General features: G+C 61.1%; 433 protein-coding genes, 4 tRNA genes, 1 other RNA gene, 6 pseudogenes and 1 riboswitch (2 of these 445 cut by a window edge). Of the genes and pseudogenes, 206 read left to right on the top strand and 238 right to left on the bottom strand.

The window, feature by feature from the left end; translation table 11 throughout:
- Positions 1-40: the 3' end of a DUF982 domain-containing protein gene (locus tag IHQ71_RS04240; protein WP_258160717.1), read on the top strand. 260 nt of this gene lie to the left of the window's left edge; 40 of the gene's 300 nt are visible here — the last part of the coding sequence; its start codon lies beyond the left edge, outside the window; its stop codon occupies positions 38-40.
- Between the two features lie 691 nt (positions 41-731).
- Complete coding sequence (locus IHQ71_RS04235; protein ID WP_258160716.1) at positions 732-1,532, top strand: hypothetical protein; 801 nt, start codon at positions 732-734, stop codon at positions 1,530-1,532.
- Positions 1,533-1,802: 270 nt separating this feature from the next.
- Here the strand turns inward: IHQ71_RS04235 and IHQ71_RS04230 are convergent, their stop codons facing one another.
- Positions 1,803-2,090, bottom strand: a complete 288-nt coding sequence (locus IHQ71_RS04230) for a hypothetical protein (protein WP_258160715.1) — start codon at positions 2,088-2,090, stop codon at positions 1,803-1,805.
- Positions 2,091-2,223: 133 nt separating this feature from the next.
- Between IHQ71_RS04230 and IHQ71_RS04225 the strand changes: the two genes are divergently transcribed.
- Positions 2,224-3,249, top strand: coding sequence for a M10 family metallopeptidase C-terminal domain-containing protein (locus IHQ71_RS04225; protein ID WP_258160714.1), 1,026 nt, complete (start codon positions 2,224-2,226; stop codon positions 3,247-3,249).
- 183 nt (positions 3,250-3,432) lie between these two features.
- The gene (locus IHQ71_RS04220; protein ID WP_258160713.1) at positions 3,433-3,777 is read left to right on the top strand and encodes a hypothetical protein; all 345 of its coding nucleotides are present in this window, start codon (positions 3,433-3,435) and stop codon (positions 3,775-3,777) included.
- Between the two features lie 378 nt (positions 3,778-4,155).
- On the opposite strand, the gene IHQ71_RS04215 is transcribed toward IHQ71_RS04220, so the two are convergent.
- Complete coding sequence (locus IHQ71_RS04215; RefSeq protein WP_258160712.1) at positions 4,156-4,413, bottom strand: helix-turn-helix domain-containing protein; 258 nt, start codon at positions 4,411-4,413, stop codon at positions 4,156-4,158.
- Positions 4,414-4,534: 121 nt separating this feature from the next.
- Here IHQ71_RS04215 and IHQ71_RS04210 point away from each other — a divergent pair, with 121 nt between their 5' ends.
- From IHQ71_RS04210 to IHQ71_RS32005, 4 genes are all read left to right on the top strand, one after another.
- Positions 4,535-4,837, top strand: a complete 303-nt coding sequence (locus IHQ71_RS04210) for a hypothetical protein (protein ID WP_258160711.1) — start codon at positions 4,535-4,537, stop codon at positions 4,835-4,837.
- A gap of 272 nt (positions 4,838-5,109) precedes the next feature.
- On the top strand, positions 5,110-5,679 hold the full coding sequence (locus tag IHQ71_RS04205; protein ID WP_258160710.1) for a hypothetical protein: 570 nt from the start codon (positions 5,110-5,112) through the stop codon (positions 5,677-5,679).
- On the top strand, positions 5,676-6,134 hold the full coding sequence (locus tag IHQ71_RS04200) for a hypothetical protein (RefSeq protein WP_258160709.1): 459 nt from the start codon (positions 5,676-5,678) through the stop codon (positions 6,132-6,134). The genes IHQ71_RS04205 and IHQ71_RS04200 overlap by 4 nt, the downstream gene beginning before the upstream one ends.
- 120 nt (positions 6,135-6,254) lie before the next feature.
- Positions 6,255-6,593, top strand: a complete 339-nt coding sequence (locus tag IHQ71_RS32005) for a thermonuclease family protein (protein WP_374989952.1) — start codon at positions 6,255-6,257, stop codon at positions 6,591-6,593.
- A 371-nt stretch (positions 6,594-6,964) separates the two neighbouring features.
- Here IHQ71_RS32005 and IHQ71_RS04195 read toward each other — a convergent pair whose 3' ends face one another.
- The 12 genes from IHQ71_RS04195 to IHQ71_RS04140 form a co-directional block, all read right to left on the bottom strand.
- A complete protein-coding gene (locus IHQ71_RS04195; protein WP_258160708.1) occupies positions 6,965-7,387 on the bottom strand; it encodes a hypothetical protein in 423 nt (140 codons plus the stop codon).
- A gap of 196 nt (positions 7,388-7,583) precedes the next feature.
- The gene (locus tag IHQ71_RS04190) at positions 7,584-7,841 is read right to left on the bottom strand and encodes a septum formation initiator family protein (protein WP_258160707.1); all 258 of its coding nucleotides are present in this window, start codon (positions 7,839-7,841) and stop codon (positions 7,584-7,586) included.
- A 256-nt stretch (positions 7,842-8,097) separates the two neighbouring features.
- Positions 8,098-8,173, bottom strand: a tRNA-Phe gene (locus tag IHQ71_RS04185).
- Positions 8,174-8,316: 143 nt separating this feature from the next.
- The gene (gene yacG, locus IHQ71_RS04180) at positions 8,317-8,526 is read right to left on the bottom strand and encodes a DNA gyrase inhibitor YacG (protein WP_258160706.1); all 210 of its coding nucleotides are present in this window, start codon (positions 8,524-8,526) and stop codon (positions 8,317-8,319) included.
- Positions 8,527-8,529: 3 nt separating this feature from the next.
- Positions 8,530-9,147 (bottom strand): Maf-like protein, encoded by a 618-nt coding sequence (locus IHQ71_RS04175; RefSeq protein WP_258160705.1) that lies wholly within the window; start codon positions 9,145-9,147, stop codon positions 8,530-8,532.
- A 22-nt stretch (positions 9,148-9,169) separates the two neighbouring features.
- Positions 9,170-9,388 (bottom strand): translation initiation factor IF-1, encoded by a 219-nt coding sequence (gene infA, locus IHQ71_RS04170; RefSeq protein ID WP_003545338.1) that lies wholly within the window; start codon positions 9,386-9,388, stop codon positions 9,170-9,172.
- Positions 9,389-9,543: 155 nt separating this feature from the next.
- Positions 9,544-10,014, bottom strand: a complete 471-nt coding sequence (locus tag IHQ71_RS04165) for a low molecular weight phosphatase family protein (protein WP_258160704.1) — start codon at positions 10,012-10,014, stop codon at positions 9,544-9,546.
- A 5-nt stretch (positions 10,015-10,019) separates the two neighbouring features.
- Positions 10,020-10,493, bottom strand: coding sequence for a UPF0262 family protein (locus IHQ71_RS04160; RefSeq protein WP_258160703.1), 474 nt, complete (start codon positions 10,491-10,493; stop codon positions 10,020-10,022).
- A gap of 3 nt (positions 10,494-10,496) precedes the next feature.
- Positions 10,497-11,795 (bottom strand): histidinol dehydrogenase, encoded by a 1,299-nt coding sequence (gene hisD, locus IHQ71_RS04155; RefSeq protein ID WP_258160702.1) that lies wholly within the window; start codon positions 11,793-11,795, stop codon positions 10,497-10,499.
- A gap of 21 nt (positions 11,796-11,816) precedes the next feature.
- The gene (locus IHQ71_RS04150) at positions 11,817-12,254 is read right to left on the bottom strand and encodes a DUF2948 family protein (RefSeq protein WP_258160701.1); all 438 of its coding nucleotides are present in this window, start codon (positions 12,252-12,254) and stop codon (positions 11,817-11,819) included.
- Between the two features lie 88 nt (positions 12,255-12,342).
- Complete coding sequence (gene murA / locus IHQ71_RS04145) at positions 12,343-13,635, bottom strand: UDP-N-acetylglucosamine 1-carboxyvinyltransferase (protein WP_258160700.1); 1,293 nt, start codon at positions 13,633-13,635, stop codon at positions 12,343-12,345.
- Positions 13,636-13,776: 141 nt separating this feature from the next.
- Entirely contained in the window at positions 13,777-14,010 is a 234-nt protein-coding gene (locus IHQ71_RS04140) for a hypothetical protein (protein ID WP_308737910.1), read from the bottom strand.
- Between the two features lie 150 nt (positions 14,011-14,160).
- Between IHQ71_RS04140 and IHQ71_RS04135 the strand changes: the two genes are divergently transcribed.
- Both IHQ71_RS04135 and IHQ71_RS04130 read left to right on the top strand, forming a co-directional pair.
- Positions 14,161-14,235: transfer RNA gene (locus IHQ71_RS04135), tRNA-Thr, on the top strand.
- A gap of 242 nt (positions 14,236-14,477) precedes the next feature.
- Positions 14,478-14,804, top strand: coding sequence for a GYD domain-containing protein (locus IHQ71_RS04130; RefSeq protein ID WP_258160699.1), 327 nt, complete (start codon positions 14,478-14,480; stop codon positions 14,802-14,804).
- A gap of 546 nt (positions 14,805-15,350) precedes the next feature.
- On the opposite strand, the gene IHQ71_RS04125 is transcribed toward IHQ71_RS04130, so the two are convergent.
- On the bottom strand, positions 15,351-15,509 hold the full coding sequence (locus tag IHQ71_RS04125) for a hypothetical protein (RefSeq protein ID WP_258160698.1): 159 nt from the start codon (positions 15,507-15,509) through the stop codon (positions 15,351-15,353).
- A gap of 181 nt (positions 15,510-15,690) precedes the next feature.
- Positions 15,691-16,713, bottom strand: coding sequence for a ribosome small subunit-dependent GTPase A (gene rsgA / locus IHQ71_RS04120; protein WP_258160697.1), 1,023 nt, complete (start codon positions 16,711-16,713; stop codon positions 15,691-15,693).
- Between the two features lie 202 nt (positions 16,714-16,915).
- On the opposite strand from rsgA, the gene metH reads away from it, so the two are divergent.
- Positions 16,916-20,689 (top strand): methionine synthase, encoded by a 3,774-nt coding sequence (gene metH, locus IHQ71_RS04115; protein WP_258160696.1) that lies wholly within the window; start codon positions 16,916-16,918, stop codon positions 20,687-20,689.
- Here the strand turns inward: metH and IHQ71_RS04110 are convergent.
- Complete coding sequence (locus IHQ71_RS04110) at positions 20,653-21,888, bottom strand: diaminopropionate ammonia-lyase (RefSeq protein ID WP_258160695.1); 1,236 nt, start codon at positions 21,886-21,888, stop codon at positions 20,653-20,655. The two genes, metH and IHQ71_RS04110, sit on opposite strands and share 37 nt — an antisense overlap.
- Before the next feature lie 178 nt (positions 21,889-22,066).
- Here IHQ71_RS04110 and IHQ71_RS04105 point away from each other — a divergent pair, with 178 nt between their 5' ends.
- From IHQ71_RS04105 to IHQ71_RS04085, 5 genes are all read left to right on the top strand, one after another.
- A complete protein-coding gene (locus IHQ71_RS04105) occupies positions 22,067-22,477 on the top strand; it encodes an Lrp/AsnC family transcriptional regulator (RefSeq protein ID WP_374989999.1) in 411 nt (136 codons plus the stop codon).
- An 82-nt stretch (positions 22,478-22,559) separates the two neighbouring features.
- Positions 22,560-22,763, top strand: a riboswitch (cobalamin riboswitch).
- 118 nt (positions 22,764-22,881) lie between these two features.
- Complete coding sequence (locus IHQ71_RS04100; RefSeq protein WP_258160693.1) at positions 22,882-24,129, top strand: aromatic ring-hydroxylating dioxygenase subunit alpha; 1,248 nt, start codon at positions 22,882-22,884, stop codon at positions 24,127-24,129.
- A gap of 17 nt (positions 24,130-24,146) precedes the next feature.
- A complete protein-coding gene (locus IHQ71_RS04095) occupies positions 24,147-25,253 on the top strand; it encodes a hybrid-cluster NAD(P)-dependent oxidoreductase (RefSeq protein WP_258160692.1) in 1,107 nt (368 codons plus the stop codon).
- Entirely contained in the window at positions 25,250-25,492 is a 243-nt protein-coding gene (locus IHQ71_RS04090; RefSeq protein WP_258160691.1) for a hypothetical protein, read from the top strand. The genes IHQ71_RS04095 and IHQ71_RS04090 overlap by 4 nt, the downstream gene beginning before the upstream one ends.
- A 91-nt stretch (positions 25,493-25,583) precedes the next feature.
- Positions 25,584-26,000: a DUF4864 domain-containing protein gene (locus tag IHQ71_RS04085; RefSeq protein ID WP_258160690.1), complete on the top strand. Its 417-nt coding sequence runs from the start codon at positions 25,584-25,586 to the stop codon at positions 25,998-26,000.
- A gap of 35 nt (positions 26,001-26,035) precedes the next feature.
- Here IHQ71_RS04085 and IHQ71_RS04080 read toward each other — a convergent pair whose 3' ends face one another.
- Together IHQ71_RS04080 and IHQ71_RS04075 are read right to left on the bottom strand one after the other, a co-directional pair.
- Complete coding sequence (locus tag IHQ71_RS04080) at positions 26,036-28,093, bottom strand: sulfotransferase (protein WP_258160689.1); 2,058 nt, start codon at positions 28,091-28,093, stop codon at positions 26,036-26,038.
- Between the two features lie 10 nt (positions 28,094-28,103).
- Entirely contained in the window at positions 28,104-28,871 is a 768-nt protein-coding gene (locus IHQ71_RS04075) for an FkbM family methyltransferase (protein WP_258160688.1), read from the bottom strand.
- Positions 28,872-29,031: 160 nt separating this feature from the next.
- Here IHQ71_RS04075 and IHQ71_RS04070 point away from each other — a divergent pair, with 160 nt between their 5' ends.
- Positions 29,032-29,961: a sulfotransferase domain-containing protein gene (locus tag IHQ71_RS04070; RefSeq protein WP_258160687.1), complete on the top strand. Its 930-nt coding sequence runs from the start codon at positions 29,032-29,034 to the stop codon at positions 29,959-29,961.
- A 23-nt stretch (positions 29,962-29,984) separates the two neighbouring features.
- A pseudogene (locus tag IHQ71_RS04065) lies at positions 29,985-30,119 on the top strand (LysR family transcriptional regulator); the annotation flags it as partial.
- A 9-nt stretch (positions 30,120-30,128) separates the two neighbouring features.
- Here the strand turns inward: IHQ71_RS04065 and IHQ71_RS04060 are convergent.
- The 3 genes from IHQ71_RS04060 to IHQ71_RS04050 form a co-directional block, all read right to left on the bottom strand.
- On the bottom strand, positions 30,129-30,362 hold the full coding sequence (locus IHQ71_RS04060; RefSeq protein WP_258160686.1) for a DUF6894 family protein: 234 nt from the start codon (positions 30,360-30,362) through the stop codon (positions 30,129-30,131).
- Positions 30,363-30,471: 109 nt separating this feature from the next.
- The gene (locus tag IHQ71_RS04055) at positions 30,472-30,723 is read right to left on the bottom strand and encodes a DUF982 domain-containing protein (RefSeq protein WP_258160685.1); all 252 of its coding nucleotides are present in this window, start codon (positions 30,721-30,723) and stop codon (positions 30,472-30,474) included.
- Between the two features lie 73 nt (positions 30,724-30,796).
- Complete coding sequence (locus IHQ71_RS04050; protein WP_258160684.1) at positions 30,797-32,863, bottom strand: DUF4189 domain-containing protein; 2,067 nt, start codon at positions 32,861-32,863, stop codon at positions 30,797-30,799.
- A 395-nt stretch (positions 32,864-33,258) separates the two neighbouring features.
- Here IHQ71_RS04050 and IHQ71_RS04045 point away from each other — a divergent pair, with 395 nt between their 5' ends.
- Both IHQ71_RS04045 and IHQ71_RS04040 read left to right on the top strand, forming a co-directional pair.
- Complete coding sequence (locus IHQ71_RS04045; protein WP_258160683.1) at positions 33,259-33,852, top strand: DNA-3-methyladenine glycosylase; 594 nt, start codon at positions 33,259-33,261, stop codon at positions 33,850-33,852.
- A 64-nt stretch (positions 33,853-33,916) separates the two neighbouring features.
- The gene (locus tag IHQ71_RS04040; RefSeq protein ID WP_258160682.1) at positions 33,917-34,516 is read left to right on the top strand and encodes a hypothetical protein; all 600 of its coding nucleotides are present in this window, start codon (positions 33,917-33,919) and stop codon (positions 34,514-34,516) included.
- Here the strand turns inward: IHQ71_RS04040 and IHQ71_RS04035 are convergent, their stop codons facing one another.
- Both IHQ71_RS04035 and IHQ71_RS04030 read right to left on the bottom strand, forming a co-directional pair.
- A complete protein-coding gene (locus IHQ71_RS04035; RefSeq protein ID WP_258160681.1) occupies positions 34,517-34,957 on the bottom strand; it encodes a DUF1810 domain-containing protein in 441 nt (146 codons plus the stop codon). It abuts the gene before it with no gap.
- Between the two features lie 7 nt (positions 34,958-34,964).
- Positions 34,965-35,465, bottom strand: coding sequence for a BON domain-containing protein (locus IHQ71_RS04030; protein ID WP_258160680.1), 501 nt, complete (start codon positions 35,463-35,465; stop codon positions 34,965-34,967).
- Positions 35,466-35,614: 149 nt separating this feature from the next.
- Here IHQ71_RS04030 and IHQ71_RS04025 point away from each other — a divergent pair, with 149 nt between their 5' ends.
- The 4 genes from IHQ71_RS04025 (at position 35,615) to IHQ71_RS04010 (ending at position 40,925) form a co-directional block, all read left to right on the top strand.
- Entirely contained in the window at positions 35,615-37,804 is a 2,190-nt protein-coding gene (locus tag IHQ71_RS04025) for an EAL domain-containing protein (RefSeq protein ID WP_258160679.1), read from the top strand.
- Positions 37,805-37,902: 98 nt separating this feature from the next.
- On the top strand, positions 37,903-38,652 hold the full coding sequence (locus IHQ71_RS04020) for a GDSL-type esterase/lipase family protein (protein ID WP_258160678.1): 750 nt from the start codon (positions 37,903-37,905) through the stop codon (positions 38,650-38,652).
- Positions 38,653-38,714: 62 nt separating this feature from the next.
- The gene (locus IHQ71_RS04015; RefSeq protein WP_258160677.1) at positions 38,715-39,806 is read left to right on the top strand and encodes an acyltransferase family protein; all 1,092 of its coding nucleotides are present in this window, start codon (positions 38,715-38,717) and stop codon (positions 39,804-39,806) included.
- Between the two features lie 105 nt (positions 39,807-39,911).
- Positions 39,912-40,925, top strand: coding sequence for an alpha/beta hydrolase (locus IHQ71_RS04010; RefSeq protein WP_258160676.1), 1,014 nt, complete (start codon positions 39,912-39,914; stop codon positions 40,923-40,925).
- Here IHQ71_RS04010 and IHQ71_RS04005 read toward each other — a convergent pair.
- The 8 genes from IHQ71_RS04005 to IHQ71_RS03970 form a co-directional block, all read right to left on the bottom strand.
- Positions 40,867-41,706: an alkaline phosphatase family protein gene (locus IHQ71_RS04005; RefSeq protein WP_258160675.1), complete on the bottom strand. Its 840-nt coding sequence runs from the start codon at positions 41,704-41,706 to the stop codon at positions 40,867-40,869. The two genes, IHQ71_RS04010 and IHQ71_RS04005, sit on opposite strands and share 59 nt — an antisense overlap.
- 205 nt (positions 41,707-41,911) lie before the next feature.
- Positions 41,912-43,549, bottom strand: a complete 1,638-nt coding sequence (locus IHQ71_RS04000) for an ABC transporter ATP-binding protein (protein WP_258160674.1) — start codon at positions 43,547-43,549, stop codon at positions 41,912-41,914.
- Positions 43,542-44,372 carry an ABC transporter permease gene (locus tag IHQ71_RS03995; protein WP_258160673.1) on the bottom strand — a complete coding sequence of 277 codons (831 nt, stop codon included), beginning with the start codon at positions 44,370-44,372 and terminating at the stop codon, positions 43,542-43,544. The genes IHQ71_RS04000 and IHQ71_RS03995 overlap by 8 nt, the downstream gene beginning before the upstream one ends.
- Before the next feature lie 9 nt (positions 44,373-44,381).
- Complete coding sequence (locus tag IHQ71_RS03990) at positions 44,382-45,341, bottom strand: ABC transporter permease (protein ID WP_258160672.1); 960 nt, start codon at positions 45,339-45,341, stop codon at positions 44,382-44,384.
- A gap of 16 nt (positions 45,342-45,357) precedes the next feature.
- Positions 45,358-46,944, bottom strand: a complete 1,587-nt coding sequence (locus tag IHQ71_RS03985; protein WP_258160671.1) for an ABC transporter substrate-binding protein — start codon at positions 46,942-46,944, stop codon at positions 45,358-45,360.
- 184 nt (positions 46,945-47,128) lie between these two features.
- Complete coding sequence (locus IHQ71_RS03980; protein WP_258160670.1) at positions 47,129-48,718, bottom strand: response regulator; 1,590 nt, start codon at positions 48,716-48,718, stop codon at positions 47,129-47,131.
- Positions 48,719-49,147: a response regulator gene (locus tag IHQ71_RS03975; protein ID WP_258162734.1), complete on the bottom strand. Its 429-nt coding sequence runs from the start codon at positions 49,145-49,147 to the stop codon at positions 48,719-48,721. It lies immediately after the preceding gene.
- The gene (locus tag IHQ71_RS03970; protein WP_258160669.1) at positions 49,147-51,258 is read right to left on the bottom strand and encodes a PAS domain S-box protein; all 2,112 of its coding nucleotides are present in this window, start codon (positions 51,256-51,258) and stop codon (positions 49,147-49,149) included. Before IHQ71_RS03970 ends, IHQ71_RS03975 begins: the two co-directional genes overlap by 1 nt.
- A gap of 254 nt (positions 51,259-51,512) precedes the next feature.
- On the opposite strand from IHQ71_RS03970, the gene IHQ71_RS03965 reads away from it, so the two are divergent.
- The 3 genes from IHQ71_RS03965 to IHQ71_RS03955 all read left to right on the top strand — a co-directional run bounded on the left by IHQ71_RS03965 (position 51,513) and on the right by IHQ71_RS03955 (position 53,954).
- Positions 51,513-51,914 carry a response regulator gene (locus tag IHQ71_RS03965; protein WP_258160668.1) on the top strand — a complete coding sequence of 134 codons (402 nt, stop codon included), beginning with the start codon at positions 51,513-51,515 and terminating at the stop codon, positions 51,912-51,914.
- A gap of 843 nt (positions 51,915-52,757) precedes the next feature.
- Positions 52,758-53,453, top strand: coding sequence for a helix-turn-helix transcriptional regulator (locus IHQ71_RS03960; protein ID WP_258160667.1), 696 nt, complete (start codon positions 52,758-52,760; stop codon positions 53,451-53,453).
- A 57-nt stretch (positions 53,454-53,510) separates the two neighbouring features.
- On the top strand, positions 53,511-53,954 hold the full coding sequence (locus tag IHQ71_RS03955) for a response regulator (protein WP_258160666.1): 444 nt from the start codon (positions 53,511-53,513) through the stop codon (positions 53,952-53,954).
- Here the strand turns inward: IHQ71_RS03955 and IHQ71_RS03950 are convergent, their stop codons facing one another.
- From IHQ71_RS03950 to IHQ71_RS03915, 8 genes are all read right to left on the bottom strand, one after another.
- Positions 53,955-54,971 (bottom strand): ATP-binding protein, encoded by a 1,017-nt coding sequence (locus tag IHQ71_RS03950; protein WP_258160665.1) that lies wholly within the window; start codon positions 54,969-54,971, stop codon positions 53,955-53,957.
- Between the two features lie 73 nt (positions 54,972-55,044).
- Positions 55,045-57,126, bottom strand: coding sequence for a penicillin-binding protein 1C (gene pbpC / locus IHQ71_RS03945; protein ID WP_258160664.1), 2,082 nt, complete (start codon positions 57,124-57,126; stop codon positions 55,045-55,047).
- Between the two features lie 23 nt (positions 57,127-57,149).
- Positions 57,150-62,591 (bottom strand): alpha-2-macroglobulin family protein, encoded by a 5,442-nt coding sequence (locus IHQ71_RS03940; protein WP_258160663.1) that lies wholly within the window; start codon positions 62,589-62,591, stop codon positions 57,150-57,152.
- A 223-nt stretch (positions 62,592-62,814) separates the two neighbouring features.
- A complete protein-coding gene (locus tag IHQ71_RS03935) occupies positions 62,815-63,720 on the bottom strand; it encodes a biopolymer transporter Tol (RefSeq protein ID WP_258160662.1) in 906 nt (301 codons plus the stop codon).
- Positions 63,721-63,762: 42 nt separating this feature from the next.
- The gene (gene nagA, locus IHQ71_RS03930) at positions 63,763-64,908 is read right to left on the bottom strand and encodes an N-acetylglucosamine-6-phosphate deacetylase (RefSeq protein ID WP_258160661.1); all 1,146 of its coding nucleotides are present in this window, start codon (positions 64,906-64,908) and stop codon (positions 63,763-63,765) included.
- Positions 64,905-65,933, bottom strand: a complete 1,029-nt coding sequence (locus IHQ71_RS03925) for an SIS domain-containing protein (RefSeq protein ID WP_374989951.1) — start codon at positions 65,931-65,933, stop codon at positions 64,905-64,907. The genes nagA (IHQ71_RS03930) and IHQ71_RS03925 overlap by 4 nt, the downstream gene beginning before the upstream one ends.
- Before the next feature lie 11 nt (positions 65,934-65,944).
- Positions 65,945-66,700 carry a GntR family transcriptional regulator gene (locus tag IHQ71_RS03920; RefSeq protein WP_258160660.1) on the bottom strand — a complete coding sequence of 252 codons (756 nt, stop codon included), beginning with the start codon at positions 66,698-66,700 and terminating at the stop codon, positions 65,945-65,947.
- Positions 66,697-67,575 (bottom strand): N-acetylglucosamine kinase, encoded by an 879-nt coding sequence (locus IHQ71_RS03915; RefSeq protein ID WP_258160659.1) that lies wholly within the window; start codon positions 67,573-67,575, stop codon positions 66,697-66,699. The genes IHQ71_RS03920 and IHQ71_RS03915 overlap by 4 nt, the downstream gene beginning before the upstream one ends.
- A 207-nt stretch (positions 67,576-67,782) precedes the next feature.
- Between IHQ71_RS03915 and IHQ71_RS03910 the strand changes: the two genes are divergently transcribed.
- The 8 genes from IHQ71_RS03910 to IHQ71_RS03875 all read left to right on the top strand — a co-directional run bounded on the left by IHQ71_RS03910 (position 67,783) and on the right by IHQ71_RS03875 (position 75,754).
- Positions 67,783-68,682, top strand: a complete 900-nt coding sequence (locus IHQ71_RS03910) for an N-acetylmuramic acid 6-phosphate etherase (RefSeq protein ID WP_258160658.1) — start codon at positions 67,783-67,785, stop codon at positions 68,680-68,682.
- 54 nt (positions 68,683-68,736) lie between these two features.
- Positions 68,737-69,996 carry an ABC transporter substrate-binding protein gene (locus IHQ71_RS03905; RefSeq protein ID WP_258160657.1) on the top strand — a complete coding sequence of 420 codons (1,260 nt, stop codon included), beginning with the start codon at positions 68,737-68,739 and terminating at the stop codon, positions 69,994-69,996.
- Between the two features lie 164 nt (positions 69,997-70,160).
- On the top strand, positions 70,161-71,111 hold the full coding sequence (locus IHQ71_RS03900; protein ID WP_258160656.1) for a carbohydrate ABC transporter permease: 951 nt from the start codon (positions 70,161-70,163) through the stop codon (positions 71,109-71,111).
- Positions 71,112-71,121: 10 nt separating this feature from the next.
- Complete coding sequence (locus IHQ71_RS03895) at positions 71,122-71,979, top strand: carbohydrate ABC transporter permease (RefSeq protein WP_258160655.1); 858 nt, start codon at positions 71,122-71,124, stop codon at positions 71,977-71,979.
- Entirely contained in the window at positions 71,976-72,452 is a 477-nt protein-coding gene (locus tag IHQ71_RS03890) for a DUF4304 domain-containing protein (protein WP_258160654.1), read from the top strand. Before IHQ71_RS03895 ends, IHQ71_RS03890 begins: the two co-directional genes overlap by 4 nt.
- Complete coding sequence (locus tag IHQ71_RS03885; RefSeq protein WP_258160653.1) at positions 72,436-73,494, top strand: Gfo/Idh/MocA family protein; 1,059 nt, start codon at positions 72,436-72,438, stop codon at positions 73,492-73,494. The genes IHQ71_RS03890 and IHQ71_RS03885 overlap by 17 nt, the downstream gene beginning before the upstream one ends.
- A gap of 22 nt (positions 73,495-73,516) precedes the next feature.
- Positions 73,517-74,518 (top strand): ABC transporter ATP-binding protein, encoded by a 1,002-nt coding sequence (locus IHQ71_RS03880; protein ID WP_258160652.1) that lies wholly within the window; start codon positions 73,517-73,519, stop codon positions 74,516-74,518.
- 168 nt (positions 74,519-74,686) lie between these two features.
- Positions 74,687-75,754: a putative zinc-binding metallopeptidase gene (locus tag IHQ71_RS03875; RefSeq protein ID WP_258160651.1), complete on the top strand. Its 1,068-nt coding sequence runs from the start codon at positions 74,687-74,689 to the stop codon at positions 75,752-75,754.
- Here the strand turns inward: IHQ71_RS03875 and IHQ71_RS03870 are convergent.
- From IHQ71_RS03870 to IHQ71_RS03850, 5 genes are all read right to left on the bottom strand, one after another.
- Positions 75,699-76,760, bottom strand: a complete 1,062-nt coding sequence (locus IHQ71_RS03870; RefSeq protein ID WP_258160650.1) for a sensor histidine kinase — start codon at positions 76,758-76,760, stop codon at positions 75,699-75,701. The genes IHQ71_RS03875 and IHQ71_RS03870 overlap by 56 nt on opposite strands.
- Before the next feature lie 118 nt (positions 76,761-76,878).
- Entirely contained in the window at positions 76,879-77,685 is an 807-nt protein-coding gene (locus IHQ71_RS03865; RefSeq protein ID WP_258160649.1) for a response regulator, read from the bottom strand.
- 164 nt (positions 77,686-77,849) lie between these two features.
- A complete protein-coding gene (locus IHQ71_RS03860) occupies positions 77,850-78,098 on the bottom strand; it encodes a hypothetical protein (RefSeq protein WP_258160648.1) in 249 nt (82 codons plus the stop codon).
- 75 nt (positions 78,099-78,173) lie between these two features.
- Entirely contained in the window at positions 78,174-78,590 is a 417-nt protein-coding gene (locus IHQ71_RS03855; protein ID WP_258160647.1) for a hypothetical protein, read from the bottom strand.
- 2 nt (positions 78,591-78,592) lie between these two features.
- Positions 78,593-78,934: a YqjD family protein gene (locus IHQ71_RS03850; RefSeq protein WP_258160646.1), complete on the bottom strand. Its 342-nt coding sequence runs from the start codon at positions 78,932-78,934 to the stop codon at positions 78,593-78,595.
- A gap of 518 nt (positions 78,935-79,452) precedes the next feature.
- Between IHQ71_RS03850 and IHQ71_RS03845 the strand changes: the two genes are divergently transcribed.
- Positions 79,453-79,650, top strand: coding sequence for a CsbD family protein (locus tag IHQ71_RS03845; protein ID WP_258160645.1), 198 nt, complete (start codon positions 79,453-79,455; stop codon positions 79,648-79,650).
- A 130-nt stretch (positions 79,651-79,780) separates the two neighbouring features.
- Here the strand turns inward: IHQ71_RS03845 and IHQ71_RS03840 are convergent, their stop codons facing one another.
- The gene (locus tag IHQ71_RS03840; protein ID WP_258160644.1) at positions 79,781-79,945 is read right to left on the bottom strand and encodes a DUF1328 domain-containing protein; all 165 of its coding nucleotides are present in this window, start codon (positions 79,943-79,945) and stop codon (positions 79,781-79,783) included.
- A 170-nt stretch (positions 79,946-80,115) separates the two neighbouring features.
- Here IHQ71_RS03840 and IHQ71_RS03835 point away from each other — a divergent pair, with 170 nt between their 5' ends.
- Positions 80,116-80,313, top strand: a complete 198-nt coding sequence (locus IHQ71_RS03835; RefSeq protein WP_258160643.1) for a NepR family anti-sigma factor — start codon at positions 80,116-80,118, stop codon at positions 80,311-80,313.
- Positions 80,310-80,885, top strand: a complete 576-nt coding sequence (locus IHQ71_RS03830) for an RNA polymerase sigma factor (RefSeq protein WP_258160642.1) — start codon at positions 80,310-80,312, stop codon at positions 80,883-80,885. Before IHQ71_RS03835 ends, IHQ71_RS03830 begins: the two co-directional genes overlap by 4 nt.
- A 69-nt stretch (positions 80,886-80,954) precedes the next feature.
- Here IHQ71_RS03830 and IHQ71_RS03825 read toward each other — a convergent pair whose 3' ends face one another.
- Genes IHQ71_RS03825 through IHQ71_RS03810 form a run of 4 tightly spaced genes read right to left on the bottom strand, consistent with a single transcriptional unit; the run spans position 80,955 to position 85,193 of the window.
- Positions 80,955-81,995, bottom strand: coding sequence for a sensor histidine kinase (locus IHQ71_RS03825; RefSeq protein WP_258160641.1), 1,041 nt, complete (start codon positions 81,993-81,995; stop codon positions 80,955-80,957).
- A complete protein-coding gene (locus IHQ71_RS03820) occupies positions 81,992-82,429 on the bottom strand; it encodes a response regulator (RefSeq protein WP_025556595.1) in 438 nt (145 codons plus the stop codon). Before IHQ71_RS03820 ends, IHQ71_RS03825 begins: the two co-directional genes overlap by 4 nt.
- The gene (locus IHQ71_RS03815; RefSeq protein WP_258160640.1) at positions 82,426-83,931 is read right to left on the bottom strand and encodes an ATP-binding protein; all 1,506 of its coding nucleotides are present in this window, start codon (positions 83,929-83,931) and stop codon (positions 82,426-82,428) included. Before IHQ71_RS03815 ends, IHQ71_RS03820 begins: the two co-directional genes overlap by 4 nt.
- Before the next feature lie 17 nt (positions 83,932-83,948).
- Positions 83,949-85,193, bottom strand: coding sequence for an FAD-binding oxidoreductase (locus tag IHQ71_RS03810; protein WP_258160639.1), 1,245 nt, complete (start codon positions 85,191-85,193; stop codon positions 83,949-83,951).
- A 305-nt stretch (positions 85,194-85,498) separates the two neighbouring features.
- On the opposite strand from IHQ71_RS03810, the gene IHQ71_RS03805 reads away from it, so the two are divergent.
- The 6 genes from IHQ71_RS03805 (at position 85,499) to IHQ71_RS03780 (ending at position 91,253) form a co-directional block, all read left to right on the top strand.
- Entirely contained in the window at positions 85,499-86,854 is a 1,356-nt protein-coding gene (locus tag IHQ71_RS03805; protein WP_258160638.1) for an FAD/NAD(P)-binding protein, read from the top strand.
- A 174-nt stretch (positions 86,855-87,028) separates the two neighbouring features.
- The gene (locus IHQ71_RS03800) at positions 87,029-87,217 is read left to right on the top strand and encodes a hypothetical protein (protein ID WP_258160637.1); all 189 of its coding nucleotides are present in this window, start codon (positions 87,029-87,031) and stop codon (positions 87,215-87,217) included.
- A gap of 119 nt (positions 87,218-87,336) precedes the next feature.
- Positions 87,337-87,798, top strand: coding sequence for an Rrf2 family transcriptional regulator (locus tag IHQ71_RS03795; protein ID WP_258160636.1), 462 nt, complete (start codon positions 87,337-87,339; stop codon positions 87,796-87,798).
- 153 nt (positions 87,799-87,951) lie between these two features.
- Positions 87,952-88,134 carry a hypothetical protein gene (locus IHQ71_RS03790; RefSeq protein ID WP_258160635.1) on the top strand — a complete coding sequence of 61 codons (183 nt, stop codon included), beginning with the start codon at positions 87,952-87,954 and terminating at the stop codon, positions 88,132-88,134.
- A gap of 294 nt (positions 88,135-88,428) precedes the next feature.
- Positions 88,429-88,575, top strand: coding sequence for a hypothetical protein (locus IHQ71_RS03785; protein WP_258160634.1), 147 nt, complete (start codon positions 88,429-88,431; stop codon positions 88,573-88,575).
- 140 nt (positions 88,576-88,715) lie between these two features.
- Positions 88,716-91,253 carry a bifunctional diguanylate cyclase/phosphodiesterase gene (locus IHQ71_RS03780; protein ID WP_258160633.1) on the top strand — a complete coding sequence of 846 codons (2,538 nt, stop codon included), beginning with the start codon at positions 88,716-88,718 and terminating at the stop codon, positions 91,251-91,253.
- 30 nt (positions 91,254-91,283) lie between these two features.
- Here IHQ71_RS03780 and IHQ71_RS03775 read toward each other — a convergent pair whose 3' ends face one another.
- The 13 genes from IHQ71_RS03775 to IHQ71_RS03715 all read right to left on the bottom strand — a co-directional run bounded on the left by IHQ71_RS03775 (position 91,284) and on the right by IHQ71_RS03715 (position 106,577).
- A complete protein-coding gene (locus IHQ71_RS03775) occupies positions 91,284-92,711 on the bottom strand; it encodes an aldehyde dehydrogenase family protein (RefSeq protein WP_258160632.1) in 1,428 nt (475 codons plus the stop codon).
- Positions 92,712-92,746: 35 nt separating this feature from the next.
- On the bottom strand, positions 92,747-93,832 hold the full coding sequence (locus IHQ71_RS03770; protein ID WP_258162732.1) for an ABC transporter ATP-binding protein: 1,086 nt from the start codon (positions 93,830-93,832) through the stop codon (positions 92,747-92,749).
- A complete protein-coding gene (locus IHQ71_RS03765) occupies positions 93,822-94,442 on the bottom strand; it encodes a cupin domain-containing protein (protein WP_258160631.1) in 621 nt (206 codons plus the stop codon). The genes IHQ71_RS03770 and IHQ71_RS03765 overlap by 11 nt, the downstream gene beginning before the upstream one ends.
- Before the next feature lie 66 nt (positions 94,443-94,508).
- Positions 94,509-95,576 (bottom strand): ABC transporter substrate-binding protein, encoded by a 1,068-nt coding sequence (locus IHQ71_RS03760; protein ID WP_258160630.1) that lies wholly within the window; start codon positions 95,574-95,576, stop codon positions 94,509-94,511.
- Positions 95,577-95,616: 40 nt separating this feature from the next.
- On the bottom strand, positions 95,617-96,441 hold the full coding sequence (locus IHQ71_RS03755; protein WP_258160629.1) for an ABC transporter permease: 825 nt from the start codon (positions 96,439-96,441) through the stop codon (positions 95,617-95,619).
- Entirely contained in the window at positions 96,438-97,325 is an 888-nt protein-coding gene (locus IHQ71_RS03750; RefSeq protein ID WP_258160628.1) for an ABC transporter permease, read from the bottom strand. Before IHQ71_RS03750 ends, IHQ71_RS03755 begins: the two co-directional genes overlap by 4 nt.
- Positions 97,326-97,391: 66 nt before the next feature.
- The gene (locus IHQ71_RS03745) at positions 97,392-98,672 is read right to left on the bottom strand and encodes an FAD-binding oxidoreductase (protein ID WP_258160627.1); all 1,281 of its coding nucleotides are present in this window, start codon (positions 98,670-98,672) and stop codon (positions 97,392-97,394) included.
- 69 nt (positions 98,673-98,741) lie between these two features.
- On the bottom strand, positions 98,742-100,763 hold the full coding sequence (locus IHQ71_RS03740) for an ABC transporter ATP-binding protein (RefSeq protein ID WP_258160626.1): 2,022 nt from the start codon (positions 100,761-100,763) through the stop codon (positions 98,742-98,744).
- Positions 100,756-101,553 (bottom strand): ABC transporter permease, encoded by a 798-nt coding sequence (locus IHQ71_RS03735; RefSeq protein WP_258162731.1) that lies wholly within the window; start codon positions 101,551-101,553, stop codon positions 100,756-100,758. Before IHQ71_RS03735 ends, IHQ71_RS03740 begins: the two co-directional genes overlap by 8 nt.
- Before the next feature lie 80 nt (positions 101,554-101,633).
- Positions 101,634-102,572, bottom strand: coding sequence for an ABC transporter permease (locus IHQ71_RS03730; protein ID WP_258162730.1), 939 nt, complete (start codon positions 102,570-102,572; stop codon positions 101,634-101,636).
- Positions 102,573-102,669: 97 nt separating this feature from the next.
- Positions 102,670-104,331: an ABC transporter substrate-binding protein gene (locus tag IHQ71_RS03725; RefSeq protein ID WP_258160625.1), complete on the bottom strand. Its 1,662-nt coding sequence runs from the start codon at positions 104,329-104,331 to the stop codon at positions 102,670-102,672.
- Between the two features lie 291 nt (positions 104,332-104,622).
- Positions 104,623-105,756: an aromatic ring-hydroxylating dioxygenase subunit alpha gene (locus IHQ71_RS03720; protein WP_258160624.1), complete on the bottom strand. Its 1,134-nt coding sequence runs from the start codon at positions 105,754-105,756 to the stop codon at positions 104,623-104,625.
- A 32-nt stretch (positions 105,757-105,788) separates the two neighbouring features.
- On the bottom strand, positions 105,789-106,577 hold the full coding sequence (locus tag IHQ71_RS03715) for a 2OG-Fe(II) oxygenase (protein ID WP_258160623.1): 789 nt from the start codon (positions 106,575-106,577) through the stop codon (positions 105,789-105,791).
- A 97-nt stretch (positions 106,578-106,674) separates the two neighbouring features.
- Between IHQ71_RS03715 and IHQ71_RS03710 the strand changes: the two genes are divergently transcribed.
- Positions 106,675-107,613, top strand: coding sequence for a LysR substrate-binding domain-containing protein (locus IHQ71_RS03710; protein WP_258160622.1), 939 nt, complete (start codon positions 106,675-106,677; stop codon positions 107,611-107,613).
- On the opposite strand, the gene IHQ71_RS03705 is transcribed toward IHQ71_RS03710, so the two are convergent.
- The 3 genes from IHQ71_RS03705 to IHQ71_RS03695 all read right to left on the bottom strand — a co-directional run bounded on the left by IHQ71_RS03705 (position 107,561) and on the right by IHQ71_RS03695 (position 111,247).
- Complete coding sequence (locus tag IHQ71_RS03705; RefSeq protein WP_258160621.1) at positions 107,561-108,820, bottom strand: Xaa-Pro peptidase family protein; 1,260 nt, start codon at positions 108,818-108,820, stop codon at positions 107,561-107,563. The genes IHQ71_RS03710 and IHQ71_RS03705 overlap by 53 nt on opposite strands.
- Positions 108,821-108,847: 27 nt before the next feature.
- Positions 108,848-109,867, bottom strand: a complete 1,020-nt coding sequence (locus IHQ71_RS03700; RefSeq protein WP_258160620.1) for an Ldh family oxidoreductase — start codon at positions 109,865-109,867, stop codon at positions 108,848-108,850.
- Between the two features lie 210 nt (positions 109,868-110,077).
- The gene (locus tag IHQ71_RS03695) at positions 110,078-111,247 is read right to left on the bottom strand and encodes a mandelate racemase/muconate lactonizing enzyme family protein (RefSeq protein ID WP_258160619.1); all 1,170 of its coding nucleotides are present in this window, start codon (positions 111,245-111,247) and stop codon (positions 110,078-110,080) included.
- A gap of 82 nt (positions 111,248-111,329) precedes the next feature.
- Between IHQ71_RS03695 and IHQ71_RS03690 the strand changes: the two genes are divergently transcribed.
- From IHQ71_RS03690 to IHQ71_RS03660, 7 genes are all read left to right on the top strand, one after another.
- The gene (locus tag IHQ71_RS03690; protein WP_374989950.1) at positions 111,330-112,916 is read left to right on the top strand and encodes a trimethylamine methyltransferase family protein; all 1,587 of its coding nucleotides are present in this window, start codon (positions 111,330-111,332) and stop codon (positions 112,914-112,916) included.
- Between the two features lie 106 nt (positions 112,917-113,022).
- Positions 113,023-115,437 carry an FAD-dependent oxidoreductase gene (locus IHQ71_RS03685; protein ID WP_258160617.1) on the top strand — a complete coding sequence of 805 codons (2,415 nt, stop codon included), beginning with the start codon at positions 113,023-113,025 and terminating at the stop codon, positions 115,435-115,437.
- 308 nt (positions 115,438-115,745) lie between these two features.
- A complete protein-coding gene (locus IHQ71_RS03680; protein ID WP_258160616.1) occupies positions 115,746-116,999 on the top strand; it encodes a sarcosine oxidase subunit beta family protein in 1,254 nt (417 codons plus the stop codon).
- A gap of 18 nt (positions 117,000-117,017) precedes the next feature.
- Positions 117,018-117,287 (top strand): sarcosine oxidase subunit delta, encoded by a 270-nt coding sequence (locus tag IHQ71_RS03675; protein ID WP_258160615.1) that lies wholly within the window; start codon positions 117,018-117,020, stop codon positions 117,285-117,287.
- Positions 117,287-120,247, top strand: a complete 2,961-nt coding sequence (locus tag IHQ71_RS03670; RefSeq protein WP_258160614.1) for a sarcosine oxidase subunit alpha family protein — start codon at positions 117,287-117,289, stop codon at positions 120,245-120,247. Before IHQ71_RS03675 ends, IHQ71_RS03670 begins: the two co-directional genes overlap by 1 nt.
- Positions 120,240-120,752 (top strand): hypothetical protein, encoded by a 513-nt coding sequence (locus IHQ71_RS03665; protein WP_258160613.1) that lies wholly within the window; start codon positions 120,240-120,242, stop codon positions 120,750-120,752. Before IHQ71_RS03670 ends, IHQ71_RS03665 begins: the two co-directional genes overlap by 8 nt.
- A complete protein-coding gene (locus tag IHQ71_RS03660; RefSeq protein WP_258160612.1) occupies positions 120,749-121,381 on the top strand; it encodes a TetR/AcrR family transcriptional regulator in 633 nt (210 codons plus the stop codon). The genes IHQ71_RS03665 and IHQ71_RS03660 overlap by 4 nt, the downstream gene beginning before the upstream one ends.
- Here IHQ71_RS03660 and IHQ71_RS03655 read toward each other — a convergent pair.
- Entirely contained in the window at positions 121,359-121,652 is a 294-nt protein-coding gene (locus IHQ71_RS03655) for a hypothetical protein (RefSeq protein ID WP_258160611.1), read from the bottom strand. The two genes, IHQ71_RS03660 and IHQ71_RS03655, sit on opposite strands and share 23 nt — an antisense overlap.
- Positions 121,653-121,733: 81 nt before the next feature.
- Positions 121,734-122,009 carry a hypothetical protein gene (locus tag IHQ71_RS03650; RefSeq protein ID WP_258160610.1) on the bottom strand — a complete coding sequence of 92 codons (276 nt, stop codon included), beginning with the start codon at positions 122,007-122,009 and terminating at the stop codon, positions 121,734-121,736.
- 104 nt (positions 122,010-122,113) lie between these two features.
- On the opposite strand from IHQ71_RS03650, the gene IHQ71_RS03645 reads away from it, so the two are divergent.
- Positions 122,114-123,127 (top strand): acyltransferase, encoded by a 1,014-nt coding sequence (locus tag IHQ71_RS03645; RefSeq protein WP_258160609.1) that lies wholly within the window; start codon positions 122,114-122,116, stop codon positions 123,125-123,127.
- Between the two features lie 9 nt (positions 123,128-123,136).
- Here IHQ71_RS03645 and IHQ71_RS03640 read toward each other — a convergent pair whose 3' ends face one another.
- Positions 123,137-123,769, bottom strand: a complete 633-nt coding sequence (locus tag IHQ71_RS03640; RefSeq protein ID WP_258162729.1) for a TetR/AcrR family transcriptional regulator — start codon at positions 123,767-123,769, stop codon at positions 123,137-123,139.
- 198 nt (positions 123,770-123,967) lie between these two features.
- Between IHQ71_RS03640 and IHQ71_RS03635 the strand changes: the two genes are divergently transcribed.
- The 3 genes from IHQ71_RS03635 to IHQ71_RS03625 are packed head-to-tail and all read left to right on the top strand — an operon-like array spanning position 123,968 to position 128,906.
- Positions 123,968-126,100: an FAD-dependent oxidoreductase gene (locus tag IHQ71_RS03635; protein WP_258160608.1), complete on the top strand. Its 2,133-nt coding sequence runs from the start codon at positions 123,968-123,970 to the stop codon at positions 126,098-126,100.
- Positions 126,097-127,374, top strand: a complete 1,278-nt coding sequence (locus tag IHQ71_RS03630; RefSeq protein ID WP_258160607.1) for an MFS transporter — start codon at positions 126,097-126,099, stop codon at positions 127,372-127,374. The genes IHQ71_RS03635 and IHQ71_RS03630 overlap by 4 nt, the downstream gene beginning before the upstream one ends.
- A complete protein-coding gene (locus IHQ71_RS03625) occupies positions 127,371-128,906 on the top strand; it encodes a trimethylamine methyltransferase family protein (protein WP_258160606.1) in 1,536 nt (511 codons plus the stop codon). The genes IHQ71_RS03630 and IHQ71_RS03625 overlap by 4 nt, the downstream gene beginning before the upstream one ends.
- Positions 128,907-128,987: 81 nt before the next feature.
- On the opposite strand, the gene IHQ71_RS03620 is transcribed toward IHQ71_RS03625, so the two are convergent.
- Positions 128,988-129,317: a hypothetical protein gene (locus IHQ71_RS03620; RefSeq protein WP_258160605.1), complete on the bottom strand. Its 330-nt coding sequence runs from the start codon at positions 129,315-129,317 to the stop codon at positions 128,988-128,990.
- A 141-nt stretch (positions 129,318-129,458) separates the two neighbouring features.
- Positions 129,459-132,362 (bottom strand): aminotransferase, encoded by a 2,904-nt coding sequence (locus IHQ71_RS03615; RefSeq protein WP_258160604.1) that lies wholly within the window; start codon positions 132,360-132,362, stop codon positions 129,459-129,461.
- A gap of 136 nt (positions 132,363-132,498) precedes the next feature.
- On the opposite strand from IHQ71_RS03615, the gene IHQ71_RS03610 reads away from it, so the two are divergent.
- The 3 genes from IHQ71_RS03610 to IHQ71_RS03600 are packed head-to-tail and all read left to right on the top strand — an operon-like array spanning position 132,499 to position 134,275.
- Positions 132,499-133,332: a DUF6030 family protein gene (locus IHQ71_RS03610; RefSeq protein ID WP_258160603.1), complete on the top strand. Its 834-nt coding sequence runs from the start codon at positions 132,499-132,501 to the stop codon at positions 133,330-133,332.
- 59 nt (positions 133,333-133,391) lie between these two features.
- The gene (locus tag IHQ71_RS03605) at positions 133,392-133,808 is read left to right on the top strand and encodes a YeeE/YedE family protein (RefSeq protein WP_258160602.1); all 417 of its coding nucleotides are present in this window, start codon (positions 133,392-133,394) and stop codon (positions 133,806-133,808) included.
- 11 nt (positions 133,809-133,819) lie between these two features.
- On the top strand, positions 133,820-134,275 hold the full coding sequence (locus tag IHQ71_RS03600; RefSeq protein WP_258160601.1) for a DUF6691 family protein: 456 nt from the start codon (positions 133,820-133,822) through the stop codon (positions 134,273-134,275).
- Here IHQ71_RS03600 and IHQ71_RS03595 read toward each other — a convergent pair.
- Positions 134,272-134,679 (bottom strand): DUF2000 family protein, encoded by a 408-nt coding sequence (locus IHQ71_RS03595; RefSeq protein ID WP_258160600.1) that lies wholly within the window; start codon positions 134,677-134,679, stop codon positions 134,272-134,274. The genes IHQ71_RS03600 and IHQ71_RS03595 overlap by 4 nt on opposite strands.
- 71 nt (positions 134,680-134,750) lie before the next feature.
- On the opposite strand from IHQ71_RS03595, the gene IHQ71_RS03590 reads away from it, so the two are divergent.
- From IHQ71_RS03590 to IHQ71_RS03570, 5 genes are all read left to right on the top strand, one after another.
- Positions 134,751-135,572 (top strand): AraC family transcriptional regulator, encoded by an 822-nt coding sequence (locus tag IHQ71_RS03590; protein ID WP_308737905.1) that lies wholly within the window; start codon positions 134,751-134,753, stop codon positions 135,570-135,572.
- Between the two features lie 223 nt (positions 135,573-135,795).
- Positions 135,796-138,873, top strand: a complete 3,078-nt coding sequence (gene ileS, locus IHQ71_RS03585) for an isoleucine--tRNA ligase (RefSeq protein ID WP_258160598.1) — start codon at positions 135,796-135,798, stop codon at positions 138,871-138,873.
- Between the two features lie 220 nt (positions 138,874-139,093).
- Positions 139,094-139,693 (top strand): hypothetical protein, encoded by a 600-nt coding sequence (locus IHQ71_RS03580; protein WP_258160597.1) that lies wholly within the window; start codon positions 139,094-139,096, stop codon positions 139,691-139,693.
- A 4-nt stretch (positions 139,694-139,697) separates the two neighbouring features.
- Positions 139,698-140,210 carry a hypothetical protein gene (locus tag IHQ71_RS03575; RefSeq protein WP_258160596.1) on the top strand — a complete coding sequence of 171 codons (513 nt, stop codon included), beginning with the start codon at positions 139,698-139,700 and terminating at the stop codon, positions 140,208-140,210.
- Between the two features lie 126 nt (positions 140,211-140,336).
- On the top strand, positions 140,337-141,092 hold the full coding sequence (locus IHQ71_RS03570) for a GGDEF domain-containing protein (protein ID WP_258160595.1): 756 nt from the start codon (positions 140,337-140,339) through the stop codon (positions 141,090-141,092).
- Here IHQ71_RS03570 and IHQ71_RS03565 read toward each other — a convergent pair whose 3' ends face one another.
- A complete protein-coding gene (locus tag IHQ71_RS03565) occupies positions 141,093-141,524 on the bottom strand; it encodes a nucleoside deaminase (RefSeq protein WP_258162728.1) in 432 nt (143 codons plus the stop codon).
- Positions 141,525-141,644: 120 nt separating this feature from the next.
- Between IHQ71_RS03565 and IHQ71_RS03560 the strand changes: the two genes are divergently transcribed.
- The 3 genes from IHQ71_RS03560 to IHQ71_RS03550 are packed head-to-tail and all read left to right on the top strand — an operon-like array spanning position 141,645 to position 144,936.
- Positions 141,645-143,522, top strand: coding sequence for a pseudouridine synthase (locus IHQ71_RS03560; protein WP_258160594.1), 1,878 nt, complete (start codon positions 141,645-141,647; stop codon positions 143,520-143,522).
- On the top strand, positions 143,503-144,060 hold the full coding sequence (rsmD, locus tag IHQ71_RS03555; RefSeq protein ID WP_258162727.1) for a 16S rRNA (guanine(966)-N(2))-methyltransferase RsmD: 558 nt from the start codon (positions 143,503-143,505) through the stop codon (positions 144,058-144,060). The genes IHQ71_RS03560 and rsmD overlap by 20 nt, the downstream gene beginning before the upstream one ends.
- Before the next feature lie 12 nt (positions 144,061-144,072).
- Positions 144,073-144,936, top strand: coding sequence for a patatin-like phospholipase family protein (locus IHQ71_RS03550; RefSeq protein ID WP_258160593.1), 864 nt, complete (start codon positions 144,073-144,075; stop codon positions 144,934-144,936).
- A 4-nt stretch (positions 144,937-144,940) separates the two neighbouring features.
- Here the strand turns inward: IHQ71_RS03550 and mscL are convergent, their stop codons facing one another.
- On the bottom strand, positions 144,941-145,354 hold the full coding sequence (mscL, locus tag IHQ71_RS03545) for a large conductance mechanosensitive channel protein MscL (RefSeq protein WP_258160592.1): 414 nt from the start codon (positions 145,352-145,354) through the stop codon (positions 144,941-144,943).
- 194 nt (positions 145,355-145,548) lie between these two features.
- On the opposite strand from mscL, the gene IHQ71_RS03540 reads away from it, so the two are divergent.
- On the top strand, positions 145,549-149,046 hold the full coding sequence (locus IHQ71_RS03540; protein WP_258160591.1) for a PAS domain-containing hybrid sensor histidine kinase/response regulator: 3,498 nt from the start codon (positions 145,549-145,551) through the stop codon (positions 149,044-149,046).
- A 211-nt stretch (positions 149,047-149,257) separates the two neighbouring features.
- Here the strand turns inward: IHQ71_RS03540 and IHQ71_RS03535 are convergent, their stop codons facing one another.
- Positions 149,258-150,709 (bottom strand): arylsulfatase, encoded by a 1,452-nt coding sequence (locus tag IHQ71_RS03535; RefSeq protein WP_258160590.1) that lies wholly within the window; start codon positions 150,707-150,709, stop codon positions 149,258-149,260.
- Between the two features lie 256 nt (positions 150,710-150,965).
- Here IHQ71_RS03535 and IHQ71_RS03530 point away from each other — a divergent pair, with 256 nt between their 5' ends.
- The 3 genes from IHQ71_RS03530 to IHQ71_RS03520 all read left to right on the top strand — a co-directional run bounded on the left by IHQ71_RS03530 (position 150,966) and on the right by IHQ71_RS03520 (position 154,326).
- Complete coding sequence (locus IHQ71_RS03530; RefSeq protein ID WP_258160589.1) at positions 150,966-152,123, top strand: hypothetical protein; 1,158 nt, start codon at positions 150,966-150,968, stop codon at positions 152,121-152,123.
- Between the two features lie 108 nt (positions 152,124-152,231).
- The gene (gene mutL / locus IHQ71_RS03525) at positions 152,232-154,040 is read left to right on the top strand and encodes a DNA mismatch repair endonuclease MutL (RefSeq protein WP_258160588.1); all 1,809 of its coding nucleotides are present in this window, start codon (positions 152,232-152,234) and stop codon (positions 154,038-154,040) included.
- Between the two features lie 58 nt (positions 154,041-154,098).
- A complete protein-coding gene (locus IHQ71_RS03520) occupies positions 154,099-154,326 on the top strand; it encodes a DUF2093 domain-containing protein (protein ID WP_258160587.1) in 228 nt (75 codons plus the stop codon).
- A gap of 13 nt (positions 154,327-154,339) precedes the next feature.
- On the opposite strand, the gene IHQ71_RS03515 is transcribed toward IHQ71_RS03520, so the two are convergent.
- Both IHQ71_RS03515 and IHQ71_RS03510 read right to left on the bottom strand, forming a co-directional pair.
- A complete protein-coding gene (locus IHQ71_RS03515; protein WP_258160586.1) occupies positions 154,340-154,717 on the bottom strand; it encodes a nuclear transport factor 2 family protein in 378 nt (125 codons plus the stop codon).
- Entirely contained in the window at positions 154,714-155,163 is a 450-nt protein-coding gene (locus tag IHQ71_RS03510; RefSeq protein ID WP_258160585.1) for a VOC family protein, read from the bottom strand. The genes IHQ71_RS03515 and IHQ71_RS03510 overlap by 4 nt, the downstream gene beginning before the upstream one ends.
- 75 nt (positions 155,164-155,238) lie before the next feature.
- Between IHQ71_RS03510 and IHQ71_RS03505 the strand changes: the two genes are divergently transcribed.
- Positions 155,239-155,838, top strand: a complete 600-nt coding sequence (locus IHQ71_RS03505) for a TetR/AcrR family transcriptional regulator (protein WP_258160584.1) — start codon at positions 155,239-155,241, stop codon at positions 155,836-155,838.
- Here IHQ71_RS03505 and lpxK read toward each other — a convergent pair.
- The 9 genes and pseudogenes from lpxK to IHQ71_RS03465 form a co-directional block, all read right to left on the bottom strand.
- Positions 155,835-156,869: a tetraacyldisaccharide 4'-kinase gene (gene lpxK / locus IHQ71_RS03500; RefSeq protein ID WP_258160583.1), complete on the bottom strand. Its 1,035-nt coding sequence runs from the start codon at positions 156,867-156,869 to the stop codon at positions 155,835-155,837. The two genes, IHQ71_RS03505 and lpxK, sit on opposite strands and share 4 nt — an antisense overlap.
- A gap of 87 nt (positions 156,870-156,956) precedes the next feature.
- The gene (locus tag IHQ71_RS03495; RefSeq protein WP_258160573.1) at positions 156,957-157,676 is read right to left on the bottom strand and encodes an HAD family hydrolase; all 720 of its coding nucleotides are present in this window, start codon (positions 157,674-157,676) and stop codon (positions 156,957-156,959) included.
- An 11-nt stretch (positions 157,677-157,687) separates the two neighbouring features.
- On the bottom strand, positions 157,688-159,013 hold the full coding sequence (waaA, locus tag IHQ71_RS03490) for a lipid IV(A) 3-deoxy-D-manno-octulosonic acid transferase (protein ID WP_258160569.1): 1,326 nt from the start codon (positions 159,011-159,013) through the stop codon (positions 157,688-157,690).
- A gap of 29 nt (positions 159,014-159,042) precedes the next feature.
- A complete protein-coding gene (locus tag IHQ71_RS03485; RefSeq protein WP_258160562.1) occupies positions 159,043-159,285 on the bottom strand; it encodes a DUF4170 domain-containing protein in 243 nt (80 codons plus the stop codon).
- Between the two features lie 182 nt (positions 159,286-159,467).
- The gene (locus IHQ71_RS03480; RefSeq protein WP_258160559.1) at positions 159,468-160,469 is read right to left on the bottom strand and encodes an NADP-dependent oxidoreductase; all 1,002 of its coding nucleotides are present in this window, start codon (positions 160,467-160,469) and stop codon (positions 159,468-159,470) included.
- An 87-nt stretch (positions 160,470-160,556) separates the two neighbouring features.
- Positions 160,557-160,724, bottom strand: a complete 168-nt coding sequence (locus tag IHQ71_RS31870) for a DUF2147 domain-containing protein (protein ID WP_308737956.1) — start codon at positions 160,722-160,724, stop codon at positions 160,557-160,559.
- A 12-nt stretch (positions 160,725-160,736) separates the two neighbouring features.
- A complete protein-coding gene (locus tag IHQ71_RS31865) occupies positions 160,737-161,012 on the bottom strand; it encodes a hypothetical protein (protein WP_308737904.1) in 276 nt (91 codons plus the stop codon).
- A gap of 63 nt (positions 161,013-161,075) precedes the next feature.
- On the bottom strand, positions 161,076-161,405 hold the full coding sequence (locus tag IHQ71_RS03470) for a hypothetical protein (protein WP_258160555.1): 330 nt from the start codon (positions 161,403-161,405) through the stop codon (positions 161,076-161,078).
- Positions 161,406-161,437: 32 nt separating this feature from the next.
- A pseudogene (locus IHQ71_RS03465) lies at positions 161,438-162,255 on the bottom strand (oxidoreductase).
- A 99-nt stretch (positions 162,256-162,354) separates the two neighbouring features.
- Here IHQ71_RS03465 and IHQ71_RS03460 point away from each other — a divergent pair.
- Positions 162,355-162,942, top strand: coding sequence for a TetR/AcrR family transcriptional regulator (locus IHQ71_RS03460; protein WP_258160551.1), 588 nt, complete (start codon positions 162,355-162,357; stop codon positions 162,940-162,942).
- A gap of 65 nt (positions 162,943-163,007) precedes the next feature.
- Here IHQ71_RS03460 and IHQ71_RS03455 read toward each other — a convergent pair whose 3' ends face one another.
- The gene (locus IHQ71_RS03455) at positions 163,008-163,817 is read right to left on the bottom strand and encodes a 3'(2'),5'-bisphosphate nucleotidase CysQ (RefSeq protein ID WP_258160548.1); all 810 of its coding nucleotides are present in this window, start codon (positions 163,815-163,817) and stop codon (positions 163,008-163,010) included.
- Positions 163,814-165,160: a TldD/PmbA family protein gene (locus IHQ71_RS03450; RefSeq protein WP_258160546.1), complete on the bottom strand. Its 1,347-nt coding sequence runs from the start codon at positions 165,158-165,160 to the stop codon at positions 163,814-163,816. The genes IHQ71_RS03455 and IHQ71_RS03450 overlap by 4 nt, the downstream gene beginning before the upstream one ends.
- A gap of 140 nt (positions 165,161-165,300) precedes the next feature.
- Between IHQ71_RS03450 and IHQ71_RS03445 the strand changes: the two genes are divergently transcribed.
- The 4 genes from IHQ71_RS03445 to IHQ71_RS03430 all read left to right on the top strand — a co-directional run bounded on the left by IHQ71_RS03445 (position 165,301) and on the right by IHQ71_RS03430 (position 170,969).
- Positions 165,301-167,073, top strand: a complete 1,773-nt coding sequence (locus IHQ71_RS03445; protein WP_258160541.1) for a monovalent cation:proton antiporter-2 (CPA2) family protein — start codon at positions 165,301-165,303, stop codon at positions 167,071-167,073.
- A gap of 273 nt (positions 167,074-167,346) precedes the next feature.
- Entirely contained in the window at positions 167,347-169,038 is a 1,692-nt protein-coding gene (locus IHQ71_RS03440; protein WP_258160540.1) for a response regulator, read from the top strand.
- Positions 169,039-169,162: 124 nt separating this feature from the next.
- Positions 169,163-170,533 carry a bifunctional diguanylate cyclase/phosphodiesterase gene (locus IHQ71_RS03435; RefSeq protein ID WP_258160534.1) on the top strand — a complete coding sequence of 457 codons (1,371 nt, stop codon included), beginning with the start codon at positions 169,163-169,165 and terminating at the stop codon, positions 170,531-170,533.
- Between the two features lie 70 nt (positions 170,534-170,603).
- Positions 170,604-170,969 (top strand): hypothetical protein, encoded by a 366-nt coding sequence (locus IHQ71_RS03430; protein ID WP_258160530.1) that lies wholly within the window; start codon positions 170,604-170,606, stop codon positions 170,967-170,969.
- A 39-nt stretch (positions 170,970-171,008) separates the two neighbouring features.
- Here the strand turns inward: IHQ71_RS03430 and IHQ71_RS03425 are convergent, their stop codons facing one another.
- The 3 genes from IHQ71_RS03425 to IHQ71_RS03415 form a co-directional block, all read right to left on the bottom strand.
- Entirely contained in the window at positions 171,009-171,335 is a 327-nt protein-coding gene (locus IHQ71_RS03425) for a hypothetical protein (protein WP_258160529.1), read from the bottom strand.
- Positions 171,336-171,558: 223 nt separating this feature from the next.
- Positions 171,559-171,825 carry a porin gene (locus IHQ71_RS03420; RefSeq protein WP_258160528.1) on the bottom strand — a complete coding sequence of 89 codons (267 nt, stop codon included), beginning with the start codon at positions 171,823-171,825 and terminating at the stop codon, positions 171,559-171,561.
- 95 nt (positions 171,826-171,920) lie between these two features.
- Positions 171,921-172,829, bottom strand: coding sequence for a LysR substrate-binding domain-containing protein (locus IHQ71_RS03415; protein ID WP_258160527.1), 909 nt, complete (start codon positions 172,827-172,829; stop codon positions 171,921-171,923).
- A gap of 93 nt (positions 172,830-172,922) precedes the next feature.
- Between IHQ71_RS03415 and IHQ71_RS03410 the strand changes: the two genes are divergently transcribed.
- The 6 genes from IHQ71_RS03410 (at position 172,923) to IHQ71_RS03385 (ending at position 183,075) form a co-directional block, all read left to right on the top strand.
- The gene (locus IHQ71_RS03410) at positions 172,923-174,476 is read left to right on the top strand and encodes a trimethylamine methyltransferase family protein (protein ID WP_258160524.1); all 1,554 of its coding nucleotides are present in this window, start codon (positions 172,923-172,925) and stop codon (positions 174,474-174,476) included.
- A gap of 253 nt (positions 174,477-174,729) precedes the next feature.
- A complete protein-coding gene (locus IHQ71_RS03405; protein WP_258160522.1) occupies positions 174,730-176,778 on the top strand; it encodes an NADH:flavin oxidoreductase in 2,049 nt (682 codons plus the stop codon).
- Positions 176,779-177,043: 265 nt separating this feature from the next.
- Positions 177,044-178,210, top strand: coding sequence for a pyridoxal phosphate-dependent aminotransferase (locus IHQ71_RS03400; RefSeq protein WP_258160520.1), 1,167 nt, complete (start codon positions 177,044-177,046; stop codon positions 178,208-178,210).
- 330 nt (positions 178,211-178,540) lie between these two features.
- The gene (locus IHQ71_RS03395) at positions 178,541-181,372 is read left to right on the top strand and encodes a DUF2339 domain-containing protein (protein WP_258160519.1); all 2,832 of its coding nucleotides are present in this window, start codon (positions 178,541-178,543) and stop codon (positions 181,370-181,372) included.
- Positions 181,373-181,579: 207 nt separating this feature from the next.
- Complete coding sequence (locus tag IHQ71_RS03390; protein WP_258160516.1) at positions 181,580-182,230, top strand: HD domain-containing protein; 651 nt, start codon at positions 181,580-181,582, stop codon at positions 182,228-182,230.
- Complete coding sequence (locus IHQ71_RS03385) at positions 182,227-183,075, top strand: MOSC domain-containing protein (RefSeq protein ID WP_258160514.1); 849 nt, start codon at positions 182,227-182,229, stop codon at positions 183,073-183,075. The genes IHQ71_RS03390 and IHQ71_RS03385 overlap by 4 nt, the downstream gene beginning before the upstream one ends.
- Here the strand turns inward: IHQ71_RS03385 and IHQ71_RS03380 are convergent.
- On the bottom strand, positions 183,062-184,060 hold the full coding sequence (locus tag IHQ71_RS03380) for an aldo/keto reductase (RefSeq protein ID WP_258160513.1): 999 nt from the start codon (positions 184,058-184,060) through the stop codon (positions 183,062-183,064). The genes IHQ71_RS03385 and IHQ71_RS03380 overlap by 14 nt on opposite strands.
- Before the next feature lie 200 nt (positions 184,061-184,260).
- Between IHQ71_RS03380 and IHQ71_RS03375 the strand changes: the two genes are divergently transcribed.
- Positions 184,261-185,523 carry an MFS transporter gene (locus IHQ71_RS03375; RefSeq protein ID WP_258160512.1) on the top strand — a complete coding sequence of 421 codons (1,263 nt, stop codon included), beginning with the start codon at positions 184,261-184,263 and terminating at the stop codon, positions 185,521-185,523.
- A 1-nt stretch (position 185,524) separates the two neighbouring features.
- On the opposite strand, the gene IHQ71_RS03370 is transcribed toward IHQ71_RS03375, so the two are convergent.
- Positions 185,525-185,971, bottom strand: a complete 447-nt coding sequence (locus IHQ71_RS03370) for a GyrI-like domain-containing protein (RefSeq protein WP_258160510.1) — start codon at positions 185,969-185,971, stop codon at positions 185,525-185,527.
- 212 nt (positions 185,972-186,183) lie between these two features.
- Here IHQ71_RS03370 and hisS point away from each other — a divergent pair, with 212 nt between their 5' ends.
- The 5 genes from hisS (at position 186,184) to IHQ71_RS03345 (ending at position 192,589) form a co-directional block, all read left to right on the top strand.
- A complete protein-coding gene (gene hisS, locus IHQ71_RS03365; protein ID WP_258160508.1) occupies positions 186,184-187,788 on the top strand; it encodes a histidine--tRNA ligase in 1,605 nt (534 codons plus the stop codon).
- 292 nt (positions 187,789-188,080) lie between these two features.
- Positions 188,081-189,202, top strand: coding sequence for an ATP phosphoribosyltransferase regulatory subunit (locus IHQ71_RS03360; RefSeq protein WP_258160505.1), 1,122 nt, complete (start codon positions 188,081-188,083; stop codon positions 189,200-189,202).
- Positions 189,199-189,891, top strand: a complete 693-nt coding sequence (hisG, locus tag IHQ71_RS03355; protein WP_258160503.1) for an ATP phosphoribosyltransferase — start codon at positions 189,199-189,201, stop codon at positions 189,889-189,891. The genes IHQ71_RS03360 and hisG overlap by 4 nt, the downstream gene beginning before the upstream one ends.
- A gap of 242 nt (positions 189,892-190,133) precedes the next feature.
- Complete coding sequence (locus IHQ71_RS03350) at positions 190,134-191,213, top strand: radical SAM protein (RefSeq protein WP_258160494.1); 1,080 nt, start codon at positions 190,134-190,136, stop codon at positions 191,211-191,213.
- Complete coding sequence (locus IHQ71_RS03345) at positions 191,213-192,589, top strand: glycosyltransferase (protein ID WP_258160490.1); 1,377 nt, start codon at positions 191,213-191,215, stop codon at positions 192,587-192,589. Before IHQ71_RS03350 ends, IHQ71_RS03345 begins: the two co-directional genes overlap by 1 nt.
- Here the strand turns inward: IHQ71_RS03345 and IHQ71_RS03340 are convergent.
- The 3 genes from IHQ71_RS03340 to IHQ71_RS03330 form a co-directional block, all read right to left on the bottom strand.
- Positions 192,586-193,701, bottom strand: coding sequence for a glycosyltransferase (locus tag IHQ71_RS03340; protein WP_258160487.1), 1,116 nt, complete (start codon positions 193,699-193,701; stop codon positions 192,586-192,588). The genes IHQ71_RS03345 and IHQ71_RS03340 overlap by 4 nt on opposite strands.
- 186 nt (positions 193,702-193,887) lie before the next feature.
- Positions 193,888-194,868: a bifunctional riboflavin kinase/FAD synthetase gene (locus IHQ71_RS03335; protein ID WP_258160484.1), complete on the bottom strand. Its 981-nt coding sequence runs from the start codon at positions 194,866-194,868 to the stop codon at positions 193,888-193,890.
- A gap of 12 nt (positions 194,869-194,880) precedes the next feature.
- Positions 194,881-195,729: a TIGR01459 family HAD-type hydrolase gene (locus IHQ71_RS03330; RefSeq protein WP_258160480.1), complete on the bottom strand. Its 849-nt coding sequence runs from the start codon at positions 195,727-195,729 to the stop codon at positions 194,881-194,883.
- Between the two features lie 835 nt (positions 195,730-196,564).
- Here IHQ71_RS03330 and IHQ71_RS03325 point away from each other — a divergent pair.
- Entirely contained in the window at positions 196,565-198,031 is a 1,467-nt protein-coding gene (locus tag IHQ71_RS03325; RefSeq protein WP_258160478.1) for an RNA-binding domain-containing protein, read from the top strand.
- A gap of 246 nt (positions 198,032-198,277) precedes the next feature.
- Here IHQ71_RS03325 and IHQ71_RS03320 read toward each other — a convergent pair whose 3' ends face one another.
- On the bottom strand, positions 198,278-199,240 hold the full coding sequence (locus IHQ71_RS03320; protein ID WP_258160475.1) for an IS1595 family transposase: 963 nt from the start codon (positions 199,238-199,240) through the stop codon (positions 198,278-198,280).
- A 383-nt stretch (positions 199,241-199,623) separates the two neighbouring features.
- Between IHQ71_RS03320 and IHQ71_RS03315 the strand changes: the two genes are divergently transcribed.
- On the top strand, positions 199,624-199,914 hold the full coding sequence (locus IHQ71_RS03315) for a Dabb family protein (protein WP_258160471.1): 291 nt from the start codon (positions 199,624-199,626) through the stop codon (positions 199,912-199,914).
- On the opposite strand, the gene recO is transcribed toward IHQ71_RS03315, so the two are convergent.
- Both recO and IHQ71_RS03305 read right to left on the bottom strand, forming a co-directional pair.
- Positions 199,899-200,672 carry a DNA repair protein RecO gene (gene recO / locus IHQ71_RS03310; protein ID WP_258160470.1) on the bottom strand — a complete coding sequence of 258 codons (774 nt, stop codon included), beginning with the start codon at positions 200,670-200,672 and terminating at the stop codon, positions 199,899-199,901. The genes IHQ71_RS03315 and recO overlap by 16 nt on opposite strands.
- Positions 200,673-200,681: 9 nt before the next feature.
- The gene (locus tag IHQ71_RS03305) at positions 200,682-201,290 is read right to left on the bottom strand and encodes a DNA-3-methyladenine glycosylase I (protein ID WP_258160468.1); all 609 of its coding nucleotides are present in this window, start codon (positions 201,288-201,290) and stop codon (positions 200,682-200,684) included.
- A gap of 194 nt (positions 201,291-201,484) precedes the next feature.
- Between IHQ71_RS03305 and IHQ71_RS03300 the strand changes: the two genes are divergently transcribed.
- The 3 genes from IHQ71_RS03300 to IHQ71_RS03290 all read left to right on the top strand — a co-directional run bounded on the left by IHQ71_RS03300 (position 201,485) and on the right by IHQ71_RS03290 (position 203,940).
- A complete protein-coding gene (locus IHQ71_RS03300; protein ID WP_258160465.1) occupies positions 201,485-202,219 on the top strand; it encodes a L,D-transpeptidase in 735 nt (244 codons plus the stop codon).
- Between the two features lie 147 nt (positions 202,220-202,366).
- A complete protein-coding gene (locus IHQ71_RS03295; protein WP_374989949.1) occupies positions 202,367-203,074 on the top strand; it encodes a L,D-transpeptidase in 708 nt (235 codons plus the stop codon).
- Positions 203,075-203,277: 203 nt separating this feature from the next.
- Positions 203,278-203,940, top strand: coding sequence for an outer membrane protein (locus IHQ71_RS03290; protein ID WP_258160463.1), 663 nt, complete (start codon positions 203,278-203,280; stop codon positions 203,938-203,940).
- 24 nt (positions 203,941-203,964) lie between these two features.
- On the opposite strand, the gene IHQ71_RS03285 is transcribed toward IHQ71_RS03290, so the two are convergent.
- The 8 genes from IHQ71_RS03285 to IHQ71_RS03250 form a co-directional block, all read right to left on the bottom strand.
- Positions 203,965-204,432 carry a hypothetical protein gene (locus IHQ71_RS03285; RefSeq protein ID WP_258160462.1) on the bottom strand — a complete coding sequence of 156 codons (468 nt, stop codon included), beginning with the start codon at positions 204,430-204,432 and terminating at the stop codon, positions 203,965-203,967.
- A 53-nt stretch (positions 204,433-204,485) separates the two neighbouring features.
- Positions 204,486-205,784: a glycolate oxidase subunit GlcF gene (gene glcF, locus IHQ71_RS03280; protein WP_258160460.1), complete on the bottom strand. Its 1,299-nt coding sequence runs from the start codon at positions 205,782-205,784 to the stop codon at positions 204,486-204,488.
- 6 nt (positions 205,785-205,790) lie between these two features.
- Positions 205,791-206,072 (bottom strand): type II toxin-antitoxin system YafQ family toxin, encoded by a 282-nt coding sequence (locus tag IHQ71_RS03275; RefSeq protein WP_258160459.1) that lies wholly within the window; start codon positions 206,070-206,072, stop codon positions 205,791-205,793.
- Positions 206,059-206,322: a type II toxin-antitoxin system RelB/DinJ family antitoxin gene (locus IHQ71_RS03270; protein ID WP_258160458.1), complete on the bottom strand. Its 264-nt coding sequence runs from the start codon at positions 206,320-206,322 to the stop codon at positions 206,059-206,061. The genes IHQ71_RS03275 and IHQ71_RS03270 overlap by 14 nt, the downstream gene beginning before the upstream one ends.
- 54 nt (positions 206,323-206,376) lie before the next feature.
- The gene (gene glcE, locus IHQ71_RS03265) at positions 206,377-207,579 is read right to left on the bottom strand and encodes a glycolate oxidase subunit GlcE (RefSeq protein WP_258160457.1); all 1,203 of its coding nucleotides are present in this window, start codon (positions 207,577-207,579) and stop codon (positions 206,377-206,379) included.
- Entirely contained in the window at positions 207,579-209,015 is a 1,437-nt protein-coding gene (locus tag IHQ71_RS03260; protein WP_258160456.1) for an FAD-binding oxidoreductase, read from the bottom strand. The genes glcE and IHQ71_RS03260 overlap by 1 nt, the downstream gene beginning before the upstream one ends.
- 83 nt (positions 209,016-209,098) lie before the next feature.
- On the bottom strand, positions 209,099-210,511 hold the full coding sequence (locus tag IHQ71_RS03255; protein WP_258160455.1) for a DUF6880 family protein: 1,413 nt from the start codon (positions 210,509-210,511) through the stop codon (positions 209,099-209,101).
- 16 nt (positions 210,512-210,527) lie between these two features.
- A complete protein-coding gene (locus tag IHQ71_RS03250) occupies positions 210,528-211,802 on the bottom strand; it encodes a DUF3422 family protein (protein ID WP_258160454.1) in 1,275 nt (424 codons plus the stop codon).
- Positions 211,803-211,979: 177 nt separating this feature from the next.
- Between IHQ71_RS03250 and IHQ71_RS03245 the strand changes: the two genes are divergently transcribed.
- From IHQ71_RS03245 to IHQ71_RS03190, 12 genes are all read left to right on the top strand, one after another.
- Positions 211,980-212,801 carry a FadR/GntR family transcriptional regulator gene (locus tag IHQ71_RS03245; RefSeq protein WP_258160453.1) on the top strand — a complete coding sequence of 274 codons (822 nt, stop codon included), beginning with the start codon at positions 211,980-211,982 and terminating at the stop codon, positions 212,799-212,801.
- 188 nt (positions 212,802-212,989) lie between these two features.
- Positions 212,990-214,129, top strand: coding sequence for an alpha-hydroxy acid oxidase (locus tag IHQ71_RS03240; RefSeq protein WP_258162725.1), 1,140 nt, complete (start codon positions 212,990-212,992; stop codon positions 214,127-214,129).
- A 59-nt stretch (positions 214,130-214,188) separates the two neighbouring features.
- The gene (locus IHQ71_RS03235; RefSeq protein ID WP_258160452.1) at positions 214,189-214,458 is read left to right on the top strand and encodes a ribbon-helix-helix domain-containing protein; all 270 of its coding nucleotides are present in this window, start codon (positions 214,189-214,191) and stop codon (positions 214,456-214,458) included.
- On the top strand, positions 214,424-214,888 hold the full coding sequence (locus tag IHQ71_RS03230) for a type II toxin-antitoxin system VapC family toxin (RefSeq protein ID WP_258160451.1): 465 nt from the start codon (positions 214,424-214,426) through the stop codon (positions 214,886-214,888). The genes IHQ71_RS03235 and IHQ71_RS03230 overlap by 35 nt, the downstream gene beginning before the upstream one ends.
- 388 nt (positions 214,889-215,276) lie before the next feature.
- Positions 215,277-215,747, top strand: a complete 471-nt coding sequence (locus tag IHQ71_RS03225) for an NUDIX hydrolase (RefSeq protein ID WP_258160450.1) — start codon at positions 215,277-215,279, stop codon at positions 215,745-215,747.
- A 65-nt stretch (positions 215,748-215,812) separates the two neighbouring features.
- Positions 215,813-217,360 (top strand): inorganic phosphate transporter, encoded by a 1,548-nt coding sequence (locus tag IHQ71_RS03220; protein ID WP_258160449.1) that lies wholly within the window; start codon positions 215,813-215,815, stop codon positions 217,358-217,360.
- Between the two features lie 7 nt (positions 217,361-217,367).
- On the top strand, positions 217,368-218,105 hold the full coding sequence (locus IHQ71_RS03215; RefSeq protein ID WP_258160448.1) for a 16S rRNA (uracil(1498)-N(3))-methyltransferase: 738 nt from the start codon (positions 217,368-217,370) through the stop codon (positions 218,103-218,105).
- 130 nt (positions 218,106-218,235) lie between these two features.
- A complete protein-coding gene (locus IHQ71_RS03210) occupies positions 218,236-219,609 on the top strand; it encodes a glutamate--cysteine ligase (protein WP_258160447.1) in 1,374 nt (457 codons plus the stop codon).
- Between the two features lie 106 nt (positions 219,610-219,715).
- Positions 219,716-220,582, top strand: coding sequence for a DUF937 domain-containing protein (locus IHQ71_RS03205; RefSeq protein ID WP_258160446.1), 867 nt, complete (start codon positions 219,716-219,718; stop codon positions 220,580-220,582).
- A gap of 550 nt (positions 220,583-221,132) precedes the next feature.
- Positions 221,133-221,684: a sugar transferase gene (locus IHQ71_RS03200; protein WP_374989998.1), complete on the top strand. Its 552-nt coding sequence runs from the start codon at positions 221,133-221,135 to the stop codon at positions 221,682-221,684.
- Positions 221,685-221,753: 69 nt separating this feature from the next.
- Positions 221,754-222,329, top strand: coding sequence for a thermonuclease family protein (locus IHQ71_RS03195; protein ID WP_258160445.1), 576 nt, complete (start codon positions 221,754-221,756; stop codon positions 222,327-222,329).
- A gap of 116 nt (positions 222,330-222,445) precedes the next feature.
- The gene (locus IHQ71_RS03190; protein ID WP_258160444.1) at positions 222,446-223,321 is read left to right on the top strand and encodes a calcium-binding protein; all 876 of its coding nucleotides are present in this window, start codon (positions 222,446-222,448) and stop codon (positions 223,319-223,321) included.
- A gap of 74 nt (positions 223,322-223,395) precedes the next feature.
- Here the strand turns inward: IHQ71_RS03190 and IHQ71_RS03185 are convergent, their stop codons facing one another.
- From IHQ71_RS03185 to hemP, 5 genes are read right to left on the bottom strand one after another with little or no spacing between them, the layout of a single operon-like run.
- Positions 223,396-224,184 carry a heme ABC transporter ATP-binding protein gene (locus IHQ71_RS03185; protein WP_258160443.1) on the bottom strand — a complete coding sequence of 263 codons (789 nt, stop codon included), beginning with the start codon at positions 224,182-224,184 and terminating at the stop codon, positions 223,396-223,398.
- On the bottom strand, positions 224,184-225,293 hold the full coding sequence (locus tag IHQ71_RS03180; protein ID WP_258160442.1) for an iron ABC transporter permease: 1,110 nt from the start codon (positions 225,291-225,293) through the stop codon (positions 224,184-224,186). Before IHQ71_RS03180 ends, IHQ71_RS03185 begins: the two co-directional genes overlap by 1 nt.
- A gap of 3 nt (positions 225,294-225,296) precedes the next feature.
- Positions 225,297-226,169, bottom strand: a complete 873-nt coding sequence (locus tag IHQ71_RS03175; protein WP_258160441.1) for a hemin ABC transporter substrate-binding protein — start codon at positions 226,167-226,169, stop codon at positions 225,297-225,299.
- A gap of 13 nt (positions 226,170-226,182) precedes the next feature.
- Complete coding sequence (locus IHQ71_RS03170) at positions 226,183-227,238, bottom strand: hemin-degrading factor (protein ID WP_258160440.1); 1,056 nt, start codon at positions 227,236-227,238, stop codon at positions 226,183-226,185.
- 44 nt (positions 227,239-227,282) lie between these two features.
- Complete coding sequence (gene hemP / locus IHQ71_RS03165; protein WP_258160439.1) at positions 227,283-227,468, bottom strand: hemin uptake protein HemP; 186 nt, start codon at positions 227,466-227,468, stop codon at positions 227,283-227,285.
- A gap of 215 nt (positions 227,469-227,683) precedes the next feature.
- Between hemP and IHQ71_RS03160 the strand changes: the two genes are divergently transcribed.
- The 7 genes from IHQ71_RS03160 to IHQ71_RS03130 all read left to right on the top strand — a co-directional run bounded on the left by IHQ71_RS03160 (position 227,684) and on the right by IHQ71_RS03130 (position 236,074).
- The gene (locus IHQ71_RS03160; RefSeq protein ID WP_258160438.1) at positions 227,684-229,066 is read left to right on the top strand and encodes an energy transducer TonB; all 1,383 of its coding nucleotides are present in this window, start codon (positions 227,684-227,686) and stop codon (positions 229,064-229,066) included.
- 145 nt (positions 229,067-229,211) lie between these two features.
- Entirely contained in the window at positions 229,212-229,463 is a 252-nt protein-coding gene (locus tag IHQ71_RS03155; protein ID WP_258160437.1) for an acyl carrier protein, read from the top strand.
- Positions 229,463-230,644 carry an acyl-CoA dehydrogenase family protein gene (locus tag IHQ71_RS03150; RefSeq protein WP_258160436.1) on the top strand — a complete coding sequence of 394 codons (1,182 nt, stop codon included), beginning with the start codon at positions 229,463-229,465 and terminating at the stop codon, positions 230,642-230,644. Before IHQ71_RS03155 ends, IHQ71_RS03150 begins: the two co-directional genes overlap by 1 nt.
- A gap of 5 nt (positions 230,645-230,649) precedes the next feature.
- Positions 230,650-231,558: an amino acid--[acyl-carrier-protein] ligase gene (locus tag IHQ71_RS03145; protein ID WP_258160435.1), complete on the top strand. Its 909-nt coding sequence runs from the start codon at positions 230,650-230,652 to the stop codon at positions 231,556-231,558.
- A gap of 7 nt (positions 231,559-231,565) precedes the next feature.
- Positions 231,566-232,534 (top strand): DUF1839 family protein, encoded by a 969-nt coding sequence (locus IHQ71_RS03140; RefSeq protein WP_258160434.1) that lies wholly within the window; start codon positions 231,566-231,568, stop codon positions 232,532-232,534.
- Positions 232,535-232,554: 20 nt separating this feature from the next.
- On the top strand, positions 232,555-235,017 hold the full coding sequence (locus IHQ71_RS03135) for a glycoside hydrolase family 2 protein (RefSeq protein WP_258160433.1): 2,463 nt from the start codon (positions 232,555-232,557) through the stop codon (positions 235,015-235,017).
- A 10-nt stretch (positions 235,018-235,027) separates the two neighbouring features.
- Entirely contained in the window at positions 235,028-236,074 is a 1,047-nt protein-coding gene (locus IHQ71_RS03130; RefSeq protein ID WP_258160432.1) for a glycoside hydrolase family 5 protein, read from the top strand.
- On the opposite strand, the gene IHQ71_RS03125 is transcribed toward IHQ71_RS03130, so the two are convergent.
- Positions 236,008-237,324: a UDP-phosphate alpha N-acetylglucosaminyltransferase gene (locus tag IHQ71_RS03125; RefSeq protein ID WP_258160431.1), complete on the bottom strand. Its 1,317-nt coding sequence runs from the start codon at positions 237,322-237,324 to the stop codon at positions 236,008-236,010. The genes IHQ71_RS03130 and IHQ71_RS03125 overlap by 67 nt on opposite strands.
- 15 nt (positions 237,325-237,339) lie before the next feature.
- The gene (locus tag IHQ71_RS03120) at positions 237,340-239,343 is read right to left on the bottom strand and encodes a GumC family protein (protein WP_258160430.1); all 2,004 of its coding nucleotides are present in this window, start codon (positions 239,341-239,343) and stop codon (positions 237,340-237,342) included.
- Positions 239,344-239,607: 264 nt separating this feature from the next.
- Here IHQ71_RS03120 and IHQ71_RS03115 point away from each other — a divergent pair, with 264 nt between their 5' ends.
- The 3 genes from IHQ71_RS03115 to IHQ71_RS03105 are packed head-to-tail and all read left to right on the top strand — an operon-like array spanning position 239,608 to position 245,261.
- Positions 239,608-240,780 carry a glycosyltransferase family 4 protein gene (locus IHQ71_RS03115; RefSeq protein WP_258160429.1) on the top strand — a complete coding sequence of 391 codons (1,173 nt, stop codon included), beginning with the start codon at positions 239,608-239,610 and terminating at the stop codon, positions 240,778-240,780.
- Positions 240,777-241,922 carry a glycosyltransferase gene (locus tag IHQ71_RS03110; protein ID WP_258160428.1) on the top strand — a complete coding sequence of 382 codons (1,146 nt, stop codon included), beginning with the start codon at positions 240,777-240,779 and terminating at the stop codon, positions 241,920-241,922. Before IHQ71_RS03115 ends, IHQ71_RS03110 begins: the two co-directional genes overlap by 4 nt.
- Before the next feature lie 15 nt (positions 241,923-241,937).
- A complete protein-coding gene (locus IHQ71_RS03105; protein WP_258160427.1) occupies positions 241,938-245,261 on the top strand; it encodes an alpha/beta fold hydrolase in 3,324 nt (1,107 codons plus the stop codon).
- Between the two features lie 19 nt (positions 245,262-245,280).
- On the opposite strand, the gene dnaJ is transcribed toward IHQ71_RS03105, so the two are convergent.
- The 4 genes from dnaJ to IHQ71_RS03085 form a co-directional block, all read right to left on the bottom strand.
- Positions 245,281-246,423: a molecular chaperone DnaJ gene (gene dnaJ / locus IHQ71_RS03100; protein WP_258160426.1), complete on the bottom strand. Its 1,143-nt coding sequence runs from the start codon at positions 246,421-246,423 to the stop codon at positions 245,281-245,283.
- Between the two features lie 154 nt (positions 246,424-246,577).
- A complete protein-coding gene (gene dnaK, locus IHQ71_RS03095) occupies positions 246,578-248,491 on the bottom strand; it encodes a molecular chaperone DnaK (protein ID WP_258160425.1) in 1,914 nt (637 codons plus the stop codon).
- 256 nt (positions 248,492-248,747) lie between these two features.
- A complete protein-coding gene (locus IHQ71_RS03090) occupies positions 248,748-251,057 on the bottom strand; it encodes a transglycosylase domain-containing protein (protein WP_258160424.1) in 2,310 nt (769 codons plus the stop codon).
- Positions 251,058-251,342: 285 nt separating this feature from the next.
- The gene (locus IHQ71_RS03085; RefSeq protein ID WP_258160423.1) at positions 251,343-252,728 is read right to left on the bottom strand and encodes a dipeptidase; all 1,386 of its coding nucleotides are present in this window, start codon (positions 252,726-252,728) and stop codon (positions 251,343-251,345) included.
- A gap of 244 nt (positions 252,729-252,972) precedes the next feature.
- Between IHQ71_RS03085 and IHQ71_RS03080 the strand changes: the two genes are divergently transcribed.
- The 6 genes from IHQ71_RS03080 (at position 252,973) to IHQ71_RS03055 (ending at position 258,599) form a co-directional block, all read left to right on the top strand.
- Positions 252,973-253,299, top strand: a complete 327-nt coding sequence (locus IHQ71_RS03080) for a methylglyoxal synthase (protein WP_374989997.1) — start codon at positions 252,973-252,975, stop codon at positions 253,297-253,299.
- A 46-nt stretch (positions 253,300-253,345) separates the two neighbouring features.
- A complete protein-coding gene (locus IHQ71_RS03075; protein WP_258160421.1) occupies positions 253,346-254,365 on the top strand; it encodes a glucokinase in 1,020 nt (339 codons plus the stop codon).
- A gap of 102 nt (positions 254,366-254,467) precedes the next feature.
- Complete coding sequence (locus tag IHQ71_RS03070; RefSeq protein WP_258162723.1) at positions 254,468-256,198, top strand: ABC transporter ATP-binding protein; 1,731 nt, start codon at positions 254,468-254,470, stop codon at positions 256,196-256,198.
- Between the two features lie 16 nt (positions 256,199-256,214).
- Entirely contained in the window at positions 256,215-257,039 is an 825-nt protein-coding gene (dapB, locus tag IHQ71_RS03065; protein ID WP_258160420.1) for a 4-hydroxy-tetrahydrodipicolinate reductase, read from the top strand.
- Positions 257,040-257,065: 26 nt separating this feature from the next.
- Complete coding sequence (locus IHQ71_RS03060) at positions 257,066-257,701, top strand: 2,3-bisphosphoglycerate-dependent phosphoglycerate mutase (RefSeq protein ID WP_258160419.1); 636 nt, start codon at positions 257,066-257,068, stop codon at positions 257,699-257,701.
- Between the two features lie 28 nt (positions 257,702-257,729).
- Complete coding sequence (locus IHQ71_RS03055) at positions 257,730-258,599, top strand: aldose 1-epimerase family protein (RefSeq protein WP_258160418.1); 870 nt, start codon at positions 257,730-257,732, stop codon at positions 258,597-258,599.
- Between the two features lie 6 nt (positions 258,600-258,605).
- Here IHQ71_RS03055 and IHQ71_RS03050 read toward each other — a convergent pair whose 3' ends face one another.
- Positions 258,606-259,481 carry a bifunctional helix-turn-helix domain-containing protein/methylated-DNA--[protein]-cysteine S-methyltransferase gene (locus tag IHQ71_RS03050; protein WP_258160417.1) on the bottom strand — a complete coding sequence of 292 codons (876 nt, stop codon included), beginning with the start codon at positions 259,479-259,481 and terminating at the stop codon, positions 258,606-258,608.
- Between the two features lie 84 nt (positions 259,482-259,565).
- A complete protein-coding gene (locus tag IHQ71_RS03045; protein ID WP_258160416.1) occupies positions 259,566-260,084 on the bottom strand; it encodes a DUF2244 domain-containing protein in 519 nt (172 codons plus the stop codon).
- A gap of 42 nt (positions 260,085-260,126) precedes the next feature.
- Here IHQ71_RS03045 and nth point away from each other — a divergent pair, with 42 nt between their 5' ends.
- Positions 260,127-260,879, top strand: a complete 753-nt coding sequence (gene nth / locus IHQ71_RS03040) for an endonuclease III (RefSeq protein ID WP_258160415.1) — start codon at positions 260,127-260,129, stop codon at positions 260,877-260,879.
- On the opposite strand, the gene IHQ71_RS03035 is transcribed toward nth, so the two are convergent.
- Complete coding sequence (locus IHQ71_RS03035; RefSeq protein WP_258160414.1) at positions 260,867-261,592, bottom strand: sulfate transporter family protein; 726 nt, start codon at positions 261,590-261,592, stop codon at positions 260,867-260,869. The genes nth and IHQ71_RS03035 overlap by 13 nt on opposite strands.
- A gap of 83 nt (positions 261,593-261,675) precedes the next feature.
- On the opposite strand from IHQ71_RS03035, the gene IHQ71_RS03030 reads away from it, so the two are divergent.
- Complete coding sequence (locus tag IHQ71_RS03030; RefSeq protein WP_258160413.1) at positions 261,676-261,981, top strand: SelT/SelW/SelH family protein; 306 nt, start codon at positions 261,676-261,678, stop codon at positions 261,979-261,981.
- A 59-nt stretch (positions 261,982-262,040) separates the two neighbouring features.
- Here IHQ71_RS03030 and IHQ71_RS03025 read toward each other — a convergent pair whose 3' ends face one another.
- A complete protein-coding gene (locus IHQ71_RS03025; RefSeq protein WP_258160412.1) occupies positions 262,041-262,436 on the bottom strand; it encodes a BA14K family protein in 396 nt (131 codons plus the stop codon).
- Between the two features lie 430 nt (positions 262,437-262,866).
- On the opposite strand from IHQ71_RS03025, the gene IHQ71_RS03020 reads away from it, so the two are divergent.
- Together IHQ71_RS03020 and IHQ71_RS03015 are read left to right on the top strand one after the other, a co-directional pair.
- Positions 262,867-262,951: transfer RNA gene (locus IHQ71_RS03020), tRNA-Leu, on the top strand.
- A gap of 173 nt (positions 262,952-263,124) precedes the next feature.
- On the top strand, positions 263,125-264,318 hold the full coding sequence (locus IHQ71_RS03015; RefSeq protein WP_258160411.1) for an integrase arm-type DNA-binding domain-containing protein: 1,194 nt from the start codon (positions 263,125-263,127) through the stop codon (positions 264,316-264,318).
- A 198-nt stretch (positions 264,319-264,516) separates the two neighbouring features.
- Here the strand turns inward: IHQ71_RS03015 and IHQ71_RS03010 are convergent, their stop codons facing one another.
- The 7 genes from IHQ71_RS03010 to IHQ71_RS02980 form a co-directional block, all read right to left on the bottom strand.
- A complete protein-coding gene (locus IHQ71_RS03010; RefSeq protein ID WP_258160410.1) occupies positions 264,517-265,461 on the bottom strand; it encodes a lipase family protein in 945 nt (314 codons plus the stop codon).
- A 109-nt stretch (positions 265,462-265,570) separates the two neighbouring features.
- A complete protein-coding gene (locus IHQ71_RS03005; RefSeq protein WP_258162721.1) occupies positions 265,571-266,692 on the bottom strand; it encodes a calcium:proton antiporter in 1,122 nt (373 codons plus the stop codon).
- A gap of 123 nt (positions 266,693-266,815) precedes the next feature.
- A complete protein-coding gene (locus IHQ71_RS03000) occupies positions 266,816-267,550 on the bottom strand; it encodes an LssY C-terminal domain-containing protein (protein WP_258160409.1) in 735 nt (244 codons plus the stop codon).
- A 267-nt stretch (positions 267,551-267,817) separates the two neighbouring features.
- Entirely contained in the window at positions 267,818-269,884 is a 2,067-nt protein-coding gene (locus tag IHQ71_RS02995; RefSeq protein ID WP_258160408.1) for an alkyl/aryl-sulfatase, read from the bottom strand.
- A gap of 93 nt (positions 269,885-269,977) precedes the next feature.
- Positions 269,978-270,280 carry a hypothetical protein gene (locus tag IHQ71_RS02990; protein ID WP_258160407.1) on the bottom strand — a complete coding sequence of 101 codons (303 nt, stop codon included), beginning with the start codon at positions 270,278-270,280 and terminating at the stop codon, positions 269,978-269,980.
- Positions 270,281-270,328: 48 nt separating this feature from the next.
- Positions 270,329-270,808 carry a DUF992 domain-containing protein gene (locus IHQ71_RS02985; RefSeq protein WP_258160406.1) on the bottom strand — a complete coding sequence of 160 codons (480 nt, stop codon included), beginning with the start codon at positions 270,806-270,808 and terminating at the stop codon, positions 270,329-270,331.
- 127 nt (positions 270,809-270,935) lie between these two features.
- Positions 270,936-272,537 carry an arylsulfatase gene (locus IHQ71_RS02980; protein ID WP_258162719.1) on the bottom strand — a complete coding sequence of 534 codons (1,602 nt, stop codon included), beginning with the start codon at positions 272,535-272,537 and terminating at the stop codon, positions 270,936-270,938.
- A gap of 395 nt (positions 272,538-272,932) precedes the next feature.
- Here IHQ71_RS02980 and IHQ71_RS02975 point away from each other — a divergent pair, with 395 nt between their 5' ends.
- From IHQ71_RS02975 to IHQ71_RS02965, 3 genes are all read left to right on the top strand, one after another.
- Positions 272,933-273,358: a hypothetical protein gene (locus tag IHQ71_RS02975; RefSeq protein WP_374989948.1), complete on the top strand. Its 426-nt coding sequence runs from the start codon at positions 272,933-272,935 to the stop codon at positions 273,356-273,358.
- Between the two features lies 1 nt (position 273,359).
- Positions 273,360-273,953, top strand: coding sequence for an OmpA family protein (locus tag IHQ71_RS02970; RefSeq protein WP_258160405.1), 594 nt, complete (start codon positions 273,360-273,362; stop codon positions 273,951-273,953).
- Between the two features lie 186 nt (positions 273,954-274,139).
- Complete coding sequence (locus IHQ71_RS02965) at positions 274,140-274,937, top strand: hypothetical protein (RefSeq protein ID WP_258160404.1); 798 nt, start codon at positions 274,140-274,142, stop codon at positions 274,935-274,937.
- Between the two features lie 343 nt (positions 274,938-275,280).
- Here IHQ71_RS02965 and IHQ71_RS02960 read toward each other — a convergent pair whose 3' ends face one another.
- The 8 genes from IHQ71_RS02960 to IHQ71_RS02925 all read right to left on the bottom strand — a co-directional run bounded on the left by IHQ71_RS02960 (position 275,281) and on the right by IHQ71_RS02925 (position 282,322).
- The gene (locus tag IHQ71_RS02960; RefSeq protein WP_258160403.1) at positions 275,281-276,072 is read right to left on the bottom strand and encodes a hypothetical protein; all 792 of its coding nucleotides are present in this window, start codon (positions 276,070-276,072) and stop codon (positions 275,281-275,283) included.
- Positions 276,073-276,127: 55 nt separating this feature from the next.
- A complete protein-coding gene (locus IHQ71_RS02955) occupies positions 276,128-276,934 on the bottom strand; it encodes a transporter (RefSeq protein WP_258162715.1) in 807 nt (268 codons plus the stop codon).
- A 4-nt stretch (positions 276,935-276,938) separates the two neighbouring features.
- Complete coding sequence (locus IHQ71_RS02950; protein ID WP_258160402.1) at positions 276,939-277,919, bottom strand: formylglycine-generating enzyme family protein; 981 nt, start codon at positions 277,917-277,919, stop codon at positions 276,939-276,941.
- A 30-nt stretch (positions 277,920-277,949) separates the two neighbouring features.
- Positions 277,950-278,939, bottom strand: coding sequence for an HAD family phosphatase (locus IHQ71_RS02945; protein WP_258160401.1), 990 nt, complete (start codon positions 278,937-278,939; stop codon positions 277,950-277,952).
- 3 nt (positions 278,940-278,942) lie between these two features.
- Positions 278,943-279,188 (bottom strand): hypothetical protein, encoded by a 246-nt coding sequence (locus IHQ71_RS02940; RefSeq protein WP_258160400.1) that lies wholly within the window; start codon positions 279,186-279,188, stop codon positions 278,943-278,945.
- Positions 279,189-279,359: 171 nt separating this feature from the next.
- Positions 279,360-279,779 (bottom strand): response regulator transcription factor, encoded by a 420-nt coding sequence (locus tag IHQ71_RS02935; protein ID WP_258160399.1) that lies wholly within the window; start codon positions 279,777-279,779, stop codon positions 279,360-279,362.
- A 50-nt stretch (positions 279,780-279,829) separates the two neighbouring features.
- On the bottom strand, positions 279,830-280,447 hold the full coding sequence (locus tag IHQ71_RS02930) for a response regulator transcription factor (RefSeq protein WP_258160398.1): 618 nt from the start codon (positions 280,445-280,447) through the stop codon (positions 279,830-279,832).
- Between the two features lie 3 nt (positions 280,448-280,450).
- The gene (locus tag IHQ71_RS02925; RefSeq protein WP_258160397.1) at positions 280,451-282,322 is read right to left on the bottom strand and encodes a sensor histidine kinase; all 1,872 of its coding nucleotides are present in this window, start codon (positions 282,320-282,322) and stop codon (positions 280,451-280,453) included.
- Between the two features lie 478 nt (positions 282,323-282,800).
- Between IHQ71_RS02925 and IHQ71_RS02920 the strand changes: the two genes are divergently transcribed.
- The 5 genes from IHQ71_RS02920 (at position 282,801) to IHQ71_RS02900 (ending at position 286,052) form a co-directional block, all read left to right on the top strand.
- The gene (locus tag IHQ71_RS02920; protein WP_258160396.1) at positions 282,801-283,805 is read left to right on the top strand and encodes a hypothetical protein; all 1,005 of its coding nucleotides are present in this window, start codon (positions 282,801-282,803) and stop codon (positions 283,803-283,805) included.
- Positions 283,806-283,908: 103 nt separating this feature from the next.
- Positions 283,909-284,112: an AlpA family transcriptional regulator gene (locus IHQ71_RS02915; RefSeq protein ID WP_258160395.1), complete on the top strand. Its 204-nt coding sequence runs from the start codon at positions 283,909-283,911 to the stop codon at positions 284,110-284,112.
- Positions 284,113-284,115: 3 nt separating this feature from the next.
- Positions 284,116-284,565 (top strand): helix-turn-helix domain-containing protein, encoded by a 450-nt coding sequence (locus IHQ71_RS02910; protein WP_258160394.1) that lies wholly within the window; start codon positions 284,116-284,118, stop codon positions 284,563-284,565.
- A gap of 29 nt (positions 284,566-284,594) precedes the next feature.
- Positions 284,595-285,695, top strand: a complete 1,101-nt coding sequence (locus IHQ71_RS02905) for a tyrosine-type recombinase/integrase (RefSeq protein ID WP_258160393.1) — start codon at positions 284,595-284,597, stop codon at positions 285,693-285,695.
- A 57-nt stretch (positions 285,696-285,752) separates the two neighbouring features.
- Positions 285,753-286,052: a hypothetical protein gene (locus IHQ71_RS02900; protein WP_258160392.1), complete on the top strand. Its 300-nt coding sequence runs from the start codon at positions 285,753-285,755 to the stop codon at positions 286,050-286,052.
- A gap of 183 nt (positions 286,053-286,235) precedes the next feature.
- Here the strand turns inward: IHQ71_RS02900 and IHQ71_RS02895 are convergent, their stop codons facing one another.
- The gene (locus IHQ71_RS02895) at positions 286,236-286,379 is read right to left on the bottom strand and encodes a hypothetical protein (protein WP_258160391.1); all 144 of its coding nucleotides are present in this window, start codon (positions 286,377-286,379) and stop codon (positions 286,236-286,238) included.
- 287 nt (positions 286,380-286,666) lie between these two features.
- On the opposite strand from IHQ71_RS02895, the gene IHQ71_RS02890 reads away from it, so the two are divergent.
- On the top strand, positions 286,667-286,936 hold the full coding sequence (locus tag IHQ71_RS02890) for a hypothetical protein (protein WP_258160390.1): 270 nt from the start codon (positions 286,667-286,669) through the stop codon (positions 286,934-286,936).
- 274 nt (positions 286,937-287,210) lie between these two features.
- Complete coding sequence (locus IHQ71_RS02885; protein ID WP_258160389.1) at positions 287,211-287,447, top strand: DUF6894 family protein; 237 nt, start codon at positions 287,211-287,213, stop codon at positions 287,445-287,447.
- Here IHQ71_RS02885 and IHQ71_RS02880 read toward each other — a convergent pair.
- From IHQ71_RS02880 to IHQ71_RS02810, 15 genes are all read right to left on the bottom strand, one after another.
- Positions 287,433-287,639 carry a hypothetical protein gene (locus IHQ71_RS02880; protein WP_258160388.1) on the bottom strand — a complete coding sequence of 69 codons (207 nt, stop codon included), beginning with the start codon at positions 287,637-287,639 and terminating at the stop codon, positions 287,433-287,435. The genes IHQ71_RS02885 and IHQ71_RS02880 overlap by 15 nt on opposite strands.
- A 103-nt stretch (positions 287,640-287,742) precedes the next feature.
- Complete coding sequence (locus IHQ71_RS02875; protein WP_258160387.1) at positions 287,743-288,504, bottom strand: ABC transporter ATP-binding protein; 762 nt, start codon at positions 288,502-288,504, stop codon at positions 287,743-287,745.
- Complete coding sequence (locus IHQ71_RS02870) at positions 288,501-289,334, bottom strand: ABC transporter ATP-binding protein (RefSeq protein WP_258160386.1); 834 nt, start codon at positions 289,332-289,334, stop codon at positions 288,501-288,503. Before IHQ71_RS02870 ends, IHQ71_RS02875 begins: the two co-directional genes overlap by 4 nt.
- A complete protein-coding gene (locus IHQ71_RS02865) occupies positions 289,331-290,260 on the bottom strand; it encodes an ABC transporter permease (protein WP_258160385.1) in 930 nt (309 codons plus the stop codon). Before IHQ71_RS02865 ends, IHQ71_RS02870 begins: the two co-directional genes overlap by 4 nt.
- The gene (locus IHQ71_RS02860) at positions 290,257-291,315 is read right to left on the bottom strand and encodes an ABC transporter permease (protein WP_374989996.1); all 1,059 of its coding nucleotides are present in this window, start codon (positions 291,313-291,315) and stop codon (positions 290,257-290,259) included. The genes IHQ71_RS02865 and IHQ71_RS02860 overlap by 4 nt, the downstream gene beginning before the upstream one ends.
- Positions 291,316-291,339: 24 nt before the next feature.
- Positions 291,340-292,983, bottom strand: a complete 1,644-nt coding sequence (locus tag IHQ71_RS02855) for an ABC transporter substrate-binding protein (RefSeq protein WP_258160384.1) — start codon at positions 292,981-292,983, stop codon at positions 291,340-291,342.
- A gap of 228 nt (positions 292,984-293,211) precedes the next feature.
- On the bottom strand, positions 293,212-294,723 hold the full coding sequence (locus IHQ71_RS02850; protein WP_258160383.1) for an FGGY-family carbohydrate kinase: 1,512 nt from the start codon (positions 294,721-294,723) through the stop codon (positions 293,212-293,214).
- A gap of 30 nt (positions 294,724-294,753) precedes the next feature.
- Positions 294,754-295,572, bottom strand: a complete 819-nt coding sequence (locus tag IHQ71_RS02845; RefSeq protein ID WP_258162711.1) for a class I fructose-bisphosphate aldolase — start codon at positions 295,570-295,572, stop codon at positions 294,754-294,756.
- Positions 295,569-297,314 carry a glycerol-3-phosphate dehydrogenase/oxidase gene (locus IHQ71_RS02840; RefSeq protein ID WP_258160382.1) on the bottom strand — a complete coding sequence of 582 codons (1,746 nt, stop codon included), beginning with the start codon at positions 297,312-297,314 and terminating at the stop codon, positions 295,569-295,571. The genes IHQ71_RS02845 and IHQ71_RS02840 overlap by 4 nt, the downstream gene beginning before the upstream one ends.
- A gap of 16 nt (positions 297,315-297,330) precedes the next feature.
- Positions 297,331-298,320 carry an aldo/keto reductase gene (locus IHQ71_RS02835; protein WP_258160381.1) on the bottom strand — a complete coding sequence of 330 codons (990 nt, stop codon included), beginning with the start codon at positions 298,318-298,320 and terminating at the stop codon, positions 297,331-297,333.
- Entirely contained in the window at positions 298,320-299,321 is a 1,002-nt protein-coding gene (locus IHQ71_RS02830; RefSeq protein ID WP_258162709.1) for a sugar-binding transcriptional regulator, read from the bottom strand. The genes IHQ71_RS02835 and IHQ71_RS02830 overlap by 1 nt, the downstream gene beginning before the upstream one ends.
- Positions 299,322-299,323: 2 nt before the next feature.
- The gene (locus tag IHQ71_RS02825) at positions 299,324-300,313 is read right to left on the bottom strand and encodes an ABC transporter permease (protein WP_258160380.1); all 990 of its coding nucleotides are present in this window, start codon (positions 300,311-300,313) and stop codon (positions 299,324-299,326) included.
- A gap of 28 nt (positions 300,314-300,341) precedes the next feature.
- Positions 300,342-301,874, bottom strand: a complete 1,533-nt coding sequence (locus IHQ71_RS02820; protein WP_258160379.1) for a sugar ABC transporter ATP-binding protein — start codon at positions 301,872-301,874, stop codon at positions 300,342-300,344.
- A gap of 59 nt (positions 301,875-301,933) precedes the next feature.
- Entirely contained in the window at positions 301,934-302,962 is a 1,029-nt protein-coding gene (locus IHQ71_RS02815; RefSeq protein ID WP_258160378.1) for a substrate-binding domain-containing protein, read from the bottom strand.
- A 177-nt stretch (positions 302,963-303,139) separates the two neighbouring features.
- Positions 303,140-303,916, bottom strand: coding sequence for an SDR family NAD(P)-dependent oxidoreductase (locus tag IHQ71_RS02810; RefSeq protein ID WP_258160377.1), 777 nt, complete (start codon positions 303,914-303,916; stop codon positions 303,140-303,142).
- 125 nt (positions 303,917-304,041) lie between these two features.
- On the opposite strand from IHQ71_RS02810, the gene IHQ71_RS02805 reads away from it, so the two are divergent.
- Positions 304,042-304,668 carry an alpha/beta family hydrolase gene (locus IHQ71_RS02805; protein ID WP_258160376.1) on the top strand — a complete coding sequence of 209 codons (627 nt, stop codon included), beginning with the start codon at positions 304,042-304,044 and terminating at the stop codon, positions 304,666-304,668.
- Positions 304,669-304,686: 18 nt separating this feature from the next.
- Here IHQ71_RS02805 and IHQ71_RS02800 read toward each other — a convergent pair whose 3' ends face one another.
- The 4 genes from IHQ71_RS02800 to IHQ71_RS02785 form a co-directional block, all read right to left on the bottom strand.
- Positions 304,687-305,121, bottom strand: coding sequence for an OsmC family protein (locus IHQ71_RS02800; RefSeq protein WP_258160375.1), 435 nt, complete (start codon positions 305,119-305,121; stop codon positions 304,687-304,689).
- Between the two features lie 82 nt (positions 305,122-305,203).
- A complete protein-coding gene (locus tag IHQ71_RS02795; RefSeq protein WP_258160374.1) occupies positions 305,204-305,701 on the bottom strand; it encodes a heme-degrading domain-containing protein in 498 nt (165 codons plus the stop codon).
- Between the two features lie 4 nt (positions 305,702-305,705).
- On the bottom strand, positions 305,706-306,674 hold the full coding sequence (gene nudC / locus IHQ71_RS02790) for an NAD(+) diphosphatase (protein ID WP_258160373.1): 969 nt from the start codon (positions 306,672-306,674) through the stop codon (positions 305,706-305,708).
- Positions 306,674-307,078 carry an HIT domain-containing protein gene (locus IHQ71_RS02785; protein WP_258160372.1) on the bottom strand — a complete coding sequence of 135 codons (405 nt, stop codon included), beginning with the start codon at positions 307,076-307,078 and terminating at the stop codon, positions 306,674-306,676. Before IHQ71_RS02785 ends, nudC begins: the two co-directional genes overlap by 1 nt.
- A gap of 93 nt (positions 307,079-307,171) precedes the next feature.
- Here IHQ71_RS02785 and ffs point away from each other — a divergent pair.
- From ffs to IHQ71_RS02770, 3 genes are all read left to right on the top strand, one after another.
- An RNA gene (gene ffs / locus IHQ71_RS02780) (signal recognition particle sRNA small type) lies at positions 307,172-307,269 on the top strand.
- Positions 307,270-307,383: 114 nt separating this feature from the next.
- Positions 307,384-309,216 (top strand): DNA polymerase III subunit gamma/tau, encoded by a 1,833-nt coding sequence (locus tag IHQ71_RS02775; protein WP_258160371.1) that lies wholly within the window; start codon positions 307,384-307,386, stop codon positions 309,214-309,216.
- A 10-nt stretch (positions 309,217-309,226) separates the two neighbouring features.
- The gene (locus tag IHQ71_RS02770) at positions 309,227-309,550 is read left to right on the top strand and encodes a YbaB/EbfC family nucleoid-associated protein (protein ID WP_258160370.1); all 324 of its coding nucleotides are present in this window, start codon (positions 309,227-309,229) and stop codon (positions 309,548-309,550) included.
- Here the strand turns inward: IHQ71_RS02770 and IHQ71_RS02765 are convergent.
- Positions 309,547-310,446 carry an alpha/beta fold hydrolase gene (locus IHQ71_RS02765; RefSeq protein WP_258160369.1) on the bottom strand — a complete coding sequence of 300 codons (900 nt, stop codon included), beginning with the start codon at positions 310,444-310,446 and terminating at the stop codon, positions 309,547-309,549. The genes IHQ71_RS02770 and IHQ71_RS02765 overlap by 4 nt on opposite strands.
- An 84-nt stretch (positions 310,447-310,530) precedes the next feature.
- On the opposite strand from IHQ71_RS02765, the gene IHQ71_RS02760 reads away from it, so the two are divergent.
- The 4 genes from IHQ71_RS02760 (at position 310,531) to IHQ71_RS02745 (ending at position 313,842) form a co-directional block, all read left to right on the top strand.
- Positions 310,531-311,124, top strand: a complete 594-nt coding sequence (locus IHQ71_RS02760; RefSeq protein WP_258160368.1) for a TetR/AcrR family transcriptional regulator — start codon at positions 310,531-310,533, stop codon at positions 311,122-311,124.
- A 31-nt stretch (positions 311,125-311,155) separates the two neighbouring features.
- Positions 311,156-311,767: a LysE family translocator gene (locus IHQ71_RS02755; protein WP_258160367.1), complete on the top strand. Its 612-nt coding sequence runs from the start codon at positions 311,156-311,158 to the stop codon at positions 311,765-311,767.
- 36 nt (positions 311,768-311,803) lie between these two features.
- A complete protein-coding gene (gene recR, locus IHQ71_RS02750; RefSeq protein WP_258160366.1) occupies positions 311,804-312,409 on the top strand; it encodes a recombination mediator RecR in 606 nt (201 codons plus the stop codon).
- A 173-nt stretch (positions 312,410-312,582) separates the two neighbouring features.
- Positions 312,583-313,842, top strand: coding sequence for a lytic murein transglycosylase (locus IHQ71_RS02745; protein ID WP_258160365.1), 1,260 nt, complete (start codon positions 312,583-312,585; stop codon positions 313,840-313,842).
- A gap of 38 nt (positions 313,843-313,880) precedes the next feature.
- Here IHQ71_RS02745 and IHQ71_RS02740 read toward each other — a convergent pair whose 3' ends face one another.
- From IHQ71_RS02740 to IHQ71_RS02720, 5 genes are all read right to left on the bottom strand, one after another.
- Positions 313,881-314,309 (bottom strand): SRPBCC domain-containing protein, encoded by a 429-nt coding sequence (locus tag IHQ71_RS02740; RefSeq protein ID WP_258160364.1) that lies wholly within the window; start codon positions 314,307-314,309, stop codon positions 313,881-313,883.
- Complete coding sequence (locus tag IHQ71_RS02735; RefSeq protein WP_258160363.1) at positions 314,302-314,637, bottom strand: helix-turn-helix transcriptional regulator; 336 nt, start codon at positions 314,635-314,637, stop codon at positions 314,302-314,304. The genes IHQ71_RS02740 and IHQ71_RS02735 overlap by 8 nt, the downstream gene beginning before the upstream one ends.
- Positions 314,638-314,708: 71 nt before the next feature.
- Positions 314,709-315,071 (bottom strand): nuclear transport factor 2 family protein, encoded by a 363-nt coding sequence (locus IHQ71_RS02730; RefSeq protein ID WP_258160362.1) that lies wholly within the window; start codon positions 315,069-315,071, stop codon positions 314,709-314,711.
- 12 nt (positions 315,072-315,083) lie between these two features.
- The gene (locus IHQ71_RS02725; protein ID WP_258160361.1) at positions 315,084-315,365 is read right to left on the bottom strand and encodes a putative quinol monooxygenase; all 282 of its coding nucleotides are present in this window, start codon (positions 315,363-315,365) and stop codon (positions 315,084-315,086) included.
- A gap of 61 nt (positions 315,366-315,426) precedes the next feature.
- On the bottom strand, positions 315,427-315,804 hold the full coding sequence (locus IHQ71_RS02720) for a nuclear transport factor 2 family protein (protein WP_258160360.1): 378 nt from the start codon (positions 315,802-315,804) through the stop codon (positions 315,427-315,429).
- Positions 315,805-315,864: 60 nt separating this feature from the next.
- On the opposite strand from IHQ71_RS02720, the gene IHQ71_RS02715 reads away from it, so the two are divergent.
- From IHQ71_RS02715 to IHQ71_RS02680, 8 genes are all read left to right on the top strand, one after another.
- Positions 315,865-316,443 carry a TetR/AcrR family transcriptional regulator gene (locus IHQ71_RS02715; RefSeq protein ID WP_258160359.1) on the top strand — a complete coding sequence of 193 codons (579 nt, stop codon included), beginning with the start codon at positions 315,865-315,867 and terminating at the stop codon, positions 316,441-316,443.
- A 245-nt stretch (positions 316,444-316,688) separates the two neighbouring features.
- Complete coding sequence (gene rimP / locus IHQ71_RS02710; protein ID WP_258160358.1) at positions 316,689-317,279, top strand: ribosome maturation factor RimP; 591 nt, start codon at positions 316,689-316,691, stop codon at positions 317,277-317,279.
- Between the two features lie 61 nt (positions 317,280-317,340).
- The gene (gene nusA, locus IHQ71_RS02705) at positions 317,341-318,954 is read left to right on the top strand and encodes a transcription termination factor NusA (RefSeq protein ID WP_258160357.1); all 1,614 of its coding nucleotides are present in this window, start codon (positions 317,341-317,343) and stop codon (positions 318,952-318,954) included.
- A 39-nt stretch (positions 318,955-318,993) separates the two neighbouring features.
- Positions 318,994-319,617 (top strand): RNA-binding protein, encoded by a 624-nt coding sequence (locus IHQ71_RS02700; protein ID WP_258160356.1) that lies wholly within the window; start codon positions 318,994-318,996, stop codon positions 319,615-319,617.
- A gap of 99 nt (positions 319,618-319,716) precedes the next feature.
- Positions 319,717-322,395 (top strand): translation initiation factor IF-2, encoded by a 2,679-nt coding sequence (infB, locus tag IHQ71_RS02695; protein WP_258160355.1) that lies wholly within the window; start codon positions 319,717-319,719, stop codon positions 322,393-322,395.
- Positions 322,396-322,427: 32 nt separating this feature from the next.
- Positions 322,428-322,856, top strand: a complete 429-nt coding sequence (locus tag IHQ71_RS02690) for a hypothetical protein (protein WP_258160354.1) — start codon at positions 322,428-322,430, stop codon at positions 322,854-322,856.
- A gap of 131 nt (positions 322,857-322,987) precedes the next feature.
- Positions 322,988-323,395, top strand: a complete 408-nt coding sequence (locus IHQ71_RS02685; protein WP_258160353.1) for a response regulator — start codon at positions 322,988-322,990, stop codon at positions 323,393-323,395.
- Positions 323,396-323,481: 86 nt separating this feature from the next.
- Complete coding sequence (locus IHQ71_RS02680; protein ID WP_258160352.1) at positions 323,482-323,868, top strand: hypothetical protein; 387 nt, start codon at positions 323,482-323,484, stop codon at positions 323,866-323,868.
- Positions 323,869-323,917: 49 nt separating this feature from the next.
- Here the strand turns inward: IHQ71_RS02680 and IHQ71_RS02675 are convergent, their stop codons facing one another.
- Positions 323,918-325,087: a calcium-binding protein gene (locus IHQ71_RS02675; RefSeq protein WP_258160351.1), complete on the bottom strand. Its 1,170-nt coding sequence runs from the start codon at positions 325,085-325,087 to the stop codon at positions 323,918-323,920.
- 218 nt (positions 325,088-325,305) lie between these two features.
- Here IHQ71_RS02675 and rbfA point away from each other — a divergent pair, with 218 nt between their 5' ends.
- Together rbfA and truB are read left to right on the top strand one after the other, a co-directional pair.
- On the top strand, positions 325,306-325,713 hold the full coding sequence (rbfA, locus tag IHQ71_RS02670; protein ID WP_258160350.1) for a 30S ribosome-binding factor RbfA: 408 nt from the start codon (positions 325,306-325,308) through the stop codon (positions 325,711-325,713).
- Complete coding sequence (gene truB / locus IHQ71_RS02665; protein ID WP_258160349.1) at positions 325,713-326,642, top strand: tRNA pseudouridine(55) synthase TruB; 930 nt, start codon at positions 325,713-325,715, stop codon at positions 326,640-326,642. Before rbfA ends, truB begins: the two co-directional genes overlap by 1 nt.
- Positions 326,643-326,647: 5 nt before the next feature.
- Here truB and IHQ71_RS02660 read toward each other — a convergent pair whose 3' ends face one another.
- Positions 326,648-326,857 carry a 4-oxalocrotonate tautomerase family protein gene (locus tag IHQ71_RS02660; protein ID WP_258160348.1) on the bottom strand — a complete coding sequence of 70 codons (210 nt, stop codon included), beginning with the start codon at positions 326,855-326,857 and terminating at the stop codon, positions 326,648-326,650.
- 213 nt (positions 326,858-327,070) lie between these two features.
- Here IHQ71_RS02660 and rpsO point away from each other — a divergent pair, with 213 nt between their 5' ends.
- From rpsO to IHQ71_RS02635, 5 genes are all read left to right on the top strand, one after another.
- On the top strand, positions 327,071-327,340 hold the full coding sequence (gene rpsO / locus IHQ71_RS02655) for a 30S ribosomal protein S15 (protein ID WP_258160347.1): 270 nt from the start codon (positions 327,071-327,073) through the stop codon (positions 327,338-327,340).
- Positions 327,341-327,601: 261 nt separating this feature from the next.
- The gene (gene pnp / locus IHQ71_RS02650) at positions 327,602-329,737 is read left to right on the top strand and encodes a polyribonucleotide nucleotidyltransferase (protein WP_258160346.1); all 2,136 of its coding nucleotides are present in this window, start codon (positions 327,602-327,604) and stop codon (positions 329,735-329,737) included.
- A 73-nt stretch (positions 329,738-329,810) separates the two neighbouring features.
- Positions 329,811-330,824: a class I SAM-dependent methyltransferase gene (locus tag IHQ71_RS02645; RefSeq protein WP_258160345.1), complete on the top strand. Its 1,014-nt coding sequence runs from the start codon at positions 329,811-329,813 to the stop codon at positions 330,822-330,824.
- Between the two features lie 133 nt (positions 330,825-330,957).
- Complete coding sequence (locus IHQ71_RS02640; protein ID WP_258160344.1) at positions 330,958-331,992, top strand: AraC family transcriptional regulator; 1,035 nt, start codon at positions 330,958-330,960, stop codon at positions 331,990-331,992.
- 240 nt (positions 331,993-332,232) lie between these two features.
- Positions 332,233-332,478 carry a LuxR C-terminal-related transcriptional regulator gene (locus IHQ71_RS02635; protein WP_258160343.1) on the top strand — a complete coding sequence of 82 codons (246 nt, stop codon included), beginning with the start codon at positions 332,233-332,235 and terminating at the stop codon, positions 332,476-332,478.
- A 191-nt stretch (positions 332,479-332,669) separates the two neighbouring features.
- On the opposite strand, the gene fabI is transcribed toward IHQ71_RS02635, so the two are convergent.
- The 3 genes from fabI to fabA are packed head-to-tail and all read right to left on the bottom strand — an operon-like array spanning position 332,670 to position 335,276.
- Entirely contained in the window at positions 332,670-333,476 is an 807-nt protein-coding gene (fabI, locus tag IHQ71_RS02630; protein WP_258160342.1) for an enoyl-ACP reductase FabI, read from the bottom strand.
- 12 nt (positions 333,477-333,488) lie between these two features.
- Positions 333,489-334,709, bottom strand: a complete 1,221-nt coding sequence (fabB, locus tag IHQ71_RS02625) for a beta-ketoacyl-ACP synthase I (protein ID WP_258160341.1) — start codon at positions 334,707-334,709, stop codon at positions 333,489-333,491.
- Between the two features lie 51 nt (positions 334,710-334,760).
- A complete protein-coding gene (fabA, locus tag IHQ71_RS02620; protein ID WP_258160340.1) occupies positions 334,761-335,276 on the bottom strand; it encodes a 3-hydroxyacyl-[acyl-carrier-protein] dehydratase FabA in 516 nt (171 codons plus the stop codon).
- Between the two features lie 227 nt (positions 335,277-335,503).
- On the opposite strand from fabA, the gene irrA reads away from it, so the two are divergent.
- Positions 335,504-335,923 (top strand): iron response transcriptional regulator IrrA, encoded by a 420-nt coding sequence (irrA, locus tag IHQ71_RS02615; RefSeq protein ID WP_258160339.1) that lies wholly within the window; start codon positions 335,504-335,506, stop codon positions 335,921-335,923.
- A 9-nt stretch (positions 335,924-335,932) separates the two neighbouring features.
- On the opposite strand, the gene IHQ71_RS02610 is transcribed toward irrA, so the two are convergent.
- Positions 335,933-336,568, bottom strand: a complete 636-nt coding sequence (locus IHQ71_RS02610; protein WP_258160338.1) for a trimeric intracellular cation channel family protein — start codon at positions 336,566-336,568, stop codon at positions 335,933-335,935.
- Between the two features lie 115 nt (positions 336,569-336,683).
- Between IHQ71_RS02610 and IHQ71_RS02605 the strand changes: the two genes are divergently transcribed.
- Positions 336,684-336,962 (top strand): type II toxin-antitoxin system ParD family antitoxin, encoded by a 279-nt coding sequence (locus IHQ71_RS02605; protein ID WP_258160337.1) that lies wholly within the window; start codon positions 336,684-336,686, stop codon positions 336,960-336,962.
- Positions 336,963-336,966: 4 nt separating this feature from the next.
- Entirely contained in the window at positions 336,967-337,254 is a 288-nt protein-coding gene (locus IHQ71_RS02600; RefSeq protein WP_258160336.1) for a type II toxin-antitoxin system RelE/ParE family toxin, read from the top strand.
- A 1-nt stretch (position 337,255) separates the two neighbouring features.
- Here the strand turns inward: IHQ71_RS02600 and IHQ71_RS02595 are convergent, their stop codons facing one another.
- Together IHQ71_RS02595 and IHQ71_RS02590 are read right to left on the bottom strand one after the other, a co-directional pair.
- A complete protein-coding gene (locus IHQ71_RS02595; protein ID WP_258160335.1) occupies positions 337,256-338,038 on the bottom strand; it encodes a YdcF family protein in 783 nt (260 codons plus the stop codon).
- A 29-nt stretch (positions 338,039-338,067) separates the two neighbouring features.
- Positions 338,068-339,270, bottom strand: coding sequence for a TMEM43 family protein (locus IHQ71_RS02590; protein WP_258160334.1), 1,203 nt, complete (start codon positions 339,268-339,270; stop codon positions 338,068-338,070).
- A gap of 194 nt (positions 339,271-339,464) precedes the next feature.
- Between IHQ71_RS02590 and IHQ71_RS02585 the strand changes: the two genes are divergently transcribed.
- A complete protein-coding gene (locus IHQ71_RS02585) occupies positions 339,465-341,486 on the top strand; it encodes a YccS/YhfK family membrane protein (RefSeq protein ID WP_258160333.1) in 2,022 nt (673 codons plus the stop codon).
- A gap of 6 nt (positions 341,487-341,492) precedes the next feature.
- Here the strand turns inward: IHQ71_RS02585 and IHQ71_RS02580 are convergent, their stop codons facing one another.
- A complete protein-coding gene (locus IHQ71_RS02580) occupies positions 341,493-341,717 on the bottom strand; it encodes a DUF433 domain-containing protein (RefSeq protein WP_258160332.1) in 225 nt (74 codons plus the stop codon).
- Positions 341,718-341,826: 109 nt separating this feature from the next.
- Positions 341,827-342,363, bottom strand: coding sequence for a c-type cytochrome (locus IHQ71_RS02575; protein ID WP_374989947.1), 537 nt, complete (start codon positions 342,361-342,363; stop codon positions 341,827-341,829).
- Positions 342,364-342,522: 159 nt separating this feature from the next.
- On the opposite strand from IHQ71_RS02575, the gene IHQ71_RS02570 reads away from it, so the two are divergent.
- Genes IHQ71_RS02570 through IHQ71_RS02560 form a run of 3 tightly spaced genes read left to right on the top strand, consistent with a single transcriptional unit; the run spans position 342,523 to position 344,399 of the window.
- Positions 342,523-343,272 (top strand): 3-deoxy-manno-octulosonate cytidylyltransferase, encoded by a 750-nt coding sequence (locus IHQ71_RS02570; RefSeq protein WP_258160330.1) that lies wholly within the window; start codon positions 342,523-342,525, stop codon positions 343,270-343,272.
- Positions 343,273-343,293: 21 nt separating this feature from the next.
- Positions 343,294-344,166, top strand: a complete 873-nt coding sequence (locus tag IHQ71_RS02565) for a prephenate dehydratase (protein WP_258160329.1) — start codon at positions 343,294-343,296, stop codon at positions 344,164-344,166.
- The gene (locus IHQ71_RS02560; protein ID WP_258160328.1) at positions 344,163-344,399 is read left to right on the top strand and encodes an Lrp/AsnC ligand binding domain-containing protein; all 237 of its coding nucleotides are present in this window, start codon (positions 344,163-344,165) and stop codon (positions 344,397-344,399) included. Before IHQ71_RS02565 ends, IHQ71_RS02560 begins: the two co-directional genes overlap by 4 nt.
- Positions 344,400-344,410: 11 nt before the next feature.
- Here the strand turns inward: IHQ71_RS02560 and IHQ71_RS02555 are convergent, their stop codons facing one another.
- The 3 genes from IHQ71_RS02555 to IHQ71_RS02545 form a co-directional block, all read right to left on the bottom strand.
- The gene (locus IHQ71_RS02555) at positions 344,411-344,716 is read right to left on the bottom strand and encodes an addiction module antidote protein (protein ID WP_258160327.1); all 306 of its coding nucleotides are present in this window, start codon (positions 344,714-344,716) and stop codon (positions 344,411-344,413) included.
- Complete coding sequence (locus IHQ71_RS02550) at positions 344,716-345,051, bottom strand: type II toxin-antitoxin system RelE/ParE family toxin (RefSeq protein ID WP_258160326.1); 336 nt, start codon at positions 345,049-345,051, stop codon at positions 344,716-344,718. The genes IHQ71_RS02555 and IHQ71_RS02550 overlap by 1 nt, the downstream gene beginning before the upstream one ends.
- A gap of 80 nt (positions 345,052-345,131) precedes the next feature.
- Positions 345,132-345,398, bottom strand: coding sequence for a hypothetical protein (locus IHQ71_RS02545; protein ID WP_258160325.1), 267 nt, complete (start codon positions 345,396-345,398; stop codon positions 345,132-345,134).
- Positions 345,399-345,572: 174 nt separating this feature from the next.
- On the opposite strand from IHQ71_RS02545, the gene IHQ71_RS02540 reads away from it, so the two are divergent.
- The 3 genes from IHQ71_RS02540 to IHQ71_RS02530 all read left to right on the top strand — a co-directional run bounded on the left by IHQ71_RS02540 (position 345,573) and on the right by IHQ71_RS02530 (position 347,884).
- Entirely contained in the window at positions 345,573-346,199 is a 627-nt protein-coding gene (locus IHQ71_RS02540) for a ribonuclease D (protein WP_258160324.1), read from the top strand.
- Positions 346,200-346,298: 99 nt separating this feature from the next.
- Positions 346,299-347,330: a hypothetical protein gene (locus IHQ71_RS02535; protein ID WP_258160323.1), complete on the top strand. Its 1,032-nt coding sequence runs from the start codon at positions 346,299-346,301 to the stop codon at positions 347,328-347,330.
- Between the two features lie 14 nt (positions 347,331-347,344).
- Complete coding sequence (locus tag IHQ71_RS02530) at positions 347,345-347,884, top strand: DUF1697 domain-containing protein (protein ID WP_258160322.1); 540 nt, start codon at positions 347,345-347,347, stop codon at positions 347,882-347,884.
- Here IHQ71_RS02530 and IHQ71_RS02525 read toward each other — a convergent pair.
- Positions 347,879-348,211 (bottom strand): DUF6665 family protein, encoded by a 333-nt coding sequence (locus IHQ71_RS02525; RefSeq protein WP_258160321.1) that lies wholly within the window; start codon positions 348,209-348,211, stop codon positions 347,879-347,881. The genes IHQ71_RS02530 and IHQ71_RS02525 overlap by 6 nt on opposite strands.
- Positions 348,212-348,406: 195 nt before the next feature.
- Between IHQ71_RS02525 and IHQ71_RS02520 the strand changes: the two genes are divergently transcribed.
- Positions 348,407-349,978 (top strand): hypothetical protein, encoded by a 1,572-nt coding sequence (locus IHQ71_RS02520; protein WP_258160320.1) that lies wholly within the window; start codon positions 348,407-348,409, stop codon positions 349,976-349,978.
- 114 nt (positions 349,979-350,092) lie between these two features.
- Here IHQ71_RS02520 and rpsA read toward each other — a convergent pair whose 3' ends face one another.
- The 5 genes from rpsA to IHQ71_RS02495 all read right to left on the bottom strand — a co-directional run bounded on the left by rpsA (position 350,093) and on the right by IHQ71_RS02495 (position 354,579).
- Positions 350,093-351,796, bottom strand: a complete 1,704-nt coding sequence (gene rpsA, locus IHQ71_RS02515) for a 30S ribosomal protein S1 (RefSeq protein WP_258160319.1) — start codon at positions 351,794-351,796, stop codon at positions 350,093-350,095.
- Positions 351,797-351,911: 115 nt separating this feature from the next.
- Complete coding sequence (gene cmk, locus IHQ71_RS02510) at positions 351,912-352,538, bottom strand: (d)CMP kinase (protein ID WP_258160318.1); 627 nt, start codon at positions 352,536-352,538, stop codon at positions 351,912-351,914.
- Positions 352,539-352,691: 153 nt separating this feature from the next.
- Positions 352,692-352,955 (bottom strand): hypothetical protein, encoded by a 264-nt coding sequence (locus tag IHQ71_RS02505; protein ID WP_258160317.1) that lies wholly within the window; start codon positions 352,953-352,955, stop codon positions 352,692-352,694.
- A 732-nt stretch (positions 352,956-353,687) separates the two neighbouring features.
- A complete protein-coding gene (locus IHQ71_RS02500; RefSeq protein WP_258160316.1) occupies positions 353,688-354,173 on the bottom strand; it encodes a hypothetical protein in 486 nt (161 codons plus the stop codon).
- Between the two features lie 148 nt (positions 354,174-354,321).
- Positions 354,322-354,579, bottom strand: coding sequence for a hypothetical protein (locus IHQ71_RS02495; protein ID WP_258160315.1), 258 nt, complete (start codon positions 354,577-354,579; stop codon positions 354,322-354,324).
- A 163-nt stretch (positions 354,580-354,742) separates the two neighbouring features.
- Here IHQ71_RS02495 and IHQ71_RS02490 point away from each other — a divergent pair, with 163 nt between their 5' ends.
- The gene (locus tag IHQ71_RS02490) at positions 354,743-356,839 is read left to right on the top strand and encodes a catalase (protein ID WP_258160314.1); all 2,097 of its coding nucleotides are present in this window, start codon (positions 354,743-354,745) and stop codon (positions 356,837-356,839) included.
- A 90-nt stretch (positions 356,840-356,929) separates the two neighbouring features.
- Here the strand turns inward: IHQ71_RS02490 and IHQ71_RS02485 are convergent, their stop codons facing one another.
- The gene (locus IHQ71_RS02485; RefSeq protein WP_258160313.1) at positions 356,930-358,417 is read right to left on the bottom strand and encodes a sensor histidine kinase; all 1,488 of its coding nucleotides are present in this window, start codon (positions 358,415-358,417) and stop codon (positions 356,930-356,932) included.
- A gap of 241 nt (positions 358,418-358,658) precedes the next feature.
- Between IHQ71_RS02485 and IHQ71_RS02480 the strand changes: the two genes are divergently transcribed.
- Both IHQ71_RS02480 and IHQ71_RS02475 read left to right on the top strand, forming a co-directional pair.
- Positions 358,659-359,153, top strand: a complete 495-nt coding sequence (locus IHQ71_RS02480) for a DUF3597 domain-containing protein (RefSeq protein WP_258160312.1) — start codon at positions 358,659-358,661, stop codon at positions 359,151-359,153.
- 68 nt (positions 359,154-359,221) lie between these two features.
- The gene (locus tag IHQ71_RS02475) at positions 359,222-359,566 is read left to right on the top strand and encodes a DUF4112 domain-containing protein (RefSeq protein WP_258163011.1); all 345 of its coding nucleotides are present in this window, start codon (positions 359,222-359,224) and stop codon (positions 359,564-359,566) included.
- Here the strand turns inward: IHQ71_RS02475 and IHQ71_RS02470 are convergent.
- The 3 genes from IHQ71_RS02470 to IHQ71_RS02460 all read right to left on the bottom strand — a co-directional run bounded on the left by IHQ71_RS02470 (position 359,563) and on the right by IHQ71_RS02460 (position 362,796).
- A complete protein-coding gene (locus IHQ71_RS02470; protein WP_258160311.1) occupies positions 359,563-359,793 on the bottom strand; it encodes a hypothetical protein in 231 nt (76 codons plus the stop codon). The two genes, IHQ71_RS02475 and IHQ71_RS02470, sit on opposite strands and share 4 nt — an antisense overlap.
- Positions 359,794-359,878: 85 nt before the next feature.
- Entirely contained in the window at positions 359,879-361,474 is a 1,596-nt protein-coding gene (locus IHQ71_RS02465; RefSeq protein ID WP_258160310.1) for a CRTAC1 family protein, read from the bottom strand.
- Between the two features lie 2 nt (positions 361,475-361,476).
- Positions 361,477-362,796, bottom strand: a complete 1,320-nt coding sequence (locus IHQ71_RS02460) for a vanadium-dependent haloperoxidase (protein ID WP_258160309.1) — start codon at positions 362,794-362,796, stop codon at positions 361,477-361,479.
- 263 nt (positions 362,797-363,059) lie between these two features.
- Between IHQ71_RS02460 and IHQ71_RS02455 the strand changes: the two genes are divergently transcribed.
- From IHQ71_RS02455 to IHQ71_RS02445, 3 genes are all read left to right on the top strand, one after another.
- A complete protein-coding gene (locus IHQ71_RS02455) occupies positions 363,060-364,499 on the top strand; it encodes a M10 family metallopeptidase (protein ID WP_258160308.1) in 1,440 nt (479 codons plus the stop codon).
- Positions 364,500-364,603: 104 nt separating this feature from the next.
- Positions 364,604-366,766: a response regulator gene (locus IHQ71_RS02450; RefSeq protein WP_258160307.1), complete on the top strand. Its 2,163-nt coding sequence runs from the start codon at positions 364,604-364,606 to the stop codon at positions 366,764-366,766.
- A 143-nt stretch (positions 366,767-366,909) separates the two neighbouring features.
- Entirely contained in the window at positions 366,910-368,385 is a 1,476-nt protein-coding gene (locus IHQ71_RS02445; RefSeq protein ID WP_258160306.1) for a M10 family metallopeptidase, read from the top strand.
- Between the two features lie 4 nt (positions 368,386-368,389).
- Here the strand turns inward: IHQ71_RS02445 and IHQ71_RS02440 are convergent, their stop codons facing one another.
- Positions 368,390-369,091, bottom strand: a complete 702-nt coding sequence (locus IHQ71_RS02440; RefSeq protein WP_258160305.1) for a DUF899 family protein — start codon at positions 369,089-369,091, stop codon at positions 368,390-368,392.
- A 122-nt stretch (positions 369,092-369,213) separates the two neighbouring features.
- Positions 369,214-369,768, bottom strand: coding sequence for a TetR/AcrR family transcriptional regulator (locus IHQ71_RS02435; protein ID WP_258160304.1), 555 nt, complete (start codon positions 369,766-369,768; stop codon positions 369,214-369,216).
- Positions 369,769-369,845: 77 nt separating this feature from the next.
- Between IHQ71_RS02435 and IHQ71_RS02430 the strand changes: the two genes are divergently transcribed.
- Positions 369,846-370,754 carry an SDR family oxidoreductase gene (locus tag IHQ71_RS02430; RefSeq protein ID WP_258160303.1) on the top strand — a complete coding sequence of 303 codons (909 nt, stop codon included), beginning with the start codon at positions 369,846-369,848 and terminating at the stop codon, positions 370,752-370,754.
- A gap of 201 nt (positions 370,755-370,955) precedes the next feature.
- Here IHQ71_RS02430 and IHQ71_RS02425 read toward each other — a convergent pair whose 3' ends face one another.
- Entirely contained in the window at positions 370,956-371,840 is an 885-nt protein-coding gene (locus IHQ71_RS02425; RefSeq protein WP_258160302.1) for an NAD(P)/FAD-dependent oxidoreductase, read from the bottom strand.
- A 1-nt stretch (position 371,841) separates the two neighbouring features.
- Entirely contained in the window at positions 371,842-372,297 is a 456-nt protein-coding gene (locus IHQ71_RS02420; RefSeq protein WP_258160301.1) for an Rrf2 family transcriptional regulator, read from the bottom strand.
- Between the two features lie 199 nt (positions 372,298-372,496).
- Between IHQ71_RS02420 and IHQ71_RS02415 the strand changes: the two genes are divergently transcribed.
- Positions 372,497-372,976: a VOC family protein gene (locus tag IHQ71_RS02415; protein WP_258160300.1), complete on the top strand. Its 480-nt coding sequence runs from the start codon at positions 372,497-372,499 to the stop codon at positions 372,974-372,976.
- A gap of 24 nt (positions 372,977-373,000) precedes the next feature.
- Here the strand turns inward: IHQ71_RS02415 and IHQ71_RS02410 are convergent, their stop codons facing one another.
- The 7 genes from IHQ71_RS02410 to aroA form a co-directional block, all read right to left on the bottom strand.
- Positions 373,001-373,615 carry a hypothetical protein gene (locus IHQ71_RS02410; RefSeq protein ID WP_258160299.1) on the bottom strand — a complete coding sequence of 205 codons (615 nt, stop codon included), beginning with the start codon at positions 373,613-373,615 and terminating at the stop codon, positions 373,001-373,003.
- Positions 373,616-373,810: 195 nt separating this feature from the next.
- A complete protein-coding gene (locus IHQ71_RS02405) occupies positions 373,811-374,416 on the bottom strand; it encodes a hypothetical protein (RefSeq protein WP_258160298.1) in 606 nt (201 codons plus the stop codon).
- Between the two features lie 100 nt (positions 374,417-374,516).
- Positions 374,517-374,972: a GFA family protein gene (locus IHQ71_RS02400; protein WP_258160297.1), complete on the bottom strand. Its 456-nt coding sequence runs from the start codon at positions 374,970-374,972 to the stop codon at positions 374,517-374,519.
- A 418-nt stretch (positions 374,973-375,390) separates the two neighbouring features.
- Positions 375,391-376,002, bottom strand: a complete 612-nt coding sequence (locus IHQ71_RS02395) for a class I SAM-dependent methyltransferase (protein WP_258160296.1) — start codon at positions 376,000-376,002, stop codon at positions 375,391-375,393.
- The gene (locus IHQ71_RS02390) at positions 375,992-376,609 is read right to left on the bottom strand and encodes a glutathione S-transferase family protein (protein ID WP_258160295.1); all 618 of its coding nucleotides are present in this window, start codon (positions 376,607-376,609) and stop codon (positions 375,992-375,994) included. The genes IHQ71_RS02395 and IHQ71_RS02390 overlap by 11 nt, the downstream gene beginning before the upstream one ends.
- Before the next feature lie 57 nt (positions 376,610-376,666).
- On the bottom strand, positions 376,667-377,470 hold the full coding sequence (locus IHQ71_RS02385; protein ID WP_258160294.1) for a hypothetical protein: 804 nt from the start codon (positions 377,468-377,470) through the stop codon (positions 376,667-376,669).
- 33 nt (positions 377,471-377,503) lie between these two features.
- Positions 377,504-378,853, bottom strand: a complete 1,350-nt coding sequence (gene aroA, locus IHQ71_RS02380) for a 3-phosphoshikimate 1-carboxyvinyltransferase (protein WP_258160293.1) — start codon at positions 378,851-378,853, stop codon at positions 377,504-377,506.
- A 233-nt stretch (positions 378,854-379,086) separates the two neighbouring features.
- Between aroA and IHQ71_RS02375 the strand changes: the two genes are divergently transcribed.
- From IHQ71_RS02375 to IHQ71_RS02365, 3 genes are all read left to right on the top strand, one after another.
- Positions 379,087-379,479, top strand: coding sequence for a TIGR02300 family protein (locus tag IHQ71_RS02375; protein ID WP_258160292.1), 393 nt, complete (start codon positions 379,087-379,089; stop codon positions 379,477-379,479).
- Positions 379,480-379,616: 137 nt separating this feature from the next.
- Positions 379,617-379,692 (top strand) — tRNA-Ala (locus tag IHQ71_RS02370).
- Positions 379,693-379,890: 198 nt separating this feature from the next.
- Positions 379,891-380,136 (top strand): hypothetical protein, encoded by a 246-nt coding sequence (locus IHQ71_RS02365; RefSeq protein WP_258160291.1) that lies wholly within the window; start codon positions 379,891-379,893, stop codon positions 380,134-380,136.
- On the opposite strand, the gene IHQ71_RS02360 is transcribed toward IHQ71_RS02365, so the two are convergent.
- A complete protein-coding gene (locus tag IHQ71_RS02360) occupies positions 380,133-380,861 on the bottom strand; it encodes a hypothetical protein (protein ID WP_258160290.1) in 729 nt (242 codons plus the stop codon). The genes IHQ71_RS02365 and IHQ71_RS02360 overlap by 4 nt on opposite strands.
- 21 nt (positions 380,862-380,882) lie before the next feature.
- Here IHQ71_RS02360 and IHQ71_RS02355 point away from each other — a divergent pair, with 21 nt between their 5' ends.
- Positions 380,883-381,098 carry a hypothetical protein gene (locus IHQ71_RS02355; protein WP_258160289.1) on the top strand — a complete coding sequence of 72 codons (216 nt, stop codon included), beginning with the start codon at positions 380,883-380,885 and terminating at the stop codon, positions 381,096-381,098.
- Positions 381,099-381,138: 40 nt separating this feature from the next.
- Here IHQ71_RS02355 and phnE (IHQ71_RS02350) read toward each other — a convergent pair whose 3' ends face one another.
- The 5 genes from phnE (IHQ71_RS02350) to psrA all read right to left on the bottom strand — a co-directional run bounded on the left by phnE (IHQ71_RS02350) (position 381,139) and on the right by psrA (position 385,739).
- Positions 381,139-381,978, bottom strand: a complete 840-nt coding sequence (gene phnE / locus IHQ71_RS02350; RefSeq protein WP_258160288.1) for a phosphonate ABC transporter, permease protein PhnE — start codon at positions 381,976-381,978, stop codon at positions 381,139-381,141.
- Positions 381,979-381,987: 9 nt separating this feature from the next.
- A complete protein-coding gene (gene phnE / locus IHQ71_RS02345; RefSeq protein WP_258160287.1) occupies positions 381,988-382,815 on the bottom strand; it encodes a phosphonate ABC transporter, permease protein PhnE in 828 nt (275 codons plus the stop codon).
- Positions 382,815-383,636, bottom strand: a complete 822-nt coding sequence (gene phnC / locus IHQ71_RS02340; protein ID WP_258160286.1) for a phosphonate ABC transporter ATP-binding protein — start codon at positions 383,634-383,636, stop codon at positions 382,815-382,817. Before phnC ends, phnE (IHQ71_RS02345) begins: the two co-directional genes overlap by 1 nt.
- Positions 383,633-384,547, bottom strand: a complete 915-nt coding sequence (locus tag IHQ71_RS02335; RefSeq protein ID WP_258160285.1) for a phosphate/phosphite/phosphonate ABC transporter substrate-binding protein — start codon at positions 384,545-384,547, stop codon at positions 383,633-383,635. Before IHQ71_RS02335 ends, phnC begins: the two co-directional genes overlap by 4 nt.
- Positions 384,548-384,611: 64 nt before the next feature.
- Entirely contained in the window at positions 384,612-385,739 is a 1,128-nt protein-coding gene (psrA, locus tag IHQ71_RS02330) for an iron-containing alcohol dehydrogenase PsrA (RefSeq protein WP_258160284.1), read from the bottom strand.
- Between the two features lie 94 nt (positions 385,740-385,833).
- Between psrA and IHQ71_RS02325 the strand changes: the two genes are divergently transcribed.
- From IHQ71_RS02325 to phnY (IHQ71_RS02310), 4 genes are all read left to right on the top strand, one after another.
- Positions 385,834-386,700 (top strand): LysR substrate-binding domain-containing protein, encoded by an 867-nt coding sequence (locus IHQ71_RS02325; RefSeq protein WP_258160283.1) that lies wholly within the window; start codon positions 385,834-385,836, stop codon positions 386,698-386,700.
- Between the two features lie 109 nt (positions 386,701-386,809).
- Entirely contained in the window at positions 386,810-388,486 is a 1,677-nt protein-coding gene (locus tag IHQ71_RS02320) for a Na/Pi cotransporter family protein (RefSeq protein ID WP_258160282.1), read from the top strand.
- A gap of 120 nt (positions 388,487-388,606) precedes the next feature.
- Positions 388,607-389,875: a phosphonoacetate hydrolase gene (gene phnA / locus IHQ71_RS02315; RefSeq protein WP_258160281.1), complete on the top strand. Its 1,269-nt coding sequence runs from the start codon at positions 388,607-388,609 to the stop codon at positions 389,873-389,875.
- A gap of 38 nt (positions 389,876-389,913) precedes the next feature.
- Positions 389,914-391,368, top strand: coding sequence for a phosphonoacetaldehyde dehydrogenase (gene phnY / locus IHQ71_RS02310; RefSeq protein ID WP_258160280.1), 1,455 nt, complete (start codon positions 389,914-389,916; stop codon positions 391,366-391,368).
- A gap of 111 nt (positions 391,369-391,479) precedes the next feature.
- Here phnY (IHQ71_RS02310) and IHQ71_RS02305 read toward each other — a convergent pair.
- From IHQ71_RS02305 to IHQ71_RS02280, 6 genes and pseudogenes are all read right to left on the bottom strand, one after another.
- A pseudogene (locus IHQ71_RS02305) lies at positions 391,480-393,929 on the bottom strand (FAD-dependent oxidoreductase).
- Positions 393,930-394,017: 88 nt separating this feature from the next.
- The gene (locus IHQ71_RS02300) at positions 394,018-394,797 is read right to left on the bottom strand and encodes a DeoR/GlpR family DNA-binding transcription regulator (RefSeq protein ID WP_258160279.1); all 780 of its coding nucleotides are present in this window, start codon (positions 394,795-394,797) and stop codon (positions 394,018-394,020) included.
- A 186-nt stretch (positions 394,798-394,983) separates the two neighbouring features.
- Positions 394,984-396,906, bottom strand: a complete 1,923-nt coding sequence (locus IHQ71_RS02295; RefSeq protein WP_374990073.1) for a putative 2-aminoethylphosphonate ABC transporter permease subunit — start codon at positions 396,904-396,906, stop codon at positions 394,984-394,986.
- 562 nt (positions 396,907-397,468) lie between these two features.
- A pseudogene (gene phnY / locus IHQ71_RS02290) lies at positions 397,469-398,746 on the bottom strand (phosphonoacetaldehyde dehydrogenase); the annotation flags it as partial.
- Entirely contained in the window at positions 398,746-400,014 is a 1,269-nt protein-coding gene (gene phnA / locus IHQ71_RS02285) for a phosphonoacetate hydrolase (RefSeq protein ID WP_258160277.1), read from the bottom strand. The pseudogene phnY (IHQ71_RS02290) and the gene phnA (IHQ71_RS02285), both read right to left, overlap by 1 nt.
- 19 nt (positions 400,015-400,033) lie before the next feature.
- On the bottom strand, positions 400,034-401,236 hold the full coding sequence (locus IHQ71_RS02280; protein WP_258160276.1) for a 2-aminoethylphosphonate--pyruvate transaminase: 1,203 nt from the start codon (positions 401,234-401,236) through the stop codon (positions 400,034-400,036).
- A gap of 239 nt (positions 401,237-401,475) precedes the next feature.
- Between IHQ71_RS02280 and IHQ71_RS02275 the strand changes: the two genes are divergently transcribed.
- The 4 genes from IHQ71_RS02275 to IHQ71_RS02260 all read left to right on the top strand — a co-directional run bounded on the left by IHQ71_RS02275 (position 401,476) and on the right by IHQ71_RS02260 (position 405,913).
- Positions 401,476-402,357 (top strand): LysR substrate-binding domain-containing protein, encoded by an 882-nt coding sequence (locus IHQ71_RS02275; protein ID WP_258160275.1) that lies wholly within the window; start codon positions 401,476-401,478, stop codon positions 402,355-402,357.
- 167 nt (positions 402,358-402,524) lie between these two features.
- Positions 402,525-404,240: an L-arabinonate dehydratase gene (araD, locus tag IHQ71_RS02270; RefSeq protein WP_374989946.1), complete on the top strand. Its 1,716-nt coding sequence runs from the start codon at positions 402,525-402,527 to the stop codon at positions 404,238-404,240.
- Entirely contained in the window at positions 404,215-405,156 is a 942-nt protein-coding gene (locus tag IHQ71_RS02265; protein ID WP_258160274.1) for a dihydrodipicolinate synthase family protein, read from the top strand. The genes araD and IHQ71_RS02265 overlap by 26 nt, the downstream gene beginning before the upstream one ends.
- A gap of 43 nt (positions 405,157-405,199) precedes the next feature.
- Entirely contained in the window at positions 405,200-405,913 is a 714-nt protein-coding gene (locus tag IHQ71_RS02260; protein WP_258160273.1) for a FadR/GntR family transcriptional regulator, read from the top strand.
- Positions 405,914-406,015: 102 nt separating this feature from the next.
- Here IHQ71_RS02260 and IHQ71_RS02255 read toward each other — a convergent pair whose 3' ends face one another.
- Genes IHQ71_RS02255 through IHQ71_RS02225 form a run of 8 tightly spaced genes read right to left on the bottom strand, consistent with a single transcriptional unit; the run spans position 406,016 to position 411,905 of the window.
- Positions 406,016-406,435 carry a hypothetical protein gene (locus IHQ71_RS02255; protein WP_374989945.1) on the bottom strand — a complete coding sequence of 140 codons (420 nt, stop codon included), beginning with the start codon at positions 406,433-406,435 and terminating at the stop codon, positions 406,016-406,018.
- Complete coding sequence (locus tag IHQ71_RS32000; RefSeq protein ID WP_374989944.1) at positions 406,323-406,646, bottom strand: hypothetical protein; 324 nt, start codon at positions 406,644-406,646, stop codon at positions 406,323-406,325. Before IHQ71_RS32000 ends, IHQ71_RS02255 begins: the two co-directional genes overlap by 113 nt.
- Before the next feature lie 58 nt (positions 406,647-406,704).
- Positions 406,705-407,337 carry a 2-dehydro-3-deoxy-6-phosphogalactonate aldolase gene (locus IHQ71_RS02250; RefSeq protein WP_258160271.1) on the bottom strand — a complete coding sequence of 211 codons (633 nt, stop codon included), beginning with the start codon at positions 407,335-407,337 and terminating at the stop codon, positions 406,705-406,707.
- Complete coding sequence (locus IHQ71_RS02245; protein WP_258163009.1) at positions 407,337-408,275, bottom strand: 2-dehydro-3-deoxygalactonokinase; 939 nt, start codon at positions 408,273-408,275, stop codon at positions 407,337-407,339. The genes IHQ71_RS02250 and IHQ71_RS02245 overlap by 1 nt, the downstream gene beginning before the upstream one ends.
- A gap of 11 nt (positions 408,276-408,286) precedes the next feature.
- A complete protein-coding gene (locus IHQ71_RS02240; RefSeq protein WP_258160270.1) occupies positions 408,287-409,162 on the bottom strand; it encodes an SMP-30/gluconolactonase/LRE family protein in 876 nt (291 codons plus the stop codon).
- A gap of 23 nt (positions 409,163-409,185) precedes the next feature.
- Positions 409,186-409,962, bottom strand: coding sequence for an SDR family oxidoreductase (locus IHQ71_RS02235; RefSeq protein ID WP_258160269.1), 777 nt, complete (start codon positions 409,960-409,962; stop codon positions 409,186-409,188).
- A 4-nt stretch (positions 409,963-409,966) separates the two neighbouring features.
- Positions 409,967-411,115 (bottom strand): galactonate dehydratase, encoded by a 1,149-nt coding sequence (gene dgoD / locus IHQ71_RS02230; protein WP_258160268.1) that lies wholly within the window; start codon positions 411,113-411,115, stop codon positions 409,967-409,969.
- A 37-nt stretch (positions 411,116-411,152) separates the two neighbouring features.
- Positions 411,153-411,905: a FadR/GntR family transcriptional regulator gene (locus tag IHQ71_RS02225; protein ID WP_258160267.1), complete on the bottom strand. Its 753-nt coding sequence runs from the start codon at positions 411,903-411,905 to the stop codon at positions 411,153-411,155.
- Positions 411,906-412,111: 206 nt separating this feature from the next.
- Between IHQ71_RS02225 and IHQ71_RS02220 the strand changes: the two genes are divergently transcribed.
- From IHQ71_RS02220 to araH, 3 genes are all read left to right on the top strand, one after another.
- A complete protein-coding gene (locus IHQ71_RS02220; protein ID WP_258160266.1) occupies positions 412,112-413,095 on the top strand; it encodes an arabinose ABC transporter substrate-binding protein in 984 nt (327 codons plus the stop codon).
- A 69-nt stretch (positions 413,096-413,164) separates the two neighbouring features.
- Positions 413,165-414,670, top strand: coding sequence for an L-arabinose ABC transporter ATP-binding protein AraG (gene araG / locus IHQ71_RS02215; RefSeq protein WP_258160265.1), 1,506 nt, complete (start codon positions 413,165-413,167; stop codon positions 414,668-414,670).
- A gap of 10 nt (positions 414,671-414,680) precedes the next feature.
- Complete coding sequence (gene araH, locus IHQ71_RS02210; RefSeq protein WP_258160264.1) at positions 414,681-415,631, top strand: L-arabinose ABC transporter permease AraH; 951 nt, start codon at positions 414,681-414,683, stop codon at positions 415,629-415,631.
- A gap of 7 nt (positions 415,632-415,638) precedes the next feature.
- Here araH and nagA (IHQ71_RS02205) read toward each other — a convergent pair whose 3' ends face one another.
- From nagA (IHQ71_RS02205) to IHQ71_RS02165, 9 genes are all read right to left on the bottom strand, one after another.
- On the bottom strand, positions 415,639-416,820 hold the full coding sequence (gene nagA, locus IHQ71_RS02205) for an N-acetylglucosamine-6-phosphate deacetylase (protein ID WP_258160263.1): 1,182 nt from the start codon (positions 416,818-416,820) through the stop codon (positions 415,639-415,641).
- Positions 416,817-418,109 (bottom strand): class II D-tagatose-bisphosphate aldolase, non-catalytic subunit, encoded by a 1,293-nt coding sequence (locus IHQ71_RS02200; RefSeq protein ID WP_258160262.1) that lies wholly within the window; start codon positions 418,107-418,109, stop codon positions 416,817-416,819. Before IHQ71_RS02200 ends, nagA (IHQ71_RS02205) begins: the two co-directional genes overlap by 4 nt.
- A 1-nt stretch (position 418,110) precedes the next feature.
- A complete protein-coding gene (locus tag IHQ71_RS02195) occupies positions 418,111-420,150 on the bottom strand; it encodes an ROK family protein (protein WP_258160261.1) in 2,040 nt (679 codons plus the stop codon).
- The gene (locus tag IHQ71_RS02190; protein ID WP_258160260.1) at positions 420,147-421,022 is read right to left on the bottom strand and encodes a DeoR/GlpR family DNA-binding transcription regulator; all 876 of its coding nucleotides are present in this window, start codon (positions 421,020-421,022) and stop codon (positions 420,147-420,149) included. Before IHQ71_RS02190 ends, IHQ71_RS02195 begins: the two co-directional genes overlap by 4 nt.
- Positions 421,023-421,053: 31 nt before the next feature.
- Positions 421,054-422,142 carry an ABC transporter ATP-binding protein gene (locus tag IHQ71_RS02185; RefSeq protein WP_258160259.1) on the bottom strand — a complete coding sequence of 363 codons (1,089 nt, stop codon included), beginning with the start codon at positions 422,140-422,142 and terminating at the stop codon, positions 421,054-421,056.
- A 2-nt stretch (positions 422,143-422,144) separates the two neighbouring features.
- Complete coding sequence (locus tag IHQ71_RS02180; RefSeq protein ID WP_258160258.1) at positions 422,145-424,172, bottom strand: DUF5107 domain-containing protein; 2,028 nt, start codon at positions 424,170-424,172, stop codon at positions 422,145-422,147.
- Positions 424,169-425,014, bottom strand: coding sequence for a carbohydrate ABC transporter permease (locus IHQ71_RS02175; RefSeq protein WP_258160257.1), 846 nt, complete (start codon positions 425,012-425,014; stop codon positions 424,169-424,171). The genes IHQ71_RS02180 and IHQ71_RS02175 overlap by 4 nt, the downstream gene beginning before the upstream one ends.
- A 2-nt stretch (positions 425,015-425,016) precedes the next feature.
- Positions 425,017-425,901, bottom strand: coding sequence for a carbohydrate ABC transporter permease (locus IHQ71_RS02170; protein ID WP_258160256.1), 885 nt, complete (start codon positions 425,899-425,901; stop codon positions 425,017-425,019).
- Between the two features lie 86 nt (positions 425,902-425,987).
- Positions 425,988-427,151 carry an ABC transporter substrate-binding protein gene (locus IHQ71_RS02165; RefSeq protein ID WP_258163008.1) on the bottom strand — a complete coding sequence of 388 codons (1,164 nt, stop codon included), beginning with the start codon at positions 427,149-427,151 and terminating at the stop codon, positions 425,988-425,990.
- A gap of 272 nt (positions 427,152-427,423) precedes the next feature.
- Here IHQ71_RS02165 and IHQ71_RS31995 point away from each other — a divergent pair.
- A pseudogene (locus IHQ71_RS31995) lies at positions 427,424-427,519 on the top strand (IS630 family transposase); the annotation flags it as partial.
- Between the two features lie 19 nt (positions 427,520-427,538).
- Here the strand turns inward: IHQ71_RS31995 and IHQ71_RS02160 are convergent.
- Positions 427,539-427,756, bottom strand: a pseudogene (locus tag IHQ71_RS02160) (hypothetical protein); the annotation flags it as partial.
- Positions 427,757-428,050: 294 nt separating this feature from the next.
- Between IHQ71_RS02160 and IHQ71_RS02155 the strand changes: the two are divergent.
- Complete coding sequence (locus tag IHQ71_RS02155; protein ID WP_258160255.1) at positions 428,051-428,272, top strand: hypothetical protein; 222 nt, start codon at positions 428,051-428,053, stop codon at positions 428,270-428,272.
- Positions 428,273-428,794: 522 nt separating this feature from the next.
- Here IHQ71_RS02155 and IHQ71_RS02150 read toward each other — a convergent pair.
- The 11 genes from IHQ71_RS02150 to IHQ71_RS02100 all read right to left on the bottom strand — a co-directional run bounded on the left by IHQ71_RS02150 (position 428,795) and on the right by IHQ71_RS02100 (position 440,561).
- On the bottom strand, positions 428,795-430,276 hold the full coding sequence (locus IHQ71_RS02150) for an amidohydrolase family protein (RefSeq protein WP_258160254.1): 1,482 nt from the start codon (positions 430,274-430,276) through the stop codon (positions 428,795-428,797).
- A gap of 48 nt (positions 430,277-430,324) precedes the next feature.
- Positions 430,325-431,059 (bottom strand): aspartate/glutamate racemase family protein, encoded by a 735-nt coding sequence (locus IHQ71_RS02145; protein ID WP_258163007.1) that lies wholly within the window; start codon positions 431,057-431,059, stop codon positions 430,325-430,327.
- Positions 431,059-431,715 (bottom strand): flavin reductase family protein, encoded by a 657-nt coding sequence (locus IHQ71_RS02140; protein ID WP_258160253.1) that lies wholly within the window; start codon positions 431,713-431,715, stop codon positions 431,059-431,061. Before IHQ71_RS02140 ends, IHQ71_RS02145 begins: the two co-directional genes overlap by 1 nt.
- A gap of 13 nt (positions 431,716-431,728) precedes the next feature.
- Positions 431,729-432,886, bottom strand: coding sequence for an amidohydrolase (locus IHQ71_RS02135; RefSeq protein WP_258160252.1), 1,158 nt, complete (start codon positions 432,884-432,886; stop codon positions 431,729-431,731).
- A 51-nt stretch (positions 432,887-432,937) separates the two neighbouring features.
- Positions 432,938-433,987 carry an extracellular solute-binding protein gene (locus IHQ71_RS02130; RefSeq protein ID WP_258160251.1) on the bottom strand — a complete coding sequence of 350 codons (1,050 nt, stop codon included), beginning with the start codon at positions 433,985-433,987 and terminating at the stop codon, positions 432,938-432,940.
- A gap of 16 nt (positions 433,988-434,003) precedes the next feature.
- A complete protein-coding gene (locus IHQ71_RS02125; protein ID WP_258160250.1) occupies positions 434,004-434,777 on the bottom strand; it encodes an ABC transporter permease in 774 nt (257 codons plus the stop codon).
- Entirely contained in the window at positions 434,774-435,655 is an 882-nt protein-coding gene (locus IHQ71_RS02120; protein WP_258160249.1) for an ABC transporter permease, read from the bottom strand. Before IHQ71_RS02120 ends, IHQ71_RS02125 begins: the two co-directional genes overlap by 4 nt.
- Positions 435,652-436,719: an ABC transporter ATP-binding protein gene (locus IHQ71_RS02115; protein ID WP_258160248.1), complete on the bottom strand. Its 1,068-nt coding sequence runs from the start codon at positions 436,717-436,719 to the stop codon at positions 435,652-435,654. Before IHQ71_RS02115 ends, IHQ71_RS02120 begins: the two co-directional genes overlap by 4 nt.
- Before the next feature lie 399 nt (positions 436,720-437,118).
- Positions 437,119-437,835, bottom strand: a complete 717-nt coding sequence (locus tag IHQ71_RS02110; protein WP_258160247.1) for a GntR family transcriptional regulator — start codon at positions 437,833-437,835, stop codon at positions 437,119-437,121.
- A 141-nt stretch (positions 437,836-437,976) separates the two neighbouring features.
- Entirely contained in the window at positions 437,977-439,173 is a 1,197-nt protein-coding gene (locus IHQ71_RS02105; protein ID WP_258160246.1) for an amidohydrolase, read from the bottom strand.
- A gap of 20 nt (positions 439,174-439,193) precedes the next feature.
- Positions 439,194-440,561 carry an amidohydrolase family protein gene (locus IHQ71_RS02100; RefSeq protein WP_258160245.1) on the bottom strand — a complete coding sequence of 456 codons (1,368 nt, stop codon included), beginning with the start codon at positions 440,559-440,561 and terminating at the stop codon, positions 439,194-439,196.
- A gap of 160 nt (positions 440,562-440,721) precedes the next feature.
- On the opposite strand from IHQ71_RS02100, the gene IHQ71_RS02095 reads away from it, so the two are divergent.
- The 11 genes from IHQ71_RS02095 to IHQ71_RS02045 all read left to right on the top strand — a co-directional run.
- Complete coding sequence (locus tag IHQ71_RS02095) at positions 440,722-442,293, top strand: ABC transporter substrate-binding protein (protein ID WP_258160244.1); 1,572 nt, start codon at positions 440,722-440,724, stop codon at positions 442,291-442,293.
- A 136-nt stretch (positions 442,294-442,429) separates the two neighbouring features.
- Positions 442,430-443,395: an ABC transporter permease gene (locus tag IHQ71_RS02090; RefSeq protein ID WP_258160243.1), complete on the top strand. Its 966-nt coding sequence runs from the start codon at positions 442,430-442,432 to the stop codon at positions 443,393-443,395.
- Positions 443,395-444,291 carry an ABC transporter permease gene (locus tag IHQ71_RS02085; RefSeq protein ID WP_258160242.1) on the top strand — a complete coding sequence of 299 codons (897 nt, stop codon included), beginning with the start codon at positions 443,395-443,397 and terminating at the stop codon, positions 444,289-444,291. The genes IHQ71_RS02090 and IHQ71_RS02085 overlap by 1 nt, the downstream gene beginning before the upstream one ends.
- Entirely contained in the window at positions 444,291-446,015 is a 1,725-nt protein-coding gene (locus IHQ71_RS02080) for an ABC transporter ATP-binding protein (protein WP_258160241.1), read from the top strand. Before IHQ71_RS02085 ends, IHQ71_RS02080 begins: the two co-directional genes overlap by 1 nt.
- Before the next feature lie 12 nt (positions 446,016-446,027).
- Complete coding sequence (locus tag IHQ71_RS02075; protein WP_258160240.1) at positions 446,028-447,470, top strand: amidohydrolase family protein; 1,443 nt, start codon at positions 446,028-446,030, stop codon at positions 447,468-447,470.
- 49 nt (positions 447,471-447,519) lie between these two features.
- Positions 447,520-448,737: a cyanate transporter gene (locus IHQ71_RS02070; protein WP_258160239.1), complete on the top strand. Its 1,218-nt coding sequence runs from the start codon at positions 447,520-447,522 to the stop codon at positions 448,735-448,737.
- A gap of 182 nt (positions 448,738-448,919) precedes the next feature.
- A complete protein-coding gene (locus IHQ71_RS02065; RefSeq protein ID WP_258160238.1) occupies positions 448,920-449,747 on the top strand; it encodes a phosphogluconate dehydrogenase C-terminal domain-containing protein in 828 nt (275 codons plus the stop codon).
- A gap of 121 nt (positions 449,748-449,868) precedes the next feature.
- Positions 449,869-450,810, top strand: a complete 942-nt coding sequence (locus tag IHQ71_RS02060; RefSeq protein WP_258160237.1) for a D-ribose ABC transporter substrate-binding protein — start codon at positions 449,869-449,871, stop codon at positions 450,808-450,810.
- 72 nt (positions 450,811-450,882) lie between these two features.
- Entirely contained in the window at positions 450,883-451,521 is a 639-nt protein-coding gene (locus tag IHQ71_RS02055) for a DUF2291 family protein (RefSeq protein ID WP_258160236.1), read from the top strand.
- A 2-nt stretch (positions 451,522-451,523) separates the two neighbouring features.
- A complete protein-coding gene (locus tag IHQ71_RS02050) occupies positions 451,524-453,068 on the top strand; it encodes a sugar ABC transporter ATP-binding protein (protein WP_258160235.1) in 1,545 nt (514 codons plus the stop codon).
- Positions 453,068-453,871, top strand: the 5' portion of a protein-coding gene (locus IHQ71_RS02045) for an ABC transporter permease (protein ID WP_258160234.1). The gene runs 261 nt beyond the window's last position; the window shows 804 of its 1,065 coding nt (coding positions 1-804); its start codon is at positions 453,068-453,070; its stop codon lies off the right edge, out of view. The genes IHQ71_RS02050 and IHQ71_RS02045 overlap by 1 nt, the downstream gene beginning before the upstream one ends.

The following is a 453,871-nucleotide window of genomic DNA, read 5'->3' as shown; positions in this document are numbered from 1 at the left end:
AGTATCAGCACGACGTAGAGGTGACCCGCATATTCATTGATGGCGCGACAAGGGCCTCCGCACACATCCCTCTGCGTCTCGACGTTCACAGAGAGCGTCTTGGCGCGCTGTTTTGCGGAGGTCCTCTAACGCAGGTTAATAGCCCGCAATCAACGGAAGTGCCTCGAATGCAGGCTTTGCAAAAATAACAACCTTGGATCAGTTTGACGCCCATTGCTTCCAACACTTCCGCGTCTTCTGTTTTGTTGGCTGAGTTGGTGAATGGCGGGCCTAACAGCCTCAGCGTAGGTGAGGTTGAATCATCTAGCGCGGTGCTTGATTACGCTCGCTTTCGCCGGGCCAGCGCCTGGGCTATCTGCCGATCGGTCTCAGCGTTCGCACGGTCTGCAAGCAGTAGGTTGTCAGCCAGGGCAATTGGCGCATTGGTCACGTCTGTAGTGGAGCCAACTGCGGCGCCCTGATCGATGAGTGAAATAACAGCCGCCTCCAGATCCATCTCACAGTCAAGATGACGATAAGGTTTCTGGCCAAAGCAGGATTACCAACGCCGACCTCAAGCAAAAATCGTTGCAATTGGCGTGGGCAATCCGCGCATCCTTAGATCAATCTTGGGGGATCAAGATATGGAATGCGAATCGATAAACGACTTTGTGCCCATCCAACAATGCAATCCTAGCTTTGAATATCAAAGCGTGTAAAATACACACAATTCGTTCCTTGCGGAGCCTCAAATGGCCCAAATTAGTCGGAGCAAAAAAGCCTCCCCGCAGGCGTTCAGGACGTATCTTTCAAAAAGGCAGCCATCTTCGGAAAAAAAGATTAACTGGGGGCAATGGATAGGATCGCCAACCGCTTGGCTGGCGCTATTTATTTCCGCAAGCACTGCGTTTTATTCCATGCTGTATGTTCGTGATGAGGCGAAAATTGTATTCGATAAGCATTACATTAAAGTTCATAACAAAGACTGGTTGGCAATTAATTCGCCGCGTACAATAACCTTCGTAAATTCCGGAAATAGACCTATTGCCATAACGGAAGTACTTATCGATGTAGTCCAACCCTTTGGGAATTACCCAGATCCGCAGCTTTGCAGTGAGTCCGGCGACCATTCAGTGTTCGATATGGACTTTGAGCAAACGGCGATAAAACCATTCGACATCGTGGTTAAGCCATTCAGGTTCCAAAAGACTAGCGTTCAGGAGATGAGAGCTATTCCAATGAGCGCCGTAAATAAAGGGCGGCGGAAACAAGTCGGACACCGCAAAGCCCTCGTATGTGCACATGTCACATTTGTTGTCTCTGATGCGGAGTATAGGCAGTCCGTATTACTGTTTTCTGGCTGGTTTGAAGGAGGCCAGCAAAACCGAAAGTTCCTGATAGAAGAGCCGGTGACGGTAATAAAGCGTAGCCTCTTTGGCGCAGGTTACACACGCAATCAAAGGCACTATTGGTGCACTGATGATGACGGATGCAAGCACAATATCCTTCGAAACAATACAATAATCCGAGATGGGACTGTAAAAACTTTGTGAGATTTTCTCTGCCATTCCTGCATATCTGGCCGGAGAGATGCGGTGATCGGCTGTCGGTCATGGCTGCTATTCTATCGCTACGGCGCGCCCATCTTCTGTCAGGACATAGCCGGATGTTCGACGGGGAACTTCTTCTGCCTTCGTATTGTGATTATGCCGCGTGCGTCCACACTAAGCGCGTTGCCAAGTCGATTTGAACGGTCGAGCCAGACGCCTTCGCCGCCTTGAATATCCGTTGCAGATCGGCTTGCCTTATAAAGCTGCTGGCCGTCACGTTATCGGCTTTTTCTTAGATAGCGCCTCGGCAATTTGGCGATCGGTCTCCGCATTGGCTCGATCTGCAAGCGAGAGGTTGTCGGCAAGTCCGAGAAGTGCGTTCGTCACGTCTGTAATGGACCATCCAGCAGCGGCGCCTTGATCAATGATTGAGATGACAGCGGCCTCCAGATCCATCTCGCAGTCGAGATGTCGGTCAGGATAGGAATCAGCGCTGAGTGGGCCGTGCATGGCCACAGACTGGCATTTAAGGACCCGGCGATCAATCATGCCCAGAGTCATGGACCAAGGCAACCGATCGAGATTTTCCTCGGCCCCTCAAGTTACCTGGGTGACAGGTTCGAACGGTCCAGGAATAATACCGTTCCCGGCGTCGTTACCTTATCAAGTCCAACAGCCTGATAAGGAGGCGACAATGGCCTTGCAGATGTACAATTCCACCATAATTACGGGCGGCACCGCCGCAGATCTCGGCACCACCGACGACCTTTATGTAGGCAAGAGCGGCTTTCTCGGAAGCACGGGCGGTTTTGCTGTCTACGGCTCGGGTAGCGACCACGAGATAACCGTGCAGGGCGAGTTGGCCGGCAGTGGCTATGCCATTTACATAGCCAATTATTCATCACCCATCGCCGGCGAGACCGTCACCGTCGGCACGACCGGCTCGCTCTCGGGGTCCTACGGCATTTATTTAAACGCTCACAGCAGCTCCATCGAGAACGACGGCGTAATCCGGGGAAGCACCTGGGGAATTTCCATGACTGGCAACGCACACAGCGGTCAATCTAGCCTGTCTAATTATGGATTGATCGTGGGTGGCATCTCTCGCGACGGCAGCGAGGATTTCGAACTGGTCAACGAAGGAACGATCAGGAAGGAGCAGGGCTATCCCCACGCCTATGTTTCTACAGGCACGGGCGACCAGACCATTGAAAATAGCGGCGTCATTAACGGCAATGTCGTGTTTGCCGACGGCAACGACGTTTACGACGGCAGGGAAGGCGTTCTCAAAAACGCCTATGTCAGTGGGGGCATGGGGGACGACACGCTCCTTGGCGGTATGAGAGACGAGGTTTTCATCGGTGGCGTTGGGGCCGACACGCTGAAGGGCGGCGGCGGCGCGGATCACTTCATCTTCGACGATGGGGAGAGCACCACCACCAAAGCCGGCCGCGATATTATCAAAGACTTCTCGCATGCACAGCAGGATATCCTCGATCTCGCCTGGGTCGACGCTATACCGTCGAACGGCATCGACAACGACGACGAGTTCAGCTTTATCGGCAAGCAGTCCTTCAGCGGCGAAGCTGGCGAGTTGCGCTTCTCCAAGTTCGGCGACAATACGCTGGTGAGTGCCGATTTCGACGGCGACAAGCTGGCCGATTTCGCCGTTGAGCTGCAGGGGCGTTTCGAATTGGTGAAGGGCGACTTCGTCCTCTGACCGGCGTGCGCCAAAAAAGCCGGCTTCGCACGGCGACTTCCGCCGATCCATAAGGTGCGCCGAGAAGTGCACCTTCGTTACCTCCAGTGGCCTATAGGCGTTGCCCTGTGTCCTAAAGCCATTTGAACGATCGGGAATTGGACGAGCATTGACGGACGCTAGGCCCTCGATAAAAATATTGGCATGAGGGACCTGCTCGGCTTTTTAACGCTCTTCCTGATGCTCTTCGTGCCCGCGAGCGTGATAGCAGTGGCCTTGGTTATTTACATTGAAGTCTACCAGGACATTCCGCACATGGCGGCTGCCCTGATAATCGCAGTGCCCGCCGCCTTCCTGAGCGGAGCAATACTATTCTACCTCTTGATGGAGGGGTGGGCCGTCATGATCAGATGGAGCGCAGAATTGTTTCAGGCGCTCAATGCGGCGGTGGTGAGAATATTCTTTCTTCTCTGCATAGCGTCATCAGTGGCGGTGTTGTCGTATTGGTGTCTCCTCAACTATCGTTTTATCCGATGGGCGCTGTTCTGAGCCCAAAAATTTGGAAATTAGGAAGGGTCACTTCCGCAGGTAGCTTTTCCCACCGTCATCTTCGATACAGTAATGACCCCCTCGCGGGCCGACGCAATACGAGCCCGACCGACAAGGACAGTCCTTGCCCCCCACCGCTTCCATTTCCTCTGATGGCATAAGGCTCATTGTCCCCATCGTGGCCGAGCAGTTTTTCTTGCTGGCGCTGACTGAGCCATCATTGCAGACGAATGTCTTTCCTTGGCAATGAGAGACGCCACCCTTCTTGCCGCTACAGGGAGTGTTGGCCCCCTCAGCCGAAGACGTGGCGAGGCAGAACAGAGCGACACCGGCTATCACAGTCCTCAGGCAAAGTGCTGTCGATCGGTCATTGACCATCTACGCGTTTGTCTGACCCTTGGGCTTGGCCAGCCGCACACCGGCACCACCGCCGTTCTCTGGAATGAAAACAACGCCGGCAGCCTCAAACGCATTTTTGATTGCCATCACTGTAGAAACTCGCACTGCGACAATGTCCCCCTCCATGGCCTCAAGTCTCTTGATAGACGGGAGGGAAACTCCCGACATCTCCGCCAAGTCCCGTTGCTCCAATCGCAGCAGCGCTCTTGCCGCTCTAATCTGCTCTGCGCTCAGCATTTATCCCTCAGGTTCAAAAAAATGCACCCAAGGTATTGACACCTTGCGGCTTCGCAATTATTCTCTAGGTATAAATTAAACGCCCTGAGGATGCAAGGCAATGTTCGACTGTCGAGAAATCATGAACACCGCTTGGGCCATCTTCCGCGACGCCCGCCCTCGTTGCGGTGCATGGCAGTTGGTCAATCGCGAGGATGGCACCTTTGCCGGCTGCCTTCGTCAAGCATGGCGCATCGTCAAGGCTGCAACTGCCCGCGTCGTGGCTCGCATGGAGGAAGAGGCCGCAATGAACGGCCCGAACGGTCCCGCAATCCGCGCCATCAAGCACGCTATCACGGAACTTCAGTTCAAGAGCTTCCGCCACAACATCGCAGCCGAGCGCAAGAGCCTTGAGGCCCACTTGGCATCCCTCATCACCGCCTGACAGCAACTCAATATAGGAGAGCCTCCCATGACGACTGTTTCCACCCGCCGTGCGTTTCTCAAAAGCGCACCTGCCGCGATAGTATCATCGGCCATTCTGCCGGCATCGGCCTATGCAGCAGCCGCTAGCGTCAATGTTGGGCCGATGACGGCCAACCCTGCACTCATCGAAGCACATAGCCGGCTGAAAGCGGCTATCGCAGAGCGGCAAGAAGCGGAGGACGCGCTGAATGGATTGCCGACGAATGGCGCCACCTTTGGCCGCTCGCCCCCGTGGAATTGTTGTGGGCCGCAAACGCCGACCGATACGGCCCGTGGCAAGATAAGGCCGAACGGGACATAATTGGCAACTTCATTTTCCGGGACACCAGCGTCCTCACCAAGTGCATGTCCGCAAAATTTCGCCGTGAGACGCCCCGGACCTGCTTTAGCGTCCAGACATCTGTAGCGCTCCAGAAAACAGTTGATGCCTGGCGGAAGTGCGAGCCGACAGGACGGACCGAGAAGGCACTGGCTCGAAATCGCTGCCAGCGGGCGAGTTGCATTCAGGAGTACAGCGCCAAGGTCGCTCTGGCTCGCGAGTACGAATCCGAGACGGAACGCCTGAGGAAAGCGGCCGGCGTCACCAAAGCGCAAGAACGTATTCAAGTTGCTGAGCGTCTGGTGTCGTCGGCCTGCCGTGATATTTCGGATATTCCGGCGATCAATCTCAAAGATATGGTGATCAAGGGTGAGGCGCTTATGCACGACGGGCTGGTAGAAGCCTGCAAGGCCCAAACCGGCATTTTGGGAGACATGGCACGCTTCATCAAAAACACAGTCGAGTTGGGAGGTGCCGCATGAACGCCCTTCTTTCACGCCGCACATTTCTCCAGCGCGCGCCGATCGCCGCCGCTGCTATCGCAACACCAGTCACAATAGCCGTTGCGGAAGCGCAGTCCGAGCCGATCGAAGATAGCGATATGAAGTGCATGCGGCTTGCCCGAGAACTCTTCAATGCGATGAAAGCTCACTATGGCGAAGGCTGCACGATGGTCCGCAATGAGGTTGACGGATCACTCTTGTTCGTGCCGCCACCGCCCCCTCCGCGCATGGTGGAGTTTTCTGGCGCTGGATGGTACGAAGTGGAGGATGGGACGCCCGACCGCGTCGAGGTGATGTGGATCGAGCCTACTGACCGGTCCGATGCCATGATGGGCCGATTGTTCAGGGCCTCTCCAAAGGACACCGACCTCCACACCCGATATTATTTCGAGGACTGGTTCCGGCAAATCGCAGTTCGCAAGATCGGCGGTTAGCACCAATCTTTAGCATTCCCCGCCCATTTGATAGGGTTCCAAGATGCCAACTCGACTGAAACTGATTTTATGGGCGGTGGTCGCTAGCGCGATTGCCGCACCTGCTTATGCGATGGACATTTGCAGAGGCGGAAATCGCGCCGCCCGCAAGGTCACTTGCGTCTACGACGGCGACACAGGCCGCAGCATGGCCTCAAGTGGCGGCTGCTCGATATTGATGCTCCCGAGATCCAAGACGCGGCTTGCCCACGCGAGCGGTCGCTAGCGCTTCGCTCCAGAGACAGGCTCGCCCAACTCATGGCGCCCGGCTACAGCATCCAATGGAATGGGCGCCGGGATAGGAACAAGCGGGCGCTATTATCCGTCACACTGCCCGATGGTCGCGATGCCGGCCGCGTCTTGATCGAGGAAGGGCTTGCGCAGCCGTGGCCGAACGTCGGGAACGTGTGGTGCGAGTAAGCCAGGACATGATGCAGGCCACGTCGTCTACTTACATCATGCTCAATCGTCGGCATTCCTACCGTCTCGGAGAGAACCTTTCGCGCTCGGCCTTGATCTTCGTGACCGACTTCTCGACACCGCGCATCGCATCGCGGTTGGCTTGCTGCCAAGCCTTAGATTTTGATGGGTACCCATAGCTATCTTGGGCGGGTTTTCAGTCGATCGATGTGGATATTTGCTTCATGGGCGGCCTTGACAAATCCCTGACGCGCACTCTTTGCCGTGGCAGCCGGTGGTGCCCACCAGTTGATAGATCGCCAACATGGCGGCAACGACGTCTCCGGCGGCTTCTAAGAGCCGCCGTTGCCTCACTTCCGCGCGTCGCCTCCTTACGAGGTCATCAAATCGATGACCCGCATGATGGCGACCGCACTGCTCATATTCTGGGTGCCTTCTGTCGTATCGGTTTTAGCGCACGTCCAAACATCACCCTTCTTGACCGTGAATTTTTTTTCGTTTTGAACCACCGAAAGTTCTCCCTCGGTCATGTGGCAGAGCATGTCGTTCATCATCACGTTGTCCGGCGTCTTCGCACCGGGTTGGATAACCACATCCCGCAGCTTCACCATTTTATAAGCGGGTATGACCGAAGCCCGCTCACCAAGTTCAACAACTCTGACACCGGGACCGATCTCCCTACCATCATCCGGGCCGTAAGACTGTGCGGCTGCTGGCGTCACCCAAGCGATCAGAGGTGTGGCCGCGATTGTAATGCCGAGTGCGAGGGTGGATCTTCGATTGACGGGTTCCATTGCTTCCTCCCTAACCAAGTTGCAACCGGTCAGTATTGAGCCGCTGCCACCAAGAGTCAACGGGCCTTCCGGTTTTGGCGGGAGGTGGCGGAGCACAAATTACCCGCTACGTCACCGGGGGAAACATTGATGGTAATGAACTGCAATGCTCTGCCTCAGCTCATACTTGCTTTTGAAAAGCGGCTCGCCAGAGCGTCTAGAAGTGCCAGCGTGAGCCGTTAGCAGATGCACTCGTGCCGATGACATAACCGAGTGCGAGCCCGACAACGCCGGCCGTGATGGCCACCGACGATACGGTCCCTGGATTGTCCCGAATTACGCCAATTGCCGGACGCGCAATCTTTTGAACTTCGTCTACCCCAGCGCTCACCCTACCGGAAAGCTCAACAAGTTCCGCTTTCAGGTCTGCGATTTGGTTCTGAAGTTGGGTAACTTCGAATTCGTTCTTGTTCATGTCGTCGCTCCCGCTTGATAGCCAAGCAGTAACGTCGTCGATGACGGTAGAGTTCCGACTCCATCCCCGCCGCGTCCAGGTCCTCGGCTACGACGTCGATGGCTTGGATGGAGATGGTGACGGAATCGTTTGTAAGTGGCACTCTCAAACTGCTGCCTTGAGGGTGAAACGCGTGATGATAGGTGGACTAAAAGGGGGATAAAATTTTTTGAAAAATCAAACTATGTCGCTAAATCAATTAGTTAGCTGGTATTGATGGTGCCCGGGACCGGAATCGAACCAGTGACACGCGGATTTTCAATCCGCTGCTCTACCAACTGAGCTACCCGGGCAAATGCTTGTCGCGGTCTCTTTCGAGACTGCCGGGGGTTGGTGCGCCCCGGAAGCGAGCGGGGTTATAGCATCTTGACCTTTCGGTGCAAGCCCCAATCCGACATTTTTTTGACAACGTCCAAGCCTTTGTAAAAGCTTGAAATTATTCGCCGTCGTGGCGCCTGGCTTCTTCCTCTTCATCCGCCTTCGACTCGTCGTCGGCGACCGGGATCGCATAGGCGCCGGTCAGCCAGCGCGAGAGGTCGAGATTGCGGCAGCGATCGGAGCAGAACGGATAGTTTTCGCGCGTCGAGGGCCGTTTACATTCCGGGCACGGCCGGGCCTTGCGCAGCGGTTCAACGTTGGAAGCCAATTCTCAGCCCTCTTGCCATTTGTCGTGGAACTCGTAGCCCTCGCCGTTGAGAAGTTGCACGGTCTCAGACAGTGGCAGTCCGACGACGGCTGTATAGGAGCCTGAAAGCTTTTGTATGAACGTGCCGGCAAAGCCCTGGATGCCATAGCCGCCGGCCTTGCCGCGCCAATCGCCGGAGGCGAGATAGCTCTTGAGTTCAATGCCGGACAGCCGCTTGAAACGCACCTTGGTCTCGACGACCTTCAGGCGCGTCGTGCTTTGCGGCGTGATGAGGCAGATGCCGGTATAGACCCAGTGGCTGCGGCCCGAGAGCAGATGCAGTGCCGAGGACGCCTCCTCGACATATTCCGGCTTGCCGAGAATACGCCGGCCGACCGCGACAACCGTGTCGGCCGCCAGAATGTAACTGCCGGCCCAGGCCGGGTCGCCGCGCACATGCTGGAACGCGGCTTCGGCCTTTTCATGCGCCAGGCGTCGGGCGAGCGAGCGCGGATGCTCGGCACGCTTCGGCGTCTCGTCGAGATCCATCGGCAGCAGCTTGTCGGGGGTAATGCCGGCCTGCGCAAGCAGGTCGAGACGGCGTGGCGAGCCCGATGCCAGTATCAGCCTTGATTTCAGCATCCGGCGCCTGCCCTATGAAATGTCACTTGAAACGATAGGTGATGCGGCCCTTGGTCAGGTCATAGGGCGTCATCTCGACCAGCACCTTGTCGCCTGCGAGAACGCGGATGCGGTTCTTGCGCATGCGGCCGGCCGTATGGGCGATGATCTCATGCTCGTTTTCGAGCTTCACGCGGAATGTGGCATTCGGCAGCAATTCAGTAACGATTCCCGGAAATTCCAGAACTTCTTCTTTCGGCATATTTGGGGTATCTTCCTAGAGGTTCACACGATGGGGTAGAATGCGCCCGGTCGCGAATTGGCGCGGAAACTACACAAAAGTCTGGGCATTCTCAACCGCTCTATCAGCGATTTTCTGCCTAATTTGCAGGCCTCGGCATCAAAATCACCAATTTTTCAGGCGCCCTGGCCGTTCTTGCGCACGAGCCGTGCCATGATGAGCCTTGAAATGTGGTCGCGCACGTCGCGATAGGCATCCAGTATCTGCTCGCGCGTGCCTGATGCCACGGTGGGATCGGGCGTCGGCCAATAGTCGACATCCACCGACCACGAGCGCGTGAGATCAAGGGCCTTGTGGTGGGCTTCCGGCGCCAGTGTGACGATCAGGTCAAAGTAATCATCCTCCAGATCATCAAGCAGATGCGGCTGGTGGCGGCCGAGCGTGAGCCCGATCTCATCGAGCACCGCATCGACGAAAGGGTCGCGCTCGCCGCGCCGCACGCCGGCGGAAGCGACATAGACACTCTGCGGCAGGTAGTGGCGCGCGATCGCCTCGGCCATCGGCGAGCGGATCGAGTTCATGCCGCACATGAAAAGCACCGCGCCCGGCCGCTTCCCTTCATTTGCCGGTTCGTTGGGGTTCGCCATCAGGCTCAGCCCCGCCAGTAGAGCACGCAGACCAGCGTGAAGAGGCGCCGCGCCGTGTCGAAATCGAGCGTGATCTTGCCGCTCAGGCGATCCTGCAGGGTCTGTGAGCCCTCGTTGTGGATGCCGCGCCGGCCCATGTCGATCGCCTCGATCTGGCTGGGCGTCGAGGAGCGGATCGCCTGGTAATAGCTCTCGCAGATCATAAAGTAATCCTTGATGATCCGGCGGAGGGGCGTCAGCGACAGGATGTGGGTGGTGACGGCAGCTCCCTCTTCGGTGCTGATCGACAGAACCAGCTTTTGCTCCATGAGCGAGAGCTTGAGGTGGTAGGGGCCGCCCGCATGGCCATTGGGTGTGAACGAATTCTCCTCAAGAAGATCGAAGATGGCGACGGCGCGCTCGTGCTCGACATCCGGCGTTGAGCGCCCGATGGATTCATCGAGCACAATGTCCGAAAGCCGGTAAGCGCCCTCACCCATCGCTTAGGCCTCCGGGTTCAATCGGATGGCGACGGAGCGGGCATGCGCATCAAGGCCCTCACATTCGGCGAGCGTGATCGCAGCGGGCGCAAGCGTCTTCAACTGGGCGGCGTCAAGCCGGAGGATGGAACTGCGCTTCATGTAATCGAGCACCGAGAGGCCTGAGGAGAAGCGGGCCGAGCGCGCCGTCGGCAGCACATGGTTCGAGCCACCGACATAGTCGCCGATCACTTCGGGCGTATGACGGCCGAGGAAGAAGGCTCCGGCATTGCGGATCTTCAGCATCAGCGCATCGGGATCAGAAGTGGCGATTTCGACATGCTCGGCGGCGATGCGATCGGCCAGCGGCACGGATTTTTCGAGATCGGGCACCAGGATGATCGCACCGAAATCGCGCCAGCTCGCGGCGGCGGTCTCGGCACGGGAGAGCCGCTTGAGCTGCCGTTCGACTGCGGTTTCGACGGATTTGGCGAAGGGCTCGTCATCAGTGATCAGGATCGACTGCGCGCCGGTATCGTGCTCGGCCTGTGCCAGCAGGTCGGCAGCCAGCCAATCCGGGTCATTATCCCTGTCGGCTATGATCAGAACCTCGGATGGGCCGGCGATCATATCTATGCCGACCGTGCCGAAAACCTGGCGCTTGGCGGCCGCCACATAGGCATTGCCGGGGCCGGTGATCTTGGCCACCGGACTGATCGTCTCGGTTCCGAAAGCCAAGGCTGCCACCGCCTGCGCGCCGCCGATGCGATAGATCTCGTTGATACCGGCGATTTTCGCGGCCGCCAGCACGGCCGGATTGATCGCGCCTTTGCGGGCCGGCACGACCATGACAATGCGCGGCACGCCCGCGACCCGCGCGGGAATCGCATTCATCAGAACCGAACTCGGATAGCTGGCCATGCCGCCCGGCACGTAGAGACCGACAGCCTCGATCGCGGTCCAGCGCGATCCGAGCGTCACGCCCAGCGCGTCCTGATAGATATCGTCCTTGGGAAGCTGGCGCCTATGGTGCCGCTCGATTCGCTCTGCCGCCAGATGCAGCGCGTCGCGAACGGCGGGCTCTATGGCGCGTTCGGCGACATCGAGGTCATCGACCGTGACACGCATCGGAACATGGTTGAAATCGAGCGCATCGAACCTGAGCGAATAATCCTTGAGCGCTGCGTCGCCCCTCGCCACGACATCGGAGATGATCGCCTTGACGGCAATATTGACGTCTTCCGACGCCTCGCGCTTGGTGGTGAGAAAGCCTGAGAAATCGCGCTCGAAGTCAGGCGCCTCGAAGTTGAGCCAGATTGCCAAGATGCCCCCGTGCCTTGGGTGTCAGGCCGCACCCGGATGGCGCGGCTTCAGCTTCGTTTCCCATGCTCCGCCGGTATCCGCAAGCTGAACTTCGATGCAGTCCACATCGAGCAGGATAGAACCACCGCCGGAAAGCACGAGTTCGACGGCGCCATCCGGCCCTTCGCCTTCCTTCTCGAAGGTCACGGCGAGCAGGGACAGGACATTCTCATCCGCCTTGCGGTCGAAACCGACCGAGCGCACCGACTTGACCTGCTTGAAAACCAGCGCGGCACGCCTGCGCTCGAGCGGCTGATCGCCCACCGCCGTGTTTTCCCAGACAAAGCGATTCGCCGCGACGGCGAACTGCTTGCGCGACGGCCAGTATTGCACGTCGCCGGTCTTGAAGACGGCGTCCTGCATATGGGCCGACACGACCTCCAGGTCCGCATCGTCAAGTGCCAGAAGTTTGAGCGTCATGGCCGTTAATCCGGGTTGTGCCGGCGCCCCCGTTGCAGGGCGCCTCGATCCGGTTGTCAGATAAGGTGCGTGAAGCCGTTTCGCAACGTCAATCGCTGATGCGCTCGACGATTGCGCCGCAACGGGTGAGCTTTTCCTCGAGCCGCTCGAAGCCGCGATCGAGGTGATAGACGCGCGACACCGTGGTTTCGCCCTCTGCCGCAAGGCCCGCGATGACCAGTGAGACCGAGGCACGAAGATCGGTCGCCATGACCTGGGCGCCCTTGAGGCGGTCGACGCCTTCGATGGTGGCGGTCTGGCCGTGCAGGGTGATCTTGGCGCCAAGACGCGCCAGTTCCTGCACATGCATGAAACGGTTTTCGAAAATCGTCTCGGTGATATGCGACACGCCGCTCGAACGCGTCATAAGGCCCATGAACTGTGCCTGCATGTCGGTGGGAAAACCCGGATAAGGATCGGTGACCACATCGACCGGATTGATGCCGCCGCCATTGCGGCGCACGCGAATGCCGCGCGCCGTGTTCGTAACCTCGGCGCCGGTGCGGCGGATCGCTTCCAGCGCCGTTTCGAGGAAGGACGGATCGGTTTCGGTGATCTCGACATCGCCGCCGGTCATGGCCACGGCCATGGCATAGGTGCCGGTCTCGATGCGGTCGGGCATGACGCGGTGGCGGGCACCGGCAAGCGAGGTGACGCCTTCGATGGTGATGGTCGGGGTGCCGGCGCCGGTAATCTTGGCGCCCATCGCGTTGAGGCACTTGGCGAGATCGACGATTTCAGGCTCCCGGGCCGCATTGCCGATAACGGTCGTGCCGTTGGCAAGGCTGGCGGCCATCAGCATCACATGCGTGGCGCCGACGGAAACCTTGGGGAAGGTGTATCTCGCGCCGATCAGGCCGCCCTTAGGGGCACGGGCGTTCACATAGCCGTTGTCGATATCCATCTCGGCGCCGAGCGCCTTCAGGCTTTCGAGGAAAAGATCGACCGGACGCGTGCCGATGGCGCAGCCACCCGGCAGCGAGACGCGGCAATGGCCTTCGCGGGCGAGAAGCGGCCCGATGACCCAGAAGCTCGCGCGCATCTTGGAAACCAGCTCATAGGGCGCGGTCACATCGGCGATCGTGCGGCAGGTGAAATGGATGGTGCGTGCGTAGGAGCCGTCCTGATTCTCGCGCCGGCCATTGACCGAGACATCGACGCCATGATTGCCGAGAATGCGGATCAATTGCTCGACATCGGCGAGATGCGGCACGTTTTCGAGGGTGAGCGTGTCCGAGGTCATCAGCGAGGCGATCATCAGCGGCAAAGCCGCATTCTTGGCGCCGGAAATGGGAATAATGCCTTCGAGCGGACGGCCGCCCACAATCTTGATGCGATCCATAAAAGTCTTTCCCCGTGGGCGCGGCGGGAGGTGCGGCGCCTCTCAAAAATCCCGGCTCATTTAAACGATTGAGTACGCACATTCAAGGAAGGCGGGCAAATGCGGTTAAGCCCGGAATTTGGGGGAAATTGGGGCGGCCGGTCAGCGCTCTTCGCGAAGCGTCGGGAGATCGCCGGGACGGCTGTCCTCCTCACCCTCGCGGCGGGCGCGCGTCTGGACCTTGCGGCGCTGCAGGTTCGCCCTGAGCTGCGCCTTCAGCCTGAGGTCGCGCTCGGCGGCCTTGCGGGCAAGCTGCTCCTGCCGCGCGCGCTTCGATGCCGGCATATCGGCCGATAGGGGAGTTTCCTCGCCGCCGTTTTCCTCGTCGATGCTCATCCCATGCTCATAAGACAAATCCGGACGGGCCGGAAGCTATCCGCCAAAAACTTTTGCGTTATCGGGAAATGCGCTTGCGCTGATGGAAAACCTATGGCAATAGCCAGCCCGCTTCACCGGCCGATAGCAACATGCGTCGCCGGGGCAAATGCTGCGGTAGCTCAGTGGTAGAGCACACCCTTGGTAAGGGTGAGGTCGAGAGTTCAATCCTCTCTCGCAGCACCAGTTTTTCCACTAATCTATTGTTATATAACGAATATTAGGCTTTTCCTCGCCGGGCTATCCACCTATTAACCCCCCTTTCGGCGGCCCGTTTGGTGCGAGGCGCGCCCGAGTCCAGAACTCCACTCTCAAGTCCAGATGAAGACGATGGCACCCGGTCGGGCCTCCGGAACCATATATTAGAAAACGCTGGTGCTCTTTTTGGTTTGAGCGTTTACTGCACTTTCCAGACCAAGGAGGCAGCTATGGCAATGTATCTTACTCGCTTCAGTTACACGCCTGAGACTTGGGCACGTATGATCGAAAAGCCCGAAGACCGACGAGACGCTGCACGCGCCTACATTGAATCAGTGGGCGGAAAGCTCCATGGGTTCTGGTACGCGTTTGGGGAGCGTGATGGTTGGAATTTGTGGGAGGCGCCTGACAATGTTTCAATGGCGGCCGTCGCGCTTGCGATCGGCGCGGGAGGAGCGCTCAGTTCCATTGAAACTGTAGTCCTTTTAACCGTAGAGGACACGATTGAGGCCTTGGGCAAAGCAAAGTCAATTCGGTATCGTCCTCCCGCAACATAGGTTCCGCCCGCCGCGCAAGGTCCGCGCAAGGCCCCGGTGGGAAATTAGTAGTGCGCTGCGCATGAATGCGCGGCCGGTGGGTGGCCCCTTAACCAACTTGCCGGCTGCGTTTGGCATCAGACTGACTGACTGCTTTGGCCGCGATTAATCTAACCCATGCTGCAAACGAAAAGTTTTCAGTTGCACGACCATGTCGCGCTTCCGCGCCCGCAATGCCTTGGGCGGCCTTCGGGTGGAGTTCGAGGTAAATCGCCTTGCGCCTTGCCGTCTGCGTGGCGCGCTCAGCTGGCGAAAGCTCGTTGCGGCAAAGGTCCTCGTCAATAGGACGCTTCGAATAGAGCGCAGCCTGGGTTGTGGACCTTGACCGGTTTCAACGCTGCTGACGACTTCGGATCGCGGAGACTTCAGCTCATTTTCGACACTGACTTCCAAATCAGTGTTGCTGACCACGAACACGACTGCCGCCAAAACACCGCGCCGATATTCCAAATTTTCGACGAGAGGTATCGCGCCACGTGGTCGATTGCCCGTGACGCGATTTCACCGTTAGACACTTACGCGCCGGCCTTCCTTGTCGGCGGACTTGCGGTCGGCGCCGTGCTTGGCGATGATCGCCTTGGCATCCTCGACGGAAATACGGTGCTTCTTGGCGAACTGGATCGGTTCATAAGGCTTTTCGGCGGCATTCGTTTTCTTGTCGGACATGGGAGACTCCTGAATTGATCGCTCCGGCGTCGTGCCAAAGCGCATTTATGATCGAGGTGTGAGGGAAATGGGCCGCGTATTTGGCGACATACCACAGGCGGCGGCATTCTCGTGCGTCAAATATGGGCTTGACGGATGCTTTTTTCAATGCAGACGAAAGGCCGGGGCAAAACCGGCAAAGTCAGCGTCTGTTCTTACGGATAACCTTGTTGCCTTTTGGTCCGGTCAGCACCGGCGTCTTGTCGCGATTTTCGTCGCGCAGGGTGCGCCAGCGTTGCAGGCGTTCGGCGGACAGGGTGCCAGCGGCCACGGCAGCCTGAACGGCGCAGCCCGGTTCATGTTCGTGGGTGCAATCGCGAAACCGGCAAAGCGGCGCGAGATCGGTGATTTCTGCATAGAGCGTGTCGATGCCGTCGGTCACGTCGCTCACATAGAGCGTCCGTATCCCCGGCGTGTCGATGATCCAGCCGCCGCCGGGAAGCGCATGCAGCGACCGCGCCGTGGTGGTGTGGCGGCCTTTTGCGTCATGCGCGCGGATATCCCCGGTTTTCTGGATGCCGTCGCGCCCGGTCCCGGCGAGCGTGTTCACCAGGGTCGACTTGCCGACACCGGATGAGCCGACCAGCGCCACGGTCTGCCCAGGGCCGCACCAGGGGGCAAGTATATCGACGGCATCGGGGGACTTTGCGTTCAGGACAACGACCGGCAGATTTCGCTGCAGGGACATCGCATCCTGCTCATAGCCACGGGCGTCGTCTGATGTGTCGGCTTTGGTCAGCACGATCACCGGCGTGGTGCCTGCCTCGTTCGCCATGATCAGGTAGCGTTCGAGCCGCCCTGGGTTGAAATCGGCATTGCACGAGGTGACGATGAACAGCGTATCGACATTGGCGGCCGCCAGTTGCTGGCCGTTCCGGCCTTCGGTGCGCCGTTGCAGCAAGGTCCGGCGCTCGAGACGACGGATGAACGCGCCGGACCACGGATCGGCGAGAACCCAGTCGCCGACAGCGAATTCCGCCGTATTGGCGTTGGGAGGAAGATCGAGGTGGACCGGCCCCGAGACATCGACCGCTTCAAGGCGGGCGCGATGGACCGATGAAATGCGGCGCGGTGCAAAATCCGCCTCGCCCTCCTCGATTTGGGCGGCGAAAAAATCGGACCAGCCGAGCGATGCCAGCGGTTCAGAGCCAATGATGTTGGTCACGGATTGATCCAGAAATTCATCGTAAGCGCCATGAACGACTTCCCTCTCGTTTTATGTTGATGCGCTTGTATCGCGTGAAAGGCACGTCGTCATCGGCTTTTTGCCTGCGCTGCCCAAGCGATTCAGATATTTTCATTGCGACGTCGCATTCAATGATATAATCACATAACAATGTCTTTATGCGAATGATCGGAGAACCGAGATGCTGGATTCGCTTTTCGACGATGGGGTCGTCAGAGAAACAGTTGACGTCCGCGAGGCGCTCACGGCTGCGGCACGTGAACGGATTCTCATACTCGATGGCGCGATGGGCACACAGATCCAGGGTCTGGGCTTCGGTGAGGATCACTTCCGGGGCAATCGCTTTGGCGGCTGCGCCTGCCACCAGCAGGGCAACAACGACCTGCTGATCCTGAGCCAGCCGGCGGCGATCGAGGAAATTCATTTCCAGTATGCGATCGCCGGCGCCGATATCGTCGAGACCAATACCTTCTCCTCGACCTCGATCGCCCAGGCCGACTATGCGATGGAGGACATGATCTATGAGCTGAACCGCGATGGTGCCAGACTCGTCAAACGTGCTGTCAGGCGTGCCGAGCAGATCGATGGCAAGCGCCGCTTCGTCGCGGGCGCGCTGGGGCCGACCAACCGTACGGCGTCGATGTCACCCGACGTCAACAATCCGGGCTATCGCGCGGTGACCTTCGATGACCTGCGCATCGCTTATGGTGAGCAATTGCGCGGGCTGATCGACGGCGGCGCGGATATCATCCTGATCGAGACGATCTTTGATACGCTGAATGCCAAGGCGGCGATCTTTGCGTGCAAGGAAATCTTCGGGGAAAAGGGTATCGACCTTCCGGTGATGATCTCGGGCACGATCACCGATCTCTCCGGCCGCACGCTGTCAGGGCAGACGCCGACGGCGTTCTGGCATTCGGTTCGTCACGCCAATCCGATGACCATCGGCTTGAACTGCGCGCTCGGCGCCAATGCCATGCGGGAGCATCTGGCGGAGCTGTCCGGTGTCGCCGATGCGCTCACCTGCGCCTATCCTAATGCCGGCCTGCCTAACGCTTTCGGCCAGTATGACGAGAGCCCGGAATTCATGGCCGCGCAGATGGAGGAATTCGCCCGCGACGGCTTGGTCAATATCGTCGGCGGCTGCTGCGGCTCGACGCCGGAGCATATTCGCGCCATCGCCGAGGCCGTCGCCAAATATCCACCACGCAAGATCCCCGAACATACATCGCTGATGAAGCTCTCGGGGCTCGAGCCTTTCACGCTGACCAAGGACATTCCCTTCGTCAATGTCGGCGAGCGTACCAATGTCACGGGTTCGGCCAAGTTTCGCAAGCTGATCACATCAGGCGATTTTGCCGCCGCACTCGATGTCGCCCGCGACCAGGTCGCCAACGGCGCCCAGATCATCGACATCAACATGGACGAGGGCCTGATCGATTCCAAGCAGGCGATGGTGGAATTCCTCAACCTGATCGCCGCCGAGCCGGATATCGCGGTCGTGCCGGTGATGATCGATTCCTCGAAATGGGAGATCATCGAAGCCGGCCTCAAATGCGTGCAGGGCAAGCCGCTGGTCAATTCGATCTCGATGAAGGAAGGCGAAGAGGCGTTCCTGCATCATGCCAAGCTGGTGCGCGCCTATGGTGCTGCCGTGGTCGTCATGGCCTTCGACGAGCAGGGCCAGGCCGACACCCATGCCCGCAAGGTCGAGATCTGCACCCGCGCCTACAAGCTGCTGACCGAACAGGCCGGCTTTCCGCCCGAAGACATCATCTTCGACCCGAATATCTTCGCGGTCGCGACGGGCATCGAGGAGCACAACAATTACGGCGTCGATTTCATCGAGGCGACGAGGGACATCATCAAGACGCTGCCGCATGTGCATATCTCGGGCGGCGTCTCCAACCTGTCCTTCTCCTTCCGCGGCAACGAGCCGGTGCGCGAGGCGATGCATGCGGTGTTCCTCTATCACTGCATCCAGGCCGGGATGGACATGGGCATCGTCAATGCCGGGCAGCTCGCCGTCTACGAATCCATCGATCCAGAGCTGCGCGAGGCCTGCGAGGACGTGGTGCTCAACCGCACGCCGGAGGCCACCGAGCGGATGCTGGAAATCGCTGAGCGCTACAAGGGCACAGCCGGCAAGGAGGCCAAGGAGCGCGACCTGAAATGGCGCGACTGGCCGGTCGAGAAGAGGCTGGAGCATGCGCTGGTCAACGGCATCACCGAATTCATCAATCTCGACACCGAGGAAGCACGGCAGAATGCCGAACGCCCGCTGCATGTCATCGAAGGCCCGCTGATGGCCGGCATGAACGTGGTTGGCGACCTGTTCGGCGCGGGCAAGATGTTCCTGCCGCAGGTTGTCAAATCCGCCCGCGTCATGAAGCAGGCGGTGGCTGTGCTGCTGCCCTACATGGAGGCGGAAAAGGCGGCGAACGCGCTGAAGGGCATCCATGGCGAGCGCGAAACATCAGGCAAGATCCTGATGGCGACCGTCAAGGGCGATGTGCATGATATCGGCAAGAACATCGTCGGCGTCGTGCTGGCCTGCAACAACTACGAGATCATCGACCTCGGCGTGATGGTGCCGGCGACGAAGATCCTGGAGACGGCGAAGGCAGAGAAAGTCGATATTATCGGGCTCTCGGGCCTCATCACGCCCTCGCTTGACGAGATGGCGCATGTCGCCTCCGAGATGGAGCGCCAGGGTTTCGACATTCCGCTGCTGATCGGCGGCGCCACGACCAGCCGCGTCCACACGGCAGTCAAGATCCATCCGCGCTACGAGGCCGGGCAGACGGTGTATGTCAACGATGCCTCGCGGGCGGTGGGCGTGGTGTCGAGCCTGTTGAGTGCCCAAGCGAAGCCCGGCTATGTCGAGACGATCCGCGCCGAATACCGCAAGGTGTCCGATGCCCATCACAGGGCTGAATCGAACAAGCAACGGGTGCCGCTCGCGGCCGCGCGTGCCAATGCGCACAGAATCGATTGGGCGCGTTACACGCCGACCAAGCCATCGTTCCTTGGCACCAAGGCGTTCGACAACTGGAATCTGGCGGAGCTTGCCCGATATATCGACTGGACCCCGTTCTTCCAGACCTGGGAACTCAAGGGCCGCTATCCCGCCATCCTCGAAGACGGAAAGCAGGGGGCGGCAGCCCGGCAACTGTTCGAGGATGCGCAAGCGATGCTGGAAAAGGTCATCGACGAGAAGTGGTTCGTCCCCAAGGCCGTGATCGGGTTCTGGTCGGCCAATGCCGCGGGTGACGACATCAGGCTGTTCACCGACGAAAGCCGCTCGGACGAACTCGCGACATTCTTCACGCTGCGCCAGCAACTAACCAAACGCGACGGCAAGGCCAACGTCGCGCTGGCGGATTTCGTGGCGCCGGCTTCATCCGGCAAGCCGGACTATATCGGCGGCTTCGTGGTGACGGCAGGCATTGAGGAAGTGGCGATTGCCGAACGCTTCGAGCGCGCCAACGACGATTATTCCTCGATCATGGTCAAGGCGCTGGCCGACCGTTTCGCGGAGGCATTCGCCGAGCGCATGCACGAAGTGGTACGCAGGGAATACTGGGGTTATGGCGCGGACGAGACGTTTGCCCCCGAGGATCTGATCGGCGAGCCCTATCAGGGCATCCGTCCCGCGCCGGGCTATCCCGCGCAGCCGGACCATACCGAAAAGGCCACGCTTTTCAGCCTGCTCGATGCCGAGAAGACCGCTGGAGTGACGCTGACCGAAAGCTATGCCATGTGGCCCGGCTCTTCTGTCTCAGGCATCTATCTCAGCCATCCCGAAAGCTATTATTTCGGCGTCGCCAAGGTCGAGCGCGACCAGGTCGAGGACTATGCCGCGCGCAAATCCATGGCGGTCAACGAGGTCGAGCGCTGGCTTGGACCGGTGCTGAACTACATTCCCGCGCCGGCAGCCGAAGCGGCGGAATGATCCACGCCTAGCCCTGCCGTAACCTCCGCCGGCGATCTGCCGACCAGCATGCGGTACTTCTCCGGATCTGTCGCGCCTTCGGTATTGATGACGAAAACGCGCGATTTCGCGTTCAGCCCGAGCTTCAGCTTTATGGCCAGATCGGCGGCGGCACGAAGCAGTCCCGCAAGGCCGACGCCGCCACTCTCGCCCGCAACGATCGCCGGGTCGTTGCCGAGCGGGTTGGCGAGCCGCCGCATGATAGCAATCGCATCTTCCTCGTCGATGGTCATGAAAGCGTCGCCGACGCGGGCGAGGATGCGCCATGCGACCAGCGACGGTTCGTAGCATTCGAGCATTGCCATCACGGTCGGCTCACCGTGTGGAATCTTGACAGGGTGTCCGGCGCGCGCCGTCTCGACGATGCAGGCTGAGCGCGCCGGATCGACGACGGTCAGAATCGGGCGCTTGTCGCCGAGTGCGATGGCGAGATGACCGGCCACGGCGGCGGCGATGCCACCGACGCCGGACTGGACGAAGACATGGGTCGGCGGTTCCGGCAGCGCGCGCAGCGCCTCGCGGACGATCGCCGTATAGCCTTGCATGACAAGGCCGGGAATGCGCTCATAGCCGGGCCAGGACGTGTCGGAGACGATGGTCCAACCCTTCTCCCCGGCGATGCGTGCCGCCTCGCGCACCGAATCGTCATAGGTCCCACTGACCCGGATCATCTCCGCGCCGAAGCGGGCGATCGCCGCGACGCGCTCGTCGCTCACCCCGCCATGCACGAAGATCGCGGCGCGGGCGCCGACCAGTTGCGCGCCCTGCGCCACCGAACGGCCGTGATTGCCGTCGGTCGCGCAGGCAAAGGTCATGGTGGCGGAGATGGCTTTGACTTCAGGTGTGGAGAGTTCGGAGACATCGACCGTCCGGCCAAGCCTCCGGCCCGCCTCTTCGAGCACCAGCCGGATCACCGCATAGGAACCGCCCAAGGCCTTGAAGCTGCCGAGCCCCAGCCGTTGGCCCTCATCCTTGATGTGGATCGAGGCGATGCCGATGCTTGCAGCCAGGGCCGGCAACGAGAGCAGCGGCGTCTCGGCGTGATTGTCGCGGAAGCCGAGATAGCGTTCCACCTCCCGAGCGGAAGCGAGGCCGAGGGTTTCGGCATCCTCCGCTGTTAGCGGTTGGCGGTATTCGGGATTGGTGTTGCGCAGGAACATGATGGCCCTCATCGGTTGCTGCATGAACATTATTGCAATCGTGGTGAGATTTGCGCTCTATATTGCTCTGAGCCTTGCAAGTTTGTTTCGTTGGAGCCCGGTTTTGCGCAAGTCCGATCAGCCTGTTGCCCTCGATGAATTCGACCGGAAGATCCTCGCGATTCTGCAGGCGGATAACATGACGCCGCAGCGGACGATCGGCGAGGCAGTCAATCTATCGGCGCCGGCCGTGCAGCGCCGCATCAAACGGTTGACCGAAGCGGGCGTGATCCAGGCCAACGTCGCCGTCCTTGATCCCGAGGCCGTCGGCCAGCCGATCACCATCTTCGTCGAGGTCGAAGTGTTCAGCGAAACGGCCGAGCAGATCGAGAGCGTCAAGTGGGAATTCGCCGGAACGCCCGAAATCCAGCAATGCTATTACGTGACCGGAGAAGCCGATTTCATCCTCGTCATCGTCGTCCCCACCATGGCCGATTACGAGGCGCTCACCCGCCGGCTGTTCTTCGGCAACAAAAATGTGAAGCGATTCCGGACCTTCGTGGCGATGGACCGGGTCAAAGTCGGCCTCGCCGTACCGCTCGATCGCTGAGCTTTTCCAGAGCAAAATGATTATGTTTTCACGACGCCATCGCGATGTCGCAAATGATGACGCCATGTCGCAACGACTATGGTCTTATCAGGACACTTGAGGTGCCGATCGGGTCAAACCGGTTGGAGAATTGGGAAGCCGGTTAAATTCCGGCGCTGCCCCCGCAACGGTATTGGAACGTAAATTGTGACGGGAGTCCACTGGGCCGAATGGCCTGGGAAGGAGTCACAAAGTCCGTGAGGACAGTTCCAGAGCCCGGAAACCAGCCTCGGGATTTTGAACTCGACTGATCGCGGTGGGCGGTCAAGAGGCGGATCGCCATGCTCGCCGGATTTCCGTGCGTGCAAGCGACCTTCCCTCCATGTCCACCATGCCCAGTCCTTGGAAACCGACGAGGACCGACCATGGATATCCGTTCCGACATGCTCACGCGGCTCAGGAATCGCAAACCCGGCTACAGCCTGGACCAGCCCTTCTATATCGACCCGGATTTCCACAAGGTCGACATGGAGACCATCTGGTATCGCGACTGGCTGTTCATCGGGCACGATTGCGAAATCCCCAATCCGGGCAACTATTTCACGGTGCAGGTCGGCGACTATCCCGTCGTCATCGTGCGTGGCACCGATGGCAGGATCAACGCCTTGCACAATTCCTGCCGTCATCGCGGCTCCAGGGTGTGCAATACCGAGCGCGGCAATGCGGTCAAGCTCGTCTGCCCCTATCACCAGTGGACCTATGATCTCGACGGCTCGCTGCTCTTCGCGCGCCAAATGGGCGACGATTTCAATCCCGCCGGCTTCAGCCTGAAGCCCGTCGCCTGCGAGAGCGCCGGCGGCTATATCTTCATCTGTCTCGCCGATGAGCCGATGGATTTCGCGCCATTCAAGAAAATGATGGAGCCCTATTTCCTGCCGCACCGGCTGCGCGACGCCAAGATCGCCTATGAGAGCACGATCATCGAAAAGGGCAACTGGAAGCTAGTCTGGGAAAACAATCGCGAATGCTACCATTGCGCCGGCAACCATCCCGAACTCTGCAAGACTTTCCCCGAAGCGCCCACGGTGACCGGCGTCAATGGCGCCAAGGACGATCCGGAGATCGTCGCGCATTGGGAAAAGTGCGAGGCGATCGGCCTGCCGAGCGAGTTCATTATCGATGAGGCTGGGCAGTTCCGCACCACCCGCGTGCCGCTGCTGCGCGAGGCGATCAGCTACACGCTCTCGGGCCGCAAAGCTGTGCAGATGCGGCTCTCCGACAACGTCAACATGGACCGTATCGGCTCGCTGCTGCTCTATCACTATCCCACGACCTGGAACCACATATTGAGCGACCACGCGATCACCTTCCGTGTGATCCCGCTCAGCGCCACCGAAACCGCCGTCACCACCAAATGGCTGGTCCACAAGGATGCCGTCGAGGGCATCGACTACCGGCTCGACGAACTAATCCACGTCTGGACCGAGACCAACGACCAGGACCGCCAGATCGTCGAGGAAAATGCCCGCGGCATCCACTCGCCGGCCTATCAGCCGGGCCCCTATTCCGAGATGCACGAGGGCGGCGTGATCCAGTTCGTCGATTGGTATTCCCGCTTCATCGAAGAGCGGCTTTCCGGCGTGCGCAGGCCTGCGCTGCGAAACGTCGCCTGATCGGGGGGCGCACGACGATGAACATTATGCTGACGGGCACGACGCCCTCTGCCCTGCCGCTGGACCAGATGATGCCGTGGAACTCGGCACGCCAGATGCTGGTCTGCACCAGCGTCACGGACGAAGCACTTGACGTAAAGACCTTCACCTTCGCGGTCGAGGGTGGCGGCTGGTTCCGCTACATGCCGGGGCAGTTCATCACCGTCGAGTTGCGCGCCAAGGGTGGTGATCTCCACCGCACCTACACGGTCTCGTCCTCGCCCTCGCGGCCCTATTCGATCGCGATCACCATCAAGGCCCAGCCGGCAAGCATCGGCACGCGCTGGATGTTCGAGAATGTAACGGCGGGCAGCCGGCTTCGTGCCTATGGACCGAGCGGTCACTTCACGCTGGCCCGCAACCCGGCACGGAAATACCTCTTCATCTCGGCCGGTTCCGGCATCACGCCCATGATGTCGATGCTGCGCTGGCTCGCCGATTGCGATCCGGGTGCCGATGTTGCCTTCCTCAACTCGGCGCGACGGCCGGAAGAGATCATCTTCCGTGACGAGCTCGAAATGCTCGCCCGGCGCATGCCGAACCTGTCGCTCGGCTTCCTGCCCGAAGGCCGCTCCGCAGCCGCCCCCTGGGGCGGTCTGATGGGTCGTATCGATCGCTACAAGTTCGCCCTGCTGGTCCCGGATTTCATGGACCGAGAGATCTTCTGCTGCGGCCCCGATCCTTTCATGAAGGCGGTGAGCACCATTGCCCGGGCCGAAGGCTTCGACATGGGCCACTATCATCAGGAAAGCTTTGGCGCGACATCGATCGCCGAGAGCGTGCACAAGCAGGCTAACGAGGTCGTGGCAACGGGCAAGGTGGCGGGCCTGACGGTCAGCTTTCTTGGATCGAACGAGCAAGCCGTGTGCGAGCCCGGTCAGACCATTCTCGAAACCGCGCGGACGGCAGGCGTCCGCATCCCGGCGGCCTGTGAATCCGGCATCTGCGGCACCTGCAAGGTTCTCAAACGCGCCGGAGACGTGGACATGCGCCACAATGGCGGCATCAGCGAGCAGGAAATCGCCGGCGGCTATGTGCTCGCCTGCTGCTCGCGGCCGCTGACGCCCGTCGAGGTCGAGGCATGAGCATGAGCGACATGAGCGAAAATGCTCGCGCCATTCCGCGATCCGAAGACATCTTCCTCGCGTGGTTCTTCAGTCTGCCGGAAAGCACAGACGTAGCAGCGGCAGCCCGTGTTGAAATCGCGAGGATCGATGAGGCACCTCTGCGCACCGAGCAGATGACCCGGCTTAGAACCATGCTCGTGCAGGCAAGCTATCCCCAGCCGCCGATGTCCCGCAGCCGAAGGCGGCAACGCCATTGATGTGAACCGGCGCCCTCCCCCTCACGTACAAATGCATGTGAACGACTGAAAAGCTGCATAGACTGCGTGTTTCACTAGAGGAGGCCTTCCGATGCGTGCATTGCTTGTTGCGCTCTTGCTTCTATTCGCTGCTCTGCCTGCCATGGCAGAGGACAATATCGAAACGACCAAGGGCATCATCGAGCGTCAGATCGACGCTTTCCTCAAAGACGATGCGGAGACCGCCTATTCCTTCGCCGCACCCGGCATCAAGGCGCGATATCCTGATAAGGATGCCTTCTTCGCGATGGTGAAGAAGAGCTACCAGCCGGTCTACCATCCCGGCAACTATGCCTTCGGCCGCAACAAGACGATCGACGACGGCGCTACGATCCTGCACGAAGTGATCATATCGGGCCAGGACGGCAAGGACTGGAGAGCCTTCTACAAGATGGTTCGCCAGCCCGACGGAACGTACCTGATAGGCGGCGTGGTCATGATGCCGGAGACGGAGAGCAAGGGCATCTGAGGGGCTGCGCGCGGGAACTCATGGCAGCAGACGGGTCACTTCGGCGCCTCGAAGGCGTCTTCCAGATCGTAGCCGAATATTTCCCAGGGGCGAAACACGAGCCGCTGCTTGAGCGCCGACGGCAGCCTTCCGAATGACTGGATGTAGCTGTCGTTGGTATTTCTCACATCCTCGAACCGGCGCTGCTGCATTCCGGGCAATGAGCGCTCGCCGAGCGACGTGAACGCACCGATCCGCTCCAATTCCCGCTCCGGATCGTTACACAGATCTTCGTAGCGCACGAACAGGCAATCATCGTCGAGGTCGTTCAAAGCGGCCGCGTAGGCTGAGCACCAGTTCATGAATAGAAGCTCATTGGGGCTCGGATTCCATTTCTTCACCGACAGCACCACTGCACGGGGATCACGCACCAGGACGATGAACTTCGCGCCCGGAAAGACACTCCTGAGATAGGGCATGCGCACGATGTTGGCTGGCGTCTTTTCCAGAAGCGTGGCCGAGTCGCCGAGCGTCCAGTGATCCCACTGCAGCAGCAGCTGAGCGCGGGCCTGGGCTGCCAACGCCGGATCGACGACCGGCGAGAGCCGGCTCTGATCGAAGAAGGCGAACATGCCGGGACCGCCATAGGCCACTTCGTCGCGCATAACGTCCTGCAGGAACTGGCCCTCGTTTTCCGGCACCGGCGCACGCAGCACTCGAACGTCGAACCGCGCCTGGATCAGCGACTCCAGCAGCGTCGTGCCGCTGCGATGCACGCCGGCGATGAAGATGACGTTGTCGATCGTCGTACTCTCGCTCGGCTCGACAAGCTTGCGGCGGTCCGTAAAGCGGTCGGTACCGATGCGCGCAAATGCCGTGCGATACTGGTCAAAATCCGATTTGGCGATGCCGTCGCGCATCGCCGCGATGACCTCGGGATCGGCATTTTCGACCGCCCGGTGATATTGCTTGTCCCAGGCACGGTTGGCGCTTCCCTTGGCAAATTCCTCAAGGCTTGGGCCAGTACCCCGCCCGGCAGGAACCTCGCCTGGAGTCAGAACTTCAAGCTTCGGGGTGCTGGAGCCAGCGCCTTTGATCGCATAGGCCAGTCCTTCGCCGGCCAGCAAATCGAGCTGCCGCCGGTCCAGCACATTGAGCGCCTCGAAGAGCTGTCGCTGTCTTTCGGCATTGCCGTCATACATGCGGAATTCGTCCAGCATCGCGACCCGGCGATCCGACATCATCACCATGTTGACCTGCTTTTCAGCCCGCCGCCGCCACTTCCTCAGCCAGTCGTCGTAGCTCATGGCATCGTAGTGGACGATGGCAAACCGCTCGCCTTCGAGATTGAGAATCTCGCCGTTCACCGGCGTCGCGCGATGAAGGGTGATGTCGGAGAAGCTCTCGCCCCGCCGGAGAAAGCTCTTGCCGGAAAAGTGCCCCGCGAGCCCCTGCTGGAGGAATTTCCGTGCAAGTGGGCCGTAGACGTCCCGGATCAGAACCTGCCGATCGGGGAAGGTCGGTGGGTTCTTTGGCTTGCTCTGTTCGACTTTACCAGGCCGGAGCCTGCGCACTAGGCGGCTGAACAGTCCGCGGTTCGGCATAGGGCGAACTTGCGCAGGCTTCTCCGCCTGCTTCTGCCGGATCGGAAGACGAGCATATGTCGCTCCCCACGCCTGGTCCATATTGTCGGATGGACCGAACACTGCCTCTGCCGGCGAAATCTTCACGGACTTGAACTTGCTGTCGACCGCAGCGAGGAATTGGGCAAATGACGCCTGTTCCCCGATCGGGAACAGAAGTTCGTCCGCATCGACATGGCCAACCCAGTTGGCCGAAGAGAGATGGGCCATGGCGTGGCGGAAATTGTTCTTCTGCCTGTCTTCATGCGGCGCGGGCTTGCCATCGATCGCAGGCAATTCAACAGAGGCCAGGCATTTCACGCCTTCATCCCGCGCGAGGGCCTGCATCAGCTCCTGGTCGGGCTGGTCGAAGAACAGGAAAATCTCCGCCGCGCCCATCGCCCGATAATGGGCGACGAATGCTTCGAGAACATCGGCACGTTCGTTGACCGTCGCACAAACGCTCCAGCTGTCTTCCCGCATGGATGCCATCCGTTGCCTCTTACGATTCCAGTACGCCGAGTTCGGAGGCGCGAGACTTAAGCTCACCGACAAGCCCGGCGTCCGCAGCGCTACTCCAGTAATTGAGCCCCCTGGTCGAAAACACGAATGAATACCCAAGGGACGTGAGGAAGTCCGCGCAGTTTTTCTTGTTGTCCTCGATCAGAACGACCGGCCGGTCACGCTCCATCGTTTGTCTGGCGCCTTTCAATGCCGGCAATTCGAAGCCTTCGACATCGAGTTCGATGAGCGCCACATCCGCAACAGGCAAATCATCGATGCGGAAAACAGGTGCCATTTCATAGCTGTGGTCTGCTAAACGCACGGTGCCGTCGAAGCTCGATCCGCCACCGATAAAGCGTCCCTGCTTGTCGGTCGTCCGGATCGGCAGCAGCGACGTTGCCTCGCCAAGCCCGGCGTTGAACAGGACGACATTGTTGAGGCCGAGCCGTTCCGCATTCTTCTTTGCGAAGACGAAGTTCTCAAGGACCGGCTCGAAGGCGTAGACCGTGCCGGCAGACTTGGACAAAGTGTGCAGCATGTCACCGAAGAAGGCGCCGGCGTGGACCGCGTTGCGCCGCCCCTTCGCCTCAAGGATGTGCCTAAACGCCAAGTGGGTAAACGGCTCGTAATACCGCCCTTCCGCAAACTCTCGCACCGCGATGCGGTGCGCCGCCCGCTCGGGAAGGTAGAAATCGACCCGATAGCCGAGCGCTTCGTGATGTGCGGTCACATCGGAGAAGTCGAACGAGAACGAGCCTTTTGCCATCTTCCATTCCTTTTGCCGCAAGCATGCTCGCCTGAGCGATCGGGCGAAATAGCGGATGCGGCAAGTCTTATAGATGTGCTCCGGCCGATGTCAAACTGCTTGCTTTTACGCACAATTTCCGGATAGACACCAGCTTTCCGGCAGCTTTCGAGAATTTTCCATGGCAGGCGAGGACAAGCGTTCGAAACGCGAATTGCGCAAGGCTTCGATGAGCGCCGCCGACGGGACCCCGCGCAAGAACGACCCTGACTTCGACTACTATGGACAGGCCACGAGCGAGTTCCTGGACGGGCTGTTCGGCCGGCATGCGGATCGTTTTGCCGGACGGGAAGATGCACTGCCCAACGTATTTCTCATCGGCGCCGCGAAATGCGGCACGACAACCCTGTTTCGCACGCTGCGCGAACATAACCAAATCCACGGCAGCCAGCCGAAGGAGCCGAAATTCTTTGGCTCGCAATATTACAAAGGCTGGGACTGGTATCTTTCTCTGTTCGAAGCGGGCAAGGATCGACCCGTGCGGATGGAAGCGAGCGTGCTCTATGCCAGCGGCGATGCGCTGTTTCACGGCTCCGCGCAGATGATCCACCATTACATTCCGAACCCGAAATTCCTGTTCGTGGCGCGCGATCCGATGGCGCGGATCGTATCGCACTGGCGTCATTACAAAGGCATCCGTCCCGAGCACACGGGCGCGTTCGACGACTTCTTCGACGATGAGGCCGAGCGCCGCCGGATCTTCGAATGCTCCCTCTATTGGGAGAAACTCGCGCCATACCGCCGACTGTTCGGAGACGGCAAGATACTTTGCCTGACCTTCGAGGACATGATCGCCAATCCGCCGTTCTTTCTGAAGACGATACTCGAATTCCTCGAACTGGATTCAGACCCTTCGACGGTGGAAAAGCTGCTCGACGGCGGCAAGTTCGCCCACGCCAACGCTGCCGGCTCGGGCAAGAAATCCGATGTGCCGGAACCCCAATGGGATCCGGCGCTTCGGGAGAAGCTCAAGGCCCTGATTGCGCCGGATGCGCAAAAATTTCTGGAACATATCGGCAAGCCCTCGGACTACTGGCGCGGCATCCTGTAGCGTGTTTGCAACTGGCGATCATCCGTGTTTTACCCGAACAGTTTGAGCTGCCGCTGCACACGTGGGTCGCGATGCACGAGGACCTGAAAAGCTCGCCGCGCTGCCGCGCCACATTCGATGCGCTGGTCGAGGGACTTCTTCGCTACATCAAGGGCTGACAACTCAAACTACTTCACGATCTCCTGCAAGGCCAGGCGAAGCTCGAACAAGGGTTTGCGATCGGCGTCGTAAATCTCGACGGACATCATGTCGAGCGGCTCGCGCGGCAGGCCATCGGATGCGAGATTGGCAAGGATGCGGCGGCCCTCGAGCTTTGCCAGTTCGGTATCATCGAATTCGGCGGGAATCTGTGACTGGATCGTGCCATCGCCGGCCACCGTCGTGAAATAGAAATGCGGCATCGGAAATCTCCCTAACCCTAATGATGGTTAACCCGCAGGGTCTCGTGATCGTTCCGGCCGCCGCGCAGCTTTCCGGGCGATTGAGCAAGTAGCTCCGGACGCTGGAGCCTTACTGAACGCGAACGTTGATATGCGCCTCCAGCGCGGCATCGATGAAGGCCTGGCGTGCCTCCTCGTCAGGCTTGCGGCCTTCCAGCGCATCGAGGCACATGCCCTTGGCGCGGTGATAGGCCTTGCTCGACTGATCCGGCCACTTATAGAGCAGGCAACGCGCCGCTTCGTCGGTGCTGGTCACAATGCGCAATCCGCCGGCGGCAGCGAGTTCGAGCTGGACGGATTTCTTCCAATATTGGCCTTGCATTTTTTCCTCCCAAACGCAGCGCTTTTGCGCAACGTACGGGAGGATGTTCTTGTTCCGCGACAAAAGAACAATTCTACTGGTTCACCGCCGGCTTCGAGAGCACATCGGGCGAGCACGCTGTGAAGCGGACCGTGCAATCCGCACCCAGTTCCTCGCACTGGCGAACCGCGGCAGCCTCGGCCGATTTCCAGTCCTTGTTCACCGAGAAGCCGAAATTGTCGTTGCGCGGTCCCTCGCCTTCAATGCGGGCGACGCTGAAGCAGCTGTTCGAATAGGTCTTGAGCGCTTCGCAACCGGCTTGCGACTTGCCACGGCAGAGCGCCAGGACATTTTCGGTCGCCGATTTCTCGGCGATCTGGTTCTGCAGCGAGTAGACCGCGCCGGACCGGTCGATCGCGGTCGCACCCCAGACGGCACGTGTGCCGCTGGATGACGTGCTCGTACCCACGCTTGCGACCTGCTCTTCCAGGGTCTTCACCGTCTCGGCCAGCTTGTCTTTTTCAGCCTTCAGTGCCGAGAAGCTCTCGGTCATGGTAGAAAGCTCCTTGGCGTAAAGATCACGCTCCTGCTGAAGCCCGGCCGGCTGTTCGCCTGGCTCGGGGTTCACCGCCGGACCTGTAGTCTTCGCAGCGGTAAGCCGCTTGATTTCCTCGGCATTGGAGGAAAGCAACGCGTTGGCCGCGTCGAGGCTGGTCTTGGCCTTGGCGAGTTCCTTTTCCTTCGCGGCAAAGTCCTGTTCCCTCGCGGCGAGATCCTTGTCGGCCTTGTCGAGCTTGGTCGTCAGGTCGGTGATCTGGTCGGCCAGCGTCGAGCGTTCGAGATCGGATTCCGTTGCCTTGCCGGCGACCTGCTTCAGCGCCTCTATCTGGACATTGGCGACGGAAAGCTTGGCTTGGACATCGCGCAGCGCCTTGTCGCGATCGGCGAGGTCCTGGCTTGCCTTGTCGAGTTCCGCCCCGAGCGACTTCATCTTGGTATCGAGCGCTTCGTTGCGGGTATCCTGCTCTTCGCCGGCTGCCGCCTTCAGAGCGGCGATTTCTGTGTTCGCGGCCTTGAGATCGGTCTCGGACTTTGCCAGCGACTCGTCTTTTTGCCGGAGGTCGCTTCCGGCCGTGGTCAGTTCTTTCCGGGCCTTGTCGAGTTCGGCCGTAAGCGTCGTGATGCGGTCATTGAACACCGCCGACTGCTCCGTCGCATCAGCCTCCTGGGCGGCCCTCAGCGTTTCGATTTCGCCATTGGCTGTCGCGAGACGCTGTTCGAGGTCCTTGACGGCATTCTGCTGGTCGGCAAGCGCATTGCGTGCGGTATCGCGATCCTTGGTCAGTTGCGCGGTCTGGTCCGTCAGGCTGGCGATCTGGGGGTTGGCGATCGTATCCGTAGAAGAGCTATCCGCGCTCGACGAGGCCTCGGCAAGGCGCTTTTCGAACGCGACCTTTTCCTGATCGCGCTGCGATTCCAGCGCCCGCATTGCGGTTCGGAGGTCGCTCTCATAGGTGGAGCTCTGCCAGAAATAGGTCAGGAGCGAGCCGAGCACGAGGAAGAGCACCGCTGCGGCCGCCACGAGCCCCCAGGAACGGCCGGGCTCACCATCCTCATCCTCATCGTCGGTGCTTTCCGGCTTACTGGCAACGACATCCGGCGCACGGAACGGCAGGATGGCCTCTTCCCGGATCGCCGGCTCGAGCGAGGTCGGCGCATCGTCGGAGGCTTCGAGATCGTCGTCGTTTTCCGGCACTGGATCGACCTGCGCATCGGCCGTTTCGCGGGTCGCTAGTTGGAGCGAGGTCGGCGCATCGTCTTCGGCTTCCAGCTCATCGGCGCTTTCCGGCGCCGGGTTGACACTCGTCGCGGGCCAGCTAACCGTGGCGAAGACATTGGAGGCGGGTTGCTCGAGCGAAAGATTCATGCCGGCGGTGACGCGGCGCGCGAGATCGGCGTCCAGCACCAATACCGTGAGGTCTCCCTCGGTCTCCGCTTCGCCGGGCAGGAAGGCCGGCGACTTGCTCCAGCCGCGCTTGGTCAGGAACTTCTCGGTCGCGGTATCGCGCAACCGGAAACGTGGCTCAACGACCACCGCACCGCGCAGTACGATCGTCGCGGCATCGGAACCGGGTTCGAATTTCACCGTAACATCGGTCAACTTGACTTAACTCCGTAATCAGGGACGTTTTTACCGTGATAATTCAGCAGGGCGGCGAGATTTCGACATACTTGCGGGCGGAATAAGGCAGGCAAGCCCAAAATCGGCACCGTCTTGCGGAACATCCCGGCAAGAATGGCGTTTCCTTGATGGGACCATCCGGTCCGCACATCTGGGTATCGCCATGCTGACAGGTATACTCATCGGAGCTGGAATCATGCTGACCTACCTGGCCATCGGTGCCTTGGCGGGCCGCCGCCTCAGAAATCTAGGCCGCGAACTGGCCAAGCAGGATCAGCAGAATACCAATCCTCCCGTCAATTGAATCTGCTTGTTGCACCTGAACTTAGACTCGCGCTCTACGTTCTCGTAGTGGATTACCGCGAGGAACAGGCATGAGCGATCAGAAGACGATCGAACCACCCAACGTCGAAAAACCGGAGCGCCTGACCCGCGATTTCTTCGAACGGCCGCCGGAAGCCGTTGCACGCGATCTCATTGGGGTGACGCTACTCTACGAGGGCGTGGGCGGTACGATCGTGGAAACCGAGGCCTATCATCCCGGCGATCAGGCTTCGCATAGTTTTCGGGGCCAGACGCTGCGCAATGCCGCGATGTTCGGCCCGGCGGGGTGCATCTATGTCTACCGCATCTATGGCATGCATTGGTGTCTCAATTTCGTGTGCTTGCCCGGTTCGGCCGTGCTGATCCGCGCGTTCCAGCCCGAATTCGGCCTGCATGAAATGAGCGAGCGCCGGGGCGACATGCCACCACGCTTGCTGGCATCGGGGCCCGGACGGCTTTGCGATGCGCTTGGCATATCAGGCGCTGATGATGGGAAATCGCTCTTCGAACCACCCTTCGAATTGCATGCGAACCTTGAGCCAAGGCCCGTGGTGGTAGGGCCGCGTATCGGCATCACCAAGGCAGTGGGTGAACCGCTGCGGTTCGGTCTCGAGGGATCGCCCTTCCTGAGCAAGAAGTTCTGATTGCGGAACTCGGCTGATCACCGGCGCATTTCATGGTAGATTGAACGCAATGGAGGACGAGCCAATGAAAACGATCGCCGGACTCTTCGATCATCGTGACGACGCCATGGCCGCCATCACCGACCTTCTCGACCGGGGCGTTCCCCGTACGGATATCAGCATCCTCGCCAACAATGCAGGCGACTGGTACGCCGACGGTTCCGAGAGCGAAGCCGGCGCCGAAACCGGCGCAGGCCTCGGCGCCATTGCCGGCGGCGCAAGCGGCCTCCTCGCAGGGCTTGGGCTCTTCACGCTCCCGGGTATCGGGCCGGTCGTGGGTGCGGGTTGGCTGATGACGACGGCAGCTGGTGCCGCGACCGGTGCCATATTGGGCGGCGCCGCGGGCGGCTTCGTGGCATGGATTGCCGGCCACGGGGTGAGCGAAAGCGATGCCCATGTCTTTGCCGAAGGCTTGCGTCGCGGCGGAACGTTGGTGACGGTTCAGGTGGCTGACGATCTGGTCATCGCGACCGAGGCGATATTCCTCAAGCACAGCGTCGATGTCGCGGCACGACGCGACGCGTTGGCTGAGGAAGGCTGGGCGCGCTTCGACGATCATGCTCCACCCTATCTCGATCTGGATCGAGGTGGACCGCAAACCGCGCGACCGATCAGCCGGCTCTGATCAGGCGCTGATGTTGAGAAGCGCCAGCGTCTGCTCGTCCTTTGCGCCGCCGCAAAATTTCGACAGCGCCATATCGAAGATCTCGCCATCCCCCTGGGCGGCAAGTGCGAAGAGCGTCATCGATGAACAGAACTTCACGTCGTCGGGCGAACCGAATATCTCGTGCAGTGATGTCTCACCGCAATCGAGCACGGCGTTGATACTTTCCCTGAGCCGCACGCCGAGAACCGGATGGGCGAGGTAGGCGTGCGCCTCGTCGAGCGTATCGATGCCGAATTGCTGCGCCGTCGATGAGCGACCGAGCCCACGCAATTGCGGGAACACGAACCACATCCAGTGCGAAAGCTTCTTGCCACCGATAAGTTCGGCGAGCGCCATGTCATAGACCGGCGCCTGTGCCATCACGAAGCGGTCGAGATCGAAAGGATCGGCGTGCGACATCTGTCGTCTATTCCGTTGCGTCATATGGAATGTGGCTATCGAGGCCGGTGAGTACAAGCTTGTTGCGCACGATGCGGATGCCGGAAACGCCTTCGACGATCTGCTCGGCAACGAATTGCTCCTCGCGCGTCTCGACACTGCCGTCAAGCTGGGCGATGCCGCCATGAACGGTGACGGTGATCTGGCTCTCGTCAATCCGATCGTCGAGGGAAAGCCTGTCGGATATCTCCTCTTCCAGGGCATCGTCATCGATCGCGCCATGGGCAATGGCCCTCGATAGAGCTGGACCGCCTTCGCTCACGATGGCCGTTTGTCCCGCGATCTCCACTCCCTGATTTTCCTCGGCATCGAAATTGGCCGCAGGTTGCCCATAGGCGACGTTGCGTTTGCGACCGCGGCTGCCGTCCGCATCCGCATAAGGCCACCCTTCATCGAGGTCACGCTCCTCGTAGTCGCGATAGTCTTCCTCGCGGGCGGTTTCGCTCGTGTCCCTAGGCTCTATGGGCATTGTCGCCTCCATTGTTTGATTGATTGCTTTCACAATCAACGGGAGAGGACTTTGGTTCCGGAGAAAGGACTGAAATACGAGCGTGTTAAGGCTTCCTCAATGGATTTCCAAGAGATTGTGGGCATTGAATATCTAGCAGGGAAATTCATTTGCGCGCGGGAGTGAACCGGTTTAGCCGCCGGACCGCCATACTATCCTTGTTGCTCTCGGTCGTGATCATCGTCATGGTTGCCGGAGGCACGGTGCTGTCAGCAATCGGACAGGTTTCCAACCACGCCAACCGGCTCGATGACGAACGCTCCCGCCAGACCACGGATGGCGCTCTCAAGACGTTCGTCGCGCAACTGGGCGCTAACCTAAATGATTATGCGGCCTGGGACGATGCGACAGCCAACGCCTATGATCCCAATGGCCTTGCTTGGATGATCAGCAATTTCGGCGACATGACCGTGAACAGCGCGCTGTTCGATGTGGCCGTCGTGATCGACGCCAAGCGCAATGTGTTGATGGCCTATCAGGACGGCAAGCCGCAAACCGTGCCGATGGACCAGTTTTTCGCCCCGTCGATCTGGATCCTTTTCGACAGCGCGCTATCGCCTATCGATCCAGCGGTTCCGGAGGCGAAGGCATTCATCCGGACGAAATCGGGGATCGCGGCTGTCGGCATTGCATTGATCCGGAACAAATCCGGCACGCTCGACCAGCCCTCGGACAAGCGGCTGTTTCTCATCTTCGCCCGCCACCTCGACAACAAGGTGCAGAACCTCGCCGACACCTATGTGATCGACGGCCTGCACCTCACGACGGCATCCAGCGAGGTCGACAATTTCGTGCCCGTCTGGGACCCCTCGGGCACCGTGCTGGCCAAGCTGACCTGGCCCTCGCGGGCACCGGGCGACATCTCCTACAGCCAGGTGAGCACCAAGCTGATCGCGGCGATGAGCCTGTTCGGCTTTCTCTTGGTGGCTGTCTTCACCATAGGACTTATCGAGGCCAAGAGGCTGCGGTCCGATGAGGAAGCGGCGCGGCAGCTCTCGGTTACAGACCGGCTTAGCGGCCTTCTCAATCGCGCCGGCCTGTTTCGCGCGCTGGACGACCTCATCGATGAGGCGAGACTTGCCAAGTCCGATGTCGCGCTGCTCTATCTCGACCTGGATGGATTCAAGGAAGTCAACGATGCCTATGGCCATGGCTGCGGCGATGACCTGATCCGCAGCGTATCGGCCGGGTTCCGCTGCCTCATTCCACCGGGCGCGACGCTTGCCCGCGTCGGCGGTGACGAATTCGCCATCGCCTTCGTCATGAAGAATTGCGATCCCGCTGCCTTGAAGCTCGCCGATGTCATCCTCGCCTTCTTCGACGAGCCATTCCAGATTGGCGAAAGGATCGTGACCGTCGGCACCTCGATCGGGGTCGCCTCTTCTCAGATCGGGACGATAAACAGCGAGGAACTCGTGCGCCGCGCCGACATCGCCATGTACAAGGCGAAGGAGATGGGACGCGGACGCGCCTTCCTCTATGACGGTTCGATGGACAGCGACCGCGAAATGATCCTCGCGCTGGAAGCCGAACTCAGGGTGGCGATCGACCGCCGCCAACTCACCGTCGTCTTCCAGCCTCTCGTCAGCGCCGCGACACTCCGGGTCACATCCGTCGAAACGCTGGTGCGGTGGAGCCGGCCCGCCCGCGGACCGGTATCGCCCGACGTCTTCATTCCCGTGGCGGAAAAGACCGGGCTGATCGAGCCACTCGGCATTTTCGTGCTGGAGCAGGCCTGCGAGAAGGCGAAGCACTGGGGGGACATCGTGATCGCCGTGAACATCTCGCCGGTCCAGCTCAGGAACCCGACATTCGCCACACAAGTGGCCCGGATTCTGGACGAAGCAGGGATCGAACCCTCCCGCCTGACGCTCGAGCTCACCGAGGGCTATCTTATCCAGAACCCGCAACGTGCGAGCCAGTCGATCGACCGGCTCAAGGCGCTGGGCGTCAAGATCGCGCTCGATGATTTCGGTTCCGGCTTCTCCAGCATCGGCTATCTCCGCCAGTTCGGATTCGACCGCCTCAAGATCGACCGATCCATGGTCGCCGAGATCGATACGAGCGACGAAGCCCGCAGCATACTGCAGGCGACGACGGCGCTTGCCCGGTCGCTCGGCCTGCCTGTCACCGCCGAGGGCGTGGAACGCGAGGAGCAGGCCATGATCCTCCGACTCTGCGGCTGCGACGAATTGCAGGGCTATCTCTACGGCAAGCCGGTGCCGGCCGAAGCGCTTGCCGACATACTCGTCAACGAGGCCCGTTTCGCCACGGGTATGATGCTCCGGCAGACCGCATAGCAATTTCTTGGGAGGAGACGACTCTTGCCCAAGCCGGCCGGCAATGGCAGATTGATTGCCGTGGGAGGCAGTGTGGTTACTCTGTTTCGGGGCGGGTGTTGAAGACTCTATTCGTTGCTGCATGTTTGGTCGTGCTTGGCGCTTTCAGCACCCATGCATCGGAATGCAATCGCTATGCGATCGAGATCACGACGTCGCCTGTGATCTATCAATGGACCAGCGCGCTCGAAAAGGCCTCTGGTCTGCTGGCGGCTCCGCCGAGCCAGGCGGACACCATCCTGCTCGGCGACTCGCTTCTTGCCTTCTGGCCGCGCGATCTCGCGGAGACCCAGTTCGGCAAGGGTAGCGTCTGGAACTTCGCCGTCGGCGGCAGCCGGACACAGCATATTCTCTGGCAACTGCAAAAGCTCGGCGCGACCAACCTGCATCCGCGCGAAGTCGTCGTGCTGATCGGCACCAACAATCTTACGGATGAGAAACTGCCGTCCTGCGCGATCGTCGCCGGCATCCAGGCGGTGGTGGGCAGGACGCATGAGACATGGCCGGGCGCGACCGTGCATGTCATGGGCATCCCGCCGCGTGGCTTCGATTTCCATTTCCGCGACGATGCGCGCAAGTCGATCAACCACGAGGTCCGCCGCTGGATCGCGACGGTCGAAAGAACCCGCTACTTCGAAGTCGATGCCATGCGGATGACCTGCGGCCGTTACGGCGAGGCGCAGAGCACGCTTAACCTCACGCCCGACGAGCCGAAAAACCGTTGTGAGAACTATGCCGACGATTTCGGCCATTTCAAGCGGCCGGGATATGAGGTGATTTACTCCGCACTGCGCGACGAGATCAATTAACGCATTGATTCCTGCCGCCCTTTCCGTAAATTGTGCGCCGAAGTTCGAGGGACGTTTTTCGCATGCGCGCATATTATCTGGACCGGATCAGGATCGTTCTGACGATCCTGGTGATCGCGCATCATAGCGCCATCACCTATGGCGCCAGCGGCGGATGGTTCCTGAGACTGGTGGATGACAAGAGCACGTCCAGTCTCGTCCTGACCCTGCTCGCAGCCGTCAACCAGGCCTTCTTCATGGGCTTCTTCTTCCTGATCTCGGGCTACCTGACGCCGAGCTCCCATGATCGCAAGGGCTGGCCCGATTTCACCCGCGACCGGCTGATAAGGCTCGGCCTGCCGACCCTGTTCTTCGGTTTCATCATCGGTCCGCTGACGGTGGCGATCGCCCGGACGCGGAGCTGGGATTTCGCGGGCGAATGGTTCGGCATCATTGCGCAAGGCCGTTTCGTGATCGGCCCGATGTGGTTTGCCTATGCGCTGTTGCTCTGCTCGCTCGCCTATGTCGCCTGGCGGAAGCTGGTGCCCGTGAAGCCCGCGCCGCGAAAGCCTATTCCCGGACATCGGACATGGATCCTCGCTGCCCTTGGTGTCGGCGCCGCAGCCCTGATCATCCGGCAATTCGTGCCGGTGGGGGAAGAGGTGCTCGAGCTTCAGCTCGGCTATTTCGCCTCCTATGTCTTCCTGTTTGCGCTCGGCTGCATTGCGGAACGCTACGGTTGGCTCGCCGATGTCAAACGCAAGCACGCCATGCCCTGGGTGATCGCAGCGGCGGTCGCCATTCCGCTGCTGCCAATTGCGCTGATCGTGGGCGAACAGATCGGCCAGACGAATTTCGCCACCGGCTTTTCATTCCCGGCGGTCTTCTATGCTTTCTGGGAGCCTGTCGTGGCCTGGGGCATCATCGCAGGCATGCTGTGGATCTTCCATCTCAGGTTCAACGAACCCGACAAGCGCTGGGGCGGGCTCGCGCGGCAGACATATGGCGCCTTCATCGTCCATCCGCCTGTCATCGTGACGATCGCGATCCTCCTGGAAAACCTCCCCGCACCGGCGCTGGTCAAGTTCCTGTTGCTTACAGCGCTCGGCACATCAGGGTCGTTCGCAGTCGCATGGGCGATCCGCAAGATTCCCTTCGTCAGGCTCGCCGTCTGATCAGCAATAAGCGGGACGTAAGCCCTTCAGAACGCGTCTCAATTGGAACATTGCTGGCACCTCAAACCTTGATATGCAATGATAGCCAACGAGGGGGAATTGCCGATGACCGACTACGAAAAACTGATCGACGCGGAAACCTGGGCGTTCATCGACCGGACGAACTCCTTCTATCCACCCGAGACGATCGACTACACGATCGACCAGCAGCGCGCGGTCTACGACCGCATGTGCCGGGAATTCTTCACCGGCTATCCCGAAGGCGTCTCGGCCGAGACCAAGGTGATCGCGCTCCGCGACCACAATATCCCTGTCCGGCGCTATCGCGCGATGAAATACGATGCCCACGCCGTCGTCATTTATTATCACGGTGGTGGTTTCGTCGTCGGCGGCCTGGAAAGCCACGACGATGTCTGCGCCGAGATCTGCTATCGCACCGGCTTCGAAGTGGTTTCCGTCGATTACCGGCTTTCGCCTGAGCACAAGCATCCTGCTGCCTTTGACGACGCACTGGCTGCTTTCGAATGGGTCGCGGACGGATACGATATTCCGATCGTGCTTGCAGGCGACAGCGCCGGCGGCAATCTCGCCGCGGCGGTCGCTCACGCCACCCGCAAGCATCCTGGAAAGCCTATCGGGCAGATGCTGATCTATCCAGGTCTCGGCGGCGACATGACGAAAGGCTCCTACGTCAAGCATCCGGATGCGCCGATGCTGACCATGCGCGATCTCACGTTCTACAAGGATATCCGTACCGGCGGAAAGGACGCAACCGGCGACGTGTCCTACATGCCCCTCGCGGACGGGGATTTCACCAACCTACCGCCGACCGTGATCATATCGGCCGAATGCGATCCGCTGTCATCCGACGGCGAGGCCTATCGCGACCGGATGCTGGCTGCCGGCGGCAAGGCATGGTGGCACGAGGAAGCGGGACTGGTGCACGGCTATCTCCGCGCCCGGCACACCGTCGCGCGGGCGCGCGAAAGTTTCAGCCGCATCGTCGATGCCATCAAGATGCTCGGCCGCAAGGAATGGACCCACCCCCTGCATCCGCCGGTCAAGTCAGAAATGGCTCGGCCTTCATCGTCGATGGCCGCGGTACACCCAATCGATTGAGGATGGTCGGCGCCAGGCTCAACTGGTCGAGCAGGGTGTCGTGCTCGGGGCCCCTACCCTCGCCGAAATAGTACATCGCGAAATCCTGTTGCTCATCCGCATGGCCGCCATGGTTGCCGCGCGGCGATTGGCCGTGATCGGCGCAGACCATGACCTCGTAGCCGGCCTCGCGCCAACGCGGCAGGAAGGCGGCGAGTTGGGCGTCCATGACGAACAGCGCATGGTCCATTTCACGCGTGTCATGGCCGAAGCGGTGGCCCATGGAATCGAGCGTACAGGTGTGCAGGATGCCGTAGTCAATGGCGTGGCGTTCGGTCAGCATGGTCAGCGTGGCGAACAGGTCGGTGTCGCTCGGCGTCATCTGGTTGATGAGATTGTAGCCGGTCATGGTGTGGAACCGGCCATGGGTGATCGGACCCTCCGGCTCGTCATATTCCATGTCGCGCACCAGATCGAACGGATAGCGGTTGAAGAATTCCGACCAGTAGGAATGGGTTACCGCACCGGTCCTGCCGCCGGCCTTGGTCACCTCCGAAAAGATGTCCGGCTGGCTGAGGCGGAAGCGAACTTCATTCGAGAGGATGCCGTGGACCTGCGGCGGCACGCCGGTGTGGATCGAGGCATAGCAGCAGGCCGATGTCGACGGCAGCACCGACCGCATCTTCCAGACCTGGGCATCGCCATGCTTCACCCAGCCCTCGAGATTGCCCATGAAGGTGCGGAAATTTCGATAGGGGACGCCATCGAGGATGATGAGCAGGAGTTTGGATTTTAGCGGCATGGTGGTTGTCCTCTGTCGTGTTTTTTAAGAAAGGAAGACCCCGCCCCAACCCCTCCCCACAGGGGGGAGGGACTTAACCTCTGGCTCGGCGCCGCCCCACAGAAACGTTGCCGCTCGTTGCAACGTTGACGGGGTTGAGGCGGTGCGGCTGGGTTAGCCCCTCCCCCTTGTGGGGAGGGGTTGGGGCGGGGTCTTTCTACTGTCGCTAATTCCCCGCGCTCGCCATCTTCCGGCCCGCGATGGCCGTCTCCAGCCAGCCGATCTCCATCTCTGGAACCGATGACAGCAGCAGGTCGGTATAGTCGTCGAACGGCGGCGTCAGTACATGGCTCTTCGCCCCATAGCGCACCACTTCGCCGCGATACATGACGGCGATGGAATCGGCGATCGACTTCACCGTGGCGAGATCGTGGGTGATGAAGAGATAGGCGACCTGCTCGATCTTCTGCAGGTTGAGCAGAAGCTTCAGGATGCCGTTGGCCACCAGCGGGTCGAGCGCCGATGTCACCTCGTCGCAGATGATCAGCTTGGGCTTGGCGGCCAGCGCGCGGGCGATGCAGACGCGCTGTTTTTGCCCACCTGAAAGCTCAGCCGGATAGCGATCGATGAAGCCCGTGCCCATCTCGATCTCTTCGAGAAGCTCCTTGACGCGCTTGTCGCGCTCGCCACCCCGGAGGCCGAAATAAAAGGTCAGGGGCCGCCCGATGATCGTGCCCACCGTATGGCGCGGGTTCATCGCCACATCGGCCATCTGGTAGATCATCTGGAGCTGGCGGAGATCGTCCTTGGTGCGGTCGGTCAGCCGGTTCGAAAGCTTGCGGCCATCGAAAATCACCTCGCCCTGTTCTGGCGGCAGGAGGCCGGTGATGGCGCGGGCGAGCGTCGATTTGCCGGAGCCGGATTCGCCGACCACGGCCAGCGTCTGGCCGGGATGGATATCGACGGAGACATGCTTGAGCACCTTGACGATGCCATTGCCATATGCGGCAGTGACGTTCTTCACCGACAGGATCGGCTTCGGTGTCGGCTGCTTCTCCTCGTGCTCGATATGGTGAACCGAGACCAGCGCCTGCGTATAGGGCTCTTTCGGCTGCTTGATGATCTCGTAGGTCGTGCCCTTCTCCACCATCTTGCCGTGACGCAGCACCATGATGTCGTCAGCAACCTGGGCGACCACGGCGAGATCGTGTGTGATGTAGAGTGCTGCGACGCCGGTGTCCCGGATCGCATCCTTGATCGCAGCCAGCACATCGATCTGGGTCGTCACGTCGAGCGCGGTCGTCGGCTCGTCGAAGACGATCAGGTCGGGTTCCGGGCAAAGCGCCATGGCCGTCATGACGCGCTGAAGCTGACCGCCGGAGACCTGGTGCGGATAGCGCCGGCCGATATTCTCGGGATCGGGCAGGCTCAATTTCTTGAACAGAGCTATCGCGCGTTTCTCGGCCTCGGCCCGGTTGGCGACGCCGTGCTTGAGCGAGGATTCCACCACCTGGTCCATCAGCCGCTGCGCCGGGTTGAAGGCGGCGGCCGCCGATTGCGCGACATAGCAGACTTCACGGCCGCGCAGCTTGCGGATGCCGTTCTTGCCCTGCTCGAGAATGTTCCGGCCGTTGAGGATGACCTCGCCGCCGGTAATGCGGACGCCGCCCCGGCCGTAGCCCATCGGCGACAGCCCGATGGTGGATTTGCCGGCGCCGGATTCGCCGATCAGGCCGAGCACCCTGCCCTTCTCCAAGGTCAGCGAGACGCCATCGACAATGGTCGCCGTGCGGGGTTGCTCGCCGGGCGGATAGACGGTCGCCTCGATGCGGAGGTTGCGGATATCGAGCAAGGTATCAGCCATTGCCGCGCCCTCCCTTGAGGTCGGTGGTCCGGTTCAGGATCCAGTCGGCGACCAGATTGACGGAGATGGCGAGCGCCGCAATCGCAGCGGCCGGGATCAGGGCCGCCGGAATACCGAAGACGATGCCGTCCTTGTTCTCCTTGACCATGCCGCCCCAGTCCGCCGCTGGCGGCTGGACGCCGAGCCCGAGGAAGGATAGCGCGGAGAGGAAGAGCACGGCATAGATGAAGCGCAGGCCGAATTCCGAAACCAGGGGCGAGAGCGCATTGGGCAGGATTTCAGCAAAGATCACCCACCACTTGCCCTCGCCGCGCAGCTTGGCCGCCTCGACGAAATCCATGACGTTGAGATCGACCGCCACCGCCCGCGAGAGACGATAGACACGCGTGGAATCCAGCACACCCATTACGAGGATCAGCGTCATCAGCGTCGATGGCAGGACCGAGAGCACGACCAGGCCGAAGATCAGCGTCGGGATCGCCATCAGGAGATCGACGAGCCGCGACATGGTCATGTCGAACCAGCCGCCCGCAACAGCGGCCGCGAAGCCCAGGATCGCGCCCATCGAGAACGAGATCAGCGTCGCGAGCACGGCGATGAAAATCGTGGTCTGGGCGCCATAGATCATGCGGGAGAGGAGATCACGTCCGAGATTGTCGGTGCCGAGCGGGAATTTTGCCGACATCGGCTCCCAGACGCCACCGGCGATCTCGCCCAGTCCATAGGGCGCGATCACCTGCGCGAAAATCGCCACCAGCAGAAACAACGCGGTGAGGATCAGGCCGATCAGGGCGCCGGGAGGAACACGTCTTATGTTAAGCATGGTGCGCCCTCACTTTGGATGCCGCAGGCGCGGATTGGCGAGGATCGACGCCACGTCTGCCACCACGTTGAGGAAGATATAGACAGCGGCGAAGATCAGACCGACGGCCTGCACCACGGGCACATCGCGCTTGGCGACATGGTCCACCAGATACTGCCCCATGCCGGGATAGACGAAGATCACCTCGACCACCACCACGCCGACGACGAGGAAGGCGAGATTGATCATCACCACATTGATGATCGGCGCGATGGCATTCGGGAAGGCATGTTTCCAGATGATTTCGAAGGCAGTCAGGCCCTTGAGTTCCGCGGTTTCGATATAGGCCGATTGCATGACATTGAGGATCGCGGCGCGTGTCATGCGCATCATATGCGCAAGCACGACCAGTGTCAGCGCGGTGGCCGGCAGCGCGATGGCCTTCATCTTCTCAAGGAAGGGCATACCGTCATAGACGGTTGAAATGCCGGGAAAGACCTGAAATTTCACGGCGAAGAAATAGACCAGCAGATAGCCGATGAAGAATTCCGGCACCGAGGTCGAAGCGAGCGCAAGGCCGGAAATCAGCTTGTCGACCGGTCCGTTGCGGTAGCGGACGGCGAGCAGCCCGAGAATGATCGCCAGCGGGATCGAGACAACAGCCGCCCAGAAGGCGAGGAACAGCGTGTTCCACAGCCGGCCCTTGATCGATGTCGCGATGTCGAGCTTGCTGGTCAGCGCAGTGCCGAGGTCACCCTGCAGAATACCGAACAGCCAGCGGAAATACCTGACATAGGCGGGATCGTTCAGGCCCATCTCCTCGCGCAGATTCGCCAGCGAGACGGGCGTCGCCGATTGGCCGAGAATGGATTGCGCGACGTCGCCGGGCAGGATCTGCGTTCCGGCGAAGATCAGCACCGATACGGCGAAAAGGAGGAGTATGCCCAGCGCGACGCGCTGGGCAATGAGTTTTACGATGGGCGATGACATATCCGGTCCGTCCGGATCACGCCGCGAGCCAGCAACGCTGAAGGGCGTAGCCGCCCGACAGTTCGTAGTTGGGATCCTCGACCCAGCCTTCGACGCCAGGGCCAGTCGCGTCGATGTAATCGTTGAACATCGGCGAGATCAGGCCGCCTTCGGCCTGCAGGATCGTCGCCATGTCGCGATAGATCCCCTTGCGCTTGGTGTTGTCGAGTTCCGCACGAGCGACAAGAAGCATCTGGTCGAACTTCTCGTTGAAGAAGCGCGTGTCGTTCCAGTCGGCCTTGGAATAATAGGCGGTGGAATACATCTGGTCCTGGGTCGGACGGCCGCCCCAATAGGATGTGGAGAAAGGCTGCTTGTTCCAGACTTCCGACCAGTAGCCGTCACCCGGTTCGCGCTTGACTTCCACCGTGATGCCGGCCTGGGCGCAGGACTGCTGGTAGAGCTGAGCCGCATCGACCGCGCCCGGGAAGGCGACATCGGATGTGCGCAGCAGGACCGAGCCGGAATGACCGGATTTCTTGTAATGCGCCGCCGCCTTTTCGGGATCGAAGGAACGCTGTTCGAGGTCATCGGCGAACAGCGGATAGGCCTTGTTGATCGGGATATCATTGCCGATGGAACCGTAGCCCATCAGGATGCGGTCGACCATTTCCTGGCGGTTCATCGCATATTTCAGTGCCAGACGCAGATCGAGGTTGTCGAAGGGTGCCGTGTTGCAATGGTTGATGAACACATAGTGGCCGCGGCCGGATGCGGTGCGGATCGTGACACCAGGGACGCGCTTGATGAGATCGACGATCTTCGGCTCGACGCGGTTGATCATGTTGACCTGGCCGCTCTGCAGAGCAGAGATGCGGGCGGTCGCATCGTTGATGACGATGATTTCGATCGTCGAGGCATGGCCAAGATCGGCATTGTAGTAGCCATCGTATTTCTCAAGCACATGGCGCACGCCGGGCTCGTTGGCGACGACCTTGTAGGGGCCGCAGCTGATGCCTTCGGTCGGATTGTCCTTGCCGCCATTCGGCTGGATCATCAGGTGATAGTCGCCCATCAGGTAGGGAAGGTCGGCATTGGCCTCCTTGAGGCCGATCACCACGGTGTCGCCATCGACTTTCATGCTGGCAATGCCGGTCATCAGGCCGAGCGCGCCGGATTTCGATTTTTCGTCCGAATGGCGCTCGAGCGTCGCAAGCACGTCCTGCGGCGTCACGTCCTTGCCGTTGTGGAAGGTGACGCCCTTGCGGATCTTGAAGGTCCAGGTCTTGGCGTCCGGCGACGAGCTGAATTCCGAGGCGACGCGCGGCACGATTTCACCGGTCGGCGAGAGCGTTACCAATCCGTCGCCGAACTGCCATCCCAGCATGGCCGGAACCTGGCTCTGCCATGTCGCTGGGTCGAGGCTGTCCGTGGACGTGCCGCCCTGCATGCCGGCCTTCAAAGTCCCGCCCTTGACCGGGCCAGCCGCTTGGACGGCGGTCGACAGCAGGCCATTGGCGAAAGTCGCGCTAACGCCGAGCGCCGCCGCTCGACCGAGAAACTCGCGGCGGCTCAGCCTGCCGGATGCAACGCGCATGCTGAGATAAGAAAGTTCGTCTGACATATGGTTCCCCTGTTTTTTACCTGCCGTCCGCTTGGAAGCCGATGCCGGATAATGAGCGGCGGCCCCATGGCCGGCGATACTATGCGCGCCATTTCGTATTGCAATAACGAAGGCGCTCCCGGCGGGCACAATGATGCCCACGTCGCGTCTTACCGGAGTTGTCTACAGGGTTTCGCGGAACCGTTCAGGCGACGAGCGTCGTCACGCCCTGATCTTCGACCAACCGGAGATTGCCGATCTTTTCCAGCGCCTCCGTGAGTTGCTGGCGGCTCGCGGGCTTGACCATGTAGCCTCGCGCGCCATGGTCATGCGCGCGCCGCAAATCGTTCTCGTCGCTGGAGGTCGAGAGCATGCAGACCGGTATGGCCCTGAACCGCGGATCGGCGCCGAGATTGTCGAGCACCTGGAAACCATCCATCAGCGGCATGTTGATGTCGAGCAGGACGAGATCGACCGGGAGGCCGCCCCTTTCCGCAAGACGGCTCTCCAGCCAGCTCAGCGCTTCCTTGCCGTTCGTCGAGACATGCAGATGGAAATGCACCTTTTCCATTTCCATCAGCTTAATCCGCGTCAGATGCACATCCGCCGGGCTATCCTCCACCAGCAGCACGTCAGCCATCCTGCCGCCAGCCCGCAACGCCGATGTTTCCTGTGCTCCGATGATAGTGCCGGCGCCGGTGGCATGGTCCACTCGCTCGGGTTCGGCCTGTGCGGGAAACGCCGTGACGAAAGCGGTTCCGCCGCCCGGCGCATCCTCGCAGTGGATCGTGGCACCGTGCAGTTCGGCGATGCGGCGGCAGATCGCCAGGCCCAGCCCCGAGCCCTCGACCTCCCGACCGACAAGACGCCTGAACGGCTTGAAGATCACCTCCCGATATTCGGGTGCGATACCGGGTCCGTTGTCGGCGACGGTCAGGCGAAGCGCGCCATCGACCCGTTCCATCGAAACCGTCACACGCGGGGGCACGTCCCTGCAATAATGAATGGCATTGGAGATCAGGTTCTGAAGCAATTGCGCGATCAACAAGGCATCACCCGCCATCGTGCCGAGGTCGTGTTCGATGACGATGGCATCGCGGCTTTCGATCTGCTGGCTGAGATTGGTCCTGACCTGCTTGAGGACGTCGATGAGCGAAACGTCCCTGGGCTGAATCCTGCCCTGTGATTCAAGCCGCGTATAGCGCGATATGGAGTTGATCAGGCTCTCCATGTTGTCCGCGGCCTTCAGCACATAGTCCATCAACTCGCCGTTCTCCGGCAACAGATCGGCCGAGCCCTGGATGATCTTGCCGAAGGACTTGATGGTCCTTAGCGGCTCCTTCAGATCATGCGCCATCGCACGTGTAAAAATCTCGAGCGACTGGCGCTGTTGTTCGAGCTTGCTTGCCAGGTCCTGCTGGGTAATGGCATGGGCGATCGCCCGCTCGAGCTCATGCTGGGAAATCGCGTCCTTGACGAAGTAATCCTGCGCGCCGGCCTTCATGACATCGACCGCGACCATCTCGTTACCCTGCCCCGTCAGCATGATGGCGGCAACGAAGGGGTTGAACTTGCGGATCTCCTCGAGCACCGCCACGCCGTTGCGTCCCGGCAGGGAGTAGTCCAGCAGGATGCAGTCCGGTAGTTGATCGCGGCACAGCACGATACCTTCCTCGCCGGTGGCCGCTTCCAGCACGCGATAGGGCACGGACGTGCCACGCGTGAGCATGCGCCGGAAGACCTCGCGGTCGTCTTCGCTGTCATCGATGATGAGGATTGTCGTCGGCCCCGCCATTCAATCCTCCCGAGGCAGGAGAGCAATCTCGAACCAGTATTCCTTCAGGCGCTGGACCGCCGCGAAAAGGCCGTCGAGATCAACCGGCTTCTGGATATAGGTGTTGGCGCCGAGGACGTAGCATTCCTCGATGTCGCGCTCGTCGCTCGATGTCGTCAGCACCACGACGGGTATTTTCCGCAACACGGGATCGGATTTGATGATGGCGAGGATGCGCCGCCCATCGAGGCCGGGCATGTTGAGATCGAGCAGGACGAGGCCGGGGCGGCCTTCGCCCTCCCGCAACATCGACAGTGCTTCCATGCCCGAGGCCGCCCGGCGGATCGGGTTCTTGAGGTTGGTCCGCTTGAAGGCGCGCATGGTCGCCTCGAAGTCGTCCTCACTGTCCTCGACGATCAGAATCGTCTGCGCTCCGTTCGCCAGGGCCATCATTCCTGCTCCATCGCCAATGTGAAGAAAAACGTCGTCCCGGTGCCGGGTTGCGACCTGGGCCAGATCTTGCCGCCATGGCGGGCGATGATCTTGCGGACGAAGGTCAGCCCGACGCCCGTCCCCTCACCTTCAGTCTCGGCTTTCTCCAGCCTTTTGAATATCCTGAAGATATCCTGATAGAATTCCGGCGCAATGCCTTTGCCGTTGTCGCGGACATAAAAAACATTGCGCACCGGCTTGCCGGCGTCATCGGTCTCGGCATCGAGGAAGCCGATCTCCACGATCTTTTCCGGCTTGTCATTGTATTTGACGCCATTGACGATGAGATTGCGGAACACTTCCGTGATCCGCACGGCATCGACGGTGATGACGGGCAGAGCCCCATTGACCACCACCTTTGCATGGTTTTCTTCCAGGAATTGCTCGCTGGTCGCCAGGATATCGCGGATCACCACATTGACATCGGTCTTCTGGACCGCCAGTTCCTGCCGCCCGATACGCGAGAAATAGAGCAGGTCGTTGACAAGCTTTTCCATCCGCTGGCTGAGATAGACCAGGCGGTTGAGCCGGCGCTTTCCATCGGCGTCGAGGATGGCGTCGTAATCCTCCAGCAGGAAGCGCGAATGGTTATGCAGGCCGCGCAACGGCTCTTTGAGGTCATGTGAGGCGATATAGGCGAACTCATCGAGCTCCTGATTGGACCGCTCGAGGTCGGCAGCGTAGGCGCCGAGCCGGTTGAGCGCCTGCCGGAGCGTCTCCTCCTGCTTCTTGCGGCTGCTCAGGTCGCGCAGGATGCCGACGAACTGTTTCTCGCTGCCCTCCGACAACACCGAGATCGAAATATCGAGCGGGAAGGTCGAGCCGTCATTGCGCCTGCCGCTCACTTCACGAATCGTGCCGATGATGCGTTTTTCGCCCGTCTCGGCATAGTGCTCGAGATAGTCGTCATGGGCGGAATGATAGGGTTCGGGCATCAGGACATTGACGTTCTGGCCGAGCAGGTCCTGCTCCTTGTAGCCGAACAGCGTCTCGGCGGACGGGTTGAAGCCGCTGATCTTGCCATGGTCATCGATCGTGATGACCGCGTCCGGCGAATTGTTCATGAGCGCGGCGAAGGCAGTCCTGCCGACCTCGCCCTGCTGGACGGCGATCTTGAAATAATAGATCAGCGCCGCGACGATGAAGAGCGTCGCAATACCGAACGATCGCCCGACAAAGCGCTGGAAGAAATCGTCGTGGTATTCGACCTTGGAGATATAGGCGAGAAACGAGAACACCGCGCAGATGAGCGCGAACGAGAACGCGATGCGGCGGTCCGCGAACCAGATCGCGCTGAGAACCACCGGGATATAGATGACGTTGGAGCCGATGAAGGGCGGCGTGCTGAGGTCGAACAGCAGACCGAAGAGGCAGAACGCCGAAGAGACGGCGAAATGCAGGCGCGAGGATTGTCTGAGCGCCGGGTGACGCGCCTGCAGCAGCAATACGACACCGAGCAGCCAGATGGCGACCGCCGTGAGCAGTGCCATGCCTGCGAAATCACGCCACTTATAGGTGAATTCCAAGCCGAACACGTAGCCGAAGACGGATGTAAATCCCAGCCCCGAGGCGATCAGGCCGCCGGTCGTGAGCGCAAGCGCATCGGGCGCCCGGGCGATGAAAGCGATATAGACCTGGGTCAAACAGAAGGCGAGAATGGCGACGGACGTGTTGGGCGACATGCCGCCCTTGAAGTCGGCGAGAAGTTCAGGCGACACTAGAAACCGGGAGAAAATGCGCCCCACGCCAACCGGATTGTTCGATACGAGTTCGAGTATCTGGGCACAGGTGAGAAAAAGCGGGACCAGAACGAGATAGCCGCTCAACCGCCGGAACTTCAGGTTTGCCGACAGAGAGGCAGCCGCGCTCAAGCCGCATAGAAACAGGCTGATCGCGGTATTGAAGGACATGCCCGGCACGTTGTCGGAAATCGGGATGAGGACACGAATGCCGAACAGCCAAGCGACCAGAACCAGCGCGCCGAGCGCCGTGGCGACGGCTGCGGCGGCTCGGGCCATGTTCAGCCGGGAATGCTCCGGCAGAATGTTTTGTCCGGCAGCCTTTTCCATCACGCTATTTCGCCCATCCTCGATGGATTTCCTGCCCGAGCCACCGGCCTATCCTCCGCCGTCGAGCTCTCTCTCGAAGCAATCTGCGGGCGACGGTATCAGAAGGCGGCGCTGCGCCGCAATCGCCTGTTGCAGCATAGTGTGCTATCGGTGACCGCCAGCGCCGCCGGCGTCAAATTCTCGATAAGAAAGAATACGGCGAACAGTTACAATTGGCGCTTGCAATAAACGCCCCCCGCGATCAGGTTCCCAGCATGACATCAGGCACTGCCGAGATATTTTACGTGGACGACAGTCCCGACGACCTGTTCCTCGCCAATTACCAGATGCGCGAGGGCGGATTTTCCTTTGCCTTGAAAACTTTCAGCACCGGGATTGCCGCGATCATGGACATGGAGCGCCGCGCCGCACGCGGCGAAGCTCTGCCGCTCATGCTGGTGGCCGATTACTACATGCCGATAACCGACGGACCCGAGCTTTTCCGGTTGATCCGGGCAAATCGCCAGCTCGCCAGCGTGCTGCTGGCAAGCTGCAGCGGTGGCGACGACCCTCATGACAGAAAGGCCGCGGAGGAAGCCGGCGCCGATTTCATTCTCGGCAAACCGTTAGATCTTGCGCTTTGTCAACAGTTGATCTCGCGCCGCGAGATTGCCTGAATACAGCCGCGGGCGTGTTTCATTTTGAATAAGAACTTGATTCCGGTAACGATTTTTAAATTAGCTAGAGCGAATTTTCGATTGACTTTGACAAAATGCAAACGAGAATTGCGCTTAGTGAATCGCGAACACGCCTTTTGGATGCAACTGGAGAATTCGCACCGGGTGGCCGTCGGAGATTTGAGGTAGATCTTGGGATGTGAGGTCCGGATATTGGCTTGGTGCCGCCCGTGCGTCGTGTGAGGAAAAAAGAGAGCCGGAACAGTTTGTCAACACCTGTGCCCAATGTGAAAAACTTGGGAACTCTGTTCCGGCCCTTTGTAACGTCCGGATCGGTTTGGAAATCCAGACCACCGGAAATGCCTGGGAGGAGATGGGCAATCCGGAATGCAATCGGTCAAGTCTCGGCATATCGGGAACTTGTTCTGAGAGAGCTGGCTCAATGGATCCGCCAATCCACTTCATGCCCGTATACCCCGGTGGGCACAGTGAGCCAACTCTCTCATTCAAGTCCTGCAGTATTGTCCAAGGTTTCAGGTGTCCCCCAAAAAACCCACAACTATACACAGAAACCAGTACGGAGACGCTGTAACAATTCCGAACTTTGGGAGGTTTGATGTCCGCCAGGTTGCTACAACTCGACCCCTAAATGTCGTCTGCACCAAATCAACTCTCTTGCAGTCTTTTAGCGATTCCTACTTCGCGTGAAAATCCCAAGATGTTGGGAGAAGGGCAAATTCTGCAACCCAAGGCGTCAAGGGCCTGACGAAAATCAATAAGATGCCGTTAACCATATTTTTTCCGATCTGCGTGATGATCTGAAACAGCAGGAAGAGACAGAGAATGAACCATATGATGGATATCCCGCTTCATGCAGGGCCGGAGATGGATCGCGCCATCAACCGGACGGACTTCTTCCGTCTATACAAATCCGTGTGCCGTGCCTCAGGCTTCGAGTATTTCGTCCTGGTTCAACATACGGACCGGGGCTCTCGATACGATCCGCTCTCCAGTTTCCTGCTGACCAACATTCCCGACCACGAACGACCGGCGCTAGCGCGCGCCCTTTCCGACGACAAGGGCGAGGTCCATAGCCGCATGCATTCGTCGGCCTCACCGTTCACCTCCGGCCTCTCGTTCGAAAGCCTCACCGGTGATTCGGAAGCGTCATCGGCTAATTGCGCGCTGGCATTGCCGCTGCACAGCCCCGAGGGAAAGCGCTACTGGCTGATGCTCGCCGGCAAAAGGCCACCACCGGGCAGGCGCGAACTCGCCGAACTGATGCTTGATTCGATGCGCATCTTCGCCAAGTTCCACGAAAAGATCCTGGTCGGAGAAGCCTCCTCGCAATTGACCGCGCGCGAGGTGGAAGTGGTGAAATGGACGAGCGAGGGCAAGACATCGGCCGAGATCGCCATCATCCTCGGCCTGTCCGAACACACCGTGATCTCGCACATCACATCGGCCGCGCGGAAACTGAAAGCCGTCAACCGCGTTCACATGATCGCCATCGCAGTACGCAAAGGCATCGTCCACTAAGAGACGAGAGCCTTACGGAAGCGTATGATGCAAATGAATTGAGGGATGAGAGCTCAAATGAATGCCACCGTCAAAACAGCGCCGGACAGCGAGCGCATCAAGATTCTCATGGTCGATGACGAGATTCTCGAGTTCAAGGTGCTGCAGCAAAAGATGAAGGCAGCGCCGGACTATGTGATCGATGCCGAGTTCGCCCAGTCCATCGAGGAAGCCGTCGAGCGCACCAAGCAGGTGCCTTTCGAACTGATTCTGGTCGATAACCGGCTGCTGCCCAACAACGACTTCCGCGAGACCGTGCCGCGCCTGCGCGAGATCGGCTATACCGGCCCGATCGGTGTCGTCTCTTCCGACATTTCGGATTCCTATTTCCAGGAGTTCGAGGACTTCGGCGTCGATTTCCGCATCGGCAAGGACGAGATCGACTATCACGCGCTACGCCACATCATCAGCGAATATGTGAGCTACAAGGTTCCCGAGGCCTGGCGCGAGGACATGAAATAGTCACCTGTTCAGGGGCAGCGTGATCTCGAAAACGCTGCCATCTTCACGGGAACTGCGCCGCAGCCTGATATCGCCTTCCAGCGCGTGCAGGATCGACTTGCACACCGATAGGCCGAGGCCGGCTCCCTTCTCTCCGTTCTGCTTGGGCACGCTCCAGAACGCGTCGAAAATCCGTGTGGCATAGCGCGGGTCGATGCCCGTGCCGTTGTCGGCGACCAGGATGATGGCATTGCTGCCTGAGGTCGAAGCGGAGATTTGGATTTCCGGCGAGTGTCCCCCTGCCCATTCCAGCGCGTTCGCGATGAGGTTGGCGAAGACCTTCTCGATGAGGACCGGATCACCCGTGACGGTGGGCAGGTCTCCCCACGACAGTTTTGCCTTCGATTGTTCCAGGGGGTCGGCGAGCATTTGCGAGACGTCGCGCAGGGTCTCATCGAGCGGCACCGCGCGAAATTCAGGCGCCGCCGTGCCGGTCGAAAAGGCGATGAGGCGTTTGGTCAGCACCTGCAGCTGACGCGCCTTCTCAGCCATGGTGACCAGCATCTGGCGCTTTTCCTGGGTGGTGCCGGTGCCGAAATCCTCCAAAAGGAGATCACCATACATGGCGATATGACGGAGCGGCCCGATCAGATCGTGCGACGCGGCGGCGGCAAATTGATGTACGCGCGAGACGGCTTCGTCCTTCCGCGCAAGAGAGGCCATGCGGACGGAAATATCTGCCCAGACGCCGGAGAGATTTTTGCCTTTCAGGCGGCCGCTCGCCTCGATCCAGATCCAATTCCCATCGGCATGCCGGACGCGAAACTCCACGATCATCGCTTTCGATCTTCCACCGAGGAGATCGAGGACGGCGCGGCGAAGACCGGCCAGGTCGTCGGGATGCACGAAGGTCGCGAGATCATCGAGTCCGGGCAGGCCTCGTGAGAAATCGACACCAAGCAACGGACCGGGAGCCGGCTCGATCACGATCGCGCCATCTCCGTCCGCAGCATCCCAGGTACCCAATACGCTTTCCATTGCATCCGCCGCAAATCAGTCAACGACAATGATACGCAGTCTATGGGCCGCCGCAACTCCTGCTTGACGAAAATCAATTCAAGAAAACGCGAACGCTTGCCGCGCGACCTGTCGCATCGATGACCGTGAGTGTCGAGAATCCGGATCCGTCCGGCCGCCAGTTGAAGACGCGCTTGCGCGTGACATCGGGCATGGCGACACCGTTCGCGAGCCAGCGGAAAGGTGGGCGTCCGCCCTGGAGCTTGATTGCGAGTGGTGTCGCATCGCCCATCGCGAAGCCGAGATCCACTTCGGCGCCTTCGGGCGGATAGACGATCTGCGGCGCCGGTTCCTTGGCGGAGAAGGAGATCAGGCCCGATCCCGTATGCGAGAAGCGCTTCAAGCTGGCGGGCAACTCCCGTTCGCTTAACCGCAGCGCTCCGGCAGGCGCCGTCGGCAGGGCGACGATCGCCACACCGGACCGCCTGAAGGCCTCGAACAGGATCGGCGCCGCCGACTTGTATCCAGCCAGGCCCGGGATAGCGCCATTGTCGGCGCGGCCGATCCAGACACCCACGACATGGCGGCCATCGAAGCCGACCGACCAGGCGTCGCGATAGCCGTAGCTAGTGCCGGTCTTGTAGGCGATGCCGCTATCGACCGATCCGACCGGCGGCTTCACCCCCGAAAGGATGTCGGCGATCTGCCAGGCGGCCACGGAATCGAGGATCGGCGCGCTTTCGATCTTGTCTGGGTCTTCATGCACGCCGTCACCGAGCTTGACCGGCCTGCCGCGATTGGCGAGGCCGGCATAAAGCTGCACCAGGTCCTTGAGCGTGATTCCCGCGCCACCGAGTGCAATGGCAAGGCCAGGCGCTTCGCCCACCGGCAGCACCAGCTTGACGCCGGCGCGACGGAAACGCACCTGCAGCCGCGACGGCCCGATCGCATCGAGGATACGCACGGCCGGCACGTTGAGACTCTTCTGCAGCGCTTCGCGGATCGTCACGTCGCCTTGGTAGGTCATGTCGAAATTCTTCGGCCGGTAGCCGAAGAAGTCGGCCGGACGATCTTCGATAATGGTCTGCTGGGCGATGATGCCCTCTTCGAAACCAAGACCGTAGACGAAGGGCTTGAGCGCCGAGCCGGGCGAACGGAGTTGGCGGGTCATGTCGATCCAGCCTGAGCGGGTCGCATCGAGATAGTCGGCCGAGCCGACCTCGCCGAGGATCTCGCCCGTTTTGACGTCGGCCATGACGATAGCGACGGAGAGCTTGGGGCCGAGCTTCTTGGAGGCCTCGCGTGCAACCTGCTCCAGCGCTTGTTGTACATCGCGGCGGAGCGTCGTCTTGTGGGCGGTACGTTCGGGCCACTTGCGCAGCGCCGCCTCGGAGAGATGCGCGGCCAGCGATGGCAGCGCCTTCCGCTTCTTCGGCACGGGGAAGATGATGGCGCGGTCCGCCTCGCCATCGCCGATCACACTGGCAACGGCCATGCGCCGCAGCACGCGCTCGCGCGCCGCTTCCGCGTTCTTATGGAAACGGTCGGGCCGGCGGCGTTCGGGCAGCTGCGGCAGCGCGACGAGGAGTGCAGCATCGGCCACCGAAAGCCGGCGCGGTTCCTTGCCGAAATAGGCAAGGCTTGCGGAACGGACGCCCTCGAGATTGCCGCCATAGGGCGCGAGGTTGAGATACAGGTCGAGGATCTCGGCCTTGGAAAGACGCCGCTCGATCTGCACGGCACGCGCCATTTGCAGAAACTTCGACGAGAAGGAGCGGCCTTCACGCGGCTCGCTCAGCCGCGCGACCTGCATCGACAATGTCGAGCCGCCGGACACGATCCGGCCATGGGTGGCGAGCTGCAAGCCAGCACGGCCGAGCGCCCAGAGGTCGATGCCGCGATGGTCGTAGAAACGCTGATCCTCATAGGCGATCAGCATGCGGATGAATTGCGGATCGACATCGGCAGCAGACACTTTCAGCCGCCAGCGGCTGTCCGGCGTCGTGAATGCACGGAGCAGGCGCCCGTCGGCATCCAGGACTTCACGGGAATTCACCAGCGCCTGCTCGAGCGGTGGCGGATAGGCCTGGTCGGCCCAGGCAATGGCCCAGGTGATCCCGGCGGCGAAAACCGCCTGGATCAGGGTCAGGATCGTGAGCGTCCGTTTGATAGTCATTGCTGTGGGACCCGTGGGGCGCCTTACGGCGCCACCACCTTCATCTTGCCGGCTGCGCTGCGGGCGTAGAGCTGAGGACGATACATGTCCTCGACGCTTGCGGCTGGATGGTCGTAGGTGCCGGGTGTGACCGCACGGACGACATAGGCCAGCGTCACATCGCTCCGGTCGCCGGGATAGCGGTCGATGGCCGCCAGGAACCGGTCATAACGGAACTCGAGGTGAGCGGCTTCCGTCTCGGGCAGCCAGTCGAACGTGCCGAGGCTGGCGCTGTTGACCAGGCCCGGATTGTCGATCTGGAAACCAGCCGGCAGAAGGTCGGTGACCATCATCCGGGTCTGGAGGTCGTTCTTCGGCTTGACCGTGAGAACCACGACATAGCGTTCGTTCTGCGTGGCTTCGCTGACATTGGCCTCTTCACCATCGAGCGTGTAATAGGCGCGCGAGATTTCGAAGCCGTCGCCACCAGCGGTCAGCGGAGTCTTGGGCGAAGCGACCGAGGTGATCACCGCGGTTACCGGTTCATTGGCCGTGTTGACCACTTCAAGCGGGTTTGCGAGCAGTTGCTCACCCGACATCCGGCTCTGGAAACCGCCCTGCTTGAGCGTTCCATTGACCGAGACTCGGATATCCTGGTCGCCATCCTTGATCGCGCGGGCGGCAAGCACCATCCAGGTCTGTTCCTGGGTGGAGAGCCACGTCGTGCGTTCCCAATCGCGGGCCACGAGCTTGGCGAGTTCCGGCACGACCGCGCTCTGCGGACGGCTTTCGGCCGCCAGCGCCAGGATCGCCGCATCGTCGCGCAGCGCGGAACCATAGTCGGAGCGTGCCAGGCTGACATTGACCAGCATGCTCGACATGTTGGCAACGCTTGCGAAGATCCGTTCAGAACGTTCACGGTCACCATAGAGCGCCAGGGACGCGGCGATATGGCCACGGGCGAGTTCGGTCGGGAAGTCCTTCAGCATCGTGTCGGCATAGTAGCGCAGGTCGCTGATCGCCGCGCGGCGATTGCGGGCCAGCACATAGAGCGCATAGGCCATCTCGTTGCCGCGCACGGAGACGTTATTGTCATAGCCGAGCTGGTTTTCGAGATTGTCGAGCGCCTGCACCAGAGCCTGTTCCGGAACCTCGAACTTCTGTTCGCGGGCACGGGTCAGGAAGTCGGTGACATAGGCATCGAGCCACATGTCGCCGGAGCCGGGCGACCACAGGCCGAAGCTACCCGAGGACGACTGGTAGGAAAGGACGCGGTAGATCGCCTCCTGCACCCGCTTCTTCGTCGCTGCATCCTCGGCAATGCCGGAGGACTTGGAGAGTTCAGAGAGATAGAGCAGCGGCATCGCGCGGCTCGTCGTCTGCTCGGCGCAGCCATAGGGGTAGCGGTCGAGCGTCATCAGTAGCGCCGGCACGTCGAAGGCGGGCGAGCGCGTCAGGTTCAGACTGACCGAGGCACCCTGCATGATGCTGTCGGCGAGCAACTGGCTGTCCAGCGACAGGCTGCGGCCCGGATCGATCCGCACCAGCCGGCGTTCGGTGAGCGGCAATGTCGAAGGACGAACATTGACGTTGAGCGCCTGCTCGATCGAGAACCCGTTCGGTCCTTCGACCTTGACCGTGATGACACCGTCACCCGCCAGGCCGCCCTTGATCGGGATGGTGAAGTCCGACTTGCCCTTGGCTTCGAGCTTGATCGTCTTGGCCGTCACATCGGGGATGATCGAGACCGAGGGGTTGGAGATCAGGCTGAGCTTGTAATCGCCCGATGGAAGATCAGTATTGGCAATATCGAGACGGAACTGTGCTTCGTCTCCCGGCGCCAGGAACCGTGGCAAGCTGGCAGTCACGACGATCGGATCGCGGATCACCACGTCCTTGACGGCGTGGCCGACGCCGGTCTTGGTCCAGGCAACCGCCATCAGACGGGCCGTGCCGTTGAACTGCGGGATGTCGAACTTGACGACCGCCTTGCCCTGCGCATCGAGCTTCACGGGGCCCGCGAAGAAGGCCACGAGCTTTTCGGTCGGCGGGCTGGCATCCAGCGCGCCGTTGCCATCACCACCGGTGCGAAGCCGGCCGGTAAGCCCAAGCGATCCATCGATCAGGCGGCCATAGAGGTCGCGGATTTCGAGACCCAGCATGCGCTGGCCGAAATACCAGCCGTCCGGATCCGGCGGCGCATAGCTCGTCAGGTTGAGAATGCCGACGTCGACCGCGGCAAGCGTGATGTAGGCTTCCTCATTGGCGCCGGCACCCTTGACGTCGACCGCGATTTCGAGCGGCTGGCGCGGCAGGGTCTGTTCCGGAGCATTGAGCGTGATCGCGAGCTTGTTTTCGCCCGGATCCACGTCCAGCCACTTGATGCCGATGGAACGCATCGGCATGCGGCTGTCCTGGGAATCGCCCGGACGGAAGAGCGTCGCGGTGATATAGGCACCGGAACCGAGATCGGCGGTGACCGGGATCTCGATCTCGCCGCCTTCCTTGGCGATGGTGGCGTTCTTGGAGATCAGCACGCTTTCAGTGCCGACATTGATCAGCGCCTCGCCGGCAAAGCGCGGCGAGATCTTGAGCTTGGCGATGTCGCCAACCTTGTAGTTTTCCTTGTCGAGCGCGATTTCAAGGCCATCCGGCGTTTCGGTCGAGGTTGCTTCGACATACCAGCCGGCATCGAATTCCAGGCTGGACGTCGGACCGTCAGTGGCTGCCGATTCGATTTCCAGGCGGTAGCGGCCCCAGGTTGCGGGCACCGAGATCTTGCCGCCGTCCGCCGTCAGGTCGAGCGTGCCGGTTTGCATCTGCTGGCTGGAGGAGATCGGCTCATAACGCCAGGTGCCACCATCGCGGTACCACTGATACTGGCGCTCGATGCGGAGGAGCTTCCACTTGAGACCGGTCATCGGCGTCTTCTTGCCAGTGGCATCAAGGCCGATGACATGGAAATTGCCGATCGAATTCTCGGCGAGGTCACCCTGGAATTCGGGCTTGATGCCGATCATCTCGTTGCCGGAATTGACCGGCAGCGTCATGTAACGCTCGACGGCCCGGCCGCCGGGCTCGCTCATGCGCACGGTGATATTGGCGTTGAGGAACTGCGTCGTCGATGGCAGGTCGGGCAGCATCACTTCGAAGCTCGTCCTGCCTTCGTCATCCAGGGCTTCGAGGTTCTCGAGCGCCACCGTCGTACCATCGGACGATTCCTCGTCGGCGAGACCGAACATGTAGCCCGGGAACTCGTTGCGGGTGCGGGTCGGCTTGATGGCCACATCGCCTTCGAGCTCAAGGCCGGCAGCCGGCGCCCCATAGAGATAGCGGCCATCGACGGAAATCGCCTCTGGCTGGCCGGCGGTGATCGCCTCGTCGGCAGCCGTCATGGTGAATTCCGTGCGATCGGGCACGAAATCATCGACCAGGAAGCTGACCGTGCTGATCGCCGGCTCCTTGGGATCGGTGAAGACCTGCATCACCCACGAGCCGCGCATGGAACTGTCCTGCAGCGCGAGATCGACGGAATAGCCACCGAGCTGCCCACCACTGGATACGATGCGGCGATCCTCGACGCCATCGGGACGCAGGAAGACGAAGGTGAGCGGCAGCTTTTCGATCGCCTGGCCCGAGATGTCACGCGCCAGGGCGGCGACATGCACGGTTTCGCCGACGCGGTAGATGCCGCGTTCGGTCCAGGACAGCACATCGATCGCGCCCGGAGCCGGACGGCCGGTGACGCCGCGATCGGAGAGATCGAAGCCCGCGCGCGTCAGGTCGAGGAACACATAGTCCTTGGCGCCATCGGTCGCGGTCAGGAATGCAGGCGTCATGGCGGCAGTGCCGCGTATCAGGCCCGCCGAAAGCATCACACGGCCGTCGGCATCGGTGTTCGCAGTGCCGAGGATTTCATTGTTCTTGGCGAGCAGCGTCAGCTTGATATTGGCGGCCGGCTTGGCGGTCGACAGCGAGCGGACGAAGACGTTGAGGCCATCGGTGCCGGCATATGTCGAGATGCCGAGATCGGAGACCACGAACCACTGGGTGGCTTTGGCTTCCCAATCGCTGGCATTGGACTGCTTGGAGATGGCGGTCAGCACATAGACGCCCGGCTTGCGCTCGGGCAGTGCTTCATCGACCGGGAAGCTGGTGATGATTTCCTTGTTCAGCTCGGGCTTGATGTCGATCGAGCCCTTCCAGACGAGTTCGCCCTGCTGTTCTTCGATGCGCGTAGCGTTGTAGCCGTCCATCTGGCTGAGGAACTGCGAATTCTGCAGCAGCGAGGTGATGTTGCGGTCGCCGATCCGGTAGAGTTTCAGGTCGGCGCTGTCGGAATTGATCGAGACGAGCGGAATGCCGTGACGGGCGGTGCTCGGCAGCACGAAGCTGTCGCCGGTGAAACGGACGCTCGGGCTGCGATCCTTGACGTATGCGTCGATATCGACCTGTGCCAGCAGCGATTCCTCGACCGACGAGGGAAGGCCCTCGCGGACGGCGATCTTGTAACGCTGACCATGCTGCAGGCCTTCGACGCAAATCTGCGATCCCTTGGCGTCGAGCGCCTTGGGTGCCACGCCATCGAGCGTCACGAAGGAGGAATAATCCACGCCCTCCTTGACCAGATCTTCCGAGAACTGGATGCAGGCGCGCGGATTGGCGCTGTCATTGTCGATCGTATTACCGGTGACGCGGAAGCCCTGGCGGAAGCGCAGGTCTTCATAGGCGACGCGGACCGTGCCGTCATCGACCAGCTTCAGGCTGGCCTTGTAGGCGTTGAGGCCGGCGCGATAGCTCGAATTGTTTTCGAGCGATTTCGCCAGGATCGCCAATGCCTTGGCGCGCGAGGTCTTGGTGTGCGTCAGGTTGTAGGCGTTGATGGAGGCGCTCAGGCCCTGGGAGTTGATCTCGTAATTGTTGTTGATGCGGGTCGAGACATTGGCCATTTCCGCCCAGAAGTCGGCATTTTCAGGGTCGAGCGTCAAGGCGGCCTTGAAGGCGATCATCGCTTGGTCGATCGCGCCTGAATTCACAGCCTGGCGCGCCATTGTGATTGCGCTTTCGAGCCCGACGCCCTGATAGCCGTCAGGGGTCACGAGCTTATCCTTGAAGCGCTCGGCTTCACCCAAAGTGTATTCGTTGATGAAATCGAGCGGCGGGGCGGCGCCGATATCGGGCTCGGCCACCTCGGTGACGATTTTGCCCGCGACGGCGCCCGGGAACGGGTTCATCTTGTTGAAATCGGATTTCAGGAAGCACCACTGCGCCTTCGTGTTGTAGGTGAAGGCTTTGCAGGCTTTGTCGCCGATGCAGATATTCTGGCACTGTTCGAGCGTCACTTCCTGCTCGGAACGGAGGTCGAAGCCGAAATAATCGGCATCCTTGACCGTCACGACCGTTCGCGCGCTTTCGGCGGCAAACGACGTAGATATCGAGAAGAGAAGTGCAGCGAGCAAGAGAGTGAAACGGATAAAGACGCGCATGGCGGTCAGCTCCCAATGACGGCGAAATCTTAAAAACAGTCTTTAGTCTTCAGTTGGACGAGTCAACCGCCTGCCCCAATGCAGACAGCCAAATCCATCCAGCACCCCATGATAAAGCGAGCCGGAGAGACGACGGCATTCTTCGGCCGTTCGCGGAAACTCCCCGTGAATAGTCTGACGTCGATTGCGGCTATTTTATTCGCGCTCGATGACAATTTTTGCGTCAGCTTCCAAAGGGATAGGCGACATAAGCGAACCGGCGGGAATCCGGCGCCCAGCTGTTGACGTTGATGGTCCCCTGGCCGCCGTTGAAAGCCGCGACATCGCGGATATTCAGGCCCTCCGGCGTCATCAATCGGAGGATAACGGCCTTGTCCGGCGGGTGGCCAAGCGTGCCGGGGGGATAGCTGAGATAGACGATCTGCCTGCCATCCGGCGAGGGATGCGGAAACCAGTTGACGCGATCGTCGAAGGTCAGTTGCTCGACGCCGGAGCCATCCGGCCGCATGCGGAATAGTTGCGAATGGCCAGGCAATTCGGAGGCGCGCTCGGAGCCGAAATAAATCCATTCTCCATCCGGCGAATATTCCGGCCCGTCATGCGGCTTTGCGAGATCGGTCAGGCGCGTGTCCGGTCCACCCTTGGACGGGATGGTGAAGATGTTGATGCGCCGGCCCTCGCCGGCGCCTTCCACCGCCACATAGGCGAGCGTCTCGCCATCCCGCGAAATGCCGTGGAGGTAATAGTGGAAGGGCGTGTCATGCTGATTGGAGACGCGTACCGGCTCGCCGCCCGTGACCGGGACAGAATAGAGATGGCCGTCGTTGGAGCTCAGATAGAGCGTCCGGCCATCGGGTGACAGGACGTGATCGTTGTTGAGGTCGTGCAGGCGTCCTGTGTCGATGCGTTGAGGCGCAGTCTTTCCCTCTGTATCGATCCGCCAGATCTCGCCACCGGTATTGAAGATCAGGGTTTGACCATCCGGCGTCCAGTTCGGCGCCTCGATGATCTCGTCGGCCGTAAAGACGATAGTCTGCCCGCCGCTCTCGATATCGATCACGACAAGCTGCGAGGTCTGGTTCGGTGCCAGTTCGCGGCCGTGGCGAGCAAAGTCCGGTTTTGGCGTCATGGTGTCCTCCTCGGGGAAGACCTGCTGTCCTCCCGCGAAAGACTACCCCAGTTCCTCGCCGTCGATAAAGACCGAACGGATCGAAAGCGACGGTTCGAGCAGAATAAAGTCGGCCACGCGGCCCGGTCGCAGACTGCCATGGGTATCGGCCAGGCCCATCGCCTCGGCGGGATAGAGCGAGGCCATGCGGATGGCTTCCTCCAGCGGATAGCCGAGCGCGCGATGGACGAAGAGCACCGAACTCAGCATGTCGATATCGGCGCCCGCCAGCGTGCCATCGGCCAGCGTCAGCCGACCGCCCTCGCGGAACACCTGGCGGCCGTTGAGCATCAGCCCCGTCTCGTCGGTGCCTATTGTCGACATGGCATCGGTGACGATGAAGATCTTGCCCGGCCCTGATTTGGCCCGTAGCGCCACGCCCATGGACACCGGATCGATATGGAAACCATCGGCGATCATGCCGGCGAAGGCCGACTGCGAATGCAGCGCCGCGCCAACCAGACCCGGTTCGCGGTGGGAGAGCGGGCTCATGGCGTTGAAGAGATGCGTCACCATCCGCGCGCCGGCGGCGAAATAATCGAGCGCGTTGGCGCAGGTCGTGTCGGTGTGGCCGAGGCTGACCGTCACGCCCGTGGCAGCGAGCGCGCGGACCTGATCGAGCGAGACGCTTTCGGGCGCAAGCGTCGTCAGCAGCAGTCCCGCTTCCTTGCGGTACGCCCGCAACGCATCGAGATCAGCGGTCTCCATCGGCCGGATGAGTTTCGGATCGTGGGCACCCTTGCGGGACACCGAGAGGTGCGGGCCTTCGAGATGTATGCCAAGGAAACCGGGCATATTGCGCGCCGCCGCTTCCCTGCCTGCTTTCCGTGCTTCCGCCGTGATCTCCCTGTTATCGGTGATCAGCGTCGGCAGAAGTTTCGTCGTGCCGAATTTCGCATGCGCGCGGATGATACGCTTAATGCCGTCAGGCGTCGGCTGGTCGTTGAACATCGCCCCGCCGCCGCCATTGACCTGCAGGTCGATGAAGCCGGGAATGATGAGCGCACCATCCGCATCTACGCGCTCGGCGCTGGCCGGAATCTCGCTGGTCACGGCCGCGATCTTGCCGCCATCGACAATCAGGCTCTTGCCGTCGTGCCAGACATCGCCGTCGAAAATGCGTCCGCCCGTGATCGCCTTGATGCTCATTGCGTCTTGGTCACCTTGTTGAGTGCCGCCGGCTTGTCGGGATCATAACCCCTGCGCCGCGACAGCGCCTCGACGAAACCGTAGAACGGCACGATCAGGCAAAGCGCATCGGTGATCGGATGGCCGGTGGCGACGAAGGGCAGACGTGTCGATTTGGCCGCGCGATCCGAGGTCAGGAAGGTGGGCGCGCCACGGCCGGCGAGATCCTCGGCGATGCCGGAGACGCTTGCTTCCGCCGCGTCACGGGCAGCGAATGCCAGGACCGGGAAGGTGCGATCGACCAATGCGACAGGTCCATGAAGGACTTCGGCCGAGGAATAGGCTTCCGCATGATAGTCGGCGGTTTCCTTGAATTTGAGGGCGGCTTCCGAGGCGATCGCCAGCGCCGGGCCACGGCCGAGCACATAGAGCGACTCGTTCTTTTCCAGCGCCGGAAACAGGGCCTGCCAGTCGAGTGCCAGCGCCTTGGCAAAATGCTCGGGCAGCGCGTTGACGGCCTGCTTCAAGTCCTGATTACCGGTCCATTCGGCGAGGATCGCGAGACCCGCGACCGCCGAATTGACATAGGACTTGGTCGCGGCGACCGCGAGTTCCGGACCGGCTGCGATATCGATCTTCACATCCGAATGGTCCCAGAGCGGCGAGCCCGGCGTGTTGGTCAGGGCGACCGTCAGGCCACCCGCGTCACCGGCGGATTTCACCAGCGAAATGATGTCCGGGCTCTGGCCCGACTGCGATACTGAAAACACCGCTGCCTGGCCGAGCGAGAGCTTCACATCATAGATCGAGGCCAGCGACGGCCCCAGCGAGGCGACGGCGCGACCGGTCGTCAGTTCGATCGCATATTTGATGAACAGCGACGCGTGGTCGGACGAACCACGGGCGATGGTGCAGAGGAAGGCCGGATCCTTGGCTGCCAGTGCGGCACCGGCGCCCTTCAGCGCGGCACCGGATTTATCGAGCAGGCGCGCGCAGGCCTCCGGAATCTCGTTGATCTCGCGCCGCATGTGGGTTTCGGTCATCATTTCACTCTCTGTCAGCCGATGGTGAGTTCGGCCACGAAATCATAGGCATCGCCGCGATAGAGCGAGCGGGTGAGTTCCACCACCTTGCCCGAAGGCAGGTAGGAAATACGCTGGATGGCGAGCCCGGCCGAGCCCGGCACCACGTCGAGCAGGGCGGCATCCTGCTCCTTGATATTGCAGGCGGAAAGGCGCTGGATGGCGCGCACCGGCCGCACGTCGCGCTTTTCAAGCGCCGCGTAGAGCGAGTCGCCGACGCTTTCCGGATCGGGCAGGAACTCGGCCGAGATGCTGGCGCGTTCGATGGCGAGCGGATTGTCGTCAGCGATGCGCAGGCGTCCCAGCCGAGCCACAAGTCCACCTGCCGGCAGGCCAAGCATCACCATCTCATCCGGTGACGGCGTGAACAGGCCGCGCTCCAGCCATTCCGCACGTGTCGATAGCCCGCGCCGCGACATGTCCTCGGTGAAGGATGTCAGGCGCGACAGCGGCTGCTCGACCTTGGCCATCGGCTTGGCGACGAAAGTGCCCGAGCCATGGCGCCTGACGAGAAAGCCCTCGCGCACCAGCTCGTCCACGGCCTTGCGGACAGTCACGCGGCTGATATTGGCATATTCGGCAAGATCGCGCTCCGGCGGCAGCGCCTCGCCGCTCTTCAGACGTCCGGATTTGATCGCGACTTCGAGCGCCTGCTGCAGCTTCATATAGAGCGGGCCGGTGCCGGCGAATTGCAGGTCGTCTGGTGAGAGAAACGCGGAGACGCTGGTCATGCGCCCACCTTTGCACTGAGGCGGGATACTGCGAGCGACACAGCACCGCTCAGAGCATCGGTTCGCGCCTCCACGAGCCGCGCCCGGTGCGCCTCCGCCAGCCATGGCGGATAGAAGGGAGACAGGCCGCCGAGCAGGCAGATCCTGTCGCCGCCTTCACGGACCACGACATCGAGGACCTCGTCGATCGCGGCGGCACCGGAGCGAAGCAGCTTGAGACCGACTGGATCATTGGAATTGGCGGCCTCGAATATCTTCGGCGAATAGCGGCCGAAATCCGATGGCGCCGCATAACGCGCGAAGGCCACGAGTTTCGAAGCGTCATTGCCGAATTCCGACAGCACATCGGATGTCAGCGCCGAACCCTGGCGGATGCCATCGCTGACCAGCAGGCATTCCTGCAACAGGGAATGGCCGAGCCGGGCGCCGCTGCCCTGGTCGGCAACGATGAAGCCCCAGCCGCCGAAATAGCGGACCCGACCTGCCTTGCGGCTAAGATAGATGGTGCCGGTGCCGATGATCGCGATGGCGCCATCCGCATCGCCGAACGCGCCCTGCAGTGCGATCAGACCATCGGAGACGATCTCCGAATGCTTGAAGGGAAGCTTCGCCATCAACCTGTCGGCGACGTCGCTGACATTCGAGCCCGCGAGGCCGAGCAGCGCGCGTGAACCATAAATACTTTCCGGATCGAGCCCGGCATTGGCAAAGGCCGATTTTGCTGCTTTGATGATGTTTTCGAGCGCACCATCGAGATCGGTGAGAATGTTGGCTGGACCACTCCTGGCGGAACCCATGACGATACCATCGGCTGTTGCCACAGCCGCCCGGCAGCTGGTGCCGCCTCCGTCGATTCCAATGAGATAATCAGGCATGATCTGCTCCTCGAAAACATAATACCAAAAAAATACCATTAACCAAGGGCGATTTTCGCCAAACGCTGGATATTTTTTATCATGATGAATTTGTTACATTTTTCTGATTTCTCTAATTTACCGCGAACACCTAAATGACATAATTGTAAATTTCTCTGGACAAGTGGTATTTTTTTGGCATTATCGCGTTAGGACAAGGGGAGAACAATGGCCGCCACCACGGAAGCACGCCACAGACAAGCAGAAGGACTGGACGGCCTGCCGCCGTCGGAAATCCTTTCCGTGCTCCTCGACGGCCAGCTTTCAGCCGTGGAAAGCGTCCGCAACGCCCTCCCCTCTATCGAGAATGCCGCCCGGCTGGCGGCGTCGAAAATCGCTTCCGGCGGACGCCTTATCTATGCGGGTGCCGGCAGCTCCGGCCTGATGGCGCTCTCCGATGGCCTCGAACTGCCGGGAACGTTCGGCATCGCGCCGGAACAGGCCCTTATTCTTCTCGCCGGTGGAGCCGATAGTCTCGAACTGCTCGCGGGCGGCTATGAGGACGACGAGGTTCTCGCCGAAGAAGATGTGACCAACGCGAATGTGTCGGCCAGGGATTGCCTGATCGGCGTTTCCGCCAGCGGCTCGACGCCCTACACGGTTCGTGCGGCCGCCGTCGCCAAGGCGCACGGTGCGTCGGTGATCGGCATCGCCAACAATGCGGATACGCCACTGCTCAACGGCGCGGATGTCGCCATCCTCCTTCAGACTCCTCCGGAAGCGGTGGCTGGTTCGACCCGCATGGGCGCTGGCACGGCCCAGAAGATCACGCTCAACATGATCTCGACGCTGACTGCCGTGCATCTCGGCCATGTGCATGACGGCTTCATGGTCAACCTGCGTGCCGACAACGACAAGCTCCGCGATCGCGCACGTCGCATCGTTTCGGTCATCGCGGGCACGGATATCGAAAAGGCCGGTCATCTGCTCGAGGAAGCGGATGGCTCGGTGAAGATTGCGGTCCTGCTGGCCGCGGGCGCGGATGGCGCCCAATCCGCCGGCAAGCTGCTCGAAAGCTGTAACCAGAATCTGCGCAGCGCCCTCAAGAAGGCAAAGGCAGGATCGTGACAGGAACCAGCATCGGCCACAGTGGGCGATTGCTAAAATTGGGAGAATGAAAAGATGACCCGTGCATTCAAACAGGCGCTTCTTGTAGCGACCGCTCTCGCTGGGCTCTCGGGCGTGGCGCATGCGGAAGACGTGACGCTGACCATCGAGAGCTGGCGTAACGACGACCTTTCGATCTGGAAGGACAAGCTGATCCCGGCCTTCGAAGCCAAGAACCCCGGCATCAAGGTTGTGTTCTCTCCGTCGGCTCCGACCGAATACAATGCGGCGCTCAACGCCAAGCTCGAAAGCGGCTCCGCCGGCGACCTGATCACCTGCCGCCCGTTCGACGCCTCGCTCGATCTCTACAAGAAGGGCTACCTCGCCGATATCTCGGCCAACCCCGGCATGGAGAATTTCGAGCCGGTTGCCAAGTCGGCCTGGTCGACGGACGACGGCGCGGCCACCTTCTGCGTGCCGATGGCCTCGGTGATCCACGGCTTCATATACAACAAGGATGCCTTCGCGGCGCTCGGCCTGGAGCCGCCGAAGACCGAAGAGGAATTCTTCAAGGTCCTCGACGCGATCAAGGCCGATGGCAATTACATCCCGATGGCGATGGGCACCAAGGATCTCTGGGAAGCCGCGACCATGGCCTACCAGAATATCGGTCCGAACTATTGGGGCGGAGAAGAAGGCCGTCTCGCGCTGATCAAGGGCGACCAGAAGCTGACCGATCCGGGCTGGGTCAAGCCCTATGAAGTGCTTGCCAAGTGGAAGCCCTATCTCGGCGACGGTTTCGAAGCCCAGACTTATCCCGACAGCCAGAACCTCTTCACGCTCGGCCGCGCGGCGATCTATCCCGCCGGCTCGTGGGAAATCGGTGGCTTCAACACCCAGGCGCAGTTCAAGATGGGCGCTTTCCTGCCGCCGGTGCCGAAGGATGGCGATCCTTGCTTCATCTCCGACCATACCGACATTGCCGTCGGCATGAACGCCAAGAGCGCGCATCCGGAAGAAGCCAAGAAGCTGCTCACATGGATCTCGTCGCCGGAATTCGCCGATCTGTATGCGAATTCGCTGCCGGGCTTCTTCAGCCTGAACAAGACCCCGGTGAAGATGCAGGATCCGCTGGCGCAGGAATTCGTGTCCTGGCGCGAAAAGTGCAAGTCGACGATCCGCTCGACCTACCAGATCCTGTCGCGCGGCACGCCGAACCTGGAAAACGAAACCTGGGTTGAATCGGCAAACGTGATCAACGGCACCGATACGCCGGCCGTTGCCGCCGAGAAGCTCCAGAAGGGCCTCGACAGCTGGTACAAGCCGGCGAAGTAATCTCGCTCACATGATGGTGGCGGCGCATCCCGCATGCGCCGCCACTTTTGCAAGTATGTAAGGCGCCGTCAGAAGACGGATCGCCATGACAAGCATGCGCGCTTGCGCCATAATCTCGCGCTTGAGCGGGCAATTTCAAAACACAAGATATGGAAGACCAGGCGATGGCCGAGATCCAGGACATGGAGAGCATGCAAAGACCTGCGCGGCGCCCGTTCCGCTGGCACATCATCGTCTTCATGCTCCCGGCATTCCTCATCTATTCGGCGGTGATGATCATCCCGCTGGCTGGCACGCTGTGGCTGTCGTTGTTCAACGTGGTCGACAGCCAGAGGGTCTTCGTCGGCCTCGGCAATTTCGTCACCCTGTTTGGTGATGAGAAGTGGTCGGTGGATTTCTGGAACGCGCTCCGGAACAACGTCATCTTCTTCATCATCCACATGGTGGTGCAGAACCCGATCGGCATCGCGCTGGCGGCTCTGCTCTCGGTGCCGAAGCTCAGGTTTGCCACCTTCTACCGCACGGCCATCTTCCTGCCGACACTGCTGTCCTTCGTCATTGTCGGCTTCATCTGGAAGCTGATCCTATCGCCGATCTGGGGCGTGACGCCCTATCTGCTCGACCTCGCACACCTGAAATTCATCTTCGGCCCGTGGCTCGGCAAGCCGAGTTCGGCGCTGATCACGGTATCGCTGATCTCGGTCTGGCAATATGTCGGCATCCCGATGATGCTGATCTATGCGGCGCTGCTCAATATTCCCGACGAGGTGCTGGAAGCGGCCGAGATGGACGGCATCACCGGCTGGAGCCAGTTCTGGAAGATCAAGCTGCCGCTGATCCTGCCCGCCATCGGCATTATCTCGATCCTCACCTTCGTTGGCAATTTCAACGCCTTCGACCTGATATATACCGTACAGGGGGCGCTGGCCGGGCCTGATGGATCGACGGATATCCTGGGCACGCTGCTCTACCGCACCTTCTTCGGTTTCCAGCTGCAGCTCGGCGACCGCTCGATGGGTGCGACGATCGCGGCGGTGATGTTCCTGATCATCCTCGCCGGCGTCAGCTTCTATCTCTTCACCATCCAGCGGCGCATGCGCCACTACCAGTTCTGAGGATCGCGATATGTCAAAGGCTCGTTCCTCCCTCGGCAGATCGGCAGCGGCACACGCGGTGCTGATCACTTACACCGCGATCGCGCTGTTTCCGGTGATCCTGACGATCATGAACTCCTTCAAATCGCGCAACGCGATCTTCCGCAATCCCATGCAGCCGCCGCTCCCTGGTATCGGCGACAAGCCCGCGACCTTCGACCTGATCGGTTATACGACCGTGCTCGGCCAGGGCGATTTCGTGCATTACATGCAGAATTCGCTTGTCGTCACCATCGTCTCGATCGCGCTGGTGCTGCTGTTCGGTGCGATGGCGGCATTCGCGCTCTCGGAATATCGCTTCAGGGGCAACACGCTGCTCGGCCTCTACATGGCCCTCGGCATCATGATCCCGATCCGGCTCGGCACGATCGGTATCCTGCAGGGCATGGTCGCCTCTGGCCTGGTCAATACGCTGACGGCGCTGATCCTGGTCTACACGGCGCAAGGACTGCCGCTCGCGATCTTCATTCTCTCGGAATTCATGAAGACGGTGTCCGACGACCTGAAGAACGCTGGGCGTATCGACGGGCTTTCGGAGTATAAGATCTTCATACGCCTGGTACTGCCGCTGATCCGTCCCGCCATGGCGACGGTCGCCGTCTTCTCGATGATCCCGATCTGGAACGATCTATGGTTCCCGCTGATCCTGGCGCCGTCCGAAGCGACCAAGACGATCACGCTCGGCTCGCAGATATTCATCGGCCAGTTCGTCACCAATTGGAACGCGGTGCTGTCGGCGCTCTCGCTCGCCATCGCGCCCGTCCTCGTCCTCTATCTCATTTTCTCGCGGCAGCTTATCCGCGGCATTACGGCAGGAGCAGTGAAATGACTGCCGACCGAGATATCGTGCTCGATGCCGTCACCGAAGAAGCACGCGCGAACGGCTACAAGCCAGTCGGTAAAGTCTACTTCTACAAGGAGCATCCCGAGGTCATTTGCGTGCTGAACCTTCAGAGGTCGGCATGGGGGCCGCAACACTACCTGAATGCTGGAGTTACGTTTACGCGGCTGGCAACATCGAAGCGGCCCAAGTTCTCCGGTCTTCATATCCTCTGGCGGGCGGATTCACTGGTGCTGGGAGAACGCAAATCTGCGCTTAGCAAAGCGCTGGATTTGGAGGTTGCGATGAACGATGCCGAGAGGCACCGGGCCATCAGGGAAGAAACCTTCCGACACGCCTTCGCCCATCTGGCGGAATGCGCCAACGAAGCCAAGTCGCTCGAACTCGCCGAGCGCATCGGAGCCGCCGTCAAGCAAGCTGTATTTGCTCATAAGGAAACTGAAAATGCCGACTCCCATTAGAGTCCTGGTCGCCGGCCTCGGCAATATGGGCATGAGCCATGCGCTCGCCTATCACAACAATCCGGGCTTCGAGATTGTCGGGCTCGTCAATCGCTCGAAGGTCGAGCTGCCCGATGGCATGGAGAAATATGCGATCCGGCCTTCGTTCGAAGATGCGTTGAAGGAATTGAAGCCCGAGCTCTGCTCGATCAACACCTATTCCGACAGCCATGCCGATTTTGCAGTCATGGCGATGGAAGCGGGCGCCGATGTCTTCGTCGAAAAGCCGCTGGCGACGACGGTGGCCGACGCCGAACGCGTCGTCGCATGCGCCAGGGCCAATGGCCGCAAGCTGGTGGTCGGCTACATCCTGCGCCACCATCCGTCCTGGGTGAAGCTCATCTCGCTTGCCCGCGAGCTCGGCGGGCCCTTCGTCTTCCGCATGAACCTCAACCAGCAATCCGTCGGCAAGACCTGGGGCACGCACAAGGCGCTGATGCAGACGACGCCGCCGATCGTCGATTGCGGCGTGCACTATGTCGATGTGATGTGCCAGATCACCGATGCCAAGCCTGTTTCGGTGCGGGGCATGGGCCTGCGCCTTTCCAACGAGATCGCGCCCGACATGTACAATTACGGCCATCTTCAGGTGATGTTCGACGACGGTTCGATCGGCTGGTACGAGGCCGGCTGGGGTCCGATGATCTCCGAGACCGCCTTCTTCGTGAAGGATGTGATGAGCCCGAACGGCTGCGTCTCGATCGTCATGGACCCGAATGCCAAGTCCGACGATATCGATACCCACACCAAGACCTCGACCATCCGGCTGCACCGCGCCAGGACCAATGCCGACGGCAGCGGCTTTGCCGAACCCGACCAGATGCTGCAGATGGCGGGCGAACCCGGCCATCATGAACTCTGCGATCTGGAACAGGCCTATGTGCTGAAGGCGATCCGCGAGGACATCGATCTCACCCGCCACATGAACGACGCGGTGCAATCGCTCCGCATCTGCCTGGCCGCCGACGAAAGCGTCCGCACCGGCCAGATGGTCAACCTCTAAACTGATAACCCGGAGAACCCTAGTGGGTAACCTTACACTCAAATCCGTCAGCAAGTCCTTTGGCCCGGTCGAAGTCCTCAAGGGCATCGATCTCGAGGTCAAGGACGGCGAGTTCGTGATTTTCGTCGGCCCATCGGGCTGCGGAAAATCCACGCTGCTGCGCGCGATCGCCGGCCTCGAGGACATCACGTCGGGTTCGATCATCATCGACGGCAAGGAAGTGTCGTCGGTGCCGCCCGCCAAGCGCGGCATTGCCATGGTGTTCCAGTCCTACGCGCTCTATCCACACCTGACCGTCAAGGACAATATGGCCCTCGGCCTCAAGCAGGCGGGTGAAGCAAAGGATGTGATCGAAGCACGCGTGGCGAACGCCTCGAACCTGCTGTCGCTCGGTCCCTATCTCGCACGCCGCCCGGCCGAACTCTCCGGCGGCCAGCGTCAGCGCGTCGCCATCGGCCGTGCCATCGTGCGCGAGCCAACCCTTTTCCTGTTCGACGAGCCGCTGTCCAATCTCGACGCGGCACTGCGCGTCCAGACCCGGCTGGAGATCGCCCGCCTGCATCGCCGCCTCAAGGCGACGATGATCTACGTCACCCACGACCAGGTCGAGGCGATGACGCTGGCCGACAAGATCGTGGTGCTGAGTGCCGGTCGGATCGAGCAGATCGGTTCGCCGATGGAACTCTACAACAGGCCCGCCAATCTCTTCGTCGCCGGCTTCATCGGCTCGCCGCAGATGAATTTCATCGAGGCCGGCCGCATAGACGAAACGGGCGCCGCCACGATCGGCGTCCGCCCGGAGCATATGACGCTGTCGCATGAGAGCGGCGACTGGCAGGGCAAGATCGTCCATGTCGAGCATCTCGGCGCCGACACGATCGTCTACATCGAGTCCGAGAAGGTCGGACTGATCACGGCACGGCTGTTCGGAGAGCATCCCTATGCCGCCGACGAAGTGGTCTACGCGACACCGGACCGCGCCAAGATGCATCGGTTCGACTCAGAGGGAAAGGTGATCGCCTGACTTCAAAGTCAGGCGATACCGCCAGTCGCCAAAGCCGTGAAATCCAGCGCATGGATGGAACTCGCGGCCAGCTCCGCGCGTTCGAAAGCGCGGACTTCTAGCCTTGAACATCTTCAAGCAAACGCGCAGTGTCCGTCCGACTTCTCCCGAGCGTCCGAACGGAAATCCATGAAACTTTTCAAATGCCAGAATTGCGGTAATACGATCCATTTCAACAACGATGTCTGCCTCGCCTGCAACAGCCGGATCGGCTATCTGCACCGGCTGTTCGACATGTCGGCGCTGGCATTGACCGACGACGGCGACTGGACGGCACTTGCCGACCCGAGCCGCCCTTACATTTTCTGCGAGAACGCGGCGGAGGGCGCCTGCAACTGGCTGGTGCCGGTAGAACGGGACGACGCCTTCTGCCTGGCCTGCCGGTTCAACCTGACCATTCCCGACCTCTCGATTGCGGAAAACCACGACAACTGGCGCAAGATCGAGCAGGCCAAGAAGCACCTGTTTTATTCGCTCACGCGCTGGCAACTTCCGATGCCGCGCCGTGCCGACGATCCCGAGCGTGGGCTCGCTTTCGAGTTTCTCGCCGATCAGGCCGACGGAAATGGCGTGATCGAGCCCATTCTCACCGGCCATAACGACGGCCTGATCGCAATCAACATCGCCGAAGCCGACGACGCCGAGCGCGAGCGCCGGCGGACGATGATGGGCGAGCCCTACCGTACGCTGATCGGCCATTTTCGTCACGAGGTCGGTCATTTCTACTGGGATCTGCTGGTCAAGGACCGGGGCGGCATCGGGGCTTTCAGCGAAGCGTTCGGCGATCCGGATATCGATTATCAGCTGGCGCTGCGGAACCACTATGCCAATGGCGCGCCCGTGGGCTGGCAGCAGACCTTCATCAGCGCCTATGCATCATCCCACCCGTGGGAGGATTTCGCTGAGACATGGGCGCATTGTTTTCACATGGTGGACGGTCTGGAGACGGCTCGCGTCTACGGCATCTATCCCGGCGAGACGCCGGCCGGTGGAATTCACCCCACCGATGTCGATCCTTATGAGGCAACTGGCATCGACCAGATTATTGCCGCCTGGATACCGCTCACGGTCGCCATCAACAGCATCAATCGCAGCCTGGGCCAGCCCGATCTCTATCCGTTCGTGCTGACCGATGCCATCGTCAGGAAGATCGATTTCGTTTTCCGGCTGATTGCGAACTCGCGGGAACGGCCCTGAGGCTCTCGTCGATATCGACGGGAAAATCGAGCGTGTACTTGATCCCCGTATCGGTGATCGAATATGCGGCTGTGCCGTTGACCGAGATCGGCACGACGCGCTCGAGAATGGCGCGGCCGAAGCGGGATTTCGGCGCGGTTAAACGATCCCCGAGGAAATAGCGATCCCGCGCGATCGGTTCATCCCAGACAACCTGCAGCCACTTCACGCCATCTTTCGTCCGCATTGAACATTGGACGTGGATCGTGTCGGCGGTTTTCAGGATGGTGCCGTGGGTGATGGTGTTAATCACCAACTCATGGAAGGCCAAGCCCAGATGCATCGCGGCATTGGGCGCCAGCAGGGCGTTGACCCCCTCGAAGCGCACAAGGTCGATCTTGCCATTGACGTATGATCCGACCTGCTGTTCGAGCAGTTCCCTTATATAGGCGCCGCGCCAGCCGGAATCCGTGATCAGGTCCTGCGAGCGGGAGAGCGAGAAGATGCGCCCCCGGAACTTCTGGACATAGGCCTCGATCGAATCGGCATGCTGCGATGTCTGGGTGGCGATGCTCTGGATGATCGCGAGCAGGTTCTTCGAGCGATGACTGACCTCGCGCAGAAGCTGCTGCAATACTTTTTCACGGCGACGATCCTCGGTGCGGTCGATGATCGTCGTGATCATCTGCCCATCGCCTATGCGCGGCAACACCGGCAAAACCCGGAACTCGAAGACACGGTCCTCTGCGAGATGGATTTCGATCTGGTCGGTATTGCCGGTGCGTTGCGCCCTTTGCCGGGATTCGGCAAGCTGGGACGCGATCTCGGGCCCAAAAATGCTGGTATCGGCGGGCGTGGAATTGCGATCGACGGTCCAGCAATCGGGTAGGCTGGTGACGCAAAGATAGCTCCCGCCGTCATCTTGCAGGATGAGGCTGGCCCGCATGTCCACGAGCGCGGAAATGAAGAACGAATTGAGCCTGTCTTCCTTCAGATCCTGGGCGTGCCACAGAAATCTTTGAACCACACATCACCTCGCAGCGCTGCGACCTATGCAATAGCCAGAGATGAAGAGGCGACCGACATGTCCGTCGGTCGCGCCGCCCGTTCAGTGGCTGATGGATCTCGTCAAAATGTCTACACTTCTATGCCGAGAGCGCTTCACCTGCCGTCGAGCTTTCATTGAAGAACAGGGCCTGGCTGATCAGAGCTTTCAGCATGTCCGGATTATAAGGTTTGGTCACGAGGAATGTCGGCTCCGCGCGTTCGCCTGTCAGCAACCGTTCGGGGAATGCCGTGATGAAGATGACGGGGATGCTGGCGATCTTGAGGATATCGTTGATCGCGTCGATGCCCGAACTGCCGTCGGCGAGCTGGATATCGGCGAGGATCATCCCCGGCGATGTCTTCTTGTAGAGTTCGACGGCCTCCTTGTGGGTGCGGGCGATCCCGGTGACGGTATGGCCGAGATCCTTGACGATCTGCTCGATATCGAGCGCGATCAGGGGCTCGTCCTCGATGATCAGGATATCGGTCGCGATCTGGCGCGAGATTTCCTTGGCGGCATCGTCGAGCAGATCGGCGGTTTCCTCTGGCGTGACCGAGAGAATCTCCGCCGTTTCGGCGAGCGTGAAGCCCTCCACCGAGACCAGCAGGAAGGCGTGGCGCGCCATCGTCGGCACAGCCGAAAGATTGGCCATGGCCTTCTTCTCCCAGGCATAGTGCGAGGAGACAGCGGGCACGTCCACCGTCGATGACTTGAGGATCGTCACCAGGAGCTTGTAAAGCGCTGCGCGATCCGACGAAGCTGCGGGAAAGATGGAAATATCGGCGATGAGCGCTTCCAGCGTCGCAACGACATAAGCGTCGCCCGATGTTTGCGATCCAGTCACGGCGCGTGAATAGCGCCGCAGGAACGGAAGATGGGCTGCGACCCGTGCGGTCAATGACATTGATGAATTCTCCCCTGCTTACACGTACAGTAAAAGTTAACCTGCTTACTAACGAGCGGACCCGATTAAGGTTCCAGCTTCGTCAAATTTTTCCGGCTTTTATTTGCTCCCTCGACAGGGAACATGAAAAGGCCCGCGGGTCAATTTCCCGCGGGCCAAATGGATCAAAGCGTGTTGGCGCCCTTGCCTTCCTCGACGGCCGGCGTCTCGCCGAGCTTGTCGAGCAGCATTTCGACATCGCGCAGCTTCGAATTCAGGCCGTCGTCATCGACGGTCGGGCCTTCCGACGCCATGCGCTGTTCTGCGCGCGCGTCATCGCGAATCTTCATCAGCTTCTTGATTCTGTCGTGATGGGTCAGATTCGGATCGTTCATGATTTCCCTGACTTCAGGGCTCTGGATCTTGTCGAGCATGTTGGCCTCCTTGAGCCTCTTGATGGTTTTACAAAAACTTCAGAGACTTCCGCCCGAGAGCGGAAGGGCCTTGCTTCAGCGCCGGTCACGCTGTCCGGCGCGGGATACGACATAAGCCAGCACGGCGACCGCGACGAGGGACCCAACCGGGCTTGCCCGGATCATCATGGGGACCATGGTCGCCATCGCGGCGGCCGAGCCGGCATTGACGGCGCTTCTCGCATAGATCGCCCGGCGCCGCTCAAGTCTGCGGCCGCGAACCTTCAGCCAGACCACGATGGCGAGCGCTATGACCAGCGTCGCAATCGCAATCGAGAGCGCGGCTATAACCGGGCTGAACTCCGCTGCAATTGCCAGCCCGAGCGCGTACATGAACGCCACATAGGCCGACAGAAGCAGGAGCGCCACGATCGCGTAGGCGATCAGCGTCAGGACCAGTTGCTGGCCTGAAGCCCGTATGCGTCCGGTAAGTGCGGCGACGAGTTCGGCCATGATCAGCGGCGGCTCATGAGCGCGAACAGGAAGCCGATGCCAGCCGCGATACCGACCGACCGGAGCGGATGGGCGCGCACATGCTCCTCGAAGGTTTCCTCGAGCGATACGGCCTCCGAACGGGCCGAGTCGAACGCCTTGAGCGACGCGGAAACCGCATCCGCTGCCAGCCGTTCCATGCCGGCGCGATAGTCCTCGACCTTCTGCCCGCCAAGCGCCGAGAGCGTCTTGGTGATCGATGCGATCTCGCTCTTCAGGTCGTCGAGACGCTGTTCCAGTTCGAGTTGCGACAAGGTTTCGTTGGCGCTGGCTTTTGCATCATTTGCGGCTTTCGAAAGTGCCATGATCGTTCTCCTGATTGGTTAGTGGGTCGCATGGGCGGCGATCAGAGCCAGCCCACGATGTAGAGGAAAAATATGATCGGCACGGGAATGCCTATCAGCCATAGTAGAATCGGCTTCATGCTTCATCGTCACTCCAGACTTCTCAATTCCATTGCGGCAGAGCCGCCGGCGGTGTCGCAGTAACGCGGTGCCGGACGCATTGTTCCGTCGAAGACAATCAGCCGGGGTTTGCTTGGAAGTAAGAAGGAGAGAAGCGTTTCGGGGGGACGGAATAACGCTTCTCTCCTTCTGGGGGCGCCACCTGCGGGCGGGGAGCGGTGACGCCGGAGGGGCGAACCTGTCAGGGGAAGCAGGTTCGCGATACAAAAACAGATTGCGCAGACAAAAGTTCCGGGGGTTCCAAAAGAAATTTGAGACTTCCTGGAGTCGCGATTTTGGGGAACTCTTTACGCGCGGCGCCGTTGTCAAACCGAGCGAAAATTCCGCTCTTTGTTTCAACCTCATGAAAGGAACACGAGATGAATTGGAACCAGGTAGAAGGCAATTGGGAGCAGTTCAAGGGTTCGGTCCAGAAGAACTGGGGCAAGCTCACCGGCGACGACATCGACGTCATCCAGGGCAATCGCAAGGAGCTCGCCGGCAAGCTCCAGGAGCGCTACGGCACCGCGCAGGAAGACGCCGAGCGCGACATCGATACCTGGCTGAGCCGCCACTGATCAATTTTCTCAAATACCGCGAGGCGGGGCCATTTGGCCCCGCTTTTATTTGTCCTTTTCGTAATAAAATCGCGCATGGAAAACCCGCCGGCATGCGGCGGGTTTGATCTCTGGAGTAACAGTCTTGATCTTAGGTGCGCCGGCCGGCCCGCATCAACAGCGAAACGACCATTAGGGCGAGGAAGACGAAGAACAGAATTTGTGCGATGCTCGCCGAGGCACCTGCAATTCCAGTGAAGCCCAGAACGCCTGCGATGATCGCAACAACAAGAAATAGAAGTGCATAGTAGAGCATCGGTCTTCTCCTGCGGTTGACTGTGCATATAATCGATTGATGCGGCATTTTGTTCCGGCGAAGGCTGAAAACGAAGCTGAAGAATTATTTTCAAGGCCATGGAACATATGCCACATTGGCACGTTTTTGGCGTCAGCGGTAAAAACGTTGCAACGTGAGTAGAAAAGTTGATGAAAGACAACCATATCAGGGGCAAACGCTCCGCGGATATATCCGGCGCCTATGCCGAAATCCCGAAGCGCTTGAGGGAATATTACGATTCGCTCCAGGAAGAGGCCATACCCGACCGCTTCCTTGATCTTCTCGAAAAGCTTGACCTGGCCGAGCGGGCGGCAAAAAGAAACGATGCGGTCGAGGAGTTCAAATGACGGATGTCTCGCCCGACGCAATCGAGCGCGATTTCAAGCGATCCATGCTCGCATGCCTGCCCAGCCTCCGCGCATTTGCGGTCTCGCTCTCCAAGCGCCACGACTATGCCGACGACCTCGTGCAGGACACGATCATGAAGGCCTGGGCCAAGAAGGAATCCTTCGAACACGGCACCAACATGAAGGCGTGGCTCTTCACGATCCTGCGCAATGAATTCTACAGCCAGGCCCGGAAAAGCGGTCGCGAGATCCAGGATTCGGACGGCTACTTCACCGAACAGCTATCCAACAATCCGAGCCAGCACGGCATCCTCGATCTGAACGACTTCAAGGCGGCGCTCGAAAAACTACCGGATGACCAGCGTGAAGCGATCATTCTGGTCGGCGCGTCAGGCTTTGCCTACGAGGAAGCTGCGGTCATCTGCGGCTGCGCGGTCGGCACGATCAAGAGCCGCGTCAACCGCGCGCGGACACGGCTCGCCGAAATGCTGAAGATTACCGGTGATGCCGACTTCGGCCCCGATTCGCATTCGCTCGCCGTGACCAGCAAGACCTTTGCCCGCAACAGCTGACGGCAGATGAAGCCGAGAATATGGGCGCCGCGCTTTAAGAGCGCGGCGTTTCGGTTTTGGTGCTCATGCTCAGTTGAGTGAAATCTGCACTTCGGCGCGGGTTCCGCGTTCGCGCTGGATATAGTTGATCCCGGTGCCGACTGTCTTGGCCATGGAGGCGACGATACGCGAACCGAGGCCGGTTCCAGATGACGTATCCGCCTCGGTAAAGCCGATCCCATCGTCCTCGACCGCGAGGGTCGCCGTGTCGTTGTCGTGCTTTTCCAGGGTAACCCGTATCTCGCCGTCGGTTTCCTGCGGATAGGCATATTTGATTGCGTTGGTCAGCAACTCGGTCACGATCATGCCGACCGAGACTGCGCGATCCGAAGACAGATCGACGCGGTCAAGGCGGCTGATGATGCGCGATTTGCGCCTGCCCTTTTCCAGCGAATCCGCCAGTTCCGAGACCAGCGTCGAGAGATAACGGTTCATCTCGACGATGCGAACATCATCGGAGGTATAGAGGCTGCGATGCATGCCGGCGATCGCCGATATCCGCGCCTGCGTTTCGGACAGGGCCGCTTTGACGGCGGCGTCCGGGCTGGACGAAGCCTGCATGCGGATCAGCGCCGCAACCAGCGCCAGACTGTTTGCCACGCGATGATTGACTTCGGTGAGGAGTATCTCGGCGCGTTCCTTGGCCTCGATGATTTCCTGTTCGGCCCGTCGCTTTGCGGCGCGCAGTTCGGCATTGTCGAGCGCCTGCTTGACCGCACTGATCAGAAGCGCCCAGAAATCCTCGCCGACGGTCTTGATCACGTAGTCTTCGGCACCAGCCTTCAGTGCCTCGATCGCCACCGTCGCCTCGCTAGAGCCGGTCACATAGACGACAGGCACTTCGATGGCGCGCTCGCGCATTGCCTGCAGGAAGGCGAGCCCGGTCGTGCCCTCAAGATAATGGTCGAGAATGATGACGGAGATGCCGCCTTCCCCAAGTTTCGCCAGGCCGGCGTCGTGGTCCGGCGCATGCACCACTTCGCAGCCCATGCGGGAAAAGGTCTTGTTCGCGAGGCGGACAAGACCGTCGTCATCGTCGATGTAAAGAATCTTTGTGATTGTGGCGTTCAAGGTATCTGCATCACCGAGAAGAAGAGGCCCAGTTGGCGGATTGCGTTGGCGAAGCCCTCATAATCGACAGGCTTGGTGATGTAGACATTGGCACCGAGATCATAACAGCGCTGGATCTCGCGCTCGTCATCGGTCGTCGTCAGGATAATGACCGGCAACCGCTTGGTATGGATATTGGATTTCACCTTTTCGAGAATATCGATTCCCGACATGTCGGGCAGGTTGAGATCAAGCAGGATGAGGAGATAGCGGTTCTTGCTTTCCTCGCCCGAAAGATCGGCGCCGAGAATATATTTCAGCGCACTTGTGCCGTCGGTGAATGGAATAATCTCATTGTGGACGCCGGCGCGACGGACGTTCTTCTCGATGAGGCGCGCATGGCCTTCATCGTCCTCGACCATCACGATCGTTACTTCGCGGCCTGCCGCTTTCATTGGCCCGTACTCCTGACAAACTGGCTCAAATCGTGGGGTAGGCGTATCATGAAGGTCGTGCCTTTTCCAAGCTCGGATTTGACCTTGATCTCGCCTCCCATGTTGCGGACCAGGGAGCGGACATGAGCCAGACCGATGCCCTCCCCTGACTTGTCCTGGGAGCCCGACCGGCGGAAAAGCTCGAAGACGCGCTCGTGGTCCTCGGGTGCGATTCCGCGCCCGTTATCGCTGATATCGATACCGATCTTGAAGCGATTGATCGCGAATGCCTTGACCGACAGTTCCAGCGGGCGGGACGGCTCGCGATACTTCACGGCGTTGTCGAACAGGTTGCCAATAACCTGCTCGATCGAGAACCTGTCAGAGATCAAATCCTTGACGTTGACCGAGATTTCGAGCGCACCATCCGCCTCGTCGATCTGGTGCTGGACGGCCTCGCCGCTGGTCCGCACCACAGCGCCAAGATCGACCGGCTCCGGCTGAAGCTGACGTCGGCCATCGCGCGAAATCTTGAGGATGGCGTTGATCAGACCATCCATCTTGCGCGTCGAGGAGCGGATGAAGCCTATCGCCTCCGGCAGGTCTTCCTCGACCGCCAGACGCGCCTGATTGCGGACATCGTCGCTGACATTGCCCTGGTCGCCATCTTCGGTCTTGAAATAGCTGCGGATGGCATTCAGTGCGCCGTCGAGCTCCGCCGTGAAGCCCATGATATTGACCAGCGGCGCCCTGAGATCGTGAGTGACGATATAGGCATAGCGCTGGATTTCCTGGTTGGCCTGCATCAGGTCCTCGGTTCGTTCATGGACGCGGCCTTCCAGGCTGGAGTTCATCTCGCCGAGTTCCGCCTGCGCATTCTGGATCTCCTTGACATAACGCGAGATAATCAGAACGACGCCGATGAGAAGCGATGCGATGGAGATCGCTCCGCAGATCGTCACCACGCGCAGGATGCCGGCCATTCGGACCTGGGCGGCGACCTGATCGGCTATACGTGCGTCACCAGCATCAATGACACCCTGCAACACCGATTCGATCTCCGACATCTGGGTCCGCCCGAGGCCGCTCCTGACGACATCCATCGCCTCGTCGCGACGGCCGCTCTCGGAAAGTTCGATGGTCTGCTGGAGTTCGGATACCTTGCTCGTCACCAGTTTCTGGAACTGTGGCAGATCGACCTTGATGAAGGGATTGCTGCTGATCGCTTCCTCGAAAATAAGTTCCTTGCTGATCATGTCGGCCGATGCCTGCCGGTAGGAATCGATGAACGTCATGTCCGAAGTGAGCAGGTAGCCGCGCTGGCTGGTTTCGGCTTTCTGGACGGTCAGGAGCAGATCGGCGGCAGTGCTTCGCACCCGGCGCGAGGTGATCGCGCCTTCGGCGTAACTCTGCGTCTGATAGACGAGATAGAGGGTAGAGCCGATGATCGCGATCAGCAGCAGCGCACCCGCTGCGAGCGCTATGACGGTCGACCTGATGAAGTTCGTCTTTGACGTGGTCATTTACAGCGTCTAGCCCCTCATGCCGCCTTGCGCGGCGCCGGTGCGGCGCCGAAGCGGAACAGATCAAAATCCTTGTCCCGATGCCCCGACAGTTTCGCTGATATGATTTCCGAAGCGATCTGGCTGAAGGTAATGCCGTTTCCGCCATAGCCCATCACGGTGAACACGTGTCTCATGCCAGGCACTTCGTCGATAATCGGCAGTCCAGTCGGGGTTACTCCAAAAGCACCGGCCCAGGCAAATTCAATCTCGCCGATTTGGCATCCCAGCAAGGTGCTGACCTTGCGCGCGATCGTCTTCTGCTTGGCCTTCAGCTTGCGTTGGTCCTCATGGGCTCTCGGATCATCCTCGTCCTCGCCACCCGCGACGATCCGCCCGTCCGATGTGGTGCGCATATAGAGATACGGATCGGCAGCCTCCCAGACCAGACAATCATCCAGCCATTCGGGCCGTGGCGCGTTCGCGCGCGTGGCGATCGCCCAGGTGGAGATGATCGAATGGTCGGCTCTCGCAACGCTGTCGAGGAATTCATAGCCGGTACAGAACACAGCATTGCCGCAGCGCAGTGTCTCACCCGAGGAGAGCACCAACTCGACTTCGCCGCTCTTGCTGGAAATGTCCATTACTTCAGGGCCGCATACCAGTTCCGCTCCGCCTCTCACCGCTTGACGTAAAAACTCGGCAGTCATCTGGGCCGGATTGGCGGAGGCGGAACAGTCGGTGAGGATGGCGCCTGTGCGGTCGATGCCGTAACCCGATCGAAGTGCTGCCGCATCGATGAATTGCGCATCGAAGCCAGCGCCGTTGCGCAGGCCAGCCTCATCCCGCAAAGCACGCCAGCCCATCTCGTCGCCCGAGAGAAACAGCGCGCGCTTTCGCGCGAAGCCGCAACCGATATTCAGATATTCAATCTTCGACGCCAGCTTTTCGACGGCATCCATGGAGCGAGCCCAGACCCGCTTCGCCTTCGCCTTGCCAATCCTTTGCTGAAGTTTGCCAAGCGGCACATCGATCTCGTGCTGGATCATCGCCGTGCTTGCAAGACTGGATCCGCCGACCGGCTTGCGCCTGTCGATGACGAGCAGCGACCGCGTACCGTCCGCCAGCGCATGCGCCATCAGCGCGCCGCTGATTCCGGTGCCCACTATGACGACATCGTAATATTGTTTCAGCGGGACGGCATGCGAACGCACCCCGATTCGAGGCGTCAGCGACCACAAGGGCGTGTCTGTGTGAAGATCGCGCTTCTTTGTGACTGACATCTACGGAAAGTGATCCCCTGACCGGATTGGCCCGATGGCCTCATGCGCTTCAAAACGCGTGACTGTTCAATCGGTTCCCGGAAAAACGCGCGGGGCTCCATAAAGTGCGCCCAATATTAGTATATAATTTTTATAGACAATAAGCCAATTTCGTGAGACTGCTAGGAACGCACGCGGCCTAGCCAATTCCCTTGAAGGGAAACGCATGGCGCAGTTTGGAAAATTATGTCTATACATAGAACAAGAATTGAAGCATGAATATGGGCCAGGATTTCCGCGCTGGACGCGGCTCTCGGAGGGACGCAATGAACTCGGACGTCGCGGTTTTGGGCGCAGGTTTCTCCGCCACGGCCATGGTCATCAACCTGCTCGAGAACCTGCCACCGGCCAAGACCATCTCGCTTGTCGGAAATCGGTCCAAATACGGTCTCGGCGTCGCCTATTCCACAAAGGAAGAGAACCACCGCCTCAACGTGCCCGCCGGCCGGATGAGCCTCTATGCCGACCGGCCCGACCATCTCGTCGAATGGCTGGCCGCGAGCGGCCATGGATTCGGCAAGGAAGATTTCGTGCCGCGCCAGCTTTTTGGCCGCTACGTCCAGCAAACACTCGCCACCAGCCTGCAACAGAAGGACAATTGGGCGCGCGTGACATTCGCCGATGCCGAGGCGATCAATTGCGAGCAGCTGGAGGCTGACTGTCAGGTGTTCAGCCTGTCGAACGGTGAGCAGGTACAGGCCGCGCATACAGTCTTCTGTCTTGGCGGCACGCCTTCGGGCCTGCCGATCGCCCAGAGTGCCATCGATCCGTTGGCCCGGTCGCATATCACCATCAATGCCTGGGCGGACGACTGGCTCGAGGAGATCGATCCCGATGCGACGATCTTTCTGCTTGGCTCGGGGCTCACCACCGTCGATCAGGTCGTCTCGCTCAAGAAGCAGGGCCACCGGGGCAAGATCCACATCCTCTCCCGTCATGGCCTGCTGCCACAGGTGCATGTCGTGCCGCGCAGCGATCCGGCCGAGCCCGCCTTCGAGCCCGGCAGCAGGACGCTGTCCGAAATGCTCCAGCTGCTTCGCCGCCAGGCACGCAACGTGCATGACTGGCGCATGGTCATCGATGCGCTCCGGCCGATGACGCAGTCGGTATGGCAGGAACTCGACGCCACGGAGCGCGCGCGCTTCTTCCGTCACGCCAATGCCTGGTGGAGCGTTCACCGCCATCGCATGGCGCCCGAGATCGCCGATGTCGTCCACACGATGCGGCACGAGGGCCAGGTATCGATCCATTCGGGCTGGCTGCAGGAAATCCATAAAAGCGACGACCATGTGGTCGCCACCTACCTGGACCGGCACTCCCACGAGATGCGGGACATTCATTTCGACCGCATCGTCAATTGTACCGGCATGGAGAAGTGTTCGATCTCCAAGGTGCCGCTGCTCAAGAAGATGGCGGCAAACGGGCTGATCGCCGCCGATGCGCAAGGCCTGGGACTTGCCGTGAGCGCCAAGTCCGAACTCCTTTCTCCGGAAGGCACGCCCCGCTCGAACGTCTATGCCATGGGTCCGATGACCGTCGGGCAGTTCTTCGAGATCTTCGCCGTGCCGGATATCCGTGTGCAGGCGAAGAAGATTGCCGGCAAGATCGCCCTGGCGGCGTGAAACGTCATTCTTTCCTGCCGCGAATGGCGAAAAATGGTTCCGATAGTCACAAAAAATTCTTCTAATGTTCGAAAAAATTTCCAATCTAAACAAATTTATAATTGACAATTTTTATAGACTATATCATCTTGTCCCCGTCAAGCATCGTGAACTCGATTCCAAGGCGGCTTAGTCATGCAGAAACAGGTTGTCGAATATGCCGGCGTTCCGGTCGGTATCCTTGTCCCCTTTGCCGATTCGCTCAAATTCATGGCGGTAAAATTCAGCGTCATGGGCCTCGACGGGCGCTCTTTCCGCTCGATGCATGACGCCCAGAGCGCAATCGGGGCCCATTTCCGCCGATCGCCTTCACTTTTTTCGTGAAAAGCGCTGAATTTCGTCACGTCTTTACCCATATTATCAATCAATTCGAGTGACTCTCTTCTTTAGCGGCCCGAACCGGAGTAAGAGAGTTGTGAAATCGGGCGGAATCTGGGTAAATTATGCTTACGAATAAAGGAAAGTACGGCCTCAAGGCGTTGATCGCCTTGGCCAGCCTCGCACCGGGCGAGACCGCATTCAGCAACGAAATCGCGACCGCCCACAATATCCCGAAGAAGTTCCTCGACACTATTCTGCTCGAACTGCGCAATGCGGGTATCGTGCGCTCGAAGAAGGGTCCGATGGGCGGCTATTCGTTGTCGCGTCCCGCCTCCGAGATCCGCATCGGCCATGCCATCCGAGTCATCGACGGTCCCCTGGCGCCCATTCGCTGCGCCAGCCGCACGGCGCTCGAGCTCTGTGACGACTGCCGCGATCCGAAGACCTGTCTTGTGCGCAAATCGATGACCGAGGTCCGCGACGCGGTCGCCGAAATCCTCGACAACATGACGCTGGAGCGCCTGGTTTCGGGCCAATATGCCGCCTCATCCGCCGGACTCATCCTTGAGGAAGCGGCTTCGTAGGGCCAATATCGCGTTATATTTCAACGTCTTGAATGCGCCGTCGAAACCTTGCCGGCGCATTTTTCATTTTTTCCGACATTCCATATTGATTTTATAGACTTTGGGTGCATTAATGGCGTTGTTAACGATTCCGGTTTCCTGGAGGGACTTCAGATGTTGATGATGAACGGATTCGCCATGGGCTTCTTCTTTCCCAAGCAGGCGCAGATGCCCCCCGTGCCGCTGACGGAAAAGCCTAGGAAGACCGAATACAAGATCACGGTCATGGAACCTGCCAAGGAGCGCGAGGCAGAGGAACCCGCGATTTTCGCGCTTCACGCCCACCGTTTCTTCTGACCCATTCAAATTCCAGTTTGCGACGGCGTCGCCGTCGCCCCTGGCCCACTCTGACTTCCGCCCCGTTGGCGCCCGGACCCCAGTGGTCCGGATTTTTTTGTCCACATGGACGATTTGGAACAGCTTTTCCGCATTCCATCGAAATTTGGAAATCCTAATCTCTACATACTTGATAGAGTAAGTAATATGCACTATCAAACGAGGCTGGACGGACGCCCCGTGGTCCGCGTCTGGAGCTCAGGCGCTTCGGCTAAGTTGGAACGAGCGCCGACCGCAGATAGTGAAGGAAGACAGATGAAGATTCATTCCGCGACATCCGCCGCCACCGGCAATCGCAATCAGGTTCTCTTCGCTCGGCCCCGCAAGGAAAATGTCCTGCTTGCCGCAGGCGTCGCGCTCGCGTTCATCTTCGTCACCGCCTGCATCTTCACGCTCGGCTGAGCACGGTATCGCCCATTTTCATATGAGCTTGACGATCGTCAACTCCCCCGAAATCCGTGAAATCTCGGGAAATTCTGTCGGGTTAAGAGCTATTTAAGCGATCTATATCACATTTGCGCAAACGTGTTGTGAGTGTGAGTTTGAAGCCGCATCAAGAGAAGATTTCGCCTGCCGGCATTTCGGGCGGGCGCGCGTTCCTGGCGGAGCTGATCGATAGCGCCCCGGGCGGCCTTGCATTGATCTCCGCTGACTGCGGCATCCTCTACTGCAACCAGGCCTGCGCTGCCTTTCTTCGCGATTCCCGCTCGCTTGCCGAACTGGTTCATCCGGACGACCGTCACACGCTCGAATTCAGTATCAACCGGCTCCGGCTTGCACCGCAAAATGCACAGGCGATCGAGATTCGCCTGTTGCGCGCCGATTGCAGCGATGTCTGGATGCTGGCGCAGATCTCGACCGCGAGTCTCACCGTCCACGGCGATGCCGCCGAGATCCTCGTCCAGCTCACCGATATCGACCGCCAGAAGCGGACCGAAGCCGAGATGCAAAGCTGGGCACAGCGCTGGAACCATGCGCTGGTCGGCTCCATCCTCGGCGTCTGGGACCACAATTTCGCGACAGGCCAGTTCTACTATTCCGAGACCTGGAAAACGATGCGCGGCTTCGCACCGGATGCCATCATCGCCGCCGACATGGAGACATGGATCGAGAGCGTCCATCCCGACGACCGTGAGATGGTTCTGGAGGAAATCCGCAAGCAGGGCGAAGGCGGCGATTTCAAGCAAATCTTCGAATATCGCGAACGGCATAGCGCTGGCCATTACATCTGGATCGAGTGCCGCGGCGCCTGCATCGACTGGTTCGAGGATGGCAGGCCCGCCCGCATCGTCGGCACCGACACCGATGTCAGCGCCCGCAAGGCGACCGAAGAGGCGCTGCTGCAGCTTTCCCGCAAGCTGGACCTCGCGCTCGAGGTCTCGCGGATCGGCGTCTTCGAGGTCGATGTCGAAAAGAGCACCAGCCTCTGGGACGAGCGCCTGCAGGAGATATATGGCATAAAGGGTCAGCCATTGCTGCAAAACGCCGACGACTGGCAGGAGATGATCCATCCCGATGACCGGGAGCGGGCCGTTGCCAAGGTCGAGGCGTATGCGGGCAAGGGCGGCACGGCCTTCGAGAATGCGTTCAGAATCATACGCGGCGACGGGAGCATCCGCCACATCCGGGCGCGTGTCGCGCCATTCAACCTCGACAGCGGCGATACGCGTATCATTGGCGCCAACTGGGATGCCACCCAGGACGTGACGATTCAGCAGGAACTCGCCGAAGCCAATCGCCTGGCCGAAGCGCGCAACCATGAGCTCGAAGTAACCAAGGCCGAGATCGAACATAACGCGCTGCACGATTTCCTGACCGCATTGCCGAACCGCCGCTATCTCGACGAGACGCTGAGCCAGCGCGCCGCCGACTGCCTCGCCAACGGTTCGGGCATGGCTGTGATCCATCTCGATCTCGATCGCTTCAAGCAGATCAACGATACGCTCGGCCATCTCGCCGGCGACCACATGCTGATCCACACGGCAAAAGTTCTCAATGAGAACATGGGACCGGGTGATTTCGTGGCGCGTATCGGCGGCGATGAATTCGTGATCCTGTCGCGCTATGACGGCTCCGAGGACAAGCTCGGCAAGCTCGCGAGCCGCATCATCAAGCGGCTCTGCGATCCAGTGAGTTTCGAGAACCACGTCTGCCGCATCGGCGCTTCGATCGGTATCGCTTATGCGGGCGGCGGCGCGATCGACGCCAAGCAACTGCTGCTGAACGCCGACATCGCCCTCTATCGCGCGAAGACCCAGGGCCGCAACCGCTTCGAATTCTTCTCGGTCGCCATCCAGAACGACGTGATCAATACCAAGCGCGTGTCTGACGACATCCTGTCCGGCCTCGAGCGCGGCGAGTTCGTGCCGTACTACCAGCTCCAGTTCCATGCGCAGAGCCTCGACATTTCAGGCGCCGAGACGCTGGCGCGCTGGAACCATCCGACCAACGGCCTGCTGGCGCCGGATAGGTTCCTCCAAGTGGCCGAGGACCTCGACGTGGTATCGGCCATCGATGGCATCATCCTCGAACGCGCGCTCAAGGATTACGCCGCCTGGCAGGCATCCGGCATTTCGATCCCGAAGATTTCGGTCAACGTTTCGTCCCGCCGCCTGAATGACCCGGCGCTCAGTCGCAAGCTCAAGAGCCTGAAGATCGTACCGGGCACCGTCTCGTTTGAGCTGCTGGAATCGATCTTCCTCGACGATTGCGACGAAGCGGTGAACGACAATCTTCGGGCCATCCGAAAGCTCGGGATCGGCATCGAGATCGATGACTTCGGCACCGGCCATGCCTCGATTGTCAGCCTTTTGAAGATCGGCCCCGGTACCCTGAAGATCGATCGCGCGTTGATCAAGCCAATCACGGAGACCACGGAACAGCGCAAGCTGGTCGGCTCGATCATCGAGATCGGCAAGTCGCTCGGCATCAGGGTCGTGGCGGAAGGCGTGGAGACGCGCGAACATATCCGCATCCTGCAGGATCTCGGCTGCGACCTGCTGCAGGGTTATGCCCTCGCCCGCCCGCTGGACTTCGAAGCCGTCACAAAATTGGCCCGCCAGCAGAGCTGGCGGACCTGATTTTTCACGTGGCCGTGGAACAACTGGCGATCAATCGCCGTAGCCGACGATGCTCTTGATTTCCAGGAAGTCGTGGATGCCAAAATCGGCATATTCGCGTCCATTGCCCGACTGCTTGTAGCCGCCGAAGGACGAGAACGTATCCCAATCAGGGTAGTTCAAGTTCACCGTGCCGGCGCGCATCTTCGCGGCGACCTTGCGTGCATGGTCCTTGTTTTCCGATTGGATGTAGGCGGCGAGGCCGTAGACCGAGTCGTTGGCGATCTCGACGGCATGATCCTCGTTGTCGTAGGAAATGACCGAGAGGACCGGTCCGAAGATTTCTTCGCGTGCCACGGTCATTTCAGGCGTCACGTGACCGAACACGGTCGGGCGGATGTAATAGCCGCGGTTCAGGCCGTCCGGACGGCCGACACCGCCGGCGACGACGGTCGCACCTTCATCAATGCCGGTCTGGATCAGACGCTGGATCTTGTCGAACTGAAGCTGGCTGATAACCGGACCGAGATCGGTGCCTTCGGCCTTCGGATCGCCGGTCTTGAAGCCTTCGGCGGCCTTTTTGGCAATGCCGAGCGCTTCATCGTGGCGGCCCTTCGGCACCAGCATGCGAGTCGGCGCGTCGCACGACTGGCCTGTGTTGCCGAAGCAGCCTTCGACGCCCTTGGCGACGGCGGTGGCGAAATCGGCATCTTCGAGAATGATGTTGGCCGACTTGCCGCCGAGTTCCTGCGCCACGCGCTTGACCGTATCGGCCGCCGTCTTGGCGACGATGATGCCGGCGCGGGTCGAGCCGGTGAAGGATACCATGTCGACATCGGGATGGCCGGCCATGACCTGGCCAACGTCCGGGCCGTTGCCATTGACCATGTTGTAGACGCCCTTCGGCACGCCGGCGGCATCCATGATCTCGGACCAGACCACGCCGGAGATCGGGGCGATTTCAGAGGGCTTCAGCACCACGGTGCAGCCTGCGGCGAGCGCGGGCGCTACTTTGCAGACGATCTGGTTGAGCGGCCAGTTCCACGGCGTGATCAGCGCGCAGACGCCGATCGGTTCCTTGACCACCATGGTTGCGCCGCGCTTCTCGCTGAATTCGTAGTTTTCGAGTGCAGCGATGGTCGATTCCATATGCGCGCGACCGGCCCAGGCCTGTGCGTCGCGGGCAAACCCGATCGGCGCGCCCATTTCATCGGACACGGCCTGCGCGATATCCTCGAAGCGTTCGTTATAGATTTCGAGGATGCGCTTGAGCAGCGCCACGCGATCGGCATGCGACACGAGCGAGAAAGTCTTGAAGGCGCGCTTGGCAGCCGCCACGGCCTTATCGACATCGGCCTTGGTGCCGACGGAAATCTGGGTATAGGCCTCTTCGGTCGCCGGATTGATCACGTCGAGCTTGGCCGGCACGACGGGATCGACCCATGCGCCATCGATGTAGAATTTCAGGTGGTTGCTCATTTCAGTCTCCCGTTCTTATGTTTGATGCTCTTCTATCAGGCCGGCAAAAGCGGGCAAGAGGCGCCGGAGCGCAAGCCGATATTTAAAATTATGCCCTGCCTGCATTCGCGACCCTCGCCTTGGCGCGGCAAATCCACGACAATTTTCGTCTCCGCGCCGGCGCGCGCATGCACGCGCAGCGCCTTGCCGTGGAATACGACGCTCGAAACCTCGGCCGCAAATGAATCCGGCGTGCCATCCGGGACAATGATGAAGTCCTCGGGCCGGATGCCGACGGTGGTCGCGGCGCCAGCCTCCATCGCAGGATGATCCTCCGCCGCGATGCCGAAGCGCAGGCCATCGCTTTCGAAGCGCAGGGCGTTCCATTCACGCCCGAGAAAGCGCGCCGGCAGAAGGTTCATCGTGCCGATGAAGCCGGCGACGAATTTGGTCGCCGGCCGGTCATAGAGCTCGGCCGGCGTTGCCGCCTGCTCGATCCGGCCCTTATGCATTACGACGATGCGATCGGAGATCGACAGCGCCTCGGTCTGATCGTGGGTGACCATGACGAAGGTCGTGCCGAGGCGGGCCTGCAGGCTTTTGAGTTCCATCTGCATCTGCTCGCGCAGATGCGCGTCAAGCGCCGAAAGCGGTTCGTCCAGCAGCAGCACGCGCGGCTCGCAGACGATGGCGCGGGCGAGCGCCACACGCTGCCGCTGGCCGCCCGAGAGTTCCAGCACTCGCGCACCGATCTTGTCGGCCAAGCCCACGAGGTCGAGCGCATCTGCAACCCGCTTCTTCCGTTCGCCGGCTGGCAGCTTGCGGAGCGACAGGCCGAAATCGACATTTTCGGCGACATTCATATGCGGAAACAGCGCGTAGTCCTGGAAGACGGTGTTGACCGGCCGGTCATAGGGTCGCAATCCGGTAATGTCCTGGCCATCGAGCCTGAGCGTGCCTGAAGTCGGCGCTTCAAAACCCGCAATCACCCTGAGCGTCGTGGTCTTGCCGCAGCCGGAAGGGCCGAGCAGACTGAGGAACTCGCCCTGCGCGATATCGAGATCGATGGAATCGAGCCCGATGACGCCGCCGGGAAAGGTCTTGCGGACCGCCGACAGCTCAAGCAATGCGTCAGGCATTATCACGCACCTCGGAGGGCTTGGTCGTGTTGATCCAGATGATCTCGCACGCCACGCTGCCATTGTTGCGAAATGCATGGAGCAGCGTGCTCTTGAAAGCGAAACTATCGCCCTGTTTCAGATTGTAGGTGGTGCCGTCGATCACCAGTTCGATCTCACCTGCCGTCACATAGCCGAATTCGTGACCGACATGGGCATAGGCCTCGGCCGTGCCGCCATTCGGCTCCACGGTGACGATCATGCCGGTGAGCGTGGCGCCCGGCGGCGACAGCAGCCACTTGGCAATGCCTTCGGAATGAACGGGCAACGTTCGCCGCATGCCCGATCGTACGCAATAGAGATCGTTGGACGGCTCACCGCCGTCGCCGATCAAGGCGCTCGGTTCGACGCCCAGCGCGGCAGCGAGCGGCCAGATGACACGCACGCGCAAGGACGATATCCCGCGTTCGATCTGGCTGAGCGCACCGATAGAGATGCCCGCCTTGCTACCGAGATCGGCAAGCGAGAGGTTGCGTTCCAGCCGGAGCGCCCTCACCCGCCGGCCGACCAGTATATCCGCGTCGTTCGCGTCGCGCACAGGCTTTTCGATCATCTCTTCCAATTCATCGCCCATGCCGTCCTGAATCCCACGTCAAGTATCGATTGCCGGGCGACGCGCGCCGCCCGGTTTGAAACGAGCTTAGCCGCCCGCCTTCACCTTTTCAAACATCTTGGCCATGTCGTCGTTCTGCTTCATCGGGCCGGTAAAGATCGTCGTCTTCAGCACGGCTTCCGGGTCGGCGGGAAGCTGGATGGCGTCGAGCGTTTCCTTCGGCACGGCTGCGAATGCTGTGCTGGTCGATGAGCCGTAGCCATAGGCCTCGATCAGGTACTTGCCGGAGTCGGTTTCAAGCCGCGAGTTGATGAAGTCATAGGCCGCATCGACATTGGTCGAATCCTTGAGAATGACGAAGCCGCAGGTCCAGGTCAGCATGCCTTCCTTCGGCTTCATGAACTCGACCTTGACGCCCTGCTTCTTCAGCGCATTGGCGGACGCATTCCAGGTCATGGCTGCGACCAGTTCGCCTGAGGACAGCGACTGTTCCACCGAGGTCATGTCCGTCGTATAGGCGGTCACGAGCGGGCGCTGTTCGCGCAGCTTCGCGGCGACCTTGTCGATATCGCCTTCCTTCATGTCGAAGGGGTTCACGCCAACCAACAGAGCTGCCACGATCGGCGTGTCGTGAACCGCATCGATGGTCGCCATGCGGCCGGCATATTTCTTGTCCCACAGCAGGTTCCAGCTCTGCTCGGGATTCTCCACCAGATCCGTACGGTAGAGGATCGAGGTATTGCCCCAGTCCCACGGCACGAACCACACCTTGCCATCTCCCGCCTGAATGTCAGGCAGATTGCGGAAGACGGGGAAGATGCTGTCCCAGTTCTTGATCCGCTTGGTGTCGATCGGCTGCAGCAGGCCTTCCTTGTTCCAGCGCGCCACCTTGTCGTAGCAGGGGTGGGCGATATCAGGGCGGAAGCCCGCCTTGACCTTGGTGAAGGCATCGTCGTCATCACCGAACATCGAGAATTCGATGCCGTCGGGATTTTTCGCAAGGAATGTCTTGTTGAATTCCGGCAGTTCATAGCCGGACCAAGTGAAATACTTAAGCTTGCCGTCGGCGAGTGCCGCACCGGCGGAAACCGCCAGCGCAAGCGCCGCGACCGTGGCCTTCTTGAGAAGGCTTGTCCTGTTGATGTGCTTTGTCATGTTCATTCTCCTCTCTGTCGGTTCTTGTTATGGATTTTAGTCATGCTGCGGCTGGCTTGATGCGGGCGCCAGCGAGCCCGCGGTTACGCAGGAGTTCGGCCGCCGTCGCGATGACGATCGACACGACGAGGATGACGGTACCGAGCGCCATCACCACCGGCAGCGACTTCGGAAAGCGAAGCTGCGTCCAGATATAGAGCGGCAGCGTCGGTTCGGTGCCGGCGAGGAAGAAGGCGATGATGAACTCGTCGAAGCTGATCAGGAAGGCCAGCATGAAGGCCGAGCCGATCGCCGGCAGGCTGAGCGGCAGCATGATGCGCCAGAACACCAGCCACTCCCTGGCACCAAGATCCTCCGCCGCTTCCGGAATGCTTTTCGGGATCGAGGCGAAACGGCCGCGCATGACTACGACAGTGGTCGGCAAGCCGGCAAGAACGTGTCCGGCGACAATTGCCGTACGCGATGGCCCAAGGCCGATCAGGTTGACGAAGATCAGCAGCGCAATGCCGACGATGACGCCAGGAATCAGGATCGGCAGCCGCGCGATGCCGGAAATGATGCCCGCCAGCCGCGAAGTGCAGTGGGTATCCATATAGGCGATGGTGGTGCCGCAGAGCGTGGCGATCGAGGCCGCGACGAGGCCAATCGTTAGGCTGGTCATGACCGCACCGGTCAAGGCGTCATTGCCGGCGAGCTGCTGATACCACGCGGTTGTGAAGCCTTTCAGCGGGAAGGCCGCCTGGATGGAATCGTTGAAGGAGAAGATCGGGATCAGCGCAACGGGCAGATAGAGAAAGACCAGATAGGCCAGCACATAGACGCCAAGCCAACCGCCGCCGCCGCCGTGATTTGCGCGCGCGCTCATGTGCGGCTCCCGAACTTGCGGTCGGCAAAGCGGACAATCAGCAGCATGGCGAGGATCAACAGCATGACCGAGACGGAAAGCGCCGCGCCGAAGGGCCAGTCATTGGCCTTGCCGAACTGGGCCTGGATCATCGAGCCGATCATGGTGCTGGCCGGTCCGCCGACCATGGCGGGCGTCACATAATCGCCGACAGTGGGCACGAAGACGACCAGCGCGCCGGCCAGTACGCCGGGCATCGACATTGGCAGGATCACCTTCCGGAAGGTGTACGCCGGGCGGGCGCCGAGGTCCGACGCGGCTTCGCGCAGCGATTTCGGGATCGTCTCCAGCGCCACATAGATCGGCAGGATGGCGAACGGCGCATAGGCGTGTGCCAGCGTGAGCACAACGGCGGCGGGCGTGTTGAGGAAAGCGAGCGACGGCTCCGAGAGAACGCCGGTGGCAAGCAGCGCGGAGTTCAGCACGCCATTATAGGCGAGCACGATCTTCCAGGCGAAGACCCTGAGCAGGTAGCTCGTCCAGAACGGCAACGTGACCAGGAAGAGCAGAAGCCCGCGATGGCGGCCGGCATGGAAGGCGAGATAATAGGCGACCGGATAGGCGGTGACGACGGTTGCCAGCGTCACCAATCCGGCGATGACGAGCGAGCGGATCGCGACGGTCACATAAAGCGGATCGGTCAGGACGATGACGAAATTGCCAAAGGTGAAACCCGCGCCAGTCAGCGAGCCGTCGTTGACGCGAAAGCCGAGGAACAGGACAAGCCCAAGCGCGAAGAGAATCAGCACGAAGGTCACCAGCGCGCCCGGTGCCAGCATCGCAACGCGGAAGTTGCGAGACGAACCCGATGTGAGTGGCGGCGCGGCAGGAACGATAGTGTTCATCGATCCGCTTTCTAGTTCGTGAAATTTCCTACATCATTTTCATTTTTGAGAAGCAGTCAAGCGAATTCAGCGCTCAACGGCATCCAGCATGCGATACCATGCGATGGTCGCGGCCACGCCGATCTGGCGGAAGGCGTGGAACGGGATCGGCCGGATCGGCGAGATTGGGAACGGCAGCTGCTTGCCGTCACCGGTCAGGATGTAATCGACGAAATTCCTGGCCATCGCGGTCATCATCGCCACGCCTCGGCCCTGGCAACCGACCAGTGTCAGCAAGCCCTTTTCCGGCTCGTGGATATGCGGCAGGCCATCCGCCGTCATCGCCACCCGGCCGAACCAGCGCTTTTCGATCGCGATATTTCCGAGTGCCGGAAAGATGCGCGTGAGCCCGTGTTCGAGATGCGCCCAATCCGCCTCGCTTTGGGGGAGCGACATGCGCCCTCGCCCGCCAAGCACCAGCCGTCCATCCGGGCTCTTGCGATAATAAATGACGATGCGACGCGAATCCGACACCGCCTGCTTGCCGGGCAGGATCGAACGCTGAAGCTCATCCGGCAACACCGATGTCGCCACCTGGAAGGAATGGAGCGGCACCAGAGTCTGCGCGAGTCCGGGGACCAGGCGATCGGTATAGGCATTGGTCGCAAGGATGACGTTTTGGGCGCGGATCTCGCCGCCGCCGCTGGTCGTCGCAACCCACTGACCGTCCTGCTTGCGAAGCGCGGTGCATGCCGTATTCTCAGTGATCAGCGCGCCAGCTTCCCTGGCGATCCGCGCCAATTCCATTGTGAAGGCGAGCGGCTGAACCACGCCGGCGCGTTTGTCATGGAAGCCGCCGAAATAGTTGCTGGTCCCGACAAGTCGGCTGATCGCGGTGGAATCGAGCATCTCGACATTGGCGCCCCGCACCGACCATTGCCGGTAGCGTTCCTCGGCATTCTCCATCGCCGTCTCGGTGTGGCAGGCCTGGATCCAGCCGCTGCGTTCGAACGGCACATCCAGCTTCTCTTGTTCGATCGCGTCGAACAGCACATCGGCCGTCGTCTCGGCAAAGGCATTGAGCCGCGCACCCTGCTCCTCGCCAAAATGCTCAAGAATCCAGTCGGGATTGAACTTGATGCCGGGGATGACCTGCCCGCCGTTGAGGCCGCTGGCGCCCTCGCCGATGCGCCTGCTATCGATGACACGCACGGAGAGACCGGCGCGCGCAGCATGACGGGCTGCGCTCAACCCCATGAAGCCGCCACCGATGATCAGCAGATCGCAGCTTTCCCGAGCGGCGATCGGCGCGTTATAGGCGGGGCGCGGCACGCCATCGGCCCAGAGCGGTTCAAAGAATCCCTGCATGTTTTCACCCGGCGGCAGTATTTGAAAATCCTACGCCGGTTTCACGGATATGAAAAGTCGAAATCGCCCTTAGTTGATGGCGACTTCCCTTTCAACCGGCGCGCGCGGCAGCTCGGCGGCCGGGATGTGACAGCGGATGAGATGGCCATCGCCGGTGTCATGCAGCGGTGGTTGTTGTTCCTCGCAGATCTTGCCGATCTTGCGGACACAGCGTGTATGGAACACGCAGCCGCTGGGCGGGTTCATGGCGCTCGGGATTTCGCCGTTGAGCTTCACCCGCTCCCGGTGCGTTCCATCGACCGACGGCACGGAGGACAGCAGCGCCTCGGTATAGGGATGGTGCGGGCCGGAGAACACCGCATCAGCCTTGCCGATCTCCATCAGCCGGCCGAGATAGAGCACCGCGATGCGATCGGAGAGATAGCGCACCACGCCGAGATCGTGCGAGATGAAGATATAGCTGACCTGTTTGTCCTTCTGCAGTTCGACCAGCAGGTTGAGGATCGCCGCCTGCACCGAAACATCAAGCGCCGAAGTCGGCTCGTCGAGAACCACGACGCGCGGGTCGCCGGAGAAGGATCGCGCGATTGCCACACGCTGCTTGAGGCCGCCGGAGAGCTGGCGCGGACGCATGTCGAGATAGCGGTCGGCGAGCCTGACCGCGCGGGTGAGTTCGAGGATGCGCGAGGCCTTGGCTGTACTTGCCAGGCCGGTCAGCAGGCTGATGGTGCGGCCGATCATGCGGCGCACAGTATGCGAGCGATTGAGCGCCGAATCCGGATTCTGGAACACGATCTGCAGCGACTTGACTTCGCTCTGGGCGCGGCTCTTCAGCAGCGGCGCCACGGGCTTGCCATCAAGCCGGATGGTGCTGCCCTCGTCGGCCGGCACGATGCCGAGTACGGAGCGGGCGAGCGTGGTCTTGCCGGAACCGGATTCGCCGACGATGCCGAGCGTCTCGCCCTCCATGACGTCGAACGATACATCGTTCAATGCCCGGAAAGTGGAACCGCCGCGACCAAAAGTCTTGGAGACGTCTACGAGCTCAAGGATCTTCTTCGTCGATTCCGACCCGCTGGTACTGACCGCCTCCGTGTCGAAGTTCAGGCTGGCGGCCCGCTCATGATAATGGCACTTGCTGAAATGCCCCTCGCCGACATGATATGGCGGCGGATCGACCTTGCGACAGTGCTCATCGGCCAGCGGACAGCGGTCGGCGAAAACACAGCCCTTGATGTCGGAACCCGCGGTCGGCAGGAAACCGGGAATGGTGGTAAGCGGCGCGACGTCTTTCGAGCGGCCGCGCTGCGGCAGACAGCGCAGCAGGCCCACCGTATAGGGATGACGCGGGTTGCGGAAAATCTCCGATGTCTTGCCCTGCTCGACCAGCCGGCCGGCATAGAGCACGCCGACGCGGTCGCACATCTTGGCGATGACGCCGAGATTGTGGCTGATGAACAGGATGGACGTATCGAACTCATGACGAAGCTGGACGATGAGGTCCAGCACGTCGGCTTCGACAGTGGCATCAAGGCCAGTGGTGGGCTCGTCGAGCACCAGAAGTGATGGCTCGCTCGCCAGCGCCATGGCGATTGCGACGCGCTGCTGCATGCCGCCCGACAGTTGGTGCGGGTAGCGTTCCATGACGCTTGCGGGATCTGATATGCGCACCTTCTTGAGGATATCGACGGTGCGCTTCCGCCATTCCGCCTTCGGCACGCCGAGAAGCTCGAACACCTCCGCGACCTGCTTGCCGATCTGGATCGACGGATTGAGCGCCTTGCCGGGATCCTGGTAGACCATGGCAACGGACTTGCGGCGCAGTTCGCGCAGCTTCTCGCCATCGAAGCCGAGCAGGTCCTCGCCGTTGATCAGCACCCGGCCGCGTGGCACGGAGCCGTTGCGCGGCAGGTAGCGCAGCACGGTATAGGCGGCGGTGGATTTGCCGCAGCCGGATTCGCCGACAAGGCCGTAGCACTCGCCGCGGCCGATCTCGAGATTGATATCGCTCAGCACCTTCCGCGAGCGGCCGCGCACGCGATATTCGACATCGAGATTTTCAAGTTTCAGCGTGGGGGTCGCATCAGTCATCGAGCGCACTCTGGATACCATCCGCCATCAGGTTGACGCCGATCACCAGCGAGGCGATCGCCAGGCTGTCGAACACCACCGTCCACCAGAAACCGCCATTCATCAGGCCGTAATTGGCCGAGATCGACAGGCCCCAATCCGGTGACGGCGGCTGGATGCCGAAGCCGATGAAGGAGAGCGTCGCCACCGCGAAGATCGAGTAGCCGAGGCGCACGGTGGATTCGACCAGGATCGGCGGGATCACATTGGGCAGGATTTCCACGAACATGATGTATAGCCGGCTTTCCCGGCGAAGTTCGGCGGCCGAGACATAATCTAGGTCGCGCTCAGCGAGTACGCTGGCCCGCACAGTGCGCGCGATGATCGGGGCAAAGCTGAAGCCGATGACGAAGAGCACTGTGGTTGTCGAGGTCCCCAGCGCCGTCAGCGCCAGCAGTGCGACGATGACGGTCGGCAGCGCCAGCACGGCATCGACGATGCGGCTCAGGACTTCATCGATCCAGCCGCCGAAATAGCCCATTGTCAGGCCGAGCGCGGTGCCGAGAAACGTGCTGAGCAGCGTGGCTAGGGGCGCGATCGTCAGGATGTCACGCGCGCCGGCGATGACGCGGGAGAACACGTCGCGGCCCAGTTGGTCCGTGCCGAACCAATGCTCGGCCGACGGCGGCAGCAGCGAGTTCAGCATGTCATCGGCGAAGGGGTCGTAGGGCACGAGCGCTCGCCCGAAGATCGCACAGAGCACCCAGAACAGCACGATGAACGCGCCGGTCAGGAACGTCGCCGAGCGCATGATCAGGCCGAAATTGTGCTTGAAATCGTTCCAGGCCGAATGCGGCTTTTCGATAACAGGCGCAGAGGTCGCATCGATGCTCATGCTTTGCCTCCGAACCTGATGCGCGGATTGAGCATCGCCTGCAGGAGGTCGGCGGCGAGCGTCGAGATCATGAACAGCGCGCCGACCATCATGACGCCCGCCTGCAGCATGGGGAAGTCCTTCTTGTTGGCGGCGGTATAGATCAGGCTGCCGATGCCCTGGTAGCGGAACAGTATCTCGATCACCACTAGGCCGCCGATCAGATAGACCGTCTGTGTGGCGATGACTGATATCGTCGGCAGCAGCGCATTGCGCAGCACGTGGCGCCAGATGACCTGCGGATAGGTCAGTCCCTTCAGGATTGCCGTGCGGGTATATTCGCTGTCGAGCGCCTCGATCGTGCCGGCGCGCGCCATGCGGGCGATATAGCCGAACAGCACGAGAACCAGCGGCATGGCGGGCAGGATCAGGTGATAGACCTGGGTGAAGAAACCGGCGTCCCTCGGCCAGGTCGCGGAGATTGGAAACCATCTCAGCCAGACGCCGAAGATCAGGATCAGCACGATGCCGGAGACGAATTCCGGCACCACCGTCGCCGACAGGCCGGAGACCGAGATGATGCGGTCCGCGGCGCGCCCCCTGTACAAGGCCGCGATGACGCCGCCGAAAATGCCGAGCGGCACGACGAGAAGGAAGACCACGCCTGCAAGCTTGGCCGAATTGAATACTGCCGTTCCCAGGAACTGCGACACCGGCGCGCGATAGGCATAGGACTTGCCGAGATCGCCCGTGGCGAGGTTGCCGATCCAGCTGCCATATTGCACCAGCAGCGGGCGATCGGTGCCCATTTCATGGTTGAGCAAATCAACGGCCCCCTGATCGGCAAACGGGCCGAGCATGGCCCGACCGACATTGCCCGGCAACATGCGTCCACCGGCGAAGACCAAAAGGCTCAAGAGCCATAGCGTCAGAAACGACAGAAGCAACCGCTTCAGAACATAATAGAATATCGCCCCGTCCCCCGGATTCCCGATTGGTTGATGTTACCCCGGCACAAGCCAGGGTAACACGGAATGCAGGAATGCCTGAGGACTAGCCCAGCTTGGCGTCCTTCAGCATCAGATGGCTCATCGCCGTCACCTCAATGCCCGTCGATCCCTTCTTCGCAGCCGACATGAAGTCGTAGAAGTAGGTGAAAAGCACGGGGCTTTCATCGAGCAGGAGCGTCTGGATCTTGCCGGCAACGGCCTGCTGCGCTTCAAGATCGAGGGCACCGATGTAGCTCGCCACCAATCCGTCATACTCCTTGTTCTTGAAGTGCGCGGAGTTCCAGGTGCCTTCGCTCTGCAGAGGCGCCGTGAGGTAGACGTTCGGCACGCCGCGATGGCCATAGTCCGTGATCCCCATGTCGGAATCGAGCCAGTTCGACTTGCCGTAGACCGCCTCGCCGTAGTAGGCGCCCTGGTCCATGATGTTGAGGTTGATCTTGCCGCCGATCTCCTTGACGGCATTCTGGATGATCACGGCGTAATCCGGGATTTCCAGATACTTCTCCGTGGTCAGCGTCACCTCGAAACCATCCGGCATGCCGGCGGCGGCCATCAGTTCCTTGGCCTTGGCGATGTCCTTCTGGCGCTGGGCGACGGTCTTGTCGCTCGACGGATAGGCAAGCGCGAACGGGCTGTCGTTGCCGATCTGCGCCTTTCCGCGCATCAGTCCCTGCACGATCGCCGGCCGGTCAAGGCAGAGCGCGATCGCCTGGCGCACGCGCTTGTCGGTGAACGGCGCCTTGTCCGTGCGCATATGGACCTGCGAATGCGCGATCGAGGGGATCGGCATCATATCGACCGAGGGATCATTGATGATGCCGGAGGCCTGAAGGATCGGCACCTGCTGGATGAAGTCGATCTGTCCGCCCTGCAGCGCCAGCAGTTGCGGCTGGTAGTCGTCGTAGAAGGAAATCTCGATGCGATCCGGCAGAACCTGACCACCCCAGTATGCGTCGTTGCGCACGAAATTGCCGCCGACCTTCGGCGTATAGCTTTCGAGCTTGAACGGGCCCGTGCCGATCATCTTGGCTTCGAAATTGCCGTCATAGTCGTGCGGCACGATCACGGCGTTGTAGTTGTCGGTCGACATCGAATAGGGGAAGCCGCCATTCGGCGCATCCAGCGTGAACTCGACGGTATAATCATCGATCTGCTTGGTGCCGCCCTTGGAGAGCACGCCCTTCAACGCGGAAAGCGCGTTCGAGCCGTTTGCCGGATCGGCAATGCGGTCGATACTGGCCACCACGTCCTTGGCGGTCATGTCGCGGCCGTCATGGAACTTCACGCCCTTGCGGATCTTGAAGGTCCAGACCGAGCCGTCCTTGTTCGGCGCCCAGCTCTCGGCGAGCAGCGGCCGGGCCACGAGATCCTTGCCGGAGAGGACGAGCGTCTCGGCAACCTGGCTGATGACGGTGATGCCGCCGCCGTCGGCGAGCTTCACCGGCTCGATTGCCGCTGCCGGAACGATCTGGCCGACGCGGATGGTGCCGCCCGGGGTTTGCGCGCGAGCGAAATTCGGCACGCCGGCGAGCCCGACTGCACCGGCGACGGAGCCTAGAAAGGGTGCGGAAAGGCCGAGCACCGAGCCGAAGCGCAGGAATTCGCGGCGGCTGACGCGGCCCGCAACGAGGCCGTCAATCAGATGGTTTTCGTGTTCGCTACGGCCTTTGCGCAGGAAGTCGAGAAGCTTGTAATTGATTGTCATGGTTCCCTCTTGGTTTTCTTTGTGGCAGGCCCGTCTTTTTATTATGTATAGATTTAATCCCGTCTCATATTGAGCCGCCATTCCGGGGGCCCTGTCAAGCGGAAATGCGCCACGGTATCGGGGCGCCGCGCCTTATTATGCGATCGTATAGCTACATACGCCAGCCGTCAAACCAAAGTTTCACCGGCCGTCTAAAGATTGAAGGGAGTGAAACATTTATGTACACCGATGTCTATAGATTATTGCGGAAATATTTGAGGCCTTCAAGCCAAGGATGCAGCGGCGACGTTTTCAGCCTTCCGTTTCGAGCACAGGCGACAATCGCCGGCTGACATAGCGGTAGAAATCGAGGACATTGCCTTCGAAATCGGCCGGCGCTAAGGGACCGGGAACATAGGACTTGGCGTTGATGCCCTTCATCAACGTGGCCAGCACCGTCTTGTCCTCGCTCATCGTGTCGTTGAACAGGGTGACGGCCTTGTCGACCGCCTCCTCGCTCCAGCCTTCGCCATAGAAGATGAGGCCGAGCTTGGCGCGGACGCGGTCAACAGTCTCCGGCTGGACGCAGATGAAGGACGAGTAATCGCCGCCGCAACCCGAGATCAACCCGGGCGGCACGGCGAACATCACGCAATTGTCCGCCTCGGCGTCGCTGAGGTCGGGATGGCCTTTCTGCGAACGCGGCAGGTCAGGCGAGTAGCCGGCATTATAGCCGAAATAGCTGTCACCCGCCGGAAAGTGCGAACAGAGCCGCGTCGGATTGACGGGGTGCAGCGTCGTCTTGTGCAGCGGCGAGAGGTGATAGCCTTCCATGAAATTCTCGATGAGGCTCTTCCAGTTGGTGTGCCAGATCTCGTCGGCGAGATAGCGGAGCTTCATCTCCTCCATGTGATAGTTGCCGATCAGCGCCTTCAACGGTTCGAGCTTGGGTCCGAGCGGCGGCGGATCGGCAGCGAGCGAGGTGAACAGGAAGCCGCACCATTCCTCGGTCCAATATTCCGGCAGTTTGCAATCGTCCTTCTGGAAGCCACCGTGCGCTTCCATGCGCGGCGCGCCGGCCAGCGTTCCGTCGAGATTGTAGGACCAGTGGTGGTAGGGACAGACGATGCGCTTGCCGCGGCTTTTACCCTCGACAAGGATTGCGCCGCGATGGCGGCAGACATTGGCGAATACCCTGATCTTCCGGTCGTCGCCGCGCACGGCCACGAGCGGCTCATCGCAGAGCGTGAATGCCATGCTGTCGCCGATTTCCGGCACCTCTTCGGCCCGGCCGATACAGATCCATTCGCTGCCGAAGAGATGCTTCTTTTCCAGCGCCAGCACATCTGGATCGGCATAGAACGCCCGGGGCATCGCCCAGGCGCTGTCATAGCCGAGATTCTCCGACGATTTGAGGGCCGCTCTTAGATCCGAAAATACGCTCATGGATTCACCCCCAAAATATCGATGTAAAATGATCAGGCCGCGCGGCCGTAGAAACCCATCTGCTCTTCCTTGGAAAACATCACGCCCGGCCGCTCGTAGTAAGAGAACACGGCGATCAACCGCTCGCGCTCGCCCTTGACCGGGGTCACGCGGTGCATGGTATTCTTGCCCATGAACACGTTGAGCGAACCGGGCACGAGGGTCAGCGACTTGACCTCGTTATCCTCGCCGAGCAGCACCCGCTCGACGCCCTCGTAGTTGGGATCGGTATCGGTGCGGAGGTTGGAGCGATACTGGAACTCGCCGCCCTTGATCGGCGCCTGGAACAGGATCGTGGTGGTGAATTGCGAGCGGTCGAAATGCCAGTTCAGCGCCTCGCCCTCGCGGTAGCCCATGACATTCACCCGGGCGAGCGGGTCGCGCATGGTGAACAGCGTCTCTTTTTCCATGCAGGCGGCGAGGAAGACGGCGAATTGCGGCCATTCGTAAATCCAAACCGGTACGCTGTCGGAAATCTGGTCGGCGCAGACCGTGTGGCTGATCGTCTCGACCTTGCGCAGCGCCGGATGGTCAGCTGGCAATTCCGGAATTTCCTTGCGGAAATAGACATTGTGAGCCCGCTTATGGACGAAGGAGAGCGTATCCATCACCGGCTTGACCTCATTGATGGCCTTCTCGACCGCCTCCGGCCGCACGAAGCCTTCAAGGTCGAACATGCCCTTCTCCGAGAGATCGATGCGGCATTGATCCACGAGATTGCGCCAGCCCGTGCTGCCGGGCTGGTCGAGGGGATAGCGGTCAAGGTCAAGGATATTTCGCATGTCATTGCTCCAATTGATTGAATGCATCTTGGCAAAGTTCTCTCTTTACTCAACGGCGAAAATTCTTATCCTGACCTAGAAAAACTGAGGCAGGCCTATGTCACTCTCACTCCCGCCACTCAATGCCCTGCGCGCCTTCGAGGCTGCCGCGCGGAGCGGAAGTTATGTCTCGGCGGCTGACGAACTCGGTGTTTCTGCCGCCGCCGTCAGCCAGCAGGTCAAGAACCTCGAGGAGTTTCTCGGCAAGCAATTGTTCCGGCGCTACAACAACCGCATCGTGCTGACCGACGCCGGACAGACGATTTTCTCCGGCGCATCGGACGCGCTGCAATCGATCTCGGCCTTCACCGAAAAGGTCGTCTCGGGCCGTGCCCGTTCGCGGCTGGTGATCAGCGCCCTGCCCTCGATCGCCGAGCGATGGATGGAGCCGAAGCTCAAGCTCTATTTCCAAGATCACCCGAACTTCCGTTTCGAACTCAGGTCCGAGGAGGATCTCGCCGACTTCGCCCGCTACGATATCGATCTCAGGCTGTCCTACGGTCTCAGCCTCTACCCCGACATGGTCACCATTCCGCTGGTTCAGGATGCGGTCGTGCCGATGTGCAGCCCGGATTATCTCGTGCGCAATCCGGCCGTCCGGAGTGAAGGCATGGCTGCGGTGCCGGACGACGATCTGATCCACACCAATTGGGGGCCGACCTTCGTCTCGCACCCGAGATGGCAGGCGTGGCTCGCCGAGATCGGTATCAAGCGCCCAGACGAGACGCTGGGCTATCGTGTCGGCAAATCCAGCCTGGCGCTCGACCTCGCCCGCGACGGTTTCGGCGTGGCACTCGGCCAGCGGGAGATGGGCGCCGACGATATGGAGGCGGGCCGGCTGGTGCTGGTGGATGAGCGGCCAATCCCGCTCGGCCATCCCTATTGCCTGGTCTATCCCCACGCCAAGGCGCGCAAGGCGGGCCTGGTAGACCTGATGAACTGGCTCAGAGCCGCTCCCAGGGGAATTGATCGAGCCGCTCCGGACCATTCGGCGTAATCAGCACCTGCGTTTCGAGCTTGATGCTTTCGCAACCCGGTTCCGAGATCAGACTTTCGACGCAAACCACCATGCCTGCCTCGAACCGGCCGCCCTGGTTCTGCTCGAAATCGGTATGACAGAGCACGATCGGCCATTCATCCGCCATGCCGACGCCGTGGACGGCGAGTGAATAGCGGTAAGGCTGGTAGCGCTCGGGAATGCGCCAGGACTTTTCGTTGAACTCGCGGAAATCCATCCCGTCGCGCAGGATCGAAATGTTGTGTTCGACCTGATCGACGGCGGCCGAGTAGTGTTCGGCCTGTTTTGGTGTCATCGCGGTATAGCCGCAGGTCCATGAGCGCGAGAGATCGGCGCAATAGCCGTAGGGACCGATCATATCGGTATCGAAGGCGATCATCTCGCCCTCGCGACAGACCCGGTCCGAACATTCGCCATACCAGGGATTGGTGTTCGGCCCGCAGGTGAGGATCTTGGTCTCCAGCCAGTCGCCGCCGGAGCGTGCATTCTCGAAATGCAGATGCGCCCAAAGTTCCTGCTCGGTGACGCCGGGCACCGAATGCTCGTAGATGCGCGCCATGCCGGCTTCGCAGACTCGGATCGTCCAGCGCATCAGCGCGATCTCGTCGGCCGATTTGATCGAGCGCGCCGTCTCGGTCATCGGCGTGCCATCGACGACCTCGATGCCGATCTTCTCCAGCGCCCGCACGCCCTCGACATCGAGCCGATCGACCGCAATGCGCTTGTTGCCGCCGCCGTGCTGGCGCACGAGATCGCCGATCTCAGCCGCCCATTTCACGGCCTGCTCGGCAGATTTGTCGCCGGCCATGACATAGATCCACGAGGTCGCGGGCTTGGCTTCGTCAATCGCCTTCAGGTGTTTCGAGTGATGCTCGGCGCCCTTGTAGTCGAACAGCAGAGCCGGACCCACGGCGAAGACCAGCGCATAGCGCACCGGATTGTGCAGCGACCAGACCTGCATGTTGGGGCTATCGAGCGCATAGCGGATATTGACCGGATCGTAGAGCAGTGCCGCCGCGCAATCGGTCTCGATCAGGCCCTTCCTGATCCGGCCGAGGCGATAGGCGCGGGCGCGCTCCACCACATCCCCAGGCAACGGGCTCTTCAATGGCTTTTCGGCGCCTTCGGCATTGAGGAAGGTGCGCTTGCGCTCGTCCTTGAAAACGGGAGGCAATAGCTGGTCCATGATGCGCTCCCCCTGCCTTCGTTCCGGTCAGACGTGGCGCTCGGTATAGGCCTTGATCTTGTCGTAGAGTGCCTTGTCGATCGTCAGCCCGCCCTTGAGGTTCTTCTTGATGTTCTCCTGCCGCCGTGAATTCGGCATTCTGGCGCCGGGCTGTGATGTGATCGAGGCGATCAGCCGCTCGATCTGCTTTTCGAACAGGCCGCCAGAAAACATCTTGGGCTCGAGCGCGATGAAGAACTGGCCATTGCCGACAGGCAGGCCGTCATTCGCCATCATCGAGCCCATTTCCTGACCGCGATTGGCGCCGGCGAGTGCCGCGCACATCGTCTCGACGATCAGGCCCTGGCCGAAACCCTTGTAGCCACCGGCGGGTGCCATCGAACCCTTCAAGCCTTCTTCCGGATCGGTGGTCGGCTGGCCGCTTCTGTCGATCGCCCAGCCGAGCGGGATGACCTGGTTCTCCTCGGCAGCCCGCTTGACCGCCGTCCATGCGACTTGCGACGAGGATTGATCAATCAGGAAGGCAATGCGCCCCTTCTTTCCGGGCACGGCGAAACTCATCGGGTTGGTGCCGATCACCGGCTTGGTACCACCCACTGGCGCAATCGCCGGCGACGAATTGGTGAAGCCGAAGGCGACTAGGCCCTGCTGCGCGAGATAACCGGTGTGATAGCCAAGCGTCGCGGCATTATAGGAATTGTGGACCGCCATCGCGGCGATGCCATTCTCCAGCGCCGCCGGAACCAGATGCGCAAAACCCTTCTCGATCGCCGGATGGGCAAAACCGTTCTTGGCGTCGACGCGGAAGGAGACGTTGGTCAGCCGCTTGACGACGGGCGTCGCCTTGCCATCGACCTTGCCCGATTGCACGTGCTCGCAATAATATTGCAGCCAGTAGAAGCCGTGACCTTCCAGCCCGGAAAGTTCGGTATCGAGAATCGCATCGGCGAAATAGCGCGCATTGCGCGCCACCGTGCCGGCACCGACAAGCGCGTCGAAGATCAGGTCGGATGCCTGGTCGGCGGTGAGTTTTTTCGTCGCGGTCATGGCGGGTCCTTTTATGTCTATACGTTGAGAGAGGATTACCCCGCCCCACTCCATCTCCGCAAGGGCACCACAGGTCTTTGCTTTGCCCCTCATCCGGCTGCCGCCACCTTCTCCCCGTAAGCAGGGGAGAAGGGATTTGTGGCACCGTGGGCGCCCTTGGCGTCCCCTCGCCCCGTTCTTACGGGGAGAGGGTTAGGGTGAGGGGCCAACTCACTTCTTCCGAAACCCATCCCCATAGGCCGTATTCTTTGCCCCGGGAAAAGCCCCCTCCGCCAGAAACCGCTCATGGCACCGCTTCAGCGCCACAGGATCGATCGTTACGCCAAGCCCCGGCCCATCCGGCACCTTAACCACACCATTCTTCATCACAAACGGCCCGCCTTCGATCACGTCATCCGCATACCAGCGGAACAGCGTCTGGCTCGCCTCGCGCACGTGCTCGATGGCCGCCGTCAGATGCAGATAGGCGGCGCTGGCGATGCCCGTTTCGCCGGAGTGGAAGCGGAAGCCGACGTCGAAGGTCTCGCAGGCGCGGATGAAATCGACGGTGCGGCGGATACCGCCATGTTCGTTGACATTGGTCACAAGCGTTTCCGGGCACCGCACCCGGACGGCTTTCGGCAGGTCGATCACATGAGCCGAGAAGGATACCGCGGAGTGCTTCCTCAGTTCCGCGAGTTCCTCATAGGTCTCCGCCGGGTCTTCGAACCATTGGATGTCGAAGGGTTCGAGCCGCTTCAACGCTTCGCGCGCCGTGGGCATCGTCCAGCCGTAATTGGCATCGAGCCGCAGTGCGCGGTCGCCGATGGCGGCGCGGACCTCGCGCACCATCTCGATCTCTTCCGCCAGGCCAACCGTGCTCATCTTGCCCTCGAAGATATCAGAGCCATGCTCCTCGATCATCCGGGCGCAGTAGCGCGCGACTTCGAGGGGCGAAGATTCGCCCGGGTCATGCGCGCCGGGATAGCGGTAGCTGAAATATTCGGTGTGCGGGATTTCGGTACGAACCGCGCCGCCAAGCAGAAGGTAGAGTGGTACGCCCTCGGTCTTGCCGCGCGCATCCCACATAGCCATCTCGATGCCGCCGAAGACGCGGCGGGCGGCCAGCACATTGCCCCAGGGCGTGTATCGCATGCCGGGGACGAGCAGGCGCTCGGCCCGGTTCAGTTGCCTGATGTCGAGGCCGATCAACCGCTGCCCAAGGGCCATCACGTCGGCCGCGCGGTCACCCTCGGCGCACTCGCCGAGGCCGATGACTCCGTCATCGGTTTCGACCTCGATCACCGTCTTGGTCAGCGACGCGATCGAGCCATAGGAGAAGCGGTAGGGAGCGGTGAAGGGAATGTTGACAGGCGTGGCGCGGATGGCTGCGATCTTCATGGCGTCTCCCCGAACTGGCTTTTCCGCACCTTAGGCCGCGCAAAAAATTTTCGCAATGATCTCTGGACATATGTGTACGTAAATGTTTCAATCCTGCCAACCAAGGGAGCCAGCCATGATCGACGAGATGTTGCATCAGACGCGCCGCGAGCGCCGCCACCGGCTGGGAGGCGAAGACCGCGCGCAGACCGTTCGCAGCCCGAACTACAGAAACCTCAAGAACAGCTTCGCGCCGCAGACGGTCTTTTCCACCGACGAGGTCGGGGCGGTTCACGAGACGGCATTGCGCGTGCTGGAGGAGCTTGGCATCAAGGTTCTGCTGCCGGAAGCACGCGCCATCTTCCAACGCGCCGGCGCCATCGTCGATGACGAAACCTTGATGGTCCGCATCGGCCGCGACATCGTCGAAGCGGGACTCGCCTCCGCGCCGCGCTCCATCCATGCCCGCACCGGTAACGCAAACCGCGACCAGACATTCGAACTCGGCAACATGGCATTCCTCGCCGGGTCGGGGGCGCCGAATGTCACCGATCTCGACCGTGGCCGCCGCGCCGGATCGCTCGCCGATTTCGATGCACTGACCAAGATCGTCCAGAGTTTCGACGTCCTGCATGTCCAGGGTCCCTATGTCGAGGCGCAGGACGTTGCGGTAAAATACCGGCACTATGCCGTGACCCGTACGCAGCTCACGCAATCAGACAAGTTTCCCTTCGTCTATGCGCGGGGCACGCCACAGGCGGATGATGCCTTCGAGATGATCCGGCTCGCGCGCGGCATTTCGCATGACGAATTCCTGTCGGATGCCTGGTGCTACACGATCATCAACACCAATTCGCCGCGCCAGCTCGACATTCCCATGGCGCAGGGGATCATCGACTTCGCAAAGGCCGGGCAGATCCTGGTCATCACGCCGTTCTGCCTCGCAGGTGCGATGGCGCCGATAACGGTTGCAGGCGCGCTGACATTGCAGCATGCGGAGGCTTTGGCCGGCATCGCACTCGCCCAGATCGTGCGACCCGGCACTCCGGTGATGTATGGAAGCTTCTCGTCGAATGTCGATATGAAGTCCGGTGCGCCTGCTTTCGGCACGCCGGAGCACGTCAAGGCGACGCTTGGCGCCGGCCAGCTCGCCCGCCTCACGGGACTGCCCTGGCGGTCAGGCGGCGGCTCTGCCTCGAACGTCTCCGATGCACAAGCCGCCCACGAAACCCAGTTCGCGCTCTGGGGCAGCGTGCTGGCGGGCGCCACGCTCTGCATCCATGCCGCCGGCTGGATGGAGGGCGGGCTTTCGGTTTCCTACGAAAAACTCATCACCGACATCGAGGCACTTCAAACGATGGCGGAACTCTTCGCGCCGACGCCGGGCGATGCCGAGGCGATCGGCTACTCGGCGATCGAGGAGGTGCAGCCGGGAGGCCATTTCTTCGCCGCCGCGCATACGATGGCGCGCTACCGCACCGCCTTCTACCAGCCGCTGGTCGCCGATCTCTCGAATTTCGGCAACTGGACGGAAAGCGGATCGAAGACCGCCACCGAACGCGCCAACGGAATCTGGAAACGCGTCATCGACCAGTACCAGCCGATCGCAGGCGCCGACGAGATCGGCGCACGGCTTGATGGCTTCATTTCAAAACGCATGTCCGAGGGCGGCGCGGAAGCCGTCTCCTAAGTCGGAAAAACGCATGCGGGCAAGCTGTGAACTGCGCTACACCCGCATGGACAGCAATGTACAGATAATCTAGGGTTCAGCCCTCACAAATCGGATGGAGCGGGTCGTGAAATCGCATTACAAGGTCGTGGTCATCGGTGGCGGCGTGGTGGGCACCGCCATTCTCTATCATCTCGCAAAATACGGCTGGTCCGACACGCTGCTCATCGAGCGCAACGTGCTGACTTCGGGCTCGTCCTGGCACGCCGCCGGCGGCTTCCACGCGCTCAACTCCAATCCCAATCTCGCGCAGTTGCACGCCTACACGATCGACCTTCTCAGCGAAGTCGAGAAGGAAAGCGGCGTCAATATCGGCATGCACACGACCGGCGGCATTTCCTATGCCTGCAACCCGGACCGCTGGGATGCGCTGAAGGCGGCGCACCGCGTGTTCCAGTCCACCGGCATCGATGATGTGCGCCTGATCGGCATAGACGAAATTCTTGACCGCTGCCCGATCGTCAAGCCCGACGGCATCATCGGCGGCCTCTATGCCGATCGTGAAGGCCATATCGATCCCTCGGCGGTCGTGCATTCCTATGCCAAGGCGGCCCGCATGCGCGGCGCGTCGATCGTCGAGAAAAATCGCGTGATGGAACTCACCCAGAAGCCCGATGGCTCCTGGGATGTGGTCACCGAGCAGGGCACGGTCAATGCCGAGCATGTCATCAATGCCGGCGGCCTGTGGGCCAAGCAGGTCGGCCGCATGGCGGGCCTCGAACTGCCGGTCTCGCCGCTCGAACATATGTATTTCGTCACCGAGGCGATCCCGGAACTCGACGGCCTCAAGGAAGAGCTGCCGACCATGGTCGACCTCGACGGCTTCTCCTATCTTCGCCAGGAGCAGAAGAGCATCCTGCTCGGCATCTACGAAATCGAGCACCGCCACTGGAACATGGATGGCGCGCCCTGGGATTACGGCTTCGACCTGATCCAGGAAGATGTCGATCGCATCGAGCATGAGCTGACGCTTTCCTACGAGCGCTATCCGGTTCTGGAAAAGACCGGCATCAAGCGCTGGGTCAACGGCGCCTTCACGTTTACGCCCGACGGCAATCCGCTGGTCGGCCCGGTGCGCGGCGTCAAGAACTACTGGGTCGCCTGCGGCGTCATGGCCGGCTTCATGCAGGGCGGCGGAGTCGGCAAGGCACTGGCCGAATGGATGATCTTCGGCGAGCCGAAGGACGACGTCTTCGGCATGGACATCGCCCGCTACGGCCAGCATGCCTCCAACCGCCAATATATCAAGGAAACAACCGGCCAGTTCTATTCCCGCCGTTTCGTCATGACCTATCCCAACCAGCAGCTGCCCGCCGGCCGCCCGCTCAAGGTCTCGCCCTCCTATGACGAGATGACCGAGGCCGGTGCCCGCTGGGGTGCTTCATGGGGTCTCGAAGTGCCGCTCTATTTCGCGCCCAAAGAGTACGAGGAAAACCACACGCTGCGCCGCTCGACCGCCTTCGACATCGTCGGCCGCGAAGTGCTGCACACCCGCGAAAAAGCCGGCCTGATCGATATCTCCGGCTATTCCCGTTACGAGGTGAAAGGTCCCAAGGCCCACGAATGGCTCGACAAGGTCTTCGCCTGCAAGCTGCCCAAGCCCGGCCGTTCGGTGCTGGCACCGATGCTTGGGCATGACGGCCGCCTCAAGGGCGACCTCACGATCTTCAACTGGGGCGATGGCACCTGGTGGATCATGGGTTCGTACTACCTGCGCGAATGGCATATGCGCTGGTACGAGCAGTTCAACATGGATGGCGTCTCGGTCCGCGACCTCTCGGACGATTGGGTCGGCTTCTCGCTTTGCGGGCCGCTGTCGCGTGAAGTCCTCCAGCGCGCGACCGAGGACGATGTCTCCAATGCGAGCCTGAAGTTCCTCGGCTGCAAGACGATCGATATCGGACTGGCCCGCGCCAAGGTCGGCCGCATGTCGGTGACCGGCGAGATGGGCTTCGAAATCAACATCCCCGCCGCCTATCACCGCACGGTCCGCGAGACACTGCTGAAGGCGGGCCGGGACATCGGCCTCAAGGAAGTCGGTTTCGGCGCCTCGCTCTCCATGCGGCTCGAAAAGAGCTATGGCATCTGGTCCAGGGAGTTCACCCAGGCCTATACGCCGCAGGAAACGCTGTTCGACCGCTTCATCGATTTCGACAAGGCCGATTTCGTCGGCAAGCAGTCGGCGGTGGCGGAAAAGGAAACCCAATCCGCCAAGAAGCTGCAGGTGACGATCGAAGTCGACGCCACCAATGCCGACGCATCGGGCTATGAGCCGATCTGGAAGGACGGCGAACTGGTGGGTTACGTCACATCGGGCGGCTACGGCTACACGATCGGCAAGTCGATTGCCATGGCATTGGTCGACCGCGAACTGGCGGTGCCGGGGATGGAACTGATGACGCATATCGTCGGTGATGAGCGCGCTTGCCGGATTATCGAGGCCTCGCCGTATGACCCGATGGGCAAGGTGATGAGGGGCTGATTTCCAATAGGCCCACGCTCCAATTTTGGAGCGCAGGCCACCCCTCACCAAGCGCGTCCATGCATTCGGCTTTGCCTCATGCGGACTTGCTATCCTCTCCCGCAGGGGGAGAGGTAAGAGGTGCCACAAGCGCCGCCTCTGCGTGAAGTGAGGCGGCGCCACAGGTTTACCTCTCCCCTTGCGGGAGAGGATACGAAGACCGCGAGAGGCGCAACCGATCGTTTGGTCGAAGTTGGTGAGGGGTGATGCTTCGCCATGAATGAATCAGAGAGGGGAAATTTCTTGAAGCACATGAGCGAAAGCCGCCAATGACCCGCCACTACTCCCTCCTCTCGCTCATCAAGGAAGGCTTCGCCAACCAGAAAGGCTGGAAGCCTGCCTGGCGATCGCCCGAGCCGAAATCGAAATACGATGCGATCATCATCGGCGGCGGCGGGCATGGGCTGGCGACGGCCTATTACCTTGCCAAGAACCACGGCATCACCAATGTCGCTGTTATCGAGAAGGGCTGGCTGGGCGGCGGCAATACGGGCCGCAATACGACCACCATCCGCTCCAACTATTTCTATCCGGAAAGTGCGGCTCTCTACGAGCGCTCGCTGCAGCTCTATGAGGGCCTGTCGAAGGACCTGAACTACAACGTCATGTTCTCGCAGCGCGGCGTGCTGACCATGGTCCACTCCAAGGGCGAGATGGAAATCGCCGCCCGCCTGGTCAATGCAATGCAGATCAATGGGATCGATTCCGAACTGCTCGATGTCGAGGCCTGCAAGAAGATCGTGCCGCTTTACGATTTCTCGGCGAACAGCCGCTTCCAGGTGCTCGGTGGCGTCTGGCAGGGCCGTGCCGGTGTCGCGCGTCACGATGCTGTTGCCTGGGGTTATGCCCGTGCCGCGGATCGTCTCGGCGTCGATATCATCCAGAATTGCGAGGTCACCGAGTTCCTCATCGAGGGCGGACGCTGCCGCGGCGTGATGACCTCGAAGGGCCCGATCCGTTCCGACAAGGTCAGTCTTTCAGTCGCCGGCAACTCGTCGCAGATGGCCGCCAAGGCCGGCTTCCGGCTGCCGGTCATCTCCTACACGTTGCAGGCCTGCGTCTCCGAGCCGGTCAAGCCGATCCTCGACACCGTCGTGCTGGCGCCGGCCACCGCGACCTATGTCAGCCAGTCCGACAAGGGCGAGCTTGTCATCGGCGGCGGCATCGACCGCGTGCCGTCCTACGCCCAGCGCGGCAACCTGCCGGCGCTTGAAGTGGTGCTGTCCGGCCTGATGGAAATGTTCCCCACCGTCGGCCAGCTCAAGCTGATGCGGCAATGGGGCGGCGTGGTCGACGTGACGCCCGACTCCTCGCCGATCATGGGCGAAAGCCCGCTGCCCGGCCTCTACCTGAATTGCGGCTGGGGCACCGGCGGCTTCAAGTCCATCCCGGTGGGCGGCGAAATGACGGCCTACATGATGGCCAATGGCAAGCACCACGACCTGACACGGCCCTTCGATCTCGACCGCTTCCAGACCGGGCGGCTGATCGACGAAGCGGCCGGCTCCGGCATCGCGCACTGACGGGAGAGGAACCAAGACATGCAAACCTTCCCCTGCCCCTTCTGCGGCCCGCGCCCGGAAACCGAATTCCACTTCGCCGGCGATCTCGGCAACCTTCGTCCAGAAGGCTTTCTCGAGGTGAGCCCCGAGACCTGGTCGTCCTACCTCTTCTCGCACAACAATCCGCGTGGCGAGTCGAAAGAAATCTGGAAGCACCTGACCTGCATGGAAGTCTTCACCATGAACCGCGACACGCTCTCGCACATCGTCAATTCCTCGACGGCCCTGCTGCCCGAGGGAGAAGCGTGATGGGTGCGTATAGACTTGACCAAGGCGGCGCTATCGACCGCGCCAAGCCGCTGAGCTTCACCTTCGACGGCCAGACCGTGCAGGGTTTTGCCGGCGACACCGTCGCATCCGCGCTACTCGCCGGCAATATCCGCATCGTCGCCCGCAGCTTCAAATATCACCGCCCGCGCGGCCTCTGGGGCCATGGCTCGGAAGAGCCGAACGCGCTGATCGATGTTTCGGGACCTGTTTCCAGTTCGCCGAACAACCGTGCCACGGTGGTCGATGCCGTCGATGGGCTGAAGGTCCGCAGCGTCAACAACGATCCGACCGCCAAAAACGACCGCTTCTCCTATCTCGACCGCTTCTCGCGCTTCATCCCGGCGGCCTTCTACTACAAGACCTTCATCTTCCCAGATTGGCACCTCTACGAACCCAACATCCGCGAGATGGCGGGCCTCGGCAAGATCGATCGCGACTGGGAGAAGACCGGGCTGGCGACCCAGCGGAATATGCATCCCGATGTCCTCGTGGTCGGCATGGGGCCGGCCGGGCTCATGGCCGCGCTTGAAGCAGCGGAAGCTGGAAAGCGCGTGATCGTCGCCGACGAGAAGTCAGAGGCCGGCGGCGCGCTCAGCCATCGCGACCATGGTGCCCAGATCGACGGAAAGCCAGCGCGCGAATGGGTCGCATCGGCTGTCGAGCGACTGAAGGAACTAGGCGCAACGTTGCTCACCGACACGACTGCCTTCGGCATCTACGACCACGGCGTGACTGGCCTCAACCAGCGCCACGGCGATGGCCGCCCGGATACGCTCTGGCGCGTCTACGCCAAGGAAATGGTGCTCGCGACCGGCGCCATCGAGCGTCCGCTCCCCTTCGCCAACAATGACCTGCCGGGCATCATGTCCGCCGATGCCGGTCTCGCCTATCTCCGCCGCCACGGCGTCGTGGTCGGCCGCGAGATCGTGATCGCCGCCAACAATTCCTCGGGGCTCGAAGTGGCCGAAGCCCTGGCCGCGACCGGCACCCGCGTGCTGCTGATCGACAGTCGCGCCGATGCTCCGGCACCCGCAACACCCGGCATTCGGATGCTCGCGGGACGCCGCATTGTCGAGGCACAGGGCAAGATGGAAGTCACCGGCGTCGTGCTGGATGACGGCAGCCACATCGCCTGCGATGCCGTGCTCGCCTCCGGCGGCTGGACGCCGACCATTCATCTCTATGGCCAATCGAGGGGCAAGCTCCGCTGGGACGAGCCCTTGCAGACTTTTGTGCCGGGCACGGAGATTGCCAATCTGAAGGTCGTCGGCGCGGCGAATGGGGTGTTTACGCTTTCGAAGATCACCGCCTTGGCTTCACCCCCCTCTGTCGCTTCGCGACATCTCCCCCTCAAGGGGGGAGATCGGGAAGTCGAGGCAGCGCCCCATCCAATCTCCCCCCTTGAGGGGGAGATGTCCGGCAGGACAGAGGGGGGTGAGCCCAGCACTCTAATGCCTGACTACTCCATCTCCCCCATCTGGCCCAAGCCCGGCCAGAAGGGCCGCGTCTGGATCGATTTCCAGAACGACGTGACCGCCAAGGATGTAGAACTCGCGGCGCGCGAAAACTTTACCTCGGTCGAGCATCTCAAGCGCTACACCACGCTCGGCATGGCGACCGACCAGGGCAAGACATCGAACCTCAACGGCCTCGCTCTGATGGCTGCCATCACCGGCCGCACGATCCCCGAAGTCGGCACGACGACTTACCGCCCGCCCTTCACGCCGGTGCCAATCGCGAGCTTCGCGGGCAAGCGCTCCGGCAATTTCTTCAATCCCGTCCGCCGCCTGCCGCTGGAGAACATCCACCGTGCCGATGGCGCCGTATTCTGGGATTATGGCGGCTGGTTGCGTCCCGCCTTTTTCGGCAAGGGCGATGCCGATACCGAGATCGCCCGCGAGGTGCGGCAAGCCCGCGAGAGTGTCGCGCTGTTTGACGGCTCGACGCTGGGCAAGATCGAGGTGATCGGACCGCAGGCCGCCGAATTCCTCGATTTCATGTTCTACAATACTGTCTCGACGCTGAAGCCGGGCAAATGCCGCTACTGCTTCATCCTCACCGAGACCGGCATCGTCTATGACGACGGCGTGCTGGTGCGGCTGGCCGACGATCATTTCGTCGTCTCCTGCTCGTCCTCGCATGTCGCCGGCGTCCATTCGATGCTGGAGGACTGGCGGCAGGATCGCTTCGACCGCAAGAAGGTCTATATCCACAACGCCACCGCCAACTATGCGACGCTGACGGTCACCGGCCCGCGCTCGCGCGACCTGCTTTCGACCATCGCCTTCGACGCGCCGCTCGACGACGCGACGCTGCCGCATATGTCGCTGGTCCATGGCAGCTATCGCGGCGATCCGGTGCGCATCACGCGCGTCAGCTTCACCGGCGACCGGTCCTACGAAATCACCATCCGCGCCGATCGCGCCGAAGTACTGTGGAACGAGCTGAAACAACGCGGCCGCGCCTTCGATGCCGTGCTGATGGGTTCCGAAGCGCTGCTCGTGATGCGGGCCGAGAAGGGCTACATCATCGTCGGCAAGGATACCGACGGCCTGACCCGCCCCGCCGATATGGGCCTGCACGGCCCGCTCAAGAACAAGAAGGTCGAATTCCTCGGCAGGCGTTCCCTCATGATGGACGACGCCCAGCGCAAGGACCGCAAGGAATATGTCGGCCTCGAAGTCGCCGATGGCGGCGGCATGCTGGCAGCCGGCGCCCACGGCGTGGAATGGATCGGCGGCAAGCACCGCTCGATCGGCTATGTCACCTCGAGCTACATGAGCCCGACACTCAACCGGCCCATCGCGCTCGGCCTGATCGAACGCGGCATCAGCCGGCAGGGCGAGATCATCGACGTGAGGCACATGGGCGAAGTGCGGAAGGCGCGCATTGTCGGCCCCAGTGCCTTTGATCCAGAAGGAGGGCGGCTCAATGCGTGATTTGACGTCAAGCTGGCCGAGCGTCCCGGATTGGCGCGGCGCGAATATAGATCACAACGGCCTTGCGGCGCGGACCATCGATGTTGGTCCGCAGCATCTGGTCAGCGGCAACCTGAGTGGATTTGCCACCGCAGCCGGTCTGCCCGACACGGGTGTGGGTGCCTTCGGCGACGTTTCCGGCGACCGCTATGCACTGCGCATCGCCCGCGACCGGCTTTTGGCGGTCAACGCACCGTCGTCCAGCACGCCGGCCGGTTGGCACGCGCACGGCTATGCCATCACCGATGTCAGCGCCATGTATCATGTCTTCGAGTTCGAAGGCCCGGGCCTCGCCGACCTCATCGCCGAAGCCATGTTCGTCGATCCACGCGCCAAGAGCCCGAGCGCGGCAACGGTCTTTGCGGCCCAGCAGGCGATCGTCTATCATCGTGACGGCAAACTCCGCATCCATGTCGAGCGCGGTTTTGCGCCCTATGTCTGGCAATGGCTGGAGGCACGCGATTGACGGCGATCGCCACGAGCGAGGAAGGCGGCCGGTCCACCAAGGAGGACTGGCTCAACCACGCGATCCGCGCGCTCGTCAATCACGGCATCGACGAGGTCAAGGTGCAGGTGATCGCGCGCGAGCTCAATGTCTCGCGGTCGAGCTTCTACTGGTTCTTCGAGAGCCTGAAGGACCTGCACAATCAGTTGCTCGACCACTGGCTGAAGATCAATACCGGGCCGATGATCGAGCGCGCCAACCGCCCGGCGCCGACCATCATCCGCGCCATCATCAACGTCTTCGAATGCTGGACCGACGAAAGCCTCTACGACCCCAAGCTCGACATGGCCGTCCGCCTCTGGGCCCGTCGCTCCGATGAGGTGAAAGCCGTCGTCCGCCTCGCCGACAGCCAGCGCCTGGAAGCCGTCGCCAGCATGTTCCGCCGCCATGGCTATGACGAGGAGGACGCCCTGATCCGCGCCCGTGTGCTCTATTTCACCCAGGTCGGGCATTATGTGCTTGAGGTCGACGAAGACCTCGAGACGAGGCATGGGCATGTGGCGGCCTACCTGAAGAGCTTCTCCGGGCAGGAGCCGACGGAAGAGGATATCGAGGTGTCACGCCGGTTTACGTTTCGGATGCAGGGGTAGGGCGAGTCACTGCTTCTCTCAACAGTTCGGTGGCAATGCCGACCGCATCTTTCTTGAGACCATCAAAACTCGGCCGGATGGGAAGATCGGCGATAGCGCTATCGACATAGCCGCGTTCGCCTGCCTCTATCTGCGCCAAAGCCCGGGCAACTTTGGACTTGTGGTTGGAAAGCTCGGCTACGAGCATCTGACGGTGATCCAGGCTTGCTGCGGCGATATCGAAGATGTCGCGCGGCAGGATATTGGCGCCGTGCCGCCGCCAAGTGTCCAAGAGTCGATAATCGGATATTCCGCGTTTACGGGTCGATCATGTCGCAGGCGATCGCAAGCAGTTGCTTCCAGCCGTTTGCCATCAAGTGCCCGACGCCACAATCCGCCGCGCGCCGGACCATTGATCGAATAACGTTAATGCGGCTTCGAGCGAAGATATTGGGACGTTGTGAAATTCGGCAAAGCATTTCTGCAAGTCACCATCCAATTCGTAGAAGAAAGTGGACATCGGGCCAATAGCAGTGCGCATTTCCATTGGGTTTGTCAGCAGGAATGCAATTTCGTTGGCGTCCAGCACCTTGCTGTGCGGGGCGTTTACTTTGACGAGCACAAGAGCGTCAACATCAGCCTTCTTCATCGGCTGATTATGTCATTTCCCAAGGGCCACCGCAATCATTGACCGATCCTTAACCGGCCTCGCCTAATGTCCTGTTTTGCCTGACATTGAAGGGCTCCGGGATCATGGCACAGGAATTTCGCATCGCGAGCCTGGATGGGTTGCGCGGCATTGCCGCGTCCGCCGTGGTTTTCTCTCACCTGCCATTCTTCTACCCCTCCATGTACGCTTGGATGAAAGTGGGCGTCGGTCACGAGGCGGTTGCGATCTTCTTCTCGCTCAGCGGCTTCCTGATGTCGCTGCTCTACAGCAACCGGCCCGTCGATGCGGGCAACTACCTGATTCACCGCTTCGCCCGCATCTACCCGGTCTATGCCGTCGCCGTGCTGTTTGTCGCGGTTCTGTCGCTTGCCTGCGCGGATTACATCCAGCCGCTCCACGGCGTCGGGCAGATCGTCCGGCATCTCGCCATGCTCGGCTCGACGGGCGTGTTCTGGTCCATTCCTCCGGAAATCCAGTTCTATCTGTTCTTCGTGCTGCTGTGGCTGTGGTTCCAGAACCCGATCCGCTATCAGTGGATCGGTGTCCTAACGGCGGTGCTCCTGGCGGTCGATGCCTATCTCGGCTTTCCCGGCCCCGGCATACTGCTCACGTCGAAGCTTCCCTATTTTCTATTCGGTGCGTTTGCCGGGCGTCTTTTCGCGATCCAGAAGACGCGGCCGGACGGTCCGGTCACAGGCGTCGCCGCGCTCGCCCTTCTCGTCTTCTTCTTCCTCTGCCGCAGCCTGATCCCGACCGAGACGACATTCTGGGGGCTGACCTCGGCATTGACCGGCACGGTCATTGTCTATCTGGCTGCGTGCAGCAACCGGATCTCGGAGGCCGTGCTGGCCAGCAGGCCGCTTGTGTTCATCGGCAAGATCAGTTTTTCGCTTTACCTGTTTCATGTGCCGGTGATCTTCATCGGCACGCGACTGCTGGGCGGGTTTATCTCCACCGAGCCGGCGCTCTTACTTTCGATCGCACTTGCCTATGTTTTTGCCTGGGCGAGCTATACGATTATCGAAGATCCCTCGCGTAGAATCCTGACCGGGCTGTGGAAAAATCGCCCACAGAGGCTGCCGGCACCTGCGGAATAGGCTGCGGGCTCACCCATACGCCCCGCGCCTCAGCCCCTCGATCCACCGGCGACACATGTCCACGCCATCTTCCGGCCGGAATGCATTCGGGTTGAGACACCAGGCCATCCACAGGCCGTCCATCAGGGCGCTGAAAGCCTTGGCGGTGAGATTGACGTCGGCGACGGTGAAATTCTCGGCGCGGGCGAGGCTCGAAATCAGTTCCTCGACCGCTGCCACGTAATCCGAATATTCCTGCTGCTGGGATGTGCTCATGCGCGGCGAATGCAGGATCAGGCCCCAAAACACGACCCAGACTCCAAGCACATCGCGGTCCATCATGATCGGCGAGAAGGACGCGGTGATGAAGGCATCGAGGCGCGCCTGCGGCGTCGGCTCCGCCGCATCGACCGCTTTCAGGATTTCCTTGAGAAGACCGTCCGACATGATGTCAAAGGCATAGGCCACGAGTTCGTTGATTTCGCCGAAATGATGGGTGATCAGGCCTTGTGTCACGCCCGCCTCGGCGGCGATCTGCCGCACGGAGACGCCGGCATTGCCGTTTTTGCGGATGCAGCGCAAAGCCGCCTCGCCGAGTTGCCGCCTGCGGTCCTCGGGTGCCTCGCGATGGAAGCGTGCGCGCGGTTTGGCCTTCTGCTTCATCGATGCCACGACCTATCATCCTGTTTCGAAATCGAAATCCGCCTCACGAATATCGCGTTAATCCATATCGTGCAACCCCGGTGATTTCAGTGACTTCGGCGCTTGCTATACGATCTTATAATTTCTCTTGCGGAAACGAGAATCGGTGTCTATCCTGAACACTCAACGACCGGTCCATGCGGTCGAGGGGATCACGACATGAATATGATGACGAAGCCGGGAAGCCGGCCGGAAAGCAGATATGATATCCTGTTTGAGCCGGTCAGGATCGGCCCGGTCACCGCGCCCAACCGTTTCTACCAGGTGCCGCACGCGTCGGGCATGACCAACGCGCTGCCGCGCGTCCGGGCCAAGTTCCGCGAGACCAAGGCCGAGGGCGGCTGGGGCGTGATCTGCACGGGGGCCTGTTCCATCGACCTGTCCTCGGACGATACGCCGCTGCCGATGGCAACGATGTGGGATGACAACGATATCAAGTCGCATGCGCTGATGACCGACGCCGTGCACAAGCATGGCGCGCTCGCCGGCGTCGAACTCTGGCATGGCGGCGCCTCGGTGATGAACCGCACCACAAGGGTGGCGCCACTCTCGCCATCCGGCATTCCGTGGATGGCGACGCATGTCGGCTTCATGGGCAATCTGCGCCCCAAGACCATGGACAAGCAGGACATCCGCGACGTACTGCGCTGGCAGGCCGAGGGCGCCCGCAAGGCGCGCAGCGCCGGATTCGACGTGGTCTATGTCTATGCCGGCATGGGCTATCTCGGCTACGAATTCCTGTTGCCGGAATACAATCACCGCATCGACGAATATGGCGGCTCGATCGCCAACCGCGTCCGCTTCGTGCGCGAGATGATCGAGGTGACCAAGGATGCCGTCGGCGAGCATTGCGGCGTGGCGCTGCGCATTTCGCTCGAGGAATTGCGCGCCAAGATCGGCATCAATCATCCCTCCGAGGCACATGAGGTCATCGAGCTTCTCGCCGATGTCCCCGATCTTTTCGATGTGAAGATGGATTCCTCTCCGACGGACTGTTCCGCCTCCCGCTTCACCGGCGAGGGCAGCCATGAGCCGGTGATCGACTTCGTCAAGAAGCTGACCGACAAGCCGGTCGTCGGCGTCGGCCGCTTCACCTCGCCGGATACGATGGTCAGCCAGATCAAGCGCGGCGTGCTGGATTTCATTGGCGGCGCCCGTCCCTCGATCGCCGATCCGTTCCTGCCGAACAAGATCCGCGAAGGGCGGATGGACGAGATCCGCGAATGCATCGGCTGCAATATCTGCATTTCGAGCTGGCATGATGGCGTGCCGGTGCGCTGCACACAGAACCCGACGGCGGGCGAGGAATGGCGGCGCGGCTGGCATCCGGAAAATCCCGGCAAGGCGGAGACGCCCGAACGAGTTCTCGTCATCGGCGGCGGTCCCTCGGGTCTTGAAGCAGCGCTGACGCTCGGCCGTCGCGGCCACGAGGTCACGCTTGCCGACAAGTCGAGCGCCTTCGGTGGGCGGCTGACATTCGAGAAGACGCTGCCCGGCCTTTCGGCCTGGAATCGTGTGGTGGATTACCGCCTCGGCCGGCTGCGCGAGATGACCAATGTCGAGATGTATCTCGAAAGCGATCTCGGCGTCGATGAGATCATCGATCTCGCGCCCGACCATGTGCTGGTCGCGACGGGCGCGCGCTGGACCAACTTCCTCTATTCCTCGATGGAAATCCCGGTCGGTCAGCTTGAGCAAGAACGGGTCTTCACCCCCGACGATATCGGTGCCGGACGCCTGCCCGAGGGGCCGACGCTGGTGTTCGATTTCGACAACTATTACATGGGCGGCGTCATCACCGAGCACTTGGCGGCGCAGGGCATTCCGGTGACCTACGCGACACCCGCCGGTCAGGCCTCGGCATGGACGATCATGACCAATGAACTGCCGCTGGTGGCCAGGGCGCTGACGAAACGCAAGGTGCCGGTCCGCACGCAGGAACTGGTGAGTGGCTTCGATGGAGAGATCGTCACGCTGTCGCAGATTTTCACCGGCGAGAAGACCACGCTTCCCTGTCGCAATGTGGTCATCACTGGCCTCCGCCTGCCTCGCGCCGAGCTTTTCGACGCGATGACCGTACGCGAGGCCGACCTCCGGGCTGCCGGCATCAAGAGCTTTTCGCTGGTCGGTGATGCGCTGGCGCCGGGCGCGCTTGCGCATGCGGTCCATTCGGGCCATCGTGCCGCCCAGGAGCTTGGCCTCGGCGCGCTGCCGTTCCGCCGCGACGCGCCGATCGTCGAATTCGAGCCCTCCTACACATCCACAGCAGGCCTTGTGAAAGCGCATCCATGACGACTGAAGCCCCGACGATTTCTCCGTGGTCGATCGCATCGCCGCTGGCCGGCGGGGCGATCCATGCCATGGGCTCGGGGCTGTTTCATACGCTGATCCCACTGCGCCTGATCGCCGATGGTTATGGCGCCAATGTCGTCGGCCTCGTCATCGGCGCGGAGGGTGCAGGCTTCCTGATCGGCTGCATCGGCTCGACCCGGCTGATCCGCTCGGTTGGCGAGGTGCGGGCCTATGCGGCGCTTTCCGCGATCTCCGCCGTGCTGATCATGGCCTGGGGGTTCAGCCCGCATCTGGGCCTGCTGATGCTGATCCAGGCGGCTATCGGCTTTGCCAATGCCGGACAGGCGGTGGTGATCGAGAGCTGGATGAATGCCATGGTCTCGAATGCCAATCGCGGTCGGGTACTGACGCTCTATGTCCTCGTCATCGGCCTGTTCTATGGCCTCGGCCAGTTGCTTGCCTCTGAAATCGCGCCCAGCGGATTCCCACTGCTGATGATCGCCGCATCGTTCTACACGATCGCGCTGGTGCCGGTGACCGCCGTCTGGGTCGGCGAGCCGCAATTGCATGTGCAGGTCGGCGTGCGGATATTCCGCGCCTTCCGCACCTCGCCGATCGGCGCGCTGGCCTGCCTGATGACCGGCCTGATCTCGGCGACCTTCGCCTCGATCGGCCCGCTCTATGGCCTCGATCTCGGCTTTCAGCAGGGCCAGATCGTGCTGATGATGGCGGCGACCCAGTTGGGCGCGCTGTTCCTGCAATTCCCGCTCGGCTATCTCTCCGACCGGCTCGACCGGCGCGCCATGATGTTCTGGCTGTCACTGGTGCTGGCGGCCCTATGCGGCGCCATGATCTTCCTCGACGCGGCCATGCCCTTCGGGATATTCATCGTCGCCTTCTCGCTCTTCGGCGGGCTCACCGAGATCTTCTATCCGCTCGGCGTGGCGCATGCCAATGACAAGGCCGACCCGGAGGAATTCGTGACGCTGTCGTCCAATCTCCTGCTGATCTGGGCGTTCGGCGGCACGATCGGCCCGGCGCTGATCTCGACGGGCGTCAAGCCATTCGGTGCGGAGATCTTCTTCTACTATTCGATTACGCTGGCGCTGCTGTTTGCCGCCTTCGCACTCTGGCGCCGATTCCGCCAGCCGCGCGCCAAGTCGCGCGAGGCCTTCGTCGCCTATCCGCAGACATCACCGCAGCTCTACGAATGGGCGCCGCACACGCCCGCCGGCGACGATCCAGACCCCAACCCCGAGGAGAGCAAGCCATGACGAGACAGGCAGGAGGACGCCGCGAACGGCGGACGACGGGTGGAGTACGGCAGGTCAGGTTCGGCGCGGCCGAGAACCGCTATCCGCCGATGAACATCCTGAGCCAGGACGAGATCGAGAGCATCCATGTCTCGTCGCTCCGGTTGCTTTCTGAGACCGGCATGGAGGTGATGCACGACGAGAGCCGCAAGCTTCTGAAGGAAGCAGGCGCGACCGTCGATGAAGCCAATCAGCGCGTCCGCTTCGATCCCGACATGATCGCGGAAAAAATCCGCACCGCGCCGTCGAGCTTCACGCTGCAGGCGCGCGATCCGGCGAAGAACCTCAAGGTCGGGGACGGCAGCCTGATCTTTGCCGCCACCGGCGGGCCGGCCTTCGTCTCCGATCTCGATCGCGGCCGCCGCGCCGGCAACTATGCCGACATGGTCGATTACATCAAGGTCGTCCAGAGCCTCAACGTCATCCACCAGGAAGGCGGCTGCCCTTGCGAGCCGACCGACCTGGCGCCGGATTCCCGCCACCTCGATTTCTACGATGCCGCGATCCGCTACACCGACAAGAACTGGCAGTGTTGGGCGCTCGGCGGCTACCGCGTCGAGGATGCTATCGAGATGCTGGCGATCGCACTCGGCCAGAGCCGCGATGAACTTCGGAAAAACCCTGCGACACTCACCGTGGTGAATTCCAACTCGCCGCTTCGGCTCGATATCCCGATGGGCGAAGGCCTGTGCGCCATGGCCCGCGCCGGCCAGCCGGTGGCGATGACGCCGTTCACGCTCTCCGGTGCGATGAGCCCGGTGACGATCGCCGGCGCCCTGACGCAACAGAATGCCGAGGCACTCGCACTGATCGCGCTCTCGCAGATCGTGGCGCCCGGCGCGCCCGTCCTTTATGGTGGCTTCACCTCGAATGTCGATATGCGCACCGGCGCACCTGCCTTCGGCACGCCGGAATATGCCAAGGCGCAGTTCGCCTCCGGCCAGCTCGCCCGGCGCTACAATGTGCCGTTTCGCTCCTCGAACGTCACGGCATCGAATGCCGTCGACGTGCAGGCGGCCTATGAGAGCGGCATGTCGCTGTGGAGCACGATTCTCGGCGGCGTCAACCTCATCGAACACGCGGCCGGTTGGCTGGAAGGCGGGCTGACAGCCTCCTTCGAAAAGCTGATCCTCGACGCCGAAATGCTGCAGATGATGCGCAGCTTCCTCGAACCGCTGGTAGTGGACGAAGCCAGCCGCGCCGTCGATGCGATCCAGGATGTTGGCCCCGGTGGGCACTTCTTCGGCACGCAGCACACGCTGCTCCGCTTCGAGCATGCCTTCTACGAGCCGATGTTGTCGGACTGGCGCAATTTCGAGAACTGGTCGGAAGGCGGCGCGAAGACCGGCACCGAGCGGGCGAACGCGATCTGGAAAGAGTTGCTCAGGACGTATGAAGCGCCGCCGCTCGGCGAAGCGATTTCCGAAGAACTCGACGCCTATGTGGCGCATCGCAAGGAGCAGATCGGCGCGGGGAAACTGAACGCGGCGTGAAGCCCTGAACCTCAGCCGCGCAGCCGGACGTCTCCCGGAGGCGCGCGCACCAACAACCATGACGACGCTACGTTCAACCCGTCAGCGGCACTTGCTGAGTTTGTAGTTGGTCGATTCCATCCCAATACCGCGGGTCGTATTTTCATAAGTGATGTCGCAGGTGAACCGGTGACCCGAGAAACGGGCGAGCTTGTTGTAACCCGCGCGATCGTTCTTCTCCCATACCTCTGATCGAATGATGAAATCACCGGGACGGCTGGCCCTGTCGCATTTCAGAACGGCGAACTTCTTGCCACCATGCACCGATGCCACGACCGTGCATCTTCCCCTCTGCGTGTCGGCCTGCGCGGCGCCATCGAGGGCGACAAGGCTGGCTATGATGGCGGCGGAAAACAGAAACGTCTTGAACATGGCAGCTCCGAAAATGGGTGACATCGGAGACATGCACTTGATGATAATAAGCTGTCAACCCTCGGTATAATATGCAGAATTGTTAAATTAAAACGCGATCATGCGAGTCAGAGTTCGAACCGACGGAGGCGTGACTGATTCCTACCACCCCTCCTCCAGCACCTTGGCTACCATATCGACGAAGAAGTCGGCGCTCTCCCTGGTGAGGCACATTGGCGGCTTGATCTTGAAGACGTTGAGATGGTCGCCGGTTGGCTGCATGATCACGCCGAGGTCGAGCAGCCGGTCGCAGATCGCCATCGTCTCCTTCGTGGCGGGTTCCAGCGTTTCGCGGTCGCGTACCAGTTCGAGGCCGAGATAGAGGCCCATTCCGTGGACGGCGCCGACAATGGGGAAGCGCTGGCCGAGCGCCTCCAGCCGCTCCTTGAGATAATCGCCGACCTCGCGGGCGTTTTCCTGCAGGCCTTCGTCCCGCATGATGTCGAGCAAGGTATTGCCGACCGCGCAGCTCACCGGGCTGCCGCCGGCGGAGGAGAAGAAATAGCCCTCGCGCTCGAATGAATCGGCGATCGCCCGCGTCGTGATCACCGCGCCGAGCGGCTGGCCGTTGCCCATGCCCTTGGCGATGGTGATGATATCAGGGATGACGCCCTGCTCCTCGAAGCCCCAGAAATAGTGGCCGAGCCGGCCATAGCCGACCTGCACCTCGTCGGCGATGCAGACGCCACCGCGCGCGCGGACGAGACGATAAACCTCTTGGAGATAGCCCGGCGGCAGCGGAATGCCGCCGGCATTGCCATAGACGCTTTCGGCGATGAACCCGGCAAGAGACTGGTCCGTCACCTCGAGCTTACTGAGTTCGTGCTCGACCTCAGCCACGTAGCGAGCAGCCGATTCCGGTCCACGGAACGGCCCGCGATAAGTATTCGGCGCTGTCACCGGATGCACCCAGTCGGGTCGTGTTTCCAGCGCCCGGGGATTGTCGGCGATCGATGTGGAGACCGCGTCCGAGGCGACCGTCCAGCCGTGATAGGCTTCGAGCAGGCTGACGATATTGCGCGCCCCGCTATGCGCCCAGGCCAGTCGGAGCGCCAGATCCACCGCCTCCGAACCGCTGTTGACGAGGAAGACCGTGTCCAATCCCTCCGGCGCCAGGCTTGCGAGTCGCGACGAGAATTCGGCCACGCCTTCATAGTGAAAGCGCGAATTGGTGTTGAGCCGCGCCCATTGCCGCCGCACGGCTTCGACCAGCCGGGGATGTCCGTGGCCGGCAATCGTCACATTGTTGACCATGTCGAGATAGGCGCGGCCGGTGACGTCGAACATATGCTCGCGGCTGCCACGCTCGATCTGCGGCGGCTGCTTGTAATAGTTCTTCTGCGGCCGGGCGAAATGGGCGTTGCGTCTGTCGAGAATGGCCTCGCTTCTTGGTTCATGCGCCGCGCAATCGAAGCCCAGCACACGGCTCGGATCGATCAAAACCCGCCGCCATGCGCTGGCATGGTGCGGCAGGCAGAATGGCTGCGGCTCGACATCCGGTTCATGCGCGAGCCAGACGCGCAGGATGCCACCGTCGCCGACGGTTCCCAACTCCTTGCCCACACCGACTTCGCCTGCGGCGCTCGCTTCCAGCCCTTCGAGCAAGAGCACAATCTCTGCGCCAACCAGCCGGTGCCGGCCGCCTGCGATCTCGGATAATTCACCCTCAAACGGTGCTGCGACTCGGGTGCCCGAGGGAATGCAGAGATCAGTGAAGAGTGCATGCGTGGCCGGGGCGGACGATGCACAGGTCTTCGTCTCCGACAGGCGGTACTCGCCGTAACGCGTAGCGGCATAACCGGTGTCGATCGCTGCCGATCGGAGAATCTTGCGATCGATGCCCGCCGTCAGCCAGTTGAACCTGTCCCAGTCATCGGATTGCGGATCGAGCGAGATGAGCCTGATATCGCCCTGCGGCACGGTTGGCAGCAACGGCGCAAACTCACCCTCGATCGCGGGTAGTTCGGCGCCCGTCGCGCTCGTGATCGCGACCCGCATCACGCCATAGGGTACCGATGTCGCCACACGAAAAATCTCGCGCTCGTTTTCCAGATTCCGCTGCACATATTCGTTGTCCGGATCGACCGCGAGCTGCTGCTCGCCGGCCGCCATCAGCAGGCAGGCGCGCTGCACGATCAGCGGCCAGAGCGCGCCCAGTTCCTGGTCCGTCAGTGGGTAGATGCGCTGAAATGCCCGGATTGCCGGTAGTATGTAGAACGGATCGCCATCGGCGTGATGCAGCAGTGACGCGCAGCAGACGGCGAGATCGGCCACCACCCAGCCATAGACGAGGTCGCCGAAATCGATCACCCCGTCCGGGATCAAGTGGCCGTCCGCATCCGGCCTGGCCACCACATTGTCGTCGGTGATATCGTGATGGATCGCCTGGATGCGGAGGTTCGGCGCTGCTTGGCGCACATGCTGATCGGCATCATGGAGCATTGTCCTGATACGGTCTCGTATCTCGGCGTCCGTCACCTGCGGCAGCATGTGTTCGGTCACCTGCACCACGCGCCGGAGATCCCACTGCACGGAACGGTCGAGCCCCGCATGTCGGAAGTCTTCAAGCCCGCGCACGACATTCGCCACCAGCGCGCCCAGCGCCTCGCGCGTCCGTTCGCTGAGATATTTCCGCCGGGTAAGCGGTTCGCCATCGAGAAACTCGAGAAGCCGTGCGAGATAGTGCTCGCCGCGGACGATCAGCGGCATGATCTCCTGACCGTCGACGGACTGGCCGACGGCGGGCACAAGCACGCCCCTGGCACGAAGGTGCTTCATCGCCTCATTCTGGGCATCGAGTTCGACCGTGCCATAGGCGGCGCGGTTGATCTTCAGCACGTAGCGGCCGTCGTCGCTATCGATCCGGTAGTTGCGGTCCTGCTGGCTTCCGAGTTCCGCGATCCGGCCATTCAGCCCGTAGCGCTCGGCCAGGATGGTCCCGGCATCGACCACCGAAACATCGGGCCGGGGCAGGTCTGCGCGATCTAAGGCGGCCGTGTCGATCATCACATAAACTCCCCGGGCATTTTCTTGTCGAATTTTCCGAGCTTAGTGCGAAGATCACGGCGAATTCAACCCGCCATACACTTATTGCAGTGTATCCCTAATCTCGAACCCCGAACCGGAGCCCGGCAGCGCGAATATGGAGCAACAGCCTCGAAAGAGACGCGGAGCGCTGATCTTCTCGCTGGTTTTCCTGGCCGTGGCGGGTGCAATCGCGGCGACCGTGCTGCTCGCCAACGACCGGCGCAACCTCAACGTTCTCCTCCGGGAACTGGGTGTCGAGACGCGCACCATGGTCATTCCCAAGCCGGGCACGATGGAAGCCTTCAAGGGCAAGCGGCTGCAGGGCGTGGCTGTCCTGCTGCCCGAAAACACGTTCGCGCCACCGGTCAAGACGCGTGAAAGCGCCTTCATGCGCAGCATGCAGAAGAGCGGCGAGGCGCTCTGCCAACTCTTCCGCAAGGAAGGTTTCGATATGACCCCATGGGCTGCCAGCAGCCTGTCGCAGCAGGTGTTCGAGTGCTCCAACGAAACCACGCTGCCGAATGCCGCCGATGCTCGCAATCCATCGACCTTCTTTCTCATCGTCAAGGGCACGGCCGACGGCCATTTGTTGTCCACCCGGGCGAAGCTCATCTTCAGCGAAGCTGACCAGCGCCCACCGCTCGCCGCCGGCGCCGCCAGGATGCTCGCCCTCTTCGGCACCTATGCCAACTGGCTCGACCTCGCCGAGGAAGCCCCCAAGGTGGCATCGCTCACGACCTTCTCGCTCAGCAATTTCGGCATCAGCGTCAAATTCTCCAGAGAATTCTCCGGCGAAGGGCGCTATAACCTCATCATCGCTCCGTCATCGCCGCTCCAGCCGGCGCAACAGCGTACACGGGATTTCTTCACCCGGAAGAATTACTGGCCGCTGCTCCCCGAACATGGCGGCCCGCCGATCAAGGCGGCGGAAGAGACGCCCGAGGGCTGAGTGCGGTTGCGTTATTCCATAATCTATATAATTTATCGATTTTTACCTGAGGATCACGCATGACGGACTTCACTCCATGGACGTCCATGGCTGGCGGCCTGCTGATCGGCCTGTCAGCCGTCTTGCTGATGGCGTTTCACGGCCGTATCGCCGGCCTGAGCGGCGTGCTCGGCGGGCTGCTGCCGCCCTTTTCGATCGACTGGCAATGGCGTGTGGCGTTCCTCACCGGCGCCGTCATTGGGCCGGCGATCTATATGGCATTGGCAGGACCGATCGATTTTTTCGTCCCGGCGGGACCGACGGCACTCGTCGTTGGTGGACTGATCGTCGGCATCGGCGTGACCTTCGGAAACGGCTGCCCATCCGGCCATGGCGTCTGCGGCATGGCCCGGCTGTCGCCGCGCTCTTTCGTGGCGACGCTGACCTTCATGGCGACCGCGCTGGTCACCGTCTTCCTGATCCGCCACGTATTCTGAGGAGAGCACCTATGAAATATCTCTCCGCCCTCCTCATCGGCGCCGTGTTCGGCATCGGTATCGCAATCTCGGGCATGGGCAATCCGGCCAAGGTGCAGAATTTCTTCGATCTCGCCGGCACCTGGGACCCCAGCCTCGCCTTCGTCATGGCCGGCGCACTCGCCGCGGCGCTGCCCGGCTATGCGCTGATTTTCCGCCGCCGCCAGAAGCCCGTGCTGGAACTGGCCTTCAGTCTTCCCACGCGCAGCACCATAGACGCACGGCTGGTCGGCGGCTCGGCCGTTTTCGGCATCGGCTGGGGCATTGTCGGCTTCTGCCCAGGCGGCGCCATTCCGGTGATCGGCCTCGTGGACAACAGCATTTTCATCTTTCTCGCCGCGATGATCACCGGAATGCTGCTCGCCCGCACGGCCAGCGGCATCCTGAACGACCGGGCGCGCGCGGCGGAGGTCACGGCCTCCGGCTAGGCATGCATCTTCGCCCCCTTGCTGATCTTGTCGGCGGTCTTCTTCGGCGCGCGGAAGGCCAGCCCGACCATCTTCGCATCATCCGGCGCATATTCCGCGAAGACAGCGCGATTGGCGGTGTCATGCCCGGTCGCGAACATCTCCTCGATATAGGCTGAGGCGATGATGTCGCGTTCGAGGCACTTGCGATGCGCGCTCGCCATCGTCTCGGCACTGGCCGACAACACGACGACGGGCCGGATGCTCATCGGATTGTAAACATGGCCGGCGCGGTCGCGATAGGGCTCACCGATGAGGGTGGGTGACTGCGCCGCGATGCCCGTCATCAGGAAGGCCGTGACATTCAGTTCCTGCCAGGGCTTGAGATCGTCGCGAAGCATGACCACTATCTTGGTGTCGAACAAGGATGCTTCCTCCGATGAAACCTGACGTGACGCGGGAATTAGGACAGGCAGGGCCAAGGGGTCTTGAACGTTTGTGCGAGGATGCAAGCGGCGACCACATCATCCACGATGCCGGGATATCGGGCCTTGAACGCATAGACGTCACGATCTCGCGCTACACCTACGAGCCGCACCGCCACGATACCTACGGCATCGGCGTAACGCTGGAAGGTGTCCAGACCTTCAACTATCGCGGCGCCAGGCGCATATCCACATCAGGCAAATGCATCATCCTGCATCCCGACGAAGTGCATGACGGCGCGGCCGGCGACGAGACAGGCTTGCATTACCGGATGTTCTATCTCGATCCGGCGCTTCTCGCCGAAGCACTCGCGCCGCTCGGCGAAACGTTGCCCTTCGTATCGACGCCGGTGGTCGAGGACCCCGAATTGCAGCGGCTTTCGCTTTCGATTCTCGACATGAATGACGCACAGTTCTCAAGCCTGCAGATCGACGGCTTCGTGGCCGACCTGGCGCCGATTCTCCTGAGGCTGGCACATGAGCGTGGCCCGAAAGCCGGCGCGGCGCCGGTCAAACATCTTCACGCCGTTCGCGATTATCTCGATGCCAACCGCTTCGACCAGGTGAGTTCCGGCGAATTGGAAGATGTCGCCGGCCTCGACCGTTTCACCATCGCCCGCCAGTTCCGCCGCCAATTCGGCACCAGCCCGCACCGCTACCTCCTGATGCGCCGGCTGGCGAGCGCTCGCGAACGCATCTCGCTCGGCCAGCCCCTCGCCGATATCGCGGCCGACACCGGTTTTGCCGACCAGGCGCATTTTTCCCGGCATTTCAAGAAGGCGTACGGGATGACGCCGGGGCGTTGGGCGGCGCTGGCATTGCGTGCCGGTTGACGCATGAAAAGCCTTTTCTTCCGCGCCAAAACCCTCTAAGTACCGCGCCGATATGCGCACGATACGGCTATTGTTCATTTCCCGAATTATAAGCCCGGCCTTCGCCGCCTGATTGGCGGGAGCGAAGGTCCGGGACTTGAGGCGTTTCGCCTATAAAGCCGATCACACACGATTTCCGAAATTTGCGCGCTAGCTGAGCCGCGCCTGCCGAAATGGTCCTCAAATGAACGAAGCCACCCAAAAGAACGATTATTCCGCAACGCTTTACCTGCCGCAGACGGATTTTCCGATGCGCGCCGGCCTGCCGCAGAAGGAGCCCGAACTCGTCGCCAAGTGGCAGAAGATGGAGCTTTACAAGAAGCTCCGCGCTTCCGCCGCCGGCCGCGAAAAGTTCGTCCTGCATGACGGCCCGCCCTATGCCAACGGCAACATCCATATCGGCCACGCGCTCAACAAGGTGCTGAAGGATGTCATCACCCGCTCGTTCCAGATGCGCGGCTATGACGCCAACTACGTGCCGGGCTGGGATTGCCACGGCCTGCCGATCGAGTGGAAGATCGAGGAAGCTTATCGCGCCAAGGGCAAGGACAAGAACGAGGTTCCGGTCAACGAATTCCGCAAGGAATGCCGCGATTTCGCGCAGAACTGGATCGATATCCAGTCGGCCGAATTCAAGCGCCTCGGCATCGAGGGCGATTTCGAGCGCCCCTATACGACGATGAATTTCCACGCGGAATCGCGCATCGCCGGCGAACTGATCAAGATCGCGATGAGCGGCCAGCTCTATCGCGGCTCGAAGCCGATCATGTGGAGCGTGGTCGAGCGCACGGCGCTGGCCGAGGCCGAGGTCGAGTATCAGGAATATGAGAGCGATACGATCTGGGTGAAGTTTCCGGTAGCGAATATCTCCGTTCCGGAGGGCTTTAACACGATAGGGAATCTATCCAGCGACGGGGATACGGTTAGTGGTGCTGTCGTCGCGGGTGATTTCGACTATCTGAAAGACAGCTCAGTGGTCATCTGGACCACGACCCCTTGGACAATTCCTGGCAATCGCGCCATCTCTTTCTCTAAGAGGGTCGAGTACGGATTGTACGAGGTCGCTGCAGCCGAGAACGACTTTGGTCCTCGACCGGGCGAGAGGTTGATCTTTGCTAAACGTTTGGCTGAGGAGTGCGCGGCCAAAGCAAAGGTCACCCTGAAATTCATCGATATTGTGCCTTGGGGTATCTTCGAAGGCATGATCTGCGCCCACCCCTTCAAGGGCCTCGGCGGCGGCTACGAATTCACCATTCCCCTCCTCGACGGCGACCACGTCACCGACGATGCCGGCACCGGCTTCGTGCACACCGCCCCGGGCCATGGCCGCGACGACTTCGAGATCTGGATGCATCACGCCCGCGAACTCGAAGCACGCGGCATCTCGTCCAAAATCCCCTTCACTGTCGATGATGGCGGCTTCCTCACCGAGGATGCGCCTGGATTCGGCCCGGATGCCGAGAGCGGTGCTGCTCGCGTCATCGACGACAACGGCAAGAAGGGCGATGCCAACAGCCGCGTCATCTCGCAGCTGATCGCCCATAATGCGCTCTTCGCGCGCGGCCGGCTGAAGCACGAATATCCGCATAGCTGGCGCTCCAAGAAGCCGGTCATCTTCCGCAATACGCCGCAATGGTTCGTCTATATGGATCGAGAATTTGAACTTGAGGAAGGTGGCGCCGCAAGATTTCTTCTTGAGAATGAAGGCTTTAAGGAACAAGCAGTCAACCTTGGTCTACTTGGCAAACCCGTAACTTTGCGGAATTTGGCCCTCAACGCGATTGATCGGACCCGCTTCGTTCCCGCCGCCGGCCAGAACCGGCTGCGTGCGATGATCGAGCAGCGCCCGGATTGGGTCCTGTCCCGCCAGCGCGCCTGGGGCGTGCCGATCTGCGTCTTCGCCGACGCCAAGGGCAACGTGCTGCAAGACGAGACCGTCAACAGACGTATCCTCGAAGCCTTCGAAGCGGAAGGCGCCGATGCCTGGTTCGCCGCCGGCGCCAAGGAGCGCTTCCTCGGCAACGCGCATGATGGCGAACAGTGGCAGATGGTCACCGATATCCTCGATGTCTGGTTCGACTCGGGCTCGACCCATACATTCACGCTCGAGGACCGTCCCGACCTCAAATGGCCGGCCGATGTCTATCTCGAAGGCTCCGACCAGCATCGCGGCTGGTTCCACTCCTCCCTGCTCGAAAGCTGCGCCACGCGAGGCCGCGCGCCCTATGATGCCGTGGTGACGCACGGCTTCATCATGGACGAGAAGGGCGAGAAAATGTCGAAGTCCAAGGGCAATGTCACCGCGCCCCAGGACGTGATGAAGGATGCCGGCGCCGATATCCTGCGGCTCTGGGTGATGACATCGGACTATGCCGAGGACCTCCGGGTCGGCAAGGCGATCATCCAGACCAATGTCGATGCCTATCGCAAGATCCGCAACACGGTGCGCTGGATGCTCGGCACGCTGGCGCACGATCATGGTGACGAGATAGCCTATGCCGATCTGCCCGAACTCGAAAAGCTCGTGCTGCACCGGCTGGCGGAACTCGATCAGCTGGTCCGCTCCGGCTATGACGAATTCGACTTCAAGAAGATCGCCCGCGCATTGACGGATTTCGCCAATGTCGAGCTCTCGGCCTTCTATTTCGACATCCGCAAGGATGCGCTCTATTGCGATGCGCCGTCGAGCGACAAGCGCCGTGCGGCGCTCTTCGTCATCCGCAAGCTGTTTGATTGCCTTGTGCTGTGGTTCGCGCCGATGATGCCGTTTACCACCGAAGAAGCCTGGCTGTCGCGGGACCCGTCGGCGGTGTCCGTGCATCTCGAACAGTTCCCGGTTATCCCGGCGAACTGGAGGAATGATGCGGTGGCGGAGAAGTGGAAGAAAATCCGCACCGTGCGCCGCGCGGTTACCGGTGCCTTGGAAATCGAGCGCAAGGACAAGCGCATCGGCTCATCGCTTGAGGCCGCCCCGGTCGTCCATATCTCGGACTCAGCGCTGCTGTCGGCGCTAGCCGGTCTCGATTTCGCCGAGATCTGCATCACGTCGGATATCACGATCATCGACGGCGCCGGTCCAGTTGGTGCCTTCCGTGCCGAGGATGTCGCAAATGTCGCTGTTGTCCCTGCTCTCGCCGAGGGCATCAAATGTGCCCGCTCCTGGCGCATCACCAGGGATGTCGGGTCGGACCGTGAATACCCGGATGTCTCGGCGCGCGACGCCCGCGCCTTGAGGGAACTTGCGGCACTCAAGGCCGCCTGATCCACAGGAATGCCGGCTTTCAGTGCCTGATATTCGAGCGTTTCTGCAACACGTTGCCCCGCATTGCCCGATGCGGGGCATGTCGCATTTTGGAATCGTTTGCACTTTTGCGGTATCTTCGGTAAAAGCGCCTGAAAATGGCCGGATTTCTGCGGCACCGCATGAATGGGTTGTTAACTTTTACTGACATCGCCGGAAGGGCTTGGACGGAATGACAGGAATGTATCGCGTGGGCACCTTGGTCGTGCTTTTGGGCGTAGCCTTCGGCGCGTCGAGCTGCATGGGTCCGACCTACGGCACCGACAAGTCCTCTGGTGAACAGCTGGTCGATGACCTCGGCGATGCCATGTCCATCACGCCGAAGAAGAAACCCGAGGCTCTCGCCTACCAGCCGCGCGGCACCCTGGTGAAGCCCGCTGATCCCACCAAGCTCGTCGAGCCGCAGAAGGATCTCGCTTCGACCGAAAACAACCCTGCCTGGCTCGAAAGCCCCGAGCAGACACGCCAGCGTCTCAAGATGGAGGCTGACGAGAATGCCGACAATGGCAGCTACCGTTCGCCGCTCGCGGTTTCGGTCACCGAAGGCAAGGTCAAGTCGCCCGAGCAGCAGCGCCTTGAATTCCGCGAGGCCCGCAAGATCCAGGATGGCCGCGAGAACAAGCGCCGCTTCATGAGCGATCCGCCGCTTGAATACCGCAAGGTCGATGATCCGGCGAAGCTCGCCGATCTCGGCGAATCCGAGGCGGCCAAGGAAAAGGCTCGCAAGAAGGAAGCCGCGATCGCCGGTAGCGGCACCCAGTGGTGGCAACTCTGGAATTGATGCGATGATGTCGAAGCGCGCCTTAGGTCTATCAGGCGCGCTTTTTGCCTTTATGGCGCTGACGAGCAATGCGCTCGCCGCCTCGCCCCTCAAGGGAAAATCCTACATGTTGGAGATGGCGAGCACGCAGAGCGGGCTGACGGAATTCTATGTTCCGCCGATGGGCGAGGCTCTCGATGCGGCCGGTTTGACACCGAAGTCGGGCCTCGGGCCTGGGGCGGATGTCATCGTCAATCTCGTTCACACCTATGACGTCGGCAAATGGGTCAAGACCGCCAGCGGCCGGGAATGGCTCTACACCATCCGCTTCACCGCCGGCATAAGCCCGGAAGCCTATTTCATCCCTCATGATGGCACGCCGCAGTTTGGCGTCGAGGCGGCATTGGTGACGCCCAATCCGGACCGGGAGGACGAATGGCGCTGTCTGATCAAACTCGCAGTATCGGAAGCTGCGGCGCGATATCAAGAGACCGGCCTGATCCGCATTTCCGGCCAGAAATGTCTGCGCGCGCCATAGAGCGCTTTCGCCGGACAAAATTTTCGGGTGCACTCGCGATGGTCACATGGCATTAACCAATGTGGCCCTACCTTACGCCGCATGTTCCTGATCAGTAGGCAGACACTCGGCAAGGCATTCATTGCCATGGCAGTCAGCACCGGCGTGTCCGTGCTGATCGCGGCGTCCATCGTGCCCATCCTCGGCGGCACCTATGACGGCATCGGCATGTGGATGAGCTTCGCCTGCCCAATGCTCATTTCTTTTCCCGCAAGCGCCTGGCAGTTTCACCAGAGCGAGAAACTTCGCAATTCGCGCGACGAACTGGCCGCGCTCCATCTTCACGCCGACCGGATGCACCGCGAATTGTTGCTGGCCCACACGGCGCTGACGGAAAAGGCTCGCATGGATGCCATGACCGGCGGTCTCAACCGCGAGGCGTTCTTCGCCGAATTCGACCGGGCGGCCGCCAACGGGCGCGCCGGGACGCTGCTTCTCGCCGATGCCGATCATTTCAAGCAGATCAACGATACGTTCGGACACCAGACGGGCGACGAGGCCCTGATGGCGATCGCGTCGGCCATCGGATCGACGACCGGAATCAGCGATTTCTGGGGCCGCATCGGCGGCGAGGAATTCGCGATATTTCTTGATGGAAGCGACGACGAAGAAGCCTCGGCCGTCGCCGAAGCCATCCGCCGCAACATCGAGGCAATCGAGATCAAGCGCGAACGGGGTCGCGTGCCGGTCAGCATCAGCATCGGCGGCGTCCATCTCTCGGGTCATTTCAGCGCCCGGCAGGCGATGAGCGACGCGGACCGCCAGCTCTATCGGGCCAAGCGCGGCGGGCGTAACCGCGTGGAACTCGGCGAATTCGCGGAAGACGACGTCTCGGCCGCCTGATCAGTCGCGCCTTTCCCTGAAGAATTCCCGCAGTATTTCGGCTGCCTCCGTTTCGGCGATCCCGGAATAGACTTCCGGCGCATGGTGGCAGGTCGCCGACGCGTAAAACCGCACGCCGCTTTCCACCGCCCCGCCCTTTGGATCCTGCGCGCCGTAGTAGAGTCTGCGGATGCGCGCGAAGGAAATGGCGCCGGCGCACATGGTGCAGGGCTCGAGTGTCACATAGAGATCGGCATCCACCAGCCGTTCGTCGCCAAGCGTCGCCGAGGCCTCTCTAATCGCAACGATTTCCGCATGCGCGGTGGCATCGTTGAACTCCCGGGTGCGGTTCCCGGCGCGTGCGATGACCTCGCCATTCCGGACGACGACCGCGCCGATTGGCACCTCGCCACGAGTTCCGGCCGCCCTCGCTTCGTCCAAAGCGGTCATCATGAAGCGATTTGGGCCTGTCACGCGGTATTTTCCTCTCAACCCGAACCAGTTGTCCTGGCAGAACTGCTTCCATTTAACAATGAAAGGCTCTAGGAGGACATCAAAGAAAAGGCAAATACAATGAGAGACACGAGGAAACCCGGCGGCGGGCCACGCAAACCCGGCCCCGGCCGCGACGGTGCAAAGCCCGCGCGCGGAGGTGACAGGCCGGCTCGCTCGGGCGACAAGCCGTTCCCTAGGGATGGCGAGAAGAAAAGCTTCGGCGGCGACAAGAAGCCCTTTGGTGAAAAGAAGGATTTTGGCGGCGCCAAGAAAAGCTTCGGCGCCAAGCCCAGGGCGCCTGCTGCCAAGAACCCGGATCATCTCGCCGTGGTGGGCGAAGGCGAGCGTATTTCCAAGATCATGGCCCGCGCCGGCGTGGCATCGCGCCGCGACTGCGAGCGGATGATCATGGAGGGCCGCGTCAAGCTCAACGGCAAGACGCTGGAAAGCCCGGCGGTCAACTGTACGCCGCAGGACCGGATAGAGGTCGACGGACAGGTCATCGGCGCGATCGAGCGCACGCGTCTCTGGATCTATTACAAGCCGATGGGCCTGGTGACGACGAACTTCGATCCCGAGGGTCGCCCCACGGTCTTCGACAACCTGCCCAAGGACCTGCCGCGAGTCATTTCGGTCGGCCGTCTCGACATCAATACCGAAGGCCTGCTGCTGCTCACCAATGATGGCGGGCTGGCGCGCATGCTGGAATTGCCCTCGACCGGCTGGCTGCGCCGCTACCGTGTACGCGCGTATGGCGAGATCACCCAGGAAAAGCTCGACAGCCTCAAAGATGGCATGGCCGTCGATGGCGTGCTCTATGGCGCGATCGAGGCGACGCTCGACCGCGAGCAGGGCCACAATGTGTGGATCACGATGGGTCTGCGCGAAGGCAAGAACCGCGAGATCAAGAACGTGCTCGGCGCGCTCGGCCTCGACGTCAACCGCCTGATCCGCATTTCCTATGGCCCGTTCCAGCTCGGCGAACTCAACGATGGCGAAGTCGTCGAGGTCAAGAGCCGGACGCTGCGCGAACAGCTCGGCCCCCGCCTGATCGAAGAGGCGAATGCCAATTTCGAAGCGCCGATCTTCAACGCGCCGCCCGAACCCAAGGAAGAGCCTGCCGCCCGCGAATGGAGTGCCGGCGAGCGCCCGCGCCGCGAAAGCCGCGATGACCGCCGCGAACGCGACCTCGCGCGCATCGACACAAAGAAGCCGGAAGGCAAGTTCTCCAAGGACCGAGATCGCGATCGTGGAGAGCGCGGTGATCGCGGTGATCGCCGGGGCGGCAAGCCCGAGGACAAGAAGCAGAAGCGCCTGCCGCTTGGCTCGAGCCGCACCGCCAATGTGTGGATGGCACCCGGCGCCCGGCCCGTCGCACCTAAGAAGACGAAGGCAGCAGCCGAGGAGACCGCGACAAATCCAAGGCGCCGCGTGCTGAAGCTCAAGACAGATGGCGCCGACACGGCCGAGGCCCCAGTGCGCAAGGCCCGCGCCGACAGGCCGGATCGTGCCGGCAGACCAGCCAAGCCCTTCGCCCGCACCTCGCGCGAGGATGGTGAGCGCGGCGAACGCAAGTTCGAGGGCCGCAAGCCGCGCGAAGAACGCGCAGATGGTGAACGCCCGGCGCGTCGTCCCGTACGTTCGTTCACCACTGACCGCGCATCGTCAGGTGACGATCGTCCGAAGCGCCCGTATTCCGGGCGCCCAGCGCGTGCTGGCGATGATGAGAAGCCGCGCTCGGAGCGCCCGCGTTCCAGCGCACCGCGTGCTGACAGTGCAGGCCGTGGCGACGAGCGCCCCAAGCGTCCATATTCGGGACGCCCGGCGCGTGCCGGTGACAGCGACAAGCCACGTTCGGACAAACCTCGTTCGGATAAGCCGCGCGGCGATGGACCGCGCAAGGGCCCGGGCGCTGGCAGCAAGGGACCAGGTCGCGGTGCGGATCGTCGGCGGTGAGTTCAAGGGCCGGCCCCTTGCCGCACCGAAGAGCCAGGACATCCGCCCGACCACGGACCGGACGCGCGAAAGCCTGTTCAACATCCTGAGCCACTCCTATCCGGAGGCGCTCGATGGCACGCGCGTGTTCGATTGCTTCGCCGGCACCGGCGCGGTCGGGCTGGAGGCGCTGTCGCGCGGCGCATCCCAGGCGCTGTTCGTGGAAACCTCGGTCGAGGGGCGTGGCCTGCTGCGCACCAATATCGAGGCGCTCGGCCTGCAGGGACGCGCACGCATCTTCCGCCGCGACGCCACCGATCTCGGCCAGCCGGGCACGATGCAGCCGTTCCATTTCCTGTTCGCCGATCCGCCTTACGAGAAAGGCCTTGGCGAAACCGCTTTCGGGCAGTGCCACAAGGGCGGCTGGCTGGTGCCGGGCGCGCTGGCCATCCTCGAAGAGCGTGCGAGTGTTGATCCTTCGCCGGGAGCGGAATATCGTCTCCTCGACAGCCGTTCCTTCGGCGACACGAGAATGCACTTCTATCGCTACCAACCGTAGTTCGAGTTTCCCATGACCGATCACGTTCCGAGTGCCAGTTCGCCCACCGTCGCGGTCGCATTCGGCGGTGGCGGGGCTCGCGGGCTCGCACATATCCACGTCATCGAAGCGCTCGACGAACTCGGAATCAAGCCGGTTGCGATCACCGGCTCGTCGATCGGTGCCATTATGGGCGCCGGCATGGCTGCGGGGATGAGCGGTGCCGAAATCCGCGAGTTTGCATTGTCCACCGTCGGCAAACCGCGCGAGGTGATGAACCGCATCTGGTCGCTTCGGCCGACGACGCTCTCCGACATGGTCGCCGGCGGCATCCGCATCGGCCAGTATAATCTGGAGCGTATCCTCAAGGCCTTCCTTCCGGAACTGCTGCCGGAGGATTTCAAGGACCTGAAAATCCCGCTGCACGTGACCGCCACCGATTACTACGGCAATTCGGAAATCCTGATCGGCGAAGGCGATCTCTTCCAGGCGCTCGCCGCCTCGGCGGCGATTCCCGCGGTCTTCATGCCGGTCCGCATCAACGACCGGATCATGATCGACGGCGGCATCTTCAATCCCGTGCCCTTCGAATACCTGCTCGGCAAGGCCGATATTGTCGTCGGCATCGATGTCGTCGGCTGGCCGGCGGGCGATCCGGCGCTCATCCCGAGCCGCATCGACAGCCTGTTCGGTGCAAGCCAGCTGATGATGCAATCGATCATCGCGATGAAGCTCAACGTCCACAAGCCGCACGTTTTCCTGGCGCCCGATGTCGGACGTTTCAAGGTGCTCGATTTCATGAAGGCGGCCGAGGTGCTGGAAATCTCCTCGTCCGTGAAGGACGACGTCAAGCGGGCGCTCGATGCGGAGATCAATCGCCGCATCGCCGCCGAATAGGCTCTCAGGGGTTCCGGTTCTTCAGTTCGTCGCGGATCTGCGTCAGCAGCAGGATTTCCTCGGACGGTCCCGTGGGTGCTTCCGGCGCCTTCTTCGGCATCATCCTGTTCACGGCCTTGACGATCAGGAAGATGATCCAGGCAATGATCAGGAAGTTGACGAGTGCCGTGATGAAGCTGCCGTAAGCGAAGACGGCGCCCTGTTCGCGGGCCGCGGCCAGCGAGACCGCGGTCACCTTGCTCGAAAGCGGTATGAAATAGTTGGAAAAATCGACGCTGCCGATGGCGCCGATAACAGGCATGATAAGATCGCTCACGACCGAATTGACGATGGCCGTAAACGCCGCGCCGATGACGACGGCGACCGCCAGATCCAGCACGTTGCCGCGCGCGATAAAAGCCTTGAACTCATTCAGCATGGCGCTTTCCTTCTCATATCCCAGTTCCCGGATGAGACTCCGGATAAGGCGGAGGTTAACAGAGCGGCCGCGAGAATCCAGCCGAAAAATCCCGCTCAAATTGCTGGAATTTCATGACGAAAGCCGCATTTGAAACTTCCGAGAGATGCTCTATCATCTTGTCGTGTCCCTGATTTCGGGGGTTGGGAGGCGCCATGCTGCCAGGCTGGGTGATATTCGGCTCGGCCATCGCCTATCTCGTCCTGCTCTTCGGGGTGGCGAGCTACGGCGACAGACGGACGAAGAACGGCGCGGTCGCGAGCGGCGGCCGGCCGCTGGTCTATGCGCTCAGCCTCGCCATCTACTGCACGTCCTGGACCTATTTCGGCGGCGTCGGGCTCGCCGCCTCGCGCGGCTTCGAATTTACCGCGATCTATATCGGGCCGATGCTGGTCTTCACCGTCGGCCTGCCACTGCTCAGGCGGATCACCGAGATCGCCAAGGCCGAGCGGCTGACCTCGATCGCCGACTTCATCGCCGCCCGCTATGGCAAGAATCCCGTCGTGGCGATGATCGTCGCCTTCATCGCGCTGGCGGGCGCCGTGCCTTACATCGCGCTGCAGCTCAAGGCGATTTCCAGTTCCGTCGGTTCGCTGGTCGATACGTCGCAATATGCGATCGGGCTCGACAGCCATCAATTGATCGACCTGCCGCTGCTGGTGTCGCTGTCGCTCGCCTTCTTCGCCGTCGTGTTCGGCACGCGCCATGCCGATGCGACCGAGCACCAGGACGGCCTGATCCTCGCCATCGCCACCGAGTCGCTGGTCAAGCTGATCGCGATCCTGACGGTGGGGCTGACCGTGCTCTACGGAATTTTCGATGGACCGGCGCATCTCTGGGAACTGGCAAAGCAGAACGCGCTCGCCCAGGCGACACTCAGCCATTCGACCCCGATCAGCCGCTGGATCGTCGTCATCCTTCTCTCGGCCTTCGCCATCATCATGCTGCCGCGTCAGTTCCACGTCATGGTCGTCGAGAACCGCACCTTCGGCGAACTCAAGCTCGCGGCCTTCTTCTTCCCGCTCTATCTCGTCCTGATCAACATCTTCGTGCTGCCGATCGCGATCGGCGGGCTGATCCACTTCAACGGCACGGGCAATGCCGATCTCTATGTGCTGGCGCTGCCTCTCAGTGCCGACATGCCCTGGGTGACGATGATCGCCTTCATCGGCGGCTTCTCGGCTGCCACGGCCATGGTCATCGTCGCCTCGGTGGCGCTGTCGATCATGATCTCCAACGATATCGTCATGCCGGTCCTGCTCCGTCGCAACCTGGTCGAGGCCAAGCCGGAATTCGAAGACATCAGCAAGCTGGTGCTCGGCATCCGTCGCGGCGCTATCTTCGCCGTGCTGCTGCTCGGCTATGCCTATTATCGCTCCGCCGGCACATCGGGCGGGCTCGCCTCGATCGGGCTGATCGCATTCGCGGCCATCGCCCAGATGGCGCCGGCGATGATCGGCGGGCTCTACTGGCGGCGGGCCAATGCGCGTGGCGCCATTGCCGGCCTCACCACCGGCTTTGCCGTCTGGGTCTGGATGCTGTTCGTGCCGAGCCTCGGCGGCACCGACACATCGGCGGATGCCGCCGCCATCCTCGATGCGTTCTTCCCGTTCGGCGGCATGTTCGGCCCCGGCAGCGATTCCTTCGTCAATGCCGTCATCCTCAGCCTGTTCGTCAACACCACGGCCTTCGTGCTCGGCTCGCTGTCGCGCAACGCCAAGGGGCTGGAACGCCAGCAGGCGGATGTCTTCATTCCGCATGCTAACATCCGCCCGCACCGGCGCACCTGGCGCACCAACCTAACGATCGGCGACCTCAAGCTGGCGATCGGCCGCTATCTCGGCGAGGAGCGCATGCTGCGTTCCTTTACATCCTACGAGGAGGAGCTCGGCCGCAAGCTCAAGGACAAGGATCTCGCCGACGCCGACCTGATGAATTTCGCCGAACAGCTGCTCGGCTCGGCGATCGGTTCGTCGTCGGCGCGTCTCGTGCTCTCGCTCTCGATGCGCCGTATGGACGACCAGACGACCGAGACCGCCATGCTGCTCGACCAGGCGAGCGAGGCGCTGCAATATAACCAGGGCATGCTGCAGACCGCGCTCTCGCAGATGGACCAGGGCATCGCCGTTTTCGACGCAGAAAAGCGGCTGACGATCTGGAACCGCCGCTTCCGCACCCTGCTCGACCTGCCCGAACAGGCCGGACAGGTGGGTTTCCAACTCGCCTCGATCATCGATATCCTCAAGGCCCGTGGTGATATCGGAATGGGCGAGGAAGAGGATGTGATCGAAAAGATCCTCACCCCCGACACGCCCTTCCTCATCGTGCTCGATGGCGGCGCCCGGATCGTCGAACTGCGCTCCAACCCGATGCCCGATCTCGGCATGGTCACCACCTGCACCGATATTACGGAGCGCGTGCAGGCCAACCGGGCGCTGGAAGAGGCCAACGAGACGCTGGAACAGCGCGTCGCCGAGCGCACGCAGGAACTGACCCGGGTCAACACGGAGCTTGCCGAGGCCCGCGCCTCGGCCGAAGAGGCCAATATCGGCAAGACGCGCTTCTTCGCCGCCGCCGGCCATGACATCCTCCAGCCGCTCAATGCCGCGCGGCTCTATTCCTCCTCGCTGGTCGAGCGCCTCGGCCGGTCGTCCAACAGCGATCTCGTGCAGAATATCGATTCGGCGCTGGAATCGGTCGAGACGATCCTCGGCGCCGTGCTCGACATTTCCCGCCTCGACACCGGCGCCATGAAACCCCGGCTTTCGACCGTGGCGCTCGACGATTTCCTGAAGCGCATCGACACCGATTACCAGCCGCTCGCTCGCGCCCAGGGGCTGACGCTGAAAGTGCTGCCAACATCGCTGAAGGTGAAGACCGACCCGACGCTGTTGCGCCGGCTGGTGCAGAACCTCGTCTCGAACGCCATCAAATACACGATCAAGGGCCGCGTTCTGGTCGGCGTCCGGCGGCGCGGCAACGAGGCATGGATCCAGGTCTACGACACCGGCATCGGCATACCGTCATCGAAGTTCAAGACCGTGTTCAAGGAATTCGCCCGGCTCGACGAAGGCGCCCGCACGGCATCGGGCCTCGGCCTCGGCCTCTCGATTGTCGACCGCATTTCGCGCGTTCTATCCCACCCCGTCGAACTGCAATCGACGCCGGGCAAGGGCACCGTGTTTCGCGTGCGCCTGCCGCTCGACCAGACCAGCGCGGTGCCGCTCTCCACCGAGCCGGCAAGCACAATGACTAGACCGGGCCAGAAACTCGACGGGCTGCGGGTGCTCTGCATCGACAACGAACCTGCCATCCTCGACGGCATGAAGATCCTGCTTTCGGGCTGGGGCTGTGTGATCGAAACAGCGGCAAGCCTCGCCGAATGCGAGGATATCATCGCCCGGCAATGGCGCCCGGACGCGGTGATCGCCGACTACCATCTCGGCGACGGCAACGGCATCACGGCCATCGCCCGCCTCCGCCTCGCCTTCGGCCCCCTCCCCGGCATCCTGATCACCGCCGACCGCACGCCTGAGGTCCGGGCGCTCGCGGATCGCGATGGGATTGCGCAGTTGAACAAGCCGGTGAAGCCGGCGGCACTCCGGGCGTCGCTCAGCCGGATCGCGGGGGTGGTGAGGCAAGCGGCGGAGTAGGCCCATGCTTGCGGTGGCCTTGAGTCGTTCCCGCCTATCTCTCAGGTGTGTGTTAGATCGAGCTCTTTGCGCCACAAGCAGACAATCCATCGCTGCCTGGAGTCGAAAGTATTTCATCGTCTGGTTCTTTCGGAACCGACACACGGGTGAGGCCGTCACACAAGCGAACGGCACTCCTTAGTCAAGCCGAGTCCGATCTCCTGCCTTGGCGTCAGTCCGACACCTCGAAATAGCCCTCGGGTGTCGATGGCGTTTCGGAAACCACGAGGCGAAATGCGTCTTTCAAGAACAGATTCGGTGCCGCTTCGGCCGCCAGTTCCGTGATCCGGCTCTGAAGTTTCTGCACTTCGACGGGATTTGCTTCCGTTAGGTTTGTGGCTTCCGCTGGGTCGTCCGCAATGTTGAACAGCTCCAACTTGCCCGGAATCATCGTCTGCCACACCAGCTTCCAGTCGCCTTGGCGTACAGCGGCTGCCCAGGGCTGCACGTTGTAAACGACTTCCGTGCGCGGCGAGACCTTCCCTTCGCTGATCGTCGCCCATACATCGAGGCCGTCCAGCGGCTTGGCCTTGTCGAGCGCCCCTCCTGCGAGGCTGACCAGCGTCGGATACATGTCAACCACGTGGATCATTCCATCGACTTTTCCCGGCTTGATCTTGCCGGGCCAATTGGCGAGCGCCACGACGCGTGTGCCGCCTTCGTACAATGTTCCCTTGCCGTCACGATATGGCCCGTTGTTGGGCGGAAGCTCACCGGTCACCTTCGATTCACCTGTGAATTTCGCCGAACGTGTTCCGCCGTTGTCGCTGTGAAAAACTATCAGTGTGTTCTCACGCATGCCTTTCTTGTCCAAGGCTTCGAGCACGCGTCCAATCTGATCGTCCATAGCAGTGATCATCGCGGCGTAAGTGCGCCGCGACGTATCGGCGATCTCCGGATACTTGGCGAGAGCCTCGTCAGGTGCCTGGTAAGGCGTATGAGGCGCTGTGAAGGCAAGATAGAGGTACAGTGGCTTGCTGGCATCGTGTCCTTCGATCCGCTTGACTGCTTCATTGCCGAAAAGCGTCGTGTCGTAGCCTTCCTCCTCAATGCGATCATTGTTGCGATACCAATCGCCTTCCCCATGAGCTTCATGCTTGAAATGGTCAATCTCGCCCACCATCGCGCCGTAGAAATAGTCAAATCCTCGCTGACGAGGCCAGAACTCGGTCTTGGCATGCCCAATGTGCCATTTTCCGACGAGTGCAGTCTCGTACCCTGCGTCCTTCATCGCCTGTGGCAATAGGTACTCATCCATCGGCACCCCATACAGGCCGCCCGACGGGATGACCGTCGTCTGAAAACCGGTCCGCAGCGGGTACCGGCCCGTCAGCATCGCCGCTCGCGTCTGAGAGCACATCGGCTGCGCGTAAAACTGCATCAGCTCCGCACCGGCTGCTGCGAGACCATCTATGTTCGGCGTTTTAATATCGGAGCCATGAAACCCGACATCCTTCCAGCCTTGATCGTCTGAAACGATGTAGACGATGTGCGGTGGCGTAGCAGCCTGCGCAGATGCCGGGCGGCTAAGCGATAAAGCAATCGTCGCCGCGAGAGTGGTGCTGCCAAGAAGAACTGCGCGCCGGCTGACACCGGCAGTCTGGATAGACGTATCGCTGGTCATTGGTTCCTCCCTTTTTATGGAGATTGGAACGGTAGACCTCAAAGCGAAAAGAGCAAGCACGTTACAGTAACATCGACCATTGCGGCAGCGGTCTCCGGAGTCCGCAATGGGCCAATGGCGGTCAAACGCTCGTCGTGAACTGCCGGAGCTCACATGGACAAATGCGCCATCCGTACAGCGATTGCGAGTGACTTATGGTAGCTCGTGTCATCTCGCACCCCTTCCCTCTTGCCGCCGAATCCGAAACAATAGGCGGATGCCCATCAAGCTCTTGCCCGAAACGCTCATCAACCAGATCGCCGCCGGCGAAGTCATCGAACGCAAGGAACATCAAATAGCAATGACTGAAGAGCAGCCCACGGCCAGTTCGGGCGACACCAAACGAATCTATGGCCAAAAAATGAAGAGTCTTGAGGCGCTCATACCGTTCTTTTATGACGACGATGTTGATTACGAGGCGCTGAAGGCAACGATCAAGGATCTGTACTCGGACAATACGGGTCTCAAAAAGATCGCGCTGCACGCAACCAACGCCATACGCAAGATCGAAGCTGGCAAGTCGTTCAAGCTCGACGTTCAGCTCATGATCGCCAAGCCAGCGCTGAATTTCATCATAAGCGTTGGGCGCATCAGCGTCGCAAGAACCTACATCGCCCTTTGCATGGAACGCTTCACCAGTCAAAGCGTAAACGAGACCAGTTCGATGCTGCAACTCGGGCCGCAGATCGATAGGACGGATCATTTGGACCGATACTGGCTCGACTATCAGGTCATCGACCGGAAAGCCAACACCACGGTCATCCTTTTTTGCGGTGCCGCGAACAGGTTCGGCGTCGAAATCAACGCGTTCATGCTGTGGCTCAGCGACCCATCGGTCAATGCGATTTACTTGCGCGACTCCCGCAAGTCGTTTTATCTCGGGGGATTGGCATCCATCGGTAACATGGCGCAGACCGTCGCCAAAATTCGAGACGACGTCGCAGCGCTCGGCAGCGAAAGATTGGTCTGCATCGGCAGTTCGGCAGGTGTCTACGCCGCCCTCAACTATGGCGCGATGCTCGATGCCGACGGCGTGCTGTGCTTTTCCGGGCCGACCTCACTGGAAGCCGGATCGCAGATGTTTGCTGACAAGCCGTCCTACCAGAACGTCGCAAAGCTGATGGAACAGGAAAACCTGCGCGAGCCGGATCTGCGTGCGATCTACAGTGCAAACGATGTTCTGGTGCATTTTCTGTATGGAGAGGGTTCGGTATTTGACGCAATGCAGACGAAGACCCTCGAGGGATTGCCGAATGTGACGATCGAGAAAATTCCCGATTGGGACCAGCATTTTATCATCGGCGAGCTGGCGCGGCGCGGTCGGCTGGCGGATGTGCTCGCGGAGTCGGTCTACGGCAAGGCTCGAACCGACTGAGGCGCAGGCCCGGCACTCTTGAGTGCTTCAGGGTGTCACCAACGATCCAAGCGGCGCTTCGATGCCCCGCCCCTTCCCTCTTGCCGCCGAATCCTAGACAATACCCCCATGGCCATCAAGCTCCTGCCCGAAACGCTCATCAACCAGATCGCCGCTGGCGAGGTCATCGAACGACCGGCCAGCGCGGTGAAGGAACTGGTCGAGAACGCGATCGACGCCGGCGCAACGCGCATCGAGATCGCCACGTCGGGTGGTGGCAAAAGCCTGATCCGAGTGATCGACAATGGTTCCGGCATGCGGCCGGAGGATCTCGAGCTCGCGGTGCGGCGGCATTGCACCTCGAAGCTCGAGAACGGGCTCGACGATATCCGCACGCTGGGCTTTCGGGGCGAGGCGCTGCCCTCGATCGGCTCGGTCGCCAAGCTCTCGATCGTCAGCCGCATACGCGACGCCGAGAACGGTTCGGAGATCGCGGTCACCGGCGGCCGCGCCACGCCGATCCGCCCGAGGGCCGCCAATACCGGCACCATCGTCGAGGTCCGCGACCTGTTCTTCGCCACGCCCGCGCGGCTCAAATTCCTCAAGACCGAGAAGGCCGAGGGCGGCGCGATCACCGAGATCATCCGGCGCATGGCGATCGCCTTCCCGCATGTCCGCTTCGTGATCTCGGGCACCGACCGCGCGACGCTGGAATTCGCCGCCACCGGCACCGATCGCCTCGCCCGCATCGCCCAGGTCATCGGCAAGGATTTCGAGGAGAACGCGATCGAGATCGATGCCGAGCGCGAGGGCGTGCGGCTCACGGGCTTTGCCGGGCTGCCGGTGTTCAATCGCGGCAATGCCGCCCACCAGTTTGCCTATGTCAACGGCAGGCCGGTCGCCGACAAGCTGATCAATTCCGCTTTGCGCGGTGCCTATGCCGAGACGGTGCCGAGTGGCCGCCACCCGGTCGCGGTGCTCGACCTGACGCTCGATCCGGCACTTGTCGATGCCAATGTCCACCCCGCCAAGTCCGATGTGCGATTCCGTGATCCCGGCCTCGTGCGCGGCCTGATCGTCGGCGCCATCCGCCAGGCGCTGGCGGTGGAAGGCGACCGGTCCTCGACTACGGCGGCGCGGTCGATGATGGCGGCTTTCACGCCGGGCTTCCGGCCCGAGCCGCGCCGGGACTGGACACCGTCGGCTTCGCCATCGCGCCCGTTCAGCTTCCAGCCGCGCCAGCCGGCCTTCGCCGAAGCGACGCAAGCGGCCTTCGGCGATGTGATGGCGCCCGCCGCCCGCTCTGCTGAATCGCAGCCCTCGATGCGAACGGAGCCGGTTGCGGAGGAAGGCTTCTCCTTCCCCCTCGGCGCCGCCCGGGCGCAGGTGCATGAGAATTACATCATCGCCCAGACCGAGGACGGCATGGTCATTGTCGACCAGCATGCCGCCCATGAGCGCCTCGTCTTCGAGGACATGCGCAAGGCGCTGGCATCCCGCTCGATCCCGTCGCAGGCGCTGCTGATCCCCGAGATTGCCGATCTGCCCGAAGAGGATTGCGACCGGCTGATGGCCCATGCCGAGGAGCTGAAAGTGCTCGGCCTGCACTACGAGCGCTTCGGCCCCCGCGCGATCATGATCCGCGAGACACCCTCGATGCTGGGCAAGGTCGACGCGCAGGGCCTGATCCGGGAACTCGCCGACGAGATCGCCGAATGGGATACGTCAGCAACGCTGCATTCGCGGCTCGAACATGTCGCCGCGACCATGGCCTGCCATGGTTCGGTGCGCTCCGGCCGCAGGCTGCGGGTCGAGGAAATGAACGCCCTGCTCCGCCAGATGGAAGCCACGCCGGGCTCCGGCCAGTGCAACCACGGCCGCCCGACCTATATCAAGCTTCAGCTCTCCGATATCGAAAGGCTGTTCGGACGCAGTTGAAAGCATTCTCCGGCCGCGATATATCCGGCTAACGATCACAGTCTGGAATCCAAGCATCATGATGAACCGGTTTGAAGGCAGCGGCAGCCGCGAAGCGAAGATCCGCTACCTCGACGGCGATTTCCAGATATTGCTGCCGGGCGGCTATGTGACCTGCGCGGTCACAGGAAAGCAGATCCCGATCGACGAGCTCAAATACTGGAGCGTCGACCGACAGGAAGCCTATGCCGATGCGGCTGCTTCGCTCGAAGGCGACAAGCGCGCTGGCGCGTGGCCGGTTCAATAGGCCTGAATTCCCTTCAATTCTGCGCCGGCGTCAGATGCGTCAGCACGCAGCGCCACTCGCCGTCCAGCTTGCGATAGACATCCGTGATCCATTCATCGGCCTTGATCGGCTCACCCTTGAACATTCCGGTATTCTGGCCGCGTCCAGTGACGACGGCCATGTCGCCATAGACCTTCACCCGTGCAAGTTGCTTGACCATCATGTCATGGCTGAGCGTGCCCGATGAGATCGCCGCCAGCATGCCCTCGCGGCTGACGGGTCCCACTTCAGGCGTCACCAGCACCCAGTCGTCGGAAATGCAATCGGCGATACGGGTGACATCGTTGGACACCATCGCGTCGTTGAAGGCATTTTCAATTGCGGTGAATTCGTCGAGATCGGCTTGTGTCATGCCGTTGCCTCCTGCCCGGCACCGCCCATCATCTCCGTCCAGCGCCGCTGCATATCGACCGCGCTCACCTCCTCGACCTTGCTGGCGATGAACCAGCCATAGCCGAATGGATCGGAAAGCAGGCAGGTGCGGTAGCCGTGGAACTCATCCTTCGGCGTCCTCAGCATCACCGCGCCGCAGGAAACGGCGTGTGCGGCAAACGCATCGACGTCATCGACATCGAGGTGAAATTTGACCGTCGTGCCGCCCAGCCTGTCCGGACCGATGGCGCCGAAATCGGGATATTCGTCGCTGACGAAGAACCGCTGCCCGCCGATCGACATTTCGGCATGGCCGATCCGGCCGTCGCCCGGATCGACAAGACGGAACAGCTCTTCCGCGCCAAAGGCCCGGCGATAGAAATCGATCGCCTCGGAGGCATTTCTGAGCGTGAGATAGGCACACATGGCGTGGACTTTTCCTGGACTGGACATAGGATCACCTTGACCGGTTATTTTATTTACGTTACGGTACGTTTCATAATGAGTCAAGAGCCCGATGAGAATACTGCCGCCAAGCGCGGACGCCCGCGCAGCCAGGCCGCCCGCGATGCGATATTGCGCGCCGCCCAGGACATGCTGGTTGCCGATGGCCTCGGTCGCCTGACGATCGAGGCGGTTGCCGAGCGCGCCCGCGTGGGAAAGCCGACGATCTACCGCTATTGGAAGAATGCCCAGGAACTCGCCATGGCAGCCCTGATGGTCGGGCAGCCTTCGGCGAAGCCCGCCGAGCCGAAGGGCGCGTCCCGGCAACGCCTCCAGCAGCAGATGGAAAACCTGCTCAATATCTTCGCGTCCACCCGCGGCCGGCAGATCGCGCTGACCATGGCGGCCGCCGATCCCGACAGCGAAATGGCCAAGGCCTTCCGCACCCGCGTCATGCTCGAGCAGCGCGAGGAAGGCCGCGCAATCTTGGCGGCGGCTGAAAAGAACGGGGAAATCACACTGGATACCGATATCGAGATCATCCTCGACATGCTCTATGCGCCGGTCTTCTACCGGCTGCTGGTCGGTCACCTGCCGCTGACACCCGACTTCGGGCGCGATGTGGTCGATAGTGTCTGGCGCAGGCTGGAAGCCTAAGGCCTCAACAGCCGTCGCTTCCTGAAGCTGGCAATCGCCTCGTTGATGATCAGCCGCGCCGTGTTCGGCGAGTCGAAGGCCATTTCCACGTCGATCACGGTGAGCTTGGCCGCCAGTTCCTCGGCCCGACCATGGTGGCCGCGCAGGCGCACGGCATCCTTGGCGGTGGTGACGATTACGAGTTCCTGCTTCTCCGCCGTTGTCAGCAGGTCGCCGATCTCGTCGTCGAGCAGGTGCTGGTGATCACCGAAGGGGCGGCGCACCACGATGTTGGCGCCGAGACCCTCGACTGTTGAAAAGAACTTGTTTGGATCGGCGATGCCGGCGAAGGCGAGCACGTTCTGCCCCGCGATGATATCCCGGTCGCCGACGGGATCGACCTTGCCCTCGAAAACCGGCTTGCCCGATCGGGCCGCGATGCGGATGAAGGGATCGGCGGCGTTGCCGCGGCCGAGCTTCAAAAGCGCCGTCGCATATTTCAGTTGCAGCGTGGTCGGCGCCCGCACCGGGCCGGCCGGCACGAGGAAGCCGTTGCCGATGCCCCGGATCGTATCGACCACCATCAGCGCATAGTCGAAATGCAGCACGGCGCTCTGGAAACCGTCATCCATGATGATGATATCGGCGCCTTCCTTGATCAGCGTGCGCGCGCCGTCTACCCGCTTGCGGGAAATCACGGTCAGCGCCTCGCGGGCGATCAGCAGCGGTTCGTCGCCGACATCGCGGGCACGGTGATGATCGGGATCGACAACGGTCGTGCGGTCCATGCTGCCGCCATAGCCGCGGCTCAGCACGCCCGGGTTCAAGCCCCGCGCCTTGGCGGCCTTGGCGAGCGTGATGACGGTGGGGGTCTTGCCGGCGCCGCCGACGGTGAAGTTGCCGACGCAGATGACGGGCACTTCGATTTCCAGCCGCTTGGCCTTCCTGAGGCGCCGGCTGGCGAAATAGCCATAGATCAACGAGGCCGGTGCAAGCAGCCAGGCCCTTGGATCGCCTTTTTTCCACCAGAAGGGTGGCGCTTCAGATACCATTTCATCGCCGGCGCATCGGTGGCCGGCCCCGTAAAACCAGAATTGCGGCGAAGAAACGCTAAAACCCCGGATAATGCAAGGGTTGAATCAGACGGGTTCGGGCGCGGAAATACTATCGAGCAGCGCGCCGAGTTCCTCTATACTGCCCAGGACATGATCGGCGAAGGGCGAAAGCGACGCGGGCGTGCCGGTACCGGTCAGCACGCCGATCGCGAGACCCGCCCGGGCATTCCGCGCCATATGCAAGTCATGGGTATTGTCGCCGACCATGGCGATCTCGCTGGCCTTTATGCCGCATTCGCGGGCAAAGCCCTCGATCATGCCGGGATTGGGCTTGACGCCATGGCCGCTGTCATAGCCGGCAATATAGTCGAGTAACGGCAGTATGTGCTGGTATTCCGCCATCGAACGGATCGAGGCCTCGTTGTCCGACGAGGCAATGCCGAGCTTCAACCCGCGCTCCTTCAGTTTGAGGAAAAGCGCTTGAAGGTTGGCGACCGGCACGGAGGTGGATGCACCTTCAAGGAAGAAGCGATCGAGATGCCGGGTCAGTTCGACTGCCTCGTGCTTCGAGCCGGCCGCGATCATGCCGGCGGCGATCTCGCTTGGGGCAGCGGCGGCAAACAGGCTATCGGCAACAGTCTCGCCGGTTTCCGGATCCATGCCGCAGGTGCGCAGCAGGTGATCGCCCAATTCCATGTCTCCATCGGCCGCGTAGAGCGCGCAGCGGCGGTTCACCGGCGCCCAGCTCTTGTCGTAGTCGAGCAGCGTGCCGTCCTTGTCGAAGAGAATGCCGGAGATCTTCACGGGATTGCTTTCTATTTGCCGGTCAGCGCGCCGTTGCGGGGCATCAGCCGGGCCTTCATGGTGAGCGGATTGACATAGGGTTCGAGCCCGCGCAGCGTCGCGGTCAGCGCCCCCCGCATCTGATGCACGGTCTGCAAACCTGCATCGATCATCGCGTGGCGGGCGGTTTCGTTGGTGATCAGATAGTAGACGCCCTTGGCGAGCATCTCGGTGTCGCGCACCATGCGGGCCGAACCGTTGCGCGCCAGCGTCTGGTAGCTTTCGCGGAAATTGCCCACCTGTCCGCCCGACAGCACCGCACAGCCCATCATGGCGGGCTCGAGCGGGTTCTGGCCGCCCGACGCGGTGAGCGACCGGCCGACAAAGGCGATCTCGGTGAGTTGCAGGTAGAGGCTCATCTCGCCGATCGTATCACCGAGATAGATATCAGTGTCCGCCATGACAGCGTCATTGCGGCTGCGGCGCGCGACAATCATGCCCTCGGCGGACAGCATTTCCTCGATTTCGTCGCAACGTTCGGGATGGCGCGGCACGATGATGGTGACGAGATCGAGCCGCGATTTGAGCGCCTTGTGCACCTGGGCGGCCGCCTTCTCCTCGCCGTCGAAGGTCGAGATCGCCGCCCATGTGCCGCGGTTGCCGATCTGCGATTTGGTTCGCGCCAAAGTCAGCGGGTCGGCGGCCGGCATGTCGCTGTCGGCTTTCATGTTGCCCGATATCAGCACCGGCAACGCGCCGAGTTCCTGGAAGCGGGCGGCGTCGAGTTCGGATTGCGCGATGACCAGCGACATGTTCTCGAACAGTGCCGACGCGATGCGGGGAAAGGACGACCAACGGCGGAAGGACCTGTCCGACAGCCTGGCATTGACCAGGATCTGCGGAATGTGCCGCTTGCCCAACTCCATGATCGTCGCCGGCCAGATTTCGGATTCGGCAAACAGCGCCAGGTCCGGCTGCCAGTATTCGAGGAACCGCCGCACGACGGGTTTGAGGTCGAGCGGCACATATTGGTGGATCACGTCGTTCTCAAGCCGCGATCGGGCGATTGTCGCCGATGTCACGGTGCCGGTGGTCAGGAGCACCGTGATGCCCCGGCGAGAGATTTCCTTGATCAGCGGCACCATGGCATTGGTCTCGCCGACGCTCGCCGCATGCACCCAGATCAGCGGGCCTTCGGGCCGGGCCGCGCTGGAATAGCCATAGCGCTCGGATTTCCGCGCTCGTTCCTCCTTGCCGCGCGCGCTGCGCAGCAGCACGAAGGCACTAATCGCGGGATAGGCGGCGACACCCAGCCCACGATAGGCCGCAAGCGCCGCACGGGCGCGCAGGCTCTTCATCGGGCGAGTGCCTCTGGCCGGACGAACATCTATTTCGCGCCCAAGGTCGGATCGAGCAGCTTGTGCATATGCACGATGAAATAGCGCATATGGGCGTTGTCGACGGTCTGCTGCGCCTTTGCCTTCCAGGCGACATGTGCCGAGGCGTAATCGGGGAAAATACCGACGATGTCGAGCTCGTCGAGATTCTTGAATTCGCTGCCGGTCAGCTTTTCCAGTTCACCGCCGAAAACGAGATGAAGGAGCTGCTTGGGCTTGTCTGATCCGCTCATGGGGGTCCGCCTTGGTGTTCTTCTTGCTTTTTCCATTTGGTCAAATCTGACCACTGGATTGCGGCAATATCCCGGAAACGTCAATGGCTCAAGGGTCGTGTGGTCGCGGCTCACGGCAATCGCCTGTGAGTAACGTCCGGGCGGGCTCCAGTTGCGGCGTCGAGAGTAAGATGCCAAGTCGGTCATCTCATCTTGACGACCACCTTGCCTTTTGCACGCCCTGCGTCGACATACGTCAGTGCTTCCCCGGTCGAAGCGAATGGAAAGATCCGATCCACGACCGGCCGTATGGCACCCGAATCGATCAACGCGGTGATCTCGTGCAATTGGTCGCCCTGCGCGCGCATGAACAGAAATGAATAGCTCACACCATGGCGTTTTGCCTTTTTTCTGATTCCGTGGCTCAGAAGGCGCATGACTGTTCGCAGGAACCAGCTCGCCCCCAACTCCTTCGCAAAATCAGGGTCGGGCCGGCCGGAGATCGAGATCATCTTGCCGCCGGGTTTCAGCACACGAAGGGATTTTTCGAGCGTAACCTTGCCGAGGCTGTTGAGGACAACGTCGTAGCCACTGAGGATTTTCTCGAAATCTTGTGTTTTGTAATCGATGACGACATCGGCGCCGAGACTTTTGACCAGATCGACATTGGAGGTACTCGTCGTCGTCGCGACGGTTGCGCCGATATGCTTCGCCAGTTGGATCGCAAACGTTCCGACGCCGCCGGAGCCCGCATGGATCAGGACTTTCTGTCCCTTCTTCAGGTCGGCTTTTTCGATCAGCGCCTGCCATGCCGTCAAGCCAACGAGCGGGATCGAAGCCGCTTCTTCCATGCTGAGGTCTTTCGGCTTGATCGCCACATCGGTCTCATTCATGGCGATCAGTTCCGCGAAAGTGCCGATACGATCCTTGTCCGGCCGCGCATAGACCTCGTCACCGGGCTTGAACCGCGTCACTTTGGGGCCGACCCGCAGGACAATGCCAGCCACGTCGTTGCCGAGAACGAGCGGCAGGCGATAAGGCAGGATGAGCTTGAACTCGCCATCCCTGATCTTGGAATCCAGCACGTTTACGCCGGCGGCGTGGACCTGGACCAGCACGTCATTGTCCCTGAGCGCCGGGTCGGGTCTCTCGCCGATCCGTGCGCCGCTCTTCTTGCCGTAGCGATCGATGAAGAAGGCTTTCATGTCAGATTCTCGTGCATGGTATTTTTCTTTCCGATCCTGTTGATTGCATGAAGCGCACCACCGCTTTTCCGTTGGTGCGGTATCCTGTTACTGACGTATCCAGGTCTGCGAACGGCCCAGCAGCGATACGCCGATATAGCCGCGCACGCTGAGTTTCCTGCCACCGTCGATCAGATGCAAATTGCTGCTGTAGACCTCGCCGTTTTCAGGGTCGAGAATTTCGCCGCCGGTATATTCGTCGCCATCCTTTTTCAGCCCGGACAGAATTTACAGGCCGACGATCGGCGCGTTCTTGCGCGCGCCCTCGCATTCACCACATTTCGGATTCTGGTCTTCGTCGGGGCCGGGAAATACCTTTACCACCGTACCCCGCAGGATTCCGTTCGACTCAGTGATGCGGATCAACGCTCGCGGCTTGCCACTGACATCGTCGATGTTCTTCCACACGCCGACCGGCGAAGCATTGTCCGCCCGCGCGGCGGAAGACATGAATGTAGCGGCCAGGGTGATCGCAAGCACGCCGGCATGTTTGAAAGTCAGCATTGTCTTATCTCCAGGAGTTTGATTGTTGCTTGTTTGGGTTTGATCCGGACGGCGGTGAATGTGTCACTCGCAGCCCTTGGACTTGATTGTCGCGTCGATCGCCACGAGTTCGCCCCTGCCGCGCGCAACCTCGTCTTCCCTGTCCTGGCCGGCCATCGAAGCAACGGGAACGTGGATGACGCTCATGGCGGCCTTGTCGTGCTCGGCTGCATTATGCTGGGCGTCCTCCAACCGCGCCTGCGTGATTTTCGTGCTGTCTCTTTTTGCGAGAAGTTCGGCGCAGGACATTTGCAGATAGCGATCCGTCGCGACCGGACTTGCCGCGATCTGGCCGGGCTGCCTGGCACAGCCGGCGGCAAGCAATGCCATCGCGCAGAGAGCTGTTGCTTTCATATGAATTTTCCCTATGGCCACGCGCATGTTCATCACACTCGATCGAGACCCAACTGCTTGCGCAGGCTCTTGTCGAAAGCAAAGGCCGGGACAAAGCGCCTCAACAGGCTCAGCTGAGAGGCCAGCTTGCCAACCGTGTAGCGCTTTTTTGCCACGGCTGCGGTGGCTGCCTTTACAATGATGTCCGCCACCGCCTGAGGATCGTCCGCTGTCCTCATCGCCTCCTGGATAACGGTGGCCGCATTCTGGCGTGCCGCTTCATAGGCGGGCATCGGTCGGTCCGGCGACACGGCATTCTGGTCGAAAGCCGTCCTGGTATAGGCTGGTTCGACGAGGATGGCACGGATGGCGTGCACGCGCAGTTCGTGGTCCAGGGATTCCGTGTAGCCCTCGAGCGCGTGCTTCGTGGATGCGTAGAGCGCCGAGAAGGGAGCGGGAATAAACCCCAGGACGGAACTGATGTTGATGATCCGGCCGCTTCGCTGCTTTCGCATGTGCGGAAGCACTGCGTCGCCATCCGGATAACGCCAAACACGTTGACGTCGAACATGACCTGCGCCTGCCTCGCCGAGGATTCTTCAGCCCCGCCAATGAGGCCGAGGCCGGCATTGTTGACGAGAATGTCGATCCGGCCGGTCTTCGACAGCACGGTTTCGACAAGGGAATTGACCGCGGCTTCATCGGTGACATCGCAGATCAGCATCGAAACGCCGTCCGGACCGCCACTGCTCGGCCGGCGGCTTGTCCCGAAGACTCTGAAACCCGCTTGCACCAGCGCCTCGGCGCTGGCGCGGCCGATGCCCGAAGAGGCGCCCGTCACAATAGCGGTCCGTAGCGAATTTCCACTCATTCAATTCTCCAATCGCGATCCGATGATTTCATTCTTTAAATTATGATCGTAATATTATATAACACTCGTAATCTAATCTGAAAAGCCCTAAAACGAATCATGCGCTACGAAAAAGGCCGGAAGGACGCATCGCGTCGCCAAATCATGAAGGTCGCAAGCGAACGTTTTCGCTGCGACGGTATCGCCGCGTCTGGTTTGGCCAGTGTCATGAGTGACGCGGGGCTGACGAATGGTGCCTTCTATGCCCACTTCGATTCCAAGGCGGAGCTGGTGCGGGAAACCGTTGCGGCGGCGCTTGAGGATCTATCGAAGCAGGTGGCAGAAGCCATTGCCGCTGGCGGGTTGGCGGCGGCGGTGGGAACCTACCTGTCGGCTGAGCATCGCGACGACCCGGCACATGGGTGCTCGTTCGCAGCGCTTCTACCGGAGCTCGCGCGTCAGCCAGCCGAGGCGCGTCAAGTCTATACCGAACGTTTCCTGACCCTCGTCCGCCAGCTGGCATCAGCCCTGCCGCCGCAAACCGGCAAACCCGAGGATACCGCGATGGCGATGTGTGCCACCCTCATCGGCACGCTTCAGCTTGCCCGCATTATGGAAGGGCGAGAACTATCGGCTCGCATGTTGACAGTAGGCGCGGATGCGGCGCTGCGGCTTGCGGAGCCGCGTCAGGATGATGCAGCCGCGTAGGTTCCGGCAGACTCACCGCACCCTGCCGCTCCGGCTCCGATCATGGCTGAATAACGGGCGCGAATTCAAGGAATCTCCGGAGGTGCCGGTTGGACCCTCGCCAGCATAGGCCCGAGCAAATCCCTGCGTGCTGCAAACAATATCCCATGCCGCGCCGTCGGGGAATTATAAACCAGCGGCTCGCCATGCATGTCGCACACGCCGCCGCCGGCATTGGTGAGGATCAGGTCTGCGGCCGCGAGGTCCCAGTCATGCGCGTTGGGCTTGACGATCGTTGCATCGAGCCTGCCATCGGCGACCATGGCCAATCGATAAGCCAGCGAAGGAATCTTCGAGATGCGTTCGATATTGCCGAAGGGCTGCGTGAAGCGCTTGATCATGTCGTCGGCGGCACTCACCCGCACCGGTCCTGACATCGGAGGGATGTTCAGCGCCACGCCGTTCTTCTCGACCCGGCCGTCCGCATCCGCAACATAGAGCTCATCGAGCGACGGCGCGTAGAGCACACCGGCGACCGGCTTGCCGTTCTCGGTCACCGCCGCGCTGACGCACCATGTGTCGAGCCCGTTCATGAAGGCGCGCGTGCCATCGATCGGATCGACAATGAAGACGCGCGCCTGCCCCAGCCGCACCGCGTCGTCATCGGTTTCCTCCGAGAGCCAGCCGTAACTAGGCCGCGCGCCGCGCAGCATGGCGTGCAGGATGTCGTTGGCCGCATGGTCGGCGGCGGTCACGGGCGATGAACCCTCGTTCTTCCACCAGATCTTCACATCATTGCGGAAGAACTTCAGCGCCTCGCGGCCAGCCGCGATCGAAGCCTCGACGAGGAGGTCGAGATCGGTTTGGCCAGTCGCGTTTGGCTGTGCGTCAATCATCGGCCGGCTAGCGTCATGTTCTCGATCATCACGGTCGGGGACGCGGTCGAATAGGTGCGGTCGATGTCGTTGGCCGGGGTCATCGACAGGAACATGTCCTTCATGTTGCCGGCGATCGTGACTTCGGAGACCGGATAGGTGAGTTCGCCGTTCTCGATCCAGAAGCCGGCCGCCCCGCGCGAATATTCGCCGGTGACGAGATTGGCGCCATGGCCGATCATCTCCATCACGTAGAAGCCGGATTTCACCGACTTGATCATGTCCTCAGGTGAGATGTCGCCCGGCTCCAGCGCCATGTTGCTGGAAGACGGTGACACGCTCGTGCCGCCGCGCACGCCACGGCCATTGGTCTTGAGGCCCAGTTCGCGGGCCTGCGAGGTCGCCAGGAACCAGGTCTGCAGCACGCCATCCTCGACCATCAGCAGCTTTTCGCCCGAGACACCCTCGCCATCGAAGGGCCGCGAGGCGCTGCCCCGGAATATTTTCGGGTCGTCGGTGACGGTCAGTCCCTTACGGAGGATCTGCTTGCCCATCATGTCCATCAGGAAAGATGTCTTGCGCACGATCGCGGCACCATTGATGGCCGACGCAATATGCGACACCAGCCCGCGCGCCACGCGCGGATCGTAGATTACGGTGAGGCCTGTGCCGGTATCGGCCTTACGCGGATTGAGCTTCTTGACCGCGCGCTCGGCGGCCTTGCGTCCGAGTTCGGCGGCAGCATCGAGATCGGCATAGCGCACGCGGGAGTCGCCCTCGTAATCGCGCTCCATGGTGGTGCCCTCGCCGGCGATCACCGAGACGCCACGACCGAAGCGCGTCGCCATGTAGGAACCAGAAAACCCGCGCGAGGTGACCAGCACAAGCCCGCCCATCGAGGTGGAGGCACCGGAGCCCGCGGAATTGGTGACGCCGGGCACGGCAAGCGCTGCCGCCTCGGCTTCCAGCGCCGCATCGGTAAGCTCGGCGGAACTCACTTCGGTCAGATCGAGCATGCCGAGATCGGGATGGTCCTTGGAGAGGTCCGCATCATCGGCGAGGCAGGCGAATGGATCCTCGGGCGAAGCCTTGGCCATCGCCACCGCGCGCTCGACCAGCGTCTGGGCATCAAAGCCCGGATTGGCCGACACGCTTGCCACGCGGCTGCCGATGAAGACCCTCAGCGAGAAATCGTCGCTTTCGGAGGCATCGACGCCCTCGACCTTGCCGAGCCGGACGGAAACCGATCGCGACCGGGATCGCACGATCACCGCATCGGCATCGGTGGCACCGGCCTTTTTTGCGAGATCGACGAGTTCTTCGGCGCGGGTGAGAAGATTTTGGGAATCAATGGGCTGTTGCATGACAGGCCTTTCTGTTGCCTCTCATTTATTGTGCGCTTGCAAAATCATCAAGGGTCGCACTCGTGCCTTTCATTGTTAATTGGAAGGCATTAGTTATTGATTTGACGCCCGATCCCCGAATTTAAGAGCCGGAACACTGCATGTCTTCAACCCACGCGCTTTTCAACGAAGCACTCCTGCTTTTGGGCGGCGCCGTCATAGCAGCCCCGCTGTTCAAGCGCCTCGGGCTCGGCACGGTTCTCGGCTATCTCGCGGCGGGCATCGTCATCGGTCCGATCGGCCGGCTGATCGCGGGTGGCGAGAAAATCCTGTCGGTCGCTGAACTCGGGGTGGTGTTCCTGCTGTTCATCATCGGCCTCGAACTCAAGCCATCGCGTCTCTGGCAGATGCGTCGGGATATTTTCGGCCTCGGCAGCGCGCAGGTCGTGCTAACCGGCGCCTTGCTCTCCGCGCTCGCCTATTATTCGGGTCTGCTCACCTGGCAGGGATCCATTGTCGCAGGCTTTGGACTCGCACTTTCCTCGACCGCATTCGCGATGCAGATCCTCGAAGATCGAGCCGACATGAACACGGCGTACGGCCAACGCGCCTTCTCGATCCTGCTGTTCCAGGATCTCGCCATCGTACCGCTTCTGGCGCTGACCGCCTTTCTCGCGCCCGGTGCCGAGCGGGCGACCAGCTTCAGCTGGCAGGGCGTCGGCATTTCGGTCGGCTCGGTTGTCGGCCTGCTGCTGGTCGGCCGCTATCTCCTGACGCCGCTGTTCCAGATCATCGGCCGCACCGGCGCACGCGAGGCAATGATCGCCGCCGCTCTCTTCGTCGTGCTGGGTGCTGCGGCCGTCATGGAGGTGGCCGGTTTCTCCATGGCGATGGGCGCCTTTCTTGCCGGCCTGATGCTGGCCGAATCCTCCTATCGCCACGAGCTCGAAGCCGATATAGAACCCTTCCGCGGCATCCTGCTCGGCCTGTTCTTCATGGCGGTCGGCCTGTCGCTTCAACTCGAAGTCGTGACCGGGAACTGGCTGACGATCCTCATCGCCGTGCCCATCATCATGGCGTTGAAGAGCGGCATCATCTATCTCCTTTGCCGTGTTGCAGGCTCGACCAAGAGCGATTCCCTCCAGCAGGCCTTTCTGCTTGGCCAGGGCGGCGAGTTCGGGTTCGTGCTGTTCACGACAGCCGCTGCCACCGGTGTCTTTTCCGCCTCCACGGCGTCGCTACTGGTGGCGATCGTAACCCTGACCATGGCGCTGACGCCGGTCGTCTCGATGTTGCCGAAGCTCCTGATCCGCGAAGAGGCGAAAGAGGAACTCGACGAGGATTTCGAGGGTGCCGAAGGCGCTGAGGTCTTCATGATCGGCTTTTCGCGCTTCGGGCAGGTCGCGGCGCAGATCCTGCTCGCGGGCGGCCGTTCGGTCACCGTCATCGATCATTCCGCCGACCGTATCCGCCAGGCCTCGCGCTTCGGTTTCCGCATCTATTTTGGCGATGGCACCCGCAAGGATGTGCTGGTCTCGGCCGGCATCGAGAAGGCCAAGATCATCGCCGTCTGCACCAACAAGCGCGAGATCACCGACCAGATTGTCGACCTGTTGCAGTCGTCTTATCCCGATGCCCGGATCTACGCGCGGTCCTACGACCGCGTCCACACCCTGGCGCTCCGGCAGAGGGGCGTGGAATTCGAGATCCGCGAAACCATCGAATCCGCGCTCTTGTTCGGCCGCAAGACGCTTGAAGGCCTGGGTATGGACGAGCAGGATTCGCTGGCGATCTCCGACGACATCCGCAAGCGCGACGAGACAAGGCTGCAACTCCAGGCCGTGGAGGGCATCGGTGCCGGCCGCGAACTGATTTACAGCCAGCCGATGCAGCCCGAGCCGTTGATCAAGCCGCGCAAGGAAGCGGCCGAATAGGCCGTCGCCCTTGACAAATGGCAGGTTCTAGCAGGCCGCATGTTTTTGCATTTCGATAAAAATAGTACTTATTTTTCCGAGAATTGCGCGAAATTTAAATCAGAATTAATCAGTCCCGTGGCAATCTGCGGTCCACTGAAATGACGGCGGGGAACGGGCTCGGGGCCCCCTCGCGGACCCGGGCAAAATGCTGGCCGTCCGGGCGCCGCCGCTCTCCCGCTTCAGTGTGCCGCCAGCATGACATTTCCCTGATACCGCTGGGCGGAGCCCGAGATGAACGATGCCGCGTCTTTCGACGCCATCATGCAGTGCAATCTGCTTGAAGTCTTTTGCGAGGCTTTGGGAGCGGCGATCTTTGTCACCGACAAGCTCGACCAGGTGACCTTCGCCAGCATCCGGCTGCTGCATTTCTATCCCATCCGGCAGACCGCGATCGAGCCCGGCAGCCGTGCGCGCGACCTCTACGGCTCGCTGTTCGATGCCGGCTGCCGTTTCGGCCAATCCGGCAAGCAGGGCGGCAGGACGCGCGACGAATGGATCGCCGAACGCACCGCCATCGCCTGGAAGGAACGCGTCGATACGATCGAGCAGGCCGGCCCGGATCGCTGGGTCCGTATCGTCAGCCGCCGTTTTTCCTCGGGCCTCGGCTTCGTCGTGATGCAGGATGTTTCGGAGCAGAAGAAGAAGGAAAACCTGCTGCGCGCGGAGCAGGAGCGCGTCAAGCTCACCGAGGAAATTCTCGATACTCTGCCCGTCCCCGTCGCGGTCAAGGACCGCAATCTCCATTTCGTCGCCGTCAACCAGAAATTCGCGGAGCTCGCCCAGCTTCCCGCCGATAGCATTCTGGGCCGCAATAGCTGGGATATCGTCGACGCGGAACTCGCAGGCCGGATGGAGCAGGCGGACTGGCAACTGCTTTCGAGCGGCCACGCCCAGACCGATCAGGTCACTGTCAAGCGCAGCGACGGCAGCGCCGTCACCATCGAACGGCATGCAAGGCGTGTCGGCCGCCCCGGCAATCACTTCATCTCGATGAGCCTCGCGCAGTCCGTCGGGCATAGCGCGGCTGAGAAGGCGCCAGAAGGCCGCCCGGTGCCCCGAGCCGTCCCTGCTGCCTCCGCCGCAACACCGGCCGCCCCACCCATCCTTGAAGAAACCAGACATCCGGCTGGCTCCCGCAAGGTTCTCTACCTCATCGGCACCCACTATACCGGCCACGGCCTGACACTGGGCCTGGCGGCCCACGACGTGGAACTCTGCCTGATCCGTGACGAGCAGGAATTCGCCTCCTTCGTCCCCGCCGCCAATGCGGCGGGCTTGGCGATCGACTTCGTGCTGATCGACGGCGACTTTTCGCCATCGGCCTTCAACATCGTCGCCAATGCCGGCTTCGATTTCAGGATGATCGCGCCGGGATCGGAAGACTCCACGGCATTGGCCGAAATCCTCCGCAGCCTCGAAGCACGCGAACAGAAAAATCCACGGCGCGCACCCACGGGCGCTGCCTCAACGGCAACCCACCCGCCGGTCGTTTCCGCCCCGCGCGGCAAGGTCGAACCGGACGACCGGCTGGATGTGCTCGCGGTGGAGGATAACCCGGTCAACCGCATGGCGCTGGAACAGATCCTCGAAAGCCTCGAGTTCCGCTTCACCACTGTCGCCTCGGGCCGCGAGGCCATCGCGGCAGCGGCAATCGCGCGGCCCCGTCTGGTGCTTGCCGATCTGACGCTCCCCGACATGGACATCGACGAACTGGCAGGCGCCCTGCGGCGGTCGAATGCCGGGTTGCCGGTTATCGGCCTGATGCCCGCCGACAACGAGGGGAACCGCGAAAAATGCGCGGCGGCCGGCCTGGTCGATTGCATCGCCAAGCCCCTCAGCCCGGATGCGCTGGATATCATCATCCGCGAGCATCGCATCCCCGATCCCGCGATCGCCGCCGCCCGCAGCAGGCCCGCGGCATGATGATCGGATCACTCGCATCGCATCCAAGGGCCCTGCGGAAATTCGCAGGTTTCGAAAGTCAATTCTTAACGGTTTCGCATCAGTGTCGAAATCGGGGATTTCAATGCAATCAGGACGATCGGACATGACCGGCTCAATTCCGGGGACGTTGCCGGCAAGCCAGAACGAGCTTCAGGCGATGGCCTATACCGATCCCTTGACCGGTCTCGGCAATCGTTATCGCCTCAAGGACAAGCTGCGCCAGTTGATCGCCGAACGCTCGGCCGATCCCGCGCCCTTCACCGTCGGCATCGCCAATCTCGATGGGTTCAAACCGATCAACGATCTCTTCGGCCCCTCTGCCGGCGACCAGATCCTCTGCCAGGTCGCGCACCGGCTGAAGGCCTGCATTCCGGATGGCGCGACCGTGATCCGCTACGAGGGCGACGAATTCGCCTTCCTGCTGCCGCTGATCTTCGAGCGCCGCAGCGCCGAGAAGATCGGCATGATGCTGAAGGAAGTGCTCTCGGCGCCCTATGATCTCGGCGACCGCAATGTGCGGCTTTCGGCCTCGTTCGGCTTTGCCATCCATCCCTTCGCCGGCGAGACCTATGAGGACCTGATCAAGAGCGCCGAGACCGCGCTCTACCGCTCCAAGCGCCGCGGACGCGGCCAGATCACCGTCTATTCGACCGAGATCGCCGAGCAGATGAAGCGCGCCACCCAGCTCGAACAGGCGTTGCGCAACGCCATCATCGCCAATGAGGTGGACGTCCATTTCCAGCCGATCGTCAATCTCGCGAATGACCAGGTGGTCGGTTTCGAGGCGCTGGCGCGGTGGATCGACAAGGATCTCGGCTTCGTCTCGCCCAGCACTTTCGTGCCGCTGGCTGAAGAGCGCGGCTTTATCGATGCGCTGTCGGAAACACTGCTGCGCAAGGCTGCCGAAGCAGCCCTGTCCTGGCCGAAGGAACTCTTCCTCTCCTTCAACCTGTCCTCCGCGCAGTTGATCGATCCCTCGACGACGCCGAATATCGTCTCGATCATCAACCGCACGGGATTGGATATTTCGCGGCTGGAACTCGAAATCACCGAAACCGCGATGATGACCGATCCGGATACCGCCCACAGGATCATCTCGGAACTCCGCGCCAGCGGCATCCGCATTTCGCTCGATGATTTCGGCACCGGCCAGTCGAGCCTGTCGCGGCTGCGCGACTTCACCTTCGACAAGGTCAAGATCGACCGCGCCTTCGTCTCGCGCATCACCACCGACAGCGCTTCCGAGCACATCGTCAAGGCGATCATCACCATGTGCGAGGGCCTCAACCTCGAAGTCGTCGCCGAAGGCATCGAGGATTTCGCCGAAGCGCTTAAGCTCAAGGCGTTGGGCTGCGGCATGGGCCAGGGCTATTTCTACGGCCGGCCGGTGGATACGGAAAAGACGCTCGCCTATCTCAGCGAGAAATATCTCGACTATGAAGCAGTCGAGGCGTCCCAGTCCGAAGACGCCTGATCCTCCTCATGACACTTGCAGGAAGTGATACGCGCACCCAAATAGTGGTGTAATCGGGGACATTACACCATTGCGCGCATTCATCGTGATCGGAGCAGTCGTCGCTATCTTCTGGGTAGTGACGTTTTACATACTCAGCAACCGCATGGCCCATACCGCCGAGGATGCCACCTGCCGCCGCGAGCAGATCTTGCTTGCGGTCAGCAAGAACCAGAACACGATCGGCGAAATCCGGCAGGACAGAAACGACCTCGTCGTCACCACCGAATGGCGCCAATGGATGCGCCTCAACCGCCAGCGACAGATCGATATCGGCATGGCCGCCTGGTGCGTTGTGGCGCATGAGGGTAAGGGTGGCAAGGTGCTGATCAAATCCGGCGACACCGAGGTTGGCCGCGTCGTCGCCGGCAAATGGAGCAGCAAGTTCGGCGAATGATCGCTCGACTCGCCGAAACTTCAACTCGGGTGTTTCCGCTCAGACGGCCGTTTCGACCGCCTCTTCCTGCTTCTTCGAAGCACGGCCCTTCTTGAGCTTGGGCATCTTTGTGGTCACCGGTTCCTCGACATCCTCGGCGGAGCCCGGGTCGAGCCTGTGCTTGATCGCGAGATCATAGATGACCTTGAGGATCTGCGCGTCCTTCAGTTCATCGTCGCTGAGCGCAAGCAGCGAGGCCTTGACGATCTTCTTGCTTGTCGCCTTCGGACATTCATCCACGACGTGCTTGTAGAGCGCCTTGTCGGTCAGGCCGCTTTCGGCGCCTTCCAGCAATGCTTCGTAGATTTTCTTGGTCTTGTCGCTCACAAGCGATCCTCCGTTTTTTAATAATTTCCGCAATGAATGTCATGTCACTGTCACAATCAAGCCCGTGGTGACTGTCATAATTGCAGGAATCGAAGGTATTTTCGGGCGTATTGGGGGCGAGATCAGCCAAGCCTCGGAAAATTGGGCGGGTCCGCCTCAGCCAGCATCGAGCCGGCCGAACGACATGAAGAATGCGCTGATTGGAGGTGTCGTTTCGCCGCGATCAGTCGCTGCGCGTCTCGAAATTCAGGGTCGTCCGGCCGCCGCTGCTATCCGAACCCGAAAAATGCTTCTCATACCTGACCTGTCCGCTGACCTTGACGCAGGTATTGGTCCCCGGCAGCTTGGCAAAACCCGTTCCGTAAGCGTCACAGACACCCATCGCCTGCTGCTGTTCAAACTCGTTGGGAACCACGGCATCCTCGGCATGAGCGGCAGATATCACCGCGAAAGCAGCTGCAGCGCCAAGAACGAATTTTCTGAAATACATGACTGTCTCCGGAACCGGACCTTGGAGGATAGGTCGGACTGAATGCGGGCAATATAATGACGATCGATGTGCAACGCGACCCCCAATCTTCGTGGTCATCGCCCGCCCTGCGCCAGCAGCCAGTCGCGCACCTTGCGCGCCGGCGTGCTCAGCTCCCGCGAGCGCGGCCAGACGACGTAGAAATCGCTGCCCGTTTCGAAGACATGATCGCTGACCGGCACCAGCGCGCCCGATGCGACCTGCCGCTCGATCAGATGCTGCCAGCCGAGCGCCACGCCCTCGCCGGCCAGCGCCGCCTGGATCACCAGAACATAGTCGTTGATCGTCAGCAGCCGCGATTGCGGCCGGTATTCATGCCCGGCGCTTTCGAACCACTCCTTCCAGTCGCAGGCGACGCGGGCCGGTTCCTCCAGATGTATAAGTCTCAATTGTGCAAGTGCGGCCATTGAATCCGGCATGCCGTGGCTCTCGATGAAGGCTGGGCTTGCCACCGCATTGACCACTTCGGGCGCCAGCAGCGCTGCGTGATAGTTGGGCCAGGCAGCCGGATCGCCGCCGCGAATGCCGAGCGGAATGCCCTCCTCATCGAGTTCGAGATCGCGTACCGAGGCATGGATTCTGAGATCGATGTCCGGAAGCTCTTCGCGAAATTTCGGTATGCGCGGCAGCACCCACATCGACCCGAAGGCGGAAGACGCCGAAAGCGTCACATTCGTTTCGCGGCCCTTGGCCCTGATCTGCTCGGCCGATTTCTGGATGCGGGCGAGCCCTGCCGAAACGTCGGCATGGAAACGCGCGCCGGTCTCGGTCAGCGACACGGCCCGATGACTTCGATGGAACAGCGGTACGCCAAGCTGGCTTTCGAGCGTGCGGACCGCATAGGAGACGGCCGCCTGCGTCATCGACAGTTCCTCTGCCGCTCGCGAAAAATTCTCGCGCCGCCCGGCGGCTTCAAAGACGACGAGGGCGGAGGCGGAGGGGAGCAGTCTCTTCAAGCTTTGCATAAGGAGAATTTATATCTTCCCTCGAAATTTTGGAAGGATACAATGGAGGAATTCGTCGCTACCCTGAAGTCAACATCAAGGGAGTTTATCGATATGGATGTCGCCGAAGCCGAAGTGCCCGCAACCAACGCCCCTCCCCGGCGCGAGCGCGGCAAGCGCCGCGACCCCTCGGCCAAGCCGACGGGCGTGCCCTACATCGTGCGCAACATCCCGCCCTATGACATTCTCGGCGAGGAAGGTCTCGTCCGCGTGGAGAAGACGGCCGAGCGCATCCTCGCCGAGATCGGCATCGAGTTTCGCGACGACCCCGAAGTGATCTCTCACTGGAAGCGCGCCGGCGCCAAGGTCGATGGATTGCTGGTCAAGTTCGAGCCCGGCATGCTGCAGGAAATCCTATCCTCCGCGCCCTCGACCTTCACCCAATATGCCCGCAACCCCGCCAACAATATCGAGATCGGCGGCAAGAACGTCGTCTTCGCCCCGGCTTACGGTTCGCCTTTCGTCAGCGACCTCGACAAGGGCCGGCGCTACGGCACGATCGAGGACTTCCAGAACCTGATCAAGCTGGCGCAATCGAGCCCCTGGCTACACCATTCCGGCGGCACGATCTGCGAGCCGGTGGACCTGCCGGTCAACAAGCGCCATCTCGACATGGTCTACAGCCACATCAAATATTCCGACCGCTGTTTCATGGGCTCGGTGACCGCCGAGAACCGCGCCGAGGAATCCATCGATCTCGCGCGCATCCTGTTCGGTCGCGATTTCGTCGACAAGAACTGCGTCATCCTCGGCAATGTCAATGTCAACTCGCCGCTCGTCTGGGACGGCACCATGACCAAGTCGCTGCGCGCCTATGCCCGCGCCAACCAGGCCGCCGTCATCGTTCCCTTCATCCTCGGCGGCGCCATGGGTCCGGTCACCAATGCCGGCGCCATCGCACAGAGCTATGCCGAGACGCTGGCCGGCTGCGCGCTGACCCAACTGGAACGCAAGGGCGCGCCGGTGATTTTTGGCAACTTCCTGTCCTCGATGTCGCTGCGCTCGGGCTCGCCGACCTTCGGCACCCCGGAGCCGGCGATCGGGTCGATGGTGATCGGCCAACTGGCGCGGCGCCTGAAGCTGCCGCTCCGCTGCGCCGGCAATTTCTCCAACTCCAAGCTTCCCGATGCGCAGGCGATGCAGGAAGGCGTGATGTCGATGCTGTCGGCCGTCCATTGCGGCGCCAACTTCATCCTCCATTCCGCCGGCTTCATCGATGGTCTGCTGACCATGAGCTACGAGAAGTTCGTCATGGACACCGACTTCTGCGGCGCCCTGCATTCCTATTTCAAGGGCGTGCCCTTCGACGACAACGCACTCGCCATGGACGCCTTCCAGGAAGTCGGCCCCGGCAGCCATTTTCTCGGCAGCCAACATACGCTGCGGAACTACCAGACCGCGTTTTGGGATAGCGAGTTGTCGGATAACGAACCCTTCGAGAAGTGGAGCGACGAGGGCGGCTCGACCGACATGGCGACACGGGCGAACAGGAAGTGGAAGAAGGTGCTGGGTGAATATGAAGCGCCGCCGCTGGATGTTGCGGTGGATGAGGAACTCAGGGATTATATCGACCGCAAGAAGACGGCAGCGGCGGATGCCTGGCATTGAGGTCGCAATCACCCCTCACCAAGCGCGCCCAAATGATCGGCTATCGCCTCTCATGGGCGCGCTATCCTCTCCCGCAAGGGGAGAGGTAAGACTCGTGGCACCGCCTCGCCTAGATTGAAGGTGGCGAGCGTGGCACCCTACCTCTCCCCCTGCGGGAGAGGATACGAAGGCCGGGTGAGCATGGCGAACCCTTGGCCGAAGTTGGTGAGGGGTGAAACCCTCACTCGTCAAATGAAAACTTGAGCCCGAATTGATGACCCAATCCAACGACCCTCTCCTCCAGCCCTACCGGCTCAAGCACCTCACCCTCAAGAACCGCATCATGTCGACCGCGCATGAGCCGAACTATTCCGAAGACGGCCTGCCCAAGGATCGTTACCGGCTCTACCATGTGGAGAAGGCCAAGGGCGGCATTGCGATGACGATGACCGCGGGTTCGGCGAGTGTCTCGTCGGACTCTCCGCCCGCCTTCGGCAATCTCTATGCCTACAAGGACGAGATCGTCCCTTGGCTGAAGAAGCTGACCGACGACTGTCACGAGCATGATTGCGCCGTGATGATCCAGCTCACCCATCTCGGCCGCCGCACCGGCTGGAACAAGGGCGACTGGCTGCCGGTGCTGGCCCCCTCGCCCGTCCGCGAAGCCGCCCACCGCGCCTTCCCCAAACAGATCGAGGACTGGGACATCGAGCGCATCGTTAAGGATTACGCCGATGCTGCCGCCCGCATGCAGGAAGCCGGGCTCGATGGCATCGAGTTCGAGGCCTATGGCCACCTGATGGACCAGTTCTGGTCGCCCGCCACCAACAAGCGCGACGACGAATACGGCGGCTCGCTCGACAATCGCCTGCGGTTTTCCAATCTGGTGATCGATGCCGTCCGCAAATCCGTCGGCCCGGATTTCATCGTCGGGCTCCGCATGGTCTGCGACGAGGATTGGGACATCGGCCTCTCCCGCGCCGAGGGCGTCGAGATTGCCAAACGTTTCGTCGCTTCAGGCAAGATCGATTTCCTCAACGTCATCAAGGGCCATATCGACCATGACGCCGACCTCACCGGCGTCATCCCGATCCAGGGCATGCGCGCCTCGCCGCATCTCGATTTCGCCGGCGAAGTGCGTGCCGAGACCAAATTCCCGGTCTTCCACGCCGCCCGGATCGCCGATGTCGCGACCGCCCGTCACGCCATCGCCGAGGGCAAGCTCGACATGGTCGGCATGACCCGCGCCCATATCGCCGACCCGCACATCGTCGCCAAGATCACCTCCGGCCGCGAGGCTCAAATCCGCCCCTGCGTTGGGGCCACTTACTGTCTCGACAGAATTTACGAAGGCGGCGAGGCGCTGTGCATCCACAATGCCGCTACCGGCCGCGAAGGCCTGGTGCCGCAGGTCATCCCGAAATCCGATGGCGCTAAACGCAAGGCCATCGTCGTCGGCGCCGGCCCGGCCGGGTTGGAAGCCGCCCGCGTGCTCGCCGAACGCGGCCATGCGGTCGAAGTGCTCGAGGCGATGGACGAGGCCGGCGGCCAGATCAATCTGCTCGCCCGCAATCCCCGCCGCAAGGAAATGATCGGCATCGTCGACTGGCGCGTGTCCGAGCTCGAACGCCTGGGCGTGCCGATCCATTTCAACACCTATGCCGAGGAAGACGACATCCTCTCTCGCGACGCCGATCTCGTCGTCATCGCCACCGGCGGCATGCCGCAGAATCCGGCGCTCACCGAGGGCGACAATCTCGTTACCTCAAGCTGGGATATCATCGCCGGCACGGTCAAGCCCGAAGGTCCGGTCCTGCTTTTCGACGACAACGGCGCCCATGCCGGCATGACCGCCGCCGAGCTGATCGCCAACCAGGGCGTCGAACTCGAGCTCGTCTCCCCCGAACGCTTCTTCGCGCCGGAGATCGGCGGCATGAACCACGTGCCCTATGCCAAGGCCTTCGCGAAACCCAATGTCCGGGTCACCATCAACACCCGCCTGCTTTCCGTCCGTCGCGACGGCAATGCGCTGGTCGCGGTGCTCGGCTCGGATTTCGACCGCACGATCCGGCAGGAGCGCCGCGTGGCGCAGATCGTAGTCGAACACGCGACCTCGGCCAATGACGAGCTCTACCACGCCCTGAAGCCGCATTCGAAAAACCTCGGCGCGGTGGATTACAAGGCCCTCATCAACCGCCGCTGTCCCATCCAGGCGAAGAATCCGGACGGGCGCTTCGACCTCGTCCGCATCGGCGACGCGGTTGCCAGCCGCAACATCCATGCGGGCATCTACGACGCGCTGAGGATTTTCTCGCTGGTTTGAGCTTCAACGTCGCTGAACCTCCCTTCAACAATTGTCATGCGATTTCCCGACCGAGGTGCGGTAGGAGTGGTCAACACCCCCCTCTGCCCTGCCGGGCATCTCCCCCTCAAGGGGGAGATCGGATGCGGTTCGACCTTCGCCACAAACAGAGGTCTCGTTTGTGGCAAGGCGGTATCGCGAGTCTTCAATCTCCCCCCTTGAGGGGGAGATGTCACGCAGTGACAGAGGGGGGCAGCGCCATTCACCGTACAGAAGCGGACCCGCCATGAACCTCATCGATAGCCTCAGCCCGCAAGCCCGCCTCGCACCGGAAAGCGGAATCGTCGAAATCTTCAATCATGCCCGGGGTCGCGAAGGCCTGATCCCGCTCTGGGCCGGTGAAGGCGATACGCCCACGCCGCAGTTCATCAGCGATGCGGCAGCCGCCTCGCTCGCCGCTGGCCACACCTTCTACACCTATAACAGAGGCATTCCGGATCTTCGCCGCGCGATCGCCGATTACTACGTCAGACATTTCAACAAGACGCTCTCGCCGGAGCACTTCTACGTCGTCGGCTCCGGCATGCAGGCGATCAAGCTGTCGATCGAGGCCGTCTGCGCGCCGGGCGACGAGGCGGTCTATCTCTCTCCCGCCTGGCCGAATTTCGCCGCCGCCGTGGGCTTGGCCGGCGCGACGCCAGTACCAGTCGAGCTCGAATTCGCCGAGGGCCGCTGGAGCCTCGATGCCGACCGCATGAAGGCTGCGATCACGCCGAAGACCTCGGCCATTTTCATCAACTCCCCTTCCAACCCGACCGGCTGGACGGCGACGCTGGACGACCTCAGGGCGATCCTCGACCTCGCCCGCGAACATGGCCTGTGGGTCATCGCCGATGAGATCTACGCGCTCTACTATTTCAACGGCGGCCGTGCGCCATCCTTCCTCGACGTGATGGACGAGACCGACCGGGTGCTGTTCGTCAATTCCTTCTCCAAGAACTGGTCGATGACCGGCTGGCGGGTCGGCTGGATCGTGGCCCCGCCGGCACTCGGCCAGGTGATCGAGAACCTGGTGCAGTATTCCACCTCAGGCGTCGCCGAATTCATGCAGCGCGGCGGCATCGCTGCGCTCGATCACGGCGATGCCCTGATCCGGGAGAATTACGAGAAGGCGCTGAAATCCCGCGATATCCTCTGCGACGCGCTGATCGCCACCAACCGCGTCGAGACGCTGAAGCCCGACGGCGCGCTCTACGCCTTCCTCAAGATCGACGGCATCAAGGACACCCGCGCGGCAGCCTTCGACATCGTCGACAAGACCGCCGTGGGCCTGGCACCGGGGACTGCGTTCGGTGCGGGTGGATCGCAATTCCTGCGGGCATGCTTCCTTCGCGATCCGGCAAAGGTGCAGATCGCGGCGGAGAGGCTGGCGGCGTATATCAGGGGGTTGTGAGTAGGTTTGGACCTCTTGTATCCATGGCCTGGGATTGTGCTGGCTGTCCAAAAGCAGGCCTGCATGCGACCAGCACAATGATACATATGGGTTTTGCAACGGTCCCGCAGGGGTGGAGATGTCCGGCAGGACAGAGGAGGTGAACCACACCAGCCGACCAAGCATCATTGTGGCCACCCCCGAACTGGTTCATGATCGTCCCTCAAAGGAAGGTTGTTCGCCGAACCAGGGCTTTATAACGCTGCCGCTAAATAAAAGCCGCCCGCGAAACGTCTTCCGCTGCAATATCGATTTGCGCCCCAGGGCGCGGGGACAAGGCATAGCGATTACATGTTCGAGCTACTTTCACTGATATCGATCGTTCTGGCGATCGTCGGTCTGTCGACGGCGCGTGGCGTGCGTGCCAGGCTCGAAACCGAGATCGCGGCGCTCAAGCTCGAACTCAAGCGTGTCGAAGGGATGCGGCCCGCCGCAGCGGATAGCAGCGCCGATGAAATGGCAGTGCCGGAAGCCGCGCCTGAAGCCAGTAGCGAGCCTGTCGATGTCGCCGCAATGAAGGTGGCCCCTGAGCAGGTCACGGAAGACGTGCCTGAACCCGCAGCGGCAATGGAAGCGGCCGACGAACCCGCACAGGCCGTCGCCAGCGAACCGGCAAAGCCTGCAGCCGCCAAGCCGAGCTGGGAATCGCGCATTGCCGCGCAATGGACCGTCTGGGTCGGTGGCGTTGCACTCGCCTTCGCCGGCATTTTCGCCATCAAATACTCGATCGACCAGGGCTTTTTCAGCCCGGAAGTGCGGCTTTCCGCTGCCGCTCTCTTCGGCCTGCTGCTGGTTGCCGGTGGCGAATTCCTGCGTCGCCAGACCAAGCCGCTTGTGGAGAATGCCTTCCAGAACGCGATGATCCCCGGCGTTCTCACCGCCGCCGGCACGCTCACGCTATTCGGTTCGGTCTATGTCGCACATGGTGTCTATGGTTTTATCGGGCCTGCGACGGCGTTCATCCTGCTTGCGCTGATCTCATTCATGACCATCGGCCTGTCCATGCTCTATGGCCAGGCGCTCGCCGGGCTGGGCCTGCTGGCTTCTTTCACCACGCCGCTGCTGGTGGCATCGAAGAGCCCGAGCCCATGGTCACTCTTCGGCTTCCTGACACTGGTCTGGATCGCCACGATCCTCGCCTCGAAAATCCAGTCCTGGCGCGTCGTGCCTGGTATCGCCAATGTCGGGCTTTCGGCCTGGGCGTTCCTCTACCTCGTCGCATCGCGGCCCGAAACGCCCTTCGACGTCATGCCGGTTGCCCTGCCGATGATCATCATGATTGCCGGCCTCGCCTTCATCTGGCCGGGCAATTGGGTGGCAGGGGAGGAGCCCGAGGTTCGGGAGGAAGAGCTTGAGATCCGCCTTGATTCGGCCGGCCGCCCGCTACCCGCAGCAGCGCCGCGCGTAAAATCGGCCTGGGGCCATGTCTTCCTGCCGCGCCACCTCGCCAGCACGCTGACCGCTGCCATCGGCGGCATGATCGTCGCCATGGTCTTCAACGCGCCAGACCTGCCGAGCACCGGCTACTACTTCCTAGGCTTCGCGGCCCTGATTGCCGGCCTGGCACTCTTCGGTGCCTTCCGCACCTATGCGATCTATCCCGCGATCTTCGCTGCGCTCGGCGCATTCGGCGGCATTCGCGTGCTCTCGATCGCGACGGCCTCGCCCGGTTTCCAACCGGCCGACAGTTTCACCTATACCGATCCGAATCTTGTGATCGGGCTCTCCCTCGGCATCGGCCTGCTGCTGGCGGTACTGGCGCTCGCCGTCGTCCATTTCAGGCGCATTTCGCATGCCGAATTCACCCGCGCCTGGATCATCATCGGCGGTGCCACGCCGCTCGTGCTTGCCACGCTCAGTTTCTTCTTCTTCGGCAATTACGCCTTCGACCTGAAGCACGGCCTCTATGCTATCCTGCTCGGCGCGTTCTATCTCGGCGGCGCCTGGCACTTCTACGGCGAGCGGGAGAACGACGGGCGCTTCGTCGCCAATCGCGATCTTCTCGTGGGCGCTTCATGGGCCGCCTTCGTCTTCGCCCTGCTCGTCATGACCAACGGCATCACCACCACGATCGGTGCGGCCATCCTCGGCTTTGCCTATCTCAATGCGCAACGTGCCAAGGATTGGCCTGTCCTGCCCTGGGCGATGGCCGCCTCGGCGATCTTCGTCGCCGGCCGCATCGCCTGGGAGCCGACGATCGTCGGTGCCGAGGCGCTCTCGAAGACGCCTGTGTTCAACCAGCTTCTCGCCGGCTATGGCATCCCGGCCGTACTGCTGATCGCATCGGCCTGGTTGATCCGCAACAAGGCCGACGACCGCATCCGGAATGTCATGGATGCGCTCGCCAGCCTGTTCACGCTGCTGACCATAGCCATCCTCGTCCGCCACGCCATGAATGGCGGCGTGCTGACCTCGGATACCCCGACCCTCGCCGAGCAGTCGATTTACACGCTGCTCGCGGTCGGTGCCTCCGTCACGCTGATGACGCTCGACCTCCGCCGGCCGAGCATCATCTTCCGCACCGGTTCCATGGCGCTCGGCTATATCTCGATGGCCTCGATCCTGCTCGCGCATTTCCTCGGCCTGAACCCCTATTTCACCGGGGAAACGACTGGCCAGATCCCGTTCTTCAACCTGCTCTTCCTCGCCTATCTCCTGCCCGGCGCGGCCTATGGGGGCGCTGCCCATGTGGCGCGCGGACGCCGGCCGCAGCATTATGTGATCGCGCTCGCACTTTCGGGCGCGGCACTGCTCTTCGCCTATGTCACGCTCTCGGTCCGCCGCTTCTATCATGGCGCCGATATTTCGGATTGGAAGGGCTTCCTGCAGTCCGAGCTCTACACCTATTCGGTGGTCTGGCTGCTGCTCGGCGTCGCTCTACTGGTCGCCGGCTATCGCTTCCGCTCCACGGCACTCCGCATTGCCTCGGGCGTGCTTGTGCTGATCGCGGTGCTCAAGGTCTTCCTGATCGACATGTCCAATCTCGAAGGCCTCTACCGCGCGCTCTCCTTCGCGGGCCTCGGCTTCGCATTGATCGGCATCGGCTGGTTCTACCAGCGGGCTTTGCTTGGCTTGGCGAAACGGGAAAAGTCGGCGGACACGGCGACCGAACCGCAGGTCTGAGCGCGCGCGGCTTGCTCTCACTTCTCCCCTTGGGGAGAAGATGCCCGAAGGGCAGATGAGGGGTTCTAAACTGGTTTCTCGGCGTTTGAGGGAACCCCTCATCCGGCGCTTCGCGCCACCTTCTCCCCAAGGGGAGAAGAGGATGTCTCGATTGTGCATCCGTATTTCACCCGATAGGTTCCGGCAAAACCGGAGCCCGAATCGATCATGCCAGTCGCCGCGCAAGCTTTCGCGCCTTTTGAAGCCTTGACAGTGCAACTGCTGCCCTATGCCGCCGACACCAATGACGGCTCGCACGACCTTGCCCATATCCTGCGCGTCTTCCGCAACGCCCTGCGTATCCGTGCAGGCGAGGGTGGCGACGGAAAGGTGTTGGCCGCGTCCGTTCTCCTGCACGATTGCGTGGCGGTCGAGAAGAATTCGCCTCTGAGAGCCCAGGCATCGAGGCTTGCCGCCGAAAGAGCATCGGTGGTCCTGGAAGGACTTGGCTGGCAGCCGGACCGCATCGCCGCCGTCGCACACGCCATTCTCACCCATTCCTTCTCCGCAAACATTCCGCCAGAAACCGTCGAAGCGAAAATCCTGCAGGATGCCGACCGGCTCGACGCCATCGGCATGGTCGGGGCGGCACGCTGCTTCTATGTCGCCGGCCGACTGAATTCCGGCCTTTATGACCCCGCCGATCCACGCGCCGAACATCGCCCGCTGGACGACAAGGCCTGGTCAATCGATCACTTCCCGGCGAAACTTTTCAAGCTCGCCGATGGTTTCCGGACCGAGACTGGTGCAAAGCTTGCCCGCGAACGCCACGACCGGCTTGTCCAATTCTACGACCTCTTCCTCGAGGAAATCGCATGAAAATCCATTCGCTGCATATCTATCCCGTGAAGAGCGCCCGCGTCATCGACCTCGATGCGGCCGAAGTGGGCGCATGGGGCCTCGCTGGCGACCGCCGCTACATGGTCACCGATCCCCAGGGCAAATTCATCACCCAGCGCGAATTGCAGGCGCTCGCCCAGATAACGGCAGTCGAGAGTTTCGGCGCGCTGCATCTCACCAAGGCGGGCAGCGACGAGCAACTCACTGCAACTTTCGATCCCGAGCGCCGTATCGATGCCGAGGTCTGGGGCAGCCATGTCACAGCTGCACTTGCCGAAGATGGCGTGAACAATAGGCTGAGCGACTGGCTCGGTCAGCCGGTACGGCTGGTCCATGCCGATGAGATCACCCGGCGCCAGTGCAGCCCGGATTGGGCGGGCGAAGGCGTCGAGACAGGTTTTGCCGATGGCTATCCGGTCCTGATCACCACGACGAGCTCGCTACGTCTGCTCAACGAAGCGACCGTGGAAGAGGGCGGCGAGACCTTCGGCATGAACCGCTTCCGCCCCAACATCGTCATCGATGACGAAACCCCATTCGCCGATGATTTCTGGGCCTCGCTCGACATCGCGGGCATCCGCTTCGATCTCGTCAAACCCTGCGCCCGCTGCATCATGACCACGCAGGACCAACTGACCGGCGAGCGCGGCGGCCCCGACCCGATGCCGGCCATGCGCAAGCTCCGCATGTCTCTGGACCGGCGCGTGCCGGGCGTTCTCTTCGGCTGGAACGCCGTGCCGCGCAGCACCGGATCGCTCAAGATCGGCGATCCGGTCTCGGTCATCGCGGAACGCCCCGACGGCTGGCCGGTCAGGCTGCGATAGCAACCGTGCGCAGCACCGCGTCGATCTCGTCCGCCACCGCCATCGGCAGCGGACCCTTGTCGAGCGCGCCGGCATTTTCCTCGACCTGCGCCACCGTGCGGAAGCCCGGGATCGGCAGCGTGCGATCCGATTTCGCCCATAGCCAGGCGAGCGCCCCTTGCGATAGCGTGCGGCCATCCGTGCGCAGCAGCTCCCGGACCGCATCGAGCATGCGGGCGAATTCCGGCGCCACGCGACCGTCCTTGAAATAGATCATCCAGTCGAGCGCCGCGCCGCGCACGTCCTTCTCGCCGATCGTCTTGTCCGCGCTGAACTTGCCGCTCAGCAGTCCCATCGCCAGCGGCCCGCGATCGATCGAGATCAGCCCATGCTTCTCGATCACGCCGAGCAGTTCCGCTGCCGGGGACAGCACGTTCATATTGTGCTGGATCGCCACGAAGCCCTCGCACCGCGCGTGCCGCTCCGCACGATCGGGATAATCCGTGCTCCAGCCGAAAGCGTCGATCTTGCCCTCGCCACGCAGCTTCTCCAGCACATCGAATACGGCATCGGATTGCTCCGGATCGAAATCGTTGAGATGGAATTGCAACAGATCAAGCCGTTCACGTTTCAGCCGCCTGAGAGACGTCTCCACGGAAGCCCGGATGAATGCTTCATCGGCGAATGCCCCGGTCGCCTGCTTCGTCGCGGGATCGGTCGCGAAGCCGAACTTGGTCGCGATCACCACATCGTCGCGGCCTTCGAGCGCCTTGCCCAGCACCTCTTCGGAATGGCCGGCGCCATAATTCGACGCCGTGTCGAAGAAACGGATGCCGAGATCGAGTGCCCGCTGCACCGCCGCGATCGACTCATTGTCATCCACCTCGCCCCAGCCGAGCGGCACATCGCCCGCGTAGAACGGCCCGCCAATCGCCCAGCAACCCATGCCGAGCCGCGGTATCGTCCTGCCGTTCCAGAGCGTGATCATGGTTTTGTCGCTGTTCATCGGATTGTTCTCCAGTTTTGCCGTATGGCAAACTATTCGGCAGGCATGGGCCGACATAGCACAAATTCCGCACCTCATTTTTCATGGATGAAAACCGCAAGCTCCCGATCCATCAATGAAACTGAATTCGGAGATCAGAAAAACTCGCTTTTCCAAATCGGTTTCCGGGCATATACCCGGATTACGCACTGGAGAATCTTATGAATACCGTGACCCGTTCCCAAGCCATGCCGTGGGTGCTCATCATCTGCGGCTCCCTGATCGCCATGATCACCTTCGGGCCGCGCTCGGCGATGGGCTTCTTCGCGCATCCGCTGCTGCAGGACCCCAATCTGGCGGCGACGCACTGGACACGCGAGACCTTCGGCCTGACGCTTGCAATCCAGAACCTGTTCTGGGGCCTCGGCCAGCCTTTCTTCGGCGCGATGGGCGACAAATACGGCACGGCCAAAGTGCTGATGGCATCGGCCGCGCTTTATGCCGCCGGCCTGCTTCTGATGGCCTACCCGCTGATCGCGTCGAACCCCGAGAACGCGTTGTTCCTGCATCTCGGCGGCGGCGTGCTCTGCGGCCTCGGCGTGGCGGCGGGTTCGTTCAGCGTCATCCTCTCGTCCTTCGCCCGCAATGTCACGCCCGCCCAGCGTTCGATGGCCTTCGGCATCGCCACGGCGGCGGGCTCGGCCGGCATGATGGTCTTCGCGCCGCTGACGGTGGGCCTGATCGCATCCGTCGGCTGGCAGGGCGCTCTGATCTTCATGGCGGGCCTGATGGCTCTGATCCCCTTCCTCGCCATTGCGCTGCGCGGCAATTCCTCGTCCGGCACGCAGAGCGCAGTTCAGTTCCAGCAGACGGCCGGTGAAGCGATGCGTGAGGCGTTTGCCCACAAATCCTATCTGCTGCTGACCTCGGGCTTCTTTGTCTGCGGCTTCCAGGTCGCCTTCATCACCGCGCATTTCCCGGCCTACCTGCTCGATATCGGCATCCCTGCCTGGGTCGGCGGCGTCGCCATGCTGCTGATCGGCGGCTTCAACATCATCGGTTCGCTTGCTGCCGGTTACATCGGCCAGCGCTATTCGAAACCCTGGTTCCTGGCGCTGATCTATATCGGCCGCTCGATCGCGGTCACGCTGTTCCTGCTGCTGCCGATCACGCCCGCCTCGGTCATCATCTTCGCCGCCGTCATGGGCCTGCTCTGGCTCTCGACAGTGCCACCCACGAATGGCCTCGTCGCCATCATGTTCGGCACCCGCCATCTCGGCCTGCTTGGCGGCATCGTATTCCTGTCGCACCAGATCGGCTCATTCCTCGGCGTCTGGCTGGGCGGTTATCTGTTCGTGCATTTCGGCACCTACGATCCGGTCTGGTGGATCGGCGTGGCACTCGGCATCTTCGCCGCGATCGTCCATATCCCGATCAAGGAAGCGATCGTGCCGGGACGGCCGGCGATGATGCCGGCGGAGTGACTTAGCCGGAAAGGCGCAACGGCTGGGCCGCAAGTCCGACGTGAAGCTCGTGCCTGCCGTCAGGCAGGCCGGGCAGGTAGCCGAAATCGAGCTTGAGGTCGGTGGCCTTGAGGCCGGCCATCCTTGCATGGCCGAGCAGTTCGCCGAATCCATCGGCAATGCCTGCGAGCGGGCCGTCATGGATCAGTCTCAGATACCGCCCGGCGGGCAGGGCGATCTTTATCATTCCTTCGGGCACGTCGGTCCTGCGGGCCGCGAGATAGCCGACCAGTTCGCGGTAGACGCCGTTTTCGACCGAGAGCGAAGCCTCGAGAAATGCCTGTGCGCCAGTTTCCGCCTCGAAGAGGCGGCGCCAGGCAGCCGGCACCTCTCGCGACAGTTCCTGCCATGGGCATTCGACAAGGATGCCGATCAGCACGAGTTCCGGCAGTTCAATCGTCTCGATCATATATCGGCCCCGACTTCTTGTGTGATGCTCAGCGGGCACATCTAAGCGAGGCGTTTTGTCATCGCAAGCCGCGAGCGAACCAAACCCTTCCCCTGTCACCTCCGGCACAGCCGAGCCTCGGGCCCCATGCCACGATCATTCCGCTTGCCGCTCCACATTCAATCCATTAGAGCAAACCCACGAATTTCCTGACACATTCCGGACTGATATCCATGAACGACAAGGCCAAGAAACCCCAAAAACTCAAGGCGCGCCTGCCGCGCGGATTTGTCGATCGCGAAGCTCATGATATCCGCGCCGTCAACGAGATGACCGCGAAGATCCGCGAAGTCTACGAGCGCTACGGTTTCGATCCGGTCGAGACGCCGCTTTTCGAATATACCGACGCGCTCGGCAAATTCCTGCCCGATGCCGACCGCCCCAACGAGGGCGTCTTCTCGCTGCAGGATGACGATGACCAGTGGATGAGCCTGCGCTACGACCTCACCGCGCCGCTCGCCCGCCATGTCGCGGAAAATTTCCAAGAGATTTCATTGCCCTACCGCACTTATCGCGCCGGCTATGTCTTCCGCAACGAAAAGCCCGGCCCCGGCCGCTTCCGCCAGTTCATGCAGTTCGACGCCGACACGGTGGGCGCCGCCGGCGTCCAGGCCGATGCCGAAATGTGCATGATGATGGCCGATACTATGGAGCAACTAGGCATCGAGCGCGGTGACTATGTGATCCGGGTGAATAACCGTAAGGTTCTCGACGGCGTGCTCGAAGCCGTTGGCCTTGGCGGTGACGAGAATGCCGGGCGTCGTCTCGGAGCGTTGCGTGCTATCGACAAACTCGACAAGTTTGGTGAAGAGGGCGTGCGCTTGCTGCTCGGGCCAGGCCGCAAGGACGAGTCCGGCGATTTCACTAAGGGTGCGGGTCTGAGCGACGAGCAAATCGATCTCGTAACCTCTGTAACGCGTGGTATTCTTCATGGCGAGCCGGTATCCCAGGCTGATGCGGGTCGTGACCTCTCCGACATGAAGCGGTGGACCTCAAACGGCGTTGAGAAATATCGTGACAATCGGCTGACAATTGAAGCCATGCTCGGAGCCGTGGGGCACAACGAGACAGCGCGGAAAGGTCTCGAAGAACTTTCTCAAATCAGCGAACTTTCCGAGGCTGGTGGGTATGGTTCTAAGCGGATACTCATCGACCCCTCCGTCGTTCGCGGCCTCGAATACTACACCGGCCCGGTCTACGAAGCCGAACTCACCTTCGACGTCACCAACGAAAAAGGCGAAAAGGTCGTCTTCGGTTCGGTCGGTGGCGGTGGGCGTTATGATGGCCTCGTCTCCCGCTTTATGGGCCAGCCGGTCCCGGCCACGGGCTTTTCCATCGGCGTCTCGCGCCTGATGACGGCGCTGAAGAACCTCGGCAAGCTCGGCGCCGATGACGTCATCGCCCCGGTCGTCGTCTGCGTCATGGACCGCGACACCGAAAGCCTCGGCCGCTACCAGAAATTCGTCCAGGACCTCCGCCACGCCGGCATCCGCGCCGAGATGTACCAGGGCAACAAGAAGAATTTTGGCGACCAGCTGAAATACGCCGACCGCCGCGGCTCGCCGCTGGCTATTATTCAGGGCGGCGATGAGCGCGCGCAAGGTGTCATCCAGATCAAGGACCTGATCGAGGGCAAGCGCCTGTCCGGCGAAATCACCGACAATGCCGAATGGCGCGAGGCGCGGGTGGCGCAGGTGTCGGTGCCGGAAGGCAATCTGGTCGACAAGGTCCGTGAGATGCTGGCCGCGCAGGCCGAGGACAGGAAGCGATCGGGCTGATGCTGGCGGTTGGTTTGCAAATTGGGGTTCACCCCTCACCAACTTCGGTCAAGGGCTCGCTGAGCTCGCCCGGCCTTCGTATCCTCTCCCACAAGGGGAGAGGTAAGAATGCCGCGCCGCCTTATCACGAACTCGACGTTACTGTTCTGAGAGACGATGCCGCGAGTCTACCTCTCCCCTTGTGGGAGAGGATACGCAGGCCGCGAGAGGCGAAGCCGATCGCATGGCCGAAGTTGGTGAGGGGTGAGTCCACGCTCGCAAAACTGATGACGCGTAAATCAGGGCTCACCCCATGCCCCTGATCAACCTCCCCATCTTCGCCCCTGACCTCCTCGCCCTCTTCGAAACCCTGAAGACCGAGCGCGTCGATACGCCCGTCATCCAGCCTGCCGCCCCCTTCCTCAACATGGCGGGCGAGGACCTGCGCCGCCGCATCTTCATGACCGAGAGCGAGACCGGCGAGAGCCTGTGCCTCCGTCCCGAATTCACCATCCCCGTCTGCCTGCGCCACATCGAGACCGCCACCGGCACGCCGAAGCGCTATGCCTATCTCGGCGAGGTCTTCCGCCAGCATCGCGAGGGCGCCAACGAATTCTATCAGGCCGGCATCGAGGACCTTGGTACCAGGGATGTCGCGAGCGCCGATGCGCGCGCCATTTCGGATGCGCTCGCGATCCTCAAATCCCTGCTGCCGGGCCGGGCGCTCACCGTCACTATCGGCGATCAGTCGGTGTTCGAGGCGGTGGTCGCGGCCCTCGGCCTTCCCCAAGGCTGGCAGCGCCGGCTGATCCATGCCTTCGGCGAGGCTTCCAAGCTCGATGCCTTGATGGAGCGGCTTGCCCGTTCCGAAAGCGTCACCGATCTCGGCGAGACGGTTGAGGACCTGCTCGCGTCAGGTGACGAAACCGCACTCGTCGCCCATATCGACGGCATCATGGAAGCCACCGGCTATTCCACCAATGCCAGCCGCTCGCCATCGGATATCGCCAGACGACTGAAAGAGAAGCGGGTGCTGGCCGGCACCTCGCTCGATGCCGCCAAGCTCGACGCGCTGCGCGAATTCCTGTCGCTGAGCGTCAGCCTCAAATACGCGCCCGGCGTGCTCGGCACCTTCGCGGATCGCGCCGGCCTGAAGCTCGACGATGCCGTGAGCCGCTTCGATGCCCGCGTTGCGGCGCTCGCCAACACAGGCGTCGATCTCTCCAGCATCACCTGGCGCGCCGCCTTCGGCCGGCCGCTGGATTATTACACCGGCCTCGTCTTCGAGGTCACCGTCCGCGAGGATCACCGCGTGCTCGCCGGCGGCGGCCGCTTCGATCGTATGCTGACGCTGCTCGGCGCCGAGGAGAATATCCCGGCGGTCGGCTTCTCGCTCTGGCTCGACCGCATCGAAACGATGAGGGCGCAGGCATGATTACGATCGCACTCCCCTCCAAGGGCCGCATGAAGGAAGACGCGTCCGCGATCTTCGAACGCGCCGGCATGAAGATCGTGGCCGTTGGCAACGACCGCTCCTATCGCGGCCGCGTCGAAGGCATGGATGATGTCGAGATCGCCTTCCTCTCGGCCTCCGAGATCGCCCGCGAAATCGGCCTCGGCTCGGTCGATTTCGGTGTCACCGGCGAAGACCTCGTCCGCGAGGACTTGGCCGAAGCCGATCGCAAGGCCGATTTCTGCGTCCGCCTCGGATTCGGCCATGCCGATGTCGTGGTCGCCGTGCCGGATATCTGGCTCGACGTCGATACCATGGCCGATCTCGGCGATGTCGCCGCCGATTTCCGCTCCCGCCACGGCCGCCGCCTCGCCATCGCCACCAAATACTGGCGCCTGACGCAACAGTTCTTCTCCTCCAAGCACGGCATCCAGCTCTACCGCATCGTCGAAAGCCTGGGCGCCACCGAAGGCGCCCCCGCCGCCGGCCAGGCGGACATTATCGTCGACATCACCTCGACCGGCTCGACGCTCAAGGCCAACCATCTCAAAATCCTGTCGGATGGCGTAATCCTGAAATCCGAAGCCTGCCTCGTCCGCGCCAGGAAGCCCGAGCATGATGGCAACACGCGGATCGCGGAGATTGTGGCGGCGGTGAAAGCGGCGGTTTAGGCCATTTCCTGCCGGCCGAAATTTACCGAAAAATAACCATATCGGCCGACACTGAGGTCAACGCGAATGACCGCGGATATCCTTTCCATACGGCGCATCAGGCGGCGGGAGGTTGGAGCGGAATGCCCGCCATCGGTCAGCTTCGCACCATTGTCTCCTGCCTAGATGTGCGTCGTATGAGAATATAGACGTATTGTACGATTCGGCCTTGAACCGGATCGGAGGCGGAGATTGACAGGCCCATGAAAGCGCAGCTGAAGCCGAGAATCAACATGGAAGGGCGCACCGCGCTCGAGACCGTGATCCCGATCGAGACCCCGTTTATCGTGTTCATCGATCCGGCCAGTTCCTGCAATTTCAAATGCACCTTCTGCCCCACCGGCCACCGCAGCCTGATCGCCGAGACCGGCCGTTACCAGGGCGCAATGAAATACGAGACCTTCACCAAGGCGATCGACGACCTCGCCGAATTCGGCAAGCCGATCAAGGTTCTGCGTCTGTACAAGGATGGCGAGCCCTTCCTCAACAAGCGCCTCGCCGACATGATCCGCTATGCCAAGCAGAGCGGCTATGTCGATTACATCGACACCACGACGAACGGCACCTTCCTGACGCCCGAGCGGCTGGCGCCGGTCATCGCGGCAGGGCTCGACAAGATCAATATCTCCGTCGACGGCATGTCGAAGGAGACGTATCAGGAATTCACCGGCTTCAATTTCGATTTCCCGAAATTCATCGAAGGCGTGAAGTGGCTCTACGCCAACAAGGGCGACATGGAAGTGTCGATCAAGGTCCCGGGCGAACTGATCACCGAAGCCCAGCGCCAGGAATTCTTCGACACGTTCGGCGATTACTGCGACCGCATCTTCATCGAGAATTTTGCCCCGTGCTGGCCGGAATTCAACGTCGAGGAACGCTCGGGCATCAAGATCGGCGAAAAGGGCATCTACCAGCAGGAGCTCAAGCCGACCGACACCTGCCCGTACATCTTCTACGCCATGAGCGTGAATGCCGACGGCCTCGTGTCGTCCTGCTTCCTCGACTGGGGCCGCAAGCTGATCATCGGCGATGTGCGCACGGAATCGCTCAAGCAGATCTGGAATTCCGACAAGATGAACGCGCTGCGCCTCCAGCATCTCGAAGGCCGCCGCTGCGAGAACAAGGTCTGCGGTTCCTGCGGCCAGCTCACCCACTGCCTGCCCGACAATATCGACGAGCACCGGCCGATGCTGCTGGAAAAATTCCGCTCGATGGTCAAGATCAACCCTGATGTCATGGCGCCCGGCGGCCTGAAGGAACGTCCGCTGATCGCCGCTGAATAATGCACATCCTGCATGTGACCGCCCATCTCGGCGGCGGGGTCGGCAAGGCCCACGCCTCGATGGCGGCGGCCATGCCTTTTCCGGCACGGCAGAGCTTTCTGTTGCTCGAAGAGCCGCGCGACCCGCGCTATGCCGATGAGATAGAGCGGCTTGGGCGGCGTGTGAATGTCGCGGCGAGCCTTGAGGATGTGGCACGTCATGCGGCGAAGGCCGACATCGTCCAGTTCGAATTCTGGAACCATCCGAAGCTTTTCGAGTGTCTGGCAAGGACCAATTTTCCCAAGATGCGGACCGTGATGTGGTCGCATATATCAGGGCTTTTCCGTCCGGTGATCCGGCCGGAATTCTTCACCGAGGCGGATCGCTTCGTTTTCACCAGCCCGGCCTCGCTGGAAATTCCTTATGTGCAGGCGATGCCGGGGGAAGGCCGACAGCAGCTGGCGGTGATTGGCAGTGCGTTTGGGTTTGAGAGCGGCGCATCCCCCTCTGCCCTGCCGGGCATCTCCCCCTCAAAGGGGGAGATTGGATGGAGCGCTGCCGGCATCCCCATCACTTCCGTCGAATTCCCAGCACGCGACGCTCTAGTGGGACGAGGGCCGAGCCACTTGCCAATCTCCCCCCTTGAGGGGGAGATGTCCGGCAGGACAGAGGGGGGTAACCCCGCGCACGATAGTCCCATCTGCTATCTCGGCACCGTCGATTTCATCAAGATGAATCCGGGATTCTTCGAGGCGATCGACAACCTTCGAACCGACGTCACCGTCGCCATCTGGGGCAGCGCCGAACCCTCTGGAGAAGTCTCCGCCAAGGCGGCCGCCATGCGTCATCCCGACCGCATACGCTTCATGGGCCAGACCTCCGATCCGCGAACCGCGCTCTCACAATCCAGCATCTTCTTCTATCCGCTGCAGCTAGATCATTACGGCACCGCGGAGAACGCGCTGATCGAGGCCATGTCGCTCGGGCTCGTGCCCGTCGTGCTTGCCAATCCGGCGGAATGCGCGATCGTCCGGCAGGGGCAGACCGGGTTCATCGCAAGCTCGATTGCGGAATGCACCGAGATCCTCGAAATGCTGCTGGCAAATCCCGATCGTGTCGCGGAAGCCGGGGCCAATGCGCGGGAGGTTGCCGCGAGCGCCTTCGTGCCGGAACGCTCGGCGCGGCAGTTCGTCGATCTCTGGTCGTCGCTGATGCGGCAGGAGAAGCGTCGGCACGATTTTGCCCGCATCACCGGTGCCACGCCGCGCGACTGGTTCGAGGCGACGCAGTTTCTGCCGGGTGAGGTGAGGAAGATCGTGGCCGGCTCGGACCAGCTGTCCAAGGGCACGCTCGCCCATTTCAAGTCGGCGTTCCCCGATGATCCCAGCTGGGATTAGACCGCCTGGCCGCCGCAGATCAGGCCGATCGGGACCAGGAAATTGCGGATGATGTTGTAGAATTCCTGGGCGTTGCGGGCGCCGGCAATGTGCCGGTCGATCATCAGCAGGTTGCCGTGCAGGCCGCGGCGCTTGTCGAGCGGACGCTCGCCGGCGAATTGCGGCTTGAAGAGCGAGGCATGCGCGCCGCCTTCCCACTTCTGGAGCGCCCGGTAGTACGCGTTACATTTGTCGTTGAAGGCCCGCGGATCGGTCTCGAACATGCAGTCGAAGATCGTCGCGCGGATGAAATTTTCCTGGCTACCCGTCCACAGCGCGCCCATTTCGGCGAAGACCGAAAACTGGATTTCGGCGATGCCGGCGGTCAGGCCGAGGCCGGCATGGAACGGGAAATCCGAGCGGATCAGCGGCTGGGCCGGCGTCTCGAACGGCTTGGTGTTGAGCACCGAAAGCGGCCGCGAGCAGAAGGCGAATTTCTCGCCCATCAGCACGGTGCGCGCCGCCCATTCCCATTGCGCCAGCCCATGCTCGCGGTCGGCGGCGCGAATCGAGCCGGCGATCGTTTCGGCCAGCTCCCGCGAGATGATGGCATGGAACAGGCCGAATGGCATTTTCGGCACATTGGTCGAACCTTCCCAGAGATAGAAGGCCTTGAGCATCTCGGTCTTGTTGAGTTCGGCGATGTCGTACTTGGTCGGGATCGCCACGGAAGACGCCTTGCCGGGCTCGGCGGTCGGGTTGATCTGCAGCGCGTTCCAGCCGATCGAATCGACAGAGCCGAGCTTGCCCTTGACGAATTCGGCGACAGTGAGCGCCTCCGGCTCGAAGATATCATCGGGACGAACGACCGACAGCCAATCGCTCTTCGCGGCATCGATGCCGTGGCTCCAGAGCGAGAGTGGCGACAGCGCCGCTGTTGGCGGAATGGCGATGCGGACACGTGGGTCGATGCTGGCGAGCGAGGCGAGATCTTCGCGAGTGGCGATCTCCACTGATGCCGGTACGACGATGATTTCAAGGTCGATGCCGGGCTTTGTGGCCAGCGCCTTGACGAGCGTCTCGGGCCGCTTCTCGTGGGCTTCGATCGGGACGATGAGGCTCAGGCCTGCCATGGGTCAGCACTCCGGAAAAATGGTTCGGGCAGGCATGCGCGGCACGTCGGGATCGGGATGGCGGCCCTTTCCGTGACGTGCCCGGGCGGGGAAAATGCCCGTCCGCATGCAACTGCCCATGTCCAAGTTCTAGGCGCTCTATCTTGAGCGAGGCTTTGCCGATCTACAGAAAGTTGATTGGGCCACTCAAAAGGCGATTTCGGCATCGAGCGGGCCAAATGGTTTGACACCGGATAACAGCGCGCGGGCTTCTTCCACGTCGTGGTTCATCTGCTCGACAAGCGGGCCGAGCCCGTCGAATTTCAACTCCGGCCGAAGGAAACCGAAGAAGCTGACCGAACAGGTCTGGCCGTAGAGATCGCCGGCGAAATCGAAGAGCATCGTCTCGAGCAGTGCAGCGCCATCCTCGGTTACGGTCGGGCGATGGCCGAAATTGGCGACACCGTCATGGATCGTGCCATCGGCGCGGCGGAAGCGTACGGCATAGATGCCAGGCTTGAGCCGCACTTCCGGTGGCAGCGCCATGTTGGCGGTGGGAAAGCCAAGCGTGCGACCGAGCTTCTTGCCGTGGATCACCTCGGCCTCGATCGTGTAGCGATAGCCGAGCAGGCCGGCGGCCTGGACGACGTCGCCGTCGGCGATCAGGTCGCGGATCAGGCTTGAGGAGATGACATGGGCGCCTTCGTCGCGAAAGGCGTCGATCAGCGTCACGCCGAAGCCGTGCTTGCCGCCCGAGGCGAGCAGGAAGGCAGGCCCACCTTCGCGGTTCTTGCCGAAATGGAAATCGAAACCGGTCACGATGTCGCTCGCGCCGATCCAGTCGATCAGGATCGACTGGATGAATTCCTCGGGCGAACGCGAGGAAAAGGAGCGGTCGAAGGGATATTCGAGCACGGCGTTGAACCCGAGCAATTCCAGGAGCTTCGCTTTGAGCGGCGCCGGCGTCAGGCGGAACACCGGCTCGTCGGGCCGGAAGACGGTGCGCGGATGCGGCTCGAAGGTGAGTACGAGGGAGGGGATGTTGCGGTCGGCGGCGATTTCCAGCGCCCTGCTCAGCACGCCCTGATGGCCGCGATGCACGCCGTCGAAATTGCCGATCGCGATCACGCCGCCCTTGAGGGAGGCCGGCAATTCACCCCGCTTTTCGTTCCGGTGGAAGACGGTCACGGCGCGCGTTCCTTACTTCAGCCGGGGCATCCACCAGCGCGGTTCCGCCTGGTGGCTGGCGAGAAAATCGACGAGTGCCGCCTCGTCCGTGGTCTCGCCGGTCATGTAGTCCCGGGCATGGATGCCGGCCGAGATGTAGAGCAGGTCGAGCCCCTGGGACAGGGCGCCGCGCACATCGGTCGGCATGCCATCGCCAACGGCGAGCACGCGGTCGATATCGACCATTTCGCGCAGTTCCATCGCGTCGCGCATGGCCGCTTCATAGATCGGCTGGTGCGGCTTGCCGGCAATGCGGGTCTCGCCGCCCAAGGTCTCATAGAAGGCGGCGATGGCGCCGGCGCAGGGGATCAGCCGCTCGCCGCGCTCGACGATGAGATCGGGATTGGCGCAGATCATCGGAAGGTTACGCTCGGCCAGGCGCATCAGCAGGTCGCGATAATCCTCGGGCGTCTCGTTCTCGTCGTCGTAGAAACCGGTGCAGACGACGATGTCGGCGTCCTTCTCCTTGGCCGGGAAAGCATCGGTACCATCGAGCAGATTGAGATCGCGGTCGGGGCCGAGGAAGAAGACGTTCGGCGGGCCCTGCTTGATCAGCAGGCGTGTGACATCGCCCGAGGTGACGATGCGATCATAGGCCTCGCGCGGCACGCCGATACCATCGAGCTGGATCGCGACGCTGTCATTGGGTCTGGGCGAATTGGTGATCAGCACGACACTTGCGCCCGCTTCGCGCGCCGAAGCAAGCGCCTGCGAGGCATCGGCGAAGGCATCGACGCCATTGTGCAGCACGCCCCACACGTCGCAGAGGATCACATCGTAGTGCGATGTGACGTCGTTCAGGGACTGGATGCGGTCTGCCATGAAATGCTCCGATGCGGTGGACGCGAAGTGCCAGTAGCGAATAGCCAATCGGGGATGGGCAAGGCAAGCGGGAAGTGAAAATAGGCGATACGAAAGCGGCCGTTAGCGCAGTTGACACCCCCTCTGCCCTGCCGGGCATCTCTCCCTCAGGTGGGGAGATTGGAAGGGGCACGCTCTCGGCTTCAATTGACCGTCCGTTGCTCAGCACTCGACCTTCGATATTTGCGAGGTTGGCGCCACCTGCCAATCTCCCCACAAGAGGGGGAGATGCCCGGCAGGGCAGAGGGGGGCGAACTTGCTCCGGCGTTTGCGATTTCATCTCCATCTTCCCTCAAAACACATCTCCGCATTCACGCCGGCGTTTCCGCCCCGTGGCTTGACCATGCACCTCCCCGATCCCTTTGCGTTTCGCATGAAGGATCGGCCGGGGCACGTCTCCGTGCCAGGGTAATAGGCCGCCTCGCGGCAGCCGGTTAAGACACGTTGCCGTGCCCCGTCAAACGGTGTCTCCATCCCCGAACTCGCCAGCACTGCCCCCGTTGTCCCGCAGCCTTTGAGGACCTTGGGAAACGATCATGTGTGCGCTACAGCGCACGTCCGGGGCGAAACTCAGTCTCTCGACTGCCGTCCCCAGAGGACTGGCCCTTCTCGCGGACGCCCCGCATGGAGACTTACGTCGCTTCTCCATGCCGGTCACCGGTCCCGCCTCGCCCTGACGCCTCAGGGTGTAGCCGATACGGAACGGCAGGGAGTATGGCATGGAGTTGGGGAATATGGAAGGATTATTTTCCTAATATTATACTTTGCGTACCCACTTGATAAGAATTGGGGCGTCATGTCATATTCAGGCATGGCCATAGCTGACCCCGTCAATTTAGTTATTACCCTCTGCTCCCACGAGACGGAAACCGAATGGTTCGAGTTCAAGCGAGGTAATTTTGATGCACAGGAATTTGGCGAGTATGTATCGGCTTTAGCTAACTCCGCCATGTTGCTGGGTAAGCGGCACGCATTCTTGGTCTACGGTGTAGACGACAGAACTCACGAAATAGTTGGCACCAGCGTTAGCCTGAAAGCAGAAAAGAAAAACGGCGAGGATTTTGCGATTTGGCTAAACCAACGGCTTAATCCGAAAATCAACGTTACGATTGAAACCACCTACATCGATGGCAAGCGAGTTGAAATCGCCAGCATTGAGCCGACCTACGACCGACCTGTGAAGTTTCTGAACGTCGCGTACATAAGGATTGGGCAAAACAAAACTAACCTTGATAACGCTCCTGCAAAAGAACGAACCCTTTGGGCGCTAACAAATCAGCATGCCTTTGAGAAGGCTCTAGCAGCGACGCACGTAGGAGAGGCGGACCTGACAGACAAATTTCACTGCAAGGAATTTGCCGATATTTTCTACCCAACCGTGATGTCACAAAAAAATTTGGTCGAGAATCTTCTAGGCGACGGTTTGATTATTGATGACTTGCAGGGTGGCTATGACGTTACCAATCTGTTCGCCCTGCTGGCAGCAAAAAATCTCGGGGATTTTGCGAGCGTCGCTAATAAATCACCGAGAGTTATTGTTTACAAAGGACGAGAGAAAACGACTGCGACCAGCGACACTACGGGGAAGACAGGTTACGCAATCACCTTCCCGAAGATCCTCAGCTTCGTAATGGGAAAAGTTCTGGGTAAGGAAATATTTGTTACTGGTGTAAGGAAGCGAGAAACGCTCTATCCGGAAATCGCGGTTCGCGAGTTTATTGCCAATGCGCTTATCCACCAAGATTTATTGGCGACCGGCTCGCGGCCAACGATTGAAATCTTTTCTGACAGAATGGTCATCCATAACCTGGGCAAGCCATTTGCAGACCCAGAACGGATAATAGACGCTCCTCCACGGTCTAGAAATGAGACGCTCGCAGCCTTTATGAGGCGCGCTGGACACGCGGAAGAACGCGGTAGCGGCTACACGCGCGCTCTAATGGCCATAGAGACGGCGAACCAAGCGCCGCCACTGTTTCAAATTATTGATGAGTCCTACGTCGTGACACTCTTCAGGACTACGGATTTCGCAGTGATGTCAAAGGATGACCGAATAAGAGCCTGTTACCAGCACGCCGTCCTCAAAAAATTGAGAAACGACCCGATGAATAACACCAGTCTCCGTAGAAGACTTGGCCTTAAGGACACGCAAGCGTCGCAAATATCGAACGTCATCCGAGATGCCCAAGACACTGGGTTGATAAAGCCTCTTGATAAGGATCAGGGATATCGCGTTGCTAGATATCTACCGTGGTGGGCGTAGTTTATTTGTTGAGTTCGCCTCGTTTTTGAGAAAGCTGTGCAGATTCAACGGGATATTATTTTTTTGGTTGACTCCTTGAAAGAATCGGCTTGACCGCTCTTTCGAAGGCCTGTCCGCTTTCATCTGCCTCAAGTTCCCGAGCGGCCTTTATAAACCGCTCGGATTGTTCCTTTTGGGTCAGTTTAGCCTTTGGGCTTTTTGGGCCTTGGCTTGTATCGGCTTGGTTTGACGATCCCATATGGTTTCTCACCTCGCACTAGTTGTTTCATAAGTCAGGCGCTTGCCAACCACGCCGTCAAGGATCATGCCGGCGCGGGCTTCATCATTTACGCCGCGACCGACGCGCTTGTTATAGCGGAAATCGAACTCGGCAAGATAGCGATGCAGGTGCTTTTCAGCGCAATGCTGATAGGTGCCACGCATACCGCGCTTGAACACGGAGAAGTAGTTTTCGACGGTGTTCGAATGGATGACCAGATCGCCTTCGTAGCGCACGTATTCCTTGGCCGAATGCTTGGTCGAATGATGTTCGGCAAAGGTCTTTCCCATTTCGTTGTAGAGGCGGCTTTCGTCGGTCATGAGGATGCTTTCGCGGGAAACGTTCTGGTTCACCAGTTCGGTCACGTTCTCTTTGTTGGCATGGGCAACATGGAAGGTGCGGACGTTGCCGCCGCGCTCGACAAGGCTAAGGATCGCCCGCTTGTGTGACGGACCGGTCTTGCCAGACTTGGTGAAGGGGCGACCGCTGGTGGTGACTTCCGGCGCGGGGCCGTCCTTCTTGCCGTAATAGGTTTCATCTGCCTCAACGATTTGACCCTCGCCACCGAGCGGACCAAGGCCACCTTCGCGCATGGCTTCCCGGATGCGGTGAGACATGAACCAAGCGGTCTTGAGAGTGACACCCAAGGTGCGGTGAAGCTGGTTGGAGCTGATGCCCTTTTTCGAAGAAGCGATAAGGAAGATAGCCTGAAGCCACAGGTGAAGCTTGACGTGGCTGCTTTCGAAGATGGTCCCGACCTTCACGGTGAAGGGCTTGCGGCACTGGTAGCACTTGTAGGTGCCGATACGGGTGCTGGTGCCCTTCATGGCGCTGATACGATCGAAGCCGCCGCAATGCGGGCAAACCGGGCCTTCCGGCCAAACGCGCTTCTCTACAAAGCGGTAGGCAGCGGCTTCATCGTGAAAGTGGCGGTCAGAAAGAATGGACATTGCGGTAACTCCTTGTGATAATTGTATATCACAGGAAAATGGGTACGGCAAGTATAATATTAGGATTATTTTCCTATTTCATCTCAAAGCTGTGTTTAGGAGCGAAGACCTCGCCCTGCGCCTCTCAGCAAACCACCCGCGACGTCCTCCTCGGGCTTGTCCCGAGGATCTGGTAAGGGTGGATAGAAGCGCGACGTAAATGTTTGTTTTAGCATGGTTAATCGGATAGCGCACCAGATCCTCGGGACAAGCCCGAGGAGGGCGTCGCGGTTGTGGCAAGCAGCCGAGCCCCAACCCAAAAGGTCTTGAGGCGGGGTCTTCCCGCACTTGATTTGTCGTGCTTTCCCGTATCTCTTCACCCAACCACAAGGGGAGGTATCCGCATGATCCGTCACACCGTCGCATTCAATCTCAAGCATGCCAAAGGCTCGGCCGAGGAGAAGAAATTCCTCGATGATGCGCTGGTGCTGACCGAAATTCCGGGCGTCCAGAAATTCGAGCGGCTGCGGCAGACGAGCCCGAAGAACAGTTTCAGCTTCGGCTTCTCGATGGAATTCGCCGACCAGGCAGCCTACGGCATCTATGACGGCCATCCGCTGCATGTCGCCTTCGTCCGCGACCGCTGGCTGGTCGAGGTGTCGGATTTCATGGAGACCGACTACGTCGCGATTTGAGGAGGCGGCTTTTCCGGCGCAAGATCTTCAAGCGCCAACTCATTCAGCACAGCCCGGATAAACCCGTCACGGGCGGTGCCGGGTTCGAGGCCGCGGGGTTCGTAGACGTGGCGGTTGAGGAAATATTGCGTCAGGCGGAAGGCCTCGCCGAGGCTTGCCCCGTCGGCGCTTTCGCGTGAGCCTTCCTTCAGGAATTCCGGCAGGCGGAAGAGTTTGTCCTGGTAGGGCAGGCCCGCATCGCGGCTGACCGCCCTGCCCGATTTCGGCGAGACGAATTCCAATTGCTCGCGGGTGCCGGTCGCGGCGCATTGGAGCAGATCGAGGCCGAAGCCGAGGTCGTTGAGGACGGCAAGTTCGAAGCGGATATAGAGTTCGCCCGCGCCGGATGCCTCGCCGAGATGGTCGAGCACGATGTTGAGCATATCGAACAGATGCGGATGCGGGTCGCGTTCGGGGAGCAGCCGAAGCAGGGCTGCCAGTGCCTGGACGCCATGCAGGCTTGCGGCATGTTCCATCAGCGTCGCGGCGCGAAAGTTCAGCGGCTCGGTGGAGAAGTTGCCGAGATGCTCATCGAGCCGCGCCCGCCAAGTGACCTCGACGAGATTTCCCGGCTGCAGCACGGGCTGCATGGTGCGCGAGCGGCCGTTGCGGACGAGGCCGAGATGGCGGCCGCGCTCGCGCGTCATCACCTCGGCGATGACGCTGGTTTCGCCATGCCGCCTGACTCCGAGTATGATCGCTTCATCTTGCCACTGCATTCCGCGACTTTACTTCATCGCCAGCGCCTTGGCACGGCAGAAACAACCTTCAAGGTGATCGTTCACCAGACCCATGGCCTGCATGAAGGCATAGACCGTGGTCGGGCCGACAAAAGTCCAGCCGCGCTTCTTCAAATCCTTGGACAGCCTGACCGAGGCGGGCGACGTCGGGTTGGCGCGCAACCAGGCGAGATCGATCCGGTCGGGCCGTTCGCCGGGCTGTGGCGCATGGCTCCAGAAATATTTGTCCAGCGTGCCGAATTCCTTTTTCAGGTCGATGGCGCGCTTTGCATTGTTGATGGTCGAGACGATCTTGCCGCGATGGCGGACGATGCCCTTGTCGCCCAATAGCCGCTCGATATCGCTCTCGCCGAACAATGCGACCTTGTTGAAATCGAAGCCGGCAAAGCCCGCGCGGAAGGCGTCGCGCTTGCGGAGAATCGTCAGCCACGACAGGCCGGACTGGAAACCTTCGAGGCAGATCTTCTCGAACAGGCGGATATCATCATGCACCGGATAACCCCATTCGGTATCATGGTAGCGCATGTAGTCCTCGAGCCCGCCATGCCAGTGGCAGCGCGTCAGCCCGTCGCTATCCGCCGTGATCAATCCTTCCATGAATTCCTCCGGAAATCGCTGCGTTTCAAAGGCTTTACCATTGCATAACCATCTTTCAAAACCCGGCAGTAACCCTGACAAAAGGTTCATTGCCGGAAAACAGTCTTAATGAACACCCGTTTACCATTCGCTTGGGGATATGGCGCATGGTCGGCCCATCAGGTTCATTTGGTTTCCAGTCACGAGTAGTCCCGATGATCAGAAAGACCCTTCTTCTCGCATCCGCATTCGCGCTTTTCGCCGTCTCCGTCCAGGCCGACGAGCGCTACAAGGTCATCCGCCCCGTCATTATCGAATCCGGCATTGCCGGCGAATGGATGACGCAGCTTTCCGGCCCCGTGCGTGCCCGCGTGCTGCGCAAGGTCGAGCGCCGCCAGGTACAGTATCGCACGGTGCGCCGTGCCGGCCTGTTCAGCCGGCCTGTCGTGCAGCAGGTGACCTATCGCGCCGAAAAGCCGCCGATCGAGCAGATGGAGCCGCAGTTCCTGCCGCAGGTGGTGGAGTACGAGACCAAGTACAGGCCGGGCACGATTGTCATCGACACCAACAACCGGTTCCTCTACCTCGTCCTGGCTGATGGCAAGGCCCGGCGCTATGGCGTCGGCGTCGGCAAGCCGGGCTTCGAATGGGCCGGCGAACACAGGATCACCCGCAAGGCGGAATGGCCGGAATGGAACCCGCCGCAGGAAATGATCACGCGCGAAGCGGCCAAGGGCCACATCCTGCCGGCGCATATGGAAGGCAGCGAGGCCAATCCGCTCGGCGCGCGGGCCATGTATCTCGGCTCGACGCTTTACCGCATCCACGGCACCAATGCGCCCTGGACGATCGGCTATGCGGTCTCCTCGGGTTGCATCCGCCTGCGCAACCAGGACGTCGTCGATCTTTACGAGCGGGTGAAGGTCGGCACACGGGTCATCGTCATCTGACAGACGCAATTGGGCAACACTTGCCGATTGTTGCGACAAACACATGAATGTGAACGCATGTTAGAGGCCGGACAAACGTCCGGCTTCTTGAATTTATCGGTGAGTGCGGTACGGTTCTGAACAAATATTCTACTGACGGGGAAGAAGATGTACGGCAAGTTACAGTCAATCCTGATGGCGGGCGTGATTGCCGCAACGGGCATGCTGGTCCAGGACGCCAATGCGTTCACGCGGCAGGCGGCCACGATCGACGGGGCGAACAGCGACATCGTCAAGGTGGCGATCGCCAGGAAGCCGGCGGCGAAATATCAGCGCAGGGTGGTCAAGCTCGACACCGACGAAGCGCCCGGCACGATCATCGTCGATACCAACAACAAGTTCCTCTATTATGTCGAAGGCAATAACAGGGCGACGCGCTACGGCATCGGCGTCGGCCGCGACGGCTTCGGCTGGTCGGGGGTGATGAAGGTGCAGCGCATGGCCGAATGGCCGACCTGGGTTCCGCCCAGGGAAATGGTCGCCCGCGAGCGCAAGAAGGGCCGTATCCTGCCCGACCGCGTCGAGGGCGTGAAGGGCAACCTGAACAACCCGCTCGGTGCGCGCGCGCTCTATCTCTACAAGGGCCGTAATGATTCGGGCTTCCGCATCCACGGCACCAACGAGCCGTGGTCGATCGGGCTCAATATGTCTTCGGGCTGCATCCGCATGATGAACAAGGATGTCGTGCATCTCTACGATCGCGCACAGATTGGCGCCAAGGTGATCGTCGTCGGTCCCGGCAATCGGCAGGGCAAGGTGCGGTTCAACGACCAGGGCGTCGACTATTTCCGCCAGCTCTTCGCTTCCTTCGAGTAACGTCGAGCAAAATGACCTGATCTTCGATCCCGGGGCGAGAGTTCCGGGATTTCTGTTTGCGGGTGATGTTGCAGAAATTACACACTTCCGCCTTATCGAATGGCTGGAGCTTTTGTGTCTTTTTCGGACTCGAAATTCGCTATAGCTTCGGCAGGTGATTTGACGATCGGCGCAGGGGCTCCACGCGCCTTGAGGGACATTCGATGAACAGCATAGTCGTTCGCATCGGGCTTGGCGCTGCCGCGCTTCTCGCATCCACAACCATGGCTTTCGCCGATCCGACAATCTCAGTCTACGGCGGCTGGCAGACGGCGCCGCACAGCACGGTCAATGTGACCGACGGCACCAAGTTCACGGCCGGTTGGGATGGCAAATCATTCGAGATGCCGCCCTATTGGGGCGTTCGCGGTACATACTGGCTCGACGACTGGGGTTATGACGAGATCGGGCTGGCGCTCGATTTCAACCATGCAAAGGTCTATGCGCGCGACAATACGCTCAATCACAAGACGCCGGGCTGGACGCATTTCGAATTCACCGACGGCCTGAACCTCGCCACCGCCAACGTGCTCTACCGCTTCAAGGGCGATCGCGACTGGACGCCCTATCTCGGCGCCGGCATCGGCGCGAACGTACCGCATGTGGAAGTGACCCGCCCATCGGGCACGACGTCGGAATATCAGCTTGGCGGCGTCACGGGGCAATTGATGCTCGGCGTGGACTACAAGTTCACCGACCACATCTCGGCTTTCACCGAATACAAATTCAACTACAGCCGGGTGAATGTGGATATCGACTCGGGCGACAAGCTCAAGACGAACATCCTGACCAATGCGATCAGTTTCGGCCTGTCGTATAATTTCTAACCAACTCCAGCCGTGCCCGGTGGTTCACCCCGCCGAGCAGGTGATCTTACCCTCGACGGTGAAGGCCTTGCTCTCGCTGCCTTCGGTGGCCGGCTCGATGGTGAGCGCGTATTTGCCGGAATACTCGAATTCCTCTTCCGGCGGCTTGTTTGCCTCGATGATCAGCTTGACCGAGGCGAACGGCACGCCGTCGCCTTCCGTCTCACGATAGATCATCAGCTTGAGATCGTTGCCGCGAAACCATTGCTGCTTGAGTTCGGAGCCATCGAGCGTGAATTTCCGGAGCGTCTTCTCGGTGCGCTTGTCCTTGGATTCGAGCTCGCCGCGGATCTGGAACAGGCCGCCGATATCCGAATAGCTGAAGATCGACTCGAAGGTGAGGTTCACATTCCCGTCGTCGATGCTGCAGCCGAGCCCTCCGGTGGCGAAGGCCGTGGCAGGCGTGCAGGCGATGATGGCGCCGAGCGCCCAATATTTCAGTCTCGATGTCATATCATTGCCCCGAAATCGTAAGGATTGCGGATAACACGGGCGGGATGGCGGTTTTATTTCAGCACATCAGGTTTTTTGCCACCATAGGCCCAGTTCATCAGTTCAACCGTGTGGAGAACCGGGATATCCGCCGCGCTGCCGATCTGGGTGATACAGCCGAGATTGCCAGCGGCGATGACATCGGGCTTCAGTGCCTTGAGGTTCTTCACCTTCCGCGCCTTGAGTTGGTCGGCGATATCGGATTGCAGCATGTTGTAAGTGCCGGCCGAGCCGCAACAGAGATGGCCCTCGGCCGGTTCCTTGACCGCAAAGCCCGCACGCCGCAGCAGCGCCTTCGGCTGAAGGGTGATGCGCTGGCCGTGCTGCAGGGAGCAGGACGAATGATAGGCGACGGTCATGCCGCGCGACGGCTGTTCCGGAAGCTCCAGGCTGTCGAGATATTCCATCACGTCGCGGGCAAGCGCCGAGACACGCCGGGCTTTCTCCGCATAGGCCGGGTCGGCCTTGAACATATGGCCATAGTCCTTGATCGTGCTACCGCAGCCGGACGCGGTGATGATGATTGCGTCGAGCCCCTCGCCGTCCATTTCCGATATCCAGGCGTCGATGGTCTTGCGGGCCGAGGCGTGTGCGGCGTTCTCATGGCCCATGTGATGGCGGAGCGAGCCGCAACAGCCCTCGTTGTCAGGCAGCACGACCTCGATGCCGAGATTGTTGAGAAGCTCGATCGCGGCCTGGTTGATGCCGGGGTCCATAACCGGCTGGACGCAGCCCGAGAGCATCGCCACGCGCTGGCGCCTGGGTTGCTTTGCGGGAAATGTGCCGGGTTCGGCAAAACGCGACTTCGCGGGCAGCGCACGCGGCGCGAGTTCGAGCATGGCGCCGAAGGCTTTTAGCGCAGGGATGCGCTTCATGATGCCGGCGAAGGGCCGGCCGAGTGCCGCGAGCGTCATGGCCAGCCGGAACCGCTTCGGCGACGTCATGAAATAGGCGAGTGCCGCACGCTGCAGACGGACTAGCGGCGGACGCTTGTAGGTGTTTTCGACATGGACCCGGGCCTGATCGATCAGGTGCATGTAATCGACACCGGAGGGACAGGTCGTGGTGCAGGCAAGACACGACAGGCAGCGATCGATATGCAGCGCCGTGCGGGCATCGGCGGCGCGATCGTTCTCCAGCATTTCCTTGATCAGGTAAATGCGGCCGCGCGGGCTGTCGAGTTCATTGCCGAGCGTGACATAGGTCGGACAGGTGGCGGTGCAGAAGCCGCAATGGACGCATTTGCGGATAATGCCTTCGGCTTCCGCGGTCTTGGGATCGGCGAGCTGAGCCGGGGTGAAATTGGTTTGCATTGTCGCTCAAAGCCCCAATTCGCTATGCGAACCAAGCCGCACTAATTCCAGCACATCATCGCCCAGTTTGCGATAAATAAGCACTAGGTCCGGCCTCACATGACAATCTCGACAGTCAATCCAATTACCAGTGAGCGGATGATCGAAATTCTTCCTCGGCAACTGCTCATCGGCGACAAGAATCTGCACAATCTCATTCAAAAGCGGATCGAGGTTCTTGGCTGATCGGCCACTTTTCTCTCGCTTGTAATCGCGCTTGAATTTATTGGAGAATTTAATCGTCCGCATTGAGGCTCGCAAAAAGCTCGTCAACCGAACCAACGGTCGTCAGTTCGCCGCGTCGCGCCGCCTTGATGGCTTCGATCGTCTCATCGTTCGGAATGAGTGGGTCAAAGGGGAGCGCCTTCTCGCGTGCGATCCGTACCATCATCATCCGGAATGCGTCGGAAACAGTAAGTCCCATCGCGTCCAGAACAGCTGACGCTTCGTTCTTCACGTCCTCGTTAATTCGGGCTCGAACAACAGCATTCTCGCTCATCATATTCTCCTGGGCTACGTTGTAGCCCATATGTATGTTTTGTCACTTCCTGCATCAAGTTAAAAGTGACATCCTCCCTGGATTGAATATCCCCGCCGGATCGAATTTTTCGCGGATACGGGCCGAAAGCGCAGCCACGGCTGGAGCTTCTGGCTGAAACGCGGGGATTGCGGAACGATCATCATCACTCGCTCGCACAAGCGTTGCATGTCCGCCCGCCTGTTTGACCAGATCGCGCACGAGCTCCGCTTCGGGCGCGGCTTCCATGCGCAGCCACAGCAACCCGCCCTGCCAGTCGAGATAGCCATCGACGCCGGTTTGCAGCCGGAGTGCCGAGAGGATCTGGTGGCCCATCGAGGGCGCGGTGGAAAATTTCCACAAGGGTCGTTCCCGACCATCCGCGTGAAACGGCTTGGCGTCGCGGATTTCCTGCCAGAGCGATGTTGTCTGTTCGTGATCCAGTTGAGAGACCAAGGCGACCTTGGCGAAGGCGGCGACGAGCTTGGCCGCGCGTTCCTTCACCGAGAAGCCGAGGCCTTCCAGCCTGAGCACGGTGGCGCCTGCAACGGGCAGTGTGCCACCGAGGAACCGGGCGCGGCAGCTCTCGGGCAGGTGCGCCGCGCCGGAGACTTCCACCGACATGGCGAGTGCCTCGGCCATGGCCTGCGTGGCCGTGGCTTCATCCAGCCCGGCGAGCACGATCGTGGCGGATGTCTCGGGCAGCGGCAGGACCTTGAAGGTCAGTTCCGTCATCAGGCCGAGCGTGCCGTGCGAACCTGCCATCAGTTTCGGCAGGTCGAGCCCGGTGACGTTCTTCATCACGCGGCCGCCGGCCTGGATCACTTCGCCCATGCCGTTGACGAAGCGGAGGCCAAGCAGGTGATCGCGGGCCGCACCTGCCTGGAAGCGGCGGGGGCCGGAGAGATTGCAGGCGAAGGTGCCGCCGATCGTCGGCTCGCCCTCGCTGCCATAGATGCCGCGATAATCGGCGGGCTCGAAAGCCAGGCCCTGCCGGTGTTCGGCGGCAGCTGCTACCAATTCGGAAAGTGGCGTGCCTGATTTGGCGGTCATCACCATTTCGGCCGGGTTATAGGCGGTGATGCCCTTGAGTTCGGAGGTGGAGAGGACCTCGGTCGTATGGACGGGGCGGCCTAGACCGGCCTTGGTGCCGCCGCCACGGATTTCGAGCGTGAGGTTGCTGCGGGCGGCGGTTTTCACGAGGGAGATGGCGTCGGATTCTGTATAAGGGGTCAGCATCAGACAGGCCGCCCTTCCAGCGGAAACACCTTCGACGGGTTCATGATCCACTTTGGATCGAAGGCCGCGCGCAGGCGCATTTGCTGTGCAAGATCCGCCTCCTTGTACTGATGCCGCATCAGGTCACGTTTTTCGATGCCGACGCCGTGTTCGCCGGTGAGGCAGCCGCCATGATCGACGCAGAGTTTGAGGATTTCGTTGCCGGCGGCTTCGGCGTGGGCGCTCTCGTCGGGGTCGTTGATATTGTAGAGGATCAGTGGGTGCATGTTGCCGTCTCCAGCATGGAAGACATTGGCGACGCGCAGGCCGTGGCTGGCGCAGATATCGTAGGTGCCCTGCAGCACCGCGACAAGTTCGGAGAGCGGCACCGTGCCATCCATGCAGATATAATCGGCGATGCGGCCCGTGGCGCCGAAGGCCGATTTGCGGCCCTTCCAGATCAGTGCCGCTTCCATGGCCGACTGGCTTTCCTTGACGGTCTTCACGCCGTGCCGGCGGGCGATCTCGATAATGCCTGCGAGCATCATGTCCATCTCGGTCTCGGAGCCTTCGACCTCGATGATCAGCAGCGCCTCGGCATCCATGGGATAGCCGGCATGGGCGAAGGCCTCGCAGATTTCGATCGCCGGCTTGTCCATGAATTCGATGGCCACCGGAATGACACCCGAGCCGATGACGTCGGAAACGCAGGCGGCGGCACTTTCGGCGGTCGGGAAACCGAATAGCACCGGTCGGACGCCTTCGGGCTTGGCGATCAGCCGCACGGTCGCTTCGGTGACGATGCCGAGCTGGCCTTCCGAACCGCAGACGACGCCGAGCAGATCGAGGCCGCCGGCATCGAGATGCTTGCCGCCGAGTTCGACCACGGTGCCATCGAAAAGCACGAGCTTGACGCCGAGCAGGTTGTTGGTCGTTACACCGTACTTGAGACAGTGGGCGCCGCCGGAATTCATGCCGATATTGCCGCCGATGGTGCAGGCGAGTTGCGAGCTGGGGTCCGGCGCATAGAAGAAGCCATCCGCCGACACGGCGTCGGAGATCGAGAGATTGGTGACACCTGCCTGTACCACCGCGGCGCGATTGGCGAAATCGACTTCGAGGATGCGGTTCATGCGGGTGAGTGCGATGACCACCGCGTCGTTCTGCGGGATGGCACCACCGGACAGCGATGTGCCGGCGCCGCGCGGCACGACGGGGATATCGTAGCGGGCACAGTATTTGAGCACGGCGGCGACCTCCGCCGTGGTGCGCGGCAGGGCGACTGCGAGCGGCAGATTGCGAACCGCGATGAAGCCGTCGGTCTCGAAAGGCACGAGTTCGGCGGTATCGCTGACCACGCCTTCGGCGCCGAGCAGATCACTGAGATCGCCGACGATGATCGCGCGTCTCGAGATGATCTTCTCGTTTGGCGGCAGGAATGCCAGGGTCTCGGTCATCGTCTCCTCCGTTGGCGCCGCGATGAAACAGCATACGCACTTTCGCGTTTTGCCGCGCTGCGTCAACCGCACTATGTCGGTGTTCACACCAGTTCGCGTGGAATGAGCTGCCAGAAGCCAGGTTTGCGGCCATATCTCTCCCTCAATCGCGCCATGTAGTCGCGATGGTTCTGATAGGTGAAGCCCGCACCCAGCCTCGGCTGGAGCTCATGAAGCACGACATAAAATGTTGCGCCATCGCCATAGGCATCGCTGATTCCGCGACGCAGGATGTCGTCGAGCAATATGCGATAGAGCATCGTCGCCGCGACGGGATAGTCGTCCAGGAAGGCATCGGCCGCCTCGACCAGGATCCCGGATTGCCGGCCATCCCATTTGCCGAGATGGCGCAGCACATGTTCGGACGCCAGATCGAGGCGCGGCCACTTGACGAGAAAATCCAGCGCTTCGTGGATGCGGGGGCTGGCGGCGACAATGGCGAAGGCCTTGTCGGTCTCCTCGAATTCGGCGAAATCGTCGAGCTTCGAGATATAGTTGCGGAGAATATCGGGCCGAAGCGTCCGCTCGAATTCCGTCCAGCGGATCGCCTGGGCGTCGCCTTTCTGCTTGAGCGCGTCGAGAATATCCGCTTCAAGCAGCCGTGGCGGCTGGGCGGGAGCCGTAGCTGCGTTGTCCGCGTGCGTGAGGCGCATCGTGGCGGCAGGCTTGCGCACCCATTCGAGCGCTTCGGGATATCGCTTTGCCTCGTGCAGCATCCGGGCGATCAGATGATTGTCGCGGCGCTCCTGCGGCTTCAGTTGTTCCAGTTCGATATAGGCGTCAATATCGGCGGTGTGCAATGCCAGGGTTTGGAGATATGCCACGGGCTCAGTGTTTCGCCAGTGGGCGGCCTTCTCCGTCGGGCCTTTGAGTTTTCCTGTTAGAATCGCCTTCCAGGCGTCGGCTGCCGACTTACCCAGCCCGCAGAGGATATCCAGCAGAGGCTCTCTGAGATTTCCATCATCGTCACCGACTCTCGCCTTCTCCAGCGATGTGACCGACCTGACCTGCTCGTCGACGTCGAGTTTCAACGCGGCTTCGACAAGACTGTCCCTGCCCTCGTCCATGAGCTTGGCGAGCCGCGCTCCGCCGTTGCGCGCACGCTCCTCGATCACGGCGCCGACATCAAGGAACCGGAGCACCCGTTCGAATGCCGCATAGCGGTCGAGGCTCGCGAGTTCCGACGTGATGTTCCTGAGCAGGCCGCGCAGCTCGACCGAAAGCGTGTTGGCCCTGGTCGGAGAGAGATAGGCCCGGCTTTTCTGGAGCGAATCAAGCTTCGAGTCGATGAGACGCGCCACCTCGCCGGCGCCGGCGCCTCCAGCAAGTGCGGCGAGCAAACGGCTCTTCAGCGCTTTGTTGAAGGCCACTTCGTCGAGAAGGATTTCCACGAGCTTCTCAAGCCCGAGGCCGGTGAGGCCCGCCTGGTCGAGTTTCGCTTTCGCCGATTTCGGCATTCAGAGCCCTTCAAACCTATTCCTGCGGCACATCATGCCCGCGCCTGATCCTCCGCACAACGTACCAGACCCCCAAAACCGCGACAGGTACGAATGCGCCGGTCAACAACGCGGGCTCGATCGTATCGCCTTCATGGAAGAAGGCCTTCACCAGATAGCCGAACAGGCCGACGACATAGTAGGAGATCGCGGCGACCGAGAGGCCTTCGACCGTCTGCTGCAGCCTGAGTTGCAGTTCGGCGCGGCGGTTCATGGCGGTCAGCAGTGCGCCGTTCTGGCGTTCGAGCTCGACGTCGATCCAACTGCGGACCAGCGCATTGGCGCGGGTGAGCTTGCGCGACAGGTTGGCCTGCCGCTCCTCGACCGACTGGCAGGTACGCATGGCGGGGGCCAGCCGGCGCTCGAGGAAGGAGCCGACGTGCTCGTAGCCGGACACCGGGGTTTCGGCGAGCGCTGCGATGCGCTCCTTGACGATGCCGTAATAGGCGCGCGAGGCGCCGAAGCGGTAGAGCGCGACTGCGGCATTGGCTTCCAGATCGGCGGCGAGACGGGTGATCTCCGAAAGCACGGCGTCGGCATCATCGCGCGGCTCGGTCTTCATGCGCTGGGTGATACCGGTCAGGCCGTCTTCGATGCGGCGGATTTCGGGCGACAGCGTTTGCGCCAAGGGCAGGCCGAGCATGGCGAGCGTGCGGTAGGTCTCGATCTCCAGCAGGCGCTGGATCAGCGCGCCGGTGCCGAGCGGCGTCAGCGACCGGTCGACGACCAGGATCTGGGTCAGGCCATCACCGTTTTGCCGGAAGTCGGTATAGACACGCGCCTGGCCGTCCTTGACCTCGCTGTAACAGAGGCTGGCCTGATCGAAGCAGGCGATCGCCTCTCCAATGCCCGGGCCCTCCGGCCTCAGTTCGAGCCGAATGCCGGAGATCAGCGAACCCGGCGGTTTGAAGCCATCGCCGAAAGGGTGCATGGTGACTTCGCCGCCGAACTTGTCCGGGATCGGCCCGTCCCAGAACCATGTCGAGAATTCCGTATGCTGCTCCCAGCGTAGCGTACCGGGTCCCCAGGCCATGGCGTGGTGGCGGGCATCGCGGCCGGGCGGGGTGACGCCGCGCTGGCGGGACATCTCGGCCATGACGGCGTGATCGACGCCGGCGCCGCCATCCATCATGAAGGCAAGCTGGAAGATCACCCGCGGCGCCTTCACCAGCACATAAGGGCGCGAATGAATCTCGCCCAATGCGCGTGCGCGATCCGGCGCCTGCGGAAATGAAAACATCCCGTTACCCATCGACAATGCCCCTGCCCCTATGTCCCGTGACACACTGTCGCGGAAACTGGGCGGAATTGAAACCGGACGCGTTGACGCAGCCGGCATTTCCTGAAGAAATCCGAAAAATCGACAAGTGGACAGAAAAATTGACCACTTGTGCTTTGTTTGCTATCCGATTGTCAGGAGGCCGCTCAAATGGACGGGCTGTTCACGAGAATCGACCACGGGACAACTGCCGACGAAGCCGTCCGGCAGATCGAATTCCTGTTGCTCGACGGCGTGCTGTCGAGCGGCGACCGATTGCCCGGTGAACGGGAGTTGGCTGAACGGCTGGATATTTCGCGCCCGGTGCTGCGCGACGCGCTCAAGGAACTCGAAAGTCGCGGCCTGATTGTGAGCCGGCATGGTGGGGGCACCTATGTCGCCGACCTGATCGGCCAGGTGTTTTCCAAACCGGTGGCCGAACTGGTCGCCCGGCACGAGCGGCCGACACGCGATTATCTCGAATACCGGCGTGAGCTCGAAGGTTATGCGGCGGCACTGGCCGCACGGCGGGCGACATCCGCCGACAGGACGCGAATCCAGGGCATTATCGGCCGGCTGCGGGACGCGCATGAGCGCCGCGATCTTCAGGAAGAGACCGATGGCGATATCGACCTCCACAATGCGGTGGGCGAGGCAGCGCATAACATCATCCTGATGCACACGCTGCGCGCCTGCTACAAGCTGCTCGCCGAGGGGATTTTCTTTCATCGGCGCCTGATCCTCGACCTGCCCGGCTCGCGCGAGAATATCCTTGCGCAGCATGTCGGGATCGCCGAAGCGGTCCTTTCCGGCGATCCGGATGCCGCGCGGCAGGCAGCCGAAATGCATATCGATTACGTTGCGGACGCGGTGGAAGAAGCCCGGCGTACGCTCGAACGGGAAACGGTCTCGAATCTCAGGAAGATGCAGTGGGAGACGGCGCGCGCCGGCTCGCCACAGACTGGCCGAAACGGAAAGGGGAACAGGACATGAGTTCGACGCTGGAAAGCGGAACCTCGATCACCAAACAGAGCGAAGGCGTGACTCCATCGGCCTCGACCAGTTCGGAGAGCCGCGCCGTCGTTCCGGTCACGGGCGGCCGCGATCTCGTACCCTACGACAAGACCAACAATCCGCCGGGGCTGATCGCCCGCTACGTGAATGCCATAAGGAAAGCAGAAATGAAGTCGGTCCTCACCATCGCCGAAATGAAGGAACTTGCGCGCCGCCGGGTGCCCAGGATGTTCTTCGACTATGCCGACAGCGGCGCCTGGACCGAAAGCACCTACCACGCCAACGAGGCGGACTTTTCCAAGATCAAGCTCCGCCAGCGGGTGCTTGTCGATATGACCGGCCGCTCGCTCGCGACCGAGATGGTCGGCGAGAAGGCATCAATGCCCGTGGCACTGGCACCCACCGGCCTGACCGGCATGCAGCATGCCGACGGCGAAATGCTGGCCGCACAGGCGGCCGAGGAATTCGGCGTGCCCTTCACGCTTTCCACCGTCAGCATCTGCTCGATCGAGGATGTGAAATCGGTGACCAGGAAGCCTTTCTGGTTCCAGCTCTATGTGATGAAGGACCGCGAATTCGTGGAGAACCTTATCGGGCGCGCCAAGGCCGCGGGTTGCTCGGCACTGGTGCTGACGCTCGACCTGCAGATCCTCGGCCAGCGCCACAAGGATATCCGCAACGGCCTTTCCGCGCCGCCGAAATGGACGCCGAACCATGTCTGGCAGATGGCGACGCGGCCGGGGTGGTGCATGGGCATGCTCGGCACCAAGCGCCACACCTTCCGCAACATCGTCGGCCACGCCAAGAACGTGTCCGACCTGTCATCGCTTTCGGCCTGGACCGCCGAGCAGTTCGATCCGCAGCTTTCCTGGAAGGATGTGGAATGGATCAAGGAACGCTGGGGCGGCAAGCTAATCCTCAAGGGCATCAACGATGTCGAGGACGCGCGTGCGGCGGCGGGCAGCGGCGCGGATGCGATCATCGTATCCAACCATGGTGGACGGCAACTCGACGGCGCAAGCTCTTCGATCGCGATGCTGCCACGCGTGGTGGATGCGGTCGGCGACCGGATCGAAGTGCATGTCGATGGCGGCATCCGGTCGGGCCAGGACGTGCTGAAGGCTGTCGCGCTCGGCGCCAAGGGCACCTATATCGGCCGGCCGTTCCTCTACGGGCTCGGCGCGGGCGGCAAGGCGGGCGTGACCCGGGTGCTGGAGATCATCCAGAAGGAACTCGACATCACCATGGCGCTCTGCGGCAAGCGGAACATCGCGGATGTGGACCGGAGCGTGCTGCTGGAGGGGTGAGCCGGACTTGAAGATCTCAGCAAGATGTATTACATTGTAATCATCTTTTGGAGATCGTCATGTCGTCATCAACAATGGTCACTGCCCGCATTCCCAAGGAGCTCGTCGAAAAGCTTGACGAGGCGGCGCGCAAGCTTGGCCGGTCGCGCTCGTGGATCGTCAAGGAAGCACTTGAACGCCATCTCGCACAGGAACCGAAGAGTGTAACGCCCCGCACGAACGAGCGCAGGGATATCATGTCCTTTGCAGGTGCCGGTATTAAGTTGTCCAATCGGCGAACCGACGAAGAAATCGATGCTGAAATTCGTTGGCTTCGTGGCAATGATTGATATCGAAGGCGTCGCCGTCGCCTATGTGGACACCAATATTTTCATATACTTCGTCGAGTCGAGCAGCACTCTTGGTGAGCGGGCACGAGCATGGATCGATGCGCTGAGACATGCGGACATCCCATTGGTAGTCAGCCGTCTAACCTTGCTTGAATGTCTATACGGCCCGGCAAAGCATGGAGACGAGGAACTGATCTCGGCTTATCGCAATCTGCTCGAAGATGCCTCCATAGTTGAGATGCAGGAACTCGAGCATCACATCCTCAAGGATGCGGCCATGAAAGGTGGAAAACTCGGCCTCAAACTACAAGATTCCATACATTATTTCACTGCTTTACATTGCCACTGCGACCTCCTTCTTACAAATGACGCACGTTTCAGATCGACGGGCTCCATGCGAGTAATGTCCATCAATCCATCGACATCGTGACCTTCCAGTAATTGCCCCCGAGACGGCAGGGATAGCCGACGCAGCGAGAGCCGGATTTGCGTTTGTGTTTCCGCACAGCGTCGTCCACCGACCTGTCCACGACCCCGAACCAAAACGGGCCGCTCCGCTGGAAAATTCGATACAGCGTCCTTAAATATGTCCAGAAGTAAAGCAACAACGGTTTCTCTGCCGCAGGTTGCCAAGAGATTGGTGGCGCAGAAAGCGAAAATATTCGCAATCAAGACATCGTTTATCCTTTTCGATAAGATTAAGTTGCGAATAAGCGTGTACGCTCCGACGTTTAACGTCAAAAGCTACGCGCAATTTGCTAATGTTATTGAATCGTCCTGCAACTGATTCGACAACGAATTCGAGGTGACTGACTGAAGTGAAGATCCTGTCCGAAATTTCCGATACGCTCTACCTGATGTTCCGCCGTCCCAAGCGGGCGCAATATGCGGCGCTGTGCTACAGGCTGCGCGAGAATGGTGGAAGTCCGGATATCCTTCTCCTGACCAGCCGCGATACCGGCCGTTGGGTGATCCCCAAGGGCTGGCCGATGGGCGCCCGCCCTGGATATGAGGTGGCGGCACAGGAAGCGCTTGAGGAAGCCGGCGTGATCGGCGAGGCGGAACGCCAGCCGGTGGGCTGCTTCGGCTATGACAAGGCGATGGCGGAAGGCGTGAAAATGCCTTGCGAGGTCCAGGTTCACGCGCTGAAAGTCACCGAGTATGCCGAGGAATTCAAGGAAAAGGGCAAGCGCCGCATCGAATGGGTGAGCGCCGGGGAAGCGGAAACGCGCGTCCAGGAACCTGGATTGAAAAAGCTCATCCACGACTTTGCACAGCGCCGTAGCTGAAACGATTTTTACAGTTGCGGAACCGCTCGCTGCGGCGTTACCTGAACGTCGCAACGGATAGTGCAATGGCCGATACACAGTCACCCTTCGAAAAGCCGACGCTCGACAAGGATCTCGAGAAGCTCTCCTTCATCGAGGCCTCGACGCAATTCGTCATGATGAAGGCCGCCGGTCCCGGACTCGGCGTGATCTTCCTGGCGCTGGCGGCTCTCTTCTCGGCACTTTTCGTTTCCTCAAGCCCCGCCGCACTCGCCATCATCGCGGGCGCGGCCATTGCCGCCTACATGGCGATGAATATCGGCGCCAACGACGTCACCAACAATGTCGGCGCCGCGGTCGGCGCCAAGGCCATTACGCTGGTCGGCGCGCTGTCGATCGCCTTCGTGTTCGAGATCGCCGGTGCATTCTTTGCCGGCGGCAATGTCGTGCAGACCATCAAGTCAGGCATCGTCAATCCCTATGCGATCGGCGATTCGAACCTCGTGATCGCGATCATGCTGAGCGCGCTGCTGTCGGCTGCGATCTGGATCAACATCGCGACATGGATCAATGCGCCTGTCTCGACGACGCATTCGATCGTCGGCGGCATCATGGGAGCCGGTGCCGCCAGCGCAGGCGTCGGCGCGGTCAACTGGAGTGTGATGGCGCAGATCGCGGTCAGCTGGGTGGTGTCACCGGCATTCGGCGCGGCAATTGCCATCGGCTTCCTCTGGTTCATCAAGGAAACCATCATCTATGCCGAGGACAAGGTGGCGGCGGCGTGCAAGTGGGTGCCGGTGCTTCTCTCCATCATGGCTGGGTCCTTCCTCACCTATCTGCTGATCGTCTTGCGCCAGGGGCGTTTGCCCGGGGTCACCAACTGGCATGCCATAGCCATTGGCGCGTTGTTCGCGATTGCCTCGTATTTCTGGCTGCGTATCGCCGTCAGGAAGCAGGCGGTCGGACTTGAGAATCGCAACCAGTCGCTCAAGGTCCTTTTCCGGATGCCGCTGATTTTCTCCGCCGCGCTGCTATCCTTTGCCCACGGCGCCAACGACGTCGCGAACGCCATCGGGCCGCTGGCAGCGATCGTCGAGGCGACCGGCATCCAGACCGTCGCCCGCAATCTCGACGCGCCCTATTGGGTGACGACGATCGGTGCGCTGGGTATTTCCGTCGGTCTCGCGCTGTTCGGGCCGAGGCTGATCCGCGTCGTGGGTACGCAGATTACCAAGCTCAATCCGGTGCGCGCCTTCTGCGTGGCGATGGCTGCCGCGATCACCGTCATCATCGCCTCGGCACTTGGTCTGCCGGTGAGCTCCACGCATATCGCCGTGGGCTCGGTCTTCGGCGTGGGGCTGTTCCGCGAATGGTACACCGCCAATTCGGCAAAGCGGCGCGACTATATCCTCGCGCGAGCGGAGCCGCACGACGTGCCGGAAATATTGAAAGCCGCCAAGCGGGCCGAGGAAGAAGAGACCGACGGCGGCGACAGTCATGATGGCGACCGCAGCTACCGCTATCTCGTCCGCCGCTCCTATCTGACCTCGATCCTCGCCGCATGGCTTGTCACGGTGCCGGCGTCCGGGTTACTGGCAGCCTTGCTCGTCATCATCCTGCGGCCCCTGATCTGAGTTTCCCATGCGCGCCAATTTTCGCCTCCAGCGGCTCTTCGTCGAAAGCGATATCGTCAGCGGCGGAGCGCTGCCGGTCAGCGACGGCCAGTTCAACTATCTCCACAATGTACTCCGGCTGGAGGATGGAGCCGAACTGCTGGCGTTCAACGGACGCGACGGCGAGTGGCTGGTGAGGCTGACCTATCCCTCGCGCAAGAAGATCCTGCTCGAGCCGGTCGAGCAGACCCGACCGCAGCCGGACCCTTGCGATCTGCATTATCTCTTCGCGCCGCTGAAGGTCGGGCGGCTCGATTATCTCGTGCAGAAGGCAGTCGAGATGGGCGCCGGCGTGCTGCAGCCGGTGATGACCCAGCATGTGCAGGGCAAGATCGGATCGATCGACCGGCTTCGCGCCAATGCCACAGAGGCAGCCGAGCAATGCGGCATTCTCGCCATCCCCGAAGTGCGCGAACCGGTGCGGCTGATCGACCTGCTGGAAGCCTGGGATCGAAATCGCCGGATCATCTATTGCGACGAGGGCGCCGAGACCAACAATCCGATGTCGGCACTCGACGGGATCAAAGAAAAGAACCTTGCGCTGCTGATCGGCCCAGAAGGCGGCTTTTCGGCGGAGGAGCAGACACGGCTGCGCGGCCTGCCCTTTGTCACCGCTATACCGCTCGGTCCTCGTATCCTGCGCGCTGATACCGCAGCCGTAGCCGCCATGGCAGTGATCCAAGCGACAATCGGCGATTGGGCGTGAACGGAATATCCTTCAGCGAAATTTGACGCTGCTTGAATCCTTTTCACTTGCATCACATCTAAAAGCCGTTCAACGATCCCCGCCGGTTCCTGGCCCCTTGAAGGCCTTTCCCTTTATCGAAGAAGTTCCTATGGCACGCGACACCACCGACAGCACGCTCGTCACCTCCAAGGATGAGCTGATCGCCTATCTCGACGCCGGCTCCAAGCCTGAAGAAAAATTCCGCATCGGCACCGAACACGAGAAATTCGTGTTCTTCTCGGCCGACGACACACCCGTTCCCTATTTCGGCGAGGCGGGGATCAAGACCATTCTCGACACGATGCAGGCGCGGACCGGCTGGGAGCCGATTATCGATGCCGGCAACATCATCGGCCTCGCGGGACCGGAGGGCATGGGTGCGATCTCGCTCGAACCGGGCGGCCAGTTCGAACTGTCGGGCGCTCCACTCGAAAACCTGCACGAGACATGCAAGGAGACCAACCAGCACCTGGCGCTGGTACGCGAGATCGGTGAGCCGCTCGGCATCTCCTTCCTCGGCATGGGCGGCAGCCCGAAATGGACATTCGCCGAAACGCCCCGCATGCCGAAGTCGCGCTACGCGATCATGAGCCGCTACATGCCGAAGGTCGGCGCCAAAGGGCTCGACATGATGTACCGGACGTGCACGATCCAGGTGAACCTGGACTTCTCCTCCGAGATCGACATGCGCCGCAAGATGCAGGTGTCGCTGAAGCTGCAGGCGCTGTCGACGGCGCTGTTCGCAAGCTCTCCCTTCACGGAGGCCAAGCCGAACGGCTTGAAGAGCTGGCGCGGCGACATCTGGCGCGACACCGACAACCAGCGCGCGGGCCTGCTGCCTTTCGCATTCGAGCCGGATTTCGGTTTCGAGCACTATGTCGAATGGGCGCTCGATGCGCCGATGTATTTCGTCGTCCGCGATGGCAAGTATCACGACTGTACGCACATCACCTTCCGCCAGGCGATGGCGGGCGCGCTAAAGGGCGAGCTTGCCGACTGGCAGATCAACTTGGGCGACTGGACCAACCACCTCTCGACACTGTTTCCGGATGTGCGCCTCAAGCGCTTCCTTGAAATGCGCGGCGCCGATGGCGGTCCATGGCGGCGCATCTGTGCCCTGCCCGCCTTCTGGGTGGGCCTGCTCTACGATTCCGTGGCACTCGATGCCGCCGAGGCGCTGACCCGCGACTGGACCTTCGATGAAGTGCAGGTGCTGCGCGACACGGTCCCCGTCCAGGCCATGGACGCCAGCTTCCGCGGTCGCAGCCTTTGGGATCTCGGCCGCGAAGTGGTCGATATTTCCCGCACTGGGCTGAAGTCGCGGGCACGCTTCAATTCCTCGGGACAGGACGAAACGGTGTTCCTCGCGCCGCTCGATGAGATGATCGCCAAGAAATCCACCCTCGCCGACGACATGCTGTCGCTGTGGAAGGGACGCTGGGCGGGCGATATCGACAACGTATTCGAAGATTATCAATATTGATCGGCCCAGGCGGCGAAAGCCGCCCTTTTATTGCGGGATAAATTCCTGTTTGATTCTCGCCTATTAGCGCTATAGTGCGGCATTCCGTCTCGTGGAAAGGATTGCCATGCTCCCGCTGTTCGAAATGATGATGAAGGCCCAGAACGGCGATGCCATGAATGCCATGGCCAAGCAGTTCGGGCTGGCTCAGGAACAGATGCAGCAGGCGATGGCGGCGCTGATGCCCGCCTTCTCCACCGGCCTCAAGCGGTCGGCCGCCAACCCTTACGATTTCTCTTCGCTGATGTCGGCTGCGGGCAGCGGCACTTACGCGAAATATTTCGAGGACATGACCAAGGCCTTTTCGCCGCAGGGCATCGCCGACGGCAACAATGCGCTCGGCATGATCTTCGGCTCCAAGGACGTTTCCCGCGCGGTGGCGGCGCAGGCCGAACAGATGTCCGGCATCGGCCAGGAGGTCTACAAGCAGATGCTGCCGGTGATCGCCAACACCATGATGGGCGGCTTCTTCAAGCAGATCGCCGGGCAGTTCCAGGCAGCCGGCGAAGCAATCTCCAAGGGCTCGCCGCCGGATTTCTTCGGCCAGTGGATGGAAGCGGCAGGGATGAAGGAAAAGCCGAAGGCCGAGAGCAATCCGTTTCTCGACAATCCCTTCACACAGGGCTTCCAGGCTTTCTTCCAGCAGGCCGGTGCCGCAAATGCGGGCCAGGGCGCAAATCCCTTCGCCAACCCTTTCCTCGACATGTTCGTCGGGTCGATGACGCGCGATGGAGCAACCCCGACCGACGATGCGCCGACAGCCAAACCGGCTGCCGCCAGCGCTACCGCCGCAGACACCAACCCCTTTGCCGGGCTGGTCAGCCAGATGTTCGACAGTGGTGTCGAGGTGCAGAAGACCTATCAGAAAAATGTGGAATCGATCTTCGACAGCTATCTGTCGAGCCTTCGAGACGGCGGCAAGACGGACCGCTGATCGCATTCGCCAGCATGAACGTGCCCTTCAGCAGCCATTCATCAAGGGTGGGATAATCCAGCATGACAACAAGTTGATGAGACAGGAGATATGCCGCGTTCGCAGGCCTGCTATGCCTCAGCCGCAAACCTCGGAAGCGTTCCGAGAAAATCTTGGCACAGAGCCGCAGTGATCTGGAACAGAATCCCGCCTTTTGGCGTTATGGGCCACAATTCCGTGCATTTCTTGCTATGAAAAGAATTTTGCTGCGGAGCGGCACTCAGGTGGGACGTGGTAAAGTTTCCGTAAAGCATGGTGACAGCGATACATGTTTGATCTAAGAAAAATCGGCTCCCTCAGGGAAATAATTAAAGTCGGGCAATCAGTTATGCATCCTGCCAATTTGCGTTCAGCGGTAGCGATCTCGGCCAATGGCCGTGAACAGGTCGTGTCGGTCGGCGGGCTCACTGTATCCGAAACCAAGGACCGCGACTGGAAGAATGTTGCACTGCGCAAGCCGTGGAACTTCGCGGCGAAGCGCGTGCTCGATATCGTCGTTTCCGCTTCCGCAATGATGATTCTGCTGCCCTTCTTCCTGGCGATCGCTTTCGCGATCAAGTGGGAGAGCGAAGGCCCGGTCTTCTTCATGCAGAACCGCTGGGGCCGCGGCGGCAGAATGATCCGCATCTTCAAGTTCCGCTCGATGCGCGACGATCTCGGCGACGTGACCGGCGTGGCACAGACGCGCAAGAATGATCCGCGCGTGACCCGCACCGGCGCCTTCCTGCGCAAGACCAATCTCGATGAACTGCCGCAGCTGATCAACATCCTGCTCGGCGACATGTCGCTTGTCGGCCCGCGCTGCCACGTGCCTGGAATGCAGGCCGGCGGCATGCTGTACGAAGATCTGGTCAAGGATTACCACCTGCGCCATCTCGTGCGTCCGGGCCTGACGGGCCTTGCCCAGGTCAACGGCTTCCGTGGCCCGACCGACAGCGAGGATCTGGCGCGCGGCCGTTTCAATCACGACATCGAATATATCCGCAGCTTCAACGTCTGGATGGATATCAAGATCCTGGCCGGCACGCTGGTCAAGGAAATCCGCGGCGGCACCGGCTTCTGATTTGGACATGCTACTGAACAATACGGCCGGCGCGGTGACATTCCGCTCCGGCCGTTTTGGTTTCCGGCCATGACTTTCTGGATCACGCGCATCGTAGTTGCGTTTCTTCTGGTCGCCGCGTCGATCACGACCGGGCATGGAGAGGACGCACCGCTGTGGACCGAGCAGCCGACACGGATCGATCGGTCGAAGCAGCACTTCGAGCGTCTGCCGGCGGTTAAAATTGCGCGGGACAGCCGCCTGTGGCTGGTGGTTCCTTCCCGGATCACGGTGGTGGACAGCGCAAGCTTCGTCATCGGCGAACAACAATATCAGATTGCCAACATTCGGCCGGTGAAGCCGCAACGACTCTGCCAGGCGATCGAAGGCGGCCGGTGGCCGTGCGGCCGCATGGCATCGATCTTTCTCGGCAACCTGGTGCGCAACAAGCGGCTCCTCTGCGATATCAACCAGGCCGGCAAGAAGCTGATGCTCAGCAATTGCGTGATCGGTGCGCGTGATGTTGCCGCAGCGATCATAGCCAACGGCTATGGAATGGCGGAGGCGGACAAGGTGCTGCTCGCGACGCAGGCCGATGCCCAGAAGGCCCAGAGCAAGGGCCTGTGGCGCAATCCTCTATGCACTACGGACTTTGATAACTGCTGACGCGCCAGTGCTCATCACAGGACGATTAGCATGCCGAAGACGTTCATTTTATCTTGACAGTTTTTGTCATCTTAAATAGTTGACTTCCATACTCATATTTATGGAAGGACACGCCGATGGCGATCACCATTACCCTCGATGACGCGAACAACGACGGCAAGGGCATCAACTTCAATGCCTATTTGAAGAGCTTCGACAAGCGGTTCGAGCCGAGCGGCCGGGGCGGATTCGTCAACGGATATGAGACTGTCACCCCTGAAACCGGCTTTTCCGCCGGCGGCGACGATTACGTGAGCTGGGACGGCAAGAGGAACGGCCAGAGCGTGATCTTCGAAGGCGGAGACGAGGGCTGGGCCTATACCTTCAATGGGCCTGACGAAGTTTACGGCACGAAGGACGACCACACCATGTCGGGGGATATCACGGCCATCACGCTTGGCACCGGCACCAAGGAGTCCAGCGACAACCCGGAATATACGAACAACGGCGAAATCAACATTGCCTTCGATGAGTTCAACGTCAACAGCTACAGCAAGCACTGGCTTAGCGATCTTGGCAATGGCGAGACAAAGGGCCTGCTGAATTTCCTCAACAGCGATGCCATTGAGTTCACGGGCTCTGCAGGCAGGGACACGTTCACCTCCTACAAGATGAGCGATACGCTTCACGGCGAAGGCGGCGGAGACATTCTCAACGGCGGCAAGGGCAGTGACACGATCCATGGCGACGAAGGCAATGACAAGCTGACAGGCAGCTTTGGCGTCGATACATTCGTGTTCGAGGCCGGCGACGGCAAGGACAGGATCACGGATTTCGGCAAGGGCGCCGACAAGATCGATTTCAGCGGCATGTTCGACAACTTCGATGCCGTCGTCGACGCGGCTACTTCGAGCAATGCGGGCGTGACGATCGCGTATGACGGCGGCAGCGTGCTGCTCATGGGCGTGAAGATCGGAGACCTACAGGAAGCCGACTTTGTGTTCCCGATCTGATTTTACGGATCAGAACTGAAAAAGCTCCGCCGGTGCGAACCGGCGGGGCTTTTTCGTGCATAGCGAGGCTGATGTCAGGCTGCGGCGAGCGGCGTCAGCACGCGGATCAGGTCGGTCTCGGGCTCTCGGGTGACCGACAAGCGGCAGCCATAGACGGTTTCCAGCGCCTCCTCGTTCAAGACTTCCGCCGGCGTACCCGCCATATGCAGGCGACCGTCCTTCAGCATGACGATATGGTCCGCGAACATCGCAGTGAGATTGAGATCGTGCATGACGGCGATCACACCGCCGCCGCGTGCGGCAAACGCCTTGGCAAGCTTCATGATGGCGATCTGATGCCGGATATCGAGGCTGGCAACGGGCTCATCCAGGAACAGCCAGTGGGGCTTGCCATCCCGTACAGCGTCGGGGATCTGGCAAAGGACCCGGGCCATATGCATGCGGGATTGCTCGCCGCCGGAAAGCGCGGTCGCGACGCGACGCTCGAAGCCCTTGAGATCGACGGCCTCCAGCGCACGGACCATCACTTTTTCCGCCTCCGCAGCATCGTGCGTGTCGCCGGCGACCACGCCCATTTCAAGCACTTCGCGCACGAGGAAGGGAAAGCCGAGGCTGATCGACTGGGCGAGCACGGCGCGTGAGAGCGCAAGCGCCTTCGGGCTCATGGACTTCAGGTCGCGGCCGTTGAAGTGGACCCTGCCATCGAATTTTCGTTCGCCGGAGATCGCCTTCATGGTCGTGGTCTTGCCGGAGCCGTTGGGACCGATGATCGCGGTGAGCTTGCCGGGCATGGCCCTGAAGCTCAAATCCTTGACGACCTGCCTGCCAGAGAGCGTGATGGATATGTTGTCGATCTCGATCATCACATCACCCGTCCGGAACGATCCTTGAGCAGGATCCAGAGGAAGAACGGCGCGCCGATGAGGGCGGTGAGAATGCCGATCGGCAGTTCGGCGGGCGCCACGATGACGCGGGTGATCATATCGGCAACCAGCAGCAGGCTTCCGCCCAGCAATGCCGACGCCGGCAGCAGGAACCGGTGATCCGGTCCGACCCAGATACGGATGAGATGCGGCACGATCATGCCGATGAAGACGATGCCGCCGGACAGCGCCACTGACACGCCAGTCGCCGCCGCGACCATGACGATCGCCACCCGCTTGAAGCGCTCTACCGGCACGCCCATGTGGAAGGCTGCCGCCTCGCCGAGCGTGAATGCGTTCAGTCCGCGGGCCAGGAATGGCAGCGTGAGCAGCGCCGGCAGGATGACGGCGGCCGCGATCGCCGCTTTCTGCCAGGTCGAGCCGGCAAGTGAACCGAGGCTCCAGAATGTAATATCGCGGATCTGGTTATCGTCGGCCACGTAGATCAACAGGCCCGTCAAGGCCATGCCGAGCGCTGAGATGGCGATGCCCGCGATCAGCATGGTGGCGATCTGTGTCTCGCCGTCACGGCGACCGAGGCGGTAGAGAATGAATGTGACGATCAGCGCGCCGATGAACGCCATGACCGGAAGCGTGAAGATGCCTAGGATCGCGGTGATCGGGGCAAGCACCGTTCCGCCAAGAACGATCGAGGACACCGCGCCCAGGCTGGCACCCGAGGTCACGCCGAGGACACCGGGATCGGCCAGGGGATTGCGGAACAGGCCCTGCATCGTCGCGCCCGACGCTGCCAGTGCCGCCCCCACAAGGAAGCCGACGGCCGCACGCGGCATGCGAACCTCTGTTATGACGATGCGGTCGCGCAGGACATCGAGAGCATTGTCGGATCCTCCCAGGAGAAGGTTCCTGATGAGCCCGGTCACCGAGGCGGTGCTGGCGCCGGTCATAACAGATATGAGCAACATGGCGACGGCGAGGATGCCCAGCGCCGGCAAGCCATAGGCGAGCGCCCGGGCGCCGCGATCGTGGCCGGCGCGCGGTCCACTCGACGCAATCTGGTCGCGGCCGGCTTCCATATCAAGTGCCATTTCTCAGCCGCCGTAGAGCGTCGCGTAAACCTTGCGGATTGCATCGCCGGTGCGCGGTCCGAAGAGTAGCGCGCTACCGCCCAGACGGATGACCCTCTTGGCCTGGCCGGCAGGCGTCAAGGCCACCGCGGGATTGGCAAGAATGTCCGCCTCGGACACGCTCTGGCCGCCGGTATCCATAAGCAGAATGACATCCGGCTTGGCATTGATCACGGCTTCGTCATTGAGCGGCTTGTAGCCGTGGAAATCCGACGTCGCATTGATGCCCCCGGCCAGCGCGATGATGCCGTGGGCTGCCGTGTGCTCGCCGGCAGCCATGATCTTGCCGTTCTGCACGGTCATCACGAACAGCACCCGCTTGCGCTTTGCCATGTCGATCTTGCCCGCATCGGTGACGGCGGAATCGACATCGGCTGCAACGTTGGCCGCCAGTTCATCGGCCTTGGCATCGGCGCCGAGCGCCTTGCCGACGGCCTTGATCTTGGCGACGAGCGCGTTGCGATCATAGCCTTCTGGTATGAAGGCCAGCGGCACGGATGCCTTGCTCAGGACGTCAATCGTCTCTTTGGGGCCACTACCCTGTATCAGAAGAATGGCCGAGGGATTGACCGAAAGCACCCCCTCCGGCGACAGCGCCCGCATATAGCCGACGCTTGGCAGTCTGTTGACCTCATCCGGATAGAAGCTGGTGATATCGCGTGCGATGACCTTATCGCCATAGCCGAGCGCGAAGACGATCTCGGTCACGGCGCCGCCGACAGTGACGAGGCGCGATGTGTCCACCGGCTTGATCTCCTGCGCGGCCAATGGGCCGGCGACGAGGGACAGAGCCGCGAAAGCAAGCAGGGCGCGGCGGCGCAGGGTCATTGCAAGCATGATCTTTCTTTCCTTATGCGGCCGCGGCGGCATCGGTGGTCGAGAGGCTCTCGACGAGCGCCCGCCATTCGGCCATCTCGACATTGCCTTCCTTGCGCTTGCCGAAGAACTGGATGATCATCTCACCATTCTTGTCATAGGCTTCGAGCGAGGTGACATGGCCGTCCTTGGTCGGCTTGCGCACAGCCCAGGCTTCAGTGATGTGGTCGGCCCGCAGGTGCAGGTGGAAGGTGGGGTCCATGACGTTGAGCCACGGCCCCATCGGCGCAACATTCGAGACCGGGCCGGTGTGGATCTGCACGATGCCGCGATTGGCGACGAAGCACATCAGGTTGACCTGGCTCTCGACGGCCCTGGCGAAGAACTCCGCGGCGACGCCGTCGGCAAGCTTCCAGGCGTAATCGGGGCCGACGCTCTGGACGGCGGCACGGCGATCGATGTCGAGCTTCTTCAGCATCATGAAGAATTCGTGCGTGTCGGTCATCTTCGACCAATGGTCGCGGAGTTCCGCGACATCGAAGCCCTCGGTGCGGCCGGCGGCCATCTTGGTGAAGGGCTGGGCGACGAAATCCTGGCTCTGGTCCTCGATGCGGAAATCGGCGACGATCTTCTCATAGGCTTCGAGATTGGATTCGGGGCGCAGATGCACTTTGTGGATGGCTTCGCCCGACTTGTCGAAATATTGCAGTGAGCGGCGGACGGCCTCACCATCGGTCTTGGTGACCGCGAAGGCGTGCGCCCAGACCCAGTTGAAGATGCGCAGGTCGATATTGGCGCCAAGCGTCAGCGAGGTCTTCTCGCCGATCTCGATATTCTCGTAGACGCCGATCTTCTCGTGCACGGCGCTTTCATTGCGGCTGAGCGCCATGACCACGCCCAGTTCCGGCGCGCGCTCCAGCAGCTTGTTGGGGCTGGCATCGATGCGGATGGCGGTCAGGCCGACTTCGGCTGCGACGAGGGCGGCTTCGGAAATGCCGAGATTGGCGGCGATGTCACGCTCGCGGAGTTTGGGATTCTCGGCGCGGTAGGCGCGAATTTCGGATGGCGTCGGAGCCTTTGTTTCGGTCATGTCTTTTTGTCCCTTCCCTGGGTATGTGCCTGGGTCTTCATACTTCATTTGTTGAGAATGAGCTTGCCTTGCCTGGTGATCTTCATCCGGTAATCGGCCCCGGCATGGCGGATCACGATCTCCCGGCGCCCGGCAAACAGCGTCTGGGTATCGTATTCGGGGAGCATGCCCTCGGCCGGAAGCGACGCCTGCCCCTTGCCGGCATCCTTCTTCTCGAGTTCCACCATCATCACGTCTCTCCGTGCCCCGCGTCCCCGGGACCAATCACGCTGGTCCCACGCGCTGCCAATCAAGGTCAATTCATTGTTGACTTCGATACTCATATTTCAATAATGACGCAATAGCTGACAATCGTTGTCAGGTTATTTTCTCCCGACCCCAAGGAGCCGCACATGATGAAGCCGACCATGCGGGCCGGTGCGCGGCCGGACGATACCGACTGAAAATGGCGATAACAGATCCGAAAGTGGTTGAGATCAGGGAGTTGCGGTTCAAGCCCGCCAATTCCAACGATCGCGCGCGCGCGGGTCTGGAACATGATTTCAAGGACGTGCCGCCCTGCGCCTTCGGCAGGGACGACGGCATCTCGCCCTATATGGGCTCCGACTCGGGGATATCAGGCTTTCCGGATGCGCCGGGAAAACAGGCCGCATTGCTCGATATGGATATCCCTCCCGTCAGGCAAGAGCCGACGGAAGCGGGCCACTCATTGGTATACAAGCTGCTTCGGGATGGCTTCGGGCTTTCCGTCTTTCTTCATGCGGTTGCGGCTCTGGCGGTCACATACCTGACCATCAGCCTGCCGGATGAGAGCGTGCTCAACGAGGGCGAGACCGTGCTCGCCGTGGAGATCTACAGCGAGACGAATTCGGAGGTCGCCGCGGTCAAGCAACAGACGGAGCGGGAGGGCGAGGAAACCGAGGAACCGGTTGTCGAGAAAGCAGAGGCCAAGCCGGAGCCCGTCAAGCAACCCGAGAAAGTCGAAAAGCCGGTTGTGGAAAAGCCGATCGAACAGGCCAGGCTGCCGGAACCGGTGAATGAGCCGGAGAAGGTCGAAGAGCCCATCATTACCACCGACCAACCTGAAGTGCTGGCAAGCGAGGAGCCGTCAACCTTTGCCGTGGAACAGGCGGCGAAACAGATTCTCGAGACATCCGAGATCAAGCCGCTGCAGGATGCCCTGCCGGATGTGCTGATTACCCCGGTGCCTGTCGAGGAGAAAAGGCCCGCGCCGAAGCTTGCCCAGCCGCTCGATCACCCGGTTTCCAAGCCGCTCGTTGTCCAGAAGGTGGCGGAGGTCAAACCGGTTGAGAAACCGGTCGAGAAGAAGCCCGAGCCAAAGAAGGAAGAGCTGAAGAAGCCTGAGCCGAAGCTCAAGAAGCCGGTCGTGGAAACGCCTGAAAAGAAGCCGGTCAAGAATAAGAAGATCGTGCAGCGGGACGGCAACGCCGACGACAACTCCACCAAAGGCCGCGACACCGCGAAGACCAAGGATGGCGCCAGCCAGGACGCATCGCAAGGCAATTCAAAGAAGAAGCTGAAAGGCAATGCGGCGCTCACCAACTACAAGGGCCTAGTTGAGGATAAGATCGACCGCGCCAAGCGACGCGTCAAGGTGGGCGCGAGGGGTCAGGCCGTCGTCACATTCACGATCAACGCCAATGGCAGCGTCAGCAATCTCCGGATCAAGAAAAGCTCGGGCAAACCGGCTATCGACAAAGGGGCCCTGGAGGTAATCCGGAAATCGGCGCCCTTCCCGGTCATTCCAGCGGATTTCGGTCGCAAGAGCTTTCCCGCTCAGAAGACTATCGCCTTCACCGGCAAGTAACACACTGTATTTACTTAAATTTGAGCAATCAAAAACATCCAATCTTAACCACCCCGTTTAGTTAATCCTTATGCAGTTGCGGTTATGTTTTGTGCCAATCCGGCATGAACGCCTGGAACTAAGCCTTAACGGAAGGGAAACGGGGATGAACAACACCATTCGTGAACTGCTCAAGAAGCATGCCGGTCTGCCGGTCGATGTCGCCGATCTCGCCGATGGCGCCGACCTTTATGCCGCTGGCCTCTCGTCCTTCGCTTCCGTACAGCTGATGCTGGCGCTCGAAGAGAATTTCGACATCGAATTTCCCGACAGCCTGTTGAACCGCAAGTCGTTCCAGAGCATCGAAGCCATCGTCCGCACCGTCGCTTCCATCGTGGACGACAGAAAGGTCGCGTGATGAACATCCCCGTCAATCTCGCCATTGGCAGCCTGACGGAACGGGCCGCCCGGGTGGCGGCCGTCGCCCGCGCCTATGCCGATCAGGTCGACCAGAAGAGCCGCTTCCCCGCTGAAGCGGTCGATGCGATGAAGGCCGAGCGCCTTCTCTCGATCCAGATCCCCGCCGAGCTCGGCGGCGAAGGTGCGCGCACCGGCGAGATCGCCGAACTCTGCTCGATCATCGCGCAGGCTTGCGCCTCGTCGGCCATGGTGTTCGCCATGCATCACATCAAGCTTTCGAGCCTGGTGGAGCACGGGATCCACACCGAATGGCATCGCGGCTTCATGCGACGCATCGTCTCCGAACAGCTGCTGATCGCGTCCGCGACCACCGAAGGCGGCATCGGCGGCAACCTGCGCAATTCGATCTGCGCCATCGAGGTCGAGGACGGCATTTGCCGCCTGACCAAGGATGCGACCGTCATCTCCTACGGCCAGTATGCCGATACGATCCTGATTACGTCCCGCGCCCACAAGGACGCCGTCTCCACCGACCAGGTGATGACCGTGTTCACCAGGGACCAGTACCGGCTCGTCAAGACGCAGGACTGGGATACGCTGGGCATGCGCGGCACCTGCTCCGAGGGCTTCATGTTCACCGGAGAAGCGCCGGCCGAACAGATCTTCTCCAAGCCCTTCGCCGAAATCGCGGCGCAATCGATGCTCGCCAACAGCCACATCCTGTGGAGCGGCGTCTGGTACGGCATCGCGGTTGACGCCGTCGGCCGTGCGCAGAGCTTCGTGCGCGGTGCGGCCAAGAAATCGCCTGGCGTCGTGCCTCCAGGCGCGCTTCGTCTCGCGGAGGTCTCCAACCTCTTGCAGATGATGAAGTCCAACGTCGTGGCTGCGATCAAGTCTTATGAGATCGCCAGGGAAGACGAGGAAAAACTGTCGTCCGTCGCCTTCGCGGTCGCCATGAACAATGTGAAGATCGCTTCCTCGGAGACGATCCTTATCATCATCAACCACGCCATGCTGATCTGCGGCATCATGGGCTACAAGAACGGCACGCCGTTCAGCCTGGGCCGGCACCTGCGTGACGCGCATTCCGCACAGCTGATGATTTCCAACGACCGAATTCTCGGCAACACGTCCACCATGCTCCTGATCCACAAACAGGACACCAGCCTTCTGGGGTAAAGATTATGGATATGCAGGTTTCTCTCCTCGACCGGCTTTTCGACTCCGGTCTTCTCATCGAAACGGGTGTCGATGGCCTCTATGGCCGCTCTGGCCAGTTCGAGGATGTCATCGCGGCTTTCGAGCGCATGATCGACAGGTTCGGCGGCGCCGATGGCGCGGAAGCCATCCGCTTTCCGCCCGGCATGGCGATGAGCTACTTCGAAAAGAGCGGCTACATGAAGAGCTTCCCGCAACTGGCGGGCACCGTGCATTCGTTCTGTGGCAACGACCACGACCATATGGGCCTGCTCTCCTGCATGGAAGAAGGCAAGGACTGGACCAAGGAGCAGAAAGCGACCAACATCGCGCTGACGCCCGCCGCCTGCTATCCACTCTATCCGACAGTCGCCAAGCGCGGCCCGATCGCGATGACCGGCGGTCTCTACGACCTGCAATCCTATTGCTTCCGCCACGAGCCGTCGCGCGAGCCGACCCGCCAGCAGATGTTCCGCATGCGCGAATATGTCTGCATGGGCACCGAGCACCATGTCACCGAGTTCCGCCAGAAGTGGATGGATCGCGGCGTGCAGATGATGGAAGAACTTGGCCTCAAGGTCGAGATCGATATCGCCAACGATCCGTTCTTCGGCCGCGCCGGCCGGCTGCTTGCCAACAACCAACGCGACCAGAACCTGAAGTTCGAACTGCTGATCCCGGTCAATTCCAATGCCAACCCGACCGCCTGCATGAGCTTCAACTACCACCAGGATGCCTTCGGTACAAAATGGGGCCTCAACCTCGAGGATGGCAGCGTCGCCCATACCGCCTGCGTCGGCTTCGGCCTGGAACGCATCGCGCTGGCGCTCTTTGCGCATCACGGGCTTGATGTTAAGGTGTGGCCAGACGCTGTCCGGACCGCTCTCTGGGGGTAAGCCTGTTATGACCGCCGTCTTTCCGTTCCTCGATCCCGGCCGCTACGAGCCGCACGAGTTGCACAGCCTTGACCGGATCTGGCCGGAGACCAATTGCTATGTCGATCTCTGGATCGAGATTCTCAACACGATCCGGCTGCCGCCCGAGGCGATGCTCGGCTTCACGCTGACGCAGGATTTCGAAGGCGACCAGTTCACCTTCTTCAAGGTGCCGCTCGAGGATCTCGAAACGCTCTACGGTATCCGCGTGACTGAGCTTGCGGTGTTCGACAAGGTCGAGGACCACGTCGCTCAGCAGATCGCGCGCGGCCGGTTGTGCCTGCTGGAGATGGATTCCTATTTCATGCCGGATACGCAAGGCGTGGCCTACCGCACCGAGCACGGCAAGACGACGGTGGCGATCAACCGCCTGTCGGAGAAGGACAAGGAAATCGACTATTTCCACAATGGCGGCTTCTGGCGGCTGTCCGGCGAGGATTACGACGGTCTGTTCGGCCGGCTCTATCCCGAGGGTTCGCAGCCCTTTCTGCCCTATACGGAGTTCGTCAAGTTTCCCGATCATCTGCCGAGCGACATGCTGATCCGGCAGCGGGCGCGTGAATTGCTGACGCGGCATATTCTGCGCATGCCGTCGCGAAACCCGATCGCGGAGTTTTCGCGTGTTCTGCCCGAACAGGTCAGCCTGATCGCCGACCGGCCCTTCGGCTTCTTTCATAAATATGCGTTCAACACGTTGCGGCAACTCGGCGCCAATTTCGAGCTTGCGGCGACGCATTTCAGATGGATGTCGGACTTCGGCGAATTCAGTGATGCGATCGAAGCGTCGCTGAAGATCGCCGAGGCGGCAAAGAGCGTGCAGTTCCAGCTTGCGCGCGCCGTGACCCGCAGAAAGTTCGATGCTCTCGTATCGGCCCTTGATCCCGCAATCGAAGCGTGGGACGAACTCTCCGAGGCCGTCAAGGTCAAGATCGACTGATTTGCCGGGAATGGGGTGCGATGACATCGTTGGCGGGGCCAAGGACGAAGACCAGGCGCAGGCTTGATGCGGGCTGGTCGCTTCTGGTCTCGGATGCCGGGCAATATGCTGCCCCGGCCGATATTCCCGCAACTGGCAGACGCCTCGCAGCGGCCGTGCCCGGAACCGTGGCCGAGGCGCTGGAGACAGCCGGACGGTTTGACCCGACACAGCCCCTGCCGCTCGCCGATCGCGACTTCTGGTATTTCCTCGACCTGACCGGCGAGACGCCCGGTCCGTACCGGCTGGTATTCGATGGCCTCGCCGTGATCGCCGAGGTCTTCCTCAATAGCGAGCGCATTCTCGAAAGCCGCAGCCAGTTCGTTTCGAACGACATTCCAGTGACGCTCCGGGGCGAAGACAATCTTGCCATCGCCTTCCGGGCGCTCAATCCGCATCTCAAGGCGTCGGGTCCGCGCGCCAAATGGCGGCCGCAGATGATCACGCCGCCCGGCATGCGAATGGTACGCGCCACGCTGCTCGGCCACATGCCGGGCTGGTGCCCCGAGATTGACGCCATCGGGCCTTGGCGGCCGATCCATCTCGTTCGCCAGGGAGGCATCGAGGTCGATGAGCTCAGGATGGGCGCATCGCTGAATGCCGAGGGTCACGGCGTGCTGGACCTGTCGTTCCGCTTTTCCGGGCGGGCGACGGATCTCAGGATCGCCTGCGGAACGCAACAAGCACCCGTGATGATCTCCGCCGAGGGCGGACTGCATGCCCATCTCACGCTGACCGACGTCCAACCTTGGTGGCCGCACACGCATGGCGAACCGCATCTCTATCCGGTCTCGCTGATCGCAGATGGCGCCGCCCATCCGCTGGGCAAGGTCGGGTTCCGCAATGTCTCGCTCGACCAGGGTGCGGACGGCAAGGGTTTTGGCATCGAGATCAATGCCATGCCGGTTTTCTCTAGGGGCGCCGTCTGGACCACTGCGGATATCGTCCGTCTGCCCGGCGGGCGCTCCGATTATGAGCCGTGGCTCAAGCTTGCCCGCGAGGCCGGCATGAACATGATCCGCATCGGCGGCACTATGGCCTACGAGAGCCGTGAGTTCTTTGAGGTCTGCGACGAACTCGGGATCATGGTGTGGCAGGACTTCATGTTCGCCAATTTCGACTATCCGGTCGCCGACCCGGAATTCGCCGACCTAGTGAAGCGCGAGGCGGAGGATCTGCTGAAATCGCTGCAAGGTTCGCCATCGCTGACCGTTCTCTGCGGCGGCTCGGAAATCTACCAGCAGGCTGCGATGATGGGCATGCCGCAGAAATCCTGGTCGGGGCCGTTGACCGAGGAACTGCTGCCAGCCGTGTACGAAGCCTACCGGCCCGATGTGATCTACGTGCCGAACTCGCCCTTCGGCGGCGCCATGCCGTTCTCGCCCAACGAGGGCATCACGCATTACTACGGCGTCGGCGCCTATTGCCGGTCGCTCGATGACGCACGCCGCGCCAATGTGCGTTTCGCCGCCGAGAGCCTCGCCTTCGCCCATGTGCCGGAACAGGCCACGCTCGACGCGCATCTGCCGGTGCCGGCGGTGCATGATCCGCGCTGGAAGGCCCGCGTGCCGCGCGACCGTGGCGCATCCTGGGATTTCGAGGACATCCGCGACCATTACCTGCAGGATCTCTACGGTCTCGATCCGGCCCGATTGCGCCGCGAGGACCCGGTACGTTATCTCGATTTCTCGCGCGCAGTGACCGCCGAAGTGGCGGAAGCGACCTATGCCGAATGGCGGCGGCCCGGCTCGTCCTGTGCCGGCGCGCTCGTCTGGACTTTGCAGGATCTGCTGCCCGGTGCGGGCTGGGGCGTGATCGACTCGACAGGACTGCCGAAGCCGGTGTGGCACGGCATGCGACGGGCATTCCGTCCGGTGCAGGTGGTGTTCTCCGATGAAGGCACCAACGGGCTTTATGTGCATGTGATCAATGAGACGGCCGGCGACTTGAGCTTGCGGCTGGAGGTCTCGGCCTTACGTGACGGGATACAGCCGGCCGTGTCCGGCACGCGGGACATCCTGGTTTCAGCGCGGGGCGGTCAAAGTATCGCCGCCACCGATCTGTTCGGCGCCTTCTTCGACACCGCCTATGCCTTCCGTTTCGGCCCGCCGTCGCATGATGTGACGGTCGCACGGCTGATGGATGGCGACGACGAGATCGCCAGCGCGTTTCATTTTCCGCGCGGCCGAATGGCGGCCATGCATGCGGCCAATCTCACGACCGAACTGGGGAGCGATGCGAGCGGTCCGTTCGTTGCGATCTCGACCGACCGGCTGGCGCAATCGGTCAATCTCGGTTTCGAGGGCTTCATTCCCGACGACAACTGGTTCCACCTGGCGCCGGGCAAGCCCAAGCTGGTGAGATTTGCGCGCCACGGCGAGGGTGACGAACGGCCGACCGGCGAGATCCGCCAGCTTGGTTCGAGCAATGTGATCCGGCTGTGAGGAGACTGCGTTGACCCATATCGCATTACGCGGCCTGCTCTCCCTCATGATAGGCCTTGCAGCAACAGCGGAAGCATCGGCTGCGACCTGTTTTCGCGGCATCAACATTTCGGGCGCCGAATTCGGCGTGCGCGGCGGCACGGTCAACAAAGACTATACCTGGCCATCGACCGACACGCTGTCCTATTTCGCCGACAAGGGTTTCAACACCATACGCCTGCCTTTCAAGTGGGAACGGCTGCAGCCCCAGTTGATGGGCGAACTCGACGAAGCCGAGTTGCAGCGCCTGATGGAATCGGTCGAGCTGATCCGTGCGCGCGGCATGAGGACGATCCTCGATCCACACAACTACGGGCGCTATGATGAAAAGATCATCGGATCGAAGGACGTTCCCATCGCCGCTTTCGCCGACTTCTGGGCAAAGCTCGCGCGTTACTATGCCAATGACGACCATGTCATATTCGGCCTGATGAACGAGCCCAACCGCCAGCCGATCGCCCAGTGGCTGGAAGCCGCGAACGCCGCCACGCATGCCATCCGCGAGGAGGCCAAGGCCAACAATCTCATCCTTGTCCCGGGCACGGCCTGGAGCGGCGCACATAGCTGGATGGCTCCGATCGATGGCGAGCCGAATGGCGTGGCGATGGCGAAGTTCTCGGATCCAGCCAACCACTTCATCTTCGAATTCCATCAGTATCTGGACGGTGATTTCTCGGGCACCAAGCCCAATTGCTCACGCGCTGGAGATGCCGAGCAGGCGCTCAGGAACGTGACGGCCTGGATGAAATCGAATGGCTTTCGCGGCATGCTCGGAGAGTTCGGCGCATCGACCGACAAGGCCTGCGTCGCCGGCCTGAAGGCCATGGTCGACGTCATGGAGGAAAACAGAGACGTCTGGGCTGGCTGGACCTATTGGGTTGCGGGCGACTGGTGGAGCGAAGAGGAACCGCTCAATATCCAGCCGACCACAAAGGGCGACCGGCCACAGCTTCAGGCCCTACTGCCCGCGTTACGCGATCTCTCGGCGGAGGGCACCGCCTGCCCTGCCCTCGATTGAGCCCGCTCCAATAGCTTCGACCAGATCGATTTGATCGCGGGGATGTCGACGGCTGACACGGTGCCGACCATGAACCACATCAACGCGCCCGTCTTGATCGAGAAGAACGAGTTCGAGATCACCATGATGAGCAGCAGATAGACGATCATCATGGAATGGAAGTCCCATGCCCGCGCATTACGGAAGGGCATGAAGACGAGTGCTGCCCAGAGCGCAATGAACCCGAACAGCCCGAATTTCGTCAGCGTGTAGGCGAGCCCGGAATCGGCCGTGAACTGTGCCGTTGCCTCGACACCCAGCACCACCGGAAGCGAAAGCTCTGTCAGGATATGGGCGGTGACGGCAATGCGGCCGGAGAGGTCATTGGGTCCACCACTGGTGCCCGAGGCAAAGCCATAGGCGGCGATCAGCGCCAGCAGCAGGAAGGGCGTGACCAGCCAGAATGTGCGGGGGATCACCCTGAAGAATGGCGCGAGCAGAACGATCAGGATGCAGGTGAACAGGCCGAAGCGGGCATCCGCCAGCACGACCATGGTCAACGCCGCGGCGAACAGGAACCATCGCCCACTCCAGCCGCGCCGGAACATCGCCCATGAGAAGATGATCACGCCGAAATTGCCCATCGACACCGGCTCGAGGAAGACCGACGACACGCGGTGCTGGCCCAGGAAGGACAGGATGGTGCGTGGTTCCGGCCGGCTGCCCGAGATGAACAGGCCCTTGGTCGCGCCGTAGCTCTCGGTCAGCGTCACCGTGCCCTTGGAGATGTAATAGCCGAGCACGTTGAACCATTCGAGGTAGAGGTCGAGCAGGAAATATTCGAAGAAGGCGAAGAACAACACCATGATCGCCGACCAGACCGCGAGGCTGTCCGCCAGCTTCAGGTCGCGCAGGCGCGAGCCCATGGCGTAGAAGATCACCGGAACGAGGATGTCGCGCACGGCCTTGAGGTCGCTGGCGCCGCGCAGCGTGAAAAGCATCAGCATGTAGCTGACGAAGATGCCGAGGAAGAGATAGAGCCCTGCCCTGCGATCCATCGCGACCAGTAGCGCCGTGCCGATGATCGCCATCTCCATCAGCATGACATGGCTGTCGCGCATCGGCATGATGCGGGTGTTGACGAAGCAGAGGAACAGATTGAAGGCCAGACCGCCCATGACGGAGGCGATGGCGCCGAACCGCAGCAAGCCCGCGAGCGGGCTTGCTTCGTCGAGCGGTGGCAGAATGTTTGCAGTTGCGGCGGCCGCCATCGGTGACCTCCAGCCTTACGCCACCCGGCCGAACATGACGGTTCCCAGCATGCGATCGCGCCAGGGCGCGAGCGAATTCACCAGTTCTTCCATGCGGCGGCCGTTGTCGTTCTCATCGCCGACGAGCAGGATGGCATTGGCCTTTTCGAGCAGTTCGGCCAGGTGATGGCGGGCTTCCTCGCCACTGGCGTCGATGATGACGAAATCGGCCTTGCGCTTGTGGCCAGCAAAATTGGAGAAGGTCGGCGTGGTCGCCTTCGGGCGCCGGGCACTTTCCAAGGCCAGCCGGGTGAACTTGAGCAGGTCCGCGAGCGGCGCCTCGCTGGCACTGACATGGGCGCTGCCATCGCGGCCGTCGCCATCGGAATAGAGCACTTCCTTGTCGAGACGATGGAGCGCACCGGCGACATCGGTCACGATGCGGCTGCCGGGATTGTCATTGTCCGGCGACAGGAAAAGCACGGTCGAGGGTTGCCCGGGGCGCGAAAGCTGAAGCAGGCTATCGACGGTGCGCGAGACGCCGATCTGGGCCTTGCGCTCCCATTCGCGCTCATCACTCTCGATGAACTTCCGTCCAGAGAGTTGAAAGGCGCGCGGTTTCTGTCGGATGGCCGGAATATAGGCGATGACGGGAAGCTTCGCGGGCGCCGCGCGCGTGGGCGCTGATGGCTCGGCGAATTCCTCTTCGTCCTCGTAGATATCCTCACGGCCGCCGAACATCCGTGACAGGATTTCCACGCCCACGGCAAGGCCGCTGCCGAGCGCTATGCCGAAGAGCCCGCCGGCAATCACGATGATGATCTTGGTCACCAGCGAGGAACCGCCTGACGCGACCGCCTTGGAGATGACGCGCGAATTGTTGATGTTGACCGTGTCACGCTGGCCGAGTTCGCTCGCCCGCGTGAGGAATGTCTTGTAGAGCGCCCGCAAAGCATCGACCTCGGACTGCAGTGCACGCGCCTTGATGCCGGCTTCGGATGTATCGAGGCTCGACGTGGTCAGTGTATCGAGACGGCGCTGGAGCGCCGCGGTATTGGCCTCGGCGCGTTCGAGCGCGCCCTTCATCGAGCCGCGGATGCGAGCAAGTTCCTGTTCCATCACATCGCGCATGCCCTCGACCTGCGACCGCACGGCCTTCATTTGCGGATGATTGGTGCCGAGCGTGGTCGAAAGCTGGTCGGCGCGGGCGGCAAGCTGGGCATACTGGCCGCGCATGCCGCTGAGCGAGGTCGAGGCCAGCGCTTCGGGAATGCCGCCGGACTCGATCGAGCCGATCGTCAGCGTCTTGACCTGATTGTAGTTGGCGCGCTTGAGTTCGAGATCGGCGCGCGCGGCGATAAGCTGCTTGTTGACGCCTTCGACCTGCTGGTCGATGACCAGGCCCTGCTGGCCGGTGGAGATCAGATTGTTCTTGCCCTTGAAGGTTTCGAGTTCTTCCTCAGCCTTGCGGAGCTTTTCGGCCAGGTCCTTTGCCTGAAGCTCGAAGGCGCCGCTGGCACGCGTGGAGGCATCCGAACGGGCTTCATGCAGCCGCTTGAGATAGATCGAGGCGATCGCGTTGGCGATCTCCGCCGCTTTGGCCATATCGCGGTGCTTCACCGTAAGCGTCATGACGAAGGACTGGCCTTCGCGCTCGACGGTCATGTTCTTCTGCAATGCGCCGACCGTGGCGTTCATTGCCACTTCCTTGTCGGCTATGCCGGCGGGATTGAGGAAGCGATCGTCGCGAAGCTTGAGCTTGTCGACGACCTGGTTCAGCACTTCATGCGATTGCACGACGAAGAGCTGGCTTTCGAGGATTCCCGTGTCCTGCGACGCGGCGACATTGTTCTGGTTGGGGTCAGCGGGGCTCGCCGCAAGGCCTTGCGGATCGATGAGGATATCGGTCGTTGCGAGATAGACCGGCTTGCGCACGGTGACATAGGCAGCGGCGAGTCCGGCACAGATAACGGCCGTCACCACGACATAGAGCCAGCGCCTCAAGAGAATGCCCGGCAATTGAAAAATGTCGATACCCATTGATGCCTTCGGGGCGCGCAAGCCGTGTCGTCGATCAGCAAAATTGCCACGCCTGTTGCGGCGCGAAGATGACGAGGTTCAATCTCGCAAAATATGGTTAACGGGGGGTAACCAGAATGGCGGGATTTCGAAGCATCGGGTTTCATCCGTGTTTACCATTGGCGGCAAAAAAGCCCCCGTTTCAGCCCTTTGTTAACCGTTGAAGCAGGGTTCAGGCACTAAATCAGGGGCCAACTGGTTCAAAACGCGACGGATGCCGTGGACATGAAGCCTATCGATCACGAGAGCCTCAAAACGGGGGCGGAAGCGGTTGCGCGACCGCTGATCGTGCATGTCGTGCGCCAATTCCTGCCCAATCGCGGCGGATTGGAAGATGTGGTCTTCAATCTTTGCATGCAATCGATCGGCCATGGCTTCCGTGTCCGGGTCGTCACGCTCAATTCGCTGTTCTCCGATCCGAGCCTGCCGCTCGCCGATCGCGAGATCATCGACGGCATCGAGGTGGTCCGCATTCCGTGGCGTGGTTCGAGCCGCTATCCGGTGGCACCATCGGTCCTGGCCCATATCGGCGATGCCGATATCGTGCATGTCCATGCGATCGATTTCTTCTACGACTTCCTGGCGCTCACCCGCCTGATCCACCGCAAGCCGATGATCATCACCACGCATGGCGGCTTCTTTCATACGAGGAAGTTCGCAGGCATCAAGAACGTCTGGTTCCAGACGCTCACGCGCTTTTCCGCCAGCCAGTATGTGGATGTCGTCGGCTGCAGCCGGTCGGACCAGGACACGTTCAAGAAGATTGCGCCTTCCCGGACGCAACTGATCGAGAACGGCACCGACACATCCAAATTCGCCAATGCGTCCTCGACATCGCCGCGCAAGCGGATAGTCACGCTCGGCCGTTTCTCGGTCAACAAGCGGCTGGAACGGCTGATTGCGACCATGGCCATGCTCTGCGCAGCCGATCCCAACTGGCATCTCGATATTCTCGGCGTGCCATCCGACCTCTCGGTATTTGATCTCGAAATGATCATTGCGGACCACGGCCTGTCCGGCAATGTGTTCGTGCGCGCCGGGTTGGACAATGCGGGCATCCGCTCCGCCATGTCGAAAAGCTCGTTCTTCGCCTCGGCATCCGAATATGAAGGCTTCGGCCTCGTGGCAATCGAGACGATGAGCGCCGGCCTTGTTCCGGTATTGGAAGCCAATACCGCCTATGCCACACTTGCCGCGCGCCATTCCGACATCCGTCTTTGCGGCTTCACCGATGCCAAGAGTGCCGCGGACACGATCAGGGAGGCCTATCAGTCGTTGTTGGACGATCCCACGCTGCGTGACCGATTGATGGCGGCAACCGATGCCTATTCTTGGTCCGGTGCTGCAGCTTCCTATTTCGCCCTCTACGACGCTATACTTCAGGGAGCGCGGCGATGACGCGCGTTCTTATCGTCACCGGCCAGCATTTCGCCACCCAGCCGCGCAAGGTCGATCTGCATTTCATGGCCGAGGCGCTGAATGCACGTGGCATCCGGGTCGATTTCCTCAGCATGCGGCTAAGCCTGGTCAGCCGGCTGATGTCGGACGAGCGTTGGGCTTTCGCCAAGACCCGCGCACTCAACCAATGGACCGAAATCACGCCGCTGTTCGGAGAGTTCATCTGGGTCAGTACGGTGCATCCGATCAGCCTTGGCAAGCCGTTGCTCGACATGGTCTCGACGCCGCTCGCCAAGGTCTATGGCCGCCACATTCCCCGCGCCGTGAAGGCGGAACTGTCGGAATACACGCATATCCTGGTGGAAAGCGGCATCTCTATCCTGACCATTCCCGAGATTCGCCGTCTCGCGCCGAAGGCAAGGATCATCTACCACGCCGCCGACCGGCTCTCGACGATCGGGGCGCATCCGGCCGCGCATGCGGTGTTGAGGGAGAGCATCGGCGCGGTGGATCTCGTGCATGTCATGGCCGATGCCATTCGTGGCGACATCCCAGAGGGCGCGCCGACGATCCATCTGCCGCATGGAATTTCACGCGCTATCTTCGACCAGATCACTGGAAGTCCCTACGTCCGTGGGAAGAATGCCGTCAGCGTCGGCGACATGCTGTTTGATGCCGATGTGATCCGCACGCTGGCTACAAGCTATCCCGATTGGACCTTCCATCTGTTCGGGCGACTGGCGCGACTCGAGGACACCCTGCCGAATGTCATCGCCCATGGCGAACGGCCATTCGATGAAGTGGCGGCCTATATCAAGTTCGCCGATATCGGCATCGCGCCCTATCGGCCGAAAGAGGATGCCGACTATCTTAGCCAGTCGAGTCTCAAGATGATCCAGTACAGCTATTGCCGCCTGCCGATTGTCGCACCGCGCTTCGCTGCCGCCGGCCGGGCGCATGTGCTGGCATACGAACCTGGCGATGCCAGCAGCATCCACGCCGCGTTCAAGGCCGCCGCTGAATTCGACCGCTCGGCGATCGATACGTCGAGTGTGTTGAGCTGGGAGGAGAAGACCGCCCGCCTGTTCGATCTCGACAGCGCAACGCCATCATCCCCGCATGCCACACGGCTGAGCGCATAGGAGCGACCGCCGGATATGGCCAAGGGAATCGTTGCAAATTCGGCTCTCAATGCTGCGGCGGGCATGCTGTTGCTGCTGACAGGCTTCGCCTGCTCGATCATCGCCGCGCGCCTGCTCGGACCCGAGGCGAACGGCATCATCGCTTTCTCGCTCTGGCTTGCCACGACTGGCGCGCTGGTCGCCGAACTCGGCACCGGCGTCATCCTGCTCCGGATGCTGCCGCAGCTGCGCGCGCAGGGTTATGATGCGGCCCGCAGGCGGGGCTTTGCGGCTTTCCTGGTTACGCCGACGCTGATTTCGACCGTCATCCTTGCCGTCCTCTACTGGCTGGTCTTCGTCGCATCGGAGGAACTGCACTGGGCGGAGACTGCGCCTTCCATCGCGCTGGTGACGGGAATTCTCTTCATCATCCAGTCGGTCGGCGCCTTCACCAAGAATTACCTGATCGGCGAACAGCGGCTCGACACGTTCCTGAAGCTCACCACCGTCGCATCCGTGCTGCAACTCGTCTCGGTGCTGGCCGGCGCGGTGATCTATGGCGTCGAGGGTGCGTTGGTCGGCTATGCCATCGGCCAGGTGGTGCTGTTTGCCTATACGCTGACGATCATCTTCCAGCGGCGCGACCGCTGCGACGTGCCGACCGCCTTCCTTGTGTCGTCTTCGACCGTGCTCTCGGCGCAGTATCTCGTGGATTCCATCCTCCTCAACCGCATCGAGATCCTCTTCCTGCAGCAGTTCTGGTCGGTGCAAGTGGTGGGCTTCTATGCCGTCAGCCTGTCTCTGGCCAACCTGGCACTGCAATTGCCCGTGCAACTGACGGGCAGCCTGCTGCCATACTATTCACAGCGTAGGCACAGCACCGACGATGCCACGGTGTCGCCGGAAGTGTTCGCCGGCGTCATCCGCGCGCTGTCCTACATCACGCTGCCGATGAGCTTCGGGCTTGCCGCGATTTCGACGGGCCTGGTCTCGGCCGTGTTCGGCGAAGCCTTCCGGCCGGCCGGCAATATCGTGGCATTGCTGGCGCTCTCCGCGCCCGCCTTCGTGCTGATGCAGATCCTGACGCAGTATCTGTTCTCGATGGACCGGACCAGAACGCGCCTCTACGCGGGCATCGCTGGAGGCGGCATCATCGTCATCGGCTGCCTGTTGGCTGTTCCCTGGTTCGGCGGCGAAGGTGCTGCGTTCGCGCGGCTCGCCGGCTTTACCGTCATGTGCCTGATCATGATCCGCGCCACCGGTTTCGGCCGCAGCCTGAGCGGGCTCTACGTTACGCTGGCAAAGGTGTCCGGTGCGTCGCTCATGGTGGCGGGCGCGGCGATGCTTGCCGAATATCTGATCCCCGGACCTGTCGGTATAATTTTCGCAATCGGCGCGGGATTCCTGGTCTATCCGTTGGCATTGCGGATACTCCGCGCAGTTCCGGTGGAAGACGGGCGTGTATTAATCAATATTTCCGGTTCTTTGCCGGGGCGCTTACAACCACTCTTCAAACGTTCTATTCTCTTCGTTACACCGGGGGCGGGAACAGACGTTGGAATGAGCGGCTTGGGGGCAGATCAATCCTTGCAGACGACAGGCGATCCGGCCGAGGGCGCGGGTCGCACCGCAGCCATGCCGGTCGCTTTCGACGGCACTATCGGCCTGTTCACGCCCGAGGACGACAATACCGAAGCGCGGCAAGCCGCCGTTCTTCTGCTGCCGCCCTGGGGCTTCGAGGAAATGTGCACGCGGAAATTCTTCCGCATCCTCTCCGAGCACTTAGCGGCAAACGGCATTCCGAGCCTGCGCTTCGACTATCCCGGCACCGGCGACGCGCCGGGCGGACCGGAAAGCGATCTCGATATCGGCGCCTGGGAAACCGCCGTGCTCGCAGCCGCCGAGCGGCTGAAGAGTCTCTCCGGCCGCGAGCGGGTTATCCTTGTCGGCCAGGGCATCGGCGGGATGCTCGCCCAGCGTCTCGGCGGAGAAATCTCCGGCGTCGATGCGATCGCCCTGCTGGCACCGGCTCTCAATGGCCGCGCCTATCTTCGCGAAGTATCGCTGTGGTCGAAAGTGGTCGATCAGGGACTGGGGCTGAGGGAAGACCAGCGCGACAATGATGGCGTTTCAATCGCCAGCCTCAAGCTGCCCGCCGGGATTGCCGATGCGATCCGCAAGACCAACCTCACGGCGCCACAAGCTACCGTGGCCGGCCAGGTTCTCGTTCTCGAGCGTCCGGTGCGGATGTCGGACACCGGCTTTGCCGATGGCTTGCGCGAACTTGGCGCCCATGTCGTCTTCGACGTGTTCGAGGGCTACGACGACCTCGTTGCCAATCCGACGATCCAGAAAATGCCGATGGAGACGATCGCCAAGCTGATCGGCTGGCTAGGACAAGTCAATCCTGTCGCTACCGGCATACGGACACCCAATGTCGCGTTGCTACCCGCGGAACTCGCCGGCGATGGTTATCGCGAGCGCTTCATGCGGTTCGGCGACAATGACCATCTCTATGGGGTGTTCTGCATGCCCGAGGTCCGGCAGGACGCGGCATCGGTATTGATCCTGACCACCGCCTATGACCGCAGCGCCGGCTGGGGCCGCTCGGGCGTCAACACCGCGCGTGAACTCGCCCGCCACGGCATCGCATCCTTCCGCTACGACACCGCCAATGTCGGCGACAGCGTGCCATTGCCCGAGGCACCACGGCAGATTCTCTATTCGACAACCCAGAACCGCGATGTCGATGCGGCACTCGACCTGATGGAGCAAGAGCTTGGCGGCAAGGTGCTGGTATCGGGCCGTTGCAGCGGCGGCTATCTGGCCCTGCGCAACGCCGTGCGCGACCAGCGCCTCACCGGCGTCGTCTCGGTCAATCCATTCGTGCTTTATTGGGATCCGGAGCGTCCGGTCGATGCCGGGCTGCAATTCGTGCCGCGCAGCCTGGACGACTACGGCCAGCGTTTTGCACGCGTCGAAACGCTGAAGCGCCTGTTCACGGGAGAGATCGATATACCGGCAGCGGGCCGGAACATCGCCATCGCCATCGCCAAGCGGTTGGCGCGGAAGGCGACGCCGCTGGTGCGCCAACTGCCGGGCAACCGCCATATCCACCGCGAGGTGAAAGACTGCTTCCGGACCTTCCAGGAGCGGCAGATCCCGGTCAGCCTGATCTATAGCGAAGGCGATGTGGGACTGGACGACCTGCACCTGCATTTCGGCGAGCAGGGTTCCGGCCTCAGCGGCTATGGCAATGTGAAGCTGACCATGCTGCCGGACACCGACCATAACCTGACGCCGGCGGTTTCCCGCCGGGTGGTGTTCGATGAGATACTGAGGTTGGCCAAGGCCGCTTGAGCAGCCTGAGCGGACACGCTCAATCGCTGAGCGTGTCGAAGAAATCCTTCATCTTGGCGAAGAAGCCGGTCGATTCGGGATTGTTTTCCTTGGACGACAGCGTCTGGAACTCTTCGAGCAGTTCACGCTGGCGCTTGGTGAGTTTCTGCGGCGTTTCCACCACGATCTGCACGTAGAGATCACCCTGCTGGTGCGATCGAAGCACCGGCATGCCCTTGCCCTTGAGGCGGAATTGCTTGGCGGTCGGCGTGCCTTCAGGCACGGTCACGCGCGACTTGGTGCCGTCGAGCGTCGAAATCTCGAACTTGCCGCCGAGGGCCGCCGTCACCATCGGGATGGTGACCATGCAATAGAGATCCGCGCCATCCCGCTTGTAGAAGGAATGCGGCTTGACCGACATGAAGATGTAAAGGTCGCCCGACGGACCACCGCGCAAGCCGGCTTCGCCCTCGCCCTGAAGGCGAATGCGGGTGCCGTCCTCGATGCCGGCGGGAATGTTGACCTGCAGCGAACGCTCTTCGGTGACGCGGCCCTGGCCGTGACATTTGGTGCAGGGATCGGAGATCGTCTGGCCACGACCCTGGCAGGTCGGGCAGGTACGTTCGATCGAAAAGAAGCCCTGCGTCGCACGCACGCGGCCCGAACCGTGGCAGGTCGCGCAAGTGGTGGGCTTGGTGCCCGGCTTGGCGCCATTGCCATGACAGACGTCGCAGGTGATCGAGGACGGCACGCGGATCTGCGCGACCTTGCCCGAATAGGCTTCCTCGAGCGAGATTTCCATATTGTAACGCAGGTCTTCGCCGCGCTCGCGGCCCTGCGACTGGCCACCACCGCCACGACGGCGGCCGCCCATCATCTCGCCGAAAATATCCTCGAAAATATCCGAGAAACCGCCGGCGCCCTGGAAGCCGCCCGCGCCGCCACCGGGACCGCCGCCTTCGAAGGCTGCATGGCCGAACCGGTCATAGGCCGCGCGCTTCTGCGGGTCCTTGAGAAATTCATAGGCCTCGTTGATTTCCTTGAACTTCTTCTCGGCAGCGGCATCGCCCGGATTCTTGTCCGGATGCCATTTCATGGCGAGCTTGCGGAAGGCGCTTTTCAGATCCTTTTCGTCCGCCGTCTTGCTCACACCGAGCGTTTCGTAAAAATCAGCTTTTGCCATTTTTCCTTTACCGGACGCGAGATACGCGTGGACCTTGAATTCTGCGCTCCATGCTCTTTCCCGTGGCAAGGCAGGCTACGCGGGAGACAACGCATGGATGGGAGGAATTGAGAAGGCCTGCAAGAGACTTGCAGGCCCATTTCGACTGCAGCGCTTAGGCCGACTTTTTCTTGTCGTCGCCGCTGACATCCTCGAAGTCGGCATCGACGACATTGTCGTCATCATCCGCACCCGCGCCCTCGGCACCGCCTTCGGCAGCTTGCGCCTCGTACATCGCCTGGCCGAGCTTCATGGATGCTTCCATGAGCGTCTGGGTCTTTGCCTTGACATCGTCCGCGTCGATCTCGGCGCCTTCGGTCGCGGCCTTGAGGGCTTCGATGGCGGCGGTGATCGCGTCGCGGTCGGCCTGGGTGACCTTGTCGCCGTAGTCCTTGAGGGACTTCTCGGTCGAGTGGACCAGGCTTTCGGCCTGGTTCTTGGCTTCGACGCCTTCACGGCGCTTCTTGTCGGATTCGGCATTGGCTTCGGCGTCCTTGACCATCTTTTCGATGTCGGCGTCGGAGAGACCGCCGGATGCCTGGATGCGGATCTGGTGCTCCTTGCCGGTGCCCTTGTCCTTGGCCGAGACGTTGACGATACCGTTGGCGTCGATGTCGAAGGTCACTTCGATCTGCGGCACGCCACGCGGTGCGGGCGGAATGCCGACGAGGTCGAACTGGCCGAGCAGCTTGTTGTCCGAGGCCATTTCGCGCTCGCCCTGGGCGACGCGGATGGTGACGGCCTGCTGGGCGTCTTCGGCGGTCGAGAAGACCTGGCTTTTCTTGGTCGGGATCGTCGTGTTGCGGTCGATCAGGCGGGTGAACACGCCACCCAGCGTTTCGATGCCGAGCGACAGCGGGGTCACGTCGAGGAGCAGAACGTCCTTGACATCGCCCTGCAGAACGCCGGCCTGGATCGCGGCGCCCATGGCGACGACTTCATCCGGGTTCACGCCCTTGTGCGGCTCCTTGCCGAACAGCTGCTTGACGACTTCCTGCACCTTCGGCATGCGGCTCATGCCGCCGACGAGCACGACTTCATCGATCTCGCCAGCCGAGATGCCGGCATCCTTGAGCGCTGCCTTGCAGGGTGCCACGGTGCGCTGCACGAGGTCATCGACCAGGCTTTCGAACTTGGCGCGGGTCAGCTTCATCGTCAGATGCTTCGGACCGGTCGCGTCCGCCGTGATGAACGGCAGGTTGATTTCGGTCTGCTGCGAGGACGAGAGCTCGATCTTGGCCTTTTCGGCGGCTTCCTTGAGGCGCTGCAGAGCGAGCTTGTCGTTCTTCAGTTCGATGCCCTGTTCCTTCTTGAACTCGGCTGCGAGGTACTCGACCAGGCGCATGTCGAAGTCTTCACCGCCGAGGAAGGTGTCGCCGTTGGTGGATTTCACTTCGAAGACGCCGTCGCCGATCTCGAGGACCGAGATATCGAAGGTGCCGCCGCCAAGGTCGTACACCGCGATCGTCTTGCCTTCGCGCTTGTCCATGCCATAGGCAAGGGCAGCAGCCGTCGGCTCGTTGATGATGCGCAGCACTTCAAGACCGGCGATCTTGCCGGCATCCTTGGTGGCCTGACGCTGGGCGTCGTTGAAATAGGCGGGAACCGTGATGACGGCCTTTTCGACCTTTTCGCCGAGATAGGCTTCGGCGGTTTCCTTCATCTTCTGAAGGATCATCGCGGAGATCTGCGAAGGCGAATACCCGGTGCCGCGGGATTCGACCCAGGCGTCACCATTGCCGGCCTTGATGATCTTGTAGGGGACGAGGCCCTTGTCCTTTTCCACGGTCGGATCTTCATAGCGGCGGCCGATAAGGCGCTTGACGGCGAAGACCGTATTTTCCGGGTTGGTGACCGCCTGGCGCTTGGCCGGCTGGCCGACGAGACGCTCGCCATCTTCGGTGAAGGCCACCATGGACGGGGTGGTGCGCGCGCCTTCGGAATTTTCTATAACCTTGGCGTCCTTGCCATCCATCACTGCAACGCAGGAGTTGGTGGTTCCGAGGTCGATACCAATTACTTTAGCCATTCTACTTCTCTCCTCTTAGCAGGCTGCAGGGACCCGGATTTTCGGCGTTCCCCAGCAACCCCCGTATGGATGGTTTCATTACAAATGCTTGAGCATCATGCTGCTCAAGCCGATGGGGGGTATATAAGGAGGCCTTTTTTTCTCTGCAAGGCAGAAGAGCAGGCTAGCCCCTGCAAAATTCACCGTTTCGTGAAGAAAAACGGGGCTATTTGCCAATTGTGCGGTAACGGACGGACAAGACCGCCCGATCGGCCACCTATTCGGCCATCAGGACATCGAGCAGGGTGGAATTCGCCTTCTTCCTGTTCTGGGTGGCGCCGGTGGTTTCGCCGACATCCATGGGCGGCGTAAGGCCGTCATTTGCCGTCTCGTCCTGCCTGCGAATGACATCGCCGACATCGCTCGGCGGCACCATCACCTGGTCGGCGGGCCGTTCATCGGGAACAACCCCGACAGGCTGCTTTTCCACCCTCTTGGCAGGCTTATCCTCACCGAGTGCGTGGCTGATCATCTCAAACAGCGTATCGTCGCTTGCATTGCTGTCAGGTTCGGATTTCACCTCGAGCTCGGGCTGCGGCGCGACATCGGTACCGAGGCCGAAGAGCGGCGCCGGCGAGACGCCATCATGCGCCGCGATCATGAACTGGCTCCAGGCCTTGGCCGGCAGGCCGCCGCCGGTGACCTTCTTCATCGACGTGCCGTCATCGTTGCCGAACCAGACGCCGGTCGTGAGATTGGCGGTGTAGCCAACGAAAAGCGCATCGCGGAAGGATTGCGTCGTGCCTGTCTTGCCGGCCGTCTGCCAGCCGGGCAGCTTGGCATTCTTGCCGGTGCCCCGGGTGATGACGCCGTTCATCATGTAGTTCATCTCGGCGGCGATCTTTTCCGACAGCACGCGCGGCGGCGCGTCATAAGTGTTTTCGTAGAGCACCTTGCCGGTGACGGTGGTGACACGCTTGATGACATGCGGCGTGGCCTTGAAGCCACCATTCATGAAGGGCGCATAGGCCGCGGTCAGTTCCACGAGCGACGTTTCGGATGTGCCGAGCGCGATCGAGGCGTTCTCCTGCATCACCGATTCGATGCCCATGCGATGGGCGACCTTGGCGACATTGTCGGGGCCGGCCTCCATGACAAGCTGGGCGGCGATCGTGTTCAGCGAATTGGCCAGCGCATTCGCCAGCGTCACACGGCCGCGATATTTGTTGTCGTAATTGTCGGGTGTCCACTTGCCGATGCGCACGGGCGCGTCGTTGCGCACGGAATTGGGCAGCAGGCCCTGTTCGAGTGCGGCGGCATAGACGAATGGCTTGAAGGCCGAGCCCGGCTGGCGCTTGGCCTTGAAGGCGCGGTTGAACTGGCTCGCGGCATAATCCCGCCCGCCTACGACCGCGCGGATCGCGCCCGTGCCATCGATGGAGACGAGGGCTGCCTGGCTGGCGTTGAGCTTCTTGCCTTCCTTGTCGAGGGTGACCTTGATCGCCTTTTCGGCCGCCTTTTCCAGCGCCCGGTCGATCGTCGTATCGACAATGATGTCTTCCTTCACGTCGCCGATCAGGCCGGGAAGCTCGTCCATCACCATGTCGGCGGCGTAATGTTCGGCGCCGGTCCAGTAGCTCTTGGCCTTCATCGGCTTGTTGTCGACGGCGGCAACCAGTTCCTCGCGGGAGATGAAGCCCTCTTCCTGCATCGCATTGAGGACGAGCTTGGCGCGTGCCATGGCGCCTTCGGGGTTCTTCGCCGGAGAGAGCGCCGAGGGCGCCTTGAGCAGGCCGGCGAGGATCGCCGCTTCGGTGAGGTTCACGTCGCGCGCGGACTTGTTGAAATAGCGGCGGGATGCGGCCTCGACGCCATAGGAGTTCGAGCCGAAGAAGACCCGGTTGAGATACATGGCAAGGATCTGGTCCTTGGAATATTTGCTCTCCAGCCAGACGGCGAGGAGTACTTCCTGGACTTTGCGCTCGAGCGTGCGCTCCGGCGTCAGGAACATGTTCTTGGCGAGCTGCTGGGTAACCGTCGAGCCCCCCTGCACCATGCGCCCGGCCATGACATTCGACACCATGGCGCGGGTGAAGCCGATCGGATCGAAACCGAAATGCGAATAGAAGCGCCGGTCCTCGATCGCCATAACCGCTTGCGGAATATAAGGCGACATCGCGTCGAGCGGCACAGCTTCGCCGCCGGTCGAGCCGCGATTGGCGAGCAGCACGCCATTCACATCGACGATCTTGATGTTCGGCGGCCGGTCCGGCATCGCCCAGCTGTCGGCGCTCGGCATGCGAGATCCGTAATAGACGACGAGGCCCGCGACGCCCAGTCCGCCCCAGAGGCAGAGGACCAGCGACCAATAGACGGCAGTGCGGATGAAGCCGAAGAAGCCGCCACCTGAACGGCGCGAACGCGTGCGGCTCGATGACGAGCGCGAAGATTTGGAGGATTTGGAAGACTTGGAGGATCGGCCGGAACGGTCACGCGGATCCGCACGCAGGTCGCTGTCGCGTGACCGCTTGCCACCCCCTTCGAACGAAGGCTCGATCCTGTTCCCCGATCGTGACTTACCCGCCATGCCCCTCAAATATCCATATGCCGCCGACGCAAAACGCGTCTGTCCGGGTGAACTTTAAATGTGGCCATTTAAAGGGTCGTTAACTCTGCCGCACCTTCCGCCGATTGCATCGGAATGGGCAAAGAAATCTTCGGGTGATGGCAACTGCGTCTACATCGATCCCGAGATGCAGTAATCCGTTCGCCACTGCCGGGCAAAGCGTCATGACGACGCTTCCGGTGGGCGCGGTGCAGACCAGCCCTCGCAGCATGACGCTCCGGGGGCTGATTATTTTCAGCCCCAAGGCTATTTCTTCAGTGCATCGATGATCCGGATCCATGACCTGATGCCCTTGTGGAACGAGTTGAGGTCGTATTTCTCGTTCGGCGAATGGATGCGGTCGTCCGAGAGCGCGAAACCCACGAGCAGTGTTTCCATGCCGAGCATTTTGTTGAAATCTCCGGCGATCGGGATCGAGCCACCCATGCCGATCATCACCGCAGGCTTCGGCCATTCGTCCGAAAGCGCGCTCTTCGCGCGATTGAGCAGCGGCGAATCATAGGGAAGCTGGATGGCCGGCGAACCACCATGCTTGTGGAACTCCACCTTGCAATCGGCCGGCAGCCGGGACTGCACGTAGGCGCGGAACGTGGCCCGAATCTTATCCGGGTCCTGCTTGCCGACCAGCCGGAACGAAACCTTGGCCGAGGCTTCCGCCGCGATCACGGTCTTGAACCCCTCGCCCGTATAGCCGCCCCAGATGCCGTTGACCTCGGCGGTCGGCCGGGCCCAGGTGAGTTCGAATACACTCCGGCCTTTTTCGCCTGATGGAACCGAAAGACCAATCTCGCCGAGGAATTTCTCCGTGGTCATGCCCAGCGTTTCCCAGGACGCCTTGATCTGGCTCGGCGTTTCCTCGACGCCTTCATAGAACCCTTCGAGCGTCACCCGGCCGGTTTCGTCGTGCAGGCCCGCAAGGATATCGCTGAGGATGTGGATCGGATTGGCGGCGACACCGCCGAAATAGCCCGAATGCAGGTCGCGATCGGCGGCGGTGATCTTGATCTCCTCGCCGACAAGTCCCCGCAAACCAGCGGAGATCGCCGGCGTTTCGCTGTCCCACATATTGGTGTCGCAGATCAGTGCGAAGTCGGCGGTGAGTTCCTTGGCGTTGGCTTCAAGAAATGGCTTCAGCGAAGGAGACCCCGATTCTTCCTCGCCCTCGAACAACAGAGTGACGCGCACCGGGAGTTCGCCATGGATTTCCTTATAGGCGCGGCAAGCCTCGACGAAGGTCAGAAGCTGGCCCTTGTCGTCCGACGTGCCGCGACCGGTGATGATCTTCTTGCCGCCGACATCGCGGATGGCAGGCTCGAAGGGATCGAAATCCCAGAGGTTGAGCGGATCGACGGGCTGGACATCGTAGTGGCCGTAGAAGAGCACATGCGGCGCATCGGCGCTGGCACCCTGGTGATGGCCGACGACCATGGGATGGCCTGCCGTGTCGCGCACCGAAGCCTCGAACCCGAGCTTCGTGAGATCATCGACCAGCCACTGCGCGGCCGCACGGCAATCGGCCTTGTAGGCTGGATCGGTCGAAATCGACTTGATGCGGCAAAGCTCGAACATTTTTTCGAGGCTCGAATCGAGGTTCTGGTCGGCGCGGGTGAGCACGGTGTCGAGAGCGGTCATCTGAAGCATCCTTGGGGATTTGGCGGCGTGATTTGCGGCGGACCTTAGCGGATTTGACCGCCAGCCGAAAGCACCAGCCAAACTGGTTCATATTATGATTGAACCGAAGACAAAATGCGTTATAGCGCGTTGTTGTCATATCATCTTTGCGGCAATCTCCGTCGCACCGGGTGGAGAAGAGGGGCAGGATTTGGCGGCTCGCGAGACCATCGCACTGATCGCGCACGATCAGAAGAAAGACGACATGGCCGAGTTCGCCCGCCAGCACCAGCAGGCGCTATCAGCCTATGATCTCGTGGCGACCGGAACGACGGGCGGCAGGATCATGGATGCGGTTCCCGGCTTGCCTGTCACCCGTTTGAAGAGCGGTCCGCTCGGCGGTGACCAGCAGATCGGCGCGATGATCGCCGAGGGCAAGGTTTCGATGCTGATCTTCTTCACCGACCCGCTGACCGCGATGCCGCACGATGTCGATGTGAAGGCGCTGACGCGGTTGGCCACGGTCTATGATATCCCGATGGCGCTCAACCGGGCGACGGCGGAAATGCTGATTGCGCCGGACGAGAACTAGGCTCGAAGGCGCAGTCAGGACAGAAATACGAGGCAGCAGGATACCGATGGCCAAGACGAGAGACGAACATTTTCCGTTCCCGATCCTGATCGGCGACATCGGCGGCACCAATGCCCGTTTCTCCCTGCTCTCCGACGCAGCGAGCGAAACCAAGGACGTGACTATCGTCCAGACGGCCAGCTATCCGACGATCGATGCGGCAATCGAAGACGCGGTGCTGTCCAAGGCGCCAGTCAAGCCGCGTTCGACCATCCTCGCCGTGGCCGGTCCGATCAATGGCGATGTTATTCCACTGACCAACTGCCCATGGGTGGTGCGCCCGAACGATCTCATCGCCAATCTCGGTTTCGAGGACGTCGTGGTCATCAACGATTTCGAGGCGCAAGCGCTGGCCGTCGCGACGCTCGATGGCGAAAACCAGGCGCAGGTGGGGCGCGGAGAAGCCAAGCCCGACCATTCCAAGGTCGTACTAGGCCCTGGTACAGGCCTCGGGGTCGCCGGCCTGGTCCACGCGCTCGACGCCTGGATACCGGTGCCGGGCGAAGGCGGACATGTCGATCTCGGTCCCCGCAGCGCGCGCGATTTTGAAATCTTTCCCCATATAGAGCGGATCGAGGGCCGGGTCTCGGCCGAGCAGATTCTCTGCGGCCGTGGTCTTCTCGGGCTCTACACCGCGATCTGTACCGCGGACGGCGTGGCGCCCTCGCTCGGCACTCCGGCCGACGTATCGAACAAAGGCCTCTCCGGAGAAGATCGTCAGGCGGCCGAGGCGATCTCGCTCTTCGCGGTCTATCTCGGCCGCGTGGCTGGGGACATGGCGGTGGTCTTCAATGCGAAGGGCGGCGTCTATCTCTCCGGCGGCATTCCACAGAAAATCCTGCCGGCGCTGCAAAAGCCGGGGTTCCGGGAAGCCTTCGAGGACAAGGCGCCGCACCGGGAGATGATGTCGCATATCCCGACCTTCATCGTCACCCATCCGCTTGCGGCGGTGGCAGGGCTTTCGGCCTATGCCCGCATGCCCGGAAGCTTCGGCGTTTCCACAGACGGCCGCCGCTGGCGGAAATGACTGTTCAAGCTGGCCGCCAATCGCTATGACGCACACCGTTGAACAGGACGTGTGCTCTTGAGCGCTGACAAAAACAAGAATTGGCAGGAAGACCGGGCGGCGATGTGGCCCGTGATCCGCAGGCTGTTCATGGAGAACGCCCGAGACCATGTGGGCACGTACGCCGTCGCCATAGCCTGCCTCGTTACCGTCGCGCTCTGCACCGCCTTCACCGCCTGGGTGATGGAATCGGTCGTCAATGAAGCGTTCAGCAACAAGCGTGTCGGCCTCGTTATCTGGATTTGCATGGCGATTTTCGTCACCTTCGCGATCAAGGGCTTTGCCACCTATGGCCAATCCGTGCTGCTCAACAAGATCGGCAACGCGATCGTCGCGAAATACCAGAAGCGGCTCTATTCGCACCTGATGGCGCTGAACCTCGGCTATTTCGCCGATGCGCGCTCGGCTCAGATCGCTGCCACCGCCACGCAAAACGTCAACGGTATCCGCGAAACGCTGAATCTTGCGGTCACCTCGGTCGCCCGCGATGCACTGACCTTCGTGGCGCTTGTCGGCGTGATGATCTCCAAGGACTGGGTGCTGACGCTGCTGGTCGCGATCACCGCGCCGCCGATGCTGCTCGCCGTCCGCTATCTGGCGCAGCGGGTGCGCAGTGCGACACGCGAATCCGTCGAATACAATTCCCATGTCAGTGGCGTGATGCAGGAGACGATCCAGGGCCTGACCATCGTCAAGGCCTTCACCATGGAAGACCAGTTGCGCGGCCGCATGGACGGTCTTGTCGACATTGCAGAAAAGCGCGCCAACAAGATCGTGCGGCTTTCCGAACGGACCTCGCCGATCACCGAGAGCTTTGCCGGTGCCGCGATCGCCGCTGTTATCGGCTATGCGGCCTATCAGTCCATCTATGCCGGCCAGTTGCCCGGCGCGTTCATCTCCTTCATCGCGGCGATGCTGCTGGCCTATGACCCCGCGCGCCGGCTCGCCAAGCTGCAGGTGCAACTCGAAAAGGCCTATGTGAATGCGAAGATGATCTTCGACATTCTCGACACGCCGATCCCGATGCGCGAGGCGCCTGATGCCAAGCCGCTCGAAGTCACAGAGGGCCGGATCGAGTTTCGCAATGTGCAATTCGGCTACCGGTCCGAGCCGATCGTCAAGGGCATCAGCTTCATCGCGGAGGGTGGCAAGTCCACCGCGATTGCAGGTCCGTCTGGAGCCGGCAAGTCGACGATCATCAGCCTCATTCCGCGTTTCTACGACCCAAGCGAGGGCCAAATCCTGATCGACGGGCAGGATATCAGCCAGGTTACCAAGCGGTCACTGCGGGAAAACCTCGCCTATGTATCGCAGGCGCCGCTGCTGTTCGAAGGCACGGTGCGCGACAATATCCGCTACGGACGGCCCGGCGCAACCGATGCCGAAATCGAGGAAGCGGCGCGGCAAGCATATGCTCACGATTTCATCCTGGCGCTGCCCCAGGGCTATGACACGCCGGTCGGCGAGAATGGCCTGAACCTCTCCGGCGGCCAGCGGCAGCGGCTGTCCATCGCCCGCGCACTGGTGCGCAACGCGCCGATCCTGCTGCTCGACGAGGCAACCTCGGCGCTCGATTCCGAGAGCGAATCCGCGGTGCAGAAGGCGATCGAGCATGCGATGCACGGCCGTACCGTGGTGGTGATCGCGCACCGGCTTTCGACCATTTCGGAAGCCGACAAGATCATCGTCATGGAGGACGGCCGGATCGTCGAGGAAGGCTCGCACGAAAGGCTTGCGCATGAGGAAGCGGGTCTTTACGCTCGCCTCAACAGGTTGCAAATACGGGAAAAATAGGCCCGAGGGTGGACGCATGAGTGAGACGAACATGAGGATGGTTGTTGTCGCGGGCGCCGCCGGACGCATGGGGCAAACCCTTCTGCGCTCGATCCACGCGAGCGACGGCATGAAGATCCACGCAGCCCTCGAACGACCCGATTCGCCAGCATTGGGCAAGGATGCCGGCGAGCTCTGCGGGATAGGTCCGATCGGCGTTCCCATCACCGCCGATCCGCTCCAGGCGCTTCTGAAGGCAGACGCGCTAATCGATTTCACATCACCCGCCTCGACCGTGGAATTCGCCGGTCTCGCGGCGCAGGCGCGCATCGTCCATGTGATCGGCACCACCGGCTGCTCGCCAGAGGACGACGAGAAGATCAAGGCCGCCGCGCGGCACGCCCGCATCGTCAAATCGGGCAATATGAGCCTCGGCGTCAATCTGCTGGGCGTGCTCGTGCGCCAGGCCGCGCAGGCGCTGTCGGCACAGGGCTGGGACATCGAGGTGCTCGAAATGCACCATAACAAGAAGGTCGATGCGCCCTCGGGCACCGCTTTGCTTCTTGGCATGGAAGCGGCGAAGGGCCGCGACATCAAGCTCGGCGAACATGCCGTCCGCACGCGTGACGGCCATACCGGCGCCCGCGAGCAAGGCACGATCGGCTTTGCCACCTTGCGCGGCGGCGGCGTCGTGGGCGACCATTCGGTGATTTTCGCCAGCGAAACCGAAATGGTGACGCTGTCGCACCGGGCCAACGACCGCGCGCTCTTCGCACAGGGCGCACTTGCCGCCGTGCGCTGGGCGATCGACAAGAAGCCGGGTTTCTACGACATGCTCGACGTGCTCGGGTTCGGCAAATAAACCTTCAAGACAATGGAGAAGACGCGATGAGCGGAACACTGGTGCTGGTTCGGCACGGACAGAGCGAATGGAACCTGAAGAACCTCTTCACCGGCTGGCGTGACCCGGACCTCACCGAACTCGGCATCCAGGAAGCCAATACCGGCGGCCAGGCGCTGAAGGATTACGGCATCAAGTACGATATCGCCTTCACCTCGGTGCTCAAGCGCGCGCAGGATACCTTGAAGATCGTGCTCGATTGCATCGGCCAGAGCGACCTCGAAACCATCGAAGATCAGGCGCTCAACGAACGCGACTATGGCGATCTCTCCGGCCTCAACAAGGATGACGCCCGTGCCAAATGGGGCGAGGAGCAGGTCCACATCTGGCGCCGTTCCTACGACATCCCACCGCCCGGCGGCGAAAGCCTGCGCGACACCGGCGCCCGCGTCTGGCCGTATTACATGATGGAAATCCTGCCGCGCGTGCTGGCCGGCCAAAATGTGCTGGTCGCAGCCCACGGTAATTCACTGCGCTCGCTGGTCATGGTGCTCGACCGCCTGAGCAAGGAACAGATCCTGGCGCTCAACCTCGCGACCGGCGTGCCGATGGTCTACAAGCTCAAGGCCGACTCCACCGTCGCTTCGAAGGAAGTGCTGGGAGACATGTCCGGCGCGCATTGATGCGCTCACCACAGGTTCGGGGGATAGCATGGCCGAGATCACGCGCATTGCCAACGACGCCCTCGCCGTCGAGGTTTCCTCGCTCGGAGCGGAGACACAGTCGCTCAAGAGTTCGGACGGCCGGTCGTGGCTCTGGCACGGTGATGCTGCCTTCTGGAACGGGCGCTCGCCGATCCTGTTTCCGATTGTCGGCAAGGCTGCGGACAATACGGCTCTAGTCGATGGCAAGCCGTTCGAGATGCAGCAGCATGGCTTTGCGCGGCGGCAGGAATGGGAGCTTGCCGAGACGGGCGAGACTTTCTGCCTGCATGAGCTTGTGTCCACGGAAGCCAGCAAGGCTGCCTATCCCTTCGATTTCCGGCTGACGCTTCGGCATGCGATCGAAGGCCGGAAATTGACGGTGACCGCAGAGGTCAGCAATACGGGGTCGTCTCCCCTGCCCTTCGGTCTGGGTTTCCATCCGGCGTTTGCTTGGCCGCTGCCGGGCGCCGAGGGTCGCGAACACACGGTCGTCCTGGACAATAAGGCCGAGCCGCCGCTGGTGCGGATCGACAACGGATTGAGAAAGCCCGGCAGTCTTGCCTCACCCTTCAAGGCAGGGCAACTCGTGCTGAACCACAGCTATTTCGAGGAAGATGCGATGATCTTCCCCGAGGGAGCCGGCGCCGGCCTGACCTATGCCGCGGATGGCGGTCCCAGCTTGCACTTCACCTTCGAGAACCTGCCGAACCTCGCGCTGTGGACCAAGCCTGGTGCGCCGTTCATCTGCGTCGAGCCATGGCATGGCACGGCGCCGGAGATCGGGGCTTCGGCGGAGATCGCCGACCGGCCCTACTCGCTGGAACTGGCGCCGGGCAAGTCGGTAAAATTCGCCTTCAGCGTTGAAGTCGTGGGCTGAGGGCGTTTACGCCCTCGCCGCTTCCCATCCGAGCATCGCCCGCTTGCGGGTCAGGCCCCAGTGATAGCCGGTGAGCGCGCCCGATTTGCCGATCGCGCGATGGCACGGCACCACGAAGGAGACGGGGTTGCGGCCCACTGCTGCACCGACGGCGCGTGATGCCTTGGGCGAACCGATCCGGTTGGCGAGATGCGAATAGGTGCAGAGCTTGCCGAGCGGCACTTCCAGCAACTGTTCCCACACCCGGATCTGAAAGTCCGTGCCGATCAGCACGACGCGGAGCGGCTGCTTCGGGTCCCATTTCTCGGGGTCGAAGATGCGTTCGGCATAGGGCCACACCGCTTCCCGGTCCTCGATGAAACTGGCTTCCGGCCAGCGATCGGCCATGTCGCGGAAAGCCTCCGCCTCGGAGCCGGCATGGTCGGCAAAGCCCAGGCCGCAGAGCCCGCGCTCGGTGATCATCAGCAGCGCCCGACCGAACGGCGAATCGTGGAAGCCGTAGCGGATTTCCAACCCCTTGCCGCGTTCCTTCCACTCGCCCGGCGACATGGCTTCGTGGGTGACGAAGAGATCATGCAGCCGGCCCGGGCTTGAGAGGCCGAGTTCGTATGTCGTTTCCAGCAACGGCAGGTTCTCGTCGCGCAGCAGGCGCTTGGCATGATCGATGGTGACCGCCTGCAGGAAAGCCTTTGGTGAGAGGCCTGCCCAGCGGGTGAAGGTCTTCTGCAGGTCGATCGGGTCATGGCCGATCCGCTTGGCGATCGCATCGAGCGACGGCTGGTCCTGGTAATCCTCGGTCAGCATGGCGATCACATCGGAAACGATGCGGTAGTCCGTACCAACAGGCGTGATGTCCTTGGTATGCTTGATTTCCATATTCATTGTCCGATTCCTTCCATTTGCAGGAAGAATCTCATGAGGAAGGGGCCGCCGCCACCCGAAACTTGGGTAAATCAACGGCCGAAGTCAAATCCGGCGTTTCACGCTGGCCAGTGCCGATGTGAACGCGCGGGCAAAGCTCTCCCGGTCATCGGGATTGAGAAAATTGCCGACCGGTGTCCGGCGCCCCTCGCCCGTTACCGCCATGCCTGTGATGCCGAATTCATGGTGACGATCGACCTGGAACTTCGCCCAGAACGGATTGTAGCGGCTCTCTCGGGCGCGCCCCGAGGGCGAGACCTTGCGGATGGATAGCTCCGTGCGCGATACCGACACTTCTTCCCGCGCGCGGGCCGCGCGGTAATTGAGGTAGAAAGCGCCGTAGAGTAGCGCGAAATCGAGGCCGAAGAACATCGCCACCGGCAGCGCGCCTGTTATGAAGAAGAACGCCATGTTGAACAGGCAGAAGGCGAGCGTCAGGCCGATCACGATCCTGAAGCCATTGCGGCCGAGCGAGCGATACGGCGTCAGCACGGCTTTGAACACAGGCTCGCTGTTGAACTTTGGCTCGCTGTTGAACGGGGTCTGGTCGTCCACTATCGTCATCCGACTCTTCCCAAAAACGACGCCCAAGATTACAGGACTTCTATGTTAAAGCGCAAGAATGAGTTGGCCCCGTCAGCCGCGGCGAAAAAGCCCGTGCGCAAGGCGAAATTCCGATGTCCCTATTCGCCTGCCGAGATCGACGAGATTTTCCGGCGCTTTTCCATTCAGCGCCCTGAGCCCAAGGGCGAGCTCCACCACACCAATCCCTTTACGCTGGTCGTTGCGGTGGCGCTCTCGGCGCAGGCAACGGATGTCGGGGTGAACAAGGCGACGCGGCCGCTCTTCGCCGTGGCCGATTCGCCGGAAAAGATGCTTGCTCTCGGCGAGGAGAAGGTTCGCGACTATATCAGGACGATCGGGCTCTATCGCAACAAGGCGAAGAACGTGATCCTGCTGTCGGAAAAGCTGATTCGCGATTTTGGCGGCGAGGTGCCGCACACGCGGGAGGAACTCGTGACGCTGCCCGGCGTCGGCCGCAAGACCGCCAATGTGGTGCTCTCCATGGCCTTCGGCATTCCGGCTCTGGCGGTCGATACGCATATTTTCCGCATCGGCAACCGGCTCGGCATCGCGCCGGGCAAGACGCCTGAAGAGGTCGAGGACAATTTCCTCAGCATCATTCCAGAAAAGTATCTCTACCACGCCCATCACTGGCTGATCTTGCATGGGCGCTATACGTGCAAGGCGCGGCGGCCGGAATGCGAGCATTGCGTGATCGCCGACGTCTGCAAATCGGCGGAGAAGACCAACGCGATCCCTGCTGAGCTGAAGGAATTGCCGGTTCAGGTCATCTGAGGAGACGCTACACCCGCTTCCCGTCTCATCAACGCCTTGACGTAGTGCACCATGAAGATGGCGGCAAACAGCGGCGTGAGGATGTTGAGGATCGGCACCAGCAGGAAAAGCCCGATCGCGAGGCCTGCCAGCCAAACCCGGCCCTGATTGCGGCTGCGCCAGGCGCGCGCCCGCTCCGTCCCGAGATAGCGGGCGGCGGCGAATTCGAAATATTCGCGCCCGAGAAGATAGCCGTTAACCACGAAGAAGATCACCAGATTGACGCCCGGAACGAGCAGAAAGATCAGCGCTACGAGATTGGCTGCGATCACGACGAGGAAGAACCGCAGGCTCGACAGAATCGATTGGGCGAGCGGCAAAGCCTGCCCCGGCGCATCCGACGCATAGTCCACCTTCTCGATCGTATCGGCGGCATCATCGAGAAATAGCCCGGCGATCACCGCGCTCACCGGCGCGATCAGGAAGGCCAGGCCCGCCGCCAGCCCGATCGCCGAGACGATCGCGGCGAACAGGCTGATCCAGCCCGTCCATTCCCCGAGACTGGGCAGCCAAGCCTCGATATAGGGCATGGCGAAGTCAAGGAACAGCAGCCGCAACAAAAACCAGAGCGCGACGAGAAAAAGCAGCGTAAGCCCGATCACTTTCCAGAACACGCCGCGTATGGGCGCCGAGAAAAGATCGCCAAAGGCGCGGATGGCGGTGGAATAGATCATATGCTCGTCCCTGTTGTGCAAGGACTATGTCGGTGAACCGTCGCCGCTTTGCAAGCCCTGCCCTGTGGTGCTAACAGCAAGGGATGACAGACAAACCGAAGATCTCGATCCTCTACTGCACCCAGTGCAACTGGCTGCTGCGCGCCGGCTGGATGGCGCAGGAACTGCTCTCGACCTTCGGCGATTCGCTCGGCGAGGTCGCGTTGATCCCCGGCTCAGGCGGCAATTTCGAGATCCGCTGTAATGGCGACCTGATCTGGGAGCGCAAGCGCGATGGCGGCTTTCCCGGCCCCAAGGAACTCAAGCAAAGGGTGCGCGACGTCATCGAACCGGATCGCGATCTGGGCCATATCGACAAGCATTCCGCCAAGGACAATTCCGAAAGCTAGGCAACAAAAAAGGCAGGGACGAACCCTGCCTTTTCCATCTCATTCCGTGGCTCAGCCGATCAACGGAACGGCGAGCGGCAACGACGAACGTCACCATCATAGGTAACGAACGTGTTGGAATCGACGTCGTAGGACTGATAGTTGTTCAAGCACCAACGAACGTGGCGGCTGTAGCCGGTGCGCACAACGACGCGCGGAGCCGGACGGATGACAACGCGTGGGCCCCAGTAGGGGCGATAGCCATAGCGAACACGCGGACCCCAGTAACGGCCACGGTTGTAGCCACGGCGATAGCCGCAACGCCAACGACCGCACCAGCGGGCCTGCTGCACACCGGTCGACTTTTCGGCATTGGCCGGAGCGTTGGTCACGGGCATTGCCTCCGCCGCGGCAAGCGGTATGATCGAGGCAACCGCCAGAGCGCCGGCAATGACGATCTTACGTATCTTGGACATTTCTGATCCTCTGCTGTTTCAAGAGCCTGCAAGCTCCCTTAGTGTCCCTTGCGCAAAACGGTTTGCCGTTCCTTATTATTCGTTTTTATAAGCACAGGTTCGAGCCGGTTTGCAACTCGAAAATCGGACGAGGAGAGTTGCAAACCCGGATGCCGATTAGCAATTGGGCGAGAAGACGGCGCAAAACAGGCTGAAATGCGAAACTGCACTTCACACAGTCTTTCCGGCAATCGCCAGCACTTTGCCTAAACTCCAGCGTTCGCAAATAGTTCCGGCCAGCGAGGCGATGTTCCCGCGTCGGCTTTGCCGCACGCGGCGCGAGCGCAAACCATTCAATCCACAAGGTTTTGAGGGCCCGTGACGACATTGACAGCTTTTTTCAAAAAGTCAGTTGACAGGTGGGAGCCTCCCCCTTACATGCACGGTCGCTGCCCAGATGGCGGAATTGGTAGACGCGCAGGTTTCAGGTACCTGTGCCGCGAGGCGTGGAGGTTCGAGTCCTCTTCTGGGCACCAAATTCCCTTTTTAGACCGTCCTACATGGTCCGAAAATACCCAAAGAAGCCCGGTTTTCCGGGCTTTTTTGCTTTTTGGCGTCCAGTGCCGTCCTGTTGCATCCGAGATTTTTGTTGGTAGCATCGTTGGTACATCAGCAAATAGCAACGTCGCGCGAAAACTGGATACCAACAATGGCACTCACAGATACCAGCATAAAGGGACTTAAGGCCGCATCGAAGCCCACCAAGCATAGTGACGCTGGAGGGCTGCATATTCTCGTTAATCCGACAGGCTCGAAACTTTGGCGGCTCGCATACCGTCATGACGGAAAGCAGAAGTTGCTGGCATTCGGTGCCTATCCAGCCGTTTCGTTGGCCGAAGCCCGGCGGAAGCGAGACGACGCTAAGGCGCTTCTAGCCAAGGGGACCGATCCCGCCCACAATCTCAAGATGGAGAAGATCGCCAGACAAGCAAGCAATGCGCTGACCTTCTCTCTGATCGCGGATGAGTTTCTTGCCAAGTGCCGCAAGGAAGGCAAAGCCGAACCAACTCTGGTTAAGAAGCGCTGGCTTCTTGATTTGGCGGCACCGGATATTGGCAACCGTCCGATAATGGACATCTCGGCAACCGAAATCCTTGTTCCGCTAAGACGGATTGAAGCCAAGGGCAATTATGAAACTGCTCGGCGCGTGCGATCCACGATCGGCCAAGTCTTCCGCTACGCTATCGCGACAGCTCGCACCGAATATGATCCCACCTTCGGATTGAAGGGCGCGCTCACGGCGCCAATAGTCACGCACCGCGCCGCGATCACGACGGCCAAAGCATTCGGCGGACTGCTGCGCTCTATATGGTACTACGAAGGCAATCCCGAAACGCGGATCGCGCTTCAGCTCATGGCTATACTGTATCCGCGACCCGGCGAGCTGCGGCAAGCCGAGTGGAGCGAATTCGACCTGGCGAAGCGTGTGTGGACAATCCCCGCAATCCGCATGAAGATGCGCCGTGAGCATAAAAAACCGCTTCCCCTGCCAGCCGTCGCGCTACTTCGTCAGCTACAGAAATTGACAGGCGATTGCCGCTTCGCCTTTCCGGCCATTCACACGCGCCTACGTACAATGAGCGAGAACACGATGAATAGCGCTCTTCGGCGAATGGGTTTCTCAAAAGCCGAAGCCACATCGCACGGCTTTCGGGCGAGCGCCTCTTCATTGTTGAACGAAAGCGGATTATGGGCGCCGGACGCGATCGAGGCTGAACTGGCGCATATGGGCGCCGACGAAGTGCGGAAAGCCTATCACCGGGCTCTCTATTGGGATGAACGGGTGAAAATGGCCGAATGGTGGGCGAACGAGTTGCAGGAGCTACAACGAACCTCGATATGATGGCTCTTTGCGCAATGAGCGGTCGTCGGCAAACGCACGATTTATGTCCTACTCGGGGCCGTCTGCGGTCTGACCGCTCTTGGTGCAAAATTGACGACTGCGGTCTGGCCGGTTCCGAGGCTGTTGCTGATTGTGAGCCGTCACCGACCAATCGCCTTACCGAGCAGCGGCGCATCCAGGTCCGCACTTAGCAGTCCCCTAACGAGAAATTTGCTCAAGATATTTTTCTCTGTTTACATAGGAGACTTGGGTCGCGCCGCTCGCCTTGGAAGCAACTCGTTTCAGGTAATTGTCCATGTGGTGGTCGTTCAGGCTTGCGATCGCCAGAGATTTCCAAAACTCATCTACCGAAATGCGCTTCGCGTCGTGGCTCGATAAATAAGCAAAGTCAGTTCCCTTGAGCAAAATAATTTCAGGACCAACATGGGCATACTTGTCCTTCTTAAAAAGAGAATCTGGTGGCAGCATGGGGATTAGATCATTCTCGTCCACTACACGCGTGAGCGGAACTGAGCCAATATGCTCTACACCAGCGGATGTCGTGAATTTTGGCTGCCCAAAGGTCACCACCCTTTCCACGTAATAACCATCCCTGATCAAGTAAACGGACAACAAGGCAGCAACAGCACCTCCCAAAGAGTGCCCTGTGATGAACGTTTTGTAGTTGCGCTTAAGGTAGGGTTTTGCATCGTACAGTATGGCTTTTGTGCTGAGGTCGAACCCTGAATCTACCGGAATATCAATCTCAAGATCGGACAAGATCTTAATATCAATGTCTTCAAGGAAGTTCACTCTATTTGCCGTTCCACGGATCGTTATGAACTGAGTTTTCAGCTTGTCGTCTTGCTCAACAAAATACTGAATGTCGAACTTACCTGGAGAGCGAACTCCCAGAGTCATTGGATATCTTGCGCGAATTGCAGGCTCGTCTGCGTATGCAAAGTTGGCTCGTTCGGCATAGTCATAGAGTTCAACGAAATCGACCTTCTTGGCCGGAACAGATGTAACCAAAGAACTTAATGCGCTAGGGGTAACGCCAACACAGGCGGTCAACAACGTCAGCAGCAGAGCCAGCGTTGTTAGAGTGTGAAGTCGAAGTTTCGTTGGGAGAATTCTTTGCGGATGGAATTGAATGCCGACCATGGTAACAGACCTGTTCGAGTTACTGGAGGCTAAGAAGACTTATGTAGGAGATCGCCGATTTTCGCGGCCAGCACCGACATCCGGCTTAGTCATTCATTCCATGCCGCGACTATGGGATCGCCGAGACAAGGAGAAAAACGGCGAAAATCACCAAGTGAACGGCACCTTGCAGAACTGTTGTGCGACCCGTGCCCAATGTCAGGGTACTTACGAACAACGTCAGCACCAGCAGTGTCATATTGGCAGCGGATATGCCGAGCGTTAGTTGCTGGTCGAGCACTAATGAAACAATGGCAACCGTCGGTATGGTCAGTCCAATACTGGCTATCGCTGAGCCGAGTGCGAGATTGATGCTGTCTTGAAGCTGGTTCCTGAGAGCGGACCTGACGGCCGCGATCCCTTCGGGAAGCAATACAACCGCGGCAATCACCACGCCAACAAAGGCGCTGGGAAGACCCAGTACTTCGATACCCTTATCTAAGGATGGGGAGAGCGTCTTGGCCAGCAAAACGACTGCTACAAGCGAAACGAGAAGGAGGCCGAGACATATACCGGCATCCCGGTCGGACGGCTTGGTGTCGCCGAACTGAGCATCGATGATTGTGTGAGCATTTTCATCCATTCTTGGCGCATCAAGAAAATAGGCGCGGTGCTTCATCGTTTGGACGAACACGAACACGCCCCAAAGGATCAGCGACATGATCCCAACGAATACAACCTGAACTGGAGAATATGACGGCCCGAGCGCTGAGAGCGTATAGTTTGGCAGGATTAGAGCCAGGGCGCCCAGCGTGCCGAGCACGGCCAAAGCCGACGAAGCGCCCTGCAACTGAAAGGTCTGCTCAAAATGCCGACGTCCACCCATCACGAGGCAGAAGCCAACGACGCCATTGAGCACGATCATGACGGCGGCAAAGACCGTGTCGCGCGCCACCTCGTCGCTGCCCGTTCCGCCTGAGACCATGAGCGAGACGATAAGCGCCACCTCGATAACAGTTACAGCCACAGCCAATAGAATTGACCCGAATGGCTCGCCGAGCTTCAGCGCCAAGACTTCGGCATGATGAACCGCACTGAACACGGCCGCGCCAAGGAGTACACCTGCCAGCAGAAGGACCGCAACCTCATCAGACGGCACAATGTGCGAGAACTTGAGTACCAAGAGAAGTGAAGCAAGGAGCGGGGCCACCCACGTCCACGTTGGAATGGCTGCATGATGGCTGTCATACATATCGCGGTCGTTGACTTGATTCATGTCGCTGTCGCTTTTCATTGTACTCTCGGTTCACTCAGGCGCCTCTTCGGCGATCGTTGCAGCCACTAACAGGTCCAGGCGCCCGGCCGGCGGGCAGCCCTACCGCACGGTATCTGGTCTCAAAACCCCAACACGTACCCTTCCGTCGGTAAAATAGGGATCACCGCCGCCGTTGCGCCCAGCTTGGGTCGCGCCAATACCTGGTTGCTCGTACGTGCGCGAAATTTGTCCAGCCTCTTGAAGATCGTCGATGACCAGTTGTCGTTCCGCGTCCAGGTCAGGGCCTATATGGTGCGTGATTTGCCCAGTGTCGTGGCTGAGGCCAACACCGCGATCAAAACTTGCCGAACCGAGCCAGAGAGGTCGACCGTCAGAGCCCGACGTCGTTGTCTTCCAAAAACGCACGTGATGCCGTTCATCGGCACTCTTCCCGACAGGTTTCTCAAAAGCCAGATCCTGTTTGCGCCCCTCAAACAGTAGTGCACTTACCGGGGCATCGAGGTCCGGACGATCGAGGACGACGCTCAATCCGATTTCGATGGAGGACCGCAGGGTGATCTTGTCTGCTGGATCCCAGCCCGCAGCTGCAAACGCGCGGATAACCTGCTCCCTTGTACCAATCAGGCCCACGTTGATAGGATCACCCGGAATATCCTGTTCGGTCGTCGTCACCATATTGCTCAAGTCCAGCACGTGAGTCCGGTCACGAAACAGCCAGAGCTCGGGCACGATGAAATAGCAGAGAAAGAGATAGACGGTCAGGAGTACAGCAATAACGGATGCGGCCACTCTAACGCCGCTGCGATTGCGTATGGAACGCCTTGAGCTGAACATATTACGTCCTGTGAGAGGTCGTGACGCGCCTGGCAAATCGCGTTCGAAGGCCCAATATCGTATGGCGCGCAGTCGGTTAGAGGTTCTCTGAATTGGATTTCGACCTGTACCGTTGCAATATGCCCGTACTTTTTTCAGGCCTTGTAAATACCAGAGAGATAGGTCACCCCGCTAGGGTTAAGCCCATCCAACCGTCGCAACTGCGACGGTTGGTCAGTTAGTGCTTCTAAAGCCCATGCCAAGGATATTGCCCCCAATCGAGACGCATTACGGTCCCTCGAAGTAGGTTGCGTCGTCCTTGAACACCTCATGCTTTGGCGATGCGTCGGGTAGTTTCTTCGTGCCCGGCAATACCTCGAACCAGTTGTCAAATGCTGTCATCGTCGAGCCAAGCTGTGCCAACACTTGCGGATTGCCATCCATTTTTGCCTTGCCCGATGATACCTTGTCGGAAAGTGTCGCCGTGCCAATCATCACGTCCTCCAATTCTCGGCGATCGATAATGATCGTTAGATCTGCGTCTGAGGCTTGATATCCGGCAATGGTTGTCAGCGTGGCGTTGCTCATCTCGACGACAAACTTTTCGCCATTGTCAGGTGTGGACAGGTTGATCTTGAATTTCATGCCCTCCGCTTTGCGGCTGTCCATCTGAATGCCGAGATAGTTAAGGAATAGCTGGGTGGTGGTGCCGCGCACAAAATCGGGACTGCCGGCCTTTGCAGCTTTCACAGCTATGACCCCGTCGCGCAACTCCTTGGCCCCGGCCAGGAAACTATTGCGAAGACTCGGACTTTCAAACTGATAGCCCATCTGCTCATATATGTCGGCAAGGAGATCTTTTGCATCCTGGTTTCGTGGTTCTGCGTAGACGAGCTTGTTGAGAATTTCGGATGCAAGACGATATTGGCCCTGAGCGTACAGTTCACGCCCTTTTGCTATTACCTTAGTGGCGCCTCCCATCATTTCGAGGTAAAGCGGCGCTGAATCTTCCGGCGACAAGGGCACCAAAGTTGCCGGGTTCAAATCCCAGAACCCGAGATATCGCTGGATGACCGCTCGGCTGTTGTGCAGGTAGGAGCCGTGATAGGCTCGTGTGTACCATTGGTCTTGCAGGCTTTTGGGCGGGTCGTAGACGTTATGGATCTGGTTGATCGTCACGCCCGTGTTTGCGAGATGCAGCACTTGATTGTTTAAGTTCGCATACATGTCACGTTGTCCGCGCATCACTTCGGCAATCCGCTCCTTTCCCCAACGCGGCCAGCTGTGGGAGGCAAACATTACATCCGCCTTGTCACCGAATTCGTACAGTGCAACATTGATATATTGCGACCATGCAAGTGCGTCCCGAACCGGAGCCCCTCGCAACGTGAGTATATTGTGCTGGCCGCCGACGATGTTCTCGGCCGCCCAAAATGCCTTCAAGTCTGGAAACCAGGTATTCATCTCTGCCGGCGCTTCGGTGCCCGGTGTGTTTTGAAAGACCATCCGCACACCATCGATGGTCAGTTCCTGAATCGGCTGATCGATGGTAATCGTCGGTGGTAGGATACCGACTTCACCGCTGGCAACTCCCTTGCCGATCGACGCATCGACCTGGCCGAACGGGTTAACGGGCATGAGGTCGCCGTAGGTATAGGTTTTGCGGCGTGTCATGGCATTGCCGGCATAGAGGTTTTCCGCGATCGCCTCGTTCATGAATCCTATAGGGGCAATAATCTGCACCTTGCCGGCTGCGAGCGCCGCGTCGTCAACGACGCCACGAATGCCGCCGAAGTGGTCGGCGTGGGAATGGGAAATGATCACCGCAACAACGGGGCGTTCCCCAAGTTTCTCATTGATGAATTTCAATGCAGCGCGAGCTGTCTCCTTCACCGTCAGGGGATCGATCACGATCCAGCCAGTATCACCTTTGATGAACGAGATGCTTGCGAGGTCGAAACCGCGCACCTGGTAGATTCCTGGGACAACCTCAAACAGGCCATATTCCATGTTGAGCAGGGCCTGTCGCTGTAGCGATGGATGGATGCTGTCGAAGTCCTTCCCCTGCAGGAGGAAGTCCCAGTTGTCCATATTCCAGGCCACATCGCCCTTGTCATTCATGATCTTGCGGTAGGGTGGCGCGGCGATGAAACCGCGCTTGGCTTCCTCAAAGTCTTGCTTGTCCGCAAATGGCAGAAGCGCTCGCTGTAATTTTTGAGCCTGGATTGTATATTCCGAGGGCATCTTTCCCTTCGGACTGTAATGTTTGATTTCTTGCGCGGAACCCGGGACTGCCAACCCCCCGGCAATCACGGCACCCAGCACCAATATTGAATTGCGTAACGAACGGCTCATTTTACCCCTCCTGTGGGTAGTAATGGTTGAATTGGTGGCCAGCACACGCGCATAAGGCCACTCGGATTGGCCAGGTTTTGATATCGAAGCACCTCATCGGACATAGTAGATCACACTGCCGTTCATGGCCCTGTCCGCACCAATGATGTTGCGGATCTGGACGTTCATGGCGCGCAGTTGGGATACGAGAGCCCGATCGCTATTGATTTCGGCCTGTATCGCCTCGACTCGAGACTTTGTCGCCCTCGTTCTTATCAAGGCCTTTTCGCCATCGTTGGAAAGAGCCGAGATATAGATCACTTTGAACGGCCTGGTACTTTCCGCCAGCGCAGCAGTGGATGAGCCGATTAGGGTTGCCAGTGCAAATGCAAGAATTGCGGTGCAAAGCCGGTTCATGGGTAGCCTCCAGTAAACGTCGCTGTCGATGGCCGGTGGCCAACATTATCAGTCGAGTTCGAACGCGAGACTTACAGTGCGCACTCCGGCCGCGACATTGATTCCGACCTGACCCTCGACCGATAGCGGCTGGAGAATGAAGCCTTTGCCAGTACCGCCGATAAGCGCGTTGGCGCCGACGCCGACGCCCAATGCCGCGCTCGCATCGACTCCCGCATAGTGACCGGCCAATGCGCCTGGCTGCATGTCGAGAAGAGCGGCCGCGAATACGCCCCAGACGAGGTGGCCCTGTTTGACCTCCCCCAGTTCAATTCCGATATCGGTGATCTTGCCGGTATACTTTTCCGTCGGTCCACTAACCGGACGGAACTCGCAGGTCATCTTCTGCTTCTCGATGATAATCAGCCCGATGCCCTTCGACATGTCACAGACGAGCATGCCGAGATTGACGGATTTTGCGGCGAGGGCGTCGGCGCTCGCGAAAAGAGAAGCTGCGAACAGCGTCACGGCATAGAAAAAATGTCTCATAGTGCAGCCTTCCTTTGAACAGACGAGAAGTGGCCCATGCGGGCGGTGCCCGCGTATTCGCGGGGCGCCCGCAGCGCCCATCTGTGTTCGAAGCGGCGACGATATCGTCACCCCCTCACATTCCTGGTCAGTTGCCAGTGGGCATCGGCATGTTGAAGCCATTCTTTTCAAGTTGCTCCCGCATCCACTGGAACTGCTGATACTTCGAAATCTCGATCGGACCGGTATAGCCCTCACTCTGCAGCTTACGAGGCGGATATTTGATATAGGTCATCATCAGTTCCTTGATGGCCGCACTGATCGTGACCATCGTCCAAGTACGCTCCGTAAAGTTGTTCATGAAGAGGTCATACCGCTCCTGGGGATCCTGCCAGAGATCGAAGACCTGCGGTATGGTGGCGACATAACTGGCGGGTCCCTTCCAACCGAGATTGGAATCGACAGCAAGCCCTCCGGTATTGGCACCATCGTCTCCACGCAGGTTGAACACGGCCTTGTAGTTGCCGACACGTGCGGCACCTGGCGAAAGTTCATTCTCCGTGAAATAGAACCACGACGTCCGCTCCGACTTGCCGGTACCGAGCAGGATCGGCGACATGTCGTAGCTGTCGAACATGGTCGGCTGGCCTTCAAGGTCTTCGGTCGGAAGCGGAACGCCCGCAACCGAGGCAAAGGTGGCCATCAGGTCGAGACCGCCGACGATATCATGGTTCTTCGTATCGGGCTTGATCTTGCCCGGCCAGATCGCGATTGCCGGCACACGGTTGCCGCCTTCGCGCACGGTGCCCTTGGTTCCCCGGAACGGCGTGTAGCCGGCATCCGGATAGACATCCTGCCAGGCGCCGTTGTCGGTCGTGTAGAAGATCAGCGTATTCTTATCGAGGCCGGTCTCGCGGAGTTTATCGAGGATGCGGCCGATGCGGGTATCGAGTTCAACGACGCTGTCGGCATATTTCGACTTCGACATCGACTTGTGCTCGAATTCAGGCGCCGGCATGTTGGGCTGATGGACCTTCATGAAGTTGACGTCGATAAAGAAGGGCTTGTCGGACTTCGACGCCTGCTCGAGGAAGTCGATGGCCGCCTTCTCTACGTAATTGTCGAAGAACGGAATACCGACCACACCCGGCTTTCCGTCGATGACCGGCGTATCCACATACTGGCCATTGATCTTGAATTCCTCGATGGCCTTTTCACCGGCCTTCCCCGACAGCGCACCCTTCGTCACCCGCTGGAACATCTCCCGCATTTTGGGGTCCATGTCCGGGAACCAGGTCGGGTCGGCATAGGTATAGGCGTTGAGGTGATAGAGCCCGACATACTTCATTTCATCGAAGCCATGCGCATTCGGCAGCGCATAGTCAGCCTCGCCGAGATGCCATTTTCCGGTGAAGTAGGTCTGGTATCCACCGCGCTTGAGAACGGACGCCAGCGTCCACTCGGCCGCCGGCAAGCCACCACCCTGGCCCTGCATCGCCACGGTGGTCATGCCGCTACGATTGGGAATTCGTCCAGTGATCATCGCCGCACGACCGGGGGTGCAGCTTGGCTGGGCATAAAAGGAATGGAAGGTCATGCCCTCATCGGCCATCTTGTCGATATTGGGCGTGGGCATTCCTCGCCCCACTCCGCCGCCGTAGGGTCCGAGATCGCCATAGCCCGTGTCATCCGAGACGATCAGGAGAATATTGGGCTTGGATGACGCCTGGGCTGCCGCTGACCCCGTCATCAGGGAGGCGGATGCCAACAATGCCGCGCTGGAGGCAAGCAGGCTTCGTCTGGTAATCCCCACTTTCGAGATTTTGCGTGGTGGATCTTGTCGATCGGTGTCCTTCAACATTTCAGTCCCTTCCCGTTTCTTGAATGGTCAATCTGAATGAACAAATGAAGTGCGATCGGCCGCAATCTGGCGGGTCGCAAGTTGAGCGCTTCAATCAAGAGTCTGCCGGACCAATATAGGCTCGTGTTATTGCGGCGCTATTGTACTTTAGGGAGTCTTGCGGAGCGGAGATCCTTGATAGCAAATCAACCGGAAGCGCCGTGTCATCGGAAAAAAATGCTTCAGACCGTCGTTGATAGGCAACTTGCCAAGTGGCTGGGCCGGACGTTCAGAAGGGATTCAGTATGCGCACCAGATCTAGCCTTTGCTTATTGATGACCTTCATCGGTTGTCTCTGTCTGGCCGGCTCAGCTCGAGCCGAAACGTTGAGTTACGCTGACGCGATTACTGTGCTCGCCAAGGAATGCGGGGCCGATATCAAGCGTCACTGCAAAGGGTTGAACCTCGGCAATGGGGCCATCCAAGGCTGTCTCGAAGCCAAGGCTTCGAAGGTATCGGCGACATGCACCGCCACCTTGGAAACGGTCATCGCTTCCATCGAGCAGCGGCAGGCGGCACAGCAAGGCTATTCGAAGGTATGCCGACACGCCATGGCACAACGCTGCAAGGGCATGCGCGGCGACGGCAACATTCTCAGGTGCCTGATCAAGAGCACCAAACATATCAGCGACGAATGCAATCAGGCGATCACAGATGCGGGATGGCGCTAAGATGGCTACCAGGTCGAGAACCAACAATCTCTTGCTTGCGCTAGCTTCGACGATCGGATTCGGCGTTCTTGCCAACGTAGGCGACGTCGGAGCTCAACAACTCACGCACAAGCAAATGATAACATCGCTTGGTAGACTGGATGCAGCCGCGCCCGAGGTTGATATTGCGTTGCTCATGGAGCAAGCAAACGCAAACGTCGGGAATGGCGTGACTCAGCTACCGGATTGGAGCAGGCTGGCGAAGCTCTCCCAATTGGTGGTGGAGATCAATTTCGAGAACAATTCGATCGCGATAGAGCCAGATTCGTACCGTGCGCTGGGGCTCATTGCGGATGCGCTGCATCACCCCGATCTGTTCCGATACAAATTCCTTGTGGTTGGCCATACAAGCTCTACCGGCAATCCCAAGCACAATCTCGAGCTCAGCCAACAGCGCGCTGACGCAATCCGGGAAGTTCTGGCGACCACATTTGCAGTCTCGCCGGATCGCCTCTATTCAATCGGTGTCGGGCAGGAATGGCCCATAGACTCCGCCAATCCCGCGAACGCCGTTAACAGACGCGTTCAACTGATAAATCTTGGCCTTGTGAAATAGGCTGTTTCCTAACCGGTGGAAGTTATGGCGTGATCAGCGCCGAGCGCGGATATGGCTTCTTATCTGTAAAGCATGAAAGTCTGGAGGCATGGGAAGGACGCGTTCAGGGGAACTTTCGGAGTGCGGCGGATGCAGTCGAAGTGTCAGCATGAGTGTGTCGTATGTCATTTCGAGGGACGGTGAAGAGTGGGCAAAGACATATCTGTGCTGATCTCGTTGGGCTTTTCGAACCAGACTCGACTGGTCATCGAACAGCTCGGCGCCAACTTGGCCGCCATGCCGTTCGACAAAGAGGTGATTACGCGAGCCGACCTTATCAATGCGCTTCAGAGCGATGGAAGTTCTCTCAGCCAGTCGCATCGACCTGGCAGATGCGACGACGGGACGGGCCATGCGGCCTGCTGGCGGAGGTTTGCCAAAGTCGTGCGGTCGAAGGTCCGGAAGACGTTTGTTCTTTCCAACGCCGACCATGGTCTGCGGGCTTTTGCAGTTGATGACGCCGATTTCGATCGGACCTTCGGGCTCGGCCGCAGCACATACGAGGAACTGACGGACGAGCTCGAAAAATTCGGCGCGCGAAACTACTCCATCACCTTCCTAAGTCGATCGCTCGATGAGATCGAGGAGACTGCCGCCCTGTGCGATCCAAAGCTCGATCACCGGTTCGTCGGCACGCTTTCGCTGTGGCCGGACGCCAAGGCCGCCGCCAGCCTCTTTTCCGCTTTCGACGAACCAAGCTTGGCGGGAGCCTGTGGCGCCTATGATCGCTCTGAAAAGATCATCCAGGCCGTTACGTCTGACGTCGCTATCATCTACAAAATGGCGGGCGGAAAGAGAAAGCCGCTCGGCTGCCTGACAAGATTGAACGGAGGATTTGCCGCGTTCTTCGAAGGACGAGACAAAGTCTACATGGCCGTCGGTGCAGAGCGTGGGCTCTATTTTTCCAACGGAGTACGCTGGATGAAAGATGCGCCCGCACCATGAAGAACGATGGTGCCAATCGGCCCAAAGGCATTCGCGTAGTACAATTACAGATCATCCCTGTCACGTTGCGCTATTCACCTTGGGCGAGGGCTCGCGACTGACCGACGGCAGGATCGGCTTGGGGGCCATATCACAGCGCATACTACGGGAGCGGTACCGCCGGAACAACCACAGGCCTGATCCCGTCTGCTCCAGTGGCCGTCAAGATCTGGCGGACAGCTATGCCCATCACGTGAGTTCACTGGCAGGCAAACAGCCTGTGAAAACTGATTGCAAGCCACAAGAAGTCAGCAAGACTGTTGGTCCTCAGTCCGTCATGAGGGCCGGTAGCGAAAACGACCGGTCAAAACTTCACGGTAACGCCCAGGATCGGCCCTTGCTGCACTGTGTCGAAGATGAAGCCATCGTGACGATAGTTGACGCCAAGCGCGCGATAACCCGCGATCGCCGAGAAGGTGTCGTTGAACTGGTAACCGATGTTGGCGGCTACATCCCAGTCGATCTTGGCGCCGCCGGTGCCGACGAAGCCCCAGCCAGATACGAACCACTCGGGCGTGATCATATATTTGCCGCGCAGACCGGCCATGCCGTCCACCCAAGTGGCGCCATCATCGACTTCGCGCCCATCGAGGAAGCCGCCATTGAAGGATATCGTCGTATCGACCGACCACACCCGGATACCGCCGACGACATCGAGATGTCCTTGCGGGCCGTCGATGACCGCGTAGCCCACGCCGAGCAATCCGGCGACGGATTCGAACTGGACGTCAACTTGCTTCGCCAGTACTCCGAAGGGCGTATCGGCATTGTCCGACACCTTGGTGTACATGAAATCGCCGATGACGCTGAAGCGCTCATAGCGGAACTCGGCCGCCGCCATGAAAGCGAAGTCGAGGTTTTCGAGAATGTCCCCGAAGCTCGAATCGATCTTGATCGTCTTCGGTACGCCGAACTGCGAGGTCTTGCCAGAGATGCTCGCGCCCCAGAAATACGGCGACGCTGCGAATGACCAGTCCGGGCTTTCCTCAGGCGCCGGTTGCGGCGTGACAAGCGGCGAGACATCGGCGGCAAGCGCTGACGAGCCGAGGAGGAGTGTAATCGCCACCGCCAGACCCAGTTTGTGATATTTAGTCATTGCGCAGTCCTTCTTGGTTTAGGCGCCTGCCGTCCCTGCCGGTGACGACCTTGGCTTATTTGGGAAACAGGAATGTGAGTCCGGCCCGTAAGCCGAAGCCCTCCGGTCCGCCTTCTGGCGTTTCCGCCCAGTAGCGAGCACCAGCGAACAGACTGACGGGTTGGTGGCCGAATTTGACCAGCTTTGAGACAACGAGATTAACCGGCACGGACCATTGATCGCTTTTCCAGTTGTAGGTGCTTTCGGTGTTGAGCGAGAACGTCCATGCCGTCGGGGTCGTGTAGGAAACGAAGGGTTGCAGGAAGGTCGAGCTGATGTCCGGCCGCGAGTCGTCGCCCGCCACCGACCAGATGTGGTTTCCGAGACCACCGACTGTCCAGCCGCCCATCTGCTTGAGCACAACGGCTGTCGGACCGATGCCTAACTTTTCCGAACCCAGCATGTCGTCGGTGGCAGTGGGCAGCAGGAAGACTGGGCCAACGCCCCAGATGATGCCGCTCGGGCCGGGATGGGCCGGCGAGAAGAAGAAGCTTTGGGTGATGTCGCCCATGCCGAACTGGGTGCCCGATGGGCCAACGATGTCGTTCTGTTGGATCACGGGAATAATGGTACGCGAAATGACATTCCACTCGTCATTGAGCGAGATCGGGATTACCGGCTGTATGTTGAGGTAAGCACGAAACCCATCATTCGGACCATAGCCCTGGTCGTAGTTGAACTGTAGCGGCACGCTGATCAGTGATGCGATCGGGTTGCTCAGCTTCTTGGCCAGTTCGTTGTCGCCCTCTTGCGCTATCGCCGCGCCTGTCATGACGCAGAGTGCCGCGATGAACGTGGCCGCCGATACGTTCTTGAGACGCATCATTTCAAATTTTCCGATTGGATACTGGTGGTCGCTGTTGCCCGCGAACGATGCAGCGAAATCCCAGATGGCAGGTCGCGGTATCGGCAGGATGTGCCATCCTGGCGGCGGGCCGGTAGCGGCGGCAATAGTTCGGCGCGCAAAGATGCGAACCGCCCTTCATCACCTTTCGCGGTATAGCAATTTCCGGCAGACTGGGGTCCAGGCTGTCTGCCTGGTTGGCGCCCCTCGGATTTGAAATCGTGCAGCAAGGACTTTCGATCTTGCCATGCTCCTGATACCAGTCGGTCGTCCATTCCCAGACATTGCCGGCCATATCAAACAGGCCATAGCCGTTGGCGGGAAATGACCCAACAGGAGCGGTGCCCTCGAAGCCATCGTCCCGGCTATTTTGTATGGGAAACTGCCCCTGCCACGTATTTGCCATGTGGTGCCCGCCGGGTGTCATCTCGTCGCCCCAGACATATTCCGAGGCCTCCAGCCCGCCCCGGGCGGCGAATTCCCACTCCGCTTCGGTCGGCAATTCCTTGTCGGCCCATGCGGCGTAAGCTTCGGCGTCGGCGAAAGCGACATGGACCACGGGATGGTCCATGAGGCCCTTGATCGAGCTTGCCGGCCCTCTGGGATGCCGCCAGTTTGCCCCGCTGACATATTTCCACCAGTTATAGCGATTGGAGAGGTCAACCGGCGGCTTCGGCTTGATGAACACAACCGATGAAGGACCGAGCATTCCGGGAATGGCGCCAGGATAGTCCGCGGGATTGACCGGACGCTCCGCTACCGTGACATAGCCCGTCGCATCGACAAAGGTGGCGAATTCCCGGTTCGTGACGGCGCACACATCGATCCAGAACCCATCGACACGCACCTTATGCGCAGGTGCTTCCTCGGGATAGTGGCTGTCCGATCCCATCAGAAAGGTCCCGCCTGGAATCCACGTCATTCGATTGCTGGCGAGTACGTGCGTGGCCTGTTTTTCCATCATGGATGATCCTACCTTCTACCTCCAGATGAATCACTCATATGCAAACACCTTACTCCAATCTTCTTTCATGTCGATAAGGGTCCAGCTTCTGGCCTTGGCTTCGTCCAGACCCTTTGCCAGCCGTCCGATGGAGGAGTTCCGATCATAAGCCCATTCGCGCTTCGCATCGGTATGGTGAACATAGGCACAAAAGCTGGGGCCCTGCCGCGTGCAGGTCCATTGCAGCATCTGCAGGTCGCCGTCCGAATTGCCGAACGCCATCACGGGCCGGCGGCCGATGTGCTGGTGGATGCCGACGGGCTTGCCCGCCTTGTCGTCGATGAAATTGATCTCGGGAATGCGCATGATCACACCCTTCCCGTCCAGCATTTCAAACGCGATCTTGCCGCTGCTGCCGACGACCTGTTCGGGTGGGACCCCATAAATTTCTTCTGTCCACGGCCGCATGAAATCGATGCCGCCACCGGAGACGATATAGGTCTTGAAGCCGTTGGCCCGGAGATATCCCAAGAGCTCCACCATCGGCTGATAGACCATCTCGGTATAGTGTTTGCCGGATTTCGGATGCTTGGCGGTCTTTACCCAATCGCGAACGATCGCATCGAATTCATCGCTCGACATGCCAGAGTGAGTGGCCATGACGATTTCCATGATCGCCTTCTCGCCGCCTGACAGCGCGCCTTTGACGTCGCCCTTCAGAAGCGAGGCGAAGGGCTCCTGCGTTTTCCATTCAGGATGATCGGGTGCCATCACCTTGACGCGATCGAGCGCGAAGAAAAGCTGAAAGTAAAGCGGCTGTTCCGCCCAGAGGGTGCCGTCATTGTCAAAGACGGCGACGCGTTCGGGGACAGGGATGAAATCCGCCGAGCCGTCTTTGGTGACGCGTTCAACAAAATCGGTAATGGACTTCTTGTTCGGCCCATCGTTCCATGACTTCAGATCATCGGCACTCCAGGCTTGCGACGAAACCGCCATTAACATGCAGAGCGGTAAAAGAAGGCGCTTGATCCAGGCGTGCATTTCTCACTCCTTCACGATTTGAGGCATTGGTGCGCCAGCCATGACGAGCGAACCAGATTGAATCGGCTTATGAAAGTTATTGCGCGCCACGTTGGATTTTCTCGATGAGGTGATCCAGCGAAAATCTACCGGGTGCCTGGCGCGGCGGATATTTGACATAGGTCGCAGGTGCCTGGCGACGAAACCGCCGGCCAACAAGACTTTGCGGCGGCTGATACCGTCACGTTCGGCGGTGTCTCTGCTACTCATCTTCGTGCTCCCTGACTGCCGTAAGGTTTTGGTGTCGCGCGGGTACGCCGACTTACCCGGCGATCGATACGGCTGCGCCCAACGTAGAGGGCAGTATGCAAAAGTTCTATTGTACTAAAGGGAGTCTTGCGCGCGCTCGCATGAACATCGGGGGCGTTGCAAACCAGACATTTATGATGCCACTACGCTGCGTATAGTTTTGATCAACAATGACCCGGAAAATGGTTTGTGCAGAAATGCATGATCGGCGGGCAATTCCGGAATCTGGTCAGCATCTTCCGCGCTGATGAATACGATCGGAATATTCGGTTTTGACTTGAGCAAGAATTTTCTAAGATCCAGCCCGGACATTCCGTCGAAATGAACATCAAGAACCAGGCATGCGTATACATCCGTATAATCCTGACAAAGAAAAAGCTCCGGCGATGCATATGCATCAACTTCAAAGCCATTTAACTTCAAGAGGCGCTCCACACTCGTGCGGATGCCGAGATCGTCATCTATAACAGCGATTTTCCCTTTAAGATTTTCCAGCGCTCGTCCCCCACGGCCGACACAATCAAATCCATCGACTTCACGTATTGTATCCATTTTTGGAGGTGGCGATATTGACCTTTAGTGCAGATTTCAGGGCTGTTCTGTCAATCGGGCGGGCCGAGTAGACCCAATTTGTCAGCGATAGAGATCGCTTCTGCCAAAGATCTGGCGTGCAACTTCTCCATAACCTTGTGTCGGTGGGCCTTGATGGTGCGTTCCGAGGTAGCGAGATCGAAGGCAATCTGTTTGTTCAATCGCCCGCGCACCATCTGCTTGAACACCTGCACTTCTCTGGGGGTCAGACTTTTGAATACTGCCTGCAGCAAATTCAGCTTATCCTGCTCAAGGCGCTGAGCTTCTCCTCGTGCCACGGCTCGGCGAACCGCAGCGAGCAAATCCGCGCTTGAGGCAGGTTTTTCCAAAAAGTCATCCGCGCCCGCTTTCATCGCTCGAACGCTCGTTGAGACACTTCCCGCGCCACTAAGGAAAATAATTGGCATGAGCGGAGCAAGCTGCAAAAGCCTGTCCTGCAGTTCCAGACCGGAAAGCCCCGGCATGTTCTGATCGAGCAGGATACAGCCTGGACCGTCGGGTACGCGATCCAATAGTTCTTGGCTGCCACTATAGCTCTCAACATCAAAACCTGATGCTTTTAGCAACCGCGCAACTGCGGTGCGGAACGACGTGTCATCGTCAACGATGTGAACAGTTGCTGTGACCATGTGCTAGCCGCCGCCGGCATGTGGGAGAGCAAACCGGAAAATGGCACCTCCTTGTGGATGGTTATCGGCCCAAATCCTTCCACCATAGATTTCTATGATAGCACGGGCAATCGAGAGGCCAAGCCCCGTTCCTTTCGCTTTGGTAGTGTAAAACGCGTCGAAAACAGAAGTCAGATTTTCTGTCGCTATGCCTCCACCCGTGTCCGAAATTGCAAATTCGACTTTTCCCGACACGGCATCCAGAGAGGTCTCAAACTTCAATCTTTTGTCCGCGACAGGAAACTCTTGCATTGCGTCGATGGCGTTGGTCGCCAGGTTCAAAACCACCTGCTGAATATGAACTTGATCCGCGCGTACGAGCAATGCCCTGTCGTGATGGGCGATTTCCAACCGGACCTTTTTTCGGGCAATGTCCGCCTGTAAGATTTGAGCTGCGCTCTTGACAACGTTGTTCAGGTCAAATTCCTGCCAGTCAATTTCGCTACGCTTCTTGAGAAGGCCTTTCATGCGCCCGATCATGTCGCCTGCTCGCCTGTCAGCATCCTGGATGTCGATAAGTATCTGGCGGATCAAGGACAAATCTGGCGTTTCGTTACGGAGCAGCTGTTCTGCAGTTTCAGCGTTGATCAATATTGCTCCAAGCGGCTGATTGAGTTCATGAGCAATTGATGCAGATAACGCCCCAGCAGTCGCAGACTGATTGAGGTGAATCAGTTCATGGAGTCGATTGCGAGCCTCTCTTTCAGCCCTTCCGCGCCGACGGCGTTCAAAGACAAGAGCAATGATGACAACGCTCTGGGCAAGGATGAACGCAAGTACTGTCATGACTTGGGGGAAGAACTCATCAAAGACTGACGGCTTTGAAAAGGATACGATTGTATTTGGTGGCAAATTGGACTCGGCAAAGCCCCACCGTTGCATCTGGCGGGCATCGACGAGATAACGTGGCTGAACGTCAATGTCCGCGACATCCCGCCCCGCTATGATCTCAAGCGACAACTTTGCGATAGCCTCTCCAACAGACTCGAATGTGACAGAGTTCGCCCCCACCGCACCAGAGCCGATATAGGTTGAATACGGTCCATAGACAGGAACGTTTGCGACGGCGGTAATTCGTTCCAACGCCGTCCGAGGTGCTAGATTACGACCATTGCGATCTCGCATGATTGTGAGGACGACCAGAACGGTGTCGTCGGGCAACTGGCTGGCTTGTTCGGCAAACTCGTCGATGGAAAAGCCTGTGACATAAGTTGTTTCGAGGGTTTTTTCGATATCGGCCAACCCCACTTTCGCGGTACGGAGCCAGCGCTGATCGAAGCTTGATGAGCCGACCATGACAACCAGCCTTTTTGCGTCTGGTTGAAGTCGCATCGCGAGTGCAACGGTCTTTTCAACATCAAATTCGGAGACCGCTCCGACAGCGCTCGTCGGCAGGTCAAGTTCGGCAGCCGTCTCTCTGTCGAAGCCGCCGTAGACGATGCGTGCGTCAGGAGCTATGCGGCGGCCATGCGTATTCATGAACCTGGTGGCTTCTTCCCCCAGGGTGATCACGACATCGGGACGATGATCGACGTATTTTTCACTCAGGTAGCGCGACATCCGATCGATGTGAGCACTTTGCGGAAATCGTGCGAGATCGAGAAATTCCGTAAAAAGATCGATCTTTCCGTCGGTGGCATCCATAAGATGAGTTCTGACAGACTGCCCTGCAATGCTCGTCGCAGGTATCCTTTCGTCATAGGGATAGAGGATCAACACGCGCGGAACACGGTTCTGCGACGCCGCTTCACTTCCGTCCATTAGAGCGAAACATGCAATCGCCATACAAGCAATCGCCGAAAGTCTTAGACGTATTTTGTAATAAATCTTACACATCGCGCCCCCAGCTCGATTTCTTTTACAGTTTCACAAGTATTTGACAATGATAAGTTGCAAATTGCTTGCTCGGGGCCGGCGATTCAAGGCCTTTCAGCATCGCTGAACTTCGAACTGGTCATCCGTTCGGTTACTAATCTCCCTGAAATTGTCCCGCGATTCGCGTCGAGGTGCCAACTCGGCTAGCTGCTCGAATGTCCGCTTCTGGTCAATTGCCAAAACGGATTCAATGTCTGATTTTGGGGCGCTAAGCGGACATAAACGGTGAGATCGTCAAACGGCAGCAAAGCGTCAGAAGCGACCGTCGCGTAATCATTGATGCCTTACTAGTGGGAAGAACCGGGCGAAAAGCCGATGGTGGTCCGCTGGAAATTCAATTGGTGCGGAATCTTAGGGGCAGGAAGCGGTAAAGAGATTTTCCCTTTCCGACTCTGCGTTGTGTCGCGGATAATGGCCGTGGTTGATTCGAGGCATTAAGATGTATCCCAATGTGCGACACTGGGAAGACGATCCAGTTGGCTTTGTCGTGGACCGCCTATTTCCCGATCTCCACGTATTCGCTCGTGAGGAATATTGGGAACAATATCCCGAGCACAAGAATCGATTTGAAAAAGCGAAGGCAGATGCCGATCGATTTATCGATAGTATAGCCGCAATGCCGCCCGGCCAATTTTTCCAAATCCTCGAATCCGAGAAGCAAAAATCTATGGACGAGCGCGTGCAGCTCGTCTTGAATCTCGACAAGGATCGTTTCTTCAATGACGTTCGCGCCAACACTGATTGGGATTATTGGTCAAAAATTTCTTATTGGACAGCGGAGGAAGCTGTCGCCATTTCATTTGGAAAAGATCCACGTGCTGTAACGCTTGAGAAGATCAGCCGCTATGAGGGAAACTCCATTTTCGTCGCGAGCTTCCACGCGCAGCTTGAATTGATCAAGCGTGCCGTCGAAGTCGGCCAGTTGAATGAGAAAAATACGCCTCCCTATTTGCTGGGATGGGCAGAACGGACTGGCTTCTTAATGCATCCAATGGCGTTTGATGCTGTGAAAGCTCGTGGCCTTCAAATTGCCGATTGGAAGACTGAATACGACAAGCTCAGTGCGTTTCTTGAACGTCTGCTAACCGAACGCGATCAAACATATGCCGAGATTACCCAATCGCGCGAAGAACTTGACAGTATCTTTGACACGGCAATAGAGCTGCACGAACAAAACCAGATGCTTGAAGCTCGCCTCGCGGAATTGGACAAACGACAGCGTGCCGGATTGAATGATGTCCAACCGCGAGAACGCAAGAGCATGCTCAAGATGATTCTCGCAATGGCTATGAAAAAGTATCAATTTGATCCGAGCAAAGCCAAGAATGGGGCTACCGCGAACATCGTTAGCGCTGTAATTCAAATCGGTTTGCGGTTGGACGAAGACACCGCTCGGAAATTTCTAAACGAAGCCAAAGTCTTACTGGAGGACCAAACCGAATAACGGGAGACAGAGTACTAAATCGGTTTGACGTAACCCGAATTCGGCCAACGCTCCTATCGGCCAATCTAAAACCACCTCGCATTCAACAGAACGAGGTGGCACCATGCCGAACTACACTGCTTTCCCCACAACCGGCTTCGTCCGGCTTTCCGCAATCATCGCGCCGCGTGGCCCCATCCCTGTTTCCAAGTCCACCTGGTGGGCCGGTATAAAGGATGGCCGCTTTCCCAAGCCGATGAAACTTGGCGCTCGCGTCACGGTATGGCGCGTGGAAGATGTCCGGGCGCTATTCGAAGGCGAGGGCTGATGAATGGCCCGCAACCGGCCGAACTGGCGCGCCATCAAGATTCATCGCAGCTACACGGTTGAGGAGGCAGCCATCGTATTGGGTGTAGCCAAGGGCACCGTGCGGCTTTGGCTGAAGGGCGGCTTGCCTGCGATCACGGACAAGAAGCCGCTGCTGATACTCGGTCCCGATCTCAAGGATTATCTCGAAACGCGCAGGAAGCCGAAGCAGCGCTGCCAGCTTCAGGAATTCTTCTGCTTCCGATGCAAGGTGCCGCGAGCCGCTGCCGGCCGCCTGATCGACTATGTGCCCAAGGCGGCCAAGAGCGGGCACATTTCAGCGATCTGCGAAGCTTGTGAGACAATCATGAACAAGAACGTCAGCGCGGCCGGACTGCCCCTGCTGATGCGGCTTGCGGAGGTGTCATTTCCACGGGGTCAGCCAAGCTTAACCGATATCACCAATCCCCGTTGAAATGATTACTTGAAACAGGAGCCAATGGCATGAAGAAGCACTGCCCGAAAAACGAGCGCATCAAGCGGGACTATTTCATCTATCTTAAGGAAGCGAAGCGGATGGATATAAGCACGATCGATGCGGTCGCGGCCGCCATCGCGGGCTTCGAACAGTGGACTCGATATCGCGACTTTCAACTCTTTCGCATAGCCCAGGCAACCGGCTTCAAGACGCATCTTGCCAATGAACGCAATAAGCAGACTGGCAAGCCGCTGGCTAAGTCCACCATCCATGCGCGGCTTATAGCGCTCAAGCACTTCTTCTCCTGGCTTGCCGGTCAACAGGGTTACAGGTCGCGAATTGCCTACAGCGACGCGGAATATTTCAATCCGAACGCCAATGACAGCCGGATCGCAACAGCGCACCGCGACAAACGGGTTCCGACAATCGATCAGACCAAGCTTGTGCTTTCTGAGATGCCTACCGGCAGCGATGTGGAAAAGCGCGACCGTGCCATCATCGCCTTCACGCTTCTGACCGGCGCGCGCGACGATGCGACCGCCTCCTTGAAGATGAGGCACCTCCGGCTTCCGGAGCGTCGCGTGTTTCAGGACGCACGCGACGTCCGGACCAAGAACCGCAAGAGTATCGACACAACATTTTTCCCCGTGGGCGATGATGTGGAGGCGATCGTTACCGCTTGGATCGACTACCTGACGGCCACGCTGTTGTTTGGGCCGGATGATCCGGTCTTTCCCAAAACCCGCATGGCTCGCGGCAATGAAGGATACTTTGGCGCCGCCGGTCTATGCCGTGACCATTGGTCGAACGCCGCTGCCATCCGGCGCATTTTCAAGACAGCATTCGAGGCTGCCGGATTGCCCTATGCCAATCCGCATAGCCTGCGAAGCACCCTTGCCGCGCTTGGTCAAAAGCTTTGCCGATCGCCGGAAGATTACAAAGCCTGGAGCCAGAACCTTGGGCATGAACAGGTGCTGACGACATTTGTTAGCTACGGCAACGTGGCGGCTGACCGGCAGGCGGAAATCATCAACGGCTTGAAGGAATTGCCATCAGACGGGATGTCCGACGGCAGCACGATCGAACAGATCGCCGCCCTTGTGGAAAGCCTGCGCATGAAGGCGTGACAGCGACGGTGACGGACATTACACGCGTACAAGGGCCGGACGGACTTCAAGAACCATTTGTTCCGTGTGATCGGCGATCTAGAACCTACCGGGGAAAAGCATGATTGTGCGGTCTATCTGCAGCGTATGGGCGATGTGAAGGCTTGGCTACGCAACACATCGCAACAACCGAACTCATTCTGGCTCCAGACTGCAACGGATAAGTTCCATCCCGACTTTGTCGCATTGCTGAAGGATGGCCGGATTTCGGTCGTGGAGTACAAGGGCGGGCACATCGCCACCGCTGATGATGCCAAGGAAAAAGGCTTGTCGGCGAGCTTTGGGCCGATCGTTCAAATGGTCATTGCATTTTCGTGATGATCGAAAAGACGGAATTCGGCCGCATTGATGCTTCGGTAAACGCGGGATTGTGATATTTCTGTTAATAACCGCATTGCTGATTTGGAGCACGTAGAAGCGTTTCAGCTAACCGCAGAATCCAAGACGAATTTGGAAATGTTGGTATTTTTGTTGGTATGCGACAAAATCACATCATAAATTTCACTTTATGAACAACGATTTAGCGTCTTTTCCATGGTCCTCTTCTGGCACCATTCCCTTTTTCAGACCGTCCGTGATGGTCCGAAAAAATACTCCCAAAAGCCCGGTTTTCCGGGCTTTTTGCTTTTTGCCGCTCTGCTGCATCGGGTGTTCTTGTTGGTAGCTTTATCGGAGCTTCGCCCGATACCAACAATGGCGGCTGGCTTCATATTCTGGCGACCAACCTATCTGCGAACCTGCTAATTTTGCGTATTGATCAGCCGATCAAATCAGCGCATATCTGAATTGACCGGACGGCATCGTACCCCTGTCATTCCCCAAAATGGCTTGCCGGCTCGGTCACTTACATCTTTCAATCATAATATATTGGAGTAGACCCCTTAAAATTAAGGGGTATTGTATCTGCACACCACACACTCAAGGGGTCTATCATGCTGGACACAATTGAGGTTCGAGGACCAACAACCGGCCCAAGCGACCGAAGGCGCTCGCTGGAGAGCCGCAGGGAAGCGGCGGCAGTTGCACGGCAGATCGTGCTCCAGATGATCCGCGCCGGCTGGCGTGAGACGGAGGCGGCACTTGCGCTCGCCGATGCGCTCGATGACTATTGCCTTTATCTTGCGGAGCATGTGTCTCATGATATTCATCCCGCCAATTCCAACGAGATCCGGGGCGTTCCCGCGCGGTCGATCGACAGCTAAAGCTGTCGCAGATGAAGTGTCTACGCCTTGCCGGGCCGCTATGTGCGTAGAGACCCGACGTCCCAACCGCTCGGAAAAATGATGGTCAAAGCCGCATTCGACGCGGACCAGGGAGGCAGTCTCGCGCCGGCACTCAACGCCCGAGAATACACCGATGCCCGTCGAGACATTGCCGCGGTGGCCCGGCGGCGAACACCCTTTGGAGCGAGGACAGGATCGCTGGGCGCAACAAAACACGCCCATCTGCATTGTCCCTTCGAAAGGGAGCACTGGGATGCCGCGGTTTTATTTTAATGTTCGCAACGGTGACACCTTGATCACCGATCAGGAAGGTGTCGAAATGCCTGGCAAGGCAGCTGCTGCCGAGGAAGCCAGGCAGGCGGCGCGCGACTTGCTGGCGGAACGGGTCAAGTATGGGGAACCTCTGGAAGCCAGGCAGTTCGAGGTCGTGAACGACAATGGCGAAAGCGTACTGACCCTGCCGTTCCGATCGGTGCTACGGCTGGATTGAGTGCTCGCTGCCATCCGGCTTGAGAACGATGATGCTGGTTACACCGCCATTCTGCGCAATCTCGCTACGGTAGCCTTCAGCGGCTTCGATCGCCAGTTCGCGGCTCGAAAACACGGCTACGAACTCGTTATCCCGGTTCATCTTCCATTGATTGTCATCCGGGAAAATCCGGAATTCTACGCGATCGACCATCGATGATTTTCCACTTGCACCCTCTTCGGCACATGTCAGGCATCGTACGATTTAGCGTCCGCCCCTTCAATCGAGCATCCGGCTGAATGGTATGGCATCCGCACTAAACGCCAGGTTGATCGCGCGTAAAACCTTTGCTCGCCAGCATCAGTTTGCTCGTATAGCTCTCGGAGATTCTGCCGGCCACGAGATCGGTGGTGGATAGCCGCTCGACGACCCGGCCGGTCTGCATGACCGCCAGGCGATCGCACATGTGGGTGACGACACCGAGATCGTGGCTGACCATGAGGAAGGTCAGCCCGCGGTCGTGGCGGATCTGTTCGAGCAGATTGAGCACTTCGGCCTGCACCGACGCATCCAGCGCCGATGTCGGTTCATCCAGCAGCAGGATCGACGGCTCGACGATCAGGGCGCGGGCGATCGCGACGCGCTGCCTCTGCCCGCCCGAAAGCTGATGCGGATAACGGAAGCGGAAACCCGAGCTAAGCCCGACCTCATCCAGCGCGGTCTGGATGCGCCGTTCCTCATCGCCGATGCCGTGGATGACGAGTGGCTCCAGCAGTTGGCGGTCGACCGTCTGGCGCGGATGAAGCGACCCGTAGGGATCCTGGAACACCATCTGTACGCGCCGGTAGAAGGCGCGGCTGCGGCGGTTGGCGGCGAGCGTCGCGCCCTCGACGGCGATTGCGCCCCCGCTCACGGGTGCCAAGCCCGCAATCGCGCGCAGCAGCGTCGATTTGCCGGAGCCGGATTCACCGACCAGTCCGAAGGACTCGCCCTCGCTCACCGAGAGGCCCACCCGGTCGAGCGCCAGGTAGCCATGATAATCGACCGACAGGCCGTCGATGGAGATGACCTCGGTCATAGTGCCCACTCGGCTTTTCGCTCCAGCACGGGCAGCGGGTGCCGGCTGGTACCGATCGATGGCATGCAATTGAGCAATCCTTTTGTATATGGATGCTTGGCGTTCGGCAGTTCCGATGCCTTCAATTCCTCGACGATTTTGCCGGCGTACATGACGATGACGCGATCGCAGAACGATGAGACCAGGCGCAGATCGTGCGAGATGAAGATCAGGCCCATGCCACGCTCGCTGACGAGCTTGTCGAGGATGCGCAGGATTTCGAGCTGCACCGTCACATCGAGCGCCGATGTAGGCTCGTCGGCAATCAGCAATTCCGGTTCGGATATCAGCATCATGGCGATCATCGCGCGCTGGCCCATGCCGCCCGAAACCTGATGCGCATAGAGATCGAAGACGCGGTTCGGATTGTCGATCTGCACGGCTTCGAGCATGGCGAGCGCTTTGTCGCGCGCCTCTGTTTTGCTCATGCTGCGGCGTGACCGGAGCGTCTCGACGATCTGGCTGCCGATGGTCATGACCGGATTGAGCGAATATTTCGGATCCTGCAGGATCATCGCAATACCTTCGCCACGCAGTTCGCGCAGCAGCTTCGGCGTCGCCGACAGGAAATCCATGCCATCGAAGGTCAGCTCCTTTGCCGAGACCTCCGCGTGCGGCGGGTTCAGGCCGATGATGGCACGGCCGGTCTGCGATTTGCCCGAGCCGCTTTCGCCGACGATACCGAGCCTCTCACGGCCGAGTTCGAAGGATATGCCGCGCACCGCCTCCACACGTCCGGTGCGGGTGGGAAAGCTGACCTGTAGGTCCTTGACGGTCAGCAGGCTGCTCATTGGCCGCTCTCCCGGGGGTCGAGCGCATCGCGCAGGCCATCGCCAAGAAAGTTGAAGCCGAGGCTGACAATCAGGATGGCGACGCCGGGCATGGTGGCGACCCACCATTGGTCGAGGATGAAGCGGCGGCCGGATGCGATCATCGCACCCCATTCAGGAAGCGGCGGCTGCGCGCCGAGGCCGAGAAAGCCGAGGCCGGCGGCGGTCAGGATAATGCCCGCCATGTCGAGCGTCACGCGGACGATGACGGAGGAGAGGCACATCGGCATGACATGCCTGAAAACGATGCGGAACGGCGAGGCGCCCATCAGCCTTACGGCATCGATGTATTCGGAGTTGCGCAAGGCCAGCGTCTCGGCGCGCGCGATACGGGCGTAGGGCGGCCAGGAGGTGAGCGCGATGGCAATGACGGCGTTCTGGATGCCCGGCCCGACGGCCGCAACGAAGGCTAGCGCCAGGACCAGCTTCGGGAACGACAGGAAGATGTCGGTGATCCGCATCAGCACGGCATCGATCCAGCCGCCGGCATAACCGGACACTGTACCGACGACCAGTCCGAGGGGGGCAGCAATGACAGCCACCAGCGCGACGACCAGCAGCGTCAGCCTGGTGCCGTAGAGAAGGCGCGACAGGATATCGCGGCCCTGATCGTCGGTGCCAAGCAGGAAGCCGTTGCTTCCCGGAGGAAGCAGGCGGGAGCCGGCAAGATCGCCGGCAAGCGGATTATGCGGCGCCAGCACGCTCGCGAAGACGGCGATCATGATCAGCGCTGCGATGATCGCCAGCCCCAGCACTGCCATCCGGTTGGCGCGGAAACGCGCCCAGGTCATATAGGCTCGGCCGAGACGGGCCTGCATGCGCGATTGTGGCCGCTCGGACATCAGCCATTCGCGGCGTGAAATGCGGCTCGAGGTCAGTTCTGTCATCTTGCGCGCGTCCGCGGATCGAGCGTGCGGTAAAGAAGGTCCGACGCGAGGTTGATGCCAATGAAGACCGAGCCGATGACGATCGTGCCTCCGAGCACGGCATTCATGTCGGCATTCTGCAGCGAATTGGTGATGTAGAGCCCGAGCCCCGGCCAGGCGAAGACTGTTTCCGTCAGCACCGAGCCTTCGAGCAGGCCGGCATAGGACAAGGCGATGACCGTGATCAGCGGCACGGCGGCATTTCTCAGCGCATGGCCCCAGATGATCCGGGTCTCGGAAAGCCCCCGAGCGCGGGCGGCGACGATATATTCCTGCCCGAGTTCGTTGAGCATGAAATTGCGGGTCATGCGGCTGATATAAGCGAGCGAGAAATATCCGAGCAGGCAGGCGGGCAGGACGATGTGGCGGGACACATCCCAGAACACATCCCACTGGCCCTGAATCATCGCGTCGAAAAGGAAGAAGCCGGTGATCGGGGTGAAGGTGTATTCGTAGACGATGTCGATGCGGCCGGGAAACGCCACCCATTTGAGCTTGGCATAGAACAGCACGAGGGACAGCAGTGCCAGCCAGAATATCGGCACGGAATAGCCGACAAGTCCTATGGCGCGCACGAGCTGGTCGATGAACGAGCCGCGCTTGACCGCTGCCAGCACGCCGAAGGGGACGCCGATCAAGGCGCCGATCAATGTTCCGAGGGTTGCGAGCTCTATCGTGGCGGGGAAGACGCGGCGGATATCGGTCATCACGGGATTGGTGGTCAGCACCGATACGCCGAAATCGCCGGTCACCGCCGCCTTCACATAGAGGAAGAACTGCTGATAGAGCGGCAGGTTGAGGCCCATCTGCTCACGCGTCCGTTCCACCACGCTTGCCGGCGCCCGGTCGCCGAGCACGGCCAGAACGGGATCGATGGGAATGACCCGCCCGATGAAGAAAGTCACCGCGAGCAGGCCGAGATAGGTGGTCAGAACAATGACCAGAAAGCGCAATATCGCCAGAAATATACCGCCGGTCCGGGGCTTTACGCGCCGGGCCGGTACTGATGCGTCGATGATGGTCAACCGGCCGCCTCCCGGTCAGTTCTTCGAAACGTTGTAGACGAAGTTGGTGTCGAAGCTCGGACCGAGCTTGAAGCCGGTCAGCTTGCGGCTGAGGCCCGCGACCTCGGTCTGCTGGAAAATGATGACGAAGGGGCTTGTCTCCAGAACGGCTTTTTGCAGTTCCTGGTAAGTTGCAGCGCGCTTGGCGGAATCCTTTTCGAGCAGTGCAGCGGCGGTCTTCTTGGTCAGATCCGGAACATCCCAGGCGTTGCGCCAGGCCAGCGTCTTGTTCTTGCCTTCATCGGAATTGTCGGGATTTGCGGTGAAGGTCTCGGCATTGGAATTCGGATCGAAATAATCCATGCCCCACTGACCAATATACATATCGTGATTGCGGGCGCGATACTTGGTGAGCGTCTGCTTGCCGTCGCCGGGGATGATTTCCATCTTGACGCCGGCCTGCGCGAGGCTCTGCTGGAAGGATTCGGCGATGCCCGTCACGGGCTGCGTGTTGCGCACATCCATTGTGACCGCGAAGCCATCGGCGAGGCCAGCCTTCGCGAGAAGTTCCTTGGCCTTGGCGACATCGAGTTTGTACGGGTTCTCATCAAGTTCGCCCAGCACGCCCTTGGGCAGGAAAGTCTGGTGGATCTCGCCGATACCCTTGATCAGCGTGGAACCGATCGCGTCGTAATCGACGAGGTATTTGAACGCTTCCCGCACCTCGGGCTTGGCAAGATTCGGGTTCTTCTGATTGAGGCTGATATAATAGACCGTGCCCTTCGGCGCGCTGGTGGTGGACAGTTCGGCGTTTTTCTTGATCGCGTCGAGATCGTTGGGCTCGAGATTGCGCGCGACGTCGATGTCACCAGCCTCGAGCGCCAGCCGCTGGCCGGAGCTTTCCTTCATGTGGCGATAGATGACGCGGGCCAGCTTGGCCTTTTCGCCGTAATAGTTGTCGTTGCGCTCAAGGACGACGGCTTCGTTGGCGCGCCATTCGCGCATCTTGAACGGGCCGGAACCGGCGTAACCGGTCTTCAGCCAGCCATTGCCGAAATCGTTGTCGTATTTGTATTCCTCGGAGGGGGTGACGGCGGCGACATGCTCCAGCACCAGCTTTTTGTCGACGATCGCGCCAACGGTGGCCGTCAGGCAGTTCAGCACGAAGCTCGGCGAATAGGCCTTGTCGACGGTAAATACGAATGTGGTCGCATCGACGGCCTTCGCCTTTTCGGTGACGTTGTCGCCGTTGAGACCGAACTGGCTGATGATGAAGGCCGGGCTCTTGTCGAGCTTGACTACCCGCTCGAACGACCATGCGACATCCTCGGCCGTGATCGGATTGCCGGAGGCGAATTTCAGGCCGGGCTTGAGCTTGAACGTATAGGTCAGGCCGTCATCGGACACCGTCCAGCTCTCGGCCAGATCACCCGTGACCTTGGACGTGTCGCTCATTTCGAGGCGGACCAGCATGCTGTAGGAATTGCCGGTCATCTCGGCGGTCGAAAATTCGAAGGCCTCGCCGGGATCCATGCTGATGATATCGTCGATCGCAAAGGCTTCGACCAGTGTATCAGCCGGGGTTTCGGCAAAAGCGGGCGCGCCGGCGCCAAGAAGAATGGCGACGGCAGCGGTGGCGGCGAGGGCTTTGAACTGCCGGTTCAAAATATGGATCGTCATCGATTTTTCCCCTATCGGCCGTTTGCGGCCTGTTCTTCGTGGCGGAACGACTGGGGTGCTATTTACAAGACGAACAGCGGTCCCGTCAAACGTGTCTCCTACCGGAAACCTTGACAGACTATCCACCGCGAGCCTTCGGGACAATCCTAATTCTTCAGCGGGAAAGATCACGCATTCACATCAACTTTACCGGTGCTCCATGCGACTGCAACGCGTTGGGGTCATCGCCTACGCCGCAGCGCCCAGCGAGGCCATGCGCTTCCAGATCGGCGTCATGGCCACCATGGTGTCGCAATAGATCTGGTAGCGCTGATCGCAGAGCAATGCGAGCGTCGGGTTTGGCGCATAATGCCGCTCGAGCTTGACCATCGATGCCGCCCCGGCGGTGAAATCCGAGAACAGCCCGACCCCGGTGCCGGCGGCGATTGCCGCGCCCAGCGCGCCCGTCTCATGCGAGCGGGCGATCGACACCGGCACGCCGAGGACGTCGGCGATAATCTGCGGCCAGACCTTGCTGCGCGAGCCGCCGCCGGAAAGCACCGCCTCGTCGAACGAGGCGCCGGCGCCTCTCAGCCGCTCGATGTGCCAGCGGTGGCCGAAGGCGACGCCTTCCAGCACCGCGCGCATGAGATGGGCCTTGGTGTGCCAGCCCGCCACGCCGTAAAAACCGGCCCGCGCATTGCCGTCGGTCTGCGCACCATAGAGGAACGGATGGTAGAAGGGTGCGGCGATCTCCGGCTCGACCGAGGCGGCGAGATTGCAGCAGAGGTCGAAGGGCGAGGTCCCTTCAGGGCAATCGGCGAAGAACTGGTTCACCATCCATTCGAGATTGGCGGCCGAGGTCGCGCTGTTTTCCATCGCCATGTAGCGGGTGCGGTCGAAGCTCGATGACATGAAGACCGGCCCATCGAGTTCCGGCCTGTCGACGATCACCTGGTTGATGCTCCACGTGCCGGCGATGATCGAGGCCGCGCCTGTTCGCGTCACGCCGGAGCCGATGGCCGAAGCGATGACATCGAACAACCCGCCCACCACGGGTGTACCCTCGGCGAGACCAGTCAATGCGGCGGCTTCTGCTGTTACCCGGCCGGCGATCTCGTCGCTCTCGACAAGCCGTGGCATGACAGGCATGCATTCGCCAAGATCATAGGCGTCGAGGATGCGAACGTCATAACGTCGTTGGGCAACATCGAGAAGTCCAGCGCCAATCATATCCGAGACATCGCTGACCCGTTCGCCGGTCAGCCGGTTGGTGATGAAGTCCTTGCAGAGCAGTACGGTGCCGATCCGCTGGAAAAGCGCGGGGTCGTGGCGCTTGAGCCAGGCGAACAGGGTCGGCGTTTGGGACGGCCATGGCCGCTGCCGCGCGATGGGGTAGACGATGTCGCCCGCGCCGGCCGCCGCCAGTTCGTCGGCGAGTTGCGAAGCCCGGGTATCGAGCGACTGTATGCCGAGCAGCGGGGCGCCGTCCGCATCGAGCGCATAGAGCCCGTTACCATGGCCGGCGCAGCCGATCGCCGCGATCCGGTCCGCCGCTATGCCGGATCTGTCGATGCAGGTGCGGATGACATGCTGCGCATTGGCCCAGAATTCGTTCAGGTCGCGCTCGACATGGCCGGCTTTTGGCATCCGGCTATGGCCCTCGCGGGCGGCATAGGCCAGTTCCCGACCGGTCAGGTCGAAGATGACGGCCTTGATGACGGTATTTCCGGCATCGAGGCCGAGCAGATATTCTCCCATGGCGAACCCCTCCCCAGGTCCAGATTTCCGTCAGCCCTGTTCGTAAAGCGCGTAGGCCTCGGCGCCGCCGGCATCGTCGTGGATGATCGCCATCAGGCCTTTCACCACGGCGCTCGGATTGGCATGCTGGTATATGTTGCGGCCGTAGACCATGCCCATGGCGCCCTGTTTCATCAGCGCCGCCGACTTTTCGAACACGATGCGTAGATCTTCCTTGCCGCCGCCGCGCACCAGAACCGGGCAGCGCGCTGCCTCGATCACCTTGTGGAAATCCTCCGCGTTGGTCGTCGGGTCGGCCTTGATGATATCCGCCCCCATCTCGCGCGCAAGCCGGGTCAGCGTGACGATCTTGTCACAATCGCCATCAACCATATAGCCGCCGGCCTCGGTGACCGGCTGCATGACCAGCGGCTCGATCATCAGCGGCATGCCGTATTTGTCACAATCGGCACGAACGCGGGCAATGTTCCGGATGCACTGCTTGAAGAGTTCGGGCTCGTCGGGCAGCATGAAGAGATTGACGACGACGCAAGCCGCATCCATCTGGAGCGCGCCGATCAGCGGCTCGGCCTCGTTCTGCAGCACCGCCCACATATGGCTGTGGCGGATGCGGTTATACGGATTGCCCATGTCGATGCGCATGACCAGCGCCGGCTTATCCTTGCCGGGCACATCCTGCAGCAGATCGGCCTGACCGAAGTTCATCTGGATTGCATCAGGCTTCGCGGCGACCAGTGCCTTGACCACGCCTTCGATATCCTCAAGCCCGTTGAGGAAGCTCGGCTCGTTGCAGACGCCGTGGTCGATCGCGACATCAAGGCATCGGCCGTTGCCGAAGAGCCGGTTCATACGGCGCTTGCTGTTGCTTCGCATAAGATACTCCTGTCTTTACTCCGTGAGAAAAGCATTTGCTCACTGATGCCATGGCGCTCGGCGAGCAGGGTGAGAAAGCGGCTGCGCTCGGCACCGCGGCGGGCTTCATCCCAGCCGCGTTCGGCGGCCAGCACGGCAAGTGCGGCATCGGCGGCGATGAGAGAAAGCTGTCCGGAGATCGCCAGCGTCGTGCGCCGGAGGAGGAGATCATCGAGATGTTCGACACCCTCGGCATGGATGAGGTGGATCATCTCGCGTCTGGAATAGTCGGTGTCCGGCAGGAAATGGTCTTCACCACGCAGCAGGAATTCGGCGACCTTCTCCGCCCCCGTGCCATATCTCCCGAAAAGCTGTTCGATACGCTCCAGCGGCAGGCCCGTGCGGCTCGCTAGATCAGCGACCCATGGGGCCGGATTGGCCGGATAATTCCGTCCGCCGCCGATCGGCCGTACGATTGTATCCGTGCGCCTTTGCTTACCGAGACGTTCCAGCGTCATATCCGCAGCCAGTTCGCCGAAGGAGCGGAAGGTGGTCCATTTCCCGCCGATCATGCAGAGCACTGGCGGCGTCCTCTCCGCTTCGATGAAGGTGCAAAAATGATCGCGCGGAATGCGCCCGGTGAAACTGTCCGCGCTCGCAGGCAGCGGCCGGACGCCCGAGAACTGGAAGACGATCTCCTCGGGTGCGATGCGGATATCGGGCAGCACGAAGGCGAGCGATTGCAGGATATAGTCGCGCTCATCGGCCTCGCAGCGCACCGTGCCGGGATCATCGACGCGGATATCCGTCGAGCCGACCAGCACCTTGCCGAGATAGGGAAACAGGATGCAGATGCGGCCATCCTCGTTTTCGTAATAGAGCATGTGACCGCCGAGTGCGGCCATCAGCTCGGCATTATCGATCATCAGGTGGGAACCCTTGGTGCCGCCCATCAGCGGTGGTTGGGGCTGCACATCCGGCAGGATCGTGCGGTTGGTCAGGTCGATCCAGCCGCCGGTGGCGTTGATGATAATGTCGGCATTGACTGGGATGGTTCTGCCGGTGATCTCGTCATGAAGCGCAAGCGCGCCATCCGCGCCACGCCTGACCTCGGCATAGTTCAGCGCCCGGGCATGCGGGCCTGCGGACAATCCATCCAGCAGAAGCTCGATGCCCAGCCGCTCGGGATGGCTGACCTGCGCATCATAGTACGTGGCGGAAGCGATCAGGTCGGGGTTGAGCCGGGGCCATTTTGCCAATGTCCTGCCTTTGCCGCGAAATGTGTGTCGTGGCATCATCGCTCTGGCGCGGGTGAAGAAATCGTAGATCGCCAGCCCGGTCTTGATCACCACCGCACCGCGGCGGCTCGGCCTGCGACCGAGGCCCAGAAAGCGCACCGCGCCATTGGCGAGGCCCGAGAAGATATCGAAGACCGGCACTGTCGTCGGCAGCGGCGAGACATAGTGGGGGGCATTGGCGAGCAGGCGGTCGCGTTCCTCGAGCGATTCGCGGACCAGCTTGAACTCGCCGTTCTCGAGATAGCGCAAGCCGCCATGGACCATGCGCGACAGCGCGGCGCTGGCACCGGAGCAATAATCGTTCTTTTCGACCAGCAGCACATCGACGCCCTGCAGCGCCAGTTCGCGGAACACGCTGATGCCGTTGATGCCGCCGCCGATGACCAATACTTCAGCGCTCGGGCGCCTTGCGAGCCCGTTGAAAGTCTCATTCCGGTTCATGGGTTGCTGCGGCCCCCTACCCGTCCATGACGGATAGCCAGAAGGCTATTGCCGTATCGATGGTGGAAGTCTCTTCGCGCGAGAGCCCGATCGTGCCCGCGCGCGCATTGTCCTTCGCCTGCGCCGGATTGCGCGCGCCGCAAAGCGCAAATGTCACGCCCGGCTGGGCGAGCGTCCAGGCGATGACGACCTGGGCGATCGTGGCGCCATGCGTCTCGGCCACCGGCCGGATGGCGTCCGCGAACCGGGCGACTTTCTGGCGATTGGCGACGGAGAAGCGCGGATTGTCCTTGCGCTGGTCGTCGCCCGAGAAGACCCGGTCGGGGCCGATGGTGCCTGAGAGCAGCCCGAGCGCCAGCGAGGAATAGCTCAGTGTCGAAATCCCGTTGGCGGTGGTCAGGGGCAAAAGCTCGGCCTCGATGCCGCGATCGATCATGCTGAACCGTTCCTGGATCGCATCGAGCCCACCTGCGGCGATATAGGCCTTCAGGTCATCGGCATCGAGATTGCTGGCGCCGATCGCGCGGATCTTGCCCGCCTTCTTGAGGTCCTTCAGCGCATCCATGGTTTCCTCGACCGGGGTGGTCGGGTCCTGCCAATGGGTGATGTAGAGGTCGATGTAATCGGTCCGAAGCCGCTTCAGGCTTTTGTCGATCTCATGAAAGATCGCGTCGCGGCCGAGATAGCGATGCACCGGCCTGCCGTCCTGGTCGAAGAAATGTTTTCCCTTTTCGGTGTGCCAGACCAATCCGCATTTCGTGGCGATGACCGCCTGCTCCCGTCGCCCCTCGAGCGCCTTGCCGACAATCTCCTCGGCGCGGCCCAGTCCATAGGCCGGTGCGGTATCGATCAGTGTCACGCCCGCGTCCAGCGAGGCATGGATGGCTGCGATGGATTCGGCCTCATCCGTGCCGCCCCACATCCAGCCGCCGATGGCCCAGGTTCCGAGCCCGACGGCGGAGGCGGAAACGCCCGAAGAACCGATCTCGCGCATGATCTGCTTCATCAGCGGGTTCCTCCTGCAAGTTCGATCACCCGCGCGCCCGTTGCCTCATCGGTGACCAGCGTATCGAGATGGCCGCCGCGCATGACGCTGAGGATCGGGCCTGCCTTGTTGGGGCCGCTCGCAACGCCGATTTTGGTCGGGATCGATGCGAATTCGGCGAGAGTCAGCGAAACCAGCGAGCGGTTGAGCGCGTAGTCGCAGACTTGGCCGTTGACATCGAGCAGATGCGCCAGCAGTTCGCAGGACGCGCCGGACCTTTCGATCGCCACGCGATCGGTGCTGGAGGATGGATGGAGATCGTAATAGCTCGAATCGTCGGAGAGGATCGAGCCGATGCCGACCACCGCGATCTTCGCCTCGCGCGCCTTGCGGAAGACGTCACCCACTGACCGCATGCCGATCAGCATCGCCCGCTGTTCCGCATCGTCGGCGAAGAGCGGTGCGTGGATCTGGTACGCAAGGCCGCCCAGCCGCTCCGCCATCAGAGCGCCGACATGGTTGACGTCTGTATAGTGCTTACCCTGCACGCAGCCGGTGGCCGGAATGACTTCGACATCGAAGCCGTGCGGTCCCTGCAAGCCCGCGACCACGGCGCTGACGCCCTTGCCGCCGGTGATGCAGATCGTATCGCCATCGGCGATGGATTCAAGCAGCATCCGCGCCGCCGCTTCACCCACTGCCTGCAGCGCCGTCTGCTGATTGTCCGAGACGGTCGGCACGACCACGGCACGGCTGATCCCACCGATGGCGACAAGTTGCTGTTCCAGTTCGACCAGCGGCTCCATTGGCGACTTGATCTTGATCTCGACCAGGCCGAGCTGGCGGCCGCGCTTGATCAGCCGGTTGACCGTGGCGTGCGACAGACCGAGCCGGTCGGCGATCTGCGCCTGGGTCAGGCCTTCGAGGAAATGCATGACCAAGGCCTGGTGCATGAGCCGGGCATTGACCGCATCCTCGCGAGGGATCGTGACGACTTTCGATGTGGGTTTGGCGATCGCCATGGTCATGCCTTGCGCTTGTGAAGGTAATGGTCGGCCGAGACCGCGGCGAGCAGAATGCAGCCTTTTATCATGTCCTGCCAGTAAACCGAGACGTTGAGAAGGATGAGCGACGAGGTGACCACCGATAGCAGCGCGATGCCGAGGATGGCGCCGAGAATGGTGCCCGAGCCGCCATTGAGCGAGGCACCGCCGATGACCGCCGCCGCGATGATGTTGAGCTCCATGCCGACGCCGAATGTGGGCGTCGCCGAGCCGAAGCGGGACATGTAGATGACGCCTGCGAAGCCGGCCAATGTCGAGCACATGACCGTGACCCAGAACTTCACCTGGTTGGTCTTGATGCCGGAATAAAGCGCCGCCTTCTCATTCGAGCCGGTGTAGAACACCTTGCGGAAGGCTGTCGCCCGGCGGAGCAGGAAATCAAAGATGATGATCACCGCGAGGAAGATAAGGATCACATAAGGCACGCCGTAGATCGAGCCCTGCCCGACCGCCTTGAATTCCGGCGGCAATGTGAAGAGCGAGATCGGCGTGCCCTTGGTCATGGCGAGGCAAAGGCCGCGCACGATGACCATGGCGGCCAGCGACGTGATGAAATGATTGAGCCCGACGACGGTGACGAAGAAGCCCATCACCGCGCCGATCAGCGCGCTCATGGCGATGCCGAGCAGCGATGCCGTCCATGGATCGACGCCCATCACGAACATCGTGCCGGCGAATACCATGGCGAAGCAGAGCACCGAACCGACCGCGAGATCGATGCCGCCGACGATCAGAAGTACCGTCATGCCGACGACCACGATGCCTTCGATCGAGAAGGACATCAGCATGGCGCGGAAGTTGCCGAGCGTGAGGAAGTACGGCGAGGCGAAGCTCATGATGATGCAGAGCGCCAGGATGATGGCGATCAGCCCGGCCTCCCGCATCGAGCCGAACCGCCGCCAGGCGGGCACGCGCGCGTCCGGTGCAGTTGTCAGCGTATCCACCGCCATTGTCTTTCCTCCCGTCTTGTCTTCATGCTCATGCGGCATCTTGCGCCGCCGCATGCTTGTTGTTTGTGCCGACGCCCGAGGCCAGCCGGATGACGGCCTCCTCCGACATTTCGTCGATGTCGAGTTCTCCCGCCAACCGGCCCTCGCGGATCACCAGCACCCGGTCGCAGAGACCGAGCAGTTCGGGCAGTTCCGACGAGATGACGATGATGCCGATGCCGGATCGCGCCAGATCGCGCAGCAGCTTGTGGATTTCCGACTTGGCGCCGACATCGATGCCGCGCGTCGGCTCGTCCATGATGATGACTTTCGGCTCGACCGCGAGCTGTTTTGCGATCGCCACCTTCTGCTGGTTGCCGCCGGAAAGCGACGACACCGGCTGATCGATGCCACCCATGCGCAGCCCGAGCCGGCGGGCGAAGCTTGTCGCCAGCTTCGCCTCGGCGCCACGATCGACCAGGCCGAGCTTGGTGACCCGGTTGAGATCGAGCACGGAAATATTGCTCGCGATCGACAGGTCGAGGAACAGGCCGGAACCCTTGCGATCCTCGGAGAGATAGACGATGCCAGCTTTGACCGCGTCGGCGTAGCGCGCGATCCGCTGGGGTTGGCCCGCCAGAACAACGTCACCGGATATCACCGGCCTCAGCCCGCAAATGCCCTCGGCGATCTCGGTGCGGCCGGAACCGATCAGGCCGCCGATACCGAGGATTTCACCCTTCTTGAGGTCGAAACCAATATTGTCGAAACGGCTGCCGTCGCCAAGTCCCCGGACTGATAGCACAGTGTCGCTGGAACGCTCGCCGTCGGTCAGCTTGGCCGGATAGAGCCGGTCGATCTCGCGGCCGACCATACGGCGTACGACCTCCTCCGGCGTGGTTTCCGCGATTGTCTCGGTGCAGACATAACGCCCGTCGCGAAATACCGTCACCCGGTCGCAGAGCGAGAATATCTCGGCCATGCGGTGGCTGATATAGATGATCGAAATGCCTGCCGCCTTGAGATCACGGATAATGCCGAACAGGATCTGCGCTTCGGTCTCGGTCAGCGCCGCCGTCGGCTCGTCGAAGATCAGCACGCGGCAATCGAGTGTCAGCGCCTTGGCGATCTCCACCAGTTGCTGGCTGGAAATCGGCAATTCGCTGACCTTGCGGCGAACATCGACCGATGCCAGCCGGTTCATCACCGCCTGCGCATCCCGCACCAGCGCGCCGTAATTCATCAGCAACGATCGGCTGCGGCCGGTGGCGGCCATGAACATGTTCTCGGCCACCGTCGCATCCGGGCAGAGCGCGATTTCCTGGTGCACCAACCCGATGCCGAGCCGTTGCGCCGCTGATGGCGAAGAAACCGTGACGACATTTCCGTCGAGGACGATCTCGCCCTCGTCCGGCTGAAGCACGCCCGCGATGATGTTCATCAACGTCGACTTGCCGGCGCCGTTCTCGCCGCAAAGCGCGTGGATTTCTCCCTTTTCGAGCGAGAAATCGACATCCGTCAGCGCCTTGATCGCGCCGAAACGCTTCGACACATGGTGGATTTCAAGAACGGGTTCAGTCACGCTATTTCCTCCGATGATGGCCGGGCGGCCATTGGCGACCGCCCAGACCTTCCTCGTCCTTATTCCTCGATACCCTTGGTGCCGCGACGCTTGAGATACTTGTCCCAGTAGAAGTCGTCGGCGTTGTCGGCGGTGACGATCGAGAGGCCGTTGTCGACCACCGGCACGCTCATCGCGTTGAAGCCGGAGCGCTTGGCGTCGTTCATCGGGTCGATGAGTTCCGGATGCTTGGCGAGCCACAGCAGCATGAAGCCCATATAGCCCTGCATGCCCTGGTTCGGGTTGATCGAGCCGAACACTTCGCCGGCCTTGATCATGTCGAGGATATTGGCGTTGACGTCGGCGCACATGACGAGAACCTTGCCGCCGCTTTCCTTGGACGCCTGCGCCGCGCCGATCGCCGAATTGGCCTCGGGCATGAAGACAGCGTTGAGGTTCGGGTTGGCCTGGATGATGCTCATCAGGCCCTGATAGGCCTTGGCCGGATCCTGGTTGGAGGCGGCGCGGCCGACCAGCTTCATGTTGGGATATTTTTCTTCCATCCGGGCGATGAAGGCCGAGATGCGCTTGTCGTGATTGTCCTGGCCCGGATTTTCGAGCACGGCATATTCACCTTTTTCGCCGAGCTTCTTGGCGATCGCATCGGCGGCATAGGTGCCTTCGCGGGTGTTGTCGGATGTGATGAACGAGATGCGCTTGGAAAGCGGCGAGTCGGCCGCGAAGGTGACGATCGCCGTGCCCTGGTCGATGGCCCGGTTGATCGGCTCGATGAACGGATCGGAGTTCATCGGGTGGACGAGGATGCCGGCCGGGTTCTGCGCCAGCGCCTGGTCGAAGGATGCGATCTGCTTGTTGACGTCATATTCCGGCGTGCCGGTATAGGCCGTCTCGCAGCCCATCTGCTGGCCGGCCTGCTTGAACATCTCATAGACAGGGAACCAGTATTCGACGCCCGAGACCATGACGTTCATGACGTATTTTTCGCCCGGCTTGCACTTGAACGGGGTCTCGTTCGCCGCTGCGGTGCCGGACATGAAAGTCGCAGCCGCCAAGGCCGCGAATGCGGTTGTCGTGAAAAATTTGCGCAAAGTTCCTCCTCGAGGCCGAAGCCCCTCAATTAGCTCGTGGCGCCCGAAAGGCGGCCTCTGATCCGTGGATCCGGCGCTCCTCCCGAGCCCCGGTGACAGGAGATAAACCACAGCGAAAAGGCGTCGTCAATAAAATTCACGACTTGAAATATATTTCATAGTTGTGGCGTCGAGGCGCTATGCAACCGACCAGCCACCATCCACCAGCAGGTTTGCGCCCGTGATCAGACTTGCCGCGGGCGATGCGAGAAACACGACCGCGCCGGTGACATCGCCGGTCTCACCGATGCGGCCGAGCGGGATGTGATCGACCGTTGCCTTGTAGTTTTCCGCTTCGGCGAGATAAGGCTGGGTGCCGTCGGTATGGATGAAGGTCGGGGAGACGGTGTTGACCGTTATGCCATGCTCGGCCCATTCCGCCGCGAGACAGCGGGTCAGGTGGTTGATCGCGGCCTTGCTCATGCAATAGATCGCCTCGCCGCGCAGCGCATTCGTACCGGCCTGCGAGCTGATCGAGATGATGCGGCCCTGCTTGCGAGCGATCATGTGGCGCGCCACCGCCTGCGTCATCAGGAACGTGCCCTTGATGTTGATGTTGAGGATCTCATCGACGGCGCTTTCCTCGACGCGCTCGGCGAGATCGCCGGGCGCGACGCCGACATTGTTGACCAGCACATCGATCCTGCCGAACGCCTCCACCGCCGCTTTTATCACGCCGGCAATGTGATCCTTGTTGGGTATGTCGAGTTCGACGGCAAGCGCCTTGCGGCCCATCGCCTCGATCTCAGCCACCAGATCGCCGGCCTTGGCAGGATTGCGGACGCCTAGAACGACGTGGGAGCCCGCCGCGGCGCAGGCCAGCGCGCAGGCGCGGCCGATGCCACGGCTGGCGCCGGTCACCACGGTGACTTTTCCCGCAAGGCTGAAATTGGGTGCGTGTTCCTGGTTGCTCATTCTATCCTCCCATAAAGCTCTTTTCGGAACGTTAGCACGAAGTGCTGTGCCGGAAAGACGCCACCCGTGACAGACGGCGGAAAAATCCGCTATGAGCAGATCGTGGATTGCATGGGGACCCGCAGATGTTCTTGTTCGAAGGCCCGGAAGACGCCGATATCACGGTCCTGCTTGCGCATGGGGCGGGCGCGCCGATGGACTCTGCAGCCATGACGGCAATGAGCGCCGCGCTATCCGGCACCGGGCTCCGCATCGCCCGATTCGAATTCGGCTACATGGCCGCGCGCAGGACATCCGAATCTCGCAAGCCGCCTCCAAAGGCGGAGCTGTTGATGGGCGAATATCGCGCTGCGGTCGAAAAGCTCGGCGCCGAGGGCAGGCTCGTCATCGGCGGCAAATCCATGGGCGGCCGCGTGGCAAGCATGATCGCCGATGAACTGCATGCGGCTAAGAAAGTCGCCGGCCTGCTCTGCCTCGGCTATCCCTTCCATCCGCCGGGCAAGCCCGAGAGCCTGCGCACGAAGCATCTCGAAGTGCTCGCCACGCCGGCGCTGATCTGCCAGGGCACACGGGATATCTTCGGCAGCCGGGAGGAAGTCTCCGGCTACACGCTGTCCAGGAAGATCGAGATTCTCTGGCTCGAAGACGGCGATCACGACCTCAAGCCGCGCAAGGCCATATCCGGATTTTCGGTGGCCGATCACATGAAATCGATGGCGAATGCCGCAAAGGATTGGGCCGGACGGCTCTGACTGTCCGGCCCATTTTGTTCAGGCGAGACGCGCGTTGAGCGATACCTCGATCGCGCCAAGCGCGCGCGACACCGGGCAACCTGCCTTCGCTTTGTCGGCCAGTTCCTTGAACTTGGCCTCGTCGATGCCGGGTACCGTGCCAATGAGTTCGATGGTGCTGCTCTTGATGGTAGCACCGCCCCCACTCATATCGAGATCGATCGTCGCCGTGCTATCGAGCCTGGTCGCAGGCGTGCCGTTCTCAGCGAGAAAGGCCGAGAGCTGCATGGCAAAGCAGCCGGCGTGTGCGGCCGCGATCAGCTCTTCGGGATTGGTGCCCGATTGACCGGACTCATCGACAAAGCGGCCCTTGAAAGAATACGGCAAGCTGGAAAGCGCGCCACTCTGCGAAGTAAGAGTACCGTTGCCCTCTTTAAGGGTGCCCTGCCAGATCGCGTTTGCGGTTCTTTTCATGGTCGTCCTCCATAAGCTTCGTGATTGATCGGTTACGTCGATTACTACCCGCCTCCAATAACACCGATATGGCGGCGGCGGTTCAGAATTTCGGCAATTCGAGCTTAAGAAACTGGTCGAGCGCCTCGATGATCATGCGGTGGTCGTCGAGTTGCGGCAGGCCGGATACGGTGATCGCGCCGATCACGCCCACTTTCTTGACGCGGATCGGAAAACTGCCGCCGTGGCCGGCATAGTCGAGCGGATCGAGGCCCCATTCCGGGCCGATCGTGCGCCCCTTCTCGGCCATCGACTGACCGTAGAGCAGCGACGATTGGTGGAAACGCAGGACCACATTGCTCTTGCGGCGCACCCACTGGTCGTTGTCGGGCGTAGCACCGGGCATGGCGGCGTGAAACAGCACCCGCTCGGATGTCCTGATATTGATTGCGACGGGCAAGCGCTTGCTCCGCGCGATCGTATAGATCGCCGAGCCGAGGTCGAAGGCCGTCTCCTCGTTGAAGGCGGTAAACTGCGCCAACGCTTCCTGTTTCCTGACGACCGCGATGATCTCCGCGCGGTCTTTCTCCAATTCCAGCATTCCCTTACTCCCCCGCCGGCCAGTCGATCCAATCCTGGATCAGACGGTAGGCCACCGCCCCGCCGACCGGTATGTTGATCTCTTCCTTGTGCGTGCCCTCGATCATTGCCTTCACCTCGTCGCGGGTGAACCAGCGGCAATCCTCGAGCTCCGCCTCGTCGCGCTTGATATCAAGGCTCTCCGCCTGCCCGTAGCAGCCGATCATCAGCGAATGTGGCATCGGCCAGGGTTGCGACGCGTGGTAGCGCACCGCGCCTACCTCGATGCCGGATTCCTCGAATGTCTCGCGTCGCACGGCCTGCTCGATCGTCTCGCCGGGCTCGAGGAAGCCCGCGAGGCACGAATACATGCCGGGATTGAAATGGTAGGAACGGCCGAGCAGCGCGCGGTCGCCGGTCTCGTCCACCGTCAGCATGATGACGACGGGGTCGGTGCGGGGGAAATATTGCGTATCGCAGGACGTGCATCTGCGCCGGTAGCCACCCGCCTCGCTCCGCGTCTCGGAGCCGCAGCGGCCGCAATAGCGGGTTGCACGGTTCCAGCTGAGCAGGCTTGATGCCTGGGCGAATTCGCCGAGCAGGGTTTCGCTGATCAGTTCCTCGCGCATCAGCGTGCGGCCGTCGGCGAATTTAAGGTGGTCCAGCGCCACATCGGGATCGATGCCCACAGGCACGGCCACGCGCGGCTCTCCGTTCTCTTCGAAACCGAGCAGGATGGCATTTTCCCAGTCCGGTTCGAGATCCATCAGTTCGTGAGGCGCAAACAGCGGGTCGAGAACCTGCTCCTCGTGCTTCAACGCCAACCGGCCGCGAGCAAAGGCAAACAGATGCACGCTGTGATGCTTCAGCGCCACCTCGACGCAATCATCCGGCCGGTGCTCTGATTGCCGGTCGATCCTGTTGCCAGCAAAGGCCACGAGGCTCGACGGTTCCGGATGGGGCGAGAGAACATCGAACATCGAGGATTTCGGCATCAAAGGCTTTCCAGTATCTTCTTCATCAGCACCTGCTTTTCAGCCGCGCCATAGGCTTCACGCGCACCATAGCCCCAGACGGGACCCGGCCAGTTCGGATCGTTTTCGTGGCGCGCGATGACATGCACATGCAATTGCCGCACGATATTGCCGAGCGCGCCGACATTGACTTTGGTGGCATTGGTGCATTTCTTCAAGGCCTGACCGACCAGATTGGTCTCGAAAGTCAGCATCGTCTGGTCGAGCGGGGTGAGATCGAAGACCTCCTCGATCCCGGGACGCTGCGGCACAAGCACCAGCCACGGCCAGCGCTTGTCATCCATCAAACGCAGCTGGCAGAGCCCGAGATTTTCGACCAATGTCGAATCCGCGCGCAGTTTCTCATTGAGCTCGAACGCCGCCAAGTCCTCGCCTCCCGTCTTATGTTTTGGCGAATGCTAGCAGATAATTCGAGGTTTGGCTTGCAATCGGAAAAGATATTGACGATATGAAGCGCGGGAGGCTGGTGGTGGACGCGCCACTCGCCAATCGGGTCAGGTCCGGAAGGAAGCAGCCACAACGAGCTTCGGTACGGGTCATCGTGCTGGCCTCCCACCCTCTCACATTGTGCCGGATATTTTTGACGACGGAATTTCCATTTCCGGCCAATATGGATAGGCTTGCCATTAATGATAAGCCTGTGAGGGCGGAATCGAGGAACGGCAGGACGATGGCAGACGGCGACAACATTTCCGGCGAGGCAGGCCAGAAGACCGGCTACCGGGTGCTTGCGCGCAAGTATCGCCCGAAGGACTTCTCCGACCTGATGGTTGGCCAGGAGCCGATGGTCAAGACGCTGACCAATGCCTTCGAGAGCGGCCGCATCGCCCAAGCCTATATGCTGACCGGCGTACGCGGCGTTGGCAAGACCACCACCGCCCGCATTCTCGCCCGCGCGCTCAATTACAAAACCGACACGATCGACAAGCCGACGATCGACCTGAAAGAGCCCGGCGTGCATTGCCAGGCGATCATGGAAGGCCGCCACGTCGATGTGATCGAGATGGACGCAGCCTCGCATACCGGCATCGACGACATCCGCGAGATCATCGAGCAGGTGCGTTACCGCCCGGCCTCGGCGCGCTACAAAGTCTATATCATCGACGAAGTGCACATGCTTTCCACTCAGGCCTTCAACGGTCTGCTGAAGACGCTGGAAGAGCCGCCGGAGCATGTGAAATTCATCTTCGCGACCACCGAGATCCGCAAGGTGCCGGTGACGGTGCTGTCGCGCTGTCAGCGCTTCGACCTGCGCCGCATTCCGGCGTCAGACCTCGCCGGCCTGTTCTCCACGATTGCGGGCAAGGAAGGTATCGAGGCCGAGACCGAGGCACTTGCGCTGATCGCCCGCGCCGCTGAAGGCTCGGCTCGCGACGGCCTGTCGCTGCTCGATCAGGCGATCGCCCATGGCTCAGGCCATGTGGAGACATCCGCCGTGCGCGCCATGCTCGGCCTTGCCGACCGCGCCCGCATCGTCGATCTCTTCCGCGAGATCGTGAAGGGCGATGTCGCGGCGGCGCTGAGGGAATTCTCATCGCAATACGAGGCCGGCGCCAACCCCGTCGTGGTGCTGACCGACCTTGCCGATTTTACCCATCTCGTGACGCGGCTGAAGTTCATTCCGGAATCGGCAACCGATGCCTCGCTCAGCGAGATCGAGCGCAAGGAAGGTGCGGAATTCGCCGGTTCGATCGCCGTCTCTACACTGTCCCGCATATGGCAGATGCTGCTCAAGGGCATTCCGGAAACCGAGAATTCCTCGCGACCACTGGGTGCCGCCGAAATGGTGATCATTCGCCTTGCCCATGCCGGCAACCTGCCAGCGCCGGAAGATGCGGCGCGGCGTATCGCCGGCCTCCTGTCCGGCGAGGCATCCACGCCGTCCCAGCCCACGCGCTCCAACGGTTCGAACGCGTCCGCTGATAGCCGCCCACTCACTGAAGCACGCGGCATTGAACAGCCGGCAAGCCGTCCATCCAGCGGACCGACTGCCATGCTCAGCACCGTGCCGAGCAGCCGCCCCGAAGCGCGCATGGAGATGCAGGCGGCGCCAAAGGCCGAGGAAAAGCCGGAGCCCAAGATTGTTCTCAAGACGCTTGCTGATATCGCCAACATAGCCGGCGAAAAGCGCGACATGGTCTTAAAGGCCCAGCTTCGCCAGTTCGTGCGGCCCGTCCGCATGGAGCCCGGCAAGCTTGAATTCGCACTCTCTCCCGACGCGCCGAAATCGATCGCCAATGATCTGTTCAGCCGGCTGAAGGAATGGACCGGCGTTACCTGGCAGGTCAGTGTCGTGAGCGGTCCCGGCGGGCTGACGCTCATCGAACAAGACGCCAAGCAGCGCGATGACCGGCTGACCGACGCCCGCGCCGATCCGGATGTCGCGGCCATTCTCGCCCGGTTCCCCGGCGCACGCATCACCGACGTTCGCGTAAACCAGGCAGATCTCGACGAGGAAGCGGATGTGGCCCCCGAGCCCGAGCTTCCGGAAGACAACGAATAGGAGAATTTCTATGAAAGACCTCATGGGCATGATGGGCAAGGTCAAGGAAATGCAGGCCAAGATGGAGAAGGTGCAGGCTGAGATCGCCAGCCTCTCGATCGAAGGCCGCTCCGGCGGCGGCATGGTCACCGTCACACTCGACGGCAAGGGCTACATGACCGGCCTCAAGATCGACCCGTCGCTGTTCAAGGAAGACGACGTCGAAATCCTCGAAGACCTGATCGTCGCCGCCCACAAGGACGCCAAGGACAAGGGTGAAGCCCAGGCTGCGGAAAAGATGGCCTCGATCACCGCCGGCCTGCCGCTGCCGCCGGGGATGAAGTTTCCGTTCTAATCAAAGCGCCGATTTGGCCAGGGATTGATCCCGTCACGCAGCCAGAGGAGCGTGTCGAGCCAGAAGCCTGTGGCATGGCGCGCATGAAACAGATCGAAATGGCCGACCATGTGCCGCCCGACATCGCCGGGCGACAACATGGCCTTGGTCACCTCGGCGCCTGAGAAATAGGCCACCGTGCGGCTGATCGCCGGCTTGGTGCCGAATTCGTCATCCGATACGCCGATCGCCAGTATCGGAGCCGTGACGGCGGCGAAACGCGAGAGGATTTGCTCCACCTCGCAGGGCTTCAAGCGGCTTTCCAGCCTTTCACGGCCGAGACCCCATTGGTAGGCGACGCCGGCCGGCAGGTCCTCGAGCCAGTTCAGCGCGCGGCCGGGAAAATAGCCGATGAGCGCCGTCAGGCCGGGCATGAGCAGGTGCCATTTCAGGAAGAGGGCCATCCTGTGGCTGGGAAGATAATCGCGCCAGTAGGCATATTGCGCGCCCACGGTCAGCATGCGGTGCAGGTGGCTGGCGTTCGGCGCATAGCCCGGAAGTACCCCGCCGATGCTGTGGCCGACGACTGAGACTGGAATGCCAGGGCGCCTCTGCATCGCGTGTCGCATCACGGCATCGAAATCCAGTTCACCCCATTGCCGCCAATTGTAGCCGCAGCCGGCCAGCCGCTCCGGTCTTGAAAGACCGATGCCGCGATAGTCATAGGTCAACACTTCAAAGCCGTGCAGCGACAGGAACCGCGCATAGTGGTGATAATAGCGCGCCAACACGCCGGTGGCCGGGTTCATAATTACGACACCAAGCATTTCCTTGCGTGCCGAACGCCACCAGTCGCCCTTGAGGATGACCCCGTCATCGCAGAGAATCTCAATAGCCGAGCCCAGCACGTCATCCATCTCCATATCTCCGCGATCTCGTGAGCAAGAGGATGATTGCTTTTCGGAATTGTGTATACTCACTGGTCGGTATACATAGATTAGATGGATAAGCTCTCGACCCGCGAACGCATCGTCTCCGCCGCCAGCCGGCTCTTCTACAATGAAGGGATCGGCAGGGTGAGCGTCGATGCCATCGCGGCGGAAGCGGGCCTCACGAAGCGATCGCTCTATTATCACTTCAAGAGCAAGGACGACCTCGTTACCGCCTATCTCGACTATCGCGACCTGCCCAACCTCCAGGCTTTCCAGCGCTGGTTCGAGGAAGCAGACGGCAGCGCCTCGGACAAGATCGCAGCCATCTTCAACCAGCTCGAGATCTCGGCGAAGCATCCGAAATGGAAAGGGTGCGGCTTTCTCCGGACATCGTCCGAACTCATCAACATGCCCGGCCACCCGGCACTGAAGCGCGGCATTGCCCACAAGCAGCGGATCGAGGCTTGGCTCGCCGGGTGCCTCGCGGCAGGGGGAATCGCAAATCCGGACGACTTGGCCCGGCAGATCAGGATTCTTCTCGATGGTGCTTTCGCGGTGGTCACATTGGACAGGGACCCAAGCTATATGACGCTTGCCGGGCAGGCCGCGCGCACCCTCGTCGAGGCGGCATCGCGACAACAAACGGGTTCACCTCCCGCCTGAAATTATTTATATGGGGCCCACGGAGGACATCATGACACTCGCATCCCTCGCTATTTTCGCAGGCGCGCTGCTGATCGCGGCGGGCTCTCCCGGACCGAGCATCGCAGCCCTGATCGCCCGCGTGTTGACGCGTGGCGCGCGCGATGTGTTTCCCTTCCTGGCAGCCATGTGGGTCGGCGAGGCGATCTGGTTGTCGCTCGCCGTGCTCGGTCTTGCAGCGATCGCCGAGACCTTCCACTATGTGTTCGTCGCGATCAAATGGATCGGCGTCGCCTATCTGCTTTATCTCGCATGGAAAATGTGGTTCGCGCCCACCGGTACATCCGGCGACACACTGCCCGAGGCAGGCTCCGCGCGAAAGCTGTTCTTCGCTGGCATGACCGTGACGCTCGGCAATCCCAAAATCATGATGTTCTATGTCGCGCTTCTGCCGACCATCATCGACCTCAACGCCGTCACCGTTGCCGGCTGGGGGGAACTTGTCGCGGTGATGTTCGCGGTGCTGGTTTTCGTCGATCTCGTCTGGGTACTGTTCGCCGCCAAGGCGCGGCTTCTGCTCAGGAGCAACCGCGCCGTGAAGATCGCCAACCGCACCAGTGCCGGCCTGATGGCGGGTGCAGCGGTGGCGATTGCGGCAAAATAATTCACAAGAGCCCCCCATATGGGCTAGAAGCAAGGCATGGCAAAGCGAGTCACCGGCCCCGAAATCGAAAAACTCATCCAGCTTCTGGCAAAGGTGCCTGGCCTGGGTCCAAGGTCCGCGAGGCGCGCGGCGCTGCATCTCGTCAAGAAGAAGGACCAGTTGCTCGGCCCGCTCGCGAGCGCGATGAGCGAGGCGCACCAGAAGGTCCGGATCTGCTCGAACTGCGGCAATGTCGATACGATGGACCCGTGCACCGTCTGTACCGACGACCGGCGCGACCGTTCGACGATCATCGTCTGCGAGGATGTCTCCGACCTCTGGGCGCTGGAACGCTCCGGCGCGATGAACACCGCCTATCACGTGCTCGGCGGCACGCTGTCGCCGCTCGATGGCATCGGCCCCGATGATCTCAACATCCGCGGCCTGATCGACCGGGTGATGCAGGGCGGCGTGCGCGAGATCATCATCGCCGTCAACGCCACCGTCGAGGGGCAAACCACCGCGCATTACATCACCAGCCAGTTGACCGGGCTCGACGTGAAGATCACCCGGCTGGCGCACGGCGTGCCGGTTGGCGGCGAACTCGATTATCTCGACGAAGGCACGCTGACGGCAGCACTGAGGTCGCGGACGGCGATATGATGGGAGTTGGCATGCGGAAGCGACCCCCCTCTGCCCTGCCGGGCATCTCCCCCTCAAGGGGGGAGATTGGCAAGTTGCTTGCACCCGACCCCAATCAAGCTATCCGTCCTGCTTGTTCGGCGAAAGAGAAGAGCGAAACGGCGCTACATCTGATCTCCCCCCTTGAGGGGGAGATGTCCGGCAGGACAGAGGGGGGTGTAAGGCGGGCGCTCACGGTCTTATTCCTTCTTCTCCTCGCATCCATCACCTCTCCCGCCTTCGCCGCTTCACAAGCAGCCGTCGAAAAGCAGTTCCACGCCTGGATCGAGAACGATATCTGGCCCGCAGCAAAGGCAAACAGCATTTCGCGCAAGAGCTTCGATCGCGCCTTTGCCGGCGTGCAGATTAATTGGAAGCTCCCCGATCTCACCCCGCCCGGCGAGAAGCCGAAGAAAAAGAAGAAGCAGAGCCAGGCCGAGTTTTCCTCGCCCGGGCCCTATTTCGATGAGAAGCGGCTCACGACACTCGCCAACAATGGCCGCTCCTATGCCTCCGCTCATGCGCGCCTGCTCAAGCAGATCGAGCGCAAATACGGTGTGCCGGGCGAGATCGTCGTCGCCATCTGGGGCCGCGAGACCGGCTATGGCCGCGCCAAGATCACATCGAGCGAAATCGACGTGCTCGCCACCATGGCCTTCATGGGCGACCGCAAGGAGCTCTTCCACAAGGAACTGATGGCGGCGCTTGCGATGATCGAACAGGGCATCGATCCCGCCAGGATGAAAGGCTCCTGGGCCGGCGCGATGGGCCAGCCGCAATTCATGCCGTCGAGCTATCTCAAATATGCCGTCGATTTCGATGGCGATGGCGACAAGGACATCTGGAACTCGGTGCCGGACGCGCTGGGTTCGATCGCCAACTATCTGGTGGCCAAGGGCTGGCAGGCCAATCGAAGCTGGGGCTACGAGGTGACGATCCCCCCCGGCGTCTCCTGTGCGCAGGAAGGTCCCGATCTCGCCCAGTCCATCCGCAACTGGTCGGGGCTCGGCATATCAAGGATTTCGGACAAGGATTTCCCCTCGGGCGAACTCAAGGCCAGCGGCATGATGCTGGTGCCGGCCGGCCGGCACGGTCCGGAATTCATCGTCACGCCGAATTTCTACGTGATCAAGGAATACAACAACTCCGACCTCTACGCGCTGTTCATCGGTAATCTCGCCGATCGCGTCGCGTCCAATTCCGGTGCGTTCAAGGGCAAGTGGGGCAAGGTCGGCCATATGCTGCGCTCCGATGTCGAGCATATGCAGAAGAAGCTCCAAAGGCTGGGCAACGATGTCGGCAAGGTCGATGGCCTGCCAGGCTACAAGACCCGCCGCTCGATCGGCCGCTGGCAGGAAGCCAACGGCATGAGCCCGACCTGCTATCCGGAAGAGGATATGCTGGGCAAGTTGTGACGGCCGGGCGAACCGCAGGGCCTGCCCGGAAACTGCTCTCAGCTCAGTATGTTGGCGAGATGGCCGACGATCGCCGTCCAACCTTCCCTGTGGCCGTCGCGTGACTGCTCGCTGCTGAATTTCACTTGCCTGAGCGTGATCTCCGTCATACCGGCGTCGACCTCAGCGAGGTCGATCGTCACCACGCTATCGTCGAGCGAATAAGGCGACTCCCAGGTGAAGGAGAGATGTGAATGCGGGTCGATCGCAAGATAGGTACCGGCGTGCGGTATCTCCTTGTCCTCGTTCATCATAACGATCGAGAAGCGGCCTCCCCTGACGGGATCGTTGCTCACCTTGGCAGGCGCGTTGCCGCCCATCGGCGTGTTCATGAATTGCGCCATGACCTTCGGCGAGAGCCAGGCGTTGAACACCTTTTCGCGCGAGGCGGGAATGGTGCGGCTGATGGTCAATTCGAGTTCACTCATCGTCTTGGTCCTTGGTTGCGAGTATGTTTTCGAGCGCCGCGAGGCGCAGTTCCCATATGGACTTCAGTTGCGCGAACCAGCCTTCGGTCACCCTCAGCGGATCGAGTTCCGCCGCGATGAAATGCTCGCGGCCCAAAGTCCGGCGGGTGACCACTCCCGCCTCCTCCAGCACCTTGATGTGCTTTGAAACGGAGTTGAGGGACATGTCGAAATGGGCGGCGAGCGCAGTCACTCTCAGCGGCCCCTCTTGCACGAGGAGCGTGAGTATGTGCCGTCTGGTCGTATCTCCTACGGCCTTCAGGATGCGTGACAGTTTTTCGTCTTCCATTTATTCACCCTAATGGTTGAATATTGTATTCCGAGTCGATAGTCAACCATATGGGTGAATAATTTTGAAGGCTATCCCTTCACATATCCCAGACCTTCGACAATCTTGCCGTCCCGAACACGCATGATGTTGACGCCTCGGACGCGATCCGCTTCATTTTCACCCCAGCGTAGTTCCCATCGGATGATGCCGCGATCGCCCAGCGCCGAAATCTCCTCATCCTTGAAGACGAGGTTGGCGGAAGATGCGATCCCCTTCCAGAAATCGAGACATGCCTGGCGCCCTTCGTAGCGCGCGCCGTCTGGCGCCGGTGCCGTGTTTTCAAGGACGCAGCCCTCGCCGATCAGGTCGTCGAGGTCTTCGGGGCGATGTTTCTGGAAGGCACCGTTAAAGCGTTCCAGGATTTCGCGTGTAGCTTTGCTGTCGGTCGTCATTTTCTCATCTCCTCAGAACGGCTTCTCAGCCTTGTCAGTGCGATAAAGTTGAACATGCGCCTCCCTGGGTTCGACGCGCGGCCCTCGGGCGATCTTGCGCCAGGCGTTGAGGGCCTGCTGGTCGCGCCAGCATTCGAAAATATTGGCCCTTTCGGGATCAACCGCGTCCGCGCTGATCGAGAAGTCGAGACAGCCATCCTGTTCCCTCGCCTTTTGGACCATGGCGGCGAACGCTGCCACGGCTGCGTCGCGCTTGTCAGATTCAGTACGTGTGTAGCCTGCGATGATGATCATGAGAGTTCCTCCTTGAAAGTTCGAACACTGCTGGCGCCGATGCCACGAGGCAAGGAAACCGTCACTCAGGCAGGGGTGCCGACTCGCCCGGCGATTTGGAATAGGCCAGGGCCTCGACGATCCGGCCGTCACGGACACGTATCAGGCTGACGCCGCGGACCGAGCCACCATCGCCGAAATGAAAGCGCCAACGGATATTCGCGCGGTCGCCCATCACGAAGGTGTCTTCCACCTCGAAATGGGCAACGCGGTCAGCCGCCAGGGCCTGCCAGAATGTCAGGTTGGCGTCGTAGCCTTCGTAGCGCGTGCCGTCCGGCGCCGGCTGGATCGACTCCATGACGCAATCCGGGGCGATCAGGTCTACGAATGCGGTGGGATCATGGTCTTGGAACGCTTGGTTGAACCGGTGGATGACTTCGGATGTTTCGCTCATTTGCATTCCTCCATACAGACAGGTCTGTATGTTGCAATATACAGACCTGTCTGTCAGAGTCAAGCAATGAAGGAAAAAGATTCTCCACGTCATCCTGAAGAAAGTCCGGCGCGCCGTCGTCTGCTCGACACGGCAACCAGGCTTTTCTACGAAACCGGCATCCATGCCGTCGGCATCGATCGCATCATCGCGGAAGCCGCCGTGGCCAAGGCGACCTTCTACAAGCACTTTCCGTCAAAGGATGAACTCGTCGTCGCCTATGTCGAAGAACAGGACCGGCTCGGTCGGGAGGCAGTCGCTGCCTTGCCAAACCGACCGCCACGCGAAATGATCGCTGCAATCATGGGCCGTATCGGCGATGCCGTGACCGCGGGCGGCTGGCGCGGCTGTCCGTTCCTCAACGCAGCGGCCGAGTATCCCGATCCGGCCAGCAAGGTGCGCCGGGCCATCGATGCGCGTCGCGCCTGGTATCACGACAGTCTCCGCAACCTTCTTGCGGAAGATGGGGATCCCATGCCTTCCGTCACTGCCTCGCTGCTCGTCGCGCTGTCGGATGGCCTGCTTGAAATCGCATACCTTGATGATCCAGCGACCGTTCCCGCCCTTGTCGATGAAGCACTGGAAAGGTTGCTCGTCCGGCGCTGAGTCGCTGTTGGCTGACGGGGGCGCACATCGGCAATCCCGCACGGGGCCGAACGTTCTCCGACCGCCGGATTCGCCGGCCGCGGCTGCGTCTGGGCGCTTGGCGAGACCCCTCCGCCTTTGGACTTGCAATCTTTCGTTAACAGGTCTATATCACCGCAAAATTCTTGATCATTTGATGAAGAGTGGGGCCGCGAGGACCCGCTCTTTTTTGTTACCTCCAGCCAGGCTGGACGAAACGAGAGACGATGAACGATACGGTCATTGAACCGAGACTGATTACCGAAACCGGGATCGACGCGCGCGTCGCAGCGATCATCGAGCCGACCATCGTCGAGATGGGCTACCAGCTCGTGCGGGTGAAGCTTTCCAGCCAGAACGGCATGACCCTGCAGATCATGGCCGAGCGGCCCGATGGCGTCATGACCGTCCAGGACTGCGAAAAGCTGTCCACGGCGATCTCGCCGGTGCTCGATGTTGATGACCCGATCGACAAGGCGTATCATCTTGAAGTGTCATCGCCCGGTATCGACCGGCCGATGGTTCGGAAGTCGGACTTTACCAAGTGGGTTGGCCATATCGTGAAGTTCGAGACCTCCGTCATGGTGGAAGGCCGCAAGCGGTTTCGCGGCACGATTTCGAGTGTTTCCGAAGATGCCTTCGTGCTGGAGCGCGAGACGCCGGCCAAGGATGAAGATCCGCTGGTCACCATTCCCTTCACGACGCTTGCGGAAGCACGTCTGATTCTGACCGACGACCTGATCCGCGATGCGTTGAAGGCCGACAAGGCGGCGCGCCAAGCCGCAAACGAGAATTTCGAGAGCGAGGACGACGCCTGAACGCTGTGAAGCGCGACTGGCCGGATTCGAAAAACCAGACCATCAGCATTGGAGACTTAAGATGGTAGTGAGTGCAAACAGGCTTGAACTCCTTCAGATCGCCGACGCGGTTGCCCGCGAAAAGTCGATCGACCGGGAAATCGTCCTTGCCGCCATGGCCGACGCCATCCAGAAGGCCGCGCGTTCGCGCTACGGCACCGAGTCCAACATCAAGGCCGACATCAACCCGAAGACCGGCGAGATGAAGCTGCAGCGCCTGCTTGAAGTGGTCGAACACGCGGAAGACTATTCCCGCGAGATCCCGCTTCTGCTCGCCCGCGACCGCAACCCCGATGCCCAGATCGGCGACTTCATCGCCGACCCGCTGCCGCCGATGGATTTCGGCCGCATCGCCGCGCAGTCGGCCAAGCAGGTCATCGTGCAGAAGGTGCGCGAAGCCGAGCGTGACCGCCAGTTCGACGAATACAAGGATCGTATCGGCGAGATCATCAACGGCACCGTCAAGCGCGTCGAATACGGCAATGTCATCGTCGATCTCGGCCGTGGCGAAGGCATCATCCGCCGCGACGAAATGATCCCGCGCGAAGCCATGCGTCCGGGCGACCGCGTCCGCGCCTTCGTCTATGACGTTCGCCGCGAACAGCGCGGTCCGCAGATCTTCCTGTCGCGTACGCATCCGCAGTTCATGGTCAAGCTCTTCACGATGGAAGTGCCGGAAATCTATGACGGCATCATCGAGATCCGCTCGGTCGCCCGCGATCCGGGTTCGCGCGCCAAGATCGCCGTCATCTCCAACGATTCGTCGATCGATCCGGTCGGCGCCTGCGTCGGTATGCGCGGCTCCCGCGTCCAGGCCGTCGTCGGCGAACTCCAGGGCGAGAAGATCGACATCATTCCCTGGTCCAGCGATCCGGCGAACTTCATCGTCAATGCGCTGCAGCCGGCCGAAGTCGCGAAGGTCGTTCTCGATGAGGACGCCGAGCGCATCGAAGTCGTGGTGCCGGATGAGCAGCTTTCGCTCGCCATCGGTCGCCGCGGCCAGAACGTCCGCCTCGCCTCGCAGCTGACCGGCTGGGATATCGACATCCTGACCGAAGCCGAAGAGTCCGAGCGCCGCCAGAAGGAATTCAACGAGCGCACCAAGCTGTTCATGGAAGCGCTTGATGTCGACGAGATGGTTGGCCAGGTGCTGGCTTCGGAAGGCTTCGCCCAGGTCGAGGAACTCGCTTATGTCGACGCGAGCGAAATCGCTTCGATCGACGGCTTCGACGAGGAAACCGCCGGGGAAATCCAGAACCGCGCCAAGGAATATCTCGACCGTATCCAGGCCGAGATGGATGCCAAGCGCAAGGAACTCGGCGTCGAGGACGAACTCTACCAGATCGAGGGCCTGACGGCCCAGATGCTGGTCGCGCTCGGTGAGGACGGCATCAAGACGATCGAGGACTTCGCCGGCTGCGCCGCCGACGACCTCGTCGGCTGGACCGAGAAGAAGAACGGCGAAACGAAGCGCTTCGAGGGCCTGTTCCAGAAATTCGACGTTTCGCGCACCGATGCCGAGGCGATGATCGTGCAGGCGCGTCTGTCCGCCGGCTGGATCACCGAGGAAGACCTCGCTCGTGAGGCCGAGGCGCTTGCCGCCGAAGGCAGCGAGAGCGACGAGGCCGTGGCCTGATCCGGTAACGGATCGGTCGAGGCTTAGGGCGGGACATTCATGAAGGTGAAAGAAGAAGACGAACCCATGAATGACCGCATGTGCATCGTGACACGCGAAAGCGGGCCAGCAGAAATGCTGATCCGCTTCGTGGCTGGGCCGGATGGCACTGTGGTTCCGGATTTGAAGCGCGCCCTGCCCGGCCGCGGCTGCTCGGTGACCGCAAGCCGCGCCATCGTCGACAAGGCCGTGCAGAAACAACTCTTCGCCCGCGCCTTGAAATCCGATGTCAAGGCACTACCTGAGCTAGGCGAGCAGGTGGACCGCCTGCTGGTTTCCCAGATGACCGGCATGATGAATATGGCACGCAAGGCGGGCCAGTTCGTCTCGGGCAATTCGAAGGTGGATGGTGCGGTGCGCTCCGGCGCAGCGCTCGCCGTCTTCCACGCGACAGACGCCGCTCCCGACGGCGTCCGCAAGATTTCCCAGGCGCGCAAGGCCTGGATGCTCACGATGGATGAGCTAGAAGAAATACCCGCGTTCCAGCTTCTGTCCTTCGACGAAATGCAGGAACTGATGGGCGATAATGCATTTATCCACGCCGTGGCGCTTGCAGGGCAGGCCGGTCAGGGTGTAGTGAAGCGCGCGAAACTGCTCGAAACCTATCGTGGCGGCAGCGCCTGATCTATGTGAAGGCAGCGACGCCCGCGAGAATTTTGAACGAATGGAGCTCCACCACCGGTCAACAAGGTGGTGCGGAAGCTTTGGAAAAACGGAAGCGGAATGACGGATAACAACGACGACAAGACTCTCCATGTAACAGGCAAGAAGACCCTGACGCTGAAGCCGTCGGGCCTGACACAGGGAACCGTGCGCCAGGATATGGGCCGGGGCCGGGCAAAGACTGTCGTCGTGGAGACCCGCAAGCGCCGCCCGGGCGGCCATGATGACAAGCCCCAGTTGGTGGTGCCGGTCCAGGCGCGTCCCGCGCCGACAGTCGCACAGCAGCCGCAGCGGACACATGTCGAGCAGCGCCGCCCCGAACCCCAGCGTCCGGGTGGCGGCGCCGTGCTGAACCAGCTTTCCGCCGGTGAGATCGATGCACGCCGCCGCGCGCTGGCCGAGGCCGCGATCCGCGATGCCGAAGATGCCAAGGTCCGCGCCGAGGAAAATGCACGCCGCGCCAAGGCGCAGGCCGAGGAAGCTGCACGCCAGGCTGAGGAAGCCGCGCGCCGCAAGGCCGAAGACGCCGAACGCGGTGTCGTGACGGAAGAGCCGGCTGTCGAAGCAAAGGCCGAGCCTGTAGCTGCCGTCGAACCCGAACGCCGCACTGAGCCAGTTGCGGAACTCGTCCGGCGCCCTGCCGATCAGGCTCCTGCCGCCCGCCGTCCCGATGCGCCGGGTGCAACTCCGGTGAACGCCCGTCCGGGCGCCGTGCCTTCGGGTCGTGGCCGCCGGGAGCAGGAGGAAGAAGAAGAACGCGCTCGCCGCGGTGGTGCGCCCGTGCGCGGCAAGGTCGGCGCCCGCGTCGAAGTCGCCAAGCCCGTCCGCAAGGTCGAGGACAACAGACGCGCGCCTGCCAAGGTTGTCGTGACGGATGGCGACGATGACGGCGTGCCGTCGCGCGGCCGTTCGCTGTCGGCCATGCGCCGCCGGCAGGAGAAATTCCGCCGCAGCCAGATGCAGGAGACCCGCGAAAAGGTTCTCCGCGAAGTCGTGCTGCCGGAAACCATCTCCATCCAAGAGCTTTCGCAGCGCATGTCCGAGCGTTCGGTCGATGTCATCAAGTTCCTGATGAAGGAAGGCCAGATGATGAAGGCGGGCGACATTATCGATGCCGATCTCGCCGAACTGATCGCCGTCGAATTCGGCCACACCGTCAAGCGCGTCTCCGAGTCCGACGTTGAAACCGGCATCTTTGGCCGCGAGGACGATGCCGCCGAGATGGTGTCGCGTCCGCCGGTCGTGACCATCATGGGCCATGTCGACCACGGCAAGACCTCGCTGCTCGACGCGATCCGCAACACCACTGTCGTGTCCGGTGAAGCCGGTGGCATCACCCAGCATATCGGCGCCTATCAGGTCGAGCAGGACGGTCGCAAGATCACCTTCATCGATACGCCAGGCCACGCGGCCTTCACCGCCATGCGTGCCCGCGGCGCGCAGGTCACCGACATTGCGATCCTCGTGGTCGCAGCCGATGACAGCGTGATGCCGCAGACGATCGAATCGATCAACCACGCCAAGGCGGCCGGTGTGCCGATCATCGTGGCGATCAACAAGGTCGACAAGCCGACGGCCAACGCGCAGAAGGTTCGCACCGAACTGCTCCAGCACGAAGTCTTCGTGGAAAGCATGGGCGGTGAAGTGCTCGACGTCGAAGTGTCGGCCAAAACAGGCGTCGGCCTCGACAAACTGCTCGAAGCGATCAATCTGCAGGCCGAAATCCTCGATCTCAAGGCCGATCCGACCCGGACGGCCGAAGGTTCGGTGGTTGAAGCCAAGCTCGATCGCGGCCGCGGCTCCGTCGCCACCGTTCTCGTCCAGAAGGGAACGCTTCGCCCGGGCCAGATCATCGTCGCCGGCGACCAGTGGGGCCGCGTGCGTGCGCTGGTCAACGACCGCGGCGACCATATCAAGGAAGCGGGTCCCGCCACGCCGGTGGAAATCCTCGGCCTCCAGGGTACGCCCCAGGCCGGCGACAAGTTCGCCGTGGCGGAAAACGAAAGCCGTGCCCGCGAAATCGCCGAGTACCGCCAGCGGCTCACTCGCGAAAAGGCTGTCGCTCGCCATGCCGGCCAGCGCGGTTCGCTCGAACAGATGATGACGCAGCTCACCGCTGCCGGCGTCAAGGAATTCCCGCTCGTGATCAAGGGCGACGTGCAGGGCTCGATCGAAGCCATATCAGGCGCACTCGACAAGATCTCGACCGACGAAGTCCGGGCCCGCATCGTCCATTCGGGCGCAGGCGCGATCACCGAGTCGGATGTCTCGCTTGCCGAGGCTTCTGGTGCCGCGATCATCGGCTTCAACGTCCGTGCCAATCCGCAGGCCCGCGATGCGGCCGAGCGTGCCGGCATCGAGATTCGCTACTACAACATCATCTACGACCTGACCGACGACGTGAAGGCGGCGATGTCCGGCCTGCTCTCGCCGGAACGCCGCGAAACCTTCCTCGGTTACGCCACGATCAAGGAAGTGTTCAACATCACCAAGGTCGGCAAGGTTGCCGGTTGCCAGGTCACCGAAGGCAAGGTCGAGCGCGGCATGGGCGTACGCCTGCTTCGCGAGAACGTTGTCATCCACGAAGGCAAGCTCAAGACCCTCAAGCGCTTCAAGGACGAAGTCTCCGAAGTGCAGGTCGGCCAGGAATGCGGCATGGCCTTCGAGAACTACGAAGACATCCGCGCCGGCGACGTCATCGAATGCTTCCGCGTCGAGCACATCACCCGGACGCTATGATGCGGGGTTCGTGCATCAAGACACTTCTCAGAATGGCGGCTCCGGCCGCCATTCTCATATTGTTGCCCGGCCTGGCTATGGCGGCCGTCTGCGATACCGGTTCTCTCAATCTCGCCAACCATCTGCCCGTGCTCGACAGCCTGCTCAAGGGCCAGCCGGATGGCGATCAGTTCCGCAAATTCTTTACGCTGGACAGCCTGATCACCGGCGCGATCCTGGTCTGGCTTATCGCCGGCAACAGCACGCGGTCGACGATGACTGCGATCGCCTGGTTCCTGTGTCTCGCGATATACCATGCCTTCGCTTACCTCTCGATCGACCTCGCCAACCCGTATTACCAAACTGCGATCAGCGAAGGCTGCGTCGAGAATTCCCCGCGCTACATCCTCAGCAATCTCGGCTTCGCCGCCGTTGCCGGACTGTTGACATGGCAGCGGATCAGGCGGCAGAAAATGGGCTAGCCCAACTGGAATCCGGGCCTGGAACACACCACATATATAGCTACCTTGACCATGCCGCGGACATCGGGTGACATCGGGGCGGAACGCGACTTTCCCTTAAGCCGCCCGTGTTGGAGTTATGGGGAACATCGATGGAAAGACTCGCGACGAAGACAGTCTTGATCCTGGAGGACGAGCCCCTTATCGCGCTCGATCTGGAGTTCATTGCGCACGAGGCGGGCTTCGGCCTGACCGTTGAATTCGCCACGCTTGCGGCGGCCGAAAGCTGGCTTGAGAATCATACGCCGGACCTTGGAATCCTGGACATCCAATTCAGCGACGGCGATGCATTGGGCATCGGGCGCGTGCTGAAGGGTCGCAAGATCCCGTTTCTCATCTATTCGGCGATCCCGAAATCGCTGGAGGAACCCGACGAACTGCTGGATAGCGGCAAGTGGCTTCCGAAACCCTGCCCGCCCGAATTGCTGATATCGGCCATCCACCAGACCATGCATGTCATACCCCGCACTGCGCCGTCACCATATACGCCGCATTTGTGACCGCTGATCATCCTGCGGTGGCAATGTGATTGACATTCCAGGCCATCGAGAGGCAGAAATCCTGCTGATCCTGTCGGAGGACGCCCATGTTCGCGCAATACCTCACCATCATCCTCGTCAATACCTATTCCTGGGTCGGTGGCCAGGGCTATTGCGCCTATGACTTCGCGATTCATGAGAGCGAGCACGAATACTCCAGTCTCGCCATCGTCATGCGGCCGCAGTTCGATCCGGCCAATACCGCGAGCGGCAATACCGAACTCGATGACCAGACGATCACGCTCGAAAGCCTGGGCGGTGCGCGTTTCAACTGGGCCAACACGGCAAAGATCGAAACCGATTGCAACATAACGGGCTTCACTATCGTCAAGGCGACGGCGATCGAGAACGACCAGCCGGTCGATCTGCTCTCGAATGGCAGCATCACGATCGAGACCTACAAGGCACTGCCGGTCACTGTCGGCGGACAATAAAGTCTCAGCCCCGACGGTGGCTTGCGGCTATCGGACTTCTTGCCTGCCGTCAGAACGCGAAGTCGGCGGCCGACAGGTCCGCCTTGTCAAAATTCCGAAGCGTGATCGTGTCGCCGCCCTGGAGTTCGACCACGAGGTCCTTCCCGTCCTGCTTGGCTTCGAGGTCGCCGAAGGCGACGATACCCTTGTAGTTCTGCAAATCGATCTTGTCCGCGCCATCCACGAAATCGGCAATGACATCCTTGCCGCAGCCCGCCTTGAACACGAACTGGTCGGCATTGCCATCACCGGTCAGGATGTCGTTGCCACGTCCGCCGTCCAACCGGTCGATGCCAAGCCCGCCGATGAGTTTGTTGTTGCCGGTGTTGCCGTAAAGGAACGTGCCATCATCGCTTGCGGTCAGGTTGATGTTCTTGCTGCCGGTGAGGCGGCCAATTTCGAAGTCCTGATCCAATACCCAGGAAACCGAAGACTTGACGGTGTCGTCGCCCCCGCCATTGCTTTCGCGCAGATCGAAATCACCCGACTTGATGACAAAGAGATCGTTGCCGGCACCACCCTCTACGGCACTGGTGACGCGGCCACCCTTGTCGATGAAACGATCGTCGCCATTGCCCATGCGCACGCCGACCCGGATGATCCCGCTGTTGATGACTGTGTCGTCGCCGTTGCCGGCCAATACCGCTATGCCGGCGCTGTTGATGAGGCCGGAATTGATAATGGTCGAAGTCGAGCCAGCAGCGCTCGATATGCTGACGCCGCCGCCGATAATGCCGGAATTCTCAAAGTGCAGATCGCTGCCCGACATCAGAACGGCGCTTGCATCAAAAGCCAGGAGCGTGCCTTCGTTCTCCATCCTGACGCCGACCCCTGACATGCCGACCGCTACGCTCGAGCTCGAAGCAATGGTTCCCTCGTTGTGGAGAACACTTCCGTCTCCGGCGATCAGGAACGCTCCGTTATCGCCCTCCATGTAGGCGGTGCTGCCGACATTGACCCGGATCGCCGGCGCGGGCTGCCCGGTCGTACCGTAGTCGAACAACACGCCCCCTGAATAAAGGCTGCCGTTGAGCACGAATTTCAACCCTTGCGTCGCTGCGAGGTCGAACATGAAGCCGCTACCAATCGACCTGTTTTCGTCGGCGTCCAGCACATAGGTCGTATTGGCCGTAGCAGACGTCATCGGAAGGGCCGAGTAGTCCAGCTTTACGATCGCCATCGTCTTTCTCCGTCATTGAAACTCTTTCGAAGGCGCTTTTGCCGCATGATTGTTTCGCGCAAACGCCATTCAGGCAAATGTTCTGTTACATTTGTTTCAGTACGCTGGATGCCGGCCGCACTCCGGATTGCCGCCGGTCTTGACCTTTTGCCGCAAAAGAGTCATTGACCCGCGCTTGAAGACGCGGGCGCGTTTGGCGCCCCACATTTTGGAACACAATGGCAAAACCAACTTCTTCCGCGCCCTCGCAGCGTATGCTGCGCGTGGGCGAACAGGTCCGTTCCGCGGTGACGCAGGTGCTGCAGCGGCGCGAGATCAGCGACCCGCTGATCGACAGCGCCGTGATCTCGATCTCCGAGGTCCGCATGTCGACCGACCTCAGGATCGCCACGGCGTTCGTGACCCCGCTCGGCGCCAAGGACCACGATCAGATCGTCGCGGCGCTTAATCGCAATGCGAAATTCATCCGTGGCAGGATCGGCCCATCGCTGCGGCAGATGAAATATATGCCGGAAATTCGGTTCAAGGACGACACGAGCTTCGAGAACTTCCGCAAGATCGACGAACTCCTGAAGTCGCCGGAAGTGCAACGCGATCTCGGCGGCAGCGGGGAAGACAGCGAATAATGTCCAAGCCCCGCAAGCCCAAGGGCAGGCCGATTTCCGGCTGGCTCATTCTCGACAAGCCGGTGGATTTCGGCTCGACCGAGGCAGTTTCCAAGATCAAGTGGCTGTTCAAGGCGCAGAAGGCGGGACATGCCGGCACGCTCGATCCGCTTGCCTCCGGCATGCTGCCGATCGCGCTCGGCGATGCGACCAAGACCGTTCCTTACGTGATGGACGGCCGCAAGATCTATGAATTCACCGTCAGTTGGGGCGAGGAACGCTCGACCGACGACCTCGAGGGCGAAGCCACCCAGACCTCGGACAAACGTCCGGACGAGCAGGCGATCCGCGATCTGTTGCCGCAATACACCGGCGTCATCGAGCAGATCCCGCCGCAGTTCTCGGCAATCAAGATATCGGGCGAGCGCGCTTACGATCTGGCTCGCGGCGGCGAGGCCGTCGAAATCCCGTCGCGCGAAGTGGAAATCCACCGTCTGACATTGCTCAAGGCGGAAGCGGATCAGGCGCATTTCGAAGTCGAATGCGGCAAGGGCACCTATGTGCGCTCGTTGGCGCGCGATTTCGGCCGCGACCTCGGCTGCTTTGGCCATGTCTCCGGCCTGCGCCGCTCTTATGTCGCGCCTTTTGCCGAAGAGACCATGGTGCCGCTCGCCGAGCTGGTGAAGCTCGAATCGATCGAAGACCATGACGAGCGGCTGGCGGCACTCGACGCCTATCTGATCGACACGTCCGAGGCACTCTCTTCGCTGCCGCATCTCGCGATCAGCGAGGACCAGGCACGCCGCATCCGCTCCGGCAACCCGATCATCCTGCGCGGGCGAGATGCACCGCTGCCGGCGCCGGAGGCCTATTGCACCATATCCGGCGACCTCGTCGCCATTGGCGCGATCGAAGAGGGCGAGTTCCGGCCGAAGCGGGTGTTTGGTTAGGCTGGTCAGCCGCCGGCATGCAGCTTGCGGAACTCCTCCACCGGCAAGCCGCCGACACCCCAGTCCTCAAGCGCGACTTCATCGATGACCACGAAGGTGCTGTTCGGATCCTTGTCCAGCACGCGCACCATGAGATCGGTCACGCCTTTGATGATCTCGGCCTTTTGCGCGCGCGTGGCGCCCTCGCGGGTAATCTTGATATTGATGTATGGCATCGCGTCCTCCCTTTCGCATGATAGCGCTACCATAACTGGACTGGCTTCGCACACCCCGTTCCGGACGAATTCCACCTCTCCTCTTCCCTTTCCCAATGATTTCGTTTATAGGCCGCGCCAGCACAGAGGTTTTCTTTGCTTTCACTGGCCAGAGCTGGACGACATCCCGGCTTTGGGCGTCTTTAAAATCCACATTTCGAAAGGATTGTCCCGATGTCGCTGACGACTGAGCGCAAGGCTGAACTCATCAAGGAATACGCAACCGTCCCGAACGACACCGGTTCTCCGGAAGTCCAGGTTGCCATCCTCACCGAGCGCATCAACACCCTGACCGATCACTTCAAGGCCCACAAGAAGGATAACCATTCCCGCCGTGGTCTCTTGAAGATGGTTTCGAGCCGCCGTTCGCTTCTTGATTATCTCAAGAAGAAGGACGAAGCCCGTTACACCAAGCTGATCGGCGCCCTCGGCATTCGCCGCTAAAAAACTCCGGCGGAAGGGTTCGCACCCTTCCGCCGATTTCTTATTCCCGCGCCGGATATTCCTGCGCCAACCCTGTTCCCGGATGGGCCGGAGGCAGGACGAACCGCCCATCATGGGGCAGGATTGCAGTTTGTTTCGCGCGGCCGATCCGGCCACGATCACACGGAAACATCCCGCTGTCTTGCCCGTGATGTGCATAACAACAAGGCGGCTTTCCCGGCGTCACAACCGGTCGAGCCCGCACACATCAAAGGACATAACATGTTTGAAACCCACAAGGTCGAAATCGAATGGGCAGGCCGCCCGCTTATTCTGGAAACGGGCAAGATCGCCCGCCAGGCTGATGGCGCCGTTCTCGCCACCTATGGCGAAACCGTCGTTCTCGCCACCGTCGTTTCCGCCAAGGCACCGAAGGCCGGCCAGGACTTCTTCCCGCTGACCGTCAACTACCAGGAAAAGACCTATGCCGCCGGCAAGATCCCGGGCGGCTACTTCAAGCGCGAAGGTCGTCCTTCAGAAAAGGAAACGCTGGTTTCCCGCCTGATCGATCGCCCGATCCGCCCGCTCTTCCCCGATGGCTACAAGAACGACACCCAGGTCGTCGTCACCGTTATGCAGCATGACCTCGAAAACGATCCTGACGTATTGTCCATGGTCGCTACGTCGGCAGCACTGACGCTCTCCGGCGTTCCCTTCATGGGCCCGGTCGGCGGCGCGCGCGTCGGCTACATCAACGGCGAATATGTGCTGAACCCGCATCTCGACGAGATGGACGAATCGACGCTCGACCTCGTCGTCGCCGGCACGACCGACGCCGTCCTGATGGTTGAATCCGAAGCCAAGGAACTCGACGAAGAAACCATGCTCGGCGCCGTCATGTTCGGCCATCGCGGCTTCCAGCCGGTGATCGATGCGATCATCCAGCTTGCCGAAGCTGCCGCCAAGGAACCGCGCGACTTCACCCCGCCGGATTACTCCGAGCTCGAAGCCGAAATGCTGAAGCTCACGGAAACCGAACTTCGCGCCGCCTACAAGAACACCGAGAAGGCTGTACGCTATGCCGCGGTAGATGCCGTCAAGGCAAAGGTGAAGGAACATTTCGTCGACGCCGAAGGCAATCCGTCCTTCCCGTCGGACGTCATCGGTTCGGTCTTCAAGGAACTGCAGGCGAAGATCGTTCGCTGGAATATCCTCGACACCAAGAGCCGTATCGACGGCCGCGATCTCGAAACCGTTCGTCCGATCGTGTCTGAAGTCGGCATCCTGCCGCGCACCCACGGCTCGGCCCTCTTCACTCGTGGCGAGACCCAGGCGATCGTTGTCGCCACCCTCGGCACCGGCGAAGACGAGCAGTATGTCGATAGCCTGACCGGCATGTACAAGGAACGCTTCCTTCTGCACTACAACTTCCCTCCCTACTCGGTTGGTGAAACCGGCCGCATGGGTTCGCCCGGTCGCCGCGAAATCGGACATGGCAAGCTTGCATGGCGCGCCATTCGCCCGATGCTGCCGACCGCCGAGCAGTTCCCCTACACGCTGCGCATCGTCTCCGAGATCACCGAGTCCAACGGCTCGTCCTCGATGGCAACCGTCTGCGGCACCTCGCTCGCTCTGATGGACGCCGGCGTGCCGCTGGCGAAGCCCGTTGCCGGTATCGCCATGGGCCTGATCCTCGAAGGCGAACGCTTTGCCGTTCTCTCCGACATCCTGGGCGACGAAGATCACCTCGGCGACATGGACTTTAAGGTCGCCGGCACCGCTGACGGCATCACCTCGCTGCAGATGGACATCAAGATCGCCGGTATCACCGAAGAGATCATGAAGGTCGCGCTCAGCCAGGCACAGGGTGGCCGCAAGCATATCCTGCACGAAATGGCCAATGCACTCTCCGAGAGCCGTGGCCAGCTCGGCGAATTCGCCCCGCGCATCGAAACCATGTCCATTCCGGTCGACAAGATCCGTGAAGTCATCGGTTCGGGCGGCAAGGTGATCCGCGAGATCGTCGAAAAGACCGGCGCCAAGATCAACATCGAAGACGACGGCACGATCAAGATCGCTTCGTCCTCCGGCAAGGAAATCGAAGCGGCCCGTAAGTGGATTCATTCGATCGTCGCCGAGCCGGAAATCGGTCAGGTCTATGAAGGCACGGTCGTCAAGATCGCCGATTTCGGCGCCTTCGTGAACTTCTTCGGCCCGCGCGATGGCCTCGTGCACATCTCGCAGCTCGCTTCCGAGCGCGTCGCCAAGACCGGCGATGTGGTCAAGGAAGGCCAGAAGGTCTGGGTCAAGCTCCTCGGCTTCGACGAGCGCGGCAAGGTCCGCCTGTCCATGAAGGTCGTCGATCAGGCGACCGGCAAGGAAGTCGCAGCCGAAAAGAAGACCGAAGACGCCGAATAAGCGTCTCCGACCTTCAAGAGAATACGAGGCGCGGGGAGCACCCCGCGCCTTTTCATATTAGGAAAGACCTGACATGCGCGACGCCGTAAAGACCCTCTTCCATCCGTTCGACACCCATGTGCTGACGCCGCCGGCCGAAGGCGAGCGCGTGCTCTTCCTCGGCGCCGAAGCCGGCTACACGCTGCCCGACGGCTTTGGCGCGGAGATGGAAGCCGTGCAGGCATTCCGCCCGCTCTATAACGGCCTGATGAAGCGCGGCGTCGATGCCCAGCCGGAAATCACCGGCACCGATTTCGACATGGCGCTGATCCTGATGACCCGCCATCGCGGCCAGAACGAGAATTTCGTCACTGAGGCGCTGTCGCGCCTCAAGCCCGGCGCCCGCCTTGTCATCGCTGGATCGAAGGAAGACGGCGTGCAGTCGCTGCGCAAGCGGCTCCAGTCGCTCGAGGTCGAGACCGAGCACCTGGCAAAGTATCACGCCCAGGCCTTCTGGTTCGCCCGTCCCGACAAGGCCGATGCGCTTATTGCGGCGCTTCGCGTCAAGCCGAGCTTCATCGCCGACAAGTTCGTAACCGCTCCTGGCATGTTCTCGCATGCGGAGGTGGATGCCGGCTCGCAATATCTCGCCCGCTATCTGCCGAAGGACTACAAGAAGCACGCTGCCGATTTCGGCGCCGGTTGGGGTTATCTCACCGTCGCACTCGCCGAACTCTCTCCCGGCATCGAGGGCATCGACCTCTACGAGGCCGATCACGCCGCGCTCAACGCCGCGCGCAAGAACGTCGATCACCTCTGCCCGAAGCTTGCAACTCGTTATCACTGGCTCGACCTCGCTCGCGAGGAGGTCAAGTCGCGCTACGACCTCGTCGTCATGAACCCGCCGTTTCACGAGGGTCACGCGGCCGAGCCCGGTCTTGGCCAGGCGATGATCAAGACGGCGTCGCAGGCGCTCAGGGCCGGCGGCGAACTGCTGATGGTCGCCAATCGCGGCCTGCCCTACGAGCCCGCGCTCAAGGAGCATTTCCGCACGAGCGGGGAGACCGCGCGCAACGCTCGCTACAAGGTTCTCTGGGGCAAGAAGTAAGCCTGCAACCAGGACCAGATATATCAAGCAATTGCTCGACGGATGAGCAATTGCAGGTTGTAGTTTTTTGTGGACTTTACCGCAAATCGGCCTATATTACCTTTTGGTGCCAATTTTTTAACATTTTACGCCAATGCCTCAGAAAGAAACCGCAAGCGATCGTTATACCGCAGCGTCGGGGCTCGCGTCGGCCGTCGGTGAGGCCGTGAAGGCGTATGGCATAGACGTCGAACCAATTTATGCCGCACTGGGCCTCGACCCGGCGGTCTTCCAGGACCTCACGGGCCGGGTCAGCCTGGACCGCCTTTGCCGCCTTCTCGAGACCTGCGCCCTCATCACCAAGGACGAGGCCTTCGCGCTCAAATCGATCGATGTCTTCCGCCCGGGTTCATCCGGACCCTATGGTTTCGGCCTGATGGCGGCACCCACGGCGCTCGATATGTTTCGCTTCATGGCCGCGCACCATTCCTATGTCTCCGAGAAGAGCTATTCGAAACTGACGGTCAACGAGCAGGGAGCGGAATTCGCCTGGACCTTTTCGCCGCTGATCGTCAAGCGCGACCAGTTCGTCGACATGAATATGGGGCTGATCACGATGCGCTTGCGTGATGTGCTGGGTGCCGCCGTGGACGCGATCGAAATCGGCATGGAGCGCCCAAAGCCTCGCAATATCACGCCTTTTCGTGAGCGCCTGCCGCGGCGTGTGAACTTCGAGCGACGGATCAATTCGATACGGCTGCCAGCCGAGTTGTTCAATGTCGAAAATCCAAAGGGCGATCCCCGCTTGTTCCAGCTCATGGACCTGCAATGCACCGCGCTCAGTCCGGCGCGTCCGGACACGCCCGATTTCGCCGACGAGCTCAAGGAGTTCATCCTCACGCGCATAGCGGAGAGCAGTATCAATCTTGCCGAAGCAGCGGACTATTTCCATGTCTCGGAGCGCACTCTGCAACGCCGCCTGTCGGAAGGCGGCACCAGCCTCGCCGACCTGCGCGACGAGGTCCGTCGCGACCTGGCTCAAAAGCTGCTCAGCGAGACGGATTTCAGCGCCGCCGAGATCGCACTGCGGCTCGGTTATTCGCAGGCCAGCGCGTTCACCCGCTCGACCATGCGCTGGTTCGGAATTACACCCCGCGAATATCGCAAGGCCAATGTTTCGGCCGCTTGAAGCTCATAGCCAATTTCACTCGGCCTAAAATTGTGGCAAGTGAACAAATTTTGGCGCGCCATGTGAATTACAACGTTACAGTAATGTAATATATCAGCATTCATCCGAACTGGACCATGGCTCTAAAAAGCCTCGTGGCGATGAGCTGCGGGAACAAGAACTTTTCCATGCAGGGCGACGGGCATACATTCAAGGAATGGCAGGGCTCGGGAGGCTCCCTACACGCAATATGGAAAAGTAATGAATCAGAACGCAATCAAGCAGACTGCCGATGCCGAGGACTTCTCCCTCACACGTATGGAACTGATAGGCCTGACACTGGCAGCCAATGGCTACCATGCCGGGGAAATCGCCACGCGCCTCGGCGCCAGCGAAAAAGAGACCGAAACATTGCTTTTCTGCGCCGAGCGCAAACTGGGGGCAAAAAACAGGCTGCATGCGATCGCCATCGCTGTCGGCCAGGGATTGATCGGAATCGAGGTGTAGGTTTACCCTCGCAGGGCCGATTCCGGTCCGGGTGCTGCAGGCGCCTTTTGGCGTTGACGTCGAGGTCCCTCCCGGCCATGACGTCGCGAATGTCCGATGGCGGCGGACTGTCTGCGGCACCCCCATAAGACAAAGGCCCTTCGGCGCATGGCGCTCGGAGGGCTTTTTTCTGTCATTTGAACTTCGGTGTCTTAATCCTGGTCGGCTTTGTTGAGCGTCTCCAGCACCGGCATCGAGGTGATGTTGTAGCCGGAGTCCACATAGTGGATTTCGCCCGTCACGCCGCGTGACATGCCGGAGAGCAGATAAAGCGCGGACTGGCCGACATCGTCGATGGTCACGGTGCGGCGCATCGGCGAGTTCTTCTGCTGCCAGTTCAGCATGGCGCGCGCATCGGAAATGCCGGCACCGGCCAGCGTCCGGATCGGCCCGGCCGAAATCGCGTTGACGCGGATGCCGCGCGGGCCGAAATCGCCGGCGAGGTAACGCACCGAGGCTTCCAGCGCGGCCTTGGCCACGCCCATGACGTTATAATTCGGCATCAGCCGCATCGAGCCGCCATAGGTCAGCGTCAGCATGGCGCCGCCTTCATTCATCAGGGCGGCGGCGCGCTTGGCAACTTCCGTGAAGGAGAAGCAGGAGATCACCATCGTCCGGCTGAAATTGTCGCGCGTCGTATCGGCGTAGAGCCCCTTGAGCTCGTTCTTGTCCGAGAAGCCGATGGCATGGACGACGAAATCGAGCCCGCCCCAACGCTCCCTGAGTTCCGCGAAGACATGATCGACGGACTCGATGTTCTCGACGTCACATTCGAGCAGGAAGTCCGAGTTCGCCTCGGCGGCGAGCGGTCGCACGCGCTTGCCCAGCGCATCGCCCTGATAGGTGAAAGCGAGCTCAGCGCCCTCACGCGCCAGCGCTTTCGCTATGCCCCATGCGATCGAATGGCCATTGGCCACGCCCATGATGAGGCCGCGTTTTCCCTGCATGATGCCCGTCATAAATGCCCCTGATCAGCCGTTGAATCGTTCGAAGACGAGCGTGGCGTTGGTGCCGCCGAAACCGAAGGAATTGGAGAGCGCCGTGTCGATCTTGGCATTGTCGATACGCTTGCGGACAATCGGCACGCCCTCGAATTCCGGGTCGAGATTGGTGATATGCGCGCTCTCGCCGATGAAGCGTTCCTGCATCATCAGGATCGAGTAGATCGCTTCCTGCACGCCTGCCGCACCGAGCGAATGCCCGGTCAGCGACTTGGTCGACTGGACATGCGGCATGTCATCGCCGAAGACGCTGCGGATCGCGCCGATCTCCTTCTGGTCGCCGACAGGCGTCGAGGTGCCGTGCGTATTGACGTAATCGACGCGGTTCTTGACCGTCGCGAGCGCCTGCTTCATGCAGCGCATCGCGCCCTCGCCCGATGGTGCGACCATGTCGTAGCCGTCGGATGTCGCGCCGTAGCCGGTCAGTTCGCAGTAGATCTTGGCGCCACGCGCCTTGGCGTGCTCGAGCTCTTCCAGGATCACCACGCCGGCACCGCCGGCGATGACGAAACCGTCGCGGTCGGCATCATAGGCGCGCGAAGCGGTGGCCGGCGTGTCGTTATATTTGGAGGACATCGCGCCCATCGCATCGAAGAGGTTCGACATGGTCCAGTCGAGGTCCTCGTGGCCGCCGGCGAACATCATGTCCTGCTTGCCCCACTGGATCATCTCGGCGGCGTTGCCGATGCAATGCGCCGAAGTCGAGCAGGCCGACGAGATCGAGTAGTTGACGCCATGGATCTTGAACCATGTGGCGAGCGTGGCCGATGCGGTCGATGACATCGCCTTCGGGACGGCGAACGGGCCGATGCGCTTGGGGCTGCCGTTCTGCATCGTGGTCTCGGCCGCCTCGACGATGACCTTGGTCGATGGTCCGCCGGAGCCCATGATGATGCCGGTGCGCTCGTTGGAGATGTCGCTCTCCTCGACGCCGGAATCCGCGATCGCCTGCAGCATGGCGACGTGGTTCCACTGACCGGCGGTGGAGAGGAACCGCGTCGCGCGGCGGTCGACCATCCCGGTCACGTCGAGCTTCGGCGCGCCCCAGACCTGGCACTTGAAGCCATGTTCGGCAAAGTCTTCGGATCTGGAAATGCCTGATTTGGCATGCCTCAGGGATTCGGTGACCTCGGCTGCATTATTGCCGATGGATGACACTACCCCCAGGCCGGTGACAACGACACGTCTCATGGTTTCAGACCTTTGAATGTTGAACTTCTGGCTTGAGCGGGGCGATGCCGCTCAGGCCGCCTTTTCCTTCGACAGCCCCACGCGGAGGTCGGTCGCCTGATAGATGGTTTCGCCGTCGGCCTTCAGCCAGCCGTCGGCGGTGCCGAGGACCAGCCGGCCACGCATGACGCGCTTGAAGTCGATGCCGTATTCGAGGAGCTTGGTCGCCGGGCGAACCATGCCCTTGAACTTCACTTCGCCGGTGGAGAGTGCCATGCCGCGGCCGGGCTCGCCGAGCCAGCCGAGATAGAAGCCGGTCAACTGCCACATGCCGTCGAGGCCAAGGCAACCGGGCATGATCGGGTTGCCTTCGAAGTGGCAGGGAAAATACCAGTCGTCCGGGCGGACATCATATTCGGCGCGGAGATAGCCCTTGCCGAACTCGCCCCCGGTTTCCGAGATGTCGGTGATGCGATGAACCATCAGCATCGGCGGCAGCGGCAATTGCGCATTGCCGGGGCCGAACAATTCGCCATGCGCACAGGTCAGAAGCTCCTCATAGGTGTAACTGGATTTCTGAACTGCCATGACTGTCTCTTCCCCGATTCTTTCTCTTGATTGTCTCGCCTGAGGTTCAAGGCAAGGATTGTCGTGCCGCCAATATAGGATTGATCTTCAAAAAGCCAACCCAAATAGCTTGTAACCTCGCTGCTGCGGCGCGCCGCCGCTGAAAAGCTGTTGAAAGCGTGACGCGCGCGGGTTATATCGTTGACCAAAATACTCCTATTTTAGCGACCGGAGCTTGGCACAAGAACATGGCCATCGATCATTCTGCAAAAACCGAGGCGAGATTGCGGCACGCGGGCCTACGCCCGACCCGCCAGCGCATGGCGCTCGCGTCCTTGCTTTATGCCAAGGGTGATCGCCACCTGACGGTGGAAGAACTGCACGAGGAAGCGACTTTCGCCGGCATCGATGTGTCGCTCGCCACCGTCTACAACACGCTGCACCAGTTCACCGAAGCCCGCATGATCCGTGTGCTGGCCGTCGAAGGCAACCGCACCTATTTCGACACCAACGTGTCCGATCACCATCACTTCTTCATCGAGGGCCGCAACGAGGTTCTCGACGTGCCGACGTCGAACATCACGATCAACAACCTGCCGGAACCGCCCGAAGGCATGGAGATCGCGCATGTGGATGTGGTGATCCGGTTGCGCGAGAAGGCCAAGTAAGGCCTTATCTCACATGACATCGTCGGGATGCCGGCCGGGCCGGGCCTTGTAGACCGGAAAGGTCCAGCCGAATTTCAACGCCCCGCCGCGGATGATGAAGGCGGTGATCATGGCGAGCAGAAAGCAGATATCCTGCGGCAATCCCACCCGATCAACACCCGTATAGACGCCCGCGCCGACAAGCGCCGCCGAGATGTAGATTTCCGGCCGGAGCAGCACGGACGGCTCCCCCGCCACGATATCACGCAGGATGCCGCCGAACGTAGCGGTCAGCATGCCCGTAACAATGGCGACGACGGGTGACCCGGTAACCGCGAGCCCTTTGGCGGCACCCAATGCGGAATAGGCCGACAAGCCCACCGCGTCGAACCAGAGCAGCAGGCGATAGCGCGATTCGAAGAGATGGGCCGTGAAATAGACCAGGATGCCCGTGCCGGCGCAGACTAGGATATAGGTGTCGTTCTTGACCCAGAATACCGGCAACTGCCCGAGAATGATATCCCGCAGCGTACCGCCGCCGATGCCTGCGATGGCCGCGAAGAAGATGAAGCCGATGAGGTCAAGCTGCTTGCGGCTGGCCGACAAAGCGCCGGTGGCGGCGAAGAGCGCGATCGCGGCGTAATCGAGAAATTCGAGCAGATTCATGGCGTCCCCCCAATTCGCCATAAGGGATGCCGCCGCACGGCGGAAGTCAACCCACGCGGCTCTGGAGTCGCCGCTGCTATCGTGGCATAAAGGGACATCGTGCAGGAGAAAGACGATGCAGCAGCATGTCAGACGCGACATCGATCTGTCGCCGGATATGGAAGAACGCGTAAACGAAGCCGTCTCCCAGGGGGAGTACCAGTCGGCCAGCGAGATCGTGGACGAGGCGCTGCGCATGTGGAGCGAGAAGCGCGAGAATTTCGGCTACACGCTCAACGAACTCCGAACTTTGGTGCATGCGGGTCTTGAGAGCGGGCCGGGGCGTTTCGGATCGATCGACGATATCAAGGCTGAAGCGCGGCGCCGGCTTGCGGCAACGCCAACGAATTCGTGACGCTTTGCGCATCGTCCGGTCGAGTGCCGCCGAAGAGGATCTTGTCAACATCTGGCTTCACGTGGGCGAGCACGATCCTCGTGCCGCCGACACACTTCTCGATGATCTCGATCGGCGGCCAGATATCCTGTCCGATTTTCCATATGCCGGCGTGGCGCGTGATGATATCGCGCCGGGCATAAGACAACTTGTCGAGGGCAACTACCTGATTTTCTATCGAGTCACTGAGGACCACGTCGAGATCGTTCGCGTTCTTCATGCCCGGCAGCGCATCACGCCGGACACGATCTGACCTACGGCACCAGCGTCTCCGACTTCCCCTGCAAGTAGGCATTCAGCAGCGCCGCCCATTCGCGCATGGCCGTCGAGGTCAGGGCCGCGTTCAGCGAGGGTTGCGTGAAGTCCAGGCCGAATTCCACCTTGCCGTTGGCGCGATAGTCGGTCGGCCAGGGGATGGTCATCACGCCTTCGGCGTCGAAGAGCGCCTTGGCGCGCGGCATGTGGTAGGCCGAGGTGATCAGCAGACAATCGGAGAGCTTGTTGGCGTCGAGCAGCGTCTTGGTTTCGGCGACATTCTCGATCGTGTTGCGCGAGGTCTTTTCCATGATGATGCGCGCAGGGTCCACGCCCATCGACTGGAAGAACTTGGCCGAGAGTTCGGCGTCACCCTTGTAGGTGCCGGAGAAGGAGCCATCGCCTCCGGATACCAGGATCTTCGCCACCGGATAAAGCCGCGCGAGCCTCGCTGCCTCGATATAGCGGTCGGCGGCCTGGTTCATTTCCATGCCGCCGCGGCCGGCCGTGACTTCGAGATCGAAGCCACCGCCGAGCACGATCATGCAGGCGACGTCAGTTGGCAGCGCCGGGCGCGCATAGCGCGCTTCGAGCGTCTGCAGACTCCAGGCGCCTGTCGTGGTGAAGAGTGTCACGAACAGGATCGTACCCGCCAGGAGCGACAGGAACCCGGCGAGCTTGCGCCGCCCAATGATGAGCATCAGGAAGGCGAGGACCTTGACGATCAGCGCCAGCGTTAGCGGCTGGACGACGATCCATAGCAGCTTGCCCGTCATGAACATGCGTCAGATCCCGCTGGCGAGGGCGAGGCTCAAGCGCCCGTACCCCGTCCCAGCACCACCGGCTCAGGCGGAGCCACTGTGGCCGCTCCGCCCTTTCGGCGCAGGAAGATCACGGCGGCCGCGATCAGCACACCGCCCGCGATGATGCCGATCGCCAGCAGCGGCCGGTAAGCGAACCAGCCGATCGCGATGGTGATCGGGCCGATGATCAGCGTCAGGACCAGCGCGATGATGGCGGTGCCGCCGCGCACGATCGAACCGATGAAAGGTATCAGATCGCCGATTACGCCGAACAGGCCGAAGAACAGCTGGAAGCCGATGAAGATGCCGACGAGACCAGCCACACGAATGATCCAGGTGATCATCGTGTTGTCGGCCTGCGCCTGCTCGAACATGGCGGGCGCATCCTTTTTGCCGGCCGCGCTGAGGAACACTTCACGGCCGTTGGAGGTCGTGTAACCGACAATCGAATCGCCCTGTTGCTTGCCGACGAAGCTTGCTTCCGCGAGATCGGTACGTTCGAACCGCACGCGCAGGTCGCCGACTTGCGGGGAAGTAGCGGAGTTGCCGATATAGACCTCGCCCTGATTGAGCTTCACCGGACGCGTCGTGGCGATGGAATTGGCCATGCGGTCGACGTCCGCCTGCGTCAGCGGAATGACCTTCTCGTCGCCCAGGCTGGCAACCCGGCTGCCATCGAGCCTGTAGGCGCCGACATGGGCGCTTTCCACGGTCCGGACGCTGGATGACACCGCGAAATCAGGGTTTTCGTGCCCGCCGGGAACCTTGAAGTTGGACGAATCATTGCGGCTCGTGCTCCATTCCTTCGAGTAGGAATAGGTCGTGGTCGTCTCTTCGCTGCCGCCGACGCTCTTCTCGGTCTTGCTCTCGCTCTTTTCCTCCCACTGATACATCTCGACCTCGCGGCTGATGGCGAGCGCGCCATCGGCATTGATTCCGAATTGCTGATCCGAGATCATGCTGTCGGCCTTCACCGGGCCGGTGATATGGACGAGCTTACCGTCATTGGCGGCGTTAACGATATCGCTATCGACCGAAACCACCAGGCCCGCGCCTTCGACGAGCGCGCGGTAGGTCTGGATTGCGCGGCCTTCGTTCCAGAACAGGAAATAGATCGCGACCAGGATCAGCACGATCCCGATCAGCGTGCCCACCAGGCCGTTCTTGAGCTTGGTGAACCACGATGTGTGGGTAGTTTCCGTATAGGTCATGATTGTCTCCCCTGTACCCCGTATTCCGCCGCGAGAAATAGCATATCCGCCGTGGGCGCAATATTGAAAACGAAATGTCCGGTGGGGTTATTCGGAGCAAAAACGAAAATCCTTGCAATGACTGCCAAGAGCGCGAATACAGTGAGAATCCGGCCGGACGTGGGGTAAGGCCGAGGGCTTGGGCAGGACCGGGAATGAAGACTGGGACGGAGAACTTTCTCGAAGCCGCCAATCGGGTGGTGCAGCGCTGGCACGGTATCGTCTATGCGATATCGGCATTCATATTGGGCATCGTCATCGCCTGGCATGTGCTCAATCTCGCGACGCCGCTCTCCACTCCTGAGATCCTTCTTCTGATCGTCTGCCTGGCGGGCCTCGCCGCAGGGCTGTGGGTTCGTGGCGGCGAGATGCGGCTGCAATCAGCGATCAGCACGCTCGCCATCTATGCCGGTGGCTTCGCGGCTTCGCTCGCCGTATACAACACGATTGCCGATCCCAACGCGCCGCTGCCGGAATGGCAACTCTGGCTGATGTTCACCGCCGTCTTCGTGCTGGTCTATCGCTGGTGCCTCTATTGGTTCAAGCCGTCGCGCCGGCTCGAAGCCATGACCGACGCGGAACGGGCGGAATATCTCGCGGTGAAGGCGGCAGGCGCGCGCCGCAAGGCCGAGCTCAGGAGCCTGCCTTCGAACAGTTGGTACGAGCTTGCGTCCTTTGTCACCGGTGCGGCGATGGTCGGCTCGTTCGCCACGACAGCGATCGGCTTCCATCACGAAATCGTCGATCCGCTCGATCCGCCTCTGGTGCAATATGGCGTCCCGATCGGCCTCTCGGCGCTGGCGGCGCTCATCATCTGGGCCGGCTGGAACTTCGTGTTCCTGAGAATCCGCATCGCGTCCAATACTGTGTCGCGCCTGTTCGGCTTCATCGTCGGCTTCATCGTGCTGGTCCCGCTGACACTCGCAATTCATACCGTGTTCGGTATTATCGGCGTCGGCGGCACGGAGGGCCTGCGCGCCCATAACCTCTGGTACACCGACGTGCTCGATGCTTACGAGCGTCGTGTTGATGGCATCCGCGCGATCGAAGCCAGCCGGCTGGATGGCGCGCTGTCCTACATGTCCAACCAACTTAAGGCCGCCGCAGCCAACGAGGAGACGACCGGCCAAGGCTGCGGCGCGGGCCGGGGCTCACTCTTCACCTTCTACACCGATAGTGCCGCCCGCACCGCGACGATCCTCAATGTCGTGACCAACCGCAAGAATGCCAACCAGGACATCAAGTCGGAGATCGAACAGCTCCGCGCCCGTATCCGCAAGCCTGAGGGCCAGCTCGAGGATATCCAGCCGGACCTCGCAGCCCAGGCGGACCGCATCCGCAAGAAGATCGTCGATACCGACAATTCCTCGACGCTGCCGAGCGTCAAGACCTTCGTCACCGAGACGCGTGCGACGGTTAATTCCGAGGCCTTCTTCTCGGGCTGGTCGGCCTGCACGCTGACCAAGAAGGATGTGATTCTAAGCCAGCTCAACACGCTGGTCGATTCGGTCGAGGAAGCGGCAAACAGCGCCACGCGCGATATCGACGCGCGCAAATCGAGCCCGGAATTCCGCATCCCGGTCGAAAACCGTATCGAGACCATCCCCTTCATCGACCGCTATTTCCATGGCGAGCGTCAGGCCGCCGATGCTGCCTTGCAGGAAGCGCAGGCGGACGCAAACAGCGTTCCGGTCTTCGTCCCCTTACGTCCCTTCTGGGCCGTGGTCTCCTATGCCGGCAGCCTGATGGGCTATATCGCCCTGCAGCTGGCGCTCGATTTCTCGCCGGCGGTGCTCGGCCTGCTCTTCGCGCTGCTCGCGCCCTTCCCCGACAGGCGGACGCGGCTCGGCAGAGTCTACGACAATTTCATGGACAAGCGTTTCCCGAGGAAGGCCGAGCCGGAGCGGCCTGATCCGTTCGTGGCGCCGGTTCGGCGGGACGCAGAGCCCGTCGTAGCCAAGGCGACACCTGTGATCGAGGAGAGCGATGTCGCAGTCGCCGAGCCGGTGCGTTCGGCGGATACTGATGACGATTCTCGTGTCGAACCGGACGAGCGTTCGGAACCGATGGTGGATACAACGTCTGCCGAGCGGATCGAGCCGAAGTTCGAGGATGAGAACGCGGAGGAGGACGACCACATCCGCGACGGCAAGCCGGGGGATGTCAGGCCGTATTGAGCAGCATCACACGACGGGCGAAATTGGATGGTCGATTTGCCCGGCAGCGTATTCAAGCGCGGCCGTAATGTCACCGTCCTCGAGCATGGGATAATCCTGGAGGATTTCCTCACGGGGCGCTCCGGATGCCAGAAGATCGAGGATATCCTTCACCCGTATCCTCAGGCCCCGGGTAATGGGCCGTCCGCCGCATTTTTCCGGGTCGATCGTGATCCTGTGAATTTCGCTCAATCGCCTGCTCCTCAGGAGCCCATCAATGTAACTGTTGTACCAGCAGTCTTCAAAAACAAAAAAGGCCCGGGTCACCCCGAGCCTCCAGCATCAATAACTCAAACACCACTCACTTCGCCGGCGGTGCCAACGGGGTGTCCGACTTGGAGTTCAGATACGCCATGATGTCGGCGCGTTCCTGGTCCTTCTTGTCGCCGGCAAAGCCCATGGCGGTGCCCTTGATGTATTTCTTCGGTGCAGTGAGGAACCCATTGAGATGTTCCCAGTCCCAGACCTGCTTGCCGCCTTCGGCGAAGTTCTTCATCGCGGTCGAATAGCCGAAATCAGCGACATGGGCGATCGGGCGGCCGACGACGCCGAAGAGGTTCGGGCCAACCTTGTTGCCCGCGCCCTTCTCGGTGCTATGACAGCTCGCGCATTTCTTGAACAGCTGCTCGCCCTTGGCGGGATCGGCCTTGGCCATCAGCTCTGCGACCGGAATGGCGGGAGCCTCCGCCTTGGTGCCCTCGGCGCTGGCTTCTTCGGTCGCTTCGATGATGAAGCCCGGCTTTTCGGGATTTTCCGAATGATACAGCCCCTCGGACGCAAGTGAGACCGAAAACAGCACGAACACTGTTCCGAGCAGCGCGCCCAATGCCATATTCATGTAACCACTCATCTTGCAAAGCTCCCCTTGCCGCCGTATCGACGGCGCATCTTGAAATCGCGCGGAACCTATGTCTTTTGGGCTGAAAGTGCAACCGTCAAACCGCGCCCCGTGGTGAGACTAATTGACACTTTTTCTGAAAGATTTGAAGGCCCATCGATGACGATTCCCACTTTCGACAACACCATTGTCCTGATCCCCGCGCGGATGGCCTCGACCCGGCTGCCGGGCAAGCCGCTCGCCGATATCGCCGGCCTTCCGATGATCGTCCAGGTCGCCAAACGCGCATTCGAAGCCGGAATCGGCCGGGTGACGGTCGCGGTCGATCACCAGGACATTCTCGATGCCGTCCGGGCACATGGTTTCGACGCCGTGATGACCAAGGTCACCCACCAGTCCGGATCGGACCGGATCTTCGAGGCGCTCGGGCATGCCGATCCGGAAAGGCGGGCGGAGTTCATCGTCAACGTGCAGGGCGACCTGCCGACGATCGAGCCAGAAACGATTCGCGCCAGCCTTAGGCCGCTCGGCGATGAAGCCACCGATATCGCCACGCTGACGGTCGAGATCACCCACGAGGACGAAAAGACCAATCCGAATGTGGTGAAGATCGTCGGCTCGGCGCTCTCGGCATCGCGTATGCGGGCGCTCTATTTCACCCGCGCCACGGCACCTTACGGCAATGGCCCGCTTTATCATCACATCGGGCTCTATGCCTATCGGCGCGCGGCACTCGAACGCTTCGTCACGCTCGCGCCATCGACGCTGGAAAAGCGGGAATCGCTGGAGCAGCTCCGGGCGCTCGAAGCGGGCATGCGTATCGATGCGGAAATCGTTGACTCGGTCCCGCTCGGTGTCGATACTCCCGCCGACCTCGAACGGGCCCGGGCGATCCTCGGCAATAAGTAAGAATCAGGGCAGAATCTCTTCATGATTACCAAGACCAACCGCATCGCTTTCCAGGGCGAATATGGCGCCAATTCCGATATGGCGTGCCGGGACGTGTTCCCCGACCTCTCGCCCCTGCCCTGCCCGACCTTCGAGGATGCCTTCGCCGCGCTTGAGAACGGCGACGCGGATCTCGCGATGATCCCGATCGAAAACACGCTGGCCGGCCGCGTCGCCGACATTCACCTGCTGCTGCCGGAATCGCGGCTGCACATCATCGGCGAATATTTCATGCCGATCCGCTTCCAGTTGATGGTGTTGCCCGGCGTCAAGCATGACGAAATCCTGACCGTGCACAGCCATATCCACGCGCTCGGCCAGTGCCGCAAGATCGTCCGTCGCAACGGCTGGAAGCCCATCGTCGCTGGGGACACGGCAGGTGCCGCCAAGCTCGTTGCCGAGACGAAAGATCGTACGATGGCAGCACTCGCGCCGCGCCTTGCGGCCGACCTTTACGGCCTCGAGATCATCGAGGAGAATGTCGAGGATGCGGAGAACAACGTGACCCGCTTCGTCGTGCTGTCGCGTGACGAGATCGTGCCGAAGCGGACATCGGAGGACGAGAAGATCGTTATGACCTTCTTCTTCAATGTCCGCAATATTCCAGCCGCGCTTTACAAGGCGATGGGCGGGTTCGCCACCAATGGCATCAACATGACCAAGCTCGAAAGCTACCAGATCGGCGGCAAGTTCGTTGCGACCCAGTTCTATGCCGATATCGAAGGACATCCTGATGATGAGAACGTCAAGCATGCGATGGACGAACTCCGGTTCTTTTCGACCCAGCTGCGCATTCTCGGCACCTACAGGGCCCACCCGATGCGCGGCAAGCTTCTGAAGGAGCAAGGACAATGATCTGTGTTTTCGTGCAGCTGCAGTGCCGGCCAGGCACTGCCTATGACGTCGCCGACAAGCTCTATGAGCGGGAGATCGTATCGGAACTCTATTCAACCAGCGGCGAATTCGACCTGCTCGGCAAGATCTACATGCCCGACGACACCGATGTCGGCCATTTCATCAACAACAAGGTGCTCAATATCGACGGTATCGTGCGATCGCTGACGACGATGACGTTCAAGGCGTTCTAGGCGTTCTAGGATTATTGATGTGCGGGCGTAACAGTCAACTTCAGACCCAGTGCGCCCAACATCTTGTTCACCGTTGCCATTTGCGGATTACCCTTCTTCGACAAGGCTTTATAAAGATTTGACCGCCCGACATCGGCTTGCGCCGCAACGGCCGCCACGCCGCCGGCCTGCGCCTTTGCGACATGACGAAGTCCCTCCTGAAAAAGCTCCATGTCACCGCTTTCGAGGAATTCGGCCAGATAAACCGCTGCATTCTCCGGGTCGCGCAGCAACTCGTCATATTTGTTAAAATCAAAAGGCCTGCTTGCGCCGGGCATTATCTAACCCTCCTATGGTAATCTTCGAGATACGCTTTGGCTTTCGCTATTGTCCTATCCTGCTCTTTCTTGGTCGATCCAGCCAACAATAGAATGATGGTTTGACCGACAACGGCATAGAAAATGCGAAAGCCTTGGCCGGAGTGAATCCGCATTTCATGAAGACCAGCGGCTCCAGCGAGGGACTTCCAATCGCCGAAATTTCCCAAGGCCGCCCTTCGAATACGTGCGACTATCTGTGTCTTGGCTTGGGCGTTCTTGATGCCGTCCAGCCAATCCTGAAATGGCGCATCGCCATTTTCGGTTTCATAGACTGCAACATCATACTGCCCCATGGCATACAGTGTCTCGCAGAAGAAACACAAATGCAAGCTTTCATGAACGATTTGGCTTTGGCGCTTGAGTGCGACCTCAATCAGTCTTGGTAGTGTTCCTTGAACTTCCGGTATTCGATCATATCGGGCTGGCGGCTGGAGCCGACAGTTGCCCTGCCGTAGTTGCAGGAATAGGTGCGATAGGCGAGACCGTTGCGCCTGAATGTGGGAGAACTGGGCTTCTGACGCGCGAGCTGCGTGGTGCAGTCGAGCTCGATATCCCTGTCCTTCTGGGTCGCGGGATCCTTGACACCGGGCAGGTCCTGGTAGGGATCGGCCAGCACCGATGATGCCGCCAGCAGCAACATGCCTACGCATATCAATCCTGGATAATGACGCATCATCGAAACACCTCGCAAACGATCAACATAGGAATGGACCGGGCGAAGGTAAAGACAACAGCGTGTTACAGCCGGCCGGTTGTTTTTATTTCACCCGATATCGATTATAGCGGCCCCAGACAAAAATCCGGGGACAGGGCGATGAGTGATTCGATCAGGCTGCACAAGGGCGATATTTCCGCGGAGGCCGCGGCGCGCTACACCGGCGCGATCGCCATCGACAGCGAGACGCTCGGCCTGATTCCACGCCGCGACCGGCTTTGCCTCGTGCAGCTTTCGCCCGGCGACGGCACCGCCGACGTGATCCAGATCGCCAAGGGCCAGACCGAGGCGCCCAACCTCGTCGCCATGATGGAAGATAATACGCGCCAGAAGATCTTCCATTTCGGCCGCTTCGATATCGCCGTGCTGTTCCACACATTCGGCGTCACCACGACACCGGTCTTCTGCACTAAAATTGCTTCGCGCCTGATCCGCACCTATACCGACCGGCACGGATTGAAGGACAATCTCAAGGAAATGTTGGACGTCGATATTTCGAAGGTCCAGCAATCCTCGGACTGGGCCGCCGAGACGCTGACGCCGGCGCAGCTCGAATATGCCGCCTCCGATGTGCTCTATCTCCACGCGCTGCGTGAAAAGCTCACCGAGCGCCTGATCCGCGACGGCCGCTGGGATTTGGCGACCGCCTGCTTCGAGTTCCTGCCCACCCGCGCCAAGCTAGACCTGCTTGGCTGGGAAGAGACGGACATCTTCGCGCATAGCTGAGGGCGGCCCTTCGATCGGGCCACGCCCCGGAGGTAACGTCCGGTTAACGACGTCGGGCTACCCTGTCACCTCACGAGACGTGCGATCGGGTATCCTGGCATGCTGCTACCGACACAACAGTCCGCGGGTTTGGCCGCAACCAACTTGATGCAATCGGCGATCGACAGCGCCGAGAAACGCCGCATCGAGGAAGAAGAAAAGATCAAGGGCAAGAAGGAAGATCCGGTGCTCAAGGCCCGGATGTCGATGGATACGGCGCAGGCGCGCGCCAAGGAAAAGATCGACAGCTATCTCTTCGATGCCGGTCACGTCAGCACCAATGAGCTCAAGATGCAGCTCATCGACAAGCTCGGCATGGCGCTGGGACTGAAGAAGGAGGACGAGGAATCCGGCTTCAGTTATGGCAAGAAGCTCGAATCCCTCCTCTCCACCATGGATTACGCGCAGAAGCGGGCGCTTGAGAAGGAAGTCGGGCTCGACGATCTCGATATCTCGATCGACGTGATGATCGGCGCCATCAAGAACCCTTACGCCGACGACAATGAGCGGCTGGAAGCCGCACTCGAAAAGCAGGCCGGCGGCGGCAAGGACTCGGCAGTTGCGCAATCCAAGGTGCTGCAACGGCTCGAAAGCATCGCCAATCCCAAATCCATCGAGGAGCTGAAACTCGAACCCAGTCTCAACGACCCGACCCGCGTCGAGGATGACGAAGTCCGGCAGGAGCGCGCCGAGGAGATCAGCGACAAGCAGGCGATGGAGAAGCTCGACGATGTCAAGGAACTCCAGAAGGCGGTCAAGGACAATCACGACGACGCCGTGAAAGCGGAGGCAAAGGGAGAGGCCGAGCCTGGCTCCGCCGTCAACGACAGCCTCGACCTGATCCAGGTCCTGGTTGGCGCCGCCGATGCCGGCAAGGCGGCGGACGCCCAGGGCGAGGCGGATGCCGAGGCAGTCGACAAGGAAACCAGCGACCCCGAAACCGATGCAAAATCGATCCAGATCGACGCCGGCCTCGAACCGACGACCGAGCCGGAAATCGAACCCGGTGACCAGCCGGACAAGCCGATCCTGACGCTTTATGTCGACGAGATCGGCATCTACGATCTGTTGAGGCAGAAGAAGGCCGCCTGACGGAGCGTACGGGAATGAACCAGACATATATCGCCCTGCTGCGCGGCATCAATGTCGGCGGCAAGGTGCTGAAGATGACCGATCTCAAAGAGGCCGTAGCAGGGCTCGGCTTCGAGGATGTGAAGACCTATCTGCAGAGTGGCAACATGGTCTTCAGGGCGGCGAAGGCCTCCAATGTGGAACTCGCCGAACGGATCGCTTCCGCCATCAAGGCGCATAAGGCAATGGACGTGAAGATCATGGTGCGCAGCGTTCGCGAATGGGATCGCGTCATTACCGACAATCCTTACCCGCAAGCCGAGGAGAAACCGAAGACCGTGCATGCCTTCATCCTCGACGACCAACCCGGCAAGGATCGCATTGCAATATTGCGGACAAAGGATGCCGGATCGGAAGAATGGACGATTGTCGGCGACGCGCTCTATCTCCACACGCCGGATGGCTTTGGCAAATCCGTGCTTGGCAATCTCATCGAGCGCACGCTGAAAGTGCCGATGACGGCCCGCAATTGGAATACCGTCAAGGCGCTTGGCGAACTCGCAGCAGGTCTATGATTCCGTTTCCGGCTTCTTTCTGGTGACGCCGAGCCGCACGATCACCGCGCCGGGAATCCCGTAGCGGGCAATCACCTCCCGGCTGTTCCTCAATCCGCAGATCTCGCGCTGGATGAAGAGTGCATAGACTTCCCGCGCCGCTTGATCGAGAAGATCCTCCCGATCCGCGTCGGAAGCCTCCTTGAGTTTCAGCAACGCTGCTTCGGCGCGTTGCCCGGCGCGGCCGAGACTGTCTGCGCGCTCGGCCATAAGCTCATATTCGAGCACGTTGATCGGGGATTTTCCGGTTGCGTTTTCAAGATAGGAAACCGGTGGGCGAAGAGACATCTGAACAGTTAGCCTTACATTAACCATTGTTCTCTAGGATCAATTGCAAATATAGGCTGTCCCCGGCGCAATGCAAATTCAAGCGTCGATCCGCAAACCTTCGCGGGCGGAAGCCAAGGGCCGCATGAGCGACCTTGTGTCCATACTTGCTCCCCGTTTTCGATCCCGATAGGTCTTCCCATGCTGACGTCGCCGATGAACGTCACCATCCCCACACCCAATGGCGCAAGCCTCAAGGCGCATGGCACAGGCGCCGATGCGAGCGCGGGCAAGAATTCCATTCTGCCTGCGGCGAACGTGCCGGCGCCAGAAGTCGCAACCATTGGCCCCGAACTGCCCTCCAATTCGGTTCTCACATCAGTCAACGCGATGGCCGCAACGGTCGCCAGCCGCACCGTGCTGCAGGATGTCACGCTCAATCTCGCCAACCTTCTGCAACTGACGCGCAACGATGACGAGAACCTGACCGCCCTCTTCATCCGCATCATCGCCGCCATCGAAGGCATGCCACAGTCCGAGCGGCTGCAGACGGAAATCCGTTCGGGCCTCAAGGGCATGAAGATCACGCTCTGGGAACTCGCCGCCGCGCTCCGCAATCCCGATGGCGCCGAAGCTGCACGGCTGACGGCCATGGTGGAGGCACCGCTCGCGACGCCCGGCAAGACGTCGGCCAATGCCGCGACCAGCACTTATCTCCAGCAGGGCACCGCAAACGGCCATACCGAGGAGACGCTTGCCATGCGGGCCGCCGCCCGCAGCAATGCCGCCGGTCTCGGCCTTTTCTCTCCTGAGAACAAGGCGCGCGCCTCGGACCACATTCCCGGCGACGCGAAGGGCCTGCAAACCCAGCTAAAGACGCTGTTTGAGCCCGGCGCCTCCGAACGAAAGGTCGCCGCAAATCCTGCCCCGGTCGCCGGTTCCGAGACCAGGCTGGCGACGACGGCTTCGACGATGGCGCGGGCCGACGGCACGATGATCCATGCCGCCAACCTGAAGATCGACACGCCGACGGCTGAGAAGCTTCACGACATCGCCAAGGCGATCGTCGAGGAGCGGCTCGATGCGAAGGAGATCAAGGCCGAAGCAAAGCTCGCGGAGAAGGCCGAGGCGGCCGATCATCGCGTGCAGACCCTGCTGACACTCAAGGGTTTTGCCGAGGTGATCACATCGCTGCCGGGCCGCGCCGCCGAACTGTTCACCGCCCTGCCCGATGCGGCGCATGCAGCCGAGCCCGGCACGATGCCCAATCCGGCCGACCTGAAGGCCGTCGTGGATGCGGACGGATCCACCGAATTCCCCGGTGAAATCCCGTTGTCCGACGCCGAGCATATCTCGGAGAGATCGGTCACGGCCAGCCACGGCAATCCGGTATCGGACACGGTGGACGATGATGCCGCTGAGGTCGAAGCCGCACATCGGAAGTCTGCCGCAGCCGCCCAGCAGAACGCGAGCACCCCGGCCGAAAGCAATCCTGCCACCGCCAGGCCCGCTGTCACGCATGAGGGCGTGCCGTTCGCCTATGCCGTGCTTCAACCGGCCAAGGATGCGTTCGCTCCGAAGGTCGAGGAGGAAGATACCCACGATCGCGACGAGCAGGACAGCATGTCGGACGAGGATCAGTCCGACGGCGAGAAGCGCCGTCCGCGCGACGAATATGATGCGATGAAGGATCCGCAGCCCGAGGAAGAGCCGGCGATCGTCATCACGCGGGATTCATCCGGGGCCGACCGGGCCTTCGCGCTCTACCAGCGCATGGGCGGGTTCTGAGCAATTGCGAGTAGTCGCCGGACAGCGCGTTGAATAGGGGCCGCGCAGTCCAGCAAAAAACCCGCCGGATCGCTCCGGCGGGTTTCGTTATTCCGGGCATTAAGCCCAAAAGGCTTATTCGCTGCCGCGGTTCTTGAGAGCCGCGCCGAGGATGTCGCCGAGCGAAGCGCCGGAGTCGGACGAACCGAACTGTGCGACGGCTTCCTTCTCTTCGGCGATTTCGAGCGCCTTGATCGACAGCTGTACCTTGCGGTCCTTCTTGGAGAAATTGGTGACGCGGGCGTCAACAATCTGGCCAACCTGGAAACGCTCCGGCTTCTGTTCGTCACGGTCGCGCGACAGGTCCGCACGACGGATGAAGGAGGTGAGGTCCTCGTGGTTGACGAGTTTCACTTCGATACCGCCATCGGTGATGCTGGTGACTTCGCACGAGACGACTGCGTTCTTGCGCAGGTCGCCCGAGGTCGCCGCATCGCCCACGGCATCCTTGCCGAGCTGCTTGATGCCGAGCGAGATGCGCTCCTTCTCGACGTCGACGTCGAGAACCTGGGCGCGCACGATATCGCCCTTGTTGAACTCCTCGATGACCTGTTCGCCCGGACGGTTCCAGTCGAGGTCGGAGAGGTGAACCATGCCGTCGACATCGCCGTCGAGGCCGATGAACAGGCCGAATTCGGTCTTGTTCTTGACTTCGCCTTCAACTACCGAGCCAGCCGGATGCGAGTTGGCGAAAGCTTCCCACGGATTTTCAAGCGTCTGCTTGAGGCCGAGGGAAATGCGGCGCTTGGACGGATCGACCTCGAGCACGACCACATCGACTTCCTGGGTCGTCGAGAGGATCTTGCCGGGATGGACGTTCTTCTTGGTCCAGGACATTTCCGAGATGTGGATCAGGCCTTCGATGCCCGGCTCCAGCTCGACGAATGCGCCGTAATCGGTGATGTTGGTAACCGTGCCGGTGATCTTCTTGCCGGTCGGGTACTTCGCGCCGATATCGCCCCAGGGATCGGACTCGAGCTGCTTCATGCCGAGCGAGATACGATGGGTTTCCTGGTTGATGCGGATGATCTGAACCTTGACCTGCTGGCCAATGGACAGGATTTCCGAGGGATGGTTGACGCGACGCCATGCCATGTCGGTGACATGGAGCAGGCCGTCGATGCCGCCGAGGTCGACGAACGCACCGTAATCGGTGATGTTCTTGACGACGCCTTCGACCACCTGGCCCTCTTCGAGGTTCTGGACGATCTCGGAGCGCTGTTCGGCGCGGGATTCTTCAAGCACGGTACGGCGCGAGACGACGATGTTGCCGCGGCGCTTGTCCATCTTGAGGATTTCGAACGGCTGCGGAACATGCATCAGCGGCGACACGTCGCGGATCGGACGGATGTCGACCTGCGAACGCGGCAGGAAGGCGATGGCGCCATCGAGATCGACGGTGAAACCACCCTTGACCTGGTTGAAGATGATGCCTTCGACGCGCTCGCCGGCGTTGAACTTGACTTCGAGCTTGATCCAGCTCTCTTCGCGGCGAGCCTTCTCGCGCGACAGAACGGCTTCGCCCATCGCATTTTCGATGCGCTCGACATAGACTTCGACTTCATCGCCGACATTCAGCGTGCCGTCCTTGGCGCGCGCACCGAATTCCTTCAGCGCGATGCGGCCCTCGACCTTGAGGCCGACGTCGACGATCGCCATGTCTTTTTCGATCGCCGTGATGATGCCCTTGGTGACATAGCCTTCGGCCAGATCAACCTTGGAAAAGGATTCTTCGAGGAGGGACGCGAAGTCCTCCTTCAGGGTGGTAGCTGCGGACATTGGGTCTCCAAATAGCGGGCGGCTGGCCCGCAAGCGCCGGGGGTTAGGGTTGATCACAGGCTCGAAGCAATCCGGCCCTGACAGGCCTTTTCCGGCGCGGGGACTGCTGAGATGCCTATTTCAGGGCGGCGTCGATGATGGCGCGCGCGGTCTGGAACGCGGCCTCTATACCCATTGTCGACGTATCAATCAAGTGCGCATCTTCCGCAGGCCTGAGAGGGCTGTCGGCGCGGCCCATGTCGCGGGCATCGCGGCGGGCGATATCGGCGAGCACGGTGGCCAAATCGGCCTTGCCGCCATTGGAGATGATTTCCTGGTGGCGGCGGCCGGCGCGGACTTCCGGGGACGCCGTGACATAGAGCTTCACCTCGGCATCCGGGCAAACGACGGTGCCGATATCGCGGCCGTCGAGCACCGTGCCGGGGGTCTTGCGCGAGAAGGCGCGCTGCGCCTCGACCAGCGCACGGCGGACATCCGGCATGACGGCGATCTTGGAAGCCGCTTCGCCGATGGCGTGGGCGGCGAGCACCGAACGATCGAGGCCGGAGAGATCGATCTCGCCCGCCACCTTTGCGGCAATCGCCTCGTTATCGAGCGGCATGCCGGCATCGAGCAGCGCCTTGGCGACGGCGCGATAGGTCAGGCCCGTGTCGAGATGATGGAAACCATAAGCGTCGGCGATCAGGCGGGAGAGCGTGCCCTTGCCCGCTGCGGCAGGCCCATCTATGGCAATCGTCGTCATCTCGGCCTTCGAAGCAGGATTCCGGGGAATCGGGGTCGGGTGGCGTTCACGAGAGTTTTCATAGGGAAGACTGGCGTGAATGAAAAGGGATTGTGACAGCCAGGCGACGGTTTTCCGCTCACAATCCCGTGGGTGTAACCCGTCCACCATGGTTCAGCACGAGCAGAGCTGCCCCTCGCCGCCGAAATTCTTGCGCGCGAAATCCGAGGCGCTGGACGAGCTGGTATAGCTCTGGAACTGGCAGACGTCGGAGCCACGCCGCACCTTCATCTGCGCGAGATCCCAGAAGGAAATCTCGATGCGATCATCGGCGCAGTAGACGGTGTAGTGCTCGACATCCTGGGCAAGCGCCTCGACTGGTGCGAGAAAGGTGGCGGATAGCGAAAACAGGATGGACAGGACGGCGGACAGGCGCATGGAGTTCTCCATTATGTGATGCAGATTGCTTGTCCCGATGGGAGCATAGCACGGCGATGTGGGCTGGCAATGACAGGACGTGATGCCGCATTCACGCGAGCCGTTCCGCTCCGTGGTTTGACCATGCACGTCTCCGATCCCCTTGCGTCTCGCATGAAGGATCGGCCGGGGCACGTCTCCGTGCCGAGTTATATGGCTGCCTTGCGGCAGCCGGTAAGACACGTCTCCGTGCCCCGTTCGGTGTATTTTCATCCGCGAACTCGGCCGTCTGCACCCATCCTGATCCCGGACCTGAAATTTCCGGAGGGACGGGCTTGTGTGCGGTACAACGCACGCCACGCGTACTTGGCCTTTGCAGGCGGTACCCGGGGGAGACCCCTTCTCGCGGACGCCTGATGCGGGACTTTACGTCGTCTTCCCGCAACAGGCACCGGTTCCGCCTCGCCCGCATCGCCATGCGGGGTAGCCGAGGGCAGAACGGGAGTGATTCTCTCACAGGTTTTGAGGGCGGGGATAAGGGGCGAGGAATTTTTTCTTATATTTTTGATAAGAGATTGATTTTATTGGGAAGAAAGTGCGTTTTCCGTTGAAAATACCCCTCACCAACTTCGGCCATGGGTTCACTGCGTTCACCCGGCCTGCGTATCCTCTCCCACAAGGGGAGAGGTAGAGGCGTGGCACTCTCACCTGTCTCATCGCACCGGATATTTGTCGCAAAGTGCCGCTGCGGGTTTACCTCTCCCCTTGTGGGAGAGGATACGCAGGCCGCGAGAGGCGGAGCCGATCGCTTGGCCGAAGTTGGTGAGGGGTGATCTTCATGGCAATCACCGATTCTTCTTCCGCCACCAAAATACCACCCACCAAACTCTCAAACCCATCCCCATCTCTTCGCGACTCCACCGGCGCGATAATGCATTTCAATTTCAGCGCATCGCCGCAGACATGCCAGTTGCCGTCGTCGGAGGGGCGTTTCACCAGCTTGGAGGGATCGAAGCGGTATTTGTTGTTGGCGAAATCTATAATCTTCTCGCCATCGGGCTCGGTGACGGGTGCGTGAGCCGGGCGGCAATCGTGCCAGTTGCAGCAAGAACCCAGACCGTCATTGCGTGTGAAATCGCGATAATCCTGCCCAGTCGTCTTATCCACATGGGCCTGGGCCATCGACGAAAGGGTCACCAGGATCAAAACCAAGGAGGAAGATTGGGCACCCGAGGGCATGGCGCACACCAGAATGGGGTCGGAAAACCGAAATCAAGCGTGCTCCTGAATCTTTGCGAGGGCAAGAGAATTGTCGAGAGAACAGGGTGATCGCATCGGCCAGCATCGTGGGTCTGGGCCAGAGTCAATCGCGTCGAGATGACGGGTGTCAGCCGAGGCGATCGGCGCCGGGTGCCATGCTGGCGTCGCCGCCTCGCAGCGCCTTGAGCCGCTTGAGATGGGTCATGGAAGGCGAGACGCGGGCGGCGGATAAGTCGCTGGTTTTCGACAAGTGGTCGAGCATCCACATCGCATCATCGACACTGATGAGGCCGAGTTCGGCCAGCCGATTGATCAGCTGATGCAGCGTATTTTCCACGGCCAAGGCCCGGCGGGCGGCTTCCGCTCCGGAATCTGGATCGTCCATGGCGGCCTCCATCATGCTGTCGTCATTCCGGATTGAACGGAGGGAGGACGACTTTGGTTCCCGCGCTGGATGCAGAAATTTGCCGGATGCCGCCCCCGGAACAATAGCCCGGCAACCCCGTTGCTGAGCGCATTCATTCTCATCACGGCAGGGAGCCTAGCTCATGGCACAAGACACGACGTTCGACACCACGCGGGGCAATGGCGGGGAGACGCATCAACAGATTCCTGAAAAAGGCCCGCATTCCGGCGAAGGCCACCTGACGACCAATCAGGGCATCCGGGTCTCCGACAACCAGAACAGCCTGCGATCGGGCGAGCGCGGGCCGACGCTGCTCGAGGATTTCGTGCTGCGTGAGAAGATCTTTCATTTCGACCACGAGCGCATTCCCGAACGCATCGTGCATGCGCGCGGTTCGGCGGCGCATGGCTATTTCGAAGTCTATGAATCACTCGCCGACCTGACCAAGGCGGACCTCTTCCAGCGGCCTGGCGAGAAGACGCCGGTGTTCGTGCGGTTTTCCACCGTCGCCGGCGGCGCGGGCTCGGTCGATACGCCGCGCGACGTGCGCGGTTTTGCCGTGAAGTTCTACACCCAGGAGGGCAACTGGGATCTTGTCGGCAACAACATTCCGGTCTTCTTCATCCAGGATGCGATGAAGTTTCCCGACCTCGTTCATGCCGTGAAGATGGAGGCCGATCGTGCCTTCCCGCAGGCCGGCAGCGCCCATGATACGTTCTGGGACTGGGCGTCGCTGATGCCCGAATCCACGCATATGCTGACATGGGCGATGTCGGACCGCACCATTCCGCGCTCGTTCCGGACCATCGAAGGCTTCGGCGTGCATACGTTCCGGCTGGTCAATGCCGAGGGCAAATCAACCTTCGTGAAATTCCACTGGAAGCCGAAGCTCGGGCTGCAATCCACCGTGTGGGACGAGGCGCTGAAGCTGCAGGCAGCCGACAACGATTTCCTCCGCCGCGACCTCTGGGAGTCGATCGAAAAGGGCGTATTCCCCGAATGGGAACTCGGCTTCCAGCTCTTCGACCAGGAATTCGCCGATGCACAGCCCTATGACGTGCTGGACCCGACCAAGCTCATTCCCGAGGAGGTCATTCCGGTGAAGCTCGTCGGGCGGATGGTGCTCGACCGCAATCCGGACAATTTCTTCGCCGAAACCGAACAGGTCGCCTACTGTCCCGCCAACATCGTGCCCGGCGTGGATTTCAGCAACGATCCGCTGCTGCAGGGCCGGCTGTTTTCCTATCTCGATACGCAGAAGAGCCGGCTCGGGACGGCGAACTTCCACCAGTTGCCGATCAACGCGCCAAAATGCCCGGTCATGAACTTCCAGCGCGACGGCCAGATGCAGATGGCGGTGCCGAAGGGCCGGGCGAACTATGAGCCCAACAGTCTCGCCGCGCATGGCGAAGAAGGCGGTCCTCGCGAATGTCCCGTCACCGGCTTCCATACATTCGAGAACCAGGCCGGCAACCAGGAGCAAGGCGACAAGCTGAGGGTTCGTGCCGAACTGTTCGCTGATCACTACAGCCAGGCGCGACTGTTCTGGAAATCGCAGACCGCGAACGAGCAGGCGCATATTGCCTCGAGCTTCACCTTCGAGCTCTCGAAAGTGAAGCTCGAACAGGTTCCGGCGCGGATGATCGGTAATCTCAGGAATGTCGATGAGGGCTTGGCGAAGCGGGTGGCCGATGGGCTTGGAATTCCGCTGCCCAAGAAGAACGCGGCGGCGCGCGAACCGATCGACATGGAACCATCACCGGCGCTCAGCATCCAGAAGAACCTGGAGCCCGCGCTCGAAGGCCGCAAGGTCGGCATCCTGATTGCCGATGGCAGCGACGCGGCCGCGCTCAAGACGTTGACCGGCGCGATCATCAAGGCGGGCGGCACGCCGTTTATCGTTGCGCCGAAGATCGGCGGTGCCAAGCTTTCCGACGGCACGATGCAGAAGGCCGATGGCCAGCTTGCCGGTTCGCCGTCGCAGCTCTTCGACGCCGTGGCTGTGCTGCTTTCCGCCGAGGCCGTGAAACTGCTGTTGAAGGAGGGCGCGGCGATCCAGTGGGTGATGGACGCGTTCGGCCATCTCAAGGCCATCGGCTTCAACCCCGACGCCAAGCCGCTGATCGATAAGGCGGGCGTGGAGCCGGATGCGGGCATCGTGGGTGTGGATGCGAAGTTCACCGACGCCGCCGCGAAACGCTACTTCGACCGCGAACCCAAAGTCCGCATGCTGGCGTAAGGAGCGAGATGACTCTCGGGCATTGGCTTTCCATGCCACGCTCAAGGGCGGCTCCTCCTGTGGGAGCCGTCACCGACCGACGGGGTGCAATCAGACCAGGCGCAGCTCGGCCTGGAATCTCGTGCCGTTGTCGATCTCGTAGCGGTACTGGCCGCTCAATTGCTGGACGCTGGCCGTGATCAGCCTGGTGCCCATGCCGGATGTGGCGGCATTGGGCGTAAATCCCGGGCCATTATCCTGGATTTCCAGCCTGGCGCGACCCGTGTCGAGCGTCTTCAGCCGCACCTCCAGCTTGCCGGCCACACCATCGGCGAACGCATATTTCAGTGCATTCGTCGTCACTTCCCCGACCAGCAGCGCAAGCGACGTGGCCTGGTCATTGCTGACAGGGCAGTTGTCGAGATCGTAGTCCACCTTCACATCCGGCCTGTAGGCGCGGACGAGCGGATCGATGACACCAGGAATGAGCGTGTCGGCGGATATTTCGGAGAAACGGTCGTAGCGATAGATATGCTCGTGAACCGAGGACATCGCCGAGAGCCGGTCGAACAAGCCGTTTTTCACCGCATCCGGCAGAGGCTGCAGCCGGATCAGCGACTGTATGATCTGGAGGTTGTTCTTCACCCTATGGTGGATTTCGCGCATCAGCATTTGGTTCTGTTGTGCCGCACGCTCGAGTTCGCGATTGCGCACCGCGTCGCGCTTGAGCAGCGAGGCGATCCACGCTGCACCGACGGCAAGGCCGATCGCGGTGGCGGCGGCAAACGAGACGGTGAAATAGAGATTGCGCCAGAATTCGCGCATGTTCTCCTCATAGCCGGCCGAAGCCTGGACGACGAGATTGGTGCCGGGAACGCGCCGGTAGCCGACGATCCGCCGCGTGCCATCGGCGGGACTGACGGCTTCGTAGACACCGTGGTCGTTCTTCTTCAGATAGTCTGTGAAGAGGATATAGTTGCCGAGATCGATCGGACCGGGCGGCTTGGGATAGCGCGCCACGAGCTTGCCATCGGCGCGGATGATGCCGACGGTCGAGCCGGGACCGAGATCGACCAGTTGCCAGATGGTACTGAGCATATCGGCGGAAAACGACACCATCACGGCACCGGCGAACTTATTGCCGCGTTGCAGCCGGCGGCTGAAGACGAAGATCTGTTCGCCGTTGAGGCGGCTCACCAGCATCGGCGAGATATATTCGGACGCACCCCTGGCGAGCGCCGAGAAATATTCCCGATCCCTGATGTCGATCTGCTTGAGTTGCGGATCGGTCGAGTAAAGCGTCAGGCCATCGGGATTGACGACATAGGCCTGGACCTGACCGGGCAGGCCATAAACGGCATCCTTGATATCCTCGACCCCGGTGGTGGTGCCGGTCCTGACCTCAGGGCCCAGGCGGTCGTCGATACGGCGCAGCGCCTGCCAGGCAAGAGCATCGATCCAGCCGGCATTGGTCGCCACGATCTGCGACGATGTCATCACGCGTTCATTGATGCGTAAAATGGCAGCCTGGTAGGACTGATAGAGCGACCAGGCGAGAATACTCGCCAGAATAGCGAATAGCGCAATGATGAAAATCACTGCGGCTCGCTCGGCAGAAAAGGACCGCTCCGGCATTTCCCACCCGTGCATGCCCGACCATCGGATAGTTTGTTTTACGCATATCAGCGATCAGGTAAAGCGCAATAGCGACGCGGCTGCTTTTGTCGGGAAAAGTAAGTGAAGGAAGGTGCTTAGCCGGCTTATTATTTTAGTGTTTGCTCATATGGAACGCAGCGCCCGCCAGCGCGTTCTCCCCTGACCATCAACAGGAGGGATTTCCATGGGTATTTTCGACAAGATCAAGAGCGCGATCTGGGGCGAGGAGGAAACGCCCGTTTCCACCGGTACACCCGAGGATTCCTATCTCGGGACAACGGCCTCCACGACGGGCATCGCACCCGACGTGGCGACGCAGGCCGACAACCCCGTGATGGCTGATGTCGCCGCCGCCGGCGTGCAGCCGGTCAGCAAGCCGGCGCCGATCGAGATGGCGCAGAACCCTGCGACGCGCCCGACCGAGGTGGACGTTGCCGAGCAACTCGACCGGGCCATGCGAGACCGCGGAGAAAAGCTCGACTGGCGGCATTCGATCGTCGATCTGATGAAGGCGTTGGGCATGGATGCGAGCCTGCAGGAGCGCAAGGAACTGGCCAAGGAGCTCAACTACGAGGGCGACATGGGCGATTCCGCGAAGATGAACATGTATCTTCACAAGACCCTGCTGCAGAGGCTGTCCGAGAATGGCGGCAAGGTGCCGGCGGATCTGCTCGATTGATGGCATATCCGTCAGACAAGGCCTATGGCGGCGATCTTGGCGGATCGCCGCTTTCCGATGCCGAGCGGATGCGGCGCCTGCGGCGCTTGCAGAACGTTGCCATGGTGCTGGATACGGCGATCGCGATACCGGGCACGAATATCCGCTTCGGTGCGGATTCGCTGTTGGGTCTTGTTCCGGGAGTGGGCGATTTCGCCGGCGCGCTGGTGGGGTTGGCTATCGTCAACGAAGCCCGCAGGCTCGGTGTGCCGGCGGACAAGATGGGCCGGATGATCGCCAATATCGGGCTCGACACGCTGGTCGGCTTCGTGCCGCTGCTGGGCGATGTGTTCGATATGTATTTCAAGTCGCACCGGCGGAATGTCCAGCTTATCCTCGATCATTTCGAGGCAGATCTGGCAGAGCGGCGTTAGAGGCCCGGCGGCACTGTCTCGACCCTGCTGGAAGCTAGCTTGTCGCGATAATGCCGGCGCATTTCCAGCGTGTCGCGCAGACGGGTGAGGAATTTCTCCGCCAGATGCGTCGGTTCGCCCAGGCGCCTGAGTTCGGCGACGATCTTCTCCTGGGTCGCGATGCCGCGCTCGCTGGTGGCGATGCCGCTGTTCACAGCCGTCATGTCCTGGTCGTCGAGAAACATCATGATTCCCCCTGGCGATCTACAACTGGGTTGTAATGCCGGAAGGCGAGGATGGTTCCGGTGGGCTGGGGAATTTTGCGTCAGGCGGCTACCTGGCCGCCCATTCGCTGACGCCCCTGGTCTTGTCGATGACATAGAACTTGCCTGCATCAACCGTCCGCCACTCGCCCGCCGTGCCATCCGGCCAGATCAGGCGCACTTCGGCCGTCTTTTCCGTGCCGATGCCGAAATGCTGCCAGGTGAGCGTGCCGGAGACGTGGCCGCCGCCGGAGGTGATCTCGCGGCGCATGATGTCGGCGCCGCATTTCACCTCGATCCAGGCGCCGATGGCGTCGCGGTTGGCGCCGTCGGAGATCGGCTTGAAGGCGACGAAGGTGCCGGCGTCGGCGGTGGTGTTGCGGTAGAGCTCGGCATTGACCCAGCGGTTGACCACGACGAGGTCAATCAGGCCATCCATGTTGAAATCGGCGAGTGCGGCGCCGCGGGAGACATTCATCGAAGCGATGCCCGCCTTGTCGCCCATTTCGACGAACTTGCCGCCGGGCTGCTGGACCAGCAGGTTGTTGGGGTCCTTGCGGGCAAAATCCTCCATTTCGGCGACATTGCCCTTGGCGATGAAGAGATCGACCAGGCCGTCATTGTTGACGTCCTGGAAATCGGTGTGCCAGGCGGTCGAGGGGTGCCAGTCGCCGCCGGTATAGGGGCGGTGCGCGGTGACGCCCTTCTTGAAGGCGACATCGGCATAGGAGGGCTTCGGCTTGCCGTCCTTCGGCACGTCGGCCAGCATCTGCAGCTTGTTGTCGGCCATCGAGGTCAGGAAATAATCCGGATAGGTGTCCGAGTTCAGGTCGTAGCTCGCGATGCCCATGCCCCAGATGCGGAGATAGCGCCAGCCTTCGGCCTGCGTGTAGAGGGCTGGATCCTTGCCCGGCTCGATCTTCCACATCTGCTCCTGGCCGCCCTTGTAATATTCGCGGTCGTTAGAGACGCGGAGCGACGGCGTGCCGGAGCGATTCCAGTCGGTGAACATCATCGACAGCGGGCAGAAGGAAGGTTTCAAAACCACAGGTTTGGCGAATTTCTTGTTGTCGGCCTCGGGACGCATCAGCCAGTTTTCGGTGCAGGTACCCCAGGGATACATTTCCTCGTGGCGGTTCACATAGGTGCCGATCGCGAGTGTCGGCCAGGTATTACCCCGCTCCCATGTCGCGGCGAAGGCCGTGTTCCAGAGATCGCCGCCGGTGAAGTTCCACGCCTCGTTGGCGCGCTCGAACTGACAGGCGCCCTTGCCGCGCATGATCACATTCTCGCCGACGCGAAGGACCACGAGGTCGGTCTTGCCGTCGGAATCGACATCGAGCGGATAGGCGCCGGTGACGGCATCGAATTCGAGGCCGGATTGCTGTTCGGCGAATTTCAGTGCGCCGCCCCTGGTCGATTGGTTGAGATAGAATTTCGCCTTCTTCTCGCCGCCGGCGAGGTAGAGATCGGCGAAGCCGTCGTCGTTGCAGTCGAAGCTCGCAGCCCCGCCGCCGACCATATATTGCCAGTCGCCGGCATAGACGGAATCGATGCCCGCCGACTTGGTCTCATCGGCGAATTTCGGTATCGGCACGGCGTTTTCGGCGGCGAGCGCAGCGCCTGAAAGGCTGATCAGCGCGAAAGTGAGGATGGCGTTACGCATGATCATTTCCTCGTCTTGAGCTTGACGGCATAGGCGCCGATGCAACGCCCCTGTTCGAGCCCGCGCTCTATGGCCGCGCGGAAGTGGATGCCGCCATAGAGGCGGGAAATGCCGGCCTCCTCGGCGGCGGCGCGGAAGCTCTTGAAGTTGCGCGGCTTCAGGCCATCGGCCTCGTGGGTAGCATCGGCGAACGCGTAGTTGTCGCCGAAGACATGGGTAAGAACCTCGGCTGCGGCCGCTGACTGGGTGGAATGGCCCGACGGATATTCCGGGAAGGGCGGCGTGATCAGAAGCGCCTGCCATTTCGGGTCGATCTGCTTCTGGATATAGCTGATCGGGCGGATGAGGTCGAACTCGAACTTGGCGTCCCAGCAGCCGATGAAGGCGTCGGCCACGGTAACGCCGAGGAGCGCCAAGGCCTCCGACGTGCGCGAGACATCAGCCTTCTCCTGCGCCGCGACCTGCCACACAATCGAGATCCAGTGGCCCGGCGGCGTCGGCGAGAGCATCGGGTCATCGGACCAGAAACGGGCGATGGCGCGCTGCTCCCCGTTGAGATTGGCCACCGTCTGGTAGACCTCGTCGGCCTGTTTGTAGAATTCGGAATTCTTGTCCTCCGAATAATCCGGCGGAGGCGGCAGGCCGCAGGTCGCGCCATCGGGCATGGCGAAGGTGCGGACCTTGCCCCATTGCGGCAGGAGCGGCACCTGCTGCTGCTGGATCGGGCTGGTGGGCACCCAGTGGCCAGGCTTGGCGATGAGCGCATATTCACGCGGAAAACCCATATTCTCGATCTCGGCGCCGCCATCGGTCGCCGACCATGCGAGAATGTGCTCGGCAACCTTGCGGCCGTAATCGGCCGAGCGGGTGGCGACGTCCTCGGGCACGTCACTGGCGACATCCGCGGCCATCTTCTTGGTCATGGCGGCAAGCGCGCGCTGGCCGGTGGGACCGGTATGGGAGAAAAAGCTCTTGGCGGCGACCGCGATGGCCGCATTCAGCACCACGCCTTCGTCATAGGTCTGTCCGGCTTCGCGGGCCGGTACAGCCGTCAGACCATTGAGCTGGCCGGCGAGCGTCTGGAGCGTGCTATCGGGGGAAGAGGCGGTGACCTCATAGCCGGTGACGCCGAAATAGGCGAAGGCGCGGCTGGCGACAGGCGGCGAGAAAGTCGGCGTATGGCGCACCAGTTCCAGCACCATGCGGTACCAGTTGCGCAGCACCTTCTCCGGTGGTTCCTTCGCCTGAACGGAAGCCAGGGTCCCAGCCCAAACGGCGACAGCCAGCGCCGCGACCGCGACGAATCTCAATATGCCCTTCATGTACTCCCCCAATATGCAGCACCCTTAAAAAACTTGAGTGGCGCGACGAAGATTAAGCACGGCTCACCCGTCAACCGCAAGAGGGGGTATTCCCGTCCGCTCCTTCAAAGGCGTTGCGGGAGCGCCACAGCAATCCACAACCTGTGACAGTACCCGTTTCCACGGCCGGACGAAGCATGTAGTGAGTTTGGCAAGAGGCGGCACGATGTGCGGACGCGGGCCGTGACCAAGCGGTTGCCACAAAGACGAGGAGCGAGGGAAGCATGGGCAAGCAGAGCAAATACGTTCTGGAACGCGAAGACGAGGATTTCTTCTCCAGCGATGCGGGCCACATGGTCGAACAAATCTCCATAGACCTTCCGGTCTCGGACAGGGTGGATTTCATCAGCCCAGCGCGCGGCGCCGACAGCAGTGACAGCGCCCGCGCGGCGCAGACGGTCAAGGTCGATCGCAGCGCCGATTTCCTGGCCGGTGCAACCGATGGCGTGAACGTGCCGTTCACCGATCCTGCGCTGACGACACTGGCCACCTTTCTGACCGATGGCTATTGGGCACATCGCGAGTTTGCTGTCGGCGACGGTGGTACGCTGAAGGTCGATATCGGAGACCTGACCGGAGCCGGAAAGCAGCTCGCGAAATGGGCACTCGACGCCTGGGAAGATGCCAGCGGCCTGAATTTCAAGTTCGTAAGCAAGAATGCCGACATCGACTTCGACGACAAGGGAAAATACGCCTATTCGACCTCGAAAGGCGTTGGCGATGGCACGATCGACTCATCCTTCGTCAATATCGCCACAAAGTGGATCGACGACTACGGCCATGGCAGGCACACCTATTCGATGCAGACCTATATCCACGAGATCGGCCACGCGCTCGGGCTCGGCCATGCCGGCAACTATAACGGTTCGGCGAAATACGGGGTGGACAACAATTTCACCAATGACTCCTGGCAGGCCAGCATCATGTCCTATTTCTCGCAGGCACAAAACACCGATGTCGACGCGCACTTCGCCCTTGTGATGACCCCCCAAGTGGCGGATATCATCGCGATCCGCGAGCTCTACGGCGACACTGCGATCAGGGCCGGAGACAGTGTCTACTCCTACCGCGGCGATTTCGAGAAATACTACTCGACCCGCACGATCGTCGATACCGGCGGCACCGACACGCTCGACTTCTCCTGGTCGGCCAGGAAGCAGACGATCAACATGAACGCTGAGACGTTCTCGACCATCGATGGCGTCAAGGGCAATCTCGGAATTTCGCGTGACACTGTGGTCGAGATCGCGATCGGCGGCCGGAGCACCGACAGGATCATCGGCAACGAGGCGGCCAATGCGCTGTTCGGCAATGGCGGCAAGGACAGGATGACGGGCGGCGGCGGCGAGGACTTCTTCGTGTTCGACACCAAGGCGAGCAGCAAGAATGTCGATACGATCGTGGATTTCGTCGTGGTTGACGATACGATTGCGTTCAACAACAAGGTGTTCACCAAGTTGGGCGTCGACGGGGCGCTGTCGTTCGATGCCTTTAGATCGAACCTGACCGGCAAAGCTGAAGATGCCAGTGACCGGCTGATCTATGAAACGGATACGGGCGAACTCTACTACGATTTTGATGGCGACAAACAGGGCGGTTCCGTGCTGGTCGCCAAGCTCAGCACCTTTCCCGGACTTGGTTTCGGAGATTTCCTCGTCATCTGAGGCGTCCGACGTGTGCCTGAAGCTCCTCCCCTTAAATTTGAGGGGCAGAGGCAACCAATTGCCTGTATCACGCGTTAGGGCCTGTTAAGCTGAAGGGGACCCGCGTGACGGCCGAGACGGACGAACAGTTCGATATCGCCAGGCGATTGCAGGCACAGGAAGCTGCGTTCCGCGAAAGCGAGGCGCGGTATCGCCGTGCCGAGGACCGCTACCGGTTTCTCGAGGCGCTCGCGCGGGAAACGGCTGCCAGCACCGATGCCGATGCGATTCTCGCAATCACGACGCGGATGGTCGGCGAGCATCTCAACCTTGCCATCTGCGCCTATGCCGACATGGACGCGGACCAGGACGGCTTCACCATACGCGGCGACTGGTCGGCGCCGGGCTCTCCCACCATCACCGGGCACTATATGCTGCATGACTTCGGCGTGCTGGCGATGACCAACCTGCATGCCGGCAAACCTTTGGTCATCCATGACAATCGCATGGAACTGGCGCCCGAGGAAGCCAAGACGTTTCAGGATATCGGGATCGCCGCCACGATCTGCCTGCCACTGGTCAAGGAGGGCCGGCTGACCGCACTGATGGCCATTCACGACAAGGTGCCCCATCACTGGTCGGATGAGGAACTCGTGCTGCTCACCGAGGTGACCGAGCGATCCTGGGCGCATATCGAACGGGTGCGGGCGGAGGCGAATGCGCGAGAGAGCGAGCGGCGTTTCCGGCTGGACCTGGAACGGATGGTGGCGGAGCGGACCGCTGAGCTGGTCCAGAGCCAGGAAAGCATCCGCGCGATCCTGGAAACCACCCATCTCTATCAGGGCCTGCTGGATATCGAGGGCCGGGTGCGCTTTGCCAACCTGACGGCGCTCGACGGGATCCAATCCACGCTGGCCGATGTCTTCGGCAAACCGTTCTGGGAGACGCCCTGGTTCACCGGAACGCCTGATATGCCGGAAGCGGTGAAGGCCGCAGTCGAAAGCGTTGCATCCGGAAAGATCGAAAACATTTCCATGACGCTGACCCTGCCGGTCGGCATTCGCAGCTTCGACTTTTCCATGCGCCCGGTGAAAAATCCCGCCGGCGAGGTCGTCGCACTTGTCCCGGAAGCGGTCGATATCACGGCGAGGGTCGAGGCCGAGCACGCGCTGCTCCAGTCCCAGAAGATGGAAGCCATCGGCAACCTGACGGGCGGCGTGGCGCATGACTTCAACAACCTGCTGATGGCGATATCCGGTAGCCTGGAACTGCTGCGAAAGCGCCTGCCGGACGATCCGGCGCTGCTGCATTTCATCGACAACGCGCTCGAAGGCGCCAAACGCGGAAGCTCGCTGGTGCAGCGCATGATGGCCTTTGCCCGGCGGCAGGAGCTCAAGAACGAACGCATCGACATCAGGCGACTGGTCGGCGGCATGGCGGAACTGCTTGCCCGTTCGCTGGGTCCGATGGTGACCATCGAGACGCGGTTCTCCGATCAGTTGCCCGAGGTCGAGACGGACGCCAACCAGCTTGAATCGGCGCTGCTCAACCTCGTAGTCAATGCGCGCGACGCCATGTCCGGCAAGGGCGAGATCATTGTTGAAGCCGAGGAGATGATCGTTGCCCTGCGCGACGGCTCACTCGAACCGGGCCATTATGTGCGCCTTGCCGTGACCGATACGGGCACCGGCATGGGCGAGGCGGTGCTGAAGCGCGCGATGGAGCCTTTCTTCACCACCAAGGGCGTCGGCAAGGGAACCGGGCTCGGGCTCTCCACGATCCATGGGCTGGCCAAACAATCCGGCGGCACGCTGCGGCTCAAGAGCAAACCGGGAGACGGAACGACCGCGGAGATATGGCTGCCGGCAAAACCGATACTGCCGGTCGAATCCGCACCCGTAGCCGAAACAATCGGAGAGCCTGTGAACGGCGTGCCGCACTCGCTTGCGATCCTCGCCGTGGACGACGACGCCCTCGTGCTGATGAATACGGTGGATATGCTGGAAGATCTGGGACACCGGGTCACGTCGGCATATTCGGGAAAGGCGGCGCTGGAACTCATGTCGAGCACCCGGTTCGATATCGTGATCACCGACCATGCCATGCCGCAGATGACCGGCGCACAGCTGATCGCCGAGATCCGCGCGCGCGACGCGAACCTTCCCGTCATTCTGGCGACCGGCTATGCGCAACTGCCGCCCGATGTGGAGGCGGGATTTCCCAAACTCTCGAAACCCTTTTCCCAGGCCGACCTCGAACGCGCGGTCGAAAGCGTGCGCGGCCGTTGAGCGGCCGCGCCATCTATCCGGCTAAATATGACAATGCGACTCCACTATTGACCTCGTGATCATTCCGGTTAAACAGGACCCCGAGCGGAACCCAGCGCATCGATGGCGCCCAGGCAGGCAACGACACCATCGGAATCTGGATCATGAGCATCTCCAAGGCCTTCGCAAGTCGCGAACGCGACGACTTTTCCTTCAGCATCAATTCCGACTTTGTGGTGCCATCCATGGCAGCGGCGCACGAGTTCATTTTCGCGCCTGACGCAAACGAAGCGATGGCGAGCGCGGCCGCCAAGGCCAAGCCGGTCAGGGTCGATCGCACCCCGGATTTTCTCGAAGGCGCTGCGGCCGGCGAGAACCCGGTTCCGGACTATGACGCCGATCTCGACACATTGGCTGCGTATCTCACTGATGGATACTGGGAAGACAATGAGGAAGCGCGGCGCAGTTTCGATATCGAGGCGGGCGGCACGATCACCGTCGATATCGCGACCTTGGACAAGGCCGCGCAAGTGCTCGCCCGCAAGGCGTTCCAGGCCTGGACCGATGCGACCGGCATCAGGTTCCAGGAGGTCAGGAACGGCGCCGACATCGACTTCACGGACAATTATTTCGACACCGCCGCCGCCTTCGCGGACTCCGAGGTCGATGGCTCGCAGATCGTCAGATCCGAAGTCACCGTATCCCAGAAATGGATCGAGAATCTCGGATCGGGCAAATACGACTATTCGATGCTGACCTATATCCACGAGATCGGCCATGCGATGGGCCTCGGCCATGCCGGCAATTATAACGGCTCCGCCACCTATGACCCGAACGTGCACGCCGACAATGACTCCTGGCAGGCGAGCGTGATGTCGTATTTCGACCAGAATGAGAACCTTGATGTCGACGCGGACAAGGCGCTGCCGCTCACGCTGATGATGTCCGATATCCTGGCGATCCGCGAACTTTATGGCATCGTCGATATCCGGCCGAGCGACAACGTCTATTCGTATGAAACGGACTTCAAGGCGGCGTCATCCCTGGACGGCCGGTACAGGGGGATCACGGCGCGGACGATCGTCGATACATCAGGCACCGATGTGCTGGATTTCAGCTGGTCGAAGAAGGCGCTGGTGATCGACCTGCACGAGGAGAGCTTTTCCAACATCAACGGCGTCAAGGGCAATCTGGCGATCGCGCGCGGCACGATCATCGAGGGGGCTGTCGGCGGCATCAAGGGCGATACGATCATCGGCAACGACTACGCCAATGCACTTTATGGCAATAGCGGCGCCGACACGCTAACCGGCAATGGCGGCGAGGATTTTTTCATCTTCGACACCAAGCCATCTACGGCCTATGCGGACGTGATCACGGATTTCGAGATCGGCGTGGACACGATCGGGTTCAACAACAAGATGTTCAAGGCCGTGGGCCGGGATGGCGTACTCGCCGACATCGCCTTCGTGGTCAACACGACTGGCGATGCCGAAGACCGCAGGGACCGGGTGATCTACGACAGCGCGTCAGGCGAACTCTTCTACGACGCCAACGGTTCGAGGAAGGGCGGCAGCGTGCTGGTTGCCACCCTCGAGGACACGTTGGCGCTCGACGCCTCGCATTTGCTAGTGATCTGAGACTCTAATAGTTCAGCTTTGGATACCAGGTGGGCGAGCGGCCCTCCGGCGTGCAGTCGATGATCGTCCAGAGCGGCATCAGATCCGGCGCGCCGCGCGGGTCTTGCCCGGGATCGGCGGTGACTCCGCCCATTTCGCCGCTCCAGAAATGCCGGATCGTGCCGTCGCGACGGGTGAAGACATGCAGGCCGGCGTCGTCGCCGCCATCCGGGGTGATGGCATGGTAATCATGGCTGAATTCGCCTGAGGTGTCGGAATAGAGCGGCAGGTAATGCCAGCCGCGTTCCTTCTTGAACCCCATGAGCTTCTCGATCGGCGAACGCGCGGTGACCGCAAATGCGACGCGCTGTGTGATGTCGGGTACCTCTCCATCCCAGGCCGAGAGCAGTGACGTGCACATCGGGCATGGCCGCTCACGCTGGGGACCGAACATGTAGGTGTAGACGACAAGCGTGTCCTTGTCGCCGAACAGGTCCTCGAAGCTGACGGGACCGTTCTCTCCGATGAACTGGTAGTGTTTCTTGACGCTGCCGCCGGGCGGTAGCGCACGGCGCATCTCGGCGACGCGCTCGATATGGCGGCGCAGTTCGATCTCTTCGGCCAGCAATGCGATGCGGGCGCTGCGGTATTCGTCGCTCTCGTGGGGGAAGGTGACGCCATTCCTGATGGCCAGGTCCATGGCGGGGGCAAGCGTGCGTGTGTCCATAGTCAGATCCTCCTGTGGCACTTCTGGTCGAACGCGCGGATATGATTTCAACAGGCAAACGAGGTCTTCATGTTACAGTCCGATCGCTTCGAGGCCCCGCCGTTCCCTCCTCCGGATGCGGCTCAGGCGCCCGTGACGAGGGCCAGGAAGGCGCGCAGCCTTCGCTCGACATAATGCTCCACTTTGTCCCTCGGGTCAAAGCTCCACCACAGGAGCGAGCCCTGCCACTGGTCGAGAATGAGGTTTGAGATCTCGCGGGGGTGGCCGGGCAAACGGGTGGCAATGGCCTCAGCGAGAACCGCCTGCCACGCCTTGCCGCGATCACGGAGTTCGGGGTCGCGGAGGTCTTCGCGCAGCATCAGCAGGCCATCGGCATAGGTCTCGATATCGCCGTAACCATGCGACAGCGCGAGGAGCATTTGGATAACGCCCTCGGCCGATTGCGGTGCGGTCGCGATGGCCTCTTGTGTACTGGCATCAAGCAGATCCCAGGCATGCCGCATCGCCGCCTTCAGCAAAGCGGGCTTGGAGCCGAAGCGCTGCACCAGCGTGGCGCCCGAGAGGCCGCAGGCGCTAGCAAGCGAGGCGAAGGTCAGGCCATCTGGACCGTGCTCGCGAATGACGCCGAGCGCGCTTGCCAGAACGTCCCTGTCGGCCAGAATTTTCCGCCGTGGCATTTTCCCTCTTCCAATATAAACGATTGTTCGGTTATATTTAGTTTAGCAGAGTCGAGAACCAGGACAAGGAGGAACACATGACGCTCCAAGGAAAAGTCGCGCTTGTCGCTGGCGCCACCCGTGGTGCCGGGCGAGGCATTGCCGTCGAACTGGGTGCCGAGGGCGCCACGGTCTATGTCACCGGCCGGACGACGCGGAGCCAGCAATCCGAATATGGTCGGCCTGAGACAATCGAGGAGACCGCCGAACTGGTAACGTCGGCCGGCGGCACCGGTATCGCGGTACAGGTCGATCATCTGGTTTCATCAGAGGTGGAGGCGCTGGTCGAACGGATCCGCACCGAACAGGGCCGGCTCGATATATTGATCAACGATATCTGGGGCGGCGAATTGCTGTTCGAATGGGACAAGCCGGTCTGGGATCACGACCTCGACAAGGGCTTGAGGATGCTCAGGCTGGCGATCGACACGCATCTGATCACCGCCCATCATGCCTTGCCCCTGATGATCGAAAAGCCGGGCGGGCTGCTGGTCGAGGTGACCGATGGCACGGCGGAATACAATGCCACGCATTACCGGCTGTCGCCGTTCTATGATCTTTGCAAGACATCGGTGACGCGGATGGCCTGGGCGCACGGCAAGGATCTGGAGAAGCATGGCGCGACAAGCATATCGATCACGCCGGGATGGCTGCGATCGGAGATGATGCTGGATGCGTTCCAGGTGACCGAGGCGAACTGGCGGGATGCGACGAAATTCCAGCCGCATTTCGTGATTTCCGAGAGCCCGCATTTTGTCGGACGGGCGGTGGCGGCGCTTGCCGTCGATCCCGATCGGGCGCGCTGGAACGGGCAGTCGGTTTCGAGCGGACAGTTGGCGAAGGTCTATGAATTCGACGACCTCGACGGGTCGCGGCCGGATTGCTGGCGGTATATGGTGGAGGTGCAGGAGGCGGGTAAGCCTGCGGATGAGACGGGGTATAGATGAGGTCCCGCTTTGAGGTTTGCCCCTCACCCTAGCCCTCTCCCCGTGAAGGACGGGGAGAGGGGACGCCAGAGGCGTGGACGGTGCCACCATTTCAACGTTGGCGGGAGCCAAAACCGAGCTGCGAGTCCCTTCTCCCCGCATGCGGGGAGAAGATGCCGGCAGGCAGATGGGGGGCATTCCAAACGCGGATACGCGGCAGCGCTACCCGAACATGAGCTTGCGGTGGGTCGCGGCACCGGCCATCGCGCCATCGCCCACGGCGAGCGCGACGTTGCCGGCGGCGCGTGCCGCGTCGCCGCAGGCGAAGACGCCGGGGACGGAGGTGGCCTGCATGCCATCGATGCGGATGTAGCGGCCGGTCGGGCCGTCGGCGAAATCGCAGCCGAGCTGGCTTGCGATCGGGCTCGACACTTCGGTGGCGGTGGCGGTGAAAAGACCATCGAGGGCGATGCGACGTCCGTCTTCGAGCACGACGTCGATCGGGTCGCCTTCAAGCGCGCGGATTTTCTCGCGCTCGACCGTGACACCGCGGGCGGATAGCTGCGCCAATTGGTCGTCTGACGGCTCGAACGCGCCATTGACGAAGAACGTAGTCGTGCCCCAGTCGGGCAGCATCAGGGCGTGATGCATTGAGATCTCGGACACGGCGAGCACGCCGATGCGGCCCTGGTTCAACTCGTAGCCGTGGCAATAGGGGCAGTGGAAGACCGCCCTGCCCCAGCGCTCGGCGAGACCCGGAATATCCGGCAGGCCATCCTTGATGCCCGTCGCGAGGACAACCGTGCGCGCCTGATGCCAGGCGCCGGATTTGTCCGCCACCGCGAAGCCATCATCCAACCGTTCGGCGCTTTCCGCGCGTTCGGCAAGCCATGTCACGTTCGGATAGGCGAGCAGCTGTTCGCGCGCGTCGGCGGCGATCGCGGCGGGGTCACGGCCGTCCTGGCCCAGAAAGCCATGCGAATGGGCGGCGAAGCGATTGCGGCGGACGCCCTCGTCCATGACGAGGATGTTGCGGCGGGCGCGGGCGAGCTGGAGGGCGGCGGACTGGCCGGCATAGCTGCCGCCGACGATGATGGCATCATACATATCAGGTATCCTTATGAGCGTGTGCGGCCCGGTGCTGCCGGGCATGAATACGGAAATCCTCCGCGAGTTCGGCGAGCGTGACATCGGCAAGCCGCGCGACGAGCAGTGCTTCCGCATCGCGGAAAGCAGAGGTCAGTGACCGGTTGACGGCCTGCTCGACAAGACAGGCGGGATGCTCGAGATTGATGCCGATGGCGAGAAGCGTGGGGGCGCCGAGCGCATCGTAGACGTCCTTCAGCGTGACCTGGGCGAGATCGCAGGCGATCTCCCAGCCGCCGCCATGGCCTTTTTCGGACCGGACGAAGCCCCGTTCCCTGAGGCCCGCCATGGTGCGGCGGACGACGACCGGGTTGGTGCCCATATGTGCCGCAAGCTCGGCCGAGGTCATCGGCTTGTCGCGCTCGGCCATGTGGAGAAGCACATGGAGGGTGACGGAAAGTCTACTGTCGGTTTTCATGTAACTTTATATGTTACGTGATGCGTGCCGTGTCAAGGCTTGAGCTGTTTTTCGGGCTTGCAGGGGAACGGAAGGGCAAGTTTTTACGTTCCAAAACAGGCGATTAATACCGGTGACAAATCTATTTCATCCTCGACAATTGACACCATACCTACCAGTCGGTATGGTAGTTGCATCATCAAGACCAATGGAGGAAACGATGGTTAGCAAGGTTTCGACGGTTCTGTGGTTCGACAAGGGCGGCGAGGAGGCCGCGAAGTTTTATGTCTCGCTCATTCCGAATTCACGGATCACCAACGCTGTCTCGCCACCGATGGGCGACCAGCAGCGGGACAGTGGTGACGCATTGGTGGTCGAGTTCGAACTCTTTGGCATGAACTACCAGATCCTCTCGGCCGGCCCGCATTTCAAGCAGTCGGAAGCCGTCTCGATCATGGTGCAGACCGATGACCAGGAGGAGACCGACCGCCTGTGGAACGCGCTGATTGCCGATGGCGGCGAGGAGAGCCAATGCGGCTGGCTGAAGGACAAGTGGGGCGTTTCCTGGCAGATCACGCCAAAGGCGCTGCTCCGGGCGACCAGCAGCGACGACCGGGCCGCCGCGGGCCGCGCCATGGCGGCGATGATGAAGATGCGGAAGATCGACATCGCGGCGATCGAGGCGGCCTTCAGGGGCTAAGCTTTCAGGCTGGGCGCGGGAAGTTTACGCGCCCGCCTTCTCCCGCTTGCGGCGGAACAGTTCATCGGTCAGCAGGTAGACGAGCAGCAGGATGAAGGCGAGATAGAACACGCCATCCAGCGGTCCGGGCTGATGGCTGCCCGCATATTCCACCACCGGCCGGCGCAGGAAGCGTATGGTGACGATGGCGATCTCGCAGCCCACGAGGACCAGGGCAGCATTGACCAGCCACAGCCACACCGATCCGACGGGACGCATGAGATAGCGCATCGCGAGCGCCAGCGATTCCGTCAGGGCATAGATCTCGATCTGGTGGGCGGCGGTCCGCGCCTTCGACAGGATACGGTGCCGGACAATGGCGTAATTTCCGATCAGGACGGCGGGGATCACCATGATGAAGGTGATCAGGGCTGCGAATTCCGGCGTGCGGAAGCCAGCGAGCCACCAATTGCCATTGCAGACGAAGGTGAATACGATGCTGGCGAACAGTGCCGCCGCAACATATTCCGCCGCATGGGTGATGCGCTGCAGTTCGTTGCGGGAAATGACGTAGGTCGGAGCATCTTCGTTGACGCGATAAAGAATTGTGCCGTCGGCGTCCGCACGCCAATGGAACCCTGCATCAGGTAGATTTTTCATTAAACCCCCGCATTCGCTTCTTCGCGCCCATATCCACCCCGAGCCCGACCGGCAGAAAGCCGCCGACAATGGCCTCGTCATGGATTAAACCCTAAGTGGCAGGGCTTAACCAATGTCAAAACGGGTAGCTCAAATTGTCGGTAATTATTCATTCGTGCAAAATAGCTGTGGGGAAGCGTTAAGAAAGCATTGCATTCACGGGTTGGGATTTTCCTGTGTAAGCGTTTTGCGTCGTGCCTGTTCGCGACGGAATGCCCTTAGCAAGACGAGCGACAGTGGCAGCATGATTGCCGAAGTGACGAGCATATCCTTCCTCACGGGATCGGGGCCGATGCCGAAAAGGCTTCCGACAAGATGGAAGGCAGCAAGGGCCGCGAATATGATCAGGCCGAATATAACCCGACCCAGCATGCGGTCGTCCAACATCGTCATGAAGAAGGCATAGCGCGCCGAAAAGTCGAATTCGGGTGTTTTCTCCTGAGAGAGCGGCGCGCGCATGAGCAACTCCCTGCCCCGTTTTGTGATTTTGTTCTCGAAGAGGTGGACGAAAATCACCGAGACAACCGTCCCTGCAATAGGCAATTCAAGGCCCATCCTACCCTTCGAATAAAGATACCAGAGGAAAAAGCATGCTGTGCTCAGTAAAAGCGTGACAAAGGCGACGAGAACGGCGGGCCTTCGCAACTTGTAGCTCTCGTCTTTGCTTATAATGACGAAGGCGCGGCGTTGCGCAGCGTAATGCGCCACGCGGCCGTCGGGCAGATCTTTTGGCGCAAAAGGCCATCGCGGTTTGTCGGTCATTCAAGGTTCCCCATGCTTCTTCACAGCATAGGGTTGCAGCACTTAAGAGATGATTTCCGGGCTTGGCACAAGTTTACCGAGGAAAGCCACTCGGCCACCGCTAGGCGATAGTCGCGGCGTAGCCCTTCATCAGCCGCTCATACACATCCATCTCCGGATAGGTCGGGTAGCTGTGCTCGGCCGGAGTCGTGGCCCAGGGGAGCTTTTCGCTGGTGAATGTCTCGACATAGGGCGCGAAAGCCTCGGGCGTTGCGAGCATGGTCGTGCGGACATTGACGAAGAAATCCACGCCTTCGGGCCGGGTGAACATCCACGTCATGCAATATTCGCAGAAATAGTGTTTTGAGGCGCCATGCAGCCCGCCGATCACTGGTTCGCCTTCGATGACCTCGAAGCCTTCGGTGGGTATGGCAGCCGAGAGCGAAAAGGCGCTTGCGCTCATCTTCTGGCAACCGGTGCAATGGCAGGCCATGGTCAGCATCGGCGCCTTGGAGATGCGCAGGCGCACGCGGCCGCAGCGGCAACTGCCTTCTTGAGGGAGATTGATCGTGGTCATGGTGTCCTCCTGCTTTTGCTTCGCTAGCCTAAGAACGGTGTCTTAGCCTGTCAAAGCCGGAATGCGCAAAAAGGGCAGGCTAGAGCCTCTTGCATTGAAATGGAATCGGTTCTGCCGGAGCAGGTTTTCGTCAGGACCAAGGCGATGATCGAGGTCGTACCCGTAGGTACGGCCGAGGTCATCGCCGCAGGGTCATGGCGGAAAGATGCCCGGCCCACCGGGCGCGCTTCGCGACGCCCGGCGATTCTAATGTCTTGCAGATTTGCTTCAGCAAATCTGCGGGAGGGTTGGCTGAAGCGGGCCGCCTCTTTGACCGGCCGGCTTGGCCGTATGCTTTGGCTACGACGCGTGGCCCACCGGTCAAACATGCGACTCCGCTTGAGCCAACAGAACCGGTTCCATTTCAATGCAAGAGGCTCTAGGCGCGATCCGCCCGCTGCGCGAGCCAGACCGTGTGGCCGCCGCAAGCCGGATCCTCGGGCTTGAAAGCCAGCACGTCGAAACCGTTCGCGGTCAGCAGCGACCGGTACTCTTCGGGATCGAGGCTGGCGTGATAGAGCGGCTCGCCTTCGAAGGTACCCATCGCCTCGCCATGTCCCGGACCGCTGGTGAAGAGCAGCGGCGCGCCAGGCACGGCATGGGCCCCGAAGACCGGGAACATCGCGCGCTGGTCGTCATAGACCAGGTGGAAGAAACTGTCCCAGGCGATCAGGCCGCCAAATGTCCGGCCCAGCGAGAGGCGGCGCATATCCGCGACATGCCAGTCGTGATCCGGCATGCGGGCGCGGCAGAGCGCGATCAGGTTTTCGGAACTGTCCACGCCCGTGACGCGGTATCCCCGCGCCGCGAAATGGCGGGCGATCGGCTCGCCCGAACCACAGCCGATATCGAGGATCGTGCCGCCTAAGGGGACAAGCGAGAGAAACCTGTCGAGCCACGGGGCTTCGAACAGGGATTTGCCGCGCGCAATATCCCAGGCATCGGCGTTGCGGTCGTAAAGACCGACGATGTTATTGGCGTCAGTGCTCATCCGCCGTGGCGCGCTTCACGCTATCGCGTTCGGACATGCGGCTGAAATGGGCCGAGATCTTGGGGTAATTGGCAATGTCGACGCCGTCGCCCTTCAACCAGCGCTCGATCGTGTGGAGGTAGGGATCGGCCACGGTATAGGCATTGCCCATCACCCAGGGGCCTTCGAGGAACTGGTCTTCGATCAATTGCATCGCGGCGGCCATCGTCGCGGGCACCTTCGCCTTCATGTCGTCGAAGGAGGATTGCTCGTTGGCCCAGCGCGCTCCGCGCCGGCCATGGGCGTGGTTCACATGCACGGAGGAGCAGATGTAGGAATTGAAGCCCTGCATTTTGGCGAGCGCGAAGGGGTCGTCGAGAGGCGCCAGCCGCGCATCCGGAAACATCTGGGCGATATAAAGGAGGATCGCCGGGGTTTCGGTGAGGACGCCCTGGTCGGTGACCAGTGCCGGCACGCGACCCTTCGGATTGACCTTCAGGTAATCGGGGCCGCGCTGCTCGTTTTTGGAGAAATCGACGCGGGCGACTTCATAATCGGCGCCGGCATCTTCGAGTGCGATTCGGGAGGCGAGCGCGCAGGTGCCCGGTGTGAAGAACAGTTTCAGCATGGGATATCCTCGATTTGACGAGGAGGTTTTAGCTTAGAGAGGGAGCCATGTCAGCCTTCAGCGGAGCTGAATGTGGATATGGTCGTCGTGGCGGGCGGCGCGGCAGCCCTGGAAGCGGATGGTGTCGTTGGAAATGCCGAGACGTGCGGGGATATGCGGTTCGAGGAAGACTTTCTCGATGCCGTGATTGCGGCCCTCGCTGGACAGCCAGTGCAGGGCCTCCTTCATGCGGGTGGGCTCGATATCCCAATCTGGAAACAGCGGCTGCAGCCAGGTTAGATCCCAGCGCAGCGATATGAAACGCTTGCGGTTGGCGCAGGGTTGAGGGGAATTGGCCAGCGGCTGTTGGAAGGCAAAGTAGCCGAGCGGCGAGCGCGTCTCGCCATTGCGGAAATTGCCGGCATCGTCGCGATAATAGAGCGCCAGATCGAGCTTCCGGCCATCGTTATGCGACAGATGCGGCATCAGCGGGAAGCCGGTGACGAAGGGAAAGTTGGCATCGAGCGCCAGTGTCGTCGTGCCGGGAAAAGACGATGCCATGTGGTCGGCATAGGCTTCCGCGGCAGCCTTCAGTTCCGGCGTCACGTAATTGCGGTTCAGAGCGCAATAGATCGGCGTGCGGACTGCCAGGTTTGCCGAGGTGAAGCACCGCAGCGGCACCCGGCCGAATAGCGGCGCGACCTGATGCGTGACGAGCGTCGCGGCTGCGTAGACGCAGACAAACAATGCCGGAAAGATCAGACGGCCCGGCCACGGCAGAAACCGGCGGAGCGCCAGCGCCAGCAGCCATGCCAGCCCGCCGATCTGGGTAAGCAACGTCAGAAGCACGACGGCGAAGCCATGCCGGAGGATGCGAAGCATGGTCAGCTCTCCCCTGCTCCGAGTTTTTCTGGCTCAGGCCTCGATCTTCGCGCCCAGGCCGGCCATCAGGTCCATGAATTCGGGGAAGCTGGTGACGATCATGCGGCTGTCATCGACTGTCACCGGATGTTCGGACGCCAGACCCATGACCAGGAAGCTCATCGCAATGCGGTGGTCGAGATGGGTTTTCACCGCCTCTCCCTTGGCGTTGCCCAGACCCTTGCCGCCGGGCACTCCACGCACGGTGAGCGAGGTCTCGCCCTCGGTGCAATCGACGCCGTTGAGTTCGAGCCCGCGCGCAACAGCTGCGAGACGGTCGGATTCCTTGACGCGGAGTTCCTCGAGGCCGGTCATAACAGTCGTGCCTTCGGCGAAGGAGGCGGCAACGGAGAGGACCGGATATTCGTCGATCATCGATGGCGCGCGTTCGGGCGGGACAGAGACACCCTTGAGCTCGGAATGGCGGACGCGAAGATCGGCGACATCCTCGCCGCCGGCATTGCGCGCGTTCATGACCTCGATATCGGCGCCCATTTCCTGCAGCGTCAGGATCAGGCCGGTGCGCGTCGGGTTCATCAGCACGTTCATGATCGTGACATCCGAACCCGGCACCAGCAGCGCCGCGACCAGCGGGAAGGCGGTGGAGGACGGATCGCCCGGCACATCGATGACCTGGCCGGTGAGCTTGCCACGGCCTTCAAGGCGGATGGTGCGGACGCCTTCGCTGTCGGTCTCGACCGAGAGGTTGGCGCCAAAACCCTGCAGCATCTTTTCGGTATGATCGCGCGTCATGACCGGCTCGATCACGGTGGTGATGCCCGGCGTGTTCAAACCCGCCAGCAGCACGGCCGACTTGACCTGGGCCGACGCCATCGGCACGCGGTAGGTGATCGGGTTCGGCGTCTTCGGCCCATGCAGCGTCGCGGGCAGCTTGTCGCCGGCCATGGCGGAAACCTGCACGCCCATTTCCCTGAGCGGGTTGAGCACGCGGCCCATCGGGCGCGAGGAGAGCGAGGCGTCGCCGATGAAGATGGAATCGAAATCATAGACGCCGACCAGGCCCATGGTCAGGCGGCAGCCGGTGCCGGCATTGCCGAAATCAAGCGGCGCTTCGGGCGCCAGCAGCGCGCCGTTGCCGGTGCCGTGGATGATCCAGGTATCGCCCTGCTTTTCGATCCTGGCGCCCATCGCCTTCATCGCCTTGCCGGTGTTGATCACATCCTCGCCTTCGAGCAGGCCGGTGATGCGGGTCTCGCCGGCGGCCAGGCCACCGAACATGAAGGAGCGATGCGAGATCGACTTGTCGCCCGGGATACGCACGGTCCCCCTGAGATTTTCGGATTTCCTTGCGGTTGCCGGTGCCGGCGTCCCTGAATGCGACATGGAATAGGCCCTTCGAATGCTTGATAACGTGCGGGGATCAGCCCTCCCCGCGCCTGCTGGGCGCTCGTTAACACAAAGCTTTTTGCCGGTCATCATGGATGTTGAATATTGTGGGCCACTTAGGCTTTGACACTGGCCCGCAACATCGCTAAGGGGCTCAACACTCATTTTTCAACTAAGGCCGGTATTCCGGCCCGCCGCCATTGCGGCACAGACGATCAAGAGGTCCTGACGTGTCTAAGGCAGAACTTGGTACCAAGCGTATCGACCCGGAAACGGGCAAGAAATTCTACGACCTGAACAAGGATCCGGTCGTTTCGCCCTATACGGGCAAGAGCTATCCGCTCACCTTCTTCGCGGAAACCTCGATCGCAGCCGTGCTTGAAAAGGCGGCCGAGGAAGAGGAAGTCGCCGAAGTCGACACCGAGACCACGGAAGTCGAAATCGTCTCGCTGGAGGATGCCGACGAAGAGGCAGCCGCCGGCGAAGATATTCCCGATCTCGGCGATGACGAAGTCGATATCGGCGACGATGACGACGACACATTCCTCGAGCAGGACGAAGACGAGGACGACGACGACATCGATGGCCTGATCGGCGTACCGGGCGACGACGAAGAAGTTTGATTCAGGCTGCGCGGCGGGAAATTTTTCTCCACCCCGCGCCACTTTCCTGCTTGCCATTCCCGGAAAGCAGAAGTATGAACCCGCCACCGAGGCCGAACCGGCCTTGGTGATACCACCCTCCCCCAACGGGGCCGGATGGGGCTATAGCTCAGCTGGGAGAGCGCTTGCATGGCATGCAAGAGGTCAGCGGTTCGATCCCGCTTAGCTCCACCAAATTTTCCAGCGACGAACCTCCTGAAATATTGCGCGCCAAAGAGACGCGACATTTCCGTCGGTTAGCGGGTATAGTCCGCATGTTAGTGGTCAACTCCGCGCGCTTGTCGCGGAATTTCTAGCGCTTCCGGCCGCGAGTCTCTGTCGCGCCATTTCCGTGTCCACTAACTTTTCCAGCCTCTGAAAGAGCGACCGGCGATGACGCCGGTGCTTAAGGATGATTTTGCTGGGTTGTCTTCGGGAAAACGCTGCGCTTTAGAGTCCAAGCGCCTCAGCCTGATCGGCCCAGGCGGGTGGGACGTCGATCAGACGCGAAAGGGTTCGTGCCGTGAGATCAGCCGGCTGGCGACCGGTCAGGATCGCTTCGGTGATGGCCGGCGACAGGAAAGCCAGCGGCAGGATGCGACTGATGTCAGCGCGATGAACACGCAGCTGGGTTGCTAGATCGGCGATCGATGACACTGAGCCATGGTCAACCGATTGAGATAAAGATGCGCTCGCGCGATCAGGTCGACCAGCGTGGCATCTGGTTTTCTTTGTAATGCTCCGGCAATGACGATGCGTGCTTCGACACCGCGGCGCTTGATCGTCATCGGGTGTTCGATGACGACAGCATCGTCTTCGGAATCGATGCTCTCTTCCCGTTCAGGGCCGGACGATGTCGCCCGCGAAGCGCGAAGCAGTCGCTGGGTCAAAGTATGCCGCCGAATCTCGAACCTGATCCCGGTGGCCGACAGTGTGATGCTCTTGAATATCGTGTTCAGGATCTGCTTTCGACCCGCAGCGTCCGCCGAGTCCTGTAGTGAGTGGGCCAATTCTGATGCCGCCGTGAGACCACGCTCGATCCCATCCGTTGGGGCGCACTGCTCCAACCATCCAGCGATCATTGTTCGGTTCTGCAGGATCTCTGTGGCTTGACGCAGCACGATGGCTTCAATCTCACCCGCAGGAACGCGCCATCCTTCATGCTCCGTCCCCTTCGCATGTCTGAGCCGTCCTGAGATGTAATAGCGATACCGCTTGCCGTGATTATAGGCATGATTGGGCGCAAGCCGGTCTCCAGTGTCGTCGAAGACCAATCCGATCAGCAGATGGATGTCGGGGTTGCTGTACCTGCTTCGCCCTTCTGGCACCTTTGCGGCGAGCAGTACCTGGACTTCCTCGAACACCGACGGCGTTATGATCGGTTCATGCTCACCGTCATGAAGCTGATCGCGATGACGCAGTTTACCTGCTCACTCAATGTTGATATCAGCGAGCTGGATTTCGACGATGAATATATAATGCATACGCTGTCGATCGTTGTGGTTGTCGGAATGCTCCGAAGAAGGTGTCGGGGGCCGCTACTCATAGGCCAGATTTTCAGCGGGGGACTTCAACAGAGCCCATTTCTCAACGACTACTGAGACTTCTAATTAACCGCATCGCGGCTCCTGTGAACTGCAATCAACGCATTTTGGAAATCCGTCGCCGCAGCCAGCCGGAACCGATTTCGGCAAGCAGGACAAGGCAGATGATGACCAGAAGAATGGCCGCGACACGGGTCGATTCGAGTTGCTGGGTCGTGCGCTTGAGATACCAGCCCATGCCGCCGCCGCCGAAAAAGCCGACAACGGTCGCTGCGCGGAAGGCCACGTCCCACGTATAGATCGCGATGCCGGTGAAGGCTACGCGCACCTGCGGCAGGACGGCATACTGGAAAACCTGTAGCGGACTGGCGCCGACCGACCGCATCGCCTCGACCGGCCCCATGTCGACCGCCTCCAGCTCGTCGGAGAAGAGCTTTCCGGCAAAGCCGATGCAGAACACGGTCAGCGCCAGGGTACCCGCCAGCATGCCGAAGCCGAGCACGGTGACGAAGAGGATGGTCCAGATCGTCTCGTGGATGGAACGGCTGCCCATGATGGCGAAGCGACCGAGCGGATAGGCGATGTGCCGGCTGATGGTGATGTTGCGGGCGGCGAGCCAGGCAAGCGGTATGGAGCAGACCACGCCGAAGAAGCCGCCGAGCATCGACATTTCAAGCGTACGGATGACCGACCGTATGAAATCGGCATCCGACACATAATCGATATCGGGCGGGAAATAGCGGGTGGCGAGAATTTCCGCCAGCCGTGGAAACGCACCCAGGATCCGTATCAGATCGATATTGAGGAAGGCGACCGACCAGGCCAGGAAGGTCAGCACCGCGAGCAGTACGGCAAAATGGATCGTCGATCGCGGATGACTGTAACGTGACCAGCGACGCGGCGTGGTGGGGATGGGTTGTACAGACGTGATAACCATTTCCGCCTCCTAGATGACAGCTTTGCGGGCAAAGTGGGAAACCACCTCGCCAAGCGCGATGAGTGCGAGGACCGCAAGGACCACGAGCGTCACGCCGCCATAGTTGAACATTGCCATCTGACGGAAGAAGACCAGGCCGAGGCCGCCCGCGCCGACGAGGCCCATGATGGCGGAACGGCGGATATTGATATCCCACTCGAAGACGATCGTGCCGATAATGACAGGGAGAATCTGCGGCACGATGCCGTAATACATGACCTGGAACTGGTTGCCTCCGACGGCCCGGATCGCCTCGACGGGCTTCGGGTCGATATTCTCGATGGCTTCCGCGGTGATCTTCGAGATGAAGCCGACGGAGCGCATTGCAACGGCGAGGATGCCGGGCAAGGCGCCGAGACCGACGGCACCCACGAACAGCAGTGCCCAGATGATTTCGTGGATCGAGCGGGACAGCACCATCAGGAAGCGCCCCAGCGGATAGAGGATGAACCTGCTCGGCGTGACGTTCGCCGCGCCGAACCAGGCGACGGGCAGGGACAGGACGCAGCCGAGGATCGTGCCGAGCGTCGCCATCATCAGGGTTTCGAGCGCCGGCACGACGAGCTTGGGCACAAGCGACCAATCAATCAGGACGAAACGTTCGAGCGTGCCGGCGATGCCGAGTGCACCGCCCATGCGCGCCCAGTCCGTGTCGAACATGATCGTATCCCAGAAGCACCAGGTCAGCATGGCGGCGCCTGCGGCCACGATCAGCCAGTTCTTGGTGCGACGGCTGCGCTTGTGACCAAGCCAGGCGTCGAAACCGTGCTCCGGGAGGGACGCTGCGGCCATGGTCATCACAGCACCTCCATCGCGTAGATTTCGTCGAGGTCCTGCTTGCGCATTCCTTGCGACGGCCCGTCGAACTTCTTGTAGCCGTCCTGCATGCCGATGATGCGGTTACAGCTTTCGAGCGCCAGCTGGACGTCGTGGATGTTGCAGAGAACCGGAACTCTGAACTCCGTTGCCAGTTCGCGGATCAACCGCATCACGTCGCGCGATATCTTCGGGTCGAGCGCCGAGGTCGGTTCGTCGAGCAGCAGGAGTTCGGGCTTCTGCATCAGCGCGCGGGCAATACCGACACGCTGCCGCTGACCGCCCGACAGCGCATCGGCACGCTTGTCGATATGATCCTGCAGTCCGACCCGCTCCAGCAGATGCAGCGCCCGATCGATATCCTTGCGCGGGAACGCCTTGAAGAAGCTGCGGAACGCACCGGTGTAGCCGAGCCGGCCGGAGAGGACATTGTCCATCACCGACATGCGGTTTACGAGATTGAACTCCTGGAAGATCATCCCGATACGGCGGCGCAGATGACGAAGCTGTCTGCCATGGAGGGACCGCACGGATTGACCGAAGAGAACGATATCACCTTCCGTCGGTTCGACGAGCCGATTGATACAGCGGATCAGCGTCGACTTGCGCGCACCGCTCGGCCCGATGACGGCGCAGAAATCATCGCCATCGACGGCAAAATCGATCCCCTTGAGGATCTGCGGGCCGTTCGCGGTGTAACTGACCTTGAGGTTGCGCACTTGCAGGATCGACATTGCCGCCGCCGGGTTGGTCGTGGAGCCGCGCCATACGCGGCTCTCGACGATGTTGGTTTCGTGTCTCACTGGTTCGCCGCCTTTTCAGCTTCGACCAGCTTGCGGATGATATCGTAATCGCTGTCCTTCATCGCGACGAACTTCGTCGATTTGATGCCGTCGAAGAACGGCTTTGAAGCCGTATCTTCATGCAGCGTAAGGAAAGCTTCGCGGATCGCGGCCTTCACGGGTTCACATAGGTCGCTCCGATAGACCATCGGGTCCTGCGGGATGAGTTCGGACTGCCAGAGCACCCGGAAGTCCTCCTTGGCGGCCAGGCCGCGGTCGATGACATTGTCGAGGCGGTGGGTGGCGACGAAAGCGTCGTCGACACGGCCTTCCTTGACCGCCAATGTCGACTGGTCGTGGCCGCCCGTATAGACGACCTTGGAGAAATACTTCTCCAGCGCCGGACCCGTGCCGATCTTGTCGCCGAAGACCATGCGCGGCAAGAGGTTGCCGGAGGTGCTTGCCGGATCGGCCAGGCCGAGCACCGTTCCCTTCAGGGATTCGATGCTGTCGAACTTCGAATCCGCTTTGACGATGAGCACGGCGCGATAGCCCGGCCCCTCTTCCTGAAAATGACCTTTGGTCTTGGTGTAGGTGGCAAAGACTTCGAGCGTCGGATCCTTCTCCTTGGCAAGGACATAGGAATTGGGGCCATGCACGCCGATCTGGACCCAGCCGTTAACCATGCCCTCGATGACCGAGGCATAGGAGGTCGGCATGAAGAACTCGACCGGCTTGCCGGTCTTTTCCTTCAGCTTGTCCAGGAGCGGCTTGTAGATGTCCAGCTCCTGCGTCGTCTCTTCCGTGGGGATTATGGAGAAGACCAGCGTTTCGGGATCCTTGCACTCTGCCGCGAAGGCGCCCGCATTTGCATATGTGATCACTGCGCCGAGCGTTGCCAGGCCAGCGATAGTCCGTTTCAAAGTAGTCATTCATTCCTCCCAGACAAATGAGATTGATACGCCGGAGCCTCTGCTCGCGGCGGTTAGAAATGCGTCATGCCATTGCCATCCGCTTCTTTCCTCCATCGCCGGCGACGGCCAGAAGCGCGTCCCGTTTGCCTATGAAGTTCTGCCCCCGCTCCCCATCGAAGGCGAGCGTGATCAACTCGCGCCATTCCGCATCGTCGATGCCGTAATGACGATAATCCGTCGCAACGCCGAGGCCGTTCAGGAAGGCTTCCAGCTGCTCGGCGGCTTTGCGCGCATCCGTGCCGAAGATCGCCTGCAGACCCTCGGCGCAGATACCGCCCTCGCCCTCGACGCTTCGAATGATCATCGGGAGCGAGAAGGAGCAGGCGATGCCATGCGGCACGCCGTGGCGAAGGGTGATCGGATAGGACAGCGAATGGGCAATCGCCGTCTTGGTATTGGAGAAGGCAAAACCGGCAAGCGTGGCGGCCCGCGCCATCCGTCCGCGCAGTTCGACATTGGCGAGGTCGCCGACGAGCAGCGGCAGGGTTGCAAGCACACCCTTGGCGGCGGTCACGGCATGGGCCATCGAGACGGGGTTGGCGCTGCGGTTCCACAGGCTTTCGAGCGAGTGCGACAGAGCGTCGAGACCGGTCTGGATCGTCAGATCCCGCGGTTTTCCGACCATGAGCTCGGGATCGACGATCGAATATTCGGGATAGAGGCCCGGATGAGCGAGCGAATATTTCACGCCGCCGGCATTGTCCCAGACCGTGCCCCAGCAGGTAACCTCGCTTCCAGTGCCTGCCGTCGTCGGCACGGCGATCAGCGCCCAGGGAGAAAGAGGTTCTGCGCCGGGACGCTTTTTCAGATAGGCGTCCATGGCCGTGAAATCGCCACGCGCTGCGGCGAAGACCTTCGCCGAGTCGATCACGGAGCCGCCGCCGAGCGCAACGATCACCTCCGGCTGGCGGGGCAAGGTCGCGAACCGGGCGGTCTGGACCTCGAGAAGGGCGATATCCGGGTTCGGCGCGATGTCGTCCACGACTAGCAGCGGCGCGCCAGCCTCCTGTTCGAGGCGTGCGGCGAGCCCGCGGAAGAAGGCATCGCCGTAGGTTACCAGGACATAGGGGCGCCCGGCGATGGCATCGGCCAGCCGCATGAAGCTGCCGGAGCCAAAACGGACATCAACGGGATTTCGATAGGACCACACGGCGACTTCCTGTTCTGCAAATTGATTGGCAGGTGCACTGTGGCAAAGTCGGCATCTATTGACTAATACAAATCTTTGCGGATTATCATAGATTATGGCTATAGTTTTCACACACCTCCGTTCCTTCCATGCCGTCGCTGAAAATCGCGGCTTCACGGCCGCCGCCAATGCGCTGCACATCAGCCAGCCGACCGTGACGACGCAGGTGAAGGAACTGGAGGACCGCTACGGCGTCGAGCTGCTCGTGCGCCGGGGACGCCGGGTCGAGCTCTCGGAAACGGGTGCCGCGCTCTTTGACGTCACCAAGCGCATCATCAGCCTGCATGAAGAAGCAGAGGAGCTGTTGCTCAGCAGCGGCAAGCTCGAAACCGGCCAGTTGCGCCTGGCAGCCGTGGGGCCATTTCACGCAACGGAGATGGTTGCGCGTTTCCTTGCCAAGCATCCTTCGATCAAGATCAGCATGCTTCTCGGCAATTCCGACCAGACCCTGCAACGGATTCTCGATCTGGAGTCCGACGTCGCCATCCTCGCCCATGCCGTTGACGATCCCCGAATCTCTTCCGTCCCGTTCAGTACGCACGACGTCGTCGTCTTCGTGAATGTCGATCATCCCTGGTACGGTCGCAAAGACGTTTCGATCAAGGAACTGGCTGACCAGCCGCTCATCCTGCGGGAAGTCGGGTCGACGACGCGGCGGGCGCTGGAGCAGGCCGCACGTGAAACGGACATACCGATCCAGCCCTTCCTTGAGATCGGCAGCCGAGAGGGCGTGTGGAAGGCCGTCGAGCGTGGACTTGGGGTTGGCGTCGTCGCCGATTTCGAGTTCGTCGCCCACCCCCGGCTGGGCACGATCCGCTTTTCGGATGCCACGGTTCAAACCGAATATCGACTCTGCTGTCTTATGGAACGACGGAGATCGCCCAAGATAGAGGCCTTCATGAAATCCGTCCTGGCCCCTTGAAGGGCGGTATCTTCTATAGCTCCAGTCTATAGATCCATCGAAATTTTAAAATTGACGCATGGGCTCCGGTGGCCGACTGTTTCGTGTTCAAAACACAGGGAACATGTCAATGCACCTCTCCGCCGTCCTTCTCCACCTCGCCGGTGCGACCATGCTGCTGCTTTTTGCCGTGCACATGGTGCGAAGCGGCATGGAGAACGCCTATAGCGGCAGCCTCGGCTCGATGCTCGGTGCCGCACGGCGAGGTCACGCCAGAGCCGCGGCCGGCGGAACCGTCATGGCCATCCTGCTGCAAAGTTCCACCGCCGTCGCCATGCTGGCCTGCGGCTTTGCCGCAAACGGCATTCTCGCCGTCCCGACGGGCCTTGCCCTTCTGCTCGGCGCGGATCTCGGGTCAGCACTTGTCGTGCGGGTTCTGTCCTTCGATCTCAGCTGGCTGGTGCCGGTCTGTCTCTTTACCGGTGGGGTTCTGCATCTCAAGTTTTCAGCCCGAAGGACGCGCGAAATCGGCCGCATGGTGCTCGGGGTCGGCTTCGTGCTTCTGTCGCTGCGGCTGATCGGTACGGCGACGGCGCCGCTGCGGGATGGCGCGATGCTGCCATCCCTGTCGGGCTTCCTCGCCGATGATTTCATGACAGCCTTCCTGATCGGCGCGCTGTTCACCTGGCTCATCCATTCGAGCGTCGCGGCGATCCTCATGGTGGCGACCTTCGCCGGCCAGGGGCTGGTGCCGCTGGAGGCCGCCGTGCCCCTGGTGCTCGGCGCCAATCTGGGCGGCGGCCTGATCGCCTTCTGGCTGTCCCGCGGCATGACGCCGTCAGCCCAGCGCATTCCCGTCGGCAACCTGATCTTCCGGGCGACCGCCTCGTTCGCCGCCCTCGCGATCGTGGAGACGATGGCGCCGCCGATTGCCCTGCTCGGCAGCGGGCCGGCCGACGCCCTGGTCAATTTCCACGTGCTTTTCAACGCCGCGCTTGTGCTGGCGGGCCTGCCCTTCATCGCCGCGATGACGCGGCTGACGAGCCGCTTCCTGCCCGATGTGGAGGCCAAGCCGACAAGCGACGACCCCTTGCAAAATCGCGTCACCGCGCTGGACCGCTCTGTCATTGCCACACCGCGGCTTGCGCTCGCCAGCGCGACCCGTGAGTTGTTGCGCATGGGCGAGCTTGTCGAGGTGATGGTCCGCCCCGTCATGGATCTGCTGCGGGCGGGAGAGCGGCCGGAGATCGGCCGAGTGCGGGACATCGACAATGCCGTCAACCAAGCTCATACCGACATCAAGCTCTATCTCGCCGAGGTGATGAACCGTGGCCCCATGACCGCGGAAGAGGCGTCACGCAGCATCGAACTGACCGACTTCGCCATCAACCTCGAACATGCCGGCGACATCATCGCCAAGAACCTGCTTGTCCTTGCAGAGGAGCGCATGGACAAGAACTGGCGCTTTTCCGACGAAGGTTGGTCAGAACTCCTCGGCCTTCACGCCCAGGTCATCGAAAACATGCACCTCTCCCTCAACGTCCTCGTTTCGCAGGACCCGCCGTCGGCGCGCCAGCTCGTGCTCGAGAAGGAGAAGATGCGGGATATGGCGCGCTACACGCACGACAGGCATCTCCGGCGCCTGCAATCCGGCACGCCTGAAAGCATCGAGACCAGCGGTATGCATATCGAGATCGCGCGCGGGCTGAAGGAGATCAATTCGCTGCTGGTTACCGTCGCCTATCCCATCCTGACCCGAAGCGGCGATCTGCTGGCCAGCCGGCTCAGCAACGTAAACCATAGCTAGGATCTATCGAATGAATTCAGAATTGCAATTTTTCAGATGGATGAGTTTGCGGCAGATAGAAGCGGAAACAAAATGTGGACCCGACACCCTGCCAGGCCGCTCTCAGGAAGGAAGCTTCTCATGAACCAGATGTCCCCTATCACCGTCACCGCAAACGGACGCCACTATCAATGGCCGAAGGTCCCGGCGATCGCGATCTGCCTTGACGGCTGCGAGCCGGCCTATCTCGATGCGGCAATCGATGCCGGCCTGATGCCTGCACTGGAACGCATGCGCAAGCAGGGCACCGTGCGCACCGCCCACAGCGTCATCCCCAGCTTCACCAATCCCAACAACCTTTCCATCGCCACCGGCCGGCCGCCGGCCGTGCACGGCATCTGCGGCAATTACCTCTACAACCCGGCGACGGGCGAAGAGGTGATGATGAACGACCCGAAGTTCCTGCGGGCGCCGACGGTGTTCCAGGCCTTCTACGATGCCGGTGCAAGGGTCGCTGTCGTAACCGCCAAGGACAAGCTGCGCGCCCTACTCGGCCACGGCCTGAAATATGACGAGGACCGGGCGATCTGCTTCTCGTCGGAAAAGGCCGATACCAGCACGAAGGCCGCCAACGGCATCGACAATGCGTCCGAATGGCTCGGCCGCCCGGTGCCGGAAGTCTACTCGGCGGAACTGTCGGAATTCGTCTTCGCGGCGGGCGTCAAGCTGCTGAGGGAATTCCGCCCCGATGTGATGTACCTGACCACGACCGACTATGTGCAGCACAAATATGCGCCCGGCGTGAAGCAGGCCAACGACTTCTACGAAATGTTCGACAAATACCTCACTGAGCTCGACGCGCTGGGCGCCGCGATCGTGGTCACCGCCGACCACGGCATGAAGCCGAAGCACAAGGCCGATGGCTCGCCCGATGTCGTCTATGCGCAGGATCTCTTCGACGAATGGCTCGGAAAGGACGTCGCGCGCGTCATCCTGCCGATCACCGACCCCTATGTCGTCCATCATGGCGCACTCGGCTCGTTCGCGACCGCTTATCTGCCCGAAGGTGCCGACCGCGCCGTCATCATGGACCGGCTCCGCAAGATCGAAGGCATAGACCTTGTGCTCGGCCGGGAAGCCGCCTGCAGCCGCTTCGAGCTGCCGGATGACCGTATCGGCGACATCGTCATGCTTTCCACCGAGAACAAGACGATCGGCACCAGCGAGCACCGCCACAACCTCGAGGCACTCAACGAGCCGCTGCGGTCGCATGGCGGCCTGACCGAGCAGGCAGTACCTTTCATCACCAACAGGGTCCTGCCCGACCAGCCGGATGCCCCGATGCTCAGGAACTTCGATGCCTTCTATTTTGCAATCATGGCGGCGGCACAGACCGATAAGAAGGCCTGAGACGGCAACGGCGACATTCGATCCAAAGGAAAACATCCATGAACCGCCCCGAGACTTCCATCAAAGTCCGCCATGAACCGATGCGCATTGCCGGCAAGAAGGTCGATGCCGAGGGGGTGGTCGAAGTCCGCTACCCCTATACCGACACGGTGGTCGGCACCGTGCCGGCCGGCACCGCCGAGCATGCGCGCCAGGCCTTCGATATCGCTGCAAACTTCAAATCGAAGCTGACCCGCTACGAGCGGCAAAGGATCCTGTTGCGCACGGCGGAACTGCTCGACGCCCGCAAGCAGGAGATTTCCGATCTCGTCACGTTCGAGCTCGGCATCTCCAAGCAGGATTCGCTCTATGAAGTCGGCCGTGCCTTCGATGTCTTCACGCTCTCCGGCCAGATGTGCATCCACGACGACGGCCAGATCTTTTCCTGCGACCTCACGCCCCACGGCAAACAGCGCAAGATCTTCACGACACGCAAGCCGCGGAAGGCGATCTCGGCGATCACGCCGTTCAACCATCCGCTCAACATGGTCTCGCACAAGATCGCGCCGGCGATCGCCACCAACAACTGCATCGTCGTCAAGCCGACGGAGCTCACCCCGATGACCGCGCTGGTGCTGGCCGACATCCTCTACGAGGCCGGCCTGCCGCCCGAGATGCTCTCCGTCGTTACCGGCTTGCCGCAGGCAATCGGCGACGAAATGATCACCAACCCCAATATCGACCTGATCACCTTTACCGGCGGCGTGCCGGTCGGAAAGCTGATCGCGGCGAAAGCCGGCTACAAGCGCCAGGTACTGGAGCTTGGCGGCAACGACCCGCTGATCATCCTGAACGACCTCTCGGACGACGACCTCGCAAGAGCCGCCGACCTTGCGGTGGCCGGTGCGACGAAGAATTCCGGCCAGCGCTGCACCGCCGTCAAGCGCATCCTGTGCCAGGAGCGCGTCGCCGACCGCTTCGTGCCGATGGTGCTCGAACGCGCCCGCGCCATCGCCTTCGGCGATCCGATGGATCCGGCCACGCAGCTCGGCACCGTGGTGCACGAGAAGGCCGCGGCGCTCTTCGAAAAGCGGGTCCACATGGCCGCCGAACAGGGCGCCGACGTGCTCTACGATCCCGGCCGCAAGGGCGCCCTGCTGCCGCCGATCGTCGTCGATCGCGTGCCGCACGGCTCCGAACTCGTGATGGAAGAGACTTTCGGTCCGATTATACCGATCATCCGCGCGCCCGATGACGACGACGCGCTGATCGCGCTCTCCAACTCCACGGTCTTCGGGCTTTCATCCGGCGTCTGCACCAACGATTTCCGCCGTATGCAGAAATACATAGCCGGCCTCGACGTCGGCACCGTCAACATCTGGGAAGTGCCAGGTTACCGTATCGAGATGAGCCCCTTCGGCGGCATCAAGGATTCCGGCAACGGCTACAAGGAAGGCGTCATCGAGGCGATGAAATCCTACACCAACGTCAAGACGTTCTCACTGCCGTGGTGAAGTCGGCCGTCAGGACGACACGCGAATAGAGCGTGATGTCCAATCGGTCTTGCCAATTGCAGCCCCGGGACGGCAGAAGCATCTGCCGTCCCGAACCATGGATCCGTACCGTTAGACTTTGACGCGGAGCGCTTTCGGATCATAGGCCGGGGAGAGATGGACCGTCGCCGCAAACCGTTCGCCGGCGAGATCGATCTCGAAGCGGCCGTTGAGCAGGAAGTCCTTGTCGATGGCCGAATGCTGTTCGATGAGGCCGAGCGCGACGGAGTGGCCGAGCGTGTGGCCGTAGGCCGCCGAGCGCACTTCTCCGACCGGCTGACCATCCCGAAGGATCAATTCACCGCCCCACAGCATCGGCAGGGCGTCATCCAATGTAAGCTGCACGATGCGCCGTGAAGGCACGCCTTTCGCCTTTGCCGCTACGAGGGCATCGCGGCCGATGAAACCACCCGGCTTGTCGAGTGAGACCGCGAAGGCAAGGCCCGCTTCGTAAGGGTTGATATCGGGCGTCAATTCGCGGCTCCAGGCGCGATAGCCCTTCTCCAGCCGCAAGGCATCCAAAGCATAGTAGCCGCAATCGGCGAGCCCTAGGTCGCAACCCGCCTCGTGCAGGGCCTCGTAGACGCCGACGGCAAACTCCGCCGGCACGATCAGCTCCCAACCCAGTTCGCCGACATAGGTCATGCGGTTCGCGTAAGTGGTGGCATAGCCCACGTCGATCTCGCGTATCGTCGCGAAGGGAAACCCGGTATTCGAGAGGTCCGCGGAGGTGAGCCGTTCGAGAATGTCCCGCGATCGCGGCCCCATGAGCGCCAGAACCGAATAGGCCGACGTGACGTCTGTGAGCGTTGCATTCGCGTCGTGAGGTATGTGCTTGCGGATCCAGGCGGCATCGTGGACTGCCTGCGCCGAACCGGTGACGAGAAGAAAGCGATCCGCGGCGAGCCGCATCACGGTCAGATCGCTTTCATAGCCGCCGCGCTCGTTCAAGAGGCCTGTATAGACCGACCGGCCGATCTCGACATCGATCTCCGCAGCACAGATGCGGTTCAATACCCCGGCGGCATCGCGCCCCTGAACCAGAAGCTTGGCAAAAGATGTCTGGTCGAAAAGGCCGGCCGCTTCGCGCACTGCCTTCATTTCGCGCTTGACCGCCTCGTGCCAGTTCTGACGGCCAAAGGCGTACTCCGTCACAGGTTTCTCTCCATCACGAGCAAACCAGTTGGCACGCTCCCATCCCATTTTCGAACCAAAGCAGGCGCCCTTGGCGGCGAGCCGATCATAGAGCGGCGAACGGCGGAACGGCCGCGCGGTATCCAGCTCCCGGTTCGGCCAGGGCATGGCATAGTGCAGCCCGAGCGTCTCCTTGATGCGATCGTGCAGCCAGCGCGGATTGTTGTTGAAGGGCGCGAAACGGCTGATATCCACCGGCCACAGGTCCATAGTGGGCGCGCCGTTGACGATCCATTCCGCCAGGGCTCTGCCTGCGCCGCCAGCACTCGCGATGCCCATCGAGTTGAAGCCCGCTCCGACGTAGAATTCTTCAGTTCCGGCGCCTCGCCGAGAAGGAAGTTGTTATCCGGCGTAAAGCTTTCCGGGCCATTGTAGAACTTCTTGACCTCGCTCGTCGCAAGCTGCGGCACGCGGTGCAGCGCGCTTTGCATCAGGATCTCGAACTGATCCCAGTCGTCCGGGAGAAGCGCGAATTCGAAATCATCAGGAATGCCCTGCATGCCCCACGGCTTCGCCTCCGGCTCGAAGCCACCCATGACGAGACCGCCGACCTCCTCCTTGAAATAAATATAACCGTCCGGATCGCGCATCACCGGAAGGTCGGGGTGCACACCCTCGATTTTGCCGGTGACGATATACATGTGCTCCGCCGAATGGAGCGGCACCGATACGCCGCACATCTGGCCGACCTTGCGCGCCCACTGGCCGGCGCAATTGACTACGATTTCGGCCGAAATGGCGCCTTGATCCGTTTCCACGCCGGTGACTGCACCGTTCGTCACAGCAATGCCGGTGACGCGTACCCGCTCGAGGATGCGAGCGCCGCGGCTGCGGGCACCCTTGGCGAGCGATTGCGTCAGATCGGTGGGGTTGGCCTTGCCGTCGCCCGGCAGCCAGACTGCGCCGACCAGATCGTCGATCGCCATGACCGGCCAGAGATCCTGCGCTTCCTTCGGCGAGATCACTTCGATCGCCACGCCCTGCGCCCGGGCCGACGCGGCCGTGCGTTTGAGCACCGTCATTCTGTCAGCGGTACGCGCCACGGAGACCGAACCGCAATTCTTCCAGCCGGTCGCAAGACCCGTCCCGGCTTCCAGCTCGGTATAAAGCTGTGTCGAGTATTTGATTAGGCTGGTCATGTTGGCATGGCTGCGCAACTGGCCGACAAGACCCGCGGCGTGCCAGGTCGTGCCGCCGCTCAGCTGGCCTTGCTCCAGCAGCACCACATCCTTCCAGCCGAGCTTGGTCAGATGATAGGCGACCGAGCAGCCGATGATGCCGCCCCCGATGATGACGACCTGCGCCTGCGTTGGAAAATTCTGCACCATGAAACGACCTCCCAAAAAGATTGAAGGCCGAACCATAACAAGGAGGGCGGAAATAACAAGACAAAATGTTACAAAATATTACATTTTGTCACGAAGTGATCAGAGCGGGGCCTTTTCGCTCAAGTGCCTCGCAGATCGCCTGCGGCGGCCTGGTATCGACGATCACGCCGGCCGCCAGTTCGAAGCGTGGGATGCGAAGGGGCGTCAGCCGGCCGAACTTGGAACTGTCGAGCACGAAATAGGCCCTGGCCGCCATCGCGATCATGCGGGAACGCTGCTCGGCGCCGTTGCGGGTAAAATCCGTCACCTCGCCGTCTGGCGACAGTCCGCCGCCCCCGAGAAACGCCACATCCACCCGGAAATGATTGATCGCCTCCAGCGCGTCTATGCCGACAGCTGCTTCCTCCGCCGGGTCGATCTCGCCGCCGAGCATGTGCACGCGCACGAGCGGCTGGCGGCACATCTGCAGGGCAATGGATAGCGAAGTTGTACAAATCGTCAGATTTTTCAATTGCGTCAGCGCATGGGCCACCGCGAGGGTCGTCGTCCCCGAGTCGAGAAAGACCACCATGCCGTCGCGCACTAGACCCGCAGCGGCGCGGCCGATCGCGGCTTTTGCCGCGGCGTTCTCCTCGCGACGCTCCGTGAAGGCCGCTTCCGTCGGCTCGAAGAGTGTGGCGCCTCCATGAACGAGATCAAGCTCGCCGCGATCCGCCAGATGCCTCAGGTCGCGGCGGATGGTCTGTCGGGACACGTCGAAGAAGTCGGCCAGCGCGGTGATGCTGACCGTACCATCCGCAGCCAATCGGCGAAGGATCTCGCCATGGCGGCGCGGGGCAAGGGCTCTGGTGTTAGAAGCGTCTGACATGGCATCATTTGTGATCATTTTCGTCTTTTTTACAAGACGGAGCGAAAAGCGCCTCACTCTATACAGCAAAACCCATGGATTTGCAGCGAATTGGCACCAACTGCACGCAGTTTTGTTATATAATGTAACTTTTTGATGCCACGCCCCACGAGGATTGCCGGCAACAACACCCGGCGCCGATACCGGCTAACGCCAGGCCTGCGTGCGCGCGAGAAGGCGGCGGGCGATCAGGGCATGGATGAGCTTGGCGGCGACATTCGTATAGAAGATCATCATGCCCATCGCGGCAGCCGGCGCGATGTCGCCTGCGTCGTCCATGTTCAGCACTGCGACCGAGGCCAGCTTGGTATCGGTGGAATACAGGAATACCACTGCGGAAACCGTCGTCATGGCATTGACGAACAGGTAACTGGCAATGTTGAGAATGGCCGGCAGGCAGACCGGCACGGTGACGCGAAAGAACAATCTGTGGAAGGGTTGCTTGAGCGAGGCCGCGACGGATTCGAATTCCGAGTCCATCTGTTTCAGCGCCGTCAGCGCGGTCAGGTGAGCGACGGTGTAGAAATGCGCCACGGTGCAGACGACGAGGATTGTCATCGTGCCGTAGATGGAGTTGAGCGGGTTCGCCGGATTGTTGAAGAAGAAGATATAGGCAAGGCCGAGAACCATTCCTGGCACCGCCATGGGCATCATTGCGAGGAAATGGAAGAGGTTGCGGGCAAAGCGGAAGCCATCGGCCTTCTCGACCATATAGGCGCCGGCGAACACTACGGTAGAGCCGAAGAGTGCCGTCAGCAGCGCCAGCTGGATGGAGTTTACATAGGCAGCCCAGCCTCCGCCGTCCATCAGGTCGAAGGCGAAGTTTTTCAGCGTCAGTGTCAGATCATAGGGCCAGAATTTGACGACCGCCGCTATCTGGCACATCGCAATCATGCCGAGAATGAACAGACTGACCAGGATACAGAAGGCCAGACTCAGATAATCGGCACGCGGATTGGGCTTCGGGACGTAGGGCACCGCACGCGCGGAGAGCAAAGCCACCTGACGTTTCTGCATCTTTCGATCGACGGCGAAGGCCAGGACTGCCGGCAGCAACAGGATCACGGAGACGACCGCGCCCATCTCGAAATTCTGCTGGCCGATGACCTGCTTGTAGATATCGACCGCAAGCATGCCGTATTGGCCGCCGATCACCTTGGGCAGGCCGAAATCCGTGATGACGAGCGTGAAGACGACGAAAGCCGCCGAGACGATGCCATAGCGTGCCCCGGGCACCGTCACCGTCGTGAATGTGCGCCACTTGCTGGCCTTGAGCGAGGCAGCGGCCTCGTAGTGCCGCGCATCGGCAACCGACAACGCCGTCAGGATGATCAGGAAAGCATGCGGCAGAGTGAAGAACACCGAACCGATGACGATGCCGATGGGACCATAGATGGAGTGCCCCATTAAAATGTCTTTGAAGACGCCCTGGTTGCCAAAAAGATAGACGAGCGCGATGCCGGGTAACAGCGAGGGAACGAGAATCGGCACCGTCAATATGCCCCGGAACAGGCCTTTGAAGGGCATGCAACTGCGGGTAAGCGCCAAGGCCAGCGCGAAGGCGATCGATATCGTTATGACGGTGCTGATCGACGCCATGAGGACCGAGTTATAGATCGACCGGGCAAGGGCTGGGGTCGAAAAATATGTGGCGAAATTCTCGAAGCCGAGGCTCCTCGATGGCCGCAGCATGACCCGTCGGAATGTGGCGGAGTCGTAGTCGCGCCACTCGGCTCCCTTCTCCAGCTTGGAGCCCACGAGAAAGGCCGTGTCGTCCGTCATACCCCGAATGCGGTAATGCACGGGGCTACGGAACTTGAAGTCCGGGAAGAACTTGGTCACAGCCAGTCGTCCGTCGGAATTGGTGGACAGTTCCTGACCGGAGACGGCTTCCGTCTGCTGATTGAGCGCTTCGGCGGTGACGACCGGCGACCAGTTGCCGCCGGTTTCGTCGCTGACCTGGAATTCATACGTGGCGAGATCGAACTTGTAGGTCGAGAGTGACTTGGACAGCATGAGGAGGAGCGGCGCCGCGAGCGCGATGACCAGATAAAGCCCGATGACCGCCATGAATCCGACTTTGATCCTGTCGTCCGGCGAGGTTTCCTGGCGCAGGCTCGTGTAAGGCGGCACATGGTCGATCGTGTAGGTCACTTCACGCGCTCCTGGGATAGAGAAGCAGGCGATCGCTCGGAATATCCACCTGAATCACGCCACCAGTCTCGATGCTCAAACGGCGAACGGCATTGATCGAGAAGTCGGCGACAAGTGTTCTGTCGCCCAGCCTGGGCGCCGCCAGCCGCGTGCGCCAGAACATGCCCATGAATTCCATCTCATGTATCTCGGCGTCGATCAGGTTCTGCCGATGGGAGGTTGCGATGGCACGCGCGTCGGCGCCATAGGGAATGATGTCTACCGGTCGCACCACGGCCGTTACCGTGTCACCGATCGCGAAGCCGGCGGTCGGCGAAGAGAAATCCGACTGGCCAACCCGCACCTGCCCATCCGTCACCACAGTTGCCGCGAACTGGTTGGTCTCGCCGATGAAATCGGCGACGAAAAGCGATTTCGGATTGCGGTAGATTTCGGTCGGCGACCCCACCTGTTCGATGACGCCATGGTTCATGACGACGATCCGCCGGAAATCATTGGTGCAGACGCCGGAGGACAGGCCAAAGGCGGTGGAGTTGGAGAGCGCGATCAGGGCCTCGTCGTCATCGGGAGCCCTGACGATCGGGATGATCGGCGCAAAGGTCTCCTCCATGACGAGTTCGCTTGAATGCGGCACCCGATCGACAACGATGGGCGGAAGCAGCGCACCCTGGCGGCCGGGGTCGTAAAGGATTTCGGCGCCGGCCTCGGCTGCCTTATGGACGCGGACCTCGAAAATTTCTGCCGCGCGGGCATGCACCACGGTCCCTAGATCGGTCGAGCGATCCATGGGATCGCCGAATTTCAACTTCTTCGCCCGCTCCAGCACCAGCGGCACGAAGCGGTCGGCGACGCGCTCCTGGCAGAGTATGCGCTTGACCGCCGTGCAGCGCTGGCCGGAATTCTTCGTCGCCCCCGCTACCGCGAGGTCGGCTGCCCTGGCGAGATCATCGTCCGAGAGGTCGTTGAGGATGATCAGCGGATCATTGCCGCCGAGTTCCAGCACTTGGCGCTTATAATGGGCGTGGGCCGCGATCAGCTTGCCGACGGGCACGCTGCCCGTGAAGGTGATGAGGTCGAAATTCGGATTTGTGATCATCTCCATGCCGATATCGCCCGGCCAGCCAGTGACAACCGATAGCATTTCCGGCGGCAGGCCGGCCTCGTAGAGAATGTCGGCGAAGACCAGCGCCGTCATCGGGGTCAGTTCCGTCGGCTTCAGCACTACGCAATTGTTCGTCGCGACCGCCGGCGCTATCTTGTGCGCGACCATGTTGAGCGGATGGTTGAAAGGCGTGATCGCCGAGATCGCGGTCAGCGGCTCGCGGGTGGTGAAGATCTTGCGAGCCTTGCCGTGCGGTGTGAGATCACAGGAAAAGATCTCGCCGTCGTCGTGAATGCACATCTGGCCTGAGAGCGTCAGCACGTCGAAGGCACGGCCCACCTCGTAGAGCGAGTCCTGCTTGGAAATACCGAGTTCCAGCGTGATGAGATCGGAAATCTCCTCCTTGCGGGCGACGAGAAGTTCGGCAGCCCTGAGCAGGATGCGCTGCCGCTCGTAGCGGGTCAGCTTCGGCTGATAGGCCGCGGCAATCTCGAAAGCCTTGCGCGCATGTTCAGCGTTGCCGGCGGGGACGGTGCCGATGACGGCATCATTCCAGGGGTAGCGCACCTCTATCACGGCATCGGCATTCACGGCCTGGCCGGCGATCCGCATAGGTTCATGGCGGACCGCGAACTTCGTCTCCATCCTGGTCATCATACGCTCCCGGCCTGTACCGGCTGTGCCGCCGCGACGAGCGCATAGTAGAAGGCATCGAAGTTCCGCAGCGTGCCCGCCGACAGAAGTTCGGGAAGCTTGCGGTTGGCGATGAACGGCACCTGCTGCTCCGTGAGGCCGCCATGCGAGCGAAGCGGCTCATTGAGCGCTGCCAGGTCATGGCGGTGTTCGCTGGTGCCCAGTGTCTTGTTCTCTGAGGAGATGAGGACGATATCACCGATGCGGTCGTCCGGAAGCTCGAAACGAACGCAGGCCTCGGGACGGGAGAGAACCACGTCGATGCCCTCGATGGCCTTGAGACGCTCCATGATCTCCTCCTTGTCCGTAGCCTCAGGCAGATAGGCCGTGGCAAAGGATCCGAGCGCGCCGTGATGGACGACGTAAGGATCCGTGATCGGGAGAATGACCCGGGCCGCATCCTTACCCAGCCATTCGTCAAGCAGATCCTGGACATAGATCACGTCGGGCGATCCATCAGCCTTGTGCTTGGGTTTCATCCCGTGATCCGCGGTGACCACGATCGCGGCGCCCAGCGCATCGAGTTGGGTCAGATACTTGTCGAACATTTCGTAGAAGGCGTTGGCCTGGGGAACCCCGGGTGCGTATTTGTGCTGCACATAGTCCGTCGTGGTCAAATACATGACGTCGGGGCGGAATTCCCTGAGCAGCTTCACGCCGGCGGCGAAGACGAATTCCGACAGTTCGGCGGAATAGACTTCCGGAACCGGTAGGCCAAGCCATACGGACGCATTCTCGATGCCGTTTTCAGCCTCTGTGGACGTGTCGGATTTTTCGGAGGAGAAACATACCGCCCTGCCTTCGTCGAACTTCAACCCGTGGCCGAGAAGCGCACGAAGCTTGTCCTTGGCCGTGACGATGGCGACCTTCGCGCCAGCATCGTAGAAAGCCTTGAATACGGTCGGCGCGCGCAGGAAGCGCGGGTCGTTCATCATCACTTCCTTGCCGGTCTGCGGTTCATAGAGATAGTTGCCGCAGATACCGTGAATCGCCGGCGGCCGGCCGGTCGCGATCGACAGATTGTTGGGATTGGTGAAGCTCGGAATGACGCTCAGCGCGGTGCGTTCGGTGCCCGTGGCCCGAATGCGGGCAAGCGTGGGCATCAGGCCGGCTTCGATCGCCGCGTCGAGATAGGCCGGTTCGCAGCCGTCGAGGCAGATGGCGATGGCGGGGACGTTCGGCCAGGGATAGGTGCGGCGATTGGCGGTGATCTTGGACATTTGGTTCATCGAAAGTTCCATTCTTCGTTCAGGCGGCCAGACGGCTGCGTTCTTCAAGGGCAATCGCCGGAGGGGCGGCATTGTCGACCCCCATTTCGCCCAACGAGCTGCGGGCGGCTTCGACCACGCGGCGCATGACATGCTCGTCCATGCGGCCGATGCAGCCGATGCGGAAGCTGTCCACCACCGTGAGCTTGCCGGGATAGATGATGAAGCCCTTCTGCTTCATCAGCGCGTAGAAGCGATCGAAGGCGAAGGCGGGGTGAGCGGGGCTGAAGAAGGTGACGATGATAGGTGAAAGCCATTGATCGGCGAGCAGGGTCTCGAAGCCCGCCTCCCGCATGCCGGCGACCATCACGTCCCTGTTGCGTGCATAGCGCGCGCCTCGGCCGGCAACACCGCCCGCCTCACGATGCAGGCGCAGCGCTTCCATGAAAGCGGCCACGACATGGGTCGGCGGGGTGAAGCGCCACTGGCCGGTCTTGTTCATGTAATCCCACTGCGCGTGCATATCCAGGCTCAGCGAGTGGCTGCGGCCCTTGGCGGCCTCGAGCTCGGTCTTGCGGGCAATGACGAAACCGAAGCCCGGCACACCCTCGATGCATTTGTTGGCTGAGGATACGATCGCCTCGTAGCGGAAGTCGGCGATCCCGGCTGGTACGGCACCGAACGCGCTCATCGAATCCACCAGCAGCTTCCGGCCACGCGCGTAGACGATGTCGGAAATCTCCTTCAGCGGGTTGAGGATGCCGGAGCTGGTCTCGCAGTGAACGATCACGACATGGGTGATCGCCGGATCGGCATCGAGCATAGCTGCAACTTCCGGGCCACGCGGCGGCATGTAGTCGCCCTTGTCGATCGTGACGTGGTCGCGGCCCAGATAGCCCAGCGTCTGGGCGATGCGTTTGCCATAGGCGCCGTTCATCAGCACGAGCACCTTGCCGTCACGCGGCACGAAGCTGCCCAGCATCGCCTCGACCGAGAAGGAGCCGCTGCCCTGCATGGGGACGCAATCGAATTCGCCATTCTCATCGCCCGCAATATCAAGAAGCTGGCGCCGCAGATCGGCCGTCATGGCGCGGAAATCGCCATCCCACGAACCCCAGTCCCGCAACATTGCCTCCTTGACTTCATAGGCTGTGGTGAGCGGGCCAGGCGTCAGGAGATAGGGCTCGCCGAGTCTTGGTGATTCCAGCGGCGCGATTGGTTTCTCGAAGGCTGTGCTTGGCATTGTCTGTCCTCGCGTTGGAGTGTCGGCGATGACAATGCGGCTTGGGCATATATATGTAAAATCGTTCTTTTGTATGAATGTATAGATCCTGCTTATTCAATGCGACTGATGCCCAGCGGCACAGTTGGGATTCGTGGCTCTCAAGCTGAGCGCATTCCAAATTTATGCTTTGCCTCTTTACATAAATCAAATCGTTCGTTTTGATGGTCTTATCATCTCGGCATTCGGAGGCGCCGCCAATGCGTTACGTCCAGCTTCGTGCCTTTCACAATGTAGCGATCCATGGCGGCTTCTCCCGTGCCGCGGAGGCCCTGTTCCTGACGCAGCCTGCCATCTCCGACCAGGTGCGCAAGCTCGAGGAGGAATATGACGTCCTGCTCTTCAACCGAAACAAGAAACAAGTCACGCTCACTCATTCGGGCCAGCAGTTGCTGGAGATCACGCGACGGATGTTCGATGTCGAGCAACAGGCACTCGATCTCCTGTCCGAATCGCGCGCGTTGCGAGCAGGAAAACTGAGGATCGTCGCAGATGCCGCCCATCACTTGCTGCATATTCTGGCGGCCTTCAGGCGAACCTATCCCACTGTTCAGATTTCCATTAACAGCGGAAATACCGAAACGGTGATCACCAGTCTGCATGCCTATGAGGCCGACATCGGTGTCCTCGGCGAAATCCCGCAGGCGGGCGATTTCGAGGTGCTCAAGCTCAACTCCACGCCCATCATCGCCTTTGCGAGCCGTGATTATCTTCAGGCCGACCACGCGATAATGACACTGGACGAGCTCTCCAAACACCCTCTGGTCATGCGCGAGCGCGGCTCCAAGACACGCCAGAAGCTCGAAAGCATGGCCGAACAGTGCGGCGTGAAGCTCACGCCTCTGATCGAAGCCGAGGGCCGAGAGGCCGTCCGCGAGATCGTGGCCGCCCGCGGCGGCGTCGGCTTCGTGTCGTCTGCCGAGTTCGGCCAGGACTCGCGCCTCGTCAGGATCGAGATCGACGGTCCCGAAATGCTCATGGACGAGGCCCTGATCTGCTTGCGCGACCGCAGCAACGGCAAGCTCGTCCGCGCCTTCTTCGACGTTGCCCGCAAGCTGACAGAGGCAGTTTCAGGCCTCTGAGGCCCCGTTCACGGCGAAGCGACCCGAGCCGTCAATCCACCTTTTGGCGCAGATTCCCTGGCGTGATCGGTCGCTGTCCCATGGTGTCCACACCCTTGACCGCGAATAACTCCGATTATATGAGAATAACTGTCGGAAGGGTCGACCGGAGCATCAGGGGGAAAAGCATGTCGCGGAAATTGCGTTCGCAGCATTGGTTCGGTGGAATGGACAAGGACGCGTTCATTCACCGGAGTTGGATGAAGAATAGCGGTCTGCCCGATGACGCTTTCGATGGCCGGCCGGTGATCGGTATCTGCAACACATTTTCGGAATTCACGCCCTGCAACGCCCATTTCCGGGGACTGGTGGAGCACATCAAGGCCGGTGTACTGGAAGCAGGCGGCCTGCCTCTCGAGTTTCCGGTGTTCTCGTGCGGCGAATCGAACCTGCGCCCCACGGCCATGCTCTTCCGCAACCTTGCTTCCATGGATGTCGAGGAAGCGATCCGCGGCAACCCCATGGACGGCGTCGTCCTGATGGCGGGCTGCGACAAGACCACGCCGTCGCTGGTGATGGGGGCCGCATCCTGCGACCTGCCCTCGATCGTGATTTCAGGCGGTCCCATGCTGAACGGCCGGCTGAAGGGTCGGACGATCGGCTCCGGAACCGATGTGTGGAAATTCTCCGAGGATGTCCGTGCCGGCGTCATGCCGCAGAAGGATTTCATGGCCGCCGAAAGCGCCATGTCGCGCTCGGCAGGCCATTGCATGACCATGGGTACGGCATCGACCATGGCTTCGATGGTCGAAGCGCTGGGGCTGGCCCTGCCGGGTAATGCCGCCTGTCCCGCAGTCGATGCCCAGCGTGCCCGGCTCGGCCGGCTGACCGGCCGGCGGATCGTCGAAATGGTCGCCGAGGACCTGCGCCTGTCGAAGATTCTGACGCGCGAGGCCTTTGCCAACGCGATCCGCGTCAATGGCGCGATCGGCGGTTCCACCAACGCCGTCGTTCATCTTCTGGCGATTGCCGGCCGCATCGGCGTGGACCTTTCGCTGGATGACTGGGACAGATTTGGCCGCGACGTGCCCACCATCCTAAACCTCATGCCGTCGGGCCAGTATTTGATGGAAGACTTCTACTACGCGGGGGGGCTCCCTGCCGTGATGAAGGAGGTGGCCGATCTCCTGCATCTCGATGCGCTAACGGTCACGGGACAGAGCATCGGCAAGAACATCGATGAAGCGGAAAATCATAATGACGACGTGATTTTGCCGCGTGCCAAGGCGTTGACGGAAAGCGGCGGGATAGCGGTGCTGCGTGGCAATCTCGCCCCGAGTGGCGCCATCATCAAGCCCTCCGCGGCAACGCCCGCGTTGATGCGGCATCGCGGCCGCGCCGTCGTGTTCGAAACCATCGATCACTACAAAGCGCGCATCGACGATCCGGACCTCGAGATCGACGAAAGCTCGATCATGGTCCTGAAGAACTGCGGCCCCAGAGGCTATCCCGGCATGGCCGAGGTCGGCAATATGGCACTGCCTCGGAAGCTTTTGCAGAAAGGGGTACGCGACATGGTGCGTATTTCTGATGCGCGCATGTCGGGCACCGCCTTCGGTACCGTCGTCCTGCAGGTCGCGCCGGAAGCCGCCGTCGGCGGCGTGCTGGCACTCGTGCAAGAGGGCGACTGGATCGAGCTGGATGTCCCCAATCGCAGGCTGCATCTCGAGGTCAGCGACGCCGAGATTGCCGTAAGACGGGCGGAATGGACCCCTCCGGCACCCGCCATGACGGGCGGCTATCAGAGCCTTTATGTCGAGCGGGTCATGCAGGCGGACACGGGCGCGGACCTCGATTTTCTCGTGGGCAACCGGGGCCATGCGGTCCCCCGTGAGAGCCATTGAGGAGGCGGCGATGCACGAATTTCGGATCGATGAACTCCACGGCATCCACGCCATCCTCTATGCGCTCTTCGACCGAGATGAAAGACTCGATCGGGAAGCGATGCGACGGCAAGTCGAAATTTGCCTGGCGAGCGGCGTGCACGGCATGGCCGCCCTCGGTCTTGCAACGGAAGCCTCGAAGCTGGACGAGTCGGAGCGCATGATGGTCATGGATTGGATCATCGAAGATGCCGGCGGCCGCGTACCTGTCGCAGTCACGATTTTTGGGTCGTCCGTCGAAGAGCAGATTCGGCAAGCGCGGCATGCGGCGACGGCGGGCGCCGACTGGCTGATCCTTCAGCCACCGATGGTTGGCCAGTTCTCCGCGGCCGAGTACATCGGTTTCTTCGGCCGTGTCGCAGACCGGACCGATCTGCCGGTTGCCATCCAGAACGCGCCAGCTCTGATGGGGCGCGGTCTGACTGCCGCCGATATCCGCGATCTCGTACGCCGGCATCCCAACATCCGCCTTGTCAAAGGCGAAGGACCGGTGGTTGATATCGCCAATCTGATCGAAGTGACGGAGGGACAGCTTCCTGTCTTTAATGGGCGCGCGGGAATGGAACTGCTCGACAATCTGCGGATCGGGTGCCGCGGCCTTATCCTTGCCCCGGACTCCATCGATTACGCTGTGCGCGCCTACGAGTTTTTCTCCGACGGCTGGGATGACCACGCCGAAGAAGCCTACCGGCAGATGCTGCCCGGCGTGGTGTTCACCATGCAGGGTATCGAGAATCTGCTGTGTTACGGCAAGCGCCTTTTCGGCGTCCGTGCAGGGATCGAAATCCATGACCGCGCGCCCGCCATGCGTCCAACGGCGACCGGCCTCGACATGACCAACCGCTATGCAGCCTGCCTGGGTGGCTTTCCCGAATAGATGCGACGGGTTAAGAACGTGCAAGTATGACGGAGGGGAATGCATGAAAGCGATAGCGCGCGAGGATCGCGGCCTGCCCGCTCGCATTGCGGGTGATGTGGGCCGTCGCATAACACTCGGCGAACTGAAAGTCGGCGAGACGCTGCCTAAGGAAGCCGACATGCTTGCGGCGCTCGGTGTCAGCCGGACCACGCTCAGAGAGGCGTTGAAAATCCTATCGACGAAGGGCTTCATCGAAGCCAAGCCCCGGCTCGGTACGCGTGTTCGCGCGGCCGAATTCTGGAATACGCTCGATCCGGTCGTATTGGTGTGGCAGGGCGATGCCAACGATCAGGATGCGTTGGCCGAAGAACTCTTCGAGATTCGCGTTTCGACCGAACCGCTCGCCGCCCGGCTTGCTGCAAGGCGCGGCTCGGCGGGCGAACACGAGCTGATCAGGGATGCCTTCATTCGCATGTCGCAGGAACAGGCGAGCGTTCAACAGGCAATCGAGGCCGATATCGAATTTCATCTGCAGATCTTTCAGGCCGCGCACAATCGCTTCTTGCTACCCATTGCTTCGGTTATCCGCGCGGCTCTTTCAATCAGCATCCCCAAGACGATGGCGGCATCGGGCGGCTTTGGCCAGTCACTGACGCAACACGAAGCAATTCTGCTGGCCATCGAGGCTCGAGACGAAGAGACCGCATCGTCTGCGGCCGCCGAGTTGATCCGATCGACCTATTTGCGAAACTTCGCCGGTGCGCCCGAGCGTTGATCGGGCGCCCAGACAATCTCGGTCATATCACAGGTTGCAATTGGCGGCCCATGGTGCCAGACATCGTCGCGCGTGGAGTAATAAGCAGCACAGCGCCCGAATTCAGCATCTACTCTGGGAAGCGACTATTTTCGCCGGTCTCATCGTCGAATTGCGTGGCCGCTGCTGGGTGAAATCAACATCCTCAGGTACGGAAATGGGCTCGCCGGGCAGCCAACCTTCTTGCTCGGTACGACCAGTCGTCGTTTGCAGTGTGGTCTTCGGGGTCATTGGGAAATAGGGGTGCCAGCCGATGCCGAAGGGCATGGTCGATTCGCCTGTATTGGTGACAGCCATATGTAAATCCATGCCGGATTCAGTCATCACGAAGACCTGTCGCGCGGAATACCGGTAGGGAATCCGGCTCCCATCATGCATGTGACGAATCGACAGGCGGTCTGCCTGCTGATCTTCCACGGTCCAATCCTCGAGCCAACCTTCGCCATGAAGGTAATGGCGATCCCATTCCGGGTTGCGAGGCAAGGTGAATGTCCTGCCCTTCAAACACAAAGGTATTGCCCCGCACGCGGTTGCCGAAGGGCACCATTGGAAAGCCGGCGCTATCGGTCACGGCGGCATCGTCAAACGCAGGGCGCAGAAGCGGGACCCTACCGACTTCCAGGCTGAGCACCGAGCCTCCATTCGTCGAAACTCGGGCCTGGGTGGCACCCTGCTGCAGAACGACAACACTCATCGCGGCCTCATCTGCTTGTGTGAAGATTGTTCGCCTGCCGGCCAGTTTCCCTTAGAGTTCAATCAAAGAAGCATCTTTCGTAAGCTTCGATGGCAATCCTCGCACGTTGAGCCACCTCGGCCGCGCTCATGCCGGGCTTGTAGATGCTCGACCCGAGGCCGAAAGCCTTGATGCCGCCTTTGGCATAGTCGGCAAAATTCTCGTCCGACACGCCGCCCACCGCCGCGATCATCAGGTCGGCCGGCAGCACGGCGCGGATGGCGTTGATGCCGGAGACGCCGAGTGCGCTTGCCGGGAAGAACTTGAGACCGGTGACGCCGGCGCGAGCGGCCGCGAGCGCTTCGGTCGGCGTGAACACGCCGGGCAGCGTCACCATGCCTTTGGAGACTGCATGCGACAGAACCGGAACATCGACATTCGGACTGACGAACAGTCGCCCGCCCGCCTGTTCCAGCCGGTCCACGTCCTCGATGGTGAGCACGGTACCGGCGCCGATCAACGCATCCGCCGGCGCCATTTTCGCGGCGATCTCGATCGACTTGAACGGCTCGGGAGAATTCAGCGGGATTTCGATCGCCCGCAGGCCAGCTTCGAGCAGCGCCTCGATGATCGCCGGTGTTTCCTCGGGCTTCAGCCCGCGCAGGATTGCGACAAGCGGGTATTTCATCGGTGGAAATGGTATGCGGGACATCAGTTGCCGGATCCTTCGTCGCTTGGCCAGATTTCGCGCGCGGCCTGGGAGAGGCCGCGGCGCACCGCCTCGTCTGCATCGATTGTCGTGGATTTCAGTCCGAGCCTGTGGAATGCCGCCTCGTAGAGGCCGCGCAGCTTGCCCGATGCGACCAGGATGACCGGCGTGTCCTTCGGCGCGGATTTCAGCGCGCCGGCAAGCTCCAGCCCGATCATCATGCCCGACAGCGTGGCTTCCGCATCTGTCGGCGACAGCGAGAACAATAGCCCGCGTGCGCGGATCGAGAACAGCCGGTTGGTCGCCAGTTCCGGCTCCTTATGGGCGATATGAAGCGCCGACAGGAACGCGGGATGGCCGCCATCAAAGCCTGCTGCATCTTTGACGGCATGCTGCAGGATGGATTGCTTCGTGATGACGTCGAACAGTTCGCCGGTCATGAAGGTCGAGAAGCCCAGCACTTCGTGGCGCACCACGCGCACCCATTTCGAGTGCGTGCCCGGCATGGCGATCAGGCAGTCGCTGTTCTTCATGCTCTCGGCACAGCCGAGCAATTGCGTTTCCTCGCCCCGCATCACGTCGGCGGCGTTGATATCGCGCTGGGCGAGGCCGGGCAGGATGCGGATGTCGCGGCTTATGCCGGGAACGCTCACTGCCTTGCTGGAAATGTCGGAAAGTCTGGCCGGCACGTCGATATAGCCCGCCTCGACCCAGCCCTGCTTGGCGCCCACCATGCCGCACATGATGACCGGCGCATCAACCGCCGCGCCGACCTCGGCCAGATGCTTGTCCAGCACGGCGGAGAACCCGGTCTCCCGCGCCGTCGTCATGCCCTCGCGCGACCGGCTTTCGCCAAGGATCGCGCCATCGTCACCGATCAGCCAGAGGCGGAAACTCGTCGTGCCCCAATCGACGGCGGCATAGCGGGGTCGGGACTTCATGCTCATCAACATCATCCTGCAAAGCGCGTTTCCGGCAGGCCACGAACCCCGGCATCGATCGCAAAGAGACCACCGGCCTGGGGTTGTCCCTTGAGATCGTCCGCCGTGGCGTCCCAGATCGCCGTCGTGACGTAGAGGGTTGACAGATCAGGCCCGCCGAACATGCAACTGCTGGGTCTGGCAACAGGCAGGTGAACCTCGCGGTCCAATTGGCCATCGGGCGTGAAGCGCGACACCTTCCAGCCGTCCCACATCGCGATCCAGATACAACCTTCCTCGTCGATCGTGCCGCCGTCCGGACCATATCCGAGCCCTGTCATGTCAACGAAGATCTGCCTGTTGGACAGGGCCCCGGCCGTTGAATCGTAGTCGAAGGTGAAGACCTGTTTGTCCAACGTGTCGGCAAACCAGAAATGGTCATCGGTCCGGGACCATACGAAGCAGTTGGAAATGCCTATGTCGCCGAGCACCTTGGTCAGCGTGAGATCGGGATCGAGCCGGTAGAGCGCAGCCGTATGACCGGCGAGGCTATCATCCATGGTACCGGCCCAGAAACGGCCGTTGCGATCGACCTTGCCCTCATTGAACCGGTTGCCCGGCAGGTGCGCTTCGGGCCGGGCAATCCAGTCGATCTTCATGGTGTCGAGGTCGAGAAAGGCGAGGCCGGACGCAAAAGCCACCACCAGCCCGCCCTTCTCGCGGAGAGCAAAGCTCGCGATGCGTTCCGGCATGTCCCAGATATCAACCATACCTGTGGTGGGCGTCAGCCGGTGCAGACGCTTGCCTTCGATATCCACCCAATAGAGAGCCTGCTCGGCCACGTCCCAGAGCGGCACTTCACCGAGCACGTTGGCGCAATCCACCACGCATCTTATGTCCGCCTGCATTCCGCTCTCCCTCGCCGGGCCCTTCAGGCCGGGTGCTGCTGAACACTTAGGCCACCATCAATGGTGAGGCAGGTGGCATTCATGAATGGGCATTCGTCCGAGATCATGAATACGGCGGCAAGAGCGATTTCCTCGGGGGTCGCGATCCGCCCGCCCGGATGGAGCTTCATCGTTTCAGTCTCGGCTGCCACGGGGTCGGGGAAGCTGTTCCAATAATCGATCGCCTTCTGGGTGGCGACATAGCCGGGTGCAATAGCATTCACGCGCACGCCCCTGGCCGCATATTCGAGACCCAGCGCCTTGGTCATTCCGAGAAGCGCGTGCTTTGCCAGGGGGTAGGGAAAGGTATGCGGAATGATCGTGAAGGCATGCGTCGATGCGATATTGAGGATCGCACCGTGGCCTTGCTCTGTCATGCCGGGCAGAACGGCCTTGCAGCAATTCCAGGCGCCCTTGAGGTTGATGTCGAAGCAGCGGTCCCAGTCTTCGTCGCTGGTCTGGAGCGGCTCGGAGAACACGTTGACGCCAGCGTTGTTGATCAGCGCGTTGATGGGACCAATCTTCGATGAAGCGTCTGCCACCGCCTGCTCGATCGCAGTGGCATCCGTGATGTCGGCCACCCGATACCCAAGATTTGCCCCCATTGACCTCAATTCATTCCCGACTGTGCTCAGCAGCGCCTCATCGCGGTCGATAAGATAGACGCTTGCATTCTCGGCGAGGCACCCCCGCGCGATGGCCAGACCAATGCCTTGCGCCGCACCGGTTATGAATATTCTCTTGCCCGTCAAGCGCCCCATGAGGTCACCACTCCGCGACCGAACCGTCGGCGTGCCGCCAGACCGGGTTGCGCCAGCGGTGTCCTTCCTTGGCCCGTTCGATGACATAGGCCTCGTCCACCTCGACGCCCAGCCCGGGCCCTTGCGGTATCGACACAAAGCCGTCCTCGTACTTGAACACCTCCTTGTTGGAGATGTAGTCGAGGATGTCGTTTGCTTCGTTGTAGTGGATCCCCAGGCTTTGTTCCTGGATAAAGGCATTGTGGCTGACGGCGTCGATCTGAAGGCAGGCGGCGAGCGCTATGGGCCCGAGTGGGCAATGCGGGGCCAGTGCCACATCGTACGCTTCCGCCATGGCCGCGATCTTGCGGCATTCGGTGATCCCGCCGGCATGGCTGAGATCGGGCTGGATGATGTCGACAAACCCGTCGGCCAGCACGCTCTTGAAATCCCAGCGCGAATAGAGCCGCTCGCCGAGTGCGATCGGCGTCGAACAATGGTTGGCGATTTCCCTGAGCGCTTCCCGGTTTTCCGACAGCACCGGCTCTTCGATAAACATCAGGTTATAGGGCTGCAGTTCCTTGGCGAGCACCTTGGCCATGGGGCGATGGACGCGGCCATGGAAGTCGACGCCGATGCCGATGTCGGAGCCAATCGCCTCGCGGATCGTCGCGATGGTCTCGACGGCCTTCTCCACCTTGCTCCAGCTGTCGACGATCTGCATCTCCTCGCAGCCATTGAGCTTGATCGCCTTGAAGCCGTGGGCGACGACATCGCGGGCATTGTTGGCGACATCGGATGGGCGGTCGCCGCCGATCCAGCTATAGACCTTGATCCGGTCGCGGCACTGGCCGCCGAGCAGAGCATGAACGGGCTGGCCATATGCCTTGCCCTTGATGTCCCAGAGCGCCTGGTCGATGCCTGCGATTGCCGACATGTGGATCGCGCCGCCGCGATAGAAACCACCGCGATACATAACCTGCCAATGGTCCTCGATCAGCAGCGGGTCCTTGCCGACCAGGTAATCGGCCAGTTCATGCACGGCCGCCTCGACGGTGAGCGCGCGGCCTTCGACGACCGGTTCGCCCCAGCCCACGATGCCCTCGTCCGTCTCGATCTTCAGGAACATCCACCGCGGCGGAACGATATAGGTGGTGAGCTTTGTGATTTTCATGCGAATGGGGTCTCAATCTTGGAAAATAATCTTGAAATCAAACGGATCGGCCAAGCGCTTTCTCAGCCGCCTCCAGATCGCGTGCGGCCAGGTCGAGCATGGCGTTGGAGCAATACCGGGCGCGCGCGCCATCGCGGAGCCTGAGTGCTTCCACGAGTTCGCCGTGGATGGCGACTGCATCGTCCCGATTTTCGACTGCCACGTTGGAAGCACGCAGCGTGTGATGGAGGGCGGCGTGAATGGCGCTCGAGAGCCGGCGAAAGACCTGATTGTGGCTGGCATTGAGCAGCACGGTATGAAATCGGACGTCAGCTTCGGTGAAGCGGTCGGGATCGTCGCTCGAATCCCGCATGTCGATCCATGCGCGTTCAAGATCGGCGATCTCCTGCGTACTGGCCCGCGCCGACGCCAGTTCGGCGGCGGCAGGTTCGATCGTCCGGCGCGCCTCGAGAATGCAGCCGAGCAGATCGAACTCGGTCAGATGCGGACCCATCCATTGCAGCACGTCGGCGTCGAGGATGTTCCACTCATCCCGGTCGCAGACGGTCGTGCCGATGCGCGGCTTGCCGCGCACGATGCCCTTCGATTCGAGTATTTTCAGGGATTCTCGGATCACGGTGCGGCTGACGCCATGCTCCTGGCAGAGATCGTGCTCGCGCGGCAGCGCGGATCCGACGGGATAACGATCGGAGAAAATATCCTGCGCGATGGCGACCGTCACATTGCGCCGAACGCGCGGACGCCGCTCCACCTTTCGCGACTCTTCCTGCAAACTCTCGCCAGCTTCCAACGCTTTCCTCCGCTATGCCCGCATGGTCCCGAGCACGTCATAGTGCAATTCGGCACCGGACGCGACGTACCTCTTCCATGTCTCGTCGCGTCCTTCCAGACCGTTCTAGTTCAATCATCATACAAAGGCAATTGACTGGTACGATGATTTATCTTAATTGATCATACGCTGCCTGGGAGGCAGCCGTCAAATCTAGGGAGAGAGACATGCGCTCGTTCAAAGCCGCCATCCTGGCAGGCACATTCGCCATCATGGCTGCCACCAACGTTTTCGCCGCAGACGTCAAGATCGGCTTCATCGTCAAGCAACCGGAAGAGCCTTGGTTCCAGGACGAATGGAAATTCGCCGAACAGGCCGGCAAGGAAAAGGGCTTCACGGTCGTCAAGATCGGCGCCGAAGACGGTGAGAAGGTACAGTCCGCCATCGACAACCTCGGGGCCCAGGGCGTGCAGGGCTTCATCATCTGCACCCCGGACGTCAAGCTGGGGCCCGGTATTGTCGCCAAGGCGGAAGCCAACGGGCTCAAGCTGATGACGGTTGACGATCGCCTCGTCGATGCCAGCGGCAATGCGCTCGAAGATGTCGCTCATATGGGCATTTCCGCCACCAAGATCGGCGAGACCGTTGGCCAGGCGATCGCCGAGGAAATCAAGAAGCGCGGCTGGGACATGAAGCAGGTCGGCGCGATCCGCGTCTCCTACGACTCACTGCCGACTGCCGTCGACCGCGTCGAAGGCGCCATCGCCGCGCTGAAGGCAGCCGGCTTCCCGGCCGAGAACATCTATGACGCGCCGCAGGCGAAAACCGATACCGAAGCAGCGCTGAACGCTTCCACCACCGTGCTCAACAAGCATGCCGATGTAAAATACTGGATCGCCTTCGGACTGAATGACGAAGCCGTTCTCGGCGCCGTGCGCGCCTCCGAGTCGGTCGGCATTCCTGCGTCGAACTTCATCGGCGTCGGCATCGGCGGTGCGGACTCGGCGATCAACGAGTTCAAGAAGGCCGATGCGACCGGCTTCTTCGGCACCGTCATCATCTCGCCGAAGCGCCATGGCTACGAGACCGCGCTCAACATGTATGAATGGGTCGCCAACAGCAAGGAGCCGGAAAAGCTGATCCTGACATCCGGCGCGCTTGCGCTCCGCGGCGACTATGAAAAGGTCCGCAAGGACCTCGGCATCGAGTAATCATCCTCCCGGACAACTTGCCCGGCGGCGCCTGTGCGCGCCGCCGGGCGGTCCATGATTGGAGCAACGATGGCGTTCCTCGAATTTTCCAATATCTCAAAGAGCTATCCCGGTGTGCAGGCGCTGAAGGACATATCCTTCGCGGTGGACAAAGGCGCCGTTCACGGGCTGATGGGCGAGAATGGTGCCGGCAAGTCGACGCTGATCCGCGTCCTCTCCGGAGACCAGTCGAGCGATACCGGCACGATCGTAATTGACGGCACTGAGCAGAAATACGGCTCGGTTCGCGATGCCTTCAATGCCGGCGTCATCGTCATCCATCAGGAACTGCAACTGGTTCCGGAGTTGACGGTCGCAGAAAACCTCTGGCTCGGACGTTTTCCCGCTAGAGCCGGCGTCATCGATGGCGGCACGCTGGTCGATACGGTCCGCGCGCGCTTCGCGGATATCGGCATCGACATCGACCCCACTGCAAAAGTTTCCTCGCTTTCGATCGGTGAGCGGCAGATGGTGGAAATCGCCAAGGCCGTCATGCTGGACGCCCGCGTCATCGCGCTCGACGAACCCACATCCTCCCTCTCGTCCCGCGAAAGCGAAATCCTCTTCGCGCTGATCGGCAGGCTCAAGGCACGCGGCACCGTCATCATCTACGTCTCGCATCGCCTCGACGAAGTGTTCGCCCTCTGCGACAGCCTGACGGTTCTGCGCGACGGCAAGCTTGCGGCCCATCACCCGGATGTCAAAAAGATCACGCGCGATCAGGTCATCGCCGAGATGGTCGGCCGCGAGATCGCCAATATCTGGGGCTGGAAACCACGGCCGCTCGGCGAGAAGCGCCTCGTGGTCGAAAACGTCTCGGGCACACGGCTCCGCAATCCCATCGGCTTTTCCGTCCGTCAGGGTGAAATCCTTGGATTTTTCGGCCTGATCGGCGCCGGCCGCAGCGAGATGGCGCGACTTCTATATGGAGCCGACAATCGCCATACCGGCAGCGTCACGATCGATGGCGTGGCCGTGAAACCCGGCGATCCCGCCGCCTCGATCCGGGCCGGCATGGTGCTCTGTCCCGAGGACCGCAAGTTCGACGGCGTCATCCAGGGGCGCTCGATCGAGGAAAACATCACCATCTCCTCGCGTCGCCACTTCTCGCCCTTCGGTCTGCTGAACAGCAAGCAGGAAGCTTCGGTCGCGGATCAGTTCATCGCCAAGCTTCGCGTGCGAACCCCTTCGCGCAAGCAGGATATCATCAACCTCTCCGGCGGCAACCAGCAGAAGGTCATCCTCGGCCGCTGGCTGTCCGAACAGGGAATCAAGGTGCTGGTGATCGACGAACCGACCCGCGGCATCGACGTCGGCGCGAAGTCCGAAATCTACGAGATTCTGTACGACCTGGCCGCAAGCGGCATGGCAATCGTCGTCATCTCGAGCGAGTTGCCTGAAGTGATGGGCATTTCCGATCGCATCATCGTGATGTGCTCCGGCCACGTCTCCGCCGAAATCGAGCGCCCCGCCTTCGACGAACACACAATCCTCACGGCCGCTCTGCCGGACGAGAACTCCACCGGTACAGCATAGGAACGAAGCAATGAATGCCTTGAAAAAAGTCTTCCTCGGCGAGCAGGGGCTGGTGGTGATCTTCGCAGCTGCCTTCGTGATCGTCGCGCTCACGGTGCCGAACTTCCTGACCGAGCGCAATATGCTTGGCCTGCTGCAATCGGTCGTGACCATCGGCATCGTTGCCTGCACGATGATGTTCTGCCTGGCGTCGCGCGATTTCGATCTCTCGGTCGGCTCCACGGTGGCCTTTTCGGGCATGATCGCTGTCATGGCATCCAATGCCACCGGCTCGATCCTGCTCGGCCTCGTTGCGGCGATCGCCTGCGGCGGGATCGTCGGCGTGCTTAACGGTGTCGTCATTGCCCGTTTCAGAATCAATGCTCTCATTACGACACTCGCGACGATGCAGATCGTACGTGGTCTGGCACTCATTGCATCGGACGGCCGCGCCGTCGGCATCAACGATCCGGCCTTCTACCAGCTCGCTTTGTCGAAGTTTCTCACCATCCCGACACCGATCTGGGTCATGGGCGTGATGTTCATCGTCTTCGGTTTCGTGCTCAACCGCACCGTCTTCGGCAAGAATACGCTCGCCATCGGCGGCAATCCGGAGGCCTCGCGCCTGGCCGGCGTCAACGTCGTCAACATGCGGATTTGGATCTTCGCGCTGCAAGGCCTGGTCTGCGGCGTGGCTGGTATCCTGCTCGCCTCGCGCATCACGTCCGGCCAGCCGAATGCCGCGACCGGGCTTGAACTCTCGGTCATCTCCGCCTGCGTACTCGGCGGCGTGTCACTGGCCGGCGGCCGCGCTGCGATGACCGGCGTCATCGTCGGGGTGATGATCATGGGTATTGCCGAGAATGTCATGAACCTGCTCAACATCCAGGCCTTCTACCAGTATGTCGTCCGCGGCCTGATCCTTCTCGTCGCCGTGCTTCTCGACAACCTCCGCTCCTCCGCTGCCGGGCGGAGAAGCTGACACCCCGTCAAGCCGCCGAAGAGGAAATGATGGCGCCGGGAACCAGCGCCTCATCGAGGAGCACAATGTCTGCCTTGGCGCCCGCCCTAATGTAGCCGATCTCCTGATCGAGCCCCATCAGGCGGGCGGGATTGGCGGTTGCCATTTTCAGGGAATCTTCCAGCCCAATGCCGACGGCCTGCACCAACCGGCGCAGCGAAGAAGCCATGTCGATATGGACGCCGGCGAGCGAACCGATCCGGTTGACCAGCTTGCCGTCCTGGAGACGAATGGTCTCGCCCAGTAATTCGTATACCGGCGGACCGTTCCAAGTGGGCATGGCATCGGACACCAGCACCATGCGGTCGGCGACCGGACGCGAGCGGATCGCGAGCCTGAGCGTGGTGTCATCGACATGGTGACCGTCGGCGATGAAGCCGCAATAAATATCGCTGTCCAGCACCGCGCCGACGACGCCGGGCGAGCGCGACGTAATGGGCGTCATCGCATTATAGAGATGCGTTGCCGAGCGCGCACCCTCGGCGATTGCCGCACGCGCCGCGTCGAAATCGGCATCGGTGTGGCCGAGCGAAACAACGGCGCCCATGCGGCAAAGCCGGGCGATGGTTCCCGGCGGCACGCATTCGGGCGCCAGCGTCAGGAGAACCGGGAGGCCGGCCTCCCGCAGGCGGGCAACAGTCGCCACGGTCCGCTCGTCGAATGGGCGGATCAGATCGGGCCTGTGCGCGCCTTTACGGGCGATACTGATGTGCGGGCCTTCCAGATGAATGCCGACGATGCCGAAGCGGCGGTGCGTGGCGATGGCGGCATCGGCGCCCTGGTCCATCCTGTCGGCAACATCGGTAATCAGGGTAGGCAGCCAGGAGGTGGTCCCGGTCGATCGATGCGCGGCGGCGATCGTCGCCAGTCCGTCCAATGACGGGTCGGCGTTGAACAGCACCCCGCCGCCGCCATTGATCTGGGTGTCGAAGAATCCGGGAACTGCGAGCCTGCTTGTTCGCCAGACCGGCGCGCCGTCCCGACCGGCCGCTTCCGCCGAGACCACCGAAACCACCCGTCTGTCCGTAATTCGGATCGCCCTGCTGTCCGTCAGGCCTTCTCCGTCAAACAGCCGGCGCGGAACGAGCCACCAGTCGCGTGTCGTTGCTAAGTCGAACGGCGCAGCCTCGATGTGACCGTCCGGTTTCATGCCGCCCTTCCGTAGCAGGCAAAATAGGGAACAAGTGCCTCTTGGATCTGAGCATAGATGAGCGCCCTCGCCTTGTCCGGTGTGCTTTGTCCGAGGGTCTCGGCCCGCGCGAGCACGGGTGCCGCGAAATATTGTTCCAGCAGCGGCCGGGGCATATCCCGAGACTTCAGGCTGCCTAACAAGGCGTCGACGGCGGCCTGTGCGCGCGTCTGCGTCCAGTAATAGCGTATCCGGTCGGCATAGCTAAAATGCCGCAGCAGCCGCAGCCGGTCCTCGTCGCCCTGGTAATGCTTCGTCCAGTTGCCGGGCGCTTCCAGCATAAGCGCCTCCATCACGTCCGAGACAGTGGTGCGGTCGGAGGCGGCCGCGGCCCAACCCGCTACGGCATCGAGCGCGTAAATGGCCTGCCGGTAGGCATAAGTCAGCGCCGGGCCGACCTTGAGCACGGCAAAGTGCCGTTCCGCGAGATCGGGATAGACCGCCGGAAGCTGGTAGTCGGTCGAGTGCGCCTCGAACGCGAGACCCTGATGGCCGGCGAGCACCGGCGAAAGTTGGTCCGATGTGGCAAGGTCGAAGCGATGCACATGGTCGGGCGCGAATTCAAGTCCGGGCTGGACGACCAGGCCGACCGCTCGCCTCCAGGCGCTGTCGCCAAGGCCAAGCCCTGCGAACGCTGCGCGATGGGCCTCGATGGTGGCGCGGGCGCTGGCCGGTGCCGTCGGCGTGATCGCGGCTTCCCCCTGTTCTACGCGGGCGCCTCCGGGCGGCGGAACCTCGGTGCCGAACATGTAGCTCAGCGCGTCTGGATTGCGCGCGGCGTCCTCGCAGACACGGGCGAGCTCGGCGGCACGGGCGGCGCTGACCATATCGCCCACTTGCGCGGGCTCTCCCAGGCAGCCTTCCGAGCAGTCGAGATGGATCTTAGTGAAACCAGCCGACACGTAGGCCGCGACAAGTGTCCGCGCCTTGGCCATGGCGCTTTCGGCCGGCTCGTTTCGCCACGCCTGTGGGCCCAGGTGGTCGCCGCCGAAACGCACGCGGGACGGATCGACGCCATGCGCCACGCAGACCCCGTTGACGAAGGCAATGAAGTCCGCCGGCCGCATGCCGGTATAGCCGCCGAACTGGTTGACCTGATTGCTCGTCGCCTCGATCAGCAGCGGCACGTCCCATTCCTCGGCCAGCAGCACCGATGCCGCGACGACATCGGGATGTGCGGAGCACACTGATGGCATGGCTTCGCCGGAGCCCGCAAGATTGCGGGCTATGAGGTCTCGCAATTCCTTCATCTCAACCGATCTCCATACCGCTTGCCAGCATGGCGGCACCGCGCACGCCGCTGGCGTCGCCAAACCTGGCCACTGTGAAGCGAGGACTGCGCACGACAGGCAGTCTCACTTCGGTGAATGCCTGCTCAAGCTGGCCAGCGATGCCGGCAATGCGCGAGAGACCTCCCCCGAGAACGACGCAATCGGCATCGATCGTCAGCTGGACCGTGTGGATGAGTTCGGCCAATAGCGAGAGCCAGACGTCGAAAACCCGCGCGAGCACGGGATCCTGTGCCAGAGCGCCCGCCGCGATCGCCTCGGGTTCGACCTTGCGCTCACCCACCGCTTCGGCGATGCGTGTCATGCCGGGACCAGACACCAGCGTTTCATAGCAGCCGGTGCGGCCACAGCCGCAGCGCAGCAGCGGCAGCGCTTGGCGCTCAAGAAGGGCCGCCGGAATGCCGATGTGCCCGACCTCTCCCGGCAGGCCGTTCAGCCCCGTCTGCAGGCGTCCATCGACACAGACACCGCCGCCAACCCCCGTTCCGAGGATCAAGCCGAAGACGGTGCGATATCCGGCGCCCGCGCCGCCGTTGGCCTCGGAGAGCGCGAAGCATTTGCAATCGTTCTCGACGGGCGTCGGGCGGCCAAGCCGCGCCGCGAGGTCTGCGCTGAGCGGGTGGCCGGTGGCCGCGAGGTTCGAGGTCAGCGACTTGCCGCTCCGTTTGTCGATCAGGCCCGGCAGGCCGATACCGAGCGAGAGCGGCCCGCCGGCACGCTGCGCAAGCCATTCGGCTTCCGCCGCCAGGCAATCCAGTAGCCCGTCATAGCTCCGGGCGGTTTCGATCCGCCGCTTCTCCAGCAGGTTCAGATCGGCATCGAACAGGCAACTTTCAATCTTTGAACCGCCAAGATCGATACCGCCATAGAGCTTTCGTTCAGTCTCCAGCGGATAGAGCTTCACGCCGGCGACCACGCGCGTCAGGTTGCCGGCCGAAAAGGGGTTGTCTACCTCGATGCCAAGGCCGTCCGACCATGCAACGGCGAGCATCTGGCCTGTGATGACGTAGAGCACCGCATCCCAGGCGTCACCGGCCACGGCGGGCACGGCGATGTCGGGACCGGTCGAGGCCTCGCCGATCCGGGTGAGCACGACAGCGCCGAACTGGGTCGCAATTTCAGCAGCGAGATCCTCGTCATAGCGGCGGGTGTGGGGATCGGACGAGAGAAAGACGAAGACCCGCGTGCTGTCGTCGACAATCGCCTTCGGACCATGGCGGAAGCCGAGCGAGGAATCCCACGAGGTCGGAACCTGGCCCGCAGCGAGTTCCAGGACCTTCAGCGCGCATTCCCGCGCCGCGCCGGTGAGCGGTCCCGAGCCGAGGAACACCGCGCGGCCGGGTGCGGACACGGTTTCCAAGCGCTCAAATTCGCGCGCGATGATCGTTTCGGCGGCGTCGGCGAGGCGCGCGAACAGCGCGCCGACGCCCTCGGCCGGCTGATCGAAGCAGGCGAGCGCACTCAGCAGCATCGTCGTGTAGCTCGACGTCATGGCAAAGCCGCGATCGTCGGTTTCGGGGGGCAGCACGATCGTGCGCAATTCGCCCTCGCCTTCCGGCTTTGCCCGCCCGAGAGCACTGTCGCCGTTGCAGGTGATATGGAGGCGGTCATATTGCGGTGCATGGGCGGCAAGCAGGTCGAGCACGCCGATCGTCTCGGAACTATTGCCGCTGCGGCCGAAGGATACGACCAGCGCCCGTACGCCCGGTCGAATATAGCTCTTCGGCGAGGCGACGAGATCGGTCGTCGGGATCGCCCTGAACCGCGCCGGCCCCGGACGTCGGTTGAGATGGCTTGCCAGCGTTTCACCGATGAAGGCGGAGGTTCCCGCACCGCAGAACCAGACCTCCTCATGCTGCCGCAGCGCGAGCCATGCGGCGATTTCGGCGGCGATCGGCTCGAGGCGCGGGCCGAAGCTGCGCCACACAGCGGGCTGCTGACGGATTTCCTGCGTCGTCGCCCAGCGATCGATGTTCAACTTCTTGGTAGTCTGGACCGTCATGGCTGGTCTCCGCCGTGGGGATCTATCCGGTGGACGGTCACGCCGCCCGCACTGAGCTGCTCGGCAATCTCGTCGGACAGGCCAGTGTCGGTGACAATCGTGTGGATGCGATCGATCTCGCAGAACCGGTGCAGAGCGGGCGTGCGGAATTTTGTCGAGTCGGCGAGCACGACGACGCGCTGGCTGACATTGATCATCGCCGTGTTCTGGTGTGCTTCGTCGATATTGTAAGTGCTGAGCCCCAAGAGCGGATCAATCGAATCGGCGCCGAGATAGAGCGTGTCGAAGCGCATGTTGGCAAGCGTACTCTCGACCAGTCGTCCCGAGACGGAGTTGGACTCGAAGCGGATAGCGCCAGCGGGCAACATGACAGTGTGCTGTGGGGCGCCGCGCAGGGTTTCGACCACATTGAGACCGGTCGTCATGATGACCATGGCCGGCGCCTCGCGCAGGCGAGAGGCAAACAGCTGTGTGGTGGAGCCGGAATCAACGATGATGGACCGATCGGTTCCGGCCAGCGCGGCCGCGAAGCGTGCGATCGCCTTCTTCTGGTCGAGGTTCATCACCGCCTTGTCCGATACGCCCGGCTCGATGAAGGAACTCCCCGCGACCGGGGATTGGCGCGCCAGCGACATGGCAAGCGCGATGCGGAAATCGGGAACCCCCTTGAAGCCGTAATGGCGGCAAAACCGCACCACCGTCGGCTCGCTGACATTGCTCTCGCGCGCGATCTCCTGCAACGGCTTATGCATGAAGCGGTCTGGTGAGGCGATGATATAGGCGCCGATTCGCCGGAATGCCTTGTTGAGGTCCGGCATGTCTCGAGCGATCACGCCGACTAGCGACTCGCCGGGTTGATACGAAGTGTCCATCAGTGCTTTTTCCCGGTTATGCATTGGTCGTTCACGGTCGGCCTCCATGGCGCAGATTGAGGCCATCCGCATCGAACAGATGTAGCCGTTCGTCCGACATGCCGAAGCGGAGCCGATCGCCGGACTTGTGGCTGGACTGGCCGGTCAGCTTTGCAACAAGCGCCTGCTCATCGGCAAGGCGGCAATAGAGAAGCGTCTCGCCTCCCAACTGCTCCACCACGTCGATGACAGCCTCGAGCGGGCCGTCGGGATCGATCGACATGTCCTCAGGCCGCACGCCCAGTTCGACGGCCGTCGCTCCCTTCGCCGATGCCGGCATGTCGAGCGCCAGGCGACCGCCACCCGGCAGGCCGGCCTCAATCTTGCCGCCCACCTCCCGGACTTCCTCCAGCCGGATGAAGTTCATCGGCGGCTGGCCGAGGAAGCCTGCGACGAACTTGTTTGCCGGCTGGTTGAACAGCTCAAGCGGGGAGCCGACCTGTTCGATGACCCCGGCGCGCATCACCACGATCCGGTCGGCGAGTGTCATGGCCTCGACCTGGTCGTGCGTGACATAGATCATGGTATTGCCGAGCGCCGCATGGAGCTTCGCAAGTTCGACGCGCATTTCGGCGCGCAGCGACGCATCGAGATTCGAAAGCGGTTCGTCGAACAGGAATATCCGCGGATTGCGCGCAAGTGCGCGGCCGATCGCAACACGCTGGCGCTGGCCGCCCGACAGTTCCTTCGGCTTGCGGGCGAGTAGTTGATCGAGCTTCAGAAGCCGGGCGACCTCCACCACACGTTTGTGTGCATCCGACTTCGGCGCGCCACCGATTTTCAGGCCAAAACCGATGTTCTCGGCAACCGTCATATGCGGATAGAGCGCGTAGGACTGGAACACCATCGAGATGCCCCGCTTGACGGGATCAGCCGCCGTCATATCGGCGCCATCGATCATCAGCTTGCCGCTGGTGATGGTTTCCAGTCCGGCGATGCAGCGCAACAGGGTGGATTTGCCGCAGCCGGAAGGCCCGACAAGGACGACGAACTCGCCGTCGCCGATCGAAAGCCGCGCGCCCTGGATGATCTCTATCGCGCCATAAGACTTGCGGATGTCTTGAAGTTCGACCTGCGCCATCGCTATGCGTCCTCGTTGTTGGCTTCGGCTTTCATGGCGAAATCCAGGTGTTTCGGGATCGGATTGGCCTTCAATGCCTCGGTCAACTCGGATTCTGTCGGGCCTCGGCCCAGCACGGCTGCGAGCCGGCCCGACTGCAATGCCGTCCAGAGTTCCGAGAGGAGCATTTCGCCTTCCCGTATCGTGGCGAACTCCGTCTGCAGTATCGTTGCAAGCGTCTCGGCGTCGCCGTTCCGAGCCGCGATCTTCGCCCGGACGAGCTTGATGCGCTCCAGGCCCGCGCAGTCCGCGCTCAAGCCCGCGAGAAACGCCGACAGCCGGTCAAATTCCTGGTTGCGCAACAGAAAATCTGCGATCTCTGAGGCCAGTTCGCGCGGCGCGCCACCGATTTCCCAGGCGGCGAGATAGTCCACGATCGCCGCTTCGGTTTCCGAGGCGACGATTGCTCGTTGCCGGTGGCCGAGCCAGGTCGGCCTGAGCGATACCGAGCGATCAAAAAGAGCGCGGGCATCCTCTGTCTTCTCCCGGTCGAGCGCGGCAATCCCGAGCAGAAGGCAATGCAGCCATGTCTCACCCTGCTGGCGCACGCTCTGTTCGATCTTCGCCACCCAGCGATCCGAGACGGCGAATTCGGCGGGAACGGAGGCGAGATTTTGCTCTGAGAATGCTCCGGCCGTGGCGAGCTCGTCCCAGCAATCGTTCTCGGTCACCACGCTGAAGTCCAGGCCATCAGCCAGCGGCCGGCCGCAGAGTTGCTCGTCGCGCCGCCCCCAGGCCGATCCGTGCGCCAATGCGCTTTGAATCGGATGTCTCGACACTTCGGTGAGGAAGACATCGATGTCAGTCAGTTCGGCTTTGTCAAAGCGCCGGGCAACGAGGTCGCCCGCGGCTCTCGTCGCCGCACCATACTCGTCATGCACCAGCGACGGATCGACACTGATCGCGCCATAGGCTTCGGTCCAATGGATTTCCGAGCGCGCCTCGAGCCGGAAGCGCTGGTTCTGGGTCGGCGTAATTCCGCTCTGGATCTCGATGTAGTCGCCGTCTCCCGGGCGTGATAGAAAATCCATCCACTGCCGGCCGCCGGCCCCTTCGCCGAAATAGAAGAGCTTGCGTCCGCGCATGGCAGGGGTCGCCGTTTGTCCCAAGCCCACGCCTGCGCGGTCGAGAGCGGCCATGAACAATCGGTCGCTGTCGGGCGCGCGGAAAAAGATGGATGTCGCGTCGCGCCAATTGCCCGGATAGGATCCGTCGAACCGGTCGGGATCGGGTAGCGGAAAGCGTTCGAGCTGATTTCCCGGCAACACATGCTCGATCACATAGTCGGCCGGACTGAGAACGCGCATGCCTTCGGCGGCAGGCGCCGCGACGGTCGTCCACCAATAGGCGTGCTTCACCTGATCGTCGGCATTGACGATGCGGCCATGGACAAACAGACGATCGCTGCCCTCGGGCAGGAAAAGATCGATCTGCCAGGTGGCCTCGATGACGCGGTCATACTCATAGACGCGCAGGACCGGTCCCCGTGCGGTTTCGATGACACCGCAAAACACCGGCAGGCAGGTGGACGGCGAGTGGCCGGGAACCAGCCCGTTCCACTCGATGCCACCGGAGAACCAGGCATTGGTCGAGCCAAGATTCGCCGGCTGGAAAACAGGGTTGCAAAACACAAGGTCCCGCCCCAGCCGCTCGTCGCGCATCGACATCAGCCGGCCACCCAATTGCGGTGCGACCGTCAGCGTCAGGCAGCCGTTCGACATTTCAATCAGCGGCATCTCGCCGGGCGCTTGTGACCGGTCGTAGTCCTCCACGACCTGGTATGGGAGGATGGAATCATGGCCCCACTGGAAGGCGTGCGCACTCTCCTCCACGGACAGTCCGCGATCGGGCGGCGTATCCTTTCGCAATATCGGCTGCTGGAAGGCGAACCGCGGCAGCTGGCTGGGTGAACCAAGCCGGGACATCGGCAGTGTGCGGGTAACACGCGCAATTCTGGTCATCGAGGCCTCGAGGGGCTTAAGGGTGGTCATTTGACGCCTCCCATCGTGATACCGCTGATCATCTTCTCCGACAGGATGACGAACAGGAGGATGGTGGGCAGCATGACGATGGTGACCCCGGCGAAAAGGCTTGCCCAATCGCCACCGGAATACTGCATCGAGGTGATCAGCGAATAGATGCCGAGGGAGAGCGTGCGGTTTTCCGGACTGTTGATGAGCACGAGCGACAGCTGATACTCGTTCCACAAACCAACGAAATTGAGGATCGCCACCGTCGCCACGCCTGGCGCCGCAAGCGGCAGCATCACATGCCGGAACACCTGAAAATCCGTACAGCCGTCGATGATGGCGGCCGATTCCAGCTCGGAGGGCAAGGAGGAAAAGAACCCTTCGAGCACGTAGATCGTGAACGGGATCGACAGCGCGACATAGACGATGGTCAATCCCGTCAACGTGTCGGCCAGTCGCATGGACGCCATGATGACAAAAAGCGGCACGAAGAGCAGCGGGATGGGCACGCCCATGCCGAATGCAAAGACGTTCGACAGGGTTTGCCGGCCTCTGAACCGCCCGCGGCTGAGCACATAGGCGGCGGGAACCGACACGACCAGCAACGCAAAGACCGAAACCGAAACGACCAGCAGGCTGTTCAGGAAGTAGTCGCCGAAGCGGCTCGAGACCCAAGTCTTGACGTAGTTGCCCCATTGCGGATCGAGGGGCAGGCTCCATGGCTTGCCAAACAATTCGCGGTTGCGCTTGAGGGACGCAATGATGATCCAGACAACGAAAAAGACCGAGAAGGCGGACCAGCCGCCAACGGCGATATAGGCAAACGCTCGTTTCAGCGGCCGGGGAAAGATTGCTTCCATCATGTTCAGAATTCCACTTTTTCGCGACGGAAGACGAGGCGCAGGAAAACCACGGTGACGATGGTCAAAACGAACAATATAACGCCGATCGCGGTGGCGTAGCCAAGTGCGTAGACCGGCTCGCGCTGTCCGAAGCCCATGATGTAGAGATAGATCGCAGGCGTATAGAGGCTCTGATTGATGTTGGGGCCGCCGAAGGCGTAGGGGAACTCGACGATCTTGATCGCCTGTATGGCCCACAGCACCAAGGTGATGAGCACGACGTCCCAGATCATCGGCAAGGTGACAAGCCGGAAAATCTGCCAGTTGCTCGCCCCTTCCAGGCGCGCCGCCTCATACATGTCGGCCGGAACCTTGTCGGCGCCGGCCAGGATCAGGATCGTGAAGAAGCCGGCGGAAATCCATACCAGGCCGACCATCATCGAATAAAAGATATTCTCGGGGGCAGTCCATGTCACGGATGCAAGCCGATCCAGACCGAGCGCCTTGAAGAAGTTGGACAGCAGGCCATATCGCGGCGTGAAGACGAACGACCAGAATGTGGTGATCGCGACCACGGCAATGATATTGGGCAGGAAAATCAGCGCCCGGAACAGCTTCTTGCCCCAAAGGCCGGAATTGAGCAGCATGGTGAAGAGGAATGCCAGGCCGAATGTCGCCACTCCACCGACGAAGAGGATGAGGGCCATATTGCCAAGTGACCGCCAGAAGATGGAATCGTGCCACAGCTTGGCATAGTTGCCGAAACCCACCCAGACCGGTTCGTTGCCGAAACCCGACGTCTGGTAAAAGCTGAGACAAAAGGCCTGGATCGCCGGAAGTACAAGGAAGCCCAGATAGAGCATCAGTGCAGGGGCGAGAAAGGCCACGACCATACGTCGCCGCATCATTGTGTTGTCCTCCCGTCGTTGCCGCGTTCCGGACGACCAGGCCGTCATGGATGGCGCCGGGCCACCCATGACGGCGATCGCTGGTGCTATTTGCCCGCCCAGTACGTCTTGGTCTGTGCGGCCATGGTCTCGACGAACTGCTCCGGCGTGATTTCACCAAGGAACATCTTGTTGAATTCCGGATTGAGAATCGTCGAGGCGAAGTCAGGATACGCGACGCTGAGCCCGCCTGCGAAGGGCGACAAGGCGGTCGCCTTGCTTGCCGATTCGTAAGCATCGCCGAGAACCGCAGGCCAGGCCACGCCCTTGCGCGTGACGCCAACGCCGCCGTCCGCAACGAGGATGTTCTGTGCTTCCTCACTCATGACGTATTTCAGGAAGTCCGCCGCCTCGGCAGCATTCGGCGCGTTCTTGAGGACCATGAACGAGAGGAGGCCGACCTCGATATCGGTCGCCTTGCCGACGCCACCTTCCACAGCGGGGAAATTGAAGGCACCCCACGGGAAGTCCTTGCCGGTGCTCTCCGCGAGTTCCGTCGGCAGCCAGGAACCGACCAGTTCGGCCAGCGTGTCGCCGAGCGCGATCGTCTGCTGGCCCGCCGGATACTGGAAGCCACGCGCATCTTCAGCAATGCAGCCGGCATCCCAAAGCCCGCGCGTTGCCTTTGCGGCGGCAAGCACGGCCGGATCCTTCCAGCCCTCGCCGGACTTGTCCTCAAAGATCTTCACCAGTTCGCCGCTACCCTTCGAACGCGAAAGATAGTGCGAGAAGTACAGGATATTGTAGAAGGCGACATTGCTTTCGATCACCAAGGCGTGCTTGCCGGCCTTTTTGGTCGCCTCGCACAGCTTGAGCAGGTCGCCGAACGTCTGCGGCACGGTGCCGCCGACTTCCTTGAGCATGTCCTTGCCGTACCAGAAATTCACCGTGTTGTAGACATAGGGCACCTGGTAGGTCTTGCCGCCCTCTGCAAACAGGTCGAGCACTCCGGGCAGGAAATCGCTTTTCACGTCGGCAAGCGATGCCGTCAGGTCGTAGCCGAGTCCTTCCTTCTGCAGGCCGCCGGCCAGTTGGTCGGCATCCTGGTCCATGAAGTCGATCGGAGTGCTGGCCTGCAACGCGGCGCGAAGCTTGGTCTGATTCTGCCTGCCGTTCCAGACGACCTTAAACGTCGTTTCCGGATGAGCCTTGGTATAGTTGTCCATGATTTTCCGCAGCGCGACCGCTTGCGGCTCAGGCTCGTTCCACATCGACCAAAACGTTAGTTCCGCCGCGGATGCCGGCCCGCCGATGAATGCAGCGCATGCGAGTAGCGACATACCCGCCCGCAAAGACAATGAACGCATATTTTTCCTCCCACTTTCAGCGCCGGCCCTCCCAACGCACGGCGTAGCTAATCGAGTTCAGGAAACTTTGCAACATATAATTTTTTGCTTTACTACTTTTATGTAGAAAAATTACGTAGAGCGCGCTCGTTTCAAGTGTTAGACCGGTTTGCAATTTATCCGGAACCGGCCATGAGGTTGCGGCGGCGCTGAAGGTTGCGCCGTCGAGCGCCATCAAATGGGCTAAAAGGCAACGCCGAACGGGCAGTGTTGCGCCGGATAAGATGGGCGGGTAACGTCATCTCTCTGATCCTAAGCCGCCGGTCTCACTGAGCGCGAAGTGCTAGGTATCGGCGTCATTGATTCAACATGTGCATCGATCCGCTGGAGAACGTTTTCTGCCAAAACTGCACGTTCTGGAGGACTCCACCAGGACGCGTAAACCCGCTAGACAATTTCGAAAACTGCCTTGAGAACTGCAGGCTCAGGGAGCCCTGCTCGTTGGCGAAGATCTTCCAGCGTTGAGCGGCTATGTCATGGTATGCGCCTTCGTATTTGCGTGAGGGTGTTAATTGCACTGAGAGCTGGCCGGGGATGAAGAAATACTATCATCGAGAAATCCTGGCGCAAATCCGGGGTGAACTCACAGCGGCGGCCATGGAAACTTGCTGCCGGATTTCGTTGCGACCTTCGCGGCTGCGGGCCCTATGCTGGTCGAACGGCGGAAACATCGCGAGCAAGAAGAACGCCTGCGGTAGATCGCCGAGCGGCGCGCTCCGAGGAGCCGCAACGGCGGAAAGAGGATAACACCCGCTGGCGCAACTTTGTCCAACTGGCGCAGCAGCGCCGTGACGGCGGATATCGCGCAAGCGTTCCTCAAGGCTATCCAGGCCGCTAAAATGCAGCCGGAGGCGGAGATCGACGGCAGGACCATTGCCGAGTGGATGGTATGGGCCGAACATCGACTCGAAGAGCTGGATCCGCTAAAACAGTGGAGTCGAGAGCATTTCACGACGCTTGCAGGCATAAACGGATGGTCTTCTTAGCGGACGCGTATAGCGGCGTTACGCGTGCATAAGAATGGCGAAAATGTGCACTCTGCAATCATTCGCAACCGGCCGAAGCACCTATACCCGGGGTGGCTCTCAGACGCTTGTGTGCCCCGCGCCTAATATGCACTGAATCTCCATCCTCTCAAGCCACCGATCGTGCTTACCGATACCTTTGCAGACAGCGCTGAGGACCGCCTGAGGCTGGCGCCGTTCCCAGTACCCGATCTGTAATTCCCTACAAGCGCGAAGAGAATTCCCTGTTTTGGAAATAGGGAATTCGTCAGGAATGCCTTGAAAGAGCTCACTAATTATCGTGGACGAAGCCGAGGCAGAGGCGACTTTCATTGAAATTTCCCTGTATTTTCCCCGAGAGCAGGGAATATGCCAGAAAGGAGACTTGTTCTCGCTGGACTGCCCCCACCACCAAATCTTCCCCAGACGAACCTCCTGAAATATTGCGCGCCAAAGAGACGCGACATTTCCGTCGGTTAGAGGACATGCGCTCGGCGCATGCCGTCACGCGATGTCAAGCAGGGGATATGTCGGCGGGAACATGTCTTCAAGCCTGGGATGCCCCCAGCTTCGCTCCGGATACTTTGCATACATCCGCTCGAACTGTGCCTGCGCTCGATGTCGGCCCGCCTCGACGTCAAATCCCGCGACTGCGCCGTCGCGCATCGAAAGCCGGCCATCGACGAAGACAGCACGCGTCACACGACCGGTCGCACCAAATATCAGTGACTGCACGGGATCAACGGTCGGCGCGAAGCGGGGGTCGCTAAGGTCGAAGATCGCGATATCCGCCTTCGAGCCGGGCTGCAGTCGACCGAGATCGGGGCGCCCCAATGCATCGGCGCCTGATATCGTGGCAGCGTCGAAGATTTCCGACGTGGCTATACCCTTGACCCCACCTTCCGCGATTCTCCCGGTCATCAGGCCGACCGCCATGTTGAGCACCATGTCGGGCGGAGCCGTATCCGTGCCCATGCCGATCCGGATGCCGAGATCGCGGCAACGGCGGAACGAACGCAGTATCCCGCCATCACGGGCGAAGACCAGCGGGCAGTGGGCAATCGTGACCCCATGCGCGGCATACAGTTCCAGATCTTCCGGCTCCGCCTCGACCGCGTGCGGTGCGATCAGCCGATCGTTGAGAAGGTCGTGCCGAGCAAGCCATTGCGGCGCGGTCATGCCGTGCAGCTTTGCCATGATCCGGCGCTCCATCTTGCCCTGCGCCATATGCAGCCGGACCGGCAGTCCCATCTCCGCCGACGCAGCCATGGTCCGTTTCAGCAGGGTAAGCGTACTGGTCTCAACGCGGTCCGGAGCCAGCATGGCCTGTACGAGACCCTGGTGCCGCCCGGCGATACGGCCGGCGAAGGCGAGAGCATCCTCCAATCCGCGCAGGCCACGCGCCTCATCGAAGATCGGCTCCAGCACATCGGGCGCTTCGCAAACAATGCCGCCGGAGCGATAGGCGGGACCGAGGTAGACGCGCAGGCCCAGCTCTCCGGCGGCTTCCGCAGCCGCTTCGAATTCGGCGACGGTTTCGCCCCATTCGCGATAGAAGAGCGAGGCAATGGGCAGCGCGGTGGTGATGCCGTTGAGCAGGAGCTGGCTGAAGGCAAAGCGCTTCTGGAAGGCCAGTTCCTCGGGCGAATACATTTCATAGGGCCCGCGCTCGACGTAAGCGCGGGGCCAGACGCGGCCGGTGGCCCAGCCGGGACCGTAATCGACCGTCAACAGCGTGGTGTCGAGGTCGGACAGGGCATCGAGATCAACGAAACCCGGCGAGACCAGCATGTCCCCCAGTTCGATGCGGCGTGCAACTTCACCCGGAAAGCGCTCACCGACATAGAGCACCTCGGAGCCTTCGATGACGATCTCGCCGTCGCGCAGGAGATGATGACGTCCATTGGCGTGAGCCACGATCCAGCGCGCCGATAGCGCTGTTCGTCCGGCCGGACGGGTGCCGAGGGTGAGATCGGTCAAGTTCACGAGCGTCTCCTCAATGAGGTTTTGTGATTTCACACATGAAGGAAGGTATTAATGCGCGAGCGCGGGGGCACCCGCCAGATCCGCCGACTTGTCACGCGGATAGGCGTAGGCGCCCGCCTTCGACGTGCGAAACCCGCCGCCCGCCATCGCCTCGGCGAGCTTCACCGCAGCCGTGACGCCGTCGATGACGGGCACGCCGATTTCCTGGGACAGCCATTCGCAGAGCTCCGCCATGCCGGCGCAACCCAGAACGATCGCATCGACACCATCGTCGCGTAGCGCTGCCCGAGCCTCCGCCAACAGTTTCATCCGCGCAGTCGCCGCGTCGGCCTCAAGCGAAAGCACCGGCAAGTCCACTGCCCTCACCCGCCGGCAACGGCCACTGGCGCCGTAATGCGCGACGAGATCCTCGATGACGGGGACTGACCGGGGCAAGGTGGTGATCACGGAGAAGCGAGCGGCAATGGTGACGGCAACCTGCACCGCCGCCTGGCATATGCCGATGACCGGACCGGCCGCCACTTCGCGGGCGGCGGCAAGGCCCGGATCGTCGAAACAGGCAATCACGTGGGCGGAAGCACCCCGCGCCTCGGCCTCGCGGATCGCCGACAGCATTGATGGGACCGACATCGCCTCGTCGGAATAGCCTTCGATCGAGGCGGGCGTTCCCTTTGCGGTCACCGCGTCGATCTCGGTACCGTCGGCCTTTGCGGCGCCTGCCGCGCGGGCGATCTGGTCGGTCATCGAGGTGGTGGAGTTGGGATTGATGACATGGATGCGGATCATCGGGCTATCCTTTCCGGCCTCGGCGTCACCTGCGACGCCTCATAGGGTAGCAGTGCATCGGACTTCTTGAGCTCGAACTGCCGGTCGGAGGCAATGTAATTGTCGGCATGCAGCCGTGCGATGGGCTGGTAGGTCTCCGGATTGACGTAGCGCCCCTGCACATCGAGGCACCGGTCGGGCACATGCATGTGTACGACCTCGCCGATAACAAGTGAACGGTTGGGATAATCGATGAAGCGCTCCAGCCGGCACTCGAAGCTGCAGGGGCTCTCCGCGATCCTGCTGACATCGATCTGGTTGCAGGCCACCGGCGTCAGACCGGCGAAGTCGAGCTCGTCGATATCGGAAGCGAAGTTGACGCTGCAGACGATCATCGCCTCGGCGATCGACATATCGACCATATTGACCACGAATTCGCCGGTGCGGCGGATATTGCCGACCGTATCCTTCTCGTCGCCGTTACCGCGGGCCTGAATGCCGAGCACCACCAGCGGCGGCTCATGCGAAAAGACGTTGAAGAAGCTCATCGGCGCGGCATTGTTGTGGCCTGCCGGCGAGCGCGTGCCGACGAGCGCAATCGGCCGCGGCCCGACGAAATTGGTGAGCAGCCGATACTTGTCCGGGCCGGAAATTGCAGTGAAGTCTATATCCATGATTTCGTTCCGATCAGCCCGCCACAATAGCGCCGCATCGCACGACGCGACGGCCGCCCGGCCGGCGGCAGAGGGCATCGCCGGCATTGATGGCCTCGATCATCACGAAGTCGGCACGGTTGCCGGGCTTCAAGCCGTAGTCCGCGAGGCCGATGGCGCGCGCCGCGGCGTCGGTCGCGCAGCCGATCGCGCGCCGGAAATCCTCGTCCGTGTTCCAGTCGAAGCGATAGGCGGTCAGGAAGGCGCGCTCGAGCATGTCGCCATTGCCCAGGGGTGACCAGGAATCGCGGATGCCGTCCGAACCGCAGCATACGGTCACGCCCATCTGGGTAAGCGCCTCCACCGGCGGCACGGCGACATCCGCCGGCGCCGAGGTCATCAGGGATATACCGAGATCAGCGAGCCTGCGGCCGATCTTCTCGAGACGGGCACCGGAAATCATGCCGAGGCAATAGGCGTGCGAAATCATCACCTTGCCCGCGAGACCCGATGCTTCCGTGTGGTCGGCGATCCGCTCGATCTGCCAGGCGCCGAGGTCGCCCTTGTCATGCAGGTGGATGTCGATGCCGGCGCCTTTCTCGACCGCGAGATCGAAGATGAAATTCAATTGTCCCTCGGGGTCGCCATCGATGCCTGCGGGATCGAGCCCGCCGACCGTCTCGACGCCCATGTCGATCGCCGCCCGGATCAGCTCCGCCGTGCCCGGACGGCAGAGCAGGCCTTGCTGCGGAAAGGCCACGAATTGCAGGTCCACCTTGTCGCGCCATTCGTCGCGCAGCCGCAGCATCGCCTCGACATGCGCGAGGCCCATATCGGGTGCCACATCGATATGCGACCGCACCGCCGTCGTGCCGTGGCGCAGCATCTCCGTGAGCAGGCGTGCGGCGCGCTCGTCCGGCGCCGTCTGGTTGGCGGACAGGACCTTGCGTTCGTTATCGATATAGTCGCGCAGCCTCGGTGACCGCTGGCCGGGCTGCCAGGCCTCGCCCCACAGCGTCTTGTCGAGATGCACGTGTGGTTCGACGAAAGCAGGCAGAACCAGCCGCCCACCGCAATCGATGGCGTCAGGACCGGTCACATCGGGGCCGATTTCCCGGATCTTGCCGTCGGCGCAGCTTATGCCGATGGTGTTTCCATCGATATCATACAGGTTCGAATAGGTCGTGATCATGCTTGCCTCTTGAGATAGGGGCGCGGCCCTTGCGGACCGCGCCGTTGGCCGTCAGCCCTTCAGGCGGGTCCAGATTCGGTCACGCAGTTCGCGCGCCTTTGGGCCGCAATCCTTTGTCGGCACCAGGCGGCTGGCATATTCGGCCGGCATGTTGATCGCGTCCATCTTGCGCCACTGGTCGTTGAGGAACTCGTCGGACTTGATGGCATTGGCATAGGCGATCGCGTTCGATACGGCGGCTGCATTTTCCGGCGCCATCATCCAGTTGATGAAGATCTTGGCGTTTTCCGGATGTGGCGCATTGGCCGGGACCGCGAAATTATCGCGGAACATCGGCGTGCCCTCTTTCGGGTAGAGGAAGCGGATCGAGCTGCGCTGCGCCGTGGCGCGTGCGGTGGCGCCGTTCCAGACGTGGTACATCGCGACCTCACCCGAGGCCAGCCGGTCGACGGTGCTGTCGGAACTGTAGAGCTTCAGCTTGTCCTTCTGATCCTGAAGCAGCTTCAGGATCTTCGCAGCGTCATCGTTGCTCTCAGTGCATTGCGGGATACCGAGATAGATCGAGGCGGCGAGAATCTCGTCGCTTGCCGTGTCGAGTGCCGCGATCTTGCCGACGAGATCGGTGCGAGGCTCGAAATATTCCTTCCAGCTCGCCTCCACCTTGCCGCCTTCGACCTGTGCGCTGTCATAGGCGAGGCCCGTCACGCCCCAGAGATAGGGTGCGGAATATTCGTGCTTCGGGTCGAAATCCGGGTTCTTGAAGGCGTCCTTCATGTGGACGTAGTTCGACATGCTGTGGGTGTCGATCTTCTTGAGCAGTCCATCCTTGATGAGGCCGGGGATGACATAGTCGCTCGGCACGATCACGTCGTAGGACGCGCCGCCGGATTGGAGTTTCGCCAGCAGCGTGTCGTTGCTGTCGAAGCCGTCGAGAATGACCTTGATTCCGGTCTCGCTTTCGAATTTCTTCAGCAGATCGACCGGATAATAGTCGGTCCAGTTGTAGAAATAGAGCGTCTTCTCGGCATCCTGCGCCGCTGCGGGCGCGGCGAGGAAAGCTACGGCGGCCAGGGCGGCACCGAAACAGGATTTCAGGGACATGCTATACTCCTCCTTGTTAGCGGCGCAGACGGCCGAGAAAAAACGACAATGAAACGAGCAGGACCGAAACCATCAGCATCACCGCCGAGATGGCGTTGATCTCCGGCGTGATGCCGGCACGGATGGCCGAGAAGATGTAGACCGGCAGCGTCGTGGTGCCGGGGCCGGCGAGGAAAAACGAGGTCAGGAAGTCGTCGAGGCTGGTGACGAAGGCCAGCGTGAACCCGGCCATCACGCCCGGCCACAGGAGCGGCATCGTCACGCGGCGGAAGGTGCGGAAGCGGTTGGCATAGAGATCCTGCGCCGCCTCTTCGTAAACCCCGCTGATGCCTTCGAGGCGGGCGCGGATGGGAAGGTAAGCAAAAGGGATGCAGAAGGCCGTATGCGCCAGGATCATCGCCCCCATGCCGAGCTGGATGCCCAGCGACACGAACAGCAGGAGCGTCGCCACCGCCACGACGATCTCGGGCAGGATCAGGGGCATGTTGAGGATTGTCTCGGAGGCGCCGCGACCGAAGAATGAGCGCCGCGTGCCGAGCGCCGCCATCAGCGCCAACAGCGTCGCGGCGGTGGCGGCGCAGACGGCGAGTATCAGCGAATTGGTCGCCGCTGACTGGATGGAGGGATTGACGACGATCCGGCTGTACCAGTCGAACGACGCATGGGTCCACACCGTCGCCGTGCGGTTGGCATTGAAACTGTAGGCGATCAGCACGATGACGGGCACATAGAGATAGACCAGAACGGCGATCGAGATTTCGCGCGTCAGCGGAAAGCGCCTGGGGTTCATGCCGCCCTCCTGTTGCGCCAGAGCGCCATGCCGGTCATGGCTATCAGCATCAATGAGAGGAGCACGACGGAAAGTGCCGCGCCGAACGGCCAGTTGCGCGAGGCGCCGAACTGCATCTGGATGATATTGCCCAACATCAGCGTCCTGCCGCCGCCGAGCAGCGCCGGCGTCACGAAGGCGCCAAGGCAGGGGATGAAGACAAGCAGGCACCCCGCAACGATGCCAGACGTGGCGATCGGCAGCACCACGCGCTTGAGCGCACGGCGGCGATTGGCACCGAGGTCGTGCGCCGCCTCGACCAGCCGCCAGTCGAATTTTTCGAAGACGGTGTAGATCGGCAGGATCATGAACGGCAGGAAGGAGTAGGTGAGCCCGATCGCGACGGCGATATCATTGTAGAGCAGTTGCACCGGCCCGAAGGGTAGAACGGCATTGACGAACTGCGCGGTCCAGCCGTCTTCGCGCAGGATGATGAGCCAGGCGTAGTTGCGGACCAGAAGATTGGTCCAGAACGGAATGGTGATCACCAGCAGCATGATTTCGCGGTTCGACCGCGAGAGCCCCGCCATCCACAGCGCCACCGGCAGGCCGAGGACAAGGCAGAGGATCGTGGTGACAGCAGCCTGGGCGACGGAGCGCAGAAAGATCGTCAGGTAGGTGGTGTTGACGATCATCGTGCCGTCGAAGTCTTCTTCCCACACCAACCTGATGTAATTGGCGAGCGACGGCGCCGAACTCCAGTCGACACCGCTGGTTCCGCCCTTTTCGAGCAGCGAGATCCAGGCCATCAGGCCGAGCGGCGCGCCGATCAGCAGCACGATTGCCAACAGTGCCGGCGAGAGCAGAGCAGAGGTTCGGATGGCGGATGGACCGGTCATTGCTCCAGCACCCGCAACGCTTCCGCCGGCAGGGCCAGTCCGACCCGCTCGCCGTTGCCGCAGGCAAACCCCGACGATTCCAGCTGGCGCAACAGGAATGTGCTGCCGTCGGGCAGGCCGAGCTTGTGAAGCATCGCCGTGCCCAGATAGGCCGAATGGATGATCGTGGCTTCCAGCGCGCCTTGACCTGCGGGCACGAGACGCGCGCGTTCGGGCCTGATCGCCACGGTGACCCGGCCCGACTTGCAATGGGTCAGCGGCAGGACCGCGCCGGCATCGAGCCGCACGCCGCCGCCTGCCAGCGCCTCGCCTTCCATGAGATTGATGTCGCCAATAAAATCCGCGACGAAGCGGTGCGTCGGTGTCTCGTAGATCTCGCGCGGCGGGCCCATCTGCAGGATTCGGCCCGACTGCATGACCGCGACCCGATCCGAGAGCGTCAGCGCCTCTTCCTGGTCATGGGTCACGAACAGGAAGGTGATGCCGGCCTCTTCCTGCAACTGCTTGAGCTCGATCTGCATCTCCTTGCGCAGCTTGAGATCGAGCGCGGAGAGAGGTTCGTCGAGCAGTAGCACGCGCGGTCGCGGCGCGAGCGCCCGGGCCAGCGCCACGCGCTGTTGCTGCCCGCCTGACAATTCGGCCGGGCGGCGGCTGCCGAAGGCGCTCATCCGCACCATTTCCAGCACCTCGCCGACGCGGGTGCGGATCGCCTCGCGTGGCTGGCGCTGTTCCTCCAGCGCGAAGGCCACGTTCTGCTCGACCGTCAGGTGCGGGAAAAGCGCGTAGCTCTGGAAGACCGTGTTGACCGGCCGGTGGAAGGGTGGGGCGGCCGTGACGTCGCGCCCCTCGATGGCGATGGAGCCGCTATCGGATGTCTCGAAGCCAGCGATCAGGCGGAGCAGCGTGGTCTTGCCGCAGCCCGAAGGGCCGAGAAGCGTGAAGAACTCGCGTTTGCCGATATCGAGCGAGACATCGTCGAGCACACGGATGGCATAGATGCCCTTGCCGAAGCTCTTGCTGATATTCCGGATGGAAATCGTAGGCGAATTGGATGCGTCTACCATGCAGGCCCCTCGGCTCTTTCGCACAAGGTCCTACACGGCATACGATGTTGTCAAGACAATGTATGCAATTTTATCATAAATGAGGACACAATATTTTATGAGGCAATCACCAATGGATTGTGTCCCGCCTGAGAATCGTGGTTTCGTGTCCCGTGCGAGTAGCCGCGGTGAGGTTCGACGCGGGCATCGCAATGGATAATCATGCCCGCGCCGACGGCACGTGCCAATTTAGGTCTCGATGATGGCTGAGGCTATGCGCGAAGTGACCCGAACGAAGGGTCTTAGAGACTCTTGCATTGAAATGGAATCGGTTCTGCCGGAGCTACGACGCGCGCCGGCCGGTCAACAAGCGACTCCGCTTGAGCCAACAGAACCGGCTCCATTTCAATGCAAGAGGCTCTAAAGACCTTCCGCCTTGGCATAGGCAACCAGCAGATCGGGAAAATCCTTCTCCGGATTTCCCTTCAGCAATGCCCGCGTGGTGATGGCGTCGATATGCTCTTCCATCAGCGAGCAGGCCTTCTTGCGGTCGGAGTTGACAAGCGCCTGGATGATCTCGCGATGCTCCGAAACGGCGCAATCCGACGAATGCGGGCGGCCGTAGAGTGACAGGATCAGCGACGAACGGGATACAAGTTCGGTCACATAGCGCGCCAGTACATCATTGTCAGTCAATTGCGCCAGCAGCACGTGGAACTCGCCCGCGAGTTGGATGGAATTGGCGGAATTGTTGGCGCGAGCCGTGTCTTCCGCGTCGACATGGGTCTCGAGCTGCTTGATCTGCTGCGGGGTGAGCTTGCCTGCGAGCGTATCGACGACCAGGGCCTCGAGTGCCTGGCGCACGGCGAAAATGTCGCGCCCGTCCTGAAGACTGGGCTGGGCCACGCAGGCGCCCTTGTGCGGACGCTGCTCGATCAGGCCCTCGCCATTCAGCCGCGCCAGGGCCTGCCGCACGATGGTGCGGCTGACGCCCAGCCGCTCGCCGATCGAGTCCTCCGGCAGCTTGGTTCCCGCTGCCAGCGCCTGGTCAAGGATCGCGCGCTTCAGGGTACGGTATACAGCATCGGACTTGGAGGTCGCCGACTTTTCGCTTTTCTCACTGACCGGAGGTGTCATGATAGTCCTAATCTTAATTCCCTGATGGTGTAGCCTGCGGCTGAATACTACCAACGCGTTGTCTTCGGCGTAAAGTCAACCGCCAACGTCACTTGGCCCCCATGAATTGGATACAATGCACGCCGCGATCCGACCTACCCCCTATTCGACATTCGGCGGCTCGACGATCGAAACGCCCCTATCGACGACCAACCGGCCGCGGCAGATCACCGTGCGCTGCCGTGGCGTGAGCGCTACCGCTTCCGCCAGCGTGCGTGCCGGCATGAGGACAACATTGCCCAGGCAACCCGGCGACAATCCGTAGTCGGCCAGATCAATCCCCTCCGCGCCGCCAAAGGTGCAGATACGTGCGGTTTCTTCCAGATCGGCGTCGTTGGTCCAGCCGTTACGCTGGGCGAGATATTTCGCCCGCTCCAGCATGTCGCCATTGCCCCACGGCTCCCATGTGCCCTGAATCCCATCGGAGCCAGAGGCTACGACGACGCCGGCCTGCCGCATCATGCGCAACGGCAATGCCGGCGCGGAGGGACTGCCGACTGTCATTACCGAGATCCTCTCCCGTGCAAGAGACTCGATCAACGAGGCCTGACGTGGCCCATCCAGCATGCCGAGGCAATAGGCATGGCTCACCATCACGCGGCCCTGCATCGCATGCGCCCGCACGCGCTCGATGATCAGTTCGAGGCAGAATGCGCCGAGATCACCGGGTTCATGCAGATGAATGTCGACCGGCTTGCCGTAACGCTCGGCGAGGGAAAAGATCGCGTCGAGATGCCGGACAGGGTCACGGTCGATGGTACCGGGATCGATGCCGCCGACGATATCGGCGCCGGCCTTCAGCGCCTCGTCCATGAGATCGAGCGTGCCCTCGCGCACCAGCATGCCGCTCTGCGGAAAAGCGACAATCTGCACGTCGACGAGATCGCGGAATGCCTCGCGCGTCGCCACGACGCCCTCGACGTTGGCGATGCCGATCTCGGTATCCACATCGACATGGCTGCGGATATGCGTGACGCCGTAGCGCAATGTCTGCGCGACCTGCCGGGCCGATTGCCGGCGGGCATCGATGCCGAGTTCGCGCTTGCCCCGGCGATCCGCCAGGATGCGGTCGTTCCGGGTCGGGCCGACCTCGTTGCGGAACCAGTCCATCCCCACCATCGTCTTGTCGAGATGCGTATGGGCCTCGACGAATCCCGGTAGCGCGATCTGCCCGGCCCCATCGATCTCCGTCACGGCGCCTTCGATCGGACCCTCGGAAAAGCGGCCATTGCGGATGAACAGGTCCGTGAGTTCCCCGCCAAGGGGCCTGATGTTGCGAACAAGAATATCTGCGGTCATCTCAATGCTTTCCGATTTCCTCAAACAAGTTGCGCGCGCTCAGCCATCCGATGAAAGGCCCGCTCCGCGCGGTCCAGAATGGCGTTCTCATCCATGCCGACAAGCTGTCGTCCGCGCATCAGAATTCTGCCGCCGACGATCGTCGTATCGACATCCGCGCCGTTGGCGAAGCGCACCAGCCGCTGCACCGGATGGACCGGCGGCCAGAGATGCGGCTGGCGCATGTTGACAAGGACGATATCCGCGCGCTTGCCCGGCTCCAGAGAGCCGATCTCGTCTTCCATGCAGAGCGCCCTCGCGCCCTCGATCGTCGCCATTTCAAGGAGTTGCATAGGCGGCAGCACGGCATCGTCCCTGAAATGGCGCGCGTGATAGCGATGCGCCTGGAACAGGTTGCGGAACATGTCGAACGGCCGGTCGGGCGCCGCGGCATCGGTCCCTAGCGAAACGGTGACACCGGCCTCGATCAGTTCCGGCGCGGGGCAGCGGCCGTATACCGACATCAGCGCGCTCGGATTGTGCGCCACTTTCGCGCCGGTGCGCTTGAGCACGGCAATATCGGCTTCGGTCAGATCAATGCAATGCGCAAGCAGGGAGCGGCCATCGAACAGATCGAGGCGCTCGGCATTGGCGGCGATGGAGCCGTCCCGGTGTCCGTCCTGAACGAGAAGCACGCCCTTTTGACGCGCGAGATCGCGCACCTGCCGGCAAATGGCATGGATATGCTCATCCTCGAGTTCCCGCGCGGTGAAGACGGGGAGCGACATCGCTATATGCAGCCGGTCATTCCGCCCCTGCCATCGGTCGATCAATGCCACGCTGACGGAAAGCTGCGCCTCCGGAGAGATTTCAAATTCGGTATACGATCCCTGTCCGTACTTACGATAGGCCCAGGGCGAGTCGCGGCGGTTCGGACCGACCGCCAGCACCTCGCGCAGGCCCATATCGGCGATGACATCAAGATGCGCCTCAGCCGCCTCGGCATCATCCGTGCGCATGATGTCAGGGCCGCCGCCGAACAACAGTGCTGATGTCGTCGTACCGCATTTGATGCGCTCGCAAGCCGACAGGCCCGCTTCCGCCGCCCAGAACTCCGAATCGGTCGCCTGTGCGTAGATGCGGCCGGTGACATTCATCCACTGTTCTGAATCGTCGCCGAGCCCTTTGGTCAGCGTATGACCAGCATGGGCATGTGTGTCGATCAGGCCGGGCATGACCACCATCCCGGAAGCATCGATGAGCTCCGCACCCGCCGGTGGGTCAATTGCCGCCTCGCCGACCGCTACGATTCGTCCTTCGCTGACAAGCACATGTCCCTTCTGGAACACGCGCCGCCCCGCATCCATGGTGACGACGACACCACCTTCGATCAACAAGGGTCTGGTCATCCGCGTATTCCTCCTGGGAAACATTTATCAGCGATTTCGCAGATGCAAATGCAAAGGTGAAATCGCCGCTTGAAATTGTGTACCGTTTATGTATTTTCAATATCGCAAGGATAGTATCCTGTAAATTCAAAAATTTGTATACGTTAACTGGGAGAAGCGTGTGAACAACTATTTGAAGGCCCTCCTGACCGGGCTCGCCATCGTGGTGCCGCTATCGACACCGGCAATCGCTGAGACATTGCGCTGGTCGTCGGCTGGCGATGTGATCTCGTATGACCCGAACGCCCAAGTCGACAGCTTCACGCAGAGCGTGCAACACATGGTGTTCGACCCGCTCGTTCGCCGCAACAAGGACCTGAAGCTCGAGCCCGCGCTCGCGACGTCCTGGGAAGTGATCGAGCCGACCCGCTGGCGCTTCAAGCTGCGCCAGGGCGTCAAGTTTCATGAAGGCCAGAGTTTCAATGCCGACGACGTGGTTGCCACCATCCAGCGCCAGATCGATCCCGGCGCGCGCAACCGCGAAAACCTCTCCGCCGTTGTCGGCGTCGAGAAGGTCGATGACTACACTGTCGATCTGATTCTGCGCGGCGCCTATCCGCTGCTGCTCAACGACCTTGCGGCCATCTACATGATGAGCAAGCCCTGGATGGAAGCGCACGACGCGCTGAAGCCGGGTAACACCACGACCGGCGTCGTCACCTATGCCAGCAACCATGCCAATGGAACCGGCCCTTTCAAGCTGGCCGCCTACGAGCCCGATTCCAAGTCGGTCTTCGCCGTCAATGAAGGCTGGTGGGACAAGCCGCAGCATAACCTGACGGAAGTCGAGTTCCGCCCGATCGCCTCGGATGCGACACGCGTCGCGGCACTTCTCTCCGGCGAGCTCGACATGATCGCGCCGGTGCCGCTGCAGGATATCGACCGCATCGAGAACACCGAAGGCCTAAAGGTGGCGCAGAATCCGTCGCTGCGCGAGATATTCCTCGTCCCCAGCTTCCGGCCGGAACTCCACGCCATGCCGGGTAAGCCCAATCCGCTGCTCGACGTCAAGGTGCGCCAGGCGCTGTGGCATGCGCTCGACATGAACACGATCCAGAAGCGCCTGATGCGCGGCAAGTCGCGCGTATCCGGCATGCTGGTCGCCCCTGAAGTGACGGGCTACGACGCGTCGATCGACGTGCCGCTTGCCTATGACGTCGACAAGGCCAAGGCACTGCTCACGGAAGCCGGCTACCCTGAAGGCTTCAAGGTCGGACTCGGCTGCTCGAACGACCGCTATATCGCCGACGAGCAGATCTGCCTGGCGATCGCGTCGATGTGGGCCAAGGTCGGCGTTGAGGTCGATCTCAGCACGGAAAGCAAGACGACCTATTTCCCGCGCACCGACAAGGGCGAGTTCGACATCTATCTGCTCGGCTGGGCTTCGCTTCCGCCGATGGACGGCTACAGCGTGCTCCAGGCGCTGCTCGCCACCAATGACGGGACGTTCGGCGGCAGCAATGCGAACGGCCTGTCCAATCCTGAGATCGACAAGCTTGCGCGCTCGGCTGCGGTCGAACTCGATGAACCCAAGCGTATACAGATGCTGAAGGACGCCTTCCGCATCACCCACGACCAGGTGCTCTATCTGCCGCTGCATCAGCAGCCGGTGGCCTGGGCGATGAGCGACAAGGTCGAGATTCCGCAATTCGCCGATGAATATGTGCGGCCCTGGTTCGCACAGGTGAAATAACACGGGTTTTCTCCCGAGACGCCCCCGGATGACGCAAGAAGTCCGGGGGTTCGCATTCAACCCAATGGGTGCCATCCGCACTGGATCGCACCGGCCCCGGCCCGGCCTCGCCGAGCGCTCTGGAAGGGATTGGCTGATGATCAGAATTCTGTCGGTGAGGTTGCTGCAGGCGATCCTCGTGATGATCGCGGTGACGGCAATCGCCTTCATCATGTTCCGCTTCGTCGGCGATCCAGTCGCCGCCATGGTGCGGGAAGGTGCTACGCAAGCGGAGAAGGATGCATTGCGCGCGACTCTCGGCCTCGACCGGCCGCTGGTCATGCAGTTCGTCGAGTTCCTCGGTCGGGTGCTTCAAGGCGATCTCGGCACCAGCTACCGCTACCAGCAGCCGGTCGTCAGCCTGCTGCTGACCCGGTTGCCCGCGACGCTGGAACTGGTTTTCGTCGCCACCATCATGGCGCTGGCGGCGGGCATTCCGCTCGGCGTGCTCTGCGCGCTGAAGCCAAAGGCTGCTCTCTCTAGGCTCACGCAATCCTTGACCCTCGTCGGCATTTCGATGCCGACTTTCGTGACCGGCCTGCTGCTGATCCTGGTCTTCGCGGTCAACCTGCGCTGGCTGCCCTCGTCGGGCCGCGGCGATCTGGTCGACCTCGGCGTCTGGAAGACCGGGTTCCTGACGCTCTCCGGCTTGAAGTCGCTGATCCTTCCATCGATCACGCTGGCACTTTTTCAGCTCACATTGATCATGCGCCTGGTGCGCTCGGAAATGATCGACGTGCTGTCCTCCGACTATATCCGCTTCGCCTTCGCGCGCGGACTGCCGCGCCGCTATATCTACGGCCGGCTCGCGCTGCGCAACGCGCTGATGCCCGTCGTCACCGTCACCGGCCTGCAGATCGGCCAGCTGGTCGCCTTCGCAATCGTCACTGAAACGGTGTTCCAGTGGCCGGGCATGGGCCTGCTGTTCACCAACGCGGTCGGCTATCCCGATGTCCCCGTTCTCTCGGCATATCTGTTGTTCGTCGGCTTCCTCTTCGTTGTGATCAACATGATCGTCGACATTCTCTACACCTTCATCGACCCCCGGCTGAGGACACAGTGATGACCACCAAAGCCTTGTTGCACCGGTTGCCTCCGGTTTCCGTGACCATTGCCGCCCTGATCCTCGCGGTCATGGTCGTGCTCGTCCTGCTCGCACCGTTCATCGCGCCGATCGATCCGCGAGACGTCTCGTCCTATTCGCTGATGGACATGGAGCTTCCTCCTGCCTTCATGGATGGCGGCGATCCCCGCTTCCTGCTCGGCACCGACAATCAGGGGCGCGACCTCGTCTCGGTCATTCTCTTCGGCCTCAGGATTTCCATCCTGATCGGCCTTGGCGCGGTGCTGTTTGCCGCAACCTTGGGCGTGATCCTCGGCCTGATCTCAGGCTATTTCGGCGGCATGATCGACAGCATCGTCATGCGCATCGCCGATATCCTCGTGAGCTTTCCGACCATCCTTGTCGCGCTGCTGGTCAGCGGCATCGCCCGCGCCCAGCTCGGGACGGAGACGATGCTCGAATGGGCGCCGCTGATCCTGATCCTCGCCATCGCGATCAATGAATGGGTGCAATATGCGCGCACGGTGCGGGCTTCCAGCATGGTGGAAATCTCCCGCGATTACGTGCGCGCCGCCAAGGTGATCGGCCTGCCCTCGGGCCGCATCATGCTCAGGCACATCCTGCCCAATGTCATGAGTTCGGTGATGGTGATCGCCACGATCAACCTCGCGGGCGCCATCCTGACCGAGGCGACGCTATCCTTCCTCGGTGCCGGCATGCCGCCGACCTATCCCTCGCTCGGCACGCTCATCCGCATCGGCAACCAGTTCCTGTTCTCGGGCCTGTGGTGGATCGCTGTTATGCCGGCGGCCGTGCTGGTTGTGCTCGTTCTCGCCGTCAACGTGATCGGCGATTACCTGCGCGACCGTTTCAACCCCAAACTGATGGCACGCTGATGAAAAGGATCCAGCCTCCCGCTCTCGACATCAGGAACCTGCGCGTCGAGTATCCGCTCGCCAACGGCAAGACGCTTGTCGCGGTCGACAATATCGACCTCGTCATCCAGCCGGGCGAAATCCATGCCTTGGTCGGCGAATCCGGCGCGGGCAAGACCACGGTCGGCAATGCCCTGATGGGCTTGCTTCAGCATCCCGGCAGGATCGCCGGCGGCTCGATCACGATTGCCGGCAAGCCGATCGACGTCCGGACCGGACGCACCGAAGGCATCGTGCCCGGACGCGATGTCGGCGCAATCTTCCAGGACCCGATGACCAGCCTCAACCCGCTGTTCACGGTGGAGAGCCAGCTTTGTGAAGGCATGCTCACGCATTTGAAGATCGGCCGACGTGAAGCGCGCCTGCGCGCGCTCGAGCTGATGAAGGCGGTTGGTATTCCGGAGCCTGAGCGCCGGCTGGGCAGCTATCCGCACCAGCTCTCCGGCGGTCAGCGGCAGCGCGTGGTGATCGCCACCGCACTTGCCTGCGATCCGCAACTGATCGTCGCCGACGAGCCGACCACGGCGCTCGACGTATCGGTGCAGGCCCAGATCCTGAAACTGATCCGCGAGCTCGCCGACAAGCGCCGCGTGGGCGTGCTGCTGGTGACGCACAATATGGGCGTGGTCGCCGAAATCGCGGACCGGGTCACCATCATGCAGAACGGCCTGGTGGTGGAAAGCGGCGCGACGCGCGACGTTCTGAGCGCGCCGAAAGCCCCCTATGCCCGCACGCTGATCGCGGCCGTCCCGCCGATCGAGGTCCGGCTCGACCGTCTGCCTGTTCCCAGTGAAGAGACCCCGGTGACATTGGAGGCGCGTGCCGCCGTGCGTCGGACGAGCACGAAAAGCCACGCTGGCGGCACGGACGAGATCGTTCTCGATGTGCGCAACCTCAACGTGGAATATGGTCGAGGCTCGCTGATTCCGGGCCGCAAGGCGTTCACCTTCAAGGCCGTCAAAGACGTTTCCTTCAATGTCCGACGCGGCGAAATCTTCGGCCTTGTCGGCGAATCCGGCTGCGGCAAGACGACAGTCGCCAACACCATTGCCGGCCTCGTGACCAAGAGCGGCGGCGACGTGGATTTTCTGGGCGCTCCCTTGGGCAGCCGCCGCGACCGTTCGACCCGACAATCGCTGCAGATGGTGTTCCAGGACCCCTATTCGGCGCTCAACCCCCGCATGCGGATCAATGCCGCCATTTCCGAGCCGATCCTGTTCTATAAGCTCGCCGCCAACGCCGAAGAGGCCCTGCAGGATGCAGCCACGCTGCTCGAAGCGGTCGGTCTTCCCGCAGAGTCAGGTGCACGCTTCCCGCACGCGTTTTCCGGCGGTCAGCGCCAGCGGATTGCGATCGCCAGGGCACTCGGGCCGCGGCCTTCGCTGCTGATCTGCGACGAGCCGACATCAGCCCTCGACGTCTCGGTGCAAGCGCAACTTCTCAATCTGCTCAAGGACCTGCGCGACCTTGCGGGCCTCTCGATGCTGTTCATCAGCCACGATCTCGCTGTCATACGCCAGATGTGCGACCGCGTGGCGGTGATGAAATCGGGCGAGATTGTCGAACTGGCGGAAACCGAAGCGCTCTTCCGGTCGCCGCAACATCCTTACACGCAGGAGCTCCTACGTCTCGCGCCCTCGCTCGATCGCATCCTGTCGCGGGAAAAGATTGCCGTCGGACAATGAAAGACTGAGGAAATGGCAGACGTCATCATCAGAAACGGCACCGTGATCGCCGTGGATCCGGAACGCCGAATCATCGCCGACGGTGCCGTGGCAATCACGGGCGACCGGATCGTCGCCGTCGGACCGACCGAAGAAATCGTGCGAGACCATGACGCGCGGGAAGTCATTGATGCATCAGGTATGGCGATCATGCCGGGCCTTGTCGACAGCCACGCCCATGCCGGGCACGGACTGATCAAGACCATCGGCGGCGGGCGCGGCGACCTCTGGTACCAGGCTTGCCAGGGTGCTTATACGGTCGGTTCGACGCCGGAATTCTGGCACGCCGAGGCCCAGCTCGCAGCACTTGAGCGCCTGCGGTTCGGGGTGACGACCGGCGTTTCTCTCCTCGGCGGCGGCGATTCCATCATGCGCACGGACGATCCGGCCTACGGCGACGCGCATATGGAAGGCGTGCTGCACATCGGCACCCGTTCGGTCGTGGCAGTGGGCACCACGCGGCCGCCACATCCCCTGACCTATGCCCGCTGGAACGGTTCGCAGCGCACCGATTGCCCGGTGACGTTTGAGCAGCAACTTGCGACGTCGCTTGATCTCGCCGACCGCTGGCACCGCAGCCACGAAGACCGTTTGCATGTCGCGTTCCTGACGCCCACTGTGCACCAGCAGCATCTCGACGATCCCGGCGGACGGGATGCCGTCGCCCAGTCGCGAAGGGTCAAGGAAATCGCCGAGGAACGCGGCCTGATCTTCACCCAGGACGGCCACACCAAAGGCAGTGTTCGCATCGCCAAGGATATCGGCATTCTCGGGCCACGCACGCTGCTGTCGCATGCCACCGGCCTCACCGACGAAGAGATCGCGATCTGCGCCGAGACTGGCACAACCGTCGTCCACAATCCGAGCGCGGTCGCATCCATCCTCGCGCGTTGCCCGGTGACCGAACTGCTCGATGCCGGCGTGACGGTCGCGATCGGCTCGGATGCGACGGCGCCGGATCGTTCGGCCGACATGTTCCGCCACATGCAGCAATGCATGCATTACCACCGCACCTATTTCCACGATCCGAGCTGGCTTCCGCCGGGCAAGGCGCTGGAAATGTGCACGATCGACGGCGCCCGCGTCCTCGGTCTTGAAAACGAGATCGGCTCGCTCGAACCGGGCAAGAAGGCGGATATCATCCTGGTCGATCTGCGCCGGCCGCATCTTTATCCGGCGAACATGCCGGAGTTCCGGGTCACCTATTTCGCCAATGGCAACGATGTCCACACCGTTCTGGTCGGAGGCCGCGTGCTCTTGCGGAATCGCGAGCCGGTCCATGTCGATCAGGATGCGGTGCTCGATGCGGCGCAGCGGGAGACGGAGCTGATGATCGAGCGGCTCGGCATCCGCGATTCGCTCAGGACTCCGCCCATGTTCTGGCGCAACAGCCGCGATACCAACCTGATCGAATAGGCCGATATCCCCCAGCGGCGCGGTGCGCCTGCCTCAAGTGACTGAAATCATGATCGCAATGAAGAATCCCGAAGGCAAGCCGGGCCGGCCATGGGCCGTGCTCGCCCTGGTCGTGCTGATCGGCATCAATCTGCGACCATTCCTCGCCGCGCCCGGACCTCTGCTGGTCGATATCGGGCATGATCTCGGCATGAGCCTCGAGGGCATCTCGGTTCTCACATTGCTGCCCATGCTGCTGATGGGCATCGGCGCGTTCGTTTCACCGCGAATCCAGGCGGCGATCGGAACGCGAAGAGGAATGCTCATCGCGCTTTCGGTGCTCGCGATCGGATCAATATTGCGGCTGGAAGCGTCGAGCGGCGTGCTGCTCATCCTCACTGCGGCACTCTGCGGCGCGAGCGTTGCCTTCATTCAGGCAGCCTTCCCCGGTATCATCAAGGAGAATTTCCCCAACAGCATCGCCGTGGTGACCGGCCTCTACTCCGCCGTCATCATGGGTGGCGGTGCGCTCGGCGCCCGCGCCATGCCGGCGCTCACGAATATGGGATTCAGCTGGCGCGCGGCCCTTGCATGGCTCGCAGCGCCCGCGGTGATCGCACTGGCTGCTGCCTGGCTGACGTTGAAAGAAGCGCGTTCCGCACGCCCCGACAAGAATTTGGTCGGCCATCTGCTCAGCCGCCCCCGGACCTGGGCACTCATGGCGGCGTTCGGACTGGTGAACGGCGGCTATTCGTCCGTCATCACCTGGCTCGCACCCTATTATCAGAGCCTCGGATGGCGAAGCGCCGATAGTGCCAACCTTGTTGCCATCATGGCCATCTGCCAAGCTGTCGCGGCGCTCGCCTTGCCGGCACTTGCAAGACACGGCACGGACCGCCGGCCATGGCTGCTCCTCACGCTCGCGATGCAGGCGATCGGCTTTGCAGGACTGGCCTTTTCTCCCGATTCGGCGGCCGCTTTCTGGGTCGGCATCTGTGGCGCCGGCCTTGGCAGCAGTTTCGCGCTCGCGATCGTGACGGCGCTCGATCACCTGCCGCATCCTGAACAAGCTGGCGCGCTGGTCGCGCTGATGCAGGGCGGCGGCTTTCTGCTCGCCTCAGTCGCGCCGTTGCTTCTGGCCTTGCTCCACGATTGGACCGGCACCTATAGCGCCGGCTGGATCATGCATATCGGCTTCGTGGCTGTCACATCGGCGCTCTATCTCAGCTTCAAGCCCGAGAGCTACGCCGCCGCGACACGGCTGAACGGCTTGGCGCCTGGCATTTGATCTGTTCTCAACTTCCATCCCAGCGTTGCCCGGCGTTCGTCCCCGTATTCTAGCGACCCAAAGGGCACATGAATACTCATTGACATATCATACCAGTTGACGATATCACGACTTCACAATAAACGTGGGCTTCGCTGCCAAGCGCCGGCGCATGTGAAATGCATAGACTTGTGGAGGAATGAATGACTTCAATCGCACTCTTCGGCGCCGGCGGCAAAATGGGTTGCCGGCTCGCCAAGAACCTCCAGGGTTCGCGATATGATATGCGCCATGTCGAGGTCAGCGATGCCGGCAAGGCGCGGCTTCAGAACGAACTCGGCATTTCGACGGTAGACGCCGACAAGGCGCTCGATGGCGCCGATGTTGTGATCCTAGCTGTTCCTGACACGGCGATCGGCAAGGTGGCGGCGTCGATCAACGACAAGCTGAAGGCAGGCATGATGGTCGTGGCGCTCGATGCGGCCGCGCCTTTTGCAGGCCATTTCCCGGATCGTCCCGATCTCACCTATTTCGTCACCCATCCCTGCCATCCGCCGATCTTCAACGACGAGACCGACATGGCGGCGAAGAAGGATCACTTCGGCGGCGTGCATGCCAAGCAGCATATCGTCTCGGCGCTGATGCAGGGTCCGGAAGACGCCTATGCCGTCGGCGAGGAGATTGCGAAGGTGATCTGGGCGCCGGTCATGCGTTCGCATCGGGTGACCGTTGAGCAGATGGCGCTGCTGGAACCCGGTCTTTCCGAAACCGTCTGCGCCTCGCTATTGGTCGTCATGCGTGAAGCGATGGACGAATGCGTGCGCCGCGGCGTGCCGAAGGAAGCCGCCCGCGACTTCCTGCTCGGCCATATGAACGTGCTCGGCGCCGTGATTTTCGAGGAGGTCCAGGGCGTGTTCTCGGATGCCTGCAACAAGGCCATCGAGTTCGGCAAGCCCGTGCTGATGAAGGACGACTGGAAGCGGGTCTTCGAACCGCAAGAAATCGCGGCCAGCATCCAGCGTATTACCTGATTGCCTGGCGGCTTCGCCGCCAATCCCGGGCTTGGCCCGCACATTTGAATTGCACGGGGGCGGTCGTTTCATTGGAGAAACGCCCGGAGGGTTCCTGTGCCTTAACAAGGAGGAGAAGACCATGAAACTGACGAGAAGACTGACGATTGCGGGTTTTGCCGCGGTCATGCTGGCAGGCGCCGCAATGCCGGCCTTTGCCGCCGATCTCATTGCCATCATCACGCCGAGCCACGACAATCCGTTCTTCAAGGCCGAGGCTGTCGGAGCCGAAGCCAAGGCCAAGGAACTGGGCTACGAGACGCTGGTGCTGGTACACGATGACGACGCCAACAAGCAATCGCAGCTGATCGACACCGCAATCGCACGCGGCGCCAAGGCGATCATTCTCGACAATGCCGGATCGGAAGCATCGATCGCGGCCGTACAGAAGGCCAAGGATGCGGGTATCCCCTCCTTCCTGATCGACCGCGAAATCAATGCCACCGGCGTCGCCGTCTCGCAGATCGTCTCCAACAACTACCAGGGTGCGCAGCTCGGCGCCGAAGAGTTCGTCAAGCTGATGGGCGAGAAGGGCAACTTCGTCGAACTGCTCGGCCGCGAAGCCGACCTCAACGCCGGCATCCGCTCCAAGGGCTATCACGACGTGATCGGCGAATACCCCGACATGAAGATGGTCGCCCAGCAGTCGGCGAACTGGAGCCAGACCGAAGGCTATTCCAAGATGGAAACCATCCTGCAGGCCAATCCTGACATCCAGGGCGTGATCGCCGGCAATGACACGATGGCCATGGGCGCGATCGCAGCACTTCAGGCTGCCGGCCGCAAGGACGTCATCGTGGTGGGCTTCGACGGCTCCAACGACGTCCGCGACTCGATCAAGGCGGGCGGCATCAAGGCAACTGTCATGCAGCCGGCTTATGCGCAGGCCCAGATGGCGGTCGTCCAGGCCGACGAATTCATCAAGACGGGCAAGAAGCCGGCTGAAGAAAAGCAGCTGATGGATTGCGTGCTGATCAATGCCGACAATGCCGGCAAGCTCGAGACTTTCGCGCTCACCCAGTAAATCCTCCCAAGGGATGGCGCGAGGCGGGGCAACCCCTGCCTCGCGTTTGCTGCTTGTTACTGGAGAATGGGAATGCCCAGGTTCAATTCCGTCGCCGTGATCGCGCTGGCCGGCTTGCTGGCGCTGCCGGGCTGCAAGTTCATCAAGACCGCCGACCAGCAGAAAGAGGCGGCCGCAGGCGCCTTCGACCCCGACAAGCTGGTCGCCGGCATCTGGGACGACAAGGTGCTTCCCTATCTCAACGAACGTGCGGGATCGCTCAAGGACGTCACCTCACTGGCATCAAGCGATCTCAACGCCGCTGCCGCGAAATACGGCCACAAGGAAAAGCAGGGCAACGCGCCCTATACTTTCGCGGCCAAGGTCGAGGGAACGATCGTCGCCGAGGAAACCAAATCGCGCGCCGCTTATGTCGATGTCGATGTCGATGGTGACGCCAAGGCCGATGTCCGAGTGGCGATCGGCCCGGCAATCCGGGGCACCGCGCTCCGTGACAGCTTGAAATTCGTGAACTTCAACGAGTTCAAGAACCAAATCGAATGGGCGGAATACGGCAAGGCGTTCAACATCCATGTCAACAAGACATTGCTCGAAAAACTGCCGCGCAGCGGATTGACCGGCAAGAAGCTGACCGCAACCGGCGCGTTTCCGCTGCCCTCCGCCGGCCAATTGCCGCAATTCGTGCCGGCGACAATCACGATCGGGGGTTGATCATGACCGGCCCCGACGACGGCGACGTTATCCTCGAACTGCGCGACATCACCAAGGCCTATTCCGGCATCCTGGCGGTCAAGAAGGCCGATCTCAAGCTTCGCCGTGGCGCAGTCAACGTGCTGGTCGGCGAGAATGGTGCGGGCAAATCGACGCTGATGCGGATCATCGCCGGCGTCGAACGGCCGACACTGGGCGAGATCTTTCTCGATGGCGAAAAGATCCATCTCGATACGCCGGCCGACGCGGTGCGCCACGGCATCGGCATCGTCTTCCAGGAACTCAATCTGTTCGGCAATCTCTCGGTCGCCGAGAACATTTTTGCCACCCGCGAGATCACGCGCGGCCTGCGCGGCATCGATCACAAGGCGCAGGTGGCAAAGGCCAATGAATTCCTCGACCGCCTTGAAGCCGGGATCTCGGCAGATACGCTGGCGGAAGACCTGCCGATCGGCCAGCAGCAGCTCGTCGAGATTGCCCGCGCCGTGTCGCTCGATACCCGCATCCTCATCATGGACGAACCGACCTCGGCGCTGAGCGCGGCGGAAGTCGACATCCTGTTCCGCGTCATCGCCGACCTCAAGGCGCGCGGTGTTGCAATCGTCTATATCTCGCACCGGCTCGAGGAGCTGATGCGGATCGGCGACTATATCACCGTGCTGAAGGACGGCCAGATCACCGGCCATGCGATGGTCAGGGATATCGATACCAGCTGGATCGTCCGCTCGATGATCGGCTCAGACGCCAAGGATTTCGCCAAGCAGATCGACCATCCGCTGGGTGACGAAGTCTTCCGCGCGGAGGAGATCTGCCTGCCGCGCGTACAGGGCGGCTACGCCGTCGATCATGCGTCGCTATCGGTCAGGAAGGGCGAGATTCTCGGCATCTATGGCCTGATGGGTGCGGGGCGCTCGGAGCTTTTCGAATGCATCATGGGCCGGCATGAGCACTATACCGGCAAGGTTTTCATCGACGGCGAGGAGCTCAAGGGGCGCGATACGACGCGGCGTATCCGCGAGGGTCTGGCGCTCATTCCCGAGGACCGTCAGCGCGAGGGCCTGGTGCAATCCATGTCGATCGCGGGCAACCTGACGATGGCGAGCCTCGGGCAGTTCGTAAGGGGCGGCTTTCACATCGATCTCGCCCGAGAGAAGAAGGCGATCGGTGACGCCATACGCGGCCTCGCGATCAAGGCGAAGAACCCGGATTTCGAAGTCACCTCGATGTCAGGCGGCAACCAGCAGAAGGTCGTGATCGGCAAGGCGCTGATGACCGGCCCGAAGGTGCTGCTGATGGACGAGCCGAGCCGCGGCATCGATGTCGGCGCCAAGGCAGACGTATTCCGCACCATGCGGCGGCTGGCCAGCGAGGGGCTTGCCATTCTGTTTTCCACATCCGACCTCGAAGAGGTGATGGCGCTTTCCGATCGCATCGCGGTGATGAGCAACGGGCGGTTGGTCACGGTCGTCGACCGCCGAGACGCCACCGAGGACATGATCATCTCGGCCTCTGCGGAAGGGCATAAAACCAAAAGGAACCATGCGTGATGACGACAGCAACGCAAACCGCCTGCCACGAAGGCCTCAACAGCGGATCGATCCTGCTGACGCTGATGAAGCTCAGGACATTCATCGCGCTGTTCGCGGTCATCATCTTCTTTTCGTTTTTCGCACCGAACTTCCTGTCGACCGCGAACATGATCCTGATGTCCAAGCATGCGACGCAGAACGCGTTCTTGGCGATCGGCATGACATTCGTCATCATCACCGGCGGCATCGATCTCTCGGTCGGCTCGATCGTCGGCCTGTGCGGCATGGTCGCCGGCGGGCTCATTCTCTACGGCATCGAGCTGCCGATCGGCTACACCGTCTATTTCAACATTGTCGAGGTGGCGTTCATCGTGGCTGTGGTCGGCATCGTCATCGGTGCGATCAACGGCCTGTTGATCACCCGGCTCAATGTCGCGCCGTTCATTGCGACACTCGGAACACTCTATGTCGCGCGCGGCATGGCGCTGCTCTATTCCGACGGCCAGACGCTGCCGAACCTGCAGGGCAGGCAAGAACTAGGCAACCAGGGTTTCAGCTATCTCGGCTCGGGCAGCATTCTCGGCCTGCCGGTGTCGGTGTGGATCCTGATCACGGTGGCGCTGGGTGCGGCCTATTTCGCCCGCTTCGTGCCGCTCGGCCGGCACATCTTCGCGGTTGGCGGCAATGAGCGCGCGGCGCGCATGTCCGGCATCCGGGTCAAGCGGGTGAAGATGTTCGTGTATATGTTCTCCGGTTTCTGCGCAGCGATCGTCGGGCTGGTGATCTCGTCGGAACTGATGGCATCGCATCCGGCGACCGGC

The sequence above is a fragment of the Rhizobium sp. TH2 genome (genome assembly GCF_024707525.1).
GTDB lineage: Bacteria > Pseudomonadota > Alphaproteobacteria > Rhizobiales > Rhizobiaceae > Rhizobium_E.
This window is presented reverse-complemented; position numbering and strand designations above follow the sequence as displayed.

Coding starts and splice junctions, on each gene's coding strand:
- IHQ71_RS04235 (WP_258160716.1), top strand. CDS start 732: ATGGCCCAAATTAGTCGGAGCAAAAAAGCCTCCCCGCAGGCGTTCAGG.
- IHQ71_RS04230 (WP_258160715.1), bottom strand. CDS start 2,090: ATGACTCTGGGCATGATTGATCGCCGGGTCCTTAAATGCCAGTCTGTG.
- IHQ71_RS04225 (WP_258160714.1), top strand. CDS start 2,224: ATGGCCTTGCAGATGTACAATTCCACCATAATTACGGGCGGCACCGCC.
- IHQ71_RS04220 (WP_258160713.1), top strand. CDS start 3,433: ATGAGGGACCTGCTCGGCTTTTTAACGCTCTTCCTGATGCTCTTCGTG.
- IHQ71_RS04215 (WP_258160712.1), bottom strand. CDS start 4,413: ATGCTGAGCGCAGAGCAGATTAGAGCGGCAAGAGCGCTGCTGCGATTG.
- IHQ71_RS04210 (WP_258160711.1), top strand. CDS start 4,535: ATGAACACCGCTTGGGCCATCTTCCGCGACGCCCGCCCTCGTTGCGGT.
- IHQ71_RS04200 (WP_258160709.1), top strand. CDS start 5,676: ATGAACGCCCTTCTTTCACGCCGCACATTTCTCCAGCGCGCGCCGATC.
- IHQ71_RS04195 (WP_258160708.1), bottom strand. CDS start 7,387: ATGGAACCCGTCAATCGAAGATCCACCCTCGCACTCGGCATTACAATC.
- IHQ71_RS04190 (WP_258160707.1), bottom strand. CDS start 7,841: ATGAACAAGAACGAATTCGAAGTTACCCAACTTCAGAACCAAATCGCA.
- IHQ71_RS04175 (WP_258160705.1), bottom strand. CDS start 9,147: ATGCTGAAATCAAGGCTGATACTGGCATCGGGCTCGCCACGCCGTCTC.
- infA (WP_003545338.1), bottom strand. CDS start 9,388: ATGCCGAAAGAAGAAGTTCTGGAATTTCCGGGAATCGTTACTGAATTG.
- IHQ71_RS04165 (WP_258160704.1), bottom strand. CDS start 10,014: ATGGCGAACCCCAACGAACCGGCAAATGAAGGGAAGCGGCCGGGCGCG.
- IHQ71_RS04160 (WP_258160703.1), bottom strand. CDS start 10,493: ATGGGTGAGGGCGCTTACCGGCTTTCGGACATTGTGCTCGATGAATCC.
- IHQ71_RS04150 (WP_258160701.1), bottom strand. CDS start 12,254: ATGACGCTCAAACTTCTGGCACTTGACGATGCGGACCTGGAGGTCGTG.
- murA (WP_258160700.1), bottom strand. CDS start 13,635: ATGGATCGCATCAAGATTGTGGGCGGCCGTCCGCTCGAAGGCATTATT.
- IHQ71_RS04140 (WP_308737910.1), bottom strand. CDS start 14,010: ATGAGCATCGACGAGGAAAACGGCGGCGAGGAAACTCCCCTATCGGCC.
- IHQ71_RS04130 (WP_258160699.1), top strand. CDS start 14,478: ATGGCAATGTATCTTACTCGCTTCAGTTACACGCCTGAGACTTGGGCA.
- IHQ71_RS04125 (WP_258160698.1), bottom strand. CDS start 15,509: ATGTCCGACAAGAAAACGAATGCCGCCGAAAAGCCTTATGAACCGATC.
- metH (WP_258160696.1), top strand. CDS start 16,916: ATGCTGGATTCGCTTTTCGACGATGGGGTCGTCAGAGAAACAGTTGAC.
- IHQ71_RS04110 (WP_258160695.1), bottom strand. CDS start 21,888: ATGTTCCTGCGCAACACCAATCCCGAATACCGCCAACCGCTAACAGCG.
- IHQ71_RS04105 (WP_374989999.1), top strand. CDS start 22,067: ATGACGCCGCAGCGGACGATCGGCGAGGCAGTCAATCTATCGGCGCCG.
- IHQ71_RS04100 (WP_258160693.1), top strand. CDS start 22,882: ATGGATATCCGTTCCGACATGCTCACGCGGCTCAGGAATCGCAAACCC.
- IHQ71_RS04095 (WP_258160692.1), top strand. CDS start 24,147: ATGAACATTATGCTGACGGGCACGACGCCCTCTGCCCTGCCGCTGGAC.
- IHQ71_RS04090 (WP_258160691.1), top strand. CDS start 25,250: ATGAGCATGAGCGACATGAGCGAAAATGCTCGCGCCATTCCGCGATCC.
- IHQ71_RS04085 (WP_258160690.1), top strand. CDS start 25,584: ATGCGTGCATTGCTTGTTGCGCTCTTGCTTCTATTCGCTGCTCTGCCT.
- IHQ71_RS04080 (WP_258160689.1), bottom strand. CDS start 28,093: ATGGCATCCATGCGGGAAGACAGCTGGAGCGTTTGTGCGACGGTCAAC.
- IHQ71_RS04075 (WP_258160688.1), bottom strand. CDS start 28,871: ATGGCAAAAGGCTCGTTCTCGTTCGACTTCTCCGATGTGACCGCACAT.
- IHQ71_RS04070 (WP_258160687.1), top strand. CDS start 29,032: ATGGCAGGCGAGGACAAGCGTTCGAAACGCGAATTGCGCAAGGCTTCG.
- IHQ71_RS04060 (WP_258160686.1), bottom strand. CDS start 30,362: ATGCCGCATTTCTATTTCACGACGGTGGCCGGCGATGGCACGATCCAG.
- IHQ71_RS04055 (WP_258160685.1), bottom strand. CDS start 30,723: ATGCAAGGCCAATATTGGAAGAAATCCGTCCAGCTCGAACTCGCTGCC.
- IHQ71_RS04045 (WP_258160683.1), top strand. CDS start 33,259: ATGAGCGATCAGAAGACGATCGAACCACCCAACGTCGAAAAACCGGAG.
- IHQ71_RS04040 (WP_258160682.1), top strand. CDS start 33,917: ATGAAAACGATCGCCGGACTCTTCGATCATCGTGACGACGCCATGGCC.
- IHQ71_RS04035 (WP_258160681.1), bottom strand. CDS start 34,957: ATGTCGCACGCCGATCCTTTCGATCTCGACCGCTTCGTGATGGCACAG.
- IHQ71_RS04030 (WP_258160680.1), bottom strand. CDS start 35,465: ATGCCCATAGAGCCTAGGGACACGAGCGAAACCGCCCGCGAGGAAGAC.
- IHQ71_RS04015 (WP_258160677.1), top strand. CDS start 38,715: ATGCGCGCATATTATCTGGACCGGATCAGGATCGTTCTGACGATCCTG.
- IHQ71_RS04010 (WP_258160676.1), top strand. CDS start 39,912: ATGACCGACTACGAAAAACTGATCGACGCGGAAACCTGGGCGTTCATC.
- IHQ71_RS04005 (WP_258160675.1), bottom strand. CDS start 41,706: ATGCCGCTAAAATCCAAACTCCTGCTCATCATCCTCGATGGCGTCCCC.
- IHQ71_RS04000 (WP_258160674.1), bottom strand. CDS start 43,549: ATGGCTGATACCTTGCTCGATATCCGCAACCTCCGCATCGAGGCGACC.
- IHQ71_RS03995 (WP_258160673.1), bottom strand. CDS start 44,372: ATGCTTAACATAAGACGTGTTCCTCCCGGCGCCCTGATCGGCCTGATC.
- IHQ71_RS03990 (WP_258160672.1), bottom strand. CDS start 45,341: ATGTCATCGCCCATCGTAAAACTCATTGCCCAGCGCGTCGCGCTGGGC.
- IHQ71_RS03985 (WP_258160671.1), bottom strand. CDS start 46,944: ATGTCAGACGAACTTTCTTATCTCAGCATGCGCGTTGCATCCGGCAGG.
- IHQ71_RS03980 (WP_258160670.1), bottom strand. CDS start 48,718: ATGGCGGGGCCGACGACAATCCTCATCATCGATGACAGCGAAGACGAC.
- IHQ71_RS03975 (WP_258162734.1), bottom strand. CDS start 49,147: ATGGCCCTGGCGAACGGAGCGCAGACGATTCTGATCGTCGAGGACAGT.
- IHQ71_RS03970 (WP_258160669.1), bottom strand. CDS start 51,258: ATGGAAAAGGCTGCCGGACAAAACATTCTGCCGGAGCATTCCCGGCTG.
- IHQ71_RS03965 (WP_258160668.1), top strand. CDS start 51,513: ATGACATCAGGCACTGCCGAGATATTTTACGTGGACGACAGTCCCGAC.
- IHQ71_RS03960 (WP_258160667.1), top strand. CDS start 52,758: ATGAACCATATGATGGATATCCCGCTTCATGCAGGGCCGGAGATGGAT.
- IHQ71_RS03955 (WP_258160666.1), top strand. CDS start 53,511: ATGAATGCCACCGTCAAAACAGCGCCGGACAGCGAGCGCATCAAGATT.
- IHQ71_RS03950 (WP_258160665.1), bottom strand. CDS start 54,971: ATGGAAAGCGTATTGGGTACCTGGGATGCTGCGGACGGAGATGGCGCG.
- pbpC (WP_258160664.1), bottom strand. CDS start 57,126: ATGACTATCAAACGGACGCTCACGATCCTGACCCTGATCCAGGCGGTT.
- IHQ71_RS03940 (WP_258160663.1), bottom strand. CDS start 62,591: ATGCGCGTCTTTATCCGTTTCACTCTCTTGCTCGCTGCACTTCTCTTC.
- IHQ71_RS03935 (WP_258160662.1), bottom strand. CDS start 63,720: ATGACGCCAAAACCGGACTTTGCTCGCCACGGCCGCGAACTGGCACCG.
- nagA (WP_258160661.1), bottom strand. CDS start 64,908: ATGAGCATCAAGGCGATCACGGGCGGACGCATTTTCGACGGCGATGTC.
- IHQ71_RS03925 (WP_374989951.1), bottom strand. CDS start 65,933: ATGATGACCGAAACCCACATGCGGCGCGAGATCAACGAGATTCCGGAG.
- IHQ71_RS03920 (WP_258160660.1), bottom strand. CDS start 66,700: ATGACCAGCGTCTCCGCGTTTCTCTCACCAGACGACCTGCAATTCGCC.
- IHQ71_RS03915 (WP_258160659.1), bottom strand. CDS start 67,575: ATGCCTGATTATCTCATTGGAATCGACGGAGGCGGCACCAGCTGCCGG.
- IHQ71_RS03910 (WP_258160658.1), top strand. CDS start 67,783: ATGGCCGCCACCACGGAAGCACGCCACAGACAAGCAGAAGGACTGGAC.
- IHQ71_RS03905 (WP_258160657.1), top strand. CDS start 68,737: ATGACCCGTGCATTCAAACAGGCGCTTCTTGTAGCGACCGCTCTCGCT.
- IHQ71_RS03900 (WP_258160656.1), top strand. CDS start 70,161: ATGGCCGAGATCCAGGACATGGAGAGCATGCAAAGACCTGCGCGGCGC.
- IHQ71_RS03895 (WP_258160655.1), top strand. CDS start 71,122: ATGTCAAAGGCTCGTTCCTCCCTCGGCAGATCGGCAGCGGCACACGCG.
- IHQ71_RS03890 (WP_258160654.1), top strand. CDS start 71,976: ATGACTGCCGACCGAGATATCGTGCTCGATGCCGTCACCGAAGAAGCA.
- IHQ71_RS03885 (WP_258160653.1), top strand. CDS start 72,436: ATGCCGACTCCCATTAGAGTCCTGGTCGCCGGCCTCGGCAATATGGGC.
- IHQ71_RS03875 (WP_258160651.1), top strand. CDS start 74,687: ATGAAACTTTTCAAATGCCAGAATTGCGGTAATACGATCCATTTCAAC.
- IHQ71_RS03865 (WP_258160649.1), bottom strand. CDS start 77,685: ATGTCATTGACCGCACGGGTCGCAGCCCATCTTCCGTTCCTGCGGCGC.
- IHQ71_RS03860 (WP_258160648.1), bottom strand. CDS start 78,098: ATGCTCGACAAGATCCAGAGCCCTGAAGTCAGGGAAATCATGAACGAT.
- IHQ71_RS03855 (WP_258160647.1), bottom strand. CDS start 78,590: ATGGCCGAACTCGTCGCCGCACTTACCGGACGCATACGGGCTTCAGGC.
- IHQ71_RS03850 (WP_258160646.1), bottom strand. CDS start 78,934: ATGGCACTTTCGAAAGCCGCAAATGATGCAAAAGCCAGCGCCAACGAA.
- IHQ71_RS03845 (WP_258160645.1), top strand. CDS start 79,453: ATGAATTGGAACCAGGTAGAAGGCAATTGGGAGCAGTTCAAGGGTTCG.
- IHQ71_RS03840 (WP_258160644.1), bottom strand. CDS start 79,945: ATGCTCTACTATGCACTTCTATTTCTTGTTGTTGCGATCATCGCAGGC.
- IHQ71_RS03835 (WP_258160643.1), top strand. CDS start 80,116: ATGAAAGACAACCATATCAGGGGCAAACGCTCCGCGGATATATCCGGC.
- IHQ71_RS03830 (WP_258160642.1), top strand. CDS start 80,310: ATGACGGATGTCTCGCCCGACGCAATCGAGCGCGATTTCAAGCGATCC.
- IHQ71_RS03820 (WP_025556595.1), bottom strand. CDS start 82,429: ATGAAAGCGGCAGGCCGCGAAGTAACGATCGTGATGGTCGAGGACGAT.
- IHQ71_RS03815 (WP_258160640.1), bottom strand. CDS start 83,931: ATGACCACGTCAAAGACGAACTTCATCAGGTCGACCGTCATAGCGCTC.
- IHQ71_RS03810 (WP_258160639.1), bottom strand. CDS start 85,193: ATGTCAGTCACAAAGAAGCGCGATCTTCACACAGACACGCCCTTGTGG.
- IHQ71_RS03805 (WP_258160638.1), top strand. CDS start 85,499: ATGAACTCGGACGTCGCGGTTTTGGGCGCAGGTTTCTCCGCCACGGCC.
- IHQ71_RS03800 (WP_258160637.1), top strand. CDS start 87,029: ATGCAGAAACAGGTTGTCGAATATGCCGGCGTTCCGGTCGGTATCCTT.
- IHQ71_RS03795 (WP_258160636.1), top strand. CDS start 87,337: ATGCTTACGAATAAAGGAAAGTACGGCCTCAAGGCGTTGATCGCCTTG.
- IHQ71_RS03790 (WP_258160635.1), top strand. CDS start 87,952: ATGTTGATGATGAACGGATTCGCCATGGGCTTCTTCTTTCCCAAGCAG.
- IHQ71_RS03785 (WP_258160634.1), top strand. CDS start 88,429: ATGAAGATTCATTCCGCGACATCCGCCGCCACCGGCAATCGCAATCAG.
- IHQ71_RS03775 (WP_258160632.1), bottom strand. CDS start 92,711: ATGAGCAACCACCTGAAATTCTACATCGATGGCGCATGGGTCGATCCC.
- IHQ71_RS03765 (WP_258160631.1), bottom strand. CDS start 94,442: ATGGGCGATGAATTGGAAGAGATGATCGAAAAGCCTGTGCGCGACGCG.
- IHQ71_RS03760 (WP_258160630.1), bottom strand. CDS start 95,576: ATGACAAAGCACATCAACAGGACAAGCCTTCTCAAGAAGGCCACGGTC.
- IHQ71_RS03755 (WP_258160629.1), bottom strand. CDS start 96,441: ATGAGCGCGCGCGCAAATCACGGCGGCGGCGGCGGTTGGCTTGGCGTC.
- IHQ71_RS03750 (WP_258160628.1), bottom strand. CDS start 97,325: ATGAACACTATCGTTCCTGCCGCGCCGCCACTCACATCGGGTTCGTCT.
- IHQ71_RS03745 (WP_258160627.1), bottom strand. CDS start 98,672: ATGCAGGGATTCTTTGAACCGCTCTGGGCCGATGGCGTGCCGCGCCCC.
- IHQ71_RS03740 (WP_258160626.1), bottom strand. CDS start 100,763: ATGACTGATGCGACCCCCACGCTGAAACTTGAAAATCTCGATGTCGAA.
- IHQ71_RS03735 (WP_258162731.1), bottom strand. CDS start 101,553: ATGCGCTCGGCGACGTTCCTGACCGGCGCGTTCATCGTGCTGTTCTGG.
- IHQ71_RS03725 (WP_258160625.1), bottom strand. CDS start 104,331: ATGACAATCAATTACAAGCTTCTCGACTTCCTGCGCAAAGGCCGTAGC.
- IHQ71_RS03720 (WP_258160624.1), bottom strand. CDS start 105,756: ATGAGCGTATTTTCGGATCTAAGAGCGGCCCTCAAATCGTCGGAGAAT.
- IHQ71_RS03715 (WP_258160623.1), bottom strand. CDS start 106,577: ATGCGAAATATCCTTGACCTTGACCGCTATCCCCTCGACCAGCCCGGC.
- IHQ71_RS03710 (WP_258160622.1), top strand. CDS start 106,675: ATGTCACTCTCACTCCCGCCACTCAATGCCCTGCGCGCCTTCGAGGCT.
- IHQ71_RS03705 (WP_258160621.1), bottom strand. CDS start 108,820: ATGGACCAGCTATTGCCTCCCGTTTTCAAGGACGAGCGCAAGCGCACC.
- IHQ71_RS03700 (WP_258160620.1), bottom strand. CDS start 109,867: ATGACCGCGACGAAAAAACTCACCGCCGACCAGGCATCCGACCTGATC.
- IHQ71_RS03695 (WP_258160619.1), bottom strand. CDS start 111,247: ATGAAGATCGCAGCCATCCGCGCCACGCCTGTCAACATTCCCTTCACC.
- IHQ71_RS03690 (WP_374989950.1), top strand. CDS start 111,330: ATGTTTCAATCCTGCCAACCAAGGGAGCCAGCCATGATCGACGAGATG.
- IHQ71_RS03680 (WP_258160616.1), top strand. CDS start 115,746: ATGACCCGCCACTACTCCCTCCTCTCGCTCATCAAGGAAGGCTTCGCC.
- IHQ71_RS03675 (WP_258160615.1), top strand. CDS start 117,018: ATGCAAACCTTCCCCTGCCCCTTCTGCGGCCCGCGCCCGGAAACCGAA.
- IHQ71_RS03670 (WP_258160614.1), top strand. CDS start 117,287: ATGGGTGCGTATAGACTTGACCAAGGCGGCGCTATCGACCGCGCCAAG.
- IHQ71_RS03665 (WP_258160613.1), top strand. CDS start 120,240: ATGCGTGATTTGACGTCAAGCTGGCCGAGCGTCCCGGATTGGCGCGGC.
- IHQ71_RS03650 (WP_258160610.1), bottom strand. CDS start 122,009: ATGAAGAAGGCTGATGTTGACGCTCTTGTGCTCGTCAAAGTAAACGCC.
- IHQ71_RS03645 (WP_258160609.1), top strand. CDS start 122,114: ATGGCACAGGAATTTCGCATCGCGAGCCTGGATGGGTTGCGCGGCATT.
- IHQ71_RS03640 (WP_258162729.1), bottom strand. CDS start 123,769: ATGAAGCAGAAGGCCAAACCGCGCGCACGCTTCCATCGCGAGGCACCC.
- IHQ71_RS03635 (WP_258160608.1), top strand. CDS start 123,968: ATGAATATGATGACGAAGCCGGGAAGCCGGCCGGAAAGCAGATATGAT.
- IHQ71_RS03630 (WP_258160607.1), top strand. CDS start 126,097: ATGACGACTGAAGCCCCGACGATTTCTCCGTGGTCGATCGCATCGCCG.
- IHQ71_RS03625 (WP_258160606.1), top strand. CDS start 127,371: ATGACGAGACAGGCAGGAGGACGCCGCGAACGGCGGACGACGGGTGGA.
- IHQ71_RS03620 (WP_258160605.1), bottom strand. CDS start 129,317: ATGTTCAAGACGTTTCTGTTTTCCGCCGCCATCATAGCCAGCCTTGTC.
- IHQ71_RS03615 (WP_258160604.1), bottom strand. CDS start 132,362: ATGATCGACACGGCCGCCTTAGATCGCGCAGACCTGCCCCGGCCCGAT.
- IHQ71_RS03610 (WP_258160603.1), top strand. CDS start 132,499: ATGGAGCAACAGCCTCGAAAGAGACGCGGAGCGCTGATCTTCTCGCTG.
- IHQ71_RS03605 (WP_258160602.1), top strand. CDS start 133,392: ATGACGGACTTCACTCCATGGACGTCCATGGCTGGCGGCCTGCTGATC.
- IHQ71_RS03600 (WP_258160601.1), top strand. CDS start 133,820: ATGAAATATCTCTCCGCCCTCCTCATCGGCGCCGTGTTCGGCATCGGT.
- ileS (WP_258160598.1), top strand. CDS start 135,796: ATGAACGAAGCCACCCAAAAGAACGATTATTCCGCAACGCTTTACCTG.
- IHQ71_RS03580 (WP_258160597.1), top strand. CDS start 139,094: ATGTATCGCGTGGGCACCTTGGTCGTGCTTTTGGGCGTAGCCTTCGGC.
- IHQ71_RS03575 (WP_258160596.1), top strand. CDS start 139,698: ATGATGTCGAAGCGCGCCTTAGGTCTATCAGGCGCGCTTTTTGCCTTT.
- IHQ71_RS03570 (WP_258160595.1), top strand. CDS start 140,337: ATGGCAGTCAGCACCGGCGTGTCCGTGCTGATCGCGGCGTCCATCGTG.
- IHQ71_RS03565 (WP_258162728.1), bottom strand. CDS start 141,524: ATGATGACCGCTTTGGACGAAGCGAGGGCGGCCGGAACTCGTGGCGAG.
- IHQ71_RS03560 (WP_258160594.1), top strand. CDS start 141,645: ATGAGAGACACGAGGAAACCCGGCGGCGGGCCACGCAAACCCGGCCCC.
- IHQ71_RS03550 (WP_258160593.1), top strand. CDS start 144,073: ATGACCGATCACGTTCCGAGTGCCAGTTCGCCCACCGTCGCGGTCGCA.
- mscL (WP_258160592.1), bottom strand. CDS start 145,354: ATGCTGAATGAGTTCAAGGCTTTTATCGCGCGCGGCAACGTGCTGGAT.
- IHQ71_RS03540 (WP_258160591.1), top strand. CDS start 145,549: ATGCTGCCAGGCTGGGTGATATTCGGCTCGGCCATCGCCTATCTCGTC.
- IHQ71_RS03535 (WP_258160590.1), bottom strand. CDS start 150,709: ATGACCAGCGATACGTCTATCCAGACTGCCGGTGTCAGCCGGCGCGCA.
- IHQ71_RS03530 (WP_258160589.1), top strand. CDS start 150,966: ATGCCCATCAAGCTCTTGCCCGAAACGCTCATCAACCAGATCGCCGCC.
- mutL (WP_258160588.1), top strand. CDS start 152,232: ATGGCCATCAAGCTCCTGCCCGAAACGCTCATCAACCAGATCGCCGCT.
- IHQ71_RS03520 (WP_258160587.1), top strand. CDS start 154,099: ATGATGAACCGGTTTGAAGGCAGCGGCAGCCGCGAAGCGAAGATCCGC.
- IHQ71_RS03515 (WP_258160586.1), bottom strand. CDS start 154,717: ATGACACAAGCCGATCTCGACGAATTCACCGCAATTGAAAATGCCTTC.
- IHQ71_RS03510 (WP_258160585.1), bottom strand. CDS start 155,163: ATGTGTGCCTATCTCACGCTCAGAAATGCCTCCGAGGCGATCGATTTC.
- IHQ71_RS03505 (WP_258160584.1), top strand. CDS start 155,239: ATGAGTCAAGAGCCCGATGAGAATACTGCCGCCAAGCGCGGACGCCCG.
- lpxK (WP_258160583.1), bottom strand. CDS start 156,869: ATGGTATCTGAAGCGCCACCCTTCTGGTGGAAAAAAGGCGATCCAAGG.
- waaA (WP_258160569.1), bottom strand. CDS start 159,013: ATGAAGAGCCTGCGCGCCCGTGCGGCGCTTGCGGCCTATCGTGGGCTG.
- IHQ71_RS03485 (WP_258160562.1), bottom strand. CDS start 159,285: ATGAGCGGATCAGACAAGCCCAAGCAGCTCCTTCATCTCGTTTTCGGC.
- IHQ71_RS03480 (WP_258160559.1), bottom strand. CDS start 160,469: ATGAAAGCCTTCTTCATCGATCGCTACGGCAAGAAGAGCGGCGCACGG.
- IHQ71_RS31865 (WP_308737904.1), bottom strand. CDS start 161,012: ATGCTGACTTTCAAACATGCCGGCGTGCTTGCGATCACCCTGGCCGCT.
- IHQ71_RS03470 (WP_258160555.1), bottom strand. CDS start 161,405: ATGAAAGCAACAGCTCTCTGCGCGATGGCATTGCTTGCCGCCGGCTGT.
- IHQ71_RS03460 (WP_258160551.1), top strand. CDS start 162,355: ATGCGCTACGAAAAAGGCCGGAAGGACGCATCGCGTCGCCAAATCATG.
- IHQ71_RS03455 (WP_258160548.1), bottom strand. CDS start 163,817: ATGATTGACGCACAGCCAAACGCGACTGGCCAAACCGATCTCGACCTC.
- IHQ71_RS03450 (WP_258160546.1), bottom strand. CDS start 165,160: ATGCAACAGCCCATTGATTCCCAAAATCTTCTCACCCGCGCCGAAGAA.
- IHQ71_RS03445 (WP_258160541.1), top strand. CDS start 165,301: ATGTCTTCAACCCACGCGCTTTTCAACGAAGCACTCCTGCTTTTGGGC.
- IHQ71_RS03440 (WP_258160540.1), top strand. CDS start 167,347: ATGAACGATGCCGCGTCTTTCGACGCCATCATGCAGTGCAATCTGCTT.
- IHQ71_RS03435 (WP_258160534.1), top strand. CDS start 169,163: ATGACCGGCTCAATTCCGGGGACGTTGCCGGCAAGCCAGAACGAGCTT.
- IHQ71_RS03420 (WP_258160528.1), bottom strand. CDS start 171,825: ATGTATTTCAGAAAATTCGTTCTTGGCGCTGCAGCTGCTTTCGCGGTG.
- IHQ71_RS03415 (WP_258160527.1), bottom strand. CDS start 172,829: ATGCAAAGCTTGAAGAGACTGCTCCCCTCCGCCTCCGCCCTCGTCGTC.
- IHQ71_RS03410 (WP_258160524.1), top strand. CDS start 172,923: ATGGATGTCGCCGAAGCCGAAGTGCCCGCAACCAACGCCCCTCCCCGG.
- IHQ71_RS03405 (WP_258160522.1), top strand. CDS start 174,730: ATGACCCAATCCAACGACCCTCTCCTCCAGCCCTACCGGCTCAAGCAC.
- IHQ71_RS03400 (WP_258160520.1), top strand. CDS start 177,044: ATGAACCTCATCGATAGCCTCAGCCCGCAAGCCCGCCTCGCACCGGAA.
- IHQ71_RS03395 (WP_258160519.1), top strand. CDS start 178,541: ATGTTCGAGCTACTTTCACTGATATCGATCGTTCTGGCGATCGTCGGT.
- IHQ71_RS03390 (WP_258160516.1), top strand. CDS start 181,580: ATGCCAGTCGCCGCGCAAGCTTTCGCGCCTTTTGAAGCCTTGACAGTG.
- IHQ71_RS03385 (WP_258160514.1), top strand. CDS start 182,227: ATGAAAATCCATTCGCTGCATATCTATCCCGTGAAGAGCGCCCGCGTC.
- IHQ71_RS03380 (WP_258160513.1), bottom strand. CDS start 184,060: ATGAACAGCGACAAAACCATGATCACGCTCTGGAACGGCAGGACGATA.
- IHQ71_RS03375 (WP_258160512.1), top strand. CDS start 184,261: ATGAATACCGTGACCCGTTCCCAAGCCATGCCGTGGGTGCTCATCATC.
- IHQ71_RS03370 (WP_258160510.1), bottom strand. CDS start 185,971: ATGATCGAGACGATTGAACTGCCGGAACTCGTGCTGATCGGCATCCTT.
- hisS (WP_258160508.1), top strand. CDS start 186,184: ATGAACGACAAGGCCAAGAAACCCCAAAAACTCAAGGCGCGCCTGCCG.
- IHQ71_RS03360 (WP_258160505.1), top strand. CDS start 188,081: ATGCCCCTGATCAACCTCCCCATCTTCGCCCCTGACCTCCTCGCCCTC.
- hisG (WP_258160503.1), top strand. CDS start 189,199: ATGATTACGATCGCACTCCCCTCCAAGGGCCGCATGAAGGAAGACGCG.
- IHQ71_RS03350 (WP_258160494.1), top strand. CDS start 190,134: ATGAAAGCGCAGCTGAAGCCGAGAATCAACATGGAAGGGCGCACCGCG.
- IHQ71_RS03345 (WP_258160490.1), top strand. CDS start 191,213: ATGCACATCCTGCATGTGACCGCCCATCTCGGCGGCGGGGTCGGCAAG.
- IHQ71_RS03340 (WP_258160487.1), bottom strand. CDS start 193,701: ATGGCAGGCCTGAGCCTCATCGTCCCGATCGAAGCCCACGAGAAGCGG.
- IHQ71_RS03330 (WP_258160480.1), bottom strand. CDS start 195,729: ATGGCAGACCGCATCCAGTCCCTGAACGACGTCACATCGCACTACGAT.
- IHQ71_RS03325 (WP_258160478.1), top strand. CDS start 196,565: ATGTCATATTCAGGCATGGCCATAGCTGACCCCGTCAATTTAGTTATT.
- IHQ71_RS03320 (WP_258160475.1), bottom strand. CDS start 199,240: ATGTCCATTCTTTCTGACCGCCACTTTCACGATGAAGCCGCTGCCTAC.
- IHQ71_RS03315 (WP_258160471.1), top strand. CDS start 199,624: ATGATCCGTCACACCGTCGCATTCAATCTCAAGCATGCCAAAGGCTCG.
- recO (WP_258160470.1), bottom strand. CDS start 200,672: ATGCAGTGGCAAGATGAAGCGATCATACTCGGAGTCAGGCGGCATGGC.
- IHQ71_RS03305 (WP_258160468.1), bottom strand. CDS start 201,290: ATGGAAGGATTGATCACGGCGGATAGCGACGGGCTGACGCGCTGCCAC.
- IHQ71_RS03300 (WP_258160465.1), top strand. CDS start 201,485: ATGATCAGAAAGACCCTTCTTCTCGCATCCGCATTCGCGCTTTTCGCC.
- IHQ71_RS03295 (WP_374989949.1), top strand. CDS start 202,367: ATGTACGGCAAGTTACAGTCAATCCTGATGGCGGGCGTGATTGCCGCA.
- IHQ71_RS03290 (WP_258160463.1), top strand. CDS start 203,278: ATGAACAGCATAGTCGTTCGCATCGGGCTTGGCGCTGCCGCGCTTCTC.
- IHQ71_RS03285 (WP_258160462.1), bottom strand. CDS start 204,432: ATGACATCGAGACTGAAATATTGGGCGCTCGGCGCCATCATCGCCTGC.
- glcF (WP_258160460.1), bottom strand. CDS start 205,784: ATGCAAACCAATTTCACCCCGGCTCAGCTCGCCGATCCCAAGACCGCG.
- IHQ71_RS03275 (WP_258160459.1), bottom strand. CDS start 206,072: ATGCGGACGATTAAATTCTCCAATAAATTCAAGCGCGATTACAAGCGA.
- IHQ71_RS03270 (WP_258160458.1), bottom strand. CDS start 206,322: ATGAGCGAGAATGCTGTTGTTCGAGCCCGAATTAACGAGGACGTGAAG.
- glcE (WP_258160457.1), bottom strand. CDS start 207,579: ATGCTGACCCCTTATACAGAATCCGACGCCATCTCCCTCGTGAAAACC.
- IHQ71_RS03260 (WP_258160456.1), bottom strand. CDS start 209,015: ATGACCGAGACCCTGGCATTCCTGCCGCCAAACGAGAAGATCATCTCG.
- IHQ71_RS03255 (WP_258160455.1), bottom strand. CDS start 210,511: ATGCCGAAATCGGCGAAAGCGAAACTCGACCAGGCGGGCCTCACCGGC.
- IHQ71_RS03250 (WP_258160454.1), bottom strand. CDS start 211,802: ATGGGTAACGGGATGTTTTCATTTCCGCAGGCGCCGGATCGCGCACGC.
- IHQ71_RS03245 (WP_258160453.1), top strand. CDS start 211,980: ATGGACGGGCTGTTCACGAGAATCGACCACGGGACAACTGCCGACGAA.
- IHQ71_RS03240 (WP_258162725.1), top strand. CDS start 212,990: ATGAAGTCGGTCCTCACCATCGCCGAAATGAAGGAACTTGCGCGCCGC.
- IHQ71_RS03235 (WP_258160452.1), top strand. CDS start 214,189: ATGTCGTCATCAACAATGGTCACTGCCCGCATTCCCAAGGAGCTCGTC.
- IHQ71_RS03230 (WP_258160451.1), top strand. CDS start 214,424: ATGCTGAAATTCGTTGGCTTCGTGGCAATGATTGATATCGAAGGCGTC.
- IHQ71_RS03220 (WP_258160449.1), top strand. CDS start 215,813: ATGGCCGATACACAGTCACCCTTCGAAAAGCCGACGCTCGACAAGGAT.
- IHQ71_RS03215 (WP_258160448.1), top strand. CDS start 217,368: ATGCGCGCCAATTTTCGCCTCCAGCGGCTCTTCGTCGAAAGCGATATC.
- IHQ71_RS03210 (WP_258160447.1), top strand. CDS start 218,236: ATGGCACGCGACACCACCGACAGCACGCTCGTCACCTCCAAGGATGAG.
- IHQ71_RS03205 (WP_258160446.1), top strand. CDS start 219,716: ATGCTCCCGCTGTTCGAAATGATGATGAAGGCCCAGAACGGCGATGCC.
- IHQ71_RS03200 (WP_374989998.1), top strand. CDS start 221,133: ATGATGATTCTGCTGCCCTTCTTCCTGGCGATCGCTTTCGCGATCAAG.
- IHQ71_RS03195 (WP_258160445.1), top strand. CDS start 221,754: ATGACTTTCTGGATCACGCGCATCGTAGTTGCGTTTCTTCTGGTCGCC.
- IHQ71_RS03190 (WP_258160444.1), top strand. CDS start 222,446: ATGGCGATCACCATTACCCTCGATGACGCGAACAACGACGGCAAGGGC.
- IHQ71_RS03185 (WP_258160443.1), bottom strand. CDS start 224,184: ATGATCGAGATCGACAACATATCCATCACGCTCTCTGGCAGGCAGGTC.
- IHQ71_RS03180 (WP_258160442.1), bottom strand. CDS start 225,293: ATGGCACTTGATATGGAAGCCGGCCGCGACCAGATTGCGTCGAGTGGA.
- IHQ71_RS03175 (WP_258160441.1), bottom strand. CDS start 226,169: ATGCTTGCAATGACCCTGCGCCGCCGCGCCCTGCTTGCTTTCGCGGCT.
- IHQ71_RS03170 (WP_258160440.1), bottom strand. CDS start 227,238: ATGACCGAAACAAAGGCTCCGACGCCATCCGAAATTCGCGCCTACCGC.
- hemP (WP_258160439.1), bottom strand. CDS start 227,468: ATGATGGTGGAACTCGAGAAGAAGGATGCCGGCAAGGGGCAGGCGTCG.
- IHQ71_RS03160 (WP_258160438.1), top strand. CDS start 227,684: ATGGCGATAACAGATCCGAAAGTGGTTGAGATCAGGGAGTTGCGGTTC.
- IHQ71_RS03155 (WP_258160437.1), top strand. CDS start 229,212: ATGAACAACACCATTCGTGAACTGCTCAAGAAGCATGCCGGTCTGCCG.
- IHQ71_RS03150 (WP_258160436.1), top strand. CDS start 229,463: ATGAACATCCCCGTCAATCTCGCCATTGGCAGCCTGACGGAACGGGCC.
- IHQ71_RS03145 (WP_258160435.1), top strand. CDS start 230,650: ATGGATATGCAGGTTTCTCTCCTCGACCGGCTTTTCGACTCCGGTCTT.
- IHQ71_RS03140 (WP_258160434.1), top strand. CDS start 231,566: ATGACCGCCGTCTTTCCGTTCCTCGATCCCGGCCGCTACGAGCCGCAC.
- IHQ71_RS03135 (WP_258160433.1), top strand. CDS start 232,555: ATGACATCGTTGGCGGGGCCAAGGACGAAGACCAGGCGCAGGCTTGAT.
- IHQ71_RS03125 (WP_258160431.1), bottom strand. CDS start 237,324: ATGGCGGCCGCCGCAACTGCAAACATTCTGCCACCGCTCGACGAAGCA.
- IHQ71_RS03120 (WP_258160430.1), bottom strand. CDS start 239,343: ATGGGTATCGACATTTTTCAATTGCCGGGCATTCTCTTGAGGCGCTGG.
- IHQ71_RS03115 (WP_258160429.1), top strand. CDS start 239,608: ATGAAGCCTATCGATCACGAGAGCCTCAAAACGGGGGCGGAAGCGGTT.
- IHQ71_RS03110 (WP_258160428.1), top strand. CDS start 240,777: ATGACGCGCGTTCTTATCGTCACCGGCCAGCATTTCGCCACCCAGCCG.
- IHQ71_RS03105 (WP_258160427.1), top strand. CDS start 241,938: ATGGCCAAGGGAATCGTTGCAAATTCGGCTCTCAATGCTGCGGCGGGC.
- dnaJ (WP_258160426.1), bottom strand. CDS start 246,423: ATGGCAAAAGCTGATTTTTACGAAACGCTCGGTGTGAGCAAGACGGCG.
- dnaK (WP_258160425.1), bottom strand. CDS start 248,491: ATGGCTAAAGTAATTGGTATCGACCTCGGAACCACCAACTCCTGCGTT.
- IHQ71_RS03090 (WP_258160424.1), bottom strand. CDS start 251,057: ATGGCGGGTAAGTCACGATCGGGGAACAGGATCGAGCCTTCGTTCGAA.
- IHQ71_RS03085 (WP_258160423.1), bottom strand. CDS start 252,728: ATGACCGCTCTCGACACCGTGCTCACCCGCGCCGACCAGAACCTCGAT.
- IHQ71_RS03080 (WP_374989997.1), top strand. CDS start 252,973: ATGGCCGAGTTCGCCCGCCAGCACCAGCAGGCGCTATCAGCCTATGAT.
- IHQ71_RS03075 (WP_258160421.1), top strand. CDS start 253,346: ATGGCCAAGACGAGAGACGAACATTTTCCGTTCCCGATCCTGATCGGC.
- IHQ71_RS03070 (WP_258162723.1), top strand. CDS start 254,468: ATGTGGCCCGTGATCCGCAGGCTGTTCATGGAGAACGCCCGAGACCAT.
- dapB (WP_258160420.1), top strand. CDS start 256,215: ATGAGTGAGACGAACATGAGGATGGTTGTTGTCGCGGGCGCCGCCGGA.
- IHQ71_RS03060 (WP_258160419.1), top strand. CDS start 257,066: ATGAGCGGAACACTGGTGCTGGTTCGGCACGGACAGAGCGAATGGAAC.
- IHQ71_RS03055 (WP_258160418.1), top strand. CDS start 257,730: ATGGCCGAGATCACGCGCATTGCCAACGACGCCCTCGCCGTCGAGGTT.
- IHQ71_RS03050 (WP_258160417.1), bottom strand. CDS start 259,481: ATGAATATGGAAATCAAGCATACCAAGGACATCACGCCTGTTGGTACG.
- IHQ71_RS03045 (WP_258160416.1), bottom strand. CDS start 260,084: ATGACGATAGTGGACGACCAGACCCCGTTCAACAGCGAGCCAAAGTTC.
- nth (WP_258160415.1), top strand. CDS start 260,127: ATGTTAAAGCGCAAGAATGAGTTGGCCCCGTCAGCCGCGGCGAAAAAG.
- IHQ71_RS03035 (WP_258160414.1), bottom strand. CDS start 261,592: ATGATCTATTCCACCGCCATCCGCGCCTTTGGCGATCTTTTCTCGGCG.
- IHQ71_RS03030 (WP_258160413.1), top strand. CDS start 261,676: ATGACAGACAAACCGAAGATCTCGATCCTCTACTGCACCCAGTGCAAC.
- IHQ71_RS03025 (WP_258160412.1), bottom strand. CDS start 262,436: ATGTCCAAGATACGTAAGATCGTCATTGCCGGCGCTCTGGCGGTTGCC.
- IHQ71_RS03015 (WP_258160411.1), top strand. CDS start 263,125: ATGGCACTCACAGATACCAGCATAAAGGGACTTAAGGCCGCATCGAAG.
- IHQ71_RS03010 (WP_258160410.1), bottom strand. CDS start 265,461: ATGGTCGGCATTCAATTCCATCCGCAAAGAATTCTCCCAACGAAACTT.
- IHQ71_RS03005 (WP_258162721.1), bottom strand. CDS start 266,692: ATGTATGACAGCCATCATGCAGCCATTCCAACGTGGACGTGGGTGGCC.
- IHQ71_RS03000 (WP_258160409.1), bottom strand. CDS start 267,550: ATGTTCAGCTCAAGGCGTTCCATACGCAATCGCAGCGGCGTTAGAGTG.
- IHQ71_RS02995 (WP_258160408.1), bottom strand. CDS start 269,884: ATGAGCCGTTCGTTACGCAATTCAATATTGGTGCTGGGTGCCGTGATT.
- IHQ71_RS02990 (WP_258160407.1), bottom strand. CDS start 270,280: ATGAACCGGCTTTGCACCGCAATTCTTGCATTTGCACTGGCAACCCTA.
- IHQ71_RS02985 (WP_258160406.1), bottom strand. CDS start 270,808: ATGAGACATTTTTTCTATGCCGTGACGCTGTTCGCAGCTTCTCTTTTC.
- IHQ71_RS02980 (WP_258162719.1), bottom strand. CDS start 272,537: ATGACGGGGTCAGCGGCAGCCCAGGCGTCATCCAAGCCCAATATTCTC.
- IHQ71_RS02975 (WP_374989948.1), top strand. CDS start 272,933: ATGCGCACCAGATCTAGCCTTTGCTTATTGATGACCTTCATCGGTTGT.
- IHQ71_RS02970 (WP_258160405.1), top strand. CDS start 273,360: ATGGCTACCAGGTCGAGAACCAACAATCTCTTGCTTGCGCTAGCTTCG.
- IHQ71_RS02960 (WP_258160403.1), bottom strand. CDS start 276,072: ATGACTAAATATCACAAACTGGGTCTGGCGGTGGCGATTACACTCCTC.
- IHQ71_RS02955 (WP_258162715.1), bottom strand. CDS start 276,934: ATGCGTCTCAAGAACGTATCGGCGGCCACGTTCATCGCGGCACTCTGC.
- IHQ71_RS02950 (WP_258160402.1), bottom strand. CDS start 277,919: ATGATGGAAAAACAGGCCACGCACGTACTCGCCAGCAATCGAATGACG.
- IHQ71_RS02945 (WP_258160401.1), bottom strand. CDS start 278,939: ATGCACGCCTGGATCAAGCGCCTTCTTTTACCGCTCTGCATGTTAATG.
- IHQ71_RS02940 (WP_258160400.1), bottom strand. CDS start 279,188: ATGAGTAGCAGAGACACCGCCGAACGTGACGGTATCAGCCGCCGCAAA.
- IHQ71_RS02935 (WP_258160399.1), bottom strand. CDS start 279,779: ATGGATACAATACGTGAAGTCGATGGATTTGATTGTGTCGGCCGTGGG.
- IHQ71_RS02930 (WP_258160398.1), bottom strand. CDS start 280,447: ATGGTCACAGCAACTGTTCACATCGTTGACGATGACACGTCGTTCCGC.
- IHQ71_RS02925 (WP_258160397.1), bottom strand. CDS start 282,322: ATGTGTAAGATTTATTACAAAATACGTCTAAGACTTTCGGCGATTGCT.
- IHQ71_RS02920 (WP_258160396.1), top strand. CDS start 282,801: ATGTATCCCAATGTGCGACACTGGGAAGACGATCCAGTTGGCTTTGTC.
- IHQ71_RS02915 (WP_258160395.1), top strand. CDS start 283,909: ATGCCGAACTACACTGCTTTCCCCACAACCGGCTTCGTCCGGCTTTCC.
- IHQ71_RS02910 (WP_258160394.1), top strand. CDS start 284,116: ATGGCCCGCAACCGGCCGAACTGGCGCGCCATCAAGATTCATCGCAGC.
- IHQ71_RS02905 (WP_258160393.1), top strand. CDS start 284,595: ATGAAGAAGCACTGCCCGAAAAACGAGCGCATCAAGCGGGACTATTTC.
- IHQ71_RS02895 (WP_258160391.1), bottom strand. CDS start 286,379: ATGCAGCAGAGCGGCAAAAAGCAAAAAGCCCGGAAAACCGGGCTTTTG.
- IHQ71_RS02890 (WP_258160390.1), top strand. CDS start 286,667: ATGCTGGACACAATTGAGGTTCGAGGACCAACAACCGGCCCAAGCGAC.
- IHQ71_RS02885 (WP_258160389.1), top strand. CDS start 287,211: ATGCCGCGGTTTTATTTTAATGTTCGCAACGGTGACACCTTGATCACC.
- IHQ71_RS02880 (WP_258160388.1), bottom strand. CDS start 287,639: ATGGTCGATCGCGTAGAATTCCGGATTTTCCCGGATGACAATCAATGG.
- IHQ71_RS02875 (WP_258160387.1), bottom strand. CDS start 288,504: ATGACCGAGGTCATCTCCATCGACGGCCTGTCGGTCGATTATCATGGC.
- IHQ71_RS02870 (WP_258160386.1), bottom strand. CDS start 289,334: ATGAGCAGCCTGCTGACCGTCAAGGACCTACAGGTCAGCTTTCCCACC.
- IHQ71_RS02865 (WP_258160385.1), bottom strand. CDS start 290,260: ATGACAGAACTGACCTCGAGCCGCATTTCACGCCGCGAATGGCTGATG.
- IHQ71_RS02855 (WP_258160384.1), bottom strand. CDS start 292,983: ATGACGATCCATATTTTGAACCGGCAGTTCAAAGCCCTCGCCGCCACC.
- IHQ71_RS02850 (WP_258160383.1), bottom strand. CDS start 294,723: ATGGGAGAATATCTGCTCGGCCTCGATGCCGGAAATACCGTCATCAAG.
- IHQ71_RS02845 (WP_258162711.1), bottom strand. CDS start 295,572: ATGAACCGGCTCTTCGGCAACGGCCGATGCCTTGATGTCGCGATCGAC.
- IHQ71_RS02840 (WP_258160382.1), bottom strand. CDS start 297,314: ATGAACCGGAATGAGACTTTCAACGGGCTCGCAAGGCGCCCGAGCGCT.
- IHQ71_RS02835 (WP_258160381.1), bottom strand. CDS start 298,320: ATGAAGCAGATCATGCGCGAGATCGGTTCTTCGGGCGTTTCCGCCTCC.
- IHQ71_RS02830 (WP_258162709.1), bottom strand. CDS start 299,321: ATGGCGATCGCCAAACCCACATCGAAAGTCGTCACGATCCCTCGCGAG.
- IHQ71_RS02825 (WP_258160380.1), bottom strand. CDS start 300,313: ATGGCGGTGGATACGCTGACAACTGCACCGGACGCGCGCGTGCCCGCC.
- IHQ71_RS02810 (WP_258160377.1), bottom strand. CDS start 303,916: ATGAGCAACCAGGAACACGCACCCAATTTCAGCCTTGCGGGAAAAGTC.
- IHQ71_RS02805 (WP_258160376.1), top strand. CDS start 304,042: ATGTTCTTGTTCGAAGGCCCGGAAGACGCCGATATCACGGTCCTGCTT.
- IHQ71_RS02800 (WP_258160375.1), bottom strand. CDS start 305,121: ATGAAAAGAACCGCAAACGCGATCTGGCAGGGCACCCTTAAAGAGGGC.
- IHQ71_RS02795 (WP_258160374.1), bottom strand. CDS start 305,701: ATGCTGGAATTGGAGAAAGACCGCGCGGAGATCATCGCGGTCGTCAGG.
- nudC (WP_258160373.1), bottom strand. CDS start 306,674: ATGCCGAAATCCTCGATGTTCGATGTTCTCTCGCCCCATCCGGAACCG.
- IHQ71_RS02775 (WP_258160371.1), top strand. CDS start 307,384: ATGGCAGACGGCGACAACATTTCCGGCGAGGCAGGCCAGAAGACCGGC.
- IHQ71_RS02770 (WP_258160370.1), top strand. CDS start 309,227: ATGAAAGACCTCATGGGCATGATGGGCAAGGTCAAGGAAATGCAGGCC.
- IHQ71_RS02765 (WP_258160369.1), bottom strand. CDS start 310,446: ATGGATGACGTGCTGGGCTCGGCTATTGAGATTCTCTGCGATGACGGG.
- IHQ71_RS02760 (WP_258160368.1), top strand. CDS start 310,531: ATGGATAAGCTCTCGACCCGCGAACGCATCGTCTCCGCCGCCAGCCGG.
- IHQ71_RS02755 (WP_258160367.1), top strand. CDS start 311,156: ATGACACTCGCATCCCTCGCTATTTTCGCAGGCGCGCTGCTGATCGCG.
- recR (WP_258160366.1), top strand. CDS start 311,804: ATGGCAAAGCGAGTCACCGGCCCCGAAATCGAAAAACTCATCCAGCTT.
- IHQ71_RS02745 (WP_258160365.1), top strand. CDS start 312,583: ATGTCCGGCAGGACAGAGGGGGGTGTAAGGCGGGCGCTCACGGTCTTA.
- IHQ71_RS02740 (WP_258160364.1), bottom strand. CDS start 314,309: ATGAGTGAACTCGAATTGACCATCAGCCGCACCATTCCCGCCTCGCGC.
- IHQ71_RS02735 (WP_258160363.1), bottom strand. CDS start 314,637: ATGGAAGACGAAAAACTGTCACGCATCCTGAAGGCCGTAGGAGATACG.
- IHQ71_RS02730 (WP_258160362.1), bottom strand. CDS start 315,071: ATGACGACCGACAGCAAAGCTACACGCGAAATCCTGGAACGCTTTAAC.
- IHQ71_RS02725 (WP_258160361.1), bottom strand. CDS start 315,365: ATGATCATCATCGCAGGCTACACACGTACTGAATCTGACAAGCGCGAC.
- IHQ71_RS02720 (WP_258160360.1), bottom strand. CDS start 315,804: ATGCAAATGAGCGAAACATCCGAAGTCATCCACCGGTTCAACCAAGCG.
- IHQ71_RS02715 (WP_258160359.1), top strand. CDS start 315,865: ATGAAGGAAAAAGATTCTCCACGTCATCCTGAAGAAAGTCCGGCGCGC.
- rimP (WP_258160358.1), top strand. CDS start 316,689: ATGAACGATACGGTCATTGAACCGAGACTGATTACCGAAACCGGGATC.
- nusA (WP_258160357.1), top strand. CDS start 317,341: ATGGTAGTGAGTGCAAACAGGCTTGAACTCCTTCAGATCGCCGACGCG.
- IHQ71_RS02700 (WP_258160356.1), top strand. CDS start 318,994: ATGAAGGTGAAAGAAGAAGACGAACCCATGAATGACCGCATGTGCATC.
- infB (WP_258160355.1), top strand. CDS start 319,717: ATGACGGATAACAACGACGACAAGACTCTCCATGTAACAGGCAAGAAG.
- IHQ71_RS02690 (WP_258160354.1), top strand. CDS start 322,428: ATGGCGGCTCCGGCCGCCATTCTCATATTGTTGCCCGGCCTGGCTATG.
- IHQ71_RS02685 (WP_258160353.1), top strand. CDS start 322,988: ATGGAAAGACTCGCGACGAAGACAGTCTTGATCCTGGAGGACGAGCCC.
- IHQ71_RS02680 (WP_258160352.1), top strand. CDS start 323,482: ATGTTCGCGCAATACCTCACCATCATCCTCGTCAATACCTATTCCTGG.
- IHQ71_RS02675 (WP_258160351.1), bottom strand. CDS start 325,087: ATGGCGATCGTAAAGCTGGACTACTCGGCCCTTCCGATGACGTCTGCT.
- rbfA (WP_258160350.1), top strand. CDS start 325,306: ATGGCAAAACCAACTTCTTCCGCGCCCTCGCAGCGTATGCTGCGCGTG.
- truB (WP_258160349.1), top strand. CDS start 325,713: ATGTCCAAGCCCCGCAAGCCCAAGGGCAGGCCGATTTCCGGCTGGCTC.
- IHQ71_RS02660 (WP_258160348.1), bottom strand. CDS start 326,857: ATGCCATACATCAATATCAAGATTACCCGCGAGGGCGCCACGCGCGCG.
- rpsO (WP_258160347.1), top strand. CDS start 327,071: ATGTCGCTGACGACTGAGCGCAAGGCTGAACTCATCAAGGAATACGCA.
- pnp (WP_258160346.1), top strand. CDS start 327,602: ATGTTTGAAACCCACAAGGTCGAAATCGAATGGGCAGGCCGCCCGCTT.
- IHQ71_RS02645 (WP_258160345.1), top strand. CDS start 329,811: ATGCGCGACGCCGTAAAGACCCTCTTCCATCCGTTCGACACCCATGTG.
- IHQ71_RS02640 (WP_258160344.1), top strand. CDS start 330,958: ATGCCTCAGAAAGAAACCGCAAGCGATCGTTATACCGCAGCGTCGGGG.
- IHQ71_RS02635 (WP_258160343.1), top strand. CDS start 332,233: ATGAATCAGAACGCAATCAAGCAGACTGCCGATGCCGAGGACTTCTCC.
- fabI (WP_258160342.1), bottom strand. CDS start 333,476: ATGACGGGCATCATGCAGGGAAAACGCGGCCTCATCATGGGCGTGGCC.
- fabB (WP_258160341.1), bottom strand. CDS start 334,709: ATGAGACGTGTCGTTGTCACCGGCCTGGGGGTAGTGTCATCCATCGGC.
- fabA (WP_258160340.1), bottom strand. CDS start 335,276: ATGGCAGTTCAGAAATCCAGTTACACCTATGAGGAGCTTCTGACCTGT.
- irrA (WP_258160339.1), top strand. CDS start 335,504: ATGGCCATCGATCATTCTGCAAAAACCGAGGCGAGATTGCGGCACGCG.
- IHQ71_RS02610 (WP_258160338.1), bottom strand. CDS start 336,568: ATGAATCTGCTCGAATTTCTCGATTACGCCGCGATCGCGCTCTTCGCC.
- IHQ71_RS02605 (WP_258160337.1), top strand. CDS start 336,684: ATGCAGCAGCATGTCAGACGCGACATCGATCTGTCGCCGGATATGGAA.
- IHQ71_RS02595 (WP_258160335.1), bottom strand. CDS start 338,038: ATGTTCATGACGGGCAAGCTGCTATGGATCGTCGTCCAGCCGCTAACG.
- IHQ71_RS02590 (WP_258160334.1), bottom strand. CDS start 339,270: ATGACCTATACGGAAACTACCCACACATCGTGGTTCACCAAGCTCAAG.
- IHQ71_RS02585 (WP_258160333.1), top strand. CDS start 339,465: ATGAAGACTGGGACGGAGAACTTTCTCGAAGCCGCCAATCGGGTGGTG.
- IHQ71_RS02575 (WP_374989947.1), bottom strand. CDS start 342,363: ATGAATATGGCATTGGGCGCGCTGCTCGGAACAGTGTTCGTGCTGTTT.
- IHQ71_RS02570 (WP_258160330.1), top strand. CDS start 342,523: ATGACGATTCCCACTTTCGACAACACCATTGTCCTGATCCCCGCGCGG.
- IHQ71_RS02565 (WP_258160329.1), top strand. CDS start 343,294: ATGATTACCAAGACCAACCGCATCGCTTTCCAGGGCGAATATGGCGCC.
- IHQ71_RS02560 (WP_258160328.1), top strand. CDS start 344,163: ATGATCTGTGTTTTCGTGCAGCTGCAGTGCCGGCCAGGCACTGCCTAT.
- IHQ71_RS02555 (WP_258160327.1), bottom strand. CDS start 344,716: ATGCCCGGCGCAAGCAGGCCTTTTGATTTTAACAAATATGACGAGTTG.
- IHQ71_RS02550 (WP_258160326.1), bottom strand. CDS start 345,051: ATGGGGCAGTATGATGTTGCAGTCTATGAAACCGAAAATGGCGATGCG.
- IHQ71_RS02545 (WP_258160325.1), bottom strand. CDS start 345,398: ATGTTGCTGCTGGCGGCATCATCGGTGCTGGCCGATCCCTACCAGGAC.
- IHQ71_RS02540 (WP_258160324.1), top strand. CDS start 345,573: ATGAGTGATTCGATCAGGCTGCACAAGGGCGATATTTCCGCGGAGGCC.
- IHQ71_RS02535 (WP_258160323.1), top strand. CDS start 346,299: ATGCTGCTACCGACACAACAGTCCGCGGGTTTGGCCGCAACCAACTTG.
- IHQ71_RS02530 (WP_258160322.1), top strand. CDS start 347,345: ATGAACCAGACATATATCGCCCTGCTGCGCGGCATCAATGTCGGCGGC.
- IHQ71_RS02525 (WP_258160321.1), bottom strand. CDS start 348,211: ATGTCTCTTCGCCCACCGGTTTCCTATCTTGAAAACGCAACCGGAAAA.
- IHQ71_RS02520 (WP_258160320.1), top strand. CDS start 348,407: ATGAACGTCACCATCCCCACACCCAATGGCGCAAGCCTCAAGGCGCAT.
- rpsA (WP_258160319.1), bottom strand. CDS start 351,796: ATGTCCGCAGCTACCACCCTGAAGGAGGACTTCGCGTCCCTCCTCGAA.
- cmk (WP_258160318.1), bottom strand. CDS start 352,538: ATGACGACGATTGCCATAGATGGGCCTGCCGCAGCGGGCAAGGGCACG.
- IHQ71_RS02505 (WP_258160317.1), bottom strand. CDS start 352,955: ATGCGCCTGTCCGCCGTCCTGTCCATCCTGTTTTCGCTATCCGCCACC.
- IHQ71_RS02500 (WP_258160316.1), bottom strand. CDS start 354,173: ATGCCCTCGGGTGCCCAATCTTCCTCCTTGGTTTTGATCCTGGTGACC.
- IHQ71_RS02495 (WP_258160315.1), bottom strand. CDS start 354,579: ATGGACGATCCAGATTCCGGAGCGGAAGCCGCCCGCCGGGCCTTGGCC.
- IHQ71_RS02490 (WP_258160314.1), top strand. CDS start 354,743: ATGGCACAAGACACGACGTTCGACACCACGCGGGGCAATGGCGGGGAG.
- IHQ71_RS02480 (WP_258160312.1), top strand. CDS start 358,659: ATGGGTATTTTCGACAAGATCAAGAGCGCGATCTGGGGCGAGGAGGAA.
- IHQ71_RS02475 (WP_258163011.1), top strand. CDS start 359,222: ATGCGGCGCCTGCGGCGCTTGCAGAACGTTGCCATGGTGCTGGATACG.
- IHQ71_RS02470 (WP_258160311.1), bottom strand. CDS start 359,793: ATGATGTTTCTCGACGACCAGGACATGACGGCTGTGAACAGCGGCATC.
- IHQ71_RS02465 (WP_258160310.1), bottom strand. CDS start 361,474: ATGCGTAACGCCATCCTCACTTTCGCGCTGATCAGCCTTTCAGGCGCT.
- IHQ71_RS02460 (WP_258160309.1), bottom strand. CDS start 362,796: ATGAAGGGCATATTGAGATTCGTCGCGGTCGCGGCGCTGGCTGTCGCC.
- IHQ71_RS02455 (WP_258160308.1), top strand. CDS start 363,060: ATGGGCAAGCAGAGCAAATACGTTCTGGAACGCGAAGACGAGGATTTC.
- IHQ71_RS02445 (WP_258160306.1), top strand. CDS start 366,910: ATGAGCATCTCCAAGGCCTTCGCAAGTCGCGAACGCGACGACTTTTCC.
- IHQ71_RS02440 (WP_258160305.1), bottom strand. CDS start 369,091: ATGGACACACGCACGCTTGCCCCCGCCATGGACCTGGCCATCAGGAAT.
- IHQ71_RS02435 (WP_258160304.1), bottom strand. CDS start 369,768: ATGCCACGGCGGAAAATTCTGGCCGACAGGGACGTTCTGGCAAGCGCG.
- IHQ71_RS02430 (WP_258160303.1), top strand. CDS start 369,846: ATGACGCTCCAAGGAAAAGTCGCGCTTGTCGCTGGCGCCACCCGTGGT.
- IHQ71_RS02425 (WP_258160302.1), bottom strand. CDS start 371,840: ATGTATGATGCCATCATCGTCGGCGGCAGCTATGCCGGCCAGTCCGCC.
- IHQ71_RS02420 (WP_258160301.1), bottom strand. CDS start 372,297: ATGAAAACCGACAGTAGACTTTCCGTCACCCTCCATGTGCTTCTCCAC.
- IHQ71_RS02415 (WP_258160300.1), top strand. CDS start 372,497: ATGGTTAGCAAGGTTTCGACGGTTCTGTGGTTCGACAAGGGCGGCGAG.
- IHQ71_RS02410 (WP_258160299.1), bottom strand. CDS start 373,615: ATGAAAAATCTACCTGATGCAGGGTTCCATTGGCGTGCGGACGCCGAC.
- IHQ71_RS02405 (WP_258160298.1), bottom strand. CDS start 374,416: ATGACCGACAAACCGCGATGGCCTTTTGCGCCAAAAGATCTGCCCGAC.
- IHQ71_RS02400 (WP_258160297.1), bottom strand. CDS start 374,972: ATGACCACGATCAATCTCCCTCAAGAAGGCAGTTGCCGCTGCGGCCGC.
- IHQ71_RS02395 (WP_258160296.1), bottom strand. CDS start 376,002: ATGAGCACTGACGCCAATAACATCGTCGGTCTTTACGACCGCAACGCC.
- IHQ71_RS02390 (WP_258160295.1), bottom strand. CDS start 376,609: ATGCTGAAACTGTTCTTCACACCGGGCACCTGCGCGCTCGCCTCCCGA.
- IHQ71_RS02385 (WP_258160294.1), bottom strand. CDS start 377,470: ATGCTTCGCATCCTCCGGCATGGCTTCGCCGTCGTGCTTCTGACGTTG.
- aroA (WP_258160293.1), bottom strand. CDS start 378,853: ATGTCGCATTCAGGGACGCCGGCACCGGCAACCGCAAGGAAATCCGAA.
- IHQ71_RS02365 (WP_258160291.1), top strand. CDS start 379,891: ATGACGCCGGTGCTTAAGGATGATTTTGCTGGGTTGTCTTCGGGAAAA.
- IHQ71_RS02355 (WP_258160289.1), top strand. CDS start 380,883: ATGCTCACCGTCATGAAGCTGATCGCGATGACGCAGTTTACCTGCTCA.
- phnE (WP_258160288.1), bottom strand. CDS start 381,978: ATGGTTATCACGTCTGTACAACCCATCCCCACCACGCCGCGTCGCTGG.
- phnE (WP_258160287.1), bottom strand. CDS start 382,815: ATGACCATGGCCGCAGCGTCCCTCCCGGAGCACGGTTTCGACGCCTGG.
- IHQ71_RS02335 (WP_258160285.1), bottom strand. CDS start 384,547: ATGACTACTTTGAAACGGACTATCGCTGGCCTGGCAACGCTCGGCGCA.
- IHQ71_RS02325 (WP_258160283.1), top strand. CDS start 385,834: ATGGCTATAGTTTTCACACACCTCCGTTCCTTCCATGCCGTCGCTGAA.
- IHQ71_RS02320 (WP_258160282.1), top strand. CDS start 386,810: ATGCACCTCTCCGCCGTCCTTCTCCACCTCGCCGGTGCGACCATGCTG.
- phnA (WP_258160281.1), top strand. CDS start 388,607: ATGAACCAGATGTCCCCTATCACCGTCACCGCAAACGGACGCCACTAT.
- phnY (WP_258160280.1), top strand. CDS start 389,914: ATGAACCGCCCCGAGACTTCCATCAAAGTCCGCCATGAACCGATGCGC.
- IHQ71_RS02300 (WP_258160279.1), bottom strand. CDS start 394,797: ATGTCAGACGCTTCTAACACCAGAGCCCTTGCCCCGCGCCGCCATGGC.
- IHQ71_RS02295 (WP_374990073.1), bottom strand. CDS start 396,906: ATGGCGGTCATCGGGCTTTATCTGGTCATCGCGCTCGCGGCGCCGCTC.
- phnA (WP_258160277.1), bottom strand. CDS start 400,014: ATGAACCAAATGTCCAAGATCACCGCCAATCGCCGCACCTATCCCTGG.
- IHQ71_RS02280 (WP_258160276.1), bottom strand. CDS start 401,236: ATGCCAAGCACAGCCTTCGAGAAACCAATCGCGCCGCTGGAATCACCA.
- IHQ71_RS02275 (WP_258160275.1), top strand. CDS start 401,476: ATGCGTTACGTCCAGCTTCGTGCCTTTCACAATGTAGCGATCCATGGC.
- araD (WP_374989946.1), top strand. CDS start 402,525: ATGTCGCGGAAATTGCGTTCGCAGCATTGGTTCGGTGGAATGGACAAG.
- IHQ71_RS02265 (WP_258160274.1), top strand. CDS start 404,215: ATGCGGTCCCCCGTGAGAGCCATTGAGGAGGCGGCGATGCACGAATTT.
- IHQ71_RS02260 (WP_258160273.1), top strand. CDS start 405,200: ATGAAAGCGATAGCGCGCGAGGATCGCGGCCTGCCCGCTCGCATTGCG.
- IHQ71_RS32000 (WP_374989944.1), bottom strand. CDS start 406,646: ATGAGTGTTGTCGTTCTGCAGCAGGGTGCCACCCAGGCCCGAGTTTCG.
- IHQ71_RS02250 (WP_258160271.1), bottom strand. CDS start 407,337: ATGTCCCGCATACCATTTCCACCGATGAAATACCCGCTTGTCGCAATC.
- IHQ71_RS02245 (WP_258163009.1), bottom strand. CDS start 408,275: ATGAAGTCCCGACCCCGCTATGCCGCCGTCGATTGGGGCACGACGAGT.
- IHQ71_RS02240 (WP_258160270.1), bottom strand. CDS start 409,162: ATGCAGGCGGACATAAGATGCGTGGTGGATTGCGCCAACGTGCTCGGT.
- IHQ71_RS02235 (WP_258160269.1), bottom strand. CDS start 409,962: ATGGGGCGCTTGACGGGCAAGAGAATATTCATAACCGGTGCGGCGCAA.
- dgoD (WP_258160268.1), bottom strand. CDS start 411,115: ATGAAAATCACAAAGCTCACCACCTATATCGTTCCGCCGCGGTGGATG.
- IHQ71_RS02220 (WP_258160266.1), top strand. CDS start 412,112: ATGCGCTCGTTCAAAGCCGCCATCCTGGCAGGCACATTCGCCATCATG.
- araG (WP_258160265.1), top strand. CDS start 413,165: ATGGCGTTCCTCGAATTTTCCAATATCTCAAAGAGCTATCCCGGTGTG.
- araH (WP_258160264.1), top strand. CDS start 414,681: ATGAATGCCTTGAAAAAAGTCTTCCTCGGCGAGCAGGGGCTGGTGGTG.
- nagA (WP_258160263.1), bottom strand. CDS start 416,820: ATGAAACCGGACGGTCACATCGAGGCTGCGCCGTTCGACTTAGCAACG.
- IHQ71_RS02200 (WP_258160262.1), bottom strand. CDS start 418,109: ATGAAGGAATTGCGAGACCTCATAGCCCGCAATCTTGCGGGCTCCGGC.
- IHQ71_RS02195 (WP_258160261.1), bottom strand. CDS start 420,150: ATGACGGTCCAGACTACCAAGAAGTTGAACATCGATCGCTGGGCGACG.
- IHQ71_RS02190 (WP_258160260.1), bottom strand. CDS start 421,022: ATGGACACTTCGTATCAACCCGGCGAGTCGCTAGTCGGCGTGATCGCT.
- IHQ71_RS02185 (WP_258160259.1), bottom strand. CDS start 422,142: ATGGCGCAGGTCGAACTTCAAGACATCCGCAAGTCTTATGGCGCGATA.
- IHQ71_RS02180 (WP_258160258.1), bottom strand. CDS start 424,172: ATGACCACCCTTAAGCCCCTCGAGGCCTCGATGACCAGAATTGCGCGT.
- IHQ71_RS02175 (WP_258160257.1), bottom strand. CDS start 425,014: ATGATGGAAGCAATCTTTCCCCGGCCGCTGAAACGAGCGTTTGCCTAT.
- IHQ71_RS02170 (WP_258160256.1), bottom strand. CDS start 425,901: ATGATGCGGCGACGTATGGTCGTGGCCTTTCTCGCCCCTGCACTGATG.
- IHQ71_RS02165 (WP_258163008.1), bottom strand. CDS start 427,151: ATGTGGAACGAGCCTGAGCCGCAAGCGGTCGCGCTGCGGAAAATCATG.
- IHQ71_RS02140 (WP_258160253.1), bottom strand. CDS start 431,715: ATGGATATAGACTTCACTGCAATTTCCGGCCCGGACAAGTATCGGCTG.
- IHQ71_RS02135 (WP_258160252.1), bottom strand. CDS start 432,886: ATGATCACGACCTATTCGAACCTGTATGATATCGATGGAAACACCATC.
- IHQ71_RS02130 (WP_258160251.1), bottom strand. CDS start 433,987: ATGTCCCTGAAATCCTGTTTCGGTGCCGCCCTGGCCGCCGTAGCTTTC.
- IHQ71_RS02125 (WP_258160250.1), bottom strand. CDS start 434,777: ATGAACCCCAGGCGCTTTCCGCTGACGCGCGAAATCTCGATCGCCGTT.
- IHQ71_RS02120 (WP_258160249.1), bottom strand. CDS start 435,655: ATGACCGGTCCATCCGCCATCCGAACCTCTGCTCTGCTCTCGCCGGCA.
- IHQ71_RS02115 (WP_258160248.1), bottom strand. CDS start 436,719: ATGGTAGACGCATCCAATTCGCCTACGATTTCCATCCGGAATATCAGC.
- IHQ71_RS02110 (WP_258160247.1), bottom strand. CDS start 437,835: ATGACACCTCCGGTCAGTGAGAAAAGCGAAAAGTCGGCGACCTCCAAG.
- IHQ71_RS02105 (WP_258160246.1), bottom strand. CDS start 439,173: ATGACCGCAGATATTCTTGTTCGCAACATCAGGCCCCTTGGCGGGGAA.
- IHQ71_RS02100 (WP_258160245.1), bottom strand. CDS start 440,561: ATGACCAGACCCTTGTTGATCGAAGGTGGTGTCGTCGTCACCATGGAT.
- IHQ71_RS02090 (WP_258160243.1), top strand. CDS start 442,430: ATGATCAGAATTCTGTCGGTGAGGTTGCTGCAGGCGATCCTCGTGATG.
- IHQ71_RS02085 (WP_258160242.1), top strand. CDS start 443,395: ATGACCACCAAAGCCTTGTTGCACCGGTTGCCTCCGGTTTCCGTGACC.
- IHQ71_RS02080 (WP_258160241.1), top strand. CDS start 444,291: ATGAAAAGGATCCAGCCTCCCGCTCTCGACATCAGGAACCTGCGCGTC.
- IHQ71_RS02075 (WP_258160240.1), top strand. CDS start 446,028: ATGGCAGACGTCATCATCAGAAACGGCACCGTGATCGCCGTGGATCCG.
- IHQ71_RS02070 (WP_258160239.1), top strand. CDS start 447,520: ATGATCGCAATGAAGAATCCCGAAGGCAAGCCGGGCCGGCCATGGGCC.
- IHQ71_RS02065 (WP_258160238.1), top strand. CDS start 448,920: ATGACTTCAATCGCACTCTTCGGCGCCGGCGGCAAAATGGGTTGCCGG.
- IHQ71_RS02060 (WP_258160237.1), top strand. CDS start 449,869: ATGAAACTGACGAGAAGACTGACGATTGCGGGTTTTGCCGCGGTCATG.
- IHQ71_RS02055 (WP_258160236.1), top strand. CDS start 450,883: ATGCCCAGGTTCAATTCCGTCGCCGTGATCGCGCTGGCCGGCTTGCTG.
- IHQ71_RS02050 (WP_258160235.1), top strand. CDS start 451,524: ATGACCGGCCCCGACGACGGCGACGTTATCCTCGAACTGCGCGACATC.